Raw genomic sequence first — 461,373 nt, forward strand, 5'->3', positions numbered from 1 at the left:
TCCTTAAATAGGCGCAGTAAATCTGGGGCGAGTGTTTCGCCTGCGGCAGTGAGCGCATGTACGCGGTTATCGCGTTGAAATAGTCGAGTGCCCAATTGCTCTTCAAGCGCTTGAATTTGTCGAGTAATGTTCGATTGCGACACCCCAAGCTGTTGCGCGGCTTGTTTAAAACTATCAGCATGCGCGGCGACAGCAAAGACGCGTAAGGCATTGAGAGAAGGGAGTTTTTGTTGTTTCATAAGATAATTCCAGCGCTAAACCAATTAACTTAAAGTAAATCAGAATGGAATATTTAGCAATCTATTGGGCAGAGTTTTTAACCATTGCTACCCTGCATTTATTAGCTGTAGCCAGCCCTGGGCCTGACTTTGCGGTGACAACTCGATACAGTATGAGTTTTGGGCGCCGGGTTGGACGTTGGGTCGCCTTGGGGATTGGTACGGGTATTTTATTACACGTTGCCTATTCGGTACTTGGCGTCGCCTTGATTATTCATCGCTATACATGGATATATGGCACGCTTTTGCTAGTTGGCGCAGGTTATTTAGGGTGGTTGGGCTGGCAGGCCATCCAGTCGCAACCGCGACAAGATGCACCGCCTGAGCACAACGCGCAAGCGCAAGGAATCAGCTCAGCGAAAGCGTTTCGTGTTGGCTTTTTTACCAATGGCTTGAATGTGAAAGCGACGTTGTTCTTTCTCGCACTATTTAGCACCGTGATTGATCCAGCGACACCGACAGGAGTGAAGCTGTTTTATGGCATTTACATGGCGATTGCTACGGGTATTTGGTTTACTTTATTGGCAACGTTGATTACTTGGGGGCCATTTTACTGCCGTTTGTGGGCAATGAGCCACTGGATTGACCGTACGATGGGCGCAGCATTGCTGCTACTCAGTGCAAAACTTATTTATGATTGGTTTGTTTTGATCAAAGTTATCGCAACGCCATAGGCAATGGTATACTTGGCGCGACGCTATTTTCCGAGAATTTAGAGACAATTATGCAGTTATTTGTAAACGATCTGACCGTTATTGATTTTTCTTACTTATGCCCAGAGCGCGGCATGGTAGGAGAGAGTTGGATTGTTGATATTATTTTAGACGGCTCGCTGAACGAACAATCGATGGTGTTAGACTTTGGGCGGGTCAAAAAGCAAATTAAACGAATTATCGATGGCGCAGTCGATCATAAGCTGGCAGTGCCTGCGGAACATCAGTACACGCACGTCACACACCATGATGATGGCAACAGCTATTGGGTGGATTTTATGCGCCCTAATCAGCGTTCGATACACTTATTTTGCCCAGCTGATGCGTTTGCGTTTATTGATGCCGAACAAGTTACGATGGCTTCAGTTACTGAGTATTTGCGTGCGGTCATTAAACGCGAGCTACCAGATAACGTGCAGGGACTGGAGTTGCACCTTCGAGCGGAGGAAATACCTGGTGCCTTTTATCATTACACGCATGGTTTGAAAAAGCACGATGGTAACTGTCAACGCATTGCGCATGGGCACCGATCGCGGCTCTATATTGCCTTAGATGGCGTTCGCTCTGCACAATTAGAGCAGCAATGGGCTGCAACGTGGCAAGACATTTATTTAGGTTCGCAAGAGGACGTTGCCGCGATCGCGCAGTTGCAACTCTCGCAATATGGCCAAAGTGTGACCGAGAAAAGTCATATTGCTTATAGTTATACGGCTGACCAAGGCTTATTTGAGCTGATTGTGCCGGTGGCTGAAAACTACGTTATTCCAACAGACTCAACTGTTGAGTGCATTGCCACTTATCTGGCTGACACCATCAAACAAAGCTATCCAAGCAATGCAATCAAAGTGACTGGATTTGAAGGGGTCGGAAAAGGGGCGATTGGTTATGCGTAAGTTGCTAACGCTAGCGCTATTAGCGCTCGGGTTCACCATAAATGGACAGGCTACAGAAACTCCAAAGGCGCAACTCAACGGCGCATTAACCTCTGGCGGTTTAATTATTGCTGAAATTAGTCATGCGGTTCGGGTGGAATTAAATGGCCAAGCGCTACCCATGACGCCAGATAACCGAGTGGTCTTCGGATTTGGTCGTGATCAACATGGGCCGCAAACCTTATCGTTATTCGATAACGCTGGGCGTGAATTTAAGCGAACGATTGAGGTTGCGCCGCGTACTTATAAAATTGATCGGGTAGACGGAGTACCGCAACGCACAGTAACCCCTGATCCGGAGCAGCAAGAGCGCGCTCGTCGCGAGGCCGCTTTAGTTTGGAATGCGCGCAATGACGCCGTCACCGAAAGACTCGATTTTTTGCAGGCGGCGATTATGCCCGCGCAGGGCCGAATCAGTGGGGTTTATGGCAGTCAGCGCATTTTTAATGGTACACCGAGAAATCCACATTTTGGCCTCGATGTCGCGGCACCAACGGGTAGTCCTGTTATTGCGCCGTGGTCGGGAAAGGTGATTGTTGCCGAAAACGATTTATTCTATTCGGGCGGTACGTTAATCATTGATCATGGCTATGGTGTAACAAGTACCTACATCCACCTAAACAAATTGCACGTTGCTGTAGGCGATGAAGTGAAGCAGGGGCAGCGTATCGCCGATATCGGCGCGACCGGTCGTGTCACAGGGCCTCACCTTGATTGGCGCATCAATTGGCGCCATCAACGGCTCGACCCTGCGCTGGTTATTGAGTATTTTTCGGAATCTGCAACCAACCCTGTACCTGCGGCGCAGCGTTAATACTCAATAGATAATTCGTTTGCTTGGGCGCTTGCCAAGTTAATGTCACTTGCATTAATTCGTCGCGACGAAAGGCATGAACAACAGCTTGTTGCTTCGGTTGGTAGCGCTCGAACACTTCTTTCACGTTGGCGTCTGTCACTTGTAAATTATCGATGGCGATAATCCGATCATTGGCACTGAGCCCGGCTGTTTGGGCCGCTTCGCCATCAAACACCACCTGTAGCTCAAGCCCTTGATTTGAAGCTTTATACTTCGCGCCAAGCGCTACTGGGAGAGCCGCGCTAGCACGTCTGCCACCGTGGCTATTATCGTCAGCCGCGATTTCTCGTTTGACTTGGATACCAAACTTTTGCAATAACTCGATAATCGGTAGTGGCTGTGTTGTGTACAGCGCTTGTTGGAAGAATCCCGAGAGATCGAGGCCATAAGCCTCCCTAATAAATACCATGACGGTGTCATCATCAGTGCCGATACCGGTTTTACCATAATGAAGCCACAAATCATGCATGAGTTGCCCAAGTGTTATCTGATGATTCGATTCAAGGCGCAAGGTCAAATCAAGGCACAGCGCAATCAAAGCACCCTTCGCATAATAACTTACAATGCTATTGGGGGAGTTTTCATCTTGTTTATAGAACTTCGTCCAAGCATGAAAGCTCGACTCGGTAACGGTTTGCTTGTCTACGCCGGCGCCACGCTGAACGCGCGCGATGGTTTCACCGAGCAAGCCTAAATAAGTTAGCGCATCAATGAGCCCTACTTGATGCAAAACATAATCGTCAAAATATGAAGTGATACCTTCGTAAAACCAAAGTTGTTCGGTGTAATGTTCTTGATCTAGCTGATAAGGAATAAAGGTTTTTGGTTTTAATGTTTTAATGTTCCAGCTATGGAAATATTCGTGGCTACAGAGGCTTAAAAAGGTTCGATAATCGCCATCAATCGCAGTTTTACCCGGTAAAATTAAATCTTTACGACTGCATACAAGGGCTGTTGAATTGCGGTGCTCGAGGCCGCCAAAACCTTTCCCCACCACCATGGTTAAGAATAAATACTCTTTGAATGGAGGTTGGTGCCCAAACATTTCAATTTGGTATTCGCAAATGGCTGCCACATCACGGCAAATTCGATCGGCATCGCCGAAATGTCGCCCCGCAAAAACCATCGAGTGTTTCACACCGCCGGCGATAAACTCATGAATATCGAGCTGGCCCATTAGTACTGGATAATCAATCAGCGCTTCATAATTAGCGGCTTCAAATTCGCCAGGACCGAAGTGATGTCCTTGCTTACGCGGCATTCCAGTTGCGACATGCCAGCCATTGTGAGCGGTAATTGTGACACCGCAGGCTTCCTCGGTGCGGCCAGCAACCGCCATGCACAGGCTGGAATGATTAAAGAAGCCCCAATGTTGATCGAGATAAGCGCTCCGCACACTTAAATCATAGGCATATACTTCATAGCTCACCTGAACAATACCAACAGCTGCCGCGTTAATCCGCCAAGTTTGCTTGTCGCAGTGCACAATAGGTAAAACGTTGCCTTGCTGCTCAGCGCGGATGCCAATTATATTTTTGGCAAAGTCCCGGATCATGTAACTACCCGGGATCCATGCTGGCAAACTGAGATAAATTGGCTCGTTTGGCTGAGAAATCGGTATATCGATAGTTACCGCAAAGGTATGTGCGTTGGCATCTTGAACACGTATTTGGTAGTGCAGCATGGCGTTCCTTTAAATGCGTAGATTAGCTTTTGTTAAATATCTTAGCATGGCTAAAGCGCGCTATATAGCAGTTGTACTGCGATGAAGGATGTCATTTGACTCATTTTAATCGGTATAATGGCATTAATTCCTTTCTCTCATTCGGGGCTTTATGCTGAATAACTGGAAACAACTATTAGATGACCGGAATCGCTTTTTCTGGGTGCTTCAAGCAGCCGGCTGGAGTGGTTATGCTTTGGTTCATTATATTGGCTCCCTGATGCATGAAATGCGTGATATTTACGCATTGATTTTGCTACTTGGCGCCTATGCAGGATTTCTACTTACGGTACCACTACGGTATTTATATCGCCGTATTTGGGATTCTAGTCCTTGGTTATTAATTCTAGTGGTATTAGCTGCCAGTTATGTTTGTGCTGCGTTGTGGGCGATTGTTGACAACGCAACGTATTGGGAAATATATAAATTTGGATTTAGTCCAGATAGCAATTGGTTTTACTTCAAGAACACTATTGCGAAGTTTTACATCATGCTGAGCTGGAGCGGTCTGTACTTCGGCATCAAATATTATCAAATGTTACAGGATGAGAAACAAAAGGCTTTAATGGCAACATCAATGGCGCATCAAGCACAACTGAAAATGTTGCGTTATCAATTAAATCCGCATTTTTTGTTTAATACCTTAAATGCTATCTCGACACTTATTTTGGTAAAAGAAAATGACCTCGCAAACCGCATGATGTCAAAGCTGAGTTTGTTTCTACGCTTTAGTTTGGATAATGAACCCATTAAAAAGATTCCACTAGAACGAGAGTTAGATGCGTTAATGTTGTACCTCGATATCGAAAAGGTGCGCTTCGATGATCGTTTGAAAGTTACCCTTGATATTGACGACGAGGTTAAACATGCGCTGGTGCCGAGTCTATTTTTGCAACCGTTAATTGAAAACTCAATTAAGTACGCGATAGCGAAACTGGAAGAGGGTGGCGAAATAGTTATTCGGGCGCAACGGTTTAGCGAAGATTTACTGATTACTGTCGCCGACAACGGTCCAGGGTGCACTAAACCACTCGAAAGCCTTTCAGAATCAGGTGGTGTTGGCTTGGCGAACACACGCGAAAGATTACAAGCCTTGTACGGAAAGAATTACTCATTTACATTAACACCTAACAAACCACGCGGTTTACGTATTGAAATTCGCATTCCATTAGAGCAGGTAGAGTAGGCATGACTGATAAAATTCGCACTTTAGTTGTCGATGATGAATCACTCGCTCGTCGTGGTTTAGTAGTGCGCCTTCAAGAATTTAACCAAATTGAGTTGTTACAAGAATGCCCTAGTGCACGCGATGCACTTGAAGTTATTGGCCGCGAACAGCCTGATTTAGTTTTTCTAGATATTCAAATGCCAGGTATGAACGGTTTTGAATTACTGCGTGAAGTGCAAGCTCACGGTTATAAAATGCCGCTGATTGTGTTTGTCACAGCCTATGACCAATATGCCATCAAAGCATTTGAAGTGCGCGCAATTGATTACCTTCTCAAACCTGTTGATCACGAGCGATTGGCGCAAAGCATTCAGCGTATTGAAAAAAGTCTCGCCGCGCGTGAACAAAAAGTTCAGCAAGATCGTATCTTAAATTTACTAGCAGATGCGACCGGCGAAGATTGCGAAGCGATTTTGAAACGCTTAGCCAGTGGCGAGAATGTCAGTGTGGCACGTTACCCTGAGCACATTGCGATTAAAGAAAGTGGAGAGATTACTCGCGTTGCGATTAACTCGATTGAGTGGGTTGATGCTGCTGGTGATTACATGTGTATTCATGCTTGTAATGAAACTCATATTTTGCGTCGCACGATGAAAGAGCTCGAAGAAGAATTGAATCCGCAGCGGTTTCAACGAATTCATCGCTCGGCTATCGTCAACATGGAACACGTTGAAAAGTTATGCAGTCGGCAAAATGGTGAATATCACTTGATTTTACGTAATGGTAAAGAGCTCAAAGTGAGCCGAAGTTATAAAGATCGGATTAAAAAACTAATATTAAATTCCTAATGGAGTAATTTTATGCCGCGTGCAAGCATTGTAGTTGTCGTTGTTATAACACTACTGCTTAGCGCTTGCTCAACGCAGTTTGGATACCGGTTTGCCGATACGCTCATTGAGTGGAAACTAAACGACTACGTGTCACTCAATAGTCAACAAGAGCAATCGGTTGACCAAGCGATTACCACCCTACATCAGTGGCATGCCACGTCTGAATTGCCTTATTACGCCCAACAACTTCAAACCCTCCGAGATAAAATAGCGAGTAATACATTAACTGAAACGGATCTTGTCGCCACCTACGAACAATTTTTTATTGCTTGGCAGCGTATGCTCAATGCAGTGGAACCCCATGCACAAGAAATGTTACCGCAATTATCAGATGAACAAATTATCGAATTAATTGAGAACCTGCGTGAAAAGCAACGTGAGGAAGAGGAAGAATTACTCGAGTATAGCGATTCTGAGCGCTCGAAACGGCTTATTCGCCGCGCTGAGAAAAACACTCGAAGCTGGCTCGGGCAGGTCACGAAGGTACAGCAGCGACTCATTAATCGCTGGGTAGTCGAGCGGCTGGATACCCGTGAGCTATGGTTGGATTATAATCAGCGTTGGTTAAATGAGTTTGAAAAGGCGCTACAGCAACGTCAGCAACCTGAGCAATTTAATAATTATCTTCAACAATTATTCTATAACCCGGAGCAATGGCGCTCGGAAGAATTAAGATCGCGGGTCGAACACAATCAACAATTAACGCTGGTGCTATTTTATCAATTGAGTGAAACGCTAACTGATCGTCAGCGGCGTCGAATCGTCGATAAGCTGGATGGTTATATTGAGGATATGAATGAAATTGCTGAAGACTTTTCTAAGCGTTAATTGAATTCATAAAAAAGCCCGCTTGGCGCGAGCTTTTTTAGAATAAGCGAAGATTTAAAATTATTTCACTTCAATAATTTTACAGGTGTTGGTTGAGCCAACGGTTTCCATCACATCGCCATGCGTCAGGATGACTAAGTCGCCTGGCACCACGTGACCACGTAATTTTATTTCATTTACCGCATCAGTAACGAGTTGATGTGGTTCGCTTTTGGTTGAATCAAAAGCGATAGGGTACACGCCACGGTAAAGAGCACAACGCGCGCGACTCTCTTTATGCCGTGATAACGAGAAGATCGGAAGTATTGTATTAATACGTGACATTAATTTGGCCGTTGAACCAGACTCGGTGAGCGCAATGATTGCCTTTACACCCGCTAAATGAGTCGCAGCGTACATTGCGCTGATCGCGGTGGCTTCTTGAATCGACGTGAATGTCTCGTCCAGATCATGTTTATCGATCGTCACACTTGGATGCGTTTCGGCACCCAGACAAATTTCTGCCATTGCTTTCACCGTTGCGACCGGATACTTACCAGCAGCGGTTTCGGCTGAGAGCATGACGGCATCGGTACCGTCTAATACGGCATTGGCAACGTCCATAACCTCTGCACGGGTTGGCATCGGGCTTTCGATCATTGATTCCATCATTTGCGTTGCGGTAATCACAACTTTATTGCATTGACGAGCGCGCTCGATGATTCGTTTTTGTTTACCGACCAACTGCGCATCACCAATTTCAACACCAAGATCTCCACGTGCAACCATCACCGCATCAGAAGCCCGAATAATATCGTCGAGCGCGGCATCCGTGGCGACTGCTTCAGCACGTTCTATCTTCGCGCAGATTAAACCGCGGCCTTCAGCTGCGCGCAATAATCGACGCGCCTCATGAATGTCTGCACTACTTCTTGGAAAGCTTACCGCGAGATAATCGACACCGATGTTCGCTGCCGTTTTAATATCTTCGAGATCTTTTTCAGTTAAGGCGGCCGCAGATAGCCCGCCGCCGAGTCGGTTAATACCTTTGTTGTTGGAAAGCTTGCCACCAACGGTTACTGTCGTGGTAATTTGTGAACCGCTGACATCCTCAACTTGAAGCCGCACACGGCCATCGTCGAGTAATAAGATATCGCCTTCGCTGACGTCCTGCGGGAGTTCCTTATAATCAATCCCAACTCGTTGCTGCGTACCAGCGTTCTTATCTAATGCCGCGTCTAATACAAACACATCACCAACATCGAGGGTTATTGCACCGCTTTCAAATTTCGAAATACGTATTTTAGGGCCCTGCAAATCGCCAAGAATAGCGACATGCGTACCGATGCGATTTGCTATGTCGCGCACTTGCTTGGCACGGCGTTCATGGTCTTCCGCCACGCCATGTGAAAAATTAAGTCGAACAACATTCGCGCCTGCTTTGATTAGTGCTTCGAGAACTGCGGGATCATCGGTAGCTGGGCCGAGTGTCGTGACGATTTTGGTGCGCCGTAGCATAATTTTACTCCTGTTGTTTTATAGCAAAATTATACCATGTCTCTTTCGGAGTTACAGAGAATCTGGCGCTCGTCGGAGTATTTCAGTACAATACCCGCCAATTTTCACGCAACCGTCAAATTTACGTAACGAAAAGGTAACCTCATGAGTGATCAGCAACAGGATCTGACCCTAGCCAGTTGGCAGGAACGCCAAGAATATGCCGAAATGATGCAGCCAATTATTGGTCGTTTGTATCGTAATTACGGTGTGGAAATCTTGGTATATGGTCGTTCACTGCTCAACGTCGACACCATTAATATCATCAAAGCACATCGTTTGATTCGTCGTCATGAGGGCGTCAAACTGCGTTTACGTGAGAGCTTCCCGCTTATTGAAGCATTGAGCAAAATGAAATTAGCTCCGGCACGCGTCGATTTGGGTAAATTGGCTTTTAACTATTTACACAAAGATGCAGGCAAGGGCGATAGTATTGAAGCCTATTTACAGCGCGAGCTAGTCGATATCGTTGATAAAGCCGACGAAATTCCAGCACAAGACGTGGTGTTATATGGTTTTGGCCGTATAGGTCGTTTGTTGGCTCGATTATTAATTGAACGCAATGGTAGCAACAATAAAATGCGTTTGCGCGCAATTGTTGTACGTGGTGGTCGCGATGGCGATCTGGAGAAACGTGCTAGCTTGTTGCGTCGTGACTCGATTCATGGTCCATTCAATGGTTCAATCACCGTTGACCATGAAAACTCGGCCATTAAAGCGAATGGCACCAGCATTAAAGTCATCTATTCAGACGGTCCAGACCAAGTTGATTACACCCAATATGGTATTAACGACGCAATTATCATCGATAATACGGGTATTTGGAAAGACGAAGCTGGTCTTGGTCTTCACTTGAAATCAAAAGGCGTCAAAAAGGTATTGCTAACAGCACCTGCTAAGGGCGAAATCAAAAATGTTGTTTATGGTGTTAACCATACTGATATTCAGCCAAACGATCTGATCGTTAGCGCAGCTAGCTGTACAACCAATGCGATTACGCCAGTATTGAAAGTTGTCAACGACGCTTACGGTATTCGCAACGGTCACGTTGAGACAGTTCATTCGTATACCAACGATCAGAACCTGATTGATAACTACCACAAGGCTGAGCGCCGTGGCCGTTCAGCGCCATTAAACATGGTGTTAACGTCAACGGGTGCTGCGAAAGCAGTTGCTAAGGCTTTACCTGAACTTGCTGGTAAATTAACCGGCAACGCGATTCGTGTACCAACGCCAAATGTTTCAATGGCGATTATGAACTTGAACTTGAACAAAACGACAAGCAAAGATGAACTGAACGCGTTTTTGCGTGATCAAGCGCTTCATTCTGAGTTACAAGCGCAAATTGACTACACGGCGTCAACCGAAATCGTTTCAACCGATTTGGTTGGTTCACGTTATGCGGGCGTAGTTGATTCGCAAGCAACAATCGTTGATGAAGATCGTGCTGTTCTTTACGTTTGGTATGACAATGAATTTGGCTATAGCTGTCAGGTTGTTCGTGTTGCCGAGCAAATGGCCGGTCAACAACTATTGAACCTACCGAAGTAAAAAAATCGATGTAAAAGCGCCTGAATAGGGCGCTTTTCTGTTTTTAGAAGTGAGGAATTTCATGTTTATTACGGCACAATTTGATAGCGGCAATATCGAAGTGATTGAAGCGAATGAGCCAAGCGCAATTCAGTTGGCGATTCGCAAAGATAATCAGTCAGATTTTTATCAGTGGTTTCACTTTAAATTGTATGCTGAGCCAGGTGTTGAACACGTGATGACTATTACCAATGCCGGTCAATCAGCTTATCCAGATGGCTGGAAGGACTATTCTGCGTTAGCTTCTTACGATCGTGAAACCTGGTTCCGTGTACCGACTGAATACAACGGTAAAGAGCTCGTTATTCGTCATAGCCCTGACCAAGAAAGCGTTTATTACGCTTATTTCACGCCATATTCGTATGAGCGCCATATGGATCTGATTCAGTGGACACAACAATCGATTGAGTGTGATCATGTATTACTTGGGCCAACGCTTGATGGTCGCGATATGAATCTCTTAATCGTCGGTGAACCCGCTGATCACAAAGCTAAAATCTGGGTTACAGCGCGCCAGCATCCAGGCGAATCGATGGCCGAGTGGTTCATCGAAGGTTTTTTAAGTCGTTTACTTGATGATGAAGACGGCGCTGCTCGCCGTTTGCTCGAAACATGCGTGTTTTATATTGTGCCGAACATGAACCCAGACGGCAGTGTACGTGGTCATTTACGCACCAACGCGGCAGGCGTCAATTTGAACCGCGAATGGGCAGAACCATCGTTAGAAAAAAGCCCAGAAGTTTATTACGTTCTGAACGCCATGCAGCAAACCGGCGTTGATTTTTATCTAGACGTGCACGGCGATGAAGCGTTGCCATATAACTTCTTGGCAGGTTGCGAAGGTGTGCCAAGTTACAATGATAAAACGCACCAGATAGGCGAACAGTTCAAACAAGTCTTGTTATCGATTACGCCGGAGTTCCAAACCGAGTACGGTTATGAAATCGATAAGCCAGGTGAAGCAAACCTTACTGTGGCAAGTAACGCAGTGAGTGAACGTTTCAACTGTTTGGCATTTACTTTAGAAATGCCATTTAAAGATAATGCGAACTTGCCAGATGTGGACTTTGGTTGGTCAGCAAATCGTAGCCAACAATTCGGTGCCGATGTACTTAGCGCTATCTACGGAATCGCAAATAGCTTGCGCAGTTAATCTGGGCAAGCTAGTTTAAACAGCGGACAACAACAATAATAATTCGACAAGGGGGACACCTTGGAAGCCATTAATAACTTTTTGTTGCTACTCGATAGCTATCTTGGGTCAGCAGCATACTTTCCGTATATCCTGCTCGGCGTAGGTATTTTCTTTACTTTGTATTTGGGTTTTCCACAAATACGATTCTTTGGCCACGCCTGGAAAGTGGTCACCGGTAAGTTCGATAAAAAAGGTGCAGAAGGTGATACCACACACTTTCAAGCCTTATCAACCGCATTATCCGGTACTGTTGGTACGGGTAACATTGGTGGTGTAGCACTAGCCATCTTCCTTGGTGGTCCAGCGGCCTTATTCTGGATGTGGGTAACCGCATTCTTAGGTATGACGACCAAATTTGTTGAAGTTACCTTGTCACACAAATACCGCGTCAAAACGGAAGACGGCACCATGGCGGGTGGTCCAATGTACTACATGGATCGTCGCTTAAACATGAAATGGCTTGCCGTAATTTTTGCTGGTGCAACCATTATCAGCTCATTCGGTACTGGCAACATGCCGCAGATTAATAATATTGCGCAAAGTATGGAAATGAGTTTCGGCTTTGACCCAATGATTGTTGGTGGCGTATTAGCGATTTTATTAGCCTTGGTCATTATCGGTGGTATCACGCGCATTGCTGCGGTTACTTCGAAAATTGTCCCAATTATGGGTGCGCTCTATATCATCGGCTCATTGAGCGTCATTTTATATAACGTCGACCAAATTGGTTCTTCGTTTGCCGCGATTTTTATGGATGCGTTTACTGGCTCGGCAGCGACCGGTGGCTTCTTAGGGGCAACTTTTGCGTATGCATTCAACCGTGGCGTTAACCGCGGCCTGTTCTCAAACGAAGCAGGTCAAGGTTCAGCTCCGATTGCTCACGCTTCTGCTAAAGCCGATGAACCAGTATCTGAGGGTATGGTTTCAATTCTCGAGCCATTTATCGATACCATTATCATTTGTACGTTAACCGGTTTGGTTATCTTGTCATCTGGTGTCTGGTCGCAGAAACATGAGAATACCTTTTCACGCACTGATTTAGATATTGTTGCGGGTCATTATTCAGATGCCGAACCGGCAGATCGGGAAGCTTTATATCACTATTTAAACGACACTAAGCAAAATACCATTGAAAAATATAATGGTACGATTCAAGTGCGCGATGGGCGTCCGGTCAGCAATGGCTACACCATGTTACATGCACGCTCGGTAGCCGAAAACGTGCGTTTCATTGTTGCTGGTGAAGATCCATATACCGGTGTTTTACGCATTGAAAATGGTCAATTGAAGAAGGACGACATCGTTATTGTCGGTGACTCTTTGATTCACTCAGCTGCGCTAACGGCGAAAGCTTTTAGTATGGGCTTTTTAGGTCCGGCGGGTGAATATATTGTACCGATTAGCTTAATGTTATTTGCTTTCTCAACAGCCATTGCTTGGTCATATTACGGTGACCGTGCCGTTGTCTATCTATTTGGACAACGCGGGGTAATGCCATATCGCATTATTTACGTTGCAGGGTTCTTTGTCGCATCATTTGCTGATACCACGCTAGTGTGGACTTTATCTTACGTGGCGATTGTTTTGATGACGCTGCCAAACTTACTCGGTATTTTCCTTTTACGTCGAGAGATGAAAGATACTGTGAAAGCCTATTGGCAAGATTTCGATGCAGAGCAATCTAAAAATAGCGATAAATAACGAGTTGTTAGATTGATTTAAAACCCGCTTCGGCGGGTTTTAATCTATGTAAAAGCCGCGTGGTGCTTGAATTTAAGACCAAATCCCTTATATTGCCTATTCACGTTGAAGTAAATGAGGTCATCATGGCGTTAATCGATTGTCCTGCGTGTCGCAAGCGCGTTTCTGACAAAGCTACGGAATGCCCACACTGCGAGTTTAAGCTGACAGGTTTATCTAATGAAGAGCGCGAGCGTGAACTGCAACGAATGCTTGCAACAAAACGCGAAAAAATTGTTGGTCAATCGATGTTGGCATTGCTGATCGCGATTGCCGCATTTACGTATTATTTTATCCAACAACCGCTGCCTGAAACATGGCCAGCTAAAGTGTCGTACGGTTTAATGGTTGCTGGGTTAGTATGGTTCGTGGTGAACCGAGTTCGGTTAGTTTTTGTGAAAAGGAGTCGCAATTAATGCAGTTTGACGACTTAGTCTCCTCCATTACGCCAGACATTTTTGAGCGCTTACTACAAGCTGTTGAGCTGGGAAAGTGGCCAGACGGTGTAAAGCTCTCAGATGAACAGCGTGAACACAGCATCCAGCTAGTTATGGCCTATCAAGCGCGTTATTGCCCTTCAGAAGAACCATTTCGCGTAGGTGCCGATGGCCAGTTAGTTACCCGTAGTAAGCGCGATATGAAAGCTGATTTAAAAGGCGAGAATACTATCGCAAGCTTCTCTCTCAATAACCCAAACGAGGCCTGAGCACACCTCTATGCACACCACCGATTATGAATTATTAATAGAACAAGCAAAGGCCATTACCCACGGCGAATCTGATCTTATTGCGAATCTAAGTAATCTATCTGCGTTAGTTTATGAAGCTCTCGAAGATGTCAATTGGGTCGGCTTTTACTTAACACGGGAACCTGAAACCTTGGTGTTAGGGCCGTTTCAAGGTAAAGTGGCGTGTTTAAGAATTCCGTTCGGGCGCGGTGTTTGCGGCACGGCCGCACATTCACGTGTGACACAATTGGTTGTCGACGTTCATGACTTTGAAGGGCATATTGCCTGTGACGCTGCGTCAAACTCAGAAGTTGTCGTACCGTTGATAGTTAATGATGAAGTTGTTGGAGTATTTGATCTGGATAGTCCAACGGTAGGGCGTTTCAATCAAGCTGATGCCGATGGTTTAAGTGCGTTAGGTCGCTTTATTGAGACACTCAATTGGCGTTAATGACTCACTGCGAACGTGCCAAGTAGATCGATATGTATAGTGAATTTGATATCTATGCTTATTTAGTCAGTTATAGTGACATGCGATTCTTTGAAGGGGATGAAGAGGCTGCGGCTGATCAACTCAATGAAATGTTGCATTACATTGTCGATTATAGTGAAGCTGATGACAGCATAGAACAATTAGAAGAAGTTGTACGCCGCGTCCTCTTCGAATGGATCGAAAATCCTGAATTACTAGGACTCGATAGCGAAGAAATGCAAGCGTATATCATGGAGCAACTAGCTGACGTACGTCAGCAGGATTTTGATGAAGATGACGACTGACGTTAAAAAGATTACGAATACCAAAGAAGTAATTGCCTATCTTGCCGAGAAATTTCCACAATGTTTTTCACTTGAAGGCGATGCGCAACCATTAAAAATTGGTATCTTTGAGGATATCGCAACGCGCTTAGAGAACGATGAATCCGTAAGTAAAACGCGGTTGCGTACTGCTTTACGTCACTACACTAATAGTTGGCGGTATCTGCGTAGCGTTAAAGTTGGTGCGAAACGGGTTGATCTTGATGGTGCCGAGGCCGGTATTATTGAAGAAGAGCATCAACAGCATGCTGAGCAAACGTTAGCCGAATCAAAAGCTGTTGCCGCTGAGCGAGCTGCTAAGAAACGTAAAGAGCAGGCGCCGAAAGCACCCAAAACTGCAGGGGCAAAACAAGAAGCTCGTAAAGCGCGAGCGAAACGTCCTGCCAAAAAGGCTTCACCAGCCACTAAACCAAAACCTGCAGCTAAACTGGACCTCCAGTCGGTGACTGGTTCGGAACTGCAAGTTGGTCAACAAGTTCAGGTTAAAGCTGGACAATCACCCGTGGCAGGACAAGTTACCGAAATCGACCGCGATGACATTTATGTGCAACTTCAAAACGGCTTGACGGTCAAAGTGAATGTAAACGCTGTATTTGTCACGAAATAGGAGTAGGGAAATATGACCAAGCGTGTGAAGTTTAAGAGTGCTTTAATCGTTTCTCTGGCAGCGGTTATGTCAACCGCAGCAGTGGCGATACCGCCGACGCATTCTCCTGATGAGTTACCGCAATTGAAACCACAAGAGCAACACCCGGTTGCCAGTGGTCGCGTGGCTCGTTTTTTCACACGCGATCATTTTAAGCAAATGGAACTTGATAATGAGCTGTCCGAACAAATTTTAGCGCGTTATCTTGAAATGCTCGATTACAGCAAGATGTTTATGCTGGCAGCTGACGTCGAACAGGCGCAGGAGTATAAGCACCTCTTCGACGATATGATTTTGACTGGAAAATTGAATGCCGCGTATTCACTTTACAGTAAATCACTCGATCGGCGTTTTGAACGCTATACCTATGCGTTATCTTTACTTGATGAAGATCAGCCTTTTGATTTCACCGTTGCCAATGATAAATATCACTTTCAACGCGAGGATGCCGAATGGGCAACTACCACATCGGAACTCGATGAGCTTTGGCGTCAGCGCGTTAAATACGATGCTTTAAACCTCACTCTGGCAGGTAAAGAGTGGCCAGAAGTGGTGGAAACGCTCGGTAAACGCTATAACAATGCGTTAAAACGCTTAACGCAAACCAATAGTGAAGACGTTTTTCAAACCGTGATGAATGCTTTTGCACGAAGTGTTGAAGCGCACACCAGCTATTTATCGCCAAGTAACGCCGAACGCTTTGAGCAAAATATGAATTTGTCGCTTGAAGGTATCGGTGCTGTGTTGCAAGCCGAGTATGATTACACGGTAATCCGCAGCCTCGTACCAGGCGGCCCAGCCGATAAAAGCGGTGAATTAGCGGTTGACGACAAGATTGTTGGTGTTGCCCAAGGCGATGAAAAAAAGCCCGAGTTTATAGACGTTATCGGCTGGCGACTTGATGAAGTTGTTGAGCTAATTAAAGGTCCGAAGGGGTCAACCGTCATTCTGCAAGTCATCAAAGCCAACCAGAGTGCAGGTAGCACACCAACTGAGATCGCGATTGTCCGCGACAAGGTTAAACTCGAAGATCGTGCCGCGAAACTTGAAATTGAATCGCCTGAAGAAGGCAAGTATGCCGGTCGTAAAATGGGCGTCATCGAAATTCCTGGTTTCTACAACGGGTTAACTGAAAACGTTGAAAAACTGATTGCCGATGCACAGCAACAAGACGTTGAGGGTATCGTCATTGATTTGCGTGGTAACGGTGGTGGTTCATTAGCCGAAGCGATTTCATTAACGGGTTTGTTTATTGATAAGGGCCCAGTGGTACAGATTTTAGATGGTCGTAAGCGACGAGATATCAATGGCGACCGTGATGGCAAAACCTATTATGATGGTCCATTGATGGTGATGGTAGATCGGTACAGTGCGTCAGCGTCAGAAATTTTTGCGGCGGCGCTACAAGATTATCAACGGGCGATTATTGTAGGTGAAAATACCTACGGTAAAGGTACCGTTCAGCATCATCGTGCATTACAAATGTATCCATTTGATAATTACGACGAACCGTTAGGCAGTGTGCAGTTCACGATTGCCAAATTCTATCGCATTAATGGCGGTAGTACGCAAATGCGTGGCGTGGTACCTGATTTAACCTTGCCGTCAATTATTGATGCCGAAGAGTTTGGTGAAAGCAGCCAAGAGAATGCGTTGCCGTGGGATCAATTACCTGCAGCGAAATATGAACCGCTAAACGTTTTACCAACCACCAAGTTTCAACAATGGCAGAGCAAGCTTGACTCTCAGGTGGCAAGCAATCCTGAATTCAAGTTTATTTTTCAAGATATTGAAGAATACCAAGCCGAGAAAGATAAAACGTGGGTGAGCTTAGTTTTGGATGAACGTAAAGCAGAACAAGCGCGTGATGAAAAGAAAAAACTACAGCGTGCCAATGCTCGCTTGGAACGTTTAGGCAAAGAACCTGTTGAAAAAGTTGAGGATATTCCGACTGATTTAGAAATCGATGACCCTTACCTTGAAGAAACAGTTAGTTTAAGTTTTGCCCTGATTGATGCACATAAATTGGCGATGAACTAATTTATTGCGAATAGTAAGTTACAAAAAGCCGCGTATCGCGGCTTTTTTATAAAAATAACAACGATAATAAAATACGGACAACAACACCCATGCATGAGTCACCTTCAATCGCCAATCGCTGGTCGAGCCGATTACTATTTATTCTTGCCTCTACTGCAGCAGCCGTTGGGCTTGGGAATATTTGGAAATTCCCCTATATCACTGGTGAAAACGGGGGTGGGGCATTTGTGCTCGTTTACCTTTTGTGTATAGCGGGTATTGGATTACCGGTCATGATTGCAGAAATCGTTATCGGTCGACGCGGTCGGCATAGTCCAGGTTATGCGGCACTTAAAGTCGCTCAGGAGTCTGGACGCAGCAAATTCTGGCAGATAACCGGTTGGCTGGGCATGGCAACTGGCTTCTTAGTTCTGAGTTTTTATGCAGTTATTGCCGGTTGGGCACTTGCCTACGTGGTTGAAGCCGCGAGTGGCTCTTTTACCGGTGCCAGTGTTGCACAAATTAGCGATATTTTCGGTAGTTTAGTCAGTTCATCAGCTCGTCTTACTGTCTGGCATGCGGCCATTATCGTAGGTGTTGTTTTGGTCGTCGGTAATGGCATCAAGGATGGCTTAGAGCGGGCAGTATCGTGGATGTTGCCGGCGATGGTTATTCTGTTGATCGGTCTCGCAGGCTATGCGGCCTATATCGGTGATTTCGGCGCAGCCATCGAATTTATGTTCGCTCCAGACTTTTCAGAGTTATCAATAAACGGCGTTATGTTAGCGCTTGGTCATGCCTTCTTCTCGCTCGGATTAGCCTCTGGCGTCGTCATTATGTACGGCGCGTACTTATCAAAATCGACTTCAATTATCCAAACCTCGCTTTGGGTTGCTTTAGCAGATACATTTGTCGCGCTACTAGCAGGCTTGGCTATTTTCCCTATTGTTTTTGGCAGTCAATTAACCCCAGAAGCAGGCCCAGGCCTTATTTTTCAAACGCTGCCTGTTGCCTTCAGTCAAATGCCTGGCGGTGCCGCTCTAGGAACCGTCTTTTTCATTATGCTCGTTATTGCCGCTTTTACTTCGGCAATTGCGATGATTGAATCAGCCGTCGCTTTTTTAGAAGAGCGATTTAATCTAGGTCGCTGGACCGCAACAATGGCTGCTGGTTTTACTTTATGGTTACTGGGGCAGGTGACCATCTACAGCTTTAGCGGCGCGGATTGGACGCAAATTAGCTGGCAGGTGGGTGACAAGGAATTAAAAAGCTGGTTTGACGTAATAGATTACACGACATCCAACGTGTTATTACCACTTGGCGGTCTATTACTTGCTGTTTTTGCAGGCTGGGTGATGAAGAGTACATACAGCCAAGACGAATTGGGTACGCAACCATTGGTATTTAAAATTTGGCACTTCATCGTGCGCTATTTGGCGCCGATAGCAATTATTCTGATTTTTCTACAACTGATCGGTATTATTCGATTTTAATTTTTGGCTTTAGAGACTATTTATGCAAAATACAACAAAGGTGGAGCTGCGTACTCCAACCATTCTGCAAGCAGCATTACCGCTGTTAGCATTGATTTTAATGTTAGCACTGTCGGTATACTTCTACGGTGAAGATTCATCCTACGGACCAAATCAGATAGCCCTATGGGTTGCTGCCGGCGTTGCATTAGCAATCGGTTTCTATAACAAAGTATCATGGGAACAAATTGAAGATGGTATCAAAGAGGGTATTTCAGTTGCCCTAGGTGCCTTGTTAATTATATTAGCCGTCGGTTCACTCATCGGGACGTGGTTGTTAGCCGGTACTGTGCCGAGCATGATCTATTTTGGTCTCGAGTTACTTAACCCGAGCTGGTTTTATGCTGCGACGGCGCTGATTTGTGCCATTATCTCACTCGCTATTGGTAGCTCATGGACCACCGCCGCAACTATCGGTGTGGCGTTAATGGGCGTTGCGGCGGGTATGGATTTATCACCAGCAATTACCGCTGGTGCTGTGGTCTCAGGCGCATACTTTGGTGACAAAATGTCACCTTTAAGTGATACCACCAACTTAGCACCAGCCGTAGCTGGTACTGAGTTGTTCGCACACATTCGTTATATGGCGTACACCGCCGGCCCTGCATTTATTATTACGCTAATTATTTTCGTGTTCTTAGGTTTTAATGCCGACAATTCAGTCAGCTTACTCGAGCTTGAGCGGATGCAGTTAGAGCTGCGTAACACCTTTAATATCGGGTGGGTGATGCTAGTTCCGTTGCTCGTTCTTTTGTATTTAGCAGCAACGCGAAAACCAGCGCTTCCAACAGTATTCTTCGGAGCCTTGCTCGGTGGCGTGTGGGCGCTCATATTTCAGCCAGAAATGGTAAGTAAACTGGCAGGTGGTGATACTTCAGTTGTTGCAACGGTCAAAGTGGTTTGGACCGCACTTAGCGATGGCGTGACCATTGAGACTGGCTCTGCTGATTTGGATGATTTATTAAGCGGTGGTGGTATGTCGAGCATGCTCAATACCGTTTGGTTGATTCTAAGTGCCATGACGTTTGGCGCGATCATGGAGAAGCTTGGTCTCTTACAACGCTTAATTTCCGGCATGCTCGGCTATGTAAAATCCCTTGGCAGCCTCATTGCAGCTACGTTGTTCACTTGTTTTGGTGCCAACGTGCTAACCGCTGACCAATATATGGCTATTGTTTTGCCAGGGCGTATGTATCGTGAAGAGTTCGAACGTCGCGGTCTTGATCCGCGTTTGCTGTCACGTACGCTTGAAGATAGCGCAACACTTACATCGGCATTAATACCATGGAATACCTGTGGTGCATTTATGATGGGTGCGCTTGGCGTAAGCCCATGGATTTATGCGCCGTTTGCATTCTTTAATTGGATAACCCCATTAATCGCATTATTTTATGCCTACACAGGTATTCGTATATTGCGTTTACCAGCGCCCAAAAGCGCCACTTAAATTAGTCAGAATATAGGTCGTTATGACAATAACAGCAGCAAAATTCCGGAGCGATTACCGCGCTCCGGAATTTCTAATTCAGAGTATTGATTTAACCTTTGAACTTGATGAACAGTGCACACGGGTAACGAGTCGTATGCGTGTTGTACCGCAACAACAAAGCGCCATGCTTCGTTTGCATGGTGAGCACCTGTCATTGCAAACGGTTATTATTAATGGCGACGCGTTAAGTTCAGATGAGTATGTTGTTAGCGATAAGTATCTTGAGATTCGTCAAGTGCCAGACTCGCCATTTGAACTAGTGATTACCAATACGATAAATCCAGCTGCTAACACAGCCTTAGAAGGGTTGTATAAATCAGGTGGTGCATTCTGTACGCAATGCGAAGCGGAAGGTTTTCGACGTATTACCTATTACCTCGATCGTCCGGACGTACTAGCTGAGTTCACCACAACAATCATTGCGAACAAGCAAGACTATCCTTATTTACTGAGTAACGGCAATAATGTCGAACAAGGTAATAATAACGACGGCACGCATTGGGTGAAATGGCATGATCCACACCCAAAACCGGCATATTTGTTTGCGCTCGTTGCCGGTGATTTCGATGTATTAAAAGATACGTTTAGAACACGCACCGGTCGCGACGTTAGTCTTGAATTGTTTGTTGATAAAGGGAATCTCAAACAAGCCGAATACGCCATGCTCTCGCTCAAAAATGCGATGCGTTGGGACGAACAACGATTTAATCTCGAATACGACCTCGATATTTATATGATTGTCGCGGTGGATTTTTTCAACATGGGTGCCATGGAGAATAAAGGGCTGAATGTGTTCAATTCGCGCTATGTATTGGCCGATGCTAAAACCGCGACAGACCAAGACTTTTTAAACGTTGAGTCGGTGATAGGACACGAGTATTTCCATAACTGGACGGGGAACCGAATTACTTGCCGTGATTGGTTCCAGTTAAGTTTAAAAGAGGGCTTAACCGTCTTTCGAGATCAAGAATTTAGTTCTGATTTAGGTTCACGCTCAGTGAATCGTATTGACGCTATTCGCATTATGCGAACGCATCAATTCAACGAAGATGCGAGCCCGATGGCGCATCCAATTCGACCTGACAAAGTGGTTGAGATGAATAACTTTTATACGGTGACGGTATATAACAAAGGCGCCGAAGTTATTCGAATGTTACACACTTTGCTTGGGGAGGGTGGTTTCCAAAAGGGCATGCGGCTATATGTTGAACGTCACGACGGACAAGCGGTAACGTGTGATGATTTCGTGGCCGCCATGGCAGATGCGAATCAGGCCGACTTACAAACGTTTAAGCGGTGGTATAGTCAAGCCGGCACGCCGACTGTTCGCGTTGAGCAAGTATATGATGAGCACACTCAAACATTAACGTTAAACTTCAGTCAGACAACGCCACCAACGCCAGGCCAAGCAACTAAACTACCAGTTCATATCCCAGTACTTTTAAGCGCCTACTCAAAAGAGGGAGAAAAACTCACGCTGGTAAGCAACCAGCTACGAGAGCATGAATCTGGTAGCACATTGTTTGAATTCACCGAAGCGCAAGCAACCGTTGTTATTCCGAATCTGCCTGAGCGCCCAGTGGTGGCCTTATTAGAAAACTTCAGCGCTCCAATTAAATTAGATGCCGTACAATCTTTTACAGATAATCTGGTTTTATTAAGCCACGCGGATCAGGAAGTTTCTCGTTGGGAGGCTGCACAGCATATTTATGTAAAATTAATTTGCGACGCAGTGGCGCAACAATCACCATTGGTATTGCCGGAGTCAGTGGCTGAAGCGTTTACAAAATTTGCGCAAGCGAATGTAGATCCTGCGTTGAAATCGTTCGTGTTTACACCACCGACCGTTGAAGAAATAGCAGAGTATTATTCGACAGAAATTCCGTTGGATGCAATTTTTACTGCTGTTCAAGAATTACGCCAACAGTTAGCTGCAAAGCTATTTGATGTTTTTAAAGGCGTTTGGGATGCTAGAAACATCGCAGAATATCAATTAACTGGCGCTGAAATTGGGCAGCGTAGCTGGTTGCACACGTCACTGTACTATATCGCTTTGCATGCGCCTGCACAGTATAGTGCCGTGGTCGCCGAGTATTATCATCAGGCAGATAATATGACCGCACAACAAAGTGCATTGCAGATAGCCGTTCACTTACAGCTGTCCTGCCAACAACAATTGCTTGATGCTTTTGAAAAGCAATGGCAGGACACCCCGTTAGTTTTAGATAAATGGTTTGCCATTCAGTCCAGTGCACCACAACCAGAAGTGGTTGAACGTGTTGCGGAGCTACAACAACATGCGAAGTTCGATCGTAACAACCCGAACCGCCAATACGCATTAATGGCCAGTTTTGGTCGTAATATGACGCAGTTCCATCGTCAAGACGGAGCAGGGTATAGAATGACAAGTGCCATGATTCGTTATTTGAACGATAAGAATCCGCAAGTTGCAGCGCGTCTCGTGACACCGTTAACACAATGGCGCCGATTTGATTCGCATCGACAACAGTTGTTAAAAGCAGAACTAGAGCAACTACAAAAAATACCCAATTTAGCGACCGATTTAGACGAAAAAATCAGTCAAAGTTTAGCGACAAATTAGACTAATAATTGGCGCTTTTGTAATAAACATGCAAAGCATCTTCATAATCATGTTCAGACCCCGAATTTCGTGGTCTGAACACTGATTTTTTCATGACAATAAGCATTGAATAACCAACCTAAATGTCCGACAATGATAGTAATTATTTCGTTGGGTAATAGTTACGCTTGGTAACTATTGCAGCTTCGTTATATCTATCACGTAAAAAGGACACCATCATGAATGCGTTTGGCGAAGGCCAGATCCCCGTTGTATTGCAGAAGGTGGCTGATCTGATTCAGCAGCGCGCCACCAATCGAGCCGATTTGATCACCGATTTTGCGATGAGGTTATTCCGCAATATCTCACCGGATGATCTGTCGCTGCGCAATGACAGCGATATGTATGGTGCGGTGATGGGGTTGTGGCATAGCTTCAACGATTACATTCCTGGTGAAAAAGCACTCATCAAAATTTATAACCCAGAAGTGGCACGTCACGGCTGGGAGTCAGCGCATACCATCATTGAAATTATTCAATCGGATAGTCCATTTATGGTGGACTCAATTCGTATGGCGTTGTCACGCCTAGGCATCACTTCGCATTTATTGTTGCATTTACCAATTAGCCACAAGCGTGATGCTGATAACAATATTGTTGAGTTATTAAAAGCCGGCACGCGTAATGACGACAATGAAGTCGATACGGTATTTTTGATTGAGGTTGATCGCCAAACCAGTAAAGAAGCAATTACCACGCTTAAAAAAGAATTAGCGTCGGTCATGGATGAAATTAATTTATCCGTTTCAGACTGGTTACCAATGCGTGAGCGCTTGAGTGAAATAGCGCAAAGTCTCAGTGACATTAAATACCCTGGCGACCAACAGCAATTAAAAGAAGCGCAGCGTTTTTTAAGTTGGTTAGCGCAAGATAATTTCACCTTAATGGGTTATCGTCGTTACGATTTGAAGCCAGTTGAAGGCGATTACGTTATTCGCCAAAACGTTGAATCTAGTCTTGGCTTAATGCGCAAGAGTGCAACCAACAAAGACCGTTTGGTTTCTTCATTGCCAGAAGTTGCGAGAGATATGACGTTTGATGAGAATATTCTATTACTCACCAAAACCAACACCAAATCACGTGTACACCGTCCTGCTTATTGCGACTACATTGGTGTGAAACGCTTTGATAAGAACGGTAAAGTTATTGGCGAAGATCGTTTCATTGGGCTGTATTCAAGCAGCTTCTACAACAATAGTGCCCGCGATGTTCCATTAGTTGGCGATAAAATCCGTCGCGTCATGGAAGATTCAGGCTTCGCTCCAAACTCGCATGCAGCGAAAGCACTGCTAAATATTCTTGAAACTTACCCGCGTGACGAAATTGTTCAAGCTTCTGAAGATGATTTGCTCGAAGTAGGGCTGGGCGTTTTGCAGATGCAAGAGCGCGATATGACGCGCGTATTCGTGCGTCGCGATATTTTTGGTCGCTTCGCTTCGTGCATGGTCTACGTTCCGAAAGAGCGCTACAACACTTTGTTACGACAAAAGACGCAGCAAATTCTTGCACGCACGTTAGCAAGCAACAGTGAAGTCGATTTTACCACCTATTTCTCAGAATCATCGCTGGCTAGAACGCATTATACCGTTCGCCTTGGCGCACACGTACAGGACATTGACGTGAAAGAACTTGAACAGAATCTAATTGAAGCGGCACGTACTTGGGAAGACAATTTCGAGCGTATTTTAAGTAGTACTTTCGGTGAAGCAAAAGCGAATGCATTAAATAAAAAGTATGCCAACGCGTTCCCACGCGCCTATAAAGAAGAAGTTTTGCCTTCTGTCGCAATTGCCGATATTGCGCAGGTAGAAGCACTCGATGACGATCACAAATTGGGAATGTTGTTCTATCGTTCGCGTGAAGAGAACGAAACAAGCAAAAAGATTCGTCTGAAATTATTCCATAAAGACGAGCCAATTCACTTGTCTGACGTACTGCCAATGCTCGAGAATTTCGGGTTACGCATTATCGGTGAAAGCCCATACCAAATTAAAACCTCGGATGGTGGCGTTTTCTGGATCCTTGATTTCCAAATGCTACACAGCAATGCCAAGCTTGATTTGGAAGCCAGCCGTGACGTGTTCCAGAATGCATTTGCTCAGGTTTGGGATGGTCACTACGAGGACGATGGTTTCAACCGGTTGGTATTAAGTGCTGGTTTAACAGGTCGCCAAGTTGTTATTTTGCGTATGTTCGCCAAGTACATGCGCCAAATTGGCACCACATTCAGTCAATCATACATTGAAAGCACGTTCAGCAAATACCCATTGATTGCAAAATTAATTGTTAAACTGTTTTACTCAAAATTCGATCCGAAAGAAAAGAGCCGAGACAAGAAAATTGAAGCGTTGGAAGCTCGTATTAGTTCTGAGCTAGAAAACGTCGCTAACCTCGATGACGACCGTATCATTCGTCGTTATGTTGAATTGATTTTGGCGGCACTTCGCACCAACTTCTTCCAAGCTGATGCACAGGGTAACGAGAAACCATACATTTCTGTGAAATTTATGCCAGAAATGATTCCAGAAATGCCTTTGCCATTACCGAAGTATGAAATTTTTGTCTATTCACCACGCGTTGAAGGTGTTCATTTGCGCGGTGGTAAAGTTGCTCGTGGTGGTTTGCGTTGGTCAGACCGTCGTGAAGATTTCCGTACTGAGGTGCTTGGGCTAGTTAAAGCGCAACAAGTTAAGAATACGGTGATTGTACCAGTAGGCGCGAAAGGTGGTTTCTTCTGTAAACACTTGCCAGAAGAGCGTGATGCGTTTTTTGAAGAAGGTAAAGCATGTTATCGCACCTTTATCCGCGCTTTACTTGATATCACCGATAACATTGTCAACGGCGAAGTTGTGCCACCAACCGACGTTGTTCGTCACGATGAAGATGACACCTATTTAGTTGTTGCAGCCGATAAAGGTACCGCAACGTTCTCAGATATCGCGAACGGTATTTCGGCTGAGTATAATTTCTGGTTGGGCGATGCTTTTGCCTCTGGTGGTTCAGTTGGCTATGACCATAAGAAAATGGGGATTACCGCACGCGGTGCATGGGAGTCAGTTAAGCGTCATTTCCGTGAAATCGGAATTGATTGCCAAACAACTGATTTTACAGCGGTAGGTATTGGCGACATGGCAGGTGACGTATTTGGCAATGGCATGCTGCTATCAAAGCATACGCGCCTAGTTGGTGCGTTTAACCACATGCACATTTTCGTGGACCCGAACCCAAATGCGGAAAAAACTTATGCTGAACGCCAGCGTATGTTCCAATTGCCACGTTCATCCTGGGAAGATTTCGACAAATCATTAATTTCAGAAGGCGGCGGCATTTTCTCGCGCAGCGCAAAAGCGATTGAGCTGTCACCTGAGATGAAGAAACTGTTTAATACGCAGAAGAAATCGTTTACGCCAAATGAATTAATCAAAGCATTATTAACGCTGAACGTTGATCTGTTATGGAACGGCGGTATCGGTACTTACGTTAAATCTGCCAAAGAAAGTGACAGTGACGTTGGTGACCGCGCAAATGATGCTTTACGTGTGAATGGTAAAGAACTACGCGCGAAGATTGTGGGCGAGGGTGGTAACCTAGGATTCACCCAGTTAGGTCGTATTGAATATGCACGTACAGGTGGACGTATCAATACTGACGCAATTGACAACGTTGGTGGTGTCGACTGTTCAGATAACGAAGTTAACATTAAGATTTTGCTGAACGGTTTAGTTGCGAATGGCGATTTAACTCGTAAGCAGCGCGATCAGTTACTTTACGATATGACCGACGAAGTATCGCAAATTGTAATCAAAGATTGTTTCCGTCAGTCCCAATCAATTTCAGTGACCGCGATTCGTGGCTCTGATCAGGTGAAAGAATTACAGCGCTTTATTCATCATTTAGAGCGTGAGGGGCAGTTAAATCGTGCCTTAGAATTCTTGCCAGATGACGATGAGCTAGCTGAACGTCAGGCGCAAGGCAAAGGCTTTACCCGTCCTGAGTTGGCAGTTATTACAGCTTACGGCAAAATGGTCCTAAAAGAGCAGTTGCTTGATGATGCGATTATGTCGGATCCATTCCACGCGCGCTCATTGATTAATGCGTTCCCTAAACCGTTACAAGAGAAGTATGCCGATGCAATGGAAAATCACCCATTGCGTGCGCAGATTATCGCAACGCGCTTGGCGAATAACATCGTTAACGACATGGGGCCTAACTTTGTTTACCGTAAAGTAGATGCGACCGGCTCAACTGAAGCTGAAGTTGCCTCAGCCTATGTGGTTGCGCGTGAATGTTTCGATTTGCGCGGTTTGATGGAGCAAATTGAAGTTGGTAATAACAAAATCCCTGCTGACGTCCAGAATAACATGTTATTCCAGTTACGCCGTGTGGTACGCCGCGCGACGCGTTGGTTCTTGCGTCATCGCAACCCGAATTTGACAACAATTCAAGAGCATTTGGATTTCTACAAGGCAAGTTTTGACGATTTGCGTAAGAATGTGCTGAATTACTTAGTCGACGATGAGCGTGCGCAAATTGAAAAACAAATCGATAAGCTGCAAGCGCAGGGCGTACCAGCAAAACTGGCGCATAATATTGGCACCTTAAGTACCTTGTTCTCGGCGTTGGATATTGCTGACATTACCAATGAAACAGGACGTAAAGTGGGCACCGTTGCACAAGCGTACTTTAATCTTGGTTCGCGTGTGTCATTACACTGGTTCCTTGATCAAATTAATAGTCAACCGGTGGATAACCATTGGCAAGCACTTGCTCGAGCGGCCTTCCGCGAAGAGCTTGATTGGCAGCAACGTTCATTAACCATGAGCATGTTAAAAGCGGCTGATGCCAAGAAAGACGCCAATGAAATCGTTCAATCTTGGTTATCTGACAATAAAGTGTACGTCGACCGTTGGTTAGTTATGTTGTCAGATTTCCGCACAACAAAAACGCATGAGTTCGCCAAGTTCTCGGTCGCGTTACGTGAGTTAATGTTATTAAACCATAACTGTACGGCGGTCAGCGCTTAATATGTATGGATTAATGCGCAAGTGGCTGTTCAGCAAAGATGCTGAACAGTCACATGACTTCACGCTAAATATGCTCAAACGGTTTGCGCACACGCCTGTATCATTGGCATGGCGCCAACGGTTGCAAAGCAAACCGGTTCGCGTAATAGGTATCGATTTCCCGAATCCGGTCGGATTAGCTGCCGGACTGGATAAAAATGCCGAGTGTATTGATGCGTTTGCACAAATGGGCTTTGGTTTTATAGAAGTAGGAACCGTGACACCGCGACCTCAGCCGGGGAATCCAAAGCCTCGTTTATTTCGCATTGTTGAAAAGGAAGCCATTATTAATCGAATGGGTTTCAACAATTTAGGTGTCGACCACCTACTAGAGCAGGTGCAATTAGCACAGTACAAAGGCGTATTAGGTATCAATATTGGTAAAAATAAGGATACCCCCGAAGCCGAAGCAGTTCAGGACTATTTGCATTGTATGCGCAAAGTATATTCACTGGCGAGTTATATCACCGTGAATATATCATCGCCGAACACGCCAGGATTACGTGAGTTTCAGCATGGAAGTGCATTACATGACCTACTTTCGGCGTTGAAAGAAGAACAGAAACAACTCGCACAACAGCATGATAAATATGTACCTATTGCAGTTAAAATTGCGCCTGATTTAACTGATGACGGTATTCGAGCAATTACAGACGCACTCATTACACACGAAATCGATGCAGTTATCGCGACCAATACCACCTTGAGTCGCGATGCCGTGGCTGGCTTGCCTTATGCTGATGAAGCGGGTGGCTTAAGTGGTCGAGTGCTATTTGATAGCAGCACGCATGTTGTAAAAATTATTGCCGAGCATGCGAACGGCAAACTGCCGATAATTGCTGTTGGCGGTATTGATAGTGCAGAGGCTGCGCAAGCGAAGTTACAAGCGGGTGCTAGTTTAGTACAAATCTATACTGGCTTTATCTATCATGGTCCGCAATTAGTTCGCAATATTGTGAATGCCTTGTAAAACGAATTAGATTTCGATATTTTAACGGTTATCTAACAACACATAGCTAATTACAACTATAAAGGTAATCGTGTGCACACAACTTCGCAATGGCGATGGATTTACGATCCAGAGCAACAACAATTGCAAATAGAGCTTGAACAAGGCGTATTTCATAATGCGCCTTACAAGCCTTCGAAGTTGGTTCCGTTGTATGCCATGAATGCTGCATTTTCCATGGAGGATGCGGCAACTTTTCAAAGCTTTTTTGATGCATTAGAAGCATCCAACTGCCTATCACCGACGGTCATTCTTGCTGCGGCACTAAATCACACCATTTATCAACGCTTCGGGCGGCCGCAAATGCCGCAAAGCTGGTATTTTCAAACAGCTGAACATCCCCTTGATAGCGCGTTAGAAATTGGCACATTAGTTCGGCTTAACTCGGGTTTGGCCGATGTTCTTTGTGCTATCAGTTCAATCGAAGGCGAGTTTGTCGAATGTCTTGTATTAGCCGACGAATTTCCGCTGTCAGACATTAAAGTATTACGTCAATACGATGTGATTAAAGTAATGCCCAATCGTCTTCAACCTGCATTGAGTCAATCTCAATCGACTACTGACACCCTACGACAAGCTTAATTTGCTATGTGGTATCGCAGTTTAATCGCCGGAATTTGCTGTATGACCAGTTATACCGTCAGTGCTGAATCAATCACTCTTCGCATAATGGCAACCAGTGATGTGCATGGTCACTTCACCGGATATAACTATTTCACTCGGGAACGTGAGTCGAAAGGACTCGTTCATACGGCTGCTTTAATCGACCAACAACGAGCATCCGCAGATATCAGTCTATTAATTGAAAACGGTGATTTAATTCAAGGCTCACCGTTTACAGACTATATGGTTGCTGCAGCGACTTCTGAAACACAGTTGCCATTAGCCGAGTTGCTGAATCGAATGCAATATGATGCCGTTAATCTGGGGAATCACGAGTTCAATTATGGCTTAGAATATTTGTCGCGTGCATACTCTGGTGTATCAGCGCCCATTTTAAGTGCCAATTTAACAGCTACCTCAGAATTCGCTAAGCAACATTTAAATCTTCAACCATTTGTTGTGATTCCGAGAACGGTATCCACAAGTGTTGACGATACCGCACAAGCATTCACCGTTAATATAGGTTTAGTCGGTGTTTTACCACCGCAAATCATGCAGTGGGATGCCCATCATTTGCGCAATCATGTCAACGTCGAATCGATGGTCGCTGCCGCCCAGCGAGCAGTTGAAGGAGCGCGCCAAGCAGGTGCGGACGTCGTTATTCTGGTGGCACATACGGGAATGCCAAAGCAAACTTCAAACGGGCAAGATAGTGAACAGGGCGTTTGGGGGCTTGCTCAGTTAGACGGCATAGATGCGATTATATTCGGCCATCAACACGAAATATTTCCTGGCACGGATAGCTACGATTTACTCGCGCATGTTAATAGCGAAAAGGGAACGATCTTTGGGATTCCGGCCGTTCAACCTGGCTTACATGGCGAGTATTTGGGTGTTATCGATTTCGTGTTTCATTACGCCGCTGCCGAAAAGCGTTGGGTAGTGAAATCTAAATCGGCATCAGTAAAACCGGTGACAGCTGAACGCGATGGGGAACTCACTGCACAGTTAGAGCCTGCGCATCGAGCGACTTTAGCTTTCATGCAACAGGCCATCGGGCAAACTCAAGCGCCTTTGAGTCAAGAGTATGCGCGATTAGAGCCTACGTTAGCGATGCAGTTTATACACGATGCTCAACTTTGGTATATCGAGCGCTATGCACATACAAACGCCGAACTGGCGTGGACAAATTTACCACGATTAAGCGCGGTCGCGCCGTTTCATGCGGCTATTAATGAAGCGACAAGTGCTAATGGTGCCTACACTGCAATTGAAGCTGGGCCAGTAACCCTTGGCGACATTGGCGATTTGTACCGTTATCCCAATACATTGGATGTCGTTGTGGTTAGCGGAGCAAATCTAAAACAATGGTTAGAACAATCAGCAAAAGCGTTACAATCTGGCAATCAAGACGACCCTTGGAGCTGGCTTGACTCTGAGATTCCGTCTTATCAATTCGATACATTTAGCGGGATCAATTACCGTATCGATCCAACCCAGCCAATTGGTAAACGCGTGCAGACAATTCCTGCTTTGAATGACGAGCAACAGTACGCTGTAGTTACAAATAATTATCGCGCGAATGGCGGTGGCGATTTTGCTGGGTTAAATGGTAAGCAGATTGTTTATAGTAGCCCAGATCAAATTCAGCATATTTTGATTGAATATATGCGGTGGTTAGGCGAGGAGGGCTATACCGCCACGCTAAATAAAAACTGGGAAATTGAAAAGCAAGAGCGTTATTAGATATTGGATATTAGATATTAGAAAGTGATGTTTGGATTTAGCTAATATCTAATATCTAATAGCTAATATCTTATTTTGAGTATTCGAAAGGATTGGTTGCGGGGGCAGGATTTGAACCTACGACCTTCGGGTTATGAGCCCGACGAGCTACCAGACTGCTCCACCCCGCGTCCGATGCTGCGCATGTTATAGCGTGATATAGGCAAACGCAAGTAATGATTGAATCGTTCGCCTAATAAATAAACGATTCCCGTTCAACCGCTTAATAAACCATCAATTCCGATAATACACACAATACATGGCAGTGTGAGTCCGTTATAATAAGGGCATGTTACACAACTTAGAAACATCCATGACCACAACGTCAACGTCACTTCGCTTATTTGCAACTTGCGCCAAAGGGCTTGAACCTCTTTTATTTGATGAATTAAACCAACTTGGTGTCAACGAAGTTCGGCAAACTGCCGGCGGTTGCTGGTTTCAGGGTGTTCTAACAGACGCATATCGTGTTTGTTTATGGACACGTTTAGCTAACCGCGTGTTATTGACCCTTGGCGAGGCGTTTATAAAACGTGCACAAGATATTCCTATTGCAGTTGCGCAAACGCCGTGGGAGCAAGTCTTTCGCTCAGATCAAACCTTCGTAATCGATTTCAGTGGACGTAGTCATGAAATTCGCCACACACAATTTGGTGCACAGCTGATTAAAGATGGCATTGTTGACCGTTTTCGTGAGCAAGAATTATCGCGGCCGAATGTATCCAAAGAATTGCCAGACATTCGAATTAACGCACATATTCAAAAAGATAAATTAACCTGGTATCTGGATCTTTCTGGTGAAAGCTTACACAAACGTGGTTATCGCCAGCAGCAGGGAACGGCACCGCTACGCGAAACACTTGCCGCAGCTGTGGCTATACGTAGCGGCATGACGCAAAACACGAATGTGGTACTTGACCCGTTTTGTGGTTCAGGCACCATTCTGCTTGAAGCGGCCATGATTCGCCTTGACCGTGCACCTGGTTTAACTCGCGCCGAGTGGGGGTTTCAACAGTGGGCGGGTCATGACGAATCAGTGTGGCAGCAGGTATTAAGCGCCGCGCAGCAACGCTTTGAAACAGCACTTGCGCAATCTAAAGCGCGTTTTATTGGCTATGACAGTGATGCCAAAATGCTTGCCATCGCTGAACAAAACGCAATGCGACTTGGCATTGAAGAATTATGTCATTGGCAAACGATGAATGCCGAACAAGTAACTGCACCGCTTGAATTAACTGCTGGCGACAGCACGCCACTACTTATTTGTAACCCGCCTTATGGTGAACGATTAGGCGAGGAGATAGAAACGCTTCTATTATATCGGCGTTTCGGTGCACAACTGCGTGAGCATTTCCAAGGTTGGCAGGTAGGTGTGTTAGCGGGAGATGATACGCTGTTAAAACGCATGAAGTTACGAAGTCAGCGTAAATATAAGCTGTTTAATGGTGCTATCGAGACCACTTTAGCGCTTTATGACTTAACTCAAGAGCAACCAGAGTTTACTACAACGCAATCCAGCGATTTGGCGAATAGACTCCGTAAAAACTGGCAAAAATTCGAAAAATGGGCGGCAAAAGAAGGGGTTAACGCATGGCGGCTATATGACGCTGATCTCCCTGAATATAACGCGGCCGTTGATGTTTATGATGATTGCTTGGTTATTCAAGAGTATGCAGCACCCAAAGATATTCCTGAGGCGGTCGCGAAGGATAGACTGTGGTATTTGATCGATACGCTTGCGCAAGAATTACCATTTGCGGCTGAAAATATGACATTGAAAGTCCGTCAGAAGCAATCGGGTAAGCAACAGTATCAAAAACAAGAGCCGCGCGGCTTGGTTCGTGTCGTTCATGAGTACGATGCGCAATTTGAAGTGAATTTAAGCGATTACCTCGATACTGGTCTATTTCTTGATCATCGCTGGGCTCGTCGTGAACTCGGTAAACTGAGCCATGACAAATCGGTACTTAATTTGTTCGCTTATACCTGCTCAGCTTCTGTGCATGCCGCTTTAGGCGGCGCAAATGACGTCACCTCGGTTGATTTATCAAAGACTTATTTGGCATGGGGGCAGCGTAACTTTACCCTCAATAAACTATATGGTCGCCAATATCAGTTCGTACAAGCAGATTGTCTACAATGGCTACGCGAACAACGTCCGCAACAACGTTACGATGTAATTTTTCTTGATCCGCCAACATTTTCTAATTCAAAACGTATGGAAGATGTTCTCGATATTCAGCGTGATCACGTCATGCTGCTTAAATTAGCCGCACGTTTATTAAAAGATAACGGAGTTATTTTATTTTCGAATAATAAACGGCGTTTCAAGTTAGATGAAGAATTGCTATCGGAGGCTTATCTGGTCGCAGATGATTTAACCAAGCGCTCAATCTCTCCTGATTTCGCGCGTCACAAAGGCATCCATCATTTGTTCAAGGTACGCCAGAGTGACTGATTTTTATTTATTAACCAAACCGAATTGTCCGTTGTGTGATGAAGCTCTACGAATGCTACATCAAGCACAGCCAGAGCACCCGATTCGATTGCATATCGTAGATATTTCAGAGCAACAAGAGCTCCAACAGGAATATGCTTGGTTAATTCCGGTATTAATTCGCGCCCGCGATGACGCCGAAATGCGCTGGCCGTTTGCACAACCGCTCGAGGAATTTTTGAATTCATGAATTTAGTCCGTTTACATCAAGCACAACTGGCCTTTGGTAACGATCCAATTCTCGATCACGCCGATCTTGTCATCGAATCAGGCGAACGGGTCTGTATTGTTGGCCGTAATGGGGCGGGCAAATCAACTTTATTGAAAGTTATCGCCGGCGAGGTGTTACTTGACGACGGTGAAGTGCAGGTGGTCGGCGAGACCGTTGTAGCGCGCTTACCACAAGATCCACCGGCCAATTCATCGCAATCAGTTTACGACTATGTAGCTGAAGGACTGGCTGATGTTGGCGCTGTGCTACAGCAATACCATCATGCAGTGCTTGAGTTAAATGAAAATCCGACCAACGACGCGATATTACAGCGCATGGCGAGCTTACAAACGGCAATCGAGGCCGCGGATGGTTGGCAATTACAGTCGCGAATCGAGAGTATTTTAAGCCAACTGGAGTTACCGGAGGATGCGACCATGGATTCGCTCTCGGGTGGTTGGTTACGCCGTGTTGCTTTGGCTCGTGCGCTTGTCGTGAATCCAGATTTGCTATTGCTTGATGAGCCAACCAACCATTTAGATGTGGAAATGGTGACATGGCTTGAATCAATAGTGAAAGAATTTCGTGGTGCGGTGCTCTTTATTAGTCACGACCGAGCATTTATTCGTAACTTAGCAACGCGCATCATTGACCTTGATCGAGGTAATTTAACGAGCTTTCCAGGTAACTACGAAAAGTACTTAACAGCGAAACAAGAACAGTTAGAAATCGAAGCCAATCAAAATGCTGAATTTGATAAAAAATTAGCCCAGGAAGAAGCTTGGATTCGACAGGGTATTAAAGCGCGACGTACTCGTAACGAAGGCCGGGTTAGGGCACTCCAAGCGTTACGTAAAGAGCGTCAAGCTCGCCGTGCGCAGCAAGGTTCTGCCAAATTAGCAGTTCAAGAAGCTAATCGTTCAGGTAAGTTAGTATTTGAAGGTGAAAACCTACAACTTCAATTTGATAACAAAGTTATTCTTCGTGATTTTAATTTAACCCTACAGCGGGGCGACAAACTTGCACTAGTTGGTCCGAACGGCTGTGGTAAAAGTACATTAATTCGTGTGTTATTGGGTCAACAAGAGGTTGATTCAGGCAAGGTCAAGCGTGGTACGAATTTAGAAGTTGCATACTTTGACCAACACCGCGCGCAATTGAATCCTGAACTTTCAGTTGCCGAAAATATCGGTGATGGTAAACAGGATGTGACCTACAACGGTAAAACTCGCCATATATTAAGTTATTTACAGGACTTTTTATTTTCTCCCAAGCAAGCGCGGACACCGGTCAAAGCATTGTCTGGTGGTGAACGAAACCGAGCATTATTGGCGCGATTATTTCTGCAACCGAGTAACTTTTTAATTCTGGACGAACCAACCAACGATCTAGATATTGATACGCTTGAACTGTTGGAGCAAATTGTCGCCGATTATCAAGGAACAGTTATTCTGGTTAGTCACGACAGAGAGTTTGTTGATAACACCGCCACCAGCGTGCTGCTTTTTGAAGGCGAGGGCGTTATTACAGAGATTTTTGGCGGCTTCACTGAAATTAATCATTATCTCAATGAAAAGCAGGGAACTAAATTATCGGAAACTCGGTCAGACAAGCCAGAATCGAAGCCGCGGGCTTCTGCTGAGCCAAAGAAAAAGTTATCCTACAAGTTGCAACGTGAGTTGGATATGCTTCCCGAACACATTGCAGCGCTTGAACAAGAACAAGAACAATTAGAGCAACAAGCAAATAAGCCTGATTTTTATAATCAGCCGCATACGGTAACTGCGCCTGTGCTAGAACGCTTAGGTGAGTTAGAGAATGAGCTGATGGCAGCGCTAGAGCGCTGGGATGAATTAGAAAATTTACAACAAGAGAGCAGTTAAGCCGTCTATGAAACAGTTTAAAACCCAAATACTTGTCGCAACCATTGCCGCATCATTAAGTGGTATGGCTGCGGCTCAAAATTACACCGTTCAACGGATTACCACACCAGACACAGTGCAAAATGCCTATGGCGTTGCAATCAATGATCAAGGCTTAACAGCTCTACATATGCGTATGCCGTTGGCGGCAGAGCTTGATTTCAATTTAATTAGTGACTCGTTACTGGCTGAATCTGGAATTTCAACCGAATTCGACCCGACGACTGATGAACTGACATATCGCCAATACTTAGCGTTAGTGCAACGGTTAGACGATCGGTTTAATGGTGCGTTAACATCGCTGCGATTAGCGGTTAATTTTGCCGGTGATTACGATGGACAATCCGTATCCATGCCAGCATTGCTCAACACCGCTGGTGATGGTGCATCAAGCCAATTAAATTCGGCTGATCATCAATTTTTGGGTTTGAATCAAAATAATATTCGCGTTGGCATCGCTAGTGCGCCGTATACGCGCTTTGATCATACCTATCAACCAGAAGCACAAGAAGGGCAAGAAACGCCTGATCCGGTAACCATTAATTACGCAAGACGTGACTTCACCAGCCGTGCTTTATGGTACGACGGTACCAATCATCAATTGCTAGAACCAACTGAGCAAACACTTTTAGGTGGTGAGTCAGGGCTTTTCGATATTAATGAAAATAACGTTGCGGTTGGTTTTCAAAGTGTTGCATTAACGCCACAGGCACAAACACGTATTGCGTCGTGTTTAGAGTTTGAGAGTGACCCATCATCGGCGGCAACGCCTTATACCTGTGCATGGGGGGCTTGGCATACTTATCAAAATGGAACGGCAAGTAACTTAAGTTCATTTAATGGCGCACAGTTATCAACAAATAGCACGATTTATGACGTTCACGCCACAGTTTGGCAACTTGATGCGCAAGGCGGTGTTGTGAGTCAAACAACTTACGCCCCGTTAATGGAACGTCTTGAAGACGATGAGTTTGTATGGTCGACCTACGCGTACGCAGTAAATAACAACGGCATTGCTGTTGGCCAGAGTTGGACCTACTTTGGTGCGGAACCAGTCGTTGGTGGGCGGATTAAAATGCCGGCGATATTTGTCGACGGTGAGACACGCCCAGTAACTACGAATGAGGATTACCTGTGGGGTGCAGCGACCGATATTAACGATGACGATATTGCCATCGGTTATGTGTTGCAGAACATCCAAGGCACGCGTCGTGCGGTTCCGTTCACTTACTCAGTACAAGATGATACGTTTACAACGTTACCAACCTTATTTAACGGGTCAGCAACGTATCCAAATGCGATTAATAATCAGGGCATCATCGTTGGCAGTGCTGAAGTTGATACGCAGATTGATTCGACACGTCGCCGAGCTGGTTACTATTTTGACCTAAATAACCCTGAACAGGGGTTAATTAATCTTAATGAAGCTATTGGCTGTGATTCGGATTACTTTATTGTATCGGGTGATTCAATCAACGAACAAAACCAGATTTTGGTCACGGCGACAACCGAGCGCGAATATACCGATGAAAATGGTGATGTTCGCCGCGAGCAGGTTGCTGAAACACTGATTTTGAATCCTGAAAGTGGCGAGTTTACGGGTTGCACAACCGAAGAAGATAAGATTGTTCGTCAAGGTGCGGCAGTGAGTCCTTGGGGTATTTTTTCTATGTTATTGATTGGTGGTCTTATTACACTTAGACGCAAATTTACCGCCTAACTAAACAAGTTATTCTAAGTAATTTATCATTAATAAACGGCGTGTTTTCATTGACTTAAAAGGTCGCTCGAAAATACGTCGTTTTTTTCGTTTGAACTCCCGTACAGAATTGCTATCTATTAAATAGAGCGTCAAAAAATCTCGCAAACTTTCTAAGAAATATTGCTAACAGAAACATCGTCGACGCTCTCTTAAAAATAGTTAGATGAACAAAAACTGGACGAGGAAGTGAACTATGAAACGACAAAAACGCGATCGCCTAGAACGTGCGCATGCACAAGGTTTTAAAGCCGGAGTATCTGGTCGTTCAAAAGAACTATGTCCCTACCAGAATCAAGACGTACGGTCACAGTGGTTAGGCGGTTGGCGAGATGCCATGGAAGCGCGAGGTGGCGGTTTATTCCGCTAGAACCAGAATCTAAAAAATCCTAAATGAAAGCCCGCGAAGCGGGCTTTTTACATTTTTGAATCAATTAAAATGTTGAGGTGTCGGTGAATAAACCAACTTTGAGATCTTTTGCGGTGTAAATTGTTTTCCCATCAACTTCCACACGTCCATCAGCAATCCCCATATACAAAGAGCGCTTGAGTACGCGTTTCATATCAATGAAATAGCTGACTTTTTTGGCGGTTGGCAAGATTTGCCCAGTGAATTTAACTTCACCCACACCCAGCGCACGACCACGGCCAGGACCACCCAGACAAGCTAAAAAGAAACCAGTGAGTTGCCACATTGCATCCAAACCTAAACAGCCAGGCATAACAGGATCGCCAATAAAGTGACAATCGAAGAACCATAGGTCTGGATTGATATCCAATTCTGCATGAATATAGCCTTTACCATAGGCGCCGCCGTCTTCAGTAATTTCAACCACGCGATCCATCATCAGCATGTTAGGAGCGGGGAGTTGGCTATTGCCTGGACCAAACATTTCGCCGCGGCCACAGGCAAGGAGTTCTTCGCGAGTAAAGCTAGATTGTTTCATAAATACCTTGTTGAGTGTTGCGTTTCACAGATGTAACGCCTATCGAGTGATACGGATAGGCGCTAGATTAGCGAACACGTGTACGCTTAACAAGTCCGACTAGTATTAAGATGACCTAAAGATATCACTATCCTTAAAACCAACGTCGCCACCAAGACACTTCGCGCTCGATTTGTTGGAGCTCGTTTAACCGTTGTTCGATACGCGCATATAATTGTTTTTGCTCAGCTTGTGTCAACAGTTCAAGCGCTTCGCCAACGTGTTCAATCGCGTATACGTGAAATATTTCGTTATTCACAGCCTGAATAACATCGTCAGAAAGATTGAGCTGACTCAAATTCGCTGCAGGTATGATAACGCCCTGTTGGCCCGTTAAACCACGCGTACGGCACAACTCGAAATATCCCTCGATTTTTTCATTTACTGCACCAATAGCTTGGACTCGACCAAACTGGTCGACAGCACCAGTGATGGCCAAGCCCTGCTGAATGGGGGCTTCGGCAAGCGCTGATAACAAACAGCACAACTCCGCCAATGAAGCGCTATCGCCATCGACTTCATGGTATGACTGCTCAAATACAATAGTCGCTGAAAGCGCCATCGCTTCATTGCGTGCAAAAACATTGGCGATATAAGCGCTTAAGATCATCACGCCTTTGGTGTGAATACTACCGCTTAACTCAGACTTTCTATCGATATCGATAATGTCGCCGTCACCATAATGAACGGTGGCGGTGATGCGCGTCGGCTCGCCGAATTCATGACCACCTGCGGTAATCACGGTAAGCCCGTTAATTTGACCAACCACTTGGCCTTCAGTCGCAATATAAACTTGGCCTTCTATAATCGCGCGTCGACTCAACTCGGCAATATATCCGTCACGTTCGTGGCGTTGTTTCAAGGCTTGATGAATGTCTCGTGCCGAAATTTTGTCATTCCCGATCGCTTGCGCAAGCGCACAGGCTTCGCGCATCAGTTGCATGATAGCTATCGTATCGAGTGATAATTCAGTTTGAAAATCGGTGATACGCGTGACAAATTTAAATAATGCTGCGTACGCATCAGGCTCTAGCGGCAATACGGCTGATTCACGTTCAACATAGCTCAAGTAATCAAAGTAGGGGGCTAGTGGCGCGTTTTGTAACGAGTAATGACTCGAAAAATCAGCCAAATATGGAAATAAATTATCAAAATCGCGATCAAGCTCGCGTAATTGGGCATAAATATCGCGCTCACCCAATAACAGTACTTTAATATGCACCGGAATAGCTTCCGGTTGATAATAAGCTGCAATATTAGCGTCGCCTGGCTGTGGCCAATGAAATTCGCTGGTGCGCAAGATGTACTTTAGCTTTCGCCATAAACCTGGCTGAATTAATAACTCTTCCGCATCAATCGCAAGAACACCACCATTGGCTTTCAAAACCGCACCAGCTTCAATCAAGTGTAAGTCGGAAGAGATTGTGCCTTCCACACTTTGGAGTCGAATACTGCCAAATAGGCTGGCTTCAGTAACGCGATCGCACAAAATAAAAGGCTCATTTTCGCTGTGCGTCACAATGATTGTTGCCAGTTCAGAGCCAGGTAAATCTTCGAAAGTTTTATCAATCACCAACGCGATGTATTTGGCGACTCGCTCGCTTGGAAATGTTTCTAGTATGAAATCACGTAAAGGGCTACGAATAGAAACATCTGCTTGCAATAACTCCCATAATTTCACTAAAAAATCGTTGGCTTTACCACTCGGTAAATTAACGCATAGCGGTTCATATGCTGATTCTGGATTGGCAACGTATACCCAATCGAATTTATTTGCGTGTAACCATTGTTGTTTCGATTCAACCTCATTGAGAACGTCATACGTGCGCATGCCGGCGGGTGTGACGACAAACCCATGAGCGTAACGTCCGCCAATGCTCAATGCTTGTTGTAACGCAGACAATGCCCGCTGTTGGCCCACTAGGGCGCTTGGCGACGTTGTCGAAGGGCGTTGGCTTGCCCATTCATTAATTTGTGGCTGTAGTGCTGTAGCAGCAATGCGCATATCTAATCTCCCTTATATGCTCTCATGATACCACCGTACGCGACTGAAGCCATGCTTTGCGTTTATTGCTGCGGAATAAATTCAAGCGGAATTGGCGTGATGTCATAGCCTTGCTGACGTAACAAGCTCAATAAACCATCAGTACCGCTTAAATGCCCAGCACCAACAGCAATAAACGTCGATTTTGCTGCAATTAGCTCAGGTAAATCCATCATCCAATTCTTATTTCGCTGGCTCAAAAAAGGTTGCTCGAACGTATCAAAATCATCTTGGGAGCGCATTACCTGAAAAAGTTTTTCACTATTATCTTCGAGATAAATCGCTTGTAGTTGTTGCAAATCTTCACGACTTTGCGAAGGTTCTACCGCCATGTCATATAACGCTTGAACTTGCTCTTGAAGCGGGATGCGGTCAAATAATGCGAGTTGCATGGCGACTGTTTCGAGCCCAACAATTGGTTTTTTAGTCACCTGAGCTTGTTGTATAAACAGTTCATCTAACAACAACGGATCTTGCTGGCAATTTAAAAAATGTTGGAGAAATAGGGCGTTGATAAAGATCGGCCGTAAGCTTTTGATTTGTTGATACCTATAACCCAGTTGATCTTCAATGATTGTCTTTAAGCGCTGTTGTTGTTCATTACTTAGGTGTTTCTCAAGGTAATTTGCTGGATGTTGTGCAACATTTTGCTGTAAGAAACGTTGTTGCTCATGATCCGTTAAATCAATTTCAACGACCAGTTGCTCGGAATCGGCAAATGCGTCAATAACAGAATTGGGTACTCGAACATCGGCATTGCAAATCATATGCATGGTGCCAAATAGATAAGCTGTTGGTTGCGTCTGATGTTCAACTTTAAAAAAGACGTTCGCAAAACTACAAGAACTAACAAACACAAACACTAAACCAATCACATATCTCATAACTGCGCTCCAGCTTTAAATTTAGCAATTCAATATAACTGACAGGGCTCAGATTTCGAATACGAATCCTCACCCAAATACCCTTATTATCGATTTCGCATAATGTATATTATGTTAAATTAATAATTATAATTAACTATTAAAGGATGTGATGACTCACATTTATCTGTAATTCCTTGCGTAATTTTAAAAAATAGACAGCTCACTACGCAAAACCTCTCAGATTTTACGTAGCGAACGATTTTAGAAATGAATTAAGTTAGGCGCTTAAGGAAAGCTTTTGTAATCGATGAAACAATGCAATATATCGTTTCTGTGCAAGTGTATTAAATCCCACCTTTGCCAGCAGCGCATTGGGTAAAATATCGAACCAGTAAGTTTTAAGCCAAACCCGTCTCGCGTGACTCAATTGATTAATACGCCGTACGATTGTTGGAGCTTCAGCATAATACTGCTCAATGAGTTCTCTACCGAGAACAGTTCGTTTCATGACGTTATCACGAAACGCACGTAATTGCGTGAGTTCCCAGCAATCATCAGCTAACCCAATTGTATGCACAGCAGCTGTGGTAAAAAAGCATGCGTAATCTGCTTGGCACTGCCCAGCAATATATTTATCAAATAATGATAATGCATCTCGCTCCATGACATTTCCAAACTTCGCCCAATTCGACGCCAACATTTGTATTTCGGTAACAAACGCCTCGTCAGTTATTTGTAGCGAAATGCTTGTCGGTTCGCCCTGAAGCCAAGCGGTTGAAGATGCGTGAGCGAATGCGGCCGTCATTGGATATTCATAAAAATTATTGTACGGTATTTGGGGTTCGACTTGATAAACATACTGTTTCTCGCCAACCGCAATTTGGTTTATCTTCGCAAACCGCTGAAGTTTTTCGCCCGCGGCGTTTGTATTTGAGTAGCTCGGCAATAAAAAATAAGCTGATTCAAATCGATACGTTCGTTCGCCCTGCTCATTATCGCCAATATACATTTGGAAGTGAAAGGATGATTGATTCACAAACTTCTCGATAAACGCCATGTTTTGCTCATCTGAAGTCATGATCTTGGTGTCTTGAGATAACACACGTTGACCATCAATCGAAAGATAAACACTTCCCATATCATCTTCGAAAAGAGTTGCTTTTAGAGAGAACGGCAACAAGGTAGCTTCTGCTTTGCAGGTCGGTAGTGATTTGCTGTCGTCGGCGGCTTGTGCATGAACGACGCCAATACCGCACAAAGCGAGAGCGGCTGTTAATCTTGGAAGTTTGTGTAAAAACATAATTGCACTCGGCTAAGAAAGTATTCATTAACCTTACGCAATATTTAAAAAAAAACCAAATAATCAAAAGTATTCGGCGAAATTATCGAGCTCCCAAATCATTTTCAACAAAAGTTTTCATGGCTGCCATTTGCTGTTGCAGAACGCTTTCAACCGCAGGAGCCCATTGACTTAAATCATTTGGCGTATAACCACCAACACGATAAAACACAGTGAGCTCGGTTGACGTCTCCGCAAGATTATTGAGTCGCCACTCCATAACGCCGCTCACGCCCTCACCCTGCAACGGCCCTAAACCACCGAGTAAACGCACCAATTGATTCGGAATAATCATCGCAACTTGCAAATGCTGCGCTTGTGAATCGCCAAAAATCTCACAAAAGCAACCACCAGCTCGTGCATCGAGTTGCATGTTCTGACCATTACCAAACCAGGTATGGTCATCGAGCCACCATTCTCCGACATTTTCAGTCAAGCCACTATATACATCGACAACGGAAGCATTGATGGCCTGCTTAAATTCAATGGTAAAGCCCTGCTTTGAGCTATCCACAACCTCGGCAACTGCGCTTGGCACAAAGCTAGCGCCAGTAATTGCGAATGTTCCATACAACAATGCTTTAACCAAGTGACCCATTATAGCTCCCCTGCTCGTTTCATCTCACTCTCAAGGCGATTCGTTTCGTCAGCACGTGGTTTGGTGAAACGTGCAATCGCTAAGTATAGAACCGGTGTTAAATAAAGGGTAAATAAAACCGCAAAAGCTAACCCGCCAAACACCACCCAACCAATGGCATTGCGTGATTCCGCGCCTGCACCAATTGATAGAATCAGCGGCAGTGCCCCGAGTAGCGTTGAAACGAGCGTCATCATAATTGGGCGTAATCGAATTTCGGCTGCATTTTCAATCGCTTCACGCACTGATTCACCTTGATCTCGGAGCTGATCGGCAAACTCCACCAATAGAATCGAGTTTTTCGCGATCAGACCAATCAACATCACTAAGCCGATTTGCGAAAAGATATTGATCGAGGTTCCGGTAATATATAGCGCAAAGAATGCGGCGGCGATTCCGAACGGTACCGTTGCCATTACGACGATTGCTGAGTTTACGCTTTCAAACTGAGCTGCTAAGACTAAAAATACAATCAAAAACGCTAATATATAAGTTAACGCAACTTCGCGTGAAGTTTCTTCGTAGGCTTCAGCTTCACCAAGTAATACGAGGCCAACGCCGTTAGGTAGTTCTTCTGCTGCCAACTCTCGCAAGCGCTCGACAACTTGCTCAAGCGGAATCGACGTTGGCAACTGCATATCAACTTGAATGGCACGGCGTTGTGAACGACGCTCCAATTCGGCTGGAACCCCTTCTTCCGTCAGAGTCGTTAAACTAGACAGCGGCACCAAACCCGTCGCTTGAGAACCTACGTATAAATTCATGATATCGGTCGGATCGCGAATCAAATCACGTTGCGCTTGCAACATGATTGGAACAGCTTGGTCACCGATATTCAAATCAGTCACGTCGAGTCCGTTAATCGCTGCACGCAAGGTTGTTGAAATGTCATTTAACGGGACACCTAACTCTTCGGCACGCTTGCGATCAATATTTACGCGCAGTTGCGGCTGTGTTGGTTGATAACCGATACGCGGATACCCTACTTCTGGCAATTCTTGCTGCAAACGAGCAGTGAATTTTTGCGCCGCACGGAAGATATCAGCATATTCTTCCCCGGTTAATGCAAACTCTAAGCCGCCACCTTGGCCGCGAAGATTCAAACTATTCGAACCAAACGCTCGAGCCGGTGCCCCTGGTATTTCTCCCAACGGACCACTGATTTCATTAATAATATCTTGTTGGCTTTGCTCGCGTTCTTCCCAATCAGTTAACCGCACCGTAATAAATACTAAATTTGGGTCCCATTGACCGACAACGGTATTAATACTGTCAACAGCCCCGCCATTAACATAAGGCAGAAGTATTTCTTCCATCTTCTGCGCTTGACGGTCCATAAAATCAATCCCAACACCATCTGGCCCGCGTGCAAAAATACGAATAGTGCCGCGGTCTTCGGTAGGCATTAATTCATTATCAACTTGGAAATATAGGTAACCAGCAACGCCAGCTATGATGCTACTACCAACAAAAACCCACAGCGCTTTATCAAGTGCGAAATGCAAGGTACTGCGATATATCGTGCGGAGTCGTCCACCGAAACGCTGTAACGCAGATTCTTTTGAGGTTTCTTTTAAAGGTAAGCGAGCCGTTAATGCGGGTACCAGTGATAACGCGACAAACGAAGATATAATGACGGCCGCTGCCAATACACCACCAAACTCCCTAAATAAGCGCCCTGCAGTAGAAGGCAGAAACGCAATGGGGACAAATACTGCGACAAGTACGGCTGTTGTTGCAACGACGGCAAAGAACACTTCACGTGTACCAACCACTGCCGATGCACGCGCTCCCAGGCCTAATGCTCGACGTCGCTGAATATTCTCGGAGACCACAATGGCATCATCGACAATCAGGCCGGTAGCCAATACCAACGCGAGTAACGTAAGAATATTAACTGAGAAACCCAGCAGCCAGATCACCGCAATCGAACCAATCAAGGCAACTGGAATAGCCAATGCCGGAATGATGGTCGCACGGCCAGAGCCAATAAATACCCAAAGCGTGACAATGACTAAGGCAATCGTTAATGCTAGAGATACAAATACTTCTTCAACTGAACTGCGGATAAATTTTGCATCATCTGACGTCACTTGAATCTCAAGTTCTGGGTACTGCAGCTTGAGACGTTCGACTAGCGTCAATACTTCATCAGAAATCTCAATGGTGTTGGAGCGCGCTTGACGGATGATGCCAAGACCAATAACGGGTTTACCGTCTAATCGAACCATACTATTTGCATCGGCTGGCCCGAAAAATACCGTCGCGACATCACCAACACGGGTGGTATCGCGAATGACGATGTTTTCGACATCATCAACTGTCACAGAACTCGCATCCGCTCGCACGATGAGTTGCTGGTCTGTTGATTTTAAGCTACCAGCCGGAACATCAAACGGCGCTTGGCGCAGTACATTCGCCACATCGGTTACTGTCAATTGGAAGCTCGCCAAGCGAAGTGGATCCAAAATGACTCTGAGTACGCGCTGACGGTCGCCATTTAACCGCACATCAGCAACGCCAGGAACACTCAAAAAGTTTGGCGCTAAATCAGTTTCAACTCGCTCGGTTAGCGATTCCAGATCAAGCGTGCTGCTCGATACGGCCAACGAGACCACCGCCTGTGCATCATTATCGGCTTTGATAATCGCGACGTTTTCAACTTCTTCCGGCAGTCGACGCTGTACTTGGCTGACAGCTTCACGCATTTCATTCGCTGCGCTATCTAAGTCAATTCCTGGACGAAACTCAACGACAATACGTGAGCTACCTTCTTCACTTGAAGCTCGAATTTGTTTAACGCCACTAACTCGCGCCGCAGCACCTTCTAGAATACTTGTTACTTCAGTGTCCACCGTTTCCGGCGCGGCACCGGGGAAACTTGCCGAAATCGTCACGATTGGACGGTCAACATCCGGTAGTTCACGAACCTCAACGCCATTAATTGCGGCATAGCCAGCAATAATGATCAATAGATTAAGAACGACAATTAAAATCGGTCGACGAATCGCCAGTGATGGCAAGTCATTCAACTGCGGCGAAAACTTCATAGCTGCGCCTCCGCTGTCGCTTCTCTAACTGACTGCCCATTTCGTAGAGTTTGAACACCTTCAACAATTAAATTGTCGCCAAGCTGCAGTTCGCCAGACACTAAAATACGACCTTCAAGACGTTGCTGGATATTGACGTTAATCCGTTGCGCTTTACCTTCTTTTTCCACCCATACATAGGCGCCATCAGCACTCCACATCAGCGCGGCTTCCGGTACTACCGCATAACTGTCGCCTTGATAAGCAAGCGCGACACGAAAACTCATGCCGGGCCGATACATATCATTGCGGTTATCGATTGCAGCACGAACTCGGATTGTGCGATTGGTTATATCCACGCGAGAATCAATTTCAACGATTTCAGCATCGACTTCCGTATTGCGGCTGGTCCAGGGTCTGACAACCAATTCAGCACCATTCTGAAGCAGCTCAATAGCAGCCTCAGGAGCGTTAAAGTCGATATACAATTGCTGACGTTGATCAATCGTGGTGATGAGTGTCTGTGTGGTAATTCTATCGCCAGCTTCAACGTCGGTAATACCAACCACACCATCAAATGGCGCTCGCACTTGGCGATCTTCATAAGCCACTTCAGCTTCACGCACAGCAACTTTCAAAAGATCACGTGCGGTTATCGCCACATCCAACTCACTCTGTGCAATGGCGCCTTGTTGGCGGCTGGTGGTAAGGCGCTTTACCGTGCGCTCTGCGTCCTCAAGTTGAATACGAGCACGTTGCAAATCAACTTGTTGTTGACGATCGTCAAGGCGAACTAAAACATCACCTTTCGCAACTTGTTGTCCAGGTTTGAAATTAACCTCTAAAACCAAATCACTGACGGCAGGATATAACTCAACAGATCGTTCGGCTTCGGCGTAACCAACCGACTCAACGTAACGCTGAACGCGTTCAAAGCCAACCGGTTGCATGACAACTAATGCTGCGCGATCACCACCGCCCCACTGTTGCGCGTGAGCAACTGAAGCTCCGCCTGCACATGTGACAAGCGTTCCGATGATAACCAACCGATTTAACCACTGCATGAATAGAGTCCTGTTTCAAAAAGTTACTGTTGTGTAAGTAGGTAAATTTTCTCAAATTTGATCACAAAAGGTCGTCCATCTTCGATGAACGACCTTTTAATTACGCCAGTTAGATTATAGCGGGTCAGCTTTTCTTCTTGATGATTTCAGTCAAGCCGGCGACAGCACTGCCAATATCAGCAAGTTGAGCAGGTAAAATGAGGGTGTTTGACTCTTTCGCTAAGTTACCGAATTCTTTCACATATTGTTCGGCAACGCGCAGGCTAACAGCATCTTGTCCGCCTGGTTGTTGAATCGCTTGGGCTATTTTGCCAAGCCCTTCAGCGGTAGCTTCGGCAATTAATTCAATTTCTCGTGCACGGCCTTCAGCTTCATTAATTTGCTTCTGTTTTTCTGCTTCTGACAAATTGATGACTTCTTGCTTATGACCCTCAGAAACGTTGATCATTGCTTGTCGTTCACCTTCTGACTTAGCAATTGCCGCACGACGCTCACGCTCAGCGCGCATTTGTTGCTCAAGCGCATCCTTAATACTCATCGGTAATTCGATGTCAGAAATTTCGTAACGTAAAACTTTAATGCCCCATGGTGCCGCTGCCTCATCTAGCGCCTGAACCACAATTTCATTAATTCGTGCTCGTTCTTCGAAGGTTTTATCAAGATCCGTTTGACCAATCACTGAACGCATTGTTGTTTGTGCAAGCTGCGACGCCGCATAACGATAATCGTTGATACCATAACTGGCTTTATGCGCATCAACGACTTGAATGTAGAGCACGCCGTTGATACCAACTTGAATATTATCGCGGGTAACACACGCTTGTCGTTCAACATCGATAACTTCTTCTTTCAAAACGTGCTGATAAGCCACTTTATCAATAAATGGAATAAGAATATGGAATCCCGAATCGAGCGTACGACTGTACTTACCCAGCCGCTCAATCACGTAATTCGAGCGCTGCGGCACAATTCGTGCCGATTTTAATATGATAATGACGACGGCTAAGGCAAAGCCGACGGCTAAAATTGTTTCGATATTCGTGGCGTTCATGATTTATTATTCTCCTTAGATTGGATGCGTTCTTTTTGCACCGTAAGCTGAATTCCTTCGTTTGCCACGACCCAAGCGGTATCTCCCACCTGCAGGTCATCTTCTGAAAAGGCGTCCCATTGAACACCATTCAATACGACGCGCCCAGCGCCGTGATTAAATGCTTTTACAACAGTTACCCGTGCGCCTATATCGCGCTGGAAATTGGGTTTTGTTTCGTCTTCATCAGCCGTATAGCCAGTAAACCAGCGCTTTATACGGCCTCTTGCCAATAACAGGCTAACCAAGCTAACAATTCCGAAAATCGCAAATTGCATTGCCAAATCATCAACCAAACCCCAGTGTATTAACAACCCTGTTACGATTGCACCAATCCCCAAAAACACCGCAACGACACTGGTCAGTAAAAGCTCCGAAATAATCAGCGCAACACCAACTAAAATCCATATTAAAGCGATAGACATGTAGCCACCTTGTTAAAATTGTTACCGAAAAAACTATAGCATGCAGTTAAATTTGACACTTGTATTAATTGTTTCAATTGGTTTCAGTCATAAATTGAAAAACATAAACCCCACGCGCTGACGTTGCGGTGTTATACCAAGGCACCGTGACCTGCCATTGCATTTGCGGATCACTACATGCGCCCAACCATACTTGGGCCTGCCATTCGCTTGCCGTAATCTGTTCGATAACCAGCGGAATACTCCCCATATACATAGAGATACCTTCAATTTTCCCATTTTCCAGCTGCACATCTGTTGGCGCCGTCAAAGTGATGACAAAGGGCTCCTCTACCCGAGGTTGATCCGGATCAAACTTATGGAAGATTTCTGCTTTTGTTCTATGCTGTTGAAGTGGTTGTTGTTGTTCACAACTACTTAACAAGAAAACGCTCAAAAGCGCGAAAATAAAGACCTTAGCTTTCATGCGGGTATTTTTTACCTCAAAAATGGAATTAAATGAACTGTATATTATTTCGCCAAGCGCCTGTAAACCGCCTATTTTTCCTGTTTTCAGCCTGTTTTTCTTGGTTTAAAACTCGTAAAATAACGGCGTTTGTCAAACTACCGATAAGGGAACGGACAGGCAACCTATTATTTGTCACGTTACTCTGTCTTAATTTTTCAGAGCATCAACGCGGAAAACAAAAATGAGCCAAACGAATCCACAACAAATCGAATATAACCTGAAGGTCGTACGGCAGTTTGCCATTATGACCGTTATTTGGGGAATCATTGGCATGACAGTCGGCGTATTCATTGCTGCGCAGCTGATCTGGCCAGAATTAAACTTTGACACGCCATGGCTAACCTATTCGCGGTTACGTCCATTGCATACTAATGCAGTAATTTTTGCATTCGGTACGTCAGCTCTGATGGGAACATCGTTTTACATCGTTCAAAAGACATGTAAAACAGCATTATTCTCAGACAAGTTAGCTAGCTTTGTATTCTGGGGCTGGCAAGCGGTTATTGTCTTAGCTGTTATTACTTTGCCGTTAGGTTTAACGAGCTCGAAAGAATACGCCGAGCTTGAATGGCCGATTGATATTCTGATTGCCCTCGTTTGGGTGGCTTATATCATCGTCTTCTTCGGTACGTTGGTGCAGCGTAAAACGTCGCACATCTATGTTGCAAACTGGTTCTATGGCGGTTTCATCGTTACCATCGCCGTGTTGCATATTGTCAACAGCATGGCTGTACCGGTGTCATTCACAAAATCGTACAGTCTCTATGCTGGTGCAACCGATGCCATGGTGCAATGGTGGTACGGCCATAACGCAGTAGGCTTTCTGCTAACTGCTGGCTTTTTGGGTATGATGTATTATTTCGTACCAAAGCAAGCTGAGCGTCCAGTCTATTCTTACCGTTTGTCAGTTGTGCACTTTTGGGCTCTTATCTCATTGTATATTTGGGCTGGCCCGCACCATTTGCACTATACCGCGCTACCAGACTGGACTCAGTCATTAGGCATGGTGATGTCAGTGATTCTGTTCGTTCCTTCATGGGGCGGTATGATCAACGGTATCATGACGTTATCTGGTGCATGGCATAAATTGAAAACCGACCCTATTCTGCGCTTCTTGATCGTGTCGTTGTCATTCTATGGTATGTCAACGTTCGAAGGTCCAATGATGGCGATCAAATCGGTGAACGCATTATCACACTACACCGACTGGACCATTGGTCACGTGCATTCAGGTGCTTTGGGCTGGGTCGCAATGATTACTATCGGTTCATTGTATTACCTGATTCCACGTTTGTGGAACCAAACTCAAATGCATAATGTCCGTTGGATCAATATCCACTTCTGGCTACACACGATTGGTGTTGTACTCTACATCGTCGCCCTGTGGATTTCTGGTGTTATGCAAGGTCTTATGTGGCGTGCAGTTAACGCAACTGATGGTACATTAACCTACAGTTTCGTTGAGAGTGTCGTTGCTTCTTATCCGTTCTGGTTTATCCGTTTTGTTGGTGGCTTATTCATTGTCACTGGCATGGTGTTGATGGCTGTGAACGTTTATCGCACGATTCGCGCTGGCAAACCAACTGTCGAACATGTTGGTGCCGCGTCTTCACAACCTAGCCCTGCTCCAGCAGCAACTCAGTCAGCCTAAGGAGTCGATATAATGAGCAAGAACGTTAAACACGCATTTCTTGAAAAACGTGTTGGTTGGCTGGCGGTAGCCATGACCATCGCCATTTCAATTGGCGGTCTCGTGGAAATTACCCCGCTACTGTTTCAGAAGCAGACAAACGAGCCGGTTGTGGGTTTAAAACCATATACTGCGCTTCAAATGGAAGGTCGTGATATCTATATTCGTGAAGGTTGTAACAACTGTCACAGTCAAATGATTCGCCCTTTCCGTTCGGAAACTGAGCGTTATGGTCACTACTCACTTGCAGGTGAGCATGTTTGGGAACGCCCATTCTTATGGGGTTCGAAACGAACTGGTCCTGATCTCGCACGTGTTGGTGGTCGTTACAGTGACGAATGGCACTATGTTCACTTAATGAATCCGCGTGACGTAGTACCAGAGTCAAACATGCCAGGCTTTCCATGGCTTGCTGAAAACACCCTGGACGGTGAGTTAACAGCGAAGAAGATGGAAGTATTCCGGTCATTTGGAGCGCCTTACACCGACGAAGAAATTGCTGGTGCGAAGGCTGCAGTTGCAGGCAAGACAGAAATGGAAGCCTTGATTGCATATCTGCAAGTGCTTGGAACTGGTTTGACGCAGGCTGAGTAAGATGGATTACATCACTTGGCGTAGTTTTTACACCGTATTAGTTTTCGTACTGTTTATTGGTGTAGTTTGGTGGGCATACAGCAAAGGTCAAAAAAAGAACTTTGATGAAGCCGCTAACTCTATTTTTGACGAAGATAAACAATCGTCAGTAACCAAAGACAGTACCAAACAGGAGTCGAAGAATAATGAGTAGCTTCTGGAGTGCATGGATTATCGTCCTAACTTTAGCCTTCTTGGTGGTTATTATCTGGCTATTACGCTGGAATATGACGAACTACACTGGCATTAAAGAAGGTGAATTAATGGACCACGAATTTGACGGTATCGTGGAAATTAACAACCCAATGCCGAAATGGTGGACCATTCTATTTTGGATCACGATTGTATGGGGCTTCCTTTACTTAGCCTTATATCCTGGTTTAGGTAACTTCGCAGGCCTCCTTGGCTGGAGTAGTTCGAACCAAGACGTTCGGTCATTAGAGGAATCAAAACAAGCAACCGAAGCGGCTCGTGAAGCTGGTTTGATTGTTGAATACGATCGTCAAGTTGATCAGGCTGAAGAGAAATTCGGTCCAGTTTTTGCAGCGTTGTCTGAGCGTTCAATTGAAGAGTTGTCGCAAGATCCTGAAGCGGTGAAAATCGGTCAACGTTTGTTTATCCAAAACTGTGCACAATGTCATGGCTCGAATGCGATGGGTGGCAAAGGTTTCCCTAACCTAACTGACGATGATTGGTTATACGGTGGAAGCCCTGCGGCCATTAAGCACACATTAATTGCTGGTCGTAATGGCGTCATGCCAGCGCAAACGCAATTTAATGACCAACAAATCACGGAATTAGCGAATTACGTGATGAGCTTAAGTGGTCGTAAAGTAGACCCTGAGTTAGCTAAAGCCGGCCAAGCAAACTTCGCCGTTTGTTCAGCCTGTCATGGCGCTGACGGTAAGGGTAATCAAGCACTTGGTGCACCAAACTTAACCGATAACATTTGGTTATATGGTGGTTCACAAGACGCAATTGAGGAAACTTTACGTAACGGTCGTAATGGTGTCATGCCAGCGTGGAAAGATATCCTCGGAGAGGATAAAATCCATGTTATTAGCTCGTACGTTTACGGACTATCGCAGGACTAATCGAAAAGCCCCGCTCCTGCGGGGTTTTTTCTTTAAAACACATTGATTGGGGTTTCAGTCGCATGGAAAAACCGTGGTATAAGCAGTTTTGGCCTTGGTTCTTAATGCTCATTCCGTTTTCAGTCATTATTGCCATGATTATTACGCTGACCATTGCTAGTGGTTACGGTGACAATGCAATGGTAGTCGATGATTACTACAAGAAAGGTCGAGGCATCAATGCCCAAGTAGAAAAGGTTCAAGCGGCACAGGCATTAAATATCGAATTTTCATTTAAACAAACCGATAAAAGCTTCGCGTTAACCTATACCAGTGGCGCGCCAGAGCAATTTAGTGCATTGAAAGTTAATTTTTATCACACCACGCTTGCTGAAAAAGATTTCACGGTAACATTAACCGCTGATGCTCAAGGAATTTATCGCGGTACGCTTCCGGAAAATGAATCTGGCAAATGGACGTTAACAATAACGCCATTCGATAATAGTTGGCGAGTAACTCAACAAGTACAACTGCCAGCTTATCGTGAGCTTGCCATCAAACCGTTAACCTACGGCGTTTAAACAATGACGCAGACCAAGTTGCCGGATGTCCCTGACGGACAGTGTTTTCACTGTCTTCAGCCATTGCCTGCCGACGGTGGCTATCGTGTTGTGTTGAACAACCAACAACACCAGGTTTGTTGTTACGGTTGCCAAGCTGTTGCTGAAACTATCGCGCAACAAAATCTTTTGCATTTTTATCAATATCGCGACACAAGCAATCCACTTCAAATACCGCTCATTCCGGAAGAATTGCAGCAATTAACCGCCTATGATGATGAGCAACTACAACAGCAATTCACCCGAGTTGACGGCGACGCTCGCAGTATTAATTTATCCATCGAAGGTATGACTTGCTCGGCCTGTGCATGGCTTATTGAGCAACATGTCAGTCGCTTGCCCGGTATTTTGCAGGTTCAAGTCAATGCTACGACCGAGCGTGTCAACGTACGTTGGTTACCGAGCACGGTAAAACTAAGTGCAATATTGCAAGCTATTGCTGAACTTGGCTATCGTGCGCTACCTTTTCAAGCGGCCAACCAAGAACAAGAATTTAAACAACGTCGCCGCTACTTTGTGACCCGCCTTGGTGTTGCAGGCTTAGCAACAATGCAAGTGATGATGCTTGCCGTCGGCTTATATTTCGGTGTGGTGAGCGACCTTGATCCACAATTACGCCAGTTCATGTGGTGGATCAGCCTGTTTATGGCGACGCCAGTATTGCTGTACAGTGCCCAGCCCTTTTATATCAGCGCCATTCGCAGCATTCAGGCTGGCCAGCCTAATATGGATGTTCCGGTTACCTTTGCCTTGTTATCAGCATACGGCGCCAGTGCTTATGCAACCTTTATCAATGAGGGTGAGGTTTATTTCGAATCAGTAGCGATGTTTACGTTCTTTCTGCTCGTTGGTCGTTACTTTGAATTATTAGCTCGTCAAAAAGCAGTTAGCGCAGCATCAAATTTAGTTAAATTATTGCCAGCCATTGCGCAACGCGAGACTGCAGTCGGCGAAGCCGAGTCCGTTGCAGTCAGCCATTTACAAGTTGGTGATGTTATTCATGTTATGCCCGGTGCCACAGTTCCTGCCGATGGCGAACTATTAAGCTCCAGCGCTGGCGTTAATGAAAGTATTTTAACCGGGGAAAGCCGAGTCGTTAATAAGCGACAAAGCGATACGGTGTTAGCCGGCAGTATTAATCAAAACCAAGCAATCCGCGTCAAAGTGACGGCGATTCAACAAGAAACGGTACTGGCTAGTATCATTGAATTACAAGATTTAGCATTGTCGCGCAAACCTAAATTAGCGCGAGTTGCTGAACGCATGGCAAGTAAATTTGTCGTGCGTATTTTGATGTTGGCGGCAACGACGTTTTTAATCTGGACGGTAATTGACCCAGCTGAAGCATTTTGGGTAACCTTGTCAGTACTGGTTGCAACCTGTCCTTGCGCCTTGGCACTAGCGGCTCCAACCGCCGTGACAGGTGCGATTCATAAACTCAACAAAGCTGGCATTTTATTGCGAAACGCCGATGTCTTGCAGATTTTGCCAGACGTGAAAACTGTCTTTGTGGATAAAACCGGAACGCTAACAACCGGTGAGTTCAAACTTCAAGAATTTTACATTCACCAAAAACCAGATTCTCTAAGCTTCTCTGAAAGTAAACTAAAAGCGCTTGTGCAAGCACTTGAAAATCACTCAGAGCATCCGATTGCCACCGCACTTCGCCATCTAACTTCAGAGCGAGCAACGCTAACGGATATCACGAATGAAACGGGTTTCGGTATCGATGCGACGTGGGAGTATGAGTCAGATAAATCTGTACCCGTTCGAATTGGTAGCTTGCGCTATATTCAACAGTGGCACCCAGACTTTAAACCTTCTTTAAATCAGTGTCAGGTATTCCTTGCAACTGACGATAAGGTGCTCGCTGAATTGCATGTAGGTGATAAACTTCGAGAAGATGCCAAAGCCACAATATTAGCAATGCAAACGGCTGGAATAGAAGTGATTATGCTCACCGGTGATCGGCTTGAGCTTGCCGAGGTCGTCGCTTCTGAACTTGGTATTAAACAAGTATTTGCCGACCTACTACCGGCCGATAAGCTTGAAAAACTGTCAGCGGCTCAGCAGCACGGAGCGGTTGCAATGATTGGTGATGGTTTGAATGACGGCCCTGTGTTGGCGCAAGCAGATGTATCGATTACCTTTGGACACGCGGCGGACTTAGCACGAACCGCCGCTGATGTGGTGTTACTGAGAAACCAGTTCAGTGCATTAGACCAGTTTCGTACGATCACCTTAAAAGCCCGAAATATTCTGCGCCAAAACATTCTTTGGGCATTAATCTATAATATTGGTATTCTGCCCGTCGCCATGGCCGGCTTCGTGACACCTTATATAGCGGCTATTGGCATGTCATTGAGTTCATTAATCGTGTTAGTCAACTCGTTAAGGTTATACCGATAATGGAAAGTTTATATGTTCTGATACCTATCGCTTTATTATTTGTCGTCATTGCCGTTGCCGTGTTCTTTTTTGCGGTACGCAGCGACCAATTTGAAGATTTAGAGCGCCAAGGTATGAATATTCTGCTGGACGACGAAGCAACGAATAAATCCTCTCCAAAAGACGGTCACGCGAATACAGAAAGCAGTGATAATGCCAATGAACGTTGATTGGTTCGCGGCACTACTCATGGGGTTAGCCGGCGCCGGTCATTGCGTGATGATGTGCGGCGGTATTGCCAGTGCTTTTGCAGGACAGGTTAATACTGGTCAACTGTTTATCTACAACCTTGGTCGGATCATTTCTTATAGCATTGCTGGGGCTATCGTTGGCGCAGCTGTCGGTAGCATTGCTGGCTTAGCTGATAATGGTTTGATTGGGCTGCGAATTATCGCCGCACTGGTGTTAGTTGCATTCGGTTTGTATCTTGGTCAGTGGTGGTTTGGTTTACGTCACCTCGAACGTTTAGGCCAACCTTTCTGGCGTCGCTTGCAGCCGTTGGCAACAGCATTACGTCAGCGGCAAGCGAGTTATTCAAGCCTATTCATGGCTGGTATGCTATGGGGCTGGCTACCCTGTGGTTTGGTTTATAGCGCACTAAGTTGGGCGGCAATTAGTGGTTCAGCTACCCAGGGAAGTCTTTACATGCTCGCGTTCGGTTTTGGTACCCTACCAGCGATGTTTGCCTTTGGTTGGTTGAACCATAGCCTACAACAACTGCTTAAATCTCAAGGGTTTCGAAAACTGATGGGCGCTTTAATGATTGTCTACGGTTTGTGGACAATGATTATTGCCTTGCGTCAATTACAAGTTATTTAATCACTTGGCTGTTTATCAAATAGTTGGCTAAACTCAAACCATATTTATTTATTAAAGCCAAGGTGATTTATGACTTGCGTGAAAAAAATATTAGCGGTTTTAGATGCTGACCGACAACCACAAAAAGCGTTAAATCGTGCCCTTCATTTAGCTCGGATCAGTCAATCACACGTTACGTTTATGGTCTCGATTTATGATTTTTCGTATGAGATGACCACCATGTTGGCCGCCGACGAACGCAACGTGATGCGTGACAGTTTAATTAATGATCGTAAAGTATGGATCAACGATCTTCTCGAAGACTACAACACCCGTGATATCAATTTCGATATTAAAGTGCTTTGGCATAATCGACCATTTGAAGCCATTATTGAAACAGCGATTGAAGGTGAATATGACATCATCGTTAAAGCAACCCATGAGCGTGAAGGTTTAGCTGCCCTACTCTTTACGCCAACCGATTGGCACCTATTACGCAAAGCACCTTGTAAGGTATTACTGGTAAAAGAGCATGAATGGCCCGAACATGGCAAAATACTCGCCGCAATTCACACAACGGGAGAACATGATCATCACCGTTCGTTAAACCGACAAGTAACTGAAGCAGCACTTAGTTTCGCTAACTGTCTACAAAGCGAGGTGCATCTGGTGAACGCATTTCCAGGGGCGCCGATTACGATTGCAGCTGAAATACCAGAATTTGATACCACAAATTATCGGGAAACGATTGAAGAAAATCATAAGATTGCGTTAGCGGAGCACGCGATGCCCTATCATATTCCGCCAATGCAGCAACACGTACTCGAGGGGCTGCCCGAGCAAGTGATTCCAGAGCTCGCCGAAGAACTCGATGCTGAATTAGTGGTACTCGGTACGATTGGCCGTACGGGATTTTCGGCTGCACTTTTAGGAAACACTGCCGAACATGTGATTGAATCGATTAATTGCGATTTGTTGGCCGTAAAACCTGAGGGATTTGTGTCGCCAATTAAGTTATAATCGCGCCCGTTTTTCTCGAATCAACGTTAAGTAGTTAGGTAGACATGAGCGCAGCAACCATCACGGCGCAAGCCAAAAAGCAACAATACAACTTTAACAAGTTAAAAAAACGCCTCCGCCGTACTGTCGGTGAAGCCATTCAAGACTTTAATATGATTGAAGATGGCGACAAAATTATGGTGTGTTTGTCAGGCGGCAAAGACAGTTATACGTTGCTTGATATCTTGCGTTTCTTACAGCGCATTGCGCCCGTTAAGTTCGAGATTGTTGCAGTTAATCTCGATCAGAAACAACCTGGTTTTCCTGAGCATATCCTACCGGAATATTTAAGCGCTGAGGGCGTTGATTTCCGTATTATCGAAGAAGACACCTACAGTATCGTCAAAGAGAAAATCCCTGAAGGTAAAACAACGTGTTCACTCTGCTCACGATTACGCCGTGGTATTTTGTACCGTGTTGCTGAAGAGCTCGGCGCAACTAAAATAGCGCTTGGGCATCATCGTGACGATATGGTAGAAACGCTCATGTTGAATATGTTTTACGGTGGCAAAATGAAGTCCATGCCACCAAAGCTGGTCAGTGACAACGGCAAGCATGTCGTGATTCGTCCGTTAGCCTACACGCGTGAGAAAGACATCGCGAAATACGCTGAGCACATGAATTTCCCAATCATTCCGTGTAACTTATGTGGTTCGCAGGAAAACTTGCAGCGTAAAGTGATTAAAGACCTACTCAAACAGTGGGATCGTCAATATCCCGGTCGTATTGAAAGTATGTTTACAGCACTGCAAAACATCGTGCCATCGCACCTTGCTGATCCGACGTTGTATGACTTTAAAAGCATTCAAGCGACCGGCGAAGAGAATGCCGATGGTGACCATGCTTTTGACCACAGCACCCCGACTGACTTTTTAAATTATCGTGATGAAGAAGATGCTGCCGAACAAGAAAATGCCGGCAGCAATGGTGTTATTCAGGTGCTGAATTTGAGCTAGGCTCTAACACATCAATAATAATCGGGCGATTGACGCGTATCATCGAATTTAATTCGTAGATATATTCTTCGCCCCGCTCTGAATAGCTTAACAAGCCGGGCGTTAAATCAAGTGCACGAACATCGGCACCCGCCGCTCGTTTTTCAGCACGCAACCGACGCAACTCGAAGTACGCTGGATGGGTATTAATGTTGCGTAAATAGCTTCGTACCGAGGCGTTAACCGAGGAAAATTTACGTACTTCATGGCTCATGTCATCAGCACGCGCGTCGGGCACTAGGCCACAGCCTTTGGTAAAACACCACTGACCAAAGAAGTTAAGCGCTTCAGTTGCAAAACGCGAAGTTCCCCAGCCTGACTCATTCGCTGCTTGGACTAAAACGAGAGCTTCTGGAACCACATCAACGCGACGCAACAAAACGCCAAACGTTGCTTCATAATCGCTACTATCGACATCTACATTGTAGCGTTCAGCTATAGCTGTCAGTTGTTTCGATTGCTGGCTCGACAATTTATTGCCTGCCAATAAATGTTGCTGAATACGTACAACTCGCTCCCGCTCTTGCTCAATCGATGCATTTTCCACTTGAACGATAGGCGCCAAGAAACCAAAGAATGCTTGTTTCTTGTTTCGAACATCAGCGAATTGTTGAAAGTTTGGAACCTCAGTAATTATTTCTACTTGCAGTTCTTGTCGTCTGTCGTTGCTTTGCTCATCCATACTGTCTGGTTGCACGTTCAATTGTGTTGGCAACCAAATTGCCAACACAACTAAAACGACGGCGACAAACCAGCCTAAAAATCGCATAGTTACTCCGTTAATTCGTGACTTGGATGTTGGCTATCGTCAGAACAACCTACGAGCGCATTATAAACAACGCCTAACGCGTTAAATGCCATTGGGATGGTGAAAATTAGGCCCAACAACAACGGCAATGCACTAATAACGACAATAACGCCAACGAGTACCATCAGTCCAAGTACGGGGAACATCGCTTTATTGATCACCAAAAACGATGCGATCAGAGCCCGAGTGGCACTTAATTGACGGTCAATCACTAAAGGTACAGCTAACATCATCGCAAGCTGGAGATAAATGGCTGCCAAAACGCCTAATAAAATCGCCAAAGCGACACTTAAAAATGAAGCGACGGCAATAATAATGCCAACGCCTAACGCCATAACGACTAGCTTCAGCACAGCAACCAACATTAATTGTGGTGCAAATTTTAAAACGCCTCGTAATTTGGCAACGCTTGGTTTTTGGTCAATCGCATTGAGCATACCAACAAACACCAGCATGGCAGTAAACGGGGCTAATATTAATTCTTGTAACAAGCTACTTAGCACGAGGTTACCAAGATTGACTTGCTCCCAATCAATCGCTTCCGGATTCGCCATAGCTTGCTCATCGTAAGGAAATACAGCCATTAATATTTCAGACACGACGGCGCTCAATGCTAAAACACCAATAAACACAATGAGCATCCACGGCAATGATCGTAAGGTAATGTCCCAAGAGCGTTGTAATAATGGACCAATTGTTAATTTGATCTCACCACGTAACGCTCGACTAAAATCGCCAGCAGCTAACTGAGGTGCCGTATTATTTGAGTTATTTGACACGCGTTTAATCTCCAAGTTGTGTTTCAGCGCCAATTATACGGCAACGCCGCAACGCTTACCAATGTCATTTATGTGAAGTTGTGGGATAATGGCGCCATATGTTTGAGTTAATTCAAGGAGTTCTTGTGAGCACGGGCAAACCGCAACGTCGATTTTCACGCCGCAAAACAACACCAAGTCGCCCGCGGCCCGCTAACCCAAAGCTCGTACTCTTGAACAAGCCCTATGGTGTATTGAGCCAATTTTCCGGTAGTAACGACGAACAAACTCTCAAGGGTCTCGTACCCTTTAATGACGTATACCCTGCCGGACGCCTTGATAAAGATAGTGAAGGTTTGTTGTTACTGACGAATGACGGCGAGCTTCAGCACAAGATCAGTCATCCCAAACATAAAATGACCAAAACCTATTGGGTTCAAGTTGAGGGCATACCAACTGAAACAGCCTTACAACAATTACGTCAAGGGATTGAACTTAATGACGGTATGACGTTACCTGCTGAAGCTTTCATAATGGACGAGCCAATGAACCTGTGGCCACGCAACCCACCAGTACGCGAACGTAAAAGCGTACCAGACTGCTGGCTCTGCATTAAGATAAGTGAAGGTCGGAATCGTCAAGTTCGGCGCATGACAGCGGCGATAGGTCATCCAACCCTGCGGCTTATCCGAGCAGGAATTGGTAAGTGGTTATTGCGCGGTTTACAGCCAGGTGAGTGGCGCGAAGAGCCTCCTGTGTGGTAAAATCCTGCGCCTTTATTAACTGTGAGTGTATTTGAAGTCGATGTCTGAAATGCCAAGCGAAAACGCCAATAAAAAAGTGATCGTCGGAATGTCTGGTGGAGTTGATTCATCAGTGTCTGCCTACCTACTTATGCAACAAGGTTATCAAGTTGAAGGCCTGTTCATGAAAAACTGGGAAGAAGACGACACCGATGAATACTGCGCTGCGGCTAGTGATCTGGCTGACGCAGAGGCGGTTTGCGAAAAACTAGGAATTCTGCTTCACACAGTAAACTTTGCTGCCGAGTATTGGGATAACGTGTTTGAGTACTTCCTCGAGGAGTATCGTGCTGGTCGTACACCAAACCCTGATATTATGTGCAACAAAGAAATTAAATTTAAAGCATTTCTTGAATTTGCTGCAGTCGCTCTCGGCGCTGATTACATTGCCACTGGGCATTATGTGCGACGCCGCGAACACAATGGTAAATTCCAATTGTTGCGGGGTCTAGATAGTAACAAAGACCAAAGCTACTTCTTATATACGCTGGCGCATTCACATGTTGTCCAAACCTTGTTCCCGGTTGGCGAGCTGGAGAAACCAGAAGTACGCCGTATTGCAGAAGAACAAGGGTTGGTGACCGCTGATAAAAAGGATTCTACAGGTATCTGCTTTATTGGTGAGCGCAAGTTCAAAGACTTCTTACAGCAGTATCTGCCGGCGCAGCCGGGTCCCATCGAATCAGTTGATGGTGTTGAGTTAGGTCAGCACGAAGGGTTGATGTACCACACCCTTGGACAGCGCAAAGGTTTGCATATCGGCGGTCTTGCTGAGGCCAGCGATGAACCTTGGTACGTCGTCGATAAAGACGTCGCCCGCAACGTGTTGATTGTTGCTCAAGGCAAAAATCATCCGCGTCTTTATTCAACTGGATTGATTGCCGGCCAGTTACATTGGGTCGACCGCGAGCAACCACAACAAGCATTCAATTGTGTGGTGAAAACACGCTATCGCCAGGCTGACATTCCTTGTCGGGTAAGCCCGATGCCAAATGGTTCAGTACAAGTTGAATTTGATACACCGGTTGCGGCGGTCACCCCAGGGCAATCAGCGGTGTTTTATCAAGACGAAGTATGTCTTGGTGGTGGCATTATTGAACAACGCTTAGCTGATCACGAGGTATTACTCTGATGTCAGCGTTACCACGCGATCAATGGTTTGAACGAGTTGTCGCCCTAGCCGCGTTGGCACAAGCTGCCGCAGCAGTAAAACAGGTAGCTCGGTTTGGCAGTATCCGCGAAGTAAACGCCGGACGCGTGATCATCGACAGCGTGTTGAACCAGAACCCTGAAAGCCTACAAACGTTGTATCCTAACCTAAGTGAATTAAGGCTAGGCCTAGAAAGCTTGCTGCAACAAATTGGCGCAACCCGTGATAAGGATGTTGAAGTCACACGTTACGTGGTTGGCATGCTGGCATTAGAGCGACGTCTAACTCGCTCAGCCAAAGCACTGCAGCAATTAAGCCAGCGCATCACCCAAATGCAGCGACAAAAAAACGACTTTCAATTCAGTGACGATACTGTTATCGCCAGTATGGGTAGCGCCTACAGTGACTTAATATCGCCTTTGGGACAGCCATTAAAAATTAATGGCAAACAAGAGTTTTTACAGCAACCTAGTAACCAGCATTTAATTCGTGCTCTACTCCTAGCTGGGGTGCGAAATGCCGTGTTATGGCGGCAATTGGGCGGCAAACGTCGCCATTTCATTTTCAATCGGCAGCGTATGGTACGCATTGCCCAGCAACTTTTACGCGAATTACGTGAGCACTCGGAGCCTTTATCATGATGAACCTTTCTGCATTAACTGCCCTCTCGCCTGTCGACGGTCGCTACGGTAGCAAAGCGGCTGCTTTACGCCCTATCTTCAGCGAATACGGACTTATTCGAAACCGCGTTATTGTAGAAATTCGTTGGCTAGAGCAACTCGCTAGCGTTGCAGAAATCAGCGAAGTTCCGGCACTTTCGTCATCTGCAACGAAGTTTTTGCAGGACATTATTGATAATTTTTCAGAGCAAGATGCACAGCGCGTCAAAGATATTGAGCGCACCACGAATCATGATGTAAAAGCTGTTGAGTATTTCTTGAAAGAAAAAGTGGCTGAGAATGCCGAGCTCAATGCAGTGAGTGAGTTTATCCACTTTGCTTGTACTTCAGAAGATATCAACAACCTTTCTCATGCATTGATGTTACGCGAAGCACTAAATGACGTGATGCTTCCAAGCATGCAAGAACTCACAGCCGCCATCAAAGCTCTAGCGGTTGAGCATAAAACGGTACCGATGATGGCCCGCACACATGGCCAACCGGCAACACCGACAACCATGGGTAAAGAAATGGCGAACGTATTTGTTCGCTTGCAACGCCAATTAGAGCAACTTAGTGCGGTACCATTGTTAGGCAAAATCAACGGCGCAGTTGGTAACTACAACGCGCACTTGGCCGCCTATCCAAACGTCGACTGGCACCACGTTTCTGAGCAATTCGTAACCTCTCTCGGAATAACGTGGAACGCGTACACCACCCAGATAGAGCCACATGATTACATCGCGGAGCTATTTGATGCAGTCGCACGTTTTAATACGATCGTGATCGATTTCAACCGTGACGTATGGGGCTACATTGCACTGAATCACTTCAAACAGCGCACCATCGCTGGTGAAGTCGGTTCATCAACTATGCCGCATAAAGTGAACCCAATTGACTTTGAGAATTCAGAGGGCAATTTAGGTCTAGCTAATGCAATTATGGCGCACTTAGCCCAGAAACTACCGGTTAGTCGTTGGCAACGTGACCTGACCGACTCAACGGTTCTACGTAATTTAGGGGTCGGGTTTGCCTACGCGTTAATCGCTTATCAAGCGACATTAAAAGGTATTAGCAAACTTGAAGTGAATTCTGAAAACTTATTACGTGAGCTAGATTCTAACTGGGAATTGCTGGCGGAGCCGGTACAAACGGTCATGCGCCGCTATGGTATCGAAAAGCCATACGAAAAATTAAAAGAACTCACTCGCGGTAAACGTGTTGATCAAGCAGCTATGGCGACATTTATTGATAACCTCGATATGCCAAAAGCCGCCAAAGAGGAATTAAAACAGTTAACGCCTGCAACTTATATTGGCCGCGCGGTTGCGTTTGTCGATGAGTTGGACGCATGAGCTTAACCCTGAACCTAAATTCCCATGAGTTTTTACGCGAGGCGTGGCAAAAACAGCCACGTCTTATTCGTGGCGCGTTCAAAAATTTTAATGATTTAATCGAACCCGAAATTCTTGCCGGTCTGGCACTTGAAGAAGGCGTCGATTCGCGCGTTATTGAAAACCACGATGGCAAGTGGAACGTCGTACACGGACCTTTTGAGTCATACGATGCGTTTGGCGAAGATGGTTGGACGTTATTGGTACAATCGGTCAACGAATGGGTACCCGAAGTTCAACAACTTATCGCGCCGTTTCGCTTTCTGCCAGATTGGCGTATTGATGATGTCATGATTAGTTTTGCTACCGAAAATGGTGGTGTTGGTCCGCACCTTGATCAGTATGATGTATTTATTATTCAAGGCTTAGGCCGTCGCCATTGGCAAGTAGGTGCACGCGTGACTAACGCTAATGAACATTGTCCACATCCTGATCTCAAACAATTAGCTGATGCTTTTGAACCGATCATTGATGCGGTACTTGAGCCTGGTGATATGCTCTATATTCCCGCGGGCTGTCCCCACAACGGTGTTGCGCTTGAACCTAGCTTGAATTACTCAGTCGGCTTTCGTGCGCCTAACACTGCCGAGCTCGGCGCTGCAACAGCAGATATGTTAAGCCAGCTTAACGATATCAAACTACCTCGTTATCGCGATGCAGAATGCGATGATTTTGGTCCAGCTTATATTGTTGATGCCGAACAGCTGGCCCACGCGCGCAATTTTTTAGTGCAGTCGTGGCAACAGCTTGACCTTGACCATGCATTATTACTAGTCATGTCACAAAGTAAACGTCCGTTGCCGCAGCCTGAAGGTGATATCAGCCCGGAAGAGCTTTTGTCACTGGCACAAGATAATGAAACGTTACTGGTTCGTACGCCTGGTGCACGTATATTACTGAGTCCTCAACGCGATATGCTCTACAGTAACGGCGATGCTTGGCCTATTGATAACGAATTACTGCCATTTGCTAAGCTTCTTGGCGAATTATGGGATGATCGTCCGGTAGCGGAATTCATTGAGCAATTGAGCAATAAAAAGGCCACAACACTATGTTGCGACCTGATTAATGCGGGTGTTTTAGATGTGGTGGCGCAGTCGGATTAAGCTTCTTGCTGCTGCCATAAATCGTTACTCGTGCTGAGCTGATATAAATTTTCAGCACGATTGACAAGATAGTGCGCATAACGTTGCTTTTCTGGATCGTTTTGCGCCTGTTGTAACACGCCTTCAGCCTGCATTTGCCAACGTAGAGCAAAATAACGCATGGCGTCACGGGCATCTTTTGCCGCTTTATCGCCAATCACGTCGGTTGGCACATCACCATTGATAACCCACAAAGTTTTCTTATCTTGTGTATTGAACTTCCACACCGCAACGTGCGGAGCTAGATAACGGCTATCTTTTGATAAAATTTGGTCGCTAATAATTCCCTGCTCGGCTAAATACTTGTTAGCGGCTTGAAAATGCTCACGAACCCAAGCTGACACTTGTTCGTCGGTCATTGCTTCAGGTTGTTGTTCTGCCATAGTTATTCTCGCTTTACTACTTATTATTCGTTGTTAAAAAAGTCTAAACACCCAGTAATACTACCGCTTTCAAGCGCAAACGCAACGGTTTTTCGAGGTGTAAACTTTGCTTGCAACAGTTGACGTAAACGTTAACAGTTTATTTCAGTAATTCACTAGCGAAATACCCGTCAAAATGATAATGTTCGCGCAATTTTTGGGATGAACGAGGAATACCTAGAATGTCTCTATTCGAACACAAAGAGTTCGACCAACACGAACAAGTCGTGTTTTGTCATGATAAAGAAACGGGTTTGAAAGCAATCATTGCCATCCACGACACCACGCTTGGTCCATCCTTGGGCGGAACTCGCTTGTGGAACTATGCATCATCTTCAGAAGCATTGACCGATGTACTTCGTCTGTCACGCGGCATGACCTACAAAAGCGCCCTCGCCGGCTTGCCACTTGGTGGCGGTAAAGCGGTAATTATTGGTGACGCTAAAACAATCAAAACACCAGAATTAATGCGCGCTTACGGTCGCTTCGTTAACTCATTGAGCGGTCGTTATATTACCGCTGAAGACGTCAACATTCGCACCAGCGATATCGCATACGTTGCTGAAGAAACCAGCTACGTTGCCGGTACAGCAGAAAAAGCCGGTGACCCGTCACCACAGACAGCGCTGGGTACTTATTTAGGTTTAAAAGCCGCGGCAAAACACAAATTTGTTAACGATAACCTCAACGGTTTGAAAATCGCGGTACAAGGCCTAGGTGCAGTAGGTTATGACTTTGCTGAGTACTGTGCCAAAGAAGGTGCTGAACTTTTCGTTACGGATATTAATGAAGAAGCTTGCCAACGTGCAGCCAAAGAACTGAACGCAACTGTTGTTGGTTTAGACGAGATTTACGGCTTAGACGTTGACGTGTACGCACCATGTGCTCTTGGTGCAACCATCAATGATGAAACGCTGAAGCAAATTAAAGCCAAGATTATTGCCGGTAGCGCAAACAACCAGTTGGCGACCCCTGCTCACGACAAGATTGTCATGGACATGGGTATTTTGTATGCACCAGACTACGTCATCAACGCTGGTGGTGTCATTCATGTCTGTAGCGAAGCTGCCAACATGAGTCGCGAAGAAACCGACAAGCGTGTACGCGATATTTACGATACCTTAGATCAAATCTTTACCCGTTCAGCTGCTGAAAAGCGCCCAACCGGTGAGATTGCGGATCAAATGGCTCGTGAAGTTATTGCCAAAGCGAAAGCTGCGCGTTAAGCGCAGTTTTGAGCTAACCATTGAAGCGGGTGTAATGCCCGCTTTTTTGTGCTCATTCGTTTCACTTGCGAACGACAAGAAAAGCCTGTTGCCAAGGTAACAACTTCGGCTTTTTCAACTTTACTCCGCCAACTCATATCATAAAGTTTCTGGCTAACCTGCTGATTCTCTAATTCATGACCAAAGGTTCCAGCCATACCACAGCAGCCTGTCGCTTCAACCTGCAATGGAATTTGCCAGAAATTAAAGATCTGTTGCCATTCTTGAGCGGCTTTGGGCATCGCCGTCTGTTCTGTGCAATGACTTAACAATTGCAACTTGCGAGTTGGCGACTTCATCGCAAGCGCCGAAGCGCGTTCCGGCAAAACTTGCAAGAGCCACTGTTGCACCAACTGAACGTTGTAGTGTAATGACTGCTTGGAATAATCGCGGTATTCATCATGCAAACAAAGTACAGTAGACGCATCTAACCCGACCATCGATACTTTTAGAGCAGCCACTTGGTTCAACTGTCGTACAACGGTTTCAACCGTTTGGCTAAACTCTTTTAAGAAGCCTTTAACATGCTGCGCTTTGCCATTTCCTTTAAATGCAAGCAATACAGGCGTGTAGCCCATTTGTGAGGCGATTTTTCCAAACGCCTCTAATAACGCCGCATCGTAAAAACTAGTAAATGGATCTTGTACCACCACAACACACTGTTGACGCTGATCAGGGCTTAATTCAGCCAGTTGCTTTTCGTTCAGTTGAGGCCAATTATTTGCCTGCCAACGTGTCGCTGCTGACGGCACCGATAACTTCGGCGCATCCACATAACCGAACCCTTGACGCGTTACCCAGCGGCTTAACGGATTATGACTGAGAAAATTACTCAACCTTGGCCACTTGGCCATCATCGCCCCTAGCGATTCAACATTCTTGACCAGATAATCTTTGCTTGGGCGGCGATATAAATTGTAATACCACGCTAAAAACTTCGCGCGAAAGCTCGGTACGTCGACTTTGACAGGACACTGACTGGCGCAAGCCTTGCACGCCAAGCAACTATCCATTGCGGCTTTAACTTCATGATTAAAATCAAACTTTTCAGCGCTCGGTACCTGCTTGAGTATTTCAAAACGCGATTTTTGTGGAAATCCAGATGGATCAAATTGTTGCGCTGCATTTAATCGCAACCATTCGCGAATCAACGTCGCTCGACCCTTTGGTGAATTACGCCGATCGCCCGTTGCTTTAAACGAAGGACACATTGCGGAGTCAGCGGCGTAATTAAAACAAAGCCCATTCCCGTTACAGTTCATCGCGGCTTGGTAGTCGTCACGAACAGTTATCGGAATCTGACGATCATAGTATCCACGTTTAGTGGCATCCACTGAAACCAGTTGATCGTTTGAGCCCCACGGGGTACAGATTTTACCTGGATTGAGGCGATTATCCGGATCAAATACCGCCTTAATCTTTTGTATTTCTTTATATAACGTGTCGCCGAAGAAACTTGGAGCATACTCCGAGCGATACCCTTTGCCGTGTTCGCCCCACATGAGACCGCCATATTTTGCGGTTAATGTCGCAACACGATCACTGATTTGACGTAATAGCTGTTCATCTTCAGGAACGGTCATATCGAGCGCCGGCCGCACATGAAGCACACCTGCATCAACGTGGCCAAACATGCCATAATGCAAGTTATAAGAATCAAGTAACGCTCGAAATTCAGCGATAAAATCAGCCAATTTCTCAGGTGGAACAGCGGTATCTTCTGCAAATGCTACCGGCTTTCGACGCCCTTTTGTTGCCCCTAGTAACCCCACGGCTTTTTTACGCATCGCATAAATCGTTTGAATACTGTTAGCGTCTTCGCAGACCTGATAACCAATCACGCCCAACTCAGGCTGTTCGGCAATTAAGTTATCCAGTGTTTTAGTAAGCCAATCAACTTTATCTTTGATTTCGGCTTGATCAACGGCGGTGAATTCCACCATGTTAATGCCACGCATCGGCTGTTCTGGCACATCTTGCAACTGCTCAGCGACCTGATGCCAAATGATATCATTACGCGCTAACTCTAAAACATTACTATCGATGGTCTCAACCGATGTGGCGCGGGCTTGAACTAAAAACGGAGCGTTGCGCAGCGCTGCTTGGAAATCACTATATTTCACGTTCACCAATACTTTGTGACGCGGGATTAACGTGAGATTGAGCTTCGCCTCAACGATACAAGCCAACGTTCCCTCAGAACCAGCAAGTAAGCGTGATATATCAATTTCTTGACGTTCAGGGTTATAACAATGTTTTAAATCATAGCCCGTTAAAAAGCGGTTGAGTGGCGGGAATTTATCCTCTATCGCCCCGCGCTGCCCCACACAGGTAGCAATGGCTTGCCGATAAATCGCCGCTTCAAGAGTCGTTCCAGCAGCGATTCGCTCCGCTTCAGCAAGGCTTTTCGGCGCGGTCGTAATACATTCGCCATTTAATAACACCGCAGTGAGTTCAAGAATATGGTCACTGGTTTTACCGTAAACCAAAGAACCCTGCCCCGATGCATCGGTATTAATCATGCCGCCAATTGTGGCACGATTACTAGTCGATAGATCTGGCGAAAAGAACAAGCCATGAGAGCGCACGGCGTCATTTAGCGCATCTTTGACGACACCGGTTTGGCATCGAACCGATCGCGCTTCTGCATCAACTTCGTAAACGTTATTAAAGTAGCGGCTTAAGTCGACCACAATGCCAGCGGTAAGTGACTGGCCGTTAGTGCCGGTGCCACCGCCTCGAGGTGAGAATTTAATTGAGCGAAATGCCTCTTGCTGCGCGAGAGAAAACGCCTGTTGAACAGCTGCCGTGGTACGTGGGTACAGTACCGCTTGAGGTAATTGTTGATAGACACTGTTATCGGTAGCTGCGATTAAACGGCCGCTATAAGAACCATCGATGTCACCATCAAACCCAGCCTGCTCTAATGCAATTAAATAGTTTTGGTATACCGTTTCGACGCGCGTTTCACGCCGTTCAAATGCTGTAAATACCGGTAATACTTGCTCCGAATTCGACATAAAACGCGCTCGTTTATCTTACTTCAGTGAATTACGCATGATGCTCAGCGAGATACAGCCAAGTTTCAACAACTGTATCTGGATTCAACGATACTGAATCGATACCCTGTTCAACCAACCAAGCCGCGAAGTCAGCATGGTCAGACGGACCTTGACCGCATATACCCACATATTTGCCTTTCTTCTTCGCTGCCTGAATGGCCATAGCTAACATAGCTTTGACCGCTTCGTTACGCTCATCAAATAAATGTGCGATCACACCAGAATCACGATCGAGACCTAAGGTTAACTGAGTTAAATCGTTCGAACCGATCGAGAAACCATCAAAAATATCAAGGAACTGCTCAGCCAACAGCGCATTTGATGGTAATTCGCACATCATAATCACGCGTAAGCCATTCTCGCCTTGCACTAATCCTTGCTCGGCAAGCAATTCAATCACCTTACGACCTTCTTCGAGGGTACGCACGAATGGAATCATAACCTCAACATTGGTTAAACCCATATCATTGCGGACACGCTTAATGGCATCACATTCCATCGCAAAGCAATCACGGAATTCTTCCGAGATATAACGTGAAGCGCCTCGGAAACCGAGCATTGGGTTTTCTTCATGTGGCTCGTATTGGCGCCCACCAACCAAGTTGGCGTATTCGTTCGATTTAAAATCTGACATCCGCACAATCACACGCTCTGGAGAGAATGCCGCGGCAAGGGTGGCGATACCTTCGGTTAATTTACCCACATAATATTCACGCGGGCTCTCGTAGCCAGCCATATAGCCGCGAATCTGCTGTTGCAATTCAGGGCTTTGTTGATCGAAGTTCAACAAAGCTTTTGGATGCACGCCAATCATGCGGTTAATAATGAATTCTAAACGCGCCAAGCCAACACCAGCGTGCGGTAAGCTTGCAAAATCAAATGCGCGATCAGGGTTACCGACGTTCATCATAATTTTTAGCGGCAGTGCTGGCATATCACCAACATCCGAGGTCGTTACATCAAACTCTAACTCGCCGTTATAAATATAACCGGTGTCACCCTCTGCACACGAAACAGTGACAGGCGAACCAGCTGCAATTTTGTCCGTTGCATCACCACAACCGACGACTGCAGGAATCCCAAGTTCACGCGCAATAATCGCCGCATGGCACGTACGTCCACCGCGGTTAGTGACAATTGCTGAAGCGCGCTTCATGATTGGTTCCCAATCAGGATCGGTCATATCAGTGACGAGCACATCGCCTGGCTGAACTTTGTCCATCTCTGAAATATCATTGAGAACTCGAGCGACACCAGCGCCAATCTTCTGACCGATTGCACGCCCTTCTGCCACCACATCGCTTTTAGCTTTCAGTGCGTAACGTTCCAACGCTTGACCAGACTTATTCGATTGCACCGTTTCTGGACGCGCTTGCACGATATAAAGTTTGCCGTCGATACCATCTTTTGCCCATTCGATATCCATCGGACGGCCATAATGTTGCTCGATGATGACTGCTTGGCGTGCTAACGCCTCAACTTCAGCGTCAGTAATTGAAAACTTCTCAGATAATTCTGCTGGGATATCAACAATCGATGTTTGTTTGCCGTGGTCGACCGCATCCGAGTAAATCATTTGGATTTTTTTACTACCCAAATTACGGCGCAAGACAGCTGGGCGCTTAGCCTTCAGCGTTGGTTTATGTACATAGAACTCGTCAGGGTTCACGGCACCCTGCACCACCATCTCGCCTAATCCGTACGAAGATGTAATGAAGACAACTTGATCAAAGCCTGACTCAGTATCAATAGAGAACATGACCCCTGATGAGGCAATGTCACTACGTACCATGCGCTGGATACCAGCTGAAAGCGCGACACCGCGATGGTCATAACCTTGGTGCACACGATACGAGATAGCACGGTCATTAAATAATGATGCGAATACGTGCTTAATCGCTTCCATAATGGCGTCAATGCCACGTACGTTCAAAAACGTTTCTTGCTGCCCCGCAAATGATGCATCAGGCATATCTTCTGCTGTGGCCGAGCTACGTACGGCGAAACTCACTTCGTCGTTACCGCCGCTTAGCTGTTCATAGGCCGCGCGAATCGCTTCGTCTAACGCTGGTTGAAATGGTGTTTCAATAACCCATTGACGAATCTTTTTGCCAGCTTCTGCCAAGGCTTTAACATCATCGGTATCAAGATCATCGAGAATTTCATGAATGCGTTCATTCACGCCACTTTGCTCGAGAAACTCATTGAATGCTTCTGCCGTGGTCGCAAACCCATTCGGCACATCAACACCAACGCCTGCCAAATGGCTTATCATTTCACCGAGTGACGCGTTCTTACCGCCAACACGGCCAACATCATTCATCCCTAATTGATCATACCAAAGCACATAATCTTGAACGTTATTCTGCACGTTGAGTTCCTCGTGGAGTTTTAGCGTGACACAGTCAGTTAATTGACTGCCCGGATGGCAATGTATTTTACACATTGGGGCGTCACAAGTTAACATCTTATCCACTTTTATCTGCAAGGATTACTGCCAAGATGCGCACAATTTTTTATATTTCTGATGGTACAGCCCTTACCGCTGAAGCATTTGGGAAAGCAATGCTGTCGATGTTTCCGCTAAAAGTTATCCATAAAACACTCGCGTTTATCGATACCATTGAAAAAGCTGAACTTGCGGTTAATAAAATAAACCAAGCATATCAAGAGTCTGGAGAGCGTCCGATTATCTTCCATACCTTTGTCAGCATCGATATTAAGCGCGTCATTACCTCATCAAAAGGCAGTTGCTATGACTTTCTCGATTACTTTGTCGCGCCATTGAGTAAAGAACTGAATATGGCCGCGCAGCCCAAAACCCATCGGACTCACGGTATTCAAGAAAATAATGACGTACGTGATAATTATGATTTTCGTATTGATGCGGTGAATTATACGCTGGCCAACGATGACGGCAGTAATATTTCAGACTATGACGAAGCCGATATTATTCTGCTTGGTGTTTCACGTACCGGGAAAACGCCTACAAGCCTCTATTTGGCTCTGCATTATGGTATTAAAGCGGCCAATTACCCGCTCACTGAAGACGATAATATGGAAAACTTGCAATTACCTAAGGTACTTAAGCCGTTTCGCCATAAAATCTATGGGTTAACACTTGATCCGCAGCGTTTACATGAAATTCGTAGTAAGCGCCGGGAAGGTAGTCGCTACGCATCTATGCAACAGTGTCGTTTTGAATTGCAGGAGGTCGAGAAAATGTACCGCCGCGAAGCGATTCCTTTTCTCGACTCTACCCGATTTTCTGTGGAAGAGATTGCCGCGAAAATTCTTGCTGAAACCAATCTCGAACGGCACCGCTTCTAAACGTTGCCGTCTTGCTCTTGAGCATCAGTGCGCGCATCACTGCGTGCGTTGGTGCTTTCGAAAATTTTATCCGCTGAAGCCGCCACAAAGCCAGTGTATAGCTGATTCGGTGCAACTTCATAACGTTTCGCAAACTCATAGAAACAGCTTGGAACAACTTTTTCCATATCACTGAAACGCACTGGTGTGTGATCAGCCATGGTTGACGACTGTTCTAAGAAAACATCGCGTGAACCTTTGATTTCACCACCTGAGGTGTTCAAGCGAAAACCTGCTTGTTTCAAAGTCTCGTTCACCTGCTCCAACGATTCATAATCCGGCAATTCATTGACGTTGACGGTAAAGTGATTGGCACGGAAACCAAACGCTGCCATCCAGGCTGCATACTCACTTTCTTCAAGTAACTGCTCATAATCGGTGCTGCTAATTTGCCAATGTGCGCCTGAGTACAAAAACTCTGGTTTGGCGACTTCTGCGGCATCAATCTGTGCAACCAATGACTTTACAATTCGCTGTAATTCCGGCGAAAACTCTTCAACCAATAATTCAGAGATAAAGATTTTTGGTAATTGCGGGTCAGCGTGCTCAAAGTGCTTCGCAACCAGCTTCTTCGCTTCAAAAGCATAATCGCCACACGCTTTATAGCCCATTGCTTCAAAATGCTTTGCAAGCGTTTCCAAGCGTACTGGCGCTATATTGAAGGTACGAAATGCAACGTGATCGTTAATGATCGAACGACCTTGACCGAGTACTTGATGTACTTTTGCAGCCGAAGGCGTTAACTTGATGTAATCATTCCATAAATTGTCAAAAAACTGCTCAACAGAGTGTGACATATACCACTAAACCTCGAAAATGTCAGAGTTAACCGCGGCCTTGTCGTGCTTCTTTCAACGACTCAGCAACAAGAAACGCTAATTCTAACACTTGATCGGCGTTCAAGCGAGGATCACATTGTGTACGATAGCGTTGGGTTAGATCATGTTCGCTGATCTGGTAAGCACCACCGGTACATTCAGTGACATCTTCGCCGGTCATTTCCAAATGAACACCACCAGGGTACGTGCCTTCGGCTTGGTGTACGGCAAAGAACTGGCGTAACTCTTGATGAATCGCATCAAAGTTACGTGTTTTCAATCCGTTTTCTGCTTTTACGGTATTACCATGCATCGGATCGCTTGACCAAACCACATGACGTCCTTCAGCTTTAACGCGTCGCACAATTGCCGGCAGCGCATCAGCCAAGGTATTTGCGCCCATTCGCGTAATCAACGTCATGCGCCCTGCTTCATTGCTTGGGTTCAACACATCCAATAGCCGAATCACATCATCAGGATGCGTTGTTGGCCCAATTTTCACACCAAGAGGGTTATGAATACCGCGCATAAACTCCACGTGTGCATGGTCAATTTGACGCGTACGTTCGCCGATCCAAACCATATGCGCCGAGCAGTCGTAAGGTAAGCCCGTTAATGTATCGGTGCGGGTCAGTGCCTCTTCGTAGGGAAGTAACAGCGCCTCGTGCGAGGTGAAAAGTTGGGTTTCATGGATTGTTGCATTGCTTTCCGCGTTGATACCAAGCACTTCCATAAACTTCAATGCCGATTGAATTTGTTCCGCAACACGCAAGTATTGCTCTTTCAGCGGATTCGCTTCAACAAAGCTCATGTTCCACTTATGCACTTTATGGAGGTCAGCCAAACCACCTTGAGCGAACGCGCGCAGTAAATTCAACGTCGCAGCTGAGTGATGGTAGGCATTAATCATACGTTGCGGATCCGGTTCACGTGCTTCAACCGTGAAATCCGCACCATTGATAATGTCACCACGATAACTAGGCAGAGCGATGCCATCCACCGTTTCAAAATCGCTCGAACGTGGTTTAGCGTACTGACCAGCCATTCGAGCGACCTTAGTCACCGGACAAGATCCAGCAAAGGTTAGCACCACCGCCATTTGTAGAATAACCTTAAAGGTGTCACGAATTTTAGGTGCGGTAAAATCACTGAAGGTTTCAGCACAATCGCCACCTTGCAACAAAAAGCCATGACCTTGACTAACGCGTCCCAATTGGCTCCGCAACGCACGAATTTCTTCCGCAAATACCAACGGTGGGAAGGTTTTCAATTGTTGCTCAACCTGCTGCAATGCCGGCTTTGAAGCATAGTTAGGTTGTTGCTGAATGGCTTTATCCCGCCAGCTACGGGCACTCCAATTAGTCATGACTTTCCTTAAATTATTATAAATTTTCCAGCGCTCGAATCCGTTTCGCTAACGGCGGGTGACTCATAAACAACTCACTAAAGCTGCGTTTACTTTGAATACCAAAGGCCATCATGGAGCCATCAAGCGTTGATTCCTGCGCACCTTGTAAACGCCGCAATGCGGCAATCATTTTCTGCTTACCGACGATACCCGCTGAACCGGCATCAGCGCGGAACTCTCGTTGACGTGAAAACCACATCACAATGATGCTTGCGAGAATACCGAATACCAATTCGAGCACCATCACGATGCCAAAATAGGCAAGACCACCAAGGCCTTGACCATTTTGCGAATTGCTACGCGTCGCGTTATCAATAACTCCGGCAATCACTCGCGCAAAAAAGATAACAAAGGTGTTCACCACGCCCTGGATAAGAGTCAAGGTGACCATATCACCATTAGCAATATGGCTCACCTCATGCGCCAATACCGCCTCTACTTCGTCTTGCGTCATCGAACGTAATAGACCAGTACTCACAGCTACAAGCGAGCTCTTTTTACTTGCACCAGTAGCAAAGGCATTCGGCTCCGGCGAGTCATAAATCGCCACTTCAGGCATTGGAATACCCGCTTTTCGCGCTTGCGCAGCAATGGTATTCACTAGCCATTGTTCGGTGCTATTGCGCGGTTGATTAATGACCTGTGCGCCAACAGACCGCTTCGCCAGCCATTTCGACATAGCCAGAGAGATAAACGCACCACCAAACCCAAATAGCGCTGCGAAAATAAATAACCCTTGGTATTGCGTCGGTTCGACACCCAATGCTGGAAGCACGAGATTCATCACCACGCCTAATACCAATAAAATTGCTAAGTTCGTTGCTAAAAACAAAACGATCCGCAACATTTTCTGTAACCTCACAATGACTTCAACGGATACCCGATTTATAAGGGCGTTAGCCTTTAAATACAAGGCTTTTGGAATGTTTTTTAAGAACTATTTTGGTACCCTACTGCCTTTGCATCCATTGCCCGCCTACACGAGGAGAAAAATCAATGGCCGATGCTCAAATTTTGTTACTCAGCAGTTCACGAGCTGGCGATAGCGATTATCTCGCGCCTTGTATCACGCCAATCGCTGAACATTGCGGCAAGCGCCGTATTTTATTTATTCCGTACGCCGGCGTAGGTTTTTCAAACGCCGACTACACCGAAAAGGTACGCATCGCTTTGTCTCCGGCTGGTATTGAGGTATACGGCATTGAATCGGAATCGGATCCGGTTGCCGCTATCAACAACGCAGAAGCGATCATGGTGGGGGGCGGAAATACCTTTCAGCTTCTTTCTAAGCTCTACCAAAACCAGCTAATTGCCCCCATTCAAGCCGCGGTGCAGTCAGGCGTGCCTTACGTGGGTTGGAGTGCTGGCTCTAACATTGCAGGCTTAAGTATTCGCACCACGAATGACATGCCCATTGTTGAGCCACCTTCTTTCAACGCGCTACAACTGATACCCGTGCAGTTAAACCCGCATTACACCGATTATCAACCGCCTGGTTTTCATGGTGAAACGCGAGACCAGCGCCTTGCTGAGTTCATGGCGTTGGCACCTGAAACGCCGATTATTGCGATTCCAGAAGGTAGCTATCTGCGTATTATTGGGACCAATATGCAGTACCATGGCAACGCGAATGGTTATGTCTTTCTAGCCGGCGAAAAACACTCACTTGCGCCTGCACAAGACTGTTCTCGTTGGTTACAACGGTAACCTTTCTACATCAAGATATTGTGCTAATGCCGTCTCATCTGCATGCGGAAGAAATGGCACGACACCTAAACATGGTGCTTTCAGCAAGTGTTGCAAGGTCGCTAAGTTTTCTTCGTAACACGCCATTGTTGTTGGCTGCGGTTGATTTGCAATCCAGCCAACTATATTCAATCCGCGTCGGGTAATCGCCTCCGCGGTTAACAGCGCATGGCTTAAACAACCTAATTTCATGCCAATCACCAAAATAACTTGAGTTTGCAGTTGTTCGGCGACATCGGCTAACGATTCGTTACTATTAAGTGGAACCAACCAACCGCCAGCCCCTTCGATAACAAGCAATTCATTGGCTTCGAGGGGTGTCATGGTTATCTTTTCGACAATACCAGCAACACTCGGTTCTCCCCCCACTTGTGCAGCGGCAATGTGCGGTGCAATTGGTGGAGCGAAGCAATAAGGATTTACCTGCAGATAGCTGTCATGGGTTACATCAATAGCGCATGCCCGCATCAATTTTAAGGCATCGCTATTGCGTAGCTGTCCATCAACCAATTCAGCGCCAGCCGCCACCGGTTTATAGGGTCGGACACGCCAGCCAGAGCCACGTAAAGCATGTATCAAGGCCACAGCACATGTAGTTTTCCCGGCATCGGTGTCAGTACCCGTTATAAACAGCGGCGGCTGGATTTGAGTTTCCATTTATGCAACCATACTTAATCTTTTGTTAACTTAATAAAACCCACCACCCAGTGCAACGGTAGATTTCCCGTTCTATCCCGATGCGATTCCATCGCAGCTTCGACGCAAGCTAACTGGCTTCGCGTTAGTGGTTGTTGGCGCTGTTGTTGATAGTTCGCCCCGATTCCTTTGAGGTCGTAGAGCATGGCTCGCACGGTTAGATAAGGAATGGTGATCTGTTCAACCTCAAATTGTACCGTTGCCCCACTCACGTTGCTTAAAATCTGCTGCAGAGTACTGGCCGAATAAAAGTGATTATGCCGCGGTGCACCGGTATATTGCTGAAAACAATCCGCTAATGGTGTCAGTGAACCAGCAAGAATTGTGCTTATCACAACTGTTCCCGACGGACGCAACACACTCAGCCAGTGGTTCAAAGTCGCTGTTAAATCATCGGCCCATTGCACCGCTAAGTTCGCATACAGCGTATTAATACTAGCCGCTGCAAATGGTAGTGCTTCGAGATCAGCACGCAACCAACTTTGATTCGGATAGTTACGTTGCGCTTTAGCTAACATGCCGCTAGCAATGTCGATACCAATGTAATGTTTCGTTCGCGCCAGCAATGCCTCAGTATTTACCGCTGGTCCGCAGCCAATATCTGCAGTCAGTCCAGTAGCCGCCGGTAACCATTCGATTAATCGTGCCGCACACCAGCGTTGCAATAAGTTGTGATGTTCATAACTCTGCGCCGCACGGCTAAAATGCGACGCGATTGCTACTTTATGTTGTTGCTTCAACACCTCTTGTATCGCTCTCATGCGGTAACGTTAGCCTTTTCAACCAAATCTCGCGTGATTATTAACGCTGTCACTAATGCATCAATGTCGGCGGTACTGTGGGCAGCGGTAACCGTTATGCGCAGCCTTGAACTGCCTTGTGGTACGGTTGGTGGACGAATAATCCCGCAGTAAATGTTGAGTGCTCTGAGTGATTGCCCCCAGGCAATTACCCGCTCCTCCGAGCCGAGAATGAGCGTTTGGATAGCATGTTGATTCGCACCAATGGGTAAACCTTGCGCAACGCATTGCTCACGAAAATACTGAATATTGTCACGTAAACGCTGTCTTAAAGACTCACCTTCAGCGCTCTGCACCACATTAATCGAAGCACTGACTGCCTGCGCTTGAGCCGCAGGCATAGCAGTCGAATAGATAAAATCACGCGCCTGATTCATGAGGTAATCCGTCATCACCGATGAACCGACAATTGCAGCGCCCATAACACCCAAGCCCTTGCCGAAGGTTATCGTTAATAACGGTGCTTGTGCCGCTGACAACGTGGCGCCAGCGCCACGCCCACTTTCACCGCTTATACCGATACTATGCGCATCATCTATCCAGACATCGGCCGGCAACTCAGCGAGCTGGTTAAGGGGCGCATGGTCACCATCCATACTAAACACACTCTCGGTCACTAATAGATTCGCCACGTTTGGCAACAAGAGCTCTTGAGCATGCGCAACATCGTTATGGCGAAACCGTTTCCAGTGCTTAAAGTGCCGGACGCCATCGATTAACGACGCATGACTTAACTTGTCCAAGACAATGCGCTGATACTGACTACCAAGCGTTTGTAACGTACTTTGATTCGCCGCAAACCCACTACTAAACAATAATGCGTCTTCACGTTCTAACCATTGCGCGAGTTGCTGGCGCAAATAAGCATGAGGGGCCTGATAGCCGCTCACCAATGGCGATGCACCGCTACTTGCACCATATTGTTGAACACCTTCAGCGTATGCAGCCTTTACGCGCGGATGCATCGACAGCCCTAAATAGTCATTACTGCCAAACTGCAGGTGTTGTGCTTGACGTTGCACCAGCGTGCGATAGCGATGTTGCTGACGCAATTGTTCTAATTGGGCTGACAATTCATGGGTTATTTGCATAATAAAAGCGTTTCGAATCAACTCACTTCGTAGTAGCGTACCGGTTGCTGTTGTTCGGCTACCGCATCAGAAATCACCGCTTCATGTACATCATCACTATAATCTTCATGTGCAAGCGGCTTTAAGCCTAAACGCTCAAACAAAGCGAGGTCACGATTGGTTTCTGGGTTGGCAGTGGTCAGCAAACGTTCGCCGTAGAATATAGAGTTGGCACCTGCCATAAAACATAACGCTTGTAACTGGTCATTCATAGATTCTCGGCCAGCTGACAAGCGCACGAAGCTTTGCGGCATTAAGATTCTCGCAACGGCGATTGTTCGTACAAACTCAAACGGATCAAGATCATCAAGTTCAGCGAATGGTGTGCCCTGCACTTTCACCAACATATTCACTGGAACACTCTCTGGGTGTTGCGGTAAATTGGCTAGTTGTGCCAACAAACTCGCGCGATCGCGACGGCTTTCGCCCATACCAACAATACCGCCAGCACATACCTTCATGCCCGCATCGCGTACATTTTGTAGTGTCGAAAGCCTATCCGCGTAGGTACGCGTGGAGATAATTTCGCCATAAAATTCAGGTGATGTATCGAGGTTGTGGTTGTAATAATCGAGACCAGCTTGTTTTAGAGCTTGAGCCTGTTGCGGACTCAACATACCTAATGTCATACAAGTTTCTAAACCAAGCTCTTTCACGCCTTTAACCATTTCAATCACATACGGCATATCGCGATCTTTTGGATTACGCCAGGCGGCCCCCATGCAGAAGCGACTAGCCCCCTGCGCTTTCGCTGCACGCGCTTCTTCGAGAACTTTTTCGACCGCCATTAAGCGCTCTTTATCAACGTCAGTTCGATAATGCGCACTCTGTGGGCAATATTTGCAGTCTTCTGGGCAAGCGCCAGTTTTAATCGATAGCAAGGTACTTACTTGCACAGCGTTGGCATCGAAGTTAGCACGATGAACTTGTTGCGCTTGAAACAGCAAATCGTTAAACGGAAGTGCGAAAAGTGCCTCGATTTCATTGAGTTGCCAGTCATGGCGGATGACAGCCGACATAAGTTGATCCTTGGTATATCGTTTAATGAGAGTAATTTGATATTGCACAGGGTACGGAGTTTACCTAGACTGTCAACTTTATTCGGCTTGATATAATTACAATCGGTTATTATTTAATCAATGATTACAAATAGCGACTTGCAGTTTGATCGCCAACACATCTGGCACCCCTACACTTCCTTTAATGAACCGCTGCCGGTGTATCCGGTTGTTGCCGCTGAAGGCTGTGAATTAATCCTTAATGATGGTACGCGATTGATTGACGGTATGTCGTCTTGGTGGGCCGCCATTCATGGCTATAACCACCCACAACTCAACCAAGCGGCAACTGAGCAACTGGCAAAAATGAGTCATGTCATGTTTGGCGGTATTACGCATGAACCAGCAATTCGGTTATCACAGAAGCTGGTAGAGCTAACGCCTGCGGGATTAAATCGTGTATTTCTCGCCGATTCAGGCTCTGTTTCCATTGAAGTCGCCATTAAAATGGCCGTGCAATATTGGTTTAGTCGCGATCGACCGAACAAGAATAAAATGGCGACCATCCGCGGTGGTTATCACGGCGATACCTTCGCCGCTATGTCGGTCTGCGATCCGGTTAACGGCATGCATAGTCTATTTAAAGGAAGTTTACGTGAGCAATTGTTCGCCCCTGTCCCTGACATCACGCCAACACAATCATGGCATGCCAAGCACTTAGCGTCACTAGCACAGCTTTTAGAGCAGCATCAACATGAACTCGCCGCATTAATTCTTGAGCCCATCGTGCAAGGTGCTGGGGGGATGCGTTTTTATCACCCTGAATACCTGCGTGGAGCACGCCAACTTTGCGATCAACATAACGTGTTATTAATCGCCGATGAAATTGCTACAGGATTTGGTCGCACCGGCGAATTATTTGCCTGCAATCACGCCAACATCACACCAGATATTATGTGTTTGGGCAAAGCATTAACTGGCGGTTATCTGACCCAAGCAGCTGTACTGTGTCGTGATGAAGTTGCCGACACCATCAGCCAGGGCCCTGCCGGCGGTGCGTTTATGCATGGACCAACCTTTATGGGTAATCCACTGGCCTGCGCAATTGCCTGTGCGAGTATTGATTTATTGCTTGATAGTGCTTGGCAACAGCGTGTTGCTGATATTCACGTACAACTACAGGCTGAACTGAAACCGGCACAACAATTACCAAACGTTGCCGATGTTCGATGTTTTGGGGCTATTGGCGTCATTGAGATGAAGCACTCCGTCAACGTTGCCGAAGCACAGCGACTTTGCGTGCAACACGATGTGTGGATACGGCCGTTTGGGAAATTAATTTATGTCATGCCACCATTTGTCATTCGTCCCGATCAACTCAGTAAAATAACCCAAACCATGTGTTTACTGGCGGCTTCAGTGTGATTTTCTCTTGAGTCTGGCGCAAAGCAAGGTAACATATCAGCCTATTTTATTCTTATACCTTAACTAACGGAGTTTGTAGGCCCATGTCCTTCGCTACAATTGTCGATGTTTTATCGGGAAAAGTTGCCGTTGGTGATGAAGTAACTGTACGCGGTTGGGTTCGTACCCGTCGCGATTCAAAAGCAGGCATTTCATTTATCAACGTGCATGATGGTTCGTGTTTTGACGCTATTCAGGCGGTCGTACCGAATAATCTCGATAATTATGACAATGAGGTTCTCAAACTAACCACAGGTTGCAGTGTTGCTGTCACCGGCGTGGTTGCTGAAAACGCTGGCAAAGGTCAAAACTTCGAGATCCAAGCGACAGCAGTTCATGTGTTTGGCTTTGTTGAGGATCCTGACACCTATCCGATGTCGCCGAAACCACATTCAATGGAATATCTGCGTGAATTCGCGCATTTGCGCCCGCGTACCAATATTACTGGTGCCGTTATGCGAGTGCGTAACTGTTTATCGCAAGCGCTGCATCGCTTCTTCCATGAGCGTGGGTATTTGTGGGTCGCAACCCCAATTATTACAGCATCAGACGCTGAGGGCGCAGGTGAAATGTTCCGCGTATCCACGCTGGATTTAATGAACCTGCCGCACACAGATAATGGCGGTATCGATTTCAGCAAAGACTTTTTTGGTAAAGAAGCCTTTTTAACGGTTTCAGGCCAGTTGAATGGTGAAACTTACGCTTGTGCACTTTCCAAAATTTACACCTTTGGTCCGACCTTCCGTGCTGAGAATTCCAATACAAGTCGCCACTTGGCTGAGTTTTGGATGGTGGAACCTGAAGTCGCATTTGCTGACTTAAATGATATCGCCTACTTAGCCGAAGACATGCTGAAATACTGTATCAATGCCGTTCTCAAAGAACGCGCCGACGATATGGCATTTTTCCAACAGCGTGTGGATAAAGGCGTGTTAGATCGCCTCAATCATGTGGTCAGCAACAAGTTTGTGCACATGGATTACACGGATGCTGTGGAAATCTTGCAAAACTGCGGCAAGAAATTCGAATACCCGGTTGAATGGGGTATGGATTTGCAGTCTGAGCACGAGCGTTACCTCGCTGAAGAGCATGTTGGTGCGCCGGTTGTGCTGAAAAACTATCCGAAAGACATTAAAGCCTTCTACATGCGTCAAAACGACGACGGTAAAACGGTCGCAGCAATGGACGTGTTGGCGCCAGGCATTGGTGAAATCATCGGTGGTAGTGCGCGTGAAGAACGTTTAGAGCGCTTAGATGCACGTATGCACGAGCTTGGCTTGCCAACCGAAGATTACGGTTGGTACCGCGATTTACGTCGTTACGGTACCGTGCCACACGCAGGTTTCGGGTTAGGTTTTGAGCGCTTGGTCACCTATGTAACCGGTATGGGCAACATCCGCGATGTAATCCCGTTCCCACGAGCACCAAAAACTGCTGACTTCTAAATAGCGAAGTCAATCAATCCCGCTACATAAAAACCAGCCGTTGCGGCTGGTTTTTTAGTTTTGTTTGCACTGTGTTAAAACGCCAAACCGAGGACTTCCCTAAGCCCAATATTGAACTTTATCAGCCAGCTCTTTGTTTGGTTTGATCGGCGTTGGCACCGCGGGTGTTCCGACATACAAGAAACCAACGATGGCATCTTCTTCACGCAGGCCAAGCTCCGCTTTTACAAAATCCGATTCGGCCAACCATCCAGTGCGCCAAATAGCACCTAAGCCCTGCGCAAATGCAGCTTGTTGTAGTAACAAAGTTGCGCAAGCAGCACTGGCAAATTGTTCATCGCGCGGTACTTTTTCATGCGCTTGATATTTCATTGCTACGGCAATTAGCATGGGCGCACGTAACGGCAACTGACTTGCCTGAACACATTGCGCTTCGGCTTGCCCCTGCGCGGCGGCGGCTCGTTGAAATATCTCGCCTAATTGCTGCCGTTGCTCATCTTTAAATACAATGAAGTGATACGGCATCAATGCCATATGGTCAGGTGCGCGCGCTGCTGCTTGTAACATTAATTGAAATTGTGCATCACTAGGGCCAGGCTCGATTAACCGTGGCATAGAAGAGCGTGTTGTTAAAAGTTCTAATGCCTGCATAACATCCTCAAAAGGTGAGATTTGACTATCGCGTCAAAGGTTTCGATAGCTTAGCAAATGATCACGCTCTGTTACATTGTCTTACTAGTTTCTCAGTGATTTCTGCGGTAATCTCCTTGCATCGTTACTTAATTTGGGATTGTTTTATATGAGCGGGATCGCTTCAGTCTTCAAAAAACTCTTTAGTCTCATCAACGTCATTCGCAAAATCATTGTGAATATCGTTTTCTTCTTAATTTTATTGATTTTCATCGGTCTATTTGCCGCTGAAGAAGAGCCAATTCAAGTTCCTGAGAACGGTGTGCTGGTGTTAAACCTCAATGGAGCCTTGGTTGAAGAAAAAACCTGGGTAGACCCAGTCGATGCTTTCTTTGATGAAATGTTAGGCGGCAGTGGTCAGCCAGCAGAAGTTCTTTTAAGCGATGCCGTAACAGCCATTGAGCAAGCAGCGACAGACGAGCGCATTAGTGGGATTCAATTAAATCTCGGCCGCTTTACTGGCGGCGGTTTGAACAAGATGAACGTGCTTGGTGAGGCACTTGTCGCATTTCGTGAAAGCGGTAAGCCGGTCGTAACTTATGCCGATGCATACAGTCAAGATCAGTACTACATTGCCGCTCACTCTGATAAAATCTACTTAAACCCGCTCGGCATGATGATGTTTGAAGGTTACGGTTCATATCGTCTGTACTTCAAAGAGCTATTGGAGAAGCTGAAAGTTAGCACGCATGTCTTTAAAGTTGGTGCCTATAAGTCAGCTGTAGAACCTTACACGCGCAATGACATGTCTGCTGAAGCTCGTGAAGCTAACAAAGTTCTGTACGATGAGCTTTGGCAAACCTATGTCACTGATATCGCGGCCCTACGCGAGTTAGATCCACGTGTGCTGTCTGGTGAGATGGATGAGTTTTTAGCTACTGTTGCAGAAAACAATAATGATTTCGCGCAAATGGCCGTAGGTACAGGGCTTGTCACCGATTTGTATTCACGCGAACAATTCCGCCAAGAAATGATCACCTTAACCGGTCTTGATGATGAAGAAAAAAGTTGGCGCCAGATTGATCATGACGATTATTTGGAATCACTCAACGGTCATGCATATGAAGAAGAGACCAAAGAGCGTGATAATATCGCCATAGTCGTTGCCCGTGGTGTGATTGTTGACGGCCACCAGAAAGCCGGCATGATTGGTGGTGATAGTACCGCTGAACTATTACGCAAAGCGCGTTTAGACGATCAAGTTAAAGCTGTAGTGTTACGCATTGATAGTCCAGGTGGCAGTGGCTTCGCCTCGGAAGTAATTCGTCAAGAAGTGCTTGAGTTACAAAAAGCTGGTAAGCCGGTTATTGCATCTATGAGTAGTGTTGCGGCATCCGGTGGCTATTGGATTGCGGCAAGCGCCGATGAAATTTGGGCCGCTCCAGAAACCATTACGGGTTCAATTGGCGTGTTCGGTATGTTCTTCACCTTTGAGAATTCATTGGCTGAAATTGGTGTGTATAACGATGGTTATCACACCACTAACCTGCCTGTACTCGACGTAACGCGAGGTTTAGATGAAGGTGGTAAACAAGTTGTTCAAATGAGCATCGAGAAGTTCTACCGTGACTTTGTGAGCATGGTTGCTGATAGTCGCGATATGACTTACGACGAAGTTCATGCAGTGGCTCAAGGTCGTGTATGGACTGGCAGTCAGGCACAGCAATTTGGTTTAGTTGATCAACTTGGTGGGCTTGACGATGCCATTCGAGCTGCGGCACAAAAAGCTGATGTCGTTGAATACGACGTTGAAGTGATTGAAGCTGATTTGTCAGCTCGTGACAAGTTCATGCGTGATTTATTCGGTCAAGCGAGCGCATGGGTACCAGCTTCTGTATTTGAAAAAAATCACTCGCCAATCGAAATGGAATTGCAACGCGTGTGGCAGGAAGTTAAATTACTGGATAAATTTAACGACCCGAACGGTGTGTATGCACTGTGCGAACTTTGCCCACTGCAGTGATTCATGACTAAAAAACGTATTTATGTTGCCTACACAGGCGGAACAATTGGTATGCAAAAATCGACACAGGGTTACATCCCTGTGTCGGGCTTTTTAACCGAATGTGTCAAACGCATGCCCGAGTTTTATCGGGAAGAAATGCCAGAATTTACTATTCACGAATATGACCCGCTGATGGATTCCTCCGATATGTCGCCTGCCGACTGGCAACACATCGCTGAAGATATCCAGAATAACTATAACGACTACGATGGTTTTGTGATCTTACATGGTACCGATACCATGGCTTATACGGCCTCAGCTTTGTCGTTCATGTTTGAAAATTTAGCGAAACCAGTAATTATAACGGGATCGCAAATTCCATTGGCGGCATTGCGTTCCGATGGGCAAACGAACCTGTTGAACGCGCTCTATATTGCCGCAAATTACCCTATTCATGAAGTCAGCTTGTTTTTTAATAACACGCTTTATCGCGGTAACCGAGCGACTAAAGCTGATGCCAATGGTTTTAATGCATTCGCCTCGCCTAACTTCGCACCGTTGCTTAAGGCAGGGATTCAGATTACCGTGGACGCTGGCACTATAAAAGAAAATGGTCGGGAACCACTTCGGCTCACGTCAGTGACGCCGCAAGCAATTGGTGTCGTCACCTTGTATCCGGGTATCTCGGCAGCAATTTTCGATAATATGCTCCAGCAACCGGTCAAAGCGTTAATAATGCAAAGTTACGGGGTCGGTAATGCTCCGCAAGACCCACAACTATTGGCTAGCTTACAACGTGCTATCGAACAAGGTACGGTTGTCCTCAATTGCACGCAGTGCTTTAAAGGCAAAGTGAATATGGGCGGTTACGCAACGGGTAACGCGCTTGCACAAGTTGGTGTCGTAAGTGGCCACGATATGACCATTGAAGCAGCACTGACAAAATTACATTATTTGTTGTCACAGAATTTATCGCAGCGTGAAATAAGTAATCTCCTTGAAACTAACTTACGTGGTGAACTCACCGCGTAAGTAAAACAACCACAGAACAACAAGAATAAAAATATGGCTCTTAAATCTCCCGCTTTTTCGTCTCGTATCGGTTTTATTTTAGCTGCGGCAGGCTCCGCAGTGGGTGTCGGTAACATTTGGGGTTTTCCCACACAAGCTGCGCAAAACGGCGGCGGTGCCTTTCTTTTAGTCTATTTACTCATGGTCGCCCTACTCGCTTATCCTATGCTGGTTGCCGAGTTGACCATCGGCCGTATGCGGCAACGTAACCCAGTTGAAGCCTTGCGCTCGTTAAGCGAAAAACCGTTTTGGCGCGGCTTTGGTGCTTTCACCGGTATTGTTGGTCTCGTTGTCTTGTCACTTATTCTAAGTTTTTATGGCATCGTTTCCGGCTGGCTCTTAGCCTTTATGTTTGCGCCATTGGCTGAATTACTTGGCTTTCATAGCGCGGCAACTTGGTTAACTGAATTCAGCGTTGAACGCAATTTGATCATGATGGTGTTGTTCCTCGTGCTCACCATTCATGTTGTTCGTTCTGGCGTAACCGATGGTATTGAGCGCTGGTCACGTCGCCTCATGCCATTATTATTTGTACTCTTGATTGCCATGGCGCTGTACATTCTCACCCTGCCGGGTGCCATTGATGGCTTAAAAATGTATCTCACCCCTGACTTTGAGCAAGTGACCAACCCCAATCTTGTTATTCGTGCCATGGGCCAAGCATTCTTCTCATTGTCGCTCGGCGTTTGTTGCATGATGACGTACGGCGCCTATCTGTCAAAAGATGAGCATTTACCTAAAACCGCTGGTTGGGTTGCTGGTTTAGATACCTCCGTTGCTTTTTTAGCAGGCCTACTGATTCTGCCAGCGATGTTCGCAGCACAAGAGCTCGGTGTTGTGATTTATGATCAGGCCGGCCAATTATTGTCCAGCGACACGTTAGTTTTTAATGTGTTACCAGCCATGTTTGAATCCATGGGCCAAGCTGGGTTATGGGTTGGCTTAACCTTTTTTGCGCTCATGGTGATTGCAGCAATTACTTCATCAATTTCTATGCTTGAAGCACCGGTAAACGCACTCGTTGAAGAAACAGGTCAATCACGTTCACAAATGGTTTGGGTAGTTGGCGCAACAATTGGTCTAATCTCAGCCATTATTATTTACAACTTCTCTAGCTTATTTGGTGCAGTTGTGACTTTTACAACGGTTTACATGCAACCATTGTTAGCACTTGTATTTGGTTTGTTACTCACCTGGATTTTGCGCCAACACTTTTTGTTGAAAGCACTTCAAGAAGGCGCACCAGAAATTGACAAAACTTGGTTCTGGAAAATTTGGCCATGGTACGTCAAATTTATCTGTCCAATTTTGATTTTACTGGTTATCTGGCGCGGTTAAATCAAGCTAATCACTTGTTTTTATTAACTAAATTTCAGGCAAAAAAATGCTCGGGACGAATCCAAGTTGTCCCGAGCTTAGGGGAATGGCTCAAGGGATTGAGCCGTGCGCTAACTCGATAAATTTCGAGGGTAAGATTTAGTTTAGATGGTTATTTTAAAAATGCGAATTTTTTGTGTAAAAAACGTACAAATTTATGTTCGCACTCGCTTGAATAACGAATAAAAGTTATGCGTGGTGACTTCCGCTACTTCAGCTAAGCTAACACCTTTCACATCTGCGACACATTTTGCCACTTCAGTCACAAAGGCCGGCTGGTTTTCTTTACCTCGATGGGGTACCGGAGCCAGCCATGGACTATCTGTTTCAATGAGCAGCCGCTCCAGTGGCAAGGCTTTCACCACATCGCGTAATTCAGTCGCATTGCGAAATGATGCGATACCAGAAATCGAAATATAAAAATCAAGTTGCTCAATTGCTTGCTGCGCCATTTCTAACGATTCGGTGAAGCAATGCAACACACCACCGCAGCGATCAGCATGCCCTTCTCGTAACATCGCAATGGTGTCATCACGTGCATCACGGGTATGAATAATCAATGGCTTGTCTAGCTCATTGGCAAGATCAATATGAAAAGCAAAGCTCTCTTGTTGAACTGGGCGACTCTCTGGATCGTAATAATAGTCCAAGCCTGTTTCACCAATGGCTACTACTTCAGGTAAAGCAGCCCACTCTTTCAGTTGCTGCTTCGCAAGCGGATGCTTGGCAACATACAGCGGATGCACACCACAAGAAATACTAATATCGCTATAGCCTGAAACAAGTTCACGCATGGCGGGAAAGTCATCGAGCGTAACACCAATACATAACATGTGCTCGACTTTGGCAGCGCGTGCGGCCTCGACTATCGCCGCGAACTCGCCGTTAAAATTTGCTAAATCAATTTTATCAAGATGGCAGTGGGAATCGACAAACACAACAACTCCAAACTTTAAGGTTGCTTACATCGTGGCGGTTGGTGTGCCAGTGTTGCCGATAGCGGCTAGCTTAGATTCAATCATGTTCTTTAACATGGCCTTATCATCTATAAATTGGACACCAACGCCCTGTTGTTCGGGACGGCCAGGCTTAGAGGGAGCTAACCAGACAACTTTACATTTCACCAAAACGGAGTTTTGCTCGCCAAATAAACGCACTTCCAGTAAGAATGCATCACCAATTTTTAACGGTTCATCGGTGGTTAAAAATAATCCACCGCCCTTAATAAACGGCATATAATAGCGACGTAATTGCGCTTCAGTTCCTAGCACAATGCGTTTTTTCGGTAACTCTGCTTCAGCGTCAGCTGCTACGGTCTTTGTTTCCATTGTAACCACTGTTGTTGTAATAATAATGGTAGGTTTAAGCCGGACTGTTCACGTGTAATTTTGCGCAAATTGTAACATAAAGCCAGCCAACCGTTTAATCTTGTAACAGATATCTGCTCGCGTTGCAGCCATTGTTCCGCCACCTGCGTGAGCTGCGGATAATGTAAGCGTTGTTGTGCCACGCGTTGGCGAATACGAATGAGCTCTTGTAACCAAGCCAACGACGCTTCCAGCCACTGTTGTACGTCGTCCTTTTTCGGTTGCGGCCATGGCCTATTCTGAATTGTGGCAGATGCGAGCTCCGTAACAAAATCCGCCGGATCAGCGAAGTTACCCTTCAAAGCTGCTAAGGCCGTTAATGGCGCTCCCGGAAATTGTTGGCTTCGCACACGCTCCGCTTCGGTTAGTGAGCGTCCTAATTGCTGAGTAAGCCAACTTTGAGTGGTTGCTTGGTTTGGTTCAGAAAACGTATGTAATCGCATTCGGCTGCGCAATGTCGGTAGTAAATCACTGGTTCGCTCTGGGCTTAAGATTAAGTAGGTATTAGCGCTTGGTTCTTCTAAAGTTTTCAGCAATGCGTTGGCGGCTTCTGTCGTCATACGCTGCGCATCTTTAATCCAAGCCACTTTGCTGCCGTGCTGACTCGCAGTTTGTTGCAACTGTTGCGTTAACTCGCGAATTTTATCAACGCCAATAGCGCGATTATCCTCACTCGCTACTTCATAATAATCAGGATGAGTTCCGGCTGCCATGAGCAAACAGCTTTTACATTTGCCACAAGCTTGCTGGCTTGGCTCTATACACAGCAAAAACTTAACCAAAGTTTCTGTATACGTTGGCGCACCTAAACCGATTCGATTTGGCAGGCAATGTGCATGACCAAAGCGTTGGTTGTTATAATCCGCGACCAGTTGCCGCCACGGTTCGCGTAACCAAGGTAAACTCATATTTTATCCATACTCATGAAACAAATTTTGTTCAAGCTGATTCAATAAGTCTCGGTGCACGTCTGCCATGGTCTGATTGCTATCAACAACACAAATGTTTGGCTCGGTTTGCGCAATCTCTAGATAGCGCTCGCGTGTCCGCTCAAAAAAAGCTAGGTCTTCTTGTTCAATTCGATCAAGCTCGCCGCGCTCGCGCGCACGTTGCAAACCTTGCTTCGGATCAACATCCAACAGTAACGTCAAATCTGGCACAAAACTACCAAGCACCAATTGTCTCAGCGTGGTAAGTTTTTCATCACCAAGTTGGCGACCACCACCCTGATAAGCCCGTGAAGATAAGTCGTGACGATCTGCAATGACCCATTTGCCCTGCTTCAATGCTGGCTTTATCACGTTTTCGACGAGTTGAGCGCGGCTGGCGTACATTAGCAAAAGCTCAGTTTCGGCAGTTAAACGCTCTTCCCAGTCTTGCTTTACCAGATCCCGAATCGCCTCTGCCAATGGTGTTCCGCCTGGCTCGCGAACGGTTTGAGTCACAATACCTTTTGCATTCAAATGAGCAACAACACTGGCAATTGCTGAACTTTTGCCGGCGCCTTCTAGACCTTCAATGACAATAAATTTGCCCAGTGGCATTAACCTTGATTCCTTTGGTAACGATTCACCGCGCGATTGTGCTCCGCCAGCGTTTTGGAAAAAACATGCCCGCCAGAACCATCCGCGACAAAATAATAATAATCAGTTTCAGCAGGGTGCGCGGCAGCTACCAGACTCTCGCGACTCGGCATGGCAATTGGCGTTGGCGGTAACCCATTTATTCGATAGGTATTAAATTCGGTTACCTCGCGCAAGTGCGCGCGCGTCAAATTGCCGTCGAAATTCTCAATGCCATAAATTGTTGTCGGATCAGACTGCAAACGCATGCCTTTGCGTAAGCGATTAACGAAAACCGAACTCACTTTACTGCGCTCACCACCTATACCTGTCTCTTTTTCAATTATAGAAGCCATAATAAGCAACTCGTAAGGCTTTTCATAGGGTAAATCTCGACTTCGTTGCGCCCAAATTTCTGTCAGTTCGGAGGCCATACGCGTGTATGATTTCACTAGTATTTCCATGGCCTTAGTACCCGCCATATATTTATAAGTATCGGGAAATAGTAATCCCTCAAACGATTGGTGCGTAGTTCCTAACCGTTGGTTTAACGCCTTTGTAATCGTGTCTTGCTCCGCGTTCATTGCGGCTAGTGTGAGGTACTGTGAACTAGCAAGAATCTTCAACCATTGCGCAAACGTTTGCCCCTCAACTAACGTCACCTGAAATAGGTATTGTTCGCCCTGACGAAGTTTACGCCAAATGTTGGCGACACTGTCCTGTGGCTGAATCTCGTAAAAACCCGCTTGCAAGTGCTGCGGCACATCAAATACACGACTCGCAATATAAACCGGCGTAACCGAAATCGCCGCACCTTGCGTATTAAGCTGCTCAAGAATCGTACGCGCGTGCATGCCGCGTTTGACTTCAAATACCAATGGCTGGGATAAATTTAAAGGTTGTTGTAATTGCTGATAGCTATACCATAATCCGGTCGCAATAACGCCAGCGAAAACAATACTTAAGCTCAAGAAGATTTGGATAAAACGTTTAAATACCACGTGTTAACAACCTCTGGTAATACTTGCTGCGGTAATTGCCGTGCGCCTATCTGACCGATTGGGCGTGGACCTAAAACAGTATTACACAAAAAAGCCTGTTCAGCCGATACTAAATCGTCCCAAACCGCTATTGAGGGTATCGCATTAGGCAGCACCGCAGCACAGATTTCTGCTTGCATAATGCCGGCGATGCCGGCGTTTTTTAACTGCGGAATCCGCCAGTTAGCGCCATCATACCAGAATAAATTGCTACTGATCGCCTCTACAATGTGAAGGTGATTATCGCAGACAATTAAATCATCAACGTGACGTTCCAGACGTTCTTGAGCGAGCAACACTTGTTCAAGACGATTTAACGTCTTCAGGCCAGCAAGGCGTGGTTGCATAGCCAATTGCAACTCAGCTTGGTCAACCAATAGAGTGTTCGGCTGCCATTCAGGCAAGCTGGCGGTGGTGACATACCAGTTAACAGGTGCCGCAGGTGATGGTGCATAGCCACGATTGCTAAAGCCACGGGTGATGATGATTTTCACGACGCAATTGGGCTGTTGTTGGCGAATGGATGCCAGTAGTTCTTCAACTTGGTCTCGTACAGGCATCGCCATCGCTAGGCGTTGACTCGCTTCCGTTAACCGTTGCCAATGACGCGGCCAAAATTCCAGTTGGCCGTGGCGAATAACAAGTGTAGTGAAGTGTCCGTCGCCAAATTGTAGGCCACGATCTAGATTAGGTTGGGTAAGGGGTTGACCGTTGTACCACATACAAAAAAGGGCGGAATTTTCATTCCGCCCTTCTCGTTATCACTGCTTAGTCGTTTGAGTGGTTTTTAACGTACTCAATCGCTGCTTCAACAGTTCTGATTTTCTCAGCTTCTTCGTCTGGAATCTCAGTTTCAAATTCTTCTTCGAGAGCCATTACTAACTCTACGATATCAAGTGAATCTGCACCTAGGTCATTTTCAAAAGAAGCTTCTGGTTTCACTTCTTCTTCTTTAACACCTAGTTGTTCAACGATGATTTTTTTAACGCGTTCTTCAATAGTGCTCATTGTATATATGTCCCTTGATTTTAGGTCATGAGTTCAAAATTGGGCTTAGTGTAGTGAAAGCGACGACAATAATAAAGTAAAAAATGGTCCAACCTTGACAGGTCATACCCCTTGGCTAGTCAGCCTCGGTAAATATTGTCGTCTATTCCACTTATACCATGGCCATTCCGCCATTAACGTGAATGGTTTCGCCCGTAATATACGCTGCCCCTGGCGATGCTAAAAACACCACAGCGGCCGCAATTTCATCAGGTTGTCCTAAGCGTGCTGCCGGAATATTGGCAAAAATCGCTTGTTTTTGATCTTCTGTCAACGCTTTGGTCATATCAGTATCGATAAAACCTGGCGCAACGCAGTTCACGGTTATACCGCGCGCCGCAATTTCCTTTGCTAAGGCTTTGGTAAATCCTGCTAATCCAGCTTTGGCTGCACAATAGTTAGTCTGCCCAGGATTACCGGTAGTTCCCACGACCGATGAAATATTGATGATTCGTCCTTGACGACGCTTCATCATGCCGCGCATCACACCCTTACATAAACGATAAACCGACTTAAGGTTGGTGTCCATGACACTATCCCACTCGTCATCCTTCATGCGCATCAACAAATTGTCGCGGGTGATACCAGCATTATTCACTAAAATATCGAGTTGTCCGTAAGTATCGTCAACATGCTTTAATACCGCAGCGACACTTTCTTCGTCAGTGACATTTAGTGCGAACCCAGTGCCATTGACACCCAAGTAATCACTAATCGCCTGAGCACCACTTTCAGTTGTCGCAGTGCCAACTACTTTTACACCACGCGCAACAAGCTGTTGCGCAATCGCTTTACCAATCCCGCGGCTCGCACCGGTAACTAAAGCGACTTGGCCTTCAAGATTCATTAAATCAGTCATATTATTTCCTTGCTGCAATTGCGTCGACCGTATTCACGGCATCGCCTTGAATTGCTTTATCAATGCGCTTTGTTAGCCCAGTTAATACTTTACCTGGACCAATTTCATACATCTCTGTCACACCCTGGCTCGCTAAATACTGAACGGTTTCGGTCCAGCGAACCGGTGAGTACAATTGACGTACCAATGCATCCCGAATTTCGGACGCTTCACGCGGCGCTGTAACATCCACATTATTTACCACTGGCACTTGTGGTGTATTGACGGTTAACTTACCAAGCTCTACTGCGAGTTGCTCGGCTGCAGGCTGCATCAAAGAACAATGCGACGGCACGCTTACCGGTAATGGTAACGCTCGCTTTGCTCCAGCTTTAATACACGCATCGCCAGCACGTTCTACGGCTGCTTTGTGGCCAGCTATAACCACTTGTCCTGGCGAGTTATAATTCACCGCCGAGACTACCTCGTCAGCGGCCGCTTCGGCACAAGCTTGCTCAACTAATTTGTCGTCCAAGCCAATAATCGCAGCCATAGCGCCAACGCCGGCAGGTACAGCGCTTTGCATAAACTCACCACGCTTTGCAACTAACGCAACAGCGTCTTCAAACGCTAATGCTCCGGCACAAACCAGCGCAGAGTATTCACCTAAGCTATGCCCAGCCATCCATTCAGGCGCTGGTACACCAGCCTGCTCTAGCACACGATACAATGCCACACTTGCAGTTAGTAACGCAGGCTGCGTACGGTGCGTTTCATTCAGTTGTTCTGCTGGTCCATCTTGCACCAACTGCCACAAGTCGTAGCCTAATACTTTGCTCGCTTGGGCGAAAGTTTCTTCAACGACCGGATACTCCGCGGCAACGTCTGCCAACATACCAACGGTTTGTGAACCTTGCCCTGGAAATACATAAGCTCGCATGAATGCTTCCTTATTAATAATCGATCAGTGCAGAGCCCCAGGCGAATCCACCGCCAAAGGCTTCGAGTAATAATTTTTGTCCACGTTGAATACGACCATCACGAATCGCAACATCAAGTGCTATCGGCACCGACGCTGCCGACGTATTGCCGGTGTATTCTAACGTGGTAATAACTTGCTCCATCGGCATTTTCAGCTTCTTTGCAGTTGCTTTAATAATGCGCAAATTAGCTTGATGTGGCACGAGCCAATCAAGATCAGCCGCCTGCATGTTATTGGCCGCTAACGTATCAACCACCAACTCACTGAGTTTGCTCACCGCAACTTTAAATACTTCGTTGCCTTTCATGTACATCCACGCTTCACCGAGCTGCTCAGGTGAATGACGCGACAAATGATTGACGCCGAGTAAATCAGCGAATTCCCCAGCACTATTTAAATGCGTTGACATAATACCCGCGCGGTCACTCGCTTCGAGCACTACAGCTCCAGCCCCATCACCAAATAATACGAGCGTATTACGATCATCCGGATGACACAAACGTGACAAGACGTCGGTTCCAATCACCAATACCTTTTCATACATACCGTTACGGATATATTGATCAGCAACACTTAAGGCAAAAATAAAACCCGAACACGCCGCCGCGACATCAAACGCTGGCATCGTATTTTCAGTAAGCGCGGCTTGAATTTCGCAAGCAACACTTGGAAAAGCGCGCTCACCTGAAGTTGTTGCAACAATAATTAAATCGAGATCGTCGGCTTTGATGTTTGCTGACTGCAATGCTTGGCGAGCCGCAGCCACGCCCATGGTTACCGCATTTTCTGTCGGTTCCGCAATGCGTCGCTCATGAATTCCGGTACGCTCAACAATCCAATCATGGCTGGTGTCGACACGCTGTTCTAGCATGGTATTCGTCAGGCGCTGAGCCGGTAAATAATGGCCAGTTCCTGCAATAACTGATGGCATAATAACGTTTATTCCTGCTCTAACAGAACTTGTTCTACTCGGTCACGAATTCGTGTAGGTAGATCGCGTTGAGTTTCTTCCACAGCTTGCTCAATTGCACTAAAAAACGCTCGTGCATTGGCATCGCCATGGCTTTTTATAACTACTCCACGCAATCCTATCAAACTCGCGCCGTTGTAGTGGTCGGGCTTCAGCCAATCCCACGAGCGTTGTAAACGTTGATAGAAAAGTTTCACAAACCATCGGGTCATCCAATGGGCATGAATATTTGCTTTGATATTATTCAGTAACAGGTCGGCTAACCCTTCACAACTTTTGAGCGCGATATTGCCAACAAAACCATCGCAAACAATAACGTCGGCTTTGCCAGCGAATAAATCATCGCCTTCAATAAAGCCAATATAATTGATTTGTTTCGACTGCTGGAGCAAGGCGGCAGTTGCTTTGACGGCATCGTTGCCTTTAATTTCTTCTTCGCCCATGTTCAGCAAAGCCACTCGTGGTTTCGCAATCCCCAATACTTCTTGCGCCGCAACAGAGCCCATCACGCCGAATTGAAATAAGGTATCCGAATCACATACTGGGTTTGCGCCAAGATCGAGAACAAATGCCGAACCGCCCTGTTGTTGCGGAATAGCCGACATGAGTGCCGGACGTAATACACCGGGTAACGTTTTGAGGGTGAAATACGCTTTGGTCATGAGCGCCCCGGTATTTCCCGCACTGACACAAGCTGCAGCTTCTTCTGCCGCAACAAGCTCAAGCGCAACACGCATCGATGAATCTGGTTTCGCGCGCAACGAATAGCCCGGTTTATCCGTCATTGTGACGGTTTGACTCGCGTGTTTTAAGGTAATACGGGAATGCTTAGCTAACTTAGCTTGGCTAAGTAGAGGAAGAAGTTCTTCTTCGTCGCCAACGAGCATGAACTGCACGTCAGGAAATGCATCTAACGCCCTTTGCAGGGCGTCTATAACAATTGAGGGGCCATGATCGCCCCCCATTGCGTCAAGTGCCAGAGTTGTCAGTGTGGCCATTGCCTCACTTCCAGTGCTGGTTACTTGTTAATTACTTTACGGCCTTTATAGAAACCATCAGCTGTTACATGGTGACGACGGTGCGTTTCACCAGAGGTAGAATCAACCGACAGTGTAGGGCCGCTCAGTGCATCGTGAGAACGACGCATGTCGCGCTTAGAACGACTTTTCCGATTCTGTTGTACAGCCATTTACGCTATCTCCTAAGTTTATTTACGCTTTAATTCTTGCAATACCGCAAAAGGATTATCCTTTGTTTCCGGTGTATCATCAATGACACCCCATTGCATTGCATTACTATCTACCCGACATTCGCGCTCGTCGTGTTTAACCACCACTGGCATCGCCAATATCAGCTCATCTTCTACTAGTGCATGCAGATTAACTTCGCCAAGTTCATCCAGCTCAATCGGTTCGTATTCCTCTGGCATATCGGTGGCCGTTTGTCTTCGCGTTAACGGAGCATAAATAAATGTGCTCTGTAACGGAACTGTCATCGGGTCGCCACAGCGCTCGCAACTTGCCTGCACAGTAACCTGTGCTTCGCCACGAATGCGTTTAATGCCCTGCTCATCTGTATCAAAGCTAAGTGATACATCAATATCAGGACATGCTTCCACTAACAGCTCTTGCAAACGAACAAGCGACTTCCCCGGAACTAATCCGATATAAGTCAATTGCTTGCCGGCACTTTTAACCGGATCTACCGTAATCGGTACTCGAACCTTCTGCATAGGGCGCGAATGTTAAAGGATTAAGAGACTGAACACAAGTGGTTTTATTGGCTTTGCTCGCTGTTTTCGTCCAGTAGCGGATTAATTCCCCAGTTCCGTAACATTGCTAGCAACCGAATTAACGGTAACCCCACTAACGTGTTTGGATCATCGCCATGTAACCTTGAAAATAAACTAATACCGAGGGCTTCACTTTTAAAACTCCCCGCGCAGTTAAGCGGTTGCTCACGTTGCACGTAGGCTTCAATTTCTGCGTCAGTGATATCACGAAACGTGACATAAAACGGTTCCACCGCAGCTTGCAACTTATCTTCAGCACTATTGTACACGGCTAAACCAGTCAAAAATGTTACCGTTTTACCACGCATCGCTTGCAGTTGCTGTTGTGCCTTTTCAGTGGAGCCAGGTTTACCCAAAATAACGTCATCAACTACCGCAACTTGATCAGAGCCAACTAAAACGTGCGCTGGATATTCTTTTGCTAGTGCTTTGGCCTTGGCAACAGCCAAGCGTTCTACTAACTGCTCAGGCGATTCATTCGGCTCTGGTGTTTCATCCACAAGTGGCGCTGCAACGGTAAAATTTTGCACCACTTTTTTCAGCAATTCGCGACGAAACGGTGATGTCGAGGCTAATACTATCGATACGCTCATAGGTTTCTCTTTGATTCCTAGTTACCGTGTTTGGGTTACACGTAATGATTCAATTCGCTGAGCTGGTCAATAATCGCTACCGGTTGATGCCCAGTCAAACGAGCCGCATCATGGGCGCCGAAACTTACACCAATACGCGCCATCTTGGCATTTTCGGCCATCCGCATATCATGTACCGAGTCGCCTACCATCACGGCCTGTTCAGCTTTAAAGCCGGTTTCGGCAAGAATGTCCAATAGCATCTTTGGATTTGGTTTAGATGCGGTTTCATCCGCACAGCGCGAGGTGTGGAATAAATGACGAATGTCGGCTTCTTCCCAAACTCGTTCTAAACCATGACGTGCCTTACCGGTTGCCACTGCCAGCGTATAACCACGTTCACGTAGTGATTCCAACAAACTGCGAGCACCATTAAACAATGGTGAAGGCGTGATATCATCATGCACGTATTGCTGACGGTATACTGTCATAAATTGCTCGAACTGCGCAGCCGACAAGCGACCAAACAAGGTCTCGATTGCCGGCTCTAAACTGATGCCGATAATCTCACGAACCGCGGTCACCGAAGGTTGCGGCAACTGTAAAATAGCCGCAGTGCGTTGCATTGACGATACAATACGCCCCACTGAATCCATCAAGGTGCCATCCCAATCAAAAATAACCAGTGGATACTTCATATAAACTGCCGTCCACCTAACTTTTTCAAAGTATTTCGCAAGGCTTCATCAAGCGGTGCATTCACCGTAATATCTTTACCAGTTTGCGGATGTTTAAATGTGAGTTTGTGTGCGTGTAAAAACAAACGATTCAAGCCAACTTGTTGCATCGCCAGATCAAACTCGCTGTCACCGTACTTCGGATCACCGGCAATCGGATGTCCTGCATGCAACGCATGCACCCGTATCTGGTGAGTTCTACCAGTAATTGGTGCGGCTTCAACTAGTGTGCATTGAGTAAACTGTTCGACAATTCGGAATCGTGTTTCCGACGGTTTACCTTCAGCATCCACGCGTACCACCCGCTCACCCGACTTCAGCGTATTTTTCAGTAACGGTGCGGCAATCAATTTTACATGCTTTTGCCAATGCCCACGCACGAGTGCAAGGTACTGCTTGTCCATTGTTTTACTGCGTAATTGTTCGTGCAAACTACGCAGCGCTGAACGCCGCTTAGCAATCAAAATACAACCACTGGTTTCACGGTCCAGGCGATGGACTAGTTCCATTTGTTTCGCATCAGGTCGCAGTGCACGTAAACTTTCAATTAATCCAAATTGCAGCCCCGAGCCGCCATGTACAGCCAAGCCAGCAGGCTTGTTCATTACCATCAACACGTCGTCTTCGTACAAAATTTGGTGCTGTAAGGCCTGCACTTGATCAAGGTTCGCGGATGGTAACGGATTCGACTCAGCCACCCGCACCGGCGGAATACGAATAACATCGCCAACCTGAAGTTTATATTCAGGTTTGACGCGTTTTTTATTTACCCGCACTTCGCCTTTGCGCAAAATGCGGTACACCAACGACTTGGGTACGCCTTTTAGCTGCGCAAGTAAATAATTGTCGATGCGTTGGTCTTGATAGCCAGATTCGACCGTCTGAAAACGCACACCTTGTGAAATAGTTGTTTGTTCGCTCATAGGCCGCGGATTTTAGCATGAGCTCTTGACAATGTTCATCTTGTATTTACACCGATTTTCGTGGGATAATCACGCACCGGAAAAATCCGCACCGGTTAAACAGAGAGCGGTACATCATAAGCAGCTTGAAAAAGCTGGCGTTGGTGCAAGAACAGAAAAAAATTTAACGCGTGGTTTGAGCGGAAAGCATCGCTGCCAATTCATCCACCTCAGCTTACGAAAGTTCGTTCATGTAAAACGGCATCGAGAAGTTGATGGCACGGAATATCGTTGGCTCATCTTCACCGAATAGTGTTTTGAAGATTGATTGAGTGCACCGCCTGTTATAAATCAAACCAAATTGAAGAACCAATGCTGCAACGCAGTATGGCCTTTACAAGCGCATTTCGGCTTGGTAACAAATTGCAAGTCTCACGTTTATACCATGTAGTCGTAAAACGGGGGATGTTAGGTGTTAGTTAGTAACCCTAATAGAAAACAATTCAATCTCGAAATAGCGATGGCGAACGCCTGTCGTACTGTGTTGTAGCCCGACATAACGAGCTACATACAATGAAAAGAATGTTAATTAATGCAACGCAGCAAGAAGAATTGCGCGTTGCGCTGGTCGATGGCCAGCGTCTTTATGATCTGGATATTGAAAGCCCAGGCCATGAACAAAAGAAAGCGAATATCTACAAGGGTAAAATTACCCGCATCGAACCAAGCTTAGAAGCAGCATTTGTTGACTATGGCGCAGAACGCCATGGCTTCCTTCCCCTCAAAGAAATTGCAAAAACCTACTTCCCTGATGGCTACTCCTTTTCAGGTCGTCCGAATATCAAAGATGTTATTTCTGAAGGCCAAGAAGTCATTGTTCAAATCGATAAAGAAGAACGCGGTCAAAAAGGCGCTGCGTTAACCACGTTTATCTCACTAGCAGGCAGTTATTTGGTATTAATGCCGAACAACCCACGTGCGGGTGGCATTTCGCGTCGAATTGAAGGCGAAGAGCGTAGTGAATTAAAAGCGACATTAGATGCACTTAATTTGCCAAGCAGCATGGGGCTGATCGTCCGTACCGCTGGTGTTGGCAAATCGCAAGAAGAATTAGAATGGGATCTCAACGTACTGTTGCACCATTGGGATGCAATCGAAAAGGCAGCAAACTCGCGTCAAGCACCGTTTTTAATCCATCAAGAAAGTAACGTTGTATTCCGCGCAATTCGTGATTACCTGCGTCGTGATATCGGTGAAGTGCTGATTGATAACCAGAAAGTTTTTGATCAAGTACGAGATCACGTAACCTTGATTCGTCCTGACTTTGTCAATCGCGTTAAAATCTACCAAGGTGATGTGCCGCTATTCAATCACTACCAAATTGAAAGCCAAATTGAATCAGCATTTCAACGCGAAGTACGTTTACCGTCGGGTGGCTCGATTGTTATTGACCCGACCGAAGCACTAACCTCAATCGATATCAACTCGGCGCGGGCAACCAAAGGCGGTGATATTGAAGAAACTGCGTTTCAAACAAACTTAGAAGCAGCCGAAGAAATCGCGCGCCAGTTACGATTACGCGACGTTGGCGGCTTAGTGGTTATCGATTTTATTGATATGACCCCTACCCGTCATCAACGCGAAGTTGAGAACCGCTTGCGTGATAGCCTGAAACAAGACCGCGCTCGCATCCAAGTGGCTCGTATTTCACGTTTTGGTTTGTTAGAAATGTCACGCCAACGTTTGCGTCCTTCACTCGGTGAAGCCTCGAATCATGTGTGCCCACGTTGTAGCGGTCATGGCACCATTCGCTCTGCTGAGTCGCTTGCGCTGTCTATTTTACGCCTTATCGAAGAAGAAGCGTTGAAAGACAATACTATTCAGGTTCAAGCACAGGTTCCGGTAACCGTAGCTACCTATTTACTGAATGAGAAGCGCCAATCGATTTTTGATATCGAGAAGCGTCATAATGTTTCTGTACTCGTTATTCCAAATCCGCATCTCGAAACACCACATTTTGATGTGAAACGTCTGCGTAACGACGAAGTCGATGAAGCAAATAGCTTCACGTTGATTGAGAAGCCAGAAGATACCAGTACTGAAATTGTCCTAAATAAAGACAAGCCAAGTTTTGAAGAGCCAGCGCTAAAAGGTCTACAAGCACCGGCTGCACCAGCGCCTACACCAGCAGCTAAACCTGTTGCGAAGGCCGATGCCGGCCCAGGTTTGTTTGCTCGTTTAGGCAAGTGGCTAGCAGGCTTATTTAGTAGCGACGATGACAGCAAAGATTCTGACAAGAATAAGAAATCGAATCAGCAACGTCGTAATAATAACCAACGCCGTAACAATCGTGGTAATAATCGCCGCCGTGGTAACAACCGTGGTCGCGGCCGCGAGCAAGATAAAGACAGCAATGCTCCGGAAGCGACGAAAGCGACTGATAACAAACCGGCGAATAAAGACGATCAGAAAGAGCAACGCAATGAGCGCGGCGGTCGTCGTCGCGGTGGCCGTAATCGCAATAAGCAAAACGCTGAGCAAGATAATAATGTGGCAGCGAAAGCCGCGGACGCGAAAAGTGCTGATACACCAACAGAAGAACGTAAAGCAACACCAAAACCGCGTCGCCAACGTCGCAAATTGGATCAATCAGTACGCTTAACTGGTGAAAACGCAAACGAGCAAGCGGTTGCGCAAGAGCCTGTAGTAGAGCAACAGAAAGCACAGCAACAGGAATCGGCTGCGACGGAAACAGATGTATCAGCAACAACACCAAAAGATGCAACTGGTACTGAAGTTGAAAGCAAAGCAACTGCTGAGGCTACCAACAAGAATGTCACAGAAGAAGTAACAAACAACGTTGAATCAAACACTGATGAGAGCAACACAACTAGCCGTGGTCGTAACCGTAGCCGTCGTTCACCGCGCCATCAAAGGGCCGCAGGTCAACGTCGCAAAGCTGAGCAAGATAATGCAGAAGCAACCGACGTTGTCACCGAAGAAGCTGTAACCGAAACCAAACAGGCTGAACAAGCAGAACCTGTTGACGTTGTTTCAGCTGAACCTGAAGTGTCTGCACCAGCTGCAGTAGCTGAGGCTGAAGAGACCATGCCGGCAGTTGCGACCGAGTCCACCGACAACGTACCGGAGGCCGAGGTTAAAGCGAATGAAGAGCAAACTGAAGTTACCACCAAAGCAGAAGTGACTGAGAAAGCAGAAGTGACTGAGAAAGCAGAGGTAAATACCGAAGTTAAAGTTGAAACTGAAGCGAATGAAGCACCAGAAGCAGTCGCTTCTGCGCTGGCACCAAGCGTTAGTGAACAACCGACTAAAGTAGCTAAGCCGAAAGCATCTAAAACCACACAAGCAGTACGCGGGCATGTGACTTCGGCACCAATGGCCAAAGCCAGTGCGGTGCAGCGCACCGATAGCTTCACGCCATTAGCAGCTGCTGCCGCTGATGTTCGCCTGCCATTTAATAAAGATGCGCGCGCGGCAAGCTTTGCTGAAGCACGTTCAACAACCTATGCGGAAATGACGAAAACTCAATAATTGGCTTTTCATCATCACCCAATAAAAAATCCCAGCTTATGCTGGGATTTTTTTATTTCGCTCACTTGTTTGTTTCGCGGAGAACCTGAAATTACTTCAAGTTCTCTTCAAACAACTTAAAGATACGGCGATATTCATCTAACCAACTTGAAGGCTGGCGGAAACCATGCGGTTCCACTGGAAAGATAGCCGTTTCAAAGTCTTCTTTTTCATGTTCAATTAAGCGTTGCACAAGGCGCACGCTGTCTTGGAAGAATACGTTGTCATCAACCATTGGTGAATTAATCAATAAGGCATCTTCCAAGCCTTCCGTGAAATAAATAGGCGAACTACGACGGTAGGCAATTGGATCATTATCTGGCAAGTTCAGAATATTCGACGTATATCCTGTATTGTAATGCGCCCAATCACTTACCGGACGTAATGCTGAGCCAGCTTTGAATAGCCCAGGTTCTTTAAATAGCGCCATAAATGTTAGGAAACCACCATAAGAGCCACCGTAAGTACCCATGCGGTTTGTATCTACATTGGTGTTCTCACCTGCCCACTTCACCACGTCAACTAAATCTTCCACTTCGGGCGTGCCCATTTGACGATAAATTGCTGTACGCCAATCTCGACCATAACCTTTAGAGCCGCGATAATCTAAATCGAGTACCACGTAACCTTGCTGAGTCAGAAACGTGTGGAACATAAACTCACGCTGATACCCTGACCAACCCGCATGCGCGTTTTGTAAGTAACCGGCACCATGAATAAACACCACCGCTGGATACTTTTCAGCACGATTTGGATCATAGTCTTGTGGGTAATAGACCCGCGTGTAAATCGGATCAGCCACGTGACTTGATGGTACTGGGACAATTTCAGGTGCAACCCAGTCGAAACTCATAAACTGTTCAGTTGCGGTATGGGTAAGACGCGTTGCCGTATCGCTACCGATTACTTGAACATATAGCTCTTCTGGCTGTAATGCGGTTGAATGCTTAACCAATAGACGGTCTTCTTGTGGGCTTAATTCATAATTATTAATACCACCTAATTTCGTCAGTTGCTCAAGCGCCCCATTGTCGGTACGCACGCGGTAAATTTCATAATTACCCGGGTGTGGTTTATTCGCACTAAAGTAAATGAATTCGCCATTGCTGCTAATCGCCGGGTCTTCAACAACAAATTTACCCTGCGTGAGCTGTTTAGTTTTGCCATTTAACGGCTTTACATACAAATGCGAATAGCCATCGGCTTCTGATTGGAACCATAAAGTTGAGCTATTCGGCAAGAAGCCGAACTCATTATGGGTGTAATTAATCCAAGCATTATCGTGCAAACGGTCTTGGCTCACTAAACGTTTACCAGCAAAATCAACTGAAGCAATCCAGCGGTCTTTGTTATCCCAAGCTTCCAACATCAATGCGACTTGTTTACCATCATCGGTCCAGCGAATCGCACCGGCTTGCCAGCCCCAATCTTGCATTAAGGTGATCGGACGTGGCTTCTTCTCTGATTTGTAGGTTTTACCTTCAGCCGCATAGTTTTCACGGTGAACCTCAGCTAAAACATCTTCGTTCCAGCCTGGCAATGTGTTGTAAGTTAGGGTTGTTTGCTCACCAGATTCCAAGTCCAACACGAGGATTTCATGTTCCACTGGCTTTGCGTCAGCGACCCGTGAACGCACAGGCTCGGCGGCAACACGACCATCTTCTGTGACATAATTTGGCATGATGTCGCCGTCTTCACGCCACTTTTGTGGTGCGCTGATTGCAACAATCAACTTATCGCCCGCAGGTGACAAACTTGTTGCGACAATTTGCTTACCCTCGCCTAAATAGAATGGTTCTGGCGCCAACGAAGCATTATTGGCTTGTAGTTGTTGCTGTTGCGCAAAGCGGTCCGCTTTGTTTTTGCGTTCAACTTGAACAAACTCAATTAGTTGCTGTTGTTCTCGCGCAACAAAATCTTTCGGCTCGCTGTTTGCGGTTGGAGCTTTGCGCAAAGCAAGCGCAGCAATTTGTTTGGTCAGCCCCGTACGTGGGTTAACGCTAAAGAAGTCATTGCCTTGACGGTAAGCTAGTTCACCGCTGGTTAAGAATACTAGTTGTGATTGGCGTGCTTCATCGCGTGTCAGCTGTCGTGTTTCATTATTGCTTAAATCACGAACAAAAATGTTACCTTCGAAGGTGTAGGCCAACATCGACTTATCGGCATTATAAACACCGTCGTTATAGGCATAGTTGTGTAGCTTTTCTAACGGTACCTGATGCGCTTCTTTGTCGAGTGGTTGATGAAACCAATCACTGATTTGTGAGCCTTCGCGTTTTTGTTGATACAGCACGCCACTTCCATCGAGCATCCAATAAGCATTAGTTGGCGAGCGCGCCACCCAGTCTTGATCGGACATAATTTGCTTTAACGTCAGCTCTTGGCCCGCAATGGCCTGGCTATTCTCGGCGGTTGCTAGCACCGCTGGCGGCGTTGTCTGAGGAGCTGCGGAAGGTGCCTCTGTCATGGCGCAAGAAGCGCTCATCAAGGCTGCGGCAATCGCGATTGCAACTTTCGTTTTCATTGTTATGATCCTTGTTAATCAAGCCTTTCTAAGGTCTTTTATTTCGCTAAATGTGCCCTATTAAAGCAAAATGCCCAGCAACTTACGAGCTGGGCATTCATTTTGTGCGATGAAATTCAAGGTAATTGCGGTTAGCTTTCAGCATCCGGTTGTTGGCTCGGATGTGCATTGGCAACCCACGGCAACTCAATTAATCGCTGATAAACTTCACGCAACAACGGATAATTCTCTAAAGCGATGCCGAACCGCTCTGCACTGTACACTTGCGGAACCAAGCATACATCAGCCATAGAGAACTCATCGCCGACGCAAAACTTGCCGGAAACTTCCTCTAAATTACGCTCAAAAGCGGTAAAGCTCTGACTAAACCAATGTTGCAACCATGCTTGCTTTGCTTCGTCATCGGCACCCAATTCGCGTACCAAATATTGTTGCACCCGCAAGTTGATCAACGGTTGTAGTTCGCTAGCAATATCCAACGATAACGCGCGAATCGCACCACGTTTCTGTGCATTCCCGGGCAATAGCGAAGGCTCTGGATATTTCTCATCCAGATACTCCATAATAGCCAGAGACTGATGCAAAATAACGCTTCCATCAACTAAGGTCGGCACTAAACCATTCGGGTTTAACTGACGATACGATTGCTTATGTTGCTCGCCACCCTCTTTGATTAGGTGTACCGGAATGTAGTTATAGTCTAACTGCTTATAGTTGAGCGCAATTCGCGCCCGGTAACTGGCGCTTGAACGCCAGTAGCCGTAGAGCTCCATAATCAACTCCGCAATTATTCGTCAGACGGCGAATACTGCACCACTTTTTGGTCAATGCTGCCAAAAATACTGTGGCCTTGCGCATCTGTCATTTCAATCTTAATAGTGTCACCAAATTGCATAAACCCAGTGCTCGGCTGACCGTCACGAATGGTTTCGATCATTCGTACTTCAGCGATACAACTGTAGCCCACACCACCTTCAGCAATCGCACTACCATGCTCAGTGCCTTGCTTATTAGAAACAGTACCAGAGCCAATAATAGCGCCAGCACCTAAATGGCGTGTCTTCGCCGCGTGTGCGACTAGCTGAGCGAAATCAAAGGTCATATCTTCGCCAGCATTCGGTTTACCAAAAGGCTTGTTGTTATAGTAGCTCAACAATGGCAAATGCACCTTGTTGTCGCGCCATTTTTCACCCAACTCATCCGGCGTGACGGCAACCGGTGAGAACGCCGATGATGGTTTTGACTGGAAGAAGCCAAAGCCTTTGCCTAACTCATTTGGAATCAAACCACGCAATGACACATCATTGACCAACATCAATAAGCGGATATACTGGCCTGCTTCTGCGGCTTCAACACCCATTGGTACATCGTCGGTAATAACGGCAATTTCGCCTTCAAAGTCGATACCCCACGACGTATCGGCCATTTCGATGTCATCTTTTGGACCCAGAAAATCATCCGAGCCGCCTTGGTACATCAGCGGATCAGTCCAAAAACTCGGCGGCATTTCTGCATTACGGGCTTTGCGAACCAATTCCACGTGATTGACATAAGCACTGCCGTCAGCCCATTGATAAGCGCGTGGTAGCGGTGATTCACACAAGCTTTCGTCAAATTTTTCAGCGTCGCTCAACTCACCATTATTCAGTGCTTGGTACGCTTTTTCTAACTGCGGCGCAACGGCGTCCCAATCATCTAATACTTCTTGTAACGTTGTAGCGATGGCTGGCACCGCTACCGCTTTCGCTAAATCGCGACTAACCAACATTAACTGGCCATCACGTGTTCCATTTCGATACGTTGCAAACTTCATAAATCGTTATGCCTTATTGTCGTCTTTAGCTTTCCAGCTACTTACGTAATCAGGGTTTTCTACACCGGTACAAACATCACCCATTTCTAGTGCATGGCGCGTATCGAGCATCACCGCCACTTCGTCAGTAAACTTTTTACGATACTCTAAACCTGCTTGAAATGCCTTCGGGTGCGGCCCGTGTGTAAACCCAGCTGGATGGAAGGTTACCATACCTTTGTCAATGTTATCACGGCTGAAGAAATCGCCCTCATGATAGAACAGCACTTCATCGTAATCATCGTTGTTGTGGTAGAACGGTACTTTCAAAGCGCCTGGATCGGATTCAATTGGGCGCGGCACGAATGTACATACAACAAAACCATCAGCCACAAACGTGGTATGCGCTGACGGCGGTAAATGGTAACGGTGGCTCATCAACGGACGAATATCTCGCCAATTAATCCGTACCGGTGCTAAATCACCATGCCAACCAATGGCATCCAGCGGATTAAATGGATAGGTAATCGTTGAGATTTTGCCATGGCGTTTGACCTGTACCTGCCAGCTATCTTCGCTATATTGTGCTTTAAAGGCGTCGTCGATGTCTGGTGTATCAAGGCAAGCTGGGTCAAAGATAGCGTGATTACCAACGAGCCCTTTCTCTGGCAATTGATAAGCACTATTCGTAGCCTCAATCATCACAATTTGCATCGGTTCTATTGGCTCGAGACGCCATGAGGTTGAGCGTGGAATCGCGAAATAGTCGCCTTTCTCAAGCGTAATGTGACCATAGTCACAGAATAGCTCACCACGTCCTTCATGAACAAAGAGCAATTCATCACCGTCAGCATTACGCACCAAAAAGTTCATGCGCTCCTGGCAATGCCAAATACGGAATTTACACTGAGCATTATGCAGCAACATCGGTACTTGCCATGGTGATTCCGTGGCAACATTATCTAGTTTATTGAAGTCGAAGTTACGTGGACGTAACTCGCCTTCCCAATCACTCCAACCGGTTGGAGCATGGCGATGATGGAAGTGCGTTGCGGGCCCAAAGAAACCACTACGCCCTACTTCGCGTTCAAAGATCGCTTGCTCCGGAAAATCAGCGTGGGCCTGCTTAGAGGCCACACCGACTTGTTTCGGAAAGCTAATCCATTTACGCATCGCTTAATACTCCACGACGGATTTGATCTTCTTCAATCGATTCAAACAAGGCTTTGAAGTTACCTTCACCGAAGCCTTCATTACCTTTACGTTGAATGATTTCGAAGAATACTGGGCCAATAACGGTTTGCGTGAAAATCTGTAGCAAAATACCGTCTTTCATTGGCGCGCCATCAATGAGGATCTGCAGTTCGCGCAATTTATCAACGTCTTCTTCATGACCTTCGACGCGTTCATCAACTTTCGCATAATAGGTATCAGGCGTCGGCATGAAGTCCATCCCGATAGCACGTAAGTCACGGACCGTTTTGTAAATATCGTCAGAAGTTAATGCAATGTGCTGAATGCCTTCGCCGTTGTATTCACGCAAGTATTCTTCGATTTGCGATTTGTCATCATGAGACTCGTTGATTGGAATACGAATCTTGCCACAAGGCGCAGTCATTGCGCGGCTTAACAAGCCAGTTAACTTACCTTCAATGTCAAAGTAACGAATTTCGCGGAAGTTACCGATGCGCTCATAGAAGCCAGCCCAAGTGTCCATGTTGCCACGGAATACGTTGTGCGTTAAATGGTCGACTTCATACAAACCGGCGGCGTGATCTTTCATTTTCGCTTCCCAGTTTTCATAGAAGTCGAAGTCATTGGTATAAATATCTTTATCCACGAAGTACAGCACGCTCTCACCAATGCCATAGACACCTGGGAATTGCTCTTCGCCTGAGCCAGTATGACGCTGGAACGGCTTGGCACCATTTGCTACCGCATGCTCAAATGCATGTTTAGCGTCCTTTACGCGCCACGCCATACCACAGACACTCGGGCCGTGTGCTTTAGCAAATTCTTCGGCTTGACCGCCCGTTTCCGCATTCACAATAAAGTTAATGTCATTTTGCTTAAACAACCAAACTTCTTTGCTCTTGTGCTTTGCAACTTCAGTAAAACCAAGCTTGGTGAACAAATCTTTTAATGCCGCAATACCGGCTGCATCTGGCGCTGAGTATTCAACAAACTCGAAGCCGTCGGTTTGTAATGGGTTGTAATTAATATCAGTCATAATGTCCTCGTTGTTCGCATTTCGTGCGTTCTGTTCTAAATAAAGTGACGCACATCAAAGAATGTATCGATACTACTATGCGCACTGTTGCTCTTCAGCGCCAGCTGCAACCCACAATCAATGGGGAGGTCAGAAAAACAGCAAGGTGTAAACTAATTGATACAGTTGAAGAAAGGCTGGCACGTGGAGTCTGTGCTGTCATGATTTCATTACAGAAGCTAGAAACACTGTAAAGAAAACAATACAAAGGCAAGTGCGCTATTAGCTCTTAGATATTAGATATTCGTAAAAACCCGAAACCAAAAGGATTGAATCCTCATCGACGCCCTCTAATATCCAACAGCTAATATCGTTTTTGATTTCAGCGTTTGCGGGTTTTGCCGATGCCGTAGTCACGCAACTTATTTGCTACCGCCGTATGCGATAATCCCAACTTCTTAGCCAGTTGCCGCGTGCTCGGATAACTTGGATAAAGCCGACGCAGAATCGTCGCTTCGAATTTTTTCACCGCCTCGTCTAGGCTTCCTTCTTCCAGATCAATAGCGACATTCTCTTGTAAGCTATCAGCGCCTGGTAAATGAATATCGCTAACATCGAGGGTATCTCCCTCAGTCATTGAAATGGAACGAAACAACACATTTTCGAGTTGGCGAACGTTGCCCGGCCATTGATAGCGCTGTAAGGCCTCACGCGCAGTCCGAGTGAGCATCACTAAACTGCGTCCTAATCTCTGGCAAGCTTGCACGGTGAAATGCTCGGTTAACAAATTAATATCCGATTTGCGCTCGCGTAAAGGTGGAACTTGCAACGTTAAAACGTTCAGGCGGTAAAATAAATCTTCGCGAAACGTTCCAGCTTCCACACGCTCAATCAAATCATCTTGCGCAGAGCAAATAATACGCACATCGACAGTCACTTCTTGCTCTTCGCCAATACGTCGAAAACGACCGTCCTGAATAAAACGTAGTAATTTCGCTTGCAGACCATTGGACATCTCACCAACAGCATCGAGTAATACAGTACCGCCGTTGGCCTGTTCAAAGATGCCTTTCTTAGCTTCCGTATACGGCCCTAAACTACCTTTGCCGTGGCCAAACAATTCGCTTTCGGCCACATTGTCCGGTAACGCAGCGCAGTTAATGGCTAAGAAAGGCTTGTCAGCTCGCTGACTGGCTTGATGGCAGGCACGCGCTAATAACTCTTTACCCACACCTGTTTCGCCCTGAATCAGCAAGGGTACGTTGAGCTCAGCCATACGTGCAGCTTCTTTCACTAACCGCTTCATACTGGCATGTTCACCGAGTACTTGCGTAAACACATCATGATTTCCGCCGCGTTGCCATTGCTCGACTAACGGCTGTGGTTTACAGGTAATCACGGCACCAGCAAAGCTATTTTTGCCCGAGTCATCGGCAACCCAAATGGGTAACAAATCAGCAAAGTATTTCGAACCACCTGCACTTATTTGCTGTACGGTTGGGTCTGTGGGTTGCTTCTCAAGCCATCGTTGAACGGCAAAACCAGTAAGCCACTGGCCTATCGAAGTGCCCACTAATTCGGTTCGGTTATCGCTAAGAACTTGCTGTGCAGCATCGTTGGCGATATCGATCATACCGCGGCTATCAACTGAGAGAATTGGATCAGGTAGCTTGCTCAGCAATAGTTTAAATTCAAAGTGCTCGCGTTCAGACGGCATTATTGCGATGGTTTTTACGTCTTTCACATTCGGGATGCGACGGATCTCCGGCATCAGGTGTTGGAAATCCTTAAACTCTAACTCAGGGAAGTTAAGAAAGATCTTTCCTTTCGGATCGACTTCTATACCACGTAGGTCAATTTCGTGGTCGCGCAGAATCTGTAGCACGTCTTGAGCAATGCCCAGACGATCATCGCAGGTTATTTCCAAACGCATAAATAGCCGCTTTATTAGTCTATGTGTAAAGCAAAGTATACACAAAAAAGCCCTTGGGATAACCATCCTCAAGGGCTTTTTTTAGTCGTCCGAGCAGTTCTGACCGACTCGTTTTTTGTTGCGCATCAGGTATGCATCAATCAAGCGTCGTTCAATACAGCGTCCGTACGTGCTGCCATAATAAAATCATTCTTATGTAGACCATTGATTGCATGCGTCCACCAAGTAACGGTTACCTTGCCCCATTCAGTCACCAGAGTCGGATGATGAAATTCAGCTTCGGCAATCTCGCCGACTTTATTAGTAAACGCCAGCGCCAACTTGAAGTTCTTAAACTTGAACTCACGCTCTAATTGCATCACACCGTCACGAACAACCGGCGTCCATTCAGGAATTTCACGAATTAATTCAGCCAATTCAGCATCACTTACTTTCGGTGCATCGGCATTGCAGGCTTCACAAGTTTGTTGTTTTAATTCTGACATTCTGTCCTCGATTTAACTTTATTTATCAAACAATAATTAAGCAGCGTCAGTTTTCTGTTTTGGCGGAAACTTCGGTTCAAATAAACCAAGTTCCATAGCCTCACGAACTAGCGCCATAATATCTAAATCGGCGATTTCAAATAACCGGTCGGTACTTTCAATGGTGTAGTAAATCGGTTGCATAATATCGATACGATAAGGTGTTCTTAGCGCATCCAAAGGCACCAGCGGTTTACGTTCTGGTTTATCGCTGAATATTGCGTATTCCGTCTCGCCTGGTGAAGATAAAATTCCGCCACCATAGATACGCAAACCATCTTCGGTTTGTAACAACCCGAACTCAACTGTGAACCAATATAATCTGGCCAGATATACGCGCTCTTTTGGCGTCGCGTTTAATCCCAATTTACCGTATTGATGGGTAAAATGAGCGAACGCTGCATTCGTTAACAACGGGCAGTGACCGAAAATCTCATGAAAAATATCCGGTTCTTGCAAGTAATCAAATTCTTCGCGCGTACGAATAAATGTCGCAACTGGAAATTGCTTATTCGCCAATAGACGAAAGAATTCGTCAAACGGAATTAGCGCAGGCACTTGAGCAACTTGCCAACCCGTCGTTGCTTGCAACACTTCATTAATTTCATGAAGTTGTGGAATACGATCATGCGGCAGATTGAGTAAATCGAGACCATGCATATATTCGTCACAGGCTTTACCCGGAATATGCTTAAGTTGGCGTTTCACAAGGTCATGCCAAACCGCGTTTTCTTCATCACTCCACGCAATAATACCGTTATCGTCCGGTTGTCGTGAAACATAGTTGCTTTGTTTACCCATAGCGTACTTGTTCCCCTGTTGTTGTCATTTGGCTGTTACTGCAGGCAGCAAATGCCTGTTCCAAATCAGCAATAATATCTTCTACCGCCTCAAGCCCAACTGAAATTCGTATCAGTGTATCCGTAATACCCGCAGCTGCTCGAGCTTCCGGTGTATACGGAGAGTGTGTCATTGACGCCGGATGCTGAATTAACGTTTCAGCGTCGCCTAAACTCACCGCTATCGTGATCAATTGCAAACTATCTAACAATTGACGCGCGGTATTGATATCACCATGCAGCTCAAATGCGATGACCGCGCCAGCCCCGTGCATTTGCGTACCCATCAATGCTTGCGCTGGATGATCAGCAAAACCCGGAAAATAGATTGTTTTAACCAAGTCTTTTGCACGCAAATACTCAGCTACTTTGACTGCATTCGCGCAATGACGTTCCATACGAACATCTAGGGTTTTTAGACCACGCAAGATCAGCCACGCGTCGTGCGGGCTCATGGTCGCGCCCATATCTTTTAGCGTAGTGAGTTTAATCAGCTCAATATCATCTTCGCTACCACAGACAATACCGGCCACCACATCACCGTGTCCGTTGAGATATTTGGTTGCGCTATGCAAAACCAAATCAGCGCCCTGTTGGCGTGGCTGCTGCAATAATGGTGTCATAAACGTATTATCGACCACTAGGCGCGCGTTCACTTCATGTGCAATATCAGCAATGGCTTGAATATCAATCACCTTCAAATGCGGATTTACTGGCGATTCAAGAAATACCAACTTGGTATTTGAGCGTATCGCAGCCCGCGTTTTCGCGAGATCTGCCATATCAACAAAGTCGACTGTGATGCCAAACTTGGTGAACAAATGCGAGAACAACGCAAAACTGCAGCCGTAAATCGCATCAGATACCAGCACATGATCACCTTGCTCAACGAATGCCAGCATGGTTGCTGATACCGCCCCCATTCCGGTGGCGGCCGCAGCTGCAGCTGGAAAGCCCTCCAACGCAGCAACGCGCTCTTCAAGCTCGGTGACGGTCGGGTTCCCTAACCGGCTGTAGATATAACCGGCTTCTTCACCCGCAAAACGAGCTGAACCTTGCGCCGTATTCTCAAACGAAAACGTCGCTGTTTGATAAAGTGGTGCAACCAAAGCGCCATGTTCATCACGGCGCTTACCGCCGTGAATCGTCACCGTCGCTGGCTGCCATTGCGATTTATCTTTGTTGTTAGTGCGCATTGGCAGAATATCTCCTTGTAGTTGCGCATCAGATTGCATTTCTGCTGAAGTGAACGCAACAGCTAACTTTGATGTTGATCATGTTTTGCTGTAACGGAAATTTGCCACTGACATAAAAAACCCCGTTGCCGGCAAATCCGAACAACGGGGTACTCACGGTGTATTTGTGCGCTGTGTCGTAACTTATTCGGTACGATTACAATCGATCGAGTTCACGATCAATTTTATAGGCGTTTGAGGTAATGTAGCGTTCAATGCGCTGCAATGATTGCTCGAGTTCACTGAACTCTTGGTTTATCTCTCGAAACGCGCGTTGCGGTGGTTCACCAGCCTGCCAGACCTTCGTTTTAACGCCAAGATGATGCGACGGCTGGGCGGCTGGATTCGGCTTTTTTTCGTCAAGAATAAACCACATGGCAATATAAATGACGGCAACAAAGCTCGAACTAAAAATAAGTGCTGTTACCGCGATAATGCGAACCAACCACACCTCAATATTAAAATATTCAGCGATACCTGCGCATACCCCGGCAATTTTGCCTTTGGCTTTATCGCGCATTAATGTTCTGCGTTGACAGTTATCCTGGTTCATACGCGGTCTCTCCACTTTGGTGACTCCGCATCTAGAATTGACTCTAGCGTTTTTATCCGATCACGCATGCGCTCAGCTTGATGAGCAAGCTCCTGTAGCTGCAGCAATTCATCTTGGCTTAAGCCTTGACCAATTTTACGCTGGCTACGGTAATGCATGATGATCCAAATCGGCGCCACAAAAATCATAAACAAAATAATCGGTGCGCCAATCAGTGGGGCTATAATATCCATTTGCTTCTCGTCTCTCGTCGTTCAAAAGGTTCGGGTGTCAGGTTCGACACCCGCTCACTTAGTGCCACTCATTACGCGTTCTTATCAGTTTTATCTTTTTTAACGCGGGCTTTTAATGCTTCTAGCTCATCGGTAATCTTGTCGTCAGTTTCTAACTGCGCAAACTCATCGCGCAATGTCTTCTTGCCAAGATCGTAAGCTTCAACTTGCGACTCTAAGTCATCAATTTTTGATTCAAATCGCTCAAAGCGCAACATCGCGTCATCGATTTTTCCGCTATCAATGCGTTTTTTAACTTCCAAACGGCTGCTAACAGCGCGTTGACGCATGATAATGGTTTTCTGGCGCGCTTTCGCGTCGGCCAATTTTTCTTGCAACTGCCCTACTTCTTCACTTAAACGATTCAAGTGCTCATCGATACGAGTGATATCAGCTTGCAAGCTTTCCGCATCTGCGGTTGCTTTTTGCTTCTCAACCAACGCTAAGCGCGCTAGGTCTTCACGTTCTTTACTTAAGGCGAGTTCAGCTTTCGCTTCCCATTCCGCAACTTCTTTTTCAAAGCGTGCGAGTTGGCGTTCAGTGTCTTTCTTCTCAGCAATAAGACGCGCTGATGTTGAACGAACTTCAACCAATGTGTCTTCCATTTCTTGGATAATCAAACGAACCATTTTTTCTGGATCTTCTGCCTTATCCAATAAAGCATTCAGGTTTGAATTTACGATATCTGTAAAACGTGTAAAGATACCCATGTTTGTGTCCTCATAAAGCGTCAATAGAAATTTAGTTATTGTTCGCTGGAATATTATGCAGATACCGTGCCAACTTTTTAAAAATGCTCTAACCTATTTAAATATATTGATTTTTCCGTTTTGAGCAAAAAATAATTTGACGCAACCTGCTTATGAAATACACTAATAATTAGTCAAATTCACCAATAACGATAATAACAGCGTGGTGCTAACCATGAGCCGCTTCCGCGAAGCTGATAATTTAATCGGACAAGCCAACAGCTTTCTCGCCGTTCTTGAGCAAGTTTCTCAAATCGCTCCTTTAAACAAACCAGTACTCATTATTGGCGAACGCGGTACCGGTAAAGAACTCATAGCCGCGCGCTTGCACTTTCTTTCGAAGCGTTGGGAGCAAAACTACATTAAGCTTAATTGTGCTGCCCTGAGCGAGAGTCTGCTCGAAAGTGAACTGTTTGGTCATGAGGCGGGAGCTTTTACCGGCGCCCAGAAACGCCACGAGGGTCGATTTGAGCGCGCCGACGGCGGTAGCTTATTTCTTGACGAGTTAGCCAACACCTCGGCGTTGGTGCAGGAAAAAATCTTGCGCGTTATCGAGTACGGTGAATTTGAGCGCGTTGGCGGCACTAAAACAGTCCGCGTTGATACGCGCTTAATTGCAGCAACCAATGAGGATCTCCCAAGCTTGGCAGATTCGGGAAAGTTTCGAGCCGATTTACTTGATCGCTTAGCTTTTGATGTGATTACCTTACCTCCACTGCGTGAGCGTCGTGAAGATATTTTGGTACTCGCTGAACACTTTGCCATACAAATGGCGCGTGAACTTGACTACGAACTGTTTAGTGGCTTTACCGAACAAGCGCGCAAAACGTTGCTCGATTATCCATGGCCAGGCAATGTCCGTGAATTAAAAAACGTTGTCGAACGCTCTGTTTATCGAATCGGTAACGGTCATGTGCCAGTAAATGACATTGTTATTGATCCATTTCATAGCCCCTACCGCCCAGCTTCTGCGCCGCATCGTGATGCCACCCCGCAAACTGAAACTAAGGTTACAAAAGCCGAACCAGATACGCGAGTACCTGCACCTGTGGCAATCGCGAATAACGGCTCAGAAGCGGTTGGTGTCTGTGTTGATTTTGATAACGGCGGCATTGATTTCAAAGAAATTACCGCTGAGTTTGAAATCGAAGTTATTCAACGTGCACTGCAACATGCGCAATTTAACCAAAAGAAAACAGCAGACCTGCTGGGACTCACCTATCATCAATTGCGCGGCTACTTAAAAAAGTACGCGTTGCTTGAGGGACAAGGTTAATGCTTAAACAGCTCATGATAGCGTCAAGTACGTTAGTACTGGCCGCATGCGGCCCAGTGCAAACAGACAGTGAAGTTTATCAAGATGGCTTAGTCTATTGCTCAGAAGGTAATCCGGAAATCTTTAACCCTCAATTAGTGACTTCGGGTACCACCGTTGATGCGACTTCGGCGCAGCTTTATGATCGACTCTTAGATTATGATGCCAAGCAACAACAATTTGTGCCAGCGCTTGCACGCGGTTGGCAGGCATTTGAGCAAGGCCAACGCTATCGCTTTAACTTGCGTGAAAATGTCCAATTTCATACTACCGAGTGGTTCACGCCAACACGCACATTTAATGCTGACGATGTGCTGTTTAGTTTTCAACGTTGGCTCAATGAACAACACCCTTATCATCAAATAAATGGCGGGCGTTATCCGTTTTTTCGCTCGAGCGGCTTGATCAAACTCATTGAAAAAGTTGAAAAAGTTGACGATTACACCGTCGATTTTCATTTAACTCAATCGGATAGTTCTTTTTTAGCCAATTTAGCCACTGACTTCGCCGTTGTATTATCGCAGGAGTATGCCGAACAGCTACTTGAAACGGGGAAGCCTGAGCAAATTGACCGTCTGCCAATTGGCACAGGCCCTTTTGAATTTGAGCTATTTCGAAAAGATTTCGTGATTCGTTACAGCGCTCACGAAGGCTATTGGCGCGAACAGCCTGAAATCAAAACCTTAGTTTATGTCATTACGCCGAACGCTAATAAGCGTATGCTCAAGCTAGTGACCGGCGAATGCGATGTCATTCCTTATCCATTGGTCGATGAATTATCACAACTTGATCAAGGCGCAGAAATTCAAGTCGGAAGTTCAGTCAGTCCGAACGTATCATTCTGGGCGTTCAATACTCAGCATCCGCCCTTCGATAACGTGTTGGTACGGCGGGCTTTAGCTCTCGCTATTAATCGCCCAGCGATTATACAAACCATCTATAACGGTAATGCGCGTTTAGCGACTGGCATGTTGCCGGAAACCTCATGGGCATATAGCCCAGTGCAGCAAACCTATCCTTATAACCCCGGCAAAGCACGAGAATTGCTCGCTGAAGCCGGCTATCCAAATGGTTTTAGTATGGATATTTGGGCGATGCCGGTGCAGCGCGCGTACAACCCCAATGCGCAACGCATGGCTGAATTAATCCAGTCTGATTTGGCCCAAGTCGGTGTTCAGGCGAATATTGTCAGCTATGAATGGAATACATTTCGCCAACGGCTGGTTGCAGGACAACACGACAGCGTATTGATTGGCTGGGTCGCTGATAATGCAGACCCGGATAACTTTTTTAGACCAACCTTAAGTTGTGCCGCCGCTCGCTCGGGTAATAACCGCGCACAATGGTGCAATCCTTTGTTTGATCAGCTACTGATTGATGCCATCACTGAAAGTGACCTCGATCAACGCAAGCACCTTTACCAAGCGATTGAAGACTTCGTGATGCAGCAAGCACCTCTTGTGCCCATTGCTAACTCACTGCGTTTTCAAGCGCACCGCGGCGATATCGAGGGCGTTGAACTACCACCTTACGGCGGCATTAATTTTCGCTATGCGCGGAGGGTAAGTGATGCTCCGTTATAGCTTGCGCCGTATCGTATTATTATTGGTCACCTTATGGTTGCTATCGCTGTTAATATTTTCGCTGAACTACTGGTATCCAGGTGATACGCTTACCAACATGACGGGTATTGCCGACACGCATTCTCTGGCGTATCAAGAAGCCTACGCTGCGCGTGGTTTTAACGACGGCTTGATGACGCAATATGGCGAGTTTATTCGGCACTTATTGAGTAGCGATTGGGGTTTGTCGCTGGTCACTCAACAACCGGTGTTTGCAGAGATAAAGCCATTGTTAGGAGCGACCATAGAGCTTGGTTTGCTAGCAATGTTGCTAGCAATGGTATTAGGTATCCCGCTGGGCGTCTATGCTGCAGCGCAACAACGCGGCCCTATCGATCGCATTATTATGGGGATTAGCTTAAGCGCGTATTCGATTCCAGTGTTTTGGCTGGCTCAGCTCTTCATTTTATTATTCGCAATCAAACTCGGTTGGAGCCCTATTTCGGGTCAAATTAATCCGCTTTATGCGATTGAAACGCAAACTGGTTCCATACTGATCGATATTTGGCTGAGTGACTCGCCATATAAATCAGCGGCATTCTACGATGCGCTCAATCACTTATGGGTACCCGTCATTGTATTGGCGATGATGCCATTAACGATGTTAATTCGTATTATGCGCAACGCTGTACTCGATACCCTGCAACAAAACTATATCAAGGCAGCGCGCGCGCGGGGCTTGAGTGATTCAACGATTATGCTTCGCCATACCCTGCCCAACGCTTTGCAGCCTGTTGTACGGCAACTCGGCCTACAATTTAGCGTACTGATGACTAATATCGTAATTACCGAAGTTATCTTTAATTGGCCAGGGCTTGGTAGTTGGTTGGTAAAAAGTATTTACGAGCGAGACTTCCCGGTTATTCAGGCTGGCTTGTTAATCCTAGCCTCGTTAATTCTTCTCGTGAATGTTTTTGTCGATTTATTACATGCCTGGCGTTATCCGCAAGTGAGGAAAGAGATCGATGCCGAATAATCGCAGCATCTATTATCAATATCGCGAACCCTCGCCATTGCGGGCGTTGTGGCTGCACATGAACACCAATCCATTTGCCGTCGCAGCATTCTATATTTTTAGTTTTTTGCTGTTGATTATGGTGTTATCACCACTTATTGCGCCATACAGCCCAGATGCTCAGTTTAGTGATGCGATTTCTCAACCACCGGCTTGGCATGATGACGGGCAAATTCGATTTCTATTTGGTACCGACGACTTAGGTCGAGATTTGCTTTCGCGGGTAATTAGCGGCGCAGTCTATAGTCTTGGATACCCGCTTATTGCAACCGCTACAGCTGCAATCATCGGCATTGCTATTGGCGCCTGGGCTGGTATGAGCCGAGGAGTACAATCCTCTACTCTCAACCACTTGCTCGATGTGGTATTGTCGATTCCTTCATTATTATTAGCCCTGATCATCATTGCGATTCTTGGGCCAGCTTTACATACCGTGATGATTGCCATCACTTTGGTGTTGATTCCGCAATTTATTCATAGCGTCCATAACGCCTTTTATGAGGAACGTGGTAAAGAATATGTCATCGCATCCAAACTCAATGGGTGCTCGCGTTGGTATATCCTTACACGGGTTATTTTCCCGAATATTACCTCCGTTGTGGTTATGCAAGTCACTTTTGCATTATCAACTGCAATTCTCGATATAGCAGCACTTGGATTTCTCGGTCTCGGCGTTCAAGCTCCAGCCCCAGAATGGGGAACGATGCTTGCACGCAGTCTTGATCAGGTCTACCTGTTACCATGGACAATGGTGCTTCCTGGTGTAGCATTATTCTTAACCGTGCTTTCCATTAACGTACTCGGCGATAGTTTACGAGCAGCGATTCAAGAACGGATACGTGGCACATGAGCAATATTTTAGATATTCGCAATCTAACCATTGAACTCGAAACCAGTGCGGGCACCGTGAAAGTTCTGGATAAATTGAGTTTACAGCTTGCTGAGGGCGAAATTCATACACTGGTCGGTGAGTCAGGTTCCGGTAAGAGCTTGCTCGCCAAAGCAATTATGGGATTTATCAATCCGCGCTGGAAAATAACCGCCGACCGACTGTGGTGGCGACACTATGACTTATTGGCGCTCAATCCCGTTCAAAGACGCTTGGTTACTGGGCGTGATATGGCCATGATTTTTCAAAACCCAGGCAGTTACCTCGATCCCAACACAAAAATCGGCGAACAACTACGCGAAACAATTCCACAAAGCGAACTGAAGGGTGTTTACTTACGTCGCAAGGCAACGCGCACGGTTCGTGCCGAGCGCTTATTACATCGAGTTGGTATTAAAGATGCTGAAAAAGTAATGAACAGCTATCCACAACAACTTTCGGAAGGTATTGCGCAGAAAGTCAGTATTGCCATGGCAATTGCTCATAACCCCAAGTTATTAATTGCCGACGAACCGACTACTGCAATGGAGCCCAATACTCGTAATCAAATTTATCGGCTACTCGCCAAGCTAAGTGCTAGCCAAGGCATGAGTATTCTCATGATTACACAGGATTTAACGGCAATCATTCCAGAAACTCAGCGGATGAGTTTGGTTTATTGTGGTCAGTTGATGGAAACGGGGCCCACCGAAAAAATCATGAGTGAGCCCTTTCATCCCTATACCGATGCCATGTTGAAAATGAGCTTTTTCAATCAGGATGTCGCGCCGAAAACTCGTCTGCCAACGCTTACCGGAGCAATACCGACGTTGCAACATATGCCAATTGGTTGTCGTCTCGGGCCACGATGCCCCAATGCGCGACGTGCATGTATTCATTCACCGCGTTTGAGCAAGTTAAAACAACATCAATATGCATGTCACTTCCCACTAATTGAGGTGGAAACGCATGACTGATCTACTGGAAGTTCGCAACTTAAGTAAATATTACAGCTTCAAAAATGGTTGGTTGCGCCCGACTCGTGCTTGCGCACTGGAACCAATTAATTTTTCGGTCAAGCGTGGTGAAACGATTGCAATCATGGGTGAGACTGGCTCGGGTAAATCCACGTTAGCAAAACTCATTGCTGGCGCCGAAATTCCCAGTTCTGGTGAAATTTTCTTAAATGGTGAACGCCTCGATCCAACCAACTACCAACAACGCTGCCGTGAAATACGTATGATTTTTCAGGACAGTTTGGGGTCATTAAATCCGCAACTGACCATAGGCAAGCAGTTACTCGAACCATTGCGGTTCAATACCGCCTGGACGCCGGCGGAAAAGCAAGAACACGTTTACGTTACGCTGCAAAAGGTCGGCTTACTCCCTGACCATTTTGATTTTTATCCACATATGCTCTCAAGTGGGCAACAGCAGCGCGTGTGCATTGCCCGCGCAATTATCCTCGAACCGCAAATTATCGTGGCAGATGAAGCATTCGCCTCATTGGACCCATCAATTAGAGCTCAAATTATTAACCTAATACTCGATCTTCAAGAAGATATGGGTATTTCATTCATTTTCGCGTCACATTCGCCGGAGATCGTGCGTCACCTAGCTGACAAGATCTTAATAATGCATCGTGGTAAAATGATTGAGTTTGATTCGACACAGGCGCTACTAACAAATCCGAAAGAGCAATTAACGAAAATATTGCTGCAGTCGGAACAATTGAATAAAGCGCTTAAACACACAACAACACAGGAGTAAGGCTTTGGAAACAGGTACGCTCGTTTCATTAGCACTCTATTTTATTGTCATGTTAGGCATTGGTTTATATGCCTATAAAAAATCAACCGATGATGTTTCCGGCTACATGCTTGGCGGAAGAGCTTTAGGCCCCGGTGTCACCGCACTTTCGGCGGGTGCATCGGACATGAGTGGCTGGATGCTCATGGGTCTTCCCGGTGCAATTTATGTTTCCGGTGTTTCACAATTATGGATAGCCGTTGGTTTGTTAATCGGCGCCTATTTAAACTATTTGATTGTAGCGCCGCGGTTACGTACTTACACCGAAGTTGCCAACGATTCGATTACGATTCCGGATTACTTCGCGAATCGGTTTGATGATAAAACGCGAGTGTTACGCGTGTTCTCGTCAGTCGTTATCATCATTTTCTTTACGCTTTATACCTCGGCCAGTTTGGTTGCGGGTGGTAAGCTATTCGCGAGCTCGGCATTCGGCCTTGATTACAGTTTAGGGCTTTGGGTCACTGCTGGTGTGGTTTGTGCCTATACCCTATTTGGCGGATTTCTCGCAGTATCCATGACCGATTTTGTACAAGGCTGCATCATGTTTGTCGCACTTGTGCTCGTGCCTATCGTCGCAATTTTCGATTTGGGCGGTATGACACAGGTAACAAGCACTGTGGAATCAATTAACCCAGACTTCCTTGAGTTCTTCCGAGATGCGTCGATTGCCGATCCAATGCTCAATCAGCTATCCTTTCTCGGTATTATTTCTTTGTTGGCGTGGGGTCTAGGTTACTTTGGTCAGCCACATATTATTGTGCGCTTTATGGCCATTCGTTCAGTTAAAGACATTCCAACGGCTCGCCGCATTGGTATTAGCTGGATGCTCGTTTCAATTATCGGTGCCATGGTGACCGGTTTTGTTGGTATTGCGTACGTCGCAGAAACCAAAATGCAGCTGAAGGACGCGGAAACTATCTTTATTATTTTCTCGCAGTTTTTATTCCATCCGCTAATTTCAGGTTTCCTGTTAGCCGCTATTTTGGCCGCGATTATGAGCACCATTTCATCACAACTATTGGTGACATCAAGCTCGCTGACTGAGGACTTCTACAAGGCCTTTTTACGTCGCGACGCGAGCGACCGAGAGCTTGTTACTGTCGGTCGTATTTCGGTATTGGTCGTCTCGTTAGTAGCCATTGCACTTGCATGGGATCCAAACAACACCATTTTGGGCCTAGTAGCTAACGCTTGGGCAGGATTTGGTGCAGCCTTCGGACCAGTTATCATACTAAGTCTGTTCTGGAAGCGTATGAACCGCCACGGCGCACTTGCTGGAATGGTGTTAGGTGCCGCTACCGTGCTGTTCTGGATTTATGCGCCAGTATTAGCCGATGGTGCAGCATTAAGCAGTGTCGTTTATGAAATTATTCCAGGCTTCATTGTTTGTAGCTTGGCGGTCGTGATTGTTAGCTTGTTAACAGCTGAACCAACCAGCGACTTACAAGAAACTTTCGATGACATGGAAAAAGTTATTCACTCATAAGTATGAGAGCGATATTAGCTATTAGATATTGGATATTAGCTAAAGCCCCAAAACAAAAGGCGCCGAAAGGCGCCTTTTCTCTGTCTAATATCCAATATCTAATAGCTAATATCGTATTTGCCTTTTACACGCCGCGACGTTCAGCAAAGAGTTGCAACTCAGACAAAATGAAATCTTTCATTCGCATCGTCGTTTCATAACCAACATCAATGGCTTCATTGCCGCGCTCAAATTCCATAAGACTAATATGACCAAGCTTCGGCTGAATTAAGATATCTGGTGGATCACCGGCTAAGCGCGCTTTCGTAATACGTTCCTGCATAATGTCGATCGAGCCGGCCATCACACCCAACATGCCGGGCGCTTTGTATGATTGACCATTGAACTTATCTTTCATCGAATCCCAATACTGCTGACTCGTCGAAAGAAAGCTTTTAAAAAATCCTTGCTCAGCCTCATCACTCGGATGCGCTGTTTCGTCCGATGCTTCTGTCGTCGTTGGCGTATTATGACCATGCACGTCAGCTTGCGGTTCTCTTTGTTGATTATCCAGTTGCTCATGCCCAGGGGCGACGTACTTATTACGTGCTTCAATAGCCGTTGTAGTGAGCTGGGAATTTAAATTAACAGCAATAACAAAGTCAGAACCAAGGGCTCGACATAATGACACTGGTACTGGGTTGACGAGTCCGCCATCGACTAGCCAACGACCTTTTACACCCGTAGGCGCTAATAAACCTGGCATCGAACAGGACGCACGAGATGCATCGTAAACATCGCCTTTACGGAGCCAAATTTCACGGCCAGTAAATAAATCTGTCGCCACAGCGCCATAAGTGATTGGCATGTCTTCAATATTAATGGCGCCGAATAATTCTCTGGCATGACTAAAAACTTTTTCGCCTTGAATTATACCACCATGACTGAAGCCAAAATCTAATAAATTAAAGACTTGCCAACGCCCCATATCGCGAACCCATTCCTCAAGTTCAGTTAGGCGCCCAGAAGCAAAACCGGCCCCCACAAGGGAGCCGATTGATGTGCCTGCGACCATGTTAATTTCAATGCCCATATCTTGTAGGGCTTTGATCACACCAATGTGTGACCAACCGCGGGCTGCGCCCGAACCAAGCGCCAAAGCGACTTGAACATACTGACTCATGGTAACATTGTCCTGAAAAGAGAATTAGATGAGATCGTCGTCCATCATAACATCATCTTTCTCATCAGCAACTTCCGCCGCTGCCGACTTACTACCTTTTACCGGCTTCGCTAATAACTGCTCACGGATCTGTTGTTCAATATCAGCCGCAACAGCTGGATTTTCTATCATAAACTTCATGGCATTCGCTTTACCTTGGCCAATCTTGTCACCTTTGTAGCTATACCATGCGCCAGCTTTGTCGATGATCTTCTGCTTCACGCCAAGATCAATCAACTCGCCCTCTTTTGAAATTCCAGCGCCATACATAATTTGGAATTCAGCTTGTTTGAATGGCGGTGCAACTTTGTTCTTCACAACTTTCACGCGCGTCTCGTTACCAACGACTTCGTCGCCTTCTTTAACTGCACCAGTACGACGAATATCCAAACGCACTGACGAGTAGAATTTAAGCGCGTTACCACCAGTGGTAGTTTCTGGATTACCAAACATCACACCAATCTTCATACGAATTTGGTTAATGAAAATACACATGCTGTTTGATTTTTTAATGTTTGCAGTCAATTTACGCAATGCTTGCGACATCAGGCGCGCCTGAAGGCCAACGTGACTATCACCCATTTCACCTTCAATTTCAGCTCGAGGTGTTAATGCCGCAACAGAGTCGACAACAACAACATCAACGGCGCCTGAACGCACTAACATGTCACAAATCTCAAGCGCTTGTTCACCGGTGTCAGGCTGTGACACAAGCAATTCATCAACGTTAACACCTAGCTTTTCCGCATAGATTGGGTCAAGTGCATGCTCAGCATCAACGAACGCACAAGTTTTACCCTTCTTCTGCGCTTCAGCAATGACTTGTAAAGTTAGCGTAGTTTTACCGCTAGACTCAGGACCGTAAATCTCAACGACACGGCCAAATGGCAGACCGCCAATACCAAGGGCGATATCCAATGTTAATGAACCGGTTGAAACTGACTCGATGTCCATTGCTTGGTTATCACCTAAGCGCATGATGGAACCTTTACCGAATTGACGTTCAATTTGCCCTAATGCGGCGTCGAGTGCTTTTTGTTTATCGTTGCTCATGTTAATGTCCGTTCTGTTGGTCATGTTGTAACTAAGTGTACTGTAAATTTATACAGTATCAAGTAATTTTTTCAAAACTTCGTAAAGCCGCGTGAATTGTGGCCTTGCGAACTTGTGTTCGACTCCCTTCAAACACTTCGTGCCAAGTTATACAGTGGTTTTCCCAAGCTAAACCAAACCAAACTAAACCGACCGGTTTATCCGGCGTTCCGCCATCTGGCCCAGCAATACCGGTTACCGCAATAGCAACGTCCGCACCACTATTTGCTAATGCGCCAGTTGCCATAGCCGCCGCTGTTTCACTGGAAACCGCACCGTAGCGAGCCAAAGTAACAGTCGGCACATTAAGTAGTTCGTGTTTTAACGTATTGGTATAGGTGATAAAGCCACCAGCAAACCACGCTGAGCTTCCTGGAATCGAACTGATAGCATAACCGATTCCTCCACCAGTGCAGGACTCGGCAGTAACGATTTGCCACTGCCGTTGTTGCAACCACTTGCCTAAATCTACTGCTAAATCGTGACGTGTTTGTGATACCATCTGACTATTCCTTTATACGCGGTATATCGACTCTATACGGATAATAACAGGCATGTCGAACGCACAAAATAACTCGCAAAAAATTTCAACTCATACCCCTATGATGCAGCAATATCTGCGTATTAAAGCAGAACATGCTGACACCTTGTTATTCTATCGTATGGGTGACTTTTACGAACTATTCTATGATGATGCCAAACGTGCAGCTGAATTGCTCGACATTTCGCTCACCGCACGAGGCAGTAGCAATGGTCAACCCATTCCCATGGCTGGAGTGCCCTATCACGCCGCCGAAAATTATTTGGCTCGTTTACTCGAACTCGGTGAGTCGGTCGCCATTTGCGAGCAAATTGGCGATCCGGCAACCAGTAAGGGCCCAGTAGAACGGCAAGTCGTGCGCATCCTAACGCCAGGTACACTCACCGATGAAGCGTTACTGCCCGCAGCGCAAGAAAATTTGTTGGTTGCCGTTAATCCAGGCGACAACTTCGGTATTGCCTGCTTGGATATGGCTAGTGGTCGTTTTAGTGTGCTTGAGGCCAACAGTCGTGAACAATTACGTGCCGAACTTGAACGTTTACAGCCGGCCGAAGTGTTGTATCCCGAAACATGGCAATTTAGCGAAAAAGAGTTGAATTGCAGTTGTTGTCGACGTCGTCCGGAATGGGAATTTGACCAAGCGAGTGCCAAACAACTGTTGTTACGACAGTTTCAAGTTGCCCATCTTGATGGTTTTGGTATTAATCACTTGCACAGCGCTATTGGTGCAGCTGGCGCTATCTTAAACTACGTCAAAACGACACAGCGTGCAGCGCTCCCGCATATTACCTCAATTATTGCCGAACGTTACGATGACGCCATTATGCTTGATGCGGCAACACGCCGAAATCTTGAGCTGGTGCGTTCGTTGAGTGGCCAGAAAACCGCACTGCTGAATGTCCTTGATAGCACCAGCACAGCGATGGGTAGCCGCTTGCTACAACGTTGGTTGCAACGGCCGTTACGCAATCAGCAACAATTAAATCAACGCTACAGCGCAGTGAGCGCCCTACAACAACTTGATTACAGTGAGTTGCACCAACAACTGCGTCACATTGGCGATATCGAACGCATTCTCACGCGCATTGGTTTGCGTAGCGCTCGCCCGCGCGATCTCGCACGATTGCGGCTCGCACTACAAACGCTTCCTTCAATTCAGCAGCTTACTGAACACTCGGATTTGGCGCCATGGCAAGAATCTATTGCGACCTTCCCAGAGCTTGCAGACTTGCTCGAACAAGCGATTGTTGAACAACCACCCATGTTGATTCGTGACGGCGGTGTTATTTGCGATGGCTTTGACGATGAGCTCGATGAGCAACGTCAGCTTGCTGCTGGCGCGACCGATTTTTTACAGCAAATTGAAACACGTGAACGGCAACGCACCGGCATCATGACGTTAAAAATCGGCTACAACAAAGTTCACGGTTACTATCTGGAAGCAAGCCGAGCGGCAAGCGCTCAGATCCCAGCCGACTATCAGCGCCGACAAACTTTAAAAAATGCTGAACGGTACATTATTCCTGAGTTAAAGACATACGAGGATAAGGTGCTACAAAGTCAGAGTCGTGCGCTGGCGCGTGAAAAATGGCTGTATGACAATTTAATTGAACAAATTGCTGAGCAACTCCCGGCGTTACAGCGCACAGCGACGGCTTTAGCTGAGTTGGACGTGCTCCGTAGCTTTGCTGAACAGGCGATTACTTATCAGTATCAGTGCCCTGAGTTAGTGAAGAACACTGTGATTGAGCTTTCTGAAGCACGGCATCCGGTCATTGAACGCTTGCAGCAAGAGCCGTTTATTGCCAACGACATGAGTTTGACACCGCAGCAACGCTTACTGCTGATTACCGGCCCCAACATGGGTGGTAAATCCACCTACATGCGCCAAGCAGCGCTGCTTGCGATTATGGCGCACTGCGGTAGCTTCGTGCCAGCGAGCAAAGCGATATTTGGTCCAATTGACCGCATTTTTACGCGTATCGGTGCTTCTGATGATCTTGCCTCGGGCCGTTCAACCTTTATGGTTGAAATGACGGAAGCGGCGAATATTTTGCATAATGCGACTGAACAGAGTCTGGTATTAATGGACGAAATTGGTCGCGGTACATCAACCTATGATGGCCTAGCCCTCGCCTGGGCCTGCGCTGAAGCGCTATTAGATAAAAACCGCGCACTCACGTTATTTGCCACCCACTATTTTGAGTTGACACAAACCATCGGCGAGCATCATGGTGCGCTAAATGTTCACGTTGAAGCTACGGAGCACGGCGACACTATAGCTTTTCAGCATAAAGTAAAAACTGGTGCTGCCAGCCGAAGCTTTGGTGTGCAAGTGGCACAACTTGCCGGGCTACCGAGCTCAGTATTGCAGCAAGCCAAGCAATACCTGCGTCAACTTGAGCATGACCATCATGGCATTGTCACGAAAGCAGATTCAAGTAAGGTAGCTGAACCGGTTCAAACGCCTTTATTTGAAGCGCAACCGAGTGCATTAGAACAAGCTTTAGCAGATTTAGATGTGAACCAACTGACACCGATAGAAGCGTTGACGTGGTTGGCACAATGGCAACAAAAAGTGCGCACCAACAAATAAGTTGGTGTCGCATTTTGTTCAATACAACGGATTAATCCCGGTGAAATAAAGAATCGAGGCTCAGCCCTTGCTGTCTGAGCATATCTCGTAAACGACGCAGAGCTTCAACTTGTATCTGGCGAACCCGCTCTCGAGTTAACCCAATTTCACGGCCAACATCCTCAAGTGTGGCTGGTTCGTAACCCAACAAGCCGAATCGACGCGCTAGAACTTCACGCTGTTTTTCATTGAGATTTTCTAGCCAAGTCATGATGTGATCACGCACGTCTTCTTCTTGCATGTCACCTTCCGGACCATAATCACTATCGTCCGTTAGCATGTCTACTAGAGCTTTGTCGTTATCGCTGCCACCCATTGGCGTGTCTACCGACGTAACACGCTCATTCAGCCTTAGCATCCGGCTCACGTCAGCAACAGAAACATCTAACTTTTCAGCGATATCTTCAGCGGTTGGTTCATGATCGAGGGTATGCGCGAGTTCGCGCGCGGCACGTAAATAGCTGTTTAACTCTTTGACCACATGAATCGGTAACCGAATCGTGCGCGTTTGATTCATTATGGCGCGTTCAATGGTTTGACGAATCCACCAAGTCGCATAAGTCGAGAAGCGAAATCCGCGCTCTGGATCGAATTTTTCAACGGCGCGAATTAGGCCAAGGTTACCCTCTTCCACTAAATCAAGTAACGCCAAGCCACGATTGGTATAACGACGAGCAATCTTCACGACAAGACGTAAATTACTCTCGATCATCCGTGCACGTGCTTTAGCATCGCCTTTACGAGCGAGTCGCGAAAAATGTACTTCTTCTTCGGCACTCAAAAGTGGTGAGTAACCAATTTCGCTCAAATACAGCTGAGTCGCGTCCATCTTCTTTTGATAATTGACGCGATTAGCGAGAATTTCTTCAAACGCCTCATCACTATCTTCGGACGCGGATTGCTCCATTGATAGCAGTTCTTGCTCATCAACTTCGTCTATGTCTTCCTGATCTCGACTCACTGTGTCCCCCGAGGCAAATAATGCCGTGGGTTAACCGATTTGCCACGAAACCGCACTTGAAAATGCAATTTCACACGCTCTGCATCGGTATCCCCCATGGCGGCGATTTCATCGCCTTTGTTAACCCATTGTTGTTCTTTCACTAACAGCTGCTGGTTATGGGCATAAGCAGTAATATAGTCATCGTTATGTTTCAAAATAATTAATTGACCATACCCTTTCAATGCATTCCCTGCATACACTACTTTTCCAGCTGCTGCGGCATAAATCGGATCACCGCGGCTTCCCGCAAGGTCAAGCCCTTTACTGCCTGTTTCAGCAGTAGAAAACTCTCGCAATACACGACCACCTGAAGGCCACTGCCATGCTATATCTTTACTTGCTGGTAGTGTTGGCTCGGCTTTTTGCGGTGGTAACGGTCGGCTTGCCACCGTCTGTTGCTTTACTGTTAACGGTTTGCTTTTATTTTGTTTAACCTGTTGGTCACGATACCCTTTCTTTGGCGCTGACGCAACGGTTTGTGTTGTTCGAGATGGTCTGGTCGGCGTTGTTCGAGAAGTCTTTGCTACGAGCCGTAATTCTTGCCCAGGGACAATCGTGTAGGGAGCAGAAATGTCATTCCACTGCGCGAGTGTTCGCACATCTTCGTTCGCGCGAAAGGCGATTGAATAAAGCGTATCCCCTGGTTCGACCGTGTAGGTCTTGGCAGACAAGCTAGCCGGTTCGAAGTCGTGGATTGATTTACCTTTGTACAACTTCGTTACTGGTGCTGGCGCGGTGCGCTGGGCACAACCCGATAGCACTAATAATAGCGCGAAGGCCAATACACTAAGCTGTTTAACGCGTCCACACATAGGCAATGATGGCCACAATCACCATCCCCCAACCAATTCGATCAACATAAGTTCGCAAGTGCACAGCCATTTTCGGACCGCCAGTTTTTAACAACCATGCGACAAGGAAAAACCGTAACCCGCGACTAATCACTGACCCCATCACAAAGGGGATAAACGCGACACTAAGCATGCCTCCAGTAACCGTGAATAATTTATACGGCAACGGTGAGAAGCCAGCAATGAAAATAATCCAAAACCCATAGGCGTGAAACCACGCCGTGACGCGTGCTAATTTATCCTCATAGCCAGCCCACTCCACCAGTGGCAATACCACCGGGTCAAATAAGAAATAACCCAGCCAATAGCCGGCGATACCGCCGAGCACGGATGCAATGGTCGTAATCCAAGCAAATTGCCAAGCCCGTTGCGGTTGTGTCATCGCCATTGGGGCTAACATAACATCGGGTGGAATTGGGAAAATAACCGATTCTGAGAAACTCAAGCCGGCGAGAATAGTTGGCGCACGACGATGCTGCGACCAACTTAATACTTTGTCATAGAGCCAACCAAAGATTTTCATATGGTCGCTCCAGGTACGAGCGGTACAAATTTCACTTCACCCAATTCCTTTTGCTCAAATTCGTCGCCAAAACGGCGCACCACAATTAAACGTTGTATTGTGGTACCGACAGGAATCACCATAACCCCCCCATCAGTCAATTGCTGTAATAATTCCATTGGCATCGAGCTTGCCGCTGCTGTCACGATAATACCATCAAAAGGCGCTTTACTTGCCCAGCCCTGCCAACCATCGCCATGGCGCATGGATACATTGTGTAAATCAAGCTTCTTCAAACGACGTTTGGCTTGATATTGCAATTCAGCAATACGCTCAACTGAATACACGTGATTGACCAACTGTGCCAAAATTGCCGTCTGATAACCACTACCTGTACCAATTTCTAACACTTTTTGGCAATGATGCTGCATTAACAACTGAGTCATTGATGCAACCATCAACGGTTGAGAAATGGTTTGCCCTTGCCCAATCGGCAAAGCAGTATTCTCGTATGCTTTATGCGCTAATGATTCAGGCATAAATAAATGCCGCGGTGTCGATTGAATCACATCGAGTACTGCCGCATTGGTAATCCCTTCAGCACGTAATTTGTCAGCGAGCTTACGCGCCATACCTTGAAAATTCTGAATCATGTTGTCGTTTTCGTTAACCAGTTAGAAAGCGTGTCTTGGTGACTTCGTGCGGTCATATCTAAGCTCAGTGGCGTGATTGAAACATAACCTTCACGCACCGCATGAAAGTCAGTGCCTTCTGCATCATCTTGATGACCGCCAATCGGGCCATACCAAAAAATGTCACGGCCGAACGGATCTTTGCTCTGGACCATGGTTTCTGCGCGGTGGCGACGCCCCAGACGGGTAACCTTATAGCCTTTCAGCTCTTCAAACGGTACCGCTGGTACATTAATGTTTAAAATCGTATCTAAGCGCAACGGTTGATCAGCCATACGGTTCACGATATTAGCAACGACCAAAGCGGCAGTATCATAAAACTCATCGCTACGCGAACCCATCGAGACGGCAATAGCAGGTAATCCCATGAAACGCCCTTCCATCGCTGCAGCAACAGTACCGGAATACAGAACGTCATCGCCCATATTCGGGCCATCGTTAATTCCGGATACAACCAAATCAACATCATCAGCAAGTGGCGAATTAGTACCGAGATGAACGCAATCGGTTGGCGTACCGTTAAGCGAATAAAAGCCATTCGGTAAGCGTTGCATTCGTAGCGGATTGTGTAGCGTTAATGAATTACTCGCACCACTACAATTTCTGTCTGGTGCAATAACGCGCACTTGGGCAATATCTTTTAAGCGCATATAGAGTGCTTCGATGCCCGGAGCATGAACACCATCGTCGTTACTAACTAACAACTTCATCATGGGTTTAATTACCTTGTATTGATTCACTATTTAGGTCGTTACTCAAATCATTATTTAATTCAAGGACGAGCTCACGTAGCACGCTGGTCGCAAAAGCGCCACGCGGTAACGTGAATTCGAGCTCGGCGCAATCCTCTGCTAACCAGCGCAACTGCGGCGTTTGGAGTTTCAGTAATAGAGGGCGCCGTGCATGATCAAGACGTTGCTTGACTAAGCCACTAATCAAGTCCTGATGCTGCTGGCAAATCGCCTGCTCAAATTCTGCAATGGCACCGGAACTCGCCCATTTGTCGCTTCCTGGCAACGGTGCTGTCAACATAATATCACCCTGCGAGTAGCGCTCAAGCAAACTTGCATCGACCGCTTCTACCACGAAAAACGATTGGCTACCACGGAGCATAACGGCATCGCCAACTTCTGGTGTTAACCGCTGCTGAGTAATCCGTTCACTCACCACTTGGTTAAACAAAAACGACCGGGCGGCAGATAAGTACAGCCCCATTTGATTGCGGTTGAGTCGGCGTTTCAGCTGGCCGCCAAACCAACGCTTGGCTTGCTCGATATTTTGACCGTTGTGCCCAAACCGTTGCGCACCGAAATAGTTCGGTACGCCAGTTTCTATAATCTGTTGCCAGCGCTTTTCAAATGCTGCCGCGTCATCGATTTGTCTGATTTTTAATACGAAATGATTGGCGCGGTGCGTCCCTATTTTCAGCTTTTTGGGTTGCAGCGCCGCTTGCAGAACCTCAAATTCAGGATGTTCAAGGGTGTTCCACGGCAAGAGTGCCTGACCAGGCAACTGCACTGAGAACCATTGAAAAGTTATTGCATGACGATCTTTTAGGCCAGAAAAGCTAACATCGCGTTCTTTAACGCCAGCAAATTTGGCTATTTGCCCTGCCACAAACGCGGTATTCGCGCCAGTTTTCTTGACCCATAGCCACTGATGTTCGCCAACTTGTTGACTGGCCTCGGTAACCGGCAACTCTAACAGTTCGGTAACCTGAAAATCCTCAGCTGAGGCTTTAAATTGGCCGTGACACAACGGTATTCCATGGAGATACGCTTCAGTCACGGGCAACGCTCGGCATCACGAGTACGACAGCATGGCAGGCAATGCCTTCTTTGCGACCAACAAAGCCGAGTTTCTCGGTGGTGGTTGCCTTGACGTTAATATGACTTACTGGGGTAGCTAATAAGCTGGCAATACGCTCACGCATGGCTGGAATATGGGCTGCTAATTTAGGGGCTTGCGCAACCACCGTAACGTCAAGGTTACCTAATTCAAAACCTTGTTCTTGTACCAGTTTGTATACATGTTGGAGTAATTGACCACTGTCAGCGCCGGCATATCGCGCGTCGGTGTCGGGGAAATGTTGACCAATATCGCCTAAAGCAACAGCACCAAGCAGTGCATCAGCCACCGCATGCAAAATCACATCACCGTCGGAGTGCGCAAGCAAACCTTGTTCATACGGGACCTGAATCCCGCCGAGTGTTAACGGCCCTTCGCCACCAAATTTATGCACATCATAGCCGTGCCCGATTCGCATGCTTTCTCCTTTATCCTTTGTTTGCCGTTACTGTTTCATAAGAGCAATAAAGCTTGCAGCCAGCTGTTCATCGCCCGGCTGCGTAATTTTAATGTTCGTTTGCCGCCCCACCACTAACTTAGGATGCCCGCCAGTTAATTCAATTGCTGACGCTTCGTCGGTAATGGCTGCGTTGTCGACCCCAAGTTTGGTTAACGCATTGCTCAGCTGTACCGTGTTAAACACTTGCGGAGTTAATGCTCGCCAAAGCCTGTCGCGCGGAATACTTTGAGCGATATCCTGTGGCCCTGAGGCTTGCGCTTGTTTGATGGTATCGGCAATGGGGAGCGCTAAAATAGCGCCATCTTCATGCGTAACGCCCGCATCAATAACAGCTTTGAGCTCGTCGGATTGCAAACACGGACGCGCCGCATCGTGCACCAGTACCCAGGCAAAGCCATCCGTTTTTGCAGCACTGACGCCGGCATAGACTGAACTTGCTCGACTAGCGCCACCCACCACCAAACGCACCGGGCAGCGCTCAGTAAAGTTTAACGTTTTAATCCACGTATCATTTGCCGCAACCGCAATATAAATGGCTTCAACCCGCGGATCAGCGGCTACCGCAGCAACACTATGCTCAAGAACGGTTTTACCGGCAATGTGAAGATATTGTTTGGGTTCAGTCAAGCCCATGCGGCTGCCAATACCGGCAGCAGGAATCACCGCGGCAATCCGAATCTGGTTCTGCATCATGTCTATTAGTTGGTTGGTTGTTTTACAGGCACTATGCGAAAAAACGTTTCATGCCGCTTGATTAAACCAAGTTCGTTACGAGCGCGCTCTTCAAGTGCAACCTGCCCTTCACGTAAATCAGCGATATCTGCCGCGAGTACCTGGTTGCGCTGCATTAATCGTGTATTGGTTTCAGCTTGTCGCACCACGTCTGACTGCAAATGCCAATAATCTGGTAAGCTGTTTTTACCGAACCACAGCCGATATTGCAGCGCAATCAAAGCGACAATAAAGATGAGTTTCAATAATCGCATAGCTGTCCCCAATTGCTGTTGTTCGTTATTATAAATAATTGCAGCAGTACTGCTAGTATATCGACCTTTATCATAAAGCCCAACGATTAATCGAGAGCGTCTTTGTCTATGGATTACACACTGATCACGTTGATTATTTTTGTTGGCGCGTGTTTACAAGGTATTACTGGCTTCGGTTCAGGCTTAATTGCCGTCCCTCTATTGACCTTACTGTTGCCCTTAAGCGTGATCACACCAACCTTATCAATTGTTAATTTTGCCATGGCAACCTACCTTGCTTGGATGCTTCGTCATGCGGTACGCATTCAGCAATGGCGTTGGTTGCTAGCCACTGGCATTATCGGTACTTTAGTTGGTAACTGGCTGCTTAACCATATTCGTCTTGATTGGTTGCAAATGGGCATGGCTGTACTAGTAATTAGTGTTGCGGCATTATTTTGGTTTGGGGTGCAATTCAAGCACCGGAGCACCCCAACTCTACAAAGCTTTAGTGGGTTATTAGCTGGTTTTAGTAATGGCGCATTAACCTTAGGCGGTCCACCCGTCGTTTTATTTCTCACCGGCAATGGGCTCGATCGTATTGCCTTTCGTGCCACCCTCACCGTGTTTTTCTGGGCTCTGGCACTCACAAATATTGTGTCGTTTGGCGTTCAGCGTCGCTATGAAGCAGATCACTTCCCAATTGTTATTTGCCTGCTCATCGGCGCTATCGGTGGTGCTTGGCTGGGGCATCGCATTAGTGACAAGTTATCAGAACAGCTGTTTCGTAAAATCAGTCTGCTTCTCGTGATAATTGCCGGCTTGATTGCTTTTGTGGGCGCTTGGAACGCTTAAAATTCAACAGTGGTTGCCAATAACACTTCACGTAGCGACAACGTGCGCGGGTCAATACGGCCTTTGTGATTCCACTGGTGACCGCAAAAGGCTGGAGCCAAATTTGAGTTATCTGGGCGAACGAGATGCAGCAACTCTCCGTCTGGCTCTAAACATTCCCCTTGGAAAGAAAACCAACCGTGCATATTACAGTGCACGCGCTGTTGCTCGTGGTCAATACGATCAATGGAGTCGAGACGAACTTGTTGCAGTGGCAATCGCAAATCAACAATCGGAACAGTGTCGCCTAAACGTGCCGAATGTCTTAGCCAACGCTGCAGTTTGCTTGGTTGAGTTGCACTAATACTCAGCTGACGTTTTTGCGGAGCTTGCCAACTCGCATTCTGCACATCAAGTGTGTACGGTGCATCGCTTTCTAACATGCCTTGAGCGGCGTTTTTGACATGATACGGCAGACTTTGTAAGCGCCGTTGTAGCAGTGATATTGAAGCTTGCGGCTGTTGCGCGAGTTGTTTCAATTCGCGCTCATACAGCGCCATGCACAGCTCTGCAAAAACAGCAGAGCTCACACCTACCGCGTTGGTAGATGTGAGCTGCTGAAAAATATCACTTTGATGTGTCACAACTGTGACCAGCTCAGCTTAGCCGTGCTTCGCATTCACTTCAGCGCGACCACGATATGGCGCTTGGCCATTCAGCTCGGCTTCAATGCGTAGCAACTGGTTATACTTAGCAACACGATCTGAGCGGCATAACGAACCGGTCTTGATTTGACCCGCAGCGGTGCCTACTGCCAAATCTGCAATGGTTGCGTCTTCAGTCTCACCTGAACGATGTGAGATCACAGCTGTAAAGCCAGCCTCACGCGCCATGCGAATAGCAGCTAAAGTCTCTGACAAACTACCGATTTGATTAAACTTAATCAAAATCGAGTTACCAATGCCTTGCTCAATACCACGTTGCAAAATCTTCGTGTTGGTCACGAACAAATCGTCACCCACCAACTGCACACGATCACCAATACGGTCGGTTAATACTTTCCAACCATCCCAATCACTTTCGTCTAAGCCATCTTCAATCGAGATAATTGGATACTTCTGGCACAAGCTGTCGAGGTATTCAGCAAATCCAGCAGCGTCGAAAGATTTCCCTTCACCAGCCAGATTGTATTTGCCATCGCGATAGAACTCAGATGCCGCGCAATCTAGTGCCAAGGTGATATCATCACCCATGCGATATCCAGCTTTTTCAACCGCTTCAACGATAACTGCTAATGCTTCTTCGTTACTTGCCAAATTCGGCGCAAAACCACCTTCATCACCGACAGCAGTGCTTAAGCCGCGTGCTTGCAATACTTTTTTCAATGCATGGAATACTTCAGCACCCATGCGTAAGCCTTCTTTAAAGCTTGATGCGCCAACTGGCTGAATCATAAACTCTTGAATATCAACGTTATTATCTGCGTGCTCGCCGCCATTGAGAATATTCATCATAGGTAATGGCATGCTAAATTGACCAGCCGTACCGTTAATTTCAGCAATATGTGCATACAGTGGCATGCCTTTGCTATTAGCCGCTGCTTTTGCAGCCGCTAATGACACTGCCAAAATCGCGTTAGCACCCAACTTTTCTTTGTTCTCGGTGCCATCAAGATCAAGCATAATCTGGTCAACACGCTGTTGGTCGGTCGCATCAACACCAGTAAGCGCTGGCGCAATAGCATCATGAATATTTGCCACGGCCTTCTCAACGCCCTTACCCAAGTAACGTGATTTATCGCCATCACGCAATTCTAATGCTTCACGTGAACCAGTTGATGCACCGCTTGGCGCAGCCGCACGGCCCCAATGTCCGTTATCCAGATAGACATCAGCTTCAACGGTTGGGTTGCCGCGTGAGTCCATGATTTCACGAGCTACAATTTTATTGATTGCTGCCATGACAGTAGCCTACTCCTGTTAATACACGCGACGCTTAAGCGCGACGCTTTTTCTGATAAATACCTGCGGCTTCAATAAAGCCACGGAACAATGGATGTCCGTCACGTGGTGTTGAGGTGAATTCCGGGTGGAATTGTGCCGCCACAAACCAAGGATGCTCAGGGATCTCAATAATTTCAACAAGTCGATTATCATGCGACCAACCTGAAATTTTCAAGCCTGCCTGTTCCAACTGTTCAATATAATGGCCATTCACTTCGTAACGGTGACGATGACGCTCTTGAATAACGTCCTTACCGTAAAGGTTACGCGCCTTCGTGCCTTTGACCAAATTACATGGTTGCGCACCAAGGCGCATGGTACCACCGAGATCCGAACTTGAATCACGAAGTTCCTTTTGACCTTTTGCGTCCATCCACTCAGTAATCAAGCCAACAACCGGATGTTCAGCTTTCGCATCAAACTCTGTGCTATTTGCACCTTTAAGGTTGGCAACGTTACGGGCGTATTCGATTAACGCAATTTGCATTCCCAAACAGATACCTAGATACGGAATACCGTTCTCGCGAGCATACTGTGCAGCCATGATTTTGCCAAGAATACCACGCTCACCGAAACCGCCCGGCACGATGATGGCATCAACGTCGGCTAGTTTTGCAACGCCTTTGGTTTCCACATCTTGTGCATCAATATAGCGAATATTAACGGTTAAGCGATTCTTCAAACCAGCGTGAGCTAAGGCTTCATTTACCGACTTATAGGCATCAGGTAATTCAATGTATTTACCGACAAAACCAATAGTCACTTCACCACTTGGATTAGATTCTTGATAGAGAACTTGTTCCCATTCTGACAAATCGGCCTCTGGGCAATCCATACGGAACCGATGCACAACTAACTCATCGAGCCCTTGCGACTTCAAAATCGCTGGAATCTTGTAGATACTATCAACGTCTTTTAAGCCAATAACGGCTTTTTCTTCAACGTTGGTGAACAACGCAATCTTAGCGCGTTCGTTCGCCGGTAACGCGCGGTCTGAGCGACACACTAAAATGTCCGGCTGAATACCAATCGAACGCAGTTCTTTAACCGAATGTTGCGTTGGTTTAGTTTTCACCTCGCCTGCAGCACCCAAAAATGGTACTAAGGTGAGATGCATAAACAATGTATGATCACGTCCAACTTCTGTGGCTAACTGACGGATCGCTTCTAAAAACGGTTGTGACTCAATGTCACCCACTGTGCCACCAATTTCTATAATCGCAACATCATAGCCAGCACCGCCGTCAATAATACGACGTTTAATTTCATTGGTGATGTGTGGAATAACCTGAATGGTCGCGCCAAGGAATTCACCGCGACGTTCGCGACGAATAATATCCTCGTATACACGGCCAGCAGTGAAGTTATTTTTCTTGGTCATACGGGTACGAATAAAACGCTCGTAGTGACCAAGGTCAAGATCGGTTTCAGCACCGTCTTCGGTGACGAATACTTCGCCATGCTGAATCGGGCTCATAGTGCCCGGATCGACGTTGATATAAGGATCAAGTTTTAGAATCGTGACCTTCAGGCCACGAGCTTCAAGAATTGCCGCCAAAGAAGCTGCAGCAATGCCTTTGCCCAGCGAAGATACAACACCGCCGGTGACGAAAATATAATTAGTTGTCATGCGAAACCTAAGTCGTCAGGTTAAAAAGGGATTTGCTTCAAGACGGGAAAACAGTATACCTGAAGCATCGCTTGCCGACAATTTAAAATCGCATTGTCAGTAACATTTGCCCCTGCTGACACCAACCCGTCAACTCAATCAACCAATCAATCTTTGGTCTTCACTGCTTGCCAATGGCTTTCAAGTTCATCCAGACTGAGTTCCTCTGGATGTTTATTTAATTCACGCAAACGTTGTTCAATCGCTTGAAAACGTTGTTTAAACTTCAGATTAGTTCGCCGCAACGCATGCTCTGGATTAACTTGTGCGTGGCGGGCTAAATTCACTACCGCAAATAACACATCGCCAATCTCCGCTTCAAGCGCGGTTTGATCGCGTTCACTGCGTGCAAGTTCCTCTTCAACTTCGGCAATTTCTTCACGGATTTTAGCCAGCACCGGTTGGATTGTAGGCCAATCAAAGCCAACATTGGCAGCTCGTTTTTGTAGCTTGAGAGCTAGTAGAATACTTGGCAAATTATCTGGTATACCGTTAAAAACACTGTCTTGCTCACCTTTTTTAGCGCGTTCCTCTGCTTTAATTTGCTCCCACTGTGCTTTTATCTCTTCATCGGTTTGCGTCGTGCTGTCACCGAAAACATGCGGGTGGCGTCGAATCAACTTGTCCGCCGTTTGCTGCGCAACTTCATCGAAAGTAAACTGCTGTTGCTCTGTGGTCAGTTGCGTATAAAACACTACCTGAAATAACAAATCTCCCAGTTCATCCTTAATCTCGGCACTGTTGCCTTCAGTGATAGCGGCAGCAACTTCATAAGCCTCTTCGATAGTATAGGGAATTAAACTGGTCATCGATTGCTTCAAATCCCACGGGCAACCGTTTTTAGGGTCGCGTAAACGACGCATTACTTCCAATAACGCAGCAACGCCGGAGAAATTTTCTGTTTGGCTCAGTGAATTCGTCATTGTGTCACCCTTACTACCTTATGAATTCCTTTTAATTGACCGAGACGGCTCAGCAAACGCTGCACGTCATCGGCGTCAGCAACTATAATACCGACGGTGACAAAAGCTTGACGAGTGTTGGTATCTAAACGCGAATCAAGTTGCGCCACGTTGACCTTTTCATTAGCAAGCACGCTCGTAATGTCATGTAACAACCCTTGATGATCATCCGCATCAATACGCAAGTTAACGCGATAATTACCACGTTTCGCTTGGCTCCAACTCACTTCCAAAGCACGTTCAGGATGTTGCTCAAGCAAATGTTTCAGTTGCTCGCAATCGGTTCGATGTACCGATACCCCGCGCCCCTGCGTTACAAATCCTAAAATTGAATCACCAGGCACAGGCTGACAACATTTGGCAAACTGCACTAACAAGTTGCCGATACCCTCAACGGTGACATCACTTTGTTTGCCACTGCGCGTGGGTTTCGTCTTGCGCGCAGTTAACCGTTCAATGCGCTCAGCAGCACTATCGGTTTCTGGTCGCAATTGATTCACAACCTGCTGCAGACGTACATCACCTGCACCAATAGCGGCTAACAAATCATCTAAATGCATCATATTAAAGCGTTCTAACACGCTTTCGGCCTGCGCTAATGGAACGTTATGTTTGGCGAGCTCGGTCTCGAGTAATTCTTTACCGGCTTTTAAGTTTTTATCGCGATCGAGCTTTTTAAAATAAGTGATCACCTTGCTACGGGCACGAGCGGTCTGCAAATAACCGCTTGCTGGATTAAGCCAATCACGCCGTGGTTGCGCATTTTTTTGGGTCAGTATTTCGACTCGTTCGCCGTTTTTCAATTGATAAGTAAACGGCACAATATGTCCATCTACTTTCGCTCCCACGCAACGGTGACCAACTTGCGAATGAATATAATAAGCGAAATCGAGCGGTGTCGCGCCAGCCGGTAAATCAATCACTTCACCTTTCGGCGTAAAAACATAAACTCGGTCTTCAAATACTTGCGAGCGAATTTCATCGACTAACCCGTCATTGCCAGCCATGTCATCGTGCCATGCCAGTAACTTACGCAACCAAGCAATTTTCTCTTCAAATCCTGAACCTTTACCAGCGCTTGTACCTTCTTTGTACATCCAATGCGCAGCTACCCCGAGCTCCGCATCATCGTGCATCGCTTGCGTTCGAATTTGAATCTCGACATGCTTTTCTTGTGGGCCTAATACAACGGTATGAATCGACTGATAGCCATTTGCCTTAGGAGTGGCAATATAATCATCAAATTCAGACCCAATATGGCGCCATAAACTATGGACGACACCTAAAGCGGCATAACAATCTTTGAGTGAATCGGTAATGATGCGTACGGCACGGATATCATAGAGTTGCTCAAAGCTAAGATGCTTCTTCTGCATCTTACGCCAAATGGAATAAATATGTTTCGGCCGCCCATAAACAGTGGCCTTCACACCTTCATTATCCAATGCCTGCTGTAAGCTTTGCACAAAATCAGTTATGTAAGTTTCCCGATCAATGCGTCGTTCGTGCAACTGTGTGGCGATTGTTTTATAGGTGCTCGGATGTAAATAGCGAAAGGCTAAATCCTCAAGCTCCCATTTTAACTGACCGATACCAAGCCGATTCGCTAACGGGGCATAAATCTCATTACATTCTTTCGCAACTAAAACACGAGTTTCTTCATCCAGCGTTTTCACTTCGCGTAAAAAACAGATACGCTCGGCCAACTTGACGAGCACGGCGCGCACATCAGTGACCATAGCAAGCAGCATGCGCCGCACATTATCAATCTGAACTAAGCTGGGTTTACCATGCTGGAAGTGTTGTAAGGCGCTGATGGTTTGCATTTGCTGAACCGCTTCCAGCAGAATCAGTAAACTCTTGCCGCCCCACTGTTGCGCTTCTTCTAAGTCAATCAATTGCGCTTCAAATGCGGGACTATATAAAGCGGCAACAAGCGATTCTTGATCGAGATTGAGACCGATAAGGATCTCAACCATCTCTTCACCTTTCACCAGCAGTTGGGGCTGTTTCGCACGTTCACAAATCAGTTTTAGCCGCTCAGCGTGTTCGCGCAGTTGTGCGCAGCGTTCTTCTGAATCTAATTCTGCTAGCCAATCGCCATGTTGATTTGGCTTATCAACATGCCTACTGCGCACCCAAACCACCGCGTTACTCCCTTTCGAATCGTGTCATGACCTCAATGTGATGGGTCTGCGGAAACATGTCAACTACTTGTGCTTGCTTTAACTGGTAGCCATGTTCTTTTAAAACTTTTGCATCGCGTGCTAGTGTATCCGGCGCACAGGAAATATAAACAATTCGCTGTGGTTGCAGTTGCGCCACTTCATGAATCGCGTGCGGAGCTCCCGCCCGTGCAGGATCCAGTAACGCTTTACCGTAACCATCCTGCCGCCAGCTTTGACGATGCCATGGCTGCTCAAGGTCGCAACAAAAAGCCTCAATACTCACCTGCGCATTCTGAGCATTGGCTTTGAGTTGCTCAACCATTGTCGCAACACCTTCAATAGCCGTAACTTGCGCCCCAGCTAACGCCAACGGTAGCGTAAAGTTTCCACTACCGGCGTAGAGTTCAAGCACTTTTTCATTAGGTTGAATATCTAGCCAAACTAACGCTTGCTTCACCATTTGCTCGCTCAATTGGCGATGCGCCTGCATAAAATTAGTCGGTAAACAGCTAATACTCGTACCCACCGTGCGATAGCTGAGCGGTTCATTCGCAACTAATGGCGCCAACTGCTGATCAGATTCACACCACAGACTGACTTGATGCGCTGTTGCAAACTCTTGCAGTTGGTTTAGGTCTTGTTCGTCTGGCCATTGTTTGACGCGCAGTAACACCACCACCTGATGCTCAAATTCAATCAGTTCAACATGGCCGAGTTGTTTAACGAGTGCTAGCTGCGGCAAGAGTTGCTGCAAGGGCTGCAGCAACTTATTCAAACTCTCGGCTAACACTAAACAGTGATCAATCACGCATATTTGTTTGCTTTTAGGTGCCCGAAAACCCACCTTGAGTTGGTGCCGCTTCGCGTCATAATGCACGGCTAAACGGGCGCGCCGGCGATAGTTCCAGGCATCACCCGTTAACGGCGGAAGCCACTGCTGTGCTTCTACCTGCGCAAACTTCGCCAACATCTCAATCACAACTTGCTGTTTGTGCGCGCGCTGAGCGTCAAGCTCAAGATGCTGTAGGTCACAACCACCACATTGCTCATAAAATGCGCATGGTGGTTCAATTCGCTGTGTGCTCGATGTTTGAATGCGATCTAAATGCGCCTCATGCTTACCCTGAACGGTAATTGCGATACGTTCTGTCGGTAACGCTCCGGCTACAAACTTAACCCCTTTCGGTGTACGAACTACACCGCGCCCCTGGTGGTCCAGCTCGACGACGAGCTGATCCGTTAAGCGTTGCGGTTGACTCGTTCGTGCCTGCGGCTTATAAAACTGAGCCATGTAACCGCGCCTGTTGCATGATCGCTTTCATATCTCGCACTGCTTGCTCAAGCCCTACTAATACTGCACGCGCGATAATGGCATGGCCAATATTAAGTTCCACTAACTGCGGAATTGCCGCTATCGGCGCCGTATTGTGATAGTGCAAACCATGTCCAGCATTTACCTGAATACCCGCTGCTTGAGCGTATTCAGCGGCATCGCGTAACTGCGCCAACGCTTGTACCTGCGCCTGCTCGTTAGTTTGCTCAGCGTAATGTCCCGTATGAAGCTCGATAATCGGCGCACCTGTCGCAACAGCGGCATCAATCTGCCGTTTATCGGCATCAATGAACAAACTCGTGGCGATACCATGTTCGGCAAGCTGCGTCACTGCCGCAGTAATTTTCTGTTGCTGCCCGGCGACGTCTAAACCACCTTCTGTTGTTAACTCTTCTCGTTTTTCGGGTACCAAACAACAAAATGTTGGTTTAATACGACACGCAATACCGAGCATCTCTTCAGTGACCGCCATTTCCAAATTCATGCGGGTTTGCAACGTTTGCGCAAGAATTTCAACATCGCGATCTTTGATATGACGACGATCTTCGCGCAAATGCACCGTGATCCCATCGGCTCCAGCTTGCTCGGCTAGTGCGGCCGCTGTCACAGGATCAGGATAACTTACGCCCCGGGCATTACGCACGGTCGCGACATGGTCAATGTTGACACCTAAGTAAATTGGTGGAATGCCTACGCTTGAATTCATGACAAATCCTTAAATTGAACAAATAGTTGCCGACTCCGCAGTGGTTGCGGCCCAAGATAAGGCTGTAACGCCGCGCGCATGAGTCGTTTAAATAAGTTTAGCAGGCGCTGTTCAGAGACAGCAAAATCGCTCAAATGAATAATATCAGCACCACGTAACAACAGCACATCGGCCTGTTCTTCGGCATTGGTTAAGCTAAATCCTGCTTCGGGAATAAATTGATACGTTTGTGTGGCACTAATGGGTTGCTCCTGCGTGTCCATATGCCAATCAAAACCGTGCCCTAAATGACACAATAACTGCCATTCGAAGCGTCGTAAAATAGGCTCAACATGGGTAACTTGGGTCAGTAGTTCGAGGGTTTCGCGGTAATCCTGAAATAGCCCGTCAACCAGGTGATATGGCGTGGTCAGTCGTTGTACCAACTCATTCACGTAAAAGCCGCTGTATAGGGCTGTCCCGCTTAACTTAAGACTGGAATCGAGCGCCTCTGCTGCCACTAAGGTTTGTAACTCGTGACGGCCACGTGTGCTGATTTGCAGTGGTGTAAAGGGCTGTAGAATACTGCGCCACGGACTTTTAGGGCGTTTTGCACCTTTAGCAATTGCGCGAAAACGCCCCTGTTCAGCAGAAAATAACTCAAGCAATAAACTGCTGTCTTGGTAGGGCCAGCGATGCAGGACAAACGCCGGTTCCACAGCTTAATCCTCGCCGTAGCCTAAGCTACGCAGAGCGCGCTCATCATCAGCCCAACCGGATTTCACTTTGACCCAAAGTTGCAGGTGTACTTTGCCACCAACCAAGGGTTCGATATCGCGTCGCGCTTCAGAGCCAATCGTTTTTAATTTGCTACCACCAGCACCAATCACCATCCGTTTCTGTCCATCACGCTCAACTAATATAAGAGCGTGTATATGCGTGGTTCCCGATGGTGCTGTTTTAAATTGCTCAATTTCAACTGTCGTGCTGTAAGGTAATTCATCACCCGTAAAGCGCATGAGTTTTTCACGAATGATCTCAGCAACCATGAAACGGAGCGACCGATCGGTGACGTAATCTTCAGGAAAATGGTGAACGCCCGGCCGCGCGTATTTATGCACGATATCGCGTAATGCTTCTACTTGAGCACCAGTCGCCGCAGATAATGGAATAATTTCAGCGAAATCATGCTTCTCTGCTAATTGCTGCAGATACGGCAATAGCTCTGTTTTGTCTTTAAATTGATCAATTTTATTGATCACTAAAATAACTGGGCGTGCCGATTTTTTAAGTTTATTCAGCACCATTTCATCATCACTGGCCCACTTACCAGCCTCTACGACAAATAATACGACTTCCACACCACTTAATGAACTTGCCGCAGCACGATTCATTAAACGGTTAATAGCGCGTTTTTCATCTTGATGTAACCCCGGCGTATCAACGTACACGATTTGTCTGTCACCTTCGGTTTCTATACCTAAAATGCGGTGACGTGTCGTTTGCGGTTTACTCGAGGTAATACTAATTTTTTGCCCAAGAATACGATTCAGTAACGTTGATTTACCTACATTTGGACGCCCGACAATGGCAACAAACGCTGATTCTGAGCTGTATTGCGGTTCAGTCATGAATTATCCTGCTGAAGAAGTTGTTCAAGTGCTGCGGTAGCCGCCTGTTGTTCGGCCTTACGCCGGCTAGTGCCGGTACCACGAATCGGTTGTTCTAACCCGTCAACTTGGCAACTTACAGTAAATTGTTGGTTGTGCGCCTGCCCTTGTGTTGCCACAACTTCATAAACAGGCAGCCCGCGCTGGCGGCCTTGTAAATATTCCTGAAGCCGAGTCTTCGGATCTTTGTGACTTGCTCCGGGCTTAATTGCGGCCAGTTGGTTTGCAAACCAGTTTAGTACAACCGTGCGACAAGTGGTTAAATCACTTTCAATATACATAGCGCCGAGCAACGCTTCCATGGCGTCCGCAAGGATAGATTCGCGGCGATGACCGCCACTTTTCATCTCGCCGGGGCCAAGTACCAAAAATTTACCTAACTCGAAGCGTTGCGCTAATTTAGCCAAACTACGCCCGCACACCAAGGTAGCGCGCATGCGGCTCAAATCACCTTCATCAATATTTGGAAACTGCTCGAACAGCGCTTCGCTGATGATGATGCCGAGTACCGAATCACCTAAAAATTCCAAACGTTCATTATGTTTGGCTGCGGCACTTCGATGCGTTAACGCTTGCATCAGGGCATCACGATTTTTAAACGTATAACCAAAAGATTTCTCAAGTTGTTTCAGTGGTGGTTTTGGTAAACTCACGCCTTACTCCACAGTGCCTAGACGATGCCAACGCACGCCGGATGGAACCCAGTCAGGCAACCAATCAGGCACCCATGAATCAGCACCGCGCTTGAATTCTAAACTCATCCAAATAAACGTCGCTTGGCCAACTAAATTCTCATACGGAACAAAGCCCCAATAACGGCTATCTTCCGAATTATCACGGTTATCGCCCATCGCAAAATAATGCCCTTCTGGCACAATCCACTCATCAGCTGCGGTGCCCGCCTGCTGGAAATAATATGCCGTACGTGGTGCCACGGTTGGATCAATCAAGATTTCGTGTTCTATCTCACCAAGTTGCTCTGAATAACGCTGCAACGGCGTCGTGCGGCTAAAATACACCTCGTCTTGTTGTTGCACATTACGTTCAATAACTTGCAATTGCGGACACTGAGCTGATTCGGCTACGCATGCTGGCTCTAAATAAAGCGTCTTATTACGATAAATAATGCGGTCACCCGGTGTCGCAACAATACGTTTAATGAAGTCCACTTGCGGATTCAATGGGAATTTAAATACCGCGACGTCGCCCCGCTGCGGCGTTCCAGTTTCAAACAACTCAGTTCGGAATAGTGGGTCACGCACGCCATAACTAAACTTTTCAACCAGCACAAAGTCGCCCGCTAACATGGTTGGCATCATTGATGCAGACGGAATCCGAAACGGCTCATAAAAGAACGAGCGCACAATTAAAATGATGAATAAAATCGGGAACACGCTTTGCGCAAATTCAGCCACACGGCCTTGCGGGGCTACCCGTTCACGTTCTTCATCATCGAGTTTTTTGCTGGTCTGCTCTTCTAGTTTAGCGATAGTAGCCAAACGCCCAGGCTTCTTCATTTTGGCATCGTAGAGCCAAATCAAACCTGCCGCGATGGTCACCAACGTCAGCACAATCGAGTAAAAGTTTGCCATGTAATTTAGATTCCTAGCGCATCAAGCAAACAGCGTTACTTACCAACTTTGAGAACGGCAAGAAATGCTTCTTGCGGAACTTCAACGTTACCAAGTTGCTTCATTCGCTTTTTACCTTCTTTTTGTTTTTGTAAGAGTTTTTTCTTACGACTCACGTCACCACCATAACATTTAGCGGTAACGTTCTTACGTAATTGCTTCACTGTCGAACGCGCGATAACGTGAGTGCCGATAGTTGCCTGAATGGCGATATCAAACATTTGACGTGGTATGAGTTCACGCATTTTATCAACCAACTCACGACCACGACCTTGTGAATTATCGCGGTGCGTAATCATCGCTAAGGCATCCACCTTATCGCCGTTAATCAATACATCAACACGCACCATGTCGGCTTCTTGGAAGCGCTTAAAGTTATAATCCAACGACGCATAACCGCGACTGGTTGACTTCAATCGATCGAAAAAGTCCATGACCACTTCAGCCATTGGCAGTTCGTAAGTGACCGCGACCTGATTGCCGTGATACGCCATTTTGGTTTGTACACCACGCTTATCAACACACAGTGTAATCACGTTACCAAGGTACTCTTGTGGCACCAAAATATTCGCTTCAACAATTGGTTCGTAAATTGTTTCGATATCGTTCACTGCGGGCAAGTTAGCTGGGTTATCAACCTTGTGCTCTTTGCCATCTTTAGTGATGACCTTATACACAACCGTTGGTGCCGTGGTAATCAAATCGATATCGTATTCACGTTCCAATCGCTCTTGGATAATCTCCATGTGGAGCATCCCCAAAAAGCCGACGCGGAAACCAAACCCGAGTGCCGCTGAGTTTTCTGGTTCATAAAATAGCGACGCATCATTTAATGACAACTTCGCTAATGCATCGCGGAAGTTTTCATAATCGTCCGATGAAATTGGGAACATACCCGCATAAACCTGCGGTTTTACTTTTTTAAAGCCCGGCAGCGGCTGCGGCGCTGGCTGTTTTGCCAAGGTCAAGGTGTCACCCACCGGCGCACCATGAATTTCTTTAATGCCGGCTATTACGAAGCCTACTTCACCGCAGCGCAAAATACCGGTTTCGGTTGGTTTTGGTGAGAAAAATCCAACTTTATCAATCTGGTGCGTTTGTCCAGTTGACATGACTTTCATTTTGTCACCAGCACGTAACACGCCGTTTTTCACGCGTACGAGACTTACCACGCCTTGGTAATTATCAAACCAAGAATCGATAATCAGTGCCTGCAATGGCTCTTCAGGATCGCCCTGCGGCGGTGGAATTTGTGTGACAATGCGTTCGAGGACTTCGTCGATACCAATCCCTGTTTTCGCTGAACATTGCACGGCGTCAATCGCTTGGATACCAACAATATCTTCAATCTCTTCGGCAACGCGCATCGGATCAGCCTGCGGCAAATCGATTTTGTTTAATACCGGAACCACTTCAAGGTCCATTTCAATTGCGGTATAGCAGTTCGCCAATGTTTGCGCTTCAACGCCTTGGGCGGCATCAACCACCAACAACGCACCCTCACAACCCGCCAAGCTACGTGAAACCTCGTAAGAGAAGTCAACGTGTCCCGGTGTATCGATGAAGTTCAACTGATAAGTTTCGCCATCTTGCGCGGTATAGTGCAACGTCACACTCTGCGCTTTGATAGTAATCCCGCGTTCGCGCTCAAGATCCATTGAATCAAGGACTTGCTCAGCCATTTCACGATCGGTTAACCCGCCACAATGCTGAATGAGACGATCAGAAAGAGTCGACTTACCATGGTCGATGTGCGCAATAATCGAAAAATTGCGAATATTTGCTTGCTTAAACGCCTTCTCTGGCATTAATGCCCCCGCAACAACAAAAAATAAGGAATAAATACTAACCGCTGATCATACTGATTTATGCGGTTCGGGACAAAGAATTTCGGGTAAATTTAATCGATTTGTTGCACGCTCAACAGTTGCGCAACCTGAATATCACGATGTTGCAACCAGCGTTTAAGCAAATAAAAGCTCACTGCGAAGCCACTAAAGGCGCTCAGAATCACCCAGCCTTCTGACCACGACAATAGCTGGCCGGTGAATATGGCCATCACCAGTAAAGCGAAGAGAGGAACCATGTATACCAGTAACGAATAGCGTGTTAGCGCTTGCTCTGGAAGTAAAAGTTCGATTTGTTGACCTGGACGAAAGTGCCCTTGCGGCTTATGGACACGAAATTCAGCGCGACGATCAGAGAATGCTTTCGAGATGACCCCTGCACCACAAGTATTTTGCTGCGCACAACCGCTACAACCGGTTTTTAACTCAGTTGAGACCAACAAAAAGTCACTTTCCACACTGACAACTTCTGCTAGCTCTCGAATCACTGCTGCGCACTCTCAGTGGTAATGACCATGTTTTCAGCAATACGTTGTAACGTGTCCGCTGGTAATTTACCAACAACGGTAACCGCATAACCTTCAACAAACGTATTCACGAGTGACTCTGGCCCTTGATAGGCCAAACTTGGCAATTTCTGTGCTTGTTGCTCGGTGACATAAATTGATACTTCGGTCAGCCCATCACTAAACAAAAAGTAATCGGTCGGCAACTGGGTATCATATAGTTGACGATGATGAGCGCGACGCAAATCAAATCCACCCGGTAACCAATTCGGCCGCAACGCGAAGCGTAATTCACTCAGTTGTTGTGTATCGTAAAGCTTTGGAGGACGTTGAATAGCGCTAACTTCAGTGAGTTGTTCAGGAATTTCGTCGGAAAACATAATCGACGTGAGCTGTAATTGTTCTAACACTTCACCTTGGGGCGTCATCATCTGCAGTTTTAATAACATGCCCGAGTCGCGGTCAACCCATAGATCATAATGGTAACGGTAATCATCACGGCTAATCAGCCGCAGATATTGTGCTGGTCGGCCAGTAACACGCATACCACCGCTGGCGATAACTTGGTAGTGTTGAGCGATGTTAGCAAACGGTTCATAAAAGGCTGGAGGGATTAATCCAACCGTCACATCTGATTGTAACGTGTAGGAACCGCCGATTTGCGAATAATAGTATGTTTGATCACCGACCCGTAAAGCTCGGTTATCCGCGCCGTTTAAATAAATAAGAAGTTCAAGATCGGTTTGATGATCATAGTTACCATGTAACCATACCAACGGTTGTATACGTTGGCCTTGGCTCTGCACGAGAGTTGCTTCGAAATTGAGGTCACGCAATGAACGAGCCATGCGGTCAAACCAAATCTGGCCCATATTGGCGGCGCGTTCTACGCTCACTTCGGATTGTCCAGAAGCGCCAAAAGGAGCGATTGCTACAAACCAAAGAGCAATCGCGGCGACATATTTAATCATTCTGTTCGTTTAACTTCTCAACGGTTGATGATTCTTGCTGCTGTTCTTTATCCGCCTGTAAGGAAAGCTGTAACTGGCGTTGGTGATCAAGCATATAGGAATGCAGTAACTGGCGTTGCTGCGCAACTTCAGCCGCGGACGGAGCTTGTGACTCAATTACCGTGTTATAACTCACCGGATTACGACCACCGAACGGATTGGTAATTAAAGCTGGTGATGTCACGCTTGGGGTAGCTTGCTCTGTTTCAACTACCGGCTGTTGCACCGACAGTACCGCAACTAATGCAACACTTGCTGCAATCGCAATACTACCCGCCGGTTTTAACCAACGGCTAGCGGCTCGCGCCATAGCTCCGCCTTGCTGAATTGACGGTTGAACCACCACCGATTCCTGAGAAATTTGCATCGCTATGCGAGCACTAATATCAATGTGTTGATTCGCCTGTGCATCGCCACGCATCACATGTCCCATCAACGCGTAGCGTTGCCATGTGGCACGTGCCTGTTCATCGTCCAACAATGCTGACAACTCAGCATTAAAAGGACGTTCAGCATCAGCACCTGAATCACCGAAGTGATTATCTAACAATGCTGAGGCATTTTGTTTGCAACGATCAGACATAAAGCTTCCTCAAATTCAGTTTAGCGCTCTAATAACGGCCGTAATTGTTGATCTATCGCCTCACGCGCTCGAAAAATTCGTGACCGCACGGTGCCAATAGGACAATCCATTTCAATGGCTATTTCTTCATAACCCAAACCTTCAATTTCACGTAGCGTTATAGCACGACGTAAATCTTCCGGTAAGTCATCGATGGTTCGCATTACGACGTCACGAATCTCATCCGTTAACAACATACTTTCTGGCGAAGCGCTATCTTTCAATGCGCCACTACCTTCATAAAACTCGGCTTCGTCAGCATCAACATCATTGGCTGGCGGCTTCCGCCCTTGTGCAACCAAATAGTTTTTCGCTGTATTCACCGCAATTCGGTACAACCAAGTATAAAAAGCGCTATCGCCACGGAAATTCGCTAAGGCACGATAAGCTTTTACAAATGTTTCCTGCGCTACGTCTGGCACATCTGCCTGTTGTTTAACGTAGCGCGATATCAGACTCATCACTTTGTGCTGATATTTCTTTACCAACAAATCAAAGGCTCTTTGGTCGCCCTGTTGCACTCGTTCTACCAGGGCTTTATCTGTTTCTTGTTCGCTCATCCGAGCCCGCTCTCCTCAACCCCTAGCTACGTCAGATATATAGGCCCGTTGCGTACTTGCAAACTATGACCTATGTGTGCGTAAAAAGTTCGCAAAAAAAATTCAAAAGAGTAAAATCGCCTCTATTCCTTTAGCAGATCAGCGTGTTAGCACGCTAAATATCCCACATACTCTATGGAACAAATGTCACATTATCAATGCGATGTACTTATTATTGGTAGCGGCGCTGCTGGTTTAACACTAGCTTTACAACTCGCTGACCATGCCCGCGTTACGGTACTTTCGAAAGGTCCGTTAACCGAAGGCTCAACATACTACGCACAAGGTGGTATCGCTGCTGTATTCGACGAGAATGATAGCATTGAAAGCCACATTGAAGACACTTTAGTTGCGGGTGCCGGTTTATGTGACATCGAGGCAGTGAAGTTTACCACAAGTCACGCAAAAGAAAGTCTGCAATGGCTTATTGATATTGGGGTTGGCTTCGATCGTATTGATGATGGCCAGTTTCATCTTAACCAAGAAGGTGGCCATAGTCATCGCCGCATTCTACACGCAGCCGATGCGACTGGTCGCGCGGTGCAAACTACGCTGGTAGAACAAACCAAGCAACATCCAAATATCACCATTTTAGAACGCGTGAATGCGGTTGATTTAATCACAAATAAGCACGTCGGTGGCGAACAACGTTGCTATGGCGCTTATATTTTAAATCGGATCAATCAGCGTGTTGAAACGATTTCAGCGCGTTTTGTCGCACTTTGCACAGGCGGTGCCAGTAAAGTTTATCAGTACACCAGTAATCCAGATGTCGCCAGTGGTGACGGCATCGCTATGGCGTGGCGCGCTGGCTGTCAGGTTGCCAACATGGAATTCAATCAATTCCATCCAACCTGTTTATTCCATCCCAATGCACAGTCATTCCTGCTAACTGAAGCGCTACGCGGTGAAGGGGCAGTATTACGTCGTCCTGATGGCAGCCGTTTTATGCCAGAATTTCATCCGGCCGCAGAGTTGGCACCACGCGACGTGGTTGCACGCGCCATTGACTACGAAATGAAACGCTTGGGCGCGGATTGTATGTACTTAGATATTTCGCATAAGCCTAAGGAGTTTATCCAAGAGCATTTCCCGAATATCTATGATAAATGCTTGAGTTTAGGCATTGATATCAGCCGCGAACCGATGCCAGTCGTTCCTGCCGCCCACTACACCTGCGGCGGTGTGAAAACAGATCTGCAGGCTAGAACAGCCGTGAATAATCTCTATGCCATTGGCGAAGTTGCCTACACTGGCTTACACGGTGCGAATCGCATGGCGAGCAACTCTCTATTAGAGTGCTTAGTTTTTGCTCGCGCTGCAGCTTCTGACATCATCGCTCAGCTTGATCAGGTGTCACTGCGCACCAACCTCCCGGCGTGGGATGAAAGTCAGGTCAACGATTCAGATGAAGAAGTTATTATTCAGCATAACTGGCATGAGTTACGCTTGTTTATGTGGGACTACGTGGGTATTGTGCGCACGAACAAACGGTTGCAACGAGCGCTGCGCCGCATTGAATTGCTGCAGCAGGAAATTCACGAATATTACAGTAACTTTAAAGTTAGCAATAATTTATTAGAGTTGCGTAACTTGGTACAAGTTGCTGAACTCATTGTCCGTAGCGCCATGGCACGTCACGAAAGTCGTGGCTTGCACTACAATCTCGATTATCCAGAATTACTTGCTGAAGCTCAGCCGACCGTACTGACGCCAGCGCAGCAAAAATCGAGCTAAACGGCGATATTGCGCATCACCTAACCAACTGCGCGGCAACCATAACCAACGCCGTGCAGTATCTGGACGCTGCAAAATGAGCAAAGCGCCCCACGGCGTCACCCACGATAATGGTTGCAGGTGCCAACAGACCTGATCAAGGTCATTCAGTTGTACCCAGACGCCCCGCTGCTGATCGACACCCCAAACTTGCTGCCGCAACCGCAGCCAAGCCCAAGGTTGCACGGTGAATTGCGACAGCAACTAAACTTTTACGCGACTGAGAATGTACGCCACCATGGCTGCTAATTCCTCGTCTTCGCATTTTTGATGCCCCATAAACCAAGCAAATAAGTCAGGGTCATCACAAGTCAGTAAGCGCCGAAATGCATCTTGTTGCTGCGCATTCAAATCGTCGTAGGCTTCTTCGACGAATGGCATAAATAAAACATCAAGTTCTAACATGCCACGACGACACGCCCAACGAAGTCGATTTTTATCTTTCAATGTATCGGCATTTTGTTGCAACTTTTCCATGCGAATCCTTCTTTTACGACAAAAATTATACGTCGCGAAATAAAACGGCTTGTATAATGAAAAAACATCCCCATCTATTCGAATATCGATGAGAAAGCGAGGTTTCTTGTGTTAGATACAGAGTTTACCAAAGCTCAGCCTGAATACGTAACGGTTTCATTAACAGATTACGGCGTTATTCGTCTGACGGGTCCACAAACTGACGAATTTTTGCAGGGCCAATTAACCTGCGACATAAAGCAGTTGACGGATCGCAATTGGCTGTACGCCGCGCACTGTGACAATAAAGGCAAAGCGATGAGTACATTGTTTGTCACCCGCTTCGCTGACAGTGTGCTATTGCTGAGTCATAAAGACGCTATTGCTGCCAGTTTGGCGCAGTTACAAAAATTTGGGGTATTTAGCAAAACTGACATCGTCGATGCTTCTGAACAGTTATCACTCTATGGTGTTTTCGGTACCGCAGCACCTGCGCGTTTAGCTGAATGGCTTGAGCAACCGTTAAATGTCGATGAATCACAAGCGGTAACCAAAGTTGCTGATGGCGTGACCTTAACCTTAGGCAGTCACCCCGATCAGTACTTGCTTATCACCGAACGTGATAACTTTCCAACCAACGCACCAATGGATGCTTGGAATGCACTTGAAATTGAACGTGGTCGACCGACCCTCATTTCAGGTACACTATTAGAGTATGTGCCCCAAATGCTTAACGTTCAGGCGTTACATGGTATTAGCTTTACCAAGGGGTGTTATATCGGCCAGGAGACCATCGCTCGGATGAAATATCTGGGCAAGCAGAAGCGAGCACTGTTTCGTTTAGTTGGCCAAGGGCCGTCGGTTAACGCCGGCGCCACGCTAGAACAGCAACTTGGTGACAATTGGCGGCGTGCCGGCACGGTAATTAATGCAGTGAGCCGTGCTGACAATCAACTTGACCTTTTAGCCGTACTGCCAAGCGATATCGAGGCAGATACCAAGCTAAGAGTGAAAGATGATGACGCGAGTCTCTTGGAAATTTACCCACTGCCTTATAACTTGGATGAATCATGAGTCAAACTATTAGCCAGGACAAAGTTGTTGGAATTCACTACACCGTGAAAACCGCCGAAGGCCAAGTTCTGGATCAATCAAAAGAAGGTCAACCGCTACAATTTATCTTTGGTCGCGGCATGTTGATCAAAGGTCTTGAGAACGCACTTGACGGTAAAGCAACTGGCGACAAATTTGAAGCTGAAATTCAACCAGCTGACGCCTATGGCGAACGTCACGAAGGTCTTATTCAAACCGTTCCACGCAGCTTGTTTGGCGACAACGAAGTTGCTGTTGGTATGCAGTTCCGTGCAAGCACTGACGCTGGTGAGCAATCAGTCATGATTGTTGACGTCAGCGACGACGAAGTTACTGTAGACGGTAATCATCCGTTAGCAGGTACTGCGTTAAACTTTGACGTTGAAGTTGTTGAAGTTCGTGATGCTGATCCAAGCGAATTGGACCACGGTCACGTTCATGCCGATGGTAACCACAACCACGGTTAATCCGCATGAATTTGCGGTAAAAACGCACCTCCGGGTGCGTTTTTTTATGCGCAAATCAGCGTATACTGATGGTCACAACTGCTTATTTGACAAGTGACATCAGCCATGACGAACAACAAAGCCTATCCATTTAGCTCTGCCACCGCTCTCGCGCAAGCGCTTGGTAAAATCGACCAAGAAAGCCAAGGCGTTGTATTGCCGATTCATGTTGCCACCACCTACATTCGTGGCGCCGATAATACTTATCCAACCGGCAATGTTTATTCGCGCGCTGACAATCCAACCTACAAACCAGTTGAGCAGTTATTATGCCAACTCGAGGGTGGCGAACAAGCGCTATTATTTGGCTCGGGCATGGCTGCTGCAACCGCAGTATTTTTAGGCTTAAAGCCCGGCGATCATGTTGTTGCACCTATAGTGATGTATTGGGCGCTGCGTAACTGGTTACTAAATTTTGCGACTGACTGGGGTTTACGAATCGACTTTGTCGACATGACTGATTTGAATGCGGTTGCCGCGGCGATCAAACCTAAACAAACCAAGCTGGTCTGGTTAGAAACCCCAGGCAACCCGATGTGGACAATCAGCGATATTGCCGCTATCAGTGAGCTAGCGAAATCAGCAGGCGCCGCCGTTGCGGTTGATTCAACCTGTGCCACACCACTATTAACCCAACCGCTGGCCATTGGCGCAGATATTGTCATGCATAGTGCCACGAAGTATCTCAATGGTCACTCTGATGTTATCGCGGGTGCGTTAGTAACGAAACAAGATTCAGCCTATTGGCAACGTATTCGTGCGGTACGAGCGCAAGGTGGCGCAGTTCCAAGCCCACACGACGCCGCGCAGTTATTACGCGGCATGCGCACCATGCACTTGCGGGTCCGTGAAAGTTGTAGCAACGCGATGTTTCTAGCTGAGCAACTGCAACAACATCCACAAATTCTCGAAGTCTTGTACCCAGGCTTACCAAGTTTTGCCGGCCATAACGTCGCTCGCAAACAAATGCACGGCGGCTTCGGTGGCATGCTTTCGATTCGCGTGAAAGGCGGTGAGCAAACAGCGGTGCATTTGGCCGCCAACACAAAATTATGGAAACGCGCAACGTCACTTGGTGGCGTGGAAAGCTTAATTGAACATCGCGCCAGCGTTGAAGGCGAAGGGACGCCCTGCCCGCCTGATTTGTTACGTTTATCAGCCGGTATTGAGGACAAACACGAATTACTCGCCGATTTATTGCAAGCAATGCGTTAATCGTTAAAAAAATAACCCGGCGTGAAACGCCGGGTTACCACTAATATCTAATATCTAACGGCTAATATCGGTTTTGCTCTTACTTGCGTGGACGCATGTGTGGGAACAACAGCACATCACGAATTGACGGCGAATCAGTCAACAACATCACCAACCGATCAATGCCAATGCCTTCGCCCGCAGTCGGTGGCAAGCCGTGTTCTAACGCTGTCACATAATCTTCGTCATAGAACATCGCTTCGTCATCTCCCGCTTCTTTTTGCTGTACCTGTTCACGGAAGCGTTCGGCTTGATCTTCAGCGTCATTAAGCTCTGAGAAGCCATTCGCAAGTTCGCGACCACCCACAAAAAACTCAAACCGGTCGGTAATAAACGGGTCGTTATCGTTACGACGCGCTAACGGTGATACTTCTGCTGGGTACGCGGTAATAAAGGTTGGCTGCATTAATTTATGCTCGGCAACCTCTTCAAAGATTTCAATTTGGATTTTACCTAAGCCCCAAACCGGTTTTACTTTAATACCCAGTGATTCCGCGAGTTCAGTCGCTTGTTCAATACTATCCAATTGCGCTTCGGTTGCTGAAGGAAGATGCTCTAAAATCGCTTCTTTTACCGTCATGCGTGCAAACGGTTTACTGAAATCATACTGCACGCCTTCGCTTTCAAACTGCGCTGAACCGAGGATTTCCGTGGTCATGCCGCGTAGCATGTCTTCGGTTAAGTCCATCAGGTCTTGATAATCAGCATAAGCCCAATAGAACTCAAGCATGGTGAATTCTGGATTGTGGCGCGTTGATAAACCTTCGTTGCGGAAATTGCGATTGATTTCAAATACTTTCTCGAATCCGCCTACAACTAAACGCTTCAGGTACAACTCCGGTGCAATACGCAAATATAACTGCATATCTAACGCATTATGATGCGTCACAAACGGACGTGCCGCTGCGCCACCCGGAATGGTTTGCATCATTGGTGTTTCAACTTCTAGGAATTGCTTATTCGCCAAATAGCGACGAATGTAATCAACCACTTTGGAGCGCACGATAAACGTATTACGCGATTCTTGATTGGTGATTAAATCCAAGTAACGCTGACGATAACGCATTTCTTGGTCAGACAAACCGTGGAATTTATCTGGTAACGGGCGCAACGCCTTAGTTAATAAGCGCACGTCATCAACTTGCACACTCAACTCACCTGTTCCAGTAATAAACAAAGTTCCTGAGGCACCAACAATGTCACCTAAATCCCATTTTTTAAACTCTTCGTTGTAAAAACCCTCAGGCAGATTATCACGCGCCACATACAATTGAATTTGGCCCGACATATCCTGAATGGTTGCAAAACTTGCCTTACCCATAATCCGACGCGTCATCATCCGACCAGCCACGCTGACACGAATGCCTTTCGCTGCTAGCTCTTCTTTTTCCGAACCGTCATATTGCTCGTGCAACTCAGCTGCTAAGCTGTCGCGACGGAAATCATTCGGGAATGCTACGCCTCGCTCGCGCAACGCAGCAAGCTTAGCCTTGCGCTGGGCGATTTGTTCATTGACGTCCAACTCAGGGGCTTGCGTTTTATCGTTCATCGGTAAGTTTCCTCTTTACGCAGAGCCTTCCGCCCTGCAACTTCAATTTATAAACCTGATTTCAAACTTGCTTCAATAAATGGATCAAGGGCACCGTCGAGTACCGCTTGCGTATTGCGGTTTTCAACACCGGTACGTAAATCTTTGATACGCGCATCATCAAGCACGTATGAGCGGATTTGACTGCCCCAACCAATATCTGATTTCGAATCTTCGAGCGCTTGTTTTTCAGCAAGTTGCTTTTGCAATTCTAACTCAAACAACTTCGCACGTAATTGTTTCATCGCGGCATCGCGGTTTTTATGCTGTGAGCGATCGCTCTGACACTGAACAACAACACCTGTGGGTTCGTGCGTAATACGAATCGCTGAATCGGTACGGTTAACGTGCTGACCACCAGCACCTGACGCACGATAGGTATCAACTCGCAAATCTGCTGGATTGATTTCTATTTCAATCGAGTCATCCACTTCCGGATAGACAAACACGGATGCAAACGACGTATGTCGACGGTTGCCCGAGTCAAACGGCGATTTACGAACCAAACGATGTACGCCAGTTTCCGTGCGTAACCATCCGTAAGCGTATTCACCTTGCACTCGCACTGTCACCGATTTGATGCCGGCCACTTCACCTTCAGAAAGCTCAGTGATTTCAGCTTTAAAATCATGTGATTCGGCCCAGCGTAAATACATACGCAACAGCATATTTGCCCAGTCTTGCGCTTCAGTACCGCCGGAACCAGCTTGAATATCTAAATAGCAATCAGACGCATCGTGATCACCAGAGAACATGCGACGGAACTCAAGTGTTGCCAGCTGTCCTTCTAATTGGTCAAGTTCGGCTACGGCTTCGTTGTAGGTGTCTTCATCGTCAGCCTCGACAGCTAACTCAACCAAACCTTCAACATCGTCCAGCCCTTGAGCCAGATTGTTCAATGTTTCAACGACTTGCTCTAAACTCGAGCGCTCTTTTCCTAACGCCTGCGCGCGCTCTTGATCATTCCACACACCTGGATCTTCCAGCTCACGAGTGACTTCTTCAAGACGCTCAACCTTCTGAGCGTAGTCAAAGATACCCCCGAAGTAGCTCGCTGCGTTTTCGCATTTCTTTTATCGCAACATATGTAGCATTCGTTTCGAACATAGTTTTTCAATCTCAATAGCAATCGTTGTTTGCAAGGTTGTTTACAAAGGGGGCGTATTCTACCGCAAAGCGTAAAAATGCTCTAGTTGTAGCTGCACCGAAGTGCGACCACGAAAGTGATTTAATTGAACTTTGTATGCTGCATGCATGCGTTCGATGGAGGTATCTGGCCACTCGCGTAAATCAACGTTAAAGGCTATTGCATCAATAACGACACGTTGTGGTGTTTCCAATACTAATTTCAAATGTCGCTCACCCACCAAACGTTGCTGCGCAATACGAAATTCCCCATCAAAAATCGGCTCAGGAAATCCTTGCCCCCAAGGGCCAAATGCTTCAAGTTGACGCACAAACGGTTCTTGCAAATATTCGGCATCCAGCTCACCATCTGACCAGATGGTATGAGTCAAATCATCTGCACCTAACCAGTCAGCCACTTGTTGCGTAAATGCTTCACGAAATACCCCTAAGTTTTCCCGCGCTAGCGTCAAACCTGCCGCCATTGCGTGACCACCAAAGCGTTCAATTAATTGTGGGTGCAGACTGTGCACGCGTTCCAATACATCACGAATATGTAATCCGGGAATTGACCGAGCGGAACCTTTGAGGAAGCCATCATCGCTATCCGCAAATGCAATAACTGGTCGATGACACTGTTCTTTGACCCGCCCAGCAACAATACCAACCACACCTTGGTGCCACCCAGCTTGATAGAGAACCAGTGCGGCTGGCAGTTGGTCGCTGTCAGCATTTAATTGTGCGACATAGGCTTCAGCTTCTTCGCGCATTTCAGTTTCAATACTGCGGCGCGCTTTATTTAATTCATCCAGCTGTGCCGCAAGTTGTTGCGCTTGCGTCAAATTTGTTGCCAACAGACATTCAATGCCGGCGGCCATATCATCTAATCGCCCCGCAGCATTAATACGTGGTCCTATCGCAAAGCCGAGATCGCTGGCCTGTAACTGTTGCGGATCGCGATTCGCAACTTGTAACAACGCGGCAATACCTGGGCGACAGTAACCGGCTCGAATCCGCTGCAAACCTTGTTGCACCAAAATACGGTTGACGCCATCGAGTTTGACCACGTCGGCAACCGTGCCAACAGCCACCAAATCCAACCACTGAGCCAAGTTAGGTGTATCTATGCCGCGTTCGCGCAATTCATGTCGTAACGCTAAAAGCACATAAAATGCGACACCAACTCCGGCAATATTGGGGCTGGGGAAATCGCAAGCGGGTTGGTTCGGGTTTACAATCACATCAGCTGGCGGTAATTGTGGTCCGGGTAAGTGATGGTCGGTAATAATCACAGTCATCCCTGCTGCTTTTGCCGCAGCAACGCCAGCATGACATGAGATGCCACTATCCACCGTCACAATCACCTCAGCGCCTTGTTGTTGCGCTTGTGCAACAACCGCTGGTGATAAGCCATAACCATCTGCGAAACGATTCGGCACAATATAACCAACGCGTTCGGCGCCCAGCGCTTGTAATACCGAAACCATCAACGCCGTGGAAGTGGCGCCATCAGCATCAAAGTCACCACAGATACATATGGCCTGCTGCTGTGCAATAGCATCTGCCAGAATGCACGCCGCCGTCTCAACACCGCGAAGCAAGTTAAAGTGTGGCAGTTGTTTCGCGCTGAGATCGAGCTGAGGCGCGTCAACAATACCGCGTCGAGCTAAAATTTGCGCCAGCACAGGCGGTATACCAGTAGCCCAATCGCCTACAGTAACCGTAGGTCGACGTTGAATGCTAATTTCAGCCATTATTATTTATTCAGTTCCGCTGCGAGGCGCTCAGGTGGCACATAGCCAGGTAACATTCGGCCCGACTCAAACACAATGGCTGGCGTGCCGCGTACGCCAAATTTTTGCCCCAGCGCAAAATGCTGCGCCACTGGGTCATCACACTCTGTTGAATTGAATGGTTCGTCGTGCTTCGCAGCACTTAGTGCAGCTTGCTGATCTTCGGCGCACCAAACATTCTTCAAATCATTCGCGGCGTTACTTTGCATCCCATTTCGCGGCCATGCCAAATAACGCACGGTAATGCCGGCTTCGAGATATTCATCAATACGCTCGTGCAGTTGTCGGCAGTAGCCACAACTCGTATCGGTAAATACATGAATAACGTGTTTTTCATTCGGCGCTTGGAATTCAATCACACTGTCTTGCACCTGTTCTAAGTCTCTCACCCGCATACTTTCAAGCACCGTTTCACTGACGTTATCAGGCTCACTGCCAGTAATTTTAAATATACGACCACTGACAATGTGGCGACCGTCGTCACTGGCATACACAAGTCCTTGATCAGTAATAACTTCCATTAATCCGTCAATATGTGCTGGTTTTGCAGATTCAACGACAAACCCCATCCGTTGCATATGAGTGGTATCAAACTCGACCTGTCCACTTTGTGACTCAACCGGCACTGTCGACGCTTGCTCAGGCGAGCAGGCAACTGCGACAATACTTAAACCTAAAACTGCCAAGTACTTCATGAAATATCCTATGTTGGCTGTGTTCAATAAAATTATGCCCGCGGGTGATGGCTTGCGTGCAATTGCTGCAGCCGTTCGCGCGCGACATGTGTATATATTTGTGTTGTCGATAAATCGCTATGCCCCAGCAACATCTGTAACACACGTAAATCTGCACCATGATTCAACAGATGCGTAGCAAAAGCATGTCGCAATGTATGCGGTGACAAATGGGACCGAATATCGGCTCGTTGCGCATAATAACGAATTCGATGCCAAAATGCTTGTCGGGTCAATGGTCCCCCCCTGCGGGTAACAAACACCCAATCTCCGGGCTCCGAAAACAGTTGCTGACGTCCGTGTTTAAAGTAGCGTTGTAGCCACTCCAGCGCTTCCTCGCCAAGCGGAACCAATCGCTCTTTATTGCCTTTACCAACCACGCGCACCAATTCTTGCTGCAAGTGAATTTGGTCGACTTGTAAATGTACCAACTCGGTAACTCGTAAACCGGTTGCGTAAAGCACTTCCAGCATCGCTTTATCGCGAAGCTGCACGGGGTCATCCACCTCAGGCGCATTAAGTAAATCATCAACCTCAGCTTCGGACAAACTATGCGGAATGGATTGTGGTTGTTTCGGACGCGCCAAACGTGTCGTCGGGTCACTGGAGCACAAGCGTTCAGCTAATGCATATTGGTAGAATTTTTTGAGTGCACTTAACGCTCTAGAGGTACTGCGCGGCGAAAAACCCTGTTGTCGACGCCACAGCAAATAACGTTCTAAATCATCACTCGTCACCTGCAACAGCTCGACTTTTTGAAACGTCGTTAAAAAGCGTTGAAAACTTCTCAAGTCGGTTTGATAAGCTGCACTCGTGTGTTTGCTAACGCCCTGCTTTAACCATAACTTATCGAGAAATTTCGCAATTTCTTCATCGACCGCAGGTGGGATTGGGACCGGTTGGTTCGCTGAGCTCATTGGTTCACTTTGTTGATTAATTCCAATGGCATCATCATAAACGGGTTTACAGCGACTCTCAATCTGCTATTATGCCGCCCTCGCGTGGAGGGGTTCCCGAGCGGTCAAAGGGATCAGACTGTAAATCTGACGGCTCAGCCTTCGCAGGTTCGAATCCTGCCCCCTCCACCACTTTTCTTTCGTTTGTTTCGATTAATCCGCGATTACCAAACCAGAATTAATTTACCTTGCGTCGCATTATCACGTAAACGCTGAAACGCGCCGGTGACTTCACCCACGGGTACAATACCGTCAATATTTGCTGTTATTTTTTGCTGCTCAAATAATGGCCATACATGATTGTATAAATCTGCCATGATTTTTGCTTTAACGGTGAGTGGTTGGCTGCGCAAGGTGCTACCGATAATACGTTGACGCTTCATCAACAAACGCCCGGCATCAATTTCCGCGGTTCGGCCCCCCATCAAACCGATCACAATAAGGCGACCATCTTGGTTTAAGACTTGTTGATTCCAGTGTAGGTAATCACCAGCCACCGGATCTAAAATAATATCTGCACCACCCCAGGCTTTCACTGCATCAACAAAACTCCCGTCGCGGCGGTTCCAACACGCTTCAGCCCCCAGCTGCTTGGCTTGCGTAAGTTTCTCAACACTGCCAGCGGTGGCAAATGTCGGGTTGCCACGCTCTCGGGCTAACTGCAACAACGCTTGCCCCACACCACTAGCGGCTGCATGAACCAGCACTTTTTCACCTGGCTGTGCACAAGCAATGCCATAAACGTTATACCAAGCGGTGGCAAAGACTTCGCAAATACCGGCGGCCTGCGCAAGTTCCATACCGTTTGGCACGGGTAACACTTGACTTGCAGGCACCGCCACAAATTCAGCGTAACCACCACCAGCCAACAAAGCACAAACTTTATCGCCAACTTGAACCGAACTCACTTTAGCACCAACCGCATACACGATACCGCTGACTTCAAGACCCAATACATCTGAAGCACCAGGCGGTGGCGGATAATGCCCAGCAAGTTGCATCAAATCCGCCCGATTCATGCCGCTATAGGCTACTTTAATAAGAACTTCATGTGCCCCAACTTCTGGTCGCGCCCGGTGTTGCCACTGAACCTGCTGGTTTTCACCGGCAACCATCACTTGCATGTTTGTTGACATAACATCTCCTTATAAGGCACACAAATTTCTACAATGACTGCGTCTACGCAGTCAGTTTACCTGCTTGATAATCACGCAATGCCTGCTCTATCTCAGCCTGTGAATTCATTACAAATGGCCCGTATTGGGCAATTGGTTCACCAATCGGTTCACCAGCTAAAATAATAACACCGGCAGAACCCTCTGCGGCGACAATATGCAAATCGTCAGTATCATTCAATCGCACCAACTCACCACGAGCAACCGCACTTTCGTTGATAGTCACGCCACCGGCGTACACGTAAGCTAAACGTGTTTTTTGCTGTTGACTCGGAATTGTCACCTTGGCATTCGGTTCCAATCGCGCGTCGAGCATTAAGAAGCGCTGTTCAGGTTGTTGAATTGGTCCGATGCCACCGTCAAACTCGCCCGCGATGACCCGAACCTGTGCTTTTTCATAATCAATATGAGCCAATTTATCTTGCGGATAATCAGCCCAATCTGCCGCTTCCATTTTGCGTGCAGCCGGCAAATTGATCCACAACTGAAAACCCCACATCAAACCATCTTCTTGCTTTGGCATTTCAGCATGAATAATACCACGCGCGGCTTTCATCCACTGTGCACCGCCAGACTCAACCACACCTGTATTGCCGTTCGAGTCTTTATGCTCCATGCGTCCAGCTAACATGTAAGTTAGCGTAACAAAACCACGATGCGGATGCGGTGGAAAGCCAGCAATATAGTCATTCGGATTATCCGAACGAAACTCATCCAGCATTAAAAACGGGTCTTGATGACGCAAACTGGGTTGATTCACAATTCGCGTGAGCTTCACCCCAGCGCCATCTTGGGCTGGCATACCACGGTGACGACTTAAAATAACCTGACTCATAACACCACCTCTTTACGCGTATGCGATGCAGAAAAATCGAGTTGTGGCCCAACTGGAATCACGCCGGTTGGATTGATCATATGATGACTACCGTAATAATGCTGTTTGATATGGTCCATCACCACGGTCTCCGCCACACCTGGCACTTGGTACAATGCTTTCACGTAATTCCAAAGATTCGGATAATCAACAATGCGTCGCTTATTGGTTTTGAAGTGCCCCACATAAACCGCATCGAAACGTACCAAGGTTGTAAATAACCGCCAGTCGGCTTCCGTTAAGGTATCGCCTACCAAGAATTGTTGGCTAGCAAGACGTTGTTCAAGCGAATCGAGCGCATCAAACAGGGCGTCGAATGCCTCTTCGTAAGCCGCTTGTGCGGTTGCGAAGCCACACTTATAAACACCATTATTAACGCGGTCGTAAACCATGTCATTAATCGCATCAATGTCGCTGTGCAAGGCCGCTGGATAAAAATCCAACGTATTGCCCGTGAGATCATTAAACGCACTATTAAACATACGAATGATGTCAGCAGATTCATTGCTCACAATCGTTTGCTCTTTCTTGTCCCACAGCACCGGCACAGTGACGCGACCACTGTAGTTCGCATCGGCTTTCAGATATAGCTGATACAAAAACTCTAAATTATATAATTCGTCATGCAACGGTTGTTCAGCAAACTCCCAGCCATTCTCTAACATCAATGGATGTACCACAGATACCGAAATATGATCTTCTAATTGCTTCAGTTTGCGAAATATCAAAGTCCGATGCGCCCAAGGGCACGCATAACTTACATATAAATGATAACGACCTGATTCAGCTGGGAATCTTGCCGACGCATCCGCTTCTATCCAATTACGAAACTGCGCTGCACTGCGTTCAAACTTCCCGCCAGTGCTATCGGTGTCATACCATTTATCTTGCCATTTGCCGTCTACGAGTAATCCCATGACGCTCTCCTTAAAACATTTTAAAATCTTAAAAAGGAGTATAACGGGTAAGTAATCGAATGATTATTGAGAAAATCACGGCTTTATATTCGAAAAAATCGAATTTAGATGGAGCTATTGTTACGGTTGAAGCCTAATTCAGCTGTTTAATAGCTGACTAACCACGTCCGCACTGAGCATGTCTGCGCGCTGCTGTAACTGTTCATGGAGCTCAGTAAAACGAGTGATGGTTTGCTCAGCGCTAGGTTGTAACTGCGTTGTCAGCGCCTGACAGAGATTCTCTTCAGTCGCTTCATGTTGCGCAAACTCAGGCACCAACAGGGTGTTAGCAAGAAGATTTGGCAAGCTGAAGAATGGTGCTTTAAATAATCGCTTGATAAGTTGATAAGTGAGCCAGTTAAATTTATAAGCCACCACCATCGGGCGCTTGATTAACATCGCCTCTAATGTCACCGTCCCGGAAGTAAGCAACAGCGCGTCACATGCCGCCATCGTGTCGCGTGATTGCCCATCAATTATGGTTAATGGTAAATCTGGTGCTATCTGTTGCTGTAAGTTTCGAAACTGCTCGGCTCGAGCAGCGCTGATCATGGGTGTGACAAATTTTAAATTGGGCTGCTCTGCGTGTAGGCGTTGAGCAACCTTTAAAAATAACGGCGCCATGCGTGCGATTTCACCCTTGCGGCTGCCCGGCAACACACCAATCCATTGCTGCTCAGTAGCTAACTGAAGATGCTCTCGTGCCGCCAGCTTTGACCAGGTCATCGGAATGCTGTCTGCTAACGGATGACCGACAAAAGTTGCCGGCAATTCATGTTCGTCATAAAAGGCTTTTTCAAATGGCAACAAGCATAATACGTGATCAACAGCTTGCTTGATGCCGTGAATGCGCCCTTGCCGCCACGCCCAAACAGATGGGCTGACATAGTGCACCGTTTTAATACCTGCAGCTTTTAAGCGTTTAGCGATAGGTAAATTAAAATCCGGCGCATCAATTCCAATAAACACATCAGGTCGACGTTCTAAAAACGTATTCACCAACAACCGTCGATGCCCGAGTAACTTGAACAAACTCCCCAGCACCTCTGCAATACCCATGACCGCAAGATCCTCCATCGGAATCAAGCTTGTCAGGCCTTGCGCTTGCATGAGCGGACCGCCGACACCAATGAATTCGGCATCAGGATAACGATTGCGGAGTTCGCGAAGCATGCCAGCGCCGAGCAAATCACCCGAGTGTTCGCCGGCAATGACTGCAATGAGAGGAGCTGTTGAACTGGTCATGATACTTCGCCGCTACTTCGCCATTACTTCGCCGTAGCTTAGCGAATAATGCCCCGCTGACTGTTCTGGACAAAATCAATCAGTGGCGTAAGTTCAACGTCAGCATCAAGCTCGCGCATTTTTTCGACAGCTTCACTAATCGTCAAACCTTGACGGTAAAGTAATTTAAAAGCGCGCTTAATATTCAGAATCTGATTTGGTTGGAAGCCACGGCGCTTCAAACCTTCAGCGTTTATCGTACGCGGTGCGGCATTATGCCCCTGCGCCATGATATACGGTGGAATATCTTGTACCACAACCGAATTAACAGCGGTGAATGCATGCGCACCAATGTGACAGAACTGATGCACACCGGTAAAACCACCCAAGATGGCCCAGTCGCCAACATGCACGTGCCCTGCTAAGGTCGTGTTGTTCGCCAATATGACGTTATCACCAACCATACAGTCGTGAGCGACATGAACGTATGCCATGAGCAAATTATTGCTACCAATTTGAGTTAAGCCTTGGTCTTGGACAGTACCGCGGTGAATTGTCACGCATTCACGAATAACATTATTGTCACCGATCACGAGCCGTGTTGGCTCACCGTTATACTTTTTATCTTGGCAATCTTCGCCAACCGAAGCAAATTGAAAAATCCGGTTATTTTTGCCCAAAACCGTTGGTCCACGCAGCACAACGTGTGGACCAATGACGCAATTGTCTCCAATTTCGACATTCGCCCCAACAATTGAGTACGGACCAATTTCGACATTGTTGCCAATGCGGGCTGAGTCATCAATAATCGCGGTTGGATGAATCACTTAGACTTCCCTTCTTGCACAAATAATATCGCAGCTACATGCCAACTCACCGTCAACGTCTGCGCGGCCTTTGAATACCCAAATACCACGACGTTCTTTTTCAAAAGTGACGTGCAAGTTCATGGTATCACCGGGTAATACTTGACGTTTAAAACGAGCGTTATCGACACCTGCAAACAAGTATAGGTCATTCGACCCTGGGCTGCTTGCAGTTATCTTGAAGCCAAGTAAACCGGCTGCTTGCGCTAAAGCTTCCAAAATTAATACGCCAGGGAAAATCGGGTTCTCTGGAAAATGCCCAGTAAAAATAGGTTCATTGACTGAAACATTTTTTACCGCATGAATGGTTGATTGATTGTCACAAGCAACCACCTTGTCCACTAACAAAAATGGATAGCGATGCGGTAATAACCGAAGAACTTCTTTAATATCAAATGCGCCATCTGCAGACAAAGCGTCATCCTCGTTTTTACATGAATAATTATTGTTCGAGTTGTTTTTCTATTTTCTTTACGCGCTGGAACAAATCGTCTAACTGACGATAACGAGCGCCATTACGACGCCACTCTCTTTGTGGCGCAGCTGGAATACCGGAAGCATAGGCTCCAGGCTCAGTAATCTCTTTGATAACCATTGAGAAACCACTGATTTGTACGTCATCGCAAATCGAAATATGTCCGTTAATTGCGGTAGCACCACCGATCAGACAACGTTTACCAATACGACAACTACCAGCTAATACCGTACAACCAGCAATCGCAGTGTCTTCATCGATAAACACGTTATGCGCAATCTGGCACTGATTATCAATAATCACACCGTTGCTAATCACAGTATCGTCTAGGGCTCCGCGATCAATCGTCGTGCTCGCACCAATATCGACTCGATTGCCGATGACGACACGACCAAGCTGTGGAATTTTAATCCATTTACCGCCTTCATTGGCCCAACCAAAACCATCGGCTCCAATCACACTACCGGCGTGCACTAAACAGTGCTCACCAATCACGCAGTTGTGATAAATCACCACGTGTTGCCATAACTGCGTATGCGCGCCAATGCGTGTACCAGGGCCGACATAGCAGCCAACACCAATGGTTACATTGTCGGCGAGCTCAACATTTTCAGCAATCACCGCATTCGCACCAATGGCGACATTTTTCCCGATCTTTGCACTTGGATGAATCTGCGCACTGGCATGGATGCTTTCAGCAGCCTTTGGCGTGGTATCTAACAGCTGCGCAACTTTCGCAAATCCCGCATATGGATTTGATGTGCACAAAACTGACATGCCTGCCGGAACCTCGATATTCGGAGCCACGATGACGGCACTTGCTTTCGACGTATCAAGCTGACTTCGATATTTTTCATTCGCCAAAAAGGCAATTTGCCCCGGCTGAGCCGAGGCAAGAGTTGCAACACCGGTTACCGTGAGGGCGGCATCGCCCTGCACCTGCGCACCAATTGCGTCAGCAAGCTGCTGCAATGTGAGTGTTTGCATTAACTTAGTTTCCACCAGTCATTTTTTTCACAACTTCATCAGTCAAATTAGCTGAGTCAGCGGCGTAAATTAATGCACTGCTTTGTAATACCACATCAAAGCTTTGCTCGCTGGCAACAGCTTGTGCATTGCGCATCACGTCAGTCATCAATTTGTCACGTAATTCATTACCACGACGGCCCATGTCTTCGCGCAAAGCTTTCATTTTAAGTTGACGAGTGGTGTCGAGCATTTCCATTTCGCGTTCCATTTTAACGCGCTCAGCTGGTGACATGATTGACGCGTCACGCTGTGCTTTTTCACTCAAAGCACGCATTTGCTCTTCAAGTTTAGTCACTTCGTCAATTTGACCTTTAAATTCGTCTTGAACTTGTTGTTCAAGATTGCGCGCTTGTGGCAAGTTCGCAAAAACTTCTTGCATGCTAACAAAACCGATTTTTTGCTGTGCTTCAGCAGCATTTGCAAACATTGCAGATGACAACAAAGCCACTGCGATACTAGATTTAACGATAGCTTTCACTATTAACTCCTTGATACTTATTAGAATGTTGTACCGATATTGAACGTAAACGTCTGCGTACGATCGGTCTCTTCTGATTTAATCGGCCGACCAAATGATAACGTGATAGGTCCCATAGGTGAAATCCATTGTATAGAAATACCGGCGGCAGCGCGATAGTGCGTTGGCTCGCTGTAATCCTTCAATGCTTCTGAGTTACCGATGAGCTCGAGTTGACTATACGTTGCGTAGTCAAACTCGGTATCCCAAACGTTACCAACATCGATATAGAAACTTGTTCTTACCGTGTTTTTATTCTCTTCAGAAATAAACGGTGTTGGCACAATTAATTCTAGACCACCAACAGCCATCGCGTTACCACCAACCGAATACTGGCTTACCGCGAGTTGATCTGCTCCTGGGTATGCTGGCAGTCCGGTTGGAATACCATCATATCCTGGCTGACCAGGAATCGTTTGTGGATAGCGATAAATCGCACGTGGGCCAATGGTGTTGCCCTCAAAGCCACGCAAGTTATCACGACCACCTAAACGGAAGTTCTCATAAAATGGGAACAAGTACTCGTTACCGTTATCATCGGTGCCATAACCATTACCGTAGCCAATGCGTAAGCGTGTCATAAACACAAAGCTATGGCTGTCGGTAATTGGGAAATATTGACGATAGTCGTAGTTAGTACGGAAGTAATTCACGTCACTATTTGGCGTCGCAACTTCAAAGCTTAAGCTATTCGATGAACCTGCCGTTGGGAACATCCCGCGGTTCAATGTCACGCGGCTGATACCAGCCGATAACTCAAAAATATCGAATTTAACGCCAAGATTAGGATTTTGCTCATCAAGGTACGGACGATAGAAGCGTGATACTTGCTCATAACTATCAACGTTACTGATTTGCTCGTTACGGTAAGTTGCGCCGAAATTCAAGCTGGTCACTTCGTTAATTGGGAAACCAATAGAACTACCAATACCATATTGTTTTTTGTTGTAACGAATATAGTTTTCAAGGTTACCGGCATCAAACTCGCTGATATAAACCTGTCCAGACAAGCTCACACCGTCTTTAGTTAAGTAGCGGTCGGTATAAGATACCGAGGCACTTTTGTTATAACGGTTGGTATTGACGTTAATGGCAGCACGGTTACCCGAGCCTAAGAAGTTCTCTTGCGACAAACCAAGGCCTATTTGGAAACCTGAATAATCACCGTAACCCAAGGTGAAGTTGAAACTGCCTGATGGCTGTTCTTTTACGGTAAAATCGACTTCTACCCGATCATCTTGGGTGTCTGATTTGCGGGTTGAGGTTTCGACGGTTTCAAAATAACCAAGGCGTTCAAGTCGCACTTTACTTTGTTCAATTAATTGATCGTTTAATGGCGCACCTTCAAGTTGACGCATTTCACGGCGCAAGACTTCATCGGCAGTAATGTTGTTACCAATGAAGTTAATTCGATCAACATAGATACGTTGGCCAGGATTCACTGAAAACGTTAGATCAACCTCGTTACTACCTTCTTGCATATCTGGTATGGCGCGAACTTCTGGATACGCATAGCCAAATCGGCCGTAATAGCGCGATATCGCATCTTCAAGGAAAGTGATTTGTTCTGCGTTATAACGCGTACCAGGATCGATAGCAGTCAGTCGTTTAATAACTTCTTCGTGCCCTTTCAGGTCGCCAATGACATTGACGTCGCGAATATCGTATACGTCGCCTTCGTTCACATTAATTGTAATGTAAACGCCCTCTCTATCTGGGGTCATGCTGACTTGAACGGATTCAACCTGAAACGCTAAATAACCACGATTACGATAAAAGCTTTCCAACTTTTCCAAATCGCCGGTTAACTGCTGCTTCTGATAGCGGCGCTCGCCGATAAAGTTCCACCACGGCAACTGGTCTTTTAATTCGAAATCAACTAGCAACTGCTCATCAGTGAAACTACTGTTACCAACGATATTGATCTGTTGAATTTCAGCTGAATCACCTTCTTCAAATTGTAATTCGAGACGCACACGGTTACGTGGTAGCTCAATCACGTTGATATCAACCGTCGCGTTATATTTACCAACGCCATGGAAGAAATCTTCAAGACCGGTTTCAATCGATGAGATCATCGTGCGATCAAGCTGTTCACCAACAACAATACCGCTGTCGGTCAAACTCTCTTCTAGCATCTCATCTTTAATTTCTTTGTTGCCATCAAATTCGATGCTTGAAATAGTCGGCCGTTCGATGACTTCAAATACCAGCGTATTACCGTCTCGTTTAACGATAATATTCTCAAAATAGGCGGCAGAGTTGAGTGAACGAATACTCGCGCGGATACGATTCGCATCCACTTCGTCACCCACTCGAATTGGAATGTAGGTTAACGCCGCACCTAATGCGACACGTTGTAAACCGCGCACCCGAATATCTTCAACAACGAATTTTTCGGCATTTACTTGTGAATTATTTTCTGCACTACTCGCCTCGTGGGCCGGCAGTGACGCCGCTGCAACGAGGGCGCTTAAAAACAGCTGTTTCAACGTCATTCTGTGCTACTTAATTGTTTTATGTTGTACATGTCGTTTCATTGCGACAATCGCAAAATATCATTACTGATTGCGATTGCCATGAGTGCAAAAATTAGAATACCGCCAATACGGTAACAAATTTCTTGAACACGTTCTGAAACGGGTTTGCCTCTCGCGCCTTCAATGGCTAAAAATGCGAGGTGCCCGCCATCCAATACCGGTAACGGTACCAAATTAATGATGCCCAAGTTGACACTAATTAATGCTAGAAACCCTAAAAAATAAACGAATCCATAGCTCGCTGTTGCTCCAGCACCTTCAGCTATCGCAACAGGGCCGCTTAAATTACTTACCGAAACGGTTCCAGTAACCAGTTTACCCAGCATTTTCACGCTAAGAACCATCAATTCCCAGGTGCGCTCTGCACCCTGCCATAGCGCATCGATGACCCCAAATTGTTGGGTAAATCGATAGGCTTCAGGATACGGGGCAACAGTAGGTTCAACCCCTAAAAAGCCGATTTGTTGGCCATTTACTTCTCGACTACCTAAGCGCGTTGTCACAACCATCTGCTGGCCTTGGCGTTCGATGGTCAAATCGACCACTTGCCCTGGCGCCTGCATGATTAAGTCTCTCGTTTGAGGCCAATCAGTTACAGGAGTTCCATTAAATCCGAGAATTTTATCTTGAAGCTGCAAACCAGCCTCAGCTGCCGGCGAATTTTCTGCAACGTAACTTAATGTTAATGAAACTTCCGGCTGGAACGGACGCATGCCCAACGCCACAAATGTTGGCTGTTGGTTATCATCTAAACGCCACTGTTTGATATCTAACGTGTAGTCACGCAGGCGATTATTTTCGTCGCGGGTTTGTAGCGTCACAGTTTCGTTACCAAGTGCTGCCGCCAAGTTCAGGTTAACCTGTTGCCAGTCAGCCGTACGTTGGTTATCCACCGAGACAATTTCGGCTGGCGTTTCAATTCCTGCAGCTGCTGCAATTGAGTTAGCGTCTGTGGTGCCGATAATCGGCTTCACTGATGGCACGCCCAATAGAAACATTAACCACAATACCGCAATTGCCAAAATGAAATTAGCGATTGGCCCCGCTGCAATGACTGCAGCACGTTGCGCGACAGATTTTGAATTGAAACTTAAATGACGTTGCTCTGCAGGCACTTCATCTACGCGCTCATCGAGCATTCGCACGTAGCCGCCGAGTGGAATAAGACCAACTTGGTACACGGTACCGTCTCGCGCTTGGCGTTGCCAAATGGGTTTACCAAAACCAACTGAAAACGTCAGTACTTTCACACCACAACGACGGGCGACCCAATAGTGTCCAAATTCATGAAAGGTCACCAAAATACCAAGGGTGATGACAAAGGCACCAAGCGACCAAATAATACTGCCCATTACGAAACTTGCTCCACCTGCTGCCGCGCTATAGCGCGTGCTTCAGTATCTAAATCTACTAACGCTTCAACCGTTGTCAGTTCAGTTGCGTTCAGTTGCTGTAACACACTATCACAAATTTTAGCGATTGCGGTGAATGGAATTCGTTCTTGTAAGAATGCTGCAACAGCAATTTCATTGGCTGCATTTAAACTGGTGGTAGCCCACTGTCCTTCCCAACACGCATCAATCGCTAATTGCAAGCATGGATAACGGGCCGCATCAGCAGGCATAAAAGTTAGCGCGCTAAGCTGAAGGAAATCCAAGGCTTGAACACCACTCTCGATACGCGTCGGGTAACCTAAACCATAAGCGATTGGCGTACGCATATCGGGCTGACCGAGTTGCGCAATAACCGAACCGTCACAATAGCTCACCATCGAATGAATGACACTTTGCGGATGCACCAACACCTGTAGTTGTTGCTTGTTGCAATTAAACAACCAGCGTGCCTCAATATACTCGAGACCTTTATTTAACATGGTTGCCGAATCAACAGAAATTTTTTGTCCCATCGACCAGTTGGGATGGTTACACGCTGCCGCCGGTGTTTGTTGAGCAAGTTGGCTTATCGGCAATTCGCGAAAAGGACCACCTGAGCCAGTTAACAAAATTTGATGGATGCCCGCTGCAGCGAGATCAGCATGCCCTAACGGCTGTTGCACTTCTGGCGGTAAACACTGATAAATCGCATTATGCTCGCTGTCGATTGGCAATAGCTCAGCGCCATGCGTCGCCACGGCATCCATAAACAGTTGCCCTGACATGACTAACGCTTCTTTATTTGCCAATAGCACGCGTTTACCAGCTTTAACGGCCGCCATCGTTGGCAGCAATCCCGCTGCCCCAACAATCGCAGCCATAACCGTATCAACTTGCGGTTCAGCGGCCACCGCAATAACGGCCTCGGCACCGCCTAAAACTTCGCAGTCAAGATCAACTAATTCTTGCTGTAAACGCAGCGCAGCTTGTTTATCGGCCATTACCGCTACCCGCGGCTTAAACCGACGACATAGTGTCGCCATATCAGTCACGTTACCGTTTGCGGTTACCGAAAACAGCTCGAAGTGCTCAGGGTGATTTGCCATCACAGCTAAAGTATTCTGGCCAATTGAGCCAGTTGCGCCAAGAACGGTAACTCGTTGCTTCATATCAGGCCAAGAACCACAAATAAGCGAGCGTAAAAATCGGTAACGCAGCGGTTAAACTATCAATACGATCAAGAATGCCACCATGACCCGGCAACAATGAACCACTGTCTTTTACGCCGGCACAGCGTTTAAACATACTTTCATTGAGGTCACCGAATACGGATGCGACAACTGTGACTAAACCTGTCACGTAGTAACCGCTAAACTGCTCGGCAGGAATTTTCAACCAATGTGCCAATACCATCATCACCACAAATGCTAAGGTGATACCGCCACACAGGCCTTCCATTGTTTTGCCTGGGCTCACTGCTGGCATCAGTTTGTTACGGCCATAGCGCACGCCGGCGAAATAGGCACCGACATCGGCAGCCCACACAAGAAGTAGTACAAACAATACCGCAAAACCGCCAAACAATGGTTGCTCAGCATAATTTAGTGAACGTACGGCAACCAAGCCGGCCCATGCTGGAACAAGGGTCAATAAACCAAACACCCCAACAATTGAACGGGTTCGTGACCACACACGACGACTTTTCGGATAATTAATCACCAGAGCTATCGCCAGCAACCACCAGACGCATCCAATGACTATTAATGCGTAAATAATTGGGTCGAGCTCACCGTCTAACCAAATCTTATTCAGTGGCACTAACCACATCAGACAACCCAGCAAGATCGCGACAAACGCCGTGTATGCAATGCGAGCGCTGGTGCGCGTCACATTCATCAGTGGCGCCCATTCCCACGCTCCTGCTGCCATTAACCCAATCACGGCAATCGCAAACCACAATAATGGCAGCCCAAACACCGCATATAAAGCTAATGGGATTAAAATAATTGCAGTTATTAAACGTTGTTTCAGCAAACTAATCCCCGGTTGTCACGTCGGTATCTAAAATGGCTTGTTGTAATTGCTCACTAGTGAGCCCGAAGCGTCTTTCCCGACAGCTAAAGTCTGCAATAGCTGCGGCAAATTCACGATCGTCAAAGTCTGGCCATAATACCTTACTAAAATAAAACTCCGCATAGGCTAATTGCCACAGCAGAAAATTGCTAATTCGGTGTTCGCCACCTGTTCTTATTAATAAATCTGGCACTGACTGATCAGCTAACTCAAGCTGGCCAGCCAATTTTTCTTCGGTAATATCTGCTGGCGTGAGCTCTCCCGCCGCAACTTGTACTGCCAACTTCCGAGCCGCTTGGGTGATATCCCAATGACCACCGTAATTCGCTGCAATATTCAAGTTTAACGCCGTATTACCCGCCGTTAATGCTTCGGCCTCGTGCATTTGTCGTTGCAAACGCTCGCCAAAAGCTGACTTATCTCCGATGATTCGTAACCGCACATTATACTTGTGAAGTTTTTTGACTTCACGTTTTAGCACAGTCATGAATAATTCCATGAGCACTGAAACTTCCTGTTCTGGCCGCTTCCAGTTTTCACTACTAAACGCAAATAAGGTTAATGACTCAATACCTTTTTTGCGAGCAAATTCAACTGCTGCACGCACCGCTTGCGCGCCTGCCTTATGACCTGCGGTGCGGCGCTTGCCACGCATTTGCGCCCAGCGCCCGTTACCATCCATGATGATTGCCACGTGCCGTGGAATTTTTATTGTCGAGACTTCCGTTGTTGTCATAGGTAATGCCATACAAGAAAAAACGCCGTGCGAGTATACCTGACACGGCGCTCTCCACCAACGTGGAATACAAGTGACTGCTTAAACTTCCATCAAATCTTTTTCTTTTTCAGCCAGCAGTTCATCAATTTTTGCGATGTAAGTGTCAGTAAGCTTCTGAATTTCATCAGTGCCTTTACGTTCTTCATCTTCAGTGATTTCTTTTTCTTTCAATAATTCTTTCAAATCATTATTCGCATCGCGACGAATGTTGCGAACCGCAACACGCCCCTGCTCAGCTTCAGCGCGCACAACTTTCACTAAATCGCGACGACGCTCTTCGGTCAGTGGCGGTAGTGGCACACGAATAACAGTACCTGCCGCGGCCGGATTCAACCCTAGATCCGAGGTCATGATGGCTTTTTCAACTGCAGCGCTTGAAGATTTATCAAACACCGTAATCGCCAGTGTTCGTGAATCTTCAACAGTAATGTTAGCGAGTTGCTTCAATGGCGTATCAGCGCCGTAATATGGCACCATAATACCGTCTAGAATGCTTGGGTGCGCACGCCCGGTGCGAACCTTTGAAATTTGTGAGCGCAGCGCCTCAACACTCTTTTCCATACGCTGCTTGGCGTCTTGCTTAATTTCGTTTATCACGTTTTTATCCTTTCAATTCTTAGTGCACAAACTCTTTGGTTTATGCTTGCTCAATCACGCTTTCACTGGCTATTAGTGTACCTTCTTCTTCGCCCATAATCACGGCTCTTAACGCACCGGGTTTATTCATATTAAACACACGAATCGGTAAATTATGGTCGCGAGCAAGCGTAAACGCCGCTAAATCCATCACTTTAAGCTGTTGTTGTAGTACGTCATTATAACTGATTTGACGGAACAATTTGGCGTTTGGATCTTTGACTGGATCCGCAGAGAACACCCCGTCAACTTTCGTTCCTTTGAGCACTAAGTCAGCTTCGATTTCAATGCCGCGTAGGCAAGCTGCTGAATCAGTGGTAAAGAATGGGTTACCGGTACCGGCCGAAAATATCACGACTCGACCCGATTTTAATAAACTAATCGCGTCTGCCCAATTATAGCTATCGCAAACACCATTTAATTCAATGGCTGACATCAATCGTGCGTTCACAAACGCACGATGCAGTGCATCACGCATCGCCAAGCCGTTCATTACGGTTGCCAACATGCCCATATGATCACCAACCACACGGTTCATCCCAGCTTTAGCGAGGCCTTCACCGCGAAATAGGTTACCACCGCCAATCACTAATCCAACTTGAACGCCCAGTTCAACCAATTCTTTAATTTCCTGAGCCATGCGGTCTAAAACTTTTGCATCAATGCCAAAAGGCTCATCGCCCATTAGCGCTTCACCGCTTAATTTTAAAAGTACACGGCGGTATGCAGGTTTGCTACTTGGTGTCATAAGTTCGCTCCATGTTCAGGTTTTGAGGGGGTTCACCTTAAAAAAAACCGCATCCTGCCGAGCAGGATGCGGTTTCTATTATCGACTGTCTGTCGTCGGCAGCGTCATTGGCATTAAGCCTTTTTCGCAGCTGCCATTTGCGCTTGTACTTCAGCAGCGAAGTCTTCAGCTTTCTTCTCAATACCTTCACCCACTTCAAAGCGAACAAAAGTAAGAACGTCAGCGCCTTTCTGCTTCAGTAAATCTGCAACAGTGATTGATGGATCTTTCACGAAAGCTTGACCAGTTAAGCTGATTTCGCCAGTGAATTTACGCATACGGCCTTCAACCATTTTCTCAGCGATGTCTTGTGGCTTGCCACTTTTCATTGCGATATCAAGTTGAATAGCACGCTCTTTCTCAACCACTTCAGCTGATACGTCTTCAGGCTTCACAAACTGTGGAGCGCTTGCTGCAACGTGCATTGCTAAATCTTTAGCTAGGTCAGAATCACCACCAGTGATTGCAACCAATACACCAATACGGCCGCCGTGAACGTAAGCTTCAACCAAGTCACCACCTTCAATAGTGATCACACGGCGAACGTTCATGTTCTCACCGATTTTCGCAACGAGTGCTTCGCGAACTTCTTCAACAGTGCCGTCACCGATGTTGGTCGCTTTCAGCGCTTCAACGTCAGTGTGCTTATTAGCGAATGCCGCATCGATAACTTTGCTACCAAATGCTAAGAAGCTTTCGTCACGTGCAACGAAGTCAGTTTCACAGTTCAATTCAACCAAAGTACCTACGTTACCTTCAGTCTTAGTCAGGATTACACCTTCAGCAGCTACGCGACCAGCTTTCTTAGCTGCTTTCGCTTGACCACTTTTACGCATGTTTTCGATCGCCGCGTCGATATCGCCGCCGGTCTCTTCCAATGCTTTTTTGCAATCCATCATGCCAGCGCCAGTGCGCTCGCGCAGTTCTTTAACCAGAGCTGCTGTAATAGCCATGTATTTGTCCTCTAATCAGATGACTTTATTCAGTTTCTTCAGCTTCAACGAAGTCGTCAGCTTTACCTTCAACAACAACGCCGCGCGCGTCGTTGATAGCTGCAGCTGCTGCGTTCAAGTACAGTTGTACTGCACGAATCGCATCGTCGTTACCAGGAATTACGTAATCAACGCCATCAGGGTTTGAGTTAGTATCAACAACCGAGATAACTGGGATACCCAGGTTATTCGCTTCTTTAATTGCAATGTGCTCGTGATCAGCATCAATTACAAACAATACATCTGGCAAGCCAGCCATATCTTTGATACCACCAAGGCTCTTCTCTAGCTTTTCCATTTCGCGGGTATTAACCAACGCTTCTTTCTTGGTCAGCTTTTCGAAAGTGCCGTCTTGGCTCATGGTTTCAAGTTCTTTTAAGCGCTTGATTGATTGACGGACAGTTTTCCAGTTCGTCAACATACCACCTAACCAACGGTGATTTACATAAAACTGCTTACAGTTAACTGCAGCTTCTTGTACTGAGTCTGCTGCTGCACGTTTAGTACCAACAAACAAAATTTTACCTTTGTTTGAAGCAACGTGTTGCAAGAAGTTCAACGCGTCGTTGAACATCGGCACAGTTTTCTCAAGGTTGATGATATGAATCTTGTTACGCGCGCCAAAAATGAATGGCTTCATTTTTGGGTTCCAGAAACGGGTTTGGTGACCGAAGTGTACACCAGCTTTCAGCATGTCACGCATAGACACGTTTGCCATGATAATTTTCCTTTTTAAGGGGTTATGCCTCCATACATCCCATAGTTCGACCCGTAACGTCATTGCGTATTTGGGCACCCCGAGCTATGTGTCGATGTATGTGTGTGTTTAAGTTAGTTTTCGTGCAATCAGAAATTGCGGGCGCTTTATACCATAAACCTTTACTGCAAATCAAGTTTTATGCGGCTATCACCATGCTTCACGATGCTCAGGTTTACTGGTAAACTATGCGCAATTTTATTGACTTAAGCAGGGACTTAACAAGCCTCATGAGTATTAGTATTAAAACGCCTGAAGAAATCGAAAAAATGCGTGCGGCCGGAAAGTTGGCGGCGGACGTATTAGAAATGATTGGTCCATACATCAAAGCTGGCGTTACCACCGCTGAGATTGACCAGATCTGTCACGATTATATTGTTTCTCACGGCGCTATCCCTGCTCCACTAAATTATCACGGCTTCCCGAAGTCGGTATGCACCTCATTAAATCATGTTGTTTGTCATGGCATTCCAAATGAAAAGCCATTGAAAGAAGGCGACATCATGAACTTGGATGTGACCGTTAAACTCAATGGTTACCACGGCGACACTTCGAAAATGTTTGTTGTTGGCAAACCGAGTATTTTGGCTGAGCGTCTGATTCGCGTCACTCAAGAGTCACTCTACATGGCTATCAAAATGGTCAAACCGGGTATGCGCACTGGTGACTTCGCGGCGGTTATTCAAAAGCATGCTGAACAGCACGGTTACTCGATTGTACGTGAATATTGTGGTCACGGCATTGGCGCCGTATTCCATGAAGAGCCACAGATTTTGCATTATGGCACCGCAGGTACCGGCGACCTATTACAGCCGGGCATGTGTTTTACTATCGAACCGATGGTTAACGCGGGCAAACGTCACACCAAACTCATGCGCGACGGTTGGACGGTACTCACCAAAGACCGCAGTTTGAGCGCTCAGTGGGAACACACACTGTTAGTCACCGAAGACGGTGTCGAAGTATTAACGTTGCGTAGCGATGAAGACTTGCCGCGCGTTATTCGCCACACGAGTTAAATCATGCTTAGCGCCCCACCCCGTTGGCCAAACCCGGTCACCTTAAGCACGGGGCGCGAATGCCTTGAAGCTTATCATCAATGGCAGGCCGATGCGTTTGTAACGGCCGACATCGAGTTTTTACTTGCTGATCGCAGTGCATTCATCGATACACTGCTACAACAGCTATGGCAGCAATTTGAATTAAATCAAAGCCAACTCAGTTTAATTGCGGTCGGCGGTTATGGCCGCGGCGCCTTGCATCCCCAGTCCGACATCGATTTATTATTTCTGCATGCTGAGCCGCTGTCATCGCGTGAAAAAGAACATATTCAACACATCATTCAGTTTCTCTGGGATCTGCGCCTCGATGTTGGGCATAGCGTGCGCACACCGAGCCAATGCATCGAGCAAGCTGCAGACGATGTCACTGTTGCCACCAGCTTATTGGAACAACGTTTACTCTGTGGAAACAAAGCGCTTGCCGACCAGTTTTTATGGCAAGTACAACGAGAGTTTCCATGGTCGAGTCGTGCTTACTATCAAGCGAAATACGCCGAGCAACAAGAGCGCCATCAACGCTACCATGGCACTGCGTATAATCTAGAGCCAAACGTTAAGAGCACACCAGGCGGCTTACGCGATATTCAAACCATTAGTTGGATTGCCAAGCGTCACTTTCATACGCAAAACGATGAAACCCTAGTCCAACACGGCTATATCACTGCCGAAGAGTTACTCGAGCTCAGAGAATATCAACAGTTATTGGGCCGGATTCGGTTTGCTCTACACCTTGAGGCAGCAAAAAAAGAAGACCGTTTACTGTTTGATTATCAACCGGGTGTTGCCGCTCGCCTCGGTTATGGCGAGCCCGGTAAGCATGCGGTTGAAGCCTTAATGAAGGACTACTTTAATGCCGTGGTCGGTGTCACTGAACTCAACGAAATGTTGCTGCAGTTTTTTGAGCAGAGCATCCTAAGTAGTAAACATATCGAGCCGTTGCATCTTAACGAGAATTTTGAAGCCTACGGGCCATTGATTGCGGCCCGTCACGTCAATGTATTTGACGATCCTCGTCATTTATTACAATGCATGCTGTTAGTTGCTGAGCACTCTCAATTAAAGCAGCTGCAGGCACAAACGCTCCGTTTATTGCGTAATGCGAGACGGCAACTACGCCAGCCATTAAATAATGATGCGGCGTGTCGGCAGTTGTTTATGCGACTATTACGCCATCCGAATGGTTGTGGCGATGCTTTCCGCCTCATGCATAAGCATCAAATATTGGCGAATTATTTGCCGCAGTGGCAGCAAATTGTTGGGCAAATGCAATTCGATTTATTTCATGCCTACACCGTCGATGAGCACACGTTCCGTTTGGTTCGAAACCTATACCGTTATACCGATAGCGACTACAACGAAGAGTTTCCGCTGTGCGCCGAAATCGTCAGCAGCATGGACAAACCTGAGCTGCTCTATCTTGCCGGAATTTTTCACGACATCGCCAAAGGGCGCGGCGGTGATCACTCTGAGCTTGGCGAAATTGACGCATTAAACTTTGCTCGCTTACACGAGTTGAAAGCTGAAGATGGCAAGTTGATCGCTTGGCTTGTGCGCAATCATTTAGTGATGTCTGTCACTGCGCAAAAACGTGATATCCATGATCCTGAAGTGGTTCGACAATTTGCTGAACAGGTCGGTAATCAACGATATCTTGATTATCTCTACTGTTTAACGGTGGCTGATATTCGCGCCACCAACAGTAGTTTGTGGAACAACTGGAAAGCGACATTACTTGAGAATCTCTATCAATCCACCAAGCAGTTTCTAGCCCAAAGTAAACCGTCGGCAGCTGGCGAAATGCGCCAACGGATTCATCAGCACCAAGCGCATGCAATGGGCTTGCTACTGAGCCTTGGGTTTGCCGCACAAGCAGTGAACGAATTGTGGAGCCGGTTTACAGCCGACTATTTTTTACGCCATCAACCTGAGCAGATTGCTTGGCACTCACAATATATTTTGCAAGTTCACTCGGATGAGCAATTACCACTGATTTTAGTCGGTGACGAAAATAATCAAGGTACTACCGAGCTATTTGTTTATCACCTAGAGCATGAAAACTTATTCGCTGCGGTGGCCGCGGTACTGGATAGCCAAGCACTGAGCATTCACGATGCACAAATTTTGGCGACACGCGATGGTTATGTCATGGATACCTTTGTGGTGTTGCAAGACGATGGCGAGCCTCTGACGGATATTCGTCGTATCGAATCATTGAAACAGCAACTGCACGATGTATTACGTCAACGCCAATCTGCACCAAATGCTCAACGACGACTACCGCGGCGTTTGCGTAGCTTTAATGTGGCAACCAAAATTGAGTTTGTCAGCGAACGCAATCCGCGTCGCACAGCGTTTGAATTAACGGCACTGGATCGACCCGGGTTAGTGGCACGAGTGGCAAAAGTCCTCCAAGCATTGGATTTAAATATACTTACCGCTAAAATCACCACGGTTGGCGAGCAGGCGGAGGACTTATTTATTATCACCACCCGCCGCAATGAAGCCTTAGATAACGAACAAAAGCAGCAATTGCGCAAGCAAATCATTGCTGCACTCGACCATTAAAACGTCTCATTTGACGTACGATTAAGTAGTAATAGGATATTTCATGAGCACATTACAAGCACGTATTGAAGCCGCATTTGAGCAACGCGCGGATATTTCACCCAGCCGAGTTCCGGCCGAACTACAACGTGATTTGACTGACGTGATTCAAAAAATTGATCAAGGAGAATACCGTGTCGCCGAAAAAGTTGACGGCAAGTGGGTTGTCAACGAATGGCTGAAAAAGGCCGTGCTACTGTCGTTTCGCACGCAAGATAACCACGTCATGAACGGCGGTGAAACGCGCTTCTTTGACAAAGTTGATAGTAAGTTTATTGGCTATGACGATGCTCGTTTCCGTGCCGAGGGAATGCGTGTGGTGCCACCAGCAATGGTACGAAAAGGTGCATTTATCGGTCGCAACGTCGTCCTTATGCCATCGTATGTGAATATTGGCGCTTATGTTGATGAAGGCACCATGGTTGATACGTGGGCTACGGTCGGTTCATGCGCTCAGATTGGTAAAAATGTACATTTGTCAGGCGGCGTGGGGATTGGTGGCGTCTTAGAGCCATTGCAAGCTGCCCCAACAATCATTGAAGACAACTGTTTTATTGGCGCACGCTCAGAAATCGTTGAGGGCGTAATCGTCGAAGAAGGCGCGGTGATTTCTATGGGGGTTTATATTGGCCAAAGCACCCGTATTTATGATCGTGAAACCGGTGAAATTCACTATGGCCGTGTGCCTGCAGGTGCCGTTGTTGTGCCAGGCACCCTGCCTGCAAAAGACGGTACTCACAGCCTCTATGCCGCCATCATTGTGAAAAAAGTTGATGCGAAAACACGTGCAAAAGTTGGCATCAATGAGTTATTACGTGCCGCCGACTAATCTTCGTTAGCAAACGGTAATAACAAATCCTGCGGTAACGGCAGTTCGATTCGAACTGCCGTTTTCGTATACGGATGTTCAAATGCGAGTGTCGTTGCCGCAAGCATCAAGCGGTGTAAGTTGAAGTGCTCTCTAAAAAACCGGTTATGGCGCCCGTCACCATGATGACTGTCACCAATAATTGGATGGCGTAAATGCGCCATATGGCGCCGCAGTTGATGCTTGCGGCCAGTGCGCGGCTTCAGTTCCATTAACGAGTAACGCGATGTTGCATGCCGTTTGCCAACCGCAAACGGTAACTCAATTTGTTTCAAGCAACGATACTCAGTTACGGCAGTTTGAGCTTCTTTGTTCGGATCGGCCTGAGCATCCGTAATTTTGTCGAGTTCTTCTTTTAGTGGGTAGTCCAAAACACCGTCTTGCAAATACCCACGCACCACAGCATGGTAGATTTTCTCAACCTGACGACTTGCAAATAATTCAGTGGTTAAACGGGCCGTATCGGCATCTTTTGCGAACAATAAAATACCGGACGTTGGACGATCAAGACGGTGCACGGGATACACCCGCTGACCGATTTGATCGCGCACCTTTTGCAGCGCAAATTCAGTCGCTTCGCGCGCTATCCAACTGCGGTGAACGAGCAACCCACTAGGTTTATCAATCGCCACGAAATAATCGTCATGAAAGACGATGGGCAATTCGTTGGTCGCACTAGACATCTTCGGCTAGTGGGTCTGCCCCACTGAGTAAGATATCGAATTCACGTAAACTTGAGATAAGCCCTTCATGATGCTCGAGCTCTTCACGATACACATGCGTTGCCATTGGACTTACCGCGATATTCTGCGGTAACGGATGTTCACCATCGAGCATCGCCCACATTCGTGGCAACATTATAAATTGCAGCCATTGATGAAAATCTAAGGTATCCATTGCAAACGGTTCCGTACTTTCAAGCGCTTGCGCTGACGGATAATGGGTTTGCCATAAGCCCAAACAATTTAGTTCTGCTTCAATTCGTTCCAGTAAACGCGCTGCGCGTTGTCGTTGGTCCATGACTACCTCCACGACTTATTTTAGTTATAATGGGCGACATCTTTAAGCAAAATGATAAATGTTGCAAGTTTCATGACCATGACAAACCTGGCTGAGTTACTCAGCGAAAGCCATAGTGATTACCTCGTTTACGATTTAGGCCGCCGTGTTCAGCCACTTGAATCACAAGTATTTGATGCCATTTGTGCGCAACAGCGCCCTTATCCGTATCCGCTACAAGACCATGCGTGGTTTGCTGTCGTGTTTTGGCCCAAACTGCAAGCTGAGCAGCCCGAGCCATTCTTATGGTTCCTTAAAATGCCGCTCGACGAGCGCGGTTTATTAAACCATGCCGCACAACAGGAATTCATGGCCCACGTGATTGCACTGCTTGGTCAGCAAATTACTGGCGCGCTAAGCGATGAACAAGAGCAACAATTGCAGCAATCGGCTTATTTGTTCACCCCATCAGAAGCGAAACGCGCTGCCCTTCATGCTCAGCTCACCACGACTTGGCAGCGTCCGCCCTCGCGTTATTTTAGCGCTGCGCTTACTGAGTTCCAAACGCCAACGCCTGATGGTTGGCAGCATCTTGGTCTGCAAGGTATTCATGATGTCGCGATGCGTTTGGCTGAGCATCCGGAGGTGGTTAAGGCGATAACAGAAAACTTTGCCACCTACCCTGAGCCATTACAGAATGCGTTAGCCGAAGCATTAGAACATACTCAGCCGCCCGTTCAATTACGCGATAAATTGTTACCTCTTTTAAACGCTGAGCAGATGCAGTTACGAATGAATGCACTGCGCGCCCTCGCAGGCTTTGCTAACACCGCCGAAATGCAACAAGCACTCGGCCAACGCATTCCTCTCGCAACGGCCGATGAACTGGTTATTATAACCGCGCGGCTATGGCCAGCCTTGATTGGTGCTTCACCTGAAGGTGCAAGTAGTGGTTCAAGTTTAATGGAAAGCTATCTCCTGCGCTTAGCCGAGCTCAATAATGCTGCCCTGTTTGCTGGCATTGTGCGTGACCTTTTACGATTACCAGAAACTCGTATATTTGCTTTAGGTCTAGTTCAACGCAATGACTTACCGACGCCTTTATATCAGGCATGGCAACAGTTTATTGGAGCAAAATCATGATACTAGGCGATGCTATTCTGCTTATCGTCGTTGGCTTTATTGTGCTTCTTTTCTGGCAGGGGCGACGCCAAGCTGAACAGGCTCGACGCCATGTTGAACACTACTGTAAACAACATCAATTACAGTTTTTGGATATTGCGTGGCAACGAGGGCGTCCAGCGAAATGGGCACGCCATATTGGTTGGCTGAGTACGTATGAGTTTGGTTTTAGTAGCGATGGCGAAAGCCGTTACGTCGGCCAAGCGAAATTGCTTAATTTGCGTTTGGTCGACGTGCAAGTGCCACCACACCGAGTGCCGAGTGCATAATCAATTAGTTCGGAGCCTTGGGACCCGTTTTCACGCCAATTAGGCGCAACAAGAACTGCCCATACATGACCCAGTCACCCAACAATGAGTATGCCGGATACTTAAATGTCGCCGGCTTATTATGTTCGAAACCGAAATGCCCAAACCATGCAAAACCATAGCCGACAACCGGTATAGCGAATAACCAAAGCCACTGCTGAGTAAAAATAGCGTAGGCTAACACTGCCAACACGAGTGTGCTGCCAATATAATGCATAGCACGACAGCGCGGATCAGAATGCTCAGCTAGGTAATAGGGATAAAACTCTGCGAAACTATTAAACTGCACGATTCACCTCATTCGCTTGAGCCCGTGATTGAAACAACAATTTGCCATGCACATCGCCAACGTCAAGTTCTTGAACGAGTTCATAGCCATTTTGCTCGAATAGTTTCAGGTGCTGCGGTTGTGTCACATAAACCGCCAAACCTCGCGATTGTGGTTCTTCATCAAGTGCCGCTTGAGCTGCACGAACTAACAAATCACCCCAACCTTGTTGTTGATAACGCGGGCTTACTGCAATAAACGCCAACATATGGTAATCGTCACCACCAACAGCTTCTTGAATTAAACGCTCTTTCTCAAGCAACTGCATCGTACTCACGTAACCTGCTGTTAACAGCATTTTTAAGCGCCAATGCCAATATTTGCCGGGACCAAAGCTCTTACCCGGCTGGGTCAAACAAACCACGCCGATGAGCGAGTCACCGTCAAACACGCCCAGCATCGGCTGCTGAGCTTCCCAAAACGCCATTAACTCTTCGCGTATAGCCGCACGCAAACGCTTTTCGTAGTCCGGCTTTTCCGCTTGGAAAATGGCCATCAATAACGCGTCGTCATGATAGGCTTGATAAAGCAATGAGGCCGCCATTTTTAAATCTTCAGCGACTAAGTAAGTTAACTGACCTTCACGCAATTGAGCTGGATTTATTGTTGTCATTATGTGCCCTTTCGTTCGTACTCGGTTTGGTGAGCGTTACTACACCGTTACAACCTCAACGCTCGGATACGTCACTTCTACAACGTGCTTATGCTCAAATTACTTGATCTCAATCAATTTGGCTACACCCTATTAGGCTTCTTATTACGCTGCGTTAGTGACAACTCGTGGTTGAACAATCGTCATAAGCTCGGCGAGCGACGGTGCCAAAATTTCGTGCTGCGGTTGACCGACAAACTCAAGTCCAACTTGGCCGGTCTCATTATCCACCGTAATCAACAAGTCATCGGACTCTTCAGCTAATCCAATAAATAATGTCATGGGTTGACGCAAGCGGCGTTTCATCAGTACATGACCCGCTAGATTAGCTTGTAAGCGTTCGCCGTCTTCATGACAGTGGTTTTGTAATAAAACCAGTGGATGATTATCGTATGACACATTGAGATCTGCAGCATACCAACGTCCGTAGAACGTGGCGATATCCGGATGAAATGGTTGTTCAAGTGCATTTGCAAGGTCTTGAAATTGCAGCGGCTGTTGTTGACGTACGGGTTGCCATACAACGTCTTCGCCCTGCGCTTCCGTTGCCGTTGTTTGGCGTTGATATATCGGCGCCTGCCAATCGTCATGTGCTTCGGTTAAAAGTGGTACATTAGCAGCTGCATAGGCAGCAGTATAACGTTGAATAAAGTCATCAAATACGGTATCAAGCGACATGAAACAGCCCTATGGTTTTTGCTGGTAACTCATTGACAGCGGCGCTACAATGACCGACTGCATTAAAAATGGTAGTGTAACAGGTAATTAAAATCGATGAAGCATGAGCTTGCCCATTTAAACTTGGGTCAACCCACACAATATCCCACGCATTATGACGCCTCGCTGTTGCAGGCGGTTCCACGCCAACTCAACCGGACGCCAATCGGCCTCGCCGAAGGAGCCGAAATACCCTTTCATGGTGACGATATTTGGCATGGTTATGAGCTATCTTGGTTAAACGCGCAAGGCCTTCCGCAGGTTGCGATTGCGGAATTTCGAGTGCCCTGCACGAGTAAAAATTTAATTGAATCGAAGTCGTTTAAACTGTATCTCAATAGCTTTAACGAAAGCCGCTGGGCGCACTGGCAGGACGTACAAGAACAGCTCGCACTTGATCTCTCACATTGTGCTGGGGCACCGGTATCTGTGCGCCTAAACACGGTACAACAGGCGCAACGTATGCCATTCGGTGAATTACCTGGGCACTGCATTGACGAGCAAAATATTGCAATTGAATGTTATGACTACAACCCTGAGCTTTTGCAGTTAAGCTCAACCAAGATCGTGTCTGAAACACTTCACAGTCACTTGTTGAAATCAAACTGCCTTATAACCAATCAACCGGACTGGGGGTCAGTTCTCATTCGCTACCACGGTCCGGCAATTGACCATGCAGCCCTGCTTCGCTATATCGTCTCATTTCGACATCATAATGAGTTTCACGAGCAATGCGTAGAACGGCTCTATATGGATATAAAAACGCGACTCAAACCAACACAGTTAACTGTTTATGCGCGTTATACGCGCCGCGGTGGCTTGGATATAAATCCTTTTCGTTCAGATTTCGAGCCAACACCACAGTCTGTGCGGTTAAGTCGCCAATAATAATGAACAAGGAAACACTATGAGATTCAAGATATCTCCACGTGGCAGCATGAGTTTGCTGTCGCAATTAGAAATTAACCGCTTACAACAAAGCAGTGACGAGCAATTGTATCGTCTGTTTCGTAACTGCTGCTTAGCAGTTTTAAACGCGGGCAGTAATACTGATAGCAGTGAAGAGATTTTCGAAAAATATAAAGATTTTGATGTGAACGTCATTAAATGTGAGCGCGGCGTGCAACTCGAATTAGTGAACCCACCGGCGGAAGCGTTTGTTGATGGTAAGCTGATTGCTGGTATGCAAGAGCTCGTTGAAGCGGTGCTTCGTGATATTCTATTCACGGGCGAACGTTATAATGCACAAACGCTCGATTCAGCCGACACGCATACCCTCACTCACGTTGTTTTCGACATCTTACGCAACGCCCAAGTCGTCCAACCGAACCTCGACCCGAACGTCATTGTTTGTTGGGGCGGTCACTCAATCAACGAAGTTGAGTATAAGTACACGAAAGAAGTGGGTTATCAACTCGGTTTACGTAGCCTCAATATCTGCACCGGTTGTGGACCCGGCGCAATGAAAGGACCAATGAAAGGTGCCACGATTGGCCACGCTAAACAACGGATTGTCGACGGTCGTTACTTAGGCTTCACTGAGCCTGGAATTATTGCTGCAGAGCCACCGAACCCTATCGTGAACGAATTGGTTATCCTGCCGGATATCGAAAAGCGTCTTGAAGCGTTTGTTCGCTGTGCACACGGTATTGTGATATTCCCAGGTGGTGCTGGTACTGCCGAGGAATTGCTATATATTTTGGGTATTTTGATGCATCCAAATAATCAGCGTCAGGTATTACCTATCATTTTAACTGGTCCCGAAAGCAGCCGCGGTTACTTTGAGGCAATTGACGATTTCATTGCTGAAACGCTCGGTCACGAAGCACGTAAACTGTATCAAATCATCATTGCTGATCCTGCCACTGTGGCGAAGACGATGACCCAAGGCGCGCAAGCGGTGAAAGAATATCGCCGTGATACCGGTGATTCTTATTGCTTCAACTGGACCTTACATATTGACGAAGCATTCCAGCGTCCATTTGTGCCCAATCATGATAATGTGCGTAATTTAAACCTGCATCGCGACCAAGAACCTCAAGCTCTTGCGGCTGACCTACGTCGTGCATTTTCCGCAATTGTTGCGGGCAACGTGAAAGACGATGGCATTCGTGCCATTCGTAAGCACGGTGTGTTTGAAATTCATGGTGAGCGCGACATGATGAAGAAGTTGGACGTATTGTTGCGGGCATTCGTCGAACAAAGCCGGATGAAATTGCCAGGATCGGTGTATCATCCATGTTATCGTGTCATTACTGATTAGAATTGCTAGGGAGGCGCAGTCAATGTCGAAAATGCTGAAGGTCGTATTAATCGGCTTTGCTATTTATGCGGCAGCCGCTGCGCTGGTCCTGCACTTTTATCAAGCCGATCCAGAGAATATGAGTTGGCAGGAACGTGAAACGTTCAATTTAAAGCAAATTGGACGATTAAATTTGGGCACGCCACGCGACGACGTAATTCGTTTACTTGGCTCACCAGATATCAGCGAAGCTAAGGCCACTGATAGTGGTGAAGTCCTCATTTTGTTTTATCGTACCCACCACGTAAAGTCTGATGGTATAACAACTCGTGATGAGTGTACGCCACTGCTATTCAAAGACAACGCACTGATCGCTTGGGGTGCTGATGCTTATAGTGAGTATCAATCGTTTTAATGACGCTTAACACCATTCGTTAGGTCAAAATCTGCTATAGTTCGCGCCAATTTCGTACACACATTTTGACGACCCTAGAAGTAAGAAGGTACCCGCAATGAGCACCACAATTACCGTAATCCCAGGTGATGGAATTGGTCCAGACATCATCGATGCAACACTAAAGATTCTTGATAAAGCAGGCTGTGATTTCAACTATGAATTTGCTGATGCCGGTTTAGCTGCGTTGGAAAAAACTGGCGAGCTATTACCCCAAGCAACGCTTGATGCCATTGCGCGTAACAAAGCGACTTTAAAAGGCCCACTGACGACACCAGTCGGTGAAGGCTTTACCTCTATCAACGTGAGTCTGCGTAAACAGTTTAACCTTTACGCCAATGTGCGCCCGGTTAAATCATTTAAAGGTACCAAAGCACGCTACGAAGATATCGACATTATTACCGTGCGCGAAAATACTGAAGGCATGTACTCAGGCCTCGGCCAAGTGGTGTCTGAAGACGGCTCTGAAGCACAAGCGATGAGTAAAATTACCCGCGCGGGTGCTGAGCGCATTGTGCGTTTTGCCTATGAGCTCGCACGCCGTGAAGGTCGCAAAAAAGTAACTGCGGTTCATAAAGCCAATATTTTGAAGTCTACTTCAGGTTTATTCCTGAAAGTAGCGCGCGAAATTGCTGCGGAATACCCAGATATTCAATCGGATGAGATGATTGTTGATGCGGTATGTATGAAGCTGGTGATGAACCCAGAACAGTTTGACGTGATTGTTACCACCAACCTGTTCGGTGATATTTTATCTGATTTATGTGCCGGTTTAGTTGGCGGTCTAGGTATGGCTCCGGGGGCTAACATTGGTGATAACTCTGCTATCTTTGAGGCCGTTCATGGTTCAGCACCGGATATCGCGGGTCAAAACCTAGCGAATCCAACCTCAGTTATTTTAGCTGCTATCCAAATGTTGGAATACCTTGGCATGCAAGATCAGGCGAAACGTATTCTTGCAGCGGTTACCGATGTGATTGCCACAGGCGATCGCACAACCCGCGATTTAGGCGGCAACGGCGGTACTACTGACTTCACTCAAGCAGTGATTGACCGACTGTAATAATTATTGTCGTTGGTTATGAAAAGCCCGATTCCAGTTGGTCTCGGGCTTTTTTGTGATTAACGCAAATGATTTAAAACCTACAACCAGCGAATATGAACGGTGATTTCTTCACGATCGTGATACAGCTGCTTGGCTTGTAACTCAAACCGACCACGCCCCTGCTCTACCAACGTTTGTTTAATATGTTCAAGATACTCAGCAACCGCCGCATAACGTCGTTTCATCGGTAGTTTTAAGTTAAAAATAGCTTCTTTACAGTCGCCGTCAATTAACCAACTTGTCATGAGTTCACCAACGCGCGCTGGCTTTTCCACCATGTCGCACACCAACCAAGTGACATTCTTCTTTTTCGGGCGGTATTTAAAACCGTCCTCACGAACATGTTTCACTTGGCCTGTCTCCATCAAACTTTCTGCCATGGGGCCATTATCAACCGCTTGTACCATCATCCCGCGGCGCACTAACTGATACGTCCAACCGCCCGGCGCAGCCCCCAAATCTACCGCATTCATGCCTGACGTAATCCGTTCTTCACGCTCATGCTCAGGCACAAACACCTGAAAAGCTTCGTCTAGCTTCAATGTCGAACGGCTTGGTGCGTCACTTGGGAAGCGTAGGCGTGGAATACCCATAAGCCATGGCGATTGGTTAAACGAATAAGAAAAACCAATATAGACTTCTTGGTTACTTAAAAAGAATGCATGTAAAGTTGGACGGCGATCGCTCTCTTTTGCCGTCAGCCATTCAATTTTACGCAAGCCCTGACGCAGTGGCACAGTGAACTTACGGCAAAACTTGGACAGCTCTTTGCCATCGTTGGTATCCGGTGTTTCTACCCGAATATCGCCACACGGTTTAACGCCTGCAAAAGCCTCTTGCACGTCTTCATCTAACAATGCGACCTGCACCGCACTCACCCTATCTTCTTGAGGTAAGTCTGTCACATGCGCCAAAATAACGATGAATTGCCGGGTAAAAATAAGTTCACTTAATATCAGCTTCTTAGCTAAGTGTTCGGCCTCTTCAGACTGGCAGCGATAGACCACAAACCCCTGCTGTGGTTTGGTTTGGCAATAGCCGTAAATGCCCAGAGCTGCGGTTTTGTCCTGCAACTCGGCGGCACAATCGTTTTCAAATCCAGGCCGGCAATAGGCCACAATTCCAGTCATTCATAACCCCTTGGTGAAAACGTTTTTCGTTGTTCGATAGCTTCGCTGTTCGTCCGCTACGCTCTTCGTAGATTGATTTCACGAACGGCGCGAAGCGCGCACGAACAGTGAACGAAGTGAACGGACGACTAACGAATAACGCTCTTAATTAATTTCGTTACTTCGTTTACTGCTGCTTGCCATAATTGCTCGCGCGCATAGCCGCTGCGCTTAGTCGGCTCAAGACTGTGATCACCACCCTCAATCCATTTTACGGCAACATTAGCAGGCAAATCATAACGGCGCACTTGTTCAGGTTTGCCAAAATTATCACGCGTACCTTGAATAATCAGATTCTGTACGCAGCAATTATTTAAGTCATCTAGCCTGAGTTTTTCAGGTTTACCAATCGGATGAAATGGAAAACCTAGGGCAATAGCGGCTTTCGCATCCAGCTCATTGGCAAGTCGAAACGCCACACGGGATCCCATCGACTTACCCATTAAAAACAATGACTTACCATCGTCAAACTGGCTTGCTACGGTGCGCATACAATGCTCGAGTTCAGGCATGCGATTAGGTGGTCGACGTACGCCAGAATCCATGAACTTTTGCCAATACGGAAAGTTAAAGCGCACGACTTCAATATCATTTAATGCCAGCGCTAGTGCGAAATACTGCATGAAATCACTTTGCAAGCCTGCACCAGCGCCATGAGCAAAAATAATCCGAGCCTTACCTTCGGCGTTGTCACGATGAATCGCAACCCGCTGACTATCACTCATAACTGTCCTCTTCTTCTTCGACTACTTGAAGTAGCCAATTTCGGAAGGTGGCGATTTTACCGACTTCTGACTGAGAGTCACGACAAACCAGATAAAAAGACTTTTGCCGCGGTAATGCTTCAGGAAAAATTTGAATCAAATGACCCGCGTCAATCTCTGGCTTTACCAACACGTTGTTGGCTAATGCAATGCCTTGCCCATGCACAGCAGCCTTCAGCGCAAGATTAGAGTGACTAAAAATAGGACCGTTATCACCTTTATCTTTATCGATTCCGACTAATTTGAACCAATCTTTCCAGGCGTTGCGGGTTTCATCATGCAATAGCGTGTGATTCAGTAAATCACGCGGTTCACGTAGCGGCTTCGTGCCGTTTAATAACAACGGCGAACAGACTGGTATCAGATATTCATTATGAAGTTTATACGCTTTTAAGCCCGGCCACTTGCCGGCACCGTAGTATATGGCCACGTCAACATCATCGGTCAATGAGCCATCTACCTCATCGACGGCGCGAATACGCACATCAATATCCGGATAAGCTTCGCGAAATCGACTTAAGCGGGGTACAAACCATAAAATAGCAAAGCTAGGGGGTAGTGAGATGGTCAAAGAACCACGTTGGCTCGCAAACCGAACTTTTTCGGTGGCTTGCACAATGTGGTCAAAAATTTCTTTGAGTTCGAGGTAGTAGGTTTGGCCCTCTGGAGTAAGCAATAACGACCGATTGCGGCGCAAAAATAATTGTACCCCCAAAAAATCCTCAAGTGCTTTCACTTGGTGACTTACCGCAGCTTGGGTGACAAACAACTCATCAGCTGCCCGAGTAAAACTCAGTTGTCGGGCAGCTACTTCAAACGCTTTTAAGGCATTTAATGGGGGTAATTTACGCATCAGTACTCGTTATAGTCGAACGCCACCATCTATTTCTATCACACGTCCACTAAAGAAGTCATTCTCAATAATATAACGCGCACTGTGGGCAATCTCATCAGGCTGTCCCCAGCGGCGTAATGGCACCATGCTCAACGCACGCTCAATTGCCTCAGGCTTCATTTGCGCAGTCATTGGTGTTTCAATAAATCCTGGCGCAATCGCACCACAACGGATACCAAAACGGCCCAGTTCACGTGCCCAAGTTACTGTCATAGCAACCACACCAGCTTTTGTCGCTGCGTAGTTGGTTTGACCAATGTTACCTGCACGCGCCACGCTTGAAATATTTATAATCACGCCGCCATTACCAGCTTTTGCCATATGCGCAGACGCTTCGCGACCACACAAGAAGCTACCGGTTAAGTTGACGTCTAAAACCGACTGAAACTGTTGCAGCGGCATTTTATGAGTAATTTCGCCATCTTTGCATTTAATCAGCATACCATCGCGCAAAATGCCGGCATTGTTGATGAGTACGTTAACCGCACCAAAATCAGCAACGATATCATTAAATACTTGCTCAACAGCCGCTTCGTCAGTCACATTGACCACGTAACCTTTCACTTTTGGGGCGCCTTTCGCGGTACAAATACCTTCCGCTTCAGTCAACGTATCGGCATTCATATCAATCAGTGCCAATTGCGCACCTTCTGCTGCAAAATGTTCGGCCATAGCGCGGCCTAACCCTTGCGCGCCACCAGTAATTACAATGGTACTTTCAGCAATTTTCATAATTTATCCGTTATTTTTGATTCGCTTTAACGAAATTAAAGATACTGGAAAAGTCTTCGCGACCGTGTCCTAACTGTGACCAGCTACGATACAAGTTATGCGTTAGGCCACCCATTGGGGTCGCCGCACCGCTTGCCAACGCTGCTTGTTGCGCCAAACCAAGATCTTTGCTCATTAGGTCAACCAAAAAGCCACCTTGGTAGTCGTTGCTAGAAGGCACATTATCCATCACACCAGGGCACGGATTATATACATCTAAAGTCCAGTTACTACCGGAACTTTTCGACATGATCTCCGACAGCACTTTGGGATCAAGACCGTGCGCAATACCTAATTGCAATGCTTCCGACGTACCGACCATCAGCACCGATAACAACATATTGTTACAGATTTTCGCCACCTGACCAGCACCAGTATCACCAGCACGGAAAATATTCTTACCCATGTGCTGCAGCACGTCGCGTGCGCGCTCAACCGCTGCTGGCTCGCCGCCACAAATAAACGTAAGCGTACCGGCCTTAGCGCCACCCACACCGCCGGAAACTGGCGCATCGATAAACGCAATGCCTTCTGCGGCTAGAGCTTGTCCTACCTGACGTGCGGTTGTTGCACTTATGGTACTACAATCAATCACGAGCGTGCTTTTTGGCAGATCGTGAATCAAACCGTTATCGCCTAAATAAACACCCACAACGTGCTTATCCGCCGGCAACATTGTTATCACAAAATCAACGTTTTTCGCGGCATCATGTGCCGATGCGGCGACACTGCAACCCGCTTCTTTCGCTGCTTGCAACGCTGCTTCAGCTAAATCAAAAACTTTAACTTGATGACCGCCTTTGACCAAATTAGCGGCCATCGGTCCGCCCATATTGCCGAGCCCAATAAATCCAACATTAGCCATAATTAAAATCCAATTCGATATTTGATAGTGGATATTAGATATTAGAAACCCCTGTGCTACGGGCTAATATCTAATATCTAATAGCTAAAAGCGTTTTTGCTCTTATTTACCTAAGTTTGCAAGTGGGTGCTCATCGGCTGCCCACGGCGACGTAAAGAAACCATCCACCTCTTGCGCAGAAACATCCGCAACCGAGGCATGCTGCCATTTCGGTTGTTTATCCTTGTCAATTAACAGAGCACGAATACCCTCGGCGAAATCACCACGCATCGCACACTGAACTGACAAGGTTAATTCCAGACGGAAACAATCAACCAAACTTAAATCAGCGCCGTGCTGTAACTGATTCCATACGATATGTGCGGTCATCGGACAGCCTGCGGCAAGCGTCTGACGCGCCCGTGCTAACCACTTGTCGTCAGTGCTGTCATTCACAATGGCTGCAACCACGGTTTCGATATCGGCGCCTTGTGTAAGCTTTTTAATCAACTGTTGATGCGCTTCAACCTGTCCCGCCGGGCGCTGACTGCTGTCACGTAAACCAATACCGTTAAGAACATCGGTAACTTTTTGGTGATTAAGCGCCGCGGTATCGCCCCATTTCACTTCTTTTAAGCCCTGCAACACATCATCTTTGCTTGAACTCGCCACAAAATGATCGGCGAGCTTTAAATAGAGCGCGTCGGTGGCATTCATGTGCGCCCCAGTTAGCCCTAAAAACAAACCGCAGCCTTCTGGCATTTGATTCAAAAAGTGAGTTGCACCAACATCTGGGTATAAACCAATGGTGACTTCCGGCATCGCTAATAACGAGCGTTCAGTCACAATACGATGGCTCGCACCGTTCATCAGGCCCATGCCGCCGCCCATAACAATGCCATGCCCCCACAACACAATCGGTTTGGGGAAAGTATGTATGGCGTAATCAAGACGATATTCTTGGCTAAAAAAGTCAGCCACTTCATCAACAAGCACACCTGGTTTGGCTTGCATCGCTTTATACATAGCCACGATATCACCGCCAGCACAGAACGCCTTATCACCAGCACCTTGCATAAATACACAAGCAATGGCATCGTCTTCTGCCCACTTTTGTAATTGTGGTTGCAGCAGTTGAATCATTGGTAGACTTAGCGCATTCAATGATTTTTCAGAATTCAGAGTGATGATGCCAATACGTTTATCATTGCTGGCATCAAGTTCTTCGAATAAGACCACTGGATCCATGATGACCTCCTTTTAAAACAGAAAAGCCACCCTTAAAGGATGGCTCGGTCCATATCGGCGAGTAAGCGACGGGCAATAATCACGCGCATAATCTCGTTAGTACCCTCAAGAATTTGATGCACCCGCACGTCGCGCACATGGCGCTCCAACGGATATTCTTTGATATAGCCATAACCGCCATGAATTTGCAGTGCTTCGTTACAAACTTGGAAGCCAACATCGGTCGCGAATCGCTTCGCCATTGCGCAGTATGTGGTTTTGTCAGAATCATTACTGTCCACTTTAAATGCCGCCAAACGCACCATTTGACGCGCAGCAACCAATTCGGTGGCCATATCGGCTAATTTAAATTGTAACGCTTGGAAATGACCTAGCTCCTTGCCGAATTGCGTGCGTTCATGCATATAGTTACGCGCTGTATCCAAGGCCGCCTGGGCAGTGCCCACAGAGCAAACAGCGATGTTAATACGGCCGCCGTCTAAGCCCATCATGGCAAACTTGAAACCTTCACCTTCTTCACCCAACAAATTGCCCGCTGGAATGCGCACATCTTCAAACGTGACGAGGCGAGTCGGTTGTGCGTTCCAACCCATTTTCGCCTCTTTTTTACCGTAACTAATACCGGCAGCATCAGCTGGTACCACAAATGCAGAGATGCCTTTTGGACCCGCTTCACCGGTGCGTGCCATAACCACTAGCACATCGGTGCTACCTGCACCTGAGATGAACATTTTTGAGCCGTTCAATACATATTCATCGCCATCTTTTTTGGCGGTTGTACGCAAGCTTGCGGCGTCAGAACCAGCACCTGGCTCAGTTAAGCAATACGAACCTAACTTTTCACCAGTAACCAACTCCGGAACCCACTGTTCAATCACGTCAGGTTTGGCAAATGAGCCAATCATCCAAGTGACCATATTGTGAATGGTCATCATCGCGGTGGTTGCCGTACAACCCATGGATAACTGTTCGAAAATCAACGCCGCATCCAAACGGCTCATACCAAAACCGCCGGCGTCTTCCGGGGTGTACATACCCATGAAGCCCATTTCGCCAGCTTTACGGAACACCTCAATCGGGAAGTGTGATTCTTCATCCCACTGCGCCGCAAAAGGCGCCAGCTCTTTTTCAGCAAAAGCTTTTGCCGTATCGACAAAAGCTTGTTGGTCGTCAGTTAAATTAAAGTTCATGACAACGTCCTATTACTTCAAATGAATCGTCATATTCGGACCATTGGCGTCAGCGATATCGCTTTCGAACCAACGGGCAGTGATGGTTTTAGTTTCGCTGTAGAAACGCACAGCTTGCTTACCGTAAGCATGCAAGTCGCCAAAGAACGAACCTTTCCAACCGGTGAATGAGAAGAATGGTAATGGCACCGGAATTGGAATGTTGATACCCACTTGGCCAACTTCGACGTTATGTTGATATTTACGCGCAGCCGCACCACTCGCCGTAAAGATCGACGTTCCGTTACCGTATGGGTTAGCGTTTACCATCGCCAAAGCGTCGTCGAGTGTTTCAACTTCAGTGGCACAAAGTACCGGACCGAAAATCTCATTTTTGTAGATTTCCATATCGGTGGTTACTTTGCTAAACATGGTCGGGCCAACCCAGTTGCCATTCGGGAAGCCTTCAACTTGGCAGTTGCGGCCATCAACCAACAACTCAGCACCTTCTTTTTGACCTTGTGTAATAAAGTTCTCAACACGCTGTTTCGCTTGTGGGCTAATCAACGGACCGTACGCCGCGTCTTTATCGTTCCAGCCGCCCGGCTTCACTTTTGCAAGTTCAGCGGCAACTTCAGGAATCCACTCACGTGCTGCGCCCACAAATACTGCGACAGAAATCGCCATACAACGCTGACCTGCTGCACCAACAGAGGCTCCAACCAAGTTGCTAATAACCTGTGACTTGTTTGCATCAGGCATAATCACGCAGTGGTTTTTGGCACCAGCAAACGCTTGTACGCGCTTCATGTTCTCGGTACCACGACGATAGATATACTGACCAACGGCCACGGATCCAACAAAAGAAATCGCTCGAACTGCAGGCTCGTCTAATAAGAAATCAACCTGCTCTTTACCACCGTGAATCACTTGCAATACGCCTTTTGGCGCGCCAGCTTGCTCAAATAATTCAACCAAACGGGTTGGCGTTAACGGATCTTGCTCTGATGGCTTCAAAATAAAAGTGTTACCGCAAGCAATGGCCAGTGGGAACATCCACAATGGAATCATGGCTGGGAAGTTAAATGGGGTAATCCCTGCACACACACCCAATGGTTGGGTGTAGCTGTAGCTATCAATACCACGCGCAACGTTTTCAACGGTTTCACCCATCAACAACGATGGAATGTTCGCCGCATGTTCGACGACTTCGATACCACGCCAAACATCGCCTTTCGCATCATCAAAGGTTTTACCGGTTTCACTCGCAAGAATTTCAGCAATTTCATCGTGATGCTCTTTGAGCAATGCTTGGTAACGCATCATCACGCGTGCACGCTCAGAAACTGGTACTTCTTTCCACGTCAAAAACGCTTTCTTGGCGCTCTCAACCGCTTTTTTCATCTCGTCTTGAGTTGCACAAGGTGCTTGCGCAATCACTTCCTGCGTGGCCGGGTTGGTCACGTCAATCCAGTTGCTGGTATTCGACTGGACGAATTCGCCGTCGATAAATAAAGGAACTTTCTTGCTCATCTGTATTACCTCTTTATTGAATTCTTCAACTGCGATATCAGCTATTGGATATTAGATATTAGTAAAAACACAAATGCCCGAAACATCAGTGCTAATATCCAATATCCAATAGCTGTTATCGTTTTTGCATTTATCCATTGTCGTTGTTTTCGAGGCCCTTTAACATCGACTATTTTGCCCCTATAATGGACAAAATTGCGATCTCGGAGCCTTCCATGAGTCAACCATCATCGTGGCCACTTCCGCCCGGAAGCTCACGGGTAGTTTTGCCACTACAATTGACCAGACAATTGTCCCGTCATCCATTGACAAAACATTTATATCCGCTTGCATACGGGCATTATGTCGATGCTCAAGGACACCAAGTTGAACGCCAACAACATACCGATTACTTACTCATATTCTGTCATCGTGGTAGCGGTTGGTATCGCACTGAGAGCGTCAGCGGCATACTGAGTGCTGGACAATTATTGCTATTACCTGCTGGCGAAGCTCACGCTTATGCCGCGCATTCAGATCATCCATGGAGTATTTATTGGGCGCATTTTCAAGGTTCTGCCGCTAGTGCCTGTCTCGAATTTCTTGAGTTGTCACAACAGCAGCCAGTGTTAACTCTCGCCCGTTGGCGTCAGTTGATTCCGGTGGTTACCGACTTGCTAAACCTGCAAACACAACGTCATCAATTTGCGGCAGCTGTCGTTGCCGCAAGCTTGTTACAGCGCATTATTGCTGAATTACCGCGCTTAACGGCAACCATGCAAGCGCCGCAAGGCTTTGACTTACCCGCCCTAGAGCGATTCATGTACGACAACTCGCATCGCGACTTAAGCCTAGACGATTTTGCTGATTTTGCTGGTCTATCGCGCTTTCATTTCAGCAAAAAGTTTAAACAATTCACTGGCACCAGCCCGATGCGTTACTTTAATCAAATTCGAGTTAAAATAGCCTGTCAGTTGCTCGACGCATCAACCGACTCAATTCGCCAAATCAGCCAACAACTTGGCTTTGATGACCCGTATTATTTTTCGCGTCTGTTCAAAAAAACGATGGGGATTTCCCCTCAACACTATCGCGAAAGCTCTGCGACCAAGAGCATTCAATAAACCAGGAGAACGCTATGTGGATTTTATGGGCAGTAACCGCACTTTGGGCTGCAAGCTTTTCGCTCATCGGAGAGTTTCTTGCCGGCCACGTCGACGGTTATATCGCCGTATTTATCCGCATGGTTCTTGCCTTAGCCCTATTTTTGCCGCTATGGCGTCCTGCTCGCCTGGCATTTAAACAACAATGGCAACTCGCAATCATTGGTGCCATTCAAATCGGCGTCATGTATCTGTTTCTCTATCACGCCTTTCTTTATTTGTCGGTACCCGAGGTACTGCTATTTACCATTTTCACCCCGCTTTACGTGACGCTAATTGACGACGTTATCTTTCAACGCCGCCACTTACCAGCGCGCTGGTGGATGGCAGCTCTCGTCGCTGTTATTGGAGCCGCCGTAATACGGTTTGAAACCCTCAGCGACTCTTTTGTGATCGGCTTTTTACTCATCCAAGCAGCCAATATTTGTTTTGCTGCGGGACAAGTGTTCTATAAGCGACTTGAGCTCGGTGATACCCGTAACCAAATGCATGCGTTTGCGTTATTTTTTATTGGTGCTACCGCCGCTTCAGGCATTGCGATGGCACTCTTTGCCGACTTCTCGAAAGTTCCGACCAGCCCATTAGAATGGGGTATTTTACTCTGGCTTGGTCTTGGAGCCTCTGGGCTTGGTTACCTTGCTTGGAACCTTGGTGCGAAACGCGTTAACGTCGCACAGCTCGCCACCATGAACAATATGCTGATTCCCGCAGGACTTCTAATCAACTATGCCTTTTGGGGTCAAGCCGTGGACTGGCCACGGCTTGCCGCCGGCGGTGTGATCTTAATTAGCTCAGTATGGCTCGCATCACGAAAGCCGACTTAGATCATTTCAACAGCAACAGCAACCGCTTCGCCGCCACCAATGCACAGTGAGGTGACGCCGCGCTTCTTGCCACGTTGTTTCAATGCGTGCAACAAGGTGACAAGCAAACGTGCACCGCTGGCACCAATTGGATGACCAAGTGCACAAGCACCACCATGAACGTTAACTTTGTCATGGTCGATATCCATCTGTTGCATGGCCAGCATCGTCACCATCGCAAACGCTTCGTTGATTTCCCACAAATCAACGTCATCTTTGTTCCATTGCACTTTGTCGAGTAACTTGTTCATGGCACCAATTGGAGCAACGGTGAATTCAGCTGGAGCTTGTGAATGTGTTGCATGACCAACCACCCGCGCCAAAGGTTTTAAACCACGTGCTTTGGCGTCGCTTTCGCGCATCAACACTAACGCGGCTGCGCCATCTGAAATCGAGCTTGAGTTGGCGGCAGTAATGGTGCCATCTTTCGCAAACGCTGGGCGCAAACCAGGAATTTTCTCTGGCATTGCTTTACCCGGTTGCTCATCGATTTCAACGGTCACATCACCCTTACGAGTGCTGTAGGTCACTGGCGTAATTTCATCTTTAAACAAACCATCTTTAATCGCGGTTTGAGCGCGGTTCAACGAAGCTAACGCAAAGTTATCCATCGCTTCACGACCAAGACCATATTCATCTGCCGTGCTCTGTGCATAACAACCCATCGCTTTGCCTTCGTACGCGTCTTCAAGACCGTCCAGCATCATATGGTCATAAATCGCATCGTGCCCCATCCGGAAGCCAGCACGCGCTTTCTTCAGCAAATATGGCGCATTCGACATACTCTCCATACCACCAGCCACAACAACGTCTGCAGAACCCACGTGAATCAAGTCATGCGCAAACATCACCGCTTTCAAACCAGAACCACACACCTTGTTGATGGTCGTCGCACCAGCACTACGCGGTAACCCGGCATATAATGTTGCCTGACGCGCCGGCGCTTGTCCCAATCCGGCTGGCAACACATTACCCATAATCACTTCTTGCACATCGCTACCTTGCAAACCACTCTCGGCAAGCGCGGCTTTAATGGCGATAGCACCTAAATTAGGCGCGCTCACGTCGGTTAAACTGCCTTGAAAACCACCCATTGGGGTGCGTTTGGCGGCAACAATGACTACTGCATCAGACATAAAAACTCCCATGAAGATCAACTTCGATATTAGCTACTAGATATTGGATATTAGATGAAACACAAAAGCTCGATACATCAGTTCTAATATCTAATATCTAGTAGCTAATATCGTTTTCGGTTTTTCTTACCTTTACGTTAACGTCAACTTGTTTTAAGCTTAACGCCCTCAACCATGACAAGCAAGCAAAAATGAACGCAACAACCATTTACAGCATCGGCGAACTCGCCCGCGAATTCGACATCACCACTCGTAGCATCCGCTTTTACGAGGACCAAGGGCTACTGTCGCCACAGCGACAAGGACAAACACGACTTTATACCAATAAAGACCGGGTGCGGCTGAAACTGATTTTGCGTGGTAAACGGCTTGGATTCTCATTGGCAGAAACCAAAAATTTGTTTGATTTGTATGACATGGAAAATAGCAGCGCGCGCCAGTTGCATACCGTATTAGCGTTGATTGATGACAAGAAAATGTCACTCAAGCAACAACTTGAAGATATTAAGGTTCTCTTAGTGGAACTCACCAACTTAGAAGACCGTTGTCGTGATGAGCTTGCTGATATTGAAGCAAATCAGAGCACAGCGAATTCTGCAGTAACAAATCAGGAGTAAATATGATTAGTCAGTACACCACGTTTAACTTTGGTCTGGGTGAAACCGCCGAGATGATCCGCGAAACTGTGAATGCTTTTGCGCGTGATGAAATTGCACCGCGCGCTGCAGAAATTGACGAAAAGAACGAATTCCCTGCTGATTTGTGGCGCAAAATGGGCGATCTTGGCTTGCTTGGCATGACCGTGCCTGAAAAGTTTGGTGGTTCTGGTTTGGGTTACCTCGAGCACGTGGTTGCCATGGAAGAAATTAGTCGCGCATCAGCATCTGTTGGTCTAAGTTACGGCGCCCATTCCAACTTATGCGTGAACCAAATTGCTCGCAATGGTAACCAAGCGCAAAAAGAAAAGTATTTACCCAAATTATGCAGTGGTGAACATGTTGGCGCATTGGCAATGAGTGAGCCAAATGCGGGTTCGGACGTGGTCAGCATGAAACTGCGTGCCGAGCTACAGGGTGACCATTACGTGCTGAACGGCAATAAAATGTGGATCACCAATGGACCTGACGCTGACGTGTTGGTGGTGTATGCGAAAACTTCGCCAGAGAAAAACTCTCGCGGTATCACAGCATTTATCATTGAGAAAGATTTTGCTGGTTTCAGTACAGCGCAAAAGCTCGATAAGCTCGGCATGCGCGGCTCCAACACCTGTGAGCTCGTCTTCGAAAACTGCAAAGTGCCAGTGGAAAACGTATTGGGTACCTTAGATGGCGGCGTTGAAGTACTCATGAGTGGTCTCGACTACGAACGCGCCGTACTCGCAGCTGGTCCGTGTGGCATTATGCAGGCATGTTTGGATGTGGTGATTCCATACGTTCACGATCGCAAACAATTCGGTAAAGCCATCGGCGAATTCCAACTTGTGCAAGGCAAAGTTGCTGACATGTATACCCGTACCAACGCGGCTCGCGCCTACGTATATGCGGTAGCGCAGTCATGCGATCGCGGTGAAACCACGCGCAAAGACGCCGCAGGTGCAATTTTATATGCCGCAGAATTAGCCACACAATTAGCGCTTGATGCCATTCAATTATTGGGTGGGAACGGTTACATTAATGAGTATCCAACAGGACGCCTCCTGCGTGACGCCAAACTGTACGAAATTGGTGCGGGTACCTCTGAAATTCGTCGTATGTTGATCGGCCGCGAACTTTTCAGCGAATCAGCTTAATTCTGCGCAACTAATTATTAGGAGTCGCTATCGTGACGGTATTAACCAGCACAGTGAACCCAAAAGACGAAACGTTTTTGGCGAATCAACAAGCCATGCAAGAAGTGGTGAATGATTTATTCGCCAAAGCTGAACAAATTAAACAAGGTGGCGGCCCGAAATACCAGGAACGCCATCTGTCTCGCGGTAAATTACTCGCACGCCAACGTATCGAAAAGCTCCTCGACAGCGGTTCACCATTTCTAGAAATTGGTCAATTTGCCGCTTGGGATTGTTACGAAGATTACGTACCTGCAGCCGGTGTGGTTGCGGGTATCGGTCGTGTTGAGGGTGTGCAATGCATGATCGTCGCCAACGACGCCACCGTCAAAGGCGGGACTTATTATCCACTGACGGTGAAAAAGCATTTACGCGCGCAGGAAATTGCAGAGCGTTGCCACCTGCCTTGTATTTATCTCGTTGACTCGGGCGGTGCGAACTTGCCACGCCAAGACGAAGTATTTCCAGATCGGGACCACTTCGGTCGTATTTTCTTTAATCAGGCCAACATGTCCGCCAAAGGAATTCCCCAAATCGCCGTGGTGATGGGCCTGTGTACTGCAGGTGGCGCGTATGTTCCGGCTATGGCGGATGAAAGTATCATTGTTAAAGAACAAGGAACCATCTTCCTTGCCGGGCCTCCGCTCGTCAAAGCAGCAACTGGTGAAGAAGTAAGCGCCGAAGAGCTAGGTGGTGCCGATGTTCACACTCGCGTTTCGGGTGTTGCGGACCACTTTGCGATGAACGATGAGCACGCTTTAGCGTTGGCTCGACGTTCAGTTGCACGGCTGAATTATCAAGGCGCCAAGCCAGTACAGCCAAGCGCAGTAAAAGAACCCCGTTTCGATGCCAAAGAACTCTATGGCATTGTCGGTACCGATCTGCGTAAGCCTTACGATGTGCGTGAAGTCATTGCTCGTATTGTCGACGACTCTGATTTTGACGAATTTAAACAGAATTATGGGAATACCTTGGTCACTGGTTTTGCCCGTATTCATGGCTATCCAGTTGGGATTGTCGCCAACAACGGTATTTTGTTCTCTGAGTCGGCACAAAAAGGCGCGCACTTTATTGAGCTCTGTGCCCAACGCAAAATTCCATTAGTGTTTCTGCAAAATATTACCGGCTTCATGGTGGGTAAAAAGTACGAAGCTGAAGGTATCGCAAAACACGGTGCCAAAATGGTAACCGCAGTAAGTTGCGCACAAGTACCTAAATTCACCGTATTAATTGGCGGCAGTTACGGTGCCGGTAACTACGGCATGTGTGGTCGCGCTTATGACCCGACTCTGATGTTTATGTGGCCAAACGCGCGAATTTCCGTGATGGGTGGTGAGCAAGCCGCTGGCGTGATGGCCCAAGTGACCAAAGACAACTTGGCACGCAAAGGCGAAAGCATGAGCGCAGAAGACGAGCAAAAGCTAAAACAGCCAATTATCGATACCTATGAAAAGCAAGGACACCCCTACTACGCTTCAGCGCGATTGTGGGACGACGGTATCATCGATCCGGCGCAAACGCGCACTGTTTTGGGATTGAGCTTAGCTGCTGCCAACAATGCACCAATTGCCGACACCAAGTTCGGCGTATTCCGCATGTAAAGGAGCGATAGATGGCATATCAAGCAATTGATCTCAGCATAACTGGTCATGTCGCGTACCTGACGTTAAATCGTCCTGAAGTGCACAACGCTTTTGATGATCGCATGATCGCGGAGCTATTAGCTGCGCTCGGCGCAGTTCGTGGTAACGACCACGTTCGAGCTCTGGTTCTGCAATCCAACGGAAAGAATTTTTCGGCCGGCGCGGACTTAGGCTGGATGCGTTCAATGGCAGCGAAAGATTATGATGAGAACATGGCCGACGCCGGCGAGCTTTCGCGCCTAATGCAAGAGCTCGACGAGTTACCGAAGCCAACCATTGCGCTCGTACAAGGTGCAGCATTTGGCGGCGCAGTTGGTTTAGCCGCTTGCTGTGATATCGCGTTGGCGACGCCAGCGAGTAGCTTCTGTTTGAGCGAAGTGAAAATTGGTCTTATCCCAGCAGTGATTAGTCCATATGTCATGCGCGCCATGGGTACTCGCCAAGCGCGCCGTTATATGGTGACGGCCGAACGCTTTGGCGCGGATATGGCGCAGCAGATTGGTTTGGTTCATGAGGTTGTCGATGACCTGCAAACTGCAGTGCGCCCGTTGCTTGATACATTGGTTGGCAACGGTCCTGCCGCGGTTACCGCAGCTAAACAACTTGCACTCGATATCGACCAACAACCCTTGAACGCAGCAACACGGCGCGTGACTATCGAACGTATCGCAGCAATTCGGGTTTCGGCTGAAGGCCAAGAAGGTCTGAGCGCATTTTTAGAAAAGCGCACACCGAACTGGAAAAACACTCAATAATTAAGGAACAGCAATGTTGCAAAAATTGCTAATTGCTAACCGCGGCGAAATCGCTTGCCGCATTATAAAAACGGCTCGACAGCTTGGTATCCGTACCGTAGCTGTTTATTCCGATGCCGATCGTCGTGCGCAGCACGTCCAACTTGCCGACGAAAGCATTCATATCGGCGCGGCACCAAGTGCTGAAAGCTACTTGGTTATCGACAAAATTATTGCCGCAGCCAAGCAGACCGGCGCCGATGCTATCCATCCAGGCTACGGTTTTTTGTCTGAAAACGAAGATTTCGCCGATGCCTGTGCCAGCAACAACATTATTTTTGTTGGGCCACCCACCAGCGCCATTGCGGCAATGGGTTCAAAAAGTGCCGCTAAGGCAATTATGAGTGAAGCCGGTGTGCCACTGGTTCCGGGTTATCATGGCAGCGACCAAAGTGCTGAAATATTGCGCGCTGAAGCCGAGAAGATTGGTTTTCCTGTGTTACTCAAAGCGGCTTATGGCGGCGGCGGTAAAGGGATGCGCGTGGTTGAAAATGCCAAACAATTTGACGAAGCATTAAGCTCAGCCAAACGTGAGGCACAAGCCGCGTTTGGTAATGACAAAATGCTCGTTGAGAAATTTATTGGCAACCCGCGCCATGTTGAAATCCAAGTCTTTTGTGATGAGCACGGCAATGCCGTTTACCTCGCTGAACGTGATTGCTCAGTACAGCGTCGCCATCAGAAAGTCATTGAAGAAGCACCCGCGCCGTCGATGAGCACAAGCACGCGCAAAGCCATGGGTGAAGCAGCTGTTCGTGCTGCACAAGCGATTGATTATGTCGGTGCAGGTACCGTTGAATTCCTGCTCGACACGGACAACAAGTTCTATTTCATGGAAATGAACACCCGCTTGCAGGTTGAACACCCAGTGACCGAAATGGTGACCGGCCAAGATCTTGTTGCTTGGCAATTGATGGTTGCCAGCGGCGCTCCCCTGCCGCTTGCACAAGACCAGATTGAAGTGAACGGCCACTCGTTTGAGGCGCGTATCTACGCTGAAGATCCGGATCACGAATTTTTACCAAGCACTGGCACGTTACACGTCTTACAACCACCACAGAGCAGTGAATATGTGCGTATCGACAGCGGTGTCGTCGCCGGTGATGAAGTGAGTTCGTACTATGACCCAATGATCGCAAAACTCATCGTTTGGGGTGAAAATCGAACCGTCGCGCTACGTCGTCTCATTCAAGCATTGAACGATTATCGCGTGGCTGGTGTGCGCACCAACATCGATTTCTTACGCCGAATTGCCAGCCATAAAAAATTTGGCCAAGCCGAATTGACCACGCGCTTTATCGAGAAGTATGAACACGACTTGTTCCCGGACACCTGTCATCTAGTGAACGATTACGCCGTGATGGCCACGTTGGCCGAACGCTTTGATGAAAAGGCTACAAACAATCAAAACCCGTGGTTTACCCAACATAGTTTTCGCCTAAATCAACCGCGTCAATTCGCATTGAGTTTACAGTTCGGTGATAACTTACATGAAATTCAGCTGGTTGAGCGTGACCAATCATGGTTCCAAGTTGACAGTGATGATGCTTGGCAAGTTGAACGCATCAACGACCAATGGTTCTTCAGTAAAAACGGACATCGTTTCCAAGCGCATATTTTGCGTGCAGAACACGATATTGTCGTGATGACCGAACACGCAAGCTTGCGCTTCAATCGTCACAACGTGACCGATACGCTTGAGCAGGAAACCGCTGCGGGCAGCCTCACTGCACCAATGAACGGTACGGTTGTTCAAGTTATGGTGAAAGCTGGCGATAATGTAACAGCAGATCAAGCACTTGTGATTATGGAAGCGATGAAGATGGAATACACAATTCGCGCACCACGGGATGGCGAAATTGCGCAAGTATTCTATCAAGCTGGCGATTTAGTCAGTGACGGTGCTGAATTAATTAGTTTGAAAGATGAATAAGGACGCTTTATGAGCTTGCCACAACAAGTGAAAATTGTTGAAGTTGGCCCGCGCGACGGCTTGCAAAACGAGCAAGCCGTGCCCGTTGAGGCAAAAATAGAACTTGTTAATGCACTGGCTCATGCAGGGCTGTCTTATATTGAAACGGGTGCCTTCGTAAGCCCCAAATGGGTGCCGCAAATGGCCGATAGCACGGCTGTATTTGCTGGCATTGAACGCCTCGAAGGTCGCACTTATGCTGCGTTGACGCCTAATTTGAAAGGCTTTGAGGCAGCTATCGCGGCAGGTGCCGATGAGGTTGCAATTTTCGGTGCGGCCTCCGAAGCGTTCAGCCAGAAAAATATCAACTGCAGTATTGCTGAGAGCTTAGAACGTTTTGCTCCTGTCATCGAGGCAGCAAAAGCCCGCAACATGAAAGTTCGTGGTTATGTTAGCTGCGTTTTGGGGTGCCCATACCAAGGTGAAGTTGCCCTCAGTGATGTTGCCTATGTGGCGGAACAACTGTGGCAGATGGGCTGCTACGAAGTATCGTTAGGCGATACCATCGGGGTCGGAACGCCGTTACATGCGCAGCGTATGCTCGCGAGCGTTGCCGAGAAAGTACCGATGCAACAATTAGCCCTGCACTTTCATAATACCTATGGCCAAGCCCTAGCAAATATTGCGAGTTGTTTACCAATGGGCGTTGCAACCATCGACAGCGCGGTCGCCGGGCTTGGTGGGTGTCCCTACGCAAAAGGTGCGAGCGGCAACGTCGCCACTGAAGATGTGGTTTACATGCTACATGGCATGGGTATCAACACGGGTATTGATCTGAACCAATTAGTGCAAGCTGGCGCGGCAATTTGTCAGCACTTAAACCACGGGCCGCGCTCAAATGTAGCGCTTGCCGAACTGGCCAAGCGCAACGCTTCATAAACTTGCTCAACAGGAACACAAAATGACAACGAAAATAATGTGGCAACCTGATTCAAGCCAAATTGCAGCCACTCGCATGAATGATTTCATGCAACATATCAGTCGCGCGCAAAACCTTGAGCTAAATTCCTATGCGCAGCTACACGACTGGTCTGTTCAGCATCACGAAACCTTTTGGCGCAACATTTGGGATTATTTTGATGTGCTCGGCGAGGCTGGCGACCGCACGCTAGTTGATGGTAACAAACTCCCGGGTGCACAATGGTTTCCGGATGCGCGGCTGAACTTCGCCGAAAACCTATTGCGTTATCAAGATGACCACATCGCGCTGATTTTTCGAGGTGAAAATGGTGCCCGTCAGCAGCTCACTTACGCTGAATTACGTCATGAAGTAGCGGCGTTAGCTGCTGCGTTCAAGCAACAAGGAGTGGTTGCTGGCGATCGTGTAGCAGCGATGATGCCAAACTGCATTGAAACCATTATTGCGATGCTCGCAACCACCAGCTTGGGTGCCATTTGGTCGAGCTGCTCGCCTGATTTTGGCGTACAAGGGGTTGTCGATCGCTTTGGTCAAATTGAGCCCAAGCTCTTCATCACGGTCGATGGTTACTTTTACAACGGTAAACAACTCGATATCAGCGAAAAAGTTAACGCCATTCGCACCGAATTAAAGACTCTAGAAACCACTATCATTGTCGATTTTGCCGGTCTTGAACATCGTTACGATGCAACATCGGTGGCATGGAATGATTATTTAGACCGCTCAGCAACCACGCTTGAGTTCGTCAAAATGCCATTCAATGCGCCGTTGTATATCATGTTTAGTTCAGGCACTACCGGTGTGCCAAAATGTATCGTGCACGGTGTTGGTGGTACATTACTGCAACATCTAAAAGAACATGCACTGCACACCGATATTGATCGCGATGACGTGTTTTTCTACTTCACCACCTGTGGTTGGATGATGTGGAACTGGCTGGTCTCTGGTCTCGCACAAGGTGCCACGCTGGTATTATTCGACGGCTCACCATTCTATCCAGCCCCTACTGTGCTATGGGATATCGCCGAACAAGAAAAAATTAGCGTGTTCGGTACCAGTGCGAAATATTTGTCTGCGCTTGAGAAAGCCGAATGCACACCGCGGACGACCCATCACCTTGACTCCTTACGGGCTATTTTGACGACCGGTTCGGTACTTGCGCCTGAAAGCTTTGATTATGTGTATCGCGATATCAAAACCAACTTATGTTTGTCGTCAATTTCCGGCGGAACAGACATCGTGTCATGCTTCGCATTAGGTAATCCGATTTTACCGGTATACCGCGGTGAATTGCAGTGCAAAGGGCTCGGCTTAGACGTCCAGGTATGCAACGACAACGGCGAGGCCATCACTCAAGAAAAAGGCGAACTAGTTTGTCGTAATAGCTTCCCTTGCATGCCAATCGGTTTTTGGAATGATGACGACGGTCAACGCTACTTCAATGCCTACTTCGCGCGCTTTGAAAACACTTGGGCACATGGCGACTATGCTGAAATTACCGAGCACGATGGCGTGATCATTTACGGTCGTTCAGATGCTGTATTGAATCCAGGTGGCGTCCGCATCGGTACTGCAGAAATTTATCGCCAAGTTGAAAAGATTGATAGCGTGCTCGAAAGTATCGCCATCGGTCAACGTTGGCAAGATGATGAACGCGTTGTTTTGTTCGTGCGCTTGCGCGACGGCGTTACACTCGACGAGCAATTGGAACAAGACATTCGTAAAATCATTCGAAGCAACGCAACGCCAAGACACGTGCCCGCCATTATCGCACAAGTCACCGACATACCGCGTACCATTAGCGGAAAAATCGTTGAGTTAGCCGTGCGCCAAGTCGTCCATGGTGAAACCGTTAAAAACACTGATGCTTTAGCGAATCCTGAAGCGCTCGAGCAGTTCCGCAATCGCGCCGAACTGAACCAATAGGAATACTGGCATGAAGCAATGGCGCTCGTTGATCATCACTGCCGCAGTTGGACTTGTACTTACCATTGCGGCAGCACTGCTGCTTGAACAGTATGACCACAAGCGCATTGCTGAACGTATGCGCGCCGATGCGCAAAGTTTAGAAGGGAATGTGCGCGGTAGCTTAATTCGCTTGCTTTATGCCGGTGAAATTGCCGGCGAATTATTAAAAGTAAGCGACAACGAGCCAGCACAATTACTGCCACAACTGCGCCGCGCAGTGAATTCGTTCTATCAATCAGTGCAGCATATTACAGTGCTCGATCAACAACTCAACTTTGTTGATCAAGAACTCTTAAATGGTCCCGAAGAAATTATCATTGAAAGCTATCAAGGAAACCCTGAGCAACGACTCGAATTACAACAGTCCAACAACACGACAGTGTTGATGCCTGCACTGAACCTCTCACTTAAGCCCCATGACTTAGCGTTATTCTTGCCAATAATGAATGTCGACCAACATTATTACGTGGCGATGGTGATTGATGCGCAAGAACTGTTAAAAAGCACCATTCATCATCACATTATTGAAGGCTATCAAGTTGAGGTAAAACAGAATAATGAAACCATTTATACGTTTGCTGGTAACAGTGAATTAAAAAACGAATGGAATACTGAATTTACAATTCGCGTTGCTGATCAACAGTGGCAATTTATGGTTTGGCCAACGCCTTTAAAATTCTCCGAAATGCATGTTGTGAATTCATATATTGTACCGTTGCTAGGTATGTTTATGACCGGCTTTTTTATGGTACTCGTGTCACGTATTAAGCTTCAGCAGCAACGTTACGACAGACTTAAATTAAATAACGAAGAGTTAAATCGACAGTTACAAAAGCGTGACGAAATTGAGAAACAACTCGCCTATTTATCAGAACATGATGCGTTAACGGAAGTCCCCAACCGCAACGCCCTGCTCCGCTATTTACAAGAACGCTTACCTGAACTTGCCATTCGCCAAGGTCAGTTGGTCGCCATTCAACTTAACGTTGATCATTTTAAAGAAATCAATAACGCTCTGGGTCACAAAATTGGCGATGAACTATTGCGTCGCCTCGCGCACCGTATTCAACGCTGCCCAATCACCTTTGACTTTATTGCCAGAATTGGTGGCGATGAGTTTTTAGTCGTCAAAGAAGGCGTTACCACAGACCAACAAGCCACTGAAATCGCTGATCAATTAGTGCGTATTGTGAAACCTGAGTTTTATATCAATAGCCATGAAGTGTATGCCTCGGCTTCGTTAGGAATTGCGTTTGCCAACGATGCTGACTTTGATGCAGATAATCTTTTACGACACACCGATGCTGCATTAAATCAGGCAAAGAAATCAGATTACCACGGCATCACAATTTACAACCGTACGCATCAGTCAGAGCTATCCAAGCGTCAATTCTTGCTCGAGCAATTGCATAAAGCCGTAGAAGCCCACCGCGTCGAAGTGCACTACCAGCCTATTTTTGACCTTCGCTCAAAGCATGTCACAGGCTTAGAAGCGCTTATGCGCTGGCGCCAAGACGACGGTGAGCTCGCCTTACCGGAAGAATTTTTATCGTTAATTGAAGACACCGGTTTAATTGTTCCTTTAACCGATAATTTGTTGAAACGCGTTCTCAACGATTATCGCGAATGGCTCGCGGCTGGTTATTCACAATTAACCATTCATATCAATTTATCGGGTAAACAACTGGCCTTGCCTGAACTCCCTGAGTTACTGCGAACCAACTTGCGTCGCTACAATGTCCCGCCAGAGAATTTATACATCGAAATTCGCGAAGAGCTGTATTGTAGCCATGCCTGCCAAGAAGACGGTGTATTAGCAAAACTGCGGGCCATTGGCGTTAAATTGACCGTCGATGGTACCGGTCTCAACTTTATTACCATGAAAGCAATGCAGTTATGTCCGCCATACTTGCTGAAAATCAGTCAAGCGCTACTCTCAGACATACCGCACAATAAAGTACAGGCGTTGATTGCCGACACCATGATAAAATTTGCCCATGAGCGCGGCATTCACATTTGCGCCGTGGGTGTAGAAACACAACAACAAATTGATTTTTTATTGCAGCGTGATTGTTTATTAGCGCAAGGTTACTTCCTCGCGCGCCCTGTTCCTGCAGAACAAGTTAAAGGTATGCTCGAACAGCCCGAACCCACAAATAATGACACGCCTTTTCAGGAGTAAACTATGCAACGCGAAAGTATGGAATTTGATGTCGTCGTCGTTGGTGCAGGCCCTGCGGGCTTAAGTTGTGCCATTCGTCTCGCTCAACAAGCGCAAGAGAACAACCAAGAACTGATGATTTGCGTGGTCGAAAAAGGCTCAGAAGTTGGTGCGCATATCTTGTCTGGCGCCGTGTTTGAACCGCGTGCACTTAACGAATTAATCCCAGACTGGAAAGAGCGTGGCGCGCCGTTAAATACAGCCGTAACTGGCGATGACATTATGCTGTTCAAAAGCGCGGAATCGGCAACCAAGTTACCGGGCTTTATGGTACCCAAAACATTCCATAACAAAGGCAATTACATCGCCAGTATGGGCAATGTCTGTCGTTGGCTCGCAGAGCAAGCTGAGCAACTGGGCGTCGAAATTTTCCCTGGCTTTCCGGCTGCCGATATTATCGTTGAAGACGGCCGCGTCGCTGGCATTATTACCGGTGATATGGGGATTGATAATAAAGGTGAACAAAAACCTGGCTTTGAGCCTGGCATGGAATTGCGTGCGAAATATACCGTATTCGCTGAAGGTTGCCGCGGCCATTTAGGCAAACGTTTGCAACAACAGTTTAATCTTGCCGAAGGTAAATCACCGCAACATTACGCCATTGGTTTCAAAGAAATTTGGGATATTCCAGCCGAACAGCATCAGCCTGGTCTCGTAGTACACAGCACCGGCTGGCCACTTACTGACGATGCGAGCGGCGGCGGTTATCTATATCACGCTGAAGACGGCCAAGTGTATGTTGGTCTGATTGTCGATTTAAACTATAGCAACCCATATCTGAACCCGTTCGGTGAGTTCCAGAAATTTAAAACTCATCCAAAAATCGCTAAAACACTACAAGGTGGCAAACGCGTTACTTATGGCGCACGCGCCATTGCTAAAGGCGGTTTCTATTCACTACCGAAAATGACCTTTGCTGGTGGTGTCTTAGTTGGCTGTAATGCGGGTACATTAAACTTTGCCAAAATTAAAGGGAACCACACGGCAATGAAATCGGGTATGTTGGCTGCGGAAAGCATTTTCGCGGCGCTGCAACATGACGAAGCACCAGCAGTGCTTCCTGATTTTGCTGAGCGTTTTGAAAAGTCTTGGTTATACGATGAGCTGTATCGTTCACGTAATTTTGGCCCCGCAGTACACAAATTTGGTACGATTTTAGGCGGCGCTTATAACACCATCGATCAGAACTGGTTTGGTGGTAAATTACCGTTCACGATTAAAGATGATCACGCTGACTATAGCCAGATGCGTAAAGCCAGCGAATGTCAGCCGCTTGAATATCCAAAACCGGATAATAAATTGACCTTTGATCGGTTATCTTCAGTATTTCTTTCAAATACGAATCATGAAGAAGATCAACCTTGTCACCTTCAATTAAAAGATAGTTCGATTCCATTAAAAGTTAATCTGCCAGAATACGCTGAACCGGCACAACGTTATTGTCCGGCTGGCGTTTATGAAGTCGTTGAAGAAAATGGCGAAGCAGTATTTAAAATAAACGCGCAAAACTGCATTCACTGTAAAACTTGCGATATTAAAGATCCGTCGCAAAACATTACTTGGGTAACGCCTGAAGGCACCGGTGGTCCGAACTACCCGAATATGTAATTTATTTAAATGAATTAACTTTGTGTGTAAGATATTTAAGACAAATTTTTAAGATTGTCGTCTTATTAAACTCTGTATTAAATTAATTACACACATTGTTAATAACTTGGAATAAATATGAGCGAGTTTTTGAAAATCTTAACCCATGGACGACGTTTAAAGGCAGCAGTAAAGGATTTATCTGTCACTGAATTAGAAGAAGTACGCGAAAAATTGAATAAAGTTATCGAAGATCGCCGCGAAGAAGAAGCCGAGCTGAGAAAACTTGAAGCTGAAAAACAACGCAAAATCGATGAAGTAAAACGCTTTATTGATGAAGCTGGCATTGAATTATCTGAACTCGTTGGCGAAGTAGCAACGACAACGAAAACCCCAAAGAAGCGCGCACCGAAGCCACCTAAATACGAAATTACCGATGCTGAGGGTAATCACGTGACTTGGACTGGACAGGGCCGTATGCCAAAAGCATTAAAGGCAGCTGTTGATTCAGGTCAGCCGTTAGAAAAGTTTCTAATTAAATAAAAACTTATTATATAAAAAAAGCCCCGTTCAAACGGGGCTTTTTCTTTAAACAAACTTAATCAATGATTAATGCACGTGAATATTGATATCACCTACGCCGGCATCAACGTTCACTCGGTGAGTACCTGACGAAGTCGCACGACTATTCGCTGTCATGAGAAAACGATTATTCTCAATGTTGCCCATACCTTTAATTGAACTATCACCTACGCCAACATCGGTTTTAATAGTTTTATAATCGCCATAGATATCTAAATCAACTTCACCAACACCCAAATCAATTTGAATGTTTGTGGTCCATAAATCGCCACTAATTTCACCCACACCTAAATCAGTCTCTACACGGCTAACCTTTGGCATTTTAATAACCCAATCCAATTGAATGCCGTCTTGATTTGGAACCCGTAACGTGAGTTGATCGCCTGATTGTTCTGCAACTAATTCAGCGTCCTCAACGTTACCGTCTTTGTCAAAAACCGTATCATCGTCTTTGTAAGCACGAACTGAAACTTCCATCACATCGCCTTCACTGCGTTCAAACTTGATGGTGCCAACGCCTGAATCAAAATTCAGTTCAGTGGCACTGGTCACACTATACTCGGCATTCATGTGCTTCTCATGCTGCTGTGCGCTGGCGGTAAATGGCAAACTGATCACGGTAATACCAGCAATCATTCCTAATGCAATACTCCAAGTGGTGCGTTGACGGTTCATTGTTGTTGTCTCCCTAATGATTCATATTGTCATCGTCGTTATGTGACGTAAAAATTTCACTCGAAGTTTATAAAGCAATTATCATGCCAATTATTTTTAATATAATTATCAGGAGGTTACACAAAATGAGTGTCTTATTTAATTATTATAAATTAGTCAAAATCACAAAATTATGCTGAAATAACTCAAATTTAATTCAGTCAGAAACGCCAATCATGTCCGAGCATCAGCACAGCCAGTCTCATGTTGTTGAACCCATAGGATTCATCGAGTCACCTTATACCGAGAAATTTGCGGTACCACGACAACCAGGGTTGGTGCCAGCAGCTACTGCTCGGATTGTTTTGCACGGTGACTATGCGAACCCTGACTGTGTGCGTGGGCTGACCGAGTTTTCACACATTTGGGTACTGTTTCTATTTCACCAGACCACTGCGCAAGGTTGGAAGCCATTAGTGCGCCCACCGCGGCTCGGCGGCAATGAAAAGCGCGGTGTTTTTGCAACCCGTTCAACTTTTCGTCCCAATAATCTCGGAATGTCGGTGGTGAAAGTAATTGGCATCACGTATCGCGACAAACAAACGATTATCGAAGTACAAAGCGCTGATTGGGTGAACCACACGCCAGTGATTGATATTAAGCCCTATGTACCCTATGCCGATGCGATACCTGAAGCCGTTGGCGGATTTGCTCCGTCAGCACCTGAACAATCTCTAGCAACAACGTTTAGTGCGGATGCACAGCAACAGTTACAACAGCTAAATCAGCAATATCCAGAGTTACAGGCGTTGATTTCACAAGTGCTTGCGCAAGATCCCCGCCCTGCCTATCAACAAAATGATACTGCTGAACGCGAATACGGTATGACCCTATACGACGTAAATATCCGTTGGCAGGTGAAGAATCAACAAAATCACGTAATAAGTATCAGTAAAGGCTTTTGACACAGGCCCGCTACTGATAGAATTTCATCCCAATAACACCATTGGAATTTTGCTGGAATTTGAGGATCACATGCGTACCAGCCAATATTTATTAGGAACATTAAAAGAAACCCCTGCCGATGCCGAAGTCATCAGTCATCAATTGATGCTGCGCGCCGGTATGATTCGCAAAGTTGCTGCTGGCCTCTATACGTGGACACCGACCGGCTTGCGCGTACTCCGCAAAGTTGAACGAGTGGTTCGCGAAGAAATGGAACGCGCCGGCGCTTTAGAAGTTCTTATGCCAATGGTTCAACCCGCTGATTTATGGGAAGAGTCTGGTCGCTGGAATGACTATGGTCCAGAATTGTTACGCTTACATGATCGGAACCATCGTGATTTTGTATTGGGACCAACCCACGAAGAAGTGATAAGCGAATTAGCGCGCAAAGAGATTAGTAGCTATAAGCAACTGCCACTGAATTTATTCCAAATTCAGACCAAATTTCGTGATGAAATTCGTCCGCGGTTCGGTGTCATGCGTTCACGCGAATTCATCATGAAAGACGCTTACTCATTCCATCTTGACCAAGAGAGCTTGCAACAAACGTACGACGTGATGCATGCAGCCTACTGCCGTATTTTCGAGCGTTTAGGTCTAGATTATCGTCCAGTGATAGCTGACACCGGTTCAATCGGTGGTAGTTCATCGCACGAGTTCCATGTTTTAGCGAGCTCAGGTGAAGATGATATCGCCTTCTCAGATAGCTCTGATTACGCCGCGAACGTCGAAATGGCAGAAGCCGTCGCTCCTACCGGCAACCGCCCTGCGCCGTCTGCGGCAATGGAAAAAGTTGCAACGCCAGATGCGAAAGCAATCGCAGCGCTGGTCGAGCAATTTAAGTTACCGATTGAGAAAACGGTAAAAACACTGATCGTTCACGGTGCTGAAGAAGGTCAATTGGTTGCCTTAATGATTCGCGGTGACCATGAATTGAACGAAATTAAAGCAGCCAAACATCCATTGGTTGCCAGCCCATTAGTGTTTGCCAGCGATGAAGAAATTCGAGCAGCGATTGGCGCCGGCCCAGGTTCATTAGGACCAGTTAATTTGCCAATGCCATTGATTATTGACCGAAGTGTTGCCGTACTTGCAGATTTTGCAGCCGGCGCTAACGACGATGGCTACCATTACTTCAACATCAACTGGGAACGTGACGTTGCGCTGCCTGAAACGTTCGATTTGCGTAACGTGGTTGCCGGTGATCCAAGCCCATGCGGTCAAGGAACCTTGCAAATTAAGCGAGGTATTGAAGTTGGCCATATCTTCCAGCTGGGTAAGAAATATTCAGAAGCTATGAAAGTCGGCGTGTTGACGGAGACGGGTAAACACGAAACCTTAACCATGGGTTGTTATGGTATCGGCGTGTCACGCATCGTAGCTGCTGCTATTGAGCAAAACCACGATCAATACGGCATCATCTGGCCTAACGCATTAGCGCCATTCCAGGTTGCGTTGGTTCCAATGAATATGCACAAGTCAGCACGTGTACAAGAAGTTGCTGAGAAGCTCTATAACGAGTTAACGGCAGCTGGTATCGAAGTCTTATTCGATGACCGCAAAGAGCGCCCTGGCGTGATGTTCGCTGATCTTGAATTGATTGGGATTCCCCATCAAATCGTGATTGGTGAGCGTAATCTGGATGAACAAGCCGTTGAGTACAAGTCGCGTCGTAGTGGCGACAAAGAAAAACTGGCGATCGATGCAGTATTGGAGCATTTGCAAAGCAAGCTCTAATTGTTCGCTGACCTATACGCATTGTCATTACAAATAAAAAAGCCCGAATTTAATTCGGGCTTTTTTGTCTCTTTGTGACCGCACAATTAGCTTTCGGAACCAGCCAACGGCTCAACATAATGCAAGTGCATATCCCACGGGAAGTGAATCCATGTTTCTTGCTCTAAGTCAGCAACGTAATCATCAACCAGTTGCATACCTGCTGGCTTTGCGTAAACCGTGATGAATTTTGCTTTAGGAAAGCGCTCACGTAAAAACTTCAGTGTATTGCCGGTATCAACCAAATCATCAATCACCAAGAAGCCTTCGCCATCGTCGGTGGCGTTTACGTCTTTCAACATGGTCACGCTGTCGCGTTGGCTATCATGGTCATACGAACTCACACACACTGAATCGACCACACGTACGTTCAACTCACGCGCAACAATTGCCGCAGGTACAAGTCCACCGCGACTCACCGCAATAATACCACGCCATTGCTCTGCTGGTAACTGACGACGCGCCAGTTCCTTTGTGGCCCGATGTAACTCTTCCCACGATACGAAAAACTCGCGATTTGAATGCCATCCCATAGTGATTACCCCAACCAAATAAATTTAGCGACAAACAGCGCTGCTAAGATTGCAACACTCCAATTTAATTCACGCATTTTACCGCCGAGCGCTTTCACCACCACGTAGCTTATAAAGCCTAGGGCGATGCCATCAGCAATCGAAAACGTCAGCGGCGTCATCAACAATACAACGGCTACCGGAGCCGCTTCGGTAATGTCGTCCCAATCGACGGAACGCAGTGTGAACAACATCAATACCGACACATAGATAATTGCGCCAGCCGTGGCATAAGCAGGCACCATACCTGCTAGCGGTGCAAAAAATATTGCTAAAACAAACAACAAGCCAACCACAACAGCAGTCAGTCCGGTTTTACCGCCCGACGCTACCCCTGAGGCTGATTCAACATAACTGGTTGTCGTTGAAGTACCCAAAGCGGCACCGGCAATGGTCGCCGTGCTATCGGCCATTAATGCGCGCTCAAGCCGTGGTAATGAGCCATCTGGTTTGGCTAAGCCAGCACGCTGAGCAACAGCCATTAACGTGCCTGAGGTATCGAATAAATCAACGAACAAAAATGCAAAAATAACGCTTAACATGGCAACGTCAAAGGCAGCCGCAATGTCCATTTGCATGAATGTCGGCGCTAAGCTTGGCGGTGCTGCAACAATGCCATTGTACTGCACATCACCCAGTAAAAAGCCGGCCACGGTCACTAAAAGTATACTAATAAGTGCCGCACCTTGAATGCCGCGCGCAACCATACCAATAATCAAAAAGAAGCCAGCACCGGCAAGCAATACCGACAGTTGCGACATGTCACCAAGCGATACTAACGTCGCGTTATCGGCAACAATAATGTTCGCGTTTTTTAAACCAATGAGCGCCAGAAATGCACCAATACCGGCGGCAATCGCCAACCTTAGTGTGACGGGAATCGAGTTGATGATCCATGAACGAATCCGCAACGCCGAGAGCAAGAAAAATAAAATACCAGAGAAGAACACAGCGCCCAGTGCGGTTTGCCAGGTGTAGCCCATACCTAACACAACGCTATAGGTAAAGAATGCGTTGAGACCCATGCCCGGTGCTAACGCGACCGGATAATTCGCCCATAACCCCATCACCAAACAACCAATGGCTGCGGCCAAACAAGTTGCGACAAACACGGCACCATAGTCCATCCCAGCTTGGCTGAGCATGGAAGGGTTCACGAAAATAATATACGCCATGGTTAAAAACGTCGTGATACCCGCAATCACTTCACGTTTTACCGTACTTCCTTGCGCTTTGATTTGAAACAATCGCTCCAATAAAGCCTGCATAAGCCCCCACTCTCGCTCTGCTGATTAAAAAATTGCGGTATTCTACAATAATTTCATCACTTTTGCCGCACTGATTTGTGCTAACCTTAACGCCCACAATGCACCCGGCGACCATTATTTAAGGAGTTTTTTGTTATGCCTCGTGTCATATACATTGATGCCCAAGGTGGCGAATTTGAAGCAGAAGTCGAAGTGGGTCAAAACCTGATGGAAGGTGCTGTTGATCACATGATCGACGGTATTCTCGGTGAATGCGGTGGCGTCATGTCGTGTGCAACATGTCACTGTTATGTCGATCCGGCTTGGGTTAACAAAATACCGCCAGCCAGCGAAATGGAAGAAGATATGCTGGATATGGTAATCGACCCGCAAGATAACAGCCGTTTGAGCTGTCAAATTGACATGACCGAAGAACTCGACGGTATTGTCGTACGCTTACCGAAATCGCAATTTTAAGTGCTTTCTACCCGCACAAAGACTTCATCATGGTAGCCAGTTGTCACGCGCATCAAGCCTGACAACTCGGCATCCAAATCAGGTTCACCCGTATCAACCAATAACGGTCGCTGACCAAGCGCTTGCAACTTCGCTTTGGTTGCCACAATTTGAATATTGTCCTTACCAATCATGCGAATCACTGCTGGGCTAAGTTGTTGATTTCCGCGCCCGAAGATATGCCCTTGTCCACCGATGACCGTGATAATTAAGCATACCGGGCCTTGGTGCTCGCTGATCAGTTGTTCGAGCTGGTGCGCTGTCACATCGTTTGCGATCACTTCTCCCGCTCGCACAACATCGACACCCAACAAAGTATTCGGTAAGTTTAAATCTTCCATTATAAACGCGACGGTTGAGCCGGATCCCATCACATAAAGCGTGTCATCTTCCATGCTCTCAATAACATCGGCGGCAATATCAGCAAGCACTAATTCATCGCTTTCTTTGCCGCCCATTTTTACCGCTTGCACATAACGTAGCTCGGCTGGTACTAACATTTCGCCGTAGCGGCGCGCTTTTACTGTGCCTTGGCGAAACGCTTCTTCATCAATGTCCATGACATCCGCATTCGTTACACTGGTCAGTTGCCCTTGAATTAATTGCTCAAGCACTTTGCCTGCAGCGGTTGGCGAAATCGCATAAACACCCGAATGAATTTTAACCCCAGCCGGAATTCCCAGTACGGGTCTCAACTCCGGATACACAGCACAGACATCACGAGCCGTGCCATCACCGCCGGCAAACAGTAATAAATCAATATCGTCACGCTGGCCTAATAAACGCGCCAATTCACGGGTGTCGGTGGCACTGGTTAGGCTTTGCTCAGGGGTATAAATGACATCACAGGAAAAACCGAGGTCGTGCACAATATCAGCACCGAGACCGTTCGCCCCAGTGACAAACTGCAATTGCTCTGTATGCGGCTGAATAACCTGCAGGGCTTGTTTGACGCGTTGCGGCGCTTTCGGTGTTGCGCCTAACGCAAGTGCGCGCTGCGCGGTCTCAGCGCCGTCACTACCTTTCAGAGCGACGGAACCGCCAAGACCTGCAAACGCATTAACGATTAAACCAATACGAAACAACGGAGACTTATTCACCTTTATCGCGCGAGCCTTCTTGAATAGCTTCACCGGCACTTTCTAGGTCTTTACCAATGCCTTCAATGGTGGCACAACTGCTTAAACCTAACGCGACTAACAGCATAATAAAATAGCGATTTTTCATGTTATGTTCCATTTGGTTATTGTTGTTGCAGGCCATGGTTGCTGGTAATAATCAGCCAGAACGCGGGCAAATTTTTCCGCTCGTGGCGGCAGTCCGTCAATTATATAGTGAGTTAATTGCTCTTGAACAGCTTTTGTAAACGCACCGCGATCAACCTCGATACCACCGAGGTTGTCCACGCTCACCTGGAATGGTACCCCGGCGCATATTGAAAATAACCATTCAAGTGCCTGTGGCTTGCGCTCAACTTGCTCAAATTCAGCCTGTTGCTCGGCATTACGGCCATCAGGTTCGTACCAGTAACCATAATCGAATAACTGTCGACGCGCTTCCCCGGCAATACACCAGTGCGCTATTTCATGTAACGCCGAGGCGTAAAATCCGTGCGCAAAGACAATTTGATGACTCTCACCGGCGCATTGTGCTGGCTGATAATAAGGTTCGTCGGTACCGGCCACCAACCGTGTATTCAATTCATCAAAAAAGCATTGTTCGAACAACTGAATAAGTTGCTGATAATGATGTTTTATCATACGTCGAGAATATACCTACTGCGAAAAACCAACTAATCAATCTTCGGCACGGTTGATTGTACGTCACCATTTTGCGCACGCTGGCGCAGCCAGTGATCCATGATCACAAGCGCAGCCATCGCTTCGACCACCGGCACACCGCGAATACCGACACACGGATCATGTCGACCACGCGTCACAATGCTACTTGGTTGACCTTGACTATCGATGGTTTCCCCAGCAATGGTAATGCTTGATGTCGGTTTAAATGCGACTTCCGCTATGAGTGGCTGACCACTACTAATACCGCCAAGTACGCCGCCGGCATGATTGCTCGCAAAACCAGTTGGAGTTAGAGCATCCCGGTGTTCACTACCACGTTGGCCGGCCACCGCAAATCCATCACCAATACTCACCGCTTTCACCGCATTAATACTCATCAATGCTTTGGCTAAATCAGCATCGAGTCGATCGAACACCGGCTCGCCTAAGCCAACCGGTACACCGCTGACTTCAAGGCGCACACGGGCACCAACCGAATCACCATCTTTAAGGAGTTGTTTCAAATAGTCCTGAGCTTGCGCGGACATTGAGGGATCCGGACAAAATAACGGATCATCAGCAACGTGCGACCATGCAAAGTCGGGCTGCGCAGCATCCGTGTTGTACGGTCCAATTTGCACCACCCCAGCATGAAACGTCATACCGAATTTTTCTGCTAAATACTTTTGCGCAATAGCGGCGGCGGCAACGCGCATTGCGGTTTCGCGCGCAGACGAGCGCCCACCACCGCGGTAATCACGAATACCGTATTTGTGCGCATAGGTATAATCGGCATGGCCGGGGCGAAATTTATCTTTAATATCGCCGTAGTCTTTACTGCGTTGGTCAGTGTTTTCAATCAACAGCCCAATCGGCGTTCCCGTTGTTTTACCTTCGAACACGCCAGACAGAATTTTTACTTGGTCCGCCTCACGACGCGCCGTGGTGAAACGGTTTTGACCTGGCTTGCGACGATCCAAAAATGGCTGAATATCAGCTTCGGTCAGCTCTAAACCTGGCGGACACCCATCAACGACAGCACCTATCGCTACGCCGTGACTCTCGCCAAAGGTTGTCACTCGAAATAATTCACCCCAAGTATTCGCCGCCATTAGTCTGTCTCTTTGTTAATTCATCAAGATGGTTAGAATTTATCGCGATGCGCAACAAGGTCGGCATAGCTCAAAACAAATACACCATCGCCGCCGTGTTCAAATTCAACCCAATCAAACGGTACTTCTGGAAACTCTTCCGCAAGCGCAACCCACGAGTTGCCCACTTCGCAGACCAAAACACCCTGCTCGGTCAAATGATCCGGCGCTTCGCGTAAAATCGTTCGAACCAAATCTAAACCATCATCGCCAGCCGCCAATCCAAGTTCTGGCTCATGGCGGAATTCCTCTGGCAAATCGGCCATGTCCTCAGCATCAACATACGGCGGATTCGTGACAATTAGGTCATAACGCTGTTTCGGCACGCCATCATAAAGATTCGATTGAATGGGAATAACGCGCTCTTCAAGACCATGCATCGCAATATTTTCTTCAGCGACCGCTAATGCATCAATCGACAAATCAAGGGCATCAACTTCGGCGTCATCGAACGCATAGGCACAAGCAATCGCAATACAGCCGCTTCCCGTGCACAGATCAAGAATCCGCTTTGGTTCTTGGGCAAGCCATGGTGTGAAGCGCTTTTCAATCAATTCGGCAATCGGTGAACGCGGCACCAGTACCCGTTCATCAACCATAAATGGCAACCCTGCAAACCATGCTTGACCAATCAAATAAGCCGCGGGTTTACGTTCTTCGATACGCGTCGTCACAAGGCCAACAAACTCTTCAAATTCATGCGGTTGTAATCGCGCTTGTTGAAATTCAGCTAGCTGCTCAAACGTCAGTTGCGTCACGTGGCCCAGCAATAATTGCGCTTCACTTAAGGCATTATCGGTGCCGTGACCGAAATAAACATCCGCGCCCTGCATAGCGCTCACTGCCCAACGCAGTGCATCATGCATACTGGTGGACGTAAAGTTGACAGATACCTGTGACAAGGTAGGTTCTCCGAAGTTGTTCTACTCTGAGCCATAAGATACCCTAATAGCACTGAGTTCGCATCCTAAGATGCAGATAGATAGGCACAAAAAAGCGACGTGTTATGAGTGAAGATACAGATGATTTCGCGCTATTTCGCGAGCAAGTTAAGGTTGACCGCCGTATTCGTAGCGAAACGGTTGCGGCACCGCGCCCCAAACTCACGCCACGTCGCCGTGCGGAAAATACACCTGAGCGCCAACAACAAGCCGAGTTCTTTTTCTCCGACACTTTTCGTGCCCACTTTCCCGAAGGCCCAGTGCGCTATTGTGTCGAAGGTGAATCATCACACATACTCAAGCAACTGAGGCGCGGCGACTTCCCGCCAGAATTATTCCTTGATTTACATGGTATGACCCAAGCCGAAGCAAAGCGCGAACTCGGAGCATTGTTACACGCGTGCGCCAAACAACATATTGAATGCTGCGCGGTCATGAGTGGGCATGGTAAAGGGGTATTGAAGGAGAATTTACCGCATTGGTTGGTTCAGCATCCGGCGGTTCGAGCTTTCCATCAAGCACCCGCTGCACACGGCGGCAACGCCGCCCTCCTCATCCTAGTTCAAAGGTGATATTAGCTATTGGATATTAGATATTAGATATTGGATATTAGATATTAGAAAAACCTGAAACATCGGGGCTAATATCTAATATCCAATAGCTAATATCGTACTTGCTTTAAGGAACGATCATGCGGACAAAGTCCGCGCGCTGCATCGCCACATCAAGTTTCAGCTCCGCCATACCCGCAGTCGGAAACAACAACGGCGGCGTCTTCTTATCCAACGTCGCAACCAAATAACTCACAAACGGCATATGCGATACCAAAACAATCGTTTCGGCATTGGGATAGCGACTTTGCAACATGGCAAAGAACCAATCTGAAAAATCTTGCGGATCACTTTCAGGAATCGCATCGTCGACAATATCTCGCTGTCCAGAGGGAACAATCGATTCGACGATAGTGGCAGTTTGTTGTGCGCGAATAAACGGGCTCGCAAGTAGCCAATCAAGCTTGCCATGATGCTCCTGGAGATGCTCGTTTAGCCAATTTGCACTGGCTAACACTTCACTTTCGCCCAGCGTACTCAATGGTCGAATGGCATCGGCTTTCAGTGCCTGAGGTGGTTCTGCATCGCCATGACGCATAATAAACAAAGTAACAGCCACGATTTATTCGTTCTCCTCAGCTGCATCAGCTGATTCATCTGTACGTTTACGCCGACGTCCACCAGTCACCGGATCTGCACGCCCTTCATCTTTCGCTTGATCAGCACGACGGCGGCGGACGGCTTTCGGATCGGCAATCAATGGTCGATATATTTCGATACGATCACCGTCTCGTAGTTCATGGTCTAGCTTAACCGCTTTACTCCAAATACCAACCTTTTGTTCGGCTAGATCAATTTCCGGAAAGTATTGTTTGATTTGTGAACGCTCAATCGCATCCGCAACAACCGTCCCAGCGGGAACGCGTAGTGGGATAATTTGCTGACGCTCTGGCGTGGCGTAAGCCACTTCGATTTGAATTTGCTGCGGGGCCATGAGTTACTGAGATCCATAAACTTGCTGTGCACGTTGCACAAACGCATCAACCATTCGACTTTGAAGCTCATTGAAAATTTTACCAAAAGCCATGCCCAATAACCGGTTGGCAAATTCAAATTCGAGCTTTAACACGATTTTACAGGCGTTTTCGTCCAACTTGTGGAAGCTCCAACCACCGCGTAAATACTGAAACGGACCATCGACTAATTCCATATCAATGCGCTCATATGGCACTAGCGTGTTGCGCGTAGTAAACGACTTGCTGATACCTGCTTTACTAATATCGAGACGTGCAACTTTATTCTGCTCGTCGTTTTCCAAAACCGCTGCGCTGCGGCAGCCAGGTACAAATTCTGGATAACGATCGATATCATTCACCAATGCGTACATCTGCGCATTGCTGTATGGCACTAAAGCACTTCGTTCGATAGTCGGCATTGGCATCCTCGTTTGCTGAAAATGAAGCGCATGATAGCGCATTTCATACGCTGAATCACCCTTTCAAATACGCCAAATAAACCCGTGATTTTGCAATAAAAGACATTTTTATTTTTCCTACCATCGGTATAATACAAGGCATGAGCAAAACTAAAAAAAGTCAAAATTCCAACACCATCGCGCTAAATAAAAAAGCGCGTCATGAATATTTCCTCGAGGACAAGTTTGAGGCTGGTCTCGCCCTGCAAGGCTGGGAAGTAAAAAGTATTCGTGCCGGAAAGGTAAATATCAGCGACACCTACGTCATTATTAAAAATGGCGAAGCGTATTTACTGGGCGCCCAAATACAACCGCTTATCTCCGCTTCAAGCCATGTGGTATGCGATCCGGAACGCACGCGTAAACTCCTATTAAAGAAGCGCGAACTCGATAAACTCATCGGAGCCAGCGAACGTGAAGGCTATGCGATAGTCGCCACCGCCATGTATTGGAAAAAACACTTGGTGAAGCTAGAAATTTATCTGGCTAAAGGTAAAAAATCGCACGACAAACGCGACACCATTAAAGAGCGCGATTGGCAACGTCAAAAAGCACGCATCATGAAGCACAACGTGCGTTAATGGTGCTGATCAAAATTGACCAGCAATTCAGCGTTGACATCATTTTTTAATCGCGATACATTCAATCCATCAATTAGACAAGCTAACGATTTAACGAATGAATCGATAGTTGTAGTCACGAAAGAAATAAAGGAAGCAATCGTGTTAACGACATCACAGCAATCACAACTACGTACACAACTACGTAAAAACTGGTGGTGGCATTTCCCGAGCTAGCGGGCGATGTATCTGTGCGTGTGAATCACGTTTGCTACAAACCCGCTTCGATAAGCGGGTTTTTTTATGCACGCTTATCGGCATCAAGCGGTAGACAAAAAGTTATACAACTTTTAAATACCAATCGTTATCGACAATAACTCAACTATAAAAGAGTACGAAGCGTGAACATTATTGAACAATCTGGCTTTCTGACAAGTTTGCGAATGAAGCTGCCGTATCAAGCGGATACGCTAGCTCTTTACAAACGGCTGTGCTCACCTAAACAGCCGAGCTTGTTACTTGATTCCGCTGAAATTCAATCCAGACAAAACCTCAAAAGCTTGCTGATGGTGAATGCTGCAGTACAGTTTACCTGTCAGGGGCAAACCGTCACGATTGAGGCACTAACCAATAACGGCGCAGCGCTACTGCCGTGGTTAGCCGAGCGTTTGCAGCAACTTGGTGCGAACGTATGCCAAGTGACGGCGACCGATAAGCAGTTAGTATGCGAGTTTCAGTCATCCACGGTTGCAGCGGACGAGGATTCACGTTTACGCGCTGCCAGCAATATCGAGCCGTTACGGATTGTCCAGCAACAACTACAAACCAAAGCCCAGTTGGGCGCGCCACATGCGATGGCCATTTTTATCGGCGGCGTGTTTGCCTACGATTACGTGGCAACCTTTGAACAACTCCCTGAGGTAGCGAGTGCGGACAACAGCTGTCCCGATTATCAGTTCTACCTTGCGGAAACATTATTGGTGATCGACCATCAACAGCAAACCACCGAACTACTCGCTAGTTTGATCAGCGGCCCTGATAGCGCTAGTTACTATGCCGACATTGCCGCGCAAGTGGGACAAATCGCCGCGCTCTGCCAATTTCCATCGATACAGCAAGGAGCTAACGCTACGTTTGTAAGTAATGAGGTACAAGCAACCCCATCAGCCAAAGAGTTTGCGCAACAAGTATTAAAGTTAAAAGAGAACATAAGTGCCGGCGATATATTCCAAGTGGTGCCCTCACGCCGTTTCCAATTGCCGTGTAGTGATAGTTTGCTGGCTTACGCCCAACTCAAACAAGCCAATCCATCGCCGTATATGTTCTATTTGCGCACTGATAGTTTTGAATTGTTTGGCGCATCGCCAGAATCAGCGCTCAAGTATACCGCGGAGACAAATCAAGTTGAATTATATCCGATTGCCGGCACCCGCCCACGGGGTAAAAATGCCGACGGTACGATACATGCCGACCTCGACAGCCGCTTAGAGCTCGAGCTTCGGCTTGACCAAAAAGAACTATCGGAACACATGATGCTGGTGGATCTTGCTCGAAACGATCTGGCCCGCATAGCGCAGCCGGGCACACGTTACGTCGCTGATTTATTACAGGTCGACCGGTATTCACACGTCATGCATCTCGTGTCACGTGTGGTAGCTCAGTTGGCCGATGACTTAGACGCACTGCACGCCTATCGCGCATGTATGAACATGGGTACATTGGTTGGTGCGCCGAAAATCAGTGCCGCCACGCTCATTCGGCAAGTCGAAAAACAACGCCGCGGCAGCTACGGCGGCGCCGTTGGCTATGTGAATGGCGCGGGAGATATGGATACCTGCATTGTGATTCGCTCAGCTTTTGTGAAAGACGGTTTAGCAACCATTCAAGCAGGCGCTGGCGTTGTCCATGACTCCGACCCAGCGGCTGAAGTCGCGGAAACCGAAAACAAAGCACGTGCGGTCATTGAAGCTGTGCGCAAGGCCAATCAACTGATTCAGGAGGCAACCCGTGAACGTTAATCCAATGACTAACTCAACGGCTCCTGATCGGATTGTCATGCTCGATAACTTCGATTCGTTTAGCTACAACCTCGTGGATGAATTACGCCAACTCGGTTATCCGTTGGTGGTGTATCGCAATGACATGGATGCACAGCAACTGATTGCTACCATGCGTAACTATTCAGGTCGCCAATTGCTGTGCTTATCTCCTGGGCCGGGTCACCCTGCTCACTCGGGGAATCTGCTTGCATTGATTAAAGCAGCCAAAGGGCAATTCCCCATGCTTGGTATCTGTCTGGGCTTTCAAGCGCTCATTCATGCAGCAGGCGGTGAAGTGGATAGATGTCCCGATATTGTGCACGGTAAAAAAGCACTGATCGAAACCCGCCCGCACGCCATATTTGAACAATTGGATAATCCGTTAACGGTTGCGCGTTACCACTCGTTATGTGGCTATAAATTACCTGACTCGATCAAAGTACTTGCAGCGACCGGCGCTATTCCGATGGCTGCAGAGTTTCCGGAATTTCAGGCGCTTGGCTTTCAATTCCATCCGGAATCGATATTGACTAGCCGCGGCACGCAATTATTAGCACAAACCGTTGCCTATTTATTTCAACAATACCGATTTGAGCCGTACGGGAGTTAAACATGCAGGCACTTCATACATTACTCAACGGCGAGCCATTAACCTTGCCCCAAGCAGAAAAGCTATTTGATCACTTGGTCAAAGGTGAACTGAATGATATCCAAATTACCGCGGCGTTAACGGCAATGAAACTGCGCGGTGAGCAGCCGGCTGAAATGGCTGGCGCAGCGCAAGCATTGCGACGCGCTGCCAAACCATTCAAACGCCCTGCGCGCGCGGTTATCGATAGCTGTGGTACCGGTGGTGATGGCAGTAACACCATGAATATTTCAACCACTGCAGCGTTGGTAGCAGCCAGCATGGGGCTCGCCGTCGCGAAACACGGTAATCGCAGTGTGTCATCACGTTCGGGTTCTGCCGACGTGCTCGAAAGCTTGGGTTTGTCGGTTACTCAAGATCCAGAAATAGCTGAGCAGCAACTTGATGCTCTCAACTTTTGCTTCTTGTTTGCACCGCACTATCACCCGGGTATTCGTTATGCGATGCCGAGCCGTCAAACCTTAAAAACTCGCACGTTATTTAATTTATTAGGGCCACTGGTGAACCCAGCCCGACCGGATGCCCAAGTGCTTGGCGTATACGATCCGAGCTGGTGCCGACCGATGGCGGAAACCTTGCAATTGTTAGGTTGCCAACGCGCAATGGTCGTGCATGGCTCAGGGCTGGATGAAATTGCGCTGCATGGCCCAACTCATGTGGTCGAGCTGCGCAACAACGAGCTCATCGAATACACCCTTGATGCCACCGATTTTGGTGTTCAATCAGCGCAAGTTGCCGAACTCATGGGTGGTGATGCTGATTTCAATGCCCAGTTACTAAAAAACGTACTCGCTGGCACAGCAACGCCTGCACAAAGCAACGCCGTTGCGGTCACTGTGGCGGCGATGCTGTATGTCACCGATCAGTACACCAATCTCAAACAAGCCACAGCGGCGGTACAAGAGCACTTGGCGTCAGGCGCTGCGTTGTCGCACTTAGCAAAGCTTCAGGAGTTTAATCGTGGCTAATTCAATACTTGATGAAATTGTGACAACACGGCGCAACTCCGTACAAGAATTCTTAACCCAGTTAGATATCGACGCAATTGAACACAACTTAGCGCCGAGTCAACGGAGTTTATATCAAGCGCTAGCGCAGCCGCGGGCAAGCTTTATCCTTGAATGTAAAAAGGCTTCGCCGTCCAAGGGCCTAATTCGACCTGACTTTAATCCGGTGAGTTTGGCGCAAACCTATAGCCGTTATGCCGATGCCATTTCAGTATTAACTGAGCCGGATTACTTTCAGGGCGACTACCGGTACTTAGCTGCCGTTGCTGCGGCAGTGCCACAACCGGTGCTGTGTAAAGACTTCATTGTGATGCCGGAGCAAGTATTACTTGCCCGTCATTTTGGTGCCGATGCTATTTTGCTAATGCTGTCGGTATTAAGCGATAGCGCCTACCAGCAACTCGCCGAGCTTGCGGAACAGCTAAAACTTGATGTACTCACCGAAGTCGCAACCGATGCCGAACTTGAGCGCGCGCTACAATTAAACGCCAACATCATTGGCATTAATAACCGCAACTTGCATGATTTAAGCATCGATGCGCAACGCAGTATTACCATGAGCCAACGTATACCTGAAGGTGTGCTCGTTGTTGCAGAATCAGGTTATAGCAAGCACCAAGAAGTCAAAGAGGCAGCCAGTTATGTCGATGGCTTCCTCATCGGTAGCGCCTTGTCGCAGCAAAAAAATGTCGACCAAGCCTGTCGCGAGCTCATCTATGGCTCGCATAAAGTCTGTGGTTTAACCGAACCTGCCGATGCCACGGTTGTTCGTGCGGCGGGTGCTGCATTTGGCGGACTCATCTTTGTTCAGCACTCGCCACGCTATGTCAGTACACAGCAAGCACAGACAATCGTCGCCGCTGAACCGCTATTAAATTTCGTCGGTGTGTTTGCCGATCAACCCTTGCAACAGGTTGTAGACATCGCGAGTACCTTGAAGCTCGCGGTTGTGCAACTCCATGGGCAAGAGGACATTGATTACATCAGCGAGCTACGTAAAGCCTTGCCTGGTGTACGAATTTGGAAAGCAATTGGGGTCGACGAACCACTTATTTTGCCGCAAATTGAAGTGGATGCATTTCTGCTCGATAACCGCTTCGGCGGCAGCGGTCAACCGTTTGACTGGTCATTGCTCAACGATCTCAGTGCCACGCAGCTCGAACAATGTATTTTGGCCGGCGGCCTGAGCTTAGACAATTTAAACGAGGCGCAAGCCACCGGTATTCAGCAACTCGATGTTAACTCTGGCGTCGAATATGCCAAAGGCTGCAAAGACGCCGGAAAAATCGTGCAATTTTTTGATCATATTCGAACTTACGGAAAATCAGATAACCAGATCCAGCCGGATCAGGAGGCAGTATCATGACGCAACCAAGCGAAAAATTATCCGCTTATTTTGGTGATTTTGGCGGGCAATTTGTCCCTGAGATTTTATTACCTGCACTCGATCAACTCGAACAGGCCTTCATTGAAGCACAAAATGATCCGGCCTTTCAGGCGGAATTCGCGGATCTATTGAAAAATTATCTAGGCCGTCCGACGCCATTATCACTGTGTCGTAACTTGCCATTAGATTCGCCGAATGGCACGCAGATTTACTTGAAACGCGAAGACTTGCTCCACGGTGGCGCTCATAAAACCAATCAGGTACTTGGCCAAGCGCTACTGGCTAAACGGATGGGCAAAAAACGGATTATTGCCGAAACCGGTGCGGGTCAGCATGGCACGGCTACCGCCTTGGCGTGTGCGTTATTAGATCTCGAGTGCATCATCTACATGGGTGCGAAAGACGTTGCCCGCCAGCAACCCAATGTATTCCGAATGGAATTAATGGGCGCGAAAGTGGTGCCCGTTGATTCAGGCAGCGGCACACTGAAAGATGCAGTTAACGAGGCCATGCGTGACTGGACCGCCAGCTATAGCACCACGCACTATTTGTTAGGTACAGCAGCCGGCCCGCATCCGTTCCCAACGATAGTGCGTGAATTTCACCGGATGATCGGTGCCGAAGCGAAAGCCCAAATGCTCGAGCGCATCGGCCGCTTACCCGACGAAGTGATTGCCTGTGTTGGTGGCGGCTCCAATGCAATTGGTATGTTTGCTGAGTTTATCGATGAGCCTGAAGTTGCGTTAGTCGGTGTGGAGCCAGCCGGAAAAGGCGTTGAAACTGCCCATCACGGCGCCACGCTCACTGCAGGTAAGCCAGGCATTTTGCACGGCTGCCGTTCATTTTTGATGCAAACTGACGAAGGCCAAATCGAAGAAAGTTACTCGGTTTCAGCTGGTCTTGATTACCCAGGAGTTGGTCCGCAGCATGCCTACTTGCGCGAAATTGGCCGTGCTCGTTATGAGTCGGTGACCGACCAAGAAGCGCTGGATGCGTTTCAAATTCTGGCGCAACACGAAGGCATCATTCCAGCTCTGGAATCCGCCCACGCACTCGCCTATGCGCTGCGTCGCGCTGCCGAACCCGATGCACCGAAGGTGTTACTGATTAACCTTTCGGGACGCGGCGACAAAGATATCGACCACGTGCGTCGCATTTTTCAACAAGGAGAGTCAGCATGAGCCGTTATCAACGCCTATTTAAGCGCTTAGAACAGCAACAAAGCGGCGCTTTCGTGCCATTTGTCACATTGGGTGATCCAACACCTGAGCTCAGCTTAAAAGTTATTGAAGCATTAATTGCAGGTGGCGCCGATGCACTTGAATTAGGGCTTCCGTTTTCTGATCCAGTTGCCGACGGTCCCACCATTCAAAAAGCGAATATCCGCGCGCTCGCCGCCGGAACACGTATTGCGGATGCGTTTGAGATCATCAAACAGGTGCGTGCGAAGTATCCCGACTTGCCAATCGGTCTTCTGGTCTATGCCAATTTAGTGGTCAGCAAAGGGACTGCGTCGTTTTATCAGCGTTGTGCTGATGCGGGTGTTGATTCCGTATTAATTGCCGATGTGCCTGTGCGCGAGGGCCTCACCTTTGCGCAGGTGGCAAAGCAGCACGGCATTGCTCCTATTTTTATTGCACCACCAGATGCGTCAGCGCAAACCTTAGCCAACGTCGCAGCTCATAGCGAGGGGTATGTCTATTTGCTTAGCCGAGCAGGCGTCACTGGCGCCGAAACGCAAATGCAAGCACCAGCGAGTGCGGTGATTAACGAGCTTCGCGCTCAGCATAGCGCACCGCCACTGCTAGGCTTTGGTATCGCTTCGCCAGAGCACGTTAAAGCGGCGTTGGCAGCGGGCGCTGCTGGTGCAATTTGTGGTTCTGCTATCGTGAAAATCATTGAGCAATATCAACACGATGAAAACGCCTTAGTTGATGAACTTACAGCGTTTATAAAACCTATGAAGGCGGCAACAAGCACTGCTTGAGTGCGGCCTCCACATTAGGATATTTAAAGTGATAACCGGCCTGTTGCAAACGCTCAGGCAGAACCAATTGGCCGGTTAATAACATCTGCGACATTTCACCTAACATCAGTTTTAATGCCCACGCTGGAACCCGCATAAAGTGAGACTTTCGTAACACGCGAGCCAGAGTTTTGCTGAACTCCTGTTGTTGCACGGGGTGCGGCGCTGTCGCGTTAAAAATACCGCGTGCTTGCTCGTTTGCAAGTAAAAACTGAATAATTCCCACCATGTCATCTAAGTGCACCCAACTGAAGCCTTGCGTGCCATCGCCAAGTGGTCCGCCAAGCCCAAGCAGATAAGGCGGTAACATCTTTTGCAGCGCACCGCCTTCAGAGGCGAGCACCACACCCGTACGTAATACGCACACCCGTGTTTTATCTGAATCAGCAGCGAGAGCTAAACGCTCCCACTCCGCACACAAATGATGCGCAAAATCATCTTTTTCTACTTTTGTGTTTTCAGTTACCGGCATGTCGCCTTGTGCACCGTAGTAGCCAATGGCCGAGCCACTGATAAATACTAGTGGCGGTTGCGCCGCTTCTTGAATTGCTTCGGTAATTTTGCGCGTAATATTCCAGCGGCTTTGCTCAATGCGAAGCTTTTGCCGTGAACTCCAACGTTTATCCGCAATCCCCTCGCCTTGCAAATTAATCACCGCAAAATAATCACTTATATCAGTTACCTCGTCCAAGCTTCGAATCACATGTACTTGACCACCTAAGCGTTGAATTGCGCGCTGTGGGTTTCGACTAATCACGGTAACCTGATATTCCGTCAATAAGTGCGGAATTAATGCCGAGCCAATTAGACCGGTACCACCTGTAATTAAAATTTTCATGCTGGCCTCTCGCGTCGGAAAAACTATACTAAGAAGTTGCTGAACGTGTAGTAAGTGTAGTCATTGAATCTAGTACCTAACAAACTTTTCTGGCACACTGCGGGAATAAGAATAAAGCGGGCATCATCATGTTGTTAGTACTCGAATATTTACCAATCATTTTATTTTTTCTGTTTTATCTGTTGGGCGATATTTTTATTGCGACCGGCGTATTGATGGTCGGAACCGTCATGCAAATTGTCGTCATGAAATTTATGCGCGAACCGGTCACCATGCGCCATTGGATTGTCATGTGGGCAGTGCTTATATTTGGCAGTATCACCTTGTTTTTACGTGATGAATGGTTCGTGAAGATCAAAGTGACCGTGATTTATGTTGCTATCGCCCTATTTCTGTTGATTGGCATGTGGTGGAAAAAGCGTAGCCCGCTGCAAAGCATGCTCGATAGCGAAATCAATCTGCCCCCGTTTGCTTGGCGTCGCCTCACTTATGCATGGGTGATATTTTCACTCGCGTTAGCGGTGATTAATGTGTATATCGCCGAAGCGATGAGCTTAGATGCATGGGTTAACTTCAAAGTATTTGGTACCCTCGGCGCCACGCTGATTTTCAGCGTATTCTCGGGGGCATATATGTTTAAACATCACACTGACCGTGAAAAAGATGCAGAGGAAATTGAATAATGTGGTTCGTTATTTGGGCTGAAGATGTACCAAACTCATTAGCGGCGCGCCGCGCCACTCGTCCGGCTCATCTTGAGCGACTGCAGCAACTCAAAGCCGATGGTCGGCTGCTGGTCGCTGGCCCTTGTCCTGCGATTGCATCGAATGATCCGGGCGAAGCTGGTTTTACCGGTTCAATGGTCGTTGCTGAATTTGACTCCCTCGAAGAAGCCCAGCGCTGGGCCGATGCCGACCCTTATATTGCCGCAGGGGTCTACGCTAAAGTGACCGTGAAGCCATATATCAAAGCACTCCCTTAGCAGCTATGGAAAACCCTCAACGCGTCAGTATTCAGTCGGCGCCCGCACGTACAGTCATCGCTTATCATTGGCAGACACCGCAACCACGCGGTGTCATCATTATGGCGCCTGCTATGGCGGTGCCACAGGCATTTTATCAACACTTTTGCCAGTGGCTGAGCGAACAACACTATGATGTGATTAGTTTCGATTATTATGGCATCGGCGCGTCCATTGATAAGCCATTAACGCAATTGCAAACCACAGTCACTGATTGGGCGACATACGACGCCGCTGCAGTCATTGATTACGCAGTGACACAACGCCCTGGACTCCCGCTCTTGTGGTTCGCGCATAGTATCAGTGGCCAATTGTTTGGCATGATTCCAAATTATGAACGGGTTGACCAAATGCTTACGGTAGCCACGGGCACCGGATTTTGGAAAGACACGACACCACAGCTCAAATACAAGTCATGGGTACTCTGGCGCGCCATTACACCTTGGCTTATCCCATTACGCGGCTATTTCCCGGGGCGTAAATTAGGCATAGTTGGCGATGTGCCAGCGGCAGCCATGCAACAATGGCGTCGTTGGTGTTTACATCCAGATTATTTAGTCGGTGCGGAAGCGTTATATGATGATTATGCTGCGATTCGCACGCCGATCACGTCGTTGAGCTTTACCGACGACGAAATGTTAACCGCGCAGAATATTCAGGCGATGCATGACTTCTACGCGAGTGCTCCCCAACAGCGTCACGTCATTGCACCGGCTGATTTGAATTTATCCCGCATTGGTCACTTTGCGGTGTTCCGAAAAGACTATCAACCACAATGGCAACAGCTTTTCGGAACCCACATCGAGACAGCGCTCAAAGCGAATTAAGCCAGCTTGCGAATCAATTGAGCCGTGTTGCGACGCACCAAGCGTGCACAAGCTAAGCGGCCCAATGTACCGACCACAATCGCACCAGCTAACGGACCAACCAGCCAGAATCGCCAATGAATCGTCGCAGCCATTTCAAATACTTGCGTTTGCAAAATCCACAACGACAGCTCCATTGCCAAGGTGGCAATTAATCCGCTAATCGCACCGAGTATCAGAAACTCGTAGGTGACGCTACGACTCAATAATTTTGCCGGTGCACCTAGCGTGCGCAAGATAACCAGCTCTTGTTGCCGCTCTTCCATCGACGCTTGCACCTGAGCCAGCAATACTAGCACCCCAGCCACCAACACCAGCACCAATACAAACGCGATAGCGATACTGACTTGGTCAATGACCTCACGTAACTGCTCCATAATGGCATCGAGATCAATCAACGACACCTCAGGGAACGGCTTAAACAGATCATAAAGCTCGCTTTGGCGTTCTTTCGGCAAATTAAAGCTCGAAATAAACGTCGCCGGAAAATCTTCCAATGTGCTGGTATTAAAGATCATGAAGAAATTCGGCTGCAATGATCCCCAGTTCACCTTGCGAATACTGGTAACTGGCACAGTGAAAGTATTCCCACCGATATTGAACTCAAGCTCATCACCTATTGATAGGCGCATGCGCTCAGCAACTTCTTCTTCAATGGATACCTGCGGCTGAGGATTGTCACCCCACCACTCACCAGCAATAATCGTATTGTTCGGCGGCAGGTCATCGCGCCACGTTAACGACAGCTCACGACCAAAGCCTTCGCGTTGCTCGGCATTGTTGGTTTGCGTATCAGCCTCGTCACCACCAGCTTCCTTGGTCACTTCATCGCGCACTGGCACACCATTCACCGCAGTCATACGGCCAGGCACCACCGGATACATATCATTCGATTCAATATCGCGCGCCGCAAAGCGTTGCTCTAACTGATCAACATCGTCCGGCGCTACATTCACAATAAAGTAGTTCGGGGCATCATCAGGAAGTTGACGTTCCCAATCCGCCAACAACTCATTGCGAAGAGCCAACACTAATAACAACAACATGATCGCTGTTGAGAAGCTCAGCATCTGTACACTATTGGCTTGCGCACGGCGCTGCAAACCGGCCATTGCCAAGCGCCATGCACTACCCGCTTGCATACCGGCCTGACGGCTGGCACGAATAAAGAAACGCCCGACCGCTAACAACAACACAGCTGCTACTGCACCACCAGCAAACAGCGCCGAAGACAGCAGCCATTGCTGGCTGTAAATCAATAACAACGCGTAAATGGTTCCGGCCGAAGCCACCCAATGCAACCAACGTAGCTTATCGGTGCCAGTGAGCTCACGGTTCAGTACCCGCAACGGCGGAATCGCAATGAGCCGAAGTAGAGGATACAAAGTGAACATCACCGCACTCACAAAGCCAGTTGCTGAGGCTAACACATAAGGCTTAAGACCAGCAGCTGGCAGCTCTGCCCCTAATTGCGCGGCAACAAATTCAATCACCTGTGCTTGGATAATCCATCCCAAAAGCAAGCCAACGCCAATACTAATCAAGGTCAGCAATAACAAATGCAAAATAAAAATACGTTGAATTTGACGACGCTCTGCACCGAGCGTTTTGAAGATTGCGACGACGTCATAGTTACGTTGACAATATCGCTGCGCAGCAACGGCTACGGCAGTTGCTGCCAATACCACGCCAAGTAAGCTCGCTAATAACATAAACCGCTCTGCGCGCTGTAAACTCCGAGCCAGCGGACTATCGCCATCCTCTATGCTACGCCAGTTATGTGTATCGTCGTTAAGTTGTGGTGCTAGCCACTCGTAGTAACTATCCAGTTGCTCGGCCGTACCAGCAAACAACACGTTATAGCGTACTCGTGAGCCCGGCTGAATTAAGCCCGTTTGCTCGAGCTGATCATAATGGATCAACACATTAGGGCTATCGGTAAACACCGAAAAACCAACGTCGGGCTCATATGTCAGCACCCGCGTCACTTCAAATTTACTTTGACCAATTTCAAGCGTATCGCCAACTTGCAGACTTAGCTCTTGAAACAGTGCCGCTGCTACCCATGCCTCGCCCTCACCCGGTAACTGATTGATCACCGTGGTTTCTTCGCCGAACGGCTCCGATGCCGTGCGCAAACTGCCCCGTAATGGATAGCCATCGCTAACCGCCTTGATATCAACCAAGGCTAAATTATCTTTGGCAAACGCCATACTATTGAAAACCACACGGTTCGCCGTTTTAAGTTCTCGCTGTTGCGCTTGCTGTAGCCAATCCTCAGCAATCGGACGCCGCGAACTCAAGACTCGGTCAGCAGCTAAAAACTCAGCACTACGCGCCAATAATCCCGATTGCAAACGCTCAGTGAACAGCGATAACGACAGCACCGCCGTAACCGACAGCACAATAGCCGCCGCCATAATCGTCAATTCACCGCGCTTAAGCTCGTGGCGCAACAATCGCCATGAAATCTTATGCCACATTGTTGCTTACCTCGGTTAATCGACCTGCGTCCATTTTCAAGATGCGCTGACAACGCTTCGCCAATTCCGCATCATGCGTCACCATCACCAGCGTTGTGCCCGACTCTTGGTTCATTTCAAACAGTAAATCTTCAACTTTATGTCCAGTCGTAGCATCAAGGTTGCCGGTCGGTTCATCTGCAAACAAAATTTTTGGCGTACCAATAAAGGCCCGCGCAATGGCAACGCGCTGTTGCTCACCACCAGATAATTGATTTGGATAATGCTTTAAGCGCTCGCCTAAACCAACCTTGGTTAATAGTTCACGCGCCTGCTGCTCGGCATTTTTGTGACCCGCTAACTCTGCTGGCAACATCACATTCTCCAGTGCGGTTAAACTTGGAATCAGCAAAAACGATTGAAAAATAAAACCAATCTTCTCTGCACGTACTTTCGCACGTTGCTCCTCATCCAAATCCCCTAAATTTACGTTATCTATGGAAACATCACCGCTACTTGCGAGGTCTAATCCAGCAAGTAAAGACAGCAAGGTCGATTTACCAGAGCCTGAGGCACCGACTATCGCCACGGTTTGCCCAGCTTCAATAGACAGGTCAATTGGCTGTAAAATGTGTAGAATGCCGTCTTGTGTCGTAACTTTTTTTTCTAATTGAGTGGTTTGAATAAGCATTTATGAAAAACTTCCTAGCTAAATTGTTAGTAATCGTCGCATTGTTCGTTGTTATACGTCCAGTTTCGGCAAATGTCTCACTTGTCGTTTTAGGAGATAGCCTAAGTGCCGGTTATGGTATGGCGCAAAGCGAGTCCTGGGTTGGTGTTTTGCAGCAGCGCTGGGCCGAAAAATATCCTGACATTACGCTCATTAATGCCAGTATTAGCGGCGACACCACCCAAGGCGCATTAAATCGTTTAGCTGGCGTCATCGAACGTCATCAACCTGATGCCGTATTCGTTGAACTTGGCGGCAATGACGGTCTCCGTGGATTTAATCCAGCCAGCATCTCAGACAATTTGGTACAGATTATCATGCAATTGCAACAGCAAGACGCAAAAGTTGCGTTAAGTCAGGTGAGAATTCCGCCGAACTACGGTCAGCGTTACAGCGATATGTTTGCAGACATTTTTCCAACGGTAGCGGATAAACACGAAGTGCCGTTGATTCCATTTTTCATGGAACAAATTATCGAAAACGAGGCGTTAATGCAGAACGATGGGATTCATCCGAATCGCGAGGCGCAGCCGCTTATCGCCGACATCATGGAACCCTATCTACTGGAACTAGTGCAAAAACGATAACAGATATTGGATATTGGATATTGGATATTGGATATTAGAAAAAGCTTAAGACATCAGATCTAATATCTAATATCTAATATCTAACTGCTAATATCACTTTTGGTATTCAAGAAGTGGCGTCCCCTAGGGGATTCGAACCCCTGTTACCGCCGTGAAAGGGCGGTGTCCTAGGCCTCTAGACGAAGGGGACAAGGACTGGCAAATCTTATTGGTACTTGAAATCACTCGCTAATATCGAATATCTAATTGCTAATATCGCTTTTGCTTTTCAAGAATTGGCGTCCCCTAGGGGATTCGAACCCCTGTTACCGCCGTGAAAGGGCGGTGTCCTAGGCCTCTAGACGAAGGGGACAAGGACTGGCAAATCTTATTGGTACTTGAAATCACTCGCTAATATCGAATATCTAATTGCTAATATCGCTTTTGCTTTTCAAGAATTGGCGTCCCCTAGGGGATTCGAACCCCTGTTACCGCCGTGAAAGGGCGGTGTCCTAGGCCTCTAGACGAAGGGGACCCCGGACTGTTTTATTTGCTCTGTTCTTCAGGCTTTCGCTAATATCTAATATCTAATATCTAATATCTAATATCTAATATCTAATATTTAATATCGCTCTTGCTCTTCAAGAAGTGGCGTCCCCTAGGGGATTCGAACCCCTGTTACCGCCGTGAAAGGGCGGTGTCCTAGGCCTCTAGACGAAGGGGACGCACCAGAACAAATCACTATCAAGTTTTCACTACTGTAACGCGCAGCTTTGGTGGAGCTAAGCGGGATCGAACCGCTGACCTCCTGCGTGCAAGGCAGGCGCTCTCCCAGCTGAGCTATAGCCCCACACCAACACTGAAATTCGTGTGCTGCATCAGTACCCTGACAGCGGGGCGAATTCTAGGGTAATTGGCGCACTACCGTCAACCTTTTTTTTGGTAATTTCGATTGTTTGACGAATTTTACGCCAGTTCGAACAATTCGCGATCAATTTCGCCTAAGTACGCAGTAATTAAACTTTTGTTCCGCCCCGTGCGGCGTTTTATGAATTTCCCGTTCAGTGTGTACCAAACTGAATTGCGGCGCGAAAACTTCGGCCAATTGTTGCGCCGAATACCGTTGTGCTGGCAAGCCGCTACATTTCTCTGGGCCATCTTCGGCAAAGGTTGCAATCACGACATAACCACCCTGCTCAACCGCGTGCGCAGCTTGCTCAACATAGCGCTGTTGTTGCTCTGGAGTGATTAGGAAATGAAACACGGCACGGTCATGCCAAATCGCAAACTGGCCTGCAGCAAACGCACTCTCAAGCACATCACCAACCAGCCAGGTAACCTGCTCTGCTTTGGCTTTCAGACGTTTTTTAGACGCATTGAGTGCGCTGGTGGAAATATCCAACGCCGTAATCTTGGTGAAGCCACTGGTAATTAAATTATCGATGAGTCGCGAAGCACCGCTACCAATATCAATGAGCGGCGCATCGTGGCTCATGCCGGTGTCGGTAATCAAGCGCAGTGAGGTTTCCGCCTTTGACTGAAACCAACTGACCCGATCAACAGCTTTCGTTTGATAGACCTCTTCCCAATGTTCTTCTTGCATAAATTGAATTACCTAAAGATTACTCATCAAAGTGATAAATTCGCTCCAACGATGCGCGATCACGTACCGTTACTTCCATGTCTCGCACAAGACCATCTTCAATACTATAAACCCAACCATGAATTGCTAGTTCTTGGCCACGATCCCATGCCTGCTGAATAATCGTCGTTTTCGCTAAGTTCCGAACTTGCTCAATCACGTTTAATTCGCACAACCTATCGAGTCGTTGTTTATCGTTAGAAATACTCTCTAACTCATCGTGATGAATGCGGTAAATATCTTTAATTGGAAATAACCAATGGTCAACCAAGCCATGACTGCAACTTTCGGTTGCTGCACGAACGCCACCACAACCATAATGACCGACCACTAAAATATGCTTCACATGCAACGTTTCTACCGCGTATTGCACAACGGATAGGCAGTTAAAGTCAGTTTGAATAACCTGATTCGCCACATTACGGTGTACAAATAACTCACCCGGCGCCATCCCCACCACTTGATTTGCAGGCACCCGACTATCTGAACAACCAATCCATAAATATTCAGGACTTTGTTGCGCCACGAGATTATTAAAAAACGTTGGATCTTGCTCGAGCATTCGTTTCGCCCAAGCTTGATTGTTGGCCAACAACTTATCGGTTTCTAGCATGTTTTATATCTCAATCAGACGTAGAAAAAAGGCGCCAACTTAGGGCGCCCTTTCACGAGTTACTGCGCTTGTTCACGTTCTATGATAAACGAAATCGCGCGCGCAATACGTCCTACCACTTGTTCTTGCGACAATAATTCTAAAGTCACGTCAAGAGATGGTGAGTTGCCTGAACCCGTTACCGCAACACGCAGCGGCATACCAACCTTGCCCATGCCCACTTCTAAGTCGTCAGCGGTTTGTTGAATGGCCGCCTGAATGCTCGCTGCATCCCATGTCTCAAGGCTAGCCAAACGATCTTGCACCGCTTCAAGTGCTTCGCGTGCCACTGGGCGCAAGTGTTTCTTGGCCGCAGCTTCATCAAACGCTTCATATTCTTCATAGAAATAACGGCTTTGCTCTGCCATTTCTTTCAGTGTCTTCACACGGTCAGCCATTAATGGAATCAGCTTCTCAAGCGCTGGACCTTTGCTGACATCAATCGCTTGGTCACTAAAATGCCACTGTAAAAATGGTACCACGCGCTCAACCGGCAACGATTTCATATAATGCTGGTTCAACCAATTGAGTTTTTCGGTATTAAATGCCGACGCTGCTTTATTCACATCGTCGAGACTAAACAGCTTGATCATTTCATCAACGCTGAAGATTTCTTGATCGCCATGTGACCAACCTAAACGAACCAAGTAGTTCAGTACCGCTTCTGGCAGGTAGCCGTCATCACGATATTGCATGACGCTGACAGCGCCATGGCGTTTTGACAGCTTCTTACCGTCGTCGCCTAAAATCATCGACACGTGCGCATACTCAGGCACCGGCGCACCCAATGCCTGCAAAATATTAATTTGACGTGGTGTATTGTTGATATGGTCTTCTCCGCGCACCACATGGGTAATATTCATTTCCCAATCGTCAATCACCACACAGAAGTTATAAGTTGGCGTACCGTCACTGCGCGCAATAATCAAATCATCTAACTCGGTATTCGCAAATTCAATTGGCCCACGAATATGGTCATTGAATTTCACACTACCTTGCTGCGGGTTGCGAAAACGCACCACATACTTATCGCCAGAAACATTCGGGTTGTCGCGACAATGACCATCGTAGCGAGGCTTTTCGCCAGCTGCCATTTGCTCTTCACGCATTTTTTCAAGACGTTCAGTCGAGCAATAACACTTATACGCTTTGTCTTCCTGCAACAGCTTATCAATATAATGTTCATAGCGATCAAAACGCTTGGTTTGATAGTACGGACCCTCATCCCACGTTAATCCTAACCATTCCATCCCTTCTAAAATGGCGTCAATGGCTGGCTGAGTCGAACGTTCACGGTCAGTATCTTCAATACGCAGCACAAACTTCCCGCCTGCTGCTTTCGCAACTAACCAGGAATACAGAGCGGTGCGCGCACCACCCACGTGAAGGTAACCAGTAGGACTTGGGGCAAATCGGGTGACCACTGTCATAATTCTTGCTTTCTCCGCATTATTCGGGTTATTTTGCAGTTTCGTTGTGGATGCATTCTACCAAGAAGCAACGGCAGGCGCATTAGGCGAAAGTATAGATTCTTGTCTTTTTACGAAGCAGGATGTTGATTTTTACAGCAAAGCGGGGAAAAAATCAGCAGTCGAACAAATCAAGTGAGATTTCCTGTTGACAGTATCGTTAAGCTCCCTATAATACGCCCCGCAACGCAGAGAAAAGGATGGTTAGCTCAGCTGGGAGAGCACCGCCCTTACAAGGCGGGGGTCACTGGTTCGAACCCAGTACCATCCACCACTTCTTCATTTTCTCTGTCTCCCTGATGGATGGTTAGCTCAGCTGGGAGAGCACCGCCCTTACAAGGCGGGGGTCACTGGTTCGAGCCCAGTACCATCCACCACTTCTTAGAAATACAAAATCGATATTAGCAATTTGATATTAGATATTAGATCTGATGTCTTTCGCTTTTCCTAATATCCAATATCTAATATCTAATATCTAATATCGTCGTTGCACTTAACTAACGATTAACGCAATAAATCTTTTTAAGTGGCGTGAGAACAGCAGCATCCAACCGGCCGCTAGCCAGCCGAATAACAGCAACGCTTTCACCAAAGAGAACGTTGGCCACAAGTTACTGATCAAGCTCAGCAATAACACCCCATCAATCAGCCAGCTACACCAAAGTAGAATCGGTACCACAGTAAATGAACGCGCTACCCACTCTGGCGTTTCCGCTTTTAATTGTGTCAGAAGAATAAAGACAAATAGTGCGGGTAAACCCACCAGCAAAGCGAGGCTAAATTGGTCAGTACTGGTATAAAAGAATTTAAGTAGACGCGAACGGTCTTCCATAAACGTAAGAGAAATAATCCACGCAGCGTAACCACGCAGAAAAAACAACAGAATAAACAGCAAGCTCGACGGCGTTTTCAATTTGCCGTCGGGTGTCACATAGCGTTCATCGCCCGGTTGTAAATGCACGTATCATCTCTAACACTAACCAAATGTGTCGCTATGCTACGTGCACCGTATCCATTTGTCGACTCTGCTGTCGCTTTTGTCGCGCCGTCCAAAATTTCTCGTGAAAGTAATAAGCGACCGTATTCACAACTGGCTCAATCAAAGCCACCGCGCCACCTAACACAATATCACCGGTCATCAACCACACGAGGGTGAACGCCACGCTAACGTGCATCACGCCAAAAGAAACTGTTTTCGCCATATCGGTATCCCCCATGAATTTGTTCATGGATAGATAATATCAATTACTATGAGCTTATCTAACCGAAATAACCGATAGACACAACAGCGTTATTCGTACGCTTCGCTGTTCGTTTTTCGTCCGTTCGCTTCGCTCTCTGTTCGAACAGCGCAGCGGACGAACAGCGTAGCGCACGAATCACGAATAACGCCTTTAAAGGATTTTGAGTTGTTCGCGGAGTTTGGCGACATCATCACGCAGCGCCGCAGCCTTCTCGAACTCCAAGTCCTTTGCCGCCTGATACATTTCTTTTTCCGTTTGCTCGATCTTTTGAACCAAAGCTTTTGGATCAAACATCGCTGGGTCGTAGGCGGCTTCTGTTTCAGCAACGCGTTGTTTCTCGCGGCGCGGAGCACGAATGCCCCCCCCGAGATCCATCACATCGGTCACGCGTTTGTTGAGGCCTTTCGGAGTGATGCCATGTTCTTCGTTGTAAGCAACTTGCTTGGCGCGACGGCGATCGGTTTCGTCAATTGCACGTTGCATTGAGCCGGTGATGCGATCGGCATACAGAATTGCTCTACCATTAAGGTTACGGGCGGCGCGACCGATGGTCTGGATCAATGACCGGTCGGAGCGCAAGAAGCCCTCTTTGTCCGCGTCAAGAATCGCCACCAACGACACTTCGGGCATATCCAAACCTTCACGCAATAAGTTAATGCCCACCAAAACGTCGAATTCACCAAGGCGCAAATCGCGAATAATTTCCATGCGCTCGACGGTATCGATATCCGAGTGCAAATAACGCACGCGAATACCATGTTCATCCAGATAATCCGATAAATCTTCGGCCATTTTCTTGGTCAGGGTGGTCGCCAGTACACGTTCATTACGCTCAACGCGCAAGCGAACTTCCGACATTAAATCGTCAACTTGCGTGGCAACTGGACGGATTTCGATTTCCGGATCGATAAGGCCGGTGGGGCGCACAACCTGCTCAACAATTTCGCCGGCAGATTTTTCAATTTCATATTTACCCGGCGTTGCTGACACATAAATGGTTTGCGGCGCAATGGCCTCAAACTCTTCAAATTTCAATGGTCGGTTATCCAACGCAGATGGCAAGCGGAACCCATAATTCACGAGGTTCTCTTTACGCGAACGGTCACCTTTATACATCGCGCCAATTTGCGATACCGTCACGTGCGACTCATCAATAATCAGCAAAGCATCATCTGGTAAATAGTCGAGTAGCGTTGGCGGTGGCTCGCCCGGCGCACGCCCTGACAAATAGCGTGAATAGTTTTCGATACCCGAGCAATAACCGAGTTCCAACATCATTTCAATATCATACTGGGTACGCTGACTCAGGCGCTGTTCTTCGACCAGCTTATTCGAATCCAACAGCTGCTGTTTCCGCTCTTTCAGTTCTTCTTTAATGCGCTCAATGGCATTCAAAATGGTTTCGCGGGGCGTCACGTAGTGTGTTTTCGGATAGACCGTTGCACGCGCAACATCCGCTTCCGTCACCTGCCCTGTTAACGGCTCAAAAAAGCTAATCCGGTCAATTTCATCATCGAATAACTCAACGCGAATCGCGAGCTGCTCAGATTCGGCGGGAAAAATATCAATCACTTCACCACGCACACGATAGGTGCCACGTTCAAACGCCGCATCGTTACGCTTGTACTGCAGCTGTGCCAAACGTCGTAGGATATCGCGCTGGTCGATCAAATCGCCACGGCGTAAATGCAACATCATTTTCATGTACGATTCAGGGTCACCCAAACCATAAATGCATGACACAGAAGCCACCAGTACAACATCGCGACGCTCCATCAGCGCCTTAGTTGCTGACAACCGCATTTGTTCAATGTGGTCATTAATCGAGGCATCTTTTTCAATAAACGTATCCGTGGTTGGCACATACGCTTCCGGCTGATAGTAATCGTAGTACGAGACGAAATACTCAACCGCATTATTCGGAAAAAACTCTTTCATCTCGCCGTATAACTGCGCCGCCAAGGTTTTGTTATGCGCAAGAATCAACGTCGGGCGTTGAATTTTTTGAATGACATTGGCCATGGTAAACGTCTTACCTGAGCCGGTAACGCCAAGGAGCGTTTGGTGCGCTAAGCCCGCATCGAGATTATCGACTAATTTTTCGATTGCCGTCGGTTGGTCACCTGCGGGCTGGTAGTCTGACTTGAGTTCAAATTCGCGACTCATTGGCTTGCTCCCTCTGTCACTCCTTCCACATGATTGTGGCGCTCGCGGGCAGTTTCAATGCGCAAGCCGCGATGGAACCAGAACCACGAAAGCACACCGGTGATCACGTTGGCTACAACGCCACCGACAAATAATCCGGGAATATCGTAAACTAACGCACCAATCCAACTCAGTGGCACAAACATCACAAATAAACGTACGATGCTAAGCACCAATGCGTTCATCGGCCGGTGCAGCGCATTTAAACTGGAGTTCGTTAAAATAATCACGCCCTGAACACCGTAGCCAAGGGGCATAATATAGATAAATAAGCGGATCAGTCGCGCCACTTCCGGATCATCGGTAAACGCAGCAGCAATCCATGGTGCCGTTGCCACCAATAAACCGTAAATAAACAACTGCACAATCAGCACACTGCGCACTGCTACGCGATAAGCCGCGCCCACCCGATCGAAGGAGTGCGCACCAAAGTTCTGGCTAATCAACGGCGGCAATGACATCGACAACGCCAAAATAATGACACTTGCCAACGATTCTAAACGTGTCCCGACACCAAACGCGGCAACTGCCGGCGCGCCGTAGGCCGCAATAATCGCTGTGATAACCGCCATCGCAAGTGGCGTCAGCATATTAGCACCCGCAGCAGGTATCCCGATATTAAGGATCTGCCGCGCAGAGCGCAGCCAACTCGCATCTGCCGGCGCTTTAAAAGACAACAATTGCTTGTAGTTTAAGTACCAGAGCACCAATGCAGAACCAATGATCCACGAGATTAAACTCGCCAATGCGGCCCCCTGCACGCCCATGGCTGGAATCGGCCCAACTCCGAAAATTAAAATTGGGTCAAAAATCGCATTCAATAAACCGCCCGAGGCCATAATTAACGAGGGTGTGCGCGTATCACCAGAGGCTCGCAATACCGCATTGCCGACCATTGGCGTCACTAAGAGCACAGCGCCTAAAAACCAAATGGTCATGTAATCATGAATGTAGGGAATCAGACGTTCTTGTGCGCGCAATGCAGAAAAGATGGGATCCATTGACACATAGCCGATCAGCGACAAGACCACGACCAATAAAGCGGACACCGATAACGCCGTGGTGCCATCAAACTTGGCATGCTCTTCACGGCCAGAGCCACGTTTTCGTGCAATCACTGCGGAGGTACCAATCCCGAGACCAATCGCTAGACTGACAACCGTGAACGTAACTGGAAAAGTAAAACTGACCGCCGCTAATGGGTCCGTACCCAGCATACCGACAAAGAAGGTATCGACCACATTAAAGCTGATGAGCGTCAACACGCCAATGATCACTGGCCATGTCATGCGCCAGAGGGTGGGCTGAATAGGATCATGGAGTAAAGATTTTGCCGCTACAGCTTGGCTCATGAGTTTCTGATACCAGTGTTGAAAAAAGAAGCCGTAGTGTAACGAATTTTGCGCTTTTTCGCTATGTTATCAGCAGCCGCTCAATAGACAAAATTCAGCGAAAACGATATAGTAGCGGCAACCTTTTCACCCCTTCTATGTTTAGGATCGCACTGTGAAATACCAATTATCTGACCGTGTTAACGCTATTCAACCATCGCCAACGCTCGCTGTGTCGCAAAAAGCAGCTGAACTCAAAGCAGCAGGCCATGATGTAATTGGTTTAGGTGTGGGTGAACCCGATTTTGATACCCCAGAGTTTGTGAAAACGGCTGCGAAAGCGGCCATTGATGCAGGTCATACCAAATACACCGCAGTGGACGGTATCCCGCAACTCAAACAAGCCGTTGTCGATAAATTTAAGCGCGATAACGGCTTAACCTATGAAACCAGCGAAATCCTGATTTCCGCAGGTGGCAAACACAGTATCTTTAACTTACTCAGCGCATGGTTAAACCCAGGTGACGAAGTACTGATTCCCGCGCCTTATTGGGTTTCGTATCCAGACATGTCGATTCTGGTCGGTGCGGTGCCAAAGTTCATTGAAGCCGGTATTGAGCAACGTTATAAAATCAGTGCTGAGCAATTAGAGGCAGCGATAACGCCGAAAACTCGGTTGTTGTTCTTAAATAGTCCATCGAACCCAACGGGTACGGCTTACACCAAAGCTGAATTAGAAAGCTTAGCAGCGGTTCTTCGCAACCACCCGCAAGTACTCATCGCGACTGACGATATGTACGAACATATTTTGTGGAGCGTCGAGAGCTTCCATAATATCGCCATGGTGGCACCAGATCTGAAAAATCGTATCGTGATTTTGTCCGGTGTATCGAAAGCCTATGCCATGACCGGTTGGCGCATTGGTTATGCAGCCGGTCCAAAGCCGCTGATTGCCGCCATGAAGAAAATTCAATCGCAAAGTACCTCGAACCCAGCCAGTATCAGCCAATGGGCGGCCCTTGCCGCACTTGAGGGTGACCAAAGCTGTATTACAGAAATGGTCAAAGCCTTCAAACAACGCCACGATTATTTAGTTGAAGCACTCAATGAAGTACCGGGTATGAAATGTATCGCTGGTGACGGCACGTTCTATACGTTCGCCAACATCGATGAGCTGATTCGCCAAAAAGGTGCTGAATCCGACGTTGAGCTGTGTGAAATGATTTTGAATGAGGCCAAGGTGGCATTAGTACCGGGCACTGCATTTGGCGCGCCAGGTCACTGCCGCTTCTCGTTTGCTTGTAGCTTGGACACACTCAAAGAAGCTGTTAAACGAATAAAAGCGTTTGCTGAGAGCGCTTAATTTCAATTCTTAGTATCGTGAAAAGTCACAAAAAAAGTCGCAACGTGCTTGCGGCTTTTTTTATGCATGACTTTTATGACCAGAAGATGACAAACACGTTAAAACAGCTGTTTAAATTTTTCCGTCACAAAAAATTAATCTTCGCGAATACACTGGTTTATCGACACACGATTGGTGTTGCTTTTGTGAACAAATAAGGTAAGAAATACACAATCACTGCGTCAAAATGCGACGGATGACATGTCGCAAATAAAAACTTTCAAGGAACTTTAAAGGTTCTTTATAACTCATTGTTTTATAATCACTTTTATTTTCTAAGTCAATTTTTAAGCAATCGCTAAATCACGCCCAAATGCCCACCGTTTAAAGCAACTCACATACTTTCCCACAAGGTTATCCACAGATTTAGTGGATAAGATTGTCTAGCCTTTGAAACACGTGCGATTGGCTTTCATGTGGATAACCAGAGCGATCAATAAGCTATATCATTTGATATATAGACAAGCCAACCGATCACTTGACTTCAATTTTTTTAAACGGTTTGCGCACAAAACAAGCAAACAGCATTTTTTAGTATTGACAGAGGCCGCAACCGCCTTTAACATTCGCACCCGTTGTCAGATGTGTTCCCCAGTAGCTCAGTTGGTTAGAGCGGTGGACTGTTAATCCATGTGTCGTTGGTTCGAATCCAACCTGGGGAGCCAAGACATCTTACAACACCCCCGAATACCTCTTAAGTATTCCCCAGTAGCTCAGTTGGTTAGAGCGGTGGACTGTTAATCCATGTGTCGTTGGTTCGAATCCAACCTGGGGAGCCACTTAATAATTCTTCAAGCACTCCATATACTCTTCAAACTCTGTACGCTGCCACAAGCGCGCACTTAATTGCTGTACCGGTTCTACAGCGCCATGATGTAACCATTCTGCGACCGCTTGCGCCACATTCGGCCAACGACAGGCATGCCCCTTATCAAGATGCAAAAACGCCGCTACCGCTTCGGTATCGAGCGACCACATCACCTGTGCCAAACGAGAATGTTCCAGGCACTGAGCATTAGCCGTTTGCTCAAACTGTCCGGTAAGTGGTTTCACCAGTAATTTTTTACCCGTCGCGAGGGCTTCACTCGAAGTTTCGAAGCCGGCATTACTAATGATGCCCTCTGCACGCGCAACGGCTTCAGCAAAACCAACACGTGACGGCGCAAAGTAACGCATATGACCAACTTCTCGTTGCTCCGCCTGCGGATGAAACACATCAAAGGTGACATTCTCAAATGGCTGTAAAAGTTTATGCACAGCCGCTAATGTTTCAAATGGCAAATACACCACATAATGCCCTGACCTAACGGAAGTCATGCGGCCACGCTGATGAATAATCGGTGGCAGTATATGCGACGCGTCGTCAAACCAATGCATCCCGACCGCAATATCAGCTGGCGCAAACCAGCGGAGCATTTGTCGATGCGCAACCGCAATGGGCAAACTCGGCGTGGGCTTATAGAAAGCATACTGCCGCCCTAAACCAATCACTTGTTTGCGTTGCAAGCGCCCTGCCCATGCAGTAATCGGTTCATAATCGCTGACTATCAAATCATAGGCGCTCACGTCGAGTTCACGAACATCATGCCAAAACTGTTGCCACTGATTGCGGCGCACCGTTTCAAACACATTCACCTTGCCCTGCTCAACAACAAACGACAGCCCCTGACGCCATTGCCAGTCACCAAAGGCTTCCATATCAAACAATTGACTTTTATCACGGCCAGAAATTAAAAATTGCACATCTATATCTGGAAAGTGTGCCAATGCTTCTGCAAGTGCAGAACAGCGACTCAAATGGCCATTTCCCGTTCCCTGCACACCTATCAAAATTCGCATACTGCCTCCTTGAACATTATTAAGGTGTTAAAGTGCCAAACTGACGGCATACCCACTAATCACATAACCAAGCGCAGCTCCTGCGGCAATATCACCGGGATAATGCACACCTAAGAGCACCCGCGACGCGCCAATGGCTGCTGCCCAGCTGTATAGCAACCATGCCCAGGTGGGAAAGAAGGAGCTCATAATGCCGGCAAATAAGAATGCGGCGGTGGTATGTCCTGACGGGAAACTAAATTGATCATGCGCCAGTATCACTGACGTGAAGTGAGGATTTTTATGATAGGGGCGTTGGCGTTTTAATACGCGTTTGAGTAAACAAAATAGCGGCACCTCTATGGCAAAACCAATTACTAATGCAGTGATTGGAACCACGCTCGCGGCGCCTAAATACAAGCTCATCACGAGTGCAATAATGGCGTACACGTAACCATCACCTGAGCGCGATACCCAGCGCACAAGTTGATGACGACACCATCGCTGTAGGCGGCGATTCAACCAACGAAAACTGCGTTGATCATATTGGCAAAACTTATCAATCCATCTGGCCATAAATGCGGTCATCATCAGTGCCTCACGTGGCTTGCCGTTGCTGGCTTGATGAAAATTTAGACAGTTGGCGTAACAGCACCATGACAGTTTTATGAATATTCAGTGACAAACTTGAATAACACTACAGTTCATCGGTTGTTTCACAGCGCTAAAAATTCGATAATAGGCACTATTCAATGTAATGGGACGGATTTTCGCATGGGTGACTACTTGCTACTGTTGGTGGCAACGGTACTAGTCAACAATTTCGTGTTGGTTAAATTCCTTGGGCTGTGCCCGTTTATGGGGGTTTCTAACAAGCTAGAAACTGCCATCGGCATGTCTGCGGCAACCACCTTTGTACTGACCTTAGCGTCGGTTTCAAGCTATTTGGTGAACCAATACATTTTGGCGCCGCTGGATTTAATGGCGTTGCAAACGTTGAGCTTTATTCTGGTGATTGCCGTGGTGGTCCAATTCACCGAAATGGTCGTGCATAAAACGAGCCCTACTTTATATCGCTTGCTCGGTATTTTCTTACCGCTCATCACCACCAACTGTGCGGTACTCGGTGTCGCGTTGTTGAATATCAACGAGCAACACAACTTTATTGAATCCATTGTGTATGGATTTGGCGCTGCGGTCGGTTTCTCATTAGTCCTTATTTTATTCTCCGCATTACGCGAGCGGCTCGCTGCTGCAGATGTGCCAATCCCGTTCAAAGGCGCCGCAGTGGCCATGATCACCGCCGGCCTTATGTCATTAGCCTTTATGGGCTTTAGCGGCTTGGTGACCACCTCATGACCGTGGTAACCGCACTCATTGTATTGGGCGTTCTGGCGCTCATTTTCGGCTTAATCCTTGGCTTCGCAGCAGTTCGCTTCCGCGTTGAAAGTGACCCGATCGTGGATCAAATTGATGCGATTCTGCCACAAACCCAGTGTGGTCAATGTGGCTACCCCGGTTGTCGCCCGTATGCCGAAGCCATTGCCAATGGCGACGAAATTAATAAATGCCCCCCAGGCGGTCAATCAACGATTAATGCGCTTGCCGATTTGATGGGCGTTGAAGCAAAACCGCTGGATTCAGCTCATGGCGAAGAAGACGTGAAAAAAGTCGCGGTCATTCGTGAAGATGAATGTATCGGTTGCACCAAATGTATTCAGGCGTGTCCAGTGGACGCCATTTTAGGCGCCGCAAAACAAATGCACACCGTGATTGCTCATGAGTGCACCGGCTGTGACCTTTGTGTCGAGCCTTGCCCGGTGGATTGTATCGACATGGTTCCGGTACCAGTGCGTCCGGATAATTGGCAGTGGGATCTGAAGCAGATTCCGGTTCGCGTGGTAGATGCAGTGGAGTCGTCAAACTAATGTCAGCAGCAACCAAAGCCATTGAAGCCGGCCACATCTGGACCTTTCCAGGCGGTATTCACCCGCCTGAGCGCAAAGAGATATCGAACCAGACGCCAATCGCACCATTGCCATTGGCGCAACAATACACGATCCCGGTGAAGCAGCACTCAGGTGCGCCCGGCGAAGTACTCGTGCAGGTCGGCGATAAAGTAAAAGCTGGCCAAGCCCTGACCCAAGTGGGTGCGAATAACGGCTTACCAGTGCATGCGCCAACCTCAGGCACGGTTACCGCCATCGGTCCCGGCATGATTGCGCATCCGTCTGGACTTACCGACACTGTCATAACCATTGAAGCCGATGGCAATGATGAGCATGTAGCGTTCGAACCACTGGCCAATTACACCGAAATCAGCCGCGCCGAGTTGCTCGAGCGCATTAAAACGGCAGGTATCGCCGGCTTAGGTGGCGCAGGCTTTCCAACCGCACAGAAGCTTGCTCTACAGCGGCCGTTGGATTACTTAATTATTAACGGCGTTGAGTGCGAACCCTATATCAGCGCCGATGACCGCTTAATGCGTGAGCATGCGCAAACCATCATTGATGGCACCGAGATACTCTTGCATATTGCCGGCTGTGAAAAAGCACTCATTGCTATTGAAGCGAATAAGCCAGAAGCCATTGCCGCATTTGAAGCCTTACTCGATAAACATCCGCAACTCTCATTGCGTGTGGTTCCGGTAAAATATCCATCAGGTGGTGAGAAGCAGTTAATTCAGTTGCTCACTGGGCGCCAAGTACCCAGCCGTGGGTTGCCAATTGATGTTGGCTTGGTGATGCAGAACGTGGGCACCGCCTACGCCGTCGCACAAGCGACTTTGCAAGGCAAACCGTTGTTGGAGCGCGTGGTCACGGTAACCGGCGAAAACGTTGCGAAACCTGGTAATTACTGGGTTCGTATCGGCACCCCTGTTGCCTATTTGCTGGAGCAGTGCGGCTTCAAACCAGAGCCAGAGCAACGCGTAATTATGGGTGGCCCAATGATGGGCTTTACCCTCGCTGATCTGTCGGTGCCGGTGGTCAAAATCACCAACTGTATTCTTGTGCCAAGCAGCCAAGAGCTTGCCCCAGCGCAAGACGAAATGGCCTGTATTCGTTGTGGCGCCTGCGCTGACGTCTGTCCTGCCCAGCTGTTGCCACAGCAATTGCAGTGGCTCGCCAAAGCCAAAGATTACGACGGTTTGGAACAGCAAAACCTATTCGATTGCATTGAATGCGGCGCTTGCGCGTATGTCTGCCCAAGTGAAATTCCGCTGGTGCATTACTATCGCAAAGCCAAAGCGGAAGTACGCAACATTGCCCGTGAAAAGGCCAAGGCTGAAGTGGCACGTGAGCGTTTTGAAGCGCGCCAAGAGCGCCTTGAACGCGAAAAACAAGAGCGTCTTGAGCGTCATCGCAAAGCCGCCGAAGCACGGAAAAAAGCGCAAGCGGAAGCTGTCGCCCAAGGCGGTGATAACCCACAAGATGCCGTGCAAGCAGCCATTGCTCGCGCCAAAGCCCGTAAAGCAGCGCAAGCCGCCGCGGCGGAACAACAAAATAAAGATGGTGACGACGCATGACGTTTAAAATAGCAGCTTCACCCCACGCTCATCAGCGCCGCACCACGCAGCAAGTCATGCGTTGGGTCTATTTAGCGTTGATTCCGGGTGTGTTAGCACAAACCTACTTTTTCGGGTTTGGGGTATATGTTCAATTGGTGCTGGCATTATTAACCGCATGGGCAGCAGAAGGCATCGCTATGCGCCTGCGAGGCCGTCCAGTTGCACATGCATGGCAAGATCACACCGCTATCGTCACGGCGGTATTACTCGCCATCAGTATCCCTGCCCTAGCGCCCTGGTGGATTATCGTCATGGGCACTGCCTTTGCCATTATTGTCGTGAAGCATGTGTATGGCGGTGTTGGCCAAAATCTCTTTAACCCAGCGATGGCCGGCTATGTACTGTTGCTAATTTCGTTCCCAGTGCAAATGACCAGTTGGCCAATCCCGAATGAACTTGCTCAATTGCAAGTGAGTATCAGCGATACCGTGAGCCTCATTTTTAGTGGTTTCACCCAAGCCGGTTACAACCTTGAGCAACTGCGCATGGGCGCCGATGGCATCACGATGGCGACGCCGTTAGATAGCCTGCGCAATGACCTCAATCATCAAATGACCCTGAGCGAAGCGTTGAGCAAGCCGATTTTCGGCGAGCTTGGCGGCATTGGTTGGGCGTGGATCAACATCGCGTTTTTACTCGGTGGTTTGGTGCTGATTAAACAAAAGATTATTAGCTGGCATATTCCCGGCGGCTTTTTAGTGGGCTTGTTAGTGCCTGCGGCCATCTATTGGCTGTTTAACCCGGATCAAGCCATCACCCCGATGCTTCATGCGCTAAGCGGAGCGACCATGCTCGGCGCCTTCTTTATTGCAACGGATCCGGTTACCGCTGCCACGTCTAATAAAGGCCGTTGGTTGTTTGGTTTGCTCGTCGGTTTCTTAGTCTTCGTGATTCGCACTTGGGGTGGTTATCCAGACGCCGTGGCTTTTGCGGTGTTGTTGGCGAATATGACCGTGCCGGTGATTGATAAATACACCCAGCCCGTTGCCTACGGCCATGGAGGTCGCTCATGATTATTAAAAGTATGGGCCGCAATGGTTTGATCTTGGCAGGCTTTGCTATCGTCGCGACATTTTTAGTCATTGTCACCTCGTTGGTGACCAAAGAGCCAATTTCGCGTCAGCAAGAACAAGAATTATTGCGCGTTCTCAACCAGATCATTCCACCTGAGCAGCACGATAACGACCTGTATCAGAGTTGTACGATCATCAATAACGCTGAACTCGGCTCAACCCCACGTCGTGTATACCGAGCATACGTGAACAACCAACCAACTGCCGTTGCGGTAGAAGTCACCGCTCCTAATGGCTATAGCGGTGCGATTCACTTGCTTGTTGCGCTGAATGCAGATGCCTCAGTCGCCGGTGTGCGTACGTTACAACATCAAGAAACACCGGGGCTTGGCGATAAAATCGAAATTCGCAAAAGCGACTGGATCGCCAGCTTTAATGGCCAGCGCGTCAATGGCGAAGACGATCCGCGCTGGGCGGTGAAACGCGATGGCGGCATGTTTGATCAGTTCACCGGCGCAACCATTACACCACGTGCCGTGGTACAAGCGGTGAAACGTGCGGCTTTGGTATTTGAAAATAACCAGCAGGAATGGTTTAGCGCACCTGCAAACTGTTATGGCGAAAGCTCAGGAGCACAATCATGAGCAACGAAGTAAACACCTATAAAGAACTCACGTGGCAAGGCTTGTGGAACAACAACCCAGCCCTCGTGCAGTTATTAGGTTTATGCCCATTATTAGCGGTAACTGCAACGGTAACGAACGCCCTTGGTTTAGGGTTAGCCACCTTATTGGTCCTGGTTGGCTCGAATATTACCGTCAGTTTGGTGCGTGAATTCGTCCCCAAAGAAATCCGCATCCCGGTATTCGTCATGGTGATTGCCACCTTTGTAACGGTGATTCAGTTACTCATGAACGCCTACGTTTACGGCTTATACCAAGCACTGGGCATCTTTATTCCGCTGATTGTTACCAACTGCGCCATTATCGGTCGCGCCGAAGCCTATGCCTCGAAAAACCCATGGCATCATGCGGCATTTGATGGTTTGATGATGGGCTTAGGATTTACCCTCGTATTAGTGTTATTAGGCGGCATTCGCGAGATTTTAGGTAACGGCACCTTGTTTGATGGCGCCAACTTATTGCTCGGAGAATGGGCGGCAGATCTTCGCGTTGAATTATTCAGCGTGGATTACCCACTGTTACTCGCCATATTACCGCCGGGCGCATTTATTGTGATGGGCTTCATTATTGCCGGTAAAAACTGGATTGATAACTATCGTGCAGCCCATGCGGAGAAACCAGAGAAACACGTGACACGCGCTCGTGTGACGTCACAATAGAGCTATGAACAAACAAAAACGCGTTGAAATATTAGAGCGCCTGCGCGCCAATAACCCGAATCCAACCACCGAGTTGGAATACAACTCAACCTTTGAGTTGCTGATTGCCGTGTTGTTGTCCGCGCAAGCCACCGATGTGGGCGTGAATAAAGCGACCCGCAAATTGTTCCCCGCCGCACCCACGCCGCAAGCCATGCTGGATTTGGGTGTTGATGGCGTGAAGGAACACATCAAAACCATCGGCTTGTTCAACGCCAAAGCCGAAAATGTCATCAAAACCTGTGAGATTTTGGTGAATCATTATGACGGCGAAGTGCCCGAAGACCGTGCTGCCCTCGAAGCATTGCCGGGCGTGGGACGTAAAACGGCGAATGTGGTGTTGAACACCGCTTTCGGCTGGCCCACCATCGCCGTCGACACCCATATTTTTCGCGTCGCAAACCGCACCAAGTTTGCCCCGGGTAAAACCGTTCGTGCCGTTGAAGACCGCTTAGAAAAGGTCATTCCAACCGAATTCAAAGTTGACGCGCACCACTGGTTTATCCTTCATGGTCGTTACACCTGCATCGCGCGCAAACCGCGCTGTGGCAGCTGTATCATTGAAGATTTATGCGAATTTAAAGACAAAACCTCAGACGAATAGGAGCACCACATGCGTTTACTACATACCATGTTACGCGTTGGCGATATGCAGCGTTCAATTGACTTTTACACCAAAGCATTGGGCATGAAATTGCTCCGCACCGCCGACAACGAAGAGTATAAGTACTCGTTGGCGTTTGTTGGGTATGGTGACGAAGTCGATCACACCGTATTAGAACTCACCTACAACTGGGGAGTGAGCGAATACGAACACGGCGGCGCCTTTGGCCATATCGCGATTGGTGTGCAAGATATTTACGCCACCTGTGACAAGCTCAAAGAAGCCGGTGCTGACGTGTATCGTGAGCCAGGCCCAGTCAAAGGCGGCAAAACCATTATCGCTTTTGTGCGTGACCCTGACGGTTACGCGATTGAGTTGATTGAACGTAGCGCAAAGAATCCTGGGGATTTATGAGCAACGATAACGCCAATGCGTTAATGCAACAGCGCTTTCGCGGCTACATGCCGGTGGTGATTGATGTTGAAACCGCCGGTTTTAACTCAAAAACCGATGCGCTGTTGGAAATCGCAGCCGTTACCTTGAAATTCAATGAGGACGGCCTGCTGGTTCCCGACCAAACTTTGCATTATCACATTGAGCCATTCGAAGGCGCGAACATTGAGCAAGCCGCCATTGATTTCAATGGTATCGACCCACACTCGCCCCTGCGTGGCGCAGTAGAAGAAGGCCCTGCACTCAAAGAAATGTTCAAACCGATTCGAAAAGCGCAAAAAGAAGCGGGCTGCCAACGCTGCATTTTAGTCGGCCACAACGCCACCTTTGATCACGGCTTTGTGATGGCAGCCGCCGAACGCGCTAACCTGAAGCGTAACCCATTTCACCCATTTGTGACCTTTGACACCGCCGCCCTTGCAGCCGTGTTCCTAGGTCAAACGGTGTTAATTAAAGCCTGCCAAGCGGCTGGTATTGAGTTCGACAACAAGCAAGCACACTCGGCGGTATACGACACAGAGCGCACCGCTGAACTGTTTTGCTACATGGTCAACCGCTACCAAACCCTCGGCGGCTGGCCCCTGTAGCCCGGCGTTCCACGCCGGGTAGCGCAAAGCGCTGTAATTGCCGAATTCAACCACAGTGCTCGCAGCGAATAACGAATAACGACCTTAACGAGACGACCATGAAAACTAAACTACTCACAACCCTAGCCCTAACCGCATTGGCTGCACCAACCGCCAACGCGAAAATATTCTGGCAAGACATCAGCGCCACTTACTTAAACGGCTCCAACTACGAAGTTGGCGACAGCGACCGCCAAGTGTTCACCTTTGAACATGCCGGTGGCTATAGCTGGGGCGACTCGTTCTTGTTTGTCGACCGTTTGAAATCAGACGACGGTTTCACTGAAACTTACGCGGAAATTTCGCCACGTTTTAAAGTGTACGACTTTGCTGAAGACAACTTGGTAAAAGCAGCCTACGTAGCAACCACGTGGGAAGTAGGTGATGGTTTTGATAACTACCTCGTGGGCGTAGGTACTGACCTCAATGTCACCGGTTTTGATTACTTACAACTCAACGCGTATCGTCGTAGCAACGAATTTTATGAAAGTAACTATCAGCTCACCGCCGTTTGGGGCGTGCCATTTGCTGAAAATTTCTACTACGACGGTTTCTTAGATTGGTCATCGGCTAGCGAAGGCCATGCCGCTGAAATGAATTTCACTTCACAGCTGAAGTACAACATTGGCCCAATGATTGGCTACAGCAGCCGTTTCTACGTCGGCGTTGAGTATGCGCACTGGAATAATAAATTCGGCATTGACGGCGTGAACGAACGTAACCTAAATTTATTGGTGAAAGTTCACCTTTAACGCCGAATTAAAATAATTAAAAAGGACGCACACATGGCTTGGCAACAACGCATTCCACACATACTTGCTGTAATCATTGTTGCCACCATGGTGTGGTCATTTATCAATCCGTACGACATGCGCGTATGGTGGGCCGAAATGACGCCTATTTTAGCGATATTTATTGGCCTTGTTGTGACCTTTCGTAAATTCCAGTTCAGCAACACCAGTTACGTGCTGATGAGTGTGCTGCTAATCATGCACACCATTGGCGCCCATTACACCTTTGCCCGCGTGCCCTTCGAATGGGTGACCGAACTATTTGATTTTGAACGCAATCACTACGACCGCATCGCGCATTTCAGCGTGGGCTTTTATGCCTATGCCGCCGCCGAATTGCTGGTTCGTAACAAATGGGCACGCCCCGTGACAGCGATGTTCTTTGGCTTATTCTTCATCATGGCAATCGCAGCAAGCTACGAAATCATTGAATGGCAATTTGCGGTGATAGAAGGTGGCGATGCGGGTATCGAGTTTCTCGGATCGCAAGGCGATGAGTGGGATGCGCAGCAAGACATGCTCGCCGATACCCTCGGCGCACTGGCGGCATTGGTGCTGTTTTGGTTCTCCAAATACCGCCGCCAAAGTTAGCTTCTAAAGGGCTTACTCACCAATATCTTCGTTCCAGAGCTCAGGATTATTCGCAATGAACGTATTCATGAGCTCAATGCAGGTACGGTCTTGCAATACATCGACTTTGACACCCGCTTGGCGCAGCCGCTCTTCGGCACCCATAAAGGTTTGGTTCTCACCGACAACCACGTGTGGAATACCATACAGCTCAATCGCACCCGAGCACATACAGCACGGCGATAGCGTCGTGTAAATGGTGCACTCGCGGTAAACCTTCGCCGGCTGACGCCCAGCGTTTTCAAACGCATCCATTTCACCATGCAAAATAGGACTGCCACTTTGCACCCGACGGTTATGCCCGCGACCGATGATTTTTCCGTTGTGTACAATCACCGAACCAATCGGCACACCACCCTCTTCCATTCCCTTTTTTGCTTCCTCAATGGCTGCCTGCATAAATTTATCCATTTGTTATTCTCATTTTTGGTTTGAATCTTAAAACTGCTATGCTCAAGTCATTCCAACAATAAAAACTTCAAGGAAGATAGTCTATGAAAACTTTGCATGTCGTTGCGGTATTCATCGTGACATTATTCACTGCGGCACCGCTTGCGGCCGAAGAATCGTCTAAAGAAGAGTTATCGAAAGAAGAATATTTAAAGGAAGTGAATAAGGCGTTTGGTCGGATATACGAAGCGACCAATGGCAAAACGTTAAGTGCTCAACTCGTCGCACTAGAGGCGCTTTCTGTTGAATACAAAGATAATCGACCCGTGTTTGATTTGCTGCTGCAAGAGCGCGGCACCGCCTATTCATTGATGGGCAAACACAAACAGGCCTTAAACGCATTTGATCAACATGATCCGAATCCCGATGAATTAAACACTGAAGTCATAAACTTAGAAATACGCGATGCTGTGACAGCTATTGCTGAAGCTGCAGATAGCTACCAAGTTGTCATGATTAACGAGGCTCACCATGTTCCGCAGCACCGCGTTTTAACCTATCGATTATTAGAACACTTATGGGACCAAGGTTTTCGGTATTTTGCGTTAGAAGCTCTCTCGCCGGATGCCGAAAACGAGATCCCCGATGGCTATGTTCACAAGCCAGCCGGTTTCTACACCGAAGAACCAATTTTTGCGAGTTTAGTGCACTACGCCCGCCAGCTCGGATTCCAACTTGTATCCTACGATTACGGCTCTGAAATCGGTACCGGAACCGAAGCACGTGAACGTAGCGCAGTGAAGAATCTGCGCGAGAAAGTATTCAATGACGAGCCCGATGCCAAAATGCTGATTCATGTGGGATATAGTCATATCAACGAAGATAGCTGGCTCGCTCACTATTTAAAGGAAGCGACAAAGATTGACCCACTGACAATCAATCAAACTGACTTCACCGAGCGAAGCCACGTCAAACATGAGCCAAAAAGTTACACGTGGCTCATCGAGAACCATGATTTCAATAAACCTGTTGCACTTACCAAACCGGACGGCTCTTATTGGTCACCGACTCCAGAAGAATACGACATGACCGTCATCTGGCCACGCACGCAATACCGCTTAAACCGCCCCAAATGGGCGAGTTTGGGACAAGAATTAATGCCCGTAGACATTTCGTGGTGCGAACAAAATTTTCCATGCACAATTGAAGTGTATCGAGTGGGTAATGAGGATGAAGTCCCCTCCGACCGAATCGTTATTACTGAGCCAAATGTACCAACCGGTATTTTCATTTCGAAAGCAAGCCGATTGATCAAAGTTACCGACACCGCAGGTAAGCTAATACACACCGAGACGCTTCCGCTTGAGGAGCCAGAGTCATGAGTCACGCGAAAATTAATTATGTGGAATTACCTGCTCGCGATATCGAAGGCACCAAAGTATTTTTTAGCAAAGCCTTCGGCTGGACATTTGTTGATTACGGGCCGGACTACGCCGCTATAGAAAACGCCGGTCTAGACGGTGGCTTTTTTCGCTCCGACTTAGTGGCATTGACAAGTGCTGGAAGTGCGTTGGTTATTCTTTACAGCAATGCGCTAGAAGCGAGCCAATCGAAGGTTGAGGATGCTGGCGGGCAGATCATCAAACCCATATTCAGCTTCCCTGGCGGGCGCCGCTTTCACTTCACCTGTCCTAGTGGCAATGAGTATGCGGTTTGGTCTGATGTCGCGTGATCAGCTGGTGAAGTCAATCTTTCCGAAGTTTGAGATTGACTTCATTTAGTTAACTTGTTCTTATTCCAAACTTAATTTTGAAGTTTTAATAAGGACATTAAATGTTATTAAATAAAAAAATTGCTCAACTGGTTGCAATCTCATCTCTCGTTATCTCTCCTTTAGCCTTTGCCAATGAAGACGCGACTCCCAGTTTCGATCATGTCGGCGCAAGCTATGTAAGTTACGACATTCTCGACGAGTCACTCACTGGTTTCGGGCTTCACGTTGAAAAGTCGTTTAATGAACACGTATTTTTCAGCGCCAAACATACGGATGTATCAGAGGAATTTGCGTTAGTAACAGACCAAGGCACAGTCAACACCGAACTTTCGGCGTTGCTGACTCACGGAAACCTCGGCTACAAATTTTTCAACAACGGATCAACCGTCGTATACGGTAGCGTCGGGTATACACGCATGAAAATTTCGGCTAATGCAACCGATTCTTCTGGCGCCTTATTCGGCGAAGTCAGCGAAGGAGAATCTGGTGTAAACGCACAACTAGGCTTGCGTTCACGTTTTGCCTCGAACGTTGAAGTTGACCTCGCTATTCGTCACATCGATATTGCGGATGAAACCGATCAAGAAGTGAGTCTTCTTGCCCGTTATTACGGACAACAGAACTTAAGCTTTTTCGCTGGCTATAGCCGCTTAGACAGCGAATCGAGCAGCTTGAATCTTGGTGTGAGTTATCATTTCTAGATATTGAATAGCCTCGGCGTGTTGTTGCTGAGGCTTTCTTTTAACCTGCAGAATTTTCAATTCGGTTGTTTATGAGAAAGGTCTGCTTTGTGCCAATTGCGGACGTTAACCCTCCCGTGATCAGCTTGCAATTACTGCAATACGAAGCGGGTAGCTGTGAAAGGGACGATAAAGTTGATTGTTATGAATTTATTTCAGCGCCCTCGACGGCAGTCAACTGATCGCTGACGACCGCGATTTTTCCCAATTGCCCACCAAAAAGTATGCTGGAGATCCAATTTTTTCTCGTACCGATACCTTTGTTGCGCTATATCCGTTAAGAGCCTTAATTAGTAATTAAGGTTCTTGATGCTACACAAGAGCTGTAATTATTTAGTTTGCTGAAGGTAGATCTTTTTTCAATGCGAGAACCATCAAGAAAATCAAACCAATTGGAGGCATTAAAGCGGAAAATAAAGCAAGAATAGACACCAAAAGTGGCGTTTCAGTTTTTCGTTTACCTAAGTAGAATCCTACAATTGCAAAAATAACCGCTAGAACAATTATTGTTTGCCCAACTAATGCTGCATTTATGTCCATGGGTATTCCTTATCACTCATTAGCGCATTGGTTCACTAGAATATTTATTGTTACGAATTTTTTAAATTACCACACCAATTAGAATGAAGTAACCAATTATATGGTAGAGCCTGATACTAGTGAGCACGTTTACCTGCCCGAAGAATAACGGCCAGAGAGTTGTAACTTAGTATTCGGCTGGGGAGAGCAAACCCAACGTCCGTTGTTCGCTCAAAGCCGACATCAGTTCGATGTAACTAGAAAACCGCATTCAAAAAATCAAGCTGGCACTGATATTTTTCACTCAATAGGTAAATAAATGTCGGTAATCATCTCGTTCTCTGGAACGTCTGGAAAGAAGCTGACTCGCTCGAAGTAAATAGGAAAGTCTCGTAGCTCAGCGCCAGCATTTGATAGCCATGTGGTGTATAGAAAATTTACGATTTCACCGATTGAATCATCGCTACCAATATGTCGAACGACGGCGCACCGTCCAGCCGGAATCACTTTGTTAACTATACCGAAGTCATTAGCAGCTATCGGCGTATCCACAGAACAAGCGATATCGAACCGATAGTCTTCAGGTGCAGTAACATTCGGATCGTCATATACCAAATTAAACGTCTTACTTTTACTTGGCGGTAACTGATTAAGTTTTCGCCACTCAATAAATTTTTGTATTGAGTGTCCCACCAAATTCGGTGCCCCTCGATGTTCCATCACAGCGATTAGAGTTTCGGGAAACGTTTTTACTTCAACATCAAAATTCGTATCACTACTCATCATATTCTTCCTCCTTGATTAAAATTGCTCAATGTTGACCAACTGAAGAGCAGTCATTTACAGCAGCAAGCCCCAAATCAATATGCGCCACAATATAGCCGTATTCCTTGGGGGAGATTAAACCTTGCTCATATTGAGCTTCCGCGAGGTCATGATCCCAAGCTCGTCCGCATGGCGCCTCTGGAATTGAAGTGTCGAGCGTTAATAGATATTGGTAGCCATCATCCAGCTGATGCCCCTTACTAATCACACTTTTAGCACAGTAACTTAATGCATATTCCACTGCGAACTTATCAACGCTGGGCAAGCCTACAAACTCGACGTCACAACCCAATACACGATTACCCGATTGGTCGGTGTAATAGAGTTGCCCTGTGGTGCAGGCTGAAATAAAAAGTGTTGCTATGAAAACCGATAAAAACCTAATAATCAAAATCAAATCCCTTGTTAGTTATCATCAACATCACGCAACAGCTCTATGCGATACCGGTTGATTAGCTCCCCATCAACCTCTACCTCAGAATGCAACTGCCCGCCACAAGCTTCAATCATCGCTTTCGAGGCTTCGTTGTGCGTATGACAATGAATATGAGCAACTTCAATTCCAAGCTCACGCGCTTTACCAAGGCTCATCAACAACAACGCTTTACCGAGACCTTTACCGCGAAACCGTGGGCGTATGCTTAAGCCAATGTGTCCTCCGCAATGCTCAATTTGAGCGTTCAACCGATGCCGAATATTCGTGCAGCCAATAATCTCGTCACCATCGACCATCCAATATGTTGAGCTTTGCACAAAACCTGCCGGCACCGCAGTGCCTGTGCGAACACCTTCAATGCGCGCTAGCATCGCAGCAAAATCACAGTGATCAAAATCCAACGGAAATGGATACCGCTCTTCGTCACCGAGCTCATCGATATAAGCCTCGTAACTTGATTTCAAGCGTTCGTTCGGGAGAATAAGACGGTAGCTATTCGGGGTTGTCATGCATTATTCCATTGCGTTAAATCGCTATGCCGGCAATTTGTTAAACGTTGGCAAACTCTCAAGTTTGTTGTCCCAACTCGCTTTACTTGAAGTAAATATATGTGCTGTCGGCGTTTTCGAAACTTCTGTATCCAAGCTACCAGCGGGAACAACGAGCAAACCTTCAATTGCAGTGCTTGGCAAAGCAGAACCACACTCTTTGCAAAAGCATTTGTTATGGCGTGTACCTGCAAGTGTGAATGATGTGACGTTGTCAGCGCCCGCCAGCCAAACTAACTCAGCCGATTGCGAGAATAAATTGGCTGCATGCGCCGATCCTGTATCTTTTTGACAATGATGGCAGTGGCACAGAAAGAAGCTATCAAACTCGCCTTTTATCTCAAATTTCACTTCACCACAAAGGCAAGATCCCACGAAATCACTCATTGTGCATCCCCTTGCAAGATTGGCTTCTATATCCAGCGCCAGAATTGTTCAACATAAACGATAAAGTACAGCACTGCGGCAATATTTAATATAACAGTGAAGTAAAAGCCAACGCGGAAGGAGGTTTTGCGGGTTTTATGGCGGAATTGTTGCTGCGCAATCAAGGCACCGGGCCACCCGCCTAATACAGAGAGCCAATGGAGAACCTTTTCGGGTGTGCGCTGGTTGCTTTGTTGTGCGGCGCGCTTATCCAGCGCGTAAAGCAAATAGGTCACAGCACTTAGCAATGCAAAAGCCCAAGACACTTCAACCGGCAAATCGGTCACAAGGCTGGCATAACCAACGCCACCAATATAACCAAAGGCGATTATCAAAATGGGTAGCATCCACCAATCGACGCTTTCACGAACATAGGCCACGCCCGTTGCCCTGAGCTTTCCATCAGGTTGTTGCTGCAATTTAAAAGTAACTTCGTCACCTACTTTTGGCTTGCGACGTCGATTTTCAAACTCTTTGATATGCGCAAAAGTTTGCTGTTGTGAGCTCGCCATTTGCACAAACCCGAAACCTTTGTCCTCATTCCATTTCACCAAAATGCCATTGTGTCGCATGCCTTTATGTCCTTATAACGAAACACTCTGCGGATAACCCTTACGCAATATTACATTTCGGTATCACAAAAATCGACGACGAAACTCAGCTTTACGTTGTTCTTGCGTACCCTACTCACGACCTGTTGATAGTACCTCTCCAGACGGAACCCAAATAGCATCTTTTTTATCGACATCCCCAAATACTTCTAATTCATTACCGCTCAAGCTCGCGACCCAGGCGGCACTATAAGCATCGACTTGATCATGCATACTGCCGGCGCTAATTTTCTTCAATAACTTCCAATCTTTCGGCGTTGCTGGCCAGCCGGTGTAACGGGCTATGGCCTCCAGTTGTAATTTCGGAACACCTTTACCCGTTTTATGCGGGGCATTTGGCATCACTCGACGGATGTTTGCTTGCGGGAACACCTCTAAAATCGGTGCGATTTTCGCTAACTCGCGTGCAATCTCAAACCCAGCAAGCATCCATAACTGCATGGCATGCGGAACACGCGACAGTTCCCCACCACGCGACAAATGGTGATGCACCCTGGTGATTATTTCATCAAACTCAGTTTTTGACGGCGTTTTGTAGCAACGAATTCCTGCTTGATTGAGTTCCCGTTCAGCAATTCGATAATCTAACTCTTCTGCACGCGGTCGCAGCGGCGAATCAATGGCAATGCGCTCGGGTTTTAAATTATAGAAGTGACAAACGTCGGTAATGTATTCACGTATCTGCTGTGCGTACGTCAGATTGTATTCGTGCTCAACAACAAGCTTATTACCATGCCCATAAGGCGCGGCAAATGGCAGTTCTTTTACCGGTAACGGAATTAATCGCCCTTCCCGCTTCTCGGCAAAAACAATCGGAATTCGCTTCTTCACCGCACATGAAACATCAACCCCGATATATATAGATTTGGTACCCATTAACGATTCACTTGCTTCGTTTCAATGTTAACCACTTTGTTTGCTGCAAACTGAACCGTGAGATAGTAATCACCACCGATATCACCTTGAACAATGTAAGACCATGATTGAACAGTGCGTCCACCACGACCATATCCATCATTGACTCCTATTGAGTCTGTACTGGTATATTCCGGCGAACCTATCTTATTCATTACTTCAATTTTCGACATGCCACACCTAATCAATTCACCACCCGATATACGAAAAGAGCATGCTTCAACTGTTGAAGAATAAAAAAGTGCAAAGGCGAAAAATAGCGCAAAAATATATTTCATTACGTGATCTCCCTATAAATTCCATTCCATCAACTCAAATTTTAAAACGAGGAACCCGGTTGCTTTAAAAACTTCAATTCTTCCGCAGTAGATTCGCGTCCTAAAATTTCATTGCGATGCGGATAACGACCGTATTTATCAATAATGGCTTTATGCTTCAGTTCAAATTCGTAATTATTTTCCAAGCCGGGCTGATTAAACAAAATAACCGCTTGTTGGTGAATCACTGCCGATTCGCTGTGCATGTATGGCATATAAAGAAAGGCTTTTTCAGCGGCATTAAATTCTGCGTCAATACCCAACGAAACTGCTTCTTGAGCCAGTGCTAAAGCCATCGGATCTTGCGCAAAAGCGGCAGGTGTATCGCGATACACGTTGCGGGAGAATTGGTCGAGCACAATAATTTCCGCCAAGCGCTCTTTCGGTGACTCACGCCACTGCCATAACTCACCGTGAGCGGCAGCTGCCAGCATACTTCCAAATCGCTTTTTAATGGTGTCATCAAGTTCGTCACTTTTCACAAACCATTGTTGTGGGGTCAGTTCTTTAAACCAAAAATTTAAAACATCCGCAAAATCGTATCTTTTCATGCTATAAATTCCTATGTACTTGTTTGAATGTAACTGTTCATATCTCGGCGCACAAGTTCACAGGAGTCAGAACGCATGAAAACAATTGGGATTATTGGCGGCATGAGTTGGGAGTCTACTCAGACGTATTATCGGCTGATTAATCAGAAGGTGCGTGAACAACTGGGTGGCTTACACTCAGCCAAACTTATTCTATATAGCGTCGATTTTGCGGAAATAGAACCGTTACAACATGCTGGTGATTGGGCTGGAACCGCCGATATTCTGACTGAGGCAGCGCAAGCCTTAGAAACTGCCGGCGCCGATTTTATTGTGCTAGCGACCAACACTATGCACAAGGTGGCTCCTGAAATTGAACTAGCGGTGAATATTCCCCTGCTCCATATCGCCGATGCCACCGCCGCCGCATTAGAAGCCGAAAACATAAAAACCGTCGGCTTACTGGGCACCAAATTCACGATGGAGCAGGACTTCTACCGCGACCGGTTAGAAGCTCACGGAATTTGCGTTGTAGTGCCGAAACTACGCGAGCGAAACCGCATACATGAAGTTATCTTCAAAGAGCTATGCCTTGGCAAAGCCGACCCGCAATCAAAAGCTGACTATCTCAAAATCATCGACACGCTAGCCGGTTATGGCGCTGATGGCATTATCTTGGGCTGCACTGAAATCGGCTTACTTATTTCGCAAACAGACACACCAGTCAAACTATTCGACACCACCGAAATTCATGCGGAACAAGCCGTAAAATTTGCAATTAATTAAGAGCAGACATGCAAAAGAATAATATCAGCCTCAAATTTCTAGCCGATGCGCCAGAGCTATCAGCCACAATCGCCAAGTGGTATTACGATGAATGGGGTTCGGACGAAAACGAGGTCACTTACGACTACATTTATGATGTCGTGATAAATAAAGCATCCAATAAAAACCAGTTACCGCTGAGTATTATTCTGATGGTAAACGACGAGTTGGCTGGCGTTGCTGAGTTAAAGTTTAGAGAAAACAAGAATCACCCCGAATATACCCACTGGCTCGGTGGTATTTATGTCGATTCAAAATTTCGTGGCTTGGGTCTATCCGCCCAACTCATCGAGCGCGCAAAACAAGTGGCTAAAGAACTCGCGGTAAAAGATCTCTATCTACAAGCCGAGCCTCACAATGTTGCCCTCTACGAAAAACACGGCTTTCAACAGTTTCATGAAGCCAAGCATGCCGGCATAAAAACCACCATCATGCTCACCCATCTGCCCAAATAAAAAAGGCCGCCCCAAGGACGACCTCTTTCTTTTGTTTTTCGCTAATATCTAATATCTAATAGCGAATATCGCTTTTGCCTTTTACAGCTTGCTAGCGTTCTTAGACAGGTAGTCAGCAACGCCTTTCGCGTCAGCTTTCATACCTTCATCACCTTCTTTCCAGCCAGCTGGGCATACATCGCCGTGCTTCTGGTGGAAGTTCAACGCGTCAACCAAACGAATCATTTCGTCAATGTTACGGCCTAATGGCAGGTCGTTCACGATTTGGTGACGAACTAAACCGTCTTCGTCAATCAAGAATGACGCACGGAAAGCAACGCCAGCTTCTGGGTGCTCAACGTCGTATGCACGGCAAATAGAGTGCTTCACGTCAGCAACCAATGGATATTTCACTTGGCCGATACCGCCGTCTGCTTCGGCAGTGTTACGCCATGCGTTGTGCGTAAATTGTGAATCGATAGAAACACCGATCACTTCTACGCCACGCTTTTTGAACTCTTCTAAACGGTGATCAAACGCGATCAACTCAGAAGGACAAACAAACGTGAAGTCTAATGGATAGAAGAAAACAACAGCTTTCTTGCCTTTAATTTGCTCGTGCAAGTTAAAGTTTTCAACGATTTCGCCAGTACCAAGTACAGCAGCTGCAGTGAAGTTAGGAGCCTTACGACCTACTAATACACCCATGGTTAATCTCCATTTAGTTGTTTAAGTTATTCAGCTTCTGGCGCCGGATGACGCGCAGCAACTTCGTTAATTAATTCTTGTAGTTCGCCTTTTTGGAACATTTCCAAAATAATATCACAACCACCTACTAATTCGCCCTCTACCCACAACTGCGGGAAAGTAGGCCAATCAGCAAATTTTGGCAATTCAGCACGGATATCTGGGTTTTGCAGAATATCCACGTACGCAAATGCTTGGCCACAGCTCATCAGAGCCTGCGAAGCTTGCGAAGAGAAGCCACAGCTAGGTAACTTCGGTGAACCTTTCATGTACAACAGAATCGGGTTTTCTGCGATCTGCTGCTTAATTTTATCAACAGTTTCCATGACTACCTCAGGTAATGAGCGTTTCAAACGGCGCGTATTATACCATGTTCAAAAAATACAATCAGTACGCGAAACCGTCATAAAGAAGTTATACTTTAGGGTAAAGTTAACCCTTGAAATAAACTTTTGTGCCACAATCTAACTATATAGTGACGGCAAGTTTTGAATTCAATGGTAAAATAGCCAGAGTTCAAAACAAGTGTTAGAAACAACAATACATTCATTTTTCAATAACAACGGAGAGTCGACATGGCATTTGAATTACCAGCATTGCCTTACGAGAAAAATGCACTTGAGCCACATATCTCAGCTGAAACCATTGAATACCACTATGGTAAGCATCACCAAACCTACGTGACCAAGCTGAACGATGCGGTTAAAGGCACCGATATGGAAGGCAAGTCACTCGAAGATATCATCAAAACTTCTAAAGGCGGCGTTTTCAACAACGCAGCTCAAGTATGGAACCACACGTTCTACTGGCATTGCTTAAGCCCAAATGGCGGCGGTGAGCCAACTGGCGCAGTTGCTGATGCCATCAACGCAGCATTCGGTTCTTTCGACAAGTTCAAAGAAGAATTCAGTGCTCAAGCAGCTGGCAACTTCGGTTCAGGCTGGACTTGGTTAGTTAAAAAGGCTGACGGTTCAGTGGCGATTGTGAACACCAGCAACGCTGAAACCCCGTTAACTGATTCTTCAGTCACTCCTATCTTGACCGTTGACGTTTGGGAACACGCTTACTACATCGATTACCGTAACGCGCGTCCTAACTACTTAAACGCGTTCTGGAACTTGGTGAATTGGGACTTCGTTGCGAAAAACTTCGCATAAGTCTGATGAGTTCGAACGGCCAATACACATGCGGTGTTGGCCGTTTTTTTATGCCCACCGTCCTGATCAATATTCTTGAAAATCACGTAATCATCCCCACTGAAGTTATATAACTTATTTAAAAGTGAGGGCTTATGTTTATTGATGTACCCAATCGTTTTACCGTCGCACCAATGACCCGTACCAGTGCCGATGAGCACGGCGTGCCAACCGCAATCATGGGTGATTATTACGAGCGATTTGCCAAAGGTGGTTTTGGTTTGGTCATCACTGAAGGTGTGTACACCGATGATCGCGCGGCTCAGGGCTACGTGAATCAACCTGGCATCATCAATGCGGCGCAAGCTGATGCATGGCGAGGCATTGTTGAGCGTATTCACGCGCAAGGTAGTAAGGCGATTATGCAATTGATGCATGCCGGAGCCCAGATGCAGCACAATAACTTTGTCGATCAGCCAATTGCACCGAGTGCGGTGGAACCGAAAGGTGAGCCTCTGAGTCTTTATGGCGATGTTCCGGGTTGGTTAACTCCGAAAGAAGCCTCACTGAGCGATCTTGAACATGCCTTAAATGGCTTTGTCGCGTCCGCTAAAAAGGCCGAAGAGATTGGTTTTGATGGCGTTGAGCTGCATGCCGCCAACGGTTACTTGTTAAACGAATTCTTAAGTACTCATTTTAATCAACGTGAAGATGAGTTTGGTGGGTCACTCGATAAGCGTATTGCTTATGTCGAACGCGTAGTACGTGCGGTACGCAGTGCTGTAAGCGATGACTTTGTCGTGGGTATTCGCATTGGCCAAATCACCGTAACCGACAACGAATATCAGTGGCCAGAAGGTGAAGCAGCTGCGGTACGCCTCGTACGCGTGCTTGCTGAAGCTGGCGTTGATTTTATTCACACCACGGATACTACGGTTGACCGTAAACCATTTGCAGATGGTAGCGATAAAACATTGGCAGAAGTGGTTGCAACAGAAACCAACGTAGGGCTAATTATCAACGGTGGCATCGATGAATCGAACTATGCCGATTATGCGGCGCAGTTCCCGAACGCCCTGTTGGCTCTTGGTAAAAAAGCTTTAGCCAATCCAGATTTCCCAGAGCGTTTCAAAAACGGCGGAACGATTGCGGATCTAGATTTTCAGATGTTGTTGCCTAAAGCTACGTTAGAAAACGAATGGAAGTGGCGTGAAGCGCAAGGCGTTGAATAACGCCTTGCCGACTCTAATGCGTTGTAGTGTCGAGTAACAGCCGTTACTCGACCAATGCTTTATTGAACAAATTTATTCGACCAAATTGTCAGGAATATCACCGCGCATGCTATGCCAGATACGGCCTGACTGATAACCATATTCCCGCACTAATAAAACAGCGTCATCGCGGCGCGAATCAGCTGCCATTTCACTCAAGTCAGCGTAATACTTGCGAGCTAATTTACGCGCATCGTCGTTGGAGAAATAGAAGTTACCAATACGCGAGTACAAGCCTTTAAAACCATTGAGAACGAGTACGTAAATAGGATTACCAGAGGCCATCGCTAAATCATGGTTTAAGCGATAGTCATACTGACTAAAGGCTTCGGCAGAATCTTCGAGCGTTTCGGCTTCTTTCAATAGCTCAACCACTTTTTCTGGCGCGTTGCGAACCGCTTGACGAATATAGATAGCACTAATATTGGTGCGAGCAGACAATAACTGGTCAACCAATTCTGGCATACCGTCTTCATCAAGGCGTGCCAGTGTTTCAAGAATATTGAGACCAGAAGTTTCCCAGAAGTTATTCACGCGAGTCGGTTTGCCGTGCTGAATGGTTAACCAACCATCACGCGCTAAACGCTGCAACACTTCGCGCAAGGTCGTACGGGTAACACCAATCAGTTCGGACAACTCACGCTCTGCTGGTAAGATAGTGCCGGGTGCAAAATGCCCGTTCCAGATTGATTTTACGATGTATTCCTCGGCAAAACCTGCTGGACTTTGTGCCTTAATAATCATGAAGTGGCCTGTGTTTTGAATAACGTTACCTAAAGTAGGGTTACTATTTGTTATAATCCGTTGCCTGATTCTACCAGTCTTTTCAATGGTCGGACAAGTTTTGTAAAGCTTCTTAACCCAATCTTATCGACAATCAATTTAGGCTCAGGTATCGTTCTTGGCAAATTATTATAAGGCGGTGATTTTATGCTAACTTTTTTGGCCAAACTTCCAACACAGCGGCGCGCGTGGGCAATCCTCTCTGCATCATGCTTTGCATTGTTAGCGGCAGCTCTATTTTTTCAATACCAACTTGGCCTTGAACCTTGCGTGAAGTGTATTTATCAACGCACGGCAGTATTAGGTATCGGTTTAGCCGCACTCATTCCATTGTTTGCACCGCAACTGTTCATAACTCGTCTAGTGGGTTATAGCGGTTGGCTTGTGGCGGCCATTTGGGGCTGGCTGATTGCGCGTGAACACCTCGAAATTCAAAACTCGGAAAATTCTTGGTTTATTGTTTGCGATACCTTTCCAAATTTCCCAAGTTGGATGCCATTGCATGAATGGTTCCCGAACTTCTTTGCCGCGCCTGGACAGTGTGGAGAAATCGACTGGCAGTTTGTCGGTTTGAGTATGCCGGGTTGGATGCAGATTATTTTCGCAACTTACACCGTGATTGGCGTTGCTGTGGTATTAGCGCGCTTGGTTCGATTCAAATCGCTTTAATTGGTGTCGCGTAACGGCCACGTCACAATGCGAAGTTCCAGATCTTCTTCGACGGTATCTTCACTATCGACGAGGCCCGTAGCGCTCATTCCCGCCGCAATCATTGGCTCACGTGAGCCGTCATGGTACAACGGATGCCACGAAGCAAGCCCGCGTCCCTCCGCTAACCGCCGATAGGCACAGCTGGTTGGCATGTAATCCAACTCATACACATTGTCAGGGGTAATGACGACGCAATCCGGTACATGTTGCTTACGATTGGGATAATCGCGGCACTGTGCTGTTTTTGTATCCAACAGGCGACAGCTGACGTCGGTATAGTGAATCACCTCTTCGGCGTCAGCTTCATCAATGAGTTTGTGCAGGCAACATTTACCGCAACCATCACAAAGACTTTCCCACTCTTGGTGGGTCAGTTCGGTGAGTGCTTTTTCTTCCCAAAAATAACCGCTCATGGGTTACTCGGCCGCGCTGACGTTGCCGGTCCATTGCCATTGCTGGTTATCGTTCTTGAGGGTCAGTTCCAATGCGTCGTTTAAACCAAGTGCCGCAACCCCTGCCGGAGTTCCAGTTAACACAACATCGCCTGGTACTAACGTAAATTGTTGTGAAATATCCGCGAGTAAATCGGCAATCGAAAAAATCATCTCGCTTGATTTGCCCTGCTGACGCAGTTCGCCATTCACCTTCAAGGCGATTTCGAAATCGCTTTCCGGGTTAAATTCGACGCGCCCTACCATGGGTCCAAGAACACAAGAGCCATCAAATGCTTTCGCTCGTTCCCACGGCTGTCCTTGTGCTTTTAACTCGCTTTGTACTTGGCGTAAGGTTAAATCCAGCGCAACGCCATAACCTGCAATTGCTTTAAGCGCCTGTTCTGACGTTGCTTTGCGTAGTGGGATTCCAATGTATACGGCCAGCTCGATTTCATGCTGACATTCGCCTTGGTCGGTCGGAATGCGCACCTCTGGCAACCGTGTAATCGACGACGGCGGCTTCATAAATAACAGGGGCCGAGTCGGCACTGGGTTATTTAATTCTGCCGCGTGGTCCAGATAGTTACGGCCGACACAAACGATTTTACTTGGCGGTTGTAATCCCATGCCAGCTTACCTCGGGAAACGAATACGATCAGACAAGTAACCGACCGCAGCCACAAAATAATGCGAGCGGTTCCAACGCATCAACGCGTCGTAGTTGTTGTAGGCCAAGAATACGCGGCCTTGCTGGTCATCAGGAATCACCACCGACGCTTCAATATCGTCACGAACCGGTAAATCCCCGCCATCGTAACGACGCACACCTAAAGCTTGCCATTCTGCTAATGGCTTTTTCACTTTCAATGATGCCAATTCAGCATCAAAGTCTTCTGGTAATTGAACTTGGCGCCCCCAGGTCACGTCATCACGCCAGCCTACTGATTTCAGGTAGTTGGCAGCTGATGCGAACACATCACCCTGCGAGCCCCAGATATCTTTACGACCATCGCCATCGTAGTCCACAGCGTATGACATAAACGAGCTTGGCATAAATTGCGCTTGACCCATGGCGCCTGCCCACGAACCTTTCATTTGGTCAATTGGAATATGGCCTTCTTGAACAATCGTCAGTGCGTGCCACAGCTCTTTTTTGAAAAACGCTTCACGGCGACCTTCATATGCCATGGTGGTTAATGCTGAAATTACGTCCATGCCGCCAGTGAACGATCCAAAGTTAGTTTCAATGCCCCACAGTGCCACTATAAATCGTGGTTGCACGCCATATTCAGCGCCGATCTTTTCTAACAGCTCACGATGCTCAGCGTACATTTCAACCGCTTTCTTCGCCTTCCACTCAGGTACCGCGCGCGGCAAATAGGTATCCAGCGTCAACTTAAATTCTGGTTGATTACGATCTGCCTTCACTGAGCGCTGATAAAACTGTACATCGGCGAATGCGGTTTCTAACGTTTCCGCGCTGTAACCATCAGCAAGCGCTTCTTGTTTGATTTGCTCAACGTAAGCGGCAAAGCCTTCTTCACCTTTCTCTGCCTTTTCTTCTTGCGCCAGCGCCTGCCATGGCAACGCCATCAACACAACCGCTAAGGTTAAACTACGGACTACTTGAATCATGACGCAGACTCCTGTTGTTGTTTCTTGTGCGCATCCAATAAGCTTTCTTGTTTGGGTGGCATCTGCAAATAAAATCCCGCTTCGTTGAGATGCTCAGTGAGCTCCTCAACCGTTAATCGTGCTAACTGGCGCTCAGGTGTGAGTGCCATTGTCATCACATGTATAGGTTGACCAAAGCTTTTCTGCAAAGGTTCAGGGATTTTTGTAAAGTCCGCAGGATGCGGCATGTAAAGATAGGTATCAGCCCGACGCGGGCTACGATAAATCGCACACAACATGATTAACGATCTCGCTGTAATATCGCTTCCAAAGATGCTTTCAGCTTAGCCCCTCGCCAGCTCCGGTACAAGTCAGGGGGCGACAGGTCAGACTTGGCAATAGCAGGTACTTGCCATTCCCAATGAATCACATCATTGATCTGGCGGCGCGAAGCGATAAGCCCCGGCTCAACGTTTAACTCTTTCGCTAAACTCGCTACCGCTTGCTTAATGGCGTTAAATACCGGCTTATATCCACGCATATCGGTTAAGCGCTCAAGTGGTGCTGGTAAGCTTTTTGAGGCTTGCCCTGTCCGTACCGCGGCTAACAACGATTCACCGGCATAACGAACCGTTACGGGCGACAAATCAGTAATGCCTCGTAGATGTCCAAGGTTCTGCGGCATCCGTCGCGCCAGCTCAAGTAACGTATGATCTTTCGCCACGAAGCCCAACGGAATATCAGATTTTTTCGCGCGCTCCAATCGCCACGCCATCAACTCACGCAACACAGCCAGTTGCTGTTGATTGCATTGCCAAGCGTTACCGAAGAATAAATACAGCCACTGCGGCGGCACCTGCTGTGCTCGACGAATGACTTGCTCAGCGCTTTCGGCTTCCACTAAAGCGATTTTTTCTGGGCTTAATTCGGCGCGCAAACGCGGATAAATATCATGTAGGTAATAGACGTCAGCCGCAGCATAATCCAACTGCTCGGCTGACAATGGACGCTGCAACCAATCAGTGCGCGACTGTGATTTATCTAACTCAACTCGATAGTAATGGTTCACCATAGCCGCATAACCCATGGCTTCTCCATGTCCAGCAAAGGCTGCAGCAATTTGCGTATCGAAAATATGAGTCGGAATCTGTCCCATATTTTGGGCCAAGATTTCGTAATCTTCACCGCCGGCATGAATCACCACATGCACATTGGGATCTTTTAGCAATTGCCAGAATGGTTCAAGATCAACACCCGAAACCGGATCGATTAAGACAAGGTGATCGCCTGCGCGCACTTGCAGCAAACCTAAACGGGCATAGTACGTGCGCGTACGGACAAATTCGGTATCGAGAGCAAGGTAAGGTGCTTGCCGAGCTTGCTCGCAGAAAGCGAGCAAGTCAGCGTTAGTGGTAATGAGCTGAAATGGCAACATGCGTTATTTTGATTTTGCCTCTTCTTCGTCACGAAGTTCACGACGTAGAATTTTACCAACGTTGGTTTTTGGTAACTCGTCGCGGAATTCAACGAGCTTCGGAACCTTGTAACCCGTCATATTTTCACGAGCGTAAGTAATCAGCTCTTTTTCCGTTAAGCTTTGATCTTTGCGCACCACAAATATTTTCACTTGCTCGCCTGATGCCTCGTGTGGCACACCAACAGCAGCAACTTCGAGTACTTTCGGATGATCCGCAATCACGTCTTCAATTTCATTTGGATAAACGTTGAAACCAGAGACCAAAATCATGTCTTTTTTACGATCCACGATTTTAAAGAAGCCGTTTTCGTCCATCACACCGATATCACCGGTTGCAAACCAATCGCCATCTTTCATGACTTTTTCAGTTTCTTCTGGGCGGTTCAAGTAGCCAACCATGACTTGTGGGCCACGCACCTGAATTTCGCCCGGCTCGCCTTGCGCCACTTCTTTACCGGTTTCAGTATCGACAATACGCACCTCAGTTGACGGTAATGGAATACCGATAGTGCCATTGTAATGTTCGATGTCGGTTGGGTTAACAGTCACAACGGGCGAACATTCGGTTAATCCGTAGCCCTCGAGCAAACGTGATTTGGTGACGCGTTCCCAATGCTCAGCAACTGAACGCTGCACTGCCATACCGCCACCTAAGGCAATTTTCAGGTGTGAGAAGTCTAAATCTTTAAAACCCTCAGCATGTAACAGGCCATTAAATAGCGTGTTCACCCCAGAAATCATCGAGAATGGATACTTCTGTAACTCTTTCACGAATGCTTTCATATCGCGTGGGTTGGTAATCAGAATATTACGACCACCGTGCTTCATAAAGGTGAGGCAGTTCGCTGTTAAGGCAAAGATATGATACAGCGGTAACGCCGTCACAATGGTCTCTTCACCGTCATTCACCAACGGAGCGACAATGGCGGACACCATCTCAAGGTTCGCAACCATATTGCGGTGCGATAGCATCGCGCCTTTCGCTAGCCCTGTCGTGCCGCCGGTATATTGTAAAAAGGCAAGATCGTCACCGCTCATTTCCGGGCGCTGATAAGTGGCTTTTTCACCTTGGCTTAATGCAGTGCGGAAGTTCACGGTATTCTTTAATGAATAGCTCGGAACCATTTTTTTGACGTATTTGACAACGGCATTCACTAACCAGCGTTTCGGTGCCGGTAGCATGTCGCCAATCGCGGTTAAGATAACTTTTTCAACTGGCACATCAGCTTCAACTTTCTCAAGCGTATGGGCAAAGTTATCAAGAATAACAATAGCTTTGGCATTGGCGTCAGATAACTGGTGCTTTAATTCGCGTGGGGTATAAAGCGGATTGACATTAACGACGACTAAGCCGGCGCGCAGTGCGCCGAATAAGGCAATTGGATACTGCAACAAATTCGGCATCATAATCGCCAACGCATCACCTTTTTGAAGGCCTTGCTGTTGCAGATATGCAGCGAATTGACGCGAAAGTACGTCAAGTTCGTTAAAAGTTAGTTCGGTATCCATATTAACGTAGGCAACTTTGTCACCATAGTTTTGGATACTTTGCTCGAAAATGTCGACCAGCGAATTAAAATGGTCCGGATCGATAGTCTCCGGTACGCCAGCTGGATAACGTTTAAGCCAAATTTTATCCACGCGCTTCATGCTCCTGAACAATTTATGTCATTTTTATATGTTAATAACGCGCAATCATCGCATATCCGACCAGTGTTGCCTAGCCGTTGTGTGCACGAATCATCTGTGATAATGCGCCAATAATCGCACTTGGCTGCTCCATATGCACGTGATGTCCACCTTCAACTTCGCTGACCTCAAGCTGCGGCACAAACTGCTGCCACTGCTGTAGCGCTTGCTTGAGGCGTTGATGCCCCGTGCTGCCCAAAATCACCTGAAACGGACATTCAATATGTTTTAATACGTCGGCAATTTGTTCTGCGGTCAATCTAACGGGAGATTTTAGTCGTAATTGCCCATCGGCGCGAAAGCGAAAGTCGTTCTCGCCCAGTTGCTCGATACCCCGTTCGACCAACAGTGCCGCCAGTTCGCGGCTAAAATCGCCAGCGTGTTTGCGCGCCATTACTGCGGTTGCTAAATCGCGATAATGAGGACGATGCTTGAATTGTTGCTGCCAGCGGCTTTCAAAGCCTTTGCGTAAATCCTCGGTCGTTTCACTGGCCTCGGACGCGAGTAAACCGAACGCCTCAACCGCCAATAACAACTTAACTTTTTGCGGTGCAATACCGGCAAACATGTTGGCCACGTATGCGCCCATTGAGTGCGCGAGAATAGTTACTTGCGGCCATTGTTGCTGTTCACAGATATGCCAGAGATCATAAACATAATCCATAAACGGATAATAATTGCCTGCCGGACGATGATCACTGTGCCCATGCCCCGCCCAATCAAGTGCAATAAGCTGAAAACGTTCAGCAAGCGGACTTTCTAAAAATGCTTCGGCTATCGGTAGGAAGCTATAGGCGTTATCGAGCCAGCCATGCAATGCCAGTAGCGGTTCACCGTCGCGTTTGCCCCAGCTTAAACCACGAATAGTGCCCCATGGCACCTCAAAAGAAACAGGCTCAGCATGATGCCGAGCCTGTTGATATTGCAATGTTTGTTCAGTCATTGAATCTTACTGCTTCCGTTTAATTAATTATCTTTCGTCGGCTTAGGACTTTTATCCATGACTGGGCCTGGATAATAAATGCGGCGCGGATACGTCGGTTGTGAATACCAATAATGACGATACCAGAGCGCATCATAATTCACTTCTAAGCGCGTTGGCTCTTTACGAACCGGCCATAGATATTTGCTCGACACGTTCAGTACTGGGAATAAATAGGTGTATTCATCAATGGCACCGGTTTCTGGCTCGCCAATGGTGCCAACAAACGTCACTGAGCTGCCTTGCTTCCAGACCATTGGATCAACGAAACCGTTTATTTTCGCACGAAAACGGCCTTGGCTTTGATCGCTAGTCAGTGGGCGCCCCCAGCGTTGTAGATCAAAGTTAACCACTTCAATCACCGTGCCTGCATCTGAATTCCGTACTTCGGCAATGACACCACCCCATCGCGCTGTTTGACCAACAACCGCTTCGGGCTGTTCTAATGCGGCTGAATACGGGGCTAATTGCGCGTCATCGGCAACTTGAAGTGCATCAGGAAATGATGAACAAGCGCTGAGCATTAAAGCTGAAAATATGGCGGCAATGCGTTTCATAATCGGTACCTCACTGACTTTTCAATGCGTGCTAGCTTACTGCTAGTTATAGCACTTTGATTAAATTTATGCTCAGTAAGTTCCGGTGTTTTAGTGATTTATTCACGCCCCGGCAACTTTTTCCAAGCCACTTCATTACGTACATACAACGGCTCAAGATCGGCGGCATCAACTGCTTTACCGTGAACCAACGCCCAGTGCAACATATCTTCCGCCAGTGGCAGGGTAACCTCATCAAGTACAGTCACTTGCTGCGCAGGATTAAGCGCATCCGCATAAGCCTGCCAACCAGTACCCGCGCCCATAACTTCACCAACGCCAGCTACCTCAGTCCACCAAGGTTGCGCACTCATATCTGCCAACGGCGCCATCTGCTCTGGAGCCACCTGCTCTGCCATGCCTTGTACGTTGCGAAACGGTGCAACGTACACTTCTTGCATGCGCGCATCGATAGCACTAATGACGACTTGTGTATCGTGCTTGCGAATTGCTTGTTGCGCGAGAGCCGTTAATGTACTGACGGGAAAAACGGGCAAAGTGTGACTAAATGCCAAACCTTGTGCGATAGAAACACCAATTCGTACGCCGGTAAAACTGCCAGGACCGTGGCCAACCACCAACGCATTAACGTCCGCGAGCTTGATGTTCTGCTCATCTAATACTTCTTGCACAAAGCCTAGAATGCGTTGTGAATGCTCACGTGGGGTAATCGCAGCACGACTGACAACTTTGTCGCCAACCTTCAGTGCTACTGAGCATTGTTCGGTCGAAGTATCGAGGGCTAAAACCGCATGTAAGTTCACTCTGCATTCTCCAAAGAATCTAAAAAATCTAGTGCGACCGTAAAGTCACGAGTACGGCGCATTGTTGGCAAGCTTTGCAAAAATATTCCGCCATAAGGTTTGGTAACCAGTCGCTGGTCACAAACAATCAGCACGCCGCGATCATCGGCATCACGAATCAAGCGCCCTGCGCCCTGCTTTAGCGCGATAATGGCTTGCGGCAATTGTACCTGAGCAAACGGGTCAACTCCACGCAAACGACAGTCTTCAACGCGCGCTTGCAGAAGTGGATCATCGGGGCTCGCAAACGGTAATTTATCGATAATCACGCAGCGCAACGCATCGCCACGAACATCAACGCCTTCCCAAAAAGAGGCGGTACCGAGCAATACGCCGTTGCCACTGGCAATAAACTGCTGCAACAGTTCCCGCTTACTGGTACTGCCTTGCACAAACAGCGGTCGGTCCGTCTTTTGTTCAAGTTGCTGTGCAATCATCTGAAGCATGCGATGGCTAGTGAATAAAACAAAGGTGCCACCGGTGTGATTGTGTTCAATCACTTGCTCGACGATGCTCAGCAGACTTGCTGGCATTTCACGCTCATGTGGCTGTGGGAGATAACGCGGCAAACACAACAGCGCTTGTTCGGCAAAATTAAACGGGCTGGCTAAACACAATGTTTCGGCATGGTTGATACCCAATTGCTCGGTGAAGTGACGAAAATCCTCGCCTACCGCCAGTGTTGCAGAGGTAAATACCCACGCCATATCGCTACGCTCGAGATAACCACCAAACTTCTCCGCCACACTCAATGGGGTTTGATGCAAGGTAACTTGGCGCGCTGTGGTTTCGAACCAAAAGCTATAGCCGGTGCGGCTCACATCCTGCAGCTGTTCCCACTTATGCAAAAATTGCACACAACGTTCATAGGCGTTGTCGAGGTCTTGGTGACGCCCCAGTGCACTTTTACACACTTCTCGTAAAAACGTGAGGTGTTCAGCGACAACATCCGCTGCCAAACGCACTGCCGGTTGTTGTGCAAACTGACGCCAATTACCGCGCATGGGATCTTTGGGGAACACTAACCGCCAGTCGTTCAAACTACCCAGTAACTTATCCGCGGCTTTATCGAGCTGACGTAAATCTTTCACTTCGGTTAGATATAAAACTTTCAGTTCATGCGCCAGCTCTTGTAGCTGTCGGCTCGATACCGCCTCACCGAAATACTGGCTGGCAATATCAGGTAATTGGTGTGCTTCGTCAAAAATCACCGCATCGGCTTGCGGCACCAATTCACCGAAACCGACGTCTTTTAATGCCATATCGGCAAAGAACAAATGATGATTGACCACCACCAAGTCCGCATCCATGGCACGTTTGCGGGCTTTGACGAGGTAACAATCGTCGTACTCTGGGCAATCACGACCTAAACAGTTATCCACTGTACTCGTCACGGTTGGCAGAATGGCGGCATCTTCTTGCAGAATATTAATGGTACCAACGTCACCATCATCGGTTCGCTGCGCCCACTTTCTGACTTCGACCAACTGCCCTTGTAGTTCTTTACTTAATTCACCACTGTGTGCAACCGCCTGATTCATACGATGGATGCACAAATAATTCGCGCGCCCCTTTAACAACGCAACCATCTTTTTCGGGGCTAAGGCATCCCGTAGCGCAGGCAAATCGCGATGATACAACTGCTCTTGCAGCGCTTTGGTTCCGGTCGAAATAATGGCTTTACCGTCATCGAGTAATACCGGCACTAAGTAAGCGAATGTTTTACCTGTTCCAGTTTCAGCTTCAACCACTAGTTGCGACTTTTTTGCCAGAGTGCGCTCGACTGCCGATGCCATTTCGCTTTGTGCAGCGCGCGGGCGAAAGCCTTGCAAGGTGCGCGCTAACACGCCATCTGCTTGAAATTGTGAAGTTACGTTAGACATGAATTGGGTTCGAAATTAATGATGCGACAAATGTAACATAAAACCGAAGAGCGTTGTTCGTTGTTCGTGCGCTTCGCTGTTCGTGCGTTTCACTGTTCGGTAGATACATCCTTCGAATTAAAATAAAAATAAAATATACAACTTGATACAAGAAATTATAAAACATCAATATATTAAAGGTTGATAGCGAAGTTATTTTCTATACAATTATCACATCTAACAGCGAAGCGTACGAACAGCGAAGCGCACGAATCACGAACAGCGAAGCATACGAACTTATGTTTTTAAAGCAGCACCACCATCACATACATCCGTGTTAGCCCAGAAATTCTCTGAAGGCTAACTCAATTATTTGGGGCTGCCTTCACTGATTTCATAACGAACCCCGCAAGGCGCCCTTTGCGGGGTTTTTTATTAGGAGTTTTACATGGTAGTCGACAAAAATTCACAGCGTTTAACCATCGCCATTCAAAAATCTGGACGTTTAAGTAAAGAATCCATTGCCTTGCTGCAGGCGTGTGGATTCAAGTTTAGTTTGCACGAGGCACGATTGTTGGCGCACAGCAGTAATCAACCGGTCGACCTGCTCCGTGTACGCGATGACGATATCCCTGGCTTGGTTATGGATGGTGTCGTTGACCTTGGCTTGGTTGGCGAAAACGTACTTGAAGAAGTGCGTTTAGAGCGCCAAGCGACGCAACTCGCTTGCAAAGTACAACGTTTACGCGCGCTGGATTTTGGTCAATGTCGCTTATCAATCGCCGTCCCCAAAGAAGAAGCTTATGGCGGCATCCAAGATCTCGATGGCAAGCGCATCGCCACCACTTATCCGTACTTGCTACAAAACTATTTGCAACAACGCGGCGTATCAGCCAATAACGCCATTCTAACCGGTAGCGTTGAAGTGGCGCCACGCGCTGGGCTTGCCGATGCCATTTGTGATTTGGTGTCAACGGGCGCAACACTGGAAGCGAATGGCTTGGTGGAAAAAGAAGTGATTTTCCGTTCACAAGCGCAATTAATTCAACGCCCGGAACCGTTGTCAGCGGCGAAGCAAGCCATTGTTGATCAGCTATTACCACGTATCGATGGCGTGCAGATGGCGCGTGAAAGCAAATACATCATGCTACACGCCCCGGTTAAAGCCCTTGAGCAAGTGGTTGAGCTATTGCCAGGTGCAGAGCGTCCTACCATTTTGCCTTTAAGCCACACCGATGAGCTTGTCGCAGTGCACGTGGTAAGCACTGAGAAGTTGTTCTGGGAAACCATGGAAGAGTTGAAGGAAATTGGGTGCAGCTCGATTTTAGTGCTGCCTATTGAGAAGATGATGGGGTAACGCATGCGCGCATTTCAATGGTCACAACTTACCGACCAACAGCAAGCCAAACTCTTGGCACGACCGGCTCAAAGCCAGTCTGCCGAGCTGCAACAACAAGTGGCGGCAATTATTGAAGCGGTCGCCAGTGAAGGCGATGCCGCGGTGCTACGGTACACCCGTCAATTTGATTGTGAGAATTTGAGCGAACTACGTTATAGCGAGGCGCAAATCGCTGAACGCGCAGCACAGCTCTCAGCTGACGTGAAGCAGGCGATTGATACTGCGTATGAAACGATTCGCACCTTTCACCTGCAACAACAGCCGCAAGATATTAGCGTGGAAACTGCGCCGGGTGTCGTCTGCACACAACGCTTCGAAGCACTAACGGCCGTTGGTCTTTATATTCCCGGTGGTACGGCCGTATTGCCATCCACCGCATTGATGCTTGGGGTACCGGCGCAAATCGCCAATAATCCACGCCGCGTTTTAGTAAGCCCACCAGATAGCAACGGCGAGCTCAGCCCGGCTCTGATGTACGTTGCGCAAAAATGCGGTATCACCGAAGTGTATCGCTGTGGCGGCGCTCAAGCCATTGCCGCGCTTGCTGTCGGCACGCAAACGATTGCGCCAGTGGCGAAGATTTTCGGCCCAGGTAATAGCTACGTCACGGCCGCCAAGCAACAGGTCGCCCAGCGTAGCGGCGGTCCGGCCATTGATATGCCGGCGGGCCCATCCGAGTTATTGGTGATTGCTGATGATACCGCTAATCCTGCTTTTGTGGCGGCTGACTTACTGTCGCAAGCGGAACACGGCGCTGATTCACAAGTGATTTTGGTCAGCCCAAGTGCAGCATTAATTAGCGCAACGCAAAGCGCCCTTGAGCAACAGCTCGAAGTATTACCGCGAGCAGCGACAGCGCGCAAAGCACTCGAGCAAAGCTCATTGATTCAAGCTGATTCGCTTGAGCAAGCTTGCGAAATCAGCCAGCGGTATGCACCTGAACACTTATCGGTGCAATTAGATGACGCCGAGCAGTATTTGCCGCAACTCACCTTAGCTGGCTCGATTTTTGTTGGCCACTACACACCTGAGTCAGGTGGTGACTATGCAACAGGAACCAATCATGTGTTGCCCACTTATGGCTTTGCACGGAACTACAGCAGCTTAGGTTTGTTAGATTTTTATCGTCGCTACACCACGCAAACGGTATCGAAGCAAGGTTTAGCGCAACTCAGTAAAGCCATTATTACCTTGGCTGAAACTGAAGGCTTAAGAGCGCACGCGCGAGCCGTTAGCATTCGTTTGGAGAATCAGTCATGACAGTAGCGGCATCTTTACAACGCGCACACTTAGCAGCGTTAACACCTTATGCGTCAGCTCGACGCAGTATGAGCGGTGGCGCGGTTTGGCTGAATGCGAATGAAGCCCCAGCAACACCGGCTCTAGCTACAAACGAAACACAGTTGAATCGGTATCCGAGTTTTCAAAGCTCGGCGCTCAATCAAGCTTATGCAAACTATGCACAAGTGAATGTCGAGCAAGTACTCAGCTGTCGAGGCAGCGACGAAGCCATTGATTTATTGATTCGTAGTTTCTGCGAGCCACAGCAAGATGCGATTATGATCACCACCCCCACGTACGGTATGTACGCTATCAGCGCGCAAACTCAAGGTGCCGGTGTGATTGATGTGCCATTGACTGCTGCTGCGGATGGCACCTTGCAGTTGAATGTCGATGAGATGCTTCGTGCCTTCAATAGCAGTCAACAGCAAATTAAGTTGGTGTTCGTATGCAACCCATCCAACCCACTTGGCAATAACGTCAATTTAGCGGAGCTCGAGCACTTGATTATCGGCGTGGGTGAGCAAGCTTTGGTTGTTATTGACGAGGCTTACATTGAATTTGCCGCACAAAGTAATGTGCAACCGCTTAATCACATCACGCAGTGGCTCGCGAAGTATCCACAACTGGTGGTGATGCGTACGTTATCAAAAGCCTTTGGCCTGGCGGCGATACGATGTGGTTTTGCTATAGCAAACACCGACATCATTGAGGTGCTTCGCAAAGTGATTGCGCCGTATCCAATGCCACAACCCTGTTTAGATATTGCAGCGCGAGCCCTATCTCAGGAAGGGATTTCAGCGATGCAACAAGCACTTGCGACCACGACTGCGCAACGCCTCGCGTTTATCCAAGCGATTGCAGCGAAGCCGTGGGTGAAAAAAGTTTGGCCAAGCTGCACCAACTTCGTGCTGCTGGATGTCGAAAATGCCGAGCAATTGGTTGAGCAATGTCGCCTCGGCGGTGTGTTAATTCGTAATCAATCATCGCAGCGCGGACTCGACAATAGTGTCCGAGTAAGTATCGGTAGCGAAGCCGAAATGCAGCAGTTAATGGAGGTATTGCCATGAGTTCAGCCAGCCCACAGAAAATTTTGTTTATTGATCGCGATGGTACGCTGGTTGAAGAACCGCCGATTGATAAGCAACTCGATAGTGTTGCTAAGTTGGTCTTTGAACCACAGGTGATTCCAACTTTGTTGGCACTACAAAATAGAGGCTACCGCCTCGTGATGGTTTCAAACCAAGATGGTTTAGGAACCGATAGCTTTCCGCAAGCAGACTTCGATGCGCCACATGATTTAATGATGGCAATTTTTAACTCACAAGGCGTGCGCTTTGATGACGTGCTCATTTGTCCGCACTTTGATGAGGATAATTGTTCGTGCCGTAAACCAAAGCTTGGTTTGGTGCGTGACTATCTCATGCAAGGCAAAGTTGATTTTACCGATTCTTACGTGATTGGTGACCGTGATACCGACATGCAGCTTGCTGAAAATATGGGGATTCAAGGCATTCGTTATGACCGCAACGAGAATAATTGGCAAGCCATTGGGCATACGCTGATTCAACGTCCACGGACTGCTGAAGTAAAGCGCACCACGCGCGAAACCGATATCAACGTCGCTGTTGATCTCGATAAGTCACAACCGATTCGTATTCACACCGGTATTGGCTTTTTTGACCACATGTTGGAGCAAATTGCTACGCACGGCGGCTTCTCCTTGGCGCTTGAGGTGAAAGGCGATTTGCATATTGATGAACACCACACGGTTGAAGACACTGCCTTAGCATTTGGCCAAGCACTGCGTCAGGCGTTAGGTGATAAGCGTGGTATCGGTCGTTTTGGTTTTGCCCTGCCGATGGATGAATGTCGTGCTGAGTGCTTAATCGACTTGTCGGGTCGCCCATACTTGCAGTGGCAAGCCGAGTTCAGCCGCGACAACGTAGGCGAGCTCTCAACGGAAATGGTCAGTCACTTCTTCCGCTCGCTCAGCGATGCGATGGCGATTTCACTTCACTTGAGCACCACTGAAGGTAATGCGCACCACCAAGTCGAAAGCTTGTTCAAAGTTTTCGGGCGCGCGTTACGGCAAGCGATTGCTCGGGGCGCGAGTGACGAACTGCCATCAAGTAAGGGAATGTTGGCATGAGCGCAGCAAACTTAGTCATTGTCGACACCGCTTGTGCGAATTTGAGCTCAGTTCGCTTCGCGTTTGAGCGCCTCGGCGTCAAACCAGAAGTGACAGCCGATGCCGCAAGTATTGCAGCGGCGGATAAAGTGGTTTTACCGGGCGTAGGCACCGCTCAAGCAGCCATGCGTAATCTACAGAAACTTGAGTTGGTGGAAACCTTGCAAAATCTGCAACAACCCGTGCTCGGTATCTGTCTCGGCATGCAGTTGCTCACCGACTGGTCAGCGGAAGGTGAAGTGAACTGCTTGGGAGTTATTCCAGCGCAAACAGTACGTTTGCAAGCCGGCGACTTACCGTTGCCGCATATGGGTTGGAACACCGTGACTGCCGTGGGCGACAACCCGCTTTTGAAAAATATGGATGCTGAAGCTTGGTTCTATTTTGTGCATAGCTTTGCCGTGGCCAAAGACCAATCAACCATCGCGCAATGCCAATATGGCCAAGAGTTTGCCGCGATGATTCGCCACCACAACTATTTTGGTGCGCAATTTCACCCAGAGCGCTCTGGTAAAGCTGGTGCGCAACTATTGAAAAATTTTTTGGAGTTAACTGATGCTGATACCCGCGCTTGATTTAATTAACGGCGAAGTTGTGCGTTTGCAGCAAGGTGACTTTGCTCGCCAGACAACCTATTCGAGTAATCCATTAACGTTGGTTAATGCCTACGAAGAAGCTGGCGCACAATGGTTGCATTTAGTTGACCTAGATGGCGCGCGCGACACCTCGAAGCGCCAACTCGAACTGCTGAAAAATATTACCTCGAATACCAACATGAATGTTCAAGTGGGTGGCGGCATTCGTACGCAACACGACCTCGAGCAATTATTCGCAGCGGGTGTGCAACGCGCCGTTGTGGGCTCAGTTGCGGTGCGTGAACCGAAACTGGTACAACATTGGCTACAAGAATTCGGTCCCGATGCGATTGTGTTAGCGCTCGATGTGAACATTGATAACCAAGGCGTGGCTTATGTGGCCACCCATGGCTGGCAAGAAACTTCGAATACCACGCTAACCGAGCTGATTGATAGTTATTTACCCTTTGGCTTACGTCATGTCTTGTGTACTGATATCAGTCGCGACGGGATGCTCACTGGCACCAATGTTGCGTTATACGAACAGCTGAAACAGCAATACCCGCAGCTCCAAGTACAAGCGTCAGGTGGTGTCGCTAGTCTCGATGATTTGACGGCGCTACAAGCGATTAATTGTGACTCAGTAATTCTCGGTAAAGCCTTACTGACTGGCAAGTTTACCTTAACGGAGGCTCTGCAATGCTGGCCAAACGCATAATTCCATGCCTTGATGTTCGCAACGGTGAAGTGGTCAAGGGCGTGCAATTTCGTAATCACGAAGTTATTGGTGCAATCGAACCATTAGCTGAACGCTATGCGCAAGCTGGTGCCGATGAGCTGGTGTTTTATGATATCACCGCAAGTTCTGACGCGCGTGTGGTCGACAAATCTTGGGTTGAACGCATTGCTCGACTCATCGATATCCCGTTCACCGTTGCCGGTGGCATAAGTTCAGTTGCCCAAGCACAAGAAATCTTAGCTATGGGCGCAGATAAAATATCCATCAATTCCCCTGCCCTGCGCGATCCAAACCTGATCAATACGCTGGTCGAAGAATTTGGGCAGCAATGTATTGTGATTGGTATTGATAGCTTCTATAACGCTGAAACCAACACCTATGAGGTATTTCAATTCACCGGTGACGAAACGCGTACGCAAAAAACCGCGTGGCAAACTCGAGACTGGTTGCGTGACGTTGTCGCGCGTGGCGCTGGTGAAATCGTGTTGAACTGCATGAACCAAGACGGTGTGCGCAAAGGCTACGATATTGAGCAACTGCAACTAATGCGAGCGGATTGTCCTGTACCGCTGATTGCCTCTGGTGGCGCCGGCAGTATTGAGCATTTCGAGCAAGTTTTTGAACAAGCGGATGTTGACGGTGCCCTCGCCGCTTCGGTATTTCATAAAGGGATTATCGAGATCAAGACATTAAAGCAATCACTACAGCAGGCAGGCATTGCCATCAGGCCAGTGTAATCTGGTGCCAAGGAGAACAAGATGCGGATTAATCAATCAAACATCGATTCAGTCGATTTCGCCAAAGGTGATGACTTGCTGCCGGCGATTGTTCAGCACGCGCTAAGTGGTGAAATTTTAATGCAAGGCTACATGAACGCAGATGCCCTGCAGCAAACCTTAGATACGCAACAAGTGACGTTTTTTAGTCGCTCTAAGCAGCGGTTGTGGACCAAGGGCGAGAGCTCAGGCAATACGCTTGCGCTGGTTAGCGTGCACACCGATTGTGACCAAGACAGTTTGCTCGTGTTGGTCAAACCGACAGGCCCGACGTGCCACTTGGGCACCCGTAGTTGCTTTTCCGATGCCCAATCACAGCCGATGTTACAACGCTTGATGGATATCATTGAGTCACGTCGCGGTGCGCCAGTCGATAGTAGCTATACCGCATCGTTATTTGCCGAAGGCGTGAAACGAGCTGCGCAAAAAGTTGGCGAAGAAGGTGTTGAGGTGGCACTAGCAGCTGCCGCCGGCGATGATAAAGAGTTGCTCAATGAAAGCGCGGACTTGCTGTATCATTTGATGGTGACACTGGCAGCCCGCGATTTAAGTTTGAATGACGTGCTTGAGGTATTACATCAAAGGCATCAGTCTTGAATTGTTGCTGACTCACTAAAGTTTGCTGCATGAGCGACGTTATAACGGCGACTGACAACTAGCAGTCGCCAGCTTAACAACACAGCAGCGCAGCTTAAGCCAATAATAAAGCCAATCCACATGCCTGCCGCACCCATCGCCGGCACAATCCAATCGGTTAATGACAAGATAACACCCAAGCTTAAACCAAATGGCCAGTACGATACGAAGGTAATAAACATCACCACTTTGGTGTCTTTATAGCCCCGCAAGGTTCCCATCGCGATCGCTTGGAACGTATCTGAGAGCGTGAATATCGCCGCTAAGCCCATTAAGGTTGCCGCCAACTGAATCACCGCTTGGTCGTCAGTATATAAGCCAGCAAGCCACGCACCCGCTAAATACATGATCACACCGTTGATTGCGGCAAACGTCATACCATAAAACGTTGCCAATTTATGGCTAAGCATGGCATTCGCAGGATTACCTGCGCCGAGGGCAAAACCGACGCGCAACGTCACCGCCATCGACAAACTCAAAGGCACCATGTAAACCAATGAGGAAATATTCAAGGCAATTTGGTGACTGGCCACCACGGTTGCACCCAGTGGCGCAATAACCAATGCCGCTGCGGCAAACAGACTCACCTCGAAAAACATCGAGGTCGCGATTGGGAAGCCAATTCGAACGATATACCAAATGTCGTCCCAATTCGGCGCATGAAAGGTTTTAAAAATTGCCAATTTCTTGAAGCGCTGTACCACGGACACGTACACCAGCATGCCCAGCGCCATCACCCACAAAACGATTGCGGTGGCAAGGCCACAACCAGCACCACCTAGGGCCGGCATACCAAACTCACCGTAGATGAAGATGTAGTTCACCGGAATGTTAACGATGAGGCCAAGCACACCAATGATCAGTGACGGTACGGTATGCGAGAGGCCTTCACAGAAGTTGCGCAGCACCATATACAAGACCAGCGCCGGAATCCCGAAGCTGACATAAAACAGGTAATCAAGCGTCACCCGACGAAACTCATCTTCGACAGACATGGCGTTAAGAATAACTGGTGCGGCTTGTATTACCGCAAAACATAACACCCCACCAATCATGGCTGTGTAGATGCCCTGTTGCACCATATTGCCGACTTTGTGGTGCTTTCCAGCACCATCAAAATGCGAAATGATCGGCGCCAGTGCCAGCGCAAGCCCCATAATAATTAGCGTCGACGGCACCCAAATACTACCCCCAACAGAAACGGCGGCAAGGTCAGTCGCACTCACACGACCGGCCATTAAGGTATCGACAACGCTCATCAACATTTGTGTCAATTGCGCGATCAGAATAGGGCCAGTGAGTCGAGCCAGCTTGATTGACTCAGTCCACCAATGATTGGGTTGTTGCACGTCTGTACTCCTAGTCTGAACCGAATAAGGCCCAGCCAGCGTCCAAGGTTTCAAGAAAACGGTTAATTTGGTCGGCGGTATTATACGCCCCTAAAGAGATTCTGACGACCGCTGGTAGCTGCCATTGTTGCAATAATAGTTGTGCACAATGATGACCTGCGCGCACGGCAATGTGATGTTGGTCTAACCAAGCCGCAATATCAAACGCCTGAAACTCGTCGCTGTAGAACGATATGGTAGGGGTTGCTTGCGCTCCGCTTGGTAATACAGTTAACCAAGCACGTTGCTGTAGCTGTTCCAACAACTGTTGGCGTAAGTTGACAAGTTGTCGTTGTAAATGTTGTTGCTGTAGCCAATCGACCGCTGTTGCGGCGGCGACAGCGGCAGCAGTGTTAGGGCTACCCGCTTCAAATTTGTGAATACCATCAATCAACTCAGCATCAGTTGCACTCACGCGCTGGACAATACCGCCACCGACCAAAAATGGTGCCATCGCATCGCGCAACGCATCACGGATGTACAAGACGGCACAACCGTTCACGCTATAAAGCTTGTGCATGCTAAATACTAGCGCATCGCATTCTAGCTGATGTACTTCAATGGGCACATGTGCCGCCGCTTGCGCAGCATCGACGAGCGTCCAAGTCCCCTGTGCCTTTGCTGCTTGCAACAACGGTTGTAGATGAAACACGGTGCCCGTAATGTTGCTGGCCGCAGTAACACTCACCACCCGTGTCCGTGGGGTTAAAAGCTCACGCCATTCGCCGAGTTCGCCGGTTTCGCTGTCGATAGGAATATAACGCAGGGTCAATTCATGTTGTTTCGCAAGCCGTTGCCACGGCAAAATGTTGGCGTGGTGTTCAGCGCTTGAAAGTAAAATTTCATCGCCAGCTTGCCACTGCACCGGAAGTTGCTCTGCCAATCCGTTCAAAGCCGCCGTAGTCGAAGCAACCAATGCAATTTGTTCGGCACTGGCGCCAATAAATTCAGCCAACTTAGCTCGTGCGGTTTCTAGCGCCGTAGTCGCCGCCCGCCCCAACTGATGGCTTGCGCGATGCACATTAGCGTGATGTTGTTGGTAATAATCGGTATACGCCTGCAACACGACATCAGGCACTTGGCACGTCGCCGCACTATCGAAATAGATCAGTTCCGGATGCTGACGCAACAAGGCAAACTGACTCATACCACCACTTCGTGTGCTTGCGTTACAAAGGTGACAATTTCAGGATTGACTAACTGTGCGTGCGTCACCGGCCCCATATGGCCACACTCGAGCGTTATTTCTGTCGCATTTGGCATCACTTGCAGTAAATGGTGGGCCACACAACGCGCACTTTCTTGCGTATGCTTACCCTGCAACACTAATACCGGCATATCCACGTGACGATAATCCTGCAGCTTGTGCGGCTCGCCCATCAACGCGGCAAAATCTTTCGTCACTTTTGCTGCTTGCATGGTCATTCCGGCGCGAATACGCTCTGGTAAGGCGTCGAAATAGCCCGGCTGATTCCAGTAATCAACAAATGCTCTGGTCGCTGCTTCGCTATCATGCTGATACATTTGTGCGGCAATTTTTTCAATTTCCATCCGCGCAGGCTCATTCGCTTCTAAAACATGAAACGCAACCGGTTCGAACACTACGAGCTGTTGCACCGCAACCGGCTTTTCTAGGGCAATTTTTAGTGCCAAAGCACCACCATAGGAATGACCAACAATGGTCACTGGTTGCTGCCACTGTGCTGCGGCCATAGCTTCTAATACACGCGGTAGCTCGTCGCTAAAACGAAATGCTTCCGGTTCGATATCTTCAGCCGCAGGTGCCTTGCCATAACCCAATAAATCAATCGCTAGAATATCAAACTGACTTTCAAGCTGCTGGATTAGCCCGCGCCATTGGCCACTATTGCTTTGTGAACTGTGTAGCAACAATAGTGGTGGTTTACCTAATACGCCGAAGCGGTGTACGCCGGGTAACAGCGTCATAGTGCACCGCCAATAAACACACCAATCACATAACCGGCCTGCAGTAGCAATACCGCAAAAGTACCGAGTACCCCAACGGTGCGTGCCCACGACGGACCAACTGACAACGTAAGACCCAATGCGTGACAGACACGAGCAACAAACAATGCCGCACCTAGAGCATGTAGCAACGCTGCCGATGCCCCTTGCAACTCCATGAGTACCAATAAAATTAACGATAGCGGCACATATTCAGCAAAATTTCCGTGAATACGCACAGCCACTTTCAAATCTTGTGACTCGCCAGTGCCAATACCAACGCGATCGCGCCAACGTAGCCGAATAATATTTACCGACAAAGCGAAATAAAGCAGCGTCAATAAGCCCGCATACAACATGCTGATCATTAACGTCATGTCCATGATTGTTATCCTTTTTTATGAACAAAGAGTGTAAGAACGAACCGTTAGTTTATACAAAAAAGCCCACTCAAGGTGGGCTTTTGAAATCTGTTGGTTAATTTGAAGCTTATTTTAGCAAGCTACCTAGCTTGTTGCTAATGTCTTCAACATCACCGGTTCCATCAATATTATGGAATTTAACCTTACCTTGTTCGGCTAGTTTACGATAATACGCAACCAAAGGCTCGGTTTGTTCGTGATAAATTGCCAGACGCTTACGCACGGTTTCTTCTTTGTCGTCATCACGGATAACCAGATCATCACCGGTATCATCGTCTTTACCATCCACTTTTGGTGGATTATAAGTCACGTGATAAACACGACCAGAACCCGGATGCACACGGCGGCCAGCCATACGCTCAACAATCACTTCATCCGGCACATCAAATTCAAGAACCACGTCAACATCGATACCTGCAGCATGCATACCATCCGCTTGCGGAATCGTACGCGGAAATCCGTCGAGAAGAAAACCGTTTTGGCAATCAGGCTGTGCCACGCGCTCTTTAACCAAGCCAATCATAATGTCGTCTGAAACGAGTTTACCGGCATCCATCACCGCTTTGGCTTGCTTACCTAATTCGGTACCGTCCTTAATTGCAGCTCGTAACATGTCGCCGGTTGAGATTTGCGGAATCCCAAACGTTTTCATTAAGAACTGCGCTTGTGTACCTTTCCCTGCGCCTGGTGCGCCCAACAGGATAATGCGCATGAACAACCTCTTTTACTTAATTTGTTTAATGCGGATAAGTTAAGGTCGAACTTTACCTTGCACAAACAGGCTTTACAAGTCCGAGCATTGCCGACTTTCGTCGGACAATGCGCAGACTCACACTATTTGCTGAATTTTTCCGCAACTTTGAACGTCAACGTGCTTATGCCTGGGTTAAATCGAGCATCAGCTTGTTCATACGTGCTACAAATTTTGCTGGGTCTTTTAAGCTACCGCGCTCTGCTAAGGTTGCTTGATCCAGCAAGACGTGTGCCCATTCGCTAAAGCGACTGTCATCATCGAGCTCGACAATACGCTGTACCAAAGTATGTTCTGGGTTTATTTCAAAAATATACTTGGTTTCTGGCACCTTCTGACCCGCTGCTTCCATCAGCTTCGCCATTTGTGTACTCATATCGTTTTCGTCGGTAACAATACACGCTGGTGAATCCGTTAAACGATGGGTGACGCGAACGGTCTTCACGCTATCGCCTAATGCTTTCTCAAAGCGTTTTAATTGCTTTTTGAACGCTTTTTCAGATTCTTCGTGTTGCTTTTTGGTTTCCGCGTCATCAAGTTCACCGAGATCTAAATCACCACGTGTGACCGACTGGAACGCTTTTCCCTTATATTCGGTTAAATGGCTCATGAGCCACTCGTCAATACGCTCGGACAGCAACAGGACTTCAATGCCCTTCTTGCGGAAGATTTCCAGTGCTGGATTATCACGTGCCGCCTCATAGCTGTCCGCGACAATGTAATAAATCTTCTCTTGTTTCTCTGGCATGCGCTCAAGATACGCATCCAAGCTCACTGTCGCTTCGCTGTTATCTTCGTGCGTTGATGCAAAGCGCAATAAACTCGCGATCGTTTCTTGGTTACCGTGATCTTCCGCCGGTCCCTCTTTTAAAACGGTACCGAACGTATTCCAAAATTCTTGATATTTTTCAGGATCGTCTTTGGCAAGTTTGCTCAACATGCTCAAAATTTTCTTCGTGCTACCGTTGCGCATTGAACGCGTGATTTTGTTATCTTGCAAAATTTCACGCGACACGTTCAACGGTAAGTCAGATGAATCCATCAGACCACGAACGAAACGCAGATACGTTGGCATCAATTGCTTCGCGTCATCCATAATAAAAACGCGTTTAACGTATAGTTTGATACCGGTCTGATTATCGCGATTCCATAAGTCCCATGGCGCGCGTTTTGGAATGTACAACAAGCTCGTGTACTCCGACGTACCTTCAACCTTGTTGTGGCTCCATAGCAACGGCTCATCGAAATCATGCGCGATGGTTTTGTAGAACTCTTTGTATTCCTCATCAGAGATTTCTGATTTTTCACGAGTCCATAACGCTTGGCCAGAGTTCACCGCTTCCCAGCCATCTTGTTTATTGTCGTCGTCACGTTTTGGCATTTGCACCGGAATACTCAAATGATCCGAGTATTTGGTGATAATGCTTTTCAAACGCCACTCATCGAGGTACTCGTTGGCGTCATCACGTAAATGCAAAATGATATCGGTACCACGCTTCGCTTTGTCGATATTGCGTAACTCGTACTCGCCCTCACCGCGTGAGAACCACTCAACAGCGCTATCCGCACCTGCGGCGCGAGTGCGCACAGTGACGCTATCGGCAACAATAAAGGCTGAGTAGAAACCAACACCGAACTGACCAATCAAGCGGCTGTCTTTTGCCTGATCACCCGATAACTGACTAAAGAAATCAGCGGTTCCTGACTTGGCAATGGTACCTAGGTTCGCCATCACTTCATCACGCGTCATACCAATACCATTATCGCTAATGGTAATAGTGCCAGCATCTTTGTCTGCACTTACACGAACATAGAGTTCAGCGTCGTCAGCTAACAAACTGCTGTCGCTTAATGCTTTGAATCGTAGCTTATCAGCAGCATCCGATGCATTCGATACAAGCTCGCGCAGAAAGATTTCTTTATTGGAATAAAGTGAATGAATCATCAAATGAAGCAACTGCTTCACTTCGGTTTGAAAACCGTGGGTTTCTGCTTGACGGGTCTCCGCCATAGTGATTTCTCCTACACTATCTGTCAGTAAATCAACAATGATTAGATGGGTATAGGACAAAGATGGGGATGGCGCTTCGCATTTCAAGCGCCAATTTCATGAAATTATTCGACGTCAGGATGGATTAGTTGTGATCAATCACTTTACGGCCACTGAAAGCGTGTCCCAATGTGGCTTGATCAACATACTCCAGCTCTCCACCCACTGGCACACCGTGCGCAATACGCGAGGTACGTATATTGCGTGAGCGCGCTAAATCAGCAATAAAATGCGCTGTTGCCTCGCCTTCGACGGTGGGATTCGTTGCCAAAATGACTTCTTCAATCGCTTCTTGCTGCAAGCGCTTAGCCAGCACATCTAAGCCAATATCTTCGGGACCAATGCCGTCAAGCGGCGATAAATGCCCCATCAGCACAAAATAACAGCCTTGATATTGACCCGTTTGTTCAATCGCTAAAACATCGGCTGGCGTTTCAACAATACACAGTAGGCCACTGTCACGTCGCTTCGCATCAGCACAAATTGCACAGGTTTGCTCTTCGGTTAGCGTGCGGCACTGATTGCAGTGACCGACTTTTTCGACTGCATCAGTTAACGCCTGCGCTAAGCGCAAAGCGCCTTCACGTTGCCGCTCCAACAACTGGAACGTCATTCGTTGAGCGCTTTTGGGGCCAACCCCAGGTAGCAGCCGTAATGCTTGTACAAGCTCTTGAATGGCCGGACTAAGACGCATGCTTCACCTATGCTTAAAATGGCATCTTAAAGCCAGGTGGAAGGTTCATACCGCCGGTAACTTCAGCCATTTTCTCTTTGCTGGTTTGTTCAACGCGACGCACCGCGTCGTTAATTGCCGCAGCAACCAAATCTTCAATCATTTCGCTGTCGTCGTCTTCGAATAAGCTCGGATCGATACTGACACGACGCACATTGTGATTGCCAAGCATGGTTACTTTCACCATCCCCGCACCCGCTTCGCCGGTTACTTCTAGGTTTGCAATTTCAGCCTGCGCTTTTTGCATACGCTCTTGCATCTGCTGCGCTTGCTTCATCATGTTGCCTAAACCACCACCTTTAAACATATCTACCTCTATTTTCTAGCTTTAATCTGGTTTCACAGAGTCAGCTTTCAGCTGAGCTCCAAATTCATTTTCGAGCTGTTGTGCAATTGGGTCTTGTGCCAACGTTTGCTGCGCAACATTCATCCGATGGTTATTGATACGCTGCTGAATTTCAACTGGCGTCGCCGCCTCGGCGTCGCCAACCAAAATATCTCGCAGAATCATGTCAAACTGCTCGGCCATAGCTTCTTTAATGGTGATAACTGCGCCATCATTCAATAGGTATGCCCAGTTTTTTCGCACCATGAGAACATATTGGTCATGTTCTTTTTGCAACACACTATTGCGCGCTAATTGACGGGTTAAACCGTGTAAATCAAGGGCATCGATCATCGCCGACCAGCGGTCGATTTCAGCCGCACGTTGAGTACTATCCGTAATCTGCGCGTCAATTTCTGGTAACTCGACTGGTGTATTCGAAGCCTCTGGGCTTTCTTGCGCTTGCTGTTCAGATGGCGGCGTTGCTGCTTCGACCTGTTTCTGTAGCTCGTTAACCGGCTGCGTCTCTGCTGACTTCTCGGCATTAATCGCCGACTGCGTGGTATCCGCAGTTGGCGGATTTACTTCACGATTTTTTTTTTGCGCCAACGCACTACGCGTTGCTAGTAGTGCTTGCAAATCATGTTGCGGCGACTGTTCCGGTTGCTCTTGTTCAGGCTGTTCCGTCACTGATTGTTGCGACTGAGGCGTTTCGTCTGGCTCAGCTTGATAGTCTGGTTCAAACTCATCCTCTAGCCTATCATTTGAGTCGTACTCAGGTTCCGGTTCAAACTCTGGCTCAGTAATATTTGCTTCAGGTTCTGCGCTCTGATCCATCGGCGTACTGAGTGCCGATGGTGGTGGTGTCTTTGCCGTGACCGGTTTCACTTTGGTGACCATTTCAGGCGGTGCTTCAACCACCTCGAGGTATTCGGGACGAAATGCCATTAACCGCAGCAACGTCATTTCAACCCCACTGCGCACATCACTAGCGTAGTTCAGATCGCGGCGGCCTTGTACCAAAATGTCATAAAATACCTGCAACAATTCTGCTGGTAATTGCTGTGCCAGATGTTGCCCAGCTGGCTCTAGGCCAGTTGCGTGCGCGGTTTCTGGAACAGCTTTGTACAACGCCATTTGATGAATAAGATTCTGTAACTCGGGTAACAAGCCGCTCAAGTCAGGTACCTGACCAGCAACTTGCTCAAGTGTTTGCAGCATGGTTTCAGCATCACCGCTCAACACGTTCTGCATTAAGCTAATTAATTGATAACTTGGCACACTGCCAAGCATTTGCTGCACGCCATGCACCGTTACGGCATGGTCGCCCTGAGCAATAGCTTGATCAGTCAAACTCAATGCATCACGCATACTACCTTGCGCTGCTCGGGCTAACGCCTGAATTGCAGGCTCTTCAAAAGAAATATTTTCGGCACCGAGCACCTGCATTAAATGCTGTGCAATTTCATCACGTGATAGCGCTTTGAGGTTAAATTGGAGGCAACGCGACAATACCGTGATCGGCAGTTTTTGCGGATCAGTCGTCGCTAGTAAAAACTTCACATGCTCAGGCGGTTCTTCCAAGGTTTTTAACAACGCATTGAAACTGTGCCGTGACAGCATATGAACTTCGTCAATCAAATAGACTTTGAAGCGGCCTTGAGTCGGCGCGTATTGAACGTTATCGAGTAGTTCGCGGGTATCTTCTACTTTAGTTCGCGATGCGGCATCTATTTCAAGTAAGTCGACAAATCGACCTTGATCAATCGCAGTACAAGCGCCGCACTGACCACAAGGTTCCGCGGTAATACCCTGCTCGCAATTAAGGCTTTTCGCAAGAATGCGAGCAATGGTTGTTTTACCAACGCCGCGGGTTCCGGTCAGTAACCAAGCATGGTGTAATCGACCAGTTTGTAACGCATTAAATAGGGGCTTCAACACATGTTGTTGCCCTACTACTTCAGCAAAATTGCGGGGTCGCCACTTACGTGCGAGAACTTGATAGCTCATGGCCAATATCTTCTCAATCTGTCGCTTCAGATAAGTAGCTAACTTACCTTAAAATGAGCACAGGGTATAGTATGGAATCTTGGCTTGTTGTAAACGCTGAGCGCCAGGTAAATCAGCGAGCGTAATAATAAATACGCATTCTGCGATGGTCGCTTGTTGCTTATTGAGCATTTCAACGGCAGCCAAAATTGTTCCGCCAGTTGCTAGCAGATCATCCACCACCAGTACTTTGTCGGCTGCGCTAATGTCCTCAGCGTGCAGTTCGAGCTTGTCTTCACCATATTCCAGCGCATAAGTTTGCGAAACCGTTTTGCGCGGCAGCTTTCCGGGCTTACGCAAAGGTACGAAACCGATGCCGAGCGCATAAGCTAACGCCGTAGCGAAAATAAAACCGCGCGCTTCAATGCCAACAATTTTCGTAATGCCTTGATCACGGTAACGTTCAGCGAGAATGTTAATCGTGTGCTGGAAAGCAGCACCATCGGCGAGAAGCGGCGTAATATCACGAAATAAAATGCCCGGCTTCGGATAATCCGGAATCGCACGGATATAATTTTCTATCTGCATCAATCGTCTCAGACAGTTGTTTGTTGCGGGTTACCGGTAGTTGCCGCTAAGTCGTTGAGTAACCCCAACAAGCGTTGTGCTTCTACGGGTTTAGGCAGACACAAGTTTGCACCAGCTTTGTCAGCCAAAGGCTGCACATGTGCGGCATCTTGCGTGGTCATCAAAATAATTGGTGTCTGTTGATAATGCTCAGACTGGCGTAGGCTCTTAATTAAAGCCAAACCATCCATTAATGGCATTTTGTGATCAACCAACACCACATCATAATGCTGACTTTTACTACGGTTTAAGCCGTCGAGGCCATCATTGGCACAACTTACCGTAAACGGGCTTTGCTCAATAATCTGTAGCAATTGGTCCCGTGTCGCTGGTTTATCCTCAACCAGCAATAATTGGAGTGACATAATCTGCCTATTTAATTAAACAGCTTAAGCTGAAAAAAACTTATACCAAGCTAGAACTGCTGGTAACACTGGTACTGCAAGAAATACAATTACTGCAAGCCAGCCCATTTTTACGCCCGATTCATCACGGAAGTTTTCATCATGTGCCATAAAATACATCCTCACTGACTAAAATTTGCGGTGCGGATCATACTTTAATTGCGACTGGGGAACAACAAGCCTCTTTGATAGAGTTCCGGCACCGTTGCCAACAACCCTTGATGCAGTTGCTCGGCGGGAAATTGCGGTAGTTGTTTGGCAAGATGTTCGGTAATTTGCGCTACGGTTAGCTTTGGGTGCTGTAATAAAAAGTCCACCAGTAACATGGTAACCGCATTAAGTTGCAGAAATTTGACGTTAGTCGAAATCATCTCATTGTTAAATTCATCAACACGATAAACGGCTAAATAGCAGGACTGCTCCAGCGGTTGTTCTGGAACAAGTTCAGGCTGAATGGTATGGACTGGATAGTCGAAAGCATGCCATTGTAGCGACGAATTGACCTGCCACAATGAGGCTTCTAAAGCCGTTTCTAATGGTGGCAGAATACACGCAGACTCATGGTTATACGCCTCCACCTCCATGCGCTCGTATACGGCAAGCTGATAACTCCAAGCAGGCAACCAATCTTCGTCATAGTCAGCTAAAAATTCAACAAACTCCGCGCCTATTGCTGAAAATAGCGGTGACTTTGCTTGGTGTTGAGAAATAAATGCTTGTAACAAGGTTCGCGATTGTTCGGCAGTCAGAATACTAAACAATACAGGGAAACCGCGGGTCACAAATCCGTCGAGGTTATTTCTGACCAAGCGTTGATACACCTGCAATCGACGTAATTCGGCAACAGGTTGTTCGCTACCTTTCGGATCTCTTAACCAGCGCGACCACTGCTCTTGAATACGTTGGAACTCTGTCATGCTACTTCTGTATTTTGTGTTACAGCCTTTATGGCCTCTACTTCTGACAATAACTCCGGTAACGGCGGAATATTGAAATCACGCTCTAACAGAACCGGAAATGGTCCATGAGTTTCATAGCTAAGCGCTAATAACTCCATGACCTCTTGGCGCACAGCAGCGCCATGGGTGTCAATTAACAGGTCAGGTTCTTCTTCATAGTGTCCAGCAATATGCCCGTAATTAATGCGCTCTGATGGTAAACCTTGAATAAACGCCACGGGGTCATATTTGTGATTCACGCTATTCACGAACACGTTATTCACATCAAGCAATAAGTCACAATCCGCTTGCGTGAGAACGCGTTTAATAAATGCGAGTTCACTGATTTCTTGCGCCGCAGGAGAGTAATACGAAACGTTTTCTAAAATGAGTTTACGTTCAAGCAATTCTTGGACTCGACGAACGCGCTGCGCCACGTAGTCCGCCGCTTCTTCGCTAAACGGTATCGGCAACAAGTCATAAAGATGACCGTTGGCTGAGCAATAACTTAAGTGTTCGCTGTAGCGCTCTATATTAAAGCGATCGAGAAATGCCTTAACCTTTAGAATGAAGGCTTCGTCAAGGGGGTCTGGACTACCAATTGATAGCGAAAGTCCGTGGCTATACAGCGGATATCGTTCACGCAACCTATCGAGCTGGTAAGAGGCTTCGTAACCACGCTCAATCCAGTTCTCAGGTGCTATTTCCCAAAAGTCTACGGCGGGATTCTGCTGTAATACTTCAGTTAAGAATTCCCGCCGGAGTCCTAAGCCAACTATGCGCCGCACTTCCCTTCGCCACATTTGCCTTCGCCGCATTTACCTTCTTTGGCTTTTTCGTTCATGCGCTCTTTCGCTTTGTCGTCCATTTTTTGCATGGCTTTATCACCGCCACATTTGCCTTCGCCGCACTTCCCTTCGCCGCATTTGCCTTCTTCATATTTCTTGGCATGCTCTTTGGCTTTATCGCCACCGCATTTACCTTCACCACATTTACCCTCGCCGCATTTGCCTTCTTTGGCCTTTTTGGCGTCTTTATTGGCACCGCAACGCATCTCTTGCTGTTGCTGCTGTTGTTGCTGTTGCTGTTGATAGCCACCAGGCAATTCGGTAAAGCCAAAAGGGTTTGCTGAAGCTGCAACGCTACCAGCGCTTACCATCAATGCGCCTACCGCTACTGAAACTGATTTTTTCATCGCTTTCATTTGAATTTCCTCATTTGTTGTTCTTGATCAACAGACTATCACTTTTTATTTTGACATGTCTTGTATAACAATAGTTCAAGACCAATAAAAAACCCCGCTAAGTCGCGGGGTTTTACCAGATATTTAACTGAATACTGTATATCGATTACAGTGAAACACCGCGGTTCGAAGCTTTTTGGCGAATATACTGTTCCCAACTGGTCGCGTTGCGACGCTGGTCACGGAATTTCTTCGCTTCTTGCACGTATTTTAATGCTTCACGGAAGTTATTCTCATAGAAATAAGCTTCGGTTAAAGACATATATACGCGGCCTGGTTCTTCTACATTCTCCTGTAGCGCTTTCATATAAGCATTCGCTGCTTTTGAATATTCTTCAGCGCGAAGATATGCATTGCCTTGACGGCGGAAGAAGTCAGCCTTCTCAGCCTGAGTTTCTTGTAAGTTAGCTGATAAACCGTACATTTCAGCAGCTTTCGCGTACTCGCGCGCTTGCTCGAAACTACTTGCCGCACTTTGATAGTTACGCGCAGTTTTCTCGATGTCGCCAGCATTTAAATGCTTCACCATCAAGGTTGCTGCTTTGTAAGGAATTGACGAGTTAGCATATAACTGGACAACCGCCTTAATTTGGCTTTCCTTGTCCAAGTAACCTGCTAAGTACGCAATTTCTAACGTTTGTAACGCTTTGTCGATGTTTTCAGTCAGCATATAAAGCATGCCTAACTGACTCCACCATACTTTTTCAGTAGGTAGTTTATTCAAACCGACTTCAAGTACTTTAATCGCTTCTTTGTACTGTTCAGTTTCGTAGTAAGCTGCAACTTTCAACACATATGGGTTTTTGTTGACTTCGCCTTCTGCTTCATAAGCTTGAATCGCTAAATCGGCAGGACGAACAATTTTATCAAACTGCTTCAGCTCATAATAAGCATTGGCAATTCGCAAAAACACATCTGGGTCAGCTTCACCAGTAAACTGGAGCCACTTACCGTAATAGGTTAATGCATTACGATATTCTTCAAGCTGTAACGCTAGGTCTGCAGTTAGCTTCAATACTAATGCTTGGTCAGCATGACCTAACACATCAGCATCAGCTGCACGCTTCACTAAATCGTAAGCTTTACGTTCTTCGCCATCGGCTGCATACAGGTTACCGAGGAAGCGGTTGACATAAGCAGTATCAAACTCGCTACTTGGGTCAATTTCGACCAAGATTGCGATAGCACCCTTTGTGTCTTCTTCTTCAGTGTACAAATCCAATGCAGTCATCAAACGACGACCAACACGCTCGCTTACGGTTTGGTTACGGCGACTCTGCTTCGCAGCTTCGACTTGTTCAGCTGATGGCAAGTTGTAATTGATTTCTTGTGATGCGGCAGGCGCAGGAGCGGCTGCCATCACAGTACACAATACACTCGCACTAATTAATGTTGTGAGTTTTTTGTGCATCATCTATTACTCCATATCCAACGTGAAGTCGAGCTGGACCGTTTGACCAGGCTGGCGTACAGCTTTACCGTCAACAACCTTCGGCTTGTATTTCCAACGCAACAAGGCGCGGCGAGCTTCTTGGTCAAATACACGGCGTGGTTCTGAGTCGATAACTTCAACATCAGTTACCCCACCTGTTTCATCGATGGTAAAACGTAATTGCACCCAACCTTGGATACCGTCACGTGCCGCAGCCGGCGGATAACGCGGGTTAATACGTACGATAGGTGTTGCTTCACCATCGCGAACCATAAGTCCACCCGCATTTAGCCCTGTATCGGTTCCACCAACATCTACCTCAAAACCTAAGTCAAGATTCATACCATCTGAGTCTGACGTGTCAGGCTCGTTTGGCGGAGTCTCAGGCGGTTGCTGAGGTGGAGGCGGAGGTGGTGGTGGCGTACGGCGACGCTGATCCACATCCGAATCCGGTGGCGTTGTTACAAGTTCGATCGGTGCAGTCGGTGGTGGACCTTCGTTACGTCCCTCACCGCCGCTAATCAAAAAAGCCATGAAAGCGAACAGAAGGAACGTAGCTGCAGCACCTAATAGTATTGATACTATAAAGCGCACCATAATTAATCGTCCTCTGCGGCTATGGATATCTTGTCAATACCCGCTTCCTTAATTTGATCCATGACTTTAACGACAACACCATGCTTGGCTTCTTTGTCCGCCTGAATCACTACGATATCAGTTGGCTGTTCTGCCAATAGACGTTCGATGTTCGCGCCTACACGCTCTACATCAACCATACGCTTGTCCATCCATACTTCGCCGTTCGCACGAATAGCGATAAAGATGTTAGCAGAAGGTTTCTTCTCTGCCTGACTCGCTTCTGGCTTGTTCACGTCAATACCAGCTTCTTTAACGAAAGAGGTGGTTACGATGAAGAAGATCAACATGATGAATACGATGTCGAGCATCGGCGTCATATCGATCGCTGCATCTTCCTCTTCACGAAAACGTTTACGTGCCATAATTCTTCTCTCTTAATGATGTGGCAAACTGTCGATCAATCTTTCTTTCGCTCGACGCACCCGTGCTTCTAAGCGAGAGGCGAAGAACATACCTGACAATGCTGCAACCATGCCCGCCATTGTCGGGATAGTTGCCATCGAAATTCCCGACGCCATCAAGCGTGGGTTACCAGTACCTTGTACCGCCATGATTTCAAATACTGCAATCATACCGGTTACGGTGCCAAGTAGTCCGATTAACGGACAAATCGCTACGCAGGTTTTGATCAACAAAATACGCGCATTTAGTTTTTCGTTGGCTTCAGAAATCCATGCATCACGGATTTTGTGAGCGTACCATGAGGTGGTATCTTTCCGAGCGTCCCAGTCGCTGATGATTTGTTTCTTCAGCTTAGGAAATACGCCGGTGAGGAACCAATAGCGCTCAATCATGAGAACCCACATGAGAAAGAGCGCCCCCATGACGACGTACAAGACGTCGCCACCGGTACCCAGAAAATCCCTGATAGATTCCCAGAGCTCCACCAGGTAGACCATAGGATTACTCCTTCTTCTCCGCGTGCGCGGCGACGATACCTGCAGCCTGTTCATCTAATACATGAACAATAGACTTAGCGCGTGATGCCACAATCGCGTGTACAAGAATCAATGGCAACGCAGCAATCAGACCCAATGCGGTGGTAACCAACGCCATTGAGATATCGCCTGCCATGATTTTCGGATCACCAGTACCAAACAAGGTAATTGATTGGAAGGTACCGATCATACCAACAACTGTACCTAAGAGACCGAGTAATGGCGCGATAGCTGCCAAAATCTTGATGATGTTTACGCCGCTGTCGATACGTGGTGTTTCACGCAAAATAGCTTCGTCAAGTTTCAACTCAAGGTTCTCAGTGTCTGCAGTTTTGTTCTCTTGATACACTTTCAAGATACGGCCAAGTGCGTTTTTGTCAGATGGGTTCGCAGTGTTTTTCAACTGAGCGCGCATCTTCGCACCTTCAATACCTAAAGTGATGAACTTGTAGATTGCAATCAAGAAGCCAACAATAAGCGCAACAGTGATTACGTAACCAACTGTACCACCTTGGTGATAACGCTCTTCAAGCGTTGCTTTTTGAGTTGCCAAGTTCAAGATTTGACCACGAGCCGGGTCAATATATAAACCTTCGTAACCAGTTTCAGTGTTTTCAAACGCTTCAACAGTTGCCAAAACGAAACCTTCTGGCTGACGACCTAATGGCTGAATCTCTTCAGCAGCGTCGTTGTAGTTGAAGTATTCGCCGTTTGAAATCAAGTTGAATACACCAATACGAGTTACATCACGGTTTTCAGTTGAACCGTCAAGCAAAGTCACGTCACTGTTGAAAGTTACAACACGACCAGACTCTTTCATTTCGGTCAACCAAGCTAACCAAAGCTCTTCAAGCTCAGCAATCGTTGGCACTTCTTTCGCTTCAGCGATAGTTTCCAAAACGTCTTCACGACCTGGATACTGCGCGCTCACGATAGAGGTTGCGATACGACCGATAGTTTCGCCTGCTGCACCACGTGCAACACCAACGATTTCACCCAAAGTACCAAGAGCGTTTTGCAACTCTTGTTCTTTGTTAGCAAGTGCGATTTCGTTTTCAGCGAATTGAGCTTGTAAACGCTCGCCGCGAGCTTTTTCGTTCGCTAGCTGACGTTTTGCGTCGTTCAATAATGCTTGCTTGTCAGCACGAGCTGAAGTGAATTCAGCTTCACGCTGTGCGTTGATACGCTGTGAGGCAGCACGGTTTTCTTTCACTAGTTCAAGAAGTTGGTCTAGTGATTTCGCTTCATCTTGCGCGTAAGCAGAGCTCGCGCCAGCTGATAATGAGAATGCTGCTGCGACCAGCAAAGATTTCACTAGTTTGTTCATTCTGCACGCTCCGCTGCGTAGATAGGCAGTTTAATCAGATCAGGTGCGGTTTGCTTCCGCGCCATACGAATCGCTTTGGTCAAAGAGCCCAGGTAAGCGTCATCAAGAGCTTCCCATGCGCCCGCTTCTTTGTTGTAAATCCAACCGTTTTTCAGGTCCAAAGATTGAGCCATTAAAGCTGCGCGACCTAAGTGGAAGAAGTCAACAGAGATTTCTTCACCTTCGAACTGCAACTTGCCTTCGTATGCGATCAGACCTGCGCCGTAATCCATTTCAGCTTGATAAGCTTCAGTGATTTGACGGAACTGCTCAGAAGTCGTGACGTTTGAAGCACCCATGATTTCGCGTAAACGCTCAACACGAGCCAAACGACGCTCTTTGTGAATAGGCAGATCTAGCTCCACAAACTGCTCCAAAGCGTCGATCATTTTGTACATCAAAGGAACCACACCTTGCTTGGTCGCTTCGATGCCGTCGATCTGGCGCTGTAGAGAAGCCAGTGATGCATTCTGGTCATCAACGAGACGCTGAACGTGATCATTGTAGACTTTTAAGTTTTCGTATTCGTCTACAACTGCACGGTACTCATATAACAACTCTTGGCTCTGTTCGAACAAAGAATCGATTTTTTGCTGAGACCGTTTGTCAGCAGTGTGAATTTTTGCTTCTTCGTTTTGCAACGTCGAAAGATCTTGGGCAGCTGCGCTAGCGCTACCTGCAATTGCGAACATCCCGATTAGGGCTGCAGCAACTTTGCTTTTATTGATTACTTTGGTCATAGTTCCCAACCAATTTGACTTAACTTTAAGCTCAACGACCTAATGTCGCCAGCCTCCCAGTTATTTGAGTGACGAAAAGAGTTTAATCAACACTTGCAGCTATTACCGACAGAAAGCCGACGGTAATAATGCATCAATACTCCCACGATCGACGCGGCGATGTCAACAACGGATATCAGCTAAAATTAACACTAAATATAGATAAAATGCCGTTTACAGCATCTTAACAGTTGTGCATAAAAGTAACTTCTGACTGCATATTTACCCACAACAGTAGCTCTCAGAAATCTTTATTTTTGAAAGTCAGCGAGTTGCGCTAAACTGTGCCATCAACAACTTAAGTTTCATGTCGCCACCAAACGAGCATTTGCATGTCTAATCAAAGCATTTTCAATCACCAGCTGCAAACCCGCCTCGAGCATGAAATCAATGCATTAGAACAACGTATTAAGCAGTTGAATATATCCGAAGAAAATTTTTCTGATTGGTTTGATGCACAATTGTTTAATGCTGAGGCCAGCCAACCGCTTGATTACGTTCATGAGCTTCGACAAACCCTAGTGAGTCTCACCAAAGCAACAACCACCAGCCGTAGCCAGTGGTTGTCAGAACGCCTTGCCCATCAACTGGGCGCACTGCATCAAGCGCTTCGCTGGTTCGAGCACCACCGCTAAGTTAGTCGTCGTGCCGGAAATAAAAACCGAGTGCCTGTCGAACCGCACTGGGTAGCTCAGGTAACGCACTTTTCGGTAACAAATAAGTGGCCATGGCAAAGAAATCTTTGAATACTCGATTTTGTTCCGTCGTACGACGCAAATAATCATGCCCCGAAGAGCCGCCAGTGCCAATCTTAGTCCCCAACATGCGTTGCACCATCATTGCATGTTTATAACGCCAAATAGTGAGCTTCTCATCCATTTCGGCTAACGAGGTAATCACCTGATGAGCAAGATGGAATGCCGGTTCTTCGCGGTACTGTGTAATAAACAGCGCACTTAACATTGCGCGTTGGGATAGACGAACTCGGTTATCTTCCTGTAACGATTTATAACGTTCGTTATTAAATAATGCCGAAAAATTATCCCGATTAACCTGCAAACTGGCCAATTCTGTCTCTAATTGCCCATCATCGGCAGCATTTTGCCGAATAATTTCTTCGTCACGGTCAAGCGAATCTGTTACCGCCTGCTGATAGACGTCCCAAAAACTAAAATCATCAAACTGTAAAAACGGCATACGTGATAGCCACTGATCAACACAATCAAATAAGCTCGGTTGCGTTTCTAGTTCTTCTAAATATGTTCGATGTTCATCGTTCAGGCGGTTATAAAACGATTGTTGATCAAATGCGATACGGGTGTCTCGGGTCAGTCCAAGAATAATTTCGAGTTCTTTAAATTGAATGCTCTGAAAACCGGAGGCTGGAACGAGGTAATCACGAAACTCCAAGAATTCTTGCGGCGTCATCGTCTCAATCACGCCAACTTGGTCATTCATCAAGTCTTGAATTGTCAGTACACGGCGCAGTCGATGCGCAACCAGTTGCAGCGCCCGGTCATCCAATTGTTCTGCGCGAAACTCTTTATAAATCGCCCGCAATTCATGCAAAACTTGCTTAAACCAAAGCTCATACACTTGATGCACAATAATGAACAACATTTCATCGTGCGCTTCAGGCCCGTACATTTTGCTATGCGGTTGCTGAGAATCTAGGAGTTTATCTAATTGCAGGTAGTCGCCGTAATAAACCGGCTTCACATTCTTCGGCATGGGGAAATCTCGTTGTTCGTTAATCGTTAATCGTTAATCGTTATTCGTTATTCAAATAACCTCTTTGCTTTAGTGTGTCTGTTTTTTCGTATAACGACAAGCAAAGCGATCGAATAACGAGTAACGCCTTTCACGAAAAGCGAAGCGGACGAACAGAGAACGAAGTGAACGGACGAACAGCGAAGCGCACGAATCACGCTTTTGGAGAATTTGGGTGGCGACCTCACCAGCCAACACCCCGGCACCCACATCCCTGACTACGGCTGCTCCCTTCCGGGCCTGACCGGGTTCGCCAGTTCGTGTTGCGGGGGGACCAATGAGGTCACCATAACGGCGGGCATTATCCCTCAAAGCCAGTGTACTCGCAAGGCAAGTACAGCTGACTGCTGAGAAATTAAGCGATTTTGATTATTTCTTTTTAGTTAGGCGGTCTTTTATCGCTTGGCGAGCCGCGTCAGAGCTTAAAGCACGGGCAAAGATCTTCGCTTCACGCTCTATTCTATCGGCTACTGGTTCAGCTGGCTGTTTGATAAGCTTCTTAGCTGCTCGTAAACCACCGTGTGGTTTGCTCGCTAATGAAGCAGCAACTTGTTCAAGCGTTTCGCTCAACTCTTGCGGTGCCACAACTTTATTAACTAAGCCATATTGCAACGCTTCTTGAGCATCAAAGCTATCGCCAAGCAACAGCAACTCAGAGGCTTTCAGGTGACCACATTGCTGCGGTAGCAATAAGCTCGATGCGGCTTCAGGTACTAAACCTAAATTAATAAATGGCAACGCAAAAACAGCGTCGCTACTCGCATACACTAAATCGCAGTGCAGCAAAATCGTCGTGCCGATACCAATCGCTAAACCATTAACACCAGCTACCAATGGAACACTAAGGCGACTTAAGGTATACAGAAACTCGAACGGTGGCGCACTATCATCAAGATCTTCAATCGCCAAAAAGTCATTTAAATCGTTACCTGCAGTAAAGCTATCGCCTTCACCGGTAATAACCACCGCTGCAATTTTTTCGTCACGATCAGCAGCTTGTAACGCCGAGCTCAGGGCCGTATACATATCCTGAGTCAACGCATTTTTTTTATCTGCGCGCGCTAACGTCAACCACAGAACGTTATGGCGAACTTCTTCTTTTACCAAGTTACTCATGGCCGCGTTTTTCCCAAGCTGCTTTGGTGCCTTCGTATAACGGCAAAATCAAATCCAGTGCCGTTTGCCCATTGCTTGGTAAGGTTTCATTGTTATCACGAATTGGTGTGACACGCTGACCCCATTTAATAATACCAGCACCACAGGTTAAGCCACCGCCGAACACAGCTGAAACAATCGTATCACCCGGCTTCACAATGCCCTGCTCTACTGCTTCACAAAACGCGATGGGTAGCGTTGCTGAAGACGTATTGCCGTATTTTTGAATATTAATGACGGTTTTTTCTTCCGGAACCTTACACATTTTTGCAAGATAGTCGATGAGGCGCTTGTTGGCCTGATGTGGAATCAACGAGTCGATATCGTCGGTGGTAAGACCGGTTTCTTCGAAGACTTTTTCAACTGCGGTATTCATACCTTTGACAGCGCGTTTGAAAATTTCCTGGCCAACAAAGTTGAATGGCATAATGCCATCGAAACCAAAGCGATTAAAACTCATACCGAATTCTAGCGCTAACACATCACGGGCATCCGCATCACAAGTAACATGTGAAGCTAATAAGCCACTTTCAACGTCGCTCGCTTCAAGAATCATCGCCCCTGCGCCGTCACCAAACAGCACCGCGCTCTCGCGCTTGGTCCAATCAAGAATACGAGTCAAACGCTCGGCACCAATAATGAGAACTTTCTTGTGCGCGCCGGTGCGGATGGCTTGCGTTGCGTAATGCATGCCATATAAAAAGCTACTACAGGCTGCATTCAAATCGAACGCCGCAGCCGTTTTATTACCTAAGTCGCGTTGTACTGCCGACGCTACGTTTGGGATAATTTCATCAGGCGTACAGGTACCGACGATAATTAAATCGAGTTCTTCAGCATCAAGACCAGCCGCGGCTAAAGCATTACGCGCTGCCACAGTCGCCATCTTTGAAGTGCCAACCGCACTCACGCGACGCTCTTCGATGCCCGTGCGGGTACGAATCCATTCATCAGACGTCTCTAAAAACGTCGCCAAATCATCGTTGGTCATCACAGCAGGCGGTAAACATTTACCCCAGCCGGTAATTTCTGCGTATTTTTTCACGAGTTAAAACCTATAGTCATCTGTCGTTTTTCGCTATCATAGCACGAATGTGACCGAGTGAAATGTCCGACCATTGATAACCCAACAACGAGCAACCTATTTATGACTTTATTCACCACTGCCGCCGGCACTTGGCAACTACAACGTTTTCCTGCACGTAGCCACGATACGCTGCAAGCGTGGGAAGCGGCAGATGAATTACTGCATGAAATCATTGTCACCCGCAATGACGAAAGGCCGCTACTCGTGAATGATCAATGGGGTGCTCTGTTGATGCCATTTGCTGGTTTAGACACAGCCAGTTTAAGCGACTCCTATGTGAGTCATTTAGGCTGGCGTCATAATCTCACACTCAATCAATTGCCTAAAACTCTTAGCGCACTGTCGCCACTTGATCAATTGCCGGATGATCGCGACGTCGTGTATTTAAAAATACCGAAGAGTTTAAGCTTGCTTGAATTTCAGTTAGCAAAAATCGCCGCGGAATTGCCTGCCGGCGTACCGATAATTGCCGCTGCCAAAAGTAAGTTGCTTACACCAGCTGTACGCGAACTCTTTGCCAAATATTGCGATGCTGTGGAGGTTTCATTGATTCGCCGTAAATGTCGAACGGTGAATGCTGTGGTGCGTAATACGCCATTAGACGCAGAGCACTTTGTGAGTGCGTGGCAAGTGCCTGAATTGAATCTCACCTTACATCACCACGCTGGCGTCTTTGCGCGCAATCAACTCGACATAGGCGCCCGCTTTATGTTGGACAATATGCCTCCGGCAGGAGCCCAGCAGGTGATTGATTTAGGCTGTGGTAACGGTGTATTAGGTATACATTTTGCTCGGATGTCGCCGGATAGTGACATTACGTTTGTCGATGAATCCTTCCTCGCCATTGCGTCAACGCATCGGAATATTATTGAGAATCTTCCCGCTGAGCACATCACGCAATACCACACCCGCGTTGACGATTGCTTGGCACAAACAGCTACTGACAGCATCGATCTCATTCTCTGCAATCCGCCATTTCACCAAGAACATGCCGTGACGGAGCATATTGCACGCCAGATGTTTAGAGATAGTCGGCGAGTTTTGCGTAAAAATGGTGAATTATGGGTAGTGGCGAACCGTCATCTCCCGTATTATCAGTCGTTAAAGCGCTTATTTAAATCAGTGCACCAAGTCGCACAAAATAGTAAATTCATTATTTTACAAGCACGAGGATGATTATGCGTTACCTGCTTTTAGCCTTCGTTTTTTGTTTCAGCAGTATGAGTTTTGCTGCGCAAGTGCAGCCCAACAATCTCTTCCCCAAAGTGAAATTTATTACCACTGAGGGTGATATCGTGGTTGAACTGGATCGTGCCAAGGCACCGATAACCGTTGAAAATTTCTTAATGTATGTGCAGGCAGGTAGCTATAACAACACGATTTTTCATCGCATTATTCCCGGCTTTGTTGTGCAAGGCGGCGGTTATAATGAAAATTTTGAAGCGAAAACCATGTTTGACCCTATTTTTAATGAGTCCGGCAATGGCAAGCTCAATAACTACGGGACCATTGCGATGGCTCGCACATCGGATCCGCATTCAGCCACCCGCCAGTTTTATTTCAATATGAATGACAACGAATCGTTAAATCCATCCACCAAAGGTTGGGGTTATGCGGTGTTTGGCTGGGTTATCGCTGGTGAAGAGGTATTAGAGAAGCTCGCCAGTGTTGAAACCTCGCCTTATCATGAGCAGACAGGCTGGCCAGACGTACCTAAACAGCCGCCGGTTTTGAAAAAAATTGAAATTGTTCCGCAACAGTGAGTTCTTCAACCCAAACTCCTTGGTATAAAGACCTCGCGGTGTATCGCGAACCGCGCGTATGGGTTATTTTTGGTTTTGGTGTCATCAGCGGGTTTCCGTGGGTGCTTATCGGCTCCATGCTGTCCGCTTGGTTACAAGAAGTCGGGGTCGACCGCTCAGCCATCGGGTTATTCGGAGTTGTGTTTGTTGCCTACTCCATTAATGCACTGTGGTCACCACTGATTGATCGCGTCAAAATTCCACTACTGAATCGATGGGTTGGGCAACGTCGCGCCTGGCTTATTTTCTGCCTTATTGGCATTTTGTTTGCCACCAGTGTGTTAACCCAAATCAACGTGGTTGAGCATTTGTGGTGGGTTGCCCTCGCCGCGCTAGTAATCGCAATATTCTCTGCCACGCAAGATATTGCGATTGATGCCTTTCGTATTGAAACCTTTGGCCCGCACGAAGCTCGCCTTCAGTCTGCTGGTGCAGCAATGGCTACCGCCGGCTGGTGGAGCGGTTATAGCGGGCTTGGTGCCATTCCCTTCTTCCTGGTCGACGGTGCTACACTGACCTGGCAAGACGCCTACGTTGTGTTGTGCTTTGTCATAGTTGCACAGCTTTTATTTGTGCTCACGGTAAAAGAGTCGAAACGCTATCGTCCGGAACTGCCAAAGTTCAATCATTGGCTCGACTGGCTCCGCAACACATTGGTTGATCCAATTACCGAATTTTTCAAACGCAATGGCTGGCAACTTGCCATCGGCATGCTTGCGTTTATTTTCTTATTTAAAATTGGCGAGGCCTTTTTAGGTCGCATGTCGATTGTGTTCTACAAAGAAGTTGGCTTTAGCAACGATGACATTGCGGTTTACTCAAAAATGGTTAACTGGTGGGTCACCATCATTTTCGCCATCCTCGGAAGTTTCGTGAATTTACGTCTTGGGATTGTGCGAGGTCTCATGTTGGGTGGCATCGCCATGGCCGGCTCGAATTTAATGTTTGCTTGGATAGCCGGCGTTGGTCCGAATACTAACTTGTTGCTAGCAGCGGTAATCATTGATGGCTTTACCGCCGCATGGTCAACGGTTGCATTTGTTGCCTTCATTAGTTTGCTTGCCAACCGTGCGTTTACAGCCACCCAGTATGCGTTATTTGCATCACTCGGTAACTTAGGGCGAACCTTGCTGTCCTCCTACAGCGGTTATGTGGTTAATTGGCTCGATGGTAACTGGCAGCTATTCTTTATTCTCACCGCGGTGATGGTTATTCCAAGTCTTATTATTCTGTTTGCACTACGAAAGTCATTGACTCGATTAGAGCAAAATTATCATCGGGAGCTTGAGTAAATGCATTGGTTAGTGGTTGGTACAGGCGCAGTGGGTAGCTTGATGGCGGTCAATTTACGCCGTGTGGGCGAGCATGTTTCCCTAAAACCACGCAGTGCAACACCTCACCCCATTGAGATTATTCATGAGGCTCATACCTTACAATTCAATACGCAACAGTTACCGATTAACGCACCGACACAAATTTTTGCCGCAGTGAAAGCGTACGACGTCGCTACCTTTTTGGAGGAACTCAAACAATCACCGCTTCCAGATGATTCATCGATTATTCTGAGCTACAACGGGATGCTCGATAACGAGAGTACGATCATGCCAGAACGGGCTTTGCATTGGGTTACAACGCACGGTGCTTATCGTCATAACAATGAAGTTGTTCATGCCGGTGTGGGCGAAAGCTGGTTGGGCTGGGCTCGCGTCGAACATGCTTCAAGCCGTCGTCCAACCGAAGTTTTTAACGTATTAAATAACGCCTTACCATTGCTGAATTGGAGCCCTGCTATTGATCAGCGCCGGTGGCAAAAGCTCGCTATTAACTGCCTCATCAATCCGTTTACAGTGCTACATAACTGTCGTAATGGCGAACTACTTCAGCACGATATTACCGCGCAACAACTGCAAGTCGCTGAGGAGATTTGTTGGTTGGCTGAACATAAAGGCATTCGCTTACACGCTGAGACACTAGTTGAAAGCGCACTCACAGTGATTAAGAATACCGCCCGCAATTACTCATCAATGTTGGTTGACGTACAACAGCAGCGGCGTACCGAAATTGATTTTCTCAATGGTTTTGTTGCGCGACAGTCGCTTCAGGCAGGAAAAGCGGCGCCAGCGAATGAATTACTCTGGCACCGTGTACAAGAATTAGCGAACTGATTACTCGCTATCAGCTTGCTCGTCTTCAATGAAGTCAACAACCTCTAGGCCAAAGCCCGAAAGCGCTGAATAGCGTTTTGGTGAGCTCATCAAGTGCATATGGTGAACGCCCAAGTCAGCGAGAATTTGTGAGCCGATTCCCACATTTCTTGATGCGTTAGAAGCAGCCGCTGTTGGTTTCACTTCGCCACGATCTTCAGCAGCAAAGCTCATCACCTGCTCTAAGATGTCTTGCGGGTTCTGATGCCGGCCAATCACCACCAACACACCATCGTTTTGTCCGATATATTCCATCGCATGACCCAGCGGCCAACTGCGTTTCGCTGCGCGCTCAGTAGCGAACAAATCATTGAAAGTATCTTGCAAATGAACACGCACGTTCACCGGTTGATCGGGTTCAATAGCACCGTGAACCAACGCATAATGAACTTGTTTATCAATCGTGTCTTGATAGGTGATTAATTCAAACTCACCATATGCGGTTGGCAGTTTACAATGCGCTTTACGCTCAACCGTTTTCTCTTTCAACGAACGATATTCAATTAAATCAGCGATGGTACCAATCTTCAGGTCGTGCTCAGCGGCAAACTTCTCTAAATCTGGGCGACGCGCCATGGTGCCGTCTTCATTCAGAATTTCGACAATCACAGCGGCTGGTTCAAAGCCAGCTAATCGCGCCAAATCGCAACCGGCTTCCGTATGGCCAGCGCGGTTTAATACACCACCTGATTTCGCTTTCAGTGGGAAAATGTGACCCGGCATCACCAAATCAGTCGGTTGCGCATCTTTTGCTACAGCGGCTTGTACGGTGCGAGCGCGATCGGCAGCTGAAATACCGGTGGTTACGCCCTCCGCAGCTTCAATTGAAACCGTAAAGTTGGTTGCATAAGGTGAGTTATTTTGGTCCACCATGAGTGGCAAGCGCAATTGCTTACAACGTTCTTCGGTTAGCGTTAAACAGATAAGGCCACGGCCGTAGCGCGCCATAAAGTTAATCGCGGTCGGCGTGACACACTCTGCAGCTAGAATTAAATCACCTTCGTTTTCACGATCTTCATCGTCCATCAAGATAACCATTTTACCTTGACGAATATCTTCAATGATTTCTGCTGCACTATTTAATCGAGTCACGACGTTAAGTCTCCTCTCACCCGGCGCGGAACTGCAATAATCCGAAGATCTTCCGCAACCTGACGAACATCTTTAAAGGTTAATTCTGGCACTTGGCTCATGTGAGAAAATGCCGGTAAATTCAAAAGTCCAAGACCACTGGCGCCAACAAGTTTGGGCGCTAAATACACCACCACTTCATCCACTAACTCAGCGTTGAGCAAAGCACCTGCAAGCTGAGCACCGCACTCAGTCCATACTGAATTGATGTGGCGCGCTGCTAAAGCGTGCATCAGCTCTACTAAATCGATATGTTGTGTTTCGTTGCGTGTAACTGTGATGCATTCAACGTGCGCCGGCCAATTGCGTTCAACAGCCGTATCGGGTGCATGGACCACAATCACCGGGCCTAATTCTTGAAACAGCGTTTCGTTGCCGGTTAACAAGCCATGAGAGTCTATAATCACCCGTGTTGGCTGAATCACGGTTTGCGGATGACGAGCGGTCAACACCGCATTATCTGCCAGCACCGTTCGCGCGGTACTCAATATCGCGCTACTTTGGGCGCGCCAGCGATGTACATCGCGCCGCGCATCGGTACTAGTTATCCACTGACTTTCACCATTCGCGAGCGCCGTGCGGCCATCTAAGCTGGCTGCCATTTTCAACCGTAGCCAAGGACGTTGGCGTTGCATCCGTGCCACAAATCCGCAATTAAGCCCTAACGCTTGTTGCTCAAGCACGCCAACAATCACCTCAATACCATGAGCGCGAAGCCGTTCGATGCCCTCACCGCTTACTAACGGATTTGGATCTTTCATCGCCACCACAACAGCGGCAACTTCAGCTTTGATTAACGCATCTGCACAAGGCGGCGTGCGACCAAAATGACTACAAGGCTCCAACGTCACGTATGCAGTAGCACCCTTCGCTGCTGCACCTGCTTCGCGCAAGGCATGCACTTCGGCGTGCGGTTCACCAGCACGTTGATGCCAACCTTCGCCAACAATTCGATCATCGGCAACGATCACACAGCCAACCATCGGGTTTGGTGCAGTGGAAAAACGCCCTTGAGCGGCAAGCTCAAGGGCGCGTTGCATATAACGTTGATGACAAGCGAGCGGATCAGTCATTGAGACGAGCAATCTCCTCGCCAAACTCACGAATATCGTCAAAAGCTCGGTACACCGAGGCAAATCGGATATAGGCAACTTTATCGAGAGCTTTCAGGTTTTCCATCACCAAACCACCAATCACTTGACTGGTAATTTCACGCTCCCCAGTTGCCCGTAGCGATGATTTGACGTTCTGAATTGCTTGTTCCATCGCCTCTAAACTAACTGGACGCTTTTCTAGAGCGCGCAGTAGCCCGTTGCGCAACTTGTCCTCATTAAATGGCTCGCGAGTACCGTCCGATTTAATCACGCGAGGCATAATTAATTCGGCTGTTTCAAACGTAGTGAAACGCTCTTTACACTCGGTACACTCGCGCCGACGACGCACAGAGGCGCCGTCCGCAACCAATCGCGAATCAATCACTTTGGTATCTTGTGTGCCACAAAAAGGACAATGCATCGGCGTGTTCCCTCGCTAATTATTTATAAACAGGAAACTGTTTACACAATGCCTTAACTTGTTCACGAACCCGTTCGATAACACTCTCATCAGACATATTATCAAGTACGTCACAAATCCAGTTGGCGACCTGCTCTGCTTCTGCTTGCTTAAAGCCACGACGAGTAATCGCTGGGGTACCTAAACGCAAACCAGAGGTCACAAACGGTGAACGTGGGTCATTCGGAACCGAGTTTTTGTTCACGGTAATGTACGCGCGACCTAATGCTGCGTCAGCGTCTTTACCAGTAATATCTTTATCGATAAGGTCAACCAAGAACAAGTGGTTCTTAGTGCCGCCTGAAACGATTTTGTAGCCACGCTCTTGCATGACTTTAACCATCGCATTGGCGTTGTCTAAAACTTGTTGTTGGTAAGCTTTAAACTCTGGCTCCATGGCTTCTTTGAACGCCACCGCTTTAGCCGCGATAACATGGCAAAGTGGGCCGCCTTGGCTACCAGGGAATACACCACCATTGAGTTTTTTGTGCAGATCTTCGTCGTCTTTACCTGACAAAATCAAACCGCTACGTGGGCCGGCAAGTGTTTTGTGCGTAGTAGTCGTCACCACATCAGCAAAAGGCACTGGGTTTGGATATAAACCAGCAGCAACCAAGCCTGCAACGTGAGCCATATCGACTAACAAATAGGCACCAACTTCATCAGCAATTTCGCGGAATTTAGACCAATCAACAACACCTGAATAGGCCGAGAAACCAGCCACAATCATTTTTGGCTTGTGCTCAAGCGCTAATTCACGCACTTCTGCATAGTTAATTTCACCCGTTGTTTCATCCAGACCATACTGTACTGCGTTGTACAATTTACCAGAGAAGTTAACGTGTGAACCGTGAGTTAAATGGCCGCCATGCGCCAAGCTCATACCCAGCACTGTATCGCCAGCGTTTAGCAACGCCAAAAATACGGCTGAGTTGGCTTGTGAACCAGCATGCGGTTGTACGTTCGCGTACTTTGCACCGAACAGCTTTTTCGCTCGTTCAATCGCGAGGTCTTCCACCATATCGACATATTCACAACCACCGTAGTAGCGCTTGTGTGGATAACCTTCAGCATACTTGTTGGTCAGCTGTGAGCCCTGCGCTTCAAGTACACGCGGGCTGGTGTAGTTTTCTGAAGCGATTAATTCAATGTGCTCTTCTTGGCGTTGAACTTCGCCAGTCATTGCCTGCCATAAATCTGCATCGTAATCGGCAATATTCATTTCATGTTTTAACATCGGGGCTCCTGACTTCACAAACTGTCAAACGAAAATAAGTGGTGCCTAGTTTACCAATATACTTGGGTTAGCGCCAACTTAAGGGTTAAAATAAACAATTACGATTTTTGCTTAAATATATCGCCTCAAAAAGGAACGCATGCTGTTATGGCACAATACATTTATTCCATGTCGCGGGTCAGTAAAGTCGTCCCGCCGAAAAAGACGATTTTAAAAGACATTTCACTCTCGTTTTTCCCTGGCGCGAAAATTGGTGTACTCGGTTTAAACGGTGCGGGTAAATCAACGTTATTGCGCATTATGGCTGGCGTCGACAAAGAATACGAAGGTGAAGCACGTCCACTGGCTGGTATTCAAATTGGTTACCTGCCGCAAGAACCGCAACTCGATGAAGACAAAACAGTTCGCGAAACGGTTGAAGAAGCCGTTGCTGATGTGAAAAACGCATTGGCTGAGCTCGATCAAGTTTATGCGGCCTATGCGGAAGAAGATGCCGACTTTGATGCGTTGGCGAAAAAACAAGGTCAACTTGAAGCGATTATTCAAGCCAAAGACGGACACAATATCGATAACATGCTCGAGCGTGCGGCCGATTCACTCCGTCTGCCGCCGTGGGATACTAAAATCAAAGTACTCTCAGGTGGTGAACGTCGCCGAGTTGCCATTTGTCGCTTGTTACTCAGTAAGCCAGACATGCTGTTACTTGACGAACCAACCAACCACTTGGATGCTGAATCGGTGGCTTGGTTAGAGCGCTTCTTGCATGACTACGAAGGTACTGTTGTAGCGATTACCCACGACCGTTACTTCCTCGACAACGTTGCCGGTTGGATTCTTGAGCTTGACCGTGGTTACGGTATTCCTTGGGAAGGCAACTATTCATCTTGGCTTGAGCAGAAAGAGAAACGTCTGGAGCAAGAAGAGAAGCAAGAGAAAGCGCGTCAACGTAGCATTAAGCAAGAGCTTGAGTGGGTTCGTCAGAATCCGAAAGGCCGTCAAGCAAAAAGCAAAGCGCGTATGGCGCGATTTGAAGAGTTACAAAGTGGCGATTACCAGAAACGTAACGAAACCAATGAGTTGTTCATACCGCCAGGCCCTCGTTTAGGCGACAAAGTACTCGAAGTTAACCACTTGAAAAAGGCCTATGACGGGCGCGTGTTGATTGATGATTTAAGTTTCAGCGTACCTAAAGGCGCCATCGTCGGAATTATCGGACCAAACGGTGCCGGTAAATCAACGTTATTCCGGATGATTACCGGCAAAGAGCAACCGGATTCGGGTACTGTTGAAGTTGGTGATACTGTACAACTGGCAAGCGTTGATCAGTTCCGCGACAGCATGGTCGACAAAAACACAGTGTGGCAAGAAATCTCCGAAGGCCAAGATATTCTGCGCATTGGTAATTTTGAAATTAACAGTCGCGCTTACGTGGGTCGCTTTAACTTCCGCGGTAATGATCAGCAGAAACACATCGGCGAACTTTCAGGTGGTGAGCGCAACCGTGTGCATTTAGCGAAACTACTGAAAGCTGGCGGTAACTTATTGCTGCTCGACGAACCAACCAACGACCTTGACGTCGAAACCTTGCGTGCACTCGAAGAAGCATTATTAGAGTTCCCAGGTTCAGCGTTAGTTATCTCGCACGACCGGTGGTTCCTTGACCGTATTGCAACGCACATTCTTGATTATCGTGATGAAGGTAAAATTAACTTCTATGAAGGTAACTATACTGATTACGAAGAGTACATGAAGAAAACTCATGGCGAGCAAGCGATGGAACCACATCGCACACGTTACAAGCCGATTGGCGTATAACGAAAAAAAGGGCTGTTTAAACAGCCCTTTTTTATGCGTACCTGCTTAGTAAAACTTACGCTTCTCAATCACGCCCGGTGCAAACTGATCCACACCGATAGCAGTCATACGCAATTGTTCAGTTTTCTTCAAAGCTTTGGCCTCATCAGCGGTAATCACTTCCGCTTTACGAGCCGCTTTCACCAACTCATCACCGCTTAAGTCTTCGGCAATATCACCATGCTTCACTGCTTTGCGAATACGCTTATAAATATCTGCATGTTCACGCATTGCCAAGAATGCCAGCTCCATATGCCCTATCATGTCTTTTGCATCGTCTTTCCAGAAACACAAGAAGGTATGACGGTCGCGGGTAACGCCTGGTTCCATCATGCTTTTCGCAACAGCTTGCAGGTTGGCATCAGACGGTTTGTGATAATGAATACCTAATGGGAAAATTGCTAAGCGCAAGGTCCATGCCACAATTCGGCTTGGGAAGTTCGCAAAGAAACCTTTGAACGCTTCACCAGTTTCATATAAATGATGCTCAAGCGCATATTCAACAAACGGCAGGTCACCAGATTGGCGGCCATCGTCTTCATAGCGTTTCAACACTGCTGATGCCATGTATAAATGGCTGAGTACATCACCTAAACGCGCCGATAGCATCTCGCGACGTTTTAAATCGCCACCCATCACCAGCATGGCCATATCAGCGGTTAATGCTAATGCACGACTCATGCGTGTGAGCTGCTGGTAGTAACGCGCGGTAGGACCGCTCATTGGGCTTGCATTAAACCGTGCACCGGTTAGCCCCATGAACAAGCTTCCGAAGAAGTTACCGGCGGCGAAACCAATGTGTTTCAGCAGTAAGCTATCAAATTGCTGCAAACCCTCGTCTTCATTTGGATTTGACGCCGCTTCCATTTCTGCCAGTACATATGGGTGACAACGTGTTGCACCTTGGCCAAAAATCATTAAGTTGCGGGTAAGAATGTTTGCGCCTTCAACGGTAATCGAAACCGGTGTCGCCATATAACCATGGCCTAGGTAGTTACGTGGACCCAATTGAATGCCTTTACCAGCATGTACGTCCATCGCTGCGTCCATCACCTGGCGCCCCATTTCAGTCATGTGGTATTTGGTCATTGCGGTAATCACCGAGGGGCTCTTACCTTCGCACAATGCGGTTACCGTTAAGCGGCGCATCGATTCCAGCGTATAGTTGGTACCACCGATTTTACCCATCGCCGCTTGTACGCCTTCGAACAAACCAATTGGCATACCAAATTGCTGACGGACATACGCATAAGCACCCGTCATACGCTCGGTGACATGTCCGGTTGCGGCCGCAAGTGCTGGTAAACTAATACCACGCCCTGCTGACAAGCACTCCATGAGCATCCGCCAACCTTTACCAGCGTAGTCTTTACCACCGATAATCCATTCAAGCGGAATAAATACGTCCTTCCCGTAAGTTGTACCGTTCATAAACGCTTGGTTTAACGGCAAGTGACGTTCGCCAGTTTCAACACCTGGATGATTCGTTGGAATTAATGCACACGTGATGCCGATATCTTTTTGCTCACCCATTAAACCATCTGGATCATAAAGTTTAAATGCGAGCCCTAATACTGTCGCTACCGGCGCGAGCGTGATATAACGCTTACTCCAATTTAAGCGAATACCGACCACTTCTTTGCCGTCGAACTCACCCTTGCAGACAATACCGGTATCTGGAATTGCACCGGCGTCTGAGCCAGCTTCTGGGCCGGTCAGTGCAAAGCAAGGAATGTCAGTGCCATCAGCTAAACGTGGCAGCCAATAATTCTTTTGCTCTTCAGTACCATAATGCGTTAGTAATTCGCCCGGCCCCAATGAGTTTGGCACCATGACGGATACCGCAGCACTAATCGAACGCGTTGCAATACGCGAAACGATATGCGAGTTAGCCGCTGGTGAGAAATCGAGGCCACCAAATTCTTTACCAATAATCATCGCAAAGAATTTCTCTTTACGAATGTAATCCCAGACCTTTTTTGGCAAGTCAGCATCTTGCTGCACAATTCGAAAATCATCGAGCATTGCCAACAAAGTTTCGAGTTGATTATCAATAAATGCTTGTTCAGCTTCCGTGAATTGTGGCGCTTTGGTTTGGTGAAACTTATGCCAATCAGGACGACCACTAAATAGGTCTGCGTCCCACCAGGTGTCGCCAGCCTGCATGGCTTCGCGCTCAGTTGGTGACAACGGCGGTAACACGCGTTTGAAGAAGCCAAATGCTGGTCGCGTAATTAAGCTGCGGCGAATATCGGGTACAGCAACAAGCAATACCACCACAACGACTAACAGAATAATAATTTCCATCTCAAAACACCTTAACCTTTCGGTACAACGGGCAGAAAACCATGCCCCAATAAAGCATAGTCCATTATTCGGTGAGTGCGTCCACACCACCGGCCAAAAACGGAATCAATCGGTCAATGACTTGATCGGCTTCAATAGCCTCACCAAAGTCTGCCGCAGCAATCTCACGCAATGCTGGGCCAGAAACTTGCGCAAAGACTGTCGCGCCTAACACAAAGTGCAAGCGCCAGAACATATCAACTGGACTCAATTGCGGATTTGCTAAATGCAATGTGGCCAACAACCGCTGCATGACATCGCCAAAATGATCCATGGTATAGCGACGCAAATGACCTTGGATATCCGCATAGGCATAACCCAATAGGCTCAAAAATATGGTCGGCCCATGTTTTCTAACCTCGCGCAGCTCATTTAACGGTGCGCGAAAACAATCAAACACTGCTCGCGTGCTCACCTGAGGCTGCTCAGCCAGTTGAATCAGTTCCCGCTCAAGGGCTGGCATTAAAACTTCCAGATAACGCGCCATCACAGCTTGAATCAAAGCCTTCTTTGAGCCAAAGTGGTAGTTAACCGAAGCGAGATTTACCTCTGCATCTGCGGTAATTTGACGTAATGATGTCTGCTCAAACCCATGTTCAGCAAACAACGCCTCCGCAGCATTCAGTATTTTATCTTTTGTTGATACTCGCTTTGCCATACAAACGTGTCTCTCTTCTTCGTTTCGCACGTTTAGAACGCACATTTTAAACATGCGTTTTAATTTAAATCAGTTTGTGTATGAGCGCAAGCCAAAGGAAGAGAATATAAGGGAGAGAATAAAAGGATGAAAATATAACAATGACAAAAGCCATGCATGGAATTTATTTAGCGATAATTGCCGTACTTCTTTACTTGCTTTGGAACTCCCCAGAAACCACTCAATCGTCGCTAGCATCGTCGCAATTAACCAAACAAATTGTGGTAGAAAAGGAAGTTATTGCCAACAACAATGCTGAAGTTGAAGCCACCATCACAACCACTGACCTAACCGATGCGACTGCACCTGACGAACAACAGGACATAGAGACCGTTGCCATTGAGCGTCGAATTGAGCAACCGGTTAGTTCTGATCGCACCACTAAAAGCGAACATCAACGGGAAATCGAAGAAGTAATGCGCAATGCAATTGATGTTGATGAAGTGCAACAGCGGATTCACACCGAATCGATCGACCAAGATTGGGCATATATGATGCAAGATAGTATTGTGCGTTTATACGATGAAAACGAGGAATTACAAGGCGCAACATTAGCTGGCGTCGAATGTCGGACAACAGTATGCCGCGTTGAATTTACCGGCATCGACACCCCGATTGACCACATGCAAAAATTTCATAAGCAAATAGTCAATTCACCGTGGTTTAATACTGGCTATCAGAGCGTGATGATCTCAAACTCGAAAGACAAAAAGCACGCGTTTTATATTGTTCGACCGCAATAACCCATCACAAAAAAGGCGCTCAATGTGTTTCACACGGAGCACCTTCTTAATCAGTATTTCACGTAATTAATTGCTGGTATCGAGCGTTGCAAATCCTTTCACCAGTTCATCAACTGCTTTCATTTGTTGTAAATATGGTTCAAGTTTCGCTAACGGTAACGCACACGGGCCATCACATTTCGCTTGATCAGGATCAGGATGCGCTTCAATGAATAATCCGGCTAAACCAAGAGCCATGCCCGAACGCGCAAGCACCGCGGCTTGTGCACGACGACCATCGGCTGAATCTTCACGGCCGCCTGGGCGCTGTAATGCATGCGTTGCATCAAACATCACCGGCGCCATCTGTTTCATTTCATCCATTCCCAGCATATCAACGACAAGATTGTTGTAACCGAAACAACTACCCCGCTCACACAAAATCACATTGTGATTACCCGCTTCGCCGAATTTCTTCAGAATATGGCGCATTTCATGAGGAGCAAGGAATTGCGGTTTCTTAACGTTAATCACCGCACCGGTTTCAGCCATTGCCACAACCAAATCAGTTTGGCGCGCTAAAAACGCCGGTAACTGAATGATATCTGCTACTTCTGCCACAGGTTTAGCTTGGTACGGCTCGTGTACATCAGTAATAACCGGTACGTTAAAGGTACGTTTAATTTCCGCGAAAATCTCTAAGCCTTTATCCAGCCCCGGGCCACGGTATGAGTGAATAGACGAACGATTCGCTTTATCAAAGCTTGCCTTAAATACATACGGAATACCAAGACGCGTGGTGACTTCAACATAATGTTCAGCGATGCGCATTGCTAAATCGCGTGATTCCAATACGTTCATTCCGCCAAACAACACAAACGGCAAGTGGTTACCCACTTGCACGTCGCCAACTTTGATTACTTGCGTGTTTATCACGTTACATTCCTTTATTTATCTATTGCGCGGAGGCTGCTTATCCGGCAGCAATAACCCGCAAAATCTGACCACAAATATAGGCCATATAGGTGCCTAACGCATAACCAAACACAGCAAGAAGCACACCAACTGGCGCTAAAGACGGATGAAATGCCGATGCAACAACCGGTGCAGATGCTGCGCCACCGACGTTTGCCTGGCTACCGACCGCCATGTAAAACACCGGCGCTTTTAATAAACGCGCAACTATGAGCATTAAACTGGCATGAATAATCATCCAGATAGCACCAATTAGGAAATACTTCGGCACATCGACAATGGCTGTCACATCCATATGCAAACCAATTGTGGCGACAAGAATATAAACGAACATCGAACCGTACTTCGATGCACCAACACCTTCGAGCTTACGAGCTGGCGTAAATGACAGAGCGACACCAACCGTCGTCGCAATCACTATCAACCAGAAGAATTTCTTGTCGAGGCTAAAGTCTTTGAGCGCTGGCACATTATCAGCAATATACGGTGCGATGACATCGGCGCCCCAATGCGACAAGCCAGTGACACCAAATGCCACCGCCACAATAAACATCAGATCAGGTAGTTTTGATTCACGGCGATGTTCAGCTTCGTACTGTTCCATACGCTGTTTAATCGCTTCAATGGCGCTAGTATCCGCGCCAATACGCTTATCGATTGCCTTGTTATTGGCAGCCATATACAGCAACACGGCCATCCATAAATTGGCAACAATAATATCGACGGTAACCATTGCTGAGAAAATCTCACCGCCCACTTCATAGACTTCTTTCATTGCCGCCTGGTTGGCACCGCCACCAATCCAACTGCCGGCAATTGTCGTCATACCGCGCCATACGGCGTCAGGCCCAGCGCCACCAAGCATTTCAGGGAAAATAGCGCTAACAATTAATAGCGCAATGGGGCCACCGATAACGATACCCACGGTACCGGTCAAAAACAAAATCAGTAGCTTAGGACCGAGACGTAAAATCGCTTTTAAGTCTAAGCTCAAGGTGAGCAACACCAAACACGCCGGTAACAGATAATCCATAACTAATGGATAGATGCCAGTATTGGCACCATCAACAACACCGAAAGTGTTCAATAATGAAGGGATAAAATAGCAAAGCAGCAGGGCCGGAACCCATTTATAAAACTTCTGCCAAAAACTATTTGAACTGGTTTGCGTGTAGAAAATAAGACCGAGAATAACGGCGAGCAAACCAAAAATAATACCGTCATTGGTAATCAATGCAGAGCTTTCCACAAGAACCCCTTTTATTTTTTATTTTAATGAAGGACGTGCTGGGGGGCCGCCCACGTTTCTAACTGCAAGCGCAACAGCTGTGCGCTTGGATCATCTGGGCATTGTTCGACAAAATACTGGTAATCGTCAACTGCTGCTTGTTGACAATCGAGTTCCTCGAGCACATAACCGCGGTCACGTATTTCGTATGGGTCATCCGGGGATATGGCCAGTAGCATGTGCACCACCGTTAGCGCATTCGCAAATTCACGATCATGAATCATGGCATGCTTTAGCTCAGTTAAGTAGCGCATCAATATCGTCTTTTGATCCGCCGCCTCAAACATGTCCCACGAAAATTCAAGCGCATCATCGGTGACATCTTCGAACCGTTCTTGCACTTGCTGGCCTTCTAACAATTCGCCGTGCAATGGATCAACAAAATAGCTTTCATGGTCAAAATCAAATCGCAATAACGGATAGCCAGGAAAATCCACCAACTCAGTTTGAATGCCAGCATAAGCCGCTGTTTCTTGCAGTAATAACGCCAAACTAATCGGCAAACCGGTACGGTAGCCAATCACTCGATCAAGGAGGATGCGCTGCGCCCCAACAACCGGCTCCGGCGCATCACTAAACCCTAAATCGAAATAAAAGTCCTGAATCACCGCTTGCAGTTTTTCAATACCTGCGAGTGCTTCATGTTTATGCGTCATCTCACGTATTTGTTGATAATAATCACTAACGTACTGGTCACTATCAGAATGAAAGGTACGGCTAATCTCCCACACTATTTCGATAGTTGGGAGAATTTCATGAGCAACATGTTCTAAATATGAAAAACGCATAAACCCTTAATTCGTTATTCGTTATTCGTACGTTCGCTATGCTCACTGTTCGTGCGTGCTGCGCACTGTTCGAAAAGCGAAGCGGACGAACAGCGTAGCGGACGAATAACGAATAACGCTTTATTAAATCAGTGCTTGTTTGCTGAACGCGATGTGAAGCAGGAACATAATCCAGCTCAGCGCACCAACAAAACCGACATAACGCAGCCAGCTCACCGATGCCTTCATCGCTACCAAGCCAAACAAAATATAGCCTAACAAACCAATGATTTTATTAATCAACCATGGTGTTTCCCACGGCCACATCTGCCAGTGAATCAACATACCGACAATCGTCAACAACAAACCGGTGTCGATAATGTGCGGTACTATCTTTACCCACTTTTGATTCGCTATGCCGGCGCCAATGCTGCGCCAGAAAAAACGAAGCATGAATAATACCACACTTATGGCCACAAAGGTGACATGGAGGTGTTTTAGAGCTATGAATGACATCAAGAACGTCCTTTTTAATCGTTATTTTCGGTTAAACGTTGATAGGCATCAGCAACTTGCTGACGCACTTGCGGCTGGTGTTCAAGCAGCCAAGTTTGGTAAAAACTCAACTCATGCTCAACTCGTTCGAGTTGCTCTTTAACGCGAATGATGTCGCGATACGAACGCAGTGCCGACATCACACAGGTAAATAGCTTTTGCGCAGTTAATTCGGTTTTCGCTTTGTAATCATTGATATCATAATTAATAACTACCGAGCGTTCGGGCGCTTGACCCGGCTGACCAGTGCGTAACACGATACGGCTGGTGCGGTTACCAACGGTTTCGCGAATGTATTTGGCGACCTGCAAACCAGCGTCATCGGTGTCCATCACAACATCAAGCAGCACAATCGCAATATCGTCGTGCTCAGAAATCAGTTGCTCCGCCTCACGACGTGAATACGCACTGAGAAAATTCAAACCCTTGCCTTCAAATACCAAGTCCATCAAGGCTAAGCGGGTTACCGCATGCACTTCACGCTCATCATCAACAATCAATACCTTCCAACCTGCTTCAGTTGTGTTGTCAGGTACTTCTTCTTGATCGTTTTCTTCAGCGAAAATGAAATCATTGGCCATCGGTAGTACTCCACTGTCCCATCGTTACTCGCTCCAGATTAGCATAATCACGAATACTCGTAACCGCTTTAAACTGTGCTTGTTGCATCAGTTCACGAACGGCTGCAGCTTGCGTCCAACCATGCTCGATGAGCAGCCACCCTTCGCTGCGTAAATATTGTTTCGAACCCTGAATAATCGTTTCGATATCTGCCAAACCATTATTTGCAGCAACTAATGCGCTTTTCGGTTCAAAGCGTACATCACCCTGTGCCAAATGCGGATCATTTGCATCAATATACGGCGGATTCGACACAATCAGGTCAAACTTTTGCTGCGGTTCTAAAGCGTCAAACCAATCACTTTGAGTTATCGAAATAGAAAGTTTAAGCGTTTGTGCATTTTGCTGCGCCAACGCAACGGCCGCAGCCATTTTATCCACTGCCCACACCTGCCATTGCGGGCGACTACTTTTTAATGCCAGCGCTATTGCGCCGGTGCCAGTACCTAAATCAAGTACTGTAGCCGCTGATGGCATTGGTAGGTTTAATGCTTGTTCGACTAAAACTTCGGTGTCTGGGCGCGGTATCAAGGTACTGTCATTGACAGTCAATGGTAGCGACCAAAACTCGCGTTGTCCTACCAAATGAGCAACCGGCGTACCTAGCTTGCGGCGCTGTACCAGTTGCTCGAAACGCTCTTGCTGTAACGGTTCGAGAATTCGGTCAGCCCAAGTAAACAAATAGGTACGATCACGCTTAATGGTATGCGCCAATAACACTTCTGCATCAAGCTTTGGGGTTTCGCTAAGCGTCATGTGTTGCGTCGCCCAGCGCAATGCTTCTGCAATTGTCATTGGCGTCTTTATCATTGATTCTCAGCAAGCGCTGCAAGCTGATCGGCTTGATGTTCTTGCACGATGGCATCCAAAATCAAATCCAGTGCCCCTTCCAAAACTTCATCTAAGCGATACAACGTCAAATTGATGCGGTGATCGCTGACACGGCCTTGTGGGTAGTTATACGTGCGAATACGCTCTGAACGATCGCCACTACCAACCAAACTACGGCGGGTAGATTGTTCTTCGAGACGACGTTTTTCGTCTTCTGCCTGTTGTAATCGAGCTTGAAGCACCGACATCGCTTTCGCACGGTTTTTGTGCTGCGAGCGCTCGTCCTGACATTCCACCACAAATCCTGTCGGAATATGCGTGATCCGAATCGCTGAGTCAGTTCGGTTAACGTGCTGACCACCAGCGCCCGACGCACGGAAGGTATCCACGCGTAAATCCGCTGGGTTAATTTCGATGGCTTCAGCTTCTGGCACTTCAGGTAACACCGCGACTGTACATGCGGATGTGTGGACACGCCCTTGTGACTCTGTTTCCGGTACACGTTGTACGCGGTGGCCACCGGATTCAAATTTAAAGCGACCATAGGCACCATCACCCGATACGTGAGCGATAACTTCTTTAAAACCGCCGTGCTCACCCTCGTTACAGCTCACCATGCTCACACGCCAACCATGTTGCTCAGCATAACGGCTGTACATACGGAACAAGTCACCAGCAAAAATCGCCGCTTCATCACCACCAGCACCAGCACGGATTTCAAGATAACAAGGGCGATCATCGTTTGGATCTTTCGGTAACAGTAAAATCTGTAGTTCTTGCTCAAGCTCTTCTTGTTTCGCTTGTGCTTCATCCAATTCAACTTTTGCCATTTCGCGCATTTCAGCGTCGTCTTCTTGCATCATCTCTTGCGCCGCGGCTTCATCCGCTTGCGCTTGTTGGTAGCTGGTAAAACATTTCACCAGCTCTTCAAGCTGCGAATATTCTCGCGACAAGCCACGAAACTTATCTTGGTCCGCAATAACACCCGGGTCACTTAATAAGTGTTGTACTTCTTCATAGCGCTCAAGCAGCGCTTCTAGTTTTCGAATAATCGAAGGATTCATCATGCGGTGAGGACCTTACTCGTCATCTGCTATTAATTTTTGAAATACCGCCAAGGTCTCAAAATCACCTGCGGCGCCAGCATCACGCATCATACGCGTCGGCTGGTGAAGAAATTGTTTGGTTAATCTTTGGGTTAATTCCGCGAGTACATCATCAGCGTTTTTACCTGCTGCCAACTGGTTTCGAGCACGCAACAATTGCTCTGCGGCCATTTGCTCCGTGCGCTGACGATAATCCCGAATCACATCAACATGATCAAGTTGACGCAACCACGCCGTAAACGCTTCGGAGTGCTCGGCAATTATAACTTTCGCTTCGGCAGCGGCTTCTTCACGATTGCGCAGGTTTTCAGTGATAATGCCTTGCAAATCATCAACGGTGTACAAGAAGGCGTCGTCTAATTCGTTGACTTGCTCTTCAATGTCCCGTGGTACCGCCAAATCAATCAGGAGAATCGGTTGGCGTTTGCGAGCTTTCAATGCCTTTTCAACCAGACCTTTGCCGATAATCGGCAGCGGACTTGCGGTCGAACTAATAACGATATCAGCTTGCGGTAGTAGTTCGGGTAACTCACCCAGTGTATGTGCCTGACCATGAAACTGTTCAGCCACAGCATTCGCTCGCGCCAGCGTTCTGTTGGCAACCATCAATTGCTTCACGCCGTGCTCGGTCAAATGCTGTGCGACTAACTCGGCAGTATCGCCGGCGCCAACCAATAACACACGCGATTCTGGTAATTCAGCAAAAATTTGCCGCGCCAAGTTGACTGCTGCAAACGCAACGGAAACGGCATTTTCACCGACTTTGGTTTCACTGCGAACCGTTTTTGCAACGCGAAACGTACTTTGGAATAAGCGTTCAAGCACGCTTCCGACACTGGCTTGGTTTCGAGCAAATTGATAGGCCTGCTTAACCTGGCCAAGAATTTGCGGCTCGCCCAGAACTAACGAATCAAGCCCACTAGCTACCGCCATCAAATGCTCAATAGCTGGGCCATCTTCGTAGGTGTAGCAATGCTCACGTAATTGCTCTAACGGAATGCGGTGGTACCCAGCTAACCAACCAATCAACATATCCGTCGAGGTTGCGCCATGACAGTACAATTCAGTTCTATTACAGGTGGACAGAATAACCGCTTCAGCCACGCCCGTCTGTTCACGCAAAGCTTGCAGCGCTTGGTGTAGCTGCTCTGGCGAGAAGGCGATTTGCTCCCGTAACGATACGGAAGCTGTTTTATGGTTAACACCTAGCGCGAAAATGGTCATAATAACGAAAAATTGCGAGCCTCTAACTACTGCGAAACGCTGGCAATTGTACGTGAAAGCCCGCATGATGAAAAGCGCACGAACAGGGATAGCAAAACCAATGAAACGTCTCCTTTTAGTAGTACTCACAAGTGCTTGGTTGACTGCCTGTAGCAGCGTTCCCGAGCCACCCAGCGTATCAGATGTCGATAGCGCGGCAGTTGCTGCACAACAGCAACAACTCAAAAACTTAGCCAACTGGCGATTAAGTGGACAAATGGCGCTATTTGACTTACGCGCCGACGACCGCCATGGTCTTTACATCGATTGGTATTCAAGCGCTGAGCAACTCACCATGCGCTTCTCTCACCCGCTACGCGGCACCTTGGCAAAGCTGGAACAGGCTAACGGTGTCGCTTTGCTCACAGACGAAGATGGCAAAGAATATCGTGCCACAACCGCGCAAGAATTACTGTGGCAATATTTTCGATTGGATTTACCGGTGAATCAGATTAGCGCTATTGTCACGGGTCGCGAGTTACCTGAAATGGTGCAAAAGCAATACCAACTGCAACAATACCAGCAACAACAATATGCGTTGCTCTCAGACTTTACTATGGTTGCCGCCGATCAACTTTGGCGCGCACAACTCGGGCAGTATGAACTGACCGATGGGATATTTTTGCCGTACAATATTAACCTAACAACCGATGCTTGGCGGCTGAAATTGCAGGTGTCACAATGGCGCTTCTAACCTTGCCGGCGGTTGCCAAGTTAAACCTATTTTTGCACATTGTTGGTCAGCGCGCTGATGGCTATCACAACTTACAAACGCTGTTCCAGTTTATCGACTTTGGCGATGAATTATCATTTACCTTGCGTGATGACTCTGAAATCACTTTAAGTTGTACTGAGCCAACGTTGGAAAGCGCTGATAATCTGGTACTTCAAGCAGCGCACTTATTGGCTCAGCATGCCCACAAAACACGACCTGGCGTGCATATACATATTCATAAAAAGCTCCCGTTTGGTGGCGGTTTAGGTGGTGGCTCATCCGATGCAGCAACCACATTATTGGCACTACGGCATCTCTGGCAGCTGCCTTTAAGCGACACCCAACTTGCAGAATTAGGTTTGCAACTTGGTGCTGATGTCCCAGTATTTGTGCGCGGACAAGCAGCTTTTGCGGAAGGTGTTGGCGAATTTTTACAACCGGCACAACCGCCCTGCCCGTGGTATTTGGTTATTCATCCGGGCGTTCAAATTAGTACCCCAAGTATTTTTAAACACCCCGACCTACCGCGCCAACATTTGCCATTGAATTGGCCAAATTGGAGTTGGGAAAATACCAGTAACGATTGCGAAGCGCTGGTCTGTCAACTCTATCCAGAAGTTGCCAAGGCCCTCGACTGGTTGGTAGAATACGCGCCGTCTCGGTTGACTGGCACAGGTGCATGCATCTTCGGTCGCTTTGAGAACGAGACAGATGCCCGTGCTGCGCTAGAAAGGATGCCTGCACAATGGACAGGGTTTGTCGCGCGAGGTCTCAATGAAAACCCGGTCTGCCAGCAACTGCGGCAGGCTTCAACTGTGAACCTAACCAACAAGACTGAGGTTTAGTGTGCCTGACATGAAGCTCTTTGCTGGCAATGCGACGCCAGAACTCGCCCAAAAAATTGCCGACCGCCTATATATCAAACTTGGTGATGCTGAAGTAGGCCGTTTTAGCGACGGTGAAATCAGTGTCATGATCAACGAGAATGTTCGTGGTTCTGACGTTTTCATTATTCAATCAACGTGTGCCCCTACCAACGATAACTTAATGGAGCTTATCGTCATGGTGGATGCATTGCGTCGTGCTTCAGCGGGTCGTATTACCGCCGTCATGCCATATTTCGGCTATGCACGCCAAGACCGTCGTGTTCGCTCTGCGCGCGTACCAATCACTGCGAAAGTTGTTGCTGACTTCTTGTCGAGCGTTGGTGTCGACCGCGTGTTAACGGTTGATTTGCATGCTGAACAGATTCAAGGTTTCTTCGATGTACCGGTCGACAACGTATTCGGTAGCCCAGTATTGATGGAACATCTGCGCCAGCAAGACTTCCATAACCCAGTTGTCGTATCACCTGACATTGGTGGTGTTGTGCGAGCTCGTGCAATTGCCAAGTTGCTCAACGACATTGACTTGGCCATTATCGATAAACGTCGCCCGCGTGCCAACGAATCGCAAGTTATGCACATCATTGGTGATATTCAAGATCGTGACTGCATCATTGTTGACGACATGATTGATACCGGCGGTACCTTATGTAAAGCCGCAGAAGCATTGAAGAAAAATGGCGCGCGTCGGGTATTTGCGTATGCTACGCACCCAGTATTCTCAGGCAATGCGTTTGAAAACATTCGTGACTCGCACATCGATCGCGTCGTGGTCACTGACAGTATTCCATTGAGCCCAGAAATGAAGGCGCTCGATAAGGTACATCAATTAACCTTAAGTGGCATGCTGTCTGAAGCGCTACGCCGCGTCAGCAACGAAGAATCAATCTCGGCAATGTTCGAGTATTGATTGAATTTTGAGGGCGCCAGTGGTAATATTCCGCGCCCTCAAATAAGCAAAACAAGTTTTTGAGGAACACGTCGGGTATTTGGTCGCGAATATCCGGCTTATTTTTATTTAACGGAGACACTCCACATGTCAACTATCGATTTTACTATTCAAGCAGAACTCCGTACGGATACAGGGAAAGGTGCGAGCCGCCGCCTGCGTCGTGCGGAAAAAGTGCCTGCAATTTTATACGGTGCCGATAAAGAAGCGGTATCAATCACGTTGGATCACAACAAAGTGAACAACATGGCTGACCACGAAGCTTTCTACTCGCACATTTTGACTTTGGTTATCGACGGCAAGAAGCACGAAGCAATCTTGAAAGACGTTCAACGTCACCCGTACAAGCCAAAATTAACTCACTTGGATTTCCAACGTGTTGTTAAAGGTCAAAAACTTCATACTCACGTTCCAGTTCACTTCGTTAACGAAGCAAGTGCTGTTGGCGTGAAACAAGAAGGCGGCGTTGTGGTTCACCACATTGCAGACTTAGAAGTTTCTTGCTTGCCAAAAGATCTGCCAGAGTACGTTGAAGTAGATATCGCGAACTTGAAGTTGGGCGAAACCTTGCACTTAACTGACTTAAACATGCCTAAAGGCGTTGAATTAGTTGAGCTGACTAAAGGTGAAGACCACGACCAAGCAGTTGTATCAATCACTGCTCCGCGTGTAGAAAAAGAAGCGGAAGAAACTGAAGAAGTATCAGCTGAAGTTCCGACCGCTAAAGAAGCGAAAGAAGAAGACAAAGACGCTGAATAAGGTCTTATGTCGACCATTCGCTTACTCGTGGGCCTGGGTAATCCAGGCCCCGAATACTCCCAAACCCGACACAATGCAGGCTTTTGGTTAGTCGAGCAATATGCTCGCATGCATGGCCAAACACTCCAGCCTGAAACCAAATTTTTCGGACACACCGCTCGTATTCAAAAAGGCGCCATGGATTTACGTCTGTTGCTGCCAATGCAATTTATGAATCGAAGCGGCAACGCTGTCGCAACCCTCGCTAACTTCTATAAAATTGAGCCGCATGAAATATTAGTTGCCTATGATGAGCTCGATTTACCACCTGGCGTGGCGAAGTTTAAAACCGGCGGTGGCACAGGCGGACACAATGGTATCAAGGACATTGTTGCACGATTGGGAACTCAAGATTTTCATCGCTTACGTATCGGTATCGGTCATCCAGGTGACAAAACTAAAGTCACCGGTTGGGTGCTCGGGAAAGCGCCACAAGCTGATCAACACTTGATGGACGATACCATTACGGAAGCCTGCCGCAGCATCGATATTTTAATGCAGCAAGATCTGCGCGCGGCAACACAGTATTTACATAGTTTCAAAGCACAGAGAGAGAAATAAGCATGGGATTCAAGTGTGGTATCGTCGGCTTGCCGAACGTAGGTAAATCAACGCTGTTTAACGCGCTGACTAAAGCAGGTATTGAAGCTGCAAACTTCCCTTTCTGTACCATTGAGCCAAATACGGGTGTTGTTGCAGTACCCGATCCACGCCTCGACGAACTGGCTAAAATTGTTAATCCACAACGCGTGGTGCCAACCACCATGGAGTTTGTGGATATCGCCGGATTAGTGAAAGGCGCCTCAAAAGGTGAAGGATTAGGTAACCAATTCCTTGCAAATATTCGTGAAACCGATGCAATTGGTCACGTTGTGCGTTGCTTTGAGAACGACAACATTGTTCACGTGGCGGGTAAGGTTGACCCAGCTGAAGACATTGAAGTGATTAATACCGAGCTTGCCCTCGCCGATTTGGATAGCGTTGAAAAGGCGATTCATCGTCAAGGTAAAAAAGCCAAAGGTGGCGATAAGCAAGCTGCAGCTGAAATTGCAGTATTACAAAAATTATTGCCAGCACTTGAAAGCGGCGAAATGGCTCGTTCTGTGACGTTAACAGACGATGAAAAAGCCACGATTCGTAGCTACAACTTGCTGACTATGAAACCAACCATGTATATCGCCAACGTGAACGACGATGGCTTCGAGAATAACCCGTACCTCGATAAAGTGCGCGAAATCGCCAGCAAAGAGAATGCCATTGTGGTGCCTGTTTGTGCTGAAATTGAGTCAGAAATTGCGGAGCTTGATGACGAAGAAAAGGCAGAATTCATGGCGGATTTGGGTCTTACCGAGCCAGGTTTGAATCGGGTTATTCGCGGCGGCTACCAGTTGTTGAACCTACAAACCTACTTCACTGCTGGTGTGAAAGAGGTTCGCGCTTGGACTATCCCAGTTGGCGCAACGGCACCGCAAGCTGCTGGTAAAATTCACACCGACTTCGAGAAAGGCTTTATTCGCGCTGTGGTTGTTGGTTTTGACGACTACATTCAGTTTAAGGGTGAGCAAGGCGCGAAAGAAGCGGGTAAACGTCGCGAGGAAGGTAAGGATTATATCGTGAAAGACGGCGATGTGATCTTGTTCCGCTTTAATGTTTAGAGAGCAAGAGCGATATTAGATATTAGATATTAGATATTAGATATTAGATATTAGATATTAGATATTAGATATTAGATATTAGATATTAGATATTAGTTATTCGAAGAAGAGTTTGGTTCGATGGGGAGCTGAGAATTGGCGCCCCATTCGGACCATGACCCGTCATAGAGTTGTACTTCAGTAAAACCCGCTATTCTTGCTGCTACCAATAGAATACACGCTGTAATACCGGAACCACAGGTCAAAATTAGGTGAGGTGATTTCGGTCCAACGAGTGAAATAAAAAGCTCTTCAAGCTCATCTGGCTTGCGATAGCGATTGTCATCCAATACATCGAGAAATGGCAAGTTGAATGAGCTACGAATGTGCCCACTGCGCATACCCTCTCGCGGTTCTGACTTTAAGCCGTTGAAGCGATCCGGCGAGCGGGCATCAATAATACTACTTGAACCACTTTGCGTGGCTTTGAGTACGTCTTTTGAGGTCACTAGCCAACTTTTATCGAACTTAGTAACAAAATTACCGCGTGCCGTGCGTGGGAGTGAGTGCTCTGTTGCAGCAGGGTAATTATCCGATAGCCATTGCGGCAAACCACCGTCCAAGATAAAGACATTTTTAAAGCCCATGGCTTTAAAAATCACCCAGGCTCGAGGAGCCGAATAAATTCCTTGGTTGTCGTATAACACCACGGTATCGGTTTTGTTAATTCCCAATTCTTGCAGGGCGAGCGTCACCTGTTCTGCTGACGGAAAGGTATTTGGCAACGATGCGGTAGTATCTGTGAGGCGCTGCTCTAAATCCAAATGAACTGAATTAGGAATAACCGTGAGTTCGTTGTAGTCAAGCGGCGTGCGACCAACCACTTTCCTCATGCTTGCATCTAAGACATGCACATGACTCTTTTTCAGGTTCTCTGCCAACCAGCGGGTCGATACTAAATAATGCGGTACAGCCTCCGGTACCGCATTATCTTGCGCTTTTTCAAGCATTGTTGTTGCACTATCCATATCGCAAAGTCTATCCGGGTCTCGTTATTGATAACCAATCGCGACAGCAACAATCATTGCTATCGCGCAGGCGAATAACAACTTTAACATCAATGGCGCAATGAATTTGAACCAACGCTCGTACGGAACGCCAGCCAAGCCCAATATCCCCATGAGAACAGGATTGGTAGGCACAATCATATTCATCAAGCCATCTCCCATTTGGAATGCGAGTACCGCGATTTGTCGGCCAATACCAGCAGTATCCGCTATCGGCACCATAATCGGCATGGTTACAAATGCTTGGCCGCTTCCTGATGGAATGAATAAATTAAGTATACTTTGAATCGCCAGCATACTGACCGCACCAAAGTATGCGCCAAAGGCCTCAACCGGCATCGCTAGGTAATAGATAACCGTATCAAGTACTTGCCCCTGCTCCATAATCATAGCAATTGATCGAGCAAAGCCAATTAATAATGCCGTTGCAGTAAGTTCTGCGGCTCCTTCAATAAACTTATTAGCCGCCTCGCTGGCACTCATTTGAGCAACGATTGCCGCAAACAAACCGAAACCTAAGAATAACGCACTTAACTCAACCAGGTACCAACCATGTACTTTAATCCCCCAAATAAGCACACCGAGTACTGCAACAAAGCCCAATAAAATGATTTTGTGGCGACCATCAAGTGCCGGATATTCCTCTCGAACATCGCTTTTGGCTGGCGTGATGTCGGCTAAAAACGAAGCTTTTGGATCAGCAGCGACACGCTTGGCATAGCCATAAACATGATGGAAGGCAATCCCGAACAAAATCGGCCACAACATAAGTCGGTACCATAATCCCGACGCTGGTGGCACTTCAGCAACCGCTTGCGCAATCAGTAAAGTGAACGGATTAAAAAGCGACAAGCCATAACCGATGCCATAACCGACAATCAAAATACCCATGGCGGTAATGCCATCGAGCTTCAATGCCCGACACAACGCAACCAACATCGCAACAAAAATAAGGTACTCTTCAGCGACACCAATTAATGCTGAAAAAATCCCAAAAGTAAGCATGCCGCCCAGAATCAGCAAACCGGTTTTATCCGCGAATTTTTTTAGTAGCAGACCAATCAATGCATCCAGCATGCCGGTTGCACGCAAGATACCCATCACCCCACCAATTAATAGCACAAAGAAAATGACCGCCTGTGCGTCACCTAAGGCTTGAGGGATAACGGTAAAGAGGGTCAATGGGCTCAATGTGGGCTGTTCTGCGAGCACAGTGTAAGTACCTGGCTGAACAACTGTTTGTCCAATATCGTTGACCGTTCGCTGAAATTCGCCGGCTGGAATAATCCAAGTCAGGATCAACGCAGCAATCATCATGTAAAGCATCAGCACTAATGTATGCGGTATTTTTATTTTTATCATGGCGGGGAAAACTCGCTCTCATTCTTGTTATTGATGTATCACTTCCTTATGGAATGCTGCGAGTATAGCAAGTAATCGGTTTTGTGTACTAACTGGGAGTTGTTGTTCATCCATTGCTGTCATTAAATGTTCAACCACAGCATTGAATTCCGCTCGCGAAATATTCATACCGGTGTGTACCGTGACCATCGACTCGCCCGTGTACTCACAAGGTCCGCCGGACAACTCACAAATGTGCTCAGATAACATGCGATGGAAACGATCGATATCGACGTTTTCAAAGTGATGAATAATGCGCTCGTCGGCAGCTATTTCCAGCACAAATAATTCCATCAGTTGGCTAATACCCTGCTGCTGGCCAAGCTCATCGTAAAGCCTTTGTTCAGCGGCATGTAATGGCGACATGAACAGGACAATTAAACTAACTAAGTAGACTCGAAGCATGAGAAGTTTCCTTAAAACGTAACTTGAACGGAGCCATAAATTCCATCTTGATCATCGGCACCGGCAATAGATTCTAGTTGCGTGTAAGCCAAGGCGACGGCGATGCGCTTATGCGGAAACCAACCAACGAAAATATCATGCCAATCATGTTCTTCGGCAAAGCCTAGATTATTTGGTTTTTGCCGATACTCCATACCAACCACCCAATGCCGATTGATAAACATACCAACGGCTAGCTCGCCCTGCAGTTTATAACTGTCGTTAACATCACCACCAAAACCAAGCAGGCCCATTTCATTCGCTTTGGTTGCTCTTAGTGTGATATTTGCCAGCCAAGTACGATGAAACAAACCATCGAGCCATACTTTCGCACTGCTGAAGTAAATATCGGTACCCGAATCATCTTTAGCGCCAACCGCAGACGGTAGCTCAAATGATTGATTGCGCTTGTGTTGTAAGCCAATCGCCAATTGGGGTAAATCTCCATATAAAATATCGCCTGCTAGTCGGTATTTTACGCCGTAAATATCTTGCTTTAAGCTGCCTCCAAGGCGCAATAAATCAAACTGCTGTTGCGCAATACTAAACTCCCAACGGTTATCGAATGACACGGTTGCCGCTTTAACCGCTAACTTATAGTCATCGACATCGGCTTGATTATAAGCAACGGTTGCGCCCCACTGCCCCTCTTCAGCATAGCTTGATAATGTCGCCCAGGGCACTAATCCACCTCCGCCACTGCCTTCAACCGAGGTTAAACCGCCCGTTGCAATAATACGGCCAAAATCGGCCATCGCAGTCTGACTGCAAAACATTGCCGCGGTTATCACTACCCCTGCAAGCAAGCTAGTTTGTCTATGCATTCGAATTCTCTCCATGGTAGTCACGCCACCAGCGTTCAAACTGCGCTGCAGCCAACGGTCGACTAAAATAGTAGCCTTGCACTAAATCACAGCCTAACCGTTTCAGAACTTGCCACGCGGCATCTTCTTCAATGCCTTCAGCAACCGTGGTTAAGTTTAAATCGTGAGCTAACAATATAGTCGAGCGCACAATCGTTTCATCCTCTGGTGTGGTTGCTATATTCTGAATAAATGAGCGATCGAGCTTTAATTCATCGGCTGGCAAACGTTTCAGCTGAGCTAATGACGCATACCCAGTACCATAATCATCGATTGCAATTTTAAAGCCAGCCTCTCGTAACTCCTGCAATCGCAATATGGCTTGTTCAGGATCAACCATGACCGCACTCTCGGTAACCTCCAAGGTTATCGATGCTGGCGATAACCCGCGTTGATGCGTTGCAGTTGTCACAAACTCAACTAATTCAGGCCACTGTAAATCAAGTGCCGACAAGTTAATTGCTAGCGTTAAATCGAAGCCTTGTTCATGCCAAAGTTGCAATTGATCGAGTGCCGCCGCACAGACCCAACGGGTAATACGCTGTATTTCGCCGGTTTGCTCCGCTAAAGGAATAAACTCATCGGGGCGCACAACACCGAGTTGTTCATCGCGCCAACGCAACAGAGCCTCTACCCCTATAACTTGACCTGATTGGCACGATAATTTGGGCTGAAAATGCAGTTGCAATCGATGTTCACGAACGGCACTAGGTAGCGCTTGAACAATTTGTAAACGACGCAAGTATTGCTCATCCATTCCTTGACTGTAGGCAACTGCAAAGCGGTTATCTCGTTTCGCTTGGCGAGCACATAGTTGCGCCCGACGAAGGATGCTATCAGCGTCGTCGGCGGCATGTGGAAAAGCTAAGTAGCCAGCGTGGAAACTAAGTAAATAACTCGTTTCCTCAAGCCACCACGGTAACTCCAACGCATTTTTTAATACCGCAATCAACTGCGCCACTTGGGGTTCACTTTGCAACTCGCCAACAACCACAAACTCGTCACCACCCAGATGCCCAACATGCCAATTTGTCGGCACCGCATCGCGCAAGCGTTGCGCAACCATGCGCAATAATTCATCACCAACACGCTGACCAAACCGATCATTCACCTCACCGAACCGCGCCACGTTCAACAATACAACATAGCCACTTTGTGCCGATGCGATAGCCTGTTTTAACAAGGAGCGAATCGACACTCGATTGGGCAAACCGGTGAGTAAATCGTGTTCGAGTTGGAATACAATTTGTTTCTCTCGCTCAGCTATACCACGACGCATTCCTTCAAAAGCATCGCTTAAGGCGCCGAACTCATCAGCACGCTGCAGTGTTAAAGGAGCTCGATAGTCACCTTCACCAAGCTTTTTCGTCGCTTCGGTGAGCACTGTAATCGGTTGACTGATTTTGCGTGCCGTTATGGTTGCTAAAACTCCTGCAAATAAAAGAGTGACTAAGGCAATACCAATATATTGGCGTTGCAGAGTAAGGAACTCGTGAGTGGCTTCAAGCTTGTCGGTGCTAAATACAATCAACAAATCTGTTTCGGTGTTTACTGCGGCATTGTTGTCATTGAACTGTGAAATATGGGCGGCGATATCATTCTTCGCAAACACCTGCTGCAAAGAGCCGGCATTCGATGCCATGAGTTCACGCAATTCAGCTTGCAAACTCGTCGCAAAGATAAGCCCGCTACTGCGATGTAAAAAGGTGATGTCAGCATGAGTTAATTGGCGCATCAATGTCGCAAATTTATCGTCAACTGCAAACCCCAAGGTTGCCCACGCAATCAGGTTCGGGGCGTTCACGGGCACTGTCACTATCTGAAAAATCTGTTCTTCTACAGTAACAAACTGGGCTTTGGCTTGAGCATTCGTCAATACTGCTAATGACGGCAGTAATTGTGCTGCATGTGTAGCGGCAATCTCGACGCCTTGTGGCGTCTGCACAACAATCAGATCAGTACCAATGCGTTGACCATGATTCACTAACGCTGAAACAATTGTGTTTTCATCGCCACTGGCAACTGCTTCGCGGAAACCAAAATCTGTCGTTAATACCTCGGCGGCTTGTTGCAACTGTTGTGCACGAACATCAACGAGCTCGGCAAAAACACGCTCACTAACCGCCAATTCGCGTTCCAGAGTTCGTTCAGATTGCTGCGAAGTTGCTAGCCAAATAGCAATCAGCGCAAACAGTAAAACAGCACTCGCTAGCGCCGTAAATACCAACAGTAATCGTGAACGAAAACTTTTTATTTTCATTTAATTATTGTTTTTCCGTTGATTAAATCGTTGTTGTAAGGCCGACATAGGGGGCGGTTGTTGCTGTTGTGCTTGCACCGGCAAAACGACCGTGACTTTTGTCTCCCCCGCTGCCACCGTGACCACGGTTTCGTCGGTTATTGTATTGGCGAGTGATGGATACCAAACATGCAATTGGCTGTCTCCGCGTGGCATGTTTACGCGCCCGGTTGCATCAGTTGTTCGTGAAAGACCATGCGGGCTCACGTAGATATAGGCTTGCATGTGGTCATGAATATTACAGCCAAGCACCGCAATACCTGATTTATCAAAGTTTATTTCGGGTGCTTCACGGTTGCTATAAAGCGGTAATTCAAATGGTCGAGCTTCAGAAAACGAATACACTTGATGTCTTATATTATCGCTATTCGGAAACTTTACGCGGGTATTTTGTGGAATGGCTAGTACATAAGGCACAAACAACCGATCAACTTGATCCATAACTGCTGTGGACGGGTCGGCTGATGTTGCCACGCCATTCACACTAACGACTGCCAGCGATAATGGTTGCTGATTTTGGTCAAGTACCGTTACCTCGAGTTGTGCAGATGCGGTGATCTTTTCTTGTGCCGCAACGCTAGGTAAACCATGGGCCAACCCAATGATAACGAGCAATGTTATTTGAAACTTGGTCATTGTGTCCCCATGCTTAAAGTAATGCTTAGAAATTGTGCTTATAAAAATAAGCTTATGATTCAATACTCAATTGAATCGACTAAGATAAGCTTACCTGAATGAATGAAACAAATGCACGACATTTGTTAACCCGTAGGGGGCAAACATGGATAAGATTAGCAACAAACGCAGCGAAACCCGCACTGAAACCGATAGCATGGGGGCAGTAGAAGTACCTAAACATGCTCTTTGGCGCGCACAAACCGAGCGAGCGCGGCAGAATTTTCAGCTAAGCAACATGCACTTCCCGCTCGAATTCATTTACACGCTAGCCCATGTTAAAGCGGCCGCGGCAGATGCCAACCTCGAAGCCAAAGCTATTACTCAACCGCAAGCCGAGGCGATTCACGCTGCCGTTGAGGTCATTTTGTCGGGGCAAGCTGACGATGCGTTCCCACTCGATATTTTTCAGACTGGATCTGGCACCAGCACTAATATGAACATGAACGAAGTGATTGCATCGCTGGCTCAACACCAAGGCCACGAGTCGATTCACCCGAATGATCATGTCAATGCCAGCCAAAGTAGCAACGATGTCATCCCGACAACAATTTTGGTAAGTAGTGTCCTAAATTTGCGCCAGCAACTTTTACCAGCGCTCGCCCACCTGAGACAAATGATAGCCCGCAAAGCCAGTACGCTGATGGAAACTATAAAAACGGGTCGCACGCATTTGATGGATGCAATGCCTTTAAGCATGGCGCAAGAATTACATGCTTGGCGTACGCAGCTGGAGCATATTGAAGATGGATTGAACCAAGCGATTAAGACGGCAAGTCGATTGCCGCAAGGTGGCACGGCTATTGGTTCAGGTATCAATGCGCCAAAGAACTTTGGTGAGCGTTTCTGTCACTTTCTGAGTCAGCGCACGGCGACAGAATTTCATGCTAGCGATAATCCGTTTGCTGGAATTTCTGGGCAAGAAGTTAATTTAATGATTAGCGGACACTTAAACGCGCTTAGTGCTGTCCTGTTGAAAATAAGCAATGATTTACGTTGGATGAATAGCGGACCGCTTGCCGGATTAGCCGAAATTAGCCTCAAAGCGTTGCAACCTGGCAGTAGCATTATGCCCGGCAAGGTCAACCCGGTGATTCCTGAGGCCGTAGCTATGGTTTGTGCACAAGTTGCCGGTAACCATCAAACTATCACCGTTGCGGCGCAACAAGGTAACTTCCAATTAAACGTGATGTTACCTGTTATCGCATACAACCAATTACAAAGTATCGCACTGCTGAGCAATGCCGCTCGTGCGCTCGCTGATCAGGCAATCGTCGACTTTACTGTGAATCACGATCGGTTAAATGAAGCTTTAGCCAAAAATCCGATTCTGGTGACCGCATTAAATCGTGAAATTGGTTATAACAAAGCGGCTGAGATTGCTAAAAAAGCCTATCAGCAACAGCGCCCTATTCTTGATGTCGCCGAAGAGATGACCGATATTCCGCGTGATAAACTCGAACAATTACTCGACCCTAAAAATTTAATTTAAGGAGTACACATGACACAGCATATTGTGATTACTGGCGCTAACCGCGGTATTGGCTTAGCCCTTGCGACACAATTCAAGCAACGCGGCGATAAAGTCACAGCAGTTTGTCGAAAGGCGTCAGAGGCACTCAAAGCGCTTGGAGTGAGCATTATTGAGAATATTGATGTCACTAATTCAGACAGTATTTCTAAGTTGGGCCACCAACTCAGTGGACAATCGATTGATATTTTAATCAACAATGCTGGCTTGCTCGAGCGCGAACAGCTCGGGAGCTTGTCCACCGCAACCATTGAGGCACAATTTAAAGTGAATGCAATGGGACCATTGCTCGTGACCGATGCGCTGCGAGACAACTTACACAAAGGCAGTAAGGTCATTATGATTACCAGCCGCATGGGCTCAATGGCGGATAATGGTTCTGGCGCCTATTATGGTTACCGTATGAGTAAAGCTGCGCTGAATGCCGCCGGTGTGTCACTGGCGAATGATTTGAAAGATGACGGCATAGCGGTGGCAATGCTCCACCCAGGATTCGTGCAAACTGAAATGGTTAACAATGCAGGTGATATCAGTGCTGACACAGCAGCCGAAAGATTAATTCAGCGTATCGATGAACTAACGATTGATACCACGGGTCAATTTAAACACAGCAACGGCGATGCCTTGCCGTGGTAACTTTTACCGTTTCGATTCGCTAGGATACAACCATGACAACTTCTCACTCAAACAGTACCGGTGGCGCCAACATTAGCGGCATTGTTTTTGCCGTCGCGATAATTATCAGCGCTGGATTGCTAAGTTTCGGTCTAAGCAATAGTGTGCAAAGCTTTCGTAATTTCGACCGTGTCGTTGAGGTTAAGGGCTTGGCTGAGCGAGAAGTTAAAGCGGATACAGCTATTTGGCCATTAAAAGTGGTGCGCGCGGGCAACACGCAAAACACCATTTATGAAGAGCTCGATAAAGATATCCAAGCCATTCGTGCATTTTTATTGGTGAATGGCTTCGATGAAACTGAGCTTTCGGTTTCCGCACCGAATGTACTCGATAAACTGGCTGAACGTTGGGCTACTGAAGATGTTGGGTTACGTTACACTGGTGAACAAACGCTAACGGTTTACACAGAGAAAGTCGACCGCGTTCGTGAATTGCGCCAGCAACTGTCTGAACTTGGTAAACAAGGTGTTAGCCTGAGTGGCAATAATTACGACAGTGCTGTCGAATATCACTTTAACGGCCTCAATGCGATTAAACCGAGTATGATTGAGGAGTCTGCCCGTAACGCCCGGGAGGTTGCGTTACGTTTTGCTGATCACTCAGATAGTCAGCTCGGTAAAATCCGCAGTGCGAACCAGGGACAATTCACTATTTACGATCGCGACTCGAATACGCCGCATTTAAAAATTGTGCGTGTTGTGTCCACAGTTTCGTATCAATTAGTCGATTAGTCGTCGATTAAATAAGCAAACTATCCGTTTTTTAAGCAATCGCGCAGAAATCATGGATTTTTTGAGAAAAAGAGGTTGACGCTTTCGCCCCTGATTTGCATAATACGCGCCGCACTCAACGAGTGCAGTTTGATGAAAATTTGATGTTGGCTACGTAGCTCAGCTGGTTAGAGCACAGCACTCATAATGCTGGGGTCGCAAGTTCGAATCTCGCCGTAGCCACCAATCAAAGACCCTTTTGGGCGGACGTGGTGGAATTGGTAGACACGCTGGATTTAGGTTCCAGTGCCTCACGGCGTGAGAGTTCAAGTCTCTCCGTCCGCACCAACTCAAACTGTCAGGCGGTATATTCAGTTGGGGTATAGCCAAGCGGTAAGGCAGCGGGTTTTGATCCCGCCATTCCCAGGTTCAAATCCTGGTACCCCAGCCATCGCCACTCTCTTCTTGATGCACCCAGTGTTGGGGTATAGCCAAGCGGTAAGGCAGCGGGTTTTGATCCCGCCATTCTCAGGTTCAAATCCTGATACCCCAGCCATTTTTTCCCCTGTGTATTGCGGGGGTGGCGGAATTGGTAGACGCGCTAGCTTCAGGTGCTAGTGAGCTAACGCTCGTGGGGGTTCAAGTCCCCCCCTCCGCACCACCTCGGTGGTGAACCGCAATGAACAGCAAGAACGCTATTAGATATTAGCTATTCGATATTAGCTAACACCTAATAGCGTTTTTTTGTTGGCCATCCCCTAATATCTAATATCCAATATCTAATATCTAATATCCAATATCTAATATCGATTTTGCACTTTAAAAGCCGATGGCCTTGCGTACTAGTAGCCGTTTCATTGGCGCGACCCTATCCACTAACGTCAAACCAGCCGCCAGCAAACCGCGAGGCAGGAAATGCTGCGAACGAAAGCCCACATGAATCGCATCCATCGCTCGCATCATTTGCTGATTTTCATGCATACGAATCCGTTCATAGTTCTTTAATGCCTGCAGCAAAGAGTTTGCGGCAAGTTGCGTTGTGAGTTCTTGCACATCAGCAAAACCTAAGTTCACGCCCTGGCCCGCCAATGGATGGATGCTATGTGCGGCATCGCCAATCAATGCAACAGAATCGTGACTGGTGTAGCGCAATGCACGTTGGCGCCGCAATGGAAAACCCGCAAACTTGCTGATGGTGTGTGCACCAATGTGCGGTGCAAAAACTTCACACAAGCTTTGCTTTATCGCATCGCTATTACCGGCAAATTCTTGCCACTGTTGCTGCGAGCGATAATCGATCAAACAAGCTTGGTTTGGTCCTAATGGCAACAGCGCAAAAGGCCCCTGGTGACGAAACACTTCCCAAGTTGCCGCAGGTAATGGCTGTTCAACGTCTGCAATGGCAAGCATACAATGCATATCGTAGTCCCAACCACGCTGACCAATTTGGGCAGCCTTTGCCACTTGTGATTGCGCCCCATCGGCACCCAGCAGCAAATCATATGTGAGCTTCTCGCCGTTGCTTAGCGCCACAGTGCGATCAGCTAAATCAAATTGCTCGACACGCGTTTCGCTATATACCCGAATATTGTGCTCTGAGAATTGCCCCCATAACGCTTCTTGCAAGGCATTATTTTCGACCATTGCACCAAGCGCTGAGCAATCAACGTCGGTATTAGAAAAGTTCAACCGTTGACCATCAACAGTCTGCACCGCTAAATCGGTATACATGAATTTGCGTTCAGCGCGAATGTTGCTCCAAGTAGCTAATTCTTCTAGCCACTCCACATTGCGCAGGTGAATGGATGAAATACGTAAATCCCAATCCCCCTCGCTTGCTGCAGCCTTGCCCGCTTCTATAACGGTTACGTGATGCCCCTGTTTCGCTAAAGAAACAGCAGCACCAGCGCCCACCATACCACCGCCGACAACGACTACGTTCATATGAAAATACCTATTTAACCGGTTAACTTACTTCGCATAATAAAAAATACTGCGCCACAAATACACAGCCCAGCCCATAAATAATCCCAGGTTAGCTTCTCTTTCATGTAAAACAATGCGAATGGAACAAATACAGATAATGTGATCACTTCCTGCAAAATTTTTAATTGCCCAAGATTCATAACTTCATAACCAATTCGGTTTGCGGGTACTTGCAGTAAATATTCAATAAGAGCGATACCCCAACTCGCAAAGGCGGCAATTATCCACGGTTTGTCAGCCATATTTTTCAAATGTGCATACCAAGCAAATGTCATAAAAACATTGCTCAACGTGAGTAAAGTGATCGTGATAAGATAGCGGTTCATTTTTCTCTTCTCTGGGTGCGGTGCAACAACCGCGTAAGGACTTTATGGACACCCCACAACGAACGGTGGTGATCGCTTCTGCTTTAGTACTTGGCGCCGAACTTTGTTTTGCTGGCGTCAGTGCGTTAGTGAAGTATTTGAGCACTGATTTGCCGTCAGAACAATTAGTGTTTTTTCGTAATTTAATGGCGTTTGTCGTATTACTGCCATGGTTATGGCGTAAAGGTCCTGACGCATTCAAAACCAAAGCGTGGCGTTTCCATTTAACACGCGGTTTAGCTGGGCTTGCCGCGATGTATTTGTTTTTCTATGCCATTGCCAATTTGCCGCTGGCACAAGCAACTTTAGTGCTACTATTGTCGCCCTTTATCATTCCAATTATCGGGCGGTTGTGGTTGAACGAGCGAGTTTTAGCGCAAACTTGGCTAGCCATTGGCATCGGTTTTATTGGGGTGTTTATATTCCTTAATCCAGCGCAAGCGCAGTTGTCGCCGATTATTGGTGTGGCATTTATTGCTGCCTGCTTAGCTGCGTTCACCAAAACTTTGATCCGACAGATGTCGGCAACCGAGTCTTCGAGTAAAATTGTTTTCTATTTTTCGACATTGGCGACGGTTATTTCTGCAATTCCACTAATTTGGCGAGGTGAATCTATTGCCAGTGAACATTGGCTCGGTATCATCGCCATGGGTGGATTGGCCGTAGCTGGTCAACTGGGTATGACCAAAGCTTTTGCTCTTGCCCCAGCTGCTCGCGTTGGTGTTTTCACCTACAGTTCAGTGATTTTTGCCGCAATTATGGGCTATTGGTTTTGGGACGAACCCATTACTTTCAGTATGATTTTAGGCGCGGCCGTTATTACGGTAGCGGGATATTTGGCCATTCGCACGCGACGCAAGGCAGAAACTGGTCACAAAGTTGGCAGTTAGGCTTGGTTCGGGCTAAAATAGCAGCCCTTTATAGACGTAGTCATCGTGTGCGGTGTCATCAACGCAATAAGCAAGTGAGCACAGAGGTTTATGAGTAAGAAGTTATATATAAAAACGTGGGGTTGTCAGATGAACGAGTACGATTCAGCAAAAATGGCTGATCTACTCAAAGCAACGCACGGTTATGATGTGGCAGCTGAGCCTGAAGAGGCTGACTTGATTCTGCTCAATACCTGCTCGATTCGCGAAAAAGCGCAAGAAAAAGTGTTCCATCAATTGGGACGCTGGAAGACACTGAAAGACAAGAACCCTGAGCTTGTCATTGGTGTAGGTGGCTGTGTGGCATCACAAGAAGGTGACCACATTCGTCAGCGTGCACCATATGTCGATATTGTGTTTGGTCCACAAACCTTGCACCGACTGCCTGAGATGGTTAAACAAGTTCAAACCAACCATACACCGATGGTTGATATTTCCTTTCCAGAAATTGAAAAGTTTGATCGCTTACCTGAGCCGAAAGCCGATGGCCCAACCGCATTCGTGTCAATCATGGAAGGTTGCAGCAAATATTGTACATTCTGCGTAGTTCCTTACACCCGTGGCGAAGAAGTTAGCCGCCCTGTTGATGACGTGCTGTTTGAAATTGCGCAACTTGCAGAGCAAGGCGTTCGTGAAGTGAACTTGTTAGGTCAGAACGTGAATGCGTTCCGCGGCGAACATCATGACGGTACTGTGTGTCGTTTCGCCGAATTATTGCATCTCGTTGCCGCTATTGATGGTATCGATCGCATTCGTTATACCACCTCACACCCGGTGGAATTTACTGATGACATTATCGAGGCTTATGCCACGATTCCTGAATTGGTCAGTCATTTGCACCTACCAGTACAAAGTGGCTCTGATCGTATTCTGACACTCATGAAACGCGGCCATACTGCGCTGGAATACAAATCGCAGATTCGTAAGCTGAAAAAAATTCGTCCTGATATTGCCATGAGCTCTGATTTTATTATTGGCTTCCCAGGCGAAACCGACGCTGATTTCGAAGCAACCATGGACTTAATCCAAGCTGTTGATTACGACATGAGCTTTAGTTTCATTTACAGCGCGCGTCCGGGCACGCCTGCGGCTGACTTACCCGATGATGTAAGCGAAGAAACCAAAAAACAACGCCTGCAATTATTGCAGCAGCGCTTGAATCAGCAGTCACATGCACATGCACGCCGCATGCTCGGAACCGAACAACGTATTTTGGTGACTGGCCCGTCGAAAAAAGACCCAATGGAATTGAGCGGCCGGACCGAGAACAACCGTGTGGTCAACTTCACTGGCACGCCAGACATGATTGGCAAATTCGTTGATGTAAAAATCACCGATGTATTTGTGAACTCACTTCGCGGTGACGTGTTGCGCGTTGAATCTGATATGGGATTACGTGTGGATACATCACCACAAGCAATTCTTGCCCGTCAGGCACGTACACAACCAGACGAATTGGGTGTTGCGACATTTGTGCCGCCAGCAGCCAATTAATATAACGAGGTAACCTTGAGTCAAACTGTCAGTACCCTAGACATCGATTTAGAACCTGCCGACAATCGCCGCATTGCTGATCTTTGCGGCGCTTTGGATGAAAACCTGAAGCATATTGAGCGTCGTCTTGGCATTGAAATTAGTCATCGCCACAATGAATTTCGCCTGATAGGTCCAACCCACACCGTTCAAGCGGGGGCGAAAATCCTGCGTGATCTCTACGTCGAAACTGCGACAGTGAAAGGTGAAGAAGGAAAAGTGACACCACAAATGGTGCATTTAGCTGTGCAACAAGCCAAAGTGCTTGAGCAATCGCCTGATAACGACCCTGCCGCAGAAAAAATGACTCATATAAAAACCAAGCGTGGGTTAATCAAACCGCGTAACCATAATCAAGCCGAATACGTTCGCGCTATTTTGACTCACGACGTGAATTTTGGTGTTGGCCCTGCTGGCACAGGTAAAACCTATTTAGCCGTCGCTTGCGCAGTTGATGCGTTGGAACGCCAAGAAATTCGTCGAATTTTACTGACGCGTCCAGCAGTCGAAGCTGGTGAAAAACTTGGCTTTTTACCGGGAGATCTCGCGCAAAAAGTAGACCCGTATCTACGCCCGTTGTATGACGCGCTATTCGAAATGTTAGGCTTTGAAAAAGTCGAAAAACTCATTGAGCGTAACGTGATTGAAGTTGCGCCGCTGGCATACATGCGTGGTCGTACACTTAATGACGCATTTATTATTCTCGATGAAAGCCAAAACACAACCTGTGAACAAATGAAAATGTTCCTAACACGTATTGGCTTTAACTCGCGCGCTGTCATCACCGGGGACATCACCCAAGTTGATTTACCGCGTGGTCAAAAATCTGGTCTCCGTCACGTCATCGAAGTACTAAAAGATGTGGACGATGTCAGTTTTACCTTCTTCCAAGCTTCTGATGTCGTCCGCCACCCTGTGGTGCAACGCATTGTGCAAGCCTATGAGGCGTTCGACGAAAACTCATGAACCACGTAACCATTGACGTGCAAATTGCCTGCAATGCAGCGGAATTGCCGTCTGAAGCTTCTTTTGAAGCCTGGGTAGAAGCAGTGCTGCACCACCTCAACAGCACCACTGAAACCGAATTAACCTTACGCATTGTTGATCCAGAAGAGGGCTTAGCCCTTAATCAGCAGTATCGAAACAAAGCGTATGCCACCAACGTATTGTCGTTTCCATTCGAATCACCTATTCCCTTGCCTATCAACTTATTGGGTGATTTGGTTATTTGTGCTGACGTTGTTGCGCAAGAAGCGCGTGAGCAAAATAAGCCCTTAATCGCACATTGGGCACATATGGTTGTACACGGAACCTTGCATTTGCTAGGTTATGACCATATTGAAGACGACGAAGCCGAGCATATGGAACAGCTCGAAAGAGACATTCTGAAAGCACTGGGGTATGCTGACCCTTATGCTGATGACCACGCTGATAACCAGCACTAAACGGAGCAAAAACAGCACATGAGCGATGATAATCCACACTCTACCAACGGTTCTGCGCGTAAAACGTGGGCAACCAAACTGTTGCAACTTTTTACCGGAGAGCCGAACAGCCGCGAAGAGTTAGTTGATTTAATCCAAGACGCCGAAGAACGCGACTTAATTGATAACGACACCAAAGAAATGATTGAGGGTGTGCTTGATGTTGCGGAACTCAAAGTTCGCGACATTATGGTGCCACGTTCACAAATGGTTACTATCGATGTGAATCAAAGCGTTGAGTCTTTTCTGCCTATCGTGATTGATTCTCAGCATAGCCGCTATCCAGTGGTTAGTGAGAACAAAGACCACGTTGAAGGTATTTTACTTGCCAAAGATTTGCTCGCTTATGGATTCGGTATGACCGACCATGAGTTTGCCCTTTCTGAAGTCATACGCCCTGCTGTGATTGTGCCAGAGAGTAAGCGTGTAGATGTGCTATTGAAAGAGTTTCGCTCACAACGTTATCACATGGCGATTGTTGTGGACGAATATGGTGGTGTTTCCGGTTTGGTGACCATTGAAGATATCCTCGAGGAAATTGTCGGTGAAATTGAAGACGAAACCGATTACAACGAAGATAATAAAGCGGATATTCGCCGAATTAACAAATCCCGCTATTCCGTCAAAGCCTTGACCACCATTGAAGATTTCAATGATTACTTCAATACCACGTTCGGCGACGAAGAATATGACACCATCGGCGGCATGGTCGCCCATGGATTTGGTCATTTACCGCAGGTCGGCGAAGAGCTCACCCTTGGCGGAATTTTATTTAAAGTCACCGGCGCCGATAAGCGCCGCATTCAACAACTCCAGGTAACCATCACGGATACCAATAACGCTGTAGATGCGGACTAGATGAATACGCGACGAATTATAGCGCTGCTACTTGGTGGCAGCCTAATATTCAGCTATGCGCCCTTCTCGCAAGCGTGGCTGGTGTTACCGGTTTTGGTTGCCTTACTATTTACCCTGCGCGATACGACGCCATATATGGCGTGGCGTATCGGGTTTTATTTCGGTTTAGGTTGGTTTAGTGCTGGCCTCAGCTGGATCTACGTCAGTATTGATCAATTTGGTGGCTTACCGGTTCTCGCATCGATTGCAGTCTTAGCCGTATTGTTCATCTACTTGAGTATCTTCCCTGCATTAGCGTTGTTTCTGTGGAAATATAGCGAGCGTTGGCTGGGGCGGCTAGCAATTGGTGTATTACCCCTCACTTGGCTAGTTAGTGAATCGATTCGTGGTTGGTTTCTCACTGGCTTTCCTTGGCTTGAACTTGGTTACACGCAAACCGATGGCTGGCTCGGTAATTACGCACCGTGGTTAGGCGGCGTCGGCATTACGGTCGTACTGTGGTCGATTGCAATTTCACTGTACTGTTGGTTTGAATATCAACGAAAAGAGTTTGGGCTGGTTGCCTTCGGCTTACTCGTCATTCCATTCGCCCTACCGTGGATAAGCCCACTTAAATCCACTGGGGAAGAAGCTCGGGTTTTACTTGTACAAGGCAACATCGAACAATCAATCAAATGGAATCCAGATCAACACTGGCAATCTTTGATGACTTATCTGGACTTGAGTCGCCCTCATTATCCAACTCATGACATTATTGTCTGGCCAGAATCAGCGATTACCATGCCCGAACCTTATACCGATGATGTTTTGAAAAATATCGATAAGGCTTTAGTTGATACCAACACTACACTAATTACCGGTATTATTGATTATCAGAATAGCGAATACTTTAATACGATGATTGTGCTCGGTCTCGATGCACCTTATCAACCGGTTGAGCCTTATGCACACGGTCATACCAATCGTTATCAAAAACATCAGTTACTACCGATTGGCGAGTTTGTCCCGTTCGAAGACTTATTACGACCACTTGCACCGTTGTTCGACTTGCCGATGAGCTCGTTTACGCGTGGTGACTATAAGCAACCGAATCTGCGCGCCAAGGGCTTTCACTTAGCCGGTGCTATTTGCTATGAAATTGCATTTCCGGCGCAAGTTCGCGCAAATGTCTCAGCCAGTACAGACTATATCCTAACCGTGAGTAACGACACTTGGTTTGGCGCTTCACACGGGCCAGCCCAACATATGCAAATTGCCCGCATGCGGGCATTGGAGCTCGGCCGTCCGTTATTGCGAGCAACCAATAATGGTATCACTGCCGTGGTCGATGCTTATGGCAATGAGATTGCACGAGCACCGCAGTTTACCTCGACGGCATTAAGCGCCGAAGTTCCTATTGTCAAAGGCCAAACGTTGTTTCAACTATTCGGTTCACTCGGCGCATGGTTAATCGCTGTTATACTGGCATTAGTCAGTACTTTGATAGCAGTTCGGCGTAGTCAAACCAGCTCAAAATCAGTAAACTAAGCTAACTCAAGCTACTGTATTAAACTTTTATTTATCCAGCATGGAGAATCGCCATGGAAAATATTATTGCCGCTTTGTTATTTGCCGTTTTAGTTGGTGCTGGTTCACTTGGTGTGACTAGTTTGGGCATGTTTGCTTTTCACCGTAACGAAAACCGTGACGCCCAGCAGCGCGAACGCCTTGAATACGCCTTCTTTGGTGTCTTTGGTGTCGTCGTTATGCTGATGATGTGGTACGCCCTTTAATCAATTATTTAGCAGTTGAATGGATAGTCAGATGTCAAAAAACATAGCGGAACAATATGATCCAGCCGTTGTAGAACCGCAAGTTCAGCAACGTTGGGAACGTGACCAAGTATTTAACGTTACCGAAGATGAAAACAAAGAAAAGTTTTATTGCTTGTCGATGTTTCCATACCCTAGTGGCAAATTACACATGGGCCACGTGCGTAACTACACGCTTGGTGATGTCGTTGCCCGCTATCAACGTATGCAAGGTAAAAACGTATTACAACCGATGGGTTGGGATGCTTTTGGCTTGCCAGCAGAAAACGCAGCTATCCAAAATAAAACTGCACCGGCTAAATGGACTTATCAAAACATCGACTACATGCGTAACCAATTAAAGTCGCTTGGCTTTGGTTACGATTGGTCACGTGAACTTGCAACCTGTACCCCAGAGTATTATCGCTGGGAGCAGTGGTTTTTCACGAAACTATTTGAAAAAGGTTTGGTTTACAAAAAAAATGCGACCGTGAACTGGGACCCAATTGACCAGACGGTATTGGCTAACGAACAGGTTATCGACGGTCGCGGCTGGCGTTCAGGCGCTATTGTTGAGCAAAAAGAAATTCCGCAGTGGTTCATTAAAATCACCGATTACGCTGAAGAGTTGTTGACGGATTTGGACCAGCTAGAAGGCTGGCCTGAGCAGGTCAAAACCATGCAACGCAATTGGATTGGTCGATCTGAAGGCGTCGAAATTGACTTTTCAATTGCCAATAGCGAGCGTCAGTTAACCGTTTATACGACGCGTCCGGATACGCTTTATGGCGTGACGTATATGGCGGTCGCAGCACAGCATCCACTTGCGCAAGAAGCTGCCGCAAACAATCCTGAATTAGCGGCATTTATTGAAACCATCAAAAATACCAAGATGGCGGAAGCTGAACTGGCAACCATTGATAAGAAAGGCATGGATACCGGTGTTCGTGCAGTGCACCCAATGACCGGCGAGCAGATTCCGGTGTGGGTTGCCAACTTTGTCTTGATGGATTACGGCTCAGGCGCAGTGATGGCGGTACCTGCTCACGACCAACGCGACTGGGAATTCGCGACAGCTTATGATCTACCGATTCAAGTTGTCATTGATCCAGCATCTGGCGATGAAGATATCGCTACCGGAGCGATTACAACCAAAGGTACTACCATTAACTCCGGCGAGTATGACGGTCTGAGTAGTGACGAAGCCTTTGACGCGATTGCTGCGCACCTAGAACAGCGCAACATCGGTCGTCGTCAGGTTAATTATCGTCTACGCGATTGGGGCGTTTCACGTCAACGCTATTGGGGCACGCCAATTCCGATGCTGAACTTGCCTAACGGTGAGTCGGTTCCAGTACCGGCGGATCAGTTACCTGTGCGTCTACCAGAAGATGTCGTGATGGATGGCACAACCTCGCCAATCAAGGCCGATGAAAACTGGCGTAAAACAACCTATAACGGTGCGCCAGCCGAGCATGAAACCGATACTTTCGATACCTTTATGGAGTCGTCGTGGTATTACGCTCGCTATTGTAGCGCCAATTTCCATGACGGCATGCTCAACCCTGAGCAAGCAAACTATTGGCTACCTGTTGATCAGTATATCGGTGGTATCGAGCATGCCATCTTACATTTATTGTATGCACGCTTCTTCCACAAGTTATTGCGTGACACCGGCTTGGTTAGTTCAGACGAGCCGTTTAAGCGCCTGCTGACCCAAGGTATGGTGTTGGCAGATAGCTACTACCGCGAAGATGCCTCGGGCAAAATCACTTGGTACTCGCCGCTTGATGTTGAAATTATTCGTGACGAAAAGGGTCGTATTACCCAAGCGATTCTGACCACTGATGGCCAGCCCGTGCAACATGGCGGCATGACCAAAATGTCGAAATCCAAGAATAACGGTATCGACCCACAAGTCATGATTGATAAATACGGCGCTGATACCGTGCGTTTATTCATGATGTTCGCAGCGCCACCAGAAGCCACTTTGGAGTGGGCTGACTCAGGTGTTGAAGGTGCACAACGTTTCTTACGTCGCGTGTGGCGTTTAGTGGCTGACTTTGTTGAGGTTGCAGAACAGTCTCGCAGTCAGAATTGGAGCGAATTATCCGACGCTCAACAAGAACTACGCCGCGAAGTGCACCGTACCATTGCGAAAGTTACTGATGATATGGGGCGTCGCCAAAACTTCAATACGGCTATCGCTGCCATCATGGAGTTATTAAATCGCCTGCAAAAAGCACCATTAGCCACCGAACTTGATCGTGGCATTATGGCTGAAGCACTTGATGCAGTGGTACTTATGTTGGCACCGGTAACCCCACATCTGAGCGAAGCGCTGTGGCAAGCACTTGGGCACCAAGACGACGTCAACTTTGCCGCTTGGCCGCAATTCGACGAAGCCGCACTAGTTGAAACATCGGTGCTCGTCGTGGTTCAAGTAAATGGCAAAGTGCGCAGTAAAATTACTGTTTCCGCTGATGCAAACCAAGATCAAGTGACCGCTGTGGCGCTCGCTGATGAAAACGTACAAAAGTTTATTGATGGTAAAACCATTCGTAAGCAAATTTACGTGCCAGGTAAGCTTTTTAATATCGTAGCGAACTAACATAGGTTACCGACTATGCGACAGCTGATTCTGAAGTTAACCGTAATAGCCTTAGCCACAGCCCTAACCGGCTGTGGTTTTCAATTACGCGATGACTATCAGTTGCCACCGGCGATGCAAACAGTCAGTGTACAAGCACCCGCCTTTAGCGAATTTCAGCAAGTGCTTGAGCGCCGTTTGAATCTTGCTGGTGCAAAACTTGATGGCACGCAACAAAACAGCCTCATTATTGAAGTGCTAGACGACACTCTCGATCGACGCACCTTGTCGTTATCGCAGTCAGGGCAAGTCGCCGAATATGAAATGATTTATACAGTCTATTACCAGTTGATTGAACAAGGCGAAGTTTCCGCGCAACAACAAGTTGAAGTCTATCGCGACTACCAAGATGACCCGAACTTTGCCTTGGCAAAAACACGTGAACGAGAGGTACTGGTTCAGGAAATGCGCGAAGAAGCAGCGCGCTTACTGTTGCGCCAAACGATTGCCTACCTCACGGAGTAATCGATAATGCAGCTCACCCCAACACAATTGCAAGACCAGTTCTCCCAATCGGGACTGCCTGCGGTTATTTGTGTGTTCGGTGATGCTCCATTATTAATCGATGACGCACTTCAACAATTACGTAAAATTGCGCGCCAACAGGGTATCGACGAACGTGAACGGCACTTACAAGACAGCCAGTTTGATTGGCGTTTGCTAAGAGACCAGAGTGCAAGTTTCAGCTTATTTTCAAGTAAAAAGCTTGTTGAGCTAGAACTACCGGAAGGCAAGCCTGGACGTGATGGCGCCGATGCTTTAAGACAGTATGCTCAAGCCCCACTTGAAGATCAGATTCTGATCATCATCGGCCCCAAATTAAAGCAAGAGCAGCTCAAATCAAAATGGTATCAAGACTTAGTCTCGGCTGGGCCCGTGGTGAGTGCTAACAGTCCTGATCGTGCCAGTTTACCCCGCTTTATTCAGCAACGCGCACAGCGATATCGGTTACAACTCAATGCAGAGGCAACACAACTGTTGACGAGTTGGTTTGAAGGAAATTTGCTTGCTCTGGATCAAGAATTACAAAAGCTCGCACTAAGCGATTTACCGCAACCGATATCTGCCGATTCGATTCAGCAAGCCGCTCAAGACCAGAGCCGATTTAATGTTTTTGCCCTGCAAGAAGCCATCCTGCATGCTGACCTAAATAACGCCCTGCATCGCCTCGCTCGCTTGTTAGAAGACGATGTTGAAGAAGCTATTTTAAATTGGATGCTACAACGTGAATGGCAACTCGTATGCACCTTGCAGCAAGCCGATAACTTTGCTGATGCTTGCCGTAAGAATGGCGTTTGGCGTAATCAAGAAGGCTCCTATCGAAACTTTTGTCAACGTATGACAGCTCCGGCTATCAGTAAAGCTGCTGAATTATTGACACGACTTGAGTATGCATTTAAACGCGACTCTGGTGAAGATTACGGTACGCTGGCGACGCATCTTGTTACTCTTTACTGCCAGCCGGATGCCGTGAGTCGGTTACCACAATGATGCGGGCAATATTAGGCGGTACCTTTGATCCAATTCATTGGGGTCATTTAAACGCAGTCAAGCACGTCTGTGAGCTCATTGCCTGCGACCAACTCATCCTGTTACCCAGCGCGCAACCGCCACATCGCAGTTATCCGGGCGCCAGCGCCGAACAACGGCTTGCTATGGCAAAGCTGGCCGCGCAAGAGCTACCTAACTGTATTGCCGACAATTGGGAATTATTGCAACCGCGTAAATCTTACACCCAGTTAACCTTGAGCCAATTTCATCAACGCTGGCCGCACGACACCTTAGTATTTATTGTTGGCGAAGATGCGTTTGCTGGGCTTGAAAGCTGGTACCAATGGCAACATTTACTCGACCATGCGCATATCGTGGTCATGCGTCGCCCGCATTCGCACAATATCTTCAGTGACACCTTACAACAATGGTTAGCCGCGGTTGAAACAAAACACCCTGAACAGTTGCGTGACCAGCCAAATGGTTACGTTTACCTCGCCGAAACGCCCGCATTTGATATCTCGGCTACAGCCATCCGCAATGCGATTCAAACTGAGCAAGCTTGGGCTCATCTTGTACCCACGACAGTTGCTAACTATATCCAAACACATCAACTCTATCGTTAGCTGATTTTTACCATTGCTTCGTGGTAAACTACGCCCGTTTTATGACATTATTTTATTAGCCGAATTATTGGAGCGTGGATCTCTTGCAAGCAGAACAATTACGCGACTTTGTTGTCGACAAAGTTGAAGACCTGAAAGGCCGTGACATTAAAGTACTTGATGTTCATGATCAAACCGACGTTGCAGAATATATGATCATCTGTTCAGGCAACTCAAAAACGCATGTTCGTAGTATTGCCAACTATGTAGCAACTGAAGCCAAACATCATGGTGTTGCACCACTCGGTATCGAAGGTCATGAACATTCAGAATGGGTTCTGGTCGATCTCGGCGATGTGGTTGTGCATATCATGCAAGAATCTATTCGCGACTTCTATGAGCTCGAAAAACTCTGGGGGCGAAAGTAATGCGTATTCGGCTGATTGCTGTTGGGCAGAAAATGCCTGATTGGGTCAGCACAGGTTATCAAACCTACGCCAAACGTTTTCCAGCTGATTGCCAACTTGAACTCATCGAGATTAACGCTGGAAAACGTGGTAAAAATGCTGATATCGCGCGAATTTTGCGTCAAGAGGGTGAAGCGATGCTGGCTGCTGTTGGCAAGAGCGATCGCATTGTCACCCTAGAAGTAACCGGCAAAAGCTGGACGACACCTCAGCTTGCACAGCGGCTCGAAACTTGGCTCATGGATGGCCGTGATGTTAGCTTGTTGGTTGGTGGGCCAGAAGGACTCGCTCCCGAATGCATTGCAGCAGCTGATGAGCGTTGGTCATTGTCAGCATTAACTTTACCTCACCCTCTCGTACGTGTACTGATTGCTGAAAGTCTGTACCGCGCTTGGAGTGTTACCGCTAACCATCCATATCATCGCGAGTAATATGAAGCATAAACGCGTCACCATTCGAGATCATCATGCTGAATCTGCGCTTTTCGGGCGTCGCGTTTTTGTTAGTCTGCTTATTGTTGTGATTGCCTTTGGTGTATTGTTCACCAACATGTATCGACTGCAGGTCGTTGATCATCAAAGTTTCCAAACTCGCTCCAATGATAATCGTATTAAGGTTGTTCCATTAGCGCCAAACCGTGGCCTAATTTATGATCGTCGAGGGCGTATTCTGGCAGAAAACCAGCCGGTAATGAGTCTTGAAGTAACGCCAGAAAAAGTTCAAGACTTAGAACAAACACTTACTCAACTGCAACAACTGCTCGCCATCGACGATGAGACCATCGCTGAGTTTCACGAGAACCGGCGTCGTGAACGCCGCTTTAATCAGATCATTTTGCTTGACGGTTTAACCGAACAACAGGCGGCGCGCTTTGCTGTGCGCCAACACGAATTTCCAGGCGTTAGCATTGAAGCGCGGCTGGTTCGGCATTACCCCTATGGCGAAGCAATTACTCATGCGCTTGGCTACGTCGCTAAAATTAACCGCAATGATTTAAACAAGTTACGCGAAGAGGACAAACAGGCAAATTACGCCGCCACACGGGTCATCGGTAAACTTGGTATTGAAAGATATTATGAAGAGCTGCTCCATGGCACCATCGGATATCAACAAGTTGAAGTGGATATCCACGGCCGCAATATCCGTACCCTCTCGGTTGAGCCACCTATACCAGGCCAAGATCTTCACCTTGAATTAGACATTGAACTGCAGCAATTTGCATACGAACTACTCGGGGACGAGCGTGGATCGATCATCTTGATGGATCCTCGCGATGGCGCAATTCGAGCCATGGTGAGTAAGCCAAGTTACGATCCGAACTGGTTTGCCCAAGGCATTTCTTACGCACAATACCAGAGCCTGTTAAATTCTCGCCACTCTCCTTTATTAAATCGTTCAACACAAGGCGGCTATCCACCCGCTTCAACGGTCAAACCACAACTTGCCGTGTTGGGTCTCGAAGAAGGTATTATCACCCCAACCACCAAAGTTTGGGATCCTGGTTGGTTCCAAATAGAAGGCGTTGACCATCGCTATCGTGACTGGTTAGCCTGGGGCCATGGCTGGGTCAATGTCACCGATGCGATTGTCGAAAGTTGCGATACGTTCTATTACGATTTAGCGTTAAAAATGGGCATTGATACCATTCACGATGGCATGGTTCGCTATGGTTTTGGTGCACGCACTGGAATCGATATCGCCGAAGAATCAGCAGCTGTCATGCCATCACGAGGCTGGAAGCGGGCTCGTTTCAATCAGCCGTGGTATGCAGGTGAAACCGTTTCGATTGGTATTGGTCAAAGCTACTGGACCACCACACCAATGCAATTAGCCGTGGGAACTTCAGTTATCGTCAACCGCGGCGAAAGACCCGTACCGCGGTTATTGCATGCCATTCAAGAAGGTGAAGTTGTCTTGCCGGCTGTGGTTGAAATGCGCGAACCTGTTACCTTGAAAAATCCCAAAAATTGGGATGTCGTATTACAGGCGCTCAATTTAACTGTGAGTTCGATTAAAGGCACCGCGCATCGTGCATTCAAAGATGCAACCTATACCAGCGGCGGTAAAACAGGAACGGCTCAAGTGCGTAGCATTGGTCAGGAAGAAGAATACAACGCCGAAGAAATTGATGAACGTTATCGTGATAATGCGATGTATGTTGGCCATGCTCCGGCTGAAAACCCTGAGTTAGTCGTTGTTATTGCCGTAGAAAATACGATTGGTGGCGGTGGTAGTGTTGCAGCCCCAATGGCAAGAAGGTTACTTGATTTCTACTTTGAACAGGAACAGCGTTATGCGCAGCAATCAACAAAAGAATAAGTGGCTGCAGCGTTTCCACATTGATGGTCCGCTATTTCTTGGCCTACTGGCGCTAGCGGTGCTTAGCTTAATCACCGTTTATTCCGCAAGCGGGCAAGATCTTGCCATGACAGAACGCCAGCTCATTCGTATCGGCCTAGCATTCACCGCAATGCTGGTGATTGCACAAATTCCTCTCGGTGCTATTGAACGTTTTTCGTTGCCACTGTTTGCTATCGGTGTTGTGCTGTTGCTGGGCGTATTGTTATTTGGTGAATCCAGTAAAGGAGCACAACGATGGTTGAACCTTGGTGTGGTCACCATTCAACCGTCTGAAATCATGAAGCTAGCCGTACCGATGACGATTGCGTGGTTTCTTGCTGAACACGGGATTCCACCGACTAAACGTCGATTAGCTGCCGCATTTATGTTGCTCATGGTTCCCACTTTGATGATCGCAAAACAGCCTGATTTAGGGACATCAATCCTTATTGCAAGCTCAGGTATTTTTGTCTTATTTCTATCGGGTATCAGCTGGCGTTTAATCACCTTTTTTGCGGCAGCTATTGGCGCTTTTATTCCGGTGTTGTGGTTCTTTTTAATGCATGGCTATCAACGCCAGCGAGTATTGACATTTCTTGATCCCGAACGCGATCCGCTGGGCTCTGGTTATCAAATCATTCAATCCAAAATTGCGATTGGTTCCGGTGGTGTTGAGGGCAAAGGCTGGCTTCAAGGTACACAATCACAACTCGAGTTTTTACCAGAGCGCCATACCGATTTTATCTTTTCCGTATTTAGTGAGGAGTTCGGCCTCGTGGGTGTGATTGGCCTGTTCATTCTATACGGCTTTGTCATTGTTCGTGGTCTGATTATCGCCATGCGTGCGCAAAAGGTTTATCAGAAATTACTCGCCGGTAGCCTCACCCTAACTTTTTTTGTTTATGTTCTTGTAAATATCGGCATGGTTTCCGGTTTATTGCCTGTGGTTGGTGTACCCTTACCTCTCATCAGTTACGGTGGCACCTCAATGGTGACTTTGCTCGCTGGGTTTGGTTTACTGATGGCAGTTGCAACGAACCAACGTTTAGTTATGCATGATTAACACAACAAGGAATAACAAGTATGGGTAACTTGAGTAAAGCATGTGTCATTGCCGTTTGCGGCGCGCTAAGCTTAACCAGCCAATTGGCATTCGCGTCCACAGATTATCAACAACAGCGTCAGCAGTTTGTTGAGCAAATGGTTACCAAACACGGTTTTACCGCAACTGAAGTTGAGTCACTATTGGCTCAGGCTACCCGTAATGAAACTATTCTTGAGGCGATTGCGAGACCCTGGGAAGCCAAACCTTGGTATCAATACTACCCAATTTTCCTTACCGAAAAACGCCTACAAGCAGGATTAAAATTCTGGCAAGAACATGAACAAACGCTTGCCCGTGCAGAGCAAGAATTTGGAGTGCCCGCTGAGATAATCGTCGCCATTATTGGTGTCGAAACCTTTTATGGTGAATACCGTGGTAAATATAGCGTACTTGATGCGCTTTATACGCTCGGCTTCCACTACCCGCCCCGTGCTAAGTTTTTCCGCTCAGAACTTGAACAATATATGTTACTTACACGCGAGGAATCTCTCCCAGCGCGAGAGCTAATGGGTTCTTACGCTGGCGCAATGGGTTACGGCCAGTTTATTTCATCGTCATATCGTCATTACGCGGTTGATTTTGACGGCGATAACGTCCGCGATCTGCTTGGAAATATCACCGACGCAATCGGCAGTGTCGCCAACTACTTTGCCGAGCACGGTTGGCAAGCTCATGCCCCTGTGGCAACCAAATTAACCGCGACAGACACCCACGCAAAGCTTGTCAGTAAAGGATTAAAACCAGATACATCAGTTGCAGAATTGAAGCAAAACGGTCTAGAATTAAACCAAATGGGCACAAGCACGGACGAGGCTTTGGCTAAAGTATTCGAATTCGAATTAGCTGACGGTCACGAGTATTGGTTGGGATATCACAACTTTTATGTGATTACTCGATACAATCATAGTCCGCTGTATGCCATGGCTGTGTACCAACTTAGTCAACAATTAAAACAAGCGCGCTAATTCATGATGATCGTTATTCGGTTACTAACAATAGCAGTGTTGATAGTTTTGTTGAGTGCATGTTCAAGTTCATCATCAACAAACTCTCGCTATAGTCAAAAATATGACTCTATTCCGTCGCGGTTACCCACCGCCGACGAGTTGGTTGAGCCTGAACCCTCTTTTGAGCCGCCGAGTCGTCAGGGTAATCGAACCTATTCGTTATTCGGTAATACTTGGCATATTTTGGATGATGTGTCCGATTTCAGTCAGGAAGGCGTGGCATCATGGTACGGTGAAAAGTTTCATGGTCACCTCACATCGAATGGCGAAACTTACGATATGTATGCGATGAGTGCCGCACATAAAACATTGCCACTGCCAACCTATGTGCGCGTAACCAATTTAGATAATGAAAAAAGCGTGGTGGTTCGAGTGAATGACCGCGGGCCATTTCATGGTAACCGTATTATCGATCTTTCCTATGTCGCCGCATACAAACTCGATATGCTCAAATCTGGTACGGCCCGCGTTAAAATTGAAGCTTTGCAACCTAGTTCAGGTAATGAAGTGCTGGCAGTCACGCCACCTTTAGAAGCCGAGTCGATTGAGCAATTTTATATTCAAGTTCATGCTGGCAGTGATACCGAACGATTACGGGCAGAAGCCAGCCGATTACAGAATTTATACCAAGTTCCTGCAACTACTCAGCCAAATAATGGTCTATACCGAGTAGTTTTAGGTCCATTGGCTGAACCACAAACCAATCAGTTACTTGAACAGCTAAGGAAAGCTGGGTATCCCGACGCATTTCGCGTTGCGGTTCCGTAATCTTAGCGTTTGTCGGTAGCATTGCAGCGCAACGTCGTATCGGCCCTGCCATATACTGCTATTGCGGGCATTTTTATGCTATATTCAGCGCCCTTTTCATCCAGAAATAAAAAAGAGAAGAGTTAACATGCGTCGTGTACTTCGTCATTTTTTTCGTACAATTGCCATTACCGCAGTAGCCTTTACTGCTGTTGCCCAAGCAGCAATTGTTCCCCCGGCACCATCAGTCAACGCCAAAGGGTATATCCTGATTGATTACACTACCGGGTACGTCATTACCTCAGAAAATGCCGATGAAGCGTTAGCGCCTGCTAGTTTAACCAAAATGATGACGAGCTATATCATCGGTCGAGAGTTACAAGCGGGACGAATCAGTAACGATGATATGGTAACCATCAGTAACAATGCGTGGGCGAAAAACTTCCCAGAGTCCTCAAAAATGTTCATCGAGGTTGGTAAGCAAGTATCGGTCGCTGATCTCAATCGCGGTATTGTGATTTCCTCCGGCAACGATGCTTGTGTTGCTATGGCTGAACACATTGCTGGTAGCGAAGATGCATTTGCTGATTTAATGAACACCTATGCCGCAGAATTAGGCATGAGTAGTTCGAGCTTTGCCAACAGTCACGGACTTCCTGATCCAAATCAGTACAGCTCACCGCGTGACATGGCTACGCTTGCCCGCGCCTTGATCCGTGATGTACCTGAAGAATACTCGTTATATGCTGAAAAATCATTCACTTATAACAATATCAAACAATATAACCGCAACTCTTTGTTGTGGGATCGCAGCATGAATGTCGATGGTATTAAAACGGGCCACACCAATGAAGCTGGCTACAGCCTGGTTTCTTCTGCAACCGAAGGCGACACTCGTTTAATTGCTGTCGTTATGGGAACAGCTAGCGAACAAGCTCGTAAAGTTGAGAGCAAAAAGCTGCTGAACTACGGCTTCCGCTATTACGAAACAGTTACTGCGTATCAAGCAGGTGAGAGTTTTGTCGATCACCGTATTTGGGGGGGTGAGCAAGACACGGTTCAACTCGGTGTCACTGAACCAGTCGTCATCACGCTACCACGCGGACAGCGCAATAATCTAAAAGCGAACTTTGAACTAAACCAAACTTTAGAAGCACCGATTGCTAAAGGTACACAAGTGGGTACGGTTTACCTGCAGTTAGAAGGCGAAGATATCGCAAGCTATCCATTAGTGACGCTAAATGCCGTTGAACAAGGCGGTATCTTCAAACGCTTAATGGATTGGGCTGAGCAGAAGTTTAGTGGTGAAGGCGAGAGTTAATATCCCCCTGCTAGGTAGTCAATGTGGCTGACATAATCTATTTAAACGGTGACTGGATCACCAGTGAAGACGCAAAAGTCTCGGTTTTTGACCGAGGCTTTTTGTTTGCAGACGGCGTATACGAAGTTATTCCGGTTTACCAACGCCGACCTTTCTTACTCGAATTACATATTCAACGCCTACAACGCTCAGCTGAAGCTATTGGTATCACGTTTATTGAGGCTAACTATTGGTACCAGTTGGTTGATGAATTGATTGATCGCAATAACTATGACAATGGTTTGGTGTACATTCAGCTGACTTTTGGCGCCGATAGCCAACGTAGCCATCTGCCGACGCAGCCTTTATCACCCACGATTTATGCCAGCATGTCTTCGTTACACGTTCATTGGGATACACCAATTCCTGTGAAAGTTGCAGTTTTAGAGGATATTCGGTGGCAGCGTTGTGATATCAAAAGTATTAGTTTGCTCGGTAATATCATGCTAAAACGCGAGGCCGCTAAATTAGGTGCATTTGAGCCATTATTGCATCGTCATGGGCGTATTACCGAAGGCGCTTCATGCAATTATTTTATGGTCAAAAACGGCCATTTATATACACCGCCTGCTGACCACTTGATTTTGGCGGGGATCACCCGCACATGGGTGATACAACTGGCGAAAAGTTTAGCTATCGAAGTGCATGAAGAACCAATGAATGTCAATGAATTGCAACACGTTGATGAGGTATTCCTGACAAGCTCAAGCCGCGAAGTACAGCCGGTTGGACAAATTGATGATATAATTGTCGGCAATGGTCAGTGCGGTGCAATAACTGCACAGATAGCTGAAGCGTTTCACGCCAGCAAACGACATCTCATTCAGGAGTAAAGCATGCAAAAAACACGCTTTGATGAGTTGGTAGAATTTCCGTGTCACTTTACCTTTAAAGTGATGGGACTTGCTGTACCCGAGCTTCCAGATTCGGTAGTTGCGGTTGCCCAGCAACATGCACCAGGTGATTACCTACCAACGGTAAAACCGAGTAGCAAAGGTAATTACCATTCTGTATCAATCAAAGTTCAAGTCACAAGCCAACAGCACATTGAGACGCTGTATCGTGCGTTAGCGGATATCGAAGAAGTTCGTTATGTCCTCTAAATTAGTTATTCGAAGTTTAGGTCGACAACCATACGAGCCGATTTGGGCCGCTATGCAAAAGTTTACTGATGAACGTGACGAAAATACCACCGATGAGCTGTGGGTGTTAGAGCACGACCCTGTTTTCACCCAAGGCCAAGCAGGCAAAGAAGAGCATATTCTGGCACCGGGCAACATCCCGATTGTGAAGGTAGACCGAGGCGGTCAAGTCACTTATCACGGTCCTGGACAGCTGGTGGTTTACTTTCTGCTCGATATTCGCCGGCGTAAGATGGGCGTTCGCCAGTTAGTTAATGCGATTGAAGATGCCATTGTGGCAATGATGGCAGAGTATGGCGTGGAAGCCGCTGCACGTCCTGATGCCCCAGGCGTTTATGTCAATGGTGCAAAACTTTGTTCGCTCGGTTTGCGTATACGTAAAGGTTGCTCATTTCATGGCTTAGCCTTGAACGTCGATATGGATTTGGAACCATTTTTGCGTATTAATCCATGTGGCTACGCCGGTATGCAAATGGTGCAAAGTAAAGATCTGAATGGTCCGCAAAGTGTCAACGAAGCGGCCCTGCATGTAACCCAAATTTTTGCTCGATTATTGGGTTATGAACACACGATAGAAGAAACAGGATTCGCGAAAGATTATGTCAAAGCCAGTTAGAGTTGAACCTGGAGTTAAATTACGCGACGCCGACAAAATGGCGTTGATTCCGGTGAAAATTGTCCCTACTGAGCGCGACCAAATGTTGCGCAAGCCTGAGTGGTTAAAGGTTAAGTTACCCGCGTCTACTCAACGAATTGACGAAATCAAACAAGCGATGCGTAAGCACGGCTTACACTCCGTTTGTGAAGAAGCCTCGTGCCCAAACCTCGCCGAGTGTTTTAACCACGGAACTGCGACGTTTATGATTTTAGGTGCTATTTGCACCCGTCGCTGCCCATTCTGTGACGTTGCACACGGCCGCCCTTTGCCTGTTGATCCTGAAGAAGCAGTGAAATTAGGTGCAACCATTCGTGATATGAAAGTGAAATACGTCGTGGTTACATCGGTCGATCGTGATGATTTGCGCGATGGTGGTGCTCAGCACTTCGCTGATTGTATTCGAGAAATTCGTGAGCAAAGCCCAGGTATCCAAGTCGAAGTGTTAGTGCCCGATTTCCGCGGTCGTATGGACGTTGCGCTTGAAATACTCGCAGATGAAGCACCTGATGTATTCAACCACAATCTAGAAACGGTGCCACGCATGTATAAGGCGGCGCGCCCTGGAGCGAACTACCAGTGGTCGCTCGATTTATTGAAGCGTTACAAAGAAGCGCGCTCTGATGTGCGGACTAAGTCTGGCTTAATGGTCGGTCTGGGTGAAACCAATGAAGAAATCTTAGAAGTTATGCGCGATTTGCGTGCTCATAACGTGGATATGCTGACGATAGGTCAATATCTGCAACCGAGCCGCCATCACCTTCCGGTGACTCGCTATGTCACCCCTGCCGAGTTTGATATGTTCCGCGAAGAAGGTGAAAAAATGGGCTTTACCCATATTGCCTCGGGGCCACTTGTACGCTCTTCCTATCATGCGGACATGCAAGCAGCCGGTAAGGAAGTAAAATGAGTACGCTCATTTGGTGCTTATTAATTGCGGGGTTGCTGCCCATTGCAGCGAAAGCCCCCGTGGTTTACTTTCAAAATCGCGATAAAGGCTATGACAACCGTCATCCTCGTGCCCAACAGAGCCGCTTAACCGGCGCTGGGGCGCGTGCAGTTGCTGGTCATTACAATGCCTTTGAAGCTTTTCCATTGTATGCAGCAGCGATTTTGTTAGTGTTGGTTACCGAACAAATCACTGCACTCAATACCACGCTTGCCATTAGCTTTATTGGTTTTCGTGTGGCATACCATGTGTTTTATCTCGCGAACTGGGACAAACTGCGCAGTTTGGTGTGGCTTTTTGCTCTACTTTGCCCGGTACTGATGATTGCACAAACAGCAATTACCGTGGGTGCGCAATAAGCTCGAGATAGAGCTCAGGCCATTCATTAATATCGTGATATTGCATTGGCGTCATCGCAATCAGCGGGCGCCAAGCAAACTTTCCAGCAACTGCGTTACAGGTCGCTACTGGATGCAAGCCCACCGACTCTGCCGCACTTCCCAAACGCCACTGTTCATCATTGATCTGCGTTGCCAATTGACGCCAATCCGCCACCGCGTGACGCCATGGTAACCGTCGCCAAAGTTGCTTTAATTCGCGCCCAGACATAACCGTGTTGTCGGTAACCACCACGTTGAAACTGGCATGGTTATAACGCCCCACACAAAAACCTTCAGCAAGCTCAGGTGCCATGGCGTATTCATCAGCCAAGCCAAGCCAATGGCCTATTTCATGCGCAAATAGAGATAGTGACGCATTAATGGGAAGTATGATTTGATTAGCCGTGCTGCTCGCTATGCCATCACCGGCTCGAACAAAGACAATACGACGCTGGTTCATGTCAATTGTTTGTGTTTGTTGCCACCGACAATCCATGCGTGCGCGACTACCGACAATGTCGCACTGCAATTGTTCTGCATGATAGGTTTGTATCGAAAAGCAATTCACAAACTGCGCCAGAGGGTGTTGATGCCACTGTGAAAGTTGTTCTAACACCTGTCGTTTTTGCGTCTGTGGCAAATAAAGCGTTACCGGCTCAACAACGCCACACTGTTGATTCTGGAGCGACGGCAGCGGCGCAATACCATACGCTGCTGCCTCGTGTAAATTACTCGCGTTACTGGCATGACTCAGTACAAGTGCCATCACGCTGGTAAACATTGTCTTCACAGCGTTACGCCGTTATCCATTCGTTGCATTGGTTTCTAATGCTTGTTTGCTGCGTTGCAGCTCTAAGCCTGCATAGCGGTATTCTAAGAACATAAACACATTGGTACTCATGGCCAGTCGAAAATACACCGATGCGGCCGAGAAATCACCGTTGAGTTGCTGTAGCTTGCCCAGATAGAAATAGGTTTCGCACATGCGCTCCGCGAGTGTTTCATCTGGCTTTAAATCACGTACCGCAAAGCCGTTCAAAAACGTTTGCTCATCAATGGCGCCGAGCATTAAGTCGACTAGACTCCAGCCCCATTCAGTATTGCCATACTCAACACGACGCTTTGCTAAGTTCAATCTGGCAGCGGTCGCATCGTCTTCCACTTCCGCTAAAAATAGCCAAATGACGCGATATGGGTCTGTCGGTTGCGCTTCAAAATAGTCACGGAAGTCACTAATGGCGAGGTCAATGCGTTCGTCGTAATAAGCGTTTACACCGCGGTTGAGGATTGCATAAGGATGTTCAGGCTCAAGTTCTAAAACCCCGTCAAACATCTCATAGGCATAGCCAAATTCTTCTAATTGCGTGTAATGAATCCCGAGGTAATTGTAGGCATCTGCTAAGCGCGGGTTGTACTCTAAAGCGTGGTTAAAATCGATCCGTGCCAACGTGACCAATCCAAGTGCATCGTATAACGAACCGCGACGATACAATAATTCTGCGCGACTTTCTTCCGGCAGTTCCAGATCGCGGGCGACAATTTCATTCAATTTCGCAATCTCTAACTGGTAACGGGCATCCGCTTCTTGTGGCGTCACCACAAATAAATTAGTCAATGCGTTGTCTGATGATTTTCCTGTTTGTGCACACGCACTTAAAAACATCATCAGAAAAATGACAAGCCCGATACGAATTTTCATGAATCACTACCTTGTTGAAAAGCTTCTAACAGCATCATAACGTAGATTGCCTAAAAAAACGAAAATTCAATGTTAAGAAAGCCCAATAAAAAAGCTGTGTCCGGCTCCCCGAACACAGCTTTTCAGCTTTTGATTACGAAGTAACTTATTCGTCGTTTGAAGACTCTTCAGCCGCATCTTGTGCAGGCGCTTCAGCCGGCTTATCAGCAGCATCTTTCATGCTCAAACGCACACGGCCTTGGCGGTCAATTTCGAGTACTTTTACTGGTACAACATCACCAACTTTCAAATACTCGTTCACGTCGTTCACACGCTCTTCAGCGATTTGTGAAATGTGCACCAAGCCATCTTTGCCAGGTAGAATCGTGACGAACGCACCGAAATCAACGATACGTGCAACTTTACCTTGGTAGATTCGGCCCACTTCAACTTCAGCTGTCAATTCTTCAATACGCGCAATCGCTGCATCTGCTGATTCTTGGTCAGTTGCTGCGATACGTACGGTACCGTCATCATTGATTTCGATGTTGGTATTTGTGCTCTCGGTTAATTCACGGATAACTGCACCGCCCTTACCGATAACGTCACGAATCTTATCTGGATTAATTTTGATTGTGGTGTAGCGTGGCGCGTAGCTTGATAATTCAGTACGAGCACCAGAAATCGCATCATCCATCACGTTCAAAATGTGCAAACGCGCGGCTTTTGCTTGAGCCAATGCAATTTCCATGATTTCACGTGTGATACCGTCAATCTTGATATCCATCTGAAGCGCTGTGACACCTTCTGTGCTACCCGCTACTTTAAAGTCCATGTCGCCCAAGTGGTCTTCATCACCCAAGATGTCAGACAACACAACAAAGTTGTCGCCTTCTTTGACCAAGCCCATGGCGATACCAGCAACTGACGATTTAATTGGAACACCAGCATCCATCAACGCTAATGATGCACCACAAACTGATGCCATCGAGCTTGAACCGTTTGATTCAGTGATTTCTGACACCACACGAATGGTGTACGGGAATTCTTCTTGTGATGGCATGACCGCTTGCACACCACGTTTCGCCAAACGACCGTGACCAATTTCACGACGCTTCGGTGAACCTACCATGCCGGTTTCGCCCACACAGTATGGAGGGAAGTTGTAGTGCAACATGAAACGGCTATCAGTGCGACCAGTTAGGTCGTCAATCATCTGCGCATCACGCTCAGTACCTAAGGTAGCAGTGACCAACGCTTGGGTTTCGCCACGAGTAAATACCGCAGAACCGTGCGTACGCGGTAACACGCCAGTAGCGATATGCAATGCACGCACCATATCTGGTTCACGGCCATCGATACGCTTTTCACCGGCGATGATACGGCTACGTACCACTTTACTTTCCAATGAATGGAATAAGTCACCAATTTCTTTCGCATCCAAAGTTTCGTCTTCGGCAACTAATTTCTCAGTGATTTCAGCCTTTAGCGCAGCGATTTGTTCGTAACGCTTGGCCTTCTCAGTGATGCGGTAAGCATCGCCGATACCTTGCTCAGCCAATTCTTTGATTTTGTTCAATAAAGAATCGTTAGTCGCAGGAGCTTGCCAGTCCCACTTCTCTTTACCAGCTTCAGCTGCAAATTCGTTAATCGCATTGATCACTGATTGCATTTGATCGTGACCATAAACTACCGCGCCTAACATGGCGTCTTCAGACAGCAACTGAGCTTCTGATTCAACCATCAATACTGCGCTTGACGTACCAGCAACAACTAAATCAAGTTTCGAAGTAGCGAGTTCGTCCATGGTTGGGTTCAATACATATTCGTCGTTGATTACACCAACGCGTGCTGCACCAATTGGGCCAGCAAATGGAACACCAGAGATAGCCAACGCCGCAGAAGTACCAATCAACGCAACAATATCAGGATTGATTTGTGGATTAACCGATACCACGGTGGCAATCACTTGTACTTCGTTGTTAAAACCTTCAGGGAATAACGGACGAATTGGACGGTCGATTAAACGTGAGGTCAACGTTTCGTTTTCTGAAGGACGGCCTTCACGCTTGAAAAAGCCACCAGGTATTTTACCAGCTGCGTAAGTACGCTCTTGGTAGTTCACGGTTAATGGGAAGAAATCTTGACCTTCTTTAGCGTCTTTTTTTGCGACAACGGTCACCAATACGGTGGTGTCGTCCATGCTTGCAAGTACTGCTGCTGTTGCTTGACGCGCCATCGCGCCAGTTTCTAATGTGACTGTATGCTGACCATACTTAAATTTCTTTGTAATCGGATTCACGTGTTATTTTCCTTTCTTCTTTCTCTCTAAATTCTAAAGCGCTATTAGCTACTAGATATTAGATACTCGCTAAATGCCGGCTCGCTTTTCTAATATCCAATATCTAATATCCAATATCGCTTTAGTTTTTCATTAAACGAAAAAGGGGCCACAACAGGCCCCTTTGCTCGAACAGTGCTTAGCGACGTAAACCGAGTCGCTCAATCAGGCTTGCATAGCGCTGATTGTTTTTACGCTTTAAGTAGTCCAACAACTTACGACGTTGGCTTACCATACGTAACAGACCACGACGTGAGTGGTGATCTTTTGCGTGTTCTTTAAAGTGGCTTTGCAGCTCGTTAATGTTTGCAGTTAACAAAGCAACTTGAACTTCTGGAGAACCAGTGTCGTTTTCGCCTTGACCGTATTCTTTAACGATTTCCGCTTTTTGTGCCGCAGTTAGTGACATATATTACTCCTGATTGTTTAAGAATGTCAGTGCCAATCACTAATTCAGCACCGACGAAATCGCTGTGGATTATACGCATGAACGCTCGCAAACGCAATGCTAACAGCGGGTAAACTCAGTTTTATAGATTCAGTACGCGCTTTGGTGCGAGCACGCCATTTTGCCAAATGCCAATACCAATAAATTCACCGCTATCCGATCGAAAAACTCGCCATGGCTCAGCGCTATCAGCAGCATCCAGCGCAGCTCGCGCTGGATTACCACTTTGAAAACGCGCTACATTTTCGGCATCAATTGAAACCGCCTGAATTTGTCGAATGACACAGTCGTTTGGCTGTAATAAGGCGTCCAAAGCGGCGTAGTCACCGGCCTCGGGGTTGCACTGGTCTGCAACTTCGGCCAATTCACTTAAGCTCAATAGCGGCCCCTCAACGCCTTCTATCCAACTGCGATGCAATTCTTGTACGTATGCCCCGCAGCCTAGATATTGCCCCATGTCGTCAATTAACGTTCGAATATAAGTGCCTTTCGAACACGTCACTTCCAACGTTAATTGTTGCTCTGACCAATCAATAAAATTTATCGCATGAATGGTGATTTGCCTCGTTTTTCTAGGCACTTCAATACCTTGACGCGCATACCAATACAGCGGACGGCCTTCATATTTTAGCGCCGAATACATCGATGGCGATTGTTCTTGGCTGCCGATGAAATGGTCAATTGCTTGATTGATTCGCGTCTGCGACAAGGTTGCTAGCGCCGCTGATTCGCATTCCCAAGCAATATCCCCCTCGGCGTCGCTGGTGGTTGTTCTCGCACCTAACTGTGCGACAACCCGATAGGTTTTATCTGCCTCTAGGGCAAAATGAGATACCTTTGTTGCCTCACCAAAACACAGTGGTAACAGCCCAGTTGCTAACGGATCTAAAGCGCCCGTATGACCCGCCTTATTGGCATTAAAAAAACGCCGCACTTGCTGGAGTGCGGCGTTTGATGTGATATCACGGGGCTTATCTAACAAAATCACGCCGCTGACATTGCGGCCCGATTTACGTCGTCCCATTTATTCGTCTCCGCTTGAATCCGATTGAGTATCACTGCTGTCATCAGTTTTATCGCTACGCTTTGAATCACGTCTAATGGCTTCATCAACCAGACGTGACATACGAATACCTTCGTTCAACGACGGGTCGTGTACAAAGCGTAATTCTGGCGTGATACGAGCGCGTACGCGCTTGCCCAGCAATGAACGGATAAAGCCAGATGCCTCATTCAGCACTTTAAGTGCTGTTTTGACATAAGCTTCATCGTCGTTAAAGAAGGTCACGAAAACTTTTGCATATGCAAGATCTCGTGACACTTCAATATCCGACACAGTGACCATTGATACGCGTGGGTCTTTGATTTCGCGCTGCAATATCATCGCGATTTCTCGTTGATATTGCTGCCCCACGCGATCAGTACGGCTAAAATCTTTTGCCATATTGGTTTATAGGCTCCGCTCTACTTGAATCGTTTCAAATACTTCGATTTGGTCACCGACTTTCACATCGTTGTAGTTCTTCACGCCGATACCACATTCCATGCCATTACGAACTTCTTGTACGTCGTCTTTAAAACGACGCAACGAATCAAGCTCGCCTTCAAAGATAACAACGTTATCACGAAGAACACGAATTGGAGCTGAACGTTTGACGACACCTTCAGTAACCATACAACCGGCAATAGCGCCAATCTTCGGTGACTTAAACACGTCACGAACTTCTGCCAAGCCGATGATTTGTTGTTTGAATTCTGGTGCGAGCATACCGCCCATTGCCGCCTTCACTTCATCAATCAGGTCGTAGATAACGCTGTAGTAGCGTAAATCAACCGCTTCTTGTTCAATGACACGTTTAGCTGATGCATCAGCACGGACGTTAAAGCCGACAACGATAGCGTTCGAAGCACTTGCCAACGATGCGTCAGTTTCGGTAATACCGCCAACGCCGCTACCAATAATATTCACTTTCACTTCATCAGTAGATAACTTCACCAATGAGTCAGCAATCGCTTCCAACGAACCTTGAACATCAGACTTCAATACAACGTTCAATTCTTTCACGTCGCCTTCAGCCATATTCGCAAACATATTTTCTAGCTTCGCTTTTTGCTGCTTCGCTAGCTTAATTTCACGATATTTGCCTTGACGATAGTTGGCAACTTCACGCGCTTTACGCTCATCTTTTACAGCGGTTGCTTCATCGCCCGCTTGCGGAACACCCGATAAACCGAGAATTTCCACAGGAATTGAAGGCCCAGCTTCTTTAATGTCTTTACCGTTCTCATCGCGCATCGCGCGAATACGACCATATTCAAGACCACAAAGAACGATATCGCCTTGGCGTAAAGTACCTTCTTGAACCAAGACTGAAGCAACTGGACCACGCCCTTTATCGAGACGTGATTCAATCACGATACCTTTTGCCATGCCGCTGGCATTGGCTTTTAGATCAAGTACCTCAGCTTGCAACAAGACCGACTCAAGCAATTGCTCAATACCGTCACCGCTATGCGCAGATACCGGTACGAACATCACATCACCACCCCATTCTTCTGGGATAACATCGCGTTGTGCTAGTTCGTTCTTCACACGATCTGGATCTGCTTCTGGCTTATCCATTTTGTTGATTGCAACAACAATTGGTACGCCTGCCGCTTTCGCGTGCTGAATCGCTTCCAATGTTTGTGGCATCACGCCATCATCTGCAGCAACAACCAAGATAACGATATCCGTTGCACTCGCACCACGTGCACGCATTGACGTAAACGCAGCGTGGCCTGGTGTATCGAGGAAGGTAATCATGCCATGGCCGGTTTCAACGTGGTACGCACCGATATGCTGAGTAATACCACCCGCTTCGCCACTGGCGACTTTCGCTTTACGAATGTAGTCGAGTAACGAGGTTTTACCATGGTCAACGTGACCCATAACGGTTACTACTGGCGCACGAGAAACTTGTTGCTGGTTCTCAGCTTCATCACGATCCGCCAGAATCTCTTGCTCAAGCGCATTTTCACTAACCAACACCACTTTGTGCCCCATCTCTTCAACTACCAACGAGGCAGTTTCTTGATCAAGCACTTGGTTAATCGTGACCATTTCACCCATTTTCATCATGGTTTTGATCACTTCGCTAGCCTTCACCGCCATACGGTTCGCTAACTCACCAACAGTAATGGTTTCACCTAGTTTCACTTCACGTTCAACAGGTGCTGCAGGCTTGTTAAAGCCGTGCTGCAACGATGAACGTTTTGAACCTTTACGACGTTTCTCACGGCGAGGCGCTTCGTCACGCTCGTCGTCTTTACCACGACGTTTGGTTTTGTTGCGACGAGCACGGCGTTCTTCGCCTTCATCCTGCTCATCTTCTGCTGCTTGCGCAGTTTGCGAAGTCGTGAAGTGCACTTCTTCCTGCTCAGCTTGCTTACGTTTGGCTTCTTCTTCTTGCCAACGCGCTTCGTTTTCTTCTGCTAAGCGGCGAGCTTCTTCAGCCTGACGTGCAGCTTCTGCTTCCGCTTTTTTGCGCGCTTCTTCTTCTTGCGCTTTGCGTAAACGTTCCGCTTCAGCCTTCGCCTCGTCCGCCTTCTGGCGCTCTTCTGGCGTCATTGCTGCGCGTTTTTCAGCTTCAGCTTTTGCCTTCGCTTTCTCTTTTTCTTTGCGGGCCGCTTCTTGCTTCGCTTTCTCTTCGGCCGCTTTCGCATCAGCTTTTGCCTTCGCTTCAGCTGCCGCTTTCGCTTCTTCTTCTTTGCGCTTGGCTTCTGCCGCTAAGCGTTCTTGTTCGGCTTTTTCTTGATCAGCTTTTTGCTGTTCTTCAAGCGCAGAACGCTTCACGTAAGTACGCTTTTTACGCACTTCAACCTGCACTGACTTGCTGCGACCTGGGCCGCCACCAATACTCAGTGTGCTTTTTTCTTTGCGCTTCAACGTCATTTTGGCAGGCTCACTCGGACCACTACCACCATGCGCCTTATTTAAATGGGCTAACAGGGCCTGCTTTTCATCTTCATTGACACGGTCGCCTGGCTGCTTTTTCATGCCTGCTTCCGCAAACTGTTGCACCAAACGATCAACTGTCGTACCGACGTCTTTAGCTAGTTTATCCAGCGTTACTTCTTCCATAGTCTATAGTACCCCCGTTGATCTTATTCTTCGTTACCGAACCAGCAAATGTTGCGTGCTTGCATAATCAGCTCGCCTGCTCGTTCTTCGGTCAACTCATCAATTCCGGCTAAATCATCGATACCTTGCTCTGCAAGGTCTTCTAAAGTGATGATGCCACGGCTTGCGAACACATAGGCCAAATGACGATCTAAGCCTTCTAGGTTCAATAATGTTTCGTCCGGCTCAGCACTTTCTAACGACTCTTCGTTCTTCAGCGCTTGTGTTGTTAACACCGCTTTCGCACGTGTACGCAGCTCTTCAACGATATCTTCATCCATACCTTCAATGTCGAGTAATTCGTCAACTGGTACGTATGCGATTTCTTCAAGCGTTGAAAAGCCTTCATCGACGAGTACTGAAGCAAAGTCTTCGTCGATATCAAGTTTTGACGTAAACAAGTCGAGAACTTTCTGCGCTTCAGCTCGGTTCTTCTCGGTGAATTCATCCACTGACATGACATTTAATTGCCAACCAGTTAACTGGCTTGCCAAGCGTACGTTCTGACCGGCTTTACCAATTGCCTGTGCCAAGTTACCTTCTTCAACCGCGATATCCATGGTGTGCGCTTCTTCGTCAACGACAATCGACGCAACTTCTGCCGGCGCCATTGCATTAATAACGAATTGCGCTGGGTTATCATCCCACAACACGATATCGACACGTTCACCACCGAGTTCACCCGATACGGCTTGTACACGTGCACCACGCATACCAACACAAGCGCCGACTGGATCGATGCGACGATCATTACTTTTCACTGCAATTTTGGCTCGTGAACCTGGGTCACGCGCGGCACCGCGAATTTCAATCATCTCTTCGCCGATTTCCGGTACTTCGATGCGGAACAATTCAACCAAAAAATCTGGATGTGTGCGGCTTACGAATAATTGTGCACCACGTGCTTCTGGGCGTACGTCGTAAAGAAGACCGCGAACACGGTCGCCAGCGCGGAATGATTCACGCGGTAATAATTCTTCACGATAAATAATCGCTTCGGCGTTGTTACCTAAATCAAGAATAACGTGCTCACGCGTTGCACGTTTGACAATGCCGCTCACTAGCTCACCGACTTGATCTTGATATTCTTCAACAACTTTGGCGCGCTCAGCTTCACGTACTTTTTGCACGATAACTTGCTTCGCGGTCTGCGTTGTAATGCGGTCAAATTCAATCGATTCGATTTGCTCTTCAACATAGTCGCCAGCGTTTACAGACTCGTCTTCATACTGAGCTGCCGCTAAACTAATTTCGCGATATGGATGCTCAAGCGGCTGTTCACTGTCGTCAACTACTAACCAACGACGATAGGTATCAAATTCGCCGGTTTGACGATTGATACTTACGCGAACATCGATATCGCCTTCATATTTCTTTTTAGTTGCGTGTGCAAGCGCAGATTCAAGTGCCTCAAAAATCTTCTCTTTTGACACATCTTTTTCATTTGAAACCGCTTCTGCAACCAATAAAATTTCTTTTGCCATTGTTTTGCCTCGCCTACGCAATCCTTAGTTGAACTGAGGAACTAAATGAGCTTTCTTAATTGATGACTGAGCTACTTTGAACTGCTCGCCATCAATACTAAATTCAATGTGATCGCCATCGACAGCGGCAATCACGCCTTTAAACTTACGTTTACCTTGTTGCGCCATGGTTAGCTCAACCGCAGCCCTTTCACCGATATAATCAGCGTACTGGCTAGCTTTAAAAAACGGACGTTCCATTCCTGGCGACGATACTTCAAGGAAGTACTCACTGTTGATCGGGTCTTCAACGTCCAAAATTGCGCTCACTTGATGACTTACATCAGCACAGTCATCAACACTAATTCCATTTTCGGAATCAATGTATACACGCAACGTTGAGTGTTTTCCGGCGCGCACAAACTCGACACCCCATAAGGTGAAGTCTAAGGCGGCAACTGCCGGTTCTAACATGTCAAATAAACGGTCTTCCATTCGAGCCAAGTTTGCTAACTCCTAAAAACAAAAAAAGGGCGTAAACGCCCAGTGTTGTTGACTGCCCACTCAAACTAATATTTCAGAATTAGTTTGCCGCAGCAAAGGTCACATAGTAAAAAGCCCCGAACTGCTGCGGGGCTTTTAAAACACTGGACCCTTTTGTAATTGGTTGCGGGGGCAGGATTTGAACCTACGACCTTCGGGTTATGAGCCCGACGAGCTACCAGACTGCTCCACCCCGCGTCCGAAAACGTGTCCATATTATACGGGTTTCGACTTGAAACCGCAACCGTGGCCGGTTGCTAATTTGGTGCGGATGGCGGGACTTGAACCCGCACGCCCGAAAGCACTACCCCCTCAAGATAGCGTGTCTACCAATTCCACCACATCCGCAAAACTTTGACGCTTATCAAGCGTTTAATTAATTGCCGCCAGGAACGTCGCTGTCGTTCGCTGGAACAGCTGGCACTTCTTCAACTGGCACTTCGATTTCGTCAAACTTACCTTTGGTGTCGCCATTGCCAGAAGACAAGTTACCAAGCACCAAACTCAAGACGAAAAATACGACAGCCAAAATTGCCGTTGTCCGCGTTAAAAAGTTACCTGAACCGCTTGAGCCGAAAACGGTATTTGATGCACCTGCACCAAATGACGCGCCCATATCAGCTCCTTTACCCTGCTGGATCATAATGAAACCAATCAGGATCAAGGCAACAATTAAGTATGCAATCAATAAAGTTTCGTACATAACTTATTTACTCCGGGTTTGTGCAGCGTTACAAATCGCGACGAATTGTTCTTCGATTAAGCTTGCGCCGCCTATCAAACCACCATCTATATCCGCCTGAGCAAACAGTTGCTCGGCATTGTCAGCCTTCACGCTTCCACCGTACAGTACTTGCACGTTAGCGCCTGAAGGCCCGAATTTTTCTTGCAACCAGTTACGAATAAACGCATGAACTTCTTGCGCTTGCTCTGGGCTGGCCGTTAAACCGGTACCAATCGCCCAAACTGGTTCATAAGCAACCACTATACGTTCACAGTTATTACAATCTGCTAGAGCTTCTTGTAACTGTGCCGCAACAACATCAAATGTTTGCTGTTGTTCACGTTCTTCAGCACTCTCACCGACACACAGCACAACGGTCAAATTTGACTCGTTAAGGGTGTGGTTTACTTTCGCTGCAATGCGCTTTGCATTATCGCCATAAAACTGACGACGCTCAGAGTGACCAACGAGTACCATACTGGCACCAGACTCTACCAACAACGCTAAGCTATGTTCACCGGTGTGCGCACCACTTACGTGTTCATTGGCATCTTGTGCGCCAAGTTGAATGTTGTCGTAAAACGCTGCTTGTTGCCAAGCTGGGAGTAATACGGCTGGTGGGCATACCACCACACTCACGTCAGCATGCTGCGCTGCACTTTCGCGAAGTGCTTCAGCCATGGCCGTGACCAATTGCCGGTCACCGTTCATTTTCCAGTTAGCTATAACTAACGGTTGGCGTTGCATCTAAACCTCTGACTTCGTTGAGAGCGGCGAGATATTACATAACCTCGCCGCAACTTACAAGCAGTGAATGCGGAAATAATGCATCACTGGTTAATTACTAGCCGCTTCGACTTCGCTCGCTATTTCTTCGGCGAATTTACGAACAGTTTTGGCGTCTTTTCCTTCCACCATGACACGAATCAATGGCTCTGTGCCTGACTTGCGTAAAAGTACTCGTCCATTGTTGCCTAACGCACGTTCGACTTCTTGCACGACCGCCCGCACATTCTCCGCTGCAAGCGGATCTGAGCTGGCATTGAATCGCACGTTAACTAATGCCTGTGGAAACTTCACAAAGTTTTCCAGTAGCTCATCGAGCGAGCGACCTTCGCGCTGCATTGCGGTAAGTACTTGCAAACCGGCAATGATACCATCACCGGTGCTATGGAATTGGCGATTAATAATATGGCCGGAATTTTCACCGCCAATGCGCCAATCACGCTTGACCAACTCCTCCATCACATAGCGGTCACCGACTTTGGCTCGAACAAACGGAATACGCCTATCAGTAAAGAACTTCTCAAGCGCAAAGTTGCTCATCAATGTGCCGACAATACCACCTTGTAGCAGGCCATCTTGCTGCGCTGCACGCGCAAGGATGTAGATGATGTCATCGCCATCAACAATACGACCACTTGAGGTGACCATCATAATGCGGTCACCGTCGCCATCCAGCGCGAAACCCAAATCAGCTTTGTGCGCTAATACTTGCTCACGTAGCCCATCAAGATGCGTTGCACCGCATTTTTCGTTGATGTTCACACCATTTGGTTCAGTGCCAATTTCCCAAATATCGGCACCCAGCTCAGTCAACACATCTGGCGCGATGTGATAGGTCGCACCATGCGCACAATCGACCACAATCTTTAACCCTTTTAAGGATAAGTCCGATGGGAATACACTCTTACAAAACTCAATGTAACGCCCAGGCGCATCATCAATACGACTTGCGCGGCCCATGTTTTCAGACGGCACACAACGAATCGGCTCGTCTAATAACCGCTCGATTTCCGCCTCAACACTATCCGGTAACTTACTCCCTGAATCAGAGAAAAATTTAATACCGTTATCATAATATGGGTTGTGTGAAGCACTGATCACAATACCGGCAGCAGCACGGAAGTTCCGCGTCAGGTATGCTACCGCAGGCGTCGGCATAGGTCCTAAAAACTCAACACTGACACCGGCAGAAAGCAAGCCAGCTTCTAACGCGGACTCTAACATATAGCCTGATAAGCGGGTGTCTTTCCCTACCAATACACGCTGATTACCACTTGCCGACAAGACTGTTCCGGCAGCCCATCCAAGTTTTACCGCGAAATCTGGGGTTATCGGAAAATCACCAACGCGACCACGCACCCCATCGGTTCCAAAATACTTACGCTGACTCAAGCGAATTCTCCAGCCAAGGTTGCTGCAACAACTTTCATTGCATCAACCGTTTCCTTGACATCATGCACACGAATAATCTGTGCCCCTTTCATTGCAGCAATCGTTGCCGCCGCTATGCTACCCGCTAAACGTTCATTAACTTCACGCCCAGTCACTTGGCCGAGCATCGACTTTCGGGACATGCCAACCAATAGTGGTAACTGCATGTCATGAAACGCCTGCAATCGCTGTAGTAGCTGGTAATTATGCCTGACTGATTTACCAAAGCCAAAGCCTGGATCGAGATAAATGTTGTTTTTTTGTATTCCGGTATTCATGCAAGCACGTACACGCTCATCAAGAAACTGTCTTACGTCATTAACTACGTCATCATAACGCGGCTCATGTTGCATCGTGCGCGGCTCACCTTGCATATGCATCAGGCAAACTTTAACTTCGGGGGCCGCTGCTAGTAACTGCTCCGCCCCCTCATCGCGAAGCGCATTGATATCGTTAATCATGGCTACATTCAGCTTCAAAACTTCAGCCATAACGGCGGTTTTGCAGGTATCAACTGAAATAGGAACAGCGAAATTCGCTTTTAATTTCTCAACAATCGGCACAACTCGGTCAAGCTCTTCGGCAACGCTAACACCGGTGCTACCAGGGCGGGTTGATTCACCCCCCACATCTAACCATGCGGCGCCATCAGCGATCATCTGCTCAGCTTGACGTAATGCGTTATCCACTCGATTAAATTTACCACCGTCAGAAAAAGAATCCGGTGTCGCATTTAAAATGCCCATCACTTCAATGTTTGCGCGTGTATCAGCCATCAGTTTGTCCACCATCATTCAAAAAAAAGCCCCGCTTTACGGGGCTTTTCGACACTGATTAACTCGCTGGTGTGTCACCAGCTGGTTTACTCGTCGATACCGGTTGGCTACCTTCCGCCTTCCCGTCATCGCCACCAGACTTGTTGTTGTCGCGTTGCTGCCAATCACGTGGCTCACGCACATCACGACGGTTCATCAAGTCATCAATCTGATCTGCATCAATTGTTTCGTACTTCATTAATGCATCTTTCATGGTGTGCAAGATGTCGACGTTTTCTTCCAATATCCGCTTTGCCCGATCATAGTTACGGTCGATGAACAATTTAACCTCTTGATCAATTGCTCGCGCGGTTTCATCAGACATATGTTTATGTTGAGTTACTGAGCGACCTAAAAACACTTCATTTTCGTCGTCAGCGTATAACAACGGTCCCATCTTTTCAGATAGACCCCACTGGGTCACCATTTTACGCGCGATTTGCGTTGCACGTTCAATATCATTGGAGGCGCCGGTGGTAACTTTATCGTCACCATAAATCAACGCCTCGGCAATTCGACCACCAAACAAACTTGAGATCATACTCTCCAAGTGCTGCTTTGAGTGACTCACACGATCTTGCTCCGGCAAGTACATGGTCACGCCGAGTGCTCGACCACGTGGAATAATCGACACTTTATAAACTGGATCATGCTCAGGCACTAAACGCCCAACAATCGCGTGTCCCGCTTCATGATAAGCAGTCATTGCCTTCTCATCTTCGGTCATCACCATCGAGCGACGTTCTGCGCCCATCATGATCTTGTCTTTAGCTTTTTCAAACTCTTCCATCGCGACAACTTTTTTGTTGCCTCGGGCCGCGAATAACGCAGCTTCGTTTACCAAGTTCGCTAAATCAGCACCTGAGAAGCCTGGCGTACCACGCGCAATTAATGATGCATCAACATCTTTGCCTAAAGGAACCTTACGCATATGAACTTTCAAAATCTGTTCACGACCACGAACGTCTGGCAAGCCAACCACAACCTGGCGGTCGAAACGACCTGGACGCAATAACGCAGGGTCAAGAACATCTGGACGGTTGGTTGCAGCAATCACGATAATACCTTCGTTGCCTTCAAAACCATCCATTTCCACAAGCATTTGGTTCAAGGTTTGCTCACGTTCATCGTGACCACCGCCTAAACCTGCACCACGTTGACGGCCTACCGCATCAATTTCATCGATAAAAATAATACATGGTGCAGCTTTTTTCGCTTGCTCGAACATGTCACGAACCCGCGAAGCACCGACACCGACGAACATTTCGACAAAGTCTGAACCAGAAATCGAAAAGAATGGTACGCGCGCTTCACCGGCAATCGCTTTCGCAAGCAAGGTTTTACCAGTACCTGGAGGGCCAACCATCAACACACCCTTTGGAATCTTTCCGCCAAGGTGCTGGAATTTGGTTGGGTCTTTTAAATAATCAACCAGTTCGGTGACTTCTTCTTTCGCTTCGTCACAGCCGGCGACATCAGCAAACGTGGTTTTAATTTGGTCTTCGCTCATCAAGCGCGCTTTACTTTTACCAAACGACATAGCACCACGGCCACCACCGCCTTGCATTTGGCGCATAAAGAATATCCACACGCCAATCAACAACAACATTGGGAACCAAGAAATAAAGATTTGCGCCAAAATACTCGGTTCTTCTGGCAACTTACCGTTTACTTCTACGTTGTTCTCCAACAAGTCATCCAACAGCTTCGGATCGTACTGAGTTGGCACCACCGTAGTAAACTGCTCACCACTGCGCGACTGCGCGGTAATCATGCGACCATCGATATCAACCGAACGCACACCACCGTTGTGGACTTGATTGATAAATTGGCTGTAAGCCACTTGTTGACCATTAGCGCCGCTTTGACTGAAGTTGTTAAATACAGTCATTAGAACAACGGCTATGACCAGCCATAAAATGAGATTTTTTGCCATATCGCTCAAAGCTGACTACCTCTTGTTTGCATTTGTAGCACGCCCTACAGGGTACTACAGTTTGTAACCGGTCGCTACCAGATACACTTCCCGCGAACGGGCTCGTGATGAGTCTGGCTTACGTGTCTTCACTGTTTTAAAAGCAGCGCGGACATTTTTCAAAAATTCTTCAAAGCCTTCGCCTTGGAATACTTTGACGACGAAACTACCGTTTGGTTTCAATACTTGGTGACACATATCTAACGCTAATTCAACGAGATACATAGAGCGCGGTTGATCCACATTGTCATTCCCACTCATATTCGGTGCCATATCGGACAACACTACATCTACGTTTTTGCCACCAATTCGGCTCAATAGCGCACCCAAAACTTCCTCATCGCGGAAATCGCCTTCGAGGAAATCGACCCCAGCGATTGGGTCCATCGGCAAAATATCGCAAGCGATGACTTCGCAGTTGCCATGCAACGAATCCACCACAAATTGCGACCAACCACCGGGTGCAGCTCCGAGGTCGACCACGGTCTGGCCTTGTTTTAAAATCCGATCTTTCTGCTGTATCTCTTCTATTTTAAATACGGCACGCGAGCGATACCCCTTTTTCTGTGCCTTTTGCACATAGTGGTCGCTAAAATGTTCTTGTAACCAGCGCTTGCTGCTGGCGGAGCGTTTTTTCGTCATGTTTCTCTTACCAAACTGGCTTCTTCTACCCAGATGGCGGTAGAATAGCGGAAATTCAAGTCATTCGATGGGATATATTACATGGCAACGGCCGTAACCTTAAGCAATAAACAAAAACAACACTTAAAATCATTGGCGCATTCACTTAAACCAGTGGTGCTGTTGGGCGCTAATGGCCTCACTGAAGGTGTGATGGCGGAGATTGAATTGGCGCTTGATCACCACGAATTAATCAAAGTGAAAGTACCTGACGAAGATCGCGAAATGCGCGAGCAAATTTACGCGACAATCATTGCACACACCGGTGCAACGAAAGTTCAGGTAGTCGGTAAGATTCTGACAATGTATAAACCAAGCGCAGCAGCGAAGATCCAACTGCCACGAGCTTAACTATTTATTGTCGGTGGCCTTTTGCGCTGTGGCGAGAGCTAATGCAACTTGTTGCAGCGCAGTATCGAGTAACATTGCGTCACCTCGACGTTTAAAATAAGCCTCTGTCATAAATTGATGATTGGCTTCGGTCATCGGCACGTTATGCTTTTTCATAATAGGCTCTACATACTGCAAAGCCTTCATGGTATCGGCAACCGACGGAGCGGAATACTGAACCTCGTCTTGCTCAGTGACAACCAAGCTCACATTCGGGTAAAACAGATCCACATTTGGCGCAAACAGCCAATCCAACGACACCCCCTGTCGTAGCATTCCTTCAATCACGCGATCATAATTCAATGACTTACGTCGCTTCCAATTACTATACGTACTCGCTGGAAGCCCCAGCCAGCGCATTACAGCGCTCGCCGTAGTCTGTTTCGAAACTAATTTCAAGCGTTCCATACAGGTATCAAGATCCGGCAATTCCATGTTGCTTTTAGCCATAGTCTGTGGTCTATTTTGCCTAACCTGTCATTTGACACTTCTTTGTCGATTTATGCATCAAATGACATGTTTTTATTATTTATGAGTTATTTTTGGAGTTCGTTGTGAGCTTCATTTTCACTTCACTTGAACAAAGAAGCACTATACCTGATGGATAGCAAACAAATCAAAAAGGAATTAATGCGACGGGGTTATGATTTTTCAATGATCGCGGAGGCTTTAGGTAAAAGTCCATCTTTGATTTCCAAAGTGGCGTCGCGCAAAGCGCGATCACAGCCGGTTGCCTTGGCGATTGCCAAAGCACTGGGGATGGAGATTGATGAGGTGTTTCCGGATGTCGATGCGTATCATCAAGTACCTATGACACCGGAGCAGCGCAAACAAAAACAGCGCGAACTGGTCGCGCTGTTAAGAAGCTAAAAAGCTTAATGATGATGTGATCGGTTAAAGATATTCGACCTTAACAACCTCATATTCAACTTCGCCGTTCGGGGTATTCACTCGAGCAGCATCATCAATCTCTTTACCAATCAATGCACGTGCAATTGGCGAATTAATCGAAATCAGGTTCTGCTTAATGTCGGCTTCATCATCACCGACAATCCGATAGGTCATTTCTTTGTCGGTAACCGTATTATAAACCGTTACCGTTGCGCCGAAGATGACTTTACCTTGGTTGGGCACCTTGGTGACATCAATGATTTGCGCATTAGATAGCTTCGCTTCAATTTCTTGAATACGGCCTTCACAAAACCCCTGCTGCTCACGCGCGGCATGATACTCGGCGTTTTCTTTCAAATCACCGTGCTCACGAGCATCGGCGATCGCCTGAATAATACGCGGCCGATCTTCCGTTTTTAAGCGTTTCAATTCCTCCCGCAGCATCTCAGCGCCGCGGGTGGTCATTGGAATCTGATTCATCGTTCTAAAACCCTTTTGTGCAACGATTGCAATGAGTTAACACGAGCACGGTCATCCGCCGTGTTCGCTTTCACTGTAGCAAATGCTGCATTTAATGTTGTGGTATAAGTTACTTTATTCAAGAGCGCTTCTCGGCGAATATAAACCGAGTCTTCAATAGCTTGGCGCCCTTCAACAGTATTAATAATGTAACTGTACTCGCCGTTCTTAATTGCATCAACAATATTCGGACGACCTTCTTGTAGCTTGTTAACCACCGAGCAAGCAATACCCTCGTCATTGAGTAGTTTTGCTGTGCCACGAGTCGCTTCAAGGCTAAAGCCTAAGCCGATCAAGCCGCGAGCCAAATCGAACAGACGCGATTTATCGCCATCACGCACTGACAGTAACGCTTTACCAGCTTTCGCTAGAGCTTCACCAGCACCTAAGTTAGCCTTGGCATAGGCCTCTTCAAAGCTTTCGCCAACGCCCATGACTTCACCAGTTGAACGCATTTCTGGACCACGAATCGGGTCAACGCCTTGGAACTTAGCAAAAGGAATCACAACCTCTTTTACCGAGTAGTAAGGAGGAATCACTTCTTCCGTATAGCCTTGCTCAGCAAGTGACTGACCAACCATGACGCGAGCCGCGATTTTGGCAAGCGGTAAGCCAGTTGCTTTCGACACAAACGGTACCGTACGGGCAGCACGTGGATTAACTTCGATGAGATAAATCTCGTCGTCTTTAATCGCAAACTGTGCGTTCATTAGTCCATTCACGCCGAGTTCAAAGGCTAACTTGCTCATTTGATCGCGCAGTTCGTCTTGGATTTTATCACTTAACGAGTATGGCGGTAATGAACAGGCTGAATCACCGGAGTGAACACCCGCTTGTTCAATGTGTTGCATAATGCCGCCAATCAATACATCTTTGCCGTCACAAATCGCATCGACATCAACTTCAATTGCATTGTCTAGGAAGCGATCAAGTAATACTGGTGCTGAGTTTGAAACTTTTACGGCATCCGTTAAGTAACGCAACAAGTCGCTCTCATCATAAACGATTTCCATTGCGCGTCCGCCCAGTACATAAGATGGACGCACAACCAATGGATAACCAATACGCTCCGCTTCACGTAATGCTTCGTCAACTTTCGTCACCGTTGCGTTTTCCGGCTGCTTCAAGCCTAAACGGCGTACGGCACCTTGGAAACGCTCGCGGTCTTCGGCACGGTCAATGGCATCTGGGGAGGTACCAATCACCGGTACCCCATTCGCTTCAAGTTCGCGCGCTAATTTCAGTGGCGTCTGGCCGCCGTATTGAACAATCACACCTTTCGGTTTTTCAACACGAACAATTTCCAGCACGTCTTCTAATGTAATCGGCTCAAAGTAGAGGCGATCAGAGGTATCGTAATCGGTTGAAACCGTCTCAGGGTTACAGTTCACCATGATGGTCTCGTAACCATCTTCACGCAATGCCAACGCCGCATGAACACAGCAGTAGTCAAATTCAATACCTTGACCAATGCGGTTCGGGCCGCCACCGATAACCATGATCTTATCTTTATCGGTTGGTGCCGCTTCGCACTCTTCATCATAAGTCGAATACATGTAAGCGGTGTCTGAACGGAATTCAGCTGCACAGGTATCAACGCGCTTATAAACTGGATGAATCGCTAATTCATTTCGGCGGCGACGCACTTCAGTTTCAGCAACGTCAAGTAAGTCAGCAATACGCTTATCGGCAAAGCCCTTACGCTTCAACAAACGCAGTGCGTGTTCATCCAAACCTGCCATGCCAAGCTTTTGAACTTCTTCTTCAAGTAGCACAATTTCTTCAATTTGAATCAAGTACCACTCATCGATACGGGTCAGTTCAAACACTTCATGCACGGTCATACCTAATCGGAAGGCATCAGCAATGTAGAAAATACGTTCTGCACCTGGCTCTTTTAATTCGCGAATCACTTTACCGCGTGCTTCTGGGTCATTCACATCAACCATTGGGTCGAAGCCAGATACGCCAATTTCCAAGCCGCGTAATGCTTTTTGCAGCGACTCCTGCTGGTTACGACCAATCGCCATCACCTCACCCACTGATTTCATCTGGGTGGTTAAGCGGTCATTACAGCCAGCAAACTTTTCAAAGTTAAACCGTGGGATCTTCGTCACAACGTAGTCAAGCGCAGGCTCAAACGACGCTGGCGTGACGCCACCTGTAATTTCATTCTCTAGCTCATCAAGGGTATAGCCAACCGCTAATTTCGCTGCAACTTTCGCAATTGGGAAACCAGTCGCTTTCGAGGCGAGTGCTGATGAACGCGACACGCGCGGGTTCATCTCAATGATAACCATGCGCCCAGTATCTGGACATACGCCAAACTGAACGTTTGAGCCACCGGTTTCAACGCCGATTTCACGTAATACTGCCATCGCAGCGTCACGCATCAACTGATATTCTTTATCGGTTAATGTTTGCGCCGGAGCAACAGTGATTGAGTCACCGGTATGAATACCCATGGCATCAAAGTTTTCAATGGCACAGACAATAATGCAGTTATCAGCACGGTCACGCACCACTTCCATTTCGTACTCTTTCCAACCAATCAATGATTGGTCAATCAGCAACTCTTTGGTCGGCGATAAATCTAAACCACGGCGGCATATTTCTTCAAACTCTTCGCGGTTGTAGGCGATACCACCGCCGCTACCGCCCATGGTGAAGCTTGGACGAATAATTAACGGAAAGCCGAATTCTTCTTGAATCTCGAATGCTTCTTGCAGGTTATGGGCAATCTTTGCATTTGGCGTTTCAAGGCCAATTGCTTTCATGGCTTTATCAAAGCGATCACGATCTTCTGCTTTATCAATCGCATCCGCATTCGCGCCAATCATTTCAACATTGTACTTATCCAGTACGCCGTGTTTATCTAGCTCTAACGCACAGTTTAGTGCAGTTTGACCGCCCATGGTTGGCAATACGGCATCAGGACGTTCAACTTCAATAATTTTCGCAACCACTTCCCAATGAATGGGCTCAATGTAGGTGACATCGGCCATTTCTGGATCGGTCATGATAGTTGCCGGGTTCGAGTTCACCAAAATAACTCGGTAACCTTCCTCACGCAGCGCTTTACATGCTTGCGCACCAGAGTAGTCGAACTCGCAGGCCTGGCCGATAACAATCGGACCAGCACCAAGAATTAGAATGCTTTTAATGTCGGTACGTTTTGGCATAGTTACTGGCTCATCAATTCAATAAAGTGGTCAAATAACGGGGCCGCATCATTCGGGCCAGGGCTTGCTTCAGGGTGTCCTTGAAAGCTAAACGCTTTAACATCCGTGCGCTCAATACCCTGTAGAGTACCGTCGAAGAGTGATTTGTGTGTTGCCTTGAGATTTTCTGGCAAGGTCGCTTCATCAACCGCAAAACCATGGTTTTGACTGGTAATCATCACACGGCTTGTTGCTAAATCCTGTACTGGATGGTTGGCGCCATGGTGACCGAGCTTCATTTTCACGGTTCGTGCACCACTTGCTAAAGCTAGCAATTGGTGACCTAAGCAAATACCAAAGATAGGTACTTCTGCAGCTATAATGTCTTTAATCGCCTGAATGGCGTAATCACATGGTTCCGGGTCACCTGGACCATTCGACAGGAATACCCCGTCTGGATTCATCGCTAAGACATCTTTTGCTGGGGTTTGCGCCGGTACCATCGTGACTTTACAGCCCCGGTCCGCCAACAAACGTAAAATATTGCGTTTACAACCATAATCGTATGCAACAACATGGAACTTCGGCTCGGTTAGTTCGCTAAAGCCTTGGCCCAATTTCCAACTTTTACTCGTCCACTCTACTGGCGTGCGGATGGTCACTTCTTTCGCTAGGTCTAAACCTTTCAAGCCTGGGAAACGTTGCGCTAATTCAAGTGCTTTATCCACATCAATATCGCCAGCCATGATGCAGCCATTTTGCGCACCTTTCTCCCGCAAAATACGGGTCAACTTGCGCGTATCAATGTCGGCTATACCCACAACATTGCGTTGACGAAGATAATCACCCAACGACTGTTCACGGCGAAAGTTACTCGCTTTGAGCGACATATCACGAATGATCAAACCTTTCGCCCAGACGCGATTCGATTCTTCATCTTCGTGGTTTGTGCCGTAATTGCCAATGTGGGGATAAGTAAGGGTAACGATCTGTTCTGCGTAGGAGGGGTCGGTGAGAATTTCTTGGTAACCGGTCATGGCGGTGTTAAAAACAACTTCACCAACTGCGGTACCGCCGGCGCCAATGGCCGTGCCGTGAAAAACAGTCCCATCGGCAAGTACCAAAATGGCTTTACTTGCTGAGTGGCTCGCTAGAATACTCAAGGTTAACCTCCGTACATAAAAAAACGGGTGAATCAAAAAAATGACTTCCCCGTTGATTACCTTGCACCAGCGTCGGCTTTTCAGAATGCATCCAAAGCTATTTAGCTCGCTCTGAATTTACACCTCTGAATACCAGTGGAGTGCGCGTTTCAGCTTGCCCGAAATGTTACTGGCAAATTGACCGTATTCTACAGAAATTTAGCCGTTTCGTAAACTGAAAATTAGCAGTCAAGCATACGAATTAACTCAACCGCGCCAGCCTAGATGAATTGTTTTAAAAGTGTATTCAATGCTAAGACATCCGCCATCTCATAATATCCCGACGGCTGTTCTTTAAGCCATTGCGCAGCTTGAATAGCGCCGCGGGCAAATATTTGTCGGTTACTGACGCGATGAGTCAACTCAAGTCGCTCGCCTTCATGTGCAAATAACACCGTATGTTCGCCAATGATATCAGCAGCTCGCATCACCGAAAATCCGATGGTTCCTGATTTACGCACACCATCGCCACGCACACCAGCCGAAACATCCTTTAACGTTTGTCCCCGCCCTCGGGCCGCACTTTCTCCTAACACCACCGCAGTACCTGAGGGCGCATCACGTTTTTTGTTATGATGCGCTTCAAAGATTTCTATATCGGTATCCGGAAGAGCCGCCGCAGTCAATTCCACCAGTTGTCGCAATAACGTAATACCGACACTCGTATTCGCGGCATATAACACGGGAATGCTTTGCGCAGCGTGGTTTAGTTCGTGATGATGTTGCTGACTGAGTCCAGTAGTGCACACCACAATGGGCACACTCAATTTTTTCGCTAAGGCTAAATTGTCTGGCAACGCCTGCGGCAGAGAAAAATCGATGAGTATTTCGACTTGATTCGACTTTAGGTCGCTAGCATGCTGATATTGTAAACCCGCCCCAGCATCGTTGGCGCGCACCAACTCACCATATCGATTCGATTGCTGACTAACGATTGCAGCTGTTACTGCAATATCTGATTGTCGGGCCAGCGCCATCACCGCCTGCCCCATACGGCCAGAGGCACCGAGAATTCCAAGTTTCATGAGTCATACTCGTGGTCATTATTTATGGCTCAAAGCTTAGCGTAAAAGTCATCCATGTTGCCATCATTGTTTTAACCACCGCGTCTTGTTATCATCAATTTTTCCTTTGCACTTGAAGAAATTATTCGTCACGTGAATAAAACTGTCTTGCTCCTCATTTCGATTATGTTGTTTCATGGACTATTTACATGTTCCGTGGCAGCTGGTCATATCAGCGACAGCGAACATAGTATTGATATTTTTTACCAACAACATTCCGACCACCAACAACATCACCAAAGTGACAAACATCAACAAGCAACCGATGAGCATGACAGCGAGCATCAATTCCATGCTCACGTAAGTTGCTTGACTGCTTATGCTGCATTTGCATTGCCAACCAGCAAATTGGTTGAGCGCATTAAAACTCCCAAATTGTTCATCACTATTGCGAACCCGCAACCGCCGGTTCCGCCGCCTAATTCTTCGGCCGTTTAAACGTCAACTCGGATCAAGTCCGATTTTCATTGATTAACAAAACGAATGGAGAATTTCCATGGCGATATTTCGCTTTGGCCTCGCCTTGCTATTGATTACTTTGATCAATACACCTGCGCTGGCTAAGAATTTAAGTTTGCGTGAAGCATTAACGCAAACGCTCAATCAAAACCCAACATTACTGCAGTTCCCTTACCAATTAAGGGTGGCTGAGGCGACCCGAATGCAAGCCGCATTGCGCCCTAACCCCTCGCTCGATATTGAATTCGAGAATTTACTTGGTAGTGGTTCACAAGAGGGTTTAAGCCATCTCGAAACGACGTTGGCATTTAGTCAGGTTATCGAACTTGGCGGCAAACTCGATTCACGAATCGCAGTTGCCGACGCAGAACGAGAACTGATTGAAGCGGAGTTTAACTATGCCAAAATTGAGATTCTTGCTGAGACTACAACCAGATTTTATCGTTTACTTCTGTTGCAAGAGCTAGAGAAACACCAGCAGATCTATCTATCTCGATTACAAGATACCTATCAGCTTGCGCAGCAACGCTTCAATCTTGGTGGCGCTCCGCGAGGCGAATCGATGCGTGTTGAACTGGCGATTGCAACCAACCAAGCAAAGCTCGAAGAGCTTGGTAATCAGCTGGTTCAAGCGCGCTATGAATTAACCTCGATGTGGGCTGAATCACCCGAATTTAATCGAGTGCTCGGTAACTTTGCTAGTGATATTGCAATCCCGACTCGAGCGAAACTCGAAAGCGCGGTAATGCGCGCACCAGAACTACTCAAGCTCTTTGACTCTGAACGATTACTCACTGCCAAGCTTGAAGCACTGAAAGCGGCAGCAGTTGCTGATGTTCGGATCGGCGCTGGTGTTCGTCATAACGCCGCTAACGATGATTTTGGTTTCGTTTTAAACGCATCTATTCCATTTCAGCTTAGTAATCCGCAACGCGGCAATATTGCGCAAAACCGCGCTGAACAAAATCTTGTGCTAGCCCAGCAAAAAATGCTCCGTGAGCAGCTAAAGAGCAGAGCGAATGCACTCCTTGCCAATGTGCAGGTGCAAACACAAATGCTGACCGATTTAACTGAGCAACTCGTGCCGCGAGCAAAAACACTCGTTGAAACGATTCGTAATGGTTACAGCGACGGTATCTACAGTGTACTGCAAATCTTAGATGCGCAAGAACAGCTTGCTGAACTCGAAAAACAACAAATTCAACGCCAATACGCGACTTATCAAGACCTTCTACAACTTGAGCGTATGACTGGCCAATCATTTATGGAAGCAACCCTATGAAGTTCATGATCCATTTATTCTCACTCATGTTGATGTTAGGCGTCACGACTAACATTGCTACTGCAAGTACAACAGCTCTCTCGGAAACGAACGAGGTTGAAGGTCCACATGGCGGTAAATTACTTACCAGTGATAACTTTGACATTGAAATCACTATTTATGAGACAGGTATACCACCGGAGATGCGAGTTTATGCATACAGCGACGGCCAAGCAATCATGCCTACGGATTTCCAACTCACTGTTTCATTGGAGCGACTCGGTGAAGTCACTGACAACTTAACTTTTGTTCCAGAAAACGATTATTTCGTCAGTGAACAGGAGATCTACGAACCTCACTCATACACAGTTAATGTCAGTGCAAGTTACCAAAATAACCAAGTGCAATGGCGATACGAGAATTTTGAAGGTCGCACAGAGCTCTCTAATCGCGTTATCGAAGCCGCAGGCATAACAACCGCAGAAGTTGAACCGAAAAACTTGGTTTTTAAAGAAACAATGTTTGGCATTGTCGCACCAGTCAATTCATTACAACGCGGTGTCAGCGCGCAATATCCGGGAGTAATTACCGAAGTGCTTGTTGATATTGGTGATGCCGTCGAGCATGACCAACCTCTTGCGCGGATTCGTAACGCAGCAAGTGGTTCGATTTATACTTTATTTAGCCCTATTTCTGGCGAAGTGACCGAGCGCAACGCAAATATCGGCGAAGTCGCCAATTCACAACAGTTGTTTGAAATTACGAATTTATCCACGGTATGGATTGAATTATCCGCCTTTCCAGAAACTATCAAGCAATTATCCGTTGGGCAATCAGTTAACGTTTACGACTTACATCAGCACTTACAGGCGACCAGCGAAATCACCTATATTGCGCCAAAGATGACCGGCGGTCATATCGCTCGTGCACGCACAGTGATTGATAATAGTGAAGGTCATTGGCGTCCTGGCATGCACGTGAAAGCTGACGTGACAACTCATCAGATAAAAGCAGCACAAGCGGTTGCCAAGCGAGCGTTGCAAACGTTTCGCGAGCGCCCTGTAGTCTTTGTGCGCGTAGGCAATACCTTTGAGGTCAGAATGCTTGAGCTAGGTCGCGACGATGGCGAGTTTGTTGAAGTTCTTGATGGTATTGAACCTGGCGCAAGCTACGTGGTTGATAATAGCTATTTACTCAAAGCTGACGTCTTAAAAGACGGCGCAGCGCATGATCATTAGGAGGTAAATCATGATTGACCATCTGATTCGATTTGCCATCCAACGGCGCTGGTTGGTTATCGCGTTTACACTGTTGCTAGCAGGTTATGGTGTATACAACGCGATGAAACTCCCCATTGACGCCGTGCCAGATATCACCAACGTTCAGGTACAAATTAACACTGAAGCACCTGGCTATTCGCCATTGGAAGTTGAACAGCGAATTACTTATGCCATCGAGACGGCCATGGCTGGCATACCAAAGCTCGATTACACACGCTCGATTTCGCGTTACGCTCTTTCTCAGGTGACTGTTGTCTTTGATGAAGGCACTGATATTTATTGGGCAAGACAACAAATTAGTGAACGCTTACAGTCGGTACGCTCCAGTCTTCCGGATGAAATAGAGCCCGCACTTGGACCTATCGCAAGTGGCTTGGGAGAGGTATTTACTTACATTGTTCGTGCCGAACCAAACGCGCGCGACGCCAGCGGTAATCCTTACACAGCTGAAAGCTTACGAACGATCCAAGACTGGGTTATTCGACCACAACTGGTGAAGGTACCTGGCGTCACCGAAATAAATACAGTTGGTGGTTTCGAGAGAGAATATCAGGTTGCGCCAAATCCCGGAAAAATGCTGGCATTTAAAGTAACCATTGATGATATTTTTAGTGCCCTCGAGATGAACAACAATAACGCCGGAGCCGGATATATTGAGCACAACGGCGAACAATGGTTGGTACGCTCGCCGGGACAAGTTAATAGTCTTGCTGAAATTGGTAACATCGTCGTGACCAAGCGTGATGATGCACCCGTACGAATTCGCGATGTTGCCGAGGTGCGCTGGGGTGAAGAACTACGAACCGGCGCGGCCACCTCAAACGGTGAAGAAGTGGTACTTGGCACCGCCATGATGCTCATCGGCGAAAATAGTCGATTGGTTGCGAAAGCTGTTGCCGAACGCTTAAAAGTTGTGCAACAAAGCCTACCTGAAGGTGTCATTGTAGAGGCACTCTATGATCGCACCATTTTAGTCGATAAAACCATTGCGACCATTGAAAAAAATCTATTCGAAGGCGCCGTGTTGGTCATCGTTATCCTATTTCTCTTACTTGGTAATATTCGAGCAGCGTTGATTACGGCAATGGTCATTCCGCTTAGTATGCTGTTTGCCATTTCAGGAATGGCGACGAATCGCGTATCAGGCAATTTGATGAGTTTAGGGGCAATCGATTTCGGGATCATTGTCGACGGCGCTGTTATTGTGGTCGAAAATGCCCTGCGTCGTTTAGGTCTAGCACAACAACGAGCGGGGCGATTACTCACCGCTAAAGAACGCTTTGAGGAGGTCTATCAGGGCGCGCGTGAAGTCTTTAATCCTGCAACCTTTGGTGTGCTAATCATCATGTTGGTTTACTTACCGATATTTGCACTTACCGGAGTAGAGGGGAAAATGTTTCATCCCATGGCATTCACCGTTATTTTTGCCCTACTCGGTGCATTGCTATTTGCCATGACCTTTATCCCAGCAGCAATTGCAATATTTGTTCGTGGGAAAGTTAAACACGAAGATAATCGGATTATGCGCGGTGCGCGAAAACTCTATGAACCGGGTTTACGCTTTGCACTAAAGCAACCTGTCTTGGTTATTTTGTTTGCCGTCATGCTGTTTGCCGCAACGCTCTTTCAGGCCTCGCGCATGGGAAGTGAATTTATTCCTCAACTCGATGAGGGAGATATTGCGATGCATGCGCTACGGATTCCGGGAACCGGCTTGAAACAATCAATCGAGATGCAAGAAAATCTAGAAGCCGTGATTCGCGAGTTGCCTGAAGTGAAAAGGGTCTACTCTAAAATCGGCACTCCGGATGTTGCCACCGATCCGATGCCTCCGAGCGTTGCAGATACGTTTATTTTGCTTAACCCGCGCTCACAGTGGCCAGATCCAACCAAATCAAAAGAGCAATTTATTGAAGAGTTGAGAGACGTCGTAACACAACAACCAGGTAATAAGTACGAGTTCACGCAACCGATTGAAATGCGTTTTAATGAACTGATTGCCGGGGTTCGCGCCGATGTCGCCGTGCGTATTTATGGCGATAATCTCGATACGCTGAAAGAACTTGGTGATCAAGCCGTCGGGTTGTTACAACAAATTGACGGCGCAAGTGACGTTCGCGCAGAACAAATGACCGGTTTACCAACCTTATCTGTTGTTCCACAACGTGATCATCTCGCCTTACTCGGCTTATCCGTTAACGATGTTCAGCGGGCACTTCAAACAGCCGTTGGCGGTATTCAAGCGGGCATCATTTATGAAGGTGATAAACGCTTTCCGTTGATTGTACGTCTAGATAACAATTGGCGTGAACACATTGAGTCATTACGCCAGTTACCTGTTCCAATACCACAAGCAAAGAACTCGGAGCTTCAGTATGTTCCTCTTGGTGAGGTTGCGCATCTCGAACTTGAATTGGGGCCAAATCAAATCAATCGAGAGTCTGGTAAACGTAATATGGTGGTAAGTAGCAACGTCACTGATCGCGATCTTGGCTCGTTCGTAAACGAAGCGCGTGAAGTGTTGCGTGAAGATTTACAAATGCCAGCTGGTTACTGGGTCGAGTTTGGGGGAACATTTGAGCAACTTGAATCCGCCTCAAAACGGCTTAGTATCGTTGTGCCTTTAACTCTGTTGTTAATTTTGGGCCTTCTCTACAGTGCGTTTAGTTCGTTACGCAATTCATTGATTATATTCACCGGCGTACCATTAGCACTAACGGGCGGCGTGATTGCGCTTACTTTACGCGACATGCCGCTGTCGATATCGGCTGCGGTAGGCTTTATCGCTCTATCCGGAGTTGCGGTTTTAAATGGCGTCGTCATGCTATCATTTATTGAGCAACTGCGATTACAAGGTATGCAACTTCGCGAGGCTATTTTTGAAGGTGCTCGCACACGTTTACGGCCGGTTTTAATGACGGCGCTAGTTGCGAGTTTAGGTTTCGTACCAATGGCCTTCAACGTTGGTACCGGAGCTGAAGTGCAACGACCACTCGCCACCGTCGTAATAGGCGGCATAATTTCGTCGACGTTATTAACCTTATTGGTATTACCAGCCTTGTACAGACTGGTACACCGAGGGAATAAAGCAGTTTAAGTTTTCTGTTGTTGACGCCCGAGCACCACTGACACAGCCATATCACCGGTCACGTTAGTGGCAGTTCGGGCCATATCAATAATTCGGTCAATGGCCGCAATGAACGCGATACCTTCGAGCGGCAGACCAATCGCGTTTAAGGTAACAGTCAACATCACCATTGCTGTTCCAGGGACGCCTGCCGTACCCACTGACGCTAACGTTGCCGTTAACGTAATCAACATATAATCCGCCCAGTCTAGCGGGATACCGTAAATTTGTGCAATAAAGATAGACGCAATAGCTGGATAAATGCCGCCGCAACCGTCCATGTTAATTGTAGCGCCGAGTGGCAAAACGAAGCTCGCGTACTCTTTTTTGACGCCCAGCTTTTCGGTAATCGCCTGGTGCGCAGCTGGAATCGTGCCAAAACTGCTACACGTGGTAAATGCGACCAATTGCGCCGAGAACACCGACTTAAAAAAGAACCAAGGCGACATGCCGGCTAAACGCACCATCGTGCCGTACACGAACACAATGTGCAGTATGCACGCCAAATAAATCGCACCAATAAACGCCGCCAATGGGGTTAAGCTGGATAAACCATAATGGCCCACAACCCATGCCATCAAACCCAACACCCCGAACGGCGTTAATTCGAGAACCATTTTGGTAATACGATACATCACCTGTGCGCCAGCTTTCATGACATCGCCAAACGGTTTAGCCACTTCACCCAACTGATTGATCGCGACACCAACCAGAGCTGCGAATACCACGATTTGAATCACGTTACCTTCCGCCAACGCCGCAATTGGATTGGTCGGTATAAAGTTTAGAAAAACCTCAATCGGTCCAGGAACATCCTTGGGTTGATAGTTTGTATCAGCAACAAGATCGGGCGACGGTGTAACATCCAGTAACTGCGCTACCGACAATCCAATTAAACTGGCAATGACGGCAGTTAACAAAAACAGTCCGATGGTTTGTGCACCAATCTTGCCCGCTTTCTCGCCGCTACCGAGTTGTAAAATTGCACTGACAATTGCAAAGAATATCAGCGGTGCAACGAGCATTTTCAATGCATTAATAAATAGTGTCCCCAGCGGACGCAATGCTTGCGCCACATCAGGGTGCACAACACCAATTAGTACCCCCAGTGCAAACGCACCGAGTACACGCTGCCAAAATGGAATTGCAAACCAAGCCTTAAACATAACACCTCATCAAAACGTTTTTCGTTACTCGTGCGTTCGCGCTGCTCACTGTTCGTCCGTGCTTCGCACTGTTCGAAAAGCGAAGCGCACGAACAGCGCAGCGTACGAATAGTGAAACGTACGAAGAACGATTTTGGGTATTGTACTAACGGTGGTGGACGGGCTTTAGTTCATTTTGGACTGACATATAACCAAGTGATAAAATTCCCGACAGAGGACGACCTCTCCCAATCTGGGCCCACTCGATATATTTAAGGGATAACTGACCAGGACGACCTGGCGCTAAAAAAGGAGCGCCGTATGGCTTGGCTCTATCTATTTATTGCCGGTGTTTTTGAAATTATTTGGGCGTTTTCAATGAAGCAATCACTCGGCTTCACCCGCCCTCTCGCATCCACTATTACACTCGTTACAATGCTGATTAGCTTTTGGTTACTTGCTGTAGCTATGCGAACTATTCCATTAGGAACGGCCTACACTATTTGGACAGGAATTGGGGCGATAGGTGCTTTTGCAGTAGGTATTTGGTTTCTTGGCGAACCAGTCACGCCCCTGAGATTGTTAGCTGCCACACTAATTATATCAGGCTTAATTCTAATGAAACTCGCCAGCTAGCTTTCAAACGACGATAGTAGCTGTTGCTAATATCTAATATTCAACAGCTAATATCGTCGTTGCCGTTAAAGGGTGCAGAGCGGTTTGCGGCGTTGCGATGAAGCTTGCTGATAAAGCTGTTGCACCTTCGGCGCATACGCCTCTATCGCTTGAATCCGTGATTGTGGCGAGGGGTGAGTCGACAAAAATTCTGGAGTACCGCCACCACCAGCTTTGGCCATGTTGCGCCATAAATCGGCTGCTTCCAGAGGGTTATAGCCAGCTGCAGCCATGTAATCGAGACCGAGTTGATCGGATTCACTCTCATGCACACGAGAGTATGGGAGTAATACGCCCACTTGCGCACCAATACCCAGTGCCGCCATTGCTAGCGCAGCCGTTTCACTATCGAGGTTTTCAGCAACCAATACTGACCCCAGTTGCAAGCCTAAGCCAACAGCAAACTGGTTAGACATGCGTTCGTTACCGTGGTCGGCAATCACATGACCAATCTCATGACCAATAACAGCCGCCAGTTGATCGCGATTTTCGGCAACTTTTAACAGCCCAGTGTAGACACCGATATTTTCGCCAGGTAAGGCAAAAGCATTCACCTGTTCGCTATCAAATACCGTAACTTCCCACTCCTTGTCACGCCAAGGGCTCGGCAGAACGGCAATCAAATCATCGGTAATACAACGCACATAGGCATTAGTGCGCGCATCGGTACTCACCTTTTCTTGGGCTTTAAGTTTGGCGTAACTATCATCACCTAAGGAGGCTAATTGACCACTGGAGAATAGCATCAGCTGACTACGCCCAGTTGGCGATTCAGTACATGCGCTTAGTAGCGACACGCTCAATAGCGCGGCACCAGCAACTTTCATCCAATGACCCATATCCCCTCCTAAATTCAACTGCGATATTAGCTATTAGATATTGGATACTAGCAAGAGTTTCAAACTTTTGTTCTAATATCCAATATCTAATAGCCAATATCGCTTTTGCTTTGTTATCCGCGAAGGTCGTCGAAGAACTTGCGTACTCCGTCAAAGAAACCCTTCTCTTTCGGACGATACTTACCTGCTTCTTCGCCGGTTCCCATCGACTCCTCAAGCTCTCGCAATAAATCACGTTGCTTTTCAGATAAATTTACCGGTGTTTCAATCACAACTTTACAAATCAAGTCACCTACCGCACCAGTGCGCACCGATTTCACGCCTTTACCACGCAAACGAAGTAATTTCCCCGTTTGAGTTTCAGCCGGTACTTTCAGTTTCACTTTGCCTTCAAGTGTTGGTACTTCAATATCACCACCTAAAGCTGCACGTGTAAAACTCAGCGGTACTTCACAGTATAGATTATTTCCGTCACGTGCAAAGATTGGGTGTTCACGTACATGAACTTGCACATATAAGTCGCCGGCTGGTGCGCCCATTTCGCCAGCTTCACCTTCACCAGTTAAGCGGATGCGATCACCGGTATCAACACCTGCAGGAATTTTAACGGATAAGGTTTTAGTGCGCTCAACTCGGCCTCCACCGTGACACGTGCGACACGGATCTTTGATGACTTTGCCGCGCCCACGACAGTGTGGACATGGTTGTTGTACAGCAAAGAAACCTTGGCGCATTTGGATTTGACCAGAGCCATGACAATGGTTACAGGTTTCAGCGCTACTGCCTTCGCTCGCACCGCTACCATCACAGTCTTCGCAAGTGCTTAGCTTAGGAATTTTCAGTTCAACTTCTTTGCCGCGAACAGCTTCTTCTAAACTTAACTCTAGGTTATAGCGTAAATCAGCACCGCGTTGCGCTTGTGCGCGGCCGCGACGTCCGCCACCGCCAAAAATATCACCGAACACATCACCAAAAATATCAGCAAAGTCAGCTGCGCCAGCACCACCGCCGAAGCCACCCTGACCTTGTTCAAACGCGGCATGACCATACTGGTCATAAGCAGAGCGTTTTTGTGGATCTGACAGCACTTCATAGGCAGCTCGAACCTCTTTGAATTTCATCTCGAGGTCTTTGTCACCTTTGGTGCGGTCGGGATGATATTTCATCGCCAACTTTTTGTAGGCTTTTTTGATGTCGCGTTCGCTGGCATCTTTACTGACACCCAGCACTTCATACAAATCTGGTTTCGACATAATTATGTGGTTTCCGCGTTCCTTTACTTCCTGCCTGATACAAGCACACGGAGGCTACCCCTCGGCAACCCCCGTGTGTTGAACTACAGACACCCGGTGGGCGTGCAATTACTTCTTGTCGTCTTTAACTTCTTCAAACTCAGCATCAACAACATCGTCAGCATCTTGTTTACCGCTGTCACCAGCGTCACCCGCTTGCTGTGCTTTCGCCTGAGCTGCTTCCATCAATTTACCCGATGCTTCAATCAAGGCTTGCTGCTTCGCTTCAATTTCAGCTTTTTCATTGCCTTTGATAGCCGCTTCTAAGTCACTGATAGCTGATTCGATGGCTTCTTTGTCACTTGCCTCAAGTGCATCGCCAGCTTCTTCAAGTTGCTTACGCGTACCGTGAACCAATGCATCAGCTTGGTTACGCACTTGTACCATCTCTTCAAACTTACGATCTTCTTCGGCGTGAGCCTCAGCATCGCGAACCATTTTTTCAACTTCATCATCACTCAAGCCTGATGAAGCTTTGATGGTGATCTTCTGCTCTTTACCAGTGTCTTTATCTTTCGCAGATACGTGCAAGATACCGTCCGCATCAATGTCGAAAGTAACTTCAATTTGTGGCACGCCGCGTGACGCTGGACGAATACCTTCCAAATTGAACTGACCTAACGATTTGTTATCTGCGGCGCGCTTACGCTCACCTTGAATCACATGAACCGTCACGGCAGCTTGGTTATCTTCAGCAGTTGAGAAGGTTTGCGATTGCTTTGTAGGAATCGTTGTATTCTTCTCAATTAATTTAGTCATCACGCCGCCCATGGTTTCAATACCCAGCGACAGTGGTGTTACGTCAAGTAACAATACGTCTTTCACATCACCTTGCAGAACACCCGCCTGTACTGCCGCACCAACGGCCACAGCTTCATCTGGGTTCACGTCGCGACGTGGCTCTTTACCGAAGAAATCGGTCACTGCTTGTTGTACTTTTGGCATACGGGTTTGACCGCCAACCAAAATGATGTCGTGAATATCGCTTACCGACAAGTCAGCATCTTTCAACGCTTGCTTCACTGGCTCGAGCGTTTTCGCAATCATGTCTTCAACTAAAGACTCAAGCTTCGCACGAGTTACTTTGATAGCCAGGTGTTTTGGACCTGTCGCATCGGCAGTAATATACGGCAAGTTCACTTCCGTTTGTTGCGCTGAAGACAATTCAATTTTCGCTTTCTCTGCAGCTTCTTTTAAACGCTGCATTGCCAACGGATCTTTGCGCAGGTCAATGCCTTGGTCTTTGTTGAATTGCTCAACTAAGTAGTTAATTAAGCGGTTATCAAAGTCTTCACCACCCAAGTGAGTATCACCGTTCGTTGCTAAAACTTCGAACGTGTGGTCGCCATCAACTTCATCAATCTCGATAATTGAGATATCGAACGTACCACCACCTAAGTCATAAACAGCAATGATGTTGTCGCCTTTTTTCTTATCAAGACCATACGCCAGCGCAGCCGCTGTTGGCTCGTTGATAATACGCTTCACTTCTAGGCCAGCAATACGACCAGCATCTTTCGTTGCTTGACGTTGTGCATCGTTAAAGTAAGCCGGCACGGTGATAACCGCTTCAGTTACTTTCTCACCTAAAAAGTCTTCTGCAGTTTTCTTCATTTTCTTCAGAACTTCGGCAGAGATTTGTGGTGGTGCCTTTTTGTCATCGTTAATTTGCACCCATGCGTCGCCATTGTCTGCCTCGACAATTTTGAATGGCATGATGCCAAGGTCACGCTGTACTTCTTCGTCTTTGAATCGACGTCCAATCAGACGTTTGATTGCAAATAAGGTTTTGTTTGCGTTCGTTACAGCTTGGCGTTTTGCAGGTGAACCTACCAACACTTCGCCGTCATCAGTGAACGCAACCACTGATGGCGTAGTACGATCGCCTTCAGCATTTTCAATAACACGCGGTTTGTCACCATCAAGTACTGCTACGCAAGAGTTAGTAGTACCTAAGTCGATTCCGATAATTTTACCCATGATTCGTCTCCAACTTCATAATCTAAAACAGGTTTGATAACTCAAATATGGGGTGGTTTTTGCGTATTTCAACACCCCTAATAGGGTTATTAAGAATTTTTCACTACCATCACCATTGCTGGGCGCAATAAACGGCCGCTTAAGGTGTAGCCTTTCTGCATCACTGCCAACACAGTATTGTTTTCATGTTCTTCAGACGGTTGCATCGCCATTGCTTGATGCAGCTCTGGATTAAACGCATCGCCAACAGCACCCACTGCCTCTACACCAAATTTATTCAATGTGCTGAGTAGATTTTTGTGGGTCAGCTCAATACCTTCGAAGAAACTTTGATTGATATCGTCTGCTTGCTTGGCAATGTCCATCGCACGCTCTAAGTTGTCCACGGTATCTAAAATTTCTCCGGCAAACTTTTCCAACGCGAATTTGTGGGCTTTTTCAACATCCTGAGCCGAGCGACGACGCACATTTTCCATCTCCGCCACAGCGCGAACGGCGCGATCATTAGCATCGTCTGCACGCTGTTCGGCTTGGCTCAAGGCCAATTCCAAAGCTTCAATGCGTTGTTGATTCTCATCACCCGACTCATTTTCGGTTGCCTGAGATTCGACTTGCTCGTCCTGAACCACTTGCTCAGCTTGCGCTTCTGCGCCTTGCTGTTCTTCCGCCTGAGTGGCTTTTGTTGAATCATTCTTGGTCATAACTGCGTACTCTTGGTTGAAATTCACAAATGAACAATAATTTGTTGTGATATAACTATCTGCAGGCAGTTATGGGGTCAGCTGTGAATGATTCAAGTCATCACAGTAAAAAAAGGAAAAAAACATGGCGACAAAAGGGCAATCAGGATTCCGACGAATCGCACTGCTCGGTAAGGTGCATCACGAAGCAACGCGTACAACGTTGTTAAAGCTTGAAGAGAGCTTGATGTCGATGGGCTATGACGTGATTATTGAGTCACGCACGGCAGAGCAGTTGAAAACCACACGCGCACAAATACTCCCCCTACACCGCATTGGCGAATCGGCCGATCTTGCCGTCGTTGTCGGCGGTGATGGGAATATGCTTGGTGCCGCTCGTATCTTATGCGAAGCGGATATTGCAGTCATTGGTGTCAACCGCGGTAACTTAGGCTTCCTCACAGATCTTGACCCCGACCATGTGATTGAGCAATTAAAAGCGGTACTCGAAGGCGAGTATCAAACCGAGCGGCGCTTCTTATTGCAAGCGGAAGTTTTTCATAATGGCAAATCAAAAAGCGTTGGGCGTGCCATTAACGAAGTTGTTTTACACTCCGATAAAGTCGCCCACATGATTGAGTTTGAAGTGTATGTAAACGACGAATTCGTGTATTCGCAGCGCTCCGACGGGCTCATAATCAGTACCCCAACCGGTTCTACCGCTTATTCATTATCTGGTGGCGGGCCAATTTTAACGCCGGGGCTTGATGCCATCACCATGGTCCCCATGTTTCCACATACGTTGAGTAGCCGCCCAATTGTTGTGGATGGACATAGCGTCATTCGCCTGCGCGCCGCGGCTGATAACGATAGCCTACAGTTAAGTTGTGATGGTCATGTACGTATGACCGTTCAACCCGGTGATGATGTTGTGATTCAACAACATGCACATCGCCTCTGCTTAGTACACCCGAAAGACCATAGTTATTACCGCGTACTGCGCAATAAACTCGGTTGGGGTAGCCGTTTGTTTTAAATTTTTCGGCCCCTCTTGCATTACTGTATAAATACTGTATAACTACTGTACACATACACAGTGTTTGAGGTGACCTATGCTGCTTCATATGCAAATACGCAACCTTGCGGTTGTACGCCAACTTGATATTGACTTTAACGCCGGTATGACAGCAATTACCGGTGAAACCGGTGCCGGTAAATCTATTGCACTGGATGCTTTAGGCTTATGTTTAGGCGATCGCGCCGATGTTGATCTGATTCGTGCTGATGCCGATAAAGCTGAAGTCAGTGCGACGTTTCATCTCGCCGACCAGCAGAGCCCTGCGTTACTCTGGTTGCATGAGCAAGAGTTGCAAGATGACGAGCCTCATACCTGTGTACTGCGCCGTATTGTAACCCGCGAAGGACGCTCCAAAGCCTGGATAAATGGCTATCCTGTCACCGCATCGCAACTCAAGCAATTAGCGCCGTTACTGGTAAATATTCACGGACAGCATGAGCATCAATTGTTGACACGTCCCGAACACCAACTTTCTTTGTTGGATGCCTATGCGCGCCATCAAGTATTGCTCGACGACGTTCAAACGGCTTATCAACATTGGTACAGCCTGCGTAAGCAGCAGAAGCAACTGCATCAACAACAAGCAGATATGGAATCGCGCTTGCAGCTACTGAGTTATCAAGTGTCGGAATTGAACGAATTTGCACTTGCCGAGGGCGAATTTGAAGAGCTTGAACAACAGCACAAGCGCTTAGCTAATAGCGCAGCATTAGTCGAAGATTCCGCTTTTGCCTTGAATGCCATATATGAAGGAGAGCACAACAACGCATATAGCCTGTTACAAAGTGCTTTAACGCGGCTGGAACAACAACTCGATACCGATCCAAATTTGGCAGAAACCGTGCGTATGTTAAGTGAGGCAAGTGTTCAAGTCGAAGAAGCTGCGCGTGAGTTGCGTCATTACCAAGACAATATTGAACTTGATGACGAACAATTAGTTGTTGCCGAACGACGCGTTACACAAGCGATTCAATTGGCACGTAAGCATCAACTAGAACCAACACAACTTTATCAACATCATCAAGAGTTGTTGCAAGAGTTACAGCAACTTGAAACCAGTCAAGCTGAATCAGCAGACATTGATGAGCGTGTGGAGCAAGCAGCGCACTCGTATCGCAGCATGGCCGCCAAGTTGTCCGCGAGTCGAGTGCAAGCAGCGCAGGAACTCAGTGAACGAATCGCTAAGAGCATGCACCAATTAAACATGCCGCATGGGCGCTTTGTCATCGAAGTCAATCACCAAGCGCAAGCACCAGCGACACGCTTGGGTACCGACGAAGTGTGCTTTACCGTGACAACCAATCCAGGCCAACCATTGCAGGCGCTCGCAAAAATCGCATCGGGTGGTGAGTTATCGCGTATTAGTTTGGCGATTCAAGTCATCACGGCAAGTCAATTAACGACGCCAACCTTAATGTTTGATGAGGTTGATGTCGGCGTGAGCGGTGCCACTGCGGCAACAGTCGGAAAATTATTACGACAACTTGGGGAATCAAATCAGGTTATTTGTGTCACACACTTGCCGCAAGTTGCTGCGAAAGCACATCAGCAACTTCTTGTCGATAAAGTCACAGATGGCGCAAGTACCGAAACAACAATGGTTCGACTCGACCCAGATGCCCGCGTAATTGAACTTGCTCGGCTTCTTGGCGGCGACGAAATTACTGCAGCAACCAAAGCAAATGCTGCTGAATTACTTGCGGTCGGTTAGGTGCATTGTTTATCATCACCAACAGAATCACAAATTAACAGCAGGTGTTATGAAAGCTCTCGTAATTGCAGGTAGTGTATTAATTCTTAGCGGATGTTCCGTTTTTGACAGTTGGGTGTACCGGATCGATATTCCGCAAGGGAACTATCTTGAGCAACGCGACGTTGACCAATTGCGCGTCGGTATGTCGAAAGAACAGGTTGCTTATGTGATTGGTGAGCCAGTCGCTGAAAATGTTTTTGATCAAGATGTTTGGTATTACGTATTTAAATTAAACTCTGGTCGTAGTCGCAGCGAAGATTACCAACACAAAGTCACGTTGACCTTTGAGAATAATCAATTGATCGCCTACGACGGCACCTTTGACCGACCAGAAAACTTCGATACACCGCTGGAACAATAGCCCCGCGCACAGCGCGCCAGCGAATAATCGCTGGCGTGCCGATATTCGGCCTCTGCGGACGACTCAGGTTTAGGGAGCACGATGACGACTGAAAACTCAGGAGTCAACATGTCGGCTCGGGTAATACTTGATGATCAAGAGATTACCAAAAGCCCGACCGATCAACGTCACTATCGCATCGTCGAACTCGACAATGGTATGCGCTGTGTACTGGTGCATGAAGCACAGGCTCGTCAAGCAAGTGCAGCGCTGGCTGTCGCAGCAGGTCATTTCCACGACCCTCACCACGCTCAAGGTTTAGCTCACTTCTTAGAGCACATGCTATTTTTGGGCACCGAAAAATATCCAGACGCCAATAGTTACCAAAGCTTTATTAGTGCTCACGGTGGTAATCACAACGCATGGACTGGCACTGAATTTAGTAATTATTATTTTACCGTAGATGCCAGTTATCTCGACCAAGCACTTGATAGATTTATGCGGTTTTTCCATCAACCATTGTTTTCTGAACAATGGATAGAAAAAGAGCTTCAATCGATTGAATCGGAATTTCAACTCAAACGACAAGACGAACTCCGACGCCTCTACCAGGTGCATAAGGCGACGTCGAACCCGAAGCATCCGTTCAGCAAGTTTTCTGTTGGTAATCTTAGTACCTTAAAGAATCAGTCAGATAACTCGTTGCAGCAACAGCTTCGTGACTTTTTCCAACGTTGGTATTGCGCTCGGCGTATGACACTCGTGTTGTTGGGGCCTCAATCTCTTGATGAATTGACAGAACTTGCCAGTTTGCACGCGCAAGCGGTAAAAAGCGGTTGTGCGGATATTTGGGATATCGACGAACCACTTTACCTTGCCGAGCAGCTAGGCGTTGAGTTGCACGTTAATCCATTAAAAGATGCACGGCGACTTATCGTTACCTTCGCACTGCCGGGGATTAATGACGATTACGCCAACAAAACCACCAGTTATATCGCACATCTTTTAGGTTATGAAGGTCCCGGCAGCCTGTTTGGCTATTTGCGGGATAAACATTGGATTAATACGCTTGCAGCTGGTGGCGGCATTAGTGGAAGCAACTTTAAAGATTTCAATATTAATATGCAGTTGACCGAACAAGGCATGGCGCATCGTGACGATATTATTGCCGCTTTGTTCAGTTACATTCAGCTGATTCGACAACAGGGTTTAAATGCATGGCGTTACGACGAACGTCGCGTCAGTGTCATGAATGCATTTAATTTTCAAGAACAACCACGGGCAAGTGATCTAGCGCCGCAATTAGCGATAAATCTACAACATTACTTAGCTGAAGATATAATTTTTGGCGATTATCGAATGGATGGATTATTTCAGCCAAAAGCACTTCAGTTTTTGGACTGCATGCGCGTCGATAACATGCGCGTTACCGTCATCCATAAAGATTTACCGACCGATCAGGTCGAACCAATATACGGCAGTCACTACACAGTGCGTCCGTTTTCGACAGAGCAAATTACGAAATTTAATAACGCGAAAGCGATCGATGTTGCGCTTCCCGAACCGAATCCGTACTTAAGCGAACCTTGGCAATTACAGTCAATTGCGGCAGGTGAACCAACCGGTTTACCCCGCGTCAAACAGACCGCACCAGCGCTAACAAGCTGGCATTTACATGACATTGATTTTCGGCAGCCCAAAGCTCATTTATACCTTGGTTTTCAGCTTCCCAATGTCGTCGCAACCTCAGCCAATTTCGCCCAAGCACGGCTCTGGTGTGAAATGATGCTCGATATTTTAAATGAGCAGTGCTACGACGCTGAAATTGCTGGATTGCATTTCAACCTGTACCCACAACAACAAGGCATGACATTGCATGTCACTGGGTCTGCGCATTATGTACCACAGTTGAGTAGCACGTTAATCGAAGCTATGCGCGCACCAACCTTTTGTCAGCAACGCTGGTTGGACTTACGGCAAAGGTTGATGACGAACTGGCGCCAGGCATTGTTGCATAAGCCACTAAACTTTCTATTTTCGCATTTGAATGTTCAGTTACAGCCGCATACTTATTCGGTCATCGATTTAGCTGGCGAACTTGAACAGTTTGAATTCGATAGCTTTTGCGAAACCAGTCCGCACTTATTTGCTCAAGCCCAAGTGCAACTGTTCGCACACGGTGACGTTAAAGGACATCAATTAAAGCCTGTTGAGGATGCCCTCACCGATTGGTTACAACTCGAACAACCATTAGCTCCAATCGACCTGACCCCGGCAGCACTGACAACATTGCCGAGTACTATTTCCATCACGACGCAACATCCTGATCACGCCGTCATAGCAGTGCTCCAATCAATGGAAAATAGCGTTGCACAGCAAGGTGTATTTATGTTGCTTAACCACATGCTACAACCGCGCTTTTTTGCTCAACTTCGTACCGAACAACAGCTGGGCTATTTGGTCGGCACCACGTACTTACCGATGCAGCAATACCCTCATCTACTATTTTATGTGCAGTCATCACGCGTCGATAACGACCATATTGCCAGTGCTATATCTGACTTCTTTGCGCAAATGCCGACGATATTGGCGGATATTACTGAGGAAGAGTTCGACAAAGCACGACAGAGCTTAACGCAACAGCTGACTGAAAAAGACACAAGTTTACGCTCACGTAGCCAGCGCTTGTGGAGCGCAATTACCCAACAAGATCATGATTTCTCAAGACTATCTCGAATTGCACTGTGCATAGAAGCACTCAGTTTGGAACAATTCAAACTTGTAACGCAACAACTATTCAACAACACTTCAGGACAAATGTTTCTGTCCGCAAGCCCCGCGAACTTTGACAGATCTCGCTAAATTGTTTAATTTGATGAGCAACATAACAAATAGAAGAGCTGTACAAAAAACAGTCACTTTTGGGGAAAAGCGTGCAACGCCTGCAACAGCTTTATTACAGTTTAGGTCTCAGAACACTGACAATTGTTATTGTCTCGGTGTTTTCGTTGTCTTTCCCGTTACACGCCCAAGATTGGCAGGTCGAGCTGATTAACCTGCGGCTCGCCAATCAACCGGTTAGTGCGCAACAACTCGATCAGCGTAACCGCCCACAGCTATACAACACTGAAACACTTTACGTTCCCGATATCCAAGACCCATTCAGCATCGAATTTGGTGCACCCTATGCCCCAAATGCGCGATTACTCTATTATCGGTACCAACTTGAAGGCTTTGATAGAGATTGGGTCTATACAGACAACGAATATCGACGCGCGACCTATACCAATTTAAGTTACGGGCAATATACCTTTAAAGTTGAAGCATCCTACGACGGTGTGGTTTGGAATGGCCGCCGTCAGATCTTACTCGATGTCGCGCCGCCAAGCTGGTTATCACCATGGGCAATAAGTGCATATGCACTTATTTTGCTAGGCATTCTAGCAGCCGTTTTTTTTGTTGTGCGCGCGCGTCATCTTGCCATTAAACAACTCAGAAGTAGCGAAGAGCGCTTAAAGTTGAGTCTTTGGGGAAGCGGCGATCAACTATGGGATTGGCATGTTCCCGAAGGAACCATTCATCGACATAATAGTTGGCGCAACCTAAATGAATTTCCAATAGACCATATCCGTTCAGGTACGCGTGGTAGCCCGAGTAATATTCATCCGCTTGATCTGCCTAAGTTACAGCAACAACTACGCAAGCATTTAGACGGTGCGACCAATTATTTTGAAATGACCTACCGTGTGAAAACCGATAACGGTTGGATTTCGGTACTTGACCGCGGCAAAGTGGTCGAACGCGATGACAAGCAACAGCCCTTGCGCATGACCGGAACCTTAAAAGACATTACCCCACTTGTCGCTGCCGAAGAACGTTTGAAGATGTTAGCGACATCCATTACCAATATTTCCGATGGTGTGTGTATTTACAATGCCAGCTTTAAAGTTATCGAAACCAATGCATCGGTGGCAAAAATAACCGGCTATTCACGTGATGATATGCTCGGAAGACCGTTGCAGTTGCAACTTTATAGTCCTGAATATATTGAACAAATTAAGCGCTTATTAAAGCAACATGGTAGCTGGCGCGGTGAAGTGGAAGACCTGCGAAAAGATGGTAGTTTGTACCAAATGGAGCTAACGCTTGATGCGATTCGTGACGATAGCGACCGAATCTCTCATTATGTCGCAACATTTGCTGATATCACTGAGCGGAAATCGACAGAACGCGAGTTACGTCGCCTATCCAATACCGATACACTCACCGGTCTGCCTAACCGTTCTTATTTCCAAGTGAGCCATGCCAATTTAGTACGAAAGCGCATTCAACACGCGCTACTACTGTTTGACTTGGATGATTTTAAGAAAATTAATGACTCGCTTGGGCATGATGTTGGCGATCAACTATTACTCCAAGTTGCTGAACGTGTTGCTGAAGTAGGACGACCACAAGACACTTTCTTCCGCCTCGGCGGTGATGAGTTCGTGTTAATGCTCGAAGACACCAGCGACCTTAGTGTCATCACCGATGTTGCGACAAAAATACTCAAACAGATTGGCGAAGCTTTCCATGTCAATCAACAAGATATCGTGATTGGCAGTTCCATAGGCATTGTGGTTTATCCTAATGATGGCACATCGTCACAAGAGCTTCTGCAAAACGCTGACACGGCTATGTATCATGCCAAAAATCGTGGCGGTCACAATTATCAATTCTTTAATGAATCGATGAACAAAAATGCAGTGCGACGTTTGCAAGTTGAGAACCAATTACGCCAAGCGCTTCGCAACAACCATATTCAAGTCATGTACCAACCCAAAGTTTCCTTGCGAGATTATGAGTTTGTCGGCTTAGAAGCCTTGGTTCGACTGAATATTCCAGGTATCGGCTTAGTGAGCCCAAATGAATTTATACCGCTTGCTGAAGAGACCGGTCTGATTATTGAAATGGGCGAGCAAGTATTACGCCAAACTTGTCGTGATATGCGTGAGTGGGTCAAACAAGGCACTGTGCAAGGTCGTGTTGCAGTGAACTTATCAGCCAAACAATTTGTGCAGCCTGATTTGACCAAGCGCATTATAAGCATCCTAAAAGAAGAACAGCTGGCACCTGAACACCTTGAGCTCGAAATAACTGAGGGTGTGGTCATGGAAGATCCTGAGCGAGCAATTGCGATTATGACCGAACTACACAATTGTGGTATTCATTTAGCTTTGGATGATTTCGGTACAGGGTATTCATCGCTTGCCTACCTGAAGCGCTTCCCGATTCAAACATTGAAAATAGATAAAGCGTTTGTGGATGATATTAACGGTGCTGAGCGCGACCGTAATATGGTTGCGTCAATTGTCGCAATGGCGCACAACATGGGCCTAGACGTCGTCGCCGAAGGTGTGGTTAATACAGCTCAAGCAGCAACACTAAGCCGCTTAAGCTGTGAATTTGCGCAAGGTTATTTGTTCGCGGAACCGTTAACCAGCGATGCGTTTTTGGCACATATCAGCGTACCAGCATCGATACATTAGTCCGACCTTGGGCTTTTAACATCGTCATCCGTTTATGGGTAAAAAACATCGGCATAACGAATGGCCCCAATAACAGCCCCAACACGCCCCAACGTTTTGCACCCATTGCATGGGTTAAAGCTTGAATGTATAACGTCAGCGCAGACAACAAACAACACAGCGCAATAAACATCTTAACTCCAATTTTTACAACTGATACAACTTAAAGCATCGAGCGCTTAATAAAAGCGCTCGTTATTTTCTGCCATTTTCAGCAACAATGGTGCTGGCGTATAACGTTCACCATGTTGCTTCTGATAGTTCTGTAATCGACGTACGATTTCAGCAACGCCTATGGCATCCATATAACGGAATGGACCACCACGGAACGGTGGGAAGCCAATCCCGAAAATCGCACCGATATCACCATCACGCGCACTACGAATAATGCCTTCATCAAGACAGTATGCCGCTTCGTTTAGCATCAACAGCACAGTGCGTTGAGCAATTTCTTCGCCGCCTAACTTCGCTGACGGGCTGATGCCAAGCAGGGTATAGACAGACTCATCAACGGCCTTTCCTGGTTTCTTACCTGAATAGGCATAAAAGCCTTTTTTGTTCTTTTTGCCTTTGCGATCGTCATCCAATAACTTACCAAACGCATCCGGCGCGCGGAATCGATCGCCCAACTCATCAGCCATGATTGGCGCCACTTTCGCAGCCACATCAATACCGACTTCGTCCATCAACTTCATGGGGCCAACTGGGAAGCCAAATTTAACGAGTGCGCTATCAACAACCTCAATTGGCTCGCCTTCAAGAACCAAACGTGCCGATTCATTCATATAAGGCGCAAGAATACGATTGACATAGAAACCCGCACCATCTTTCACGACAATAGGTGTTTTGCCCTGCTTCTTCGCTAGTGCCACCGTCGTTGCAATGGTTTCATCCGAAGTCCCCGCATGGGTGATAATTTCAGCCAATGGCATTTTATCAACCGGTGAGAAATAATGTAATCCGATCACATTTTCCGGACGCTGCGCTTGCGCGGCAATTTTGGTAATCGGTAAGCTCGAAGTATTTGTTGCGAAAATCGTGTTTTCGCTCGCTACAGCCTCAATATCGGCAACCATTTGCTGCTTCAAGTTGAGATCTTCAAACACCGCTTCAATCACTACATCAACTCGGTCAAAACCACTGTAATCAAGGCTTCCACTCAAACGTAACATCGTCGCTTCAAGCTCAGCGCGCGGCATATGCTTACGTTTAACCTTCTTGTTCAGTAAGTCGTAGCTATATTTCAGTGCGTGCACAATACCTTGCTCTGAAATGTCTTTGATGCGTGCAGGTAACCCAGCTTTCGCAGCGGATACGTAGGCAATTCCGCCACCCATCAAGCCACCACCAAGTACACCAACGCGCTCAACCTGACGAGGTTTCGTATCGCCAGCTCCGGTTTCTTTCTTCATTGCTGTGGTCGCAAAAAAGATATTGCGTAGTTGCTTCGACTCAGGTGTCATCGCTAATTCACCGAACGAACGAGCTTCATACTCAAGTCCTGCCTGAAAACCTTTATCAGAACCATACGCAATCGTATCGATAATTTTATCCAATGCCGGATAATTACCCTTGGCCTTCGCTTGGGCTTGCTCGCGTGCTTTCGAGAAAATAATGCCACGACCAACACCGGTTCCTTCAAGCAATTTATTTAACAGTGAATGACGTACGCGCTTCACTTTTGCTTTGCTTGATAATGCCAACTTCACCGCCGCATCTAATAGAATACTTGGTGGCACCACATCATCGACAATACCCAGCTTTTTCGCTTGCTTTGCGCGCAATTGCTTACCCGTTAAAATAAGAGGTAATGCTTTTTGAATACCGATTAAACGCGGCAGACGCTGCGTTCCGCCTGAGCCAGGTAACAAACCGAGTTGAACCTCTGGCAAACCAATAATGGTTTTATTGCTATCCGTTGCTACGCGGTAATGACAAGCGAGCGCCAACTCCAAACCGCCGCCCAAACAGGCGCCATCAATGGCAGCTACCACTGGTACTTGCAAGGCTTCAATACGGTCGAACATCGCCTGCCCTTGGCGTGCAAGGCTCTCGGTATCAGCTGCGTTCTCACAAGCGTCAATCATGCTAATATCAGCGCCCGCGACGAATGAACCTGGTTTATCACTGATGACCACAACGCCCTTCAGGTCGCGCTGTTGCTCCAATTGATTAAGCACTCCGGCAACTTCTTCGGCAAACGATGCTTTTAAAGTGTTCATCGATTCGCCCGGTACATCAATGTGGATGACCGCTACCTGATCATCGCGTAACTCTAGCGTAAAGGCTTGTTGTTCGCTCATTATTCAGTCTCCACAATCATTGCTGCACCTAATCCACCAGCGGCACAGGCCGTGGTTAAACCGACTCCGCCGCCGCGACGTTTCAATTCATTCAGGGTTTGCGTAATTAACCGCGCTCCCGTTGCTGCAAATGGGTGGCCATAAGCTAACGAGCCTCCCATCACGTTGAATTTATCCATATCGATTTCGCCGATTGCTTCACTCCGGCCAAGTTTCTCTTCAGCAAATTTCTTGCTGGCAAACATTTTCATATTGGCCAGAGTTTGCGCGGCGAAAGCTTCATGCATTTCAATGAGGGTTAAATCACTTAACTTCATACCCGCACGATCCAGTGCGATCGGTGTGGCATAAGACGGCCCCATGAGCATGTCTTCCCACACATCAATAGCACTGAATGCATAACTACGAATATAACCTAAAACCTCATAGCCAAGCGCTTTGGCTTTGCTTTCAGTCATCAATAAAACCGCACTGGCGCCATCGGTTAACGCGGTACTATTGGCAGCTGTCACCGTACCGTGTTTACGATCAAACACTGGACGCAGCTTCGCATAACCATCCAACTTAGAGTCACTGCGTACTGTATTGTCGCGTTTTAAGAAATCTTTGTATGGTTCTGCATAGGCCGTCATCACTTCGCTATCAAGCTTGCCGGCTTCCCATGCTTCATGCGCTAGGCTATGTGAGCGGTGTGCCAAGGCATCTTGATCGGCACGACTAATATTGTGTGTCTTTGCCATTTGTTCAGCTGTATCGCCCATCGTCAAACCTGTGCTGTATTCGGCAATGGCTGGCGGTACCGGCATTAAATCTTTAAACCGCAAACGCTTTAATATATTTAAGCGTTGGCCTAGAGTTTTTGCTTTATTCAAATCAACCAGTGCATGTGCCAGTGCTCGTGACACACCAATTGGCAAAACTGAAGACGAATCAGCGCCGCCAGCAATACCCACAGAGATATTTCCAACCAACATACTTTCTAGTACGTTGACCGTAGTTTGAAAACTCGTCGCACAAGCACGTGATACACTGTACGCGTCAGTAGACACCGGCAAACTTGTGCCCAAAACGATTTCACGAGCAATGTTCGGAGCCTTCGGCATCTGCACAACTTGCCCATACACTAACTGCTCTACTTCATTTGGGTCCAAGCTGTAACGATTAAGTAGCTCTTGCACCACCATTTTGCCCATGTCCAATGCAGGAACGCCATGGAAATAGGTCGCCTGCTTCGCAAACGGGGTACGCAAGCCGGCGACAATCGCAATGCGGTCGCCTGAAGCAGTGGTCAGATTCTGACGTGCGGCCATAGATTTGTCCTCTGTTGTTTTGTTATGGTCATTCCTTAATCTGGTCTGACCTCATAGATAGTTACAAATTTTAACGGGTCTTTGGCGAGAATTAAACCGTTGTTTTCGGTAAAGTGCGAACATAAAGTATAGCGAAAGTATAGAAGTAATATACACAAAGCAGAGGAATCTGATGGCAGCTGAACAGTTTCAAGCATTACGCAACTACCTCGACAGTCAAGTTTTGGGGCAACCTGATTTCACCGAAAGCTTGCTCGTTGCCTTACTAGCCGATGGTCATCTGTTAGTTGAAGGCCCTCCTGGATTAGCCAAAACACGAGCCGTTAATGCACTAGCTAAAGGTGTCGAAGGCAGCTTCCACCGCGTGCAGTTTACCCCAGACCTATTACCCGCCGATTTAACTGGTACCGATATTTATCGTCCAGAAACCGGTGAGTTTGTGTTCCAACAAGGCCCGCTGTTTCACAACATTATTTTGGCGGACGAAATTAACCGGGCACCAGCGAAAGTTCAGTCTGCGTTACTAGAAGCTATGGCTGAACGCCAAATTACAGTTGGACAAAAAACCTATCCGTTGCCGGCGCTGTTTATGGTACTTGCCACTCAGAACCCGCTCGAGCAAGAAGGCACTTATCCGCTACCTGAAGCACAGCTCGATCGTTTTCTGATGCATCTTAATTTGGATTACCCGAACGCCGATACCGAGCGCGACATTTTGCGTCTAACCCGTGGCGAAGAGTTGCAAGGTCAGGCCGACATGCCGCAACCGTTAAAGCAACAAGATATTTTCAACGCCCGCAAAGAAGTACTGGGTATCTACATGGACGAAGCGGTTGAAAACTACCTCGTTCAACTCGTCATCGCGACTCGTGAACCTAGTTTTTATAGTAGCGACTTAGCACGCTGGTTAAATTACGGCGCCAGCCCTCGTGCAACGATTGCACTTGACCGCTGTGCGCGCGCACGCGCTTGGTTGCAACAACGCGATTTTGTCACGCCAGATGATATTCATGCGGTTTATGCCAAGGTTTTGCGTCACCGAATTATTCTGAGTTATCAAGCAGAAGCTGATGGTATCGACGCCGACCAAGTGTTAGCGCAAATCATTCAATTAGTTCCAGCACCTTAAATGAGCGCACGTCGTACCCCATTAACACCAGAATTCATCACGCAATGGCTGAACACATGGCGTAGCGACGGTGTTCATGTGAGCAGTCACGAACTGATGTACTACCGTAGCAAAGTCAACGCATTTCAACGGTTTCGCCGGTTGCACCCGCCGCCGGGGCCGTCCGGCGCGTTGCTCAGCAAGTTTAAAGGCCGCGGCATGGAGTTTGATGAATTTCGTCATTATCAAGCTGGTGATGATATTCGTGCAATTGACTGGCGCGTTACAGCGCGCACGGGTACGCCGCATACCAAGCTATTTCGTGAAGAACGTGAACGACCAGTATTTGTGGTCGTCGATTTAAGTGACAGCATGCAGTTTGGAAGCCAGTTGCTATTTAAATCAGTACAAGCTTGCCATCTAGCTGCCTCGTTAGCTTGGTTAGCGGTAGCTCGCGGTGATCGCATTGGCGCGGTGATTACGAGCCAATATGGGCATGTCGAGATTAAGCCGCAAGCGCGGCATCATGGCGTTATGCAAGTGATTCATCATCTTGTTGAACAGCAACAACTCGCGCTGTCCGGTTGGCAGCAACAGCACCGTCATCAGAATGTTTTTGCACAAGCACTGGAGCGACTGCAGCAGATTGCACGCCCAGGCAGTATCATTTATTTAATTAGCGACTGGATGAGCGACGACCCTGCGTTATGGCGACATTGTCTTGCCCTACAACGGCATTGTCAGTTGGTACCGTTTACCATCTCCGATCCACTCGAGCTAGCGTTACCCAAAGTTAATGTGAACAGTCCGTTAGCCATGACGGATGGTGAACAACAGGTTGTCTTCGATACGAATAATAAGCACCAACGTCATGCTTATGCACATTCACAGCAACAACGACTCCATGCGACCCTCAAGCAGTGGCAGCAACTGGGATGTTCGTTGCGTTTGTTCTCCACAGCCGACGCGCTCGAAAATCAATGGCCGGGAGAATTATTATGATGTTGCTCGATCAGCCCATTGAAATAAATGACATTGTCGCAGCACCAGCAGCAACCTGGTGGCCGCTGGCAATCGGCTGGTACATTGTCGCCATAGTCGTTTTTGTGACCATAGTTGGTACTATTGTTTGGAGTGTTCGCGCCTATCGCAAACGTCGTCCGCGGCGACTCGCCCTGCGCCAGCTTCGCCAACACCCTCCGCAAACATTGAGCGACGTCACCTTATTGCTCAAGCAAGCGACATTAGCGTACCTGCCGCACGAACGCACATTATCGTGGTGGGAGTTTCTAAGCGCCCAACTTAGTGCTCGCCAACAACGTCGATATCAACCACTGCTTAGCGCATTATGCGAAGTCAGTTACCAACCCATTGCCGAGCAGCAACCATGGTTGGAGCCTTATCGGGAGTTCGCGGAGGTATGGTTAAAACGAGCGTTACCGCTTTTGAATAAGCAGCAACAGACGCAGCCCAAGGAGCAAGGCGATGATTGATTTCGCATGGCTTTGGGTTGGCTTAATTTGGCCTATTCCTCTTATTTATCGTTGGTTCAGGCGGGCTTTTACGCAACAATCGCAACCGTTGACGGTAACCCACTTGCCAGCCGTCGCTTCAACAGCGATACAACCGACCAGCCGCACATGGTTAAATCTGATAGGGCTATTAGTATGGACGCTTGTTGTTGTTGCCTTCATGCGACCACAGTGGCTGGGAGAACCCATTCCAGCGCAAAATGACGCCCGTGAAATGATGATTGCGGTTGATTTGTCGGGCAGCATGGAAATCGCTGATATGACGATCAATGGCGAGCAAGTCGACCGCTTGACCATGCTCAAATATGTCATGCATGACTTTATCGAACGGCGTGTAGGTGATCGTCTCGGCTTAATCTTGTTTGCCGACACGGCCTACGTGCAAGCGCCAATGACCTTTGACCGCGCAACGGTACAAAAGATGTTGGATGAAACCGTATTGCGCCTAATCGGTGAACGCACCGCCATTGGCGATGCTATTGCTCTTACCGCTAAGCGCTTTGCCGACCGGCCGCAAACCAATAAAATATTAATTCTAGTTACCGACGGTCAAAATACTGCTGGTAATGTGTCACCTGCGCAAGCACTTGAGCTGGCGAAATATTATGGTGTTAAAATTTATACCATCGGGGTTGGTGCAGAAGAAATTATTGTTGATGGCTTTTTTGGGCAACGACGCGTTAACCCAAGCCGCGACCTCGACGAAAACATGTTACGTCAATTAGCCGATGAAACCGGTGGCGAGTACTTTCGCGCACGCAGTACAGAAGAGCTTGAAAATATTTATACCGAACTTGATGCCTATGAGCCGGTGCAAGGTGATAATCAACTGCGGCGACCACAAACCGCCTTATACCACTGGCCGCTGGGGTTAGCTTGGTTCATACTGGCGCTGATGTTACTCCACACAATTCGCGGTTCTTGGAGGCAACATGGCTGATTTCCACTTTTTGAGGCCGTGGTGGCTAATCACACTAGTTCCCGTACTCATTGTTACATGGTGGGCTTGGCGGCATGCGCATCAACAACAAGGCTGGGCGCAAATAATACCTGCCCACTTGCGCACTATCTTATTACCGCAACAAGGGCAACAAAGTACCCACTTCTCATTGATGCTATTGGCGGGAGCGTTAAGCATTGGGGCTGTTGCGTTGGCAGGCCCCGCCTGGCAAAAGTTACCTCAGCCGGTTTACCAATTAAAAGCAGGCTCGGTGGTGGTGTTAGACATGTCACTGTCGGTTTACAGCACCGACTTAGCCCCCAACCGCTTAAGTCAAATGCGTTTTAAAGCAACCGACTTAGTTACGCAGCATATTGATGGTGATATCGGCCTTATCGCCTATGCCGGTGATGCCTTTACGATCAGTCCGTTGACCGCCGACGGTGGTAACTTAACTAACCTTATTCGTGCCTTAAGCCCCGATATCATGCCAACGCCGGGGAGTTATCCAGTGCGCGCATTGGAACTTGCCGATCAATTGTTACGGGAAGCCGGTTACCCAACCGGTGATATTTACTGGTTAACCGATGGCATCGATAGCCGCGATCAAACCGATATCAGTGATTTTATCAACCGCACGAAGCATCGCCTCAACATCTTGGCAGTAGGTACCGAAGCTGGAGCACCAATTGAATTGCCTGATGGCCGTTTGCTGCGTGATAGCAGTGATAATGTGGCGATTCCTAAGCTAGCGGTCAATGGACTACCAGCGCTAGCGGAGCGTAGTAATGGGCGCTTCATTCAAATTCGCGCCGACCAACAAGATATCATTTATCTTACGTCACAGGCCCCGACCGTTCGTGAAGGTGACGAGAGCAATATGCAGGCCGGTGACCAATGGGCTGACCAAGGTCCTTGGTTGATTCCTCTTATTTTATTGTTATTGTTACCACTGGCTCGTCGCGGGCGCTTACTCAGCTTAGCCCCGTTTATGCTCCTTGTGTTGATGACATCGCCGCTGCAGGCTGCTCAGCAAGAGCCTCTGGCATGGCATGAAAAATTGTGGCAAACGCCTTATCAACAAGCTGATCAGGCATTAAAAAATGGTAATTACGAGCGCGCCGCCACCATCACCGATGATGCGTGGCAACGTGGCACGGCCAATTATCGTGCCGGCAACTATGATCAAGCATTAGTCGATTTTTCTCAATTAGATAGTGCTGAGGGATTCTATAACCAAGGCAATAGCCTCATGCAAATGGAGCGTTATGATGAGGCAAAGAATGCCTACGCCGCAGCGCTTGAGCGACGTCCTGATTGGCCTGCCGCACAACAAAATCTAGATTTAGCTGAGCAGTTGGCCGAACAGCAACAACAGCAACAGCAAAATCAACAAGGCCAAAACCAGCAAGGTCAGCAAAACCAATCTCAGCAGCAAGGCCAATCACAACAATCAGGTGAGCAACAGAACGCTGAGCAAGAGGGCGAGCAGGAGCAGTCTGATACCGAACAGGATCAGCAAAGCCAGCAGCAGTCGGAACAAGACGCTGAAAAATCCTCTGAGCAAGAACAAGCTGAGGCACAACAAAATCAGGCTCAACCAGAGGGGGAGCAAAAGCCCTTACAAGGCCAGTTGGGTGACTCCTCTGAAGAAGAATTACAACAGCAAATGCAGCAATGGCTGAATCGCATTGAGGATGATCCCGCTGTATTATTACGTAATAAAATGCAGTTCGAGGCACAGCAACGACGCCGCCAAGGCCCGCCTCCAGGAGTTCAGAAATCGTGGTAAATTACGTCTTAAAGTTTGCTCTATTAACAATGGCTATTATTTTTAGTGCAGTCGGTGTTGCGCAAGAAGCCGAGGTGATTGCAAGCGTTGATAAAAATCCCATCATTCAAAGCGAGCCTTTTACCCTCACGGTCACCATTAATGATGACGTCAGTGAATCGGTATGGGACGCAGAACAGCAGTTAAAAGATTTTCGCATTTTGAATGTTCGCTCGTCGCGCCGAACAAGCGTGATTAATGGTGTCACCACACGCACCACCTCTTTCATAGTTAATTTACAAGCCCCAGCCACTCCTGGAATTGTCCGAATCCCGCCAATTCAAATTGGTGCCGCAAAAAGTAATGCCATAGAGCTCACTATTCTTGATGCGGCAACATCAGTCGACGAGTTAGAGCAGCGACCAGCATTTATTCGAACATCGTTAGAGTCAAAACGTGTGTATGTGCAGCAGCAATTCAAACTGGTGTCGCGTTTATACTTGAGTGCGAACCTACACAGCGGCAACCTCATTGCACCAAACCTCGCTGAAGCGGAAGTTGTTCAGTTCGGCAAAGACGAAGAATCGTACGAAATTATTAATGGCAAACGCTACCAAGTCTTTCAACGTACCTATTTAATCACGCCACAACGCTCGGGCGATTTAACGCTTGAAGGACCTGTTTTCGAAGGTCAAATTACCCGCGATACCAATCGTTCGGTTTTTTCTGCAATAGCAACTACACAACCGGTGAGCGCGGTTGCCGTGCCGACGTCCATTACCGTGTTGCCTCGTCCCGCTGACTGGCAGGGCCATTGGCTTCCCTCTGAGCTAGTGAGTGTAAGTGTAGAACGAGCGAATCCAGAACAACCCGTAGAAGTCGGTCAACCGATTACCCTAACCTATCGGGTCACGGCAATTGGGGTGAATACCGAGCAATTACCGGCCTTGTCATTTGAGAATATCGAGAACGCGTCGGTATATCCTGAATCACCAGAGTTTGCGAGTACCACACGCAACGGCCGTGTCATCGCACAGCGGGCCCAAACGGTCGCGGTGATTCCGCGTCAAGCCGGTGCATTTGAAATTCCTGCGGTTCAGGTTGAATGGTTTAATACGCGTCTCGGTCAAGCTCAAATCGCAGCATCAGAGCCAATTACCTTAGAGATAAGCCCCAGTTCACAGCCTGCCACGCCGAATCCAGCTAAGGCTGAACCAGCGGCAACTGAACCAGCTCAAGCCTCAAGCACCGAACAACCAGAACCAGCAGCGAGCGCAGCGGAACCAGCTCTTTATTATTATTTAGCAATCATCTTCGCTGTGTTGTGGCTGCTGACGCTCATTATTTGGGCTTGGTGGTGGCTCCGTCGCCCATCAGCGACTAAAACAGTTGTAGGTCATACCGAGCAAGATGCTAGTAGCGCTTCATGGCGCCATGTGCAAAAGGTCGCTCTAACAAATGATGCGACAGCGACAGACTTGGCACTTCGCCAATGGGCTCGAGAAACTTATCAGTTGCCGATGCAAGATCTGTTTGAGTTGGCACGTTACTTTAGCCACCAACCGTTAACCAGTCAGATTGAGCATTTACAGCGTTGTCGGTTCTCAAGTAGTGGCGCAAGCTGGCTGGAAGGTAAAGCTTTAATAAGAGCTCTTAAGGCGGCACAAAAACATCGGAAAGTTGATAGACAGAAAACACCACAGCTATCGCCTCTCTACCCGAACTAGGTATTAAGCAGAGAACATGAGATATAAAAAAACCCGGACTTAGTCCGGGTTTTTTCTGCTGGTTTCATTACACCTTATTCAGTCGCGTTACCACGCGCGTCAAGACGAATTTCAATGTCCGCCTCATTGCGTAACGCTTCAATAAACGCGCCATAATTCTGCTGAGTAAAACTATTCGTCAATTGCTCAGCCATCTGGGCCTGCATGGTTTCATCCACTTCGCCAGCTGTTACCGACGTGAGTTGAACCACAGCAATTGCGCCGCTACTTAACTCTGTTACCGCAACTTGCACTGAATCGGCTGCTGGGACAGCTTGTTCAAACAAGCTACGAATCACTGCGCGCGGAACCTCAGTATTACGACGGTCAACAGCGTCTAATGCAGTTAATTCGGTCGTAACTGACTCGCCGTTGCGTAGTTGCGCCGCCAACGCTTCAGCGTCTTCACGTGCTGCCGCTTGCGCTTTCTCAGTACGAACGTTATCAAGCACTTGAGGACGAACTTCATCGAGTGATTTAACCGATGCCGGTTGATAATCTACAACACGTACCACGACGGCTTGCTTATCATTCACTTCAATCAGATCGCTATTTAACCCTTCATCAATAAAATCACGGTTAAATACTTGCTCGAGCACCGCCGGATGATTTAAGGCCGATGGCGCTGTGTTGCGGTTAAACCAATCACTTTGACGAACACTTACTGCGGTTTCTTCAGCGACCGGCTGCAACGTATCTGGGATATCAAACGCCAACGCTGATACTTTCTGTTGGAGCTCGTAATACGCTTGCTTCACTTGGTCTTGACGCATTTCAGCCACAATCTCATCGCGAACTTCTTCAAATGATGTTGAAGAGCCTTCCTCGATATCCGTCAGCTTGATGATGTGATAACCAAATGAAGTGCTAACAACACCGCTAATTTCACCGACTTCTGTTAGCGCAAATGCCGCTTCATCGAACGCTGGATCCATCGTACCTGGCTCAATAAAGTCCAAGTCACCGCCAGTTTCAGCGGTAAAGATATCGTCTGAATATTCAGCCGCAAGCTCCGCAAAATCAGCACCTTCTGTGAGTTTTGTTAACACTTCTTGGGCTTCTTGCTCGGCCGCTTCACCTTCACCTTCAATTAAAATATGAGCAAAGCGATAACGATCATCGGTCTGATAACGAGACTGATTGTTGTCATACCATTCGCGAACCACTGACTCATCAATTTCAACTGACTCGGCGACGACATCTGCGTCAAGTTGAACAAACTCAACTTTTACCTGCTCAGCCACATTAAAGCGTTGTTGATTCTCTTGGTACCACTGTTCAAGCTCAGCATCTGTCACTTCAACTGCGTTAATATACTGATCAAGTTCAAGCGTTGCATAAGCACCGCTGCGCTTTTGATTCACGAGGCGCTGCACTGCGGCGGCTTCGCTTGGTAATGCAAACTCTGATTCAACCATCGCTTGCAATAACTGTGTACGCGCTAGATCGCGACGCATCAATTCGGCGAACCCGTCTGGCGTGTAACCAAGGCCGCTTAAGGTCATTTGATACGATGTGTTATCGAATTGACCGGCGACTTGGAAAGCACTGATTTCACGAATGGCCGCTTTCACCTGCTCATCAGAAACGCGTAAACCCGCTTCGCGCGAGTAGATTTCAACGAGCTTTTGATTAATCAGATCATCTAAAACTTGTTGACGCAGTTGCTGATTGAAAGCTGGATCAGCTGCTAAGGTCGCGTAAAAGTCGCCAAACTGTTCTTGTTGGCGGGCGCGCTCATTTTCAACTGCTCGATCAAATTCAACCCGAGTAATTTCCTCACCGTTAACCACGGCTACTGATGGTTCTGGCTGATTAGTGATATAACCACCAATTCCAGCTAACGCAAAAGTAAGGGCAATCAATACTAGAATCGCTTTCACTATAAAGCTTTGCGACCCTTCACGAATCCTGTCCAACATATCTCACTCAACCTCAATTATTCCCGTTGTTGGGCGGGTATTATATCTGCTATTGCAGAAAAAAAATAACCCGAAGACAAGCTTCGGGTTATTTTCAGCATTTGCTGGCGGAACGGACGGGATTCGAACCCGCGACCCCCGGCGTGACAGGCCGGTATTCTAACCAGCTGAACTACCGCTCCGCTTTTATTAGTTTACTGAATCTTTCAGTGCTTTACCGGCTTTGAAAGAAGGTACTTTAGCAGCTGCGATTTGGATAGTTTGGCCAGTTTGTGGGTTACGACCAGTGCGAGCTGAACGCTCACGAACACTGAAAGTACCAAAACCAACTAATGCTACTTGATCACCTTTCTTCAAAGCGTCAGTTACTGCTTCAATGAAAGAATCTAGAGCACGTCCAGCCGCAGCTTTAGAAATTTCTGCTCCGTCTGCAATTTTATCAACTAACTGAGACTTATTCACAGTATCATCCCCTTAGATTGTTATTATCAGATTTGCATGGTTCCATTGCGTTCTGTTTTTCAATGGGCCAGCGAAGGTTATAACAAGCTTAAACTAACTGTTCAAGCGATAGCGACAGATTAGCAGACATCTTCCTTATTAATCTATCACTCAAGTGGCATGCCAGAGACATCGTTTGTTTGTGTCTGACCAATCACTTTGACTCTAGGCTACCACAAGATTTCGGATTGAGAACCCTTTTTAGCAATTTTTTTAACGAAAGAATGCGGGCTACAGGCAGGTTATGGGCTTGCAGACCGCATTTTTACGTTTTTAGGCCGATTTTTCACCGGTTTTCGGCGCAGATTCAAGCGCAACTGCCAGCACTTCATCTATCCATTGAACCGGCTGAATCTTCAAATCACCCTTCACAGCGTCGCTAATTTCTTTCAAATCACGTTCATTATCCTTCGGAATCAACACATGTTTGATACCACCTCGGTGTGCTGCAAGTAATTTTTCTTTCAAACCACCAATGGCAAGTACTTCGCCACGAAGGGTAATTTCACCGGTCATTGCAACATCAGCACGCACCGGAATATTGGTTAATGAACTCACCAACGCGGTGACCATCGCAATACCTGCACTTGGACCATCCTTCGGCGTAGCGCCTTCTGGCACATGCACGTGAATATCACGTTTTTCGTGGAAGTCTTCCGGGATCCCAAGTTTATTCGCCCGACTCCGCACAACTGTAAGTGCCGTTTGAATGGATTCCTGCATCACATCGCCGAGTGAACCGGTTGAAGTGATTTTCCCTTTACCGGCAACGTTAGTCGCTTCAATCGTCAACAAGTCGCCACCGACTTCGGTCCAAGCAAGACCTGTTACCTGGCCAACTTGGTTCGTTTCTTCCGCTTTACCATAATCAAAGCGTTGCACCCCAAGGAAATCCGACAAATTATCGCCCGTGATTTCGACATGCTTAATGCGTTTATCGAGCACAATCTTTTTCACCGCTTTACGGCATAGACGTGAGATTTCACGTTCTAAATTACGCACACCGGCTTCACGGGTGTAGTAGCGAATAATGCCTATGATTGCATCATCAGTTACTTTAATCTCTTTATTCTTCAGACCATTACGATCAATTTGCTTCGGCAACAGGTGGCGTTTCGCAATATTGAGCTTTTCTTCTTCGGTATAGCCCGACAAACGAATCACTTCCATGCGGTCTAATAGCGGACCTGGAATATTCATACTGTTCGAAGTCGCCACGAACATGACGTCAGATAAATCGTAATCCACTTCAAGATAATGATCGTTAAAGTTGACGTTTTGCTCCGGATCCAATACCTCCAACAAGGCAGATGCAGGATCACCGCGCATGTCAGACGCCATCTTATCGATTTCATCTAACAAGAATAACGGGTTACGCACGCCAACTTTCGCCATTTTCTGAATCAACTTACCTGGCATTGAACCGATATAAGTACGGCGGTGGCCTCGAATCTCGGCTTCATCACGCACACCACCCAAAGCCATACGGATATATTTACGACCAGTCGCCTTCGCAATCGATTGTCCCAACGAGGTTTTACCAACACCCGGAGGACCTACCAAGCATAAGATAGCTCCACGAACCTTACTGGTACGCTGCTGCACCGCTAGATATTCAAGAATGCGCTCTTTCACTTTCTCTAAGCCATAGTGGTCGGCATCGAGAATTTTCTCTGCATTGGCTAAATCTTTTTTAATGCGCGAACGCTTCTTCCACGGTACTGACACCATCCAGTCAATGTAACCGCGCACAACCGTCGCTTCCGCCGACATTGGCGACATCATTTTTAACTTCTGAAGTTCAGCCCGCGTTTTCTTTTCAGCCTCTTCCGGCATGCTGGCGTCTTCAATTTTTTTCTGTAGCGCTTCAAACTCATCTGGGCCGTCTTCCATTTCGCCCAATTCTTTTTGAATCGCTTTCATTTGCTCATTCAAATAGTACTCGCGCTGACTCTTCTCCATCTGCTTCTTCACACGCGAACGAATGCGCTTCTCTACTTGTAGCAGATCAATTTCGCCTTCCATCAGCGCCATTAGAAACTCGAGTCGCTCACGTACGTCGGTAATTTCTAATACTTTTTGCTTATCGTTGAGCTTCAATGGCATATGCGCAGCCATGGTATCGGCTAGGCGGTCAGCTTCTTCTATACCCGACAAGCTCGTTAATACCTCAGGCGGTATTTTTTTATTCAGCTTCACATAGCCTTCAAATTGATTGATGGCTGAGCGAATCATAACTTCCTCTTCTTTCTCGTCCATCACCTCAGAATCAAGATAATGAACTTGCGCTCGAAAGAATTCCGACTCGGTTTCAAACTGATCAATCTCAGCGCGCTGGCTGCCTTCCACCAACACTTTCACGGTGCCATCCGGTAACTTCAACAACTGCAAGATGGTTGCGACTGTACCAATGGTATGAATATCAGCTTGCTCAGGCTCGTCCACTGACGCGTCCTTTTGTGCTGATAAAAATATTTGCTTATTTTGCTCCATCGCTGCTTCTAAACAACGAATAGACTTTTCACGCCCGACAAATAAAGGGATAACCATGTGCGGATACACGACGACATCGCGTAATGGCAACACGGGAATGCTTAAGCGTTCAATCCGTTCTTCACTCATAAACTTCTCCAGGTAACCGGTTCGTGACTGTTGTCACTCTATCTTACCTCTTAATATGTGGCGCTCCAGCGAAAGTTCAATGTTTTGCACAAAAAAAGGGCCTAAAAGGCCCTTTTTGCACAATTTTCATGCTAAACAAGCAACTTATTCACCTGAAGCGTGCTTTTCATCCTGTTGATTCGCATAAATTAATATCGGCGATGACTCACCTTTGATGACCGATTCATCAATGACGACCTTACTGACATTTTCCAATGTTGGTAAATCGTACATGGTGTCAAGTAACACGGCTTCAACGATTGAGCGCAATCCACGTGCTCCCGTTTTGCGCGACATTGCTTTGCGTGCAATGGCTCGCAATGCATCTTCACGGAACTCAAGTTCAACGTCTTCCATTTTGAACAATGCGCCGTACTGTTTGGTTAATGCATTTTTCGGTTCGCGCAAGATTTGAACTAAGGCATTTTCGTCAAGCTCAGTCAGTGTGGCCAATACAGGTAAACGACCAATGAACTCAGGAATCAAACCATATTTGACCAAGTCTTCTGGTTCAACTTGCGTTAACGTGACGCCCTCAGCTTTGGGTTGCTTGCTTTTCACTTCAGCACCAAAACCGATACCGCTACCCACGCTAATGCGCTGCTCGATAACTTTATCCAGCCCAGCAAATGCGCCGCCTGCAATAAACAGAATCTTTGACGTATCAACTTGCAGGAACTCTTGTTGTGGGTGCTTACGACCACCTTGTGGCGGCACCGCGGCAACAGTTCCCTCAATCAGTTTCAGCAACGCTTGTTGAACGCCCTCGCCAGAAACATCACGCGTGATCGATGGGTTATCTGACTTGCGTGAAATCTTGTCAATTTCGTCAATATAGACAATGCCACGTTGCGCCTTTTCAACATCGTAATCGCATTTTTGCAGTAGCTTTTGAATAATATTTTCAACGTCTTCACCAACATAACCAGCTTCGGTTAAGGTGGTCGCATCAGCCATGGTGAACGGCACGTCTAAGAAGCGCGCCATGGTTTCAGCAAGGTACGTTTTACCACTACCGGTTGGGCCAATTAACAAGATATTGCTCTTGCCAAGTTCGACCATTTCTTCATCTTTGCCCTTAGCTTCATTATTTGCCAAGCGCTTGTAGTGGTTATACACCGCTACCGCCAACACTTTCTTCGCCATTTCTTGCCCAATGACGTACTCATCAAGGTGTGAGCGAATTTCGTGTGGAGTTGGTAATTTCTTTTGCTCTTCTTGCGGCGCTATATTCTGAATTTCTTCTTCCAGAATATCGTTACACAAATCGACACATTCATCACAAATAAATACCGATGGCCCCGCAATTAACTTGCGAACCTCGTGCTGACTTTTTCCGCAGAAGGTACAAAACAACGGCTTTTCGCCATTACCTTCAGTTTTATCGGTCATTCTATTCTCCGCCTCGTTGCGTCAATACTTTGTCAACCAAACCATAATTTACGGCTTCTTCCGCAGACATAAAGTAATCGCGGTCAGTATCTTTAGCGACTTGCTCAAGATCTTTTCCAGTATTTTCCGCCAACATCCGATTCAATTTGTCTTTGATATCTAAAATCTGACGTGCATGAATTTCAAAATCAGAGGCCTGCCCTTGGAAGCCACCTAACGGTTGGTGAATCATCACACGTGAATTTGGTAAACAGAAGCGTTTACCTTTCGCACCACCAGCTAACAAGAATGCCCCCATGCTGGCCGCTTGGCCCATACATACGGTGCTTACATCCGGCTTGATAAAACGCATGGTATCATAAATCGCCATACCTGCTGTTACCGCGCCGCCCGGTGAGTTAATGTATAAATAGATATCTTTGTCTGGATTATCTGATTCTAAGAATAATAGCTGAGCCACAATCAAATTGGCCATGTGGTCTTCCACCTGACCACAACAGAAAATTACGCGCTCTTTAAGTAAGCGCGAGTAGATATCGTACGAGCGCTCTCCTTTTGCTGTCTGTTCCACTACCATGGGCACCAATTGTGCCATTGGGTCTAGCGCCATATCCGACATAATTTACGACTCCTGAAATAAAAATGGCCCGTATAAGGTTATACGAGCCATTAAACCAAGTTGTAGTCGATGCCGTCAACGTTGTTGTGACGGTATTCGCAACTGTTTTACTTTTTCGGGTTCATCAACTCGTCAAAGCTAGTTTTCTTCGCTTTAACTTTTGCTTGCGCAAGAATGAACTCAATCGCTTGTTCTTCTAATGCAACATTGCGAATCTGTTGCATCATTTCTTCGTTACCTTTGTAGTAAGCGATAACTTCAGCTGGATCTTCGTACGCAGAAGCGTTGTTCTCGATGATCTCGTCGACTTTCTTCTCGTCAACTTTCAACTCGTTACCACGAATGACTTCGCCCAGTAACAAACCAACTTTCACACGCTCTTTTGCTTGTTCTTCAAACAAATCAGCTGGCAGTTGTGGCAATTGTGCCTGGTTACCACCGAAACGCTGCATTGCTTGACGACGCAACACATCAATTTCTTGGTCTACCATCGCTTTTGGCAAGTCGACGTCGTTTTGCTCAACTAAGCCTTTCAACACTTGCTCTTTCACTTTGCTTTGTACCGCATTTTTCAGCTCACGTTCCATATTCTTGCGAACTTCAGCTTTCAATGCGTCAACGCCGCCGTCTTTGATACCGAATAAAGAAACGAATTCGTCCGTTAATTCTGGCAAGTCACGCTCTTCAACTTTCTTCGCCACAATCACAAACTGCGCTTCTTTACCTTTCAGGTTTTCAGCGTGGTAATCTTCCGGGAAGGTTACCGTAATAGTTTTTTCTTCGCCGGCTTTCATACCAATAATTTGGTCTTCAAAACCAGGAATCATACGGCCTTCGCCAAGCTCAAGTGCGAAATCAGTCGCTTTACCACCTTCGAATTCTTCACCGTCTACTGAACCAGTGAAATCGATAGTGATACGCTCACCTTTTTTCGACTTACGCTTAATTTCTTTCCAGCTTGCATGTTGCTTGCGTAGCGTTTCCAACATGTTGTCGACATCTTTATCAGTCACTTCAACATCTGGCTTTTCAACAGCTAACTTGTCTAAAGTCGCAACTTTAACTTCTGGATACACTTCGAAAGTAGCTACGAATTCAAGGTCTTTGCCTTCTTCGTTTACTTTTGGCTCAATTGCAGGCATACCCACTGGGTTGATTTTTTCCTGCATCATCGCTTCGAAGTATTTGCTTTGCATAAGGTTTGACGCCGCACGAGCACGTGCTTCTTTGCCATATAACTTCTGCAAAACATTTGGTGGAACTTTGCCTTTACGGAAACCGTTGATACGACGGTTACGGTACTCGTCTTTTAACAGACGCTTGACTTCGTTTTCGATAACGTCAGCTGGCACGGTGATCGTGGCGCGACGCTCTAATCCTTGGGTTGTCTCTACAGAAACCTGCATTGCTTTGTTACCTCGGCTTCACTATTGGCCTGAGCCCACTACCAACGGGGCCCTTCAAAATGACGCCGCATTATAGCGAAGCCATGGGCTTACGTCGAGTAGCAACGGACATTTTTGCGGCGATTACTCAATACCAACGCGAATACGGCGCTACTGACAGCGCCTTAGCTGGTTGCGAGATTGCCTTGGGCCTTGGGGTTTACTTCAATACGATTACGACCGCATTGTTTGGCGAAATACACCGCGACATCAACTTCGCGCATTAAATCATCGGTGCTGGTTTGTGGTTTCGGTATGGCGGAATGGACGCCGATACTCACTGTGACACTGCTGCCTAGTTGCTGCTCGAGTAAGCGCACACGAGCGAGTACTTTTTTGGCTTGCGTGGTTAATTCGTCAAGTTCTGATTGCGGACAAACAACCATAAATTCATCGCCACCAAACCGCGCCACATACTCACCGGTGCGTTTGAAATGACGTTGTAAAATTTGGCCAACAGCCTTGAGCACTTCGTCGCCATGCAAGTGACCGTGTTCATCGTTCAGGCGTTTAAAGAAATCGACGTCCACCATCAACAAGGTCAATGGATGTTGCGCCCGAATCGCCCGACGTAATTCATGCTCAAGACATTCATCTAAGCCACGTCGATTCACTAAACCGGTCAGACTATCTTGCCGAGCTAACTGGGCTAATTTTGCGTTGGCTTCTAATAGCTGCGCTTCGGTTGCACGTAATCGTTCTTCGGTTTTATGGCGCGCAATGGTATTGGCAATCATATCTGCAACTAAGCGCATATGACGGATATCGCGCTCTAACCATTGCGTCTGTCGATTCACCAAATCACAACCAACAAAACCAACCAGCTCACCTTCCATGTACATGCCAACGGCCATCATTGAGCGGATATTTTCTCGCAACAGCTCATCACGAAAACCACCGGCTTCTTCCGGCAATAATTTGGCGTCATCGACTAAGATTTGACCATCGTGACACATGCGCTCAAAAAAATACGGCATAGTTTCCGCAGGAATGTTTTGCAGTTCAGGTTTGTGAGCTTGAATACCGTCGTTGGTCCACTCATAGGTATTCGACATACTCGAATGATCGGGTGAAAACTCAAACACATAGCAACGATCTTTACTTCCCCCGCGACCTAAAAGCGCGAGTGCGTGCTCAATGTGCGTCTGGCTTTGATCGGGAGTGGAATTTATCAATTGCATGCTGATGACCGAGATCATCAACCCAAAACCTTCCTCTGTAGAAGATGCAGGTGCAGTCGTGGATTGCTTGGACGGATTCTCTAGCATGTATAAAGCTCTTATAGTTGTTATAGCTTGTAGCATTTTTTATACAGATGCTGAAATTATACGCAAATCTCGGTAAAAATCTATGCAGTGTAAAGAACAATGCGACAAACCGCAGCGTGAGAAATATCGAGAAGAGAATGGTCGGCGAGACTGGATTCGAACCAGCGACCCCTTGTACCCAAAACAAGTGCGCTACCAAGCTGCGCTACTCGCCGACTTCAGAATTTTGAAATGTTGCTGATAAAGCAGAGAAATGGGGTGGCTGATGGGACTTGAACCCACGACAACCGGAATCACAATCCGGGGCTCTACCAACTGAGCTACAGCCACCACTTCATAAATTGTGCCAGGGCTTTAATGGCGCACCCGGCAGGATTCGAACCTGCGACCGACGGCTTAGAAGGCCGTTGCTCTATCCAGCTGAGCTACGGGCGCAATTCGCACTTTTAAGAAATGGTCGGCGAGACTGGATTCGAACCAGCGACCCCTTGTACCCAAAACAAGTGCGCTACCAAGCTGCGCTACTCGCCGACATACTTCTTATAAGTCTTTAAAATCCCGTGCAGGACGCGGCCTGACAACGGGGGCGAATATTACCTGTTGGGCCGTAACGCGTCAAACATTTTTTTGCCCAAAATGTCTGACTGCTGAAAATACCAACAGGCTGACTGAAATTTATTCATTTTGTATTTCAGTCCCCCCTGAATAGACGCTACAACCTTAGCAAAAAACATGCGAAAATAGCAGCCCATGAACTCGACATATCAGCATTCAACCGAATAAGGTGCTCAAAGCAATGACTGCGCAACGTATTGATGGTAAACAAGTAGCTCAACAAGTTCGTGATGAAGTAAAACAAGGAGTTGCCAAACGCCTTGCCGCCGGAGCTCGTGCACCCGGGCTTGCCGTTGTCATGGTCGGCGAAGACCCAGCCTCAGCTGTATATGTTGGCAGTAAGCGTAACGCCTGTAAAGAAGTTGGTATTGTCTCTAAAGCCTTCGATTTACCAGCAAGCACAAGCCAAGCTGAACTAGAAGCACTCATTGACCAGTTGAATGAAGATGCCGAAGTCGATGGCATTTTGGTGCAATTGCCGTTACCTCAAGGCTTGGACGCTCAAGCGATTCTCGAGCGCATTAATCCATTTAAAGACGTTGACGGTTTCCACCCGTTCAACATGGGCCGCTTAGCGCAGCGGAATCCCGCATTACGCCCATGTACGCCGCGCGGCGTCATCACCCTACTCGATTCCATTGGCTTAGACTTACACGGTAAAAACGCCGTGGTCGTTGGTGCTTCCAATATCGTCGGTCGTCCCATGAGTTTGGAATTATTGCTTGCCGGTGCCACTACAACCGTTTGTCACCGCTTCACCAATGACCTTAAAGAACACGTGCAACGCGCTGATGTACTTGTGGTTGCTGTTGGTAAGCCCAACTTTATTCCTGGCGAGTGGGTAAAACATGGCGCCGTTGTGATTGATGTCGGTATTAACCGTTTGCCTTCTGGAAAACTCGTTGGTGATATTGAATTTGATGCTGCAGAGCAACGCGCATCGTACATAACGCCAGTACCAGGCGGTGTTGGCCCAATGACCGTAGCCACACTCATGCAGAATACCTTGCAGGCGTGTGATACTTGGCACGCGCCTTTAAAATAAGCTCTCTACTCTGTTGTTCTAAACCCTGATAGCATCGGTCCTTTACGCCGCGTTATCAGGGGCCAGAGCGGTTTGCCAATAATCGTCTCACGCAATCGGCAAAAACGCTGCGCTTCGCTATTCATCAACTGATGCCAGTTTTGTAATGCACTTGCAACAAAAGGTATCTCAAGTGGCAAACACCACCAAATTTCAATATCAAGCTGACGTGCGTCAAGCCAAGCTGCTGGATCGTCGCTGTTTTTAGCTCGCTCAATAGCATGATCAATTGAAACTTCAGTCACCCAGTTGTCTAATCTCAGATCAAAGCGCCGCTCAGAATAATTTTTAAACGCAGCATCATCAGGGCTGTGAACAATAATTTTAGCGGCGAGTTTTGCATGGATTAAAGTCTCTAATGTCGCTTTCCATACGTGTTCTCTTAAACTTTCTAGCTCAGTAGTTGAGTCTTTATCATGCCATTGCAATTTAGTGCTCGCCATACCGGTTGCCAACACATTCAACATTTTGCTTTTACTACCGTGTTGTATTTGTCCCGCACGTAGCACGTAGTGGCTTGTTTGATGCAATGTATGTTGCGCCCAGAAAATCCAAACAAGTTGCAGACTTGCGATAATCAGCCAAGTTATTAATGGCAAAATAATCAAAGCTTCTACAGAGACAGCGCCACATTGATACGCATGATACCGACTTTTTCTAACTGCATTTTCCTTGAAGTTCACATTGCTTCCACAGTTGAATATATTCAGCAAGTCGATCTGATACTTCCTGTAAACTTGTTGTGGGTGTAATAACGTCCTGAGCATAGACTGTTGTGACAATTAGTTCTGTCGTTTTCACTGACGTTGCCTCTAATTCATCAGCTCTGATAGTCTCGACGGTTAGCCGTTGGGTATCTAAATTATTGATGTCAATAATATCGAATTGGCCCATATCTAAGTCGGTTGCCATTGTATTAAGATGAGGGGCATCAGTTTGTTCTAATCGATGCAAATAATCTTCATTGGTGGCATTACTCGGACGCGGCTGCCACACCGGCATAACAACCTCGTTGCCACGAACGAATGCTCCCGCAATCTGTCGCACGAACCATTGCGCCTGATCTAATGAGGGGGCGCTAACACTTAATTCAAGCCAATTTTCTCCAAGCGTAAACTGCCATTCTTGATGCCATGGGAAACGCAATATAGCGAGCTCTTGTTCAGTAAAGAGATCACGAATGGTACCCGGGGGCGCACCGTTTTCGGCCCAAAAATCACTAGCCGCAAGGTTGACTTGCTCGGCGTCTACAAGCCATCCCTGCCGCTGTTGCTGCGATGATTTGAACAACCATGCTTGATTAATCATTAATAATAAAGAGCTAACAATCACCACCGCCGTAATTACCTCGAGCATGACAAATCCTTGTTGTCTCATAATGCCTCCATGCAGTATCTACATTGCATCTGCAAACTTGTGATACTGAGAAAGTTGCGTGTCTAATCTTTGTTTTATCAAACGATGATTAATCCATGCACCGTTGTCATACGACTTAATTGCGGTGTTTAAACTGGGAAGCATCACCCCCATACTCGCTATAAACACCGCCAGAATAGCTATGCCAAAGGTCGATTCCAGCAGCATAAATCCGCGCGACTTGACCCACTTCACAGTCATCTATCCTTGAAAACGCAGTGTTAATGTATCACCGGAGAAGGTGCTAGAAATCGCATAATCAGTAAAGTCATAAGCTAAACGAGCGCCCTCTGCAGCTTGCTCAATACCGCTTACAGTAATGACATAAACCGACGTATCGGTGCCATCAACAGCAATTGCGATATCACCGCCCCAGGGGTTAATGCTGCTCCCTGCTCCCCAAATTTCAGGTACAGCCGCAATACTAGACATTGCACTCATGCTAATACCGGTTAAGTCACCGGTTCGAGGGCGCCAAAGCTGGGCGCCAGATTGAATAGTAATAATCTGACTTTTGGCCTCGCTAATGCGCGAGTTGCCCACCGCCCAGTCTCGTAAGGCCAATGAACCAATGGTGGCAAGCGCAATAATTGAAAGTACCGTCAGCACTTCGATAAAAGTAAATCCTTTTTGAGATTGCATAATTAACACTCCGTTGTTTTGTGAAAAAATTTAAAAGTTATAGGTCAAACGATACTTTGTTGTGTTATTGCCATTAACATGCTGCCCATACCTCCAAGCACAATAATCAACAAAGCAAAAATAAGGCTGTAACAAAAAGCTTGTAAAGCACTTCGCAACCGCCTTAAGGCCTGCAAAGCATCACGAGAAGCATAACCTGCAACACGCAATAGAGTGCCGTGCTCCGTCGCATTACGGCTACCATTACCCAAGCGAAAGAGCATACGCGGCGAGAGTAATCCACTTGCAAAAATTCGCTCTAATTTTCTCTCTCCTTCGGCAAGCTGCTGGCGCATAAAACTAAAATAATAGTTGAGCTCTTGACTACCGTAACGTTGCATAGCGGCCAACGATTTATCAAGATTACTTCCTGATTGGAGGAGAACGGTTAGCGTCTGCAGAAGTAAGACCGCATGGAAGTAACGCTGAATCATGAACGCGCCGCAACCTGCTAGCCAACGACACCAAGGCCATTTGAAACGAATAACCCCTGGCGGTCCCCAAACAAGAATAAATATGATGATCACGCCACTCACCAAAATTGGTAGCCAAAGACTATGCGTCAAAACCAACAGCCACTGGCTCAATTCCGGCCAATCAGATTTAGGTAGCGATTTAGCTAGTTTTGGCATGACCCCGCGCCCGATAAATAAACTAGCGCCAAATGCTAAAATCATCATCGCAATTGGATACAGCAGAGGTTTCCAAAACTCGCGCCAAGCTGCCTGTCGCTCCACTTCAAAAAGTCGATGTTGCTGTAATAGTTGCTCTAATACCCCACTATTTTCACCAACCGCAACCAACATAACGAGATCATGAGCAAACCATTCTTGTAGGGATGTTCCGAGTGCTCGGCCGTGACTAAGCTGCCGGATTAAGTGAGCAGCAATCAATTCTTCTTGGCGTAATCTAAGTTTACGTGCATTCACTAAAAGGTCTTGGCAACACTGTAATGGACTTAACCCATCACCTAAGGCGAGGGCGAAATCTTCAAGAAATGCTAATTGACGTTGTCTACTCAAATGCATTCTTGAGCACCTAATAATTGCTCATCAAGTGTCTGCCAGCCCTGCGCTATGAGTTCGCTGCGACAATTTTCAAACTGCTTTGCTAGTAATGCTTGTCGAACATTATTGTCAATGGGTAAATACTCACTGACAATGCGACGCCCGATAACTCCTACCCCATGGCAACGCGGGCAGCCACGATCGGTGCCTTCGCAATCGATACAAATATTCGCAACTAATCGTTGCGCCAAAATTCCACGCACAACGCCAAACTGCGCTAATGATTCTGGTGATAGCCCGAGATCGAGTAATCGACTTAACACACCAAATGTATCGTGAGCATGCACCGTTGCAGTTACCAAATGCCCAGTTAACGCTGCGGTGAAAGCAGCTTTGGCTGTTGCCTCATCACGAATTTCGCTTATTGAAATCACATCGGGATCTTCACGCAAGGCGACTTTTACCATATTCGCAAAGTTCAGCTCATGATGTTCCGCAATAACGGGTTTTTGCTCAATCTGAGGCTGAATGATTTCAATTGGGTCCTCTAACGAAATGACCTTTGCAGTTGTCGGTATTTCGGCGTTTAAAGCTGCCAAAGTAGTCGTTTTCCCCTGTCCTGTTGGCCCAGCAATAATCAATAGTCCGGATGGTTCTCTCAAAATGGCTTGGAGTCGATTAACAACATCCGCACTTAAGCCAAGTTCGTGTAAGCGCAATATTTTGCTCTGCTCTCGCTGCAAGCGCATAGTTACCGCAAAGCCATTGCGAGTGGGTGACTTCTGTACACGCAAGCGAATACGTTGAAAGCTATCGTTGTCTAATACCGACAAGGAAATACTGGCACTCGATAAGCGTTGCTCATCAAATAGCTCATGAAAATCCTCAGAGCGCGTATTCAACGCGGCGGCAATAGCCCCCGCCATCGACTCTCGGTTACGCTCAACCTTGCCAACCAAACGACCATGTACACGAAACGATAGCGCCGCATGTGTTGGAGAAAAAAGAAGGTGAATATCCGATGCCTGTAAAACCAAGGCCTGCTGCACTAGATCTTCCAATGATTGCTGTGCGCGGGTGTGATCCAGCTCAACGGTTTCAACATGTGCCGACTGCAGTTCATGGGCGGTGGCATCATGCAATAAATTGCGAATCGAACGAGCATTAGCAAGACACCATTGTGTAACGACTTCACCGTTAAGATTCGCTTGCGTCACAATATTCATCAAGGTCATAAAGTGATGTTGCCATGCCGGCAAGCTCGCGATAAGAGCACCCTCAACACTTATCAATACCGCGACATCATCTTGCATGTACTGATCGCTGACGGCGGAGCACAGCGAGAGACTCGTTTGACTCGCTGATAAACCAGTGAGCGTTTCATCGTTCAATTGATACATATCTACCACCGTTCTGTCAGTGGTAAATCGCGAAAATGCCCAAACCGAGAAATTCGTACCTTGCCTGGTTGTACTTCCGCGATAAGACTCATCGCACCTTGCACGCCATTCAGCAAACGAATCAATTCATCGCCTTTGCGCAAAACCACATGAGTTTTGTCTGCAATCGCAACGATTCCCACTAACTGATAACGAGCTAACTCATCGGCAATCTCTGATTTTTCCTCAGGTGCGGGATTCAATTCATCGATGGCATGTTTTGCTTTGGCGATTTGCAGTTCAAGTTGCAACCGTTTTGCTTCAGTTTGAGCGAGTCGTTCCTTAAGCTCACTCGTTCTTAGCTTTTGGATAGTGTCGTTGCTATCGAATGTAGCAGTCGTAGCTAATAGAACAGAAAGTGTCCAAATCATAATCGCGCTCCTTGCGAAATCTGCTCAAGTTGTAGTGATAGTGACCAAAAATAACCGCTCGCCTCAGCCTCGGCTGAGACTAATTGAGTCGAATCAGCATGTTGAATTAACCAGTTCAACAATGCGTCCCATTGGTTTGCATCAGTGGGATCAAACGCAGCATGTTCTATTTTCAGTCCAGATTCGCTACGAGTTATCACAAAATCAAATTGCTCTAAATTTACTGCAACAGCATTTCGACTCAGCGCTTGGTTCTGCACCGTTGGTAATTCGCGTTCCACATAAACCGCGTTACCACTTCTGCGCAAACGCCAATCTGCAGCATTTGGAAGTTGGGCAAATAAATCTTGCTGTGAACCATAAGTAGACTGAAGCCATAGTTCCTCGCCGAATTCAGAAAGTTGCCAACGTTGAACCTGCCAGCCGGCTAAATAACTCACACTGGCAAGCAAATCGTTTAGGTGGCGCAAGTGGCTCGGCGACCAGTGCGGTCTAAGATGTTCTACCGGTTTAACTATTGTCGGCTTTGGCGCTGTCGCGACCTTTACTTGTGCTGGCCAATATACCCAACTCGTAATGACCGCACTGATTAGCGCAAAAATCATCGCGATAATAATCACACGACGCCTCAACCAAATAGGTGACCGGCGAATCGAACGTAATCTGGCACGCCGTGAACATGAACTAAAGTCAATTTCAGGCATATCTTTGACGATGATGTCGGCGCTAATTACTGTTTCTAAAATTTGTCGTGAATGAGCCCCCCCGAATACCAAAGGGCAACTCATCCCATCAGTTGAAAACCAATGTTTGGCAATTGTAGTAAGACTTTTGATACCCAGTGCATCCGCGTTAAATTGACTGGCTCCAAGCAACGTATCGCCGTTCCAGGCGACACAAATAAGTTGATTCCCTTCCAACTGCACAAACACCGCTTTACTCAATCTAACGTGGTCTCGTACATGTATAGCGAGATCAGATTTCGCGTAATTACAGCAACAGAGCCAATAATGATTGCCTTGCTTCACCAAGCCATACTGTTCAAATCCAAGTCTTCTAGCTTCTGCAAGCCAAGTAAGAATTTGATCGCGTTGCGATGATTGTTGTCGCCAAGCTGTCACACACCAATCAATCATTAGCGCACCTCTCGACTAATGATATGAGGTGTAAGCAATACCAATGTCTCACTGTGGCGTTGTTGCTGTTCATTGCGCCCACCAAGTAGCAAGCTCCACCAGCTTTGCTGTTTTAAGGCCGCATTACGTTGGTTTTTAAGGCCACTCATTAACAGCGTTTGATCATGTGCAACCAGCGCCTTCATAAAAAACTTTTTACGATTGGTATGCGGTGTTTGAATCATCTGAGTGCCAGAGCGAACCTCATCAATTCGCTCCAGATCAGAGAGCTCAGTTGATAACTGCAGAATCACTTCGTTGGCACGAATATTTGGCAATAAATACAATTCAAAACCGGTGGTAACGACACCTGGTTGCAACACATCAGCGCGTCCCACGTTGGCCGTTGCAGCCGAGCCTGCTGCGGCAAGATAAGTTGCATTATCTTCAAGAACAATTCGCGCTATCTGATTATTTAAACTGACAATACGAGGGTGGTTACTGATCTGAACGAGCCCTTGTTGCTGCAATGCGTCAATTAATATCTGAGAGCCAGCAGCTTGTCCTTGTTGTTGCTGCCATAAAACCTGACCACCGCTGAGCGCACTGAGTTGTGCCGAGGCAAATCCTAAAACACCCTCACCACCTGCTGTTTTAAGAACCGCATCCCAGTCAATCGCAAACTGCTGCGTGTCATTGAATGTGACTTCTAAAATTTGTACATCAATGGCGACTTGACGCGTCAACCGTTCATTTTGTTGTTGTAGATAATTTTTCACCTGAGCTACATGATGTGGATAGTCGCGCACTAGCACCGATGTCGAGCTCTGATTAACCGTCAACCGACCTTCCTCGGATAACAGCAAACTTAGTGCTTGTTCTAAATCAGCCCAAACGGATAGCTTGTCATTACTAAAATTTAGATATTGTTCGCTTTGTCGAGTAACGACATTTGCCGAAGCAAAGTCAGATGTAGCTCCCTGCCCTTGCCCTTGTTGCTGCTGATCTCGGCTCCCTAAAAAGTAACTGGTATCGCCGGCAATAAACGCGACATCGAACTCCGCCACTTCAAATTCGCGAATAAATAGGAGCTCATCCCGCCACTCCAAATGCCATCGATAGCGACTCGCCATACGTTGCAATAGCTCAGCAAGCGAACCGGAAAACTGCATATGCACCGGTTGTTGCGCTAACGTTTCACTATCGAAATACGGCACAACACCATGCGGTTCTAATGCTTTTGATATTAATGTTCCAGCTGCTAAACCTTGGGCTGAAAGTGTCACCGGCTGGGCACTCCATGCCGGCAAACGCGCTGTACTTCGCGACAACGGCGGAACATAGAGCTGTTGCTTAAAACGAACATGCTCCGACTCGGGCTCTAATTCTTGCAGAATTGCTAACCGCTGACTTGCTTGCTCGTGCTGTTGCTGCAGATCCAACTGCTGAGAGCTAGAACAGCTACTAAGCCCGAAACAGAGCAAAGCAACGACGTAGTGTGCTTTCATAGCGCCTCCGCAACCTCATAACGATAACTGACAATCGCTGCATGATTAGCGAACATCGTGACAACAAAGGTATAAGGCGCCAGAATTTGCTCTAACAATGCCTCGGCATTGCTTGCTTTAAGGGTGAAATTGGTCGGCCATTGATAATGAGGAGATACACGCCAGTCTATCGTTTCGACGGCAAACTCTTTGCGCAGGAATTGTTCTAATTGCGGCTGCAATAAACCTTCATGCAATACCAATTGGCTCGCACGACTATCGGTCATTCTTTCAGGTTGCTCGTTGGCTTGGCGGGTTTCTAGCTCTGTTTGTCGTCGCGTTTGCTGTTGCGTGAGCGCAGTAACACCAGAAAATTGGTAAACCGGACATGACGTTGCAAATACTGACGTCGACCACAAGCAGCTCAGCGCTAAGCTGCTTGCGATGACGTACCGATGGACTGACGTCCGACATGGTTTAACAACCATAAAACCTCCTTGTTAACCTCACACTGCGATCCTTCGCAGTAGACTTTTAATCTAGCCCAGCTATGGGCGGCTAACAAGGCGGAGATGGCGCATTGCTGCGCCGATTATCACTTACGTTTTTTACCTTCTTGAACTTCCCATTCACCGTCGCGGTAGAACGCTTGCCAGCCTGTAGCTTTCCCGTTTACTTCGGTAATCACGTACTGTTCTTTGTTTTTGCGGCTGTAACGTACAATGGCTTCGTTGCCGTCATCGTCTTTTTCAGGCGCTTCGGTTAAATAATGAAACTTGCTTGGAATGCGATCTTTAAAGCGCTTCAGTTCGCTCACTTTCACCGCACGGGTTTCGCGTGAGCGTGGGAAGGTATTCGCTGACAAGAACACACCGGAAGCGCCGTCACGCAAAACAAAATAGGCGTTTGAGTCTTCACACGGCAGTTCAGGGAACGGCACAGGATCTTCTTTTGGTGGCGCTGGCTGGCCGTTTTTCAGCAACTTACGGGTGTTTTTACACTCGCTGTTGGTACAGTCAAAATACTTACCAAAACGGCCAGTTTTGAGCTGCATCTCACTGCCACAACGGTCACATTCAAGTATCGGACCATCGTAACCTTTAATGCGGAACTCGCCCTGTTCAACCACAAAGCCGTCACATGCTGGGTTGTTACCGCACACGTGGAGCTTGCGCTCTTGGTCAATCAAATAACTGTCCATGGCGGTACCACATTTCGGGCAACGCTTTTTCGCCCGCAATGCCATCGTTTCCGCTTCATCGTCGTCATCTTTAACGCGCACAGCTTCTTCACCTGGCAACAGGTTCATGGTTTGTGTGCAGCGCTCTTTTGGCGGCAATTCGTAACCTGAACAACCCAAGAACACACCCGTTGACGCGGTGCGAATACCCATCGGGCGACCGCACTTCGGACATTTAATGTCGGTCAGCACCATTTGGTTCGGACGCATGCCGCCTTCTTCAGGGGTCATCTCTGCTTGTTGCAATTTCGCACTGAAATCTTCGTAGAACTTGTCTAGCGTTGCTTTCCAGTTCCGTTTACCTTCAGCGATTTCATCCAGCGCCTGCTCCATTTCAGCAGTGAAGCTGTAGTTCAACAAACGCGGGAAGTTATCGACCAAGCGATCATTAACGATTTCACCCATTTTCTCGGCGTAAAAGCGGCGACTGTCAACGCGCACATAGCCACGGTCTTGAATGGTTGAAATAATCGAAGCGTAGGTTGAAGGACGGCCAATGCCTCGCTTTTCAAGCTCTTTAACCAACGATGCTTCACTGAAACGCGCTGGCGGTTTAGTGAAGTGCTGTTGCGGGTCAAGTTGCTGCAACGCTAATATTTCACCGGTTTTCACGTCTGGCAACGTTGCATCTTCGCTATTCTTCGAGCCAGCCGGTGGTTGTACTTTGGTCCAGCCCGGGAAGCGCAATACTCGACCACGTGCACGGAGTTCGTAATCTGCGGCTTGCACTGAAATGGTGGTGGCATCGTATTGTGCAGGCGTCATTTGACACGCCACAAATTGACGCCAAATTAATTCGTATAAACGCTGCGCATCGCGTTCCATATCACGCAAGCTTTCAGACTTCACGCCGACACTAGAAGGACGAATCGCTTCGTGCGCTTCTTGGGCGTTTTGCTTCGAGCCGTAAACATTCGGTTTCGCTGGCAAATAATCTGCGCCATAGTTCTTGCCAATGTAGTCACGACAGTTCGCGACAGCCTCTTGGCTCAAGTTCGTTGAGTCGGTACGCATGTAGGTAATATGACCGGCTTCGTACAAGCGCTGTGCCAACATCATCGTCTTTTTCACCCCGAAGCCCAACCGCGTGCTCGCGGCTTGCTGCAAGGTTGACGTAATGAATGGCGCCGAGGGACGGCTGCTAGTCGGTTTATCTTCGCGATCAATGACTTTGTATTGGGCACCCTTCAATGCAGCCACAGCGGCGTCGGCAGCGGCCTTATCGTTCGCTTTAAAGGTCTTGCCGAGGTGCTTTTGCACCTGCATACGCAATTCATCTTTATTTTGTGTCGCTAAATCGGCGTAAATGTCCCAATATTCTTCAGGCACAAATGCTTTAATCTCGCGCTCACGCTCAACCACTAATCGCACTGCAACCGATTGCACCCGGCCAGCTGACAAGCCACGTGCTATTTTCTTCCACAACAACGGCGACACCATGAAACCGACCACACGGTCAAGGAAGCGACGCGTTTGCTGCGCATTAACCCGATCAATATTCAAAGCTGCCGGTTTCGAAAACGCATCTTGAATGGCTTTCTTGGTGATTTCGTTAAACACCACCCGCTGGAATCGACTGTCATCGCCGCCAATCAGCTCACGCAGGTGCCACGCTATGGCCTCCCCTTCGCGATCCAAATCCGTCGCGAGATAAACAGCGTCTGCTTTCGCTGCGAGTTTCTTCAGTTCAGCCACAACCTTTTCTTTACCGGGTAGTACTTCATAATGCGCTTCCCAGCCATGCTGCGGGTCGATCCCCATACGGGCAACGAGTTTCTGAAATTCGCGCTCTTGGCGGTAGGCTTCTTTTTGCTCCGGCGACATTTTGCGGACTTCCGCCGGCGGCTTGGTTTTGACGGTCGCGGTTGATTTTGTCGGTAAGTCGCGCACGTGACCCACGCTCGACTTCACCACAAAATCATTCCCTAAATATTTATTAATTGTCTTCGCTTTTGCGGGCGACTCGACAATAACTAACGCTTTTGCCATGCGACTCTCTTTTATCCGTAAGCTTGTAGGATTCTTTTTTTAGATATATCTGTTCTGCGGCCGCTACACAACCACCCTGAACAAAAATCATAAAAATACGTTTTTGCTTTATATCTATGCACGAATTCACGTACACGTGCATCAGACCAATAAAATCAAGGCGTTCAGCCCTTACGCCAAGACCAACTTGCGGGTATAATAGCCAACAATTCAACGCTTGCAACTGCAATGGAGGTTTGTTTGAGCATGCACCACTATGAAGTTAATTTCGATGGCCTTGTTGGCCCAACCCACAATTATGCCGGGCTGTCGTTCGGAAACGTTGCTTCATTAAGCAATGCTAAATCTACCTCTAGCCCAAAATCTGCGGCGAAGCAAGGCCTTGCGAAAATGAAGGCGTTGCATGATATGGGCATGGTGCAAGGTGTGTTAGCCCCGCAAGAGCGCCCTGATATTGCAACCTTACGCCGATTGGGCTTTAGCGGATCAGACGCCGACGTACTCAGTAAAGCCGCGCAGCAAGCACCTGAAATTTTTCAAGCTGTTTGCTCAGCATCAAGCATGTGGACAGCAAATGCCGCAACGGTATCACCAGGCGCCGATACGGCCGACGGTAAAGTTCATTTCACGCCGGCAAACTTAACCAACAAGTTTCATCGTTCATTAGAACCGACAACTAGCGGTCGCATTCTTCAAGCGATGTTTAATAATAGTCGCTACTTTGCACACCACACGCATTTGCCAGACAACGAGCATTTTGGTGACGAGGGAGCCGCTAACCACACGCGCCTTTGTAGTAACTATGGTCATGCTGGCGTCGAAGTGTTTACCTTTGGCCGCTATGCGTTTGACAGTAGCAAGCCAGCGCCACGTAAATTCCCAGCACGGCAAACCTTTGAAGCGTCGCAAGCCATTGCGCGATTACACGGTTTAAGCGATGACAATACCGTGTACATCCAGCAAAACCCTGAGGTGATTGATCAAGGTGTTTTTCACAACGACGTCATTGCTGTGGGTAACCAAAACGTGATGTTCTATCATGAACAAGCGTTTTTAGATACCGAAGCGAAATTCGCCGAAATTCAACGTAAATTTGGCGAAGAACCAGTTCACTTCGTCGAAGTTAAGACGTCTGAAGTTTCAGTTGAAGATGCCGTACAAACCTACTTATTCAACACCCAACTGCTGACCATGCAAGATGGCACTATGGCGATTATTGCGCCAACTGAGTGCCAGGAAAATCCGCGCGTTGCGGCCTACTTAGCAGAGCTCGTGACACGTAACACACCAATTCGCCAAGTGCACTACTTTGATGTCAAACAAAGCATGCGTAACGGCGGTGGCCCTGCATGTTTACGTTTGCGTGTGGCGTTAAACGACACGGAATTAGCGGCGGTTAATCCTGCGGTTATTATGAACGACGAATTATTCGCTCGTTTAAATCAGTGGGTTGATAAGCACTATCGTGATGAACTCAGTGTCGCTGATTTACGTGATCCGCAGCTGTTGATGGAATCACGCACTGCACTTGATGAGCTGACTCAGATTTTGAAACTGGGTTCAGTCTATCCGTTCCAGCTTTAATCGCTATCTAACGAAAAACGGACGCCTTGGCGTCCGTTTTTTTATGACTGACTGACTTGTCTTATTCGTCTTCGTTGTGAAGCTCTAAATTGGCATCTTCGCTTTGATCGCTACCATGGCGAGCAACATCATTACGCGCAGCATCAAGACGATCCAAATAGCTTTGGTTGATATCGCCAGTGATATACTCACCGTTAAATACCGATGTCTCAAAGCGCGTGATCTCTTTATTTTCTTGCTGAACTGCCGCAATCAAATCGTCGAGTTCTTGGTAAATCAAACCATCCGCTTTAATCAAATCGTTGATTTCTGATGCTTCACGACCATGACCAATTAACTCGTTCGCACTTGGCATATCAATCCCGTAAACGTTCGGGAAACGAATCTCTGGTGCGGCCGAGGCGAAATAAACTTTCTTAGCACCAGCTTCACGAGCCATCTCAATGATTTGCTCAGAAGTCGTACCACGTACAATCGAGTCGTCGACTAACAAGACATTTTTGCCACGGAATTCAGCACTAATCGCATTCAGCTTACGGCGCACTGACTTACGTCGCTGGGTTTGTCCCGGCATAATAAATGTGCGGCCAATATAGCGATTTTTTACGAAACCTTGGCGATACGGTAAATCCAACACATTCGCCATTTCCAAAGCGATATCACAGCTCGTTTCTGGAATTGGAATCACCACATCGATATCTAA

The 461,373-nt window shown here is 47.2% G+C and carries 445 protein-coding genes, 23 tRNA genes, 1 other RNA gene and 1 pseudogene (2 of these 470 only partly in view); 197 read left to right on the forward strand and 273 right to left on the reverse strand.

Features of this window, described 5'->3' with window-relative positions:
* On the reverse strand, nucleotides 1-239 hold the 5' end (the start) of the coding sequence (locus BM292_RS02510) for a LysR family transcriptional regulator (protein WP_092854942.1). Its footprint begins 679 nt before the window's first position; the window shows 239 of its 918 coding nt (coding positions 1-239); its start codon is at nucleotides 237-239; the stop codon falls past the left edge of the window.
* Nucleotides 240-283: 44 nt separating this feature from the next.
* Between BM292_RS02510 and BM292_RS02515 the strand changes: the two genes are divergently transcribed.
* Genes BM292_RS02515 through BM292_RS02525 form a run of 3 tightly spaced genes read left to right on the forward strand, consistent with a single transcriptional unit; the run spans nucleotide 284 to nucleotide 2,737 of the window.
* Nucleotides 284-952: a LysE family translocator gene (locus BM292_RS02515; RefSeq protein ID WP_092854944.1), complete on the forward strand. Its 669-nt coding sequence runs from the start codon at nucleotides 284-286 to the stop codon at nucleotides 950-952.
* 50 nt (nucleotides 953-1,002) lie between these two features.
* Complete coding sequence (locus tag BM292_RS02520; protein WP_092854946.1) at nucleotides 1,003-1,884, forward strand: 6-carboxytetrahydropterin synthase; 882 nt, start codon at nucleotides 1,003-1,005, stop codon at nucleotides 1,882-1,884.
* Complete coding sequence (locus BM292_RS02525; RefSeq protein WP_092854948.1) at nucleotides 1,877-2,737, forward strand: M23 family metallopeptidase; 861 nt, start codon at nucleotides 1,877-1,879, stop codon at nucleotides 2,735-2,737. Before BM292_RS02520 ends, BM292_RS02525 begins: the two co-directional genes overlap by 8 nt.
* Here the strand turns inward: BM292_RS02525 and BM292_RS02530 are convergent.
* A complete protein-coding gene (locus BM292_RS02530) occupies nucleotides 2,682-4,463 on the reverse strand; it encodes a M61 family metallopeptidase (protein ID WP_092854950.1) in 1,782 nt (593 codons plus the stop codon). The genes BM292_RS02525 and BM292_RS02530 overlap by 56 nt on opposite strands.
* Before the next feature lie 151 nt (nucleotides 4,464-4,614).
* Between BM292_RS02530 and BM292_RS02535 the strand changes: the two genes are divergently transcribed.
* From BM292_RS02535 to BM292_RS02545, 3 genes are read left to right on the forward strand one after another with little or no spacing between them, the layout of a single operon-like run.
* The gene (locus BM292_RS02535; RefSeq protein ID WP_092854952.1) at nucleotides 4,615-5,688 is read left to right on the forward strand and encodes a sensor histidine kinase; all 1,074 of its coding nucleotides are present in this window, start codon (nucleotides 4,615-4,617) and stop codon (nucleotides 5,686-5,688) included.
* 2 nt (nucleotides 5,689-5,690) lie between these two features.
* Nucleotides 5,691-6,518 (forward strand): LytR/AlgR family response regulator transcription factor, encoded by an 828-nt coding sequence (locus BM292_RS02540; protein ID WP_092854954.1) that lies wholly within the window; start codon nucleotides 5,691-5,693, stop codon nucleotides 6,516-6,518.
* A gap of 12 nt (nucleotides 6,519-6,530) precedes the next feature.
* On the forward strand, nucleotides 6,531-7,388 hold the full coding sequence (locus BM292_RS02545) for a DUF6279 family lipoprotein (protein ID WP_092854956.1): 858 nt from the start codon (nucleotides 6,531-6,533) through the stop codon (nucleotides 7,386-7,388).
* A gap of 60 nt (nucleotides 7,389-7,448) precedes the next feature.
* Here BM292_RS02545 and pyk read toward each other — a convergent pair whose 3' ends face one another.
* Entirely contained in the window at nucleotides 7,449-8,885 is a 1,437-nt protein-coding gene (pyk, locus tag BM292_RS02550) for a pyruvate kinase (RefSeq protein ID WP_092854958.1), read from the reverse strand.
* Between the two features lie 144 nt (nucleotides 8,886-9,029).
* Between pyk and BM292_RS02555 the strand changes: the two genes are divergently transcribed.
* The 16 genes from BM292_RS02555 to BM292_RS02630 all read left to right on the forward strand — a co-directional run bounded on the left by BM292_RS02555 (nucleotide 9,030) and on the right by BM292_RS02630 (nucleotide 31,740).
* On the forward strand, nucleotides 9,030-10,475 hold the full coding sequence (locus tag BM292_RS02555; RefSeq protein WP_092854960.1) for a glyceraldehyde-3-phosphate dehydrogenase: 1,446 nt from the start codon (nucleotides 9,030-9,032) through the stop codon (nucleotides 10,473-10,475).
* Between the two features lie 61 nt (nucleotides 10,476-10,536).
* Entirely contained in the window at nucleotides 10,537-11,667 is a 1,131-nt protein-coding gene (locus tag BM292_RS02560; protein WP_092854962.1) for a M14 family metallopeptidase, read from the forward strand.
* Nucleotides 11,668-11,727: 60 nt separating this feature from the next.
* Nucleotides 11,728-13,410, forward strand: coding sequence for an alanine/glycine:cation symporter family protein (locus tag BM292_RS02565; RefSeq protein WP_092854964.1), 1,683 nt, complete (start codon nucleotides 11,728-11,730; stop codon nucleotides 13,408-13,410).
* Between the two features lie 125 nt (nucleotides 13,411-13,535).
* Entirely contained in the window at nucleotides 13,536-13,865 is a 330-nt protein-coding gene (locus tag BM292_RS02570) for a hypothetical protein (protein ID WP_092854966.1), read from the forward strand.
* Nucleotides 13,865-14,155, forward strand: a complete 291-nt coding sequence (locus BM292_RS02575; RefSeq protein ID WP_092854968.1) for a YeaC family protein — start codon at nucleotides 13,865-13,867, stop codon at nucleotides 14,153-14,155. Before BM292_RS02570 ends, BM292_RS02575 begins: the two co-directional genes overlap by 1 nt.
* Nucleotides 14,156-14,165: 10 nt before the next feature.
* On the forward strand, nucleotides 14,166-14,627 hold the full coding sequence (locus tag BM292_RS02580) for a free L-methionine (R)-S-oxide reductase MsrC (RefSeq protein WP_092854970.1): 462 nt from the start codon (nucleotides 14,166-14,168) through the stop codon (nucleotides 14,625-14,627).
* A 32-nt stretch (nucleotides 14,628-14,659) separates the two neighbouring features.
* Nucleotides 14,660-14,953, forward strand: coding sequence for a hypothetical protein (locus tag BM292_RS02585; RefSeq protein WP_092854972.1), 294 nt, complete (start codon nucleotides 14,660-14,662; stop codon nucleotides 14,951-14,953).
* The gene (gene proQ, locus BM292_RS02590; RefSeq protein ID WP_092854974.1) at nucleotides 14,943-15,599 is read left to right on the forward strand and encodes an RNA chaperone ProQ; all 657 of its coding nucleotides are present in this window, start codon (nucleotides 14,943-14,945) and stop codon (nucleotides 15,597-15,599) included. The genes BM292_RS02585 and proQ overlap by 11 nt, the downstream gene beginning before the upstream one ends.
* Nucleotides 15,600-15,611: 12 nt before the next feature.
* Complete coding sequence (gene prc / locus BM292_RS02595; RefSeq protein WP_092854976.1) at nucleotides 15,612-17,678, forward strand: carboxy terminal-processing peptidase; 2,067 nt, start codon at nucleotides 15,612-15,614, stop codon at nucleotides 17,676-17,678.
* Nucleotides 17,679-17,767: 89 nt separating this feature from the next.
* Nucleotides 17,768-19,150, forward strand: coding sequence for a sodium-dependent transporter (locus BM292_RS02600; protein WP_092854978.1), 1,383 nt, complete (start codon nucleotides 17,768-17,770; stop codon nucleotides 19,148-19,150).
* A 22-nt stretch (nucleotides 19,151-19,172) separates the two neighbouring features.
* Complete coding sequence (gene nhaC / locus BM292_RS02605) at nucleotides 19,173-20,636, forward strand: Na+/H+ antiporter NhaC (protein WP_092854980.1); 1,464 nt, start codon at nucleotides 19,173-19,175, stop codon at nucleotides 20,634-20,636.
* 22 nt (nucleotides 20,637-20,658) lie between these two features.
* Entirely contained in the window at nucleotides 20,659-23,280 is a 2,622-nt protein-coding gene (gene pepN, locus BM292_RS02610; protein WP_092854982.1) for an aminopeptidase N, read from the forward strand.
* Nucleotides 23,281-23,498: 218 nt separating this feature from the next.
* Nucleotides 23,499-28,343, forward strand: coding sequence for an NAD-glutamate dehydrogenase (locus tag BM292_RS02615; protein ID WP_092854984.1), 4,845 nt, complete (start codon nucleotides 23,499-23,501; stop codon nucleotides 28,341-28,343).
* 13 nt (nucleotides 28,344-28,356) lie between these two features.
* Nucleotides 28,357-29,352, forward strand: coding sequence for a quinone-dependent dihydroorotate dehydrogenase (locus BM292_RS02620; protein ID WP_245751796.1), 996 nt, complete (start codon nucleotides 28,357-28,359; stop codon nucleotides 29,350-29,352).
* Nucleotides 29,353-29,424: 72 nt separating this feature from the next.
* Nucleotides 29,425-29,973 carry a cell division protein ZapC domain-containing protein gene (locus tag BM292_RS02625; protein ID WP_165383884.1) on the forward strand — a complete coding sequence of 183 codons (549 nt, stop codon included), beginning with the start codon at nucleotides 29,425-29,427 and terminating at the stop codon, nucleotides 29,971-29,973.
* A 42-nt stretch (nucleotides 29,974-30,015) separates the two neighbouring features.
* Entirely contained in the window at nucleotides 30,016-31,740 is a 1,725-nt protein-coding gene (locus BM292_RS02630) for a 5'-nucleotidase C-terminal domain-containing protein (protein ID WP_177203775.1), read from the forward strand.
* A 93-nt stretch (nucleotides 31,741-31,833) separates the two neighbouring features.
* Here the strand turns inward: BM292_RS02630 and BM292_RS02635 are convergent.
* A tRNA-Met gene (locus tag BM292_RS02635) sits at nucleotides 31,834-31,910 on the reverse strand.
* Nucleotides 31,911-32,092: 182 nt separating this feature from the next.
* Here BM292_RS02635 and rlmKL point away from each other — a divergent pair.
* The 5 genes from rlmKL (at nucleotide 32,093) to rmf (ending at nucleotide 38,538) form a co-directional block, all read left to right on the forward strand.
* Nucleotides 32,093-34,237, forward strand: coding sequence for a bifunctional 23S rRNA (guanine(2069)-N(7))-methyltransferase RlmK/23S rRNA (guanine(2445)-N(2))-methyltransferase RlmL (gene rlmKL, locus BM292_RS02640; protein WP_092854992.1), 2,145 nt, complete (start codon nucleotides 32,093-32,095; stop codon nucleotides 34,235-34,237).
* Nucleotides 34,230-34,466, forward strand: a complete 237-nt coding sequence (locus BM292_RS02645) for a glutaredoxin family protein (RefSeq protein WP_092854994.1) — start codon at nucleotides 34,230-34,232, stop codon at nucleotides 34,464-34,466. The genes rlmKL and BM292_RS02645 overlap by 8 nt, the downstream gene beginning before the upstream one ends.
* Nucleotides 34,463-36,370, forward strand: a complete 1,908-nt coding sequence (gene uup / locus BM292_RS02650; RefSeq protein WP_092854996.1) for an ATP-binding cassette ATPase Uup — start codon at nucleotides 34,463-34,465, stop codon at nucleotides 36,368-36,370. Before BM292_RS02645 ends, uup begins: the two co-directional genes overlap by 4 nt.
* 7 nt (nucleotides 36,371-36,377) lie before the next feature.
* Nucleotides 36,378-38,129, forward strand: a complete 1,752-nt coding sequence (locus BM292_RS02655) for a DUF3466 family protein (protein WP_092854998.1) — start codon at nucleotides 36,378-36,380, stop codon at nucleotides 38,127-38,129.
* A 235-nt stretch (nucleotides 38,130-38,364) separates the two neighbouring features.
* Nucleotides 38,365-38,538 carry a ribosome modulation factor gene (rmf, locus tag BM292_RS02660; RefSeq protein ID WP_092855000.1) on the forward strand — a complete coding sequence of 58 codons (174 nt, stop codon included), beginning with the start codon at nucleotides 38,365-38,367 and terminating at the stop codon, nucleotides 38,536-38,538.
* 64 nt (nucleotides 38,539-38,602) lie between these two features.
* Here the strand turns inward: rmf and fabA are convergent, their stop codons facing one another.
* The 10 genes from fabA to BM292_RS02710 all read right to left on the reverse strand — a co-directional run bounded on the left by fabA (nucleotide 38,603) and on the right by BM292_RS02710 (nucleotide 50,114).
* Nucleotides 38,603-39,115, reverse strand: a complete 513-nt coding sequence (fabA, locus tag BM292_RS02665; RefSeq protein ID WP_092855002.1) for a 3-hydroxyacyl-[acyl-carrier-protein] dehydratase FabA — start codon at nucleotides 39,113-39,115, stop codon at nucleotides 38,603-38,605.
* Nucleotides 39,116-39,248: 133 nt separating this feature from the next.
* Nucleotides 39,249-41,159 carry an AAA family ATPase gene (locus BM292_RS02670; RefSeq protein ID WP_092855004.1) on the reverse strand — a complete coding sequence of 637 codons (1,911 nt, stop codon included), beginning with the start codon at nucleotides 41,157-41,159 and terminating at the stop codon, nucleotides 39,249-39,251.
* 62 nt (nucleotides 41,160-41,221) lie between these two features.
* The gene (locus BM292_RS02675) at nucleotides 41,222-42,082 is read right to left on the reverse strand and encodes a TraB/GumN family protein (RefSeq protein WP_092855006.1); all 861 of its coding nucleotides are present in this window, start codon (nucleotides 42,080-42,082) and stop codon (nucleotides 41,222-41,224) included.
* A 259-nt stretch (nucleotides 42,083-42,341) separates the two neighbouring features.
* On the reverse strand, nucleotides 42,342-43,364 hold the full coding sequence (locus tag BM292_RS02680) for a CFI-box extended C-terminal domain-containing protein (protein ID WP_092855008.1): 1,023 nt from the start codon (nucleotides 43,362-43,364) through the stop codon (nucleotides 42,342-42,344).
* A gap of 82 nt (nucleotides 43,365-43,446) precedes the next feature.
* Nucleotides 43,447-44,001 carry a hypothetical protein gene (locus BM292_RS02685; protein ID WP_092855010.1) on the reverse strand — a complete coding sequence of 185 codons (555 nt, stop codon included), beginning with the start codon at nucleotides 43,999-44,001 and terminating at the stop codon, nucleotides 43,447-43,449.
* The gene (locus BM292_RS02690) at nucleotides 44,001-47,090 is read right to left on the reverse strand and encodes an efflux RND transporter permease subunit (RefSeq protein WP_092855012.1); all 3,090 of its coding nucleotides are present in this window, start codon (nucleotides 47,088-47,090) and stop codon (nucleotides 44,001-44,003) included. The genes BM292_RS02685 and BM292_RS02690 overlap by 1 nt, the downstream gene beginning before the upstream one ends.
* Nucleotides 47,087-48,133: an efflux RND transporter periplasmic adaptor subunit gene (locus BM292_RS02695; RefSeq protein WP_092855014.1), complete on the reverse strand. Its 1,047-nt coding sequence runs from the start codon at nucleotides 48,131-48,133 to the stop codon at nucleotides 47,087-47,089. Before BM292_RS02695 ends, BM292_RS02690 begins: the two co-directional genes overlap by 4 nt.
* A gap of 124 nt (nucleotides 48,134-48,257) precedes the next feature.
* The gene (locus BM292_RS02700) at nucleotides 48,258-49,184 is read right to left on the reverse strand and encodes an SPFH domain-containing protein (RefSeq protein WP_092855016.1); all 927 of its coding nucleotides are present in this window, start codon (nucleotides 49,182-49,184) and stop codon (nucleotides 48,258-48,260) included.
* Nucleotides 49,181-49,648, reverse strand: a complete 468-nt coding sequence (locus tag BM292_RS02705; protein ID WP_092855018.1) for an NfeD family protein — start codon at nucleotides 49,646-49,648, stop codon at nucleotides 49,181-49,183. Before BM292_RS02705 ends, BM292_RS02700 begins: the two co-directional genes overlap by 4 nt.
* 73 nt (nucleotides 49,649-49,721) lie before the next feature.
* Nucleotides 49,722-50,114 (reverse strand): hypothetical protein, encoded by a 393-nt coding sequence (locus BM292_RS02710; protein WP_092855020.1) that lies wholly within the window; start codon nucleotides 50,112-50,114, stop codon nucleotides 49,722-49,724.
* Between the two features lie 223 nt (nucleotides 50,115-50,337).
* Here BM292_RS02710 and ccoN point away from each other — a divergent pair, with 223 nt between their 5' ends.
* From ccoN to ttcA, 10 genes are all read left to right on the forward strand, one after another.
* On the forward strand, nucleotides 50,338-51,807 hold the full coding sequence (ccoN, locus tag BM292_RS02715) for a cytochrome-c oxidase, cbb3-type subunit I (protein WP_092855022.1): 1,470 nt from the start codon (nucleotides 50,338-50,340) through the stop codon (nucleotides 51,805-51,807).
* A 12-nt stretch (nucleotides 51,808-51,819) separates the two neighbouring features.
* On the forward strand, nucleotides 51,820-52,440 hold the full coding sequence (ccoO, locus tag BM292_RS02720; RefSeq protein WP_092855024.1) for a cytochrome-c oxidase, cbb3-type subunit II: 621 nt from the start codon (nucleotides 51,820-51,822) through the stop codon (nucleotides 52,438-52,440).
* A 1-nt stretch (nucleotide 52,441) separates the two neighbouring features.
* On the forward strand, nucleotides 52,442-52,633 hold the full coding sequence (locus BM292_RS02725; RefSeq protein WP_092855026.1) for a cbb3-type cytochrome oxidase subunit 3: 192 nt from the start codon (nucleotides 52,442-52,444) through the stop codon (nucleotides 52,631-52,633).
* Nucleotides 52,626-53,573, forward strand: a complete 948-nt coding sequence (ccoP, locus tag BM292_RS02730; protein ID WP_092855028.1) for a cytochrome-c oxidase, cbb3-type subunit III — start codon at nucleotides 52,626-52,628, stop codon at nucleotides 53,571-53,573. The genes BM292_RS02725 and ccoP overlap by 8 nt, the downstream gene beginning before the upstream one ends.
* A 62-nt stretch (nucleotides 53,574-53,635) precedes the next feature.
* On the forward strand, nucleotides 53,636-54,133 hold the full coding sequence (locus BM292_RS02735; protein WP_092855030.1) for a FixH family protein: 498 nt from the start codon (nucleotides 53,636-53,638) through the stop codon (nucleotides 54,131-54,133).
* 3 nt (nucleotides 54,134-54,136) lie between these two features.
* The gene (locus BM292_RS02740; RefSeq protein ID WP_092855032.1) at nucleotides 54,137-56,581 is read left to right on the forward strand and encodes a heavy metal translocating P-type ATPase; all 2,445 of its coding nucleotides are present in this window, start codon (nucleotides 54,137-54,139) and stop codon (nucleotides 56,579-56,581) included.
* Nucleotides 56,581-56,790: a cbb3-type cytochrome oxidase assembly protein CcoS gene (gene ccoS, locus BM292_RS02745; RefSeq protein ID WP_092855034.1), complete on the forward strand. Its 210-nt coding sequence runs from the start codon at nucleotides 56,581-56,583 to the stop codon at nucleotides 56,788-56,790. The genes BM292_RS02740 and ccoS overlap by 1 nt, the downstream gene beginning before the upstream one ends.
* Nucleotides 56,780-57,439: a sulfite exporter TauE/SafE family protein gene (locus BM292_RS02750; RefSeq protein ID WP_092856866.1), complete on the forward strand. Its 660-nt coding sequence runs from the start codon at nucleotides 56,780-56,782 to the stop codon at nucleotides 57,437-57,439. Before ccoS ends, BM292_RS02750 begins: the two co-directional genes overlap by 11 nt.
* A 69-nt stretch (nucleotides 57,440-57,508) precedes the next feature.
* Nucleotides 57,509-58,438 (forward strand): universal stress protein UspE, encoded by a 930-nt coding sequence (gene uspE, locus BM292_RS02755; protein ID WP_092855036.1) that lies wholly within the window; start codon nucleotides 57,509-57,511, stop codon nucleotides 58,436-58,438.
* A gap of 44 nt (nucleotides 58,439-58,482) precedes the next feature.
* Nucleotides 58,483-59,433: a tRNA 2-thiocytidine(32) synthetase TtcA gene (gene ttcA / locus BM292_RS02760; protein ID WP_092855038.1), complete on the forward strand. Its 951-nt coding sequence runs from the start codon at nucleotides 58,483-58,485 to the stop codon at nucleotides 59,431-59,433.
* On the opposite strand, the gene BM292_RS02765 is transcribed toward ttcA, so the two are convergent.
* Nucleotides 59,408-60,241, reverse strand: a complete 834-nt coding sequence (locus BM292_RS02765) for a glucosaminidase domain-containing protein (protein WP_092855040.1) — start codon at nucleotides 60,239-60,241, stop codon at nucleotides 59,408-59,410. The two genes, ttcA and BM292_RS02765, sit on opposite strands and share 26 nt — an antisense overlap.
* 2 nt (nucleotides 60,242-60,243) lie before the next feature.
* Nucleotides 60,244-61,059, reverse strand: coding sequence for a DUF2189 domain-containing protein (locus tag BM292_RS02770; protein ID WP_092855042.1), 816 nt, complete (start codon nucleotides 61,057-61,059; stop codon nucleotides 60,244-60,246).
* Between the two features lie 125 nt (nucleotides 61,060-61,184).
* Here BM292_RS02770 and BM292_RS02775 point away from each other — a divergent pair, with 125 nt between their 5' ends.
* From BM292_RS02775 to BM292_RS02795, 5 genes are read left to right on the forward strand one after another with little or no spacing between them, the layout of a single operon-like run.
* A complete protein-coding gene (locus BM292_RS02775) occupies nucleotides 61,185-61,802 on the forward strand; it encodes a pseudouridine synthase (protein WP_325049920.1) in 618 nt (205 codons plus the stop codon).
* Nucleotides 61,803-61,842: 40 nt separating this feature from the next.
* Nucleotides 61,843-62,973 (forward strand): tRNA 2-thiouridine(34) synthase MnmA, encoded by a 1,131-nt coding sequence (gene mnmA, locus BM292_RS02780; protein ID WP_092855046.1) that lies wholly within the window; start codon nucleotides 61,843-61,845, stop codon nucleotides 62,971-62,973.
* Nucleotides 62,973-63,632 carry a high frequency lysogenization protein HflD gene (gene hflD / locus BM292_RS02785; protein ID WP_092855048.1) on the forward strand — a complete coding sequence of 220 codons (660 nt, stop codon included), beginning with the start codon at nucleotides 62,973-62,975 and terminating at the stop codon, nucleotides 63,630-63,632. The genes mnmA and hflD overlap by 1 nt, the downstream gene beginning before the upstream one ends.
* On the forward strand, nucleotides 63,632-65,005 hold the full coding sequence (gene purB / locus BM292_RS02790; RefSeq protein WP_092856869.1) for an adenylosuccinate lyase: 1,374 nt from the start codon (nucleotides 63,632-63,634) through the stop codon (nucleotides 65,003-65,005). Before hflD ends, purB begins: the two co-directional genes overlap by 1 nt.
* The gene (locus tag BM292_RS02795; protein WP_092855050.1) at nucleotides 65,002-66,150 is read left to right on the forward strand and encodes a cupin domain-containing protein; all 1,149 of its coding nucleotides are present in this window, start codon (nucleotides 65,002-65,004) and stop codon (nucleotides 66,148-66,150) included. Before purB ends, BM292_RS02795 begins: the two co-directional genes overlap by 4 nt.
* Here BM292_RS02795 and BM292_RS02800 read toward each other — a convergent pair.
* Complete coding sequence (locus BM292_RS02800) at nucleotides 66,147-66,572, reverse strand: DUF4826 family protein (RefSeq protein WP_092855052.1); 426 nt, start codon at nucleotides 66,570-66,572, stop codon at nucleotides 66,147-66,149. The genes BM292_RS02795 and BM292_RS02800 overlap by 4 nt on opposite strands.
* A gap of 221 nt (nucleotides 66,573-66,793) precedes the next feature.
* Between BM292_RS02800 and BM292_RS02805 the strand changes: the two genes are divergently transcribed.
* On the forward strand, nucleotides 66,794-67,837 hold the full coding sequence (locus tag BM292_RS02805) for a Glu/Leu/Phe/Val dehydrogenase dimerization domain-containing protein (RefSeq protein ID WP_092855054.1): 1,044 nt from the start codon (nucleotides 66,794-66,796) through the stop codon (nucleotides 67,835-67,837).
* Here BM292_RS02805 and ydiJ read toward each other — a convergent pair.
* Together ydiJ and ppsA are read right to left on the reverse strand one after the other, a co-directional pair.
* Nucleotides 67,834-70,896, reverse strand: coding sequence for a D-2-hydroxyglutarate dehydrogenase YdiJ (gene ydiJ / locus BM292_RS02810; protein WP_092855056.1), 3,063 nt, complete (start codon nucleotides 70,894-70,896; stop codon nucleotides 67,834-67,836). The two genes, BM292_RS02805 and ydiJ, sit on opposite strands and share 4 nt — an antisense overlap.
* A 31-nt stretch (nucleotides 70,897-70,927) precedes the next feature.
* Nucleotides 70,928-73,309 carry a phosphoenolpyruvate synthase gene (ppsA, locus tag BM292_RS02815; protein WP_267899169.1) on the reverse strand — a complete coding sequence of 794 codons (2,382 nt, stop codon included), beginning with the start codon at nucleotides 73,307-73,309 and terminating at the stop codon, nucleotides 70,928-70,930.
* A gap of 131 nt (nucleotides 73,310-73,440) precedes the next feature.
* Between ppsA and ppsR the strand changes: the two genes are divergently transcribed.
* On the forward strand, nucleotides 73,441-74,268 hold the full coding sequence (ppsR, locus tag BM292_RS02820; RefSeq protein WP_092855058.1) for a posphoenolpyruvate synthetase regulatory kinase/phosphorylase PpsR: 828 nt from the start codon (nucleotides 73,441-73,443) through the stop codon (nucleotides 74,266-74,268).
* On the opposite strand, the gene BM292_RS02825 is transcribed toward ppsR, so the two are convergent.
* From BM292_RS02825 to htpX, 3 genes are read right to left on the reverse strand one after another with little or no spacing between them, the layout of a single operon-like run.
* Nucleotides 74,265-75,104: a DUF1338 domain-containing protein gene (locus tag BM292_RS02825; RefSeq protein WP_092855060.1), complete on the reverse strand. Its 840-nt coding sequence runs from the start codon at nucleotides 75,102-75,104 to the stop codon at nucleotides 74,265-74,267. The two genes, ppsR and BM292_RS02825, sit on opposite strands and share 4 nt — an antisense overlap.
* Nucleotides 75,105-75,132: 28 nt before the next feature.
* The gene (locus tag BM292_RS02830) at nucleotides 75,133-76,491 is read right to left on the reverse strand and encodes a class II 3-deoxy-7-phosphoheptulonate synthase (RefSeq protein ID WP_092855062.1); all 1,359 of its coding nucleotides are present in this window, start codon (nucleotides 76,489-76,491) and stop codon (nucleotides 75,133-75,135) included.
* 16 nt (nucleotides 76,492-76,507) lie between these two features.
* Nucleotides 76,508-77,380: a protease HtpX gene (htpX, locus tag BM292_RS02835; RefSeq protein ID WP_092855064.1), complete on the reverse strand. Its 873-nt coding sequence runs from the start codon at nucleotides 77,378-77,380 to the stop codon at nucleotides 76,508-76,510.
* 149 nt (nucleotides 77,381-77,529) lie between these two features.
* Here htpX and pepE point away from each other — a divergent pair, with 149 nt between their 5' ends.
* The gene (gene pepE / locus BM292_RS02840; protein ID WP_092855066.1) at nucleotides 77,530-78,240 is read left to right on the forward strand and encodes a dipeptidase PepE; all 711 of its coding nucleotides are present in this window, start codon (nucleotides 77,530-77,532) and stop codon (nucleotides 78,238-78,240) included.
* Here pepE and bioD read toward each other — a convergent pair.
* From bioD to bioB, 4 genes are read right to left on the reverse strand one after another with little or no spacing between them, the layout of a single operon-like run.
* On the reverse strand, nucleotides 78,229-78,936 hold the full coding sequence (gene bioD, locus BM292_RS02845) for a dethiobiotin synthase (protein ID WP_092855068.1): 708 nt from the start codon (nucleotides 78,934-78,936) through the stop codon (nucleotides 78,229-78,231). The two genes, pepE and bioD, sit on opposite strands and share 12 nt — an antisense overlap.
* A 14-nt stretch (nucleotides 78,937-78,950) precedes the next feature.
* Nucleotides 78,951-79,736: a methyltransferase domain-containing protein gene (locus BM292_RS02850; RefSeq protein WP_092855070.1), complete on the reverse strand. Its 786-nt coding sequence runs from the start codon at nucleotides 79,734-79,736 to the stop codon at nucleotides 78,951-78,953.
* Nucleotides 79,733-80,866, reverse strand: a complete 1,134-nt coding sequence (locus BM292_RS02855; protein ID WP_143434061.1) for an aminotransferase class I/II-fold pyridoxal phosphate-dependent enzyme — start codon at nucleotides 80,864-80,866, stop codon at nucleotides 79,733-79,735. The genes BM292_RS02850 and BM292_RS02855 overlap by 4 nt, the downstream gene beginning before the upstream one ends.
* A gap of 17 nt (nucleotides 80,867-80,883) precedes the next feature.
* Nucleotides 80,884-81,924, reverse strand: a complete 1,041-nt coding sequence (bioB, locus tag BM292_RS02860) for a biotin synthase BioB (RefSeq protein ID WP_092855074.1) — start codon at nucleotides 81,922-81,924, stop codon at nucleotides 80,884-80,886.
* Nucleotides 81,925-82,044: 120 nt separating this feature from the next.
* Between bioB and bioA the strand changes: the two genes are divergently transcribed.
* Both bioA and asnS read left to right on the forward strand, forming a co-directional pair.
* A complete protein-coding gene (bioA, locus tag BM292_RS02865; RefSeq protein ID WP_092855076.1) occupies nucleotides 82,045-83,328 on the forward strand; it encodes an adenosylmethionine--8-amino-7-oxononanoate transaminase in 1,284 nt (427 codons plus the stop codon).
* 83 nt (nucleotides 83,329-83,411) lie between these two features.
* The gene (gene asnS, locus BM292_RS02870; RefSeq protein ID WP_092855078.1) at nucleotides 83,412-84,812 is read left to right on the forward strand and encodes an asparagine--tRNA ligase; all 1,401 of its coding nucleotides are present in this window, start codon (nucleotides 83,412-83,414) and stop codon (nucleotides 84,810-84,812) included.
* Between the two features lie 99 nt (nucleotides 84,813-84,911).
* Here the strand turns inward: asnS and BM292_RS02875 are convergent, their stop codons facing one another.
* Nucleotides 84,912-85,463 (reverse strand): nitroreductase family protein, encoded by a 552-nt coding sequence (locus BM292_RS02875; protein ID WP_092855080.1) that lies wholly within the window; start codon nucleotides 85,461-85,463, stop codon nucleotides 84,912-84,914.
* A gap of 148 nt (nucleotides 85,464-85,611) precedes the next feature.
* On the opposite strand from BM292_RS02875, the gene sppA reads away from it, so the two are divergent.
* From sppA to BM292_RS02890, 3 genes are read left to right on the forward strand one after another with little or no spacing between them, the layout of a single operon-like run.
* On the forward strand, nucleotides 85,612-87,465 hold the full coding sequence (sppA, locus tag BM292_RS02880) for a signal peptide peptidase SppA (protein ID WP_092855082.1): 1,854 nt from the start codon (nucleotides 85,612-85,614) through the stop codon (nucleotides 87,463-87,465).
* A gap of 3 nt (nucleotides 87,466-87,468) precedes the next feature.
* The gene (gene ansA / locus BM292_RS02885) at nucleotides 87,469-88,479 is read left to right on the forward strand and encodes an asparaginase (protein ID WP_092855084.1); all 1,011 of its coding nucleotides are present in this window, start codon (nucleotides 87,469-87,471) and stop codon (nucleotides 88,477-88,479) included.
* A 33-nt stretch (nucleotides 88,480-88,512) separates the two neighbouring features.
* The gene (locus BM292_RS02890; RefSeq protein WP_092855086.1) at nucleotides 88,513-89,856 is read left to right on the forward strand and encodes a sodium-dependent transporter; all 1,344 of its coding nucleotides are present in this window, start codon (nucleotides 88,513-88,515) and stop codon (nucleotides 89,854-89,856) included.
* 194 nt (nucleotides 89,857-90,050) lie between these two features.
* Here BM292_RS02890 and BM292_RS02895 read toward each other — a convergent pair whose 3' ends face one another.
* The 16 genes from BM292_RS02895 to rluC all read right to left on the reverse strand — a co-directional run bounded on the left by BM292_RS02895 (nucleotide 90,051) and on the right by rluC (nucleotide 101,725).
* Complete coding sequence (locus BM292_RS02895; RefSeq protein WP_092855088.1) at nucleotides 90,051-90,833, reverse strand: TatD family hydrolase; 783 nt, start codon at nucleotides 90,831-90,833, stop codon at nucleotides 90,051-90,053.
* Nucleotides 90,834-90,857: 24 nt separating this feature from the next.
* Nucleotides 90,858-91,223 (reverse strand): PilZ domain-containing protein, encoded by a 366-nt coding sequence (locus BM292_RS02900; protein WP_092855090.1) that lies wholly within the window; start codon nucleotides 91,221-91,223, stop codon nucleotides 90,858-90,860.
* Nucleotides 91,205-92,170: a DNA polymerase III delta subunit-related protein gene (locus BM292_RS02905; protein ID WP_092855092.1), complete on the reverse strand. Its 966-nt coding sequence runs from the start codon at nucleotides 92,168-92,170 to the stop codon at nucleotides 91,205-91,207. Before BM292_RS02905 ends, BM292_RS02900 begins: the two co-directional genes overlap by 19 nt.
* 3 nt (nucleotides 92,171-92,173) lie before the next feature.
* Entirely contained in the window at nucleotides 92,174-92,806 is a 633-nt protein-coding gene (gene tmk / locus BM292_RS02910) for a dTMP kinase (protein ID WP_092855094.1), read from the reverse strand.
* Nucleotides 92,806-93,825 carry an endolytic transglycosylase MltG gene (mltG, locus tag BM292_RS02915; RefSeq protein WP_092855096.1) on the reverse strand — a complete coding sequence of 340 codons (1,020 nt, stop codon included), beginning with the start codon at nucleotides 93,823-93,825 and terminating at the stop codon, nucleotides 92,806-92,808. The genes tmk and mltG overlap by 1 nt, the downstream gene beginning before the upstream one ends.
* Complete coding sequence (pabC, locus tag BM292_RS02920) at nucleotides 93,792-94,586, reverse strand: aminodeoxychorismate lyase (protein ID WP_092855098.1); 795 nt, start codon at nucleotides 94,584-94,586, stop codon at nucleotides 93,792-93,794. The genes mltG and pabC overlap by 34 nt, the downstream gene beginning before the upstream one ends.
* Before the next feature lie 46 nt (nucleotides 94,587-94,632).
* Nucleotides 94,633-94,872 (reverse strand): acyl carrier protein, encoded by a 240-nt coding sequence (gene acpP / locus BM292_RS02925; protein ID WP_092855100.1) that lies wholly within the window; start codon nucleotides 94,870-94,872, stop codon nucleotides 94,633-94,635.
* Nucleotides 94,873-95,023: 151 nt separating this feature from the next.
* On the reverse strand, nucleotides 95,024-95,770 hold the full coding sequence (fabG, locus tag BM292_RS02930) for a 3-oxoacyl-ACP reductase FabG (protein ID WP_092855102.1): 747 nt from the start codon (nucleotides 95,768-95,770) through the stop codon (nucleotides 95,024-95,026).
* 1 nt (nucleotide 95,771) lies between these two features.
* Entirely contained in the window at nucleotides 95,772-96,689 is a 918-nt protein-coding gene (gene fabD / locus BM292_RS02935) for an ACP S-malonyltransferase (protein ID WP_092855104.1), read from the reverse strand.
* A 13-nt stretch (nucleotides 96,690-96,702) separates the two neighbouring features.
* Nucleotides 96,703-97,662, reverse strand: a complete 960-nt coding sequence (locus BM292_RS02940; RefSeq protein ID WP_092855106.1) for a beta-ketoacyl-ACP synthase III — start codon at nucleotides 97,660-97,662, stop codon at nucleotides 96,703-96,705.
* 8 nt (nucleotides 97,663-97,670) lie between these two features.
* Nucleotides 97,671-98,699, reverse strand: a complete 1,029-nt coding sequence (gene plsX, locus BM292_RS02945) for a phosphate acyltransferase PlsX (protein ID WP_092855108.1) — start codon at nucleotides 98,697-98,699, stop codon at nucleotides 97,671-97,673.
* Nucleotides 98,700-98,719: 20 nt separating this feature from the next.
* Complete coding sequence (gene rpmF, locus BM292_RS02950) at nucleotides 98,720-98,890, reverse strand: 50S ribosomal protein L32 (protein WP_026862145.1); 171 nt, start codon at nucleotides 98,888-98,890, stop codon at nucleotides 98,720-98,722.
* A gap of 18 nt (nucleotides 98,891-98,908) precedes the next feature.
* On the reverse strand, nucleotides 98,909-99,433 hold the full coding sequence (yceD, locus tag BM292_RS02955) for a 23S rRNA accumulation protein YceD (protein WP_092855110.1): 525 nt from the start codon (nucleotides 99,431-99,433) through the stop codon (nucleotides 98,909-98,911).
* Between the two features lie 44 nt (nucleotides 99,434-99,477).
* Nucleotides 99,478-100,086 carry a Maf family protein gene (locus BM292_RS02960; RefSeq protein WP_092855112.1) on the reverse strand — a complete coding sequence of 203 codons (609 nt, stop codon included), beginning with the start codon at nucleotides 100,084-100,086 and terminating at the stop codon, nucleotides 99,478-99,480.
* A 35-nt stretch (nucleotides 100,087-100,121) separates the two neighbouring features.
* Nucleotides 100,122-100,763 carry an HAD-IIIA family hydrolase gene (locus BM292_RS02965; RefSeq protein WP_092855115.1) on the reverse strand — a complete coding sequence of 214 codons (642 nt, stop codon included), beginning with the start codon at nucleotides 100,761-100,763 and terminating at the stop codon, nucleotides 100,122-100,124.
* Complete coding sequence (gene rluC / locus BM292_RS02970) at nucleotides 100,760-101,725, reverse strand: 23S rRNA pseudouridine(955/2504/2580) synthase RluC (RefSeq protein WP_092855118.1); 966 nt, start codon at nucleotides 101,723-101,725, stop codon at nucleotides 100,760-100,762. The genes BM292_RS02965 and rluC overlap by 4 nt, the downstream gene beginning before the upstream one ends.
* A gap of 552 nt (nucleotides 101,726-102,277) precedes the next feature.
* Between rluC and rne the strand changes: the two genes are divergently transcribed.
* The gene (rne, locus tag BM292_RS02980; protein ID WP_092855122.1) at nucleotides 102,278-105,256 is read left to right on the forward strand and encodes a ribonuclease E; all 2,979 of its coding nucleotides are present in this window, start codon (nucleotides 102,278-102,280) and stop codon (nucleotides 105,254-105,256) included.
* Nucleotides 105,257-105,347: 91 nt separating this feature from the next.
* On the opposite strand, the gene BM292_RS02985 is transcribed toward rne, so the two are convergent.
* From BM292_RS02985 to pspA, 12 genes are all read right to left on the reverse strand, one after another.
* Nucleotides 105,348-107,819 (reverse strand): S9 family peptidase, encoded by a 2,472-nt coding sequence (locus BM292_RS02985; RefSeq protein WP_092855124.1) that lies wholly within the window; start codon nucleotides 107,817-107,819, stop codon nucleotides 105,348-105,350.
* 131 nt (nucleotides 107,820-107,950) lie between these two features.
* Nucleotides 107,951-108,592, reverse strand: coding sequence for a maleylacetoacetate isomerase (gene maiA, locus BM292_RS02990; RefSeq protein WP_092855126.1), 642 nt, complete (start codon nucleotides 108,590-108,592; stop codon nucleotides 107,951-107,953).
* A gap of 14 nt (nucleotides 108,593-108,606) precedes the next feature.
* Nucleotides 108,607-109,632, reverse strand: a complete 1,026-nt coding sequence (locus BM292_RS02995) for a fumarylacetoacetate hydrolase family protein (RefSeq protein WP_092855128.1) — start codon at nucleotides 109,630-109,632, stop codon at nucleotides 108,607-108,609.
* Nucleotides 109,633-109,638: 6 nt separating this feature from the next.
* Nucleotides 109,639-110,784 (reverse strand): homogentisate 1,2-dioxygenase, encoded by a 1,146-nt coding sequence (locus BM292_RS03000; RefSeq protein ID WP_092855130.1) that lies wholly within the window; start codon nucleotides 110,782-110,784, stop codon nucleotides 109,639-109,641.
* Complete coding sequence (hppD, locus tag BM292_RS03005; protein WP_092855132.1) at nucleotides 110,777-111,841, reverse strand: 4-hydroxyphenylpyruvate dioxygenase; 1,065 nt, start codon at nucleotides 111,839-111,841, stop codon at nucleotides 110,777-110,779. The genes BM292_RS03000 and hppD overlap by 8 nt, the downstream gene beginning before the upstream one ends.
* Nucleotides 111,842-112,202: 361 nt before the next feature.
* The gene (gene tyrR, locus BM292_RS03010) at nucleotides 112,203-113,753 is read right to left on the reverse strand and encodes a transcriptional regulator TyrR (protein WP_092855134.1); all 1,551 of its coding nucleotides are present in this window, start codon (nucleotides 113,751-113,753) and stop codon (nucleotides 112,203-112,205) included.
* A 140-nt stretch (nucleotides 113,754-113,893) separates the two neighbouring features.
* A complete protein-coding gene (locus BM292_RS03015; protein ID WP_092855136.1) occupies nucleotides 113,894-114,238 on the reverse strand; it encodes a 4a-hydroxytetrahydrobiopterin dehydratase in 345 nt (114 codons plus the stop codon).
* A gap of 36 nt (nucleotides 114,239-114,274) precedes the next feature.
* Nucleotides 114,275-115,078 carry a phenylalanine 4-monooxygenase gene (phhA, locus tag BM292_RS03020; protein WP_092855138.1) on the reverse strand — a complete coding sequence of 268 codons (804 nt, stop codon included), beginning with the start codon at nucleotides 115,076-115,078 and terminating at the stop codon, nucleotides 114,275-114,277.
* On the reverse strand, nucleotides 115,071-116,312 hold the full coding sequence (locus tag BM292_RS03025; RefSeq protein WP_092855140.1) for a trans-sulfuration enzyme family protein: 1,242 nt from the start codon (nucleotides 116,310-116,312) through the stop codon (nucleotides 115,071-115,073). Before BM292_RS03025 ends, phhA begins: the two co-directional genes overlap by 8 nt.
* 196 nt (nucleotides 116,313-116,508) lie before the next feature.
* On the reverse strand, nucleotides 116,509-116,904 hold the full coding sequence (pspC, locus tag BM292_RS03030) for an envelope stress response membrane protein PspC (protein ID WP_092855142.1): 396 nt from the start codon (nucleotides 116,902-116,904) through the stop codon (nucleotides 116,509-116,511).
* Nucleotides 116,901-117,137 (reverse strand): envelope stress response membrane protein PspB, encoded by a 237-nt coding sequence (pspB, locus tag BM292_RS03035; protein WP_092855145.1) that lies wholly within the window; start codon nucleotides 117,135-117,137, stop codon nucleotides 116,901-116,903. Before pspB ends, pspC begins: the two co-directional genes overlap by 4 nt.
* Nucleotides 117,138-117,208: 71 nt before the next feature.
* On the reverse strand, nucleotides 117,209-117,886 hold the full coding sequence (pspA, locus tag BM292_RS03040; RefSeq protein ID WP_092855147.1) for a phage shock protein PspA: 678 nt from the start codon (nucleotides 117,884-117,886) through the stop codon (nucleotides 117,209-117,211).
* Nucleotides 117,887-118,100: 214 nt separating this feature from the next.
* On the opposite strand from pspA, the gene pspF reads away from it, so the two are divergent.
* The 7 genes from pspF to putP are packed head-to-tail and all read left to right on the forward strand — an operon-like array spanning nucleotide 118,101 to nucleotide 126,043.
* A complete protein-coding gene (pspF, locus tag BM292_RS03045; protein ID WP_092855149.1) occupies nucleotides 118,101-119,201 on the forward strand; it encodes a phage shock protein operon transcriptional activator in 1,101 nt (366 codons plus the stop codon).
* Nucleotides 119,201-120,823: an ABC transporter substrate-binding protein gene (locus BM292_RS03050; protein ID WP_092855151.1), complete on the forward strand. Its 1,623-nt coding sequence runs from the start codon at nucleotides 119,201-119,203 to the stop codon at nucleotides 120,821-120,823. The genes pspF and BM292_RS03050 overlap by 1 nt, the downstream gene beginning before the upstream one ends.
* Nucleotides 120,810-121,838: an ABC transporter permease gene (locus tag BM292_RS03055; RefSeq protein WP_092855153.1), complete on the forward strand. Its 1,029-nt coding sequence runs from the start codon at nucleotides 120,810-120,812 to the stop codon at nucleotides 121,836-121,838. Before BM292_RS03050 ends, BM292_RS03055 begins: the two co-directional genes overlap by 14 nt.
* A complete protein-coding gene (locus BM292_RS03060) occupies nucleotides 121,828-122,727 on the forward strand; it encodes an ABC transporter permease subunit (protein ID WP_092855155.1) in 900 nt (299 codons plus the stop codon). The genes BM292_RS03055 and BM292_RS03060 overlap by 11 nt, the downstream gene beginning before the upstream one ends.
* The gene (locus BM292_RS03065) at nucleotides 122,724-123,722 is read left to right on the forward strand and encodes an oligopeptide/dipeptide ABC transporter ATP-binding protein (protein WP_092855157.1); all 999 of its coding nucleotides are present in this window, start codon (nucleotides 122,724-122,726) and stop codon (nucleotides 123,720-123,722) included. The genes BM292_RS03060 and BM292_RS03065 overlap by 4 nt, the downstream gene beginning before the upstream one ends.
* On the forward strand, nucleotides 123,715-124,515 hold the full coding sequence (locus BM292_RS03070) for an ATP-binding cassette domain-containing protein (protein ID WP_092855159.1): 801 nt from the start codon (nucleotides 123,715-123,717) through the stop codon (nucleotides 124,513-124,515). Before BM292_RS03065 ends, BM292_RS03070 begins: the two co-directional genes overlap by 8 nt.
* A gap of 4 nt (nucleotides 124,516-124,519) precedes the next feature.
* On the forward strand, nucleotides 124,520-126,043 hold the full coding sequence (putP, locus tag BM292_RS03075) for a sodium/proline symporter PutP (protein ID WP_092855161.1): 1,524 nt from the start codon (nucleotides 124,520-124,522) through the stop codon (nucleotides 126,041-126,043).
* A gap of 124 nt (nucleotides 126,044-126,167) precedes the next feature.
* Here putP and BM292_RS03080 read toward each other — a convergent pair whose 3' ends face one another.
* From BM292_RS03080 to BM292_RS03090, 3 genes are read right to left on the reverse strand one after another with little or no spacing between them, the layout of a single operon-like run.
* Nucleotides 126,168-127,205: a patatin-like phospholipase family protein gene (locus tag BM292_RS03080; RefSeq protein ID WP_092855163.1), complete on the reverse strand. Its 1,038-nt coding sequence runs from the start codon at nucleotides 127,203-127,205 to the stop codon at nucleotides 126,168-126,170.
* A gap of 24 nt (nucleotides 127,206-127,229) precedes the next feature.
* The gene (recA, locus tag BM292_RS03085) at nucleotides 127,230-128,297 is read right to left on the reverse strand and encodes a recombinase RecA (protein ID WP_092855165.1); all 1,068 of its coding nucleotides are present in this window, start codon (nucleotides 128,295-128,297) and stop codon (nucleotides 127,230-127,232) included.
* 58 nt (nucleotides 128,298-128,355) lie between these two features.
* A complete protein-coding gene (locus BM292_RS03090; protein ID WP_092855168.1) occupies nucleotides 128,356-128,838 on the reverse strand; it encodes a CinA family protein in 483 nt (160 codons plus the stop codon).
* A 52-nt stretch (nucleotides 128,839-128,890) separates the two neighbouring features.
* Between BM292_RS03090 and mutS the strand changes: the two genes are divergently transcribed.
* Nucleotides 128,891-131,473 (forward strand): DNA mismatch repair protein MutS, encoded by a 2,583-nt coding sequence (gene mutS / locus BM292_RS03095; protein ID WP_092855170.1) that lies wholly within the window; start codon nucleotides 128,891-128,893, stop codon nucleotides 131,471-131,473.
* 31 nt (nucleotides 131,474-131,504) lie between these two features.
* Here the strand turns inward: mutS and rpoS are convergent, their stop codons facing one another.
* The 9 genes from rpoS to ftsB are packed head-to-tail and all read right to left on the reverse strand — an operon-like array spanning nucleotide 131,505 to nucleotide 137,854.
* On the reverse strand, nucleotides 131,505-132,473 hold the full coding sequence (gene rpoS / locus BM292_RS03100) for an RNA polymerase sigma factor RpoS (protein WP_092855172.1): 969 nt from the start codon (nucleotides 132,471-132,473) through the stop codon (nucleotides 131,505-131,507).
* Nucleotides 132,470-133,327 (reverse strand): peptidoglycan DD-metalloendopeptidase family protein, encoded by an 858-nt coding sequence (locus BM292_RS03105; RefSeq protein ID WP_092855174.1) that lies wholly within the window; start codon nucleotides 133,325-133,327, stop codon nucleotides 132,470-132,472. The genes rpoS and BM292_RS03105 overlap by 4 nt, the downstream gene beginning before the upstream one ends.
* Nucleotides 133,311-133,889 carry a YqaA family protein gene (locus BM292_RS03110; protein ID WP_092855176.1) on the reverse strand — a complete coding sequence of 193 codons (579 nt, stop codon included), beginning with the start codon at nucleotides 133,887-133,889 and terminating at the stop codon, nucleotides 133,311-133,313. Before BM292_RS03110 ends, BM292_RS03105 begins: the two co-directional genes overlap by 17 nt.
* On the reverse strand, nucleotides 133,886-134,521 hold the full coding sequence (locus BM292_RS03115) for a protein-L-isoaspartate(D-aspartate) O-methyltransferase (protein ID WP_092855178.1): 636 nt from the start codon (nucleotides 134,519-134,521) through the stop codon (nucleotides 133,886-133,888). The genes BM292_RS03110 and BM292_RS03115 overlap by 4 nt, the downstream gene beginning before the upstream one ends.
* The gene (surE, locus tag BM292_RS03120; protein ID WP_092855180.1) at nucleotides 134,518-135,273 is read right to left on the reverse strand and encodes a 5'/3'-nucleotidase SurE; all 756 of its coding nucleotides are present in this window, start codon (nucleotides 135,271-135,273) and stop codon (nucleotides 134,518-134,520) included. The genes BM292_RS03115 and surE overlap by 4 nt, the downstream gene beginning before the upstream one ends.
* Before the next feature lie 4 nt (nucleotides 135,274-135,277).
* Nucleotides 135,278-136,348: a tRNA pseudouridine(13) synthase TruD gene (truD, locus tag BM292_RS03125; RefSeq protein ID WP_177203778.1), complete on the reverse strand. Its 1,071-nt coding sequence runs from the start codon at nucleotides 136,346-136,348 to the stop codon at nucleotides 135,278-135,280.
* Nucleotides 136,341-136,826: a 2-C-methyl-D-erythritol 2,4-cyclodiphosphate synthase gene (gene ispF / locus BM292_RS03130; protein ID WP_092855184.1), complete on the reverse strand. Its 486-nt coding sequence runs from the start codon at nucleotides 136,824-136,826 to the stop codon at nucleotides 136,341-136,343. Before ispF ends, truD begins: the two co-directional genes overlap by 8 nt.
* A 27-nt stretch (nucleotides 136,827-136,853) precedes the next feature.
* On the reverse strand, nucleotides 136,854-137,561 hold the full coding sequence (gene ispD, locus BM292_RS03135) for a 2-C-methyl-D-erythritol 4-phosphate cytidylyltransferase (protein ID WP_092855186.1): 708 nt from the start codon (nucleotides 137,559-137,561) through the stop codon (nucleotides 136,854-136,856).
* Between the two features lie 5 nt (nucleotides 137,562-137,566).
* The gene (gene ftsB, locus BM292_RS03140) at nucleotides 137,567-137,854 is read right to left on the reverse strand and encodes a cell division protein FtsB (protein WP_092855188.1); all 288 of its coding nucleotides are present in this window, start codon (nucleotides 137,852-137,854) and stop codon (nucleotides 137,567-137,569) included.
* 108 nt (nucleotides 137,855-137,962) lie between these two features.
* On the opposite strand from ftsB, the gene BM292_RS03145 reads away from it, so the two are divergent.
* Nucleotides 137,963-138,688, forward strand: coding sequence for a sulfite exporter TauE/SafE family protein (locus tag BM292_RS03145; RefSeq protein WP_092855190.1), 726 nt, complete (start codon nucleotides 137,963-137,965; stop codon nucleotides 138,686-138,688).
* Here the strand turns inward: BM292_RS03145 and BM292_RS03150 are convergent.
* From BM292_RS03150 to rpoE, 16 genes are all read right to left on the reverse strand, one after another.
* The gene (locus BM292_RS03150; protein ID WP_092855192.1) at nucleotides 138,685-139,311 is read right to left on the reverse strand and encodes a hypothetical protein; all 627 of its coding nucleotides are present in this window, start codon (nucleotides 139,309-139,311) and stop codon (nucleotides 138,685-138,687) included. The genes BM292_RS03145 and BM292_RS03150 overlap by 4 nt on opposite strands.
* 18 nt (nucleotides 139,312-139,329) lie before the next feature.
* Nucleotides 139,330-140,628: a phosphopyruvate hydratase gene (gene eno, locus BM292_RS03155; RefSeq protein WP_092855194.1), complete on the reverse strand. Its 1,299-nt coding sequence runs from the start codon at nucleotides 140,626-140,628 to the stop codon at nucleotides 139,330-139,332.
* A gap of 34 nt (nucleotides 140,629-140,662) precedes the next feature.
* Nucleotides 140,663-142,300, reverse strand: coding sequence for a CTP synthase (locus BM292_RS03160; protein ID WP_092855196.1), 1,638 nt, complete (start codon nucleotides 142,298-142,300; stop codon nucleotides 140,663-140,665).
* A 146-nt stretch (nucleotides 142,301-142,446) separates the two neighbouring features.
* Nucleotides 142,447-143,262 (reverse strand): nucleoside triphosphate pyrophosphohydrolase, encoded by an 816-nt coding sequence (gene mazG / locus BM292_RS03165; protein WP_092855198.1) that lies wholly within the window; start codon nucleotides 143,260-143,262, stop codon nucleotides 142,447-142,449.
* On the reverse strand, nucleotides 143,259-145,448 hold the full coding sequence (gene relA, locus BM292_RS03170) for a GTP diphosphokinase (RefSeq protein WP_092855201.1): 2,190 nt from the start codon (nucleotides 145,446-145,448) through the stop codon (nucleotides 143,259-143,261). The genes mazG and relA overlap by 4 nt, the downstream gene beginning before the upstream one ends.
* 4 nt (nucleotides 145,449-145,452) lie before the next feature.
* A complete protein-coding gene (gene rlmD, locus BM292_RS03175; protein ID WP_092855203.1) occupies nucleotides 145,453-146,760 on the reverse strand; it encodes a 23S rRNA (uracil(1939)-C(5))-methyltransferase RlmD in 1,308 nt (435 codons plus the stop codon).
* Nucleotides 146,744-147,490 (reverse strand): pyridoxine 5'-phosphate synthase, encoded by a 747-nt coding sequence (pdxJ, locus tag BM292_RS03180; RefSeq protein ID WP_092856875.1) that lies wholly within the window; start codon nucleotides 147,488-147,490, stop codon nucleotides 146,744-146,746. The genes rlmD and pdxJ overlap by 17 nt, the downstream gene beginning before the upstream one ends.
* A gap of 14 nt (nucleotides 147,491-147,504) precedes the next feature.
* Nucleotides 147,505-148,206: a DNA repair protein RecO gene (recO, locus tag BM292_RS03185; protein ID WP_092855205.1), complete on the reverse strand. Its 702-nt coding sequence runs from the start codon at nucleotides 148,204-148,206 to the stop codon at nucleotides 147,505-147,507.
* Between the two features lie 3 nt (nucleotides 148,207-148,209).
* A complete protein-coding gene (gene era, locus BM292_RS03190; protein WP_092855207.1) occupies nucleotides 148,210-149,118 on the reverse strand; it encodes a GTPase Era in 909 nt (302 codons plus the stop codon).
* Entirely contained in the window at nucleotides 149,115-149,810 is a 696-nt protein-coding gene (rnc, locus tag BM292_RS03195) for a ribonuclease III (protein WP_092855209.1), read from the reverse strand. The genes era and rnc overlap by 4 nt, the downstream gene beginning before the upstream one ends.
* A 3-nt stretch (nucleotides 149,811-149,813) precedes the next feature.
* Nucleotides 149,814-150,749: a signal peptidase I gene (gene lepB / locus BM292_RS03200; RefSeq protein WP_092855211.1), complete on the reverse strand. Its 936-nt coding sequence runs from the start codon at nucleotides 150,747-150,749 to the stop codon at nucleotides 149,814-149,816.
* A gap of 35 nt (nucleotides 150,750-150,784) precedes the next feature.
* Nucleotides 150,785-152,596 (reverse strand): translation elongation factor 4, encoded by a 1,812-nt coding sequence (lepA, locus tag BM292_RS03205; protein WP_092855213.1) that lies wholly within the window; start codon nucleotides 152,594-152,596, stop codon nucleotides 150,785-150,787.
* A gap of 92 nt (nucleotides 152,597-152,688) precedes the next feature.
* A complete protein-coding gene (locus tag BM292_RS03210) occupies nucleotides 152,689-153,123 on the reverse strand; it encodes a SoxR reducing system RseC family protein (protein WP_092855216.1) in 435 nt (144 codons plus the stop codon).
* Nucleotides 153,120-154,112, reverse strand: a complete 993-nt coding sequence (locus BM292_RS03215) for a MucB/RseB family sigma factor regulatory protein (RefSeq protein ID WP_092855218.1) — start codon at nucleotides 154,110-154,112, stop codon at nucleotides 153,120-153,122. The genes BM292_RS03210 and BM292_RS03215 overlap by 4 nt, the downstream gene beginning before the upstream one ends.
* Nucleotides 154,105-154,734: a sigma-E factor negative regulatory protein gene (locus BM292_RS03220; protein ID WP_092855220.1), complete on the reverse strand. Its 630-nt coding sequence runs from the start codon at nucleotides 154,732-154,734 to the stop codon at nucleotides 154,105-154,107. The genes BM292_RS03215 and BM292_RS03220 overlap by 8 nt, the downstream gene beginning before the upstream one ends.
* A gap of 20 nt (nucleotides 154,735-154,754) precedes the next feature.
* Complete coding sequence (gene rpoE / locus BM292_RS03225) at nucleotides 154,755-155,333, reverse strand: RNA polymerase sigma factor RpoE (protein ID WP_092855222.1); 579 nt, start codon at nucleotides 155,331-155,333, stop codon at nucleotides 154,755-154,757.
* A 174-nt stretch (nucleotides 155,334-155,507) separates the two neighbouring features.
* Between rpoE and nadB the strand changes: the two genes are divergently transcribed.
* Entirely contained in the window at nucleotides 155,508-157,109 is a 1,602-nt protein-coding gene (gene nadB, locus BM292_RS03230; protein ID WP_092855224.1) for an L-aspartate oxidase, read from the forward strand.
* Here nadB and BM292_RS11720 read toward each other — a convergent pair.
* Together BM292_RS11720 and BM292_RS03235 are read right to left on the reverse strand one after the other, a co-directional pair.
* On the reverse strand, nucleotides 157,053-157,352 hold the full coding sequence (locus BM292_RS11720) for a YgfX family protein (protein WP_143434062.1): 300 nt from the start codon (nucleotides 157,350-157,352) through the stop codon (nucleotides 157,053-157,055). The two genes, nadB and BM292_RS11720, sit on opposite strands and share 57 nt — an antisense overlap.
* Nucleotides 157,353-157,625, reverse strand: a complete 273-nt coding sequence (locus tag BM292_RS03235; RefSeq protein ID WP_092855226.1) for an FAD assembly factor SdhE — start codon at nucleotides 157,623-157,625, stop codon at nucleotides 157,353-157,355.
* A gap of 108 nt (nucleotides 157,626-157,733) precedes the next feature.
* Between BM292_RS03235 and ygfZ the strand changes: the two genes are divergently transcribed.
* From ygfZ to BM292_RS03250, 3 genes are all read left to right on the forward strand, one after another.
* Nucleotides 157,734-158,678: a tRNA-modifying protein YgfZ gene (gene ygfZ / locus BM292_RS03240; RefSeq protein WP_092855228.1), complete on the forward strand. Its 945-nt coding sequence runs from the start codon at nucleotides 157,734-157,736 to the stop codon at nucleotides 158,676-158,678.
* Nucleotides 158,675-159,163, forward strand: coding sequence for an FKBP-type peptidyl-prolyl cis-trans isomerase (locus BM292_RS03245; RefSeq protein ID WP_092855230.1), 489 nt, complete (start codon nucleotides 158,675-158,677; stop codon nucleotides 159,161-159,163). The genes ygfZ and BM292_RS03245 overlap by 4 nt, the downstream gene beginning before the upstream one ends.
* 105 nt (nucleotides 159,164-159,268) lie before the next feature.
* Nucleotides 159,269-160,417 carry a trans-sulfuration enzyme family protein gene (locus BM292_RS03250; RefSeq protein WP_092855232.1) on the forward strand — a complete coding sequence of 383 codons (1,149 nt, stop codon included), beginning with the start codon at nucleotides 159,269-159,271 and terminating at the stop codon, nucleotides 160,415-160,417.
* A 79-nt stretch (nucleotides 160,418-160,496) separates the two neighbouring features.
* Here BM292_RS03250 and lysS read toward each other — a convergent pair whose 3' ends face one another.
* The 5 genes from lysS to xerD form a co-directional block, all read right to left on the reverse strand.
* Nucleotides 160,497-162,005, reverse strand: coding sequence for a lysine--tRNA ligase (gene lysS, locus BM292_RS03255; protein WP_092855234.1), 1,509 nt, complete (start codon nucleotides 162,003-162,005; stop codon nucleotides 160,497-160,499).
* Between the two features lie 47 nt (nucleotides 162,006-162,052).
* A protein-coding gene (prfB, locus tag BM292_RS03260) for a peptide chain release factor 2 (protein WP_130202863.1) occupies nucleotides 162,053-163,151 on the reverse strand; the annotation gives its coding sequence in 2 pieces (ribosomal slippage) (nucleotides 162,053-163,075 and nucleotides 163,077-163,151; 1,098 coding nt in all).
* A 59-nt stretch (nucleotides 163,152-163,210) separates the two neighbouring features.
* A complete protein-coding gene (gene recJ / locus BM292_RS03265) occupies nucleotides 163,211-164,923 on the reverse strand; it encodes a single-stranded-DNA-specific exonuclease RecJ (protein ID WP_092855238.1) in 1,713 nt (570 codons plus the stop codon).
* Nucleotides 164,924-164,925: 2 nt separating this feature from the next.
* Nucleotides 164,926-165,657: a bifunctional protein-disulfide isomerase/oxidoreductase DsbC gene (dsbC, locus tag BM292_RS03270; RefSeq protein WP_092855240.1), complete on the reverse strand. Its 732-nt coding sequence runs from the start codon at nucleotides 165,655-165,657 to the stop codon at nucleotides 164,926-164,928.
* Nucleotides 165,658-165,689: 32 nt separating this feature from the next.
* Nucleotides 165,690-166,613 (reverse strand): site-specific tyrosine recombinase XerD, encoded by a 924-nt coding sequence (gene xerD, locus BM292_RS03275; protein WP_092855242.1) that lies wholly within the window; start codon nucleotides 166,611-166,613, stop codon nucleotides 165,690-165,692.
* 86 nt (nucleotides 166,614-166,699) lie between these two features.
* On the opposite strand from xerD, the gene BM292_RS03280 reads away from it, so the two are divergent.
* Nucleotides 166,700-166,784: transfer RNA gene (locus BM292_RS03280), tRNA-Tyr, on the forward strand.
* Nucleotides 166,785-166,816: 32 nt separating this feature from the next.
* Here BM292_RS03280 and BM292_RS03285 read toward each other — a convergent pair.
* The 17 genes from BM292_RS03285 to rpsB form a co-directional block, all read right to left on the reverse strand.
* Entirely contained in the window at nucleotides 166,817-167,788 is a 972-nt protein-coding gene (locus tag BM292_RS03285) for an NAD(P)H-quinone oxidoreductase (protein WP_245751797.1), read from the reverse strand.
* A gap of 43 nt (nucleotides 167,789-167,831) precedes the next feature.
* Nucleotides 167,832-168,662: a pirin family protein gene (locus BM292_RS03290; RefSeq protein ID WP_092855244.1), complete on the reverse strand. Its 831-nt coding sequence runs from the start codon at nucleotides 168,660-168,662 to the stop codon at nucleotides 167,832-167,834.
* Complete coding sequence (locus BM292_RS03295; RefSeq protein WP_092855246.1) at nucleotides 168,659-169,618, reverse strand: glutathione S-transferase family protein; 960 nt, start codon at nucleotides 169,616-169,618, stop codon at nucleotides 168,659-168,661. Before BM292_RS03295 ends, BM292_RS03290 begins: the two co-directional genes overlap by 4 nt.
* A 138-nt stretch (nucleotides 169,619-169,756) precedes the next feature.
* A complete protein-coding gene (lpxB, locus tag BM292_RS03300) occupies nucleotides 169,757-170,902 on the reverse strand; it encodes a lipid-A-disaccharide synthase (RefSeq protein ID WP_092855249.1) in 1,146 nt (381 codons plus the stop codon).
* Between the two features lie 38 nt (nucleotides 170,903-170,940).
* Nucleotides 170,941-171,708: an acyl-ACP--UDP-N-acetylglucosamine O-acyltransferase gene (gene lpxA / locus BM292_RS03305; protein ID WP_092855251.1), complete on the reverse strand. Its 768-nt coding sequence runs from the start codon at nucleotides 171,706-171,708 to the stop codon at nucleotides 170,941-170,943.
* Nucleotides 171,709-172,161 (reverse strand): 3-hydroxyacyl-ACP dehydratase FabZ, encoded by a 453-nt coding sequence (gene fabZ, locus BM292_RS03310; RefSeq protein WP_092855254.1) that lies wholly within the window; start codon nucleotides 172,159-172,161, stop codon nucleotides 171,709-171,711. It abuts the gene before it with no gap.
* A gap of 28 nt (nucleotides 172,162-172,189) precedes the next feature.
* Entirely contained in the window at nucleotides 172,190-173,209 is a 1,020-nt protein-coding gene (gene lpxD, locus BM292_RS03315) for a UDP-3-O-(3-hydroxymyristoyl)glucosamine N-acyltransferase (RefSeq protein WP_092855256.1), read from the reverse strand.
* A gap of 4 nt (nucleotides 173,210-173,213) precedes the next feature.
* Nucleotides 173,214-173,729 carry an OmpH/Skp family outer membrane protein gene (locus BM292_RS03320; RefSeq protein ID WP_092855258.1) on the reverse strand — a complete coding sequence of 172 codons (516 nt, stop codon included), beginning with the start codon at nucleotides 173,727-173,729 and terminating at the stop codon, nucleotides 173,214-173,216.
* 20 nt (nucleotides 173,730-173,749) lie between these two features.
* The gene (gene bamA / locus BM292_RS03325; protein ID WP_092855261.1) at nucleotides 173,750-176,266 is read right to left on the reverse strand and encodes an outer membrane protein assembly factor BamA; all 2,517 of its coding nucleotides are present in this window, start codon (nucleotides 176,264-176,266) and stop codon (nucleotides 173,750-173,752) included.
* A 38-nt stretch (nucleotides 176,267-176,304) separates the two neighbouring features.
* On the reverse strand, nucleotides 176,305-177,660 hold the full coding sequence (rseP, locus tag BM292_RS03330) for a sigma E protease regulator RseP (RefSeq protein ID WP_092855263.1): 1,356 nt from the start codon (nucleotides 177,658-177,660) through the stop codon (nucleotides 176,305-176,307).
* On the reverse strand, nucleotides 177,660-178,850 hold the full coding sequence (gene ispC, locus BM292_RS03335) for a 1-deoxy-D-xylulose-5-phosphate reductoisomerase (RefSeq protein WP_092855265.1): 1,191 nt from the start codon (nucleotides 178,848-178,850) through the stop codon (nucleotides 177,660-177,662). Before ispC ends, rseP begins: the two co-directional genes overlap by 1 nt.
* Nucleotide 178,851: 1 nt before the next feature.
* Nucleotides 178,852-179,715, reverse strand: coding sequence for a phosphatidate cytidylyltransferase (locus BM292_RS03340; protein ID WP_092855267.1), 864 nt, complete (start codon nucleotides 179,713-179,715; stop codon nucleotides 178,852-178,854).
* A gap of 1 nt (nucleotide 179,716) precedes the next feature.
* A complete protein-coding gene (gene uppS / locus BM292_RS03345; RefSeq protein WP_092855270.1) occupies nucleotides 179,717-180,490 on the reverse strand; it encodes a polyprenyl diphosphate synthase in 774 nt (257 codons plus the stop codon).
* An 81-nt stretch (nucleotides 180,491-180,571) separates the two neighbouring features.
* Complete coding sequence (frr, locus tag BM292_RS03350) at nucleotides 180,572-181,093, reverse strand: ribosome recycling factor (RefSeq protein ID WP_407681423.1); 522 nt, start codon at nucleotides 181,091-181,093, stop codon at nucleotides 180,572-180,574.
* Nucleotides 181,094-181,169: 76 nt separating this feature from the next.
* On the reverse strand, nucleotides 181,170-181,916 hold the full coding sequence (gene pyrH / locus BM292_RS03355) for a UMP kinase (protein ID WP_092855274.1): 747 nt from the start codon (nucleotides 181,914-181,916) through the stop codon (nucleotides 181,170-181,172).
* Nucleotides 181,917-182,029: 113 nt separating this feature from the next.
* Nucleotides 182,030-182,908 carry a translation elongation factor Ts gene (gene tsf, locus BM292_RS03360; RefSeq protein WP_092855276.1) on the reverse strand — a complete coding sequence of 293 codons (879 nt, stop codon included), beginning with the start codon at nucleotides 182,906-182,908 and terminating at the stop codon, nucleotides 182,030-182,032.
* A 25-nt stretch (nucleotides 182,909-182,933) separates the two neighbouring features.
* Nucleotides 182,934-183,665 carry a 30S ribosomal protein S2 gene (gene rpsB, locus BM292_RS03365; protein ID WP_092855279.1) on the reverse strand — a complete coding sequence of 244 codons (732 nt, stop codon included), beginning with the start codon at nucleotides 183,663-183,665 and terminating at the stop codon, nucleotides 182,934-182,936.
* A 269-nt stretch (nucleotides 183,666-183,934) separates the two neighbouring features.
* Between rpsB and map the strand changes: the two genes are divergently transcribed.
* Genes map through dapD form a run of 3 tightly spaced genes read left to right on the forward strand, consistent with a single transcriptional unit; the run spans nucleotide 183,935 to nucleotide 188,198 of the window.
* Entirely contained in the window at nucleotides 183,935-184,723 is a 789-nt protein-coding gene (map, locus tag BM292_RS03370) for a type I methionyl aminopeptidase (RefSeq protein WP_092855282.1), read from the forward strand.
* Between the two features lie 3 nt (nucleotides 184,724-184,726).
* Nucleotides 184,727-187,330: a [protein-PII] uridylyltransferase gene (gene glnD, locus BM292_RS03375; RefSeq protein ID WP_092855284.1), complete on the forward strand. Its 2,604-nt coding sequence runs from the start codon at nucleotides 184,727-184,729 to the stop codon at nucleotides 187,328-187,330.
* Nucleotides 187,331-187,373: 43 nt separating this feature from the next.
* The gene (gene dapD / locus BM292_RS03380; protein WP_092855286.1) at nucleotides 187,374-188,198 is read left to right on the forward strand and encodes a 2,3,4,5-tetrahydropyridine-2,6-dicarboxylate N-succinyltransferase; all 825 of its coding nucleotides are present in this window, start codon (nucleotides 187,374-187,376) and stop codon (nucleotides 188,196-188,198) included.
* Here dapD and truC read toward each other — a convergent pair.
* Together truC and BM292_RS03390 are read right to left on the reverse strand one after the other, a co-directional pair.
* Entirely contained in the window at nucleotides 188,195-188,920 is a 726-nt protein-coding gene (gene truC / locus BM292_RS03385) for a tRNA pseudouridine(65) synthase TruC (RefSeq protein WP_092855288.1), read from the reverse strand. The two genes, dapD and truC, sit on opposite strands and share 4 nt — an antisense overlap.
* The gene (locus tag BM292_RS03390) at nucleotides 188,913-189,257 is read right to left on the reverse strand and encodes a YqcC family protein (protein WP_092855290.1); all 345 of its coding nucleotides are present in this window, start codon (nucleotides 189,255-189,257) and stop codon (nucleotides 188,913-188,915) included. The genes truC and BM292_RS03390 overlap by 8 nt, the downstream gene beginning before the upstream one ends.
* A gap of 72 nt (nucleotides 189,258-189,329) precedes the next feature.
* Here BM292_RS03390 and BM292_RS03395 point away from each other — a divergent pair, with 72 nt between their 5' ends.
* Together BM292_RS03395 and BM292_RS03400 are read left to right on the forward strand one after the other, a co-directional pair.
* Nucleotides 189,330-190,379 (forward strand): DUF3549 family protein, encoded by a 1,050-nt coding sequence (locus BM292_RS03395; protein WP_177203779.1) that lies wholly within the window; start codon nucleotides 189,330-189,332, stop codon nucleotides 190,377-190,379.
* Nucleotides 190,376-190,687: a DUF3301 domain-containing protein gene (locus tag BM292_RS03400; RefSeq protein WP_165383877.1), complete on the forward strand. Its 312-nt coding sequence runs from the start codon at nucleotides 190,376-190,378 to the stop codon at nucleotides 190,685-190,687. The genes BM292_RS03395 and BM292_RS03400 overlap by 4 nt, the downstream gene beginning before the upstream one ends.
* A 4-nt stretch (nucleotides 190,688-190,691) precedes the next feature.
* Here the strand turns inward: BM292_RS03400 and BM292_RS03405 are convergent, their stop codons facing one another.
* The 3 genes from BM292_RS03405 to syd form a co-directional block, all read right to left on the reverse strand.
* Nucleotides 190,692-191,018, reverse strand: a complete 327-nt coding sequence (locus tag BM292_RS03405; protein WP_092855296.1) for an Mpo1-like protein — start codon at nucleotides 191,016-191,018, stop codon at nucleotides 190,692-190,694.
* Nucleotides 191,005-191,667 (reverse strand): GNAT family N-acetyltransferase, encoded by a 663-nt coding sequence (locus tag BM292_RS03410; protein WP_092855298.1) that lies wholly within the window; start codon nucleotides 191,665-191,667, stop codon nucleotides 191,005-191,007. Before BM292_RS03410 ends, BM292_RS03405 begins: the two co-directional genes overlap by 14 nt.
* Before the next feature lie 144 nt (nucleotides 191,668-191,811).
* On the reverse strand, nucleotides 191,812-192,384 hold the full coding sequence (gene syd, locus BM292_RS03415) for a SecY-interacting protein (RefSeq protein ID WP_092855300.1): 573 nt from the start codon (nucleotides 192,382-192,384) through the stop codon (nucleotides 191,812-191,814).
* A gap of 96 nt (nucleotides 192,385-192,480) precedes the next feature.
* Here syd and queF point away from each other — a divergent pair, with 96 nt between their 5' ends.
* The 4 genes from queF to BM292_RS03435 all read left to right on the forward strand — a co-directional run bounded on the left by queF (nucleotide 192,481) and on the right by BM292_RS03435 (nucleotide 196,182).
* On the forward strand, nucleotides 192,481-193,311 hold the full coding sequence (gene queF, locus BM292_RS03420; RefSeq protein WP_092855302.1) for an NADPH-dependent 7-cyano-7-deazaguanine reductase QueF: 831 nt from the start codon (nucleotides 192,481-192,483) through the stop codon (nucleotides 193,309-193,311).
* 19 nt (nucleotides 193,312-193,330) lie between these two features.
* Nucleotides 193,331-194,686: a nucleotide 5'-monophosphate nucleosidase PpnN gene (ppnN, locus tag BM292_RS03425; RefSeq protein ID WP_092855304.1), complete on the forward strand. Its 1,356-nt coding sequence runs from the start codon at nucleotides 193,331-193,333 to the stop codon at nucleotides 194,684-194,686.
* Between the two features lie 22 nt (nucleotides 194,687-194,708).
* The gene (locus BM292_RS03430; RefSeq protein ID WP_092855306.1) at nucleotides 194,709-195,080 is read left to right on the forward strand and encodes a DUF3192 domain-containing protein; all 372 of its coding nucleotides are present in this window, start codon (nucleotides 194,709-194,711) and stop codon (nucleotides 195,078-195,080) included.
* A 97-nt stretch (nucleotides 195,081-195,177) separates the two neighbouring features.
* A complete protein-coding gene (locus tag BM292_RS03435) occupies nucleotides 195,178-196,182 on the forward strand; it encodes an isocitrate dehydrogenase (protein WP_092855308.1) in 1,005 nt (334 codons plus the stop codon).
* 80 nt (nucleotides 196,183-196,262) lie between these two features.
* Here BM292_RS03435 and rlmM read toward each other — a convergent pair whose 3' ends face one another.
* From rlmM to BM292_RS03475, 8 genes are all read right to left on the reverse strand, one after another.
* On the reverse strand, nucleotides 196,263-197,354 hold the full coding sequence (gene rlmM, locus BM292_RS03440; protein WP_092855310.1) for a 23S rRNA (cytidine(2498)-2'-O)-methyltransferase RlmM: 1,092 nt from the start codon (nucleotides 197,352-197,354) through the stop codon (nucleotides 196,263-196,265).
* 128 nt (nucleotides 197,355-197,482) lie between these two features.
* Nucleotides 197,483-198,118 carry an alpha/beta family hydrolase gene (locus BM292_RS03445; protein ID WP_092855312.1) on the reverse strand — a complete coding sequence of 212 codons (636 nt, stop codon included), beginning with the start codon at nucleotides 198,116-198,118 and terminating at the stop codon, nucleotides 197,483-197,485.
* Nucleotides 198,111-199,013, reverse strand: a complete 903-nt coding sequence (locus tag BM292_RS03450) for a transcriptional regulator GcvA (RefSeq protein WP_165383903.1) — start codon at nucleotides 199,011-199,013, stop codon at nucleotides 198,111-198,113. Before BM292_RS03450 ends, BM292_RS03445 begins: the two co-directional genes overlap by 8 nt.
* Nucleotides 199,014-199,019: 6 nt before the next feature.
* Nucleotides 199,020-199,784 carry an SDR family oxidoreductase gene (locus BM292_RS03455; RefSeq protein ID WP_092855316.1) on the reverse strand — a complete coding sequence of 255 codons (765 nt, stop codon included), beginning with the start codon at nucleotides 199,782-199,784 and terminating at the stop codon, nucleotides 199,020-199,022.
* Nucleotides 199,785-199,794: 10 nt separating this feature from the next.
* Nucleotides 199,795-200,688: a 3-hydroxyisobutyrate dehydrogenase gene (gene mmsB, locus BM292_RS03460; RefSeq protein WP_092855318.1), complete on the reverse strand. Its 894-nt coding sequence runs from the start codon at nucleotides 200,686-200,688 to the stop codon at nucleotides 199,795-199,797.
* 102 nt (nucleotides 200,689-200,790) lie between these two features.
* A complete protein-coding gene (locus BM292_RS03465) occupies nucleotides 200,791-201,915 on the reverse strand; it encodes an enoyl-CoA hydratase/isomerase family protein (protein ID WP_092855320.1) in 1,125 nt (374 codons plus the stop codon).
* Between the two features lie 32 nt (nucleotides 201,916-201,947).
* Entirely contained in the window at nucleotides 201,948-203,105 is a 1,158-nt protein-coding gene (locus BM292_RS03470) for an acyl-CoA dehydrogenase family protein (protein ID WP_092855322.1), read from the reverse strand.
* Between the two features lie 12 nt (nucleotides 203,106-203,117).
* On the reverse strand, nucleotides 203,118-204,617 hold the full coding sequence (locus tag BM292_RS03475) for a CoA-acylating methylmalonate-semialdehyde dehydrogenase (protein ID WP_092855324.1): 1,500 nt from the start codon (nucleotides 204,615-204,617) through the stop codon (nucleotides 203,118-203,120).
* A gap of 215 nt (nucleotides 204,618-204,832) precedes the next feature.
* On the opposite strand from BM292_RS03475, the gene BM292_RS03480 reads away from it, so the two are divergent.
* Entirely contained in the window at nucleotides 204,833-205,720 is an 888-nt protein-coding gene (locus BM292_RS03480; protein ID WP_092855326.1) for a helix-turn-helix transcriptional regulator, read from the forward strand.
* 14 nt (nucleotides 205,721-205,734) lie between these two features.
* The gene (locus tag BM292_RS03485; protein WP_092855327.1) at nucleotides 205,735-206,583 is read left to right on the forward strand and encodes an EamA family transporter; all 849 of its coding nucleotides are present in this window, start codon (nucleotides 205,735-205,737) and stop codon (nucleotides 206,581-206,583) included.
* Here BM292_RS03485 and BM292_RS03490 read toward each other — a convergent pair.
* Nucleotides 206,580-207,758, reverse strand: a complete 1,179-nt coding sequence (locus BM292_RS03490) for an acetyl-CoA C-acyltransferase (protein ID WP_177203780.1) — start codon at nucleotides 207,756-207,758, stop codon at nucleotides 206,580-206,582. The two genes, BM292_RS03485 and BM292_RS03490, sit on opposite strands and share 4 nt — an antisense overlap.
* A gap of 191 nt (nucleotides 207,759-207,949) precedes the next feature.
* Between BM292_RS03490 and BM292_RS03495 the strand changes: the two genes are divergently transcribed.
* The 10 genes from BM292_RS03495 (at nucleotide 207,950) to BM292_RS03540 (ending at nucleotide 221,233) form a co-directional block, all read left to right on the forward strand.
* Nucleotides 207,950-208,375 (forward strand): MerR family transcriptional regulator, encoded by a 426-nt coding sequence (locus tag BM292_RS03495; RefSeq protein ID WP_092855331.1) that lies wholly within the window; start codon nucleotides 207,950-207,952, stop codon nucleotides 208,373-208,375.
* 2 nt (nucleotides 208,376-208,377) lie between these two features.
* On the forward strand, nucleotides 208,378-209,547 hold the full coding sequence (locus tag BM292_RS03500; protein ID WP_092855333.1) for an isovaleryl-CoA dehydrogenase: 1,170 nt from the start codon (nucleotides 208,378-208,380) through the stop codon (nucleotides 209,545-209,547).
* A 32-nt stretch (nucleotides 209,548-209,579) separates the two neighbouring features.
* Nucleotides 209,580-211,187 (forward strand): carboxyl transferase domain-containing protein, encoded by a 1,608-nt coding sequence (locus BM292_RS03505; RefSeq protein ID WP_092855335.1) that lies wholly within the window; start codon nucleotides 209,580-209,582, stop codon nucleotides 211,185-211,187.
* A gap of 11 nt (nucleotides 211,188-211,198) precedes the next feature.
* A complete protein-coding gene (locus tag BM292_RS03510; RefSeq protein ID WP_092855337.1) occupies nucleotides 211,199-211,984 on the forward strand; it encodes an enoyl-CoA hydratase-related protein in 786 nt (261 codons plus the stop codon).
* 13 nt (nucleotides 211,985-211,997) lie between these two features.
* Entirely contained in the window at nucleotides 211,998-213,956 is a 1,959-nt protein-coding gene (locus tag BM292_RS03515) for an acetyl/propionyl/methylcrotonyl-CoA carboxylase subunit alpha (protein ID WP_092855339.1), read from the forward strand.
* Between the two features lie 9 nt (nucleotides 213,957-213,965).
* Nucleotides 213,966-214,874, forward strand: a complete 909-nt coding sequence (locus BM292_RS03520; RefSeq protein ID WP_092855341.1) for a hydroxymethylglutaryl-CoA lyase — start codon at nucleotides 213,966-213,968, stop codon at nucleotides 214,872-214,874.
* A gap of 22 nt (nucleotides 214,875-214,896) precedes the next feature.
* Nucleotides 214,897-216,840, forward strand: coding sequence for an acetoacetate--CoA ligase (locus BM292_RS03525; RefSeq protein WP_092855343.1), 1,944 nt, complete (start codon nucleotides 214,897-214,899; stop codon nucleotides 216,838-216,840).
* 10 nt (nucleotides 216,841-216,850) lie between these two features.
* The gene (locus tag BM292_RS03530; RefSeq protein WP_092855345.1) at nucleotides 216,851-219,064 is read left to right on the forward strand and encodes a bifunctional diguanylate cyclase/phosphodiesterase; all 2,214 of its coding nucleotides are present in this window, start codon (nucleotides 216,851-216,853) and stop codon (nucleotides 219,062-219,064) included.
* Nucleotides 219,065-219,067: 3 nt separating this feature from the next.
* Complete coding sequence (locus BM292_RS03535) at nucleotides 219,068-220,711, forward strand: electron transfer flavoprotein-ubiquinone oxidoreductase (RefSeq protein ID WP_092855347.1); 1,644 nt, start codon at nucleotides 219,068-219,070, stop codon at nucleotides 220,709-220,711.
* A gap of 117 nt (nucleotides 220,712-220,828) precedes the next feature.
* Entirely contained in the window at nucleotides 220,829-221,233 is a 405-nt protein-coding gene (locus tag BM292_RS03540; RefSeq protein WP_092855349.1) for an H-NS family histone-like protein, read from the forward strand.
* Nucleotides 221,234-221,299: 66 nt separating this feature from the next.
* Here the strand turns inward: BM292_RS03540 and BM292_RS03545 are convergent, their stop codons facing one another.
* A complete protein-coding gene (locus BM292_RS03545) occupies nucleotides 221,300-221,947 on the reverse strand; it encodes a toast rack family protein (protein ID WP_092855351.1) in 648 nt (215 codons plus the stop codon).
* Nucleotides 221,948-222,162: 215 nt separating this feature from the next.
* Here BM292_RS03545 and tsaA point away from each other — a divergent pair, with 215 nt between their 5' ends.
* Nucleotides 222,163-222,891: a tRNA (N6-threonylcarbamoyladenosine(37)-N6)-methyltransferase TrmO gene (tsaA, locus tag BM292_RS03550; RefSeq protein WP_092855353.1), complete on the forward strand. Its 729-nt coding sequence runs from the start codon at nucleotides 222,163-222,165 to the stop codon at nucleotides 222,889-222,891.
* Between the two features lie 70 nt (nucleotides 222,892-222,961).
* A complete protein-coding gene (locus tag BM292_RS03555) occupies nucleotides 222,962-224,668 on the forward strand; it encodes a proline--tRNA ligase (RefSeq protein WP_092855355.1) in 1,707 nt (568 codons plus the stop codon).
* Between the two features lie 86 nt (nucleotides 224,669-224,754).
* On the opposite strand, the gene gpt is transcribed toward BM292_RS03555, so the two are convergent.
* Both gpt and BM292_RS03565 read right to left on the reverse strand, forming a co-directional pair.
* Nucleotides 224,755-225,240, reverse strand: coding sequence for a xanthine phosphoribosyltransferase (gene gpt / locus BM292_RS03560; RefSeq protein ID WP_092855357.1), 486 nt, complete (start codon nucleotides 225,238-225,240; stop codon nucleotides 224,755-224,757).
* A gap of 5 nt (nucleotides 225,241-225,245) precedes the next feature.
* A complete protein-coding gene (locus tag BM292_RS03565) occupies nucleotides 225,246-226,547 on the reverse strand; it encodes an NCS2 family permease (protein WP_092855359.1) in 1,302 nt (433 codons plus the stop codon).
* Nucleotides 226,548-226,682: 135 nt separating this feature from the next.
* On the opposite strand from BM292_RS03565, the gene BM292_RS03570 reads away from it, so the two are divergent.
* Nucleotides 226,683-227,003: a 2Fe-2S iron-sulfur cluster-binding protein gene (locus BM292_RS03570; RefSeq protein WP_092855361.1), complete on the forward strand. Its 321-nt coding sequence runs from the start codon at nucleotides 226,683-226,685 to the stop codon at nucleotides 227,001-227,003.
* Here the strand turns inward: BM292_RS03570 and BM292_RS03575 are convergent.
* The 5 genes from BM292_RS03575 to prmB are packed head-to-tail and all read right to left on the reverse strand — an operon-like array spanning nucleotide 227,000 to nucleotide 230,840.
* Entirely contained in the window at nucleotides 227,000-228,142 is a 1,143-nt protein-coding gene (locus tag BM292_RS03575; protein WP_245751800.1) for an ATP-NAD kinase family protein, read from the reverse strand. The genes BM292_RS03570 and BM292_RS03575 overlap by 4 nt on opposite strands.
* Nucleotides 228,135-228,269 (reverse strand): entericidin A/B family lipoprotein, encoded by a 135-nt coding sequence (locus BM292_RS03580; protein WP_092855363.1) that lies wholly within the window; start codon nucleotides 228,267-228,269, stop codon nucleotides 228,135-228,137. The genes BM292_RS03575 and BM292_RS03580 overlap by 8 nt, the downstream gene beginning before the upstream one ends.
* The gene (locus BM292_RS03585) at nucleotides 228,266-228,802 is read right to left on the reverse strand and encodes an elongation factor P hydroxylase (RefSeq protein ID WP_092855366.1); all 537 of its coding nucleotides are present in this window, start codon (nucleotides 228,800-228,802) and stop codon (nucleotides 228,266-228,268) included. Before BM292_RS03585 ends, BM292_RS03580 begins: the two co-directional genes overlap by 4 nt.
* A gap of 32 nt (nucleotides 228,803-228,834) precedes the next feature.
* Nucleotides 228,835-229,935 (reverse strand): chorismate synthase, encoded by a 1,101-nt coding sequence (aroC, locus tag BM292_RS03590; RefSeq protein ID WP_092855368.1) that lies wholly within the window; start codon nucleotides 229,933-229,935, stop codon nucleotides 228,835-228,837.
* A gap of 32 nt (nucleotides 229,936-229,967) precedes the next feature.
* Nucleotides 229,968-230,840, reverse strand: a complete 873-nt coding sequence (gene prmB / locus BM292_RS03595) for a 50S ribosomal protein L3 N(5)-glutamine methyltransferase (protein WP_092855370.1) — start codon at nucleotides 230,838-230,840, stop codon at nucleotides 229,968-229,970.
* 140 nt (nucleotides 230,841-230,980) lie between these two features.
* On the opposite strand from prmB, the gene smrB reads away from it, so the two are divergent.
* Nucleotides 230,981-231,487, forward strand: a complete 507-nt coding sequence (smrB, locus tag BM292_RS03600; protein WP_092855372.1) for an endonuclease SmrB — start codon at nucleotides 230,981-230,983, stop codon at nucleotides 231,485-231,487.
* A gap of 106 nt (nucleotides 231,488-231,593) precedes the next feature.
* Here the strand turns inward: smrB and sixA are convergent, their stop codons facing one another.
* From sixA to BM292_RS03615, 3 genes are read right to left on the reverse strand one after another with little or no spacing between them, the layout of a single operon-like run.
* Nucleotides 231,594-232,085, reverse strand: a complete 492-nt coding sequence (sixA, locus tag BM292_RS03605; RefSeq protein ID WP_092855374.1) for a phosphohistidine phosphatase SixA — start codon at nucleotides 232,083-232,085, stop codon at nucleotides 231,594-231,596.
* Between the two features lie 3 nt (nucleotides 232,086-232,088).
* Nucleotides 232,089-232,460: an RnfH family protein gene (locus BM292_RS03610; RefSeq protein WP_092855376.1), complete on the reverse strand. Its 372-nt coding sequence runs from the start codon at nucleotides 232,458-232,460 to the stop codon at nucleotides 232,089-232,091.
* Between the two features lie 3 nt (nucleotides 232,461-232,463).
* A complete protein-coding gene (locus BM292_RS03615) occupies nucleotides 232,464-232,901 on the reverse strand; it encodes a type II toxin-antitoxin system RatA family toxin (RefSeq protein ID WP_092855378.1) in 438 nt (145 codons plus the stop codon).
* Between the two features lie 140 nt (nucleotides 232,902-233,041).
* Here BM292_RS03615 and smpB point away from each other — a divergent pair, with 140 nt between their 5' ends.
* The 7 genes from smpB (at nucleotide 233,042) to trpA (ending at nucleotide 240,569) form a co-directional block, all read left to right on the forward strand.
* Entirely contained in the window at nucleotides 233,042-233,521 is a 480-nt protein-coding gene (gene smpB / locus BM292_RS03620; protein WP_092855380.1) for an SsrA-binding protein SmpB, read from the forward strand.
* A 380-nt stretch (nucleotides 233,522-233,901) separates the two neighbouring features.
* On the forward strand, nucleotides 233,902-235,518 hold the full coding sequence (locus BM292_RS03625) for an anthranilate synthase component 1 (protein ID WP_092855382.1): 1,617 nt from the start codon (nucleotides 233,902-233,904) through the stop codon (nucleotides 235,516-235,518).
* A 4-nt stretch (nucleotides 235,519-235,522) separates the two neighbouring features.
* The gene (locus BM292_RS03630; RefSeq protein WP_092856884.1) at nucleotides 235,523-236,149 is read left to right on the forward strand and encodes an aminodeoxychorismate/anthranilate synthase component II; all 627 of its coding nucleotides are present in this window, start codon (nucleotides 235,523-235,525) and stop codon (nucleotides 236,147-236,149) included.
* A gap of 2 nt (nucleotides 236,150-236,151) precedes the next feature.
* On the forward strand, nucleotides 236,152-237,156 hold the full coding sequence (gene trpD / locus BM292_RS03635) for an anthranilate phosphoribosyltransferase (RefSeq protein ID WP_092855384.1): 1,005 nt from the start codon (nucleotides 236,152-236,154) through the stop codon (nucleotides 237,154-237,156).
* Complete coding sequence (gene trpCF / locus BM292_RS03640; protein ID WP_092855386.1) at nucleotides 237,149-238,561, forward strand: bifunctional indole-3-glycerol-phosphate synthase TrpC/phosphoribosylanthranilate isomerase TrpF; 1,413 nt, start codon at nucleotides 237,149-237,151, stop codon at nucleotides 238,559-238,561. The genes trpD and trpCF overlap by 8 nt, the downstream gene beginning before the upstream one ends.
* On the forward strand, nucleotides 238,558-239,763 hold the full coding sequence (trpB, locus tag BM292_RS03645; protein WP_092855388.1) for a tryptophan synthase subunit beta: 1,206 nt from the start codon (nucleotides 238,558-238,560) through the stop codon (nucleotides 239,761-239,763). The genes trpCF and trpB overlap by 4 nt, the downstream gene beginning before the upstream one ends.
* Nucleotides 239,760-240,569, forward strand: a complete 810-nt coding sequence (trpA, locus tag BM292_RS03650) for a tryptophan synthase subunit alpha (protein WP_092855390.1) — start codon at nucleotides 239,760-239,762, stop codon at nucleotides 240,567-240,569. The genes trpB and trpA overlap by 4 nt, the downstream gene beginning before the upstream one ends.
* On the opposite strand, the gene BM292_RS03655 is transcribed toward trpA, so the two are convergent.
* Nucleotides 240,541-241,446: a TIGR01777 family oxidoreductase gene (locus BM292_RS03655; RefSeq protein ID WP_092855392.1), complete on the reverse strand. Its 906-nt coding sequence runs from the start codon at nucleotides 241,444-241,446 to the stop codon at nucleotides 240,541-240,543. The genes trpA and BM292_RS03655 overlap by 29 nt on opposite strands.
* A 128-nt stretch (nucleotides 241,447-241,574) precedes the next feature.
* On the opposite strand from BM292_RS03655, the gene BM292_RS03660 reads away from it, so the two are divergent.
* Genes BM292_RS03660 through BM292_RS03670 form a run of 3 tightly spaced genes read left to right on the forward strand, consistent with a single transcriptional unit; the run spans nucleotide 241,575 to nucleotide 243,294 of the window.
* Nucleotides 241,575-242,129, forward strand: coding sequence for an inner membrane-spanning protein YciB (locus BM292_RS03660; protein WP_092855394.1), 555 nt, complete (start codon nucleotides 241,575-241,577; stop codon nucleotides 242,127-242,129).
* Nucleotides 242,129-242,428 (forward strand): YciI family protein, encoded by a 300-nt coding sequence (locus BM292_RS03665; RefSeq protein ID WP_092855396.1) that lies wholly within the window; start codon nucleotides 242,129-242,131, stop codon nucleotides 242,426-242,428. The genes BM292_RS03660 and BM292_RS03665 overlap by 1 nt, the downstream gene beginning before the upstream one ends.
* Nucleotides 242,429-242,433: 5 nt before the next feature.
* A complete protein-coding gene (locus BM292_RS03670; RefSeq protein ID WP_092855398.1) occupies nucleotides 242,434-243,294 on the forward strand; it encodes an alpha/beta hydrolase family protein in 861 nt (286 codons plus the stop codon).
* Here BM292_RS03670 and BM292_RS03675 read toward each other — a convergent pair.
* Together BM292_RS03675 and BM292_RS03680 are read right to left on the reverse strand one after the other, a co-directional pair.
* Nucleotides 243,291-245,816, reverse strand: coding sequence for an ABC transporter permease (locus tag BM292_RS03675; protein WP_092855400.1), 2,526 nt, complete (start codon nucleotides 245,814-245,816; stop codon nucleotides 243,291-243,293). The genes BM292_RS03670 and BM292_RS03675 overlap by 4 nt on opposite strands.
* Entirely contained in the window at nucleotides 245,806-246,486 is a 681-nt protein-coding gene (locus tag BM292_RS03680) for an ABC transporter ATP-binding protein (protein ID WP_092855402.1), read from the reverse strand. Before BM292_RS03680 ends, BM292_RS03675 begins: the two co-directional genes overlap by 11 nt.
* Before the next feature lie 2 nt (nucleotides 246,487-246,488).
* On the opposite strand from BM292_RS03680, the gene BM292_RS03685 reads away from it, so the two are divergent.
* Nucleotides 246,489-247,112: an arylesterase gene (locus BM292_RS03685; RefSeq protein ID WP_092855404.1), complete on the forward strand. Its 624-nt coding sequence runs from the start codon at nucleotides 246,489-246,491 to the stop codon at nucleotides 247,110-247,112.
* A 114-nt stretch (nucleotides 247,113-247,226) separates the two neighbouring features.
* Here BM292_RS03685 and BM292_RS03690 read toward each other — a convergent pair.
* The 8 genes from BM292_RS03690 to gltX form a co-directional block, all read right to left on the reverse strand.
* Nucleotides 247,227-247,302: transfer RNA gene (locus tag BM292_RS03690), tRNA-Glu, on the reverse strand.
* 86 nt (nucleotides 247,303-247,388) lie between these two features.
* Nucleotides 247,389-247,464 (reverse strand) — tRNA-Glu (locus BM292_RS03695).
* Between the two features lie 86 nt (nucleotides 247,465-247,550).
* Nucleotides 247,551-247,626: transfer RNA gene (locus tag BM292_RS03700), tRNA-Glu, on the reverse strand.
* Between the two features lie 114 nt (nucleotides 247,627-247,740).
* Nucleotides 247,741-247,816, reverse strand: a tRNA-Glu gene (locus tag BM292_RS03705).
* Between the two features lie 49 nt (nucleotides 247,817-247,865).
* Nucleotides 247,866-247,941: transfer RNA gene (locus BM292_RS03710), tRNA-Ala, on the reverse strand.
* Between the two features lie 141 nt (nucleotides 247,942-248,082).
* Nucleotides 248,083-248,694: a class I SAM-dependent methyltransferase gene (locus tag BM292_RS03715; protein WP_092855406.1), complete on the reverse strand. Its 612-nt coding sequence runs from the start codon at nucleotides 248,692-248,694 to the stop codon at nucleotides 248,083-248,085.
* Between the two features lie 19 nt (nucleotides 248,695-248,713).
* Nucleotides 248,714-249,346 (reverse strand): carbonate dehydratase, encoded by a 633-nt coding sequence (gene can / locus BM292_RS03720; RefSeq protein WP_092855409.1) that lies wholly within the window; start codon nucleotides 249,344-249,346, stop codon nucleotides 248,714-248,716.
* A gap of 59 nt (nucleotides 249,347-249,405) precedes the next feature.
* Complete coding sequence (gltX, locus tag BM292_RS03725) at nucleotides 249,406-250,815, reverse strand: glutamate--tRNA ligase (RefSeq protein WP_092855411.1); 1,410 nt, start codon at nucleotides 250,813-250,815, stop codon at nucleotides 249,406-249,408.
* Nucleotides 250,816-251,052: 237 nt separating this feature from the next.
* Here gltX and BM292_RS03735 point away from each other — a divergent pair.
* Nucleotides 251,053-251,128 (forward strand) — tRNA-Val (locus BM292_RS03735).
* Between the two features lie 27 nt (nucleotides 251,129-251,155).
* Nucleotides 251,156-251,231: transfer RNA gene (locus BM292_RS03740), tRNA-Val, on the forward strand.
* 116 nt (nucleotides 251,232-251,347) lie between these two features.
* Here the strand turns inward: BM292_RS03740 and BM292_RS03745 are convergent.
* The 4 genes from BM292_RS03745 to BM292_RS03760 all read right to left on the reverse strand — a co-directional run bounded on the left by BM292_RS03745 (nucleotide 251,348) and on the right by BM292_RS03760 (nucleotide 255,655).
* Entirely contained in the window at nucleotides 251,348-251,815 is a 468-nt protein-coding gene (locus BM292_RS03745; RefSeq protein ID WP_092855415.1) for a DUF2919 family protein, read from the reverse strand.
* A 31-nt stretch (nucleotides 251,816-251,846) separates the two neighbouring features.
* On the reverse strand, nucleotides 251,847-252,056 hold the full coding sequence (locus tag BM292_RS03750; protein ID WP_092855417.1) for a DUF2061 domain-containing protein: 210 nt from the start codon (nucleotides 252,054-252,056) through the stop codon (nucleotides 251,847-251,849).
* Nucleotides 252,057-252,248: 192 nt separating this feature from the next.
* Nucleotides 252,249-254,264, reverse strand: coding sequence for an excinuclease ABC subunit UvrB (gene uvrB, locus BM292_RS03755; RefSeq protein ID WP_092855419.1), 2,016 nt, complete (start codon nucleotides 254,262-254,264; stop codon nucleotides 252,249-252,251).
* Nucleotides 254,261-255,655: an MATE family efflux transporter gene (locus tag BM292_RS03760; protein WP_092855421.1), complete on the reverse strand. Its 1,395-nt coding sequence runs from the start codon at nucleotides 255,653-255,655 to the stop codon at nucleotides 254,261-254,263. Before BM292_RS03760 ends, uvrB begins: the two co-directional genes overlap by 4 nt.
* Before the next feature lie 154 nt (nucleotides 255,656-255,809).
* On the opposite strand from BM292_RS03760, the gene BM292_RS03765 reads away from it, so the two are divergent.
* The 3 genes from BM292_RS03765 to BM292_RS03775 all read left to right on the forward strand — a co-directional run bounded on the left by BM292_RS03765 (nucleotide 255,810) and on the right by BM292_RS03775 (nucleotide 257,815).
* A complete protein-coding gene (locus BM292_RS03765; RefSeq protein WP_092855423.1) occupies nucleotides 255,810-256,997 on the forward strand; it encodes a pyridoxal phosphate-dependent aminotransferase in 1,188 nt (395 codons plus the stop codon).
* A gap of 627 nt (nucleotides 256,998-257,624) precedes the next feature.
* Nucleotides 257,625-257,701, forward strand: a tRNA-Asn gene (locus tag BM292_RS03770).
* 37 nt (nucleotides 257,702-257,738) lie between these two features.
* Nucleotides 257,739-257,815, forward strand: a tRNA-Asn gene (locus tag BM292_RS03775).
* Between the two features lies 1 nt (nucleotide 257,816).
* On the opposite strand, the gene BM292_RS03780 is transcribed toward BM292_RS03775, so the two are convergent.
* Together BM292_RS03780 and BM292_RS03785 are read right to left on the reverse strand one after the other, a co-directional pair.
* Nucleotides 257,817-258,875 carry an MJ1255/VC2487 family glycosyltransferase gene (locus BM292_RS03780; protein ID WP_092855425.1) on the reverse strand — a complete coding sequence of 353 codons (1,059 nt, stop codon included), beginning with the start codon at nucleotides 258,873-258,875 and terminating at the stop codon, nucleotides 257,817-257,819.
* A 27-nt stretch (nucleotides 258,876-258,902) separates the two neighbouring features.
* A complete protein-coding gene (locus BM292_RS03785) occupies nucleotides 258,903-259,445 on the reverse strand; it encodes a phosphatase PAP2 family protein (RefSeq protein ID WP_218151667.1) in 543 nt (180 codons plus the stop codon).
* 183 nt (nucleotides 259,446-259,628) lie between these two features.
* Between BM292_RS03785 and rsxA the strand changes: the two genes are divergently transcribed.
* From rsxA to BM292_RS03840, 11 genes are all read left to right on the forward strand, one after another.
* Complete coding sequence (rsxA, locus tag BM292_RS03790) at nucleotides 259,629-260,213, forward strand: electron transport complex subunit RsxA (RefSeq protein WP_092855427.1); 585 nt, start codon at nucleotides 259,629-259,631, stop codon at nucleotides 260,211-260,213.
* Nucleotides 260,210-260,782 carry an electron transport complex subunit RsxB gene (gene rsxB, locus BM292_RS03795; RefSeq protein WP_092855429.1) on the forward strand — a complete coding sequence of 191 codons (573 nt, stop codon included), beginning with the start codon at nucleotides 260,210-260,212 and terminating at the stop codon, nucleotides 260,780-260,782. The genes rsxA and rsxB overlap by 4 nt, the downstream gene beginning before the upstream one ends.
* Nucleotides 260,782-262,380, forward strand: coding sequence for an electron transport complex subunit RsxC (gene rsxC / locus BM292_RS03800; RefSeq protein ID WP_092855431.1), 1,599 nt, complete (start codon nucleotides 260,782-260,784; stop codon nucleotides 262,378-262,380). Before rsxB ends, rsxC begins: the two co-directional genes overlap by 1 nt.
* The gene (gene rsxD / locus BM292_RS03805) at nucleotides 262,377-263,435 is read left to right on the forward strand and encodes an electron transport complex subunit RsxD (protein ID WP_092855434.1); all 1,059 of its coding nucleotides are present in this window, start codon (nucleotides 262,377-262,379) and stop codon (nucleotides 263,433-263,435) included. The genes rsxC and rsxD overlap by 4 nt, the downstream gene beginning before the upstream one ends.
* The gene (gene rsxG, locus BM292_RS03810) at nucleotides 263,432-264,079 is read left to right on the forward strand and encodes an electron transport complex subunit RsxG (protein WP_092855436.1); all 648 of its coding nucleotides are present in this window, start codon (nucleotides 263,432-263,434) and stop codon (nucleotides 264,077-264,079) included. Before rsxD ends, rsxG begins: the two co-directional genes overlap by 4 nt.
* A complete protein-coding gene (locus BM292_RS03815) occupies nucleotides 264,076-264,777 on the forward strand; it encodes an electron transport complex subunit E (protein WP_092855438.1) in 702 nt (233 codons plus the stop codon). Before rsxG ends, BM292_RS03815 begins: the two co-directional genes overlap by 4 nt.
* A gap of 4 nt (nucleotides 264,778-264,781) precedes the next feature.
* Nucleotides 264,782-265,420, forward strand: a complete 639-nt coding sequence (gene nth / locus BM292_RS03820; protein ID WP_092855440.1) for an endonuclease III — start codon at nucleotides 264,782-264,784, stop codon at nucleotides 265,418-265,420.
* Between the two features lie 9 nt (nucleotides 265,421-265,429).
* On the forward strand, nucleotides 265,430-265,834 hold the full coding sequence (gloA, locus tag BM292_RS03825) for a lactoylglutathione lyase (RefSeq protein ID WP_092855441.1): 405 nt from the start codon (nucleotides 265,430-265,432) through the stop codon (nucleotides 265,832-265,834).
* Nucleotides 265,831-266,460, forward strand: coding sequence for a ribonuclease T (gene rnt, locus BM292_RS03830; RefSeq protein WP_092855443.1), 630 nt, complete (start codon nucleotides 265,831-265,833; stop codon nucleotides 266,458-266,460). Before gloA ends, rnt begins: the two co-directional genes overlap by 4 nt.
* 98 nt (nucleotides 266,461-266,558) lie before the next feature.
* A complete protein-coding gene (locus BM292_RS03835; RefSeq protein WP_092855445.1) occupies nucleotides 266,559-267,251 on the forward strand; it encodes a DUF5020 family protein in 693 nt (230 codons plus the stop codon).
* Between the two features lie 33 nt (nucleotides 267,252-267,284).
* Nucleotides 267,285-267,881, forward strand: a complete 597-nt coding sequence (locus tag BM292_RS03840) for a DUF2238 domain-containing protein (protein ID WP_092855447.1) — start codon at nucleotides 267,285-267,287, stop codon at nucleotides 267,879-267,881.
* A 12-nt stretch (nucleotides 267,882-267,893) separates the two neighbouring features.
* Here the strand turns inward: BM292_RS03840 and BM292_RS03845 are convergent, their stop codons facing one another.
* Nucleotides 267,894-268,331 (reverse strand): nucleoside deaminase, encoded by a 438-nt coding sequence (locus BM292_RS03845; protein WP_092855449.1) that lies wholly within the window; start codon nucleotides 268,329-268,331, stop codon nucleotides 267,894-267,896.
* An 83-nt stretch (nucleotides 268,332-268,414) separates the two neighbouring features.
* Here BM292_RS03845 and BM292_RS03850 point away from each other — a divergent pair, with 83 nt between their 5' ends.
* The 3 genes from BM292_RS03850 to BM292_RS03860 all read left to right on the forward strand — a co-directional run bounded on the left by BM292_RS03850 (nucleotide 268,415) and on the right by BM292_RS03860 (nucleotide 270,785).
* Complete coding sequence (locus BM292_RS03850) at nucleotides 268,415-269,692, forward strand: hypothetical protein (RefSeq protein WP_092855451.1); 1,278 nt, start codon at nucleotides 268,415-268,417, stop codon at nucleotides 269,690-269,692.
* Nucleotides 269,689-270,042, forward strand: coding sequence for a VOC family protein (locus BM292_RS03855; protein WP_092855453.1), 354 nt, complete (start codon nucleotides 269,689-269,691; stop codon nucleotides 270,040-270,042). The genes BM292_RS03850 and BM292_RS03855 overlap by 4 nt, the downstream gene beginning before the upstream one ends.
* A 101-nt stretch (nucleotides 270,043-270,143) precedes the next feature.
* Nucleotides 270,144-270,785, forward strand: a complete 642-nt coding sequence (locus tag BM292_RS03860) for an outer membrane beta-barrel protein (RefSeq protein WP_092855455.1) — start codon at nucleotides 270,144-270,146, stop codon at nucleotides 270,783-270,785.
* 372 nt (nucleotides 270,786-271,157) lie between these two features.
* Here BM292_RS03860 and BM292_RS03865 read toward each other — a convergent pair whose 3' ends face one another.
* From BM292_RS03865 to BM292_RS03905, 9 genes are all read right to left on the reverse strand, one after another.
* Nucleotides 271,158-271,364: a hypothetical protein gene (locus tag BM292_RS03865; protein ID WP_092855457.1), complete on the reverse strand. Its 207-nt coding sequence runs from the start codon at nucleotides 271,362-271,364 to the stop codon at nucleotides 271,158-271,160.
* A 279-nt stretch (nucleotides 271,365-271,643) separates the two neighbouring features.
* A complete protein-coding gene (locus BM292_RS03870) occupies nucleotides 271,644-272,129 on the reverse strand; it encodes an AraC family transcriptional regulator (protein WP_092855459.1) in 486 nt (161 codons plus the stop codon).
* A gap of 25 nt (nucleotides 272,130-272,154) precedes the next feature.
* The gene (locus tag BM292_RS03875) at nucleotides 272,155-272,559 is read right to left on the reverse strand and encodes a hypothetical protein (RefSeq protein WP_092855461.1); all 405 of its coding nucleotides are present in this window, start codon (nucleotides 272,557-272,559) and stop codon (nucleotides 272,155-272,157) included.
* 14 nt (nucleotides 272,560-272,573) lie between these two features.
* The gene (locus BM292_RS03880; protein WP_092855464.1) at nucleotides 272,574-273,113 is read right to left on the reverse strand and encodes a GNAT family N-acetyltransferase; all 540 of its coding nucleotides are present in this window, start codon (nucleotides 273,111-273,113) and stop codon (nucleotides 272,574-272,576) included.
* Nucleotides 273,114-273,137: 24 nt separating this feature from the next.
* Nucleotides 273,138-273,539 (reverse strand): GFA family protein, encoded by a 402-nt coding sequence (locus BM292_RS03885; protein WP_092855466.1) that lies wholly within the window; start codon nucleotides 273,537-273,539, stop codon nucleotides 273,138-273,140.
* A 26-nt stretch (nucleotides 273,540-273,565) separates the two neighbouring features.
* Nucleotides 273,566-274,150 carry a cold shock and DUF1294 domain-containing protein gene (locus tag BM292_RS03890; protein ID WP_092855468.1) on the reverse strand — a complete coding sequence of 195 codons (585 nt, stop codon included), beginning with the start codon at nucleotides 274,148-274,150 and terminating at the stop codon, nucleotides 273,566-273,568.
* 111 nt (nucleotides 274,151-274,261) lie between these two features.
* Nucleotides 274,262-275,065 carry a DUF429 domain-containing protein gene (locus tag BM292_RS03895; protein WP_092855470.1) on the reverse strand — a complete coding sequence of 268 codons (804 nt, stop codon included), beginning with the start codon at nucleotides 275,063-275,065 and terminating at the stop codon, nucleotides 274,262-274,264.
* Nucleotides 275,065-275,382, reverse strand: a complete 318-nt coding sequence (locus BM292_RS03900) for a DUF2845 domain-containing protein (protein WP_092855472.1) — start codon at nucleotides 275,380-275,382, stop codon at nucleotides 275,065-275,067. The genes BM292_RS03895 and BM292_RS03900 overlap by 1 nt, the downstream gene beginning before the upstream one ends.
* Before the next feature lie 41 nt (nucleotides 275,383-275,423).
* Entirely contained in the window at nucleotides 275,424-275,972 is a 549-nt protein-coding gene (locus BM292_RS03905; protein ID WP_092855474.1) for a DUF924 family protein, read from the reverse strand.
* Between the two features lie 75 nt (nucleotides 275,973-276,047).
* Between BM292_RS03905 and BM292_RS03910 the strand changes: the two genes are divergently transcribed.
* Nucleotides 276,048-276,737, forward strand: a complete 690-nt coding sequence (locus BM292_RS03910; RefSeq protein ID WP_092855477.1) for an aspartate/glutamate racemase family protein — start codon at nucleotides 276,048-276,050, stop codon at nucleotides 276,735-276,737.
* 8 nt (nucleotides 276,738-276,745) lie between these two features.
* Nucleotides 276,746-277,231, forward strand: coding sequence for a GNAT family N-acetyltransferase (locus BM292_RS03915; protein WP_092855479.1), 486 nt, complete (start codon nucleotides 276,746-276,748; stop codon nucleotides 277,229-277,231).
* A gap of 81 nt (nucleotides 277,232-277,312) precedes the next feature.
* Here BM292_RS03915 and BM292_RS03920 read toward each other — a convergent pair whose 3' ends face one another.
* Together BM292_RS03920 and BM292_RS03925 are read right to left on the reverse strand one after the other, a co-directional pair.
* Nucleotides 277,313-277,918: a peroxiredoxin gene (locus tag BM292_RS03920; RefSeq protein ID WP_092855481.1), complete on the reverse strand. Its 606-nt coding sequence runs from the start codon at nucleotides 277,916-277,918 to the stop codon at nucleotides 277,313-277,315.
* A 26-nt stretch (nucleotides 277,919-277,944) separates the two neighbouring features.
* Nucleotides 277,945-278,283, reverse strand: coding sequence for a Grx4 family monothiol glutaredoxin (locus BM292_RS03925; RefSeq protein WP_092855483.1), 339 nt, complete (start codon nucleotides 278,281-278,283; stop codon nucleotides 277,945-277,947).
* Nucleotides 278,284-278,532: 249 nt separating this feature from the next.
* On the opposite strand from BM292_RS03925, the gene sodB reads away from it, so the two are divergent.
* Together sodB and BM292_RS03935 are read left to right on the forward strand one after the other, a co-directional pair.
* Nucleotides 278,533-279,114 carry a superoxide dismutase [Fe] gene (gene sodB / locus BM292_RS03930; RefSeq protein WP_092855485.1) on the forward strand — a complete coding sequence of 194 codons (582 nt, stop codon included), beginning with the start codon at nucleotides 278,533-278,535 and terminating at the stop codon, nucleotides 279,112-279,114.
* A 134-nt stretch (nucleotides 279,115-279,248) separates the two neighbouring features.
* Complete coding sequence (locus tag BM292_RS03935) at nucleotides 279,249-280,325, forward strand: NADH:flavin oxidoreductase (RefSeq protein ID WP_092855487.1); 1,077 nt, start codon at nucleotides 279,249-279,251, stop codon at nucleotides 280,323-280,325.
* Nucleotides 280,326-280,397: 72 nt separating this feature from the next.
* Here BM292_RS03935 and fadR read toward each other — a convergent pair whose 3' ends face one another.
* Nucleotides 280,398-281,108, reverse strand: a complete 711-nt coding sequence (gene fadR / locus BM292_RS03940) for a fatty acid metabolism transcriptional regulator FadR (protein WP_092855489.1) — start codon at nucleotides 281,106-281,108, stop codon at nucleotides 280,398-280,400.
* Between the two features lie 186 nt (nucleotides 281,109-281,294).
* On the opposite strand from fadR, the gene dsbB reads away from it, so the two are divergent.
* Nucleotides 281,295-281,816, forward strand: a complete 522-nt coding sequence (gene dsbB / locus BM292_RS03945) for a disulfide bond formation protein DsbB (RefSeq protein ID WP_092855491.1) — start codon at nucleotides 281,295-281,297, stop codon at nucleotides 281,814-281,816.
* Here dsbB and BM292_RS03950 read toward each other — a convergent pair.
* The 10 genes from BM292_RS03950 to yoaA all read right to left on the reverse strand — a co-directional run bounded on the left by BM292_RS03950 (nucleotide 281,813) and on the right by yoaA (nucleotide 291,336).
* Nucleotides 281,813-282,271 carry a YcgN family cysteine cluster protein gene (locus BM292_RS03950; RefSeq protein ID WP_092855493.1) on the reverse strand — a complete coding sequence of 153 codons (459 nt, stop codon included), beginning with the start codon at nucleotides 282,269-282,271 and terminating at the stop codon, nucleotides 281,813-281,815. The genes dsbB and BM292_RS03950 overlap by 4 nt on opposite strands.
* Before the next feature lie 3 nt (nucleotides 282,272-282,274).
* Nucleotides 282,275-282,919 carry a fumarylacetoacetate hydrolase family protein gene (locus BM292_RS03955; protein ID WP_092855495.1) on the reverse strand — a complete coding sequence of 215 codons (645 nt, stop codon included), beginning with the start codon at nucleotides 282,917-282,919 and terminating at the stop codon, nucleotides 282,275-282,277.
* 6 nt (nucleotides 282,920-282,925) lie between these two features.
* Nucleotides 282,926-283,885, reverse strand: coding sequence for a lytic murein transglycosylase (locus BM292_RS03960; RefSeq protein ID WP_233340228.1), 960 nt, complete (start codon nucleotides 283,883-283,885; stop codon nucleotides 282,926-282,928).
* A 38-nt stretch (nucleotides 283,886-283,923) separates the two neighbouring features.
* The gene (locus BM292_RS03965) at nucleotides 283,924-284,205 is read right to left on the reverse strand and encodes a YcgL domain-containing protein (protein WP_092855499.1); all 282 of its coding nucleotides are present in this window, start codon (nucleotides 284,203-284,205) and stop codon (nucleotides 283,924-283,926) included.
* A 2-nt stretch (nucleotides 284,206-284,207) separates the two neighbouring features.
* Nucleotides 284,208-285,341, reverse strand: a complete 1,134-nt coding sequence (gene rnd / locus BM292_RS03970) for a ribonuclease D (protein WP_092855501.1) — start codon at nucleotides 285,339-285,341, stop codon at nucleotides 284,208-284,210.
* A 3-nt stretch (nucleotides 285,342-285,344) separates the two neighbouring features.
* Nucleotides 285,345-287,024, reverse strand: coding sequence for a long-chain-fatty-acid--CoA ligase FadD (gene fadD, locus BM292_RS03975; protein ID WP_092856890.1), 1,680 nt, complete (start codon nucleotides 287,022-287,024; stop codon nucleotides 285,345-285,347).
* Nucleotides 287,025-287,103: 79 nt separating this feature from the next.
* Nucleotides 287,104-288,015, reverse strand: coding sequence for an alpha/beta fold hydrolase (locus BM292_RS03980; protein ID WP_092855503.1), 912 nt, complete (start codon nucleotides 288,013-288,015; stop codon nucleotides 287,104-287,106).
* Between the two features lie 23 nt (nucleotides 288,016-288,038).
* Entirely contained in the window at nucleotides 288,039-288,611 is a 573-nt protein-coding gene (locus BM292_RS03985) for a Slp family lipoprotein (RefSeq protein ID WP_092855505.1), read from the reverse strand.
* Between the two features lie 98 nt (nucleotides 288,612-288,709).
* The gene (gene tsaB, locus BM292_RS03990; RefSeq protein WP_092855507.1) at nucleotides 288,710-289,414 is read right to left on the reverse strand and encodes a tRNA (adenosine(37)-N6)-threonylcarbamoyltransferase complex dimerization subunit type 1 TsaB; all 705 of its coding nucleotides are present in this window, start codon (nucleotides 289,412-289,414) and stop codon (nucleotides 288,710-288,712) included.
* On the reverse strand, nucleotides 289,411-291,336 hold the full coding sequence (gene yoaA / locus BM292_RS03995; protein WP_092855509.1) for a DNA repair helicase YoaA: 1,926 nt from the start codon (nucleotides 291,334-291,336) through the stop codon (nucleotides 289,411-289,413). Before yoaA ends, tsaB begins: the two co-directional genes overlap by 4 nt.
* A gap of 427 nt (nucleotides 291,337-291,763) precedes the next feature.
* Between yoaA and hisG the strand changes: the two genes are divergently transcribed.
* From hisG to hisIE, 8 genes are read left to right on the forward strand one after another with little or no spacing between them, the layout of a single operon-like run.
* Entirely contained in the window at nucleotides 291,764-292,672 is a 909-nt protein-coding gene (gene hisG / locus BM292_RS04000; RefSeq protein WP_092855511.1) for an ATP phosphoribosyltransferase, read from the forward strand.
* A 3-nt stretch (nucleotides 292,673-292,675) separates the two neighbouring features.
* The gene (gene hisD / locus BM292_RS04005; RefSeq protein WP_092855513.1) at nucleotides 292,676-293,974 is read left to right on the forward strand and encodes a histidinol dehydrogenase; all 1,299 of its coding nucleotides are present in this window, start codon (nucleotides 292,676-292,678) and stop codon (nucleotides 293,972-293,974) included.
* Entirely contained in the window at nucleotides 293,971-295,065 is a 1,095-nt protein-coding gene (hisC, locus tag BM292_RS04010; RefSeq protein ID WP_092855515.1) for a histidinol-phosphate transaminase, read from the forward strand. Before hisD ends, hisC begins: the two co-directional genes overlap by 4 nt.
* A complete protein-coding gene (gene hisB, locus BM292_RS04015) occupies nucleotides 295,062-296,147 on the forward strand; it encodes a bifunctional histidinol-phosphatase/imidazoleglycerol-phosphate dehydratase HisB (RefSeq protein WP_092855517.1) in 1,086 nt (361 codons plus the stop codon). The genes hisC and hisB overlap by 4 nt, the downstream gene beginning before the upstream one ends.
* Entirely contained in the window at nucleotides 296,144-296,761 is a 618-nt protein-coding gene (gene hisH / locus BM292_RS04020; protein WP_092855519.1) for an imidazole glycerol phosphate synthase subunit HisH, read from the forward strand. Before hisB ends, hisH begins: the two co-directional genes overlap by 4 nt.
* Nucleotides 296,742-297,479 (forward strand): 1-(5-phosphoribosyl)-5-[(5-phosphoribosylamino)methylideneamino]imidazole-4-carboxamide isomerase, encoded by a 738-nt coding sequence (gene hisA / locus BM292_RS04025; protein ID WP_092855522.1) that lies wholly within the window; start codon nucleotides 296,742-296,744, stop codon nucleotides 297,477-297,479. The genes hisH and hisA overlap by 20 nt, the downstream gene beginning before the upstream one ends.
* On the forward strand, nucleotides 297,461-298,237 hold the full coding sequence (hisF, locus tag BM292_RS04030) for an imidazole glycerol phosphate synthase subunit HisF (protein ID WP_092855524.1): 777 nt from the start codon (nucleotides 297,461-297,463) through the stop codon (nucleotides 298,235-298,237). The genes hisA and hisF overlap by 19 nt, the downstream gene beginning before the upstream one ends.
* A gap of 21 nt (nucleotides 298,238-298,258) precedes the next feature.
* Nucleotides 298,259-298,873 (forward strand): bifunctional phosphoribosyl-AMP cyclohydrolase/phosphoribosyl-ATP diphosphatase HisIE, encoded by a 615-nt coding sequence (gene hisIE / locus BM292_RS04035; protein WP_092855526.1) that lies wholly within the window; start codon nucleotides 298,259-298,261, stop codon nucleotides 298,871-298,873.
* Here the strand turns inward: hisIE and BM292_RS04040 are convergent.
* From BM292_RS04040 to BM292_RS04135, 21 genes are all read right to left on the reverse strand, one after another.
* Nucleotides 298,864-300,261, reverse strand: coding sequence for an MATE family efflux transporter (locus tag BM292_RS04040; protein WP_245751804.1), 1,398 nt, complete (start codon nucleotides 300,259-300,261; stop codon nucleotides 298,864-298,866). The two genes, hisIE and BM292_RS04040, sit on opposite strands and share 10 nt — an antisense overlap.
* A gap of 10 nt (nucleotides 300,262-300,271) precedes the next feature.
* Entirely contained in the window at nucleotides 300,272-301,447 is a 1,176-nt protein-coding gene (locus BM292_RS04045; protein WP_092855528.1) for an aminotransferase class V-fold PLP-dependent enzyme, read from the reverse strand.
* On the reverse strand, nucleotides 301,444-302,247 hold the full coding sequence (locus tag BM292_RS04050) for an alpha/beta fold hydrolase (protein ID WP_092855530.1): 804 nt from the start codon (nucleotides 302,245-302,247) through the stop codon (nucleotides 301,444-301,446). Before BM292_RS04050 ends, BM292_RS04045 begins: the two co-directional genes overlap by 4 nt.
* A complete protein-coding gene (locus BM292_RS04055; protein ID WP_245751807.1) occupies nucleotides 302,244-302,648 on the reverse strand; it encodes an MAPEG family protein in 405 nt (134 codons plus the stop codon). The genes BM292_RS04050 and BM292_RS04055 overlap by 4 nt, the downstream gene beginning before the upstream one ends.
* 106 nt (nucleotides 302,649-302,754) lie before the next feature.
* On the reverse strand, nucleotides 302,755-303,399 hold the full coding sequence (gene adk / locus BM292_RS04060) for an adenylate kinase (RefSeq protein WP_092855532.1): 645 nt from the start codon (nucleotides 303,397-303,399) through the stop codon (nucleotides 302,755-302,757).
* Nucleotides 303,400-303,562: 163 nt separating this feature from the next.
* On the reverse strand, nucleotides 303,563-305,449 hold the full coding sequence (gene htpG, locus BM292_RS04065) for a molecular chaperone HtpG (RefSeq protein ID WP_092855534.1): 1,887 nt from the start codon (nucleotides 305,447-305,449) through the stop codon (nucleotides 303,563-303,565).
* A gap of 124 nt (nucleotides 305,450-305,573) precedes the next feature.
* Nucleotides 305,574-306,182, reverse strand: coding sequence for a recombination mediator RecR (recR, locus tag BM292_RS04070; RefSeq protein WP_092855536.1), 609 nt, complete (start codon nucleotides 306,180-306,182; stop codon nucleotides 305,574-305,576).
* Between the two features lie 13 nt (nucleotides 306,183-306,195).
* Nucleotides 306,196-306,528 (reverse strand): YbaB/EbfC family nucleoid-associated protein, encoded by a 333-nt coding sequence (locus tag BM292_RS04075; RefSeq protein WP_092855538.1) that lies wholly within the window; start codon nucleotides 306,526-306,528, stop codon nucleotides 306,196-306,198.
* 21 nt (nucleotides 306,529-306,549) lie between these two features.
* A complete protein-coding gene (dnaX, locus tag BM292_RS04080) occupies nucleotides 306,550-308,556 on the reverse strand; it encodes a DNA polymerase III subunit gamma/tau (protein ID WP_092855540.1) in 2,007 nt (668 codons plus the stop codon).
* Between the two features lie 48 nt (nucleotides 308,557-308,604).
* On the reverse strand, nucleotides 308,605-309,123 hold the full coding sequence (gene apt / locus BM292_RS04085; RefSeq protein ID WP_092855542.1) for an adenine phosphoribosyltransferase: 519 nt from the start codon (nucleotides 309,121-309,123) through the stop codon (nucleotides 308,605-308,607).
* A gap of 8 nt (nucleotides 309,124-309,131) precedes the next feature.
* Nucleotides 309,132-309,527 (reverse strand): response regulator, encoded by a 396-nt coding sequence (locus BM292_RS04090; RefSeq protein ID WP_092855544.1) that lies wholly within the window; start codon nucleotides 309,525-309,527, stop codon nucleotides 309,132-309,134.
* Nucleotides 309,528-309,551: 24 nt separating this feature from the next.
* On the reverse strand, nucleotides 309,552-309,677 hold the full coding sequence (locus tag BM292_RS11825; protein ID WP_267899167.1) for a hypothetical protein: 126 nt from the start codon (nucleotides 309,675-309,677) through the stop codon (nucleotides 309,552-309,554).
* Between the two features lie 44 nt (nucleotides 309,678-309,721).
* On the reverse strand, nucleotides 309,722-310,483 hold the full coding sequence (locus BM292_RS04095; protein ID WP_092855546.1) for an HvfC family RiPP maturation protein: 762 nt from the start codon (nucleotides 310,481-310,483) through the stop codon (nucleotides 309,722-309,724).
* Nucleotides 310,480-311,307 carry an HvfB family MNIO-type RiPP peptide maturase gene (locus BM292_RS04100; protein WP_092855548.1) on the reverse strand — a complete coding sequence of 276 codons (828 nt, stop codon included), beginning with the start codon at nucleotides 311,305-311,307 and terminating at the stop codon, nucleotides 310,480-310,482. Before BM292_RS04100 ends, BM292_RS04095 begins: the two co-directional genes overlap by 4 nt.
* Complete coding sequence (locus tag BM292_RS04105) at nucleotides 311,280-311,708, reverse strand: HvfA family oxazolone/thioamide-modified RiPP metallophore (protein WP_092855550.1); 429 nt, start codon at nucleotides 311,706-311,708, stop codon at nucleotides 311,280-311,282. The genes BM292_RS04100 and BM292_RS04105 overlap by 28 nt, the downstream gene beginning before the upstream one ends.
* A gap of 145 nt (nucleotides 311,709-311,853) precedes the next feature.
* Complete coding sequence (locus tag BM292_RS04110; protein WP_233340188.1) at nucleotides 311,854-313,161, reverse strand: tetratricopeptide repeat protein; 1,308 nt, start codon at nucleotides 313,159-313,161, stop codon at nucleotides 311,854-311,856.
* A gap of 3 nt (nucleotides 313,162-313,164) precedes the next feature.
* Nucleotides 313,165-313,776, reverse strand: a complete 612-nt coding sequence (locus BM292_RS04115) for an energy transducer TonB (RefSeq protein ID WP_092855552.1) — start codon at nucleotides 313,774-313,776, stop codon at nucleotides 313,165-313,167.
* 2 nt (nucleotides 313,777-313,778) lie between these two features.
* On the reverse strand, nucleotides 313,779-314,180 hold the full coding sequence (locus BM292_RS04120) for an ExbD/TolR family protein (protein ID WP_092855554.1): 402 nt from the start codon (nucleotides 314,178-314,180) through the stop codon (nucleotides 313,779-313,781).
* 12 nt (nucleotides 314,181-314,192) lie between these two features.
* Nucleotides 314,193-314,717, reverse strand: a complete 525-nt coding sequence (locus tag BM292_RS04125; RefSeq protein WP_092855556.1) for a MotA/TolQ/ExbB proton channel family protein — start codon at nucleotides 314,715-314,717, stop codon at nucleotides 314,193-314,195.
* A 4-nt stretch (nucleotides 314,718-314,721) separates the two neighbouring features.
* Nucleotides 314,722-316,083, reverse strand: coding sequence for a MotA/TolQ/ExbB proton channel family protein (locus tag BM292_RS04130; protein WP_092855558.1), 1,362 nt, complete (start codon nucleotides 316,081-316,083; stop codon nucleotides 314,722-314,724).
* Nucleotides 316,080-316,862 (reverse strand): DUF3450 domain-containing protein, encoded by a 783-nt coding sequence (locus BM292_RS04135; RefSeq protein ID WP_092855560.1) that lies wholly within the window; start codon nucleotides 316,860-316,862, stop codon nucleotides 316,080-316,082. Before BM292_RS04135 ends, BM292_RS04130 begins: the two co-directional genes overlap by 4 nt.
* A gap of 371 nt (nucleotides 316,863-317,233) precedes the next feature.
* Between BM292_RS04135 and priC the strand changes: the two genes are divergently transcribed.
* Complete coding sequence (priC, locus tag BM292_RS04140) at nucleotides 317,234-317,536, forward strand: primosomal replication protein PriC (protein ID WP_092855562.1); 303 nt, start codon at nucleotides 317,234-317,236, stop codon at nucleotides 317,534-317,536.
* A 1-nt stretch (nucleotide 317,537) separates the two neighbouring features.
* On the opposite strand, the gene BM292_RS04145 is transcribed toward priC, so the two are convergent.
* The 4 genes from BM292_RS04145 to BM292_RS04160 form a co-directional block, all read right to left on the reverse strand.
* Nucleotides 317,538-318,632 (reverse strand): tryptophan 2,3-dioxygenase family protein, encoded by a 1,095-nt coding sequence (locus BM292_RS04145; RefSeq protein ID WP_092855564.1) that lies wholly within the window; start codon nucleotides 318,630-318,632, stop codon nucleotides 317,538-317,540.
* Nucleotides 318,633-318,853: 221 nt separating this feature from the next.
* Nucleotides 318,854-318,951, reverse strand: an RNA gene (ffs, locus tag BM292_RS04150) — signal recognition particle sRNA small type.
* Nucleotides 318,952-319,040: 89 nt separating this feature from the next.
* Entirely contained in the window at nucleotides 319,041-319,787 is a 747-nt protein-coding gene (locus BM292_RS04155) for an enoyl-CoA hydratase-related protein (RefSeq protein WP_092855566.1), read from the reverse strand.
* The gene (locus BM292_RS04160; RefSeq protein WP_092855568.1) at nucleotides 319,780-320,871 is read right to left on the reverse strand and encodes a ketoacyl-ACP synthase III; all 1,092 of its coding nucleotides are present in this window, start codon (nucleotides 320,869-320,871) and stop codon (nucleotides 319,780-319,782) included. Before BM292_RS04160 ends, BM292_RS04155 begins: the two co-directional genes overlap by 8 nt.
* Nucleotides 320,872-320,973: 102 nt before the next feature.
* Here BM292_RS04160 and BM292_RS04165 point away from each other — a divergent pair, with 102 nt between their 5' ends.
* The 4 genes from BM292_RS04165 to BM292_RS04180 are packed head-to-tail and all read left to right on the forward strand — an operon-like array spanning nucleotide 320,974 to nucleotide 324,880.
* The gene (locus BM292_RS04165; protein WP_092855570.1) at nucleotides 320,974-322,089 is read left to right on the forward strand and encodes a methyltransferase; all 1,116 of its coding nucleotides are present in this window, start codon (nucleotides 320,974-320,976) and stop codon (nucleotides 322,087-322,089) included.
* A gap of 2 nt (nucleotides 322,090-322,091) precedes the next feature.
* Entirely contained in the window at nucleotides 322,092-322,676 is a 585-nt protein-coding gene (locus BM292_RS04170) for a peptidylprolyl isomerase (RefSeq protein ID WP_092855572.1), read from the forward strand.
* Complete coding sequence (locus BM292_RS04175; RefSeq protein ID WP_092855574.1) at nucleotides 322,673-324,007, forward strand: AmpG family muropeptide MFS transporter; 1,335 nt, start codon at nucleotides 322,673-322,675, stop codon at nucleotides 324,005-324,007. The genes BM292_RS04170 and BM292_RS04175 overlap by 4 nt, the downstream gene beginning before the upstream one ends.
* Nucleotides 324,008-324,880, forward strand: coding sequence for a ketopantoate reductase family protein (locus BM292_RS04180; RefSeq protein ID WP_092855576.1), 873 nt, complete (start codon nucleotides 324,008-324,010; stop codon nucleotides 324,878-324,880). It abuts the gene before it with no gap.
* Here BM292_RS04180 and ribBA read toward each other — a convergent pair whose 3' ends face one another.
* The 4 genes from ribBA to glyA are packed head-to-tail and all read right to left on the reverse strand — an operon-like array spanning nucleotide 324,881 to nucleotide 328,841.
* Nucleotides 324,881-326,011 carry a bifunctional 3,4-dihydroxy-2-butanone-4-phosphate synthase/GTP cyclohydrolase II gene (gene ribBA, locus BM292_RS04185; protein WP_092855578.1) on the reverse strand — a complete coding sequence of 377 codons (1,131 nt, stop codon included), beginning with the start codon at nucleotides 326,009-326,011 and terminating at the stop codon, nucleotides 324,881-324,883.
* Complete coding sequence (gene ribD / locus BM292_RS04190; protein WP_092855580.1) at nucleotides 326,008-327,123, reverse strand: bifunctional diaminohydroxyphosphoribosylaminopyrimidine deaminase/5-amino-6-(5-phosphoribosylamino)uracil reductase RibD; 1,116 nt, start codon at nucleotides 327,121-327,123, stop codon at nucleotides 326,008-326,010. The genes ribBA and ribD overlap by 4 nt, the downstream gene beginning before the upstream one ends.
* A complete protein-coding gene (gene nrdR, locus BM292_RS04195; RefSeq protein ID WP_092855582.1) occupies nucleotides 327,116-327,565 on the reverse strand; it encodes a transcriptional regulator NrdR in 450 nt (149 codons plus the stop codon). The genes ribD and nrdR overlap by 8 nt, the downstream gene beginning before the upstream one ends.
* Before the next feature lie 19 nt (nucleotides 327,566-327,584).
* Entirely contained in the window at nucleotides 327,585-328,841 is a 1,257-nt protein-coding gene (gene glyA / locus BM292_RS04200; RefSeq protein WP_092855584.1) for a serine hydroxymethyltransferase, read from the reverse strand.
* 147 nt (nucleotides 328,842-328,988) lie between these two features.
* Between glyA and ettA the strand changes: the two genes are divergently transcribed.
* The gene (gene ettA, locus BM292_RS04205; RefSeq protein ID WP_092855586.1) at nucleotides 328,989-330,656 is read left to right on the forward strand and encodes an energy-dependent translational throttle protein EttA; all 1,668 of its coding nucleotides are present in this window, start codon (nucleotides 328,989-328,991) and stop codon (nucleotides 330,654-330,656) included.
* A gap of 45 nt (nucleotides 330,657-330,701) precedes the next feature.
* Here ettA and BM292_RS04210 read toward each other — a convergent pair whose 3' ends face one another.
* Complete coding sequence (locus BM292_RS04210; RefSeq protein WP_092855588.1) at nucleotides 330,702-333,002, reverse strand: acyl-CoA dehydrogenase; 2,301 nt, start codon at nucleotides 333,000-333,002, stop codon at nucleotides 330,702-330,704.
* 64 nt (nucleotides 333,003-333,066) lie between these two features.
* Nucleotides 333,067-333,699: a TetR family transcriptional repressor PsrA gene (gene psrA / locus BM292_RS04215; RefSeq protein ID WP_092855590.1), complete on the reverse strand. Its 633-nt coding sequence runs from the start codon at nucleotides 333,697-333,699 to the stop codon at nucleotides 333,067-333,069.
* A gap of 140 nt (nucleotides 333,700-333,839) precedes the next feature.
* On the opposite strand from psrA, the gene BM292_RS04220 reads away from it, so the two are divergent.
* The gene (locus BM292_RS04220) at nucleotides 333,840-334,481 is read left to right on the forward strand and encodes a hypothetical protein (protein WP_092855592.1); all 642 of its coding nucleotides are present in this window, start codon (nucleotides 333,840-333,842) and stop codon (nucleotides 334,479-334,481) included.
* Between the two features lie 66 nt (nucleotides 334,482-334,547).
* Here BM292_RS04220 and kdsA read toward each other — a convergent pair whose 3' ends face one another.
* The 8 genes and pseudogenes from kdsA to hemA form a co-directional block, all read right to left on the reverse strand.
* Nucleotides 334,548-335,393: a 3-deoxy-8-phosphooctulonate synthase gene (gene kdsA / locus BM292_RS04225; RefSeq protein ID WP_092856901.1), complete on the reverse strand. Its 846-nt coding sequence runs from the start codon at nucleotides 335,391-335,393 to the stop codon at nucleotides 334,548-334,550.
* Nucleotides 335,394-335,433: 40 nt separating this feature from the next.
* The gene (locus BM292_RS04230) at nucleotides 335,434-336,684 is read right to left on the reverse strand and encodes a DUF819 family protein (protein ID WP_092855594.1); all 1,251 of its coding nucleotides are present in this window, start codon (nucleotides 336,682-336,684) and stop codon (nucleotides 335,434-335,436) included.
* A gap of 23 nt (nucleotides 336,685-336,707) precedes the next feature.
* Complete coding sequence (locus BM292_RS04235) at nucleotides 336,708-337,511, reverse strand: SirB1 family protein (protein WP_092855596.1); 804 nt, start codon at nucleotides 337,509-337,511, stop codon at nucleotides 336,708-336,710.
* Between the two features lie 123 nt (nucleotides 337,512-337,634).
* On the reverse strand, nucleotides 337,635-338,006 hold the full coding sequence (locus tag BM292_RS04240) for a SirB2 family protein (protein ID WP_092855598.1): 372 nt from the start codon (nucleotides 338,004-338,006) through the stop codon (nucleotides 337,635-337,637).
* A 116-nt stretch (nucleotides 338,007-338,122) separates the two neighbouring features.
* Nucleotides 338,123-338,626: pseudogene (locus tag BM292_RS04245) on the reverse strand (response regulator); the annotation flags it as partial.
* Nucleotides 338,616-339,476, reverse strand: a complete 861-nt coding sequence (prmC, locus tag BM292_RS04250; RefSeq protein ID WP_281247489.1) for a peptide chain release factor N(5)-glutamine methyltransferase — start codon at nucleotides 339,474-339,476, stop codon at nucleotides 338,616-338,618. The pseudogene BM292_RS04245 and the gene prmC, both read right to left, overlap by 11 nt.
* The gene (prfA, locus tag BM292_RS04255; RefSeq protein ID WP_092856903.1) at nucleotides 339,473-340,561 is read right to left on the reverse strand and encodes a peptide chain release factor 1; all 1,089 of its coding nucleotides are present in this window, start codon (nucleotides 340,559-340,561) and stop codon (nucleotides 339,473-339,475) included. Before prfA ends, prmC begins: the two co-directional genes overlap by 4 nt.
* Before the next feature lie 15 nt (nucleotides 340,562-340,576).
* The gene (gene hemA / locus BM292_RS04260; protein ID WP_092855605.1) at nucleotides 340,577-341,827 is read right to left on the reverse strand and encodes a glutamyl-tRNA reductase; all 1,251 of its coding nucleotides are present in this window, start codon (nucleotides 341,825-341,827) and stop codon (nucleotides 340,577-340,579) included.
* Nucleotides 341,828-341,927: 100 nt separating this feature from the next.
* On the opposite strand from hemA, the gene lolB reads away from it, so the two are divergent.
* The 6 genes from lolB (at nucleotide 341,928) to ychF (ending at nucleotide 346,867) form a co-directional block, all read left to right on the forward strand.
* A complete protein-coding gene (gene lolB, locus BM292_RS04265; protein WP_165383874.1) occupies nucleotides 341,928-342,560 on the forward strand; it encodes a lipoprotein insertase outer membrane protein LolB in 633 nt (210 codons plus the stop codon).
* Nucleotides 342,548-343,426: a 4-(cytidine 5'-diphospho)-2-C-methyl-D-erythritol kinase gene (gene ispE, locus BM292_RS04270; protein WP_092855610.1), complete on the forward strand. Its 879-nt coding sequence runs from the start codon at nucleotides 342,548-342,550 to the stop codon at nucleotides 343,424-343,426. Before lolB ends, ispE begins: the two co-directional genes overlap by 13 nt.
* Nucleotide 343,427: 1 nt before the next feature.
* On the forward strand, nucleotides 343,428-344,375 hold the full coding sequence (locus BM292_RS04275) for a ribose-phosphate pyrophosphokinase (RefSeq protein WP_130202764.1): 948 nt from the start codon (nucleotides 343,428-343,430) through the stop codon (nucleotides 344,373-344,375).
* 126 nt (nucleotides 344,376-344,501) lie between these two features.
* A complete protein-coding gene (locus BM292_RS04280; protein WP_092855612.1) occupies nucleotides 344,502-345,173 on the forward strand; it encodes a 50S ribosomal protein L25/general stress protein Ctc in 672 nt (223 codons plus the stop codon).
* Between the two features lie 6 nt (nucleotides 345,174-345,179).
* Complete coding sequence (gene pth, locus BM292_RS04285) at nucleotides 345,180-345,773, forward strand: aminoacyl-tRNA hydrolase (RefSeq protein ID WP_092855614.1); 594 nt, start codon at nucleotides 345,180-345,182, stop codon at nucleotides 345,771-345,773.
* A 2-nt stretch (nucleotides 345,774-345,775) separates the two neighbouring features.
* Nucleotides 345,776-346,867, forward strand: a complete 1,092-nt coding sequence (ychF, locus tag BM292_RS04290; RefSeq protein WP_092855616.1) for a redox-regulated ATPase YchF — start codon at nucleotides 345,776-345,778, stop codon at nucleotides 346,865-346,867.
* Nucleotides 346,868-346,959: 92 nt separating this feature from the next.
* Here ychF and BM292_RS04295 read toward each other — a convergent pair whose 3' ends face one another.
* The 6 genes from BM292_RS04295 to BM292_RS04320 are packed head-to-tail and all read right to left on the reverse strand — an operon-like array spanning nucleotide 346,960 to nucleotide 353,556.
* Complete coding sequence (locus BM292_RS04295; RefSeq protein ID WP_092855618.1) at nucleotides 346,960-347,874, reverse strand: sulfurtransferase; 915 nt, start codon at nucleotides 347,872-347,874, stop codon at nucleotides 346,960-346,962.
* A 24-nt stretch (nucleotides 347,875-347,898) separates the two neighbouring features.
* Nucleotides 347,899-349,275, reverse strand: a complete 1,377-nt coding sequence (locus tag BM292_RS04300) for a YfcC family protein (protein WP_092855620.1) — start codon at nucleotides 349,273-349,275, stop codon at nucleotides 347,899-347,901.
* A 27-nt stretch (nucleotides 349,276-349,302) separates the two neighbouring features.
* On the reverse strand, nucleotides 349,303-349,719 hold the full coding sequence (locus tag BM292_RS04305) for a group I truncated hemoglobin (RefSeq protein ID WP_092855622.1): 417 nt from the start codon (nucleotides 349,717-349,719) through the stop codon (nucleotides 349,303-349,305).
* Between the two features lie 11 nt (nucleotides 349,720-349,730).
* Nucleotides 349,731-350,582, reverse strand: a complete 852-nt coding sequence (locus BM292_RS04310) for a DUF3034 family protein (RefSeq protein ID WP_092855624.1) — start codon at nucleotides 350,580-350,582, stop codon at nucleotides 349,731-349,733.
* Nucleotides 350,575-352,881 carry a putative bifunctional diguanylate cyclase/phosphodiesterase gene (locus BM292_RS04315; RefSeq protein ID WP_092855626.1) on the reverse strand — a complete coding sequence of 769 codons (2,307 nt, stop codon included), beginning with the start codon at nucleotides 352,879-352,881 and terminating at the stop codon, nucleotides 350,575-350,577. The genes BM292_RS04310 and BM292_RS04315 overlap by 8 nt, the downstream gene beginning before the upstream one ends.
* Nucleotides 352,882-353,556 (reverse strand): cupredoxin domain-containing protein, encoded by a 675-nt coding sequence (locus BM292_RS04320; RefSeq protein WP_092855629.1) that lies wholly within the window; start codon nucleotides 353,554-353,556, stop codon nucleotides 352,882-352,884.
* A 145-nt stretch (nucleotides 353,557-353,701) separates the two neighbouring features.
* Here BM292_RS04320 and BM292_RS04325 point away from each other — a divergent pair, with 145 nt between their 5' ends.
* The 8 genes from BM292_RS04325 (at nucleotide 353,702) to BM292_RS04360 (ending at nucleotide 357,172) form a co-directional block, all read left to right on the forward strand.
* On the forward strand, nucleotides 353,702-355,087 hold the full coding sequence (locus BM292_RS04325; RefSeq protein ID WP_092855631.1) for a class II fumarate hydratase: 1,386 nt from the start codon (nucleotides 353,702-353,704) through the stop codon (nucleotides 355,085-355,087).
* Nucleotides 355,088-355,096: 9 nt separating this feature from the next.
* Nucleotides 355,097-355,762 (forward strand): SDR family oxidoreductase, encoded by a 666-nt coding sequence (locus BM292_RS04330; protein ID WP_092855633.1) that lies wholly within the window; start codon nucleotides 355,097-355,099, stop codon nucleotides 355,760-355,762.
* A gap of 32 nt (nucleotides 355,763-355,794) precedes the next feature.
* Entirely contained in the window at nucleotides 355,795-356,532 is a 738-nt protein-coding gene (locus tag BM292_RS04335) for an SIMPL domain-containing protein (RefSeq protein ID WP_092855635.1), read from the forward strand.
* Between the two features lie 148 nt (nucleotides 356,533-356,680).
* Nucleotides 356,681-356,757 (forward strand) — tRNA-Met (locus BM292_RS04340).
* 17 nt (nucleotides 356,758-356,774) lie between these two features.
* A tRNA-Leu gene (locus tag BM292_RS04345) sits at nucleotides 356,775-356,859 on the forward strand.
* A 28-nt stretch (nucleotides 356,860-356,887) separates the two neighbouring features.
* A tRNA-Gln gene (locus tag BM292_RS04350) sits at nucleotides 356,888-356,962 on the forward strand.
* A 30-nt stretch (nucleotides 356,963-356,992) separates the two neighbouring features.
* Nucleotides 356,993-357,067 (forward strand) — tRNA-Gln (locus BM292_RS04355).
* 18 nt (nucleotides 357,068-357,085) lie between these two features.
* Nucleotides 357,086-357,172: transfer RNA gene (locus BM292_RS04360), tRNA-Leu, on the forward strand.
* A 158-nt stretch (nucleotides 357,173-357,330) separates the two neighbouring features.
* Here the strand turns inward: BM292_RS04360 and BM292_RS04365 are convergent.
* Nucleotides 357,331-358,455 carry an FAD-dependent oxidoreductase gene (locus BM292_RS04365; RefSeq protein ID WP_092855637.1) on the reverse strand — a complete coding sequence of 375 codons (1,125 nt, stop codon included), beginning with the start codon at nucleotides 358,453-358,455 and terminating at the stop codon, nucleotides 357,331-357,333.
* 14 nt (nucleotides 358,456-358,469) lie between these two features.
* The gene (locus BM292_RS04370; protein ID WP_092855638.1) at nucleotides 358,470-358,823 is read right to left on the reverse strand and encodes a DMT family protein; all 354 of its coding nucleotides are present in this window, start codon (nucleotides 358,821-358,823) and stop codon (nucleotides 358,470-358,472) included.
* A 44-nt stretch (nucleotides 358,824-358,867) separates the two neighbouring features.
* Between BM292_RS04370 and BM292_RS04375 the strand changes: the two genes are divergently transcribed.
* From BM292_RS04375 to BM292_RS04485, 23 genes are all read left to right on the forward strand, one after another.
* Nucleotides 358,868-359,752 carry a DMT family transporter gene (locus BM292_RS04375; RefSeq protein WP_092855639.1) on the forward strand — a complete coding sequence of 295 codons (885 nt, stop codon included), beginning with the start codon at nucleotides 358,868-358,870 and terminating at the stop codon, nucleotides 359,750-359,752.
* 90 nt (nucleotides 359,753-359,842) lie between these two features.
* Nucleotides 359,843-361,285, forward strand: a complete 1,443-nt coding sequence (gene miaB, locus BM292_RS04380) for a tRNA (N6-isopentenyl adenosine(37)-C2)-methylthiotransferase MiaB (RefSeq protein WP_092855640.1) — start codon at nucleotides 359,843-359,845, stop codon at nucleotides 361,283-361,285.
* Nucleotides 361,286-361,300: 15 nt separating this feature from the next.
* Complete coding sequence (locus tag BM292_RS04385) at nucleotides 361,301-362,290, forward strand: PhoH family protein (RefSeq protein ID WP_092855641.1); 990 nt, start codon at nucleotides 361,301-361,303, stop codon at nucleotides 362,288-362,290.
* A complete protein-coding gene (gene ybeY / locus BM292_RS04390) occupies nucleotides 362,287-362,769 on the forward strand; it encodes an rRNA maturation RNase YbeY (RefSeq protein ID WP_092855643.1) in 483 nt (160 codons plus the stop codon). The genes BM292_RS04385 and ybeY overlap by 4 nt, the downstream gene beginning before the upstream one ends.
* 18 nt (nucleotides 362,770-362,787) lie before the next feature.
* Nucleotides 362,788-363,666, forward strand: coding sequence for a CNNM family magnesium/cobalt transport protein CorC (corC, locus tag BM292_RS04395; RefSeq protein ID WP_092855646.1), 879 nt, complete (start codon nucleotides 362,788-362,790; stop codon nucleotides 363,664-363,666).
* Nucleotides 363,667-365,193 carry an apolipoprotein N-acyltransferase gene (gene lnt / locus BM292_RS04400; RefSeq protein ID WP_092855649.1) on the forward strand — a complete coding sequence of 509 codons (1,527 nt, stop codon included), beginning with the start codon at nucleotides 363,667-363,669 and terminating at the stop codon, nucleotides 365,191-365,193. It begins immediately after the preceding gene.
* 53 nt (nucleotides 365,194-365,246) lie between these two features.
* Nucleotides 365,247-365,438: a hypothetical protein gene (locus BM292_RS04405; RefSeq protein WP_092855651.1), complete on the forward strand. Its 192-nt coding sequence runs from the start codon at nucleotides 365,247-365,249 to the stop codon at nucleotides 365,436-365,438.
* A 31-nt stretch (nucleotides 365,439-365,469) separates the two neighbouring features.
* Nucleotides 365,470-368,067, forward strand: coding sequence for a leucine--tRNA ligase (leuS, locus tag BM292_RS04410; protein WP_425439078.1), 2,598 nt, complete (start codon nucleotides 365,470-365,472; stop codon nucleotides 368,065-368,067).
* Between the two features lie 15 nt (nucleotides 368,068-368,082).
* On the forward strand, nucleotides 368,083-368,571 hold the full coding sequence (locus BM292_RS04415; protein ID WP_092855652.1) for an LPS-assembly lipoprotein LptE: 489 nt from the start codon (nucleotides 368,083-368,085) through the stop codon (nucleotides 368,569-368,571).
* A 6-nt stretch (nucleotides 368,572-368,577) separates the two neighbouring features.
* Complete coding sequence (gene holA, locus BM292_RS04420; RefSeq protein ID WP_092855654.1) at nucleotides 368,578-369,597, forward strand: DNA polymerase III subunit delta; 1,020 nt, start codon at nucleotides 368,578-368,580, stop codon at nucleotides 369,595-369,597.
* Nucleotides 369,594-370,223 (forward strand): nicotinate-nucleotide adenylyltransferase, encoded by a 630-nt coding sequence (nadD, locus tag BM292_RS04425; RefSeq protein WP_092855656.1) that lies wholly within the window; start codon nucleotides 369,594-369,596, stop codon nucleotides 370,221-370,223. Before holA ends, nadD begins: the two co-directional genes overlap by 4 nt.
* 83 nt (nucleotides 370,224-370,306) lie before the next feature.
* Complete coding sequence (gene rsfS / locus BM292_RS04430; protein ID WP_092856909.1) at nucleotides 370,307-370,630, forward strand: ribosome silencing factor; 324 nt, start codon at nucleotides 370,307-370,309, stop codon at nucleotides 370,628-370,630.
* The gene (rlmH, locus tag BM292_RS04435; protein ID WP_092855658.1) at nucleotides 370,630-371,100 is read left to right on the forward strand and encodes a 23S rRNA (pseudouridine(1915)-N(3))-methyltransferase RlmH; all 471 of its coding nucleotides are present in this window, start codon (nucleotides 370,630-370,632) and stop codon (nucleotides 371,098-371,100) included. Before rsfS ends, rlmH begins: the two co-directional genes overlap by 1 nt.
* A 1-nt stretch (nucleotide 371,101) precedes the next feature.
* Nucleotides 371,102-372,988 (forward strand): penicillin-binding protein 2, encoded by a 1,887-nt coding sequence (mrdA, locus tag BM292_RS04440; protein WP_092855660.1) that lies wholly within the window; start codon nucleotides 371,102-371,104, stop codon nucleotides 372,986-372,988.
* Nucleotides 372,963-374,072: a rod shape-determining protein RodA gene (gene rodA / locus BM292_RS04445; protein WP_092855662.1), complete on the forward strand. Its 1,110-nt coding sequence runs from the start codon at nucleotides 372,963-372,965 to the stop codon at nucleotides 374,070-374,072. Before mrdA ends, rodA begins: the two co-directional genes overlap by 26 nt.
* A gap of 20 nt (nucleotides 374,073-374,092) precedes the next feature.
* Nucleotides 374,093-375,079, forward strand: coding sequence for a lytic murein transglycosylase B (gene mltB / locus BM292_RS04450; protein ID WP_092855664.1), 987 nt, complete (start codon nucleotides 374,093-374,095; stop codon nucleotides 375,077-375,079).
* A gap of 3 nt (nucleotides 375,080-375,082) precedes the next feature.
* Complete coding sequence (locus tag BM292_RS04455) at nucleotides 375,083-375,889, forward strand: septal ring lytic transglycosylase RlpA family protein (RefSeq protein WP_092855667.1); 807 nt, start codon at nucleotides 375,083-375,085, stop codon at nucleotides 375,887-375,889.
* Between the two features lie 127 nt (nucleotides 375,890-376,016).
* The gene (locus BM292_RS04460) at nucleotides 376,017-377,189 is read left to right on the forward strand and encodes a D-alanyl-D-alanine carboxypeptidase family protein (RefSeq protein WP_092855669.1); all 1,173 of its coding nucleotides are present in this window, start codon (nucleotides 376,017-376,019) and stop codon (nucleotides 377,187-377,189) included.
* Nucleotides 377,190-377,212: 23 nt separating this feature from the next.
* Nucleotides 377,213-378,061, forward strand: coding sequence for an aminotransferase class IV (locus tag BM292_RS04465; RefSeq protein ID WP_092855671.1), 849 nt, complete (start codon nucleotides 377,213-377,215; stop codon nucleotides 378,059-378,061).
* Nucleotides 378,062-378,064: 3 nt separating this feature from the next.
* A complete protein-coding gene (gene ybeD / locus BM292_RS04470) occupies nucleotides 378,065-378,331 on the forward strand; it encodes a DUF493 family protein YbeD (RefSeq protein ID WP_092855673.1) in 267 nt (88 codons plus the stop codon).
* Complete coding sequence (lipB, locus tag BM292_RS04475; protein ID WP_092855675.1) at nucleotides 378,321-378,986, forward strand: lipoyl(octanoyl) transferase LipB; 666 nt, start codon at nucleotides 378,321-378,323, stop codon at nucleotides 378,984-378,986. Before ybeD ends, lipB begins: the two co-directional genes overlap by 11 nt.
* On the forward strand, nucleotides 378,970-379,935 hold the full coding sequence (lipA, locus tag BM292_RS04480) for a lipoyl synthase (RefSeq protein ID WP_092855677.1): 966 nt from the start codon (nucleotides 378,970-378,972) through the stop codon (nucleotides 379,933-379,935). The genes lipB and lipA overlap by 17 nt, the downstream gene beginning before the upstream one ends.
* Nucleotides 379,932-380,333, forward strand: coding sequence for an MAPEG family protein (locus BM292_RS04485; protein ID WP_092855679.1), 402 nt, complete (start codon nucleotides 379,932-379,934; stop codon nucleotides 380,331-380,333). The genes lipA and BM292_RS04485 overlap by 4 nt, the downstream gene beginning before the upstream one ends.
* Here the strand turns inward: BM292_RS04485 and BM292_RS04490 are convergent.
* The 17 genes from BM292_RS04490 to rlmE all read right to left on the reverse strand — a co-directional run bounded on the left by BM292_RS04490 (nucleotide 380,314) and on the right by rlmE (nucleotide 397,362).
* Nucleotides 380,314-381,144, reverse strand: a complete 831-nt coding sequence (locus BM292_RS04490; protein ID WP_143434064.1) for a hypothetical protein — start codon at nucleotides 381,142-381,144, stop codon at nucleotides 380,314-380,316. The two genes, BM292_RS04485 and BM292_RS04490, sit on opposite strands and share 20 nt — an antisense overlap.
* Before the next feature lie 12 nt (nucleotides 381,145-381,156).
* A complete protein-coding gene (gene nlpI / locus BM292_RS04495; RefSeq protein WP_092855682.1) occupies nucleotides 381,157-382,053 on the reverse strand; it encodes a lipoprotein NlpI in 897 nt (298 codons plus the stop codon).
* A 145-nt stretch (nucleotides 382,054-382,198) separates the two neighbouring features.
* Nucleotides 382,199-384,334, reverse strand: a complete 2,136-nt coding sequence (pnp, locus tag BM292_RS04500) for a polyribonucleotide nucleotidyltransferase (protein WP_092855683.1) — start codon at nucleotides 384,332-384,334, stop codon at nucleotides 382,199-382,201.
* Nucleotides 384,335-384,512: 178 nt separating this feature from the next.
* The gene (gene rpsO / locus BM292_RS04505) at nucleotides 384,513-384,782 is read right to left on the reverse strand and encodes a 30S ribosomal protein S15 (protein ID WP_092855684.1); all 270 of its coding nucleotides are present in this window, start codon (nucleotides 384,780-384,782) and stop codon (nucleotides 384,513-384,515) included.
* Between the two features lie 121 nt (nucleotides 384,783-384,903).
* Entirely contained in the window at nucleotides 384,904-385,845 is a 942-nt protein-coding gene (truB, locus tag BM292_RS04510) for a tRNA pseudouridine(55) synthase TruB (RefSeq protein WP_092855685.1), read from the reverse strand.
* Nucleotides 385,846-386,265: a 30S ribosome-binding factor RbfA gene (gene rbfA, locus BM292_RS04515; protein ID WP_092855687.1), complete on the reverse strand. Its 420-nt coding sequence runs from the start codon at nucleotides 386,263-386,265 to the stop codon at nucleotides 385,846-385,848. It lies immediately after the preceding gene.
* 6 nt (nucleotides 386,266-386,271) lie between these two features.
* A complete protein-coding gene (gene infB / locus BM292_RS04520) occupies nucleotides 386,272-388,944 on the reverse strand; it encodes a translation initiation factor IF-2 (RefSeq protein WP_092855689.1) in 2,673 nt (890 codons plus the stop codon).
* Between the two features lie 23 nt (nucleotides 388,945-388,967).
* Entirely contained in the window at nucleotides 388,968-390,467 is a 1,500-nt protein-coding gene (gene nusA, locus BM292_RS04525; RefSeq protein ID WP_092855691.1) for a transcription termination factor NusA, read from the reverse strand.
* A 24-nt stretch (nucleotides 390,468-390,491) separates the two neighbouring features.
* On the reverse strand, nucleotides 390,492-390,941 hold the full coding sequence (gene rimP, locus BM292_RS04530; RefSeq protein ID WP_407681422.1) for a ribosome maturation factor RimP: 450 nt from the start codon (nucleotides 390,939-390,941) through the stop codon (nucleotides 390,492-390,494).
* A 169-nt stretch (nucleotides 390,942-391,110) separates the two neighbouring features.
* Nucleotides 391,111-391,187 (reverse strand) — tRNA-Met (locus tag BM292_RS04535).
* Between the two features lie 65 nt (nucleotides 391,188-391,252).
* Nucleotides 391,253-391,337, reverse strand: a tRNA-Leu gene (locus tag BM292_RS04540).
* 28 nt (nucleotides 391,338-391,365) lie between these two features.
* Nucleotides 391,366-391,692: a preprotein translocase subunit SecG gene (gene secG, locus BM292_RS04545; protein WP_092855695.1), complete on the reverse strand. Its 327-nt coding sequence runs from the start codon at nucleotides 391,690-391,692 to the stop codon at nucleotides 391,366-391,368.
* 3 nt (nucleotides 391,693-391,695) lie between these two features.
* Nucleotides 391,696-392,460: a triose-phosphate isomerase gene (tpiA, locus tag BM292_RS04550; protein ID WP_092855702.1), complete on the reverse strand. Its 765-nt coding sequence runs from the start codon at nucleotides 392,458-392,460 to the stop codon at nucleotides 391,696-391,698.
* Between the two features lie 90 nt (nucleotides 392,461-392,550).
* Nucleotides 392,551-393,891, reverse strand: a complete 1,341-nt coding sequence (gene glmM, locus BM292_RS04555) for a phosphoglucosamine mutase (protein WP_092855713.1) — start codon at nucleotides 393,889-393,891, stop codon at nucleotides 392,551-392,553.
* Nucleotides 393,888-394,706, reverse strand: a complete 819-nt coding sequence (gene folP, locus BM292_RS04560) for a dihydropteroate synthase (protein WP_092855715.1) — start codon at nucleotides 394,704-394,706, stop codon at nucleotides 393,888-393,890. The genes glmM and folP overlap by 4 nt, the downstream gene beginning before the upstream one ends.
* Nucleotides 394,707-394,764: 58 nt before the next feature.
* Nucleotides 394,765-396,690 (reverse strand): ATP-dependent zinc metalloprotease FtsH, encoded by a 1,926-nt coding sequence (gene ftsH / locus BM292_RS04565; RefSeq protein ID WP_092855717.1) that lies wholly within the window; start codon nucleotides 396,688-396,690, stop codon nucleotides 394,765-394,767.
* Nucleotides 396,691-396,735: 45 nt separating this feature from the next.
* A complete protein-coding gene (gene rlmE, locus BM292_RS04570; protein WP_092855719.1) occupies nucleotides 396,736-397,362 on the reverse strand; it encodes a 23S rRNA (uridine(2552)-2'-O)-methyltransferase RlmE in 627 nt (208 codons plus the stop codon).
* A gap of 81 nt (nucleotides 397,363-397,443) precedes the next feature.
* Here rlmE and yhbY point away from each other — a divergent pair, with 81 nt between their 5' ends.
* Complete coding sequence (gene yhbY / locus BM292_RS04575) at nucleotides 397,444-397,752, forward strand: ribosome assembly RNA-binding protein YhbY (protein WP_092855721.1); 309 nt, start codon at nucleotides 397,444-397,446, stop codon at nucleotides 397,750-397,752.
* Here yhbY and BM292_RS04580 read toward each other — a convergent pair whose 3' ends face one another.
* Nucleotides 397,753-398,241 carry a helix-turn-helix domain-containing protein gene (locus BM292_RS04580; protein ID WP_143434065.1) on the reverse strand — a complete coding sequence of 163 codons (489 nt, stop codon included), beginning with the start codon at nucleotides 398,239-398,241 and terminating at the stop codon, nucleotides 397,753-397,755.
* A 150-nt stretch (nucleotides 398,242-398,391) separates the two neighbouring features.
* Between BM292_RS04580 and BM292_RS04585 the strand changes: the two genes are divergently transcribed.
* Nucleotides 398,392-398,661, forward strand: a complete 270-nt coding sequence (locus BM292_RS04585) for a helix-turn-helix domain-containing protein (RefSeq protein ID WP_092855725.1) — start codon at nucleotides 398,392-398,394, stop codon at nucleotides 398,659-398,661.
* A gap of 24 nt (nucleotides 398,662-398,685) precedes the next feature.
* Here the strand turns inward: BM292_RS04585 and greA are convergent, their stop codons facing one another.
* The 4 genes from greA to dapB form a co-directional block, all read right to left on the reverse strand.
* Nucleotides 398,686-399,162: a transcription elongation factor GreA gene (gene greA / locus BM292_RS04590; protein WP_092855726.1), complete on the reverse strand. Its 477-nt coding sequence runs from the start codon at nucleotides 399,160-399,162 to the stop codon at nucleotides 398,686-398,688.
* Nucleotides 399,159-402,383 carry a carbamoyl-phosphate synthase large subunit gene (gene carB, locus BM292_RS04595; protein WP_092855729.1) on the reverse strand — a complete coding sequence of 1,075 codons (3,225 nt, stop codon included), beginning with the start codon at nucleotides 402,381-402,383 and terminating at the stop codon, nucleotides 399,159-399,161. Before carB ends, greA begins: the two co-directional genes overlap by 4 nt.
* A 2-nt stretch (nucleotides 402,384-402,385) precedes the next feature.
* Nucleotides 402,386-403,525, reverse strand: coding sequence for a glutamine-hydrolyzing carbamoyl-phosphate synthase small subunit (carA, locus tag BM292_RS04600; RefSeq protein ID WP_092855740.1), 1,140 nt, complete (start codon nucleotides 403,523-403,525; stop codon nucleotides 402,386-402,388).
* Between the two features lie 260 nt (nucleotides 403,526-403,785).
* The gene (gene dapB / locus BM292_RS04605) at nucleotides 403,786-404,589 is read right to left on the reverse strand and encodes a 4-hydroxy-tetrahydrodipicolinate reductase (protein ID WP_092855744.1); all 804 of its coding nucleotides are present in this window, start codon (nucleotides 404,587-404,589) and stop codon (nucleotides 403,786-403,788) included.
* Nucleotides 404,590-404,721: 132 nt separating this feature from the next.
* Between dapB and BM292_RS04610 the strand changes: the two genes are divergently transcribed.
* From BM292_RS04610 to BM292_RS04625, 4 genes are read left to right on the forward strand one after another with little or no spacing between them, the layout of a single operon-like run.
* On the forward strand, nucleotides 404,722-405,066 hold the full coding sequence (locus tag BM292_RS04610) for a hypothetical protein (RefSeq protein WP_143434066.1): 345 nt from the start codon (nucleotides 404,722-404,724) through the stop codon (nucleotides 405,064-405,066).
* A gap of 58 nt (nucleotides 405,067-405,124) precedes the next feature.
* The gene (locus tag BM292_RS04615) at nucleotides 405,125-406,369 is read left to right on the forward strand and encodes a TolC family protein (RefSeq protein WP_092855753.1); all 1,245 of its coding nucleotides are present in this window, start codon (nucleotides 405,125-405,127) and stop codon (nucleotides 406,367-406,369) included.
* Entirely contained in the window at nucleotides 406,366-407,586 is a 1,221-nt protein-coding gene (locus BM292_RS04620; RefSeq protein ID WP_092855755.1) for an efflux RND transporter periplasmic adaptor subunit, read from the forward strand. The genes BM292_RS04615 and BM292_RS04620 overlap by 4 nt, the downstream gene beginning before the upstream one ends.
* 10 nt (nucleotides 407,587-407,596) lie before the next feature.
* On the forward strand, nucleotides 407,597-410,725 hold the full coding sequence (locus BM292_RS04625; protein WP_092855757.1) for an efflux RND transporter permease subunit: 3,129 nt from the start codon (nucleotides 407,597-407,599) through the stop codon (nucleotides 410,723-410,725).
* Here the strand turns inward: BM292_RS04625 and BM292_RS04630 are convergent.
* Nucleotides 410,722-411,921 carry a dicarboxylate/amino acid:cation symporter gene (locus BM292_RS04630; protein WP_092855758.1) on the reverse strand — a complete coding sequence of 400 codons (1,200 nt, stop codon included), beginning with the start codon at nucleotides 411,919-411,921 and terminating at the stop codon, nucleotides 410,722-410,724. The genes BM292_RS04625 and BM292_RS04630 overlap by 4 nt on opposite strands.
* Before the next feature lie 300 nt (nucleotides 411,922-412,221).
* On the opposite strand from BM292_RS04630, the gene BM292_RS04635 reads away from it, so the two are divergent.
* Nucleotides 412,222-412,536 carry a DMT family transporter gene (locus BM292_RS04635; protein WP_092855759.1) on the forward strand — a complete coding sequence of 105 codons (315 nt, stop codon included), beginning with the start codon at nucleotides 412,222-412,224 and terminating at the stop codon, nucleotides 412,534-412,536.
* 65 nt (nucleotides 412,537-412,601) lie between these two features.
* Here BM292_RS04635 and BM292_RS04640 read toward each other — a convergent pair whose 3' ends face one another.
* The 4 genes from BM292_RS04640 to grpE all read right to left on the reverse strand — a co-directional run bounded on the left by BM292_RS04640 (nucleotide 412,602) and on the right by grpE (nucleotide 417,387).
* Nucleotides 412,602-413,414 (reverse strand): M48 family metallopeptidase, encoded by an 813-nt coding sequence (locus tag BM292_RS04640; protein WP_092855761.1) that lies wholly within the window; start codon nucleotides 413,412-413,414, stop codon nucleotides 412,602-412,604.
* 113 nt (nucleotides 413,415-413,527) lie between these two features.
* Nucleotides 413,528-414,667: a molecular chaperone DnaJ gene (gene dnaJ, locus BM292_RS04645; protein ID WP_092855768.1), complete on the reverse strand. Its 1,140-nt coding sequence runs from the start codon at nucleotides 414,665-414,667 to the stop codon at nucleotides 413,528-413,530.
* 108 nt (nucleotides 414,668-414,775) lie between these two features.
* Entirely contained in the window at nucleotides 414,776-416,686 is a 1,911-nt protein-coding gene (gene dnaK / locus BM292_RS04650; protein WP_092855770.1) for a molecular chaperone DnaK, read from the reverse strand.
* Nucleotides 416,687-416,775: 89 nt separating this feature from the next.
* Nucleotides 416,776-417,387: a nucleotide exchange factor GrpE gene (grpE, locus tag BM292_RS04655; RefSeq protein ID WP_092855772.1), complete on the reverse strand. Its 612-nt coding sequence runs from the start codon at nucleotides 417,385-417,387 to the stop codon at nucleotides 416,776-416,778.
* 124 nt (nucleotides 417,388-417,511) lie between these two features.
* Here grpE and nadK point away from each other — a divergent pair, with 124 nt between their 5' ends.
* From nadK to BM292_RS04680, 5 genes are all read left to right on the forward strand, one after another.
* Nucleotides 417,512-418,402 (forward strand): NAD(+) kinase, encoded by an 891-nt coding sequence (gene nadK, locus BM292_RS04660; protein ID WP_092855774.1) that lies wholly within the window; start codon nucleotides 417,512-417,514, stop codon nucleotides 418,400-418,402.
* Nucleotides 418,403-418,478: 76 nt separating this feature from the next.
* A complete protein-coding gene (recN, locus tag BM292_RS04665; protein WP_092855776.1) occupies nucleotides 418,479-420,155 on the forward strand; it encodes a DNA repair protein RecN in 1,677 nt (558 codons plus the stop codon).
* 49 nt (nucleotides 420,156-420,204) lie between these two features.
* Nucleotides 420,205-420,558: an outer membrane protein assembly factor BamE gene (locus BM292_RS04670; protein WP_092855777.1), complete on the forward strand. Its 354-nt coding sequence runs from the start codon at nucleotides 420,205-420,207 to the stop codon at nucleotides 420,556-420,558.
* 108 nt (nucleotides 420,559-420,666) lie between these two features.
* Nucleotides 420,667-423,399, forward strand: a complete 2,733-nt coding sequence (locus BM292_RS04675) for an insulinase family protein (RefSeq protein WP_177203781.1) — start codon at nucleotides 420,667-420,669, stop codon at nucleotides 423,397-423,399.
* 71 nt (nucleotides 423,400-423,470) lie between these two features.
* The gene (locus BM292_RS04680) at nucleotides 423,471-426,065 is read left to right on the forward strand and encodes an EAL domain-containing protein (protein WP_143434067.1); all 2,595 of its coding nucleotides are present in this window, start codon (nucleotides 423,471-423,473) and stop codon (nucleotides 426,063-426,065) included.
* Here the strand turns inward: BM292_RS04680 and BM292_RS04685 are convergent.
* The 3 genes from BM292_RS04685 to fadI are packed head-to-tail and all read right to left on the reverse strand — an operon-like array spanning nucleotide 426,040 to nucleotide 429,717.
* A complete protein-coding gene (locus BM292_RS04685) occupies nucleotides 426,040-426,237 on the reverse strand; it encodes a hypothetical protein (protein ID WP_092855781.1) in 198 nt (65 codons plus the stop codon). The genes BM292_RS04680 and BM292_RS04685 overlap by 26 nt on opposite strands.
* Nucleotides 426,238-426,283: 46 nt before the next feature.
* The gene (gene fadJ / locus BM292_RS04690) at nucleotides 426,284-428,407 is read right to left on the reverse strand and encodes a fatty acid oxidation complex subunit alpha FadJ (RefSeq protein WP_092855783.1); all 2,124 of its coding nucleotides are present in this window, start codon (nucleotides 428,405-428,407) and stop codon (nucleotides 426,284-426,286) included.
* The gene (gene fadI, locus BM292_RS04695) at nucleotides 428,407-429,717 is read right to left on the reverse strand and encodes an acetyl-CoA C-acyltransferase FadI (RefSeq protein WP_092855785.1); all 1,311 of its coding nucleotides are present in this window, start codon (nucleotides 429,715-429,717) and stop codon (nucleotides 428,407-428,409) included. The genes fadJ and fadI overlap by 1 nt, the downstream gene beginning before the upstream one ends.
* A 172-nt stretch (nucleotides 429,718-429,889) precedes the next feature.
* Between fadI and BM292_RS04700 the strand changes: the two genes are divergently transcribed.
* From BM292_RS04700 to BM292_RS04725, 6 genes are read left to right on the forward strand one after another with little or no spacing between them, the layout of a single operon-like run.
* Complete coding sequence (locus BM292_RS04700) at nucleotides 429,890-430,846, forward strand: AAA family ATPase (protein WP_092855787.1); 957 nt, start codon at nucleotides 429,890-429,892, stop codon at nucleotides 430,844-430,846.
* On the forward strand, nucleotides 430,847-431,827 hold the full coding sequence (locus BM292_RS04705; RefSeq protein ID WP_092855790.1) for a DUF58 domain-containing protein: 981 nt from the start codon (nucleotides 430,847-430,849) through the stop codon (nucleotides 431,825-431,827).
* Nucleotides 431,824-432,318, forward strand: a complete 495-nt coding sequence (locus BM292_RS04710) for a DUF4381 domain-containing protein (protein ID WP_165383873.1) — start codon at nucleotides 431,824-431,826, stop codon at nucleotides 432,316-432,318. Before BM292_RS04705 ends, BM292_RS04710 begins: the two co-directional genes overlap by 4 nt.
* Nucleotides 432,311-433,297 (forward strand): vWA domain-containing protein, encoded by a 987-nt coding sequence (locus BM292_RS04715; protein ID WP_092855798.1) that lies wholly within the window; start codon nucleotides 432,311-432,313, stop codon nucleotides 433,295-433,297. The genes BM292_RS04710 and BM292_RS04715 overlap by 8 nt, the downstream gene beginning before the upstream one ends.
* Nucleotides 433,290-435,089 (forward strand): VWA domain-containing protein, encoded by a 1,800-nt coding sequence (locus tag BM292_RS04720; protein ID WP_092855800.1) that lies wholly within the window; start codon nucleotides 433,290-433,292, stop codon nucleotides 435,087-435,089. Before BM292_RS04715 ends, BM292_RS04720 begins: the two co-directional genes overlap by 8 nt.
* Nucleotides 435,083-436,795: a BatD family protein gene (locus BM292_RS04725; protein ID WP_092855802.1), complete on the forward strand. Its 1,713-nt coding sequence runs from the start codon at nucleotides 435,083-435,085 to the stop codon at nucleotides 436,793-436,795. The genes BM292_RS04720 and BM292_RS04725 overlap by 7 nt, the downstream gene beginning before the upstream one ends.
* Before the next feature lie 74 nt (nucleotides 436,796-436,869).
* On the opposite strand, the gene ppiD is transcribed toward BM292_RS04725, so the two are convergent.
* The 12 genes from ppiD to BM292_RS04785 form a co-directional block, all read right to left on the reverse strand.
* Nucleotides 436,870-438,756 carry a peptidylprolyl isomerase gene (gene ppiD / locus BM292_RS04730; RefSeq protein WP_092855804.1) on the reverse strand — a complete coding sequence of 629 codons (1,887 nt, stop codon included), beginning with the start codon at nucleotides 438,754-438,756 and terminating at the stop codon, nucleotides 436,870-436,872.
* Nucleotides 438,757-438,861: 105 nt separating this feature from the next.
* Nucleotides 438,862-438,938 (reverse strand) — tRNA-Asp (locus BM292_RS04735).
* A 7-nt stretch (nucleotides 438,939-438,945) separates the two neighbouring features.
* Nucleotides 438,946-439,218, reverse strand: a complete 273-nt coding sequence (gene hupB, locus BM292_RS04740) for a nucleoid-associated protein HU-beta (protein WP_055438316.1) — start codon at nucleotides 439,216-439,218, stop codon at nucleotides 438,946-438,948.
* Nucleotides 439,219-439,530: 312 nt separating this feature from the next.
* Nucleotides 439,531-441,879, reverse strand: coding sequence for an endopeptidase La (gene lon / locus BM292_RS04745; RefSeq protein WP_092855806.1), 2,349 nt, complete (start codon nucleotides 441,877-441,879; stop codon nucleotides 439,531-439,533).
* A 144-nt stretch (nucleotides 441,880-442,023) separates the two neighbouring features.
* Nucleotides 442,024-443,310, reverse strand: coding sequence for an ATP-dependent protease ATP-binding subunit ClpX (gene clpX, locus BM292_RS04750; RefSeq protein ID WP_092855809.1), 1,287 nt, complete (start codon nucleotides 443,308-443,310; stop codon nucleotides 442,024-442,026).
* Nucleotide 443,311: 1 nt separating this feature from the next.
* Nucleotides 443,312-443,929, reverse strand: coding sequence for an ATP-dependent Clp endopeptidase proteolytic subunit ClpP (gene clpP, locus BM292_RS04755; protein WP_092855810.1), 618 nt, complete (start codon nucleotides 443,927-443,929; stop codon nucleotides 443,312-443,314).
* 107 nt (nucleotides 443,930-444,036) lie between these two features.
* Nucleotides 444,037-445,335, reverse strand: coding sequence for a trigger factor (gene tig / locus BM292_RS04760; RefSeq protein WP_092855811.1), 1,299 nt, complete (start codon nucleotides 445,333-445,335; stop codon nucleotides 444,037-444,039).
* A 164-nt stretch (nucleotides 445,336-445,499) separates the two neighbouring features.
* Nucleotides 445,500-446,642, reverse strand: coding sequence for a GGDEF domain-containing protein (locus BM292_RS04765; RefSeq protein WP_177203782.1), 1,143 nt, complete (start codon nucleotides 446,640-446,642; stop codon nucleotides 445,500-445,502).
* A 138-nt stretch (nucleotides 446,643-446,780) separates the two neighbouring features.
* A tRNA-Pro gene (locus tag BM292_RS04770) sits at nucleotides 446,781-446,857 on the reverse strand.
* Nucleotides 446,858-446,896: 39 nt separating this feature from the next.
* Nucleotides 446,897-446,972 (reverse strand) — tRNA-His (locus BM292_RS04775).
* A gap of 28 nt (nucleotides 446,973-447,000) precedes the next feature.
* A tRNA-Arg gene (locus tag BM292_RS04780) sits at nucleotides 447,001-447,077 on the reverse strand.
* A gap of 19 nt (nucleotides 447,078-447,096) precedes the next feature.
* Nucleotides 447,097-447,173, reverse strand: a tRNA-Pro gene (locus BM292_RS04785).
* Between the two features lie 265 nt (nucleotides 447,174-447,438).
* On the opposite strand from BM292_RS04785, the gene folD reads away from it, so the two are divergent.
* Nucleotides 447,439-448,302 (forward strand): bifunctional methylenetetrahydrofolate dehydrogenase/methenyltetrahydrofolate cyclohydrolase FolD, encoded by an 864-nt coding sequence (gene folD / locus BM292_RS04790; RefSeq protein ID WP_092855821.1) that lies wholly within the window; start codon nucleotides 447,439-447,441, stop codon nucleotides 448,300-448,302.
* Nucleotides 448,303-448,307: 5 nt separating this feature from the next.
* Here folD and BM292_RS04795 read toward each other — a convergent pair whose 3' ends face one another.
* The 11 genes from BM292_RS04795 to topA form a co-directional block, all read right to left on the reverse strand.
* Nucleotides 448,308-449,054: a TadE/TadG family type IV pilus assembly protein gene (locus tag BM292_RS04795; RefSeq protein ID WP_143434068.1), complete on the reverse strand. Its 747-nt coding sequence runs from the start codon at nucleotides 449,052-449,054 to the stop codon at nucleotides 448,308-448,310.
* The gene (locus BM292_RS04800) at nucleotides 448,999-449,718 is read right to left on the reverse strand and encodes a type II secretion system protein (protein ID WP_143434069.1); all 720 of its coding nucleotides are present in this window, start codon (nucleotides 449,716-449,718) and stop codon (nucleotides 448,999-449,001) included. Before BM292_RS04800 ends, BM292_RS04795 begins: the two co-directional genes overlap by 56 nt.
* 18 nt (nucleotides 449,719-449,736) lie before the next feature.
* Nucleotides 449,737-449,952, reverse strand: coding sequence for a hypothetical protein (locus BM292_RS04805; RefSeq protein ID WP_143434070.1), 216 nt, complete (start codon nucleotides 449,950-449,952; stop codon nucleotides 449,737-449,739).
* Between the two features lie 6 nt (nucleotides 449,953-449,958).
* Nucleotides 449,959-450,399, reverse strand: coding sequence for a type II secretion system protein (locus BM292_RS04810; RefSeq protein WP_233340186.1), 441 nt, complete (start codon nucleotides 450,397-450,399; stop codon nucleotides 449,959-449,961).
* Between the two features lie 44 nt (nucleotides 450,400-450,443).
* Nucleotides 450,444-451,466: a type II secretion system F family protein gene (locus BM292_RS04815; RefSeq protein WP_092855829.1), complete on the reverse strand. Its 1,023-nt coding sequence runs from the start codon at nucleotides 451,464-451,466 to the stop codon at nucleotides 450,444-450,446.
* Nucleotides 451,457-452,845 (reverse strand): GspE/PulE family protein, encoded by a 1,389-nt coding sequence (locus tag BM292_RS04820; protein ID WP_092855831.1) that lies wholly within the window; start codon nucleotides 452,843-452,845, stop codon nucleotides 451,457-451,459. Before BM292_RS04820 ends, BM292_RS04815 begins: the two co-directional genes overlap by 10 nt.
* Before the next feature lie 2 nt (nucleotides 452,846-452,847).
* Nucleotides 452,848-453,255: a hypothetical protein gene (locus tag BM292_RS04825; protein WP_092855837.1), complete on the reverse strand. Its 408-nt coding sequence runs from the start codon at nucleotides 453,253-453,255 to the stop codon at nucleotides 452,848-452,850.
* Nucleotides 453,252-454,391: a hypothetical protein gene (locus BM292_RS04830; protein WP_092855849.1), complete on the reverse strand. Its 1,140-nt coding sequence runs from the start codon at nucleotides 454,389-454,391 to the stop codon at nucleotides 453,252-453,254. The genes BM292_RS04825 and BM292_RS04830 overlap by 4 nt, the downstream gene beginning before the upstream one ends.
* Complete coding sequence (locus BM292_RS04835) at nucleotides 454,391-455,878, reverse strand: secretin GspD/PilQ domain-containing protein (RefSeq protein ID WP_092855850.1); 1,488 nt, start codon at nucleotides 455,876-455,878, stop codon at nucleotides 454,391-454,393. Before BM292_RS04835 ends, BM292_RS04830 begins: the two co-directional genes overlap by 1 nt.
* Nucleotides 455,875-456,345, reverse strand: a complete 471-nt coding sequence (locus BM292_RS04840) for a hypothetical protein (RefSeq protein WP_092855851.1) — start codon at nucleotides 456,343-456,345, stop codon at nucleotides 455,875-455,877. Before BM292_RS04840 ends, BM292_RS04835 begins: the two co-directional genes overlap by 4 nt.
* 107 nt (nucleotides 456,346-456,452) lie before the next feature.
* Nucleotides 456,453-459,086, reverse strand: a complete 2,634-nt coding sequence (topA, locus tag BM292_RS04845; protein ID WP_092855852.1) for a type I DNA topoisomerase — start codon at nucleotides 459,084-459,086, stop codon at nucleotides 456,453-456,455.
* Nucleotides 459,087-459,332: 246 nt separating this feature from the next.
* On the opposite strand from topA, the gene astB reads away from it, so the two are divergent.
* Nucleotides 459,333-460,670 carry an N-succinylarginine dihydrolase gene (gene astB, locus BM292_RS04850; protein WP_092855853.1) on the forward strand — a complete coding sequence of 446 codons (1,338 nt, stop codon included), beginning with the start codon at nucleotides 459,333-459,335 and terminating at the stop codon, nucleotides 460,668-460,670.
* A gap of 61 nt (nucleotides 460,671-460,731) precedes the next feature.
* Here astB and purF read toward each other — a convergent pair whose 3' ends face one another.
* On the reverse strand, nucleotides 460,732-461,373 hold the 3' portion of the coding sequence (purF, locus tag BM292_RS04855; protein WP_092855854.1) for an amidophosphoribosyltransferase. It continues 873 nt past the right edge of the window; 642 of the gene's 1,515 nt are visible here — the last part of the coding sequence; its start codon lies off the right edge, out of view; it ends in the stop codon at nucleotides 460,732-460,734.

It is taken from the genome of Pseudidiomarina tainanensis (genome assembly GCF_900115255.1).
GTDB lineage: Bacteria > Pseudomonadota > Gammaproteobacteria > Enterobacterales > Alteromonadaceae > Pseudidiomarina > Pseudidiomarina tainanensis.

Bases quoted from the DNA above. Each gene is read 5' to 3' on its own strand.
- BM292_RS04840 (WP_092855851.1), bottom strand. From the start codon at position 456,345: ATGGTTGTTAAACCATGTCGGACGTCAGTCCATCGGTACGTCATCGCA.
- secG (WP_092855695.1), bottom strand. From the start codon at position 391,692: ATGTACGAAACTTTATTGATTGCATACTTAATTGTTGCCTTGATCCTG.
- BM292_RS02850 (WP_092855070.1), bottom strand. From the start codon at position 79,736: ATGAGAGCGATACAAGAGGTGTTGAAGCAACAACATAAAGTAGCAATC.
- BM292_RS02855 (WP_143434061.1), bottom strand. From the start codon at position 80,866: ATGCAAATAACCCATGAATTGTCAGCCCAATTAGAACAATTGCGTCAG.
- BM292_RS04330 (WP_092855633.1), top strand. From the start codon at position 355,097: ATGACACAGCATATTGTGATTACTGGCGCTAACCGCGGTATTGGCTTA.
- BM292_RS04415 (WP_092855652.1), top strand. From the start codon at position 368,083: ATGCGACAGCTGATTCTGAAGTTAACCGTAATAGCCTTAGCCACAGCC.
- mmsB (WP_092855318.1), bottom strand. From the start codon at position 200,688: ATGGCTAATGTTGGATTTATTGGGCTCGGCAATATGGGCGGACCGATG.
- BM292_RS02685 (WP_092855010.1), bottom strand. From the start codon at position 44,001: ATGGGTCACTTGGTTAAAGCATTGTTGTATGGAACATTCGCAATTACT.
- BM292_RS02805 (WP_092855054.1), top strand. From the start codon at position 66,794: ATGTCTCTATTCGAACACAAAGAGTTCGACCAACACGAACAAGTCGTG.
- BM292_RS02765 (WP_092855040.1), bottom strand. From the start codon at position 60,241: ATGCGATTTTTAGGCTGGTTTGTCGCCGTCGTTTTAGTTGTGTTGGCA.
- BM292_RS04220 (WP_092855592.1), top strand. From the start codon at position 333,840: ATGACAAAAGCCATGCATGGAATTTATTTAGCGATAATTGCCGTACTT.
- uup (WP_092854996.1), top strand. From the start codon at position 34,463: ATGAATTTAGTCCGTTTACATCAAGCACAACTGGCCTTTGGTAACGAT.
- acpP (WP_092855100.1), bottom strand. From the start codon at position 94,872: ATGAGCACTATTGAAGAACGCGTTAAAAAAATCATCGTTGAACAACTA.
- map (WP_092855282.1), top strand. From the start codon at position 183,935: ATGAGTATTAGTATTAAAACGCCTGAAGAAATCGAAAAAATGCGTGCG.
- trpB (WP_092855388.1), top strand. From the start codon at position 238,558: ATGACGCAACCAAGCGAAAAATTATCCGCTTATTTTGGTGATTTTGGC.
- BM292_RS03145 (WP_092855190.1), top strand. From the start codon at position 137,963: ATGGATTACACACTGATCACGTTGATTATTTTTGTTGGCGCGTGTTTA.
- proQ (WP_092854974.1), top strand. From the start codon at position 14,943: ATGACGACTGACGTTAAAAAGATTACGAATACCAAAGAAGTAATTGCC.
- BM292_RS03615 (WP_092855378.1), bottom strand. From the start codon at position 232,901: ATGCCGACTATCGAACGAAGTGCTTTAGTGCCATACAGCAATGCGCAG.
- BM292_RS03070 (WP_092855159.1), top strand. From the start codon at position 123,715: ATGACTGATCTACTGGAAGTTCGCAACTTAAGTAAATATTACAGCTTC.
- BM292_RS03960 (WP_233340228.1), bottom strand. From the start codon at position 283,885: ATGGCGTTGCCATGGCAGGCGCTGGCGCAAGAAGAAAAGGCAGAGAAA.
- mutS (WP_092855170.1), top strand. From the start codon at position 128,891: ATGTCGAACGCACAAAATAACTCGCAAAAAATTTCAACTCATACCCCT.
- BM292_RS04765 (WP_177203782.1), bottom strand. From the start codon at position 446,642: ATGCTAGAGAATCCGTCCAAGCAATCCACGACTGCACCTGCATCTTCT.
- ispD (WP_092855186.1), bottom strand. From the start codon at position 137,561: ATGATGCAGAACCAGATTCGGATTGCCGCGGTGATTCCTGCTGCCGGT.
- BM292_RS03485 (WP_092855327.1), top strand. From the start codon at position 205,735: ATGTGGATTTTATGGGCAGTAACCGCACTTTGGGCTGCAAGCTTTTCG.
- BM292_RS02630 (WP_177203775.1), top strand. From the start codon at position 30,016: ATGACCAGTTATACCGTCAGTGCTGAATCAATCACTCTTCGCATAATG.
- sodB (WP_092855485.1), top strand. From the start codon at position 278,533: ATGGCATTTGAATTACCAGCATTGCCTTACGAGAAAAATGCACTTGAG.
- BM292_RS02940 (WP_092855106.1), bottom strand. From the start codon at position 97,662: ATGCCATCAGTTATTGCAGGAACTGGCCATTATTTACCGGCTCAGCGC.
- lolB (WP_165383874.1), top strand. From the start codon at position 341,928: ATGAAACGTCTCCTTTTAGTAGTACTCACAAGTGCTTGGTTGACTGCC.
- hisIE (WP_092855526.1), top strand. From the start codon at position 298,259: ATGCGGATTAATCAATCAAACATCGATTCAGTCGATTTCGCCAAAGGT.
- BM292_RS03060 (WP_092855155.1), top strand. From the start codon at position 121,828: ATGCCGAATAATCGCAGCATCTATTATCAATATCGCGAACCCTCGCCA.
- dnaJ (WP_092855768.1), bottom strand. From the start codon at position 414,667: ATGTCGAAACCAGATTTGTATGAAGTGCTGGGTGTCAGTAAAGATGCC.
- bamA (WP_092855261.1), bottom strand. From the start codon at position 176,266: ATGACGTTGAAACAGCTGTTTTTAAGCGCCCTCGTTGCAGCGGCGTCA.
- BM292_RS04280 (WP_092855612.1), top strand. From the start codon at position 344,502: ATGTCAACTATCGATTTTACTATTCAAGCAGAACTCCGTACGGATACA.
- astB (WP_092855853.1), top strand. From the start codon at position 459,333: ATGCACCACTATGAAGTTAATTTCGATGGCCTTGTTGGCCCAACCCAC.
- BM292_RS03160 (WP_092855196.1), bottom strand. From the start codon at position 142,300: ATGACAACTAATTATATTTTCGTCACCGGCGGTGTTGTATCTTCGCTG.
- lepA (WP_092855213.1), bottom strand. From the start codon at position 152,596: ATGCCAGAGAAGGCGTTTAAGCAAGCAAATATTCGCAATTTTTCGATT.
- BM292_RS04115 (WP_092855552.1), bottom strand. From the start codon at position 313,776: ATGGTGCGCTTTATAGTATCAATACTATTAGGTGCTGCAGCTACGTTC.
- BM292_RS03925 (WP_092855483.1), bottom strand. From the start codon at position 278,283: ATGGAAACTGTTGATAAAATTAAGCAGCAGATCGCAGAAAACCCGATT.
- rlmH (WP_092855658.1), top strand. From the start codon at position 370,630: ATGCGTATTCGGCTGATTGCTGTTGGGCAGAAAATGCCTGATTGGGTC.
- BM292_RS02735 (WP_092855030.1), top strand. From the start codon at position 53,636: ATGGAAAAACCGTGGTATAAGCAGTTTTGGCCTTGGTTCTTAATGCTC.
- BM292_RS02570 (WP_092854966.1), top strand. From the start codon at position 13,536: ATGGCGTTAATCGATTGTCCTGCGTGTCGCAAGCGCGTTTCTGACAAA.
- truB (WP_092855685.1), bottom strand. From the start codon at position 385,845: ATGGGACGACGTAAATCGGGCCGCAATGTCAGCGGCGTGATTTTGTTA.
- uppS (WP_092855270.1), bottom strand. From the start codon at position 180,490: ATGACAACAACGGAAGTCTCGACAATAAAAATTCCACGGCACGTGGCA.
- nadK (WP_092855774.1), top strand. From the start codon at position 417,512: ATGGCGACAAAAGGGCAATCAGGATTCCGACGAATCGCACTGCTCGGT.
- BM292_RS03780 (WP_092855425.1), bottom strand. From the start codon at position 258,875: ATGCGAATTTTGATAGGTGTGCAGGGAACGGGAAATGGCCATTTGAGT.
- BM292_RS03545 (WP_092855351.1), bottom strand. From the start codon at position 221,947: ATGAACCGTCAACGCACCACTTGGAGTATTGCATTAGGAATGATTGCT.
- hisG (WP_092855511.1), top strand. From the start codon at position 291,764: ATGGTAGTCGACAAAAATTCACAGCGTTTAACCATCGCCATTCAAAAA.
- dnaK (WP_092855770.1), bottom strand. From the start codon at position 416,686: ATGGGTAAAATTATCGGAATCGACTTAGGTACTACTAACTCTTGCGTA.
- BM292_RS04180 (WP_092855576.1), top strand. From the start codon at position 324,008: ATGCATTGGTTAGTGGTTGGTACAGGCGCAGTGGGTAGCTTGATGGCG.
- miaB (WP_092855640.1), top strand. From the start codon at position 359,843: ATGAGTAAGAAGTTATATATAAAAACGTGGGGTTGTCAGATGAACGAG.
- carB (WP_092855729.1), bottom strand. From the start codon at position 402,383: ATGCCAAAACGTACCGACATTAAAAGCATTCTAATTCTTGGTGCTGGT.
- BM292_RS04210 (WP_092855588.1), bottom strand. From the start codon at position 333,002: ATGGAAATTATTATTCTGTTAGTCGTTGTGGTGGTATTGCTTGTTGCT.
- yhbY (WP_092855721.1), top strand. From the start codon at position 397,444: ATGGCAACGGCCGTAACCTTAAGCAATAAACAAAAACAACACTTAAAA.
- rlmKL (WP_092854992.1), top strand. From the start codon at position 32,093: ATGACCACAACGTCAACGTCACTTCGCTTATTTGCAACTTGCGCCAAA.
- nusA (WP_092855691.1), bottom strand. From the start codon at position 390,467: ATGGCAAAAGAAATTTTATTGGTTGCAGAAGCGGTTTCAAATGAAAAA.
- BM292_RS03585 (WP_092855366.1), bottom strand. From the start codon at position 228,802: ATGATAAAACATCATTATCAGCAACTTATTCAGTTGTTCGAACAATGC.
- BM292_RS03915 (WP_092855479.1), top strand. From the start codon at position 276,746: ATGCAAAAGAATAATATCAGCCTCAAATTTCTAGCCGATGCGCCAGAG.
- grpE (WP_092855772.1), bottom strand. From the start codon at position 417,387: ATGACCAAGAATGATTCAACAAAAGCCACTCAGGCGGAAGAACAGCAA.
- hisB (WP_092855517.1), top strand. From the start codon at position 295,062: ATGAGTTCAGCCAGCCCACAGAAAATTTTGTTTATTGATCGCGATGGT.
- BM292_RS03895 (WP_092855470.1), bottom strand. From the start codon at position 275,065: ATGGGTACCAAATCTATATATATCGGGGTTGATGTTTCATGTGCGGTG.
- trpD (WP_092855384.1), top strand. From the start codon at position 236,152: ATGCAGGCACTTCATACATTACTCAACGGCGAGCCATTAACCTTGCCC.
- corC (WP_092855646.1), top strand. From the start codon at position 362,788: ATGAGCGATGATAATCCACACTCTACCAACGGTTCTGCGCGTAAAACG.
- BM292_RS03865 (WP_092855457.1), bottom strand. From the start codon at position 271,364: ATGGACATAAATGCAGCATTAGTTGGGCAAACAATAATTGTTCTAGCG.
- hisF (WP_092855524.1), top strand. From the start codon at position 297,461: ATGCTGGCCAAACGCATAATTCCATGCCTTGATGTTCGCAACGGTGAA.
- lpxD (WP_092855256.1), bottom strand. From the start codon at position 173,209: ATGCAAACACTCACATTGCAGCAGCTTGCTGACGCAATTGGTGCGCAG.
- BM292_RS04045 (WP_092855528.1), bottom strand. From the start codon at position 301,447: ATGAGTCAGTTTGCCTTGTTGCGTCAGCATCCGGAACTGATCTATTTC.
- BM292_RS02750 (WP_092856866.1), top strand. From the start codon at position 56,780: ATGAACGTTGATTGGTTCGCGGCACTACTCATGGGGTTAGCCGGCGCC.
- BM292_RS02875 (WP_092855080.1), bottom strand. From the start codon at position 85,463: ATGCAGGCATTAGAACTTTTAACAACACGCTCTTCTATGCCACGGTTA.
- dsbB (WP_092855491.1), top strand. From the start codon at position 281,295: ATGCTAACTTTTTTGGCCAAACTTCCAACACAGCGGCGCGCGTGGGCA.
- bioA (WP_092855076.1), top strand. From the start codon at position 82,045: ATGATTACAAATAGCGACTTGCAGTTTGATCGCCAACACATCTGGCAC.
- ybeY (WP_092855643.1), top strand. From the start codon at position 362,287: ATGAACCACGTAACCATTGACGTGCAAATTGCCTGCAATGCAGCGGAA.
- BM292_RS04335 (WP_092855635.1), top strand. From the start codon at position 355,795: ATGACAACTTCTCACTCAAACAGTACCGGTGGCGCCAACATTAGCGGC.
- BM292_RS03115 (WP_092855178.1), bottom strand. From the start codon at position 134,521: ATGATTCAGAATTTTCAAGGTATGGCGCGTAAGCTCGCTGACAAATTA.
- ispC (WP_092855265.1), bottom strand. From the start codon at position 178,850: ATGAAGCAACGAGTTACCGTTCTTGGCGCAACTGGCTCAATTGGCCAG.
- dnaX (WP_092855540.1), bottom strand. From the start codon at position 308,556: ATGAGCTATCAAGTTCTCGCACGTAAGTGGCGACCCCGCAATTTTGCT.
- rnt (WP_092855443.1), top strand. From the start codon at position 265,831: ATGAGCAACGATAACGCCAATGCGTTAATGCAACAGCGCTTTCGCGGC.
- BM292_RS03570 (WP_092855361.1), top strand. From the start codon at position 226,683: ATGCCTCGTGTCATATACATTGATGCCCAAGGTGGCGAATTTGAAGCA.
- BM292_RS03520 (WP_092855341.1), top strand. From the start codon at position 213,966: ATGAGCTTGCCACAACAAGTGAAAATTGTTGAAGTTGGCCCGCGCGAC.
- BM292_RS04055 (WP_245751807.1), bottom strand. From the start codon at position 302,648: ATGGACATGACGTTAATGATCAGCATGTTGTATGCGGGCTTATTGACG.
- prmB (WP_092855370.1), bottom strand. From the start codon at position 230,840: ATGCATGATGCACTGCGTTGGGCAGTGAGCGCTATGCAGGGCGCGGAT.
- BM292_RS03500 (WP_092855333.1), top strand. From the start codon at position 208,378: ATGATTAGTCAGTACACCACGTTTAACTTTGGTCTGGGTGAAACCGCC.
- BM292_RS03540 (WP_092855349.1), top strand. From the start codon at position 220,829: ATGAGCGAGTTTTTGAAAATCTTAACCCATGGACGACGTTTAAAGGCA.
- BM292_RS04310 (WP_092855624.1), bottom strand. From the start codon at position 350,582: ATGCATAGACAAACTAGCTTGCTTGCAGGGGTAGTGATAACCGCGGCA.
- BM292_RS04325 (WP_092855631.1), top strand. From the start codon at position 353,702: ATGGATAAGATTAGCAACAAACGCAGCGAAACCCGCACTGAAACCGAT.
- BM292_RS02900 (WP_092855090.1), bottom strand. From the start codon at position 91,223: ATGGAAACAAAGACCGTAGCAGCTGACGCTGAAGCAGAGTTACCGAAA.
- BM292_RS02960 (WP_092855112.1), bottom strand. From the start codon at position 100,086: ATGAGCGTATCGATAGTATTAGCCTCGACATCACCGTTTCGTCGCGAA.
- gltX (WP_092855411.1), bottom strand. From the start codon at position 250,815: ATGACAGTGGTCACCCGATTTGCCCCAAGTCCTACTGGTTACCTTCAC.
- BM292_RS04165 (WP_092855570.1), top strand. From the start codon at position 320,974: ATGACTTTATTCACCACTGCCGCCGGCACTTGGCAACTACAACGTTTT.
- BM292_RS03835 (WP_092855445.1), top strand. From the start codon at position 266,559: ATGAAAACTAAACTACTCACAACCCTAGCCCTAACCGCATTGGCTGCA.
- tpiA (WP_092855702.1), bottom strand. From the start codon at position 392,460: ATGCAACGCCAACCGTTAGTTATAGCTAACTGGAAAATGAACGGTGAC.
- tmk (WP_092855094.1), bottom strand. From the start codon at position 92,806: ATGCCACTGGGCAAATTTATTGTCATTGAAGGTCTAGAAGGCGCCGGC.
- pspF (WP_092855149.1), top strand. From the start codon at position 118,101: ATGAGCCGCTTCCGCGAAGCTGATAATTTAATCGGACAAGCCAACAGC.
- BM292_RS04240 (WP_092855598.1), bottom strand. From the start codon at position 338,006: ATGTCATTCATAGCTCTAAAACACCTCCATGTCACCTTTGTGGCCATA.
- BM292_RS04705 (WP_092855790.1), top strand. From the start codon at position 430,847: ATGAGCGCACGTCGTACCCCATTAACACCAGAATTCATCACGCAATGG.
- mltB (WP_092855664.1), top strand. From the start codon at position 374,093: ATGGGTAACTTGAGTAAAGCATGTGTCATTGCCGTTTGCGGCGCGCTA.
- BM292_RS03870 (WP_092855459.1), bottom strand. From the start codon at position 272,129: ATGATGAGTAGTGATACGAATTTTGATGTTGAAGTAAAAACGTTTCCC.
- BM292_RS03055 (WP_092855153.1), top strand. From the start codon at position 120,810: ATGCTCCGTTATAGCTTGCGCCGTATCGTATTATTATTGGTCACCTTA.
- ribD (WP_092855580.1), bottom strand. From the start codon at position 327,123: ATGACTGATCCGCTCGCTTGTCATCAACGTTATATGCAACGCGCCCTT.
- BM292_RS04620 (WP_092855755.1), top strand. From the start codon at position 406,366: ATGAAGTTCATGATCCATTTATTCTCACTCATGTTGATGTTAGGCGTC.
- BM292_RS04820 (WP_092855831.1), bottom strand. From the start codon at position 452,845: ATGTATCAATTGAACGATGAAACGCTCACTGGTTTATCAGCGAGTCAA.
- BM292_RS02540 (WP_092854954.1), top strand. From the start codon at position 5,691: ATGACTGATAAAATTCGCACTTTAGTTGTCGATGATGAATCACTCGCT.
- BM292_RS03245 (WP_092855230.1), top strand. From the start codon at position 158,675: ATGAGTCAAACTATTAGCCAGGACAAAGTTGTTGGAATTCACTACACC.
- pabC (WP_092855098.1), bottom strand. From the start codon at position 94,586: ATGTGGTACAACGGTCAACCCCTTACCCAACCTAATCTAGATCGTGGC.
- BM292_RS04095 (WP_092855546.1), bottom strand. From the start codon at position 310,483: ATGACAGAGTTCCAACGTATTCAAGAGCAGTGGTCGCGCTGGTTAAGA.
- BM292_RS03655 (WP_092855392.1), bottom strand. From the start codon at position 241,446: ATGAAAATTTTAATTACAGGTGGTACCGGTCTAATTGGCTCGGCATTA.
- folD (WP_092855821.1), top strand. From the start codon at position 447,439: ATGACTGCGCAACGTATTGATGGTAAACAAGTAGCTCAACAAGTTCGT.
- trpA (WP_092855390.1), top strand. From the start codon at position 239,760: ATGAGCCGTTATCAACGCCTATTTAAGCGCTTAGAACAGCAACAAAGC.
- BM292_RS02575 (WP_092854968.1), top strand. From the start codon at position 13,865: ATGCAGTTTGACGACTTAGTCTCCTCCATTACGCCAGACATTTTTGAG.
- lipB (WP_092855675.1), top strand. From the start codon at position 378,321: ATGTCCTCTAAATTAGTTATTCGAAGTTTAGGTCGACAACCATACGAG.
- recJ (WP_092855238.1), bottom strand. From the start codon at position 164,923: ATGGCTGAAATTAGCATTCAACGTCGACCTACGGTTACTGTAGGCGAT.
- BM292_RS04305 (WP_092855622.1), bottom strand. From the start codon at position 349,719: ATGCTTCGAGTCTACTTAGTTAGTTTAATTGTCCTGTTCATGTCGCCA.
- BM292_RS02830 (WP_092855062.1), bottom strand. From the start codon at position 76,491: ATGACTAATTGGAGTGCCCGTAGCTGGCGGGATAAAGCCATTCAGCAA.
- apt (WP_092855542.1), bottom strand. From the start codon at position 309,123: ATGCAGATAGAAAATTATATCCGTGCGATTCCGGATTATCCGAAGCCG.
- adk (WP_092855532.1), bottom strand. From the start codon at position 303,399: ATGCGCATTATCCTGTTGGGCGCACCAGGCGCAGGGAAAGGTACACAA.
- mnmA (WP_092855046.1), top strand. From the start codon at position 61,843: ATGTCTGAAATGCCAAGCGAAAACGCCAATAAAAAAGTGATCGTCGGA.
- BM292_RS03920 (WP_092855481.1), bottom strand. From the start codon at position 277,918: ATGGGTGTATTAGTAGGTCGTAAGGCTCCTAACTTCACTGCAGCTGCT.
- lysS (WP_092855234.1), bottom strand. From the start codon at position 162,005: ATGAACGATAAAACGCAAGCCCCTGAGTTGGACGTCAATGAACAAATC.
- BM292_RS03955 (WP_092855495.1), bottom strand. From the start codon at position 282,919: ATGGGATTACAACCGCCAAGTAAAATCGTTTGTGTCGGCCGTAACTAT.
- BM292_RS03630 (WP_092856884.1), top strand. From the start codon at position 235,523: ATGACTAACTCAACGGCTCCTGATCGGATTGTCATGCTCGATAACTTC.
- hemA (WP_092855605.1), bottom strand. From the start codon at position 341,827: ATGACCATTTTCGCGCTAGGTGTTAACCATAAAACAGCTTCCGTATCG.
- hisA (WP_092855522.1), top strand. From the start codon at position 296,742: ATGCTGATACCCGCGCTTGATTTAATTAACGGCGAAGTTGTGCGTTTG.
- BM292_RS03580 (WP_092855363.1), bottom strand. From the start codon at position 228,269: ATGAAAAATCGCTATTTTATTATGCTGTTAGTCGCGTTAGGTTTAAGC.
- rpoE (WP_092855222.1), bottom strand. From the start codon at position 155,333: ATGAGCGAACAAGAAACAGATAAAGCCCTGGTAGAACGAGTGCAACAG.
- rmf (WP_092855000.1), top strand. From the start codon at position 38,365: ATGAAACGACAAAAACGCGATCGCCTAGAACGTGCGCATGCACAAGGT.
- pepE (WP_092855066.1), top strand. From the start codon at position 77,530: ATGGCCGATGCTCAAATTTTGTTACTCAGCAGTTCACGAGCTGGCGAT.
- nadB (WP_092855224.1), top strand. From the start codon at position 155,508: ATGGAACAAATGTCACATTATCAATGCGATGTACTTATTATTGGTAGC.
- ppiD (WP_092855804.1), bottom strand. From the start codon at position 438,756: ATGTTGGACAGGATTCGTGAAGGGTCGCAAAGCTTTATAGTGAAAGCG.
- topA (WP_092855852.1), bottom strand. From the start codon at position 459,086: ATGGCAAAAGCGTTAGTTATTGTCGAGTCGCCCGCAAAAGCGAAGACA.
- mrdA (WP_092855660.1), top strand. From the start codon at position 371,102: ATGAAGCATAAACGCGTCACCATTCGAGATCATCATGCTGAATCTGCG.
- recN (WP_092855776.1), top strand. From the start codon at position 418,479: ATGCTGCTTCATATGCAAATACGCAACCTTGCGGTTGTACGCCAACTT.
- tyrR (WP_092855134.1), bottom strand. From the start codon at position 113,753: ATGCGTTTGGAAATAACCTGCGATGATCGTCTGGGCATTGCTCAAGAC.
- BM292_RS02525 (WP_092854948.1), top strand. From the start codon at position 1,877: ATGCGTAAGTTGCTAACGCTAGCGCTATTAGCGCTCGGGTTCACCATA.
- BM292_RS02905 (WP_092855092.1), bottom strand. From the start codon at position 92,170: ATGAGTTTACCTTGGTTACGCGAACCGTGGCGGCAACTGGTCGCGGAT.
- BM292_RS03295 (WP_092855246.1), bottom strand. From the start codon at position 169,618: ATGGGATTACTCGTAGACGGCAAATGGCAAGATAAATGGTATGACACC.
- BM292_RS03980 (WP_092855503.1), bottom strand. From the start codon at position 288,015: ATGACTGAACAAACATTGCAATATCAACAGGCTCGGCATCATGCTGAG.
- BM292_RS04375 (WP_092855639.1), top strand. From the start codon at position 358,868: ATGGACACCCCACAACGAACGGTGGTGATCGCTTCTGCTTTAGTACTT.
- BM292_RS04050 (WP_092855530.1), bottom strand. From the start codon at position 302,247: ATGACGCTGTTACCCGGCGTACACCGCTTCGGCGTATTAGGTAAACCA.
- BM292_RS02620 (WP_245751796.1), top strand. From the start codon at position 28,357: ATGCGCAAGTGGCTGTTCAGCAAAGATGCTGAACAGTCACATGACTTC.
- BM292_RS03470 (WP_092855322.1), bottom strand. From the start codon at position 203,105: ATGAACTTTAATTTAACTGACGACCAACAAGCTTTTGTCGATACGGCA.
- BM292_RS03050 (WP_092855151.1), top strand. From the start codon at position 119,201: ATGCTTAAACAGCTCATGATAGCGTCAAGTACGTTAGTACTGGCCGCA.
- BM292_RS03860 (WP_092855455.1), top strand. From the start codon at position 270,144: ATGTTATTAAATAAAAAAATTGCTCAACTGGTTGCAATCTCATCTCTC.
- BM292_RS03850 (WP_092855451.1), top strand. From the start codon at position 268,415: ATGAAAACTTTGCATGTCGTTGCGGTATTCATCGTGACATTATTCACT.
- BM292_RS02825 (WP_092855060.1), bottom strand. From the start codon at position 75,104: ATGTCACACTCTGTTGAGCAGTTTTTTGACAATTTATGGAATGATTAC.
- BM292_RS02985 (WP_092855124.1), bottom strand. From the start codon at position 107,819: ATGAAAACGAAAGTTGCAATCGCGATTGCCGCAGCCTTGATGAGCGCT.
- rpsO (WP_092855684.1), bottom strand. From the start codon at position 384,782: ATGTCACTAACTGCGGCACAAAAAGCGGAAATCGTTAAAGAATACGGT.
- BM292_RS03885 (WP_092855466.1), bottom strand. From the start codon at position 273,539: ATGAGTGATTTCGTGGGATCTTGCCTTTGTGGTGAAGTGAAATTTGAG.
- BM292_RS02515 (WP_092854944.1), top strand. From the start codon at position 284: ATGGAATATTTAGCAATCTATTGGGCAGAGTTTTTAACCATTGCTACC.
- rimP (WP_407681422.1), bottom strand. From the start codon at position 390,941: ATGGAAGACCGTTTATTTGACATGTTAGAACCGGCAGTTGCCGCCTTA.
- ychF (WP_092855616.1), top strand. From the start codon at position 345,776: ATGGGATTCAAGTGTGGTATCGTCGGCTTGCCGAACGTAGGTAAATCA.
- BM292_RS04075 (WP_092855538.1), bottom strand. From the start codon at position 306,528: ATGTTTAAAGGTGGTGGTTTAGGCAACATGATGAAGCAAGCGCAGCAG.
- rluC (WP_092855118.1), bottom strand. From the start codon at position 101,725: ATGAGCGAACAAACAACTATTTCACAAGGTGTGCGTTTTCAGACGGTC.
- tsf (WP_092855276.1), bottom strand. From the start codon at position 182,908: ATGGCTATTACAGCAGCTCTGGTTAAAGAACTGCGCGAGCGCACTGGC.
- ftsB (WP_092855188.1), bottom strand. From the start codon at position 137,854: ATGCGATTATTGAAACTCATCTTTATTGTCGCTTTGATTGCGCTGCAA.
- BM292_RS04455 (WP_092855667.1), top strand. From the start codon at position 375,083: ATGATGATCGTTATTCGGTTACTAACAATAGCAGTGTTGATAGTTTTG.
- prfA (WP_092856903.1), bottom strand. From the start codon at position 340,561: ATGAATCCTTCGATTATTCGAAAACTAGAAGCGCTGCTTGAGCGCTAT.
- xerD (WP_092855242.1), bottom strand. From the start codon at position 166,613: ATGAGCTCAGCGAACCAACCGGTCCCAATCCCACCTGCGGTCGATGAA.
- BM292_RS03950 (WP_092855493.1), bottom strand. From the start codon at position 282,271: ATGAGCGGTTATTTTTGGGAAGAAAAAGCACTCACCGAACTGACCCAC.
- BM292_RS04155 (WP_092855566.1), bottom strand. From the start codon at position 319,787: ATGAGTAACTTGGTAAAAGAAGAAGTTCGCCATAACGTTCTGTGGTTG.
- hppD (WP_092855132.1), bottom strand. From the start codon at position 111,841: ATGACTGATATTAATTACAACCCATTACAAACCGACGGCTTCGAGTTT.
- BM292_RS02580 (WP_092854970.1), top strand. From the start codon at position 14,166: ATGCACACCACCGATTATGAATTATTAATAGAACAAGCAAAGGCCATT.
- rlmD (WP_092855203.1), bottom strand. From the start codon at position 146,760: ATGGCTCAGTTTTATAAGCCGCAGGCACGAACGAGTCAACCGCAACGC.
- purB (WP_092856869.1), top strand. From the start codon at position 63,632: ATGAACCTTTCTGCATTAACTGCCCTCTCGCCTGTCGACGGTCGCTAC.
- mazG (WP_092855198.1), bottom strand. From the start codon at position 143,262: ATGACGAATTCACTGAGCCAAACAGAAAATTTCTCCGGCGTTGCTGCG.
- BM292_RS04125 (WP_092855556.1), bottom strand. From the start codon at position 314,717: ATGGTCTACCTGGTGGAGCTCTGGGAATCTATCAGGGATTTTCTGGGT.
- BM292_RS03760 (WP_092855421.1), bottom strand. From the start codon at position 255,655: ATGAGCCAAGCTGTAGCGGCAAAATCTTTACTCCATGATCCTATTCAG.
- truC (WP_092855288.1), bottom strand. From the start codon at position 188,920: ATGTCTAGTGCGACCAACGAATTGCCCATCGTCTTTCATGACGATTAT.
- BM292_RS03465 (WP_092855320.1), bottom strand. From the start codon at position 201,915: ATGGATCCAGTGGTCTTATTCGAAGAACTTGATGCCAGCAATGATAAA.
- ccoP (WP_092855028.1), top strand. From the start codon at position 52,626: ATGAGTAGCTTCTGGAGTGCATGGATTATCGTCCTAACTTTAGCCTTC.
- BM292_RS04135 (WP_092855560.1), bottom strand. From the start codon at position 316,862: ATGACCAAAGTAATCAATAAAAGCAAAGTTGCTGCAGCCCTAATCGGG.
- BM292_RS03455 (WP_092855316.1), bottom strand. From the start codon at position 199,784: ATGAAAATTGCTGAAAGTACCATTGTAATTACTGGTGGCGCGCAAGGG.
- BM292_RS04640 (WP_092855761.1), bottom strand. From the start codon at position 413,414: ATGGGTCATTGGATGAAAGTTGCTGGTGCCGCGCTATTGAGCGTGTCG.
- rpsB (WP_092855279.1), bottom strand. From the start codon at position 183,665: ATGGCAAACGTGTCTATGCGTGACATGCTGAAAGCTGGTGTACACTTC.
- BM292_RS04580 (WP_143434065.1), bottom strand. From the start codon at position 398,241: ATGGCTAAAAGCAACATGGAATTGCCGGATCTTGATACCTGTATGGAA.
- BM292_RS03515 (WP_092855339.1), top strand. From the start codon at position 211,998: ATGTTGCAAAAATTGCTAATTGCTAACCGCGGCGAAATCGCTTGCCGC.
- rsxA (WP_092855427.1), top strand. From the start codon at position 259,629: ATGGGTGACTACTTGCTACTGTTGGTGGCAACGGTACTAGTCAACAAT.
- rlmM (WP_092855310.1), bottom strand. From the start codon at position 197,354: ATGACTGGAATTGTGGCCTATTGCCGGCCTGGATTTGAAAACGATTGT.
- BM292_RS03845 (WP_092855449.1), bottom strand. From the start codon at position 268,331: ATGGATAAATTTATGCAGGCAGCCATTGAGGAAGCAAAAAAGGGAATG.
- BM292_RS02585 (WP_092854972.1), top strand. From the start codon at position 14,660: ATGTATAGTGAATTTGATATCTATGCTTATTTAGTCAGTTATAGTGAC.
- BM292_RS02655 (WP_092854998.1), top strand. From the start codon at position 36,378: ATGAAACAGTTTAAAACCCAAATACTTGTCGCAACCATTGCCGCATCA.
- BM292_RS03495 (WP_092855331.1), top strand. From the start codon at position 207,950: ATGAACGCAACAACCATTTACAGCATCGGCGAACTCGCCCGCGAATTC.
- infB (WP_092855689.1), bottom strand. From the start codon at position 388,944: ATGGAAGAAGTAACGCTGGATAAACTAGCTAAAGACGTCGGTACGACA.
- folP (WP_092855715.1), bottom strand. From the start codon at position 394,706: ATGGCTGATACACGCGCAAACATTGAAGTGATGGGCATTTTAAATGCG.
- rlmE (WP_092855719.1), bottom strand. From the start codon at position 397,362: ATGACGAAAAAACGCTCCGCCAGCAGCAAGCGCTGGTTACAAGAACAT.
- BM292_RS04800 (WP_143434069.1), bottom strand. From the start codon at position 449,718: ATGAGACAACAAGGATTTGTCATGCTCGAGGTAATTACGGCGGTGGTG.
- bioD (WP_092855068.1), bottom strand. From the start codon at position 78,936: ATGGAAACTCAAATCCAGCCGCCGCTGTTTATAACGGGTACTGACACC.
- dapB (WP_092855744.1), bottom strand. From the start codon at position 404,589: ATGAAACTTGGAATTCTCGGTGCCTCTGGCCGTATGGGGCAGGCGGTG.
- BM292_RS03675 (WP_092855400.1), bottom strand. From the start codon at position 245,816: ATGTGGCATAAGATTTCATGGCGATTGTTGCGCCACGAGCTTAAGCGC.
- BM292_RS04675 (WP_177203781.1), top strand. From the start codon at position 420,667: ATGTCGGCTCGGGTAATACTTGATGATCAAGAGATTACCAAAAGCCCG.
- BM292_RS02690 (WP_092855012.1), bottom strand. From the start codon at position 47,090: ATGAAGTTTTCGCCGCAGTTGAATGACTTGCCATCACTGGCGATTCGT.
- BM292_RS03680 (WP_092855402.1), bottom strand. From the start codon at position 246,486: ATGCTTATTCAAACCACTCAATTAGAAAAAAAAGTTACGACACAAGAC.
- queF (WP_092855302.1), top strand. From the start codon at position 192,481: ATGAAGCATGAGCTTGCCCATTTAAACTTGGGTCAACCCACACAATAT.
- lipA (WP_092855677.1), top strand. From the start codon at position 378,970: ATGTCAAAGCCAGTTAGAGTTGAACCTGGAGTTAAATTACGCGACGCC.
- BM292_RS04710 (WP_165383873.1), top strand. From the start codon at position 431,824: ATGATGTTGCTCGATCAGCCCATTGAAATAAATGACATTGTCGCAGCA.
- BM292_RS03015 (WP_092855136.1), bottom strand. From the start codon at position 114,238: ATGTCAGAATTAAAACAACAAACTTGTGAAGCCTGCAATGCCGATGCA.
- BM292_RS04235 (WP_092855596.1), bottom strand. From the start codon at position 337,511: ATGCGTTTTTCATATTTAGAACATGTTGCTCATGAAATTCTCCCAACT.
- BM292_RS02535 (WP_092854952.1), top strand. From the start codon at position 4,615: ATGCTGAATAACTGGAAACAACTATTAGATGACCGGAATCGCTTTTTC.
- BM292_RS03110 (WP_092855176.1), bottom strand. From the start codon at position 133,889: ATGAAAATCTTTGGTTGGCTCTATGACAAAGTATTAAGTTGGTCGCAG.
- BM292_RS03490 (WP_177203780.1), bottom strand. From the start codon at position 207,758: ATGTCTGATGCAGTAGTCATTGTTGCCGCCAAACGCACCCCAATGGGT.
- BM292_RS04635 (WP_092855759.1), top strand. From the start codon at position 412,222: ATGGCTTGGCTCTATCTATTTATTGCCGGTGTTTTTGAAATTATTTGG.
- greA (WP_092855726.1), bottom strand. From the start codon at position 399,162: ATGAATCAGATTCCAATGACCACCCGCGGCGCTGAGATGCTGCGGGAG.
- htpX (WP_092855064.1), bottom strand. From the start codon at position 77,380: ATGTTGCGGATCGTTTTGTTTTTAGCAACGAACTTAGCAATTTTATTG.
- BM292_RS03905 (WP_092855474.1), bottom strand. From the start codon at position 275,972: ATGAAAAGATACGATTTTGCGGATGTTTTAAATTTTTGGTTTAAAGAA.
- BM292_RS03435 (WP_092855308.1), top strand. From the start codon at position 195,178: ATGAGCACCACAATTACCGTAATCCCAGGTGATGGAATTGGTCCAGAC.
- BM292_RS04815 (WP_092855829.1), bottom strand. From the start codon at position 451,466: ATGCATTTGAGTAGACAACGTCAATTAGCATTTCTTGAAGATTTCGCC.
- ispF (WP_092855184.1), bottom strand. From the start codon at position 136,826: ATGCGAATCGGGCACGGCTATGATGTGCATAAATTTGGTGGCGAAGGG.
- priC (WP_092855562.1), top strand. From the start codon at position 317,234: ATGTCTAATCAAAGCATTTTCAATCACCAGCTGCAAACCCGCCTCGAG.
- BM292_RS04810 (WP_233340186.1), bottom strand. From the start codon at position 450,399: ATGCAATCTCAAAAAGGATTTACTTTTATCGAAGTGCTGACGGTACTT.
- hflD (WP_092855048.1), top strand. From the start codon at position 62,973: ATGTCAGCGTTACCACGCGATCAATGGTTTGAACGAGTTGTCGCCCTA.
- fadR (WP_092855489.1), bottom strand. From the start codon at position 281,108: ATGATTATTAAGGCACAAAGTCCAGCAGGTTTTGCCGAGGAATACATC.
- BM292_RS04825 (WP_092855837.1), bottom strand. From the start codon at position 453,255: ATGATTTGGACACTTTCTGTTCTATTAGCTACGACTGCTACATTCGAT.
- BM292_RS04105 (WP_092855550.1), bottom strand. From the start codon at position 311,708: ATGAAAGCGATGAAAAAATCAGTTTCAGTAGCGGTAGGCGCATTGATG.
- lpxB (WP_092855249.1), bottom strand. From the start codon at position 170,902: ATGACCAGTTCAACAGCTCCTCTCATTGCAGTCATTGCCGGCGAACAC.
- nrdR (WP_092855582.1), bottom strand. From the start codon at position 327,565: ATGCATTGTCCTTTTTGTGGCACACAAGATACCAAAGTGATTGATTCG.
- holA (WP_092855654.1), top strand. From the start codon at position 368,578: ATGCAGCTCACCCCAACACAATTGCAAGACCAGTTCTCCCAATCGGGA.
- fadJ (WP_092855783.1), bottom strand. From the start codon at position 428,407: ATGAGCGAACAACAAGCCTTTACGCTAGAGTTACGCGATGATCAGGTA.
- maiA (WP_092855126.1), bottom strand. From the start codon at position 108,592: ATGGAGCTCTACGGCTACTGGCGTTCAAGCGCCAGTTACCGGGCGCGA.
- BM292_RS03025 (WP_092855140.1), bottom strand. From the start codon at position 116,312: ATGCGCACTAACAACAAAGATAAATCGCAATGGCAGCCAGCGACGGTG.
- BM292_RS03105 (WP_092855174.1), bottom strand. From the start codon at position 133,327: ATGTGTGGACGCGTTAAACAGCTTAGTGTATTGGCCTTCGCGCTATTA.
- BM292_RS02545 (WP_092854956.1), top strand. From the start codon at position 6,531: ATGCCGCGTGCAAGCATTGTAGTTGTCGTTGTTATAACACTACTGCTT.
- rne (WP_092855122.1), top strand. From the start codon at position 102,278: ATGAAAAGAATGTTAATTAATGCAACGCAGCAAGAAGAATTGCGCGTT.
- BM292_RS04320 (WP_092855629.1), bottom strand. From the start codon at position 353,556: ATGACCAAGTTTCAAATAACATTGCTCGTTATCATTGGGTTGGCCCAT.
- BM292_RS02725 (WP_092855026.1), top strand. From the start codon at position 52,442: ATGGATTACATCACTTGGCGTAGTTTTTACACCGTATTAGTTTTCGTA.
- BM292_RS03840 (WP_092855447.1), top strand. From the start codon at position 267,285: ATGGCTTGGCAACAACGCATTCCACACATACTTGCTGTAATCATTGTT.
- BM292_RS03685 (WP_092855404.1), top strand. From the start codon at position 246,489: ATGAAAAACTTCCTAGCTAAATTGTTAGTAATCGTCGCATTGTTCGTT.
- BM292_RS03715 (WP_092855406.1), bottom strand. From the start codon at position 248,694: ATGCAAGAAGAACATTGGGAAGAGGTCTATCAAACGAAAGCTGTTGAT.
- BM292_RS03475 (WP_092855324.1), bottom strand. From the start codon at position 204,617: ATGAGCAAGAAAGTTCCTTTATTTATCGACGGCGAATTCGTCCAGTCG.
- pyk (WP_092854958.1), bottom strand. From the start codon at position 8,885: ATGCTACGGCGCACCAAAATCGTCACGACACTCGGCCCAGCTACCGAT.
- ansA (WP_092855084.1), top strand. From the start codon at position 87,469: ATGACTAAAAAACGTATTTATGTTGCCTACACAGGCGGAACAATTGGT.
- fadI (WP_092855785.1), bottom strand. From the start codon at position 429,717: ATGGCCGCACGTCAGAATCTGACCACTGCTTCAGGCGACCGCATTGCG.
- BM292_RS03410 (WP_092855298.1), bottom strand. From the start codon at position 191,667: ATGACAACAATAAATCCAGCTCAATTGCGTGAAGGTCAGTTAACTTAC.
- BM292_RS04720 (WP_092855800.1), top strand. From the start codon at position 433,290: ATGGCTGATTTCCACTTTTTGAGGCCGTGGTGGCTAATCACACTAGTT.
- hisC (WP_092855515.1), top strand. From the start codon at position 293,971: ATGACAGTAGCGGCATCTTTACAACGCGCACACTTAGCAGCGTTAACA.
- BM292_RS03965 (WP_092855499.1), bottom strand. From the start codon at position 284,205: ATGTTGTGTGCGATTTATCGTAGCCCGCGTCGGGCTGATACCTATCTT.
- BM292_RS04315 (WP_092855626.1), bottom strand. From the start codon at position 352,881: ATGAAAATAAAAAGTTTTCGTTCACGATTACTGTTGGTATTTACGGCG.
- fabG (WP_092855102.1), bottom strand. From the start codon at position 95,770: ATGACTGATTTAATGAATCTTGAAGGCCAAGTCGCTTTAGTTACCGGT.
- BM292_RS04120 (WP_092855554.1), bottom strand. From the start codon at position 314,180: ATGGCACGTAAACGTTTTCGTGAAGAGGAAGATGCAGCGATCGATATG.
- htpG (WP_092855534.1), bottom strand. From the start codon at position 305,449: ATGGCGGAGACCCGTCAAGCAGAAACCCACGGTTTTCAAACCGAAGTG.
- BM292_RS03665 (WP_092855396.1), top strand. From the start codon at position 242,129: ATGTGGTTCGTTATTTGGGCTGAAGATGTACCAAACTCATTAGCGGCG.
- BM292_RS03285 (WP_245751797.1), bottom strand. From the start codon at position 167,788: ATGTCAACAAACATGCAAGTGATGGTTGCCGGTGAAAACCAGCAGGTT.
- BM292_RS04090 (WP_092855544.1), bottom strand. From the start codon at position 309,527: ATGTCACTCCAATTATTGCTGGTTGAGGATAAACCAGCGACACGGGAC.
- recA (WP_092855165.1), bottom strand. From the start codon at position 128,297: ATGAGCAACGATAAACAAAAAGCACTCGACGCCGCATTAGGGCAAATT.
- glnD (WP_092855284.1), top strand. From the start codon at position 184,727: ATGCTTAGCGCCCCACCCCGTTGGCCAAACCCGGTCACCTTAAGCACG.
- BM292_RS03250 (WP_092855232.1), top strand. From the start codon at position 159,269: ATGACGAACAACAAAGCCTATCCATTTAGCTCTGCCACCGCTCTCGCG.
- rbfA (WP_092855687.1), bottom strand. From the start codon at position 386,265: ATGGCAAAAGATTTTAGCCGTACTGATCGCGTGGGGCAGCAATATCAA.
- phhA (WP_092855138.1), bottom strand. From the start codon at position 115,078: ATGGGTAAACAAAGCAACTATGTTTCACGACAACCGGACGATAACGGT.
- ppnN (WP_092855304.1), top strand. From the start codon at position 193,331: ATGAGATTCAAGATATCTCCACGTGGCAGCATGAGTTTGCTGTCGCAA.
- ttcA (WP_092855038.1), top strand. From the start codon at position 58,483: ATGAGCGCAGCAACCATCACGGCGCAAGCCAAAAAGCAACAATACAAC.
- BM292_RS03535 (WP_092855347.1), top strand. From the start codon at position 219,068: ATGCAACGCGAAAGTATGGAATTTGATGTCGTCGTCGTTGGTGCAGGC.
- BM292_RS03400 (WP_165383877.1), top strand. From the start codon at position 190,376: ATGATACTAGGCGATGCTATTCTGCTTATCGTCGTTGGCTTTATTGTG.
- recR (WP_092855536.1), bottom strand. From the start codon at position 306,182: ATGCGTCTTAGTCCGGCCATTCAAGAGCTTGTACAAGCATTACGGCTG.
- ybeD (WP_092855673.1), top strand. From the start codon at position 378,065: ATGCAAAAAACACGCTTTGATGAGTTGGTAGAATTTCCGTGTCACTTT.
- lepB (WP_092855211.1), bottom strand. From the start codon at position 150,749: ATGGCAAACTTTTACTCGATTGTGCTGACGTTGGTGACCATCGCGGCA.
- BM292_RS02965 (WP_092855115.1), bottom strand. From the start codon at position 100,763: ATGAAGTATCCACTGGTTATTTTTGATTGGGATGGCACCTTGATGGAT.
- BM292_RS03080 (WP_092855163.1), bottom strand. From the start codon at position 127,205: ATGAGTCAGTATGTTCAAGTCGCTTTGGCGCTTGGTTCGGGCGCAGCC.
- frr (WP_407681423.1), bottom strand. From the start codon at position 181,093: ATGGAAAAGAGTGTTGAGGCGCTGCGCTCACAAATTTCAAAGGTTCGC.
- BM292_RS04405 (WP_092855651.1), top strand. From the start codon at position 365,247: ATGGAAAATATTATTGCCGCTTTGTTATTTGCCGTTTTAGTTGGTGCT.
- BM292_RS03610 (WP_092855376.1), bottom strand. From the start codon at position 232,460: ATGGCCCCGCAGCAAATTCAAATCGAAGTGGCTTACGCCACGCCAGAG.
- BM292_RS03890 (WP_092855468.1), bottom strand. From the start codon at position 274,150: ATGCGACACAATGGCATTTTGGTGAAATGGAATGAGGACAAAGGTTTC.
- BM292_RS04145 (WP_092855564.1), bottom strand. From the start codon at position 318,632: ATGCCGAAGAATGTGAAGCCGGTTTATTACGGCGACTACCTGCAATTA.
- BM292_RS03390 (WP_092855290.1), bottom strand. From the start codon at position 189,257: ATGGACCAACGACAACGCGCAGCGCGTTTACTGGAACGAATTGAAGCA.
- BM292_RS04370 (WP_092855638.1), bottom strand. From the start codon at position 358,823: ATGAACCGCTATCTTATCACGATCACTTTACTCACGTTGAGCAATGTT.
- fabA (WP_092855002.1), bottom strand. From the start codon at position 39,115: ATGAAACAATCTAGCTTTACTCGCGAAGAACTCCTTGCCTGTGGCCGC.
- BM292_RS11825 (WP_267899167.1), bottom strand. From the start codon at position 309,677: ATGGCACATGATGAAAACTTCCGTGATGAATCGGGCGTAAAAATGGGC.
- BM292_RS04715 (WP_092855798.1), top strand. From the start codon at position 432,311: ATGATTGATTTCGCATGGCTTTGGGTTGGCTTAATTTGGCCTATTCCT.
- BM292_RS03065 (WP_092855157.1), top strand. From the start codon at position 122,724: ATGAGCAATATTTTAGATATTCGCAATCTAACCATTGAACTCGAAACC.
- BM292_RS02995 (WP_092855128.1), bottom strand. From the start codon at position 109,632: ATGAAGTTTGCAACGTATCGAAATGGAACACGTGATGGCCAGTTAATG.
- BM292_RS02615 (WP_092854984.1), top strand. From the start codon at position 23,499: ATGAATGCGTTTGGCGAAGGCCAGATCCCCGTTGTATTGCAGAAGGTG.
- BM292_RS03090 (WP_092855168.1), bottom strand. From the start codon at position 128,838: ATGGTATCACAAACACGTCACGATTTAGCAGTAGATTTAGGCAAGTGG.
- BM292_RS03935 (WP_092855487.1), top strand. From the start codon at position 279,249: ATGTTTATTGATGTACCCAATCGTTTTACCGTCGCACCAATGACCCGT.
- BM292_RS04365 (WP_092855637.1), bottom strand. From the start codon at position 358,455: ATGAACGTAGTCGTTGTCGGCGGTGGTATGGTGGGCGCTGGTGCTGCT.
- BM292_RS02600 (WP_092854978.1), top strand. From the start codon at position 17,768: ATGCATGAGTCACCTTCAATCGCCAATCGCTGGTCGAGCCGATTACTA.
- prmC (WP_281247489.1), bottom strand. From the start codon at position 339,476: ATGATAAAGACGCCAATGACAATTGCAGAAGCATTGCGCTGGGCGACG.
- BM292_RS03220 (WP_092855220.1), bottom strand. From the start codon at position 154,734: ATGTCTGATCGTTGCAAACAAAATGCCTCAGCATTGTTAGATAATCAC.
- BM292_RS03910 (WP_092855477.1), top strand. From the start codon at position 276,048: ATGAAAACAATTGGGATTATTGGCGGCATGAGTTGGGAGTCTACTCAG.
- pth (WP_092855614.1), top strand. From the start codon at position 345,180: ATGTCGACCATTCGCTTACTCGTGGGCCTGGGTAATCCAGGCCCCGAA.
- dsbC (WP_092855240.1), bottom strand. From the start codon at position 165,657: ATGAAGTACTTGGCAGTTTTAGGTTTAAGTATTGTCGCAGTTGCCTGC.
- ccoN (WP_092855022.1), top strand. From the start codon at position 50,338: ATGAGCCAAACGAATCCACAACAAATCGAATATAACCTGAAGGTCGTA.
- rseP (WP_092855263.1), bottom strand. From the start codon at position 177,660: ATGGGCAGTATTATTTGGTCGCTTGGTGCCTTTGTCATCACCCTTGGT.
- sppA (WP_092855082.1), top strand. From the start codon at position 85,612: ATGAGCGGGATCGCTTCAGTCTTCAAAAAACTCTTTAGTCTCATCAAC.
- pspA (WP_092855147.1), bottom strand. From the start codon at position 117,886: ATGGGTATCTTTACACGTTTTACAGATATCGTAAATTCAAACCTGAAT.
- asnS (WP_092855078.1), top strand. From the start codon at position 83,412: ATGTCCTTCGCTACAATTGTCGATGTTTTATCGGGAAAAGTTGCCGTT.
- BM292_RS04615 (WP_092855753.1), top strand. From the start codon at position 405,125: ATGGCGATATTTCGCTTTGGCCTCGCCTTGCTATTGATTACTTTGATC.
- nlpI (WP_092855682.1), bottom strand. From the start codon at position 382,053: ATGAAAATTCGTATCGGGCTTGTCATTTTTCTGATGATGTTTTTAAGT.
- BM292_RS04485 (WP_092855679.1), top strand. From the start codon at position 379,932: ATGAGTACGCTCATTTGGTGCTTATTAATTGCGGGGTTGCTGCCCATT.
- BM292_RS03235 (WP_092855226.1), bottom strand. From the start codon at position 157,625: ATGGAAAAGTTGCAACAAAATGCCGATACATTGAAAGATAAAAATCGA.
- BM292_RS03510 (WP_092855337.1), top strand. From the start codon at position 211,199: ATGGCATATCAAGCAATTGATCTCAGCATAACTGGTCATGTCGCGTAC.
- hisH (WP_092855519.1), top strand. From the start codon at position 296,144: ATGAGCGCAGCAAACTTAGTCATTGTCGACACCGCTTGTGCGAATTTG.
- BM292_RS04460 (WP_092855669.1), top strand. From the start codon at position 376,017: ATGCGTCGTGTACTTCGTCATTTTTTTCGTACAATTGCCATTACCGCA.
- BM292_RS04100 (WP_092855548.1), bottom strand. From the start codon at position 311,307: ATGTGGCGAAGGGAAGTGCGGCGCATAGTTGGCTTAGGACTCCGGCGG.
- ccoO (WP_092855024.1), top strand. From the start codon at position 51,820: ATGAGCAAGAACGTTAAACACGCATTTCTTGAAAAACGTGTTGGTTGG.
- BM292_RS04130 (WP_092855558.1), bottom strand. From the start codon at position 316,083: ATGAACAAACTAGTGAAATCTTTGCTGGTCGCAGCAGCATTCTCATTA.
- eno (WP_092855194.1), bottom strand. From the start codon at position 140,628: ATGGCAGCAATCAATAAAATTGTAGCTCGTGAAATCATGGACTCACGC.
- rsxB (WP_092855429.1), top strand. From the start codon at position 260,210: ATGACCGTGGTAACCGCACTCATTGTATTGGGCGTTCTGGCGCTCATT.
- rpmF (WP_026862145.1), bottom strand. From the start codon at position 98,890: ATGGCTGTACAACAGAATCGGAAAAGTCGTTCTAAGCGCGACATGCGT.
- BM292_RS03815 (WP_092855438.1), top strand. From the start codon at position 264,076: ATGAGCAACGAAGTAAACACCTATAAAGAACTCACGTGGCAAGGCTTG.
- surE (WP_092855180.1), bottom strand. From the start codon at position 135,273: ATGATGAAGTTGTTAGTTAGTAACGACGATGGTGTTCATGCTCCGGGC.
- BM292_RS03215 (WP_092855218.1), bottom strand. From the start codon at position 154,112: ATGATTAAATATGTCGCCGCGATTGCTCTTTGGTTTGTAGCAATCGCT.
- leuS (WP_425439078.1), top strand. From the start codon at position 365,470: ATGTCAAAAAACATAGCGGAACAATATGATCCAGCCGTTGTAGAACCG.
- uspE (WP_092855036.1), top strand. From the start codon at position 57,509: ATGACTTGCGTGAAAAAAATATTAGCGGTTTTAGATGCTGACCGACAA.
- BM292_RS02560 (WP_092854962.1), top strand. From the start codon at position 10,537: ATGTTTATTACGGCACAATTTGATAGCGGCAATATCGAAGTGATTGAA.
- BM292_RS04625 (WP_092855757.1), top strand. From the start codon at position 407,597: ATGATTGACCATCTGATTCGATTTGCCATCCAACGGCGCTGGTTGGTT.
- gloA (WP_092855441.1), top strand. From the start codon at position 265,430: ATGCGTTTACTACATACCATGTTACGCGTTGGCGATATGCAGCGTTCA.
- fabD (WP_092855104.1), bottom strand. From the start codon at position 96,689: ATGCGAGCTTATGTATTTCCAGGGCAAGGTTCACAAACCGTTGGTATG.
- BM292_RS03670 (WP_092855398.1), top strand. From the start codon at position 242,434: ATGGAAAACCCTCAACGCGTCAGTATTCAGTCGGCGCCCGCACGTACA.
- BM292_RS03480 (WP_092855326.1), top strand. From the start codon at position 204,833: ATGAGTCAACCATCATCGTGGCCACTTCCGCCCGGAAGCTCACGGGTA.
- BM292_RS03750 (WP_092855417.1), bottom strand. From the start codon at position 252,056: ATGGCGAAAACAGTTTCTTTTGGCGTGATGCACGTTAGCGTGGCGTTC.
- BM292_RS02520 (WP_092854946.1), top strand. From the start codon at position 1,003: ATGCAGTTATTTGTAAACGATCTGACCGTTATTGATTTTTCTTACTTA.
- BM292_RS03985 (WP_092855505.1), bottom strand. From the start codon at position 288,611: ATGAAACGCATTGCCGCCATATTTTCAGCTTTAATGCTCAGCGCTTGT.
- BM292_RS03530 (WP_092855345.1), top strand. From the start codon at position 216,851: ATGAAGCAATGGCGCTCGTTGATCATCACTGCCGCAGTTGGACTTGTA.
- BM292_RS03525 (WP_092855343.1), top strand. From the start codon at position 214,897: ATGACAACGAAAATAATGTGGCAACCTGATTCAAGCCAAATTGCAGCC.
- tig (WP_092855811.1), bottom strand. From the start codon at position 445,335: ATGCAGGTTTCTGTAGAGACAACCCAAGGATTAGAGCGTCGCGCCACG.
- tsaA (WP_092855353.1), top strand. From the start codon at position 222,163: ATGTCCGAGCATCAGCACAGCCAGTCTCATGTTGTTGAACCCATAGGA.
- BM292_RS04835 (WP_092855850.1), bottom strand. From the start codon at position 455,878: ATGAAAGCACACTACGTCGTTGCTTTGCTCTGTTTCGGGCTTAGTAGC.
- syd (WP_092855300.1), bottom strand. From the start codon at position 192,384: ATGTCGCTTGATACCGTATTTGATGACTTTATTCAACGTTATACTGCT.
- BM292_RS03395 (WP_177203779.1), top strand. From the start codon at position 189,330: ATGACCATGACAAACCTGGCTGAGTTACTCAGCGAAAGCCATAGTGAT.
- nhaC (WP_092854980.1), top strand. From the start codon at position 19,173: ATGCAAAATACAACAAAGGTGGAGCTGCGTACTCCAACCATTCTGCAA.
- prc (WP_092854976.1), top strand. From the start codon at position 15,612: ATGACCAAGCGTGTGAAGTTTAAGAGTGCTTTAATCGTTTCTCTGGCA.
- ccoS (WP_092855034.1), top strand. From the start codon at position 56,581: ATGGAAAGTTTATATGTTCTGATACCTATCGCTTTATTATTTGTCGTC.
- BM292_RS02675 (WP_092855006.1), bottom strand. From the start codon at position 42,082: ATGAGATATGTGATTGGTTTAGTGTTTGTGTTTGTTAGTTCTTGTAGT.
- BM292_RS02530 (WP_092854950.1), bottom strand. From the start codon at position 4,463: ATGCTGCACTACCAAATACGTGTTCAAGATGCCAACGCACATACCTTT.
- rsxG (WP_092855436.1), top strand. From the start codon at position 263,432: ATGATTATTAAAAGTATGGGCCGCAATGGTTTGATCTTGGCAGGCTTT.
- BM292_RS02890 (WP_092855086.1), top strand. From the start codon at position 88,513: ATGGCTCTTAAATCTCCCGCTTTTTCGTCTCGTATCGGTTTTATTTTA.
- BM292_RS03785 (WP_218151667.1), bottom strand. From the start codon at position 259,445: ATGATGACCGCATTTATGGCCAGATGGATTGATAAGTTTTGCCAATAT.
- BM292_RS03565 (WP_092855359.1), bottom strand. From the start codon at position 226,547: ATGCAGGCTTTATTGGAGCGATTGTTTCAAATCAAAGCGCAAGGAAGT.
- BM292_RS04630 (WP_092855758.1), bottom strand. From the start codon at position 411,921: ATGTTTAAGGCTTGGTTTGCAATTCCATTTTGGCAGCGTGTACTCGGT.
- pspC (WP_092855142.1), bottom strand. From the start codon at position 116,904: ATGAACCAGGATAACTGTCAACGCAGAACATTAATGCGCGATAAAGCC.
- rnd (WP_092855501.1), bottom strand. From the start codon at position 285,341: ATGTTGCCATTTCAGCTCATTACCACTAACGCTGACTTGCTCGCTTTC.
- glyA (WP_092855584.1), bottom strand. From the start codon at position 328,841: ATGTTAAAACATGAAATGAATATTGCCGATTACGATGCAGATTTATGG.
- BM292_RS02555 (WP_092854960.1), top strand. From the start codon at position 9,030: ATGAGTGATCAGCAACAGGATCTGACCCTAGCCAGTTGGCAGGAACGC.
- pepN (WP_092854982.1), top strand. From the start codon at position 20,659: ATGACAATAACAGCAGCAAAATTCCGGAGCGATTACCGCGCTCCGGAA.
- BM292_RS02700 (WP_092855016.1), bottom strand. From the start codon at position 49,184: ATGAACGCCACGAATATCGAAACAATTTTAGCCGTCGGCTTTGCCTTA.
- BM292_RS02800 (WP_092855052.1), bottom strand. From the start codon at position 66,572: ATGGCAGAACAACAACCTGAAGCAATGACCGACGAACAAGTGTCAGCT.
- BM292_RS03430 (WP_092855306.1), top strand. From the start codon at position 194,709: ATGTCGAAAATGCTGAAGGTCGTATTAATCGGCTTTGCTATTTATGCG.
- BM292_RS02670 (WP_092855004.1), bottom strand. From the start codon at position 41,159: ATGCGCATTGCTGCTACAGCACTACAGCCACAAATTAATGAATGGGCA.
- nadD (WP_092855656.1), top strand. From the start codon at position 369,594: ATGATGCGGGCAATATTAGGCGGTACCTTTGATCCAATTCATTGGGGT.
- plsX (WP_092855108.1), bottom strand. From the start codon at position 98,699: ATGGCCACACTGACAACTCTGGCACTTGACGCAATGGGGGGCGATCAT.
- ydiJ (WP_092855056.1), bottom strand. From the start codon at position 70,896: ATGTCGAATTCGGAGCAAGTATTACCGGTATTTACAGCATTTGAACGG.
- ppsR (WP_092855058.1), top strand. From the start codon at position 73,441: ATGCGCACAATTTTTTATATTTCTGATGGTACAGCCCTTACCGCTGAA.
- yoaA (WP_092855509.1), bottom strand. From the start codon at position 291,336: ATGTCTAACGTAACTTCACAATTTCAAGCAGATGGCGTGTTAGCGCGC.
- yceD (WP_092855110.1), bottom strand. From the start codon at position 99,433: ATGCAGAAGGTTCGAGTACCGATTACGGTAGATCCGGTTAAAAGTGCC.
- clpP (WP_092855810.1), bottom strand. From the start codon at position 443,929: ATGTCGGATATGGCGCTAGACCCAATGGCACAATTGGTGCCCATGGTA.
- smpB (WP_092855380.1), top strand. From the start codon at position 233,042: ATGAGCAAAACTAAAAAAAGTCAAAATTCCAACACCATCGCGCTAAAT.
- lnt (WP_092855649.1), top strand. From the start codon at position 363,667: ATGAATACGCGACGAATTATAGCGCTGCTACTTGGTGGCAGCCTAATA.
- BM292_RS03900 (WP_092855472.1), bottom strand. From the start codon at position 275,382: ATGAAATATATTTTTGCGCTATTTTTCGCCTTTGCACTTTTTTATTCT.
- BM292_RS02705 (WP_092855018.1), bottom strand. From the start codon at position 49,648: ATGTCTATCGCTTTAATATGGATTTTAGTTGGTGTTGCGCTGATTATT.
- gpt (WP_092855357.1), bottom strand. From the start codon at position 225,240: ATGGGATGGCATTCAAATCGCGAGTTTTTCGTATCGTGGGAAGAGTTA.
- rsxC (WP_092855431.1), top strand. From the start codon at position 260,782: ATGTCAGCAGCAACCAAAGCCATTGAAGCCGGCCACATCTGGACCTTT.
- BM292_RS03880 (WP_092855464.1), bottom strand. From the start codon at position 273,113: ATGACAACCCCGAATAGCTACCGTCTTATTCTCCCGAACGAACGCTTG.
- ispE (WP_092855610.1), top strand. From the start codon at position 342,548: ATGGCGCTTCTAACCTTGCCGGCGGTTGCCAAGTTAAACCTATTTTTG.
- psrA (WP_092855590.1), bottom strand. From the start codon at position 333,699: ATGGCAAAGCGAGTATCAACAAAAGATAAAATACTGAATGCTGCGGAG.
- pspB (WP_092855145.1), bottom strand. From the start codon at position 117,137: ATGGATATTATAGCCCCACTGATTGGCGCACCGATTATTTTGTTTATG.
- lon (WP_092855806.1), bottom strand. From the start codon at position 441,879: ATGAGTGAAGAACGGATTGAACGCTTAAGCATTCCCGTGTTGCCATTA.
- BM292_RS03000 (WP_092855130.1), bottom strand. From the start codon at position 110,784: ATGCGTAAATGGATTAGCTTTCCGAAACAAGTCGGTGTGGCCTCTAAG.
- BM292_RS02710 (WP_092855020.1), bottom strand. From the start codon at position 50,114: ATGAAAGCTAAGGTCTTTATTTTCGCGCTTTTGAGCGTTTTCTTGTTA.
- BM292_RS03855 (WP_092855453.1), top strand. From the start codon at position 269,689: ATGAGTCACGCGAAAATTAATTATGTGGAATTACCTGCTCGCGATATC.
- dapD (WP_092855286.1), top strand. From the start codon at position 187,374: ATGAGCACATTACAAGCACGTATTGAAGCCGCATTTGAGCAACGCGCG.
- uvrB (WP_092855419.1), bottom strand. From the start codon at position 254,264: ATGAGTCGCGAATTTGAACTCAAGTCAGACTACCAGCCCGCAGGTGAC.
- BM292_RS03555 (WP_092855355.1), top strand. From the start codon at position 222,962: ATGCGTACCAGCCAATATTTATTAGGAACATTAAAAGAAACCCCTGCC.
- BM292_RS04300 (WP_092855620.1), bottom strand. From the start codon at position 349,275: ATGATAAAAATAAAAATACCGCATACATTAGTGCTGATGCTTTACATG.
- aroC (WP_092855368.1), bottom strand. From the start codon at position 229,935: ATGGCGGCGAATACTTGGGGTGAATTATTTCGAGTGACAACCTTTGGC.
- rsxD (WP_092855434.1), top strand. From the start codon at position 262,377: ATGACGTTTAAAATAGCAGCTTCACCCCACGCTCATCAGCGCCGCACC.
- hisD (WP_092855513.1), top strand. From the start codon at position 292,676: ATGCGCGCATTTCAATGGTCACAACTTACCGACCAACAGCAAGCCAAA.
- bioB (WP_092855074.1), bottom strand. From the start codon at position 81,924: ATGTCGGCTGTCATCCGCCATGACTGGCAACTCAATGAAATCGAGGCA.
- clpX (WP_092855809.1), bottom strand. From the start codon at position 443,310: ATGACCGATAAAACTGAAGGTAATGGCGAAAAGCCGTTGTTTTGTACC.
- BM292_RS04700 (WP_092855787.1), top strand. From the start codon at position 429,890: ATGGCAGCTGAACAGTTTCAAGCATTACGCAACTACCTCGACAGTCAA.
- BM292_RS04585 (WP_092855725.1), top strand. From the start codon at position 398,392: ATGGATAGCAAACAAATCAAAAAGGAATTAATGCGACGGGGTTATGAT.
- BM292_RS04170 (WP_092855572.1), top strand. From the start codon at position 322,092: ATGCGTTACCTGCTTTTAGCCTTCGTTTTTTGTTTCAGCAGTATGAGT.
- BM292_RS04685 (WP_092855781.1), bottom strand. From the start codon at position 426,237: ATGTTTATTGCGCTGTGTTGTTTGTTGTCTGCGCTGACGTTATACATT.
- nth (WP_092855440.1), top strand. From the start codon at position 264,782: ATGAACAAACAAAAACGCGTTGAAATATTAGAGCGCCTGCGCGCCAAT.
- BM292_RS02695 (WP_092855014.1), bottom strand. From the start codon at position 48,133: ATGCAGTGGTTAAATCGGTTGGTTATCATCGGAACGCTTGTCACATGT.
- BM292_RS04295 (WP_092855618.1), bottom strand. From the start codon at position 347,874: ATGGATAGTGCAACAACAATGCTTGAAAAAGCGCAAGATAATGCGGTA.
- BM292_RS04830 (WP_092855849.1), bottom strand. From the start codon at position 454,391: ATGATTGATTGGTGTGTGACAGCTTGGCGACAACAATCATCGCAACGC.
- BM292_RS02680 (WP_092855008.1), bottom strand. From the start codon at position 43,364: ATGTTTTTACACAAACTTCCAAGATTAACAGCCGCTCTCGCTTTGTGC.
- era (WP_092855207.1), bottom strand. From the start codon at position 149,118: ATGACTGAACCGCAATACAGCTCAGAATCAGCGTTTGTTGCCATTGTC.
- BM292_RS03290 (WP_092855244.1), bottom strand. From the start codon at position 168,662: ATGAGTCAGGTTATTTTAAGTCGTCACCGTGGTATGCCAGCCCAAGAT.
- BM292_RS02740 (WP_092855032.1), top strand. From the start codon at position 54,137: ATGACGCAGACCAAGTTGCCGGATGTCCCTGACGGACAGTGTTTTCAC.
- ettA (WP_092855586.1), top strand. From the start codon at position 328,989: ATGGCACAATACATTTATTCCATGTCGCGGGTCAGTAAAGTCGTCCCG.
- BM292_RS02795 (WP_092855050.1), top strand. From the start codon at position 65,002: ATGAGCTTAACCCTGAACCTAAATTCCCATGAGTTTTTACGCGAGGCG.
- BM292_RS03445 (WP_092855312.1), bottom strand. From the start codon at position 198,118: ATGAGTGATAGTCAGCGGGTTGCGATTCATCGTGACAACGCCGAAGGT.
- smrB (WP_092855372.1), top strand. From the start codon at position 230,981: ATGAGTGAAGATACAGATGATTTCGCGCTATTTCGCGAGCAAGTTAAG.
- rodA (WP_092855662.1), top strand. From the start codon at position 372,963: ATGCGCAGCAATCAACAAAAGAATAAGTGGCTGCAGCGTTTCCACATT.
- BM292_RS04110 (WP_233340188.1), bottom strand. From the start codon at position 313,161: ATGATGCACAAAAAACTCACAACATTAATTAGTGCGAGTGTATTGTGT.
- can (WP_092855409.1), bottom strand. From the start codon at position 249,346: ATGCTAGAAACCGATAAGTTGTTGGCCAACAATCAAGCTTGGGCGAAA.
- pyrH (WP_092855274.1), bottom strand. From the start codon at position 181,916: ATGACACCAAGTAGCAAACCTGCATACCGCCGTGTACTTTTAAAATTA.
- BM292_RS03660 (WP_092855394.1), top strand. From the start codon at position 241,575: ATGTTGTTAGTACTCGAATATTTACCAATCATTTTATTTTTTCTGTTT.
- BM292_RS04670 (WP_092855777.1), top strand. From the start codon at position 420,205: ATGAAAGCTCTCGTAATTGCAGGTAGTGTATTAATTCTTAGCGGATGT.